Origin of the sequence: Streptomyces sp. NBC_00775, from assembly GCF_036347135.1 — a bacterium.
GTDB lineage: Bacteria > Actinomycetota > Actinomycetes > Streptomycetales > Streptomycetaceae > Streptomyces > Streptomyces lutosisoli.
The window spans coordinates 6,764,157-7,225,529 of record NZ_CP108938.1 but is presented as its reverse complement, the minus strand read 5'-3'; the positions used below and the strand labels follow the sequence as shown (position 1 = coordinate 7,225,529).

Below are 461,373 nucleotides of genomic sequence, written 5' to 3'. Positions count from 1 at the left end.
CCGCCGCCCCTACCCGTCCCATCCTTCTGGGGCGGAGCCCCAGACCCCGTGGGCCGGTTCTTCGGCTGCGGGTGGGTGGGGGCTGATCTAAAAGATTGCGCAGTTCCCCGCGCCCCTAAAAGGGGCGCGGGGAACTGCGCAATCTTTTCAGCGGGGGTAGGGGCGGCGGGGGCGAGAACCCCTCGTCAGCGACCGTTGAACGCATCCTTCAGACGCGAGAACAACCCCTGCTGCCCGGGCTGGAACTGCCCGGTGGGCCGCTCCTCCCCCCGCAGCTTCGCCAGCTCCCGCAGCAACCGCTCCTGCTCAGGATCCAGCTTCGTCGGCGTCATCACCTCGACGTGGACGATGAGGTCACCACGCCCACCGCCCCGCAGATGCGTGACACCCCGCCCGTGCAACGGAATCGACTGCCCGGACTGCGTGCCCGGACGGATGTCGACCTCCTCCAGCCCGTCGAGCGTCTCCAGCGGCACCTTCGTACCGAGCGACGCCGCGGTCATCGGAATGGTGACCGTGCAGTGCAGATCGTCACCACGCCGCTGGAAGGTCGAGTGCGGGAGTTCGTGGATCTCGACGTAGAGGTCACCGGCAGGCCCGCCACCGGGACCGACCTCGCCCTCGCCCGCGAGCTGGATCCGCGTGCCGTTGTCGACACCGGCGGGGATCTTGACGGTCAGCGTCCGACGGGACCGCACCCGCCCGTCACCCGCACACTCGGGACACGGCGTCGGAACCACGGTCCCGAAGCCCTGGCACTGCGGACACGGCCGGGACGTCATGACCTGGCCCAGGAACGACCGCGTGACCTGGGACACCTCACCCCGCCCGCGACACATGTCACAGGTCTGGGCCGAGGTACCCGGCGCCGCGCCCTCACCGTTACAGGTGGCGCAGACGACGGCCGTGTCGACCTGGATGTCCTTCGTCGTGCCGAAGGCAGCCTCGTCCAGCTCGATCTCGAGCCGGATCATGGCGTCCTGGCCACGCCGCGTACGCGACCGGGGGCCGCGCTGCGACGCCGTACCGAAGAAGGCGTCCATGATGTCCGAGAAGTTCCCGAAACCGCCCGCGCCGAAGCCGCCGGCGCCACCGCCACCAGAGGCGGACAGCGGGTCGCCGCCGAGGTCGTAGACCTGCTTCTTCTGCGGGTCCGACAACACCTCGTACGCGGCGTTGATCTCCTTGAACCGCTCCTGCGTCTTCGGATCGGGATTGACGTCCGGGTGCAGCTCGCGTGCGAGCCTCCGGAACGCCTTCTTGATCTGGTCCTGGGACGCGTCGCGGCTCACGCCGAGTACGGCGTAGTAGTCCGTGGCCACTTACGACTCCGCCAGGATCTGTCCGACGTACCGTGCCACCGCTCGTACCGCTCCCATCGTTCCCGGGTAATCCATGCGGGTCGGTCCGACCACGCCAAGTTTTGCTACTGCCTCGTCGCCCGAACCGTAGCCGACCGAGACCACGGACGTGGAGTTGAGTCCCTCATACGCGTTCTCATGCCCGATTCGCACGGTCATGCTCGAATCCCCGGCCTCACCAAGCAACTTGAGGAGCACGACCTGCTCCTCCAGTGCTTCGAGCACCGGCCGGATGGTGAGAGGGAAGTCATGTCCGAAGCGGGTCAGATTGGCGGTGCCGCCGATCATCAGCCGCTCCTCGGTCTCTTCGACCAGCGTCTCCAGGAGGGTGGAGAGCACTGTCGCGACCGTACCCCGGTCCTCCGCCTCGAACGCGTCCGGGAGGTCCTGCACGAGCTGCGGGACGTCCGCGAAACGGCGGCCCGCGACCCGGCTGTTGAGCCGCGCGCGCAGATCCGCCAGCGACGTCTCACCGAACGGCGCCGGACAGTCGATCATGCGCTGCTCGACCCGGCCGGTGTCCGTGATCAGCACCAGCATCACGCGCGCGGGGGCGAGGGACAGCAGCTCCACGTGCCGCACCGTCGAGCGCGTCAGCGAGGGGTACTGCACGACGGCGACCTGCCGTGTGAGCTGCGCGAGCAGCCGTACGGTCCGCCCCACGACGTCGTCGAGGTCGACAGCCCCGTCAAGGAAATTCTGAATGGCCCGCCGCTCGGGCGCGGTCATCGGCTTGACGCCCGCGAGCTTGTCGACGAAGAGCCGGTAGCCCTTGTCGGTGGGGATGCGTCCGGCGCTGGTGTGCGGCTGGGCGATGTAGCCCTCGTCCTCCAGCGCGGCCATGTCATTGCGCACGGTCGCCGGCGAGACACCGAGGCGGTGCCGCTCGGTGAGCGCCTTGGAACCGACCGGCTCCTCGGTGCCCACGTAGTCCTGGACGATGGCGCGCAGCACTTCGAGCCTGCGTTCACTGAGCATCGCGCGCACCTCCAGAGTCAGCGTCGTGGTCTTCATGACCTTCATGGGCCTTCATGGCCTTCGTCCTGGCACTCATCGCACGCGAGTGCCAGCGTTCCCCGGCCCAGTGTACGGCGGTGAGGTACGGCCCCGGCAAGGGCGGGCCTGCGATGTCGTGTGCTGCACGCTCTCACGGCTAGCGTCTCCTTATGAGCGTGACTTGGGAAGAGTTGGGGTGGGAAAGGGTGGCGCCCCGGGTGGGACGGCGGCGGCTGCCGGTCTGGGACTGCACGGTCGGGCTCGTGGTGGGCGAGGGCGCTGCGCTGATGATCGACGCCGGGTCGAGCCTCGGGGAGGGCGCACGGCTGCGCACGGAGGCCCAGCGGCTCCTCGGCCCGGACCGCCGAGTGACGCACCTCGCACTCACCCACCCCCACTTCGACCATGTCTTCGGCGCGGCGGCGTTCGCGGGCGTGGAGGTGTTCGGGCCGGTCGGCCTCGACTCGGTCTTCGCCCACGACCGTGAGGAGCTGCGCACGGACGCCGTACGCAACGGCCTCGACCCGCGCGAGGCGGCCGAGGCCGCGGACCTCCTGGTCCACCCCCGCCACTCGGTGTGCAGCGAGTGGACCCTCGACCTGGGCGGCGGCGTACAGGTCCTGCTGGCGAACGTGGGCCCCGGCCACACGGGCCACGACTTGGCGGTACTGATCCAAGGCACACGAGCCACACCAGCCACACCAGCCACACCAAGCACAGCAAGCACACTTGGTTCATCACCGGAGATCGTCTTCTGCGGCGATCTGGTGGAGGAGTCGGGCGAACCCCAGGCGGGACCGGATGCCGTCCCCTCCCACTGGCCGGCGGCCCTGGACCGGCTGCTCGACCTGGGCGGGGAGGACGCCGTGTACGTGCCGGGACACGGGGCGACGGTGAATGCGGCGTTTGTCCGGGCCCAGCGGAACGCGCTGGCGACCCGCTTCGGCGTGTCGTAGGAGCCCGTACGACGCGACGGCGGGGCTTCTCCTATCGTCATCCGAATGCGCCAGTACTCTCCGGACCTGACCCCGCCGTGGAAGAAGCCCAAGCCCGTGACCGAGGTCCCCGCGGACCCCGGTCTGGTGGTCGAGGAGCCCGGCACCGGCTTCTGCGGCGCGGTGATCCGCTGCGAGGCGGGCACGGTGACCCTGGAAGACCGCTTCGGCAAGCACCGCGTCTTCCCGCTGGAGCCGAGGGGCTTCCTCCTGGAGGGCAGGGTGGTGACGCTGGTCCGCCCGTCGGCCGCGCCCGCGTCGCGTCCCGCCCGCACGGCCTCGGGTTCGGTGGCGGTACCGGGCGCGCGTGCCAGGGTGGCCCGGGCGGGCCGCATCTACGTCGAGGGCCGCCACGACGCCGAACTGGTCGAGAAGGTCTGGGGCGACGACCTCCGCATCGAGGGCGTCGTCGTCGAGTACCTGGAGGGCATCGACGACCTCCCCTCGATCGTCGCGGACTTCGACCCCGGCCCGGACGCCCGCCTCGGCATCCTGGTCGACCACCTCGTCCCCGGCACCAAGGAGTCCCGCATCGCCGAGTCGGTCACCAGCGACCACGCCCTGGTCCTCGGCCACCCCTACATCGACATCTGGGAGGCCGTGAAACCGTCCTCCGTAGGCATCCCCTCCTGGCCCCGCATCCCCCACGGCCAGGACTGGAAAACAGGCATCTGCCGATCCCTGGGCTGGCCGGAAAACACCGGCGCGGCCTGGCAGCACATCCTGTCCCACGTCCGCTCCTACAAGGACCTGGAGCCGGAACTCCTGGGCCGAGTGGAAGAGTTGATCGACTTCGTCACGGCCCCGGAGTAAAGGGCCACACGACGGTTTTCCGCCCCCGCCGCCCCTACCCGTCCCATCCCGTTCCTGGGGGCTGCGCCCCCAGGCCCCCCTAAAAGATTGCGCCGTTCCCCGCGCCCCTTTTAGGGGTGGTTCGTCGGGTGCGGGGCGGTGGGGGTTGCTCGCGCAGTTCCCCGCGCCCCTAAAAGGGGCGCGGGGAACTGCGCAATCTTTTGCACCAGCCCCCACCCACCCGCAGCCAAAGAACCGGCCCACGGGGTCTGGGGCGGAGCCCCAGAAGGATGGGACGGGTAGGGGCGGCGGGGGCGAAAAAGGGCCCTCAGTCCACCAGGTCCCGGACGACCGCGTCCGCGAGCAACCGCCCGCGCAGCGTCAGAACGGCACGACCTTCGTCGTACGGCCCGGCTTCGAGCAACCCCTCACCCAGCGCCCGCGCCGCCGCCGCAAGCCCCTCCACCCGAAGCAAAGACAGCGGACACCCCTCACGAAGCCGCAGCTCCAGCAGGACGCGCTCAACCCGGCGATCCTCCTCGGACAGAAGCTCCCGCCCGGCCCCCGGCGACCGCCCGGAGGCCAGCGCCGAGGCATACGCCCCCGGATGCTTCACATTCCACCACCGCACCCCACCGACGTGGCTGTGCGCCCCGGGCCCCGCCCCCCACCAGTCGGCCCCCCGCCAGTACAGCTCGTTGTGAAGGCAACGCCCACCTTCGGAAGCGGCCCAGTTCGACACCTCGTACCACTCGAAGCCCGCCCCCGACATCACCTCGTCCGCGATGAGATACCGATCCGCGTGCACGTCGTCGTCCGTCATCGGAACCTCGCCGCGGCGGATACGACGAGCGAGCTGGGTACCCTCCTCCACGATCAGCGCATACGCGGAGATGTGGTCGGGCCCGGCACCGAGCGCCGCGTCGAGCGAGGCACGCCAGTCGTCGTCGGACTCCCCGGGCGTGCCGTAGATCAGGTCCAGGTTCACATGCTCGAAGCCCGCCGCACGGGCCTCGGCGACACAGGCCTCGGGACGGCCGGGCGTGTGCGTGCGGTCGAGCACCTTCAGTACGTGCTGCTTGGCGCTCTGCATCCCGAAGGAGATCCGGTTGAAGCCCCCGGCGCGCAAGGTCGCAAGGTATGCCGGATCGACCGACTCGGGGTTCGCCTCCGTGGTGATCTCCGCGTCGTCCGCGAGCCCGAACTCGTCACGGATCGCCCCCAGCATCCGTACGAGATCGTCGGCGGCCAGCAGGGTCGGCGTACCACCGCCGACGAAGACCGTGCGGACGGGGCGCGGGTCGTCGCCGAGGACCTTGCGGGCGAGCCGGACCTCGTCGGTCAGCGTGTCCGCGTAGTTGTCCCGGGAGGCGAGCACGCCACCGGTGCCCCGCAGCTCGGTCGCCGTGTAGGTGTTGAAGTCGCAGTAGCCGCAGCGGGTGGCGCAGTACGGCACGTGGAGATAGAACCCGAGGGGACGCTCGGCCGCCCCGGCCAGGGCGTGCGCGGGCAGCGCACCGTCGTCGGGGACGGGCTCACCGTCGGGGAGTGCGGAAGGCATACGTTCCATTGTCCCGTACGCGCGCCGATACCCCGTACGCCTTCCTCTCCGGCCCCTGTCCGACCCCTGTTCGACCCCTGTTCGACCCCTGTCGGCCGTCGGTCCCCCATAGGCGTCGGCCCCTATTCGGCCTGCAACACCAGCAACGCCATGTCGTCCTCCGGAGGCCGCGTACCGAACTCGTGCACCAGCCGGCGGATCCGCTCCGCGACCAGCTCGGCGCTCAGCCCCGCGCAGCCTTCCAGGGCCTTCGCGAGGCCGTCGTCGTCGTCGAACTGGCGGGGCCCGCAGCGCCGCTCCGTCACACCGTCCGTGACGCACAGCACAGTGTCGCCGGGGTGCAGCTCGAAGGTCTCGGAGGTGTAGCCGGCGTCCTCGAAGACGCCGAGGAGGGTCTGCGGCCGGGCCACTTCCCGTACGTCGCCGTCGGGGCCGAGGAGCAGCGGCAGCGGATGTCCGGCGGAGGCGAGGGTGCAGCGCACACCGCCGTCGAAGGGGACCAGCTCGCCGTACAGCATGGAAAGGAAGCGCGTCTGCGGGCCCGGGTCGGCGCCGAGGCCCGGCCCGCCCGCCGCCACGAGCGCGCGGGCCGCCGCGTCCGCCACCTCGGTCGCGTCGTCGAGCAGCAGCTGGTTGAGGCGGTCGAGGACGTCGGCGACCTGGTAGCCCTCGCGGGCCAGCAGCCGCAGCCAGGGCCGGGCCAGGCCGATCACGACGGCGGCCTCGGGCCCCTTGCCCTGGACGTCGCCCACCGCGAAGCACCAGCGCCCGTCGCCCGCCGGGAACACGTCGTAGAAGTCGCCGCTGGGTCCGCCCTTGTCGAGCGGCTCGTACACGAGGGCGCTGCGCACCCCGGGGATCTCGGCGACCGCGCCGGGCAGCAGACCGCGCTGGAGGACCCGGCTGATGGTGGCCTGGCGCGCGTACTGGCGGGCCGCGCCGATGGCGAGGGCGATACGGCGGCTGAGGTCCTCGACGAGCCCGGTGATCTCGTCGGGGAAGTCGATCAGTCCGGCCCGTCCGATGACGAGCGTGCCCAGCGGCCGCCCGCCCGCGATCAGCCGGTACGCGAGCGCGGCCCCGCTCACCCCGCGCGCGCCCAGCGCCTCGCCGGGCCAGGGCACGGGGACGGCACGGGAACGCACCGCGTCGGGCAGCCGCGGCGGGTCCTTCTCCAGGGCGCTCCGCAGTTCCTCGATGAGGTTCTCGCTGCCGTGCCAGACGCGGGCTAGGCGGGGTCCCAGGGCGAGGCCGAGACCGCCGGCCCGGTCGGTGGCCTCGTCCTCCAGCCACACCGCGCACCAGTCGGCGAGCCGCGGCACGAGCAGCTGCCCGGCGAGCGCGGCCACGAGGTCCTCGTCGAGCTGCCCGGCGAGCAGGTCGGAGGCCTCGGCGAGGAAGGAGAGGGCGCCGCGGTTGAGCCAGTCCTGGTCCTGCTGGACGCGGCGCCTCGGTTCGGGCGGGAGTATCTCGGGGGCGAGCGGCTCGCCGGCCCGCAGCCCACGCTCCAGGGCCTGGCCAGTGGCGTACGCCGCTATCTGCTCCTTCTTCGCCATGTGCTCCGCGGTGTCCGCGAACCCACCGGCTTCCGACACGCTGCCCGTGCCCGCTTCCGTCATGCCGTCGGCGCCCGCGCACCCGTCGACCGGCAGCCGCGCCCAGACCGTCTTGATGCCTGGCCGGTAAGTGATCCCCCATGCTTCGGAGAGCGAGGCGACGAGCCGCAGCCCGCGCCCGTACTCCGGGGTGCCGTACGGCCGTTCGACGGCGTCGTCGCGTAACGCGCGCGAGGGGTGGTGGTCGGAGACCTCGACGACCAGCGGGCCCGGCGCTTCGTCACTCGCGCCTTCGAGGCGGCACAGCAGGTCGACGTCGGTGCCCGCGTGCACGACGGCGTTGGTGACGAGTTCGCTGACCACCACGACGGCGTCGTCGATGAGCCGGTCGTCGATGATCTCGGCGCCGGGCAGGGCGAGTTCGGCCCAGTCGGCGAGCGCGCCGCGCACGAATCGGCGGGCGGCTCCGGGTGCGAGCGGGGTGCCGGGCAGCGAGGTGCGAGCCACGGCTCCCTGGCCGGCGCGGTGGTGCGCAGGCGCATCAGGGGCGCGCGCCATGGACTCCCGTTGCGTCGGAATGGCCCCCACTGTGCAGCTCCCTGAGCAGTTCGGACGAATACGCCTCAGGCGATGCGGACAGAGTGACAGACTGGCCACGCCCATAAGCGCCGAGTTACCGAAGTGGGCCGCCATGAGTGAGAACAGTGGTATGCATGTGCTCGAAGACGGACAGATTCGGGCATCGGATCTGCGTCCGCTGCTCGCGGCGATGGCCGCCGCCCGCGACGGTAACTTCACCAAGGTGCCGGAGAGCGGGCACGGCCTGGTGGCCGAGCTGAGCATGACGTTCAACCAGATCATCGACCGCAACGCGCATTTCAACACGGAAGTGCAGCGGGTACGGCGGGAATTGGTCCGACACGGGCGGCTCGACGAGCGTCTTTCGGCCAGCCCGGGCCAGGGCAACTGGACTTCACGCGTCAACGACGTGAACCAGCTGCTCGACGCCCTGGTGGCCCCGGCGGCGAACGCGACACGCGTCCTCGACGCGGTGGCCGGCGGCGATCTGACCCAGCGGGTCGATCTGCACGACGGGAACCGCCAACTACGGGGCGACTTACGCAGACTGGGCCGCGCGGTCAACAAGATGGTCGACCAGCTCTCCCTCTTCACCGGCGAGGTCACACGTGTGGCCCGCGAGGTCGGCACGGAGGGGCGGCTCGGTGGCCGGGCCAAGGTGACCGGCCTGTCCGGAAGCTGGCGGGATGTGACCGAGGCGGTCAACACGATGGCGTCCCGGCTGACGGCCCAGGTGCGGGACATCGCCCTGGTGACCACGGCGGTGGCGCGCGGCGACCTGACGCGTACGGTGACGGTCGAGGCGACCGGCGAGCTGCTCGAACTGAAACTCACCGTGAACACGATGGTCGACCAGCTCTCCGCCTTCGCGGACGAGGTGACCAGGGTGGCCCGCGAGGTCGGCACGGAGGGCCAGCTGGGCGGCCGGGCCCAGGTGCGCGGCGTGTCGGGGGTCTGGAAGGATCTCACCGACAACGTCAACTTCATGGCCTCGAACCTGACCTCCCAGGTCCGCAACATCGCCCAGGTGACCACGGCCGTCGCCAACGGCGACCTGAGTCAGAAGATCACGGTCGACGCGCAGGGCGAGATCCTCGAACTCAAGTCGACCATCAACACCATGGTCGACCAGCTCTCCGCCTTCGCCGACGAGGTCACCCGCGTGGCCCGCGAGGTGGGTACGGAAGGAAACCTCGGCGGCCGGGCACAGGTACGCGGAGTGAGTGGCGTCTGGAAGGACCTCACCGACAACGTCAACTTCATGGCGGACAACCTGACTTCGCAGGTCCGCAATATCGCCCTCGTCTCCACGGCGGTGGCCCAGGGCGACCTCGGCAAGAAGATCACCGTCGAGGCGAAGGGCGAGATCCTCGAACTGAAGTCGACCATCAACACCATGGTCGACCAGCTCTCCGCCTTCGCCGACGAGGTCACCCGCGTGGCCCGCGAGGTGGGTACGGAAGGAAACCTGGGCGGGCAGGCCCAGGTCCGCGGAGTGAGTGGCGTCTGGAAGGACCTCACCGACAACGTCAACTTCATGGCCCTGAATCTGACTTCCCAGGTCCGGAACATCGCCCAGGTGACGACCGCCGTCGCGAACGGCGACCTGTCGAAGAAGATCACCGTCGACGCCCGCGGCGAGATCCTGGAGCTGAAGGACACCGTCAACACGATGGTGGAGCAGCTGCGCGCCTTCGCCGACGAGGTCACCCGCGTGGCCCGCGAGGTCGGCACCGACGGCCGGCTCGGCGGCCGGGCCCAGGTACTCGGCGTCTCCGGCGTCTGGGCCGACCTGACCGACAACGTCAACTACATGGCCGACAACCTGACTTCACAGGTCCGGAACATCGCGCAGGTCGCCACCGCCGTGGCCCAGGGCGACCTCTCCAAGAAGATCGACGTGGACGCGCGCGGCGAGATCCTCGAACTGAAGACGACGATCAACACGATGGTCGACACCCTCTCCTCCTTCTCCTCCGAGGTCACCCGCGTGGCCCGCGAGGTGGGCTCCGAGGGCCAACTCGGCGGCCAGGCCCGGGTCGAGGGCGTCTACGGCACCTGGAAGCGCCTCACGACGAACGTGAACGAGCTGGCGCTCAACCTGACCACCCAGGTCCGCGCGATCGCCGAGGTGGCGTCCGCGGTGGCCCAGGGCGACATGTCCCGCTCCATCACGGTGGAGACCCAGGGCGAGGTCACCGAGCTCAAGGACAACATCAACCTGATGGTGGCCAACCTCCGCGAGACCACCCGCGCGAAGGACTGGCTGGAGTCCAACCTGGCCCGCCTCGCCGCGCTGATGCAGGGCCACCGCGACCTGATGGAGGTCGCCGACCTGATCCTGCGCGAGCTGACCCCGCTGGTGAACGCGCAGTACGGCGCCTTCTTCCTGGCCGACCCGGAGGAGGACACCCTGCGGACCGCCATCCCCGCCAAGGGGCTCGCCTTCATCGCCGGGTACGGCTCGGCGCAGGGCGCGACGGTCGACACGGGCGGCATGCCGGTCCACGGACTGGTCCGGCAGGCGGCCCGCGAGAAGAAACGGATCCTCGTCGAAGAGGCCCCGCCGGACTACATCAAGATCAACAGCGGTCTGGGCGAGGCTGCCCCGGCGAGCGTCGTGATCATCCCGATCCTCTTCGAGGACAAGCTGCTGGGCGTGATCGAACTCGCTTCCTTCTCGCGCTTCTCCGACGTCCACCTGGCGTTCTTCGACCAGTTCGTGAACACCATCGGCGTCGCCATCAACACGATCATCGCCAACTCCCGTACGGAGTCCCTGCTCGGCGAGTCCCAGCGCCTGGCCATCCAGCTCCAGGACCGCTCGGACGAACTCCAGTCACAGCAGGCCGAACTGCAGCGCTCGAACGCCGAACTGGAAGAAAAGGCAGCCCTGTTGGCGACCAGCTCCCAGTACAAGTCGGAGTTCCTGGCGAACATGTCGCACGAGCTGCGCACGCCGCTGAACTCGCTGCTGATCCTGGCCCGGCTACTGTCGGACAATCCGGACGGCCATCTCTCCGACCAGGAAGTGCAGTTCGCGACGACGATCCACCGCTCGGGCTCGGACCTCCTCCAGCTGATCAACGACATCCTCGACCTGTCGAAGATCGAGGCCGGCCGGATGGACGTACGCCCGAAGAGGCTGCCGCTGATCAAGCTGCTCGACTACGTCCACGCCACCTTCCGCCCGCTCACCCTGGACCGGGGGCTCGCCTTCGAGGTGGCCGTCGGCGAGGACGTACCGCGGGAGATGTACTCGGACGAGCAGCGGCTCCAGCAGATCCTGCGCAACCTGCTCTCCAACGCGATCAAGTTCACCGCGACCGGCCGGGTCGAGCTGCGCGTCAACCGCCTCAAGGACCCGGAGCACCTCTTCACCCGCGAGAACAGCGACGACGTGATCGCCTTCGCGGTGTCCGACACCGGTATCGGCATCGCCGCGGAGAAACTCCCGGTGATCTTCGAGGCGTTCCAGCAGGCCGACGGCACCACGAACCGCAAGTACGGCGGCACCGGCCTCGGCCTGTCCATCAGCCGGGAGATCGCCGGACTGCTCGGCGGCCGGATCATCGCGGAGAGCAAGCCCGGCAAGGGCTCCACCTTCACGCTGTACGTCCCTGTCGTGAGCCCCGGGCACGCGGCGACCGGACCCACCCCCGAGGACCGCCAGGCGCCCATTCCCGTGCAGCTGTCCAGCGAGCCGTACACCGCCCACGACACCGACGACACCTGGCCGACACCCACCAAGCTGGAGGCGTGGAAGTCCGGCCGGGCGGGCCAGGTCCTGCCCGGGCGCCGGGTGCTGATCGTCGACGACGACATCCGCAACGTCTTCGCGCTCACCCATGTCCTGGGCCGCGTCGGCATGCCCGTCCTGTACGCGGAGAACGGCCGCGAGGGCATCGAGACCCTGGAGCGCAATCCCGATGTCGAGCTCGTCCTGATGGACATCATGATGCCGGAGATGGACGGCTATGAGACGATTTCCGCCATCCGCCGCACCCCCCGCTGGACGGGTCTGCCCATCGTCGCGCTGACCGCGAAGGCGATGCCCGGCGACCGCGAGAAGTCCATCGCACGGGGTGCCAACGACTACGTACCGAAGCCCGTGGACGTCGACCAGCTCCTCACCGTCGTCTGCGCCCTCCTCGATCCGGAGAGCGGAGACGACGTGGAGCAGGACGCCGCCGACGGTGCGGTTGTACCGGGACAGAGCACATCAGGGGAGCCCGCTGTCCCGCCGACGGCTGAGTGAGGCACAGTCACCATGAGCGCTGAGGCAACGACCGACGAGCGCGCGAGCATCCTCCTTGTCGATGACATGGAGGACAATCTGATCGCGCTGGAGGCCGTCCTGGGGTCCCTCAACGAACCGCTGGTGCGCGCGCGTTCGGGCGAGGAGGCGATGAAGGCCCTGCTCCGGCAGCGGTTCGCCGTCGTCCTGCTCGACATCCGGATGCCGGGCATGGACGGCTTCGAGACCGCCGCGAACATCAAGCGGCTCGACCAGACGAAGGACGTCCCCATCATCTTCCTGACCGGCACGGACGCCGACGCGGGCTACGCCTTCCGCGGCTACGCGACCGGCGCCGCCGACTACTTGACCAAGCCCTTCGACCCGTGGGTGCTACGGGCGAAGGTCACGGTCTTCCTGGACCTGCACCGCAAGAACCAGCAACTGGAGCGGATGCTCGCGCGCGAGCAGGAACACTTCGACGAGCTCGCCAACCGCCTGCAGAAGATCGAGGTACACATGGCGGCCAGCAGCCTGCAGGACGTCTTCGAACTGCGCCATCAGGTACGGCAGATGGAGGAGCTGCTCAGAGAGATGCGTCGGGGACGGGGCATCTGACGCCCCGCCCCCAGGTGCGGCTTGAGGTCACGCCTCGCGCGACCCCGCGTACATCTCATCGATGAGGTGCTTGTACTCCCGCTCGACAACCGGCCGCTTCAGCTTCAGACTCGGCGTGATCTCCCCGTGCTCCACATCGAGGTCCCGCGGCAGCAGACGGAACTTCTTGATGGTCTGCCAGCGCTGGAGACCCTCGTTGAGTTCCTTGACGTAACCCTCGATGAGGGCGACGGTGGCCGGCGCCGCGACGACGTCGGCGTACGACTTGCCCTCCAGCCCGTTGTCCTTGGCCCAGTCGAGGATGGACGGCTCGTCGAGGGCGATGAGCGCGGTGCAGAAGTTCCGGTCGGCGCCGTGCACGAGGATGTTGGAGACGTACGGGCAGACGGCCTTGAACTGGCCCTCGACCTCGGCGGGCGCGATGTACTTGCCGCCGGACGTCTTGATGAGGTCCTTCTTGCGGTCGGTGATGCGCAGGTAGCCGTCGGGCGACAGCTCGCCGATGTCGCCGGTGTGGAACCAGCCGTCCGACTCCAGGACCTCGGCGGTCTTCTCGGGCAGCCCGTGGTAGCCCTCCATGATGCCGGGGCCGCGCAGCAGGATCTCGCCGTCGTCCGCGATGCGCACCTCGGTGCCGGGCAGCGGCTTGCCGACCGTGCCGGTGCGGTACGCCTCGCCGGGGTTCACGAAGGAGGCGGCGGAGGACTCCGTGAGGCCGTACCCCTCCAGGATGTGGATGCCGGCGCCGGCGAAGAAGTAGCCGATCTCGGGTGCGAGGGCCGCGGAACCGGAGACGCAGGCGCGCAGGTTGCCGCCGAAGGCCTCGCGGATCTTGGCGAAGACGAGCGCGTCGGCGACCTTGTGCTTGGCGCCGAGCGCGAAGGGCACGGAGGCGGTGCCGGTGCGGCGGAAGTTGTCCTGACTGGCCTTCGCGTACTCGCGGGAGACCTCGGCGGCCCACTGGAAGATCTTGTACTTGGCGCCGCCGCCGACCCGCGCCTTGGCCGCGACTCCGTTGTAGACCTTCTCGAAGATGCGCGGGACGGCCGCCATGTACGTCGGCTGTACGACCGGCAGATTCTCGATGATCTTGTCCACGCGGCCGTCGACGGCGGTGACGTGCCCGACCTCGATCTGGCCGGAGGTGAGCACCTTGCCGAAGACGTGCGCGAGCGGCAGCCACAGGTACTGCACGTCGTCGGGGCCGAGCAGCCCGGTCGAGGCGATGGCCTTGGCCATGTACGACCAGTTGTCGTGCGGGAGACGGACGCCCTTGGGGCGGCCCGTGGTGCCGGAGGTGTAGATCAGGGTCGCGAGCTGATCGGCGGTGATCGCGCCGACCTTCTCCTTGATCAGGTCGGCGTTCTTCTCCAGGTAGGCGGCGCCGCGGGCCTCCAGCTCGGTGAGCGTGAGGACCCAGTCGCCGTCTTCTTGGGAAGGCTCCAGGCCCTTCGGGTCGATGACGACCACGTGGGTGAGCTCGGGCAGCTCGGCGCGCTTCTCGATCACCTTCGCGAGCTGGGCCGCGTCCTCGGCGATGAGGACCTTGCTCTCGGAGTCGGAGAGGATGAACGCCGACTCCTCGGCGTTGGTCTGCGGATACACGGTCGTGGTGGCCGCGCCCGCGCACAGGATGCCGAGGTCGGCCAGGATCCACTCGACCCGCGTGGAGGAGGCGAGCGCGACGCGCTGCTCCGGCTGCACGCCCAGTTCGATCAGTCCGGCCGCGATGGCGAAGACCCGCTCGGCGGCCTGCGCCCAGCTCAGCGACTTCCACTCGTCCGGCCCGTCGCCCGACGCGGCCGGCACCGGGTAGCGGTAGGCCTCGCCGTCCGGCGTGGCCGCCACGCGCTCCAGGAAGAGGCCCGCCACGGATGGCGGACGGTTCTCGATCAGGGTCTGTGTGTCGCTCACGACATCCTCCGGGGCCCGCGACAGTGCGTGCGTCTGGCTCGACCGACTGCTGTGCGGCTGGCTGGTTGCGGCTGTTGTTTAACTCGCGAGTAACCATCGAGCAGAGATCAGAGTAAGGCGCGACCGCCCAGCGCGTAAGGGGCGGCGGCCTGTCACTTCCTACAGAGAGCGAAGCTACGCACGCGTACGGGCTCGCCGCGCCGAAGCGCGACGAGCCCGCATTGTGCCCGAGTTTCCGGGGGTAACAGCGGCTTGCCCGGTGGCTACTTCTTTCCCTTGCCCGCGCCACCGCTGTCGTCGCTGGACAGCACGGCGATGAAGGCCTCTTGCGGAACCTCCACAGAGCCCACCATCTTCATCCGCTTCTTGCCTTCCTTCTGCTTCTCCAGCAGCTTCCGCTTACGGGAGATGTCACCGCCGTAACACTTGGCGAGGACGTCCTTGCGGATGGCGCGGATGGTCTCGCGGGCGATGACCCGGGAGCCGATGGCCGCCTGGATCGGCACCTCGAAGGCCTGCCGCGGGATGAGCTCACGCAGCTTGGCGACGAGCCGCACACCGTACGCGTACGCGGCGTCCTTGTGCGTGATCGCCGAGAAGGCGTCGACCTTGTCGCCGTGCAGCAGGATGTCGACCTTGACCAGGCTGGAGTCCTGCTCGCCGGTGGGCTCGTAGTCGAGCGAGGCGTAGCCGCGGGTCTTGGACTTCAGCTGGTCGAAGAAGTCGAAGACGATCTCGGCGAGCGGCAGCGTGTAGCGGATCTCGACCCGGTCCTCGGAGAGGTAGTCCATGCCGAGCAGGGTGCCGCGCCGGGTCTGGCACAGCTCCATGATCGAGCCGATGAACTCGGAGGGCGCGAGGATCGTCGCCCGGACGACCGGCTCGTAGACCTTGTCGATCTTCCCCTCGGGGAACTCGCTCGGGTTGGTGACGACGTGCTCGCTGCGGTCTTCCATCTCGACGCGGTACACGACGTTCGGCGCGGTGGCGATGAGGTCGAGCCCGAACTCGCGCTCCAGCCGCTCCCGGATGACGTCGAGGTGCAGCAGCCCGAGGAAACCGACGCGGAAGCCGAACCCGAGCGCGGCGGACGTCTCCGGCTCATAGACGAGCGCGGCGTCGTTGAGCTGCAGCTTGTCGAGCGCGTCGCGCAGTTCGGGATAGTCGGACCCGTCCAGCGGATACAGCCCGGAGAAGACCATGGGCTTGGGGTCCTTGTACCCGCCGAGCGCCTCGGTCGCGCCCTTGTTCAAGGTGGTGATGGTGTCACCGACCTTGGACTGCCGGACGTCCTTCACCCCGGTGATGAGATAACCGACCTCGCCGACACCAAGCCCGTCGGCGGGCAGCATCTCCGGCGAGTTCGTCCCGATCTCCAGGAGCTCGTGCGTGGCCCCGGTGGACATCATCCGGATGCGCTCACGCTTGTTGAGCTGCCCGTCGATGACTCGTACGTACGTCACGACGCCTCGGTAGGAGTCGTAGACGGAGTCGAAGATCATCGCGCGGGCGGGAGCGTCCTGGACACCGACCGGGGCCGGGATCTCGGCGACGACCTTGTCGAGCAGCGCCTCGACGCCCAGGCCGGTCTTGGCGGAGACCTTGAGAACGTCCTCGGGGTCGCACCCGATGAGGTTGGCGAGCTCCTCGGAGAACTTCTCCGGCTGGGCGGCCGGCAGGTCGATCTTGTTCAGTACGGGGATGATCTTGAGGTCGTTCTCCATCGCCAGGTAGAGGTTGGCGAGGGTCTGGGCCTCGATGCCCTGGGCGGCGTCGACGAGGAGGACGGTCCCCTCGCAGGCGGCCAGCGAACGGGACACCTCATACGTGAAGTCCACGTGCCCGGGGGTGTCGATCATGTTGAGGATGTGGGTGGTGCCCGGGTCCTCGGTCGGGGCCCAGGGCAGCCGGACCGCCTGGGACTTGATCGTGATGCCGCGCTCGCGCTCGATGTCCATGCGGTCGAGGTACTGAGCGCGCATCTGCCGCTGATCAACCACCCCGGTCAGCTGGAGCATGCGGTCGGCGAGCGTGGACTTGCCGTGGTCGATGTGCGCGATGATGCAGAAATTGCGAATCAGAGCCGGGGCGGTACGGCTCGGCTCGGGCACATTGTTAGGGGTCGCGGGCACGCAGGGTCCTGTCTCTTGAGGCGCCTGTCGCCTCGGGTCGGATCGATACGTAGGCTCCATGGTCCCACGGGCGGGGACCTGCGACCGGTTTGGGCCGGTCGTGCGGCTACTGGTAGCCTGAGTGGCTGTGTCTCATGCCCTCTCTGCAGGAGGCACACCCCAAGGAAATCAAACGGCGAGTGAGACGTACTGTCTCGCGCGCCTGAACCTGTAAAGGCTCATTCGTGGCGAACATCAAGTCCCAGATCAAGCGGATCAAGACCAACGAGAAGGCCCGGCTGCGCAACAAGGCCGTCAAGTCTTCCCTGAAGACCGCGATCCGCAAGGCCCGCGAGGCCGCTGCCGCGGGTGACGCCGAGAAGGCCACCGAGTACACGCGCGCCGCGTCGCGCGCTCTCGACAAGGCTGTCTCGAAGGGCGTCATCCACAAGAACCAGGCCGCCAACAAGAAGTCGGCGCTTGCTTCGAAGGTCGCTTCCCTCAAGGGCTGAGTCGGCTGAGCCCTCCCGGGCTCAACCCCTGACTTGACCGCCGGACAGGACCCAGCGGGCCCTCTCTTCCGCTCCTGCCCGGCACCCCCGGATCCGTGCGCGGCCTGCGTTCGCCACGCGGGCACGGCTCCAAGATCTTGACCCGAGACCCCGTTCCCCTCCTTCCCCAGGAGGACGAGCGGGGTCTTCGGCGTGGAGCGCCCCTTCAGGGGCGCGGGGAACGGCGCGACCAGCCCCCACCGACCCGCAGCCGCATTCAGGGGCGCGGGGAACTGCGCGAGCAACCCCCACCGACCCGCAGCCGCATTCAGGGGCGCAGGGAACTGCGCGAGCAACCCCCACCGACCCGCAGCCGCATTCAGGGGCGCAGGGAACTGCGCGAGCAACCCCCACCGGCCCGCAGCCGACTCTCTTCAGGGGCGCGGGGAACTGCGCAATGTTTTAGGGGGGTCTGGGGGCGCAGCCCCCAGGAACGGATGGGACGGGTAGGGGCGGCGGGGGCGAAGAAGCCCAGTTCAGCCCACCCCGGAGCCGCTAGCCCCGACGCGACCGCGCAGCCCGGGCAATCGCAACGACCGCCTTCTCCAGGGCGTACTCAGGATCATCCCCCCCACCCTTGACCCCGGCATCGGCTTCGGCAACCGCCCGCAGAGCAACAGCAACCCCATCCGGCGTCCACCCCCGCATCTGCTGCCGCACCCGATCAATCTTCCACGGCGGCATCCCCAGCTCCCGCGCAAGATCAGCCGGCCGCCCCCCACGCGCGGAGGACAGCTTCCCAATCGCCCGCACCCCCTGAGCCAGCGCACTGGTGATCATGACCGGCGCAACCCCAGTCGCCAGAGACCACCGCAACGCCTCCAACGCCTCCGCCGCCCGCCCCTCCACGGCCCGGTCGGCCACGGTAAAACTCGACGCCTCGGCCCGCCCCGTGTAGTACCGCCCGACCACCGCCTCGTCGATCGTCCCCTCGACATCCGCGGTCAGCTGAGACACCGCGGACGCCAGCTCCCGCAGATCACTCCCGATCGAGTCGACAAGCGCCTGGCAGGCCTCCGGCGTGGCCGACCTCCCCAGCGCCCGGAACTCACTCCGCACGAACGCCAGCCGATCCGCGGGCTTGGTCATCTTGGGGCACGCCACCTCCCGCGCCCCCACCTTGCGCGCGGCATCGAGCAGCCCCTTGCCCTTGGCAGCACCCGCGTGCAGCAGCACGAGGGTGATCTCCTCGGCCGGCGCCTCCAGGTACGCCTTCACGTCCTTGATGGTGTCGGCCGAAAGATCCTGCGCATTGCGTACGACCACGACCTTGCGCTCGGAGAAGAGCGACGGACTCGTCAGCTCGGCAAGCGTGCCGGGCTGCAACTGGTCCGGGGTGAGGTCCCGTACATCCGTGTCGGCGTCGGCGGCTCTGGCGGCGGCCACCACCTCCTGAACGGCACGGTCGAGCAGGAGGTCCTCCTGGCCCACGGCAAGCGTGACGGGGGCGAGAGGGTCGTCATTAGCAGTCTTCCTGGCCATCACCGAAAGCATCCCACGCGCCACTGACAACGCGATCCCACCCCGCAAGGGACGCGGGGCTGTGACATACGCGGCTCAGCCGCGTGGGCACGACCAGCCACAGCCGACCCGCAGTCGACGACACCCCCGCGTCTCCCGGCTCCACTCCGCCCAGCGGAGTCCTACGGCTCTTCCCGCCAGCCGTCCCACTCCCCCGCGAACTCGTCCAGCTCCTTCGGGTCGAGCCGCTCCGCGGGGTCCGTCAGAACCACCAGCCACTGCGCGTCCTCGGCATCGTCCTCACCGGCCAGCGCGTCCCGTACGAGCTGCGGCTCCTCATCGAGTCTGAACCGGTCACCGAGCGCCTCCGCCGCCTCTTCCGCGGCATCGCGGTCGGGCAGCACCAGCACATGTCTCACATCGCTCACATGGACATTTTCCGATACGCCCGGTGGGCCCGACGACGGGGTCGGCCATCACGGCGACCGAGGACCGAACGCCGGGCCGGCCCTGGAGCGCGATCCCCACATTCCAGATCGGTCCCACCCGTGTGCCGCCACTACACACACCGCCGCTCCTCCCCCCTGCCTCGACTCCCCTCTGCCTCACTCCCCCTCTGCCTCACTCCCCCTCTGCCTCAATCCCCCTCTGCCTCGATCCCCTGCCTCACACCCGTGCCTCAATCCCCCTGCCTCACTCCCGCGCCTTCCTCACCTCCGGCACCTGGTCCAGCTCGATGCCGAAGCGCTCCCGATACGTGGCCAGCACCTCCTCGTCCGTGGCCAGTGCCGACACCTTCTTCGTCCTCTCAGCCGTCGTCACCGTGAAGTTCCGGCCGCTGAGCGTGATCCTCCCTCCGTCCTCCGTGACCCGCGAACAGACCAGCGACCGCGCGAAATGCGACTCCGGCGAGGTGCTGTGCCACCAGGCCCCGGTGACGAAGTCCCCGAGCACCCGCGGCCGCACCTCCAAGCGGTACTGCGCCTTACCGTCCCGGACGACGTCGAGATCCATGCCCTCCCGCGAACCGCCGGCACCCCGTACCCCTGCCGCGTCCGGCCCCGACTCGACGACCTGGAACGTGCCGCCGGGATCCTCCTGTTCCCCCCGCTCCCCGAAGGCCAGCGGATGGAGGCTGTGCGCCCCGAACCCGACATCGGTCAGCCAGTCACCCCCGTCCACCGTCCGCACCCGCAGCGCGAGATGGTCGTACGGAATCCCGAGCCGCCCCTCTTCGCCGTACACCCGCGCCGCGAGCAGCGTCACGTCGAAGCCCAGCGCCCCCAGCAACGCCCCGAACGCCCCGTTCAGTTCGTAGCAGAAGCCGCCCCTGTGAGCGCCCACCACCTTGTCCAGCAGCCTCTTCTCCTCCAGCACGATCTCCTCACCGAGGTGGATCGACAGGTTCTCGAACGGCACCGTCTTCAGATGGCGCAGCTGAAGCTCGCGGAGCACATCGGACGTGGGCCATGCGGGGTACTGGGTCCCGATCCTGCGGAGGTAGGCGTCGGCCTGTGCGGAATTCATGGGTTCAGTCTCTCGCCACGCTCAGCCCTCCGCCCACACCGACGACGGCCAGCGCTCCGTCCTCGTCCGTACGCAGCACCACCGCACCTGCGGCCCGCAACGCCGCGACCGTACTCGGCGCGGGATGCCCGTACGGGTTGTCCTTGCCGCACGAGATCAATGCGAGCCGCGGGGCCACCCTGCGTATGAGGTCCGGGTCCTGGTAGGCCGAGCCATGATGGGCGACCTTGAGAACGTCCACGGCTCCCAGCTCCTCCGCCGTCGGCGATCTCAACAGGGCCCGCTGGGCCGGGGGTTCGAGATCCCCGAGCAACAGCAGCCGCAGCCCCGCCGACCGTACGAGCAGGGCGACACTGGCGTCGTTCGGGCCGTCCGGCGTGGGGGCCGGGCTCGGTGGCGGCCACAGCACCCGCCAGTCGAGGCTTCCCGTGCGCCGCCGCTCCCCCGCCACGGCCCGGGTCACGGGGATGTGCCGTGCGGCCGCCTCTCTTCGTACGAACTCGGCCTGGTCCGGCGGCTCTTCGAAGCCGGTCGTCTCGATCGCGCCCACCGAACGCCCGCTCAGCACGCCCGGCAGCCCCGCCACATGGTCGGCGTGGAAGTGCGTCAGTACGACGAGCGGAATCCTGGTGACGCCGAGCGCGCTCAGGCAGCGGTCGACCAACACCGGGTCGGGCCCGGCGTCCACCACCACCGCGGTGCCGCCGCCCGCTGCGAGCACCGTCGCGTCCCCCTGCCCCACGTCGCACATCGCGAACCGCCAGCCGGGCGGCGGCCACCCCGTGATCACCCTGGTGAGAGGCGGCGGCTGCACCACGACCAACAGGAACAGCAGCACGCAGGCGCCACTCAGCCACGGGTGTCCCAGCAGCCGTCGGCCGACGAGCACGACCACCGCCGTGACCAGGGCGAGCAGCAGCGCACCCGTCCAAGTGCCCGGCCAGTCCACTCCCCCTCCGGGCAGAGCCGCGCCGGTACGCGCGATGTCGGCGATCCATCGGGCGGGCCAACTCGCACACCACGCCAGGGCCTTGGCGACGGGAAGCGCCACGGAGGCCGTCGCCAGCGTCGCGAAACCCAGCACCGTGGCTGGCGCGACCGCGAACTCCGCGAGCAGATTGCACGGCACCGCCACGAGGCTCACCCGAGCCGACAGGACGGCGACAACCGGTGCGCACAGGGCCTGCGCCGCGGCGGCCGCGGCGAGCGCCTCGGCCAGACGCGGCGGCACTCGGCGCCTCTGGAGCGCCGCACTCCACCGCGGGGCGAGCGTGAGCAGGGCGCCGGTCGCCAGGACGGAGAGCAGGAACCCGTAGCTGCGGGCCAGCCACGGGTCGTACAGCACCAGCAGCAGGACGGCCGTGGCCAGTGCGGGGATCAGCGATCTGCGGCGCCCTGTCGCGATGGCGAGCAGCGCGATCGATCCACAGGCCGCGGCTCGCAACACGCTCGGGTCCGGTCGGCAGACGATCACGAACGCGAGCGTGAGCACTCCGCCGAGCAGTGCGGTCGCCCGCAGCGGAACACCGAGCCGCGGTGCGAGACCGCGCCGCTCGGCGCGCTGGGCGAGGCCCGGCGGCCCGATGAACAGGGCGAGCAAGATCGTGAAGTTGCCCCCGCTGACAGCCAGAAGGTGAGTGAGGTCGGTCGCCTTGAACGCGTCGTCCAACTCCGGTGTGACGCGTGAGGTGTCCCCCACGACCAGCCCCGGCAGCAGCGCCCGCGCGTCGGCCTCCAGCCCGTCGGTCGCCTCCCGCAGGCCCTCACGCAGCCGACCGGCGAACCGCTGCGGCCCGGACGGCTCTCCCACCACCTCGGGAGGCGCGCCGCCCCGCACGCGTAGGACAGCCGCGATGTCGTCCCCGCCCGACAGGGCCGGCACCAGCCGCGCCGGCACGCGCAACCTCGTGGACGGCAGCAGCGACAGCCAGGGCGAACTCTCGCCGGCAAGCCCAGGCGACCCCCTGGGCGAGCGCGCGTCGACAATCACCAGCACCGGTGCACGCGTCGCGACGACCGTCCCGTCAGCCCGCGTCACCCGCCGGACCTCCGCGTCCAGCAGCACGGCCGTCGGAGCCATGTGATCCCCCTTGATCCGGGGCCTGGTGAGCCGTGGATCGGAGGTGATCTCCACCTCTGCGGTCACGTTGGCGAACTGCCGCGCCAGGGTGGGCACAGGCCCACGTCGCAGATCCGCCCCGTGCAAGCCCGCGGAGGCCGCAGCCGCGGCGACACAGAGCAGGACGGCGGCGATGGAGAGCCTCGGCCACGAGAGCGACCGCCCTCCCCCGCGTCCCTCCGCGCCACGCGCCTCTCTCCGCCCCGCCAGCAGCAGCGCACCACCCGCGACGAGGGAGAGCACCACCGCGCCCATGACCCACCCCGGCGGGGCGTCCACCGTCAGAGCCGCCGTCACCCAAGCCGCCAGAGCGGGCGGCACGAGCCGGAGATCCGCCGGTCCTTCCTCCTGTGGATGCGAGGCCCCCAGCCGCTTGCCCGAGGCGGCATGCACGGTCCGTCGGCTCGCGGCACCCGGGACAGGCACACGATCCGGCGCGGCAGCTTCCGGCCGCTCCGGCACCCCCGACGCGCCCGGCTGCTCCGGTACCTCCGACACCTCGGGCTGCTCCGGCTCATCCATCCGCTCGGGCCGCTCCAGCCGCTCCGACCCACTCATGGCCGCACCAGATTCCGCAGATCGGCGAACCGGCGATCCCCGATTCCCTTCACCTCGCGGAGCTCGTCGACCGAGCGGAAGCCGCCGTGTTGGGTGCGGTAGTCGATGATGTGCTGGGCCAGGACGGGGCCGACGCCCGGGAGGCCGTCGAGCTGATCCACTGTCGCCGTGTTGAGGGCGACCGGAGCCGAGGGTGCCGCACCGGCGGTGGATCCACCGGCGCCGACTGGGCCCGCACCGCCCGTGCCTGGTCCCACCGCGGACGCGGGAGCGCCGACGACGATCTGTTCGCCGTCCACGAGGAGCCGCGCGCGGTTGAGACTCTCGGTGTTCGTGCCGGGGCGCACCCCGCCCGCCGCGCGCAGCGCGTCCTCGACACGGGAACCGGTCGGCAATCGCTGGAGCCCGGGGCTGCGCACCTTGCCACTGACGTCCACGACCATCACTGTTCCGGCGGGACTCGGCGCTCCGGCCGAGGCATCCGGTCCCGCGTCCGACTGCTCCCCCTGTCCGGTCTTCGCCCCGTACGGAGCCGCCGCCCGCACCACCTCGGGGGCTCGGACCGACTGAGTCCTGCCGGCCCAGAAGTGCTGCATGGCGAAGACCCCGGCGACGACAAGCAGTACGGTCAGCGCGGCCACGTTCCTGCGCTCAAGACCGCACCTCGACTGCAGCCACAACGGCATCCGCTCCCGCACGGCGAGCCCGACCCGGTCCCGCCACGCCCCCGACTCCGCCGTACTCGAAGCGACGTCGACGTGTGCGGCGTGAGTTGCGTCGTGCGCGCCGACACGCACTCCGCCGCGCGATCCAGCGTCAGCAGCAGCACCCGCGTCCGGCGCACCAGCACCCGCGTCCGCGTCCGGCGCAGCCGCACCCGTGCCCGGCGCACCACAGTCCACAGCCCCGTTTGCCCGGGAGTCATGAGAGCTCAGCGACCTGTACGCCTGGGCCCCTTCGAGGTCCGACGTCCCGCGTACCCGGGAACCGTCACGGGTCACGCCCTCGCGAACACGGTTGTCCAGTCCCCGCACATCGGCAATACCGAATCCCACCGCGGTGGTCGCCTTGGGACCGTCCCCCACATCCCGATCCGGCCCCGGCGGCCCGTTCCCCAACTCCCGCCGCTCTCCGGCCCTTTCGGCGAAGAGCGCCTCCGCGCGCATGCGAAGGGCCTCGGCCGATGCCTCACGGCGTCGGGTCCGGCTCCGCGGGTGGTGGTGACGGCGATGACGGCTGCGGCCGTCGGAGACAGGGCCACGACCCGGGCCGCTGGTCGGTGTGGCGGTGCGTGAGCGTGATCGAAGTGCCATGCGCCGAGGATCCGGCATTCCGGCACTTTCGCGATGATCTTGCTCAATTCCAGTGGATTACCGCCCAGTTGTGGATAACCCTCTCACCCACACGTGTGGTGCGCGCTCTCACCGAGGTGAGACAACCGCCCCCAGCAGCCCAGGCCCCGTGTGCGCTCCGATCACCGCTCCGACCTCACTGACATGCAGATCGGCCAGCCCGGGCACCCGCGCCCGCAACCGGTCCGCGAGTGCCGAGGCCCGCTCGGGGGCGGCCAGATGATGGACGGCGATATCGACCTGGGCGTCGCCCGCGCGCACGGCAACGATCTCCTCCAGCCGGGCGATCGCCTTGGACGCCGTCCGTACCTTCTCCAGGAGTTCGATGCGGCCGTCGTCCAGCTGCAGCAGTGGCTTCACCGCGAGCGCGGAGCCCAGCAGAGCCTGCGCGGCCCCGATCCGGCCGCCCCGGCGCAGATAGTCGAGGGTGTCGACGTAGAAGTACGCGAAGGTGCCCGCGGCCCGCTTCTCCGCGGCTGTGACCGCGTCGTCGATCGTGCCCCCCGCCTCCGCCGACTCGGCCGCGGCCAGCGCGCAGAACCCGAGGGCCATCGCGACCATCCCGGTGTCCACCACCCGCACCGGCACCGGAGCCTCCCGCGCCGCGAGCACCGCGGCGTCGTACGTGCCCGAGAACTCGGACGACAGATGGAGGGAGACAATGCCGGTGGCACCGGACTCGGCGACCTTGCGGTAGGTCGCGGCGAAGAGCTCGGGGCTGGGCCGGGACGTCGTGACGGGGCGCCGCTTCTGCAGCGCCTGGGCCAGGGAGCGGGCCGAGATCTCAGTGCCCTCTTCGAGTGCCTGGTCACCGAGGACCACGGTCAGGGGCACCGCTGTGATGCCGTGGCGCTCCATCGTCAGCGGCGGCAGGTAGGCCGTTGAATCGGTGACGATCGCGACATGGCGGGACATGAGCTGGAGATTACCTGTCGGGGCGAGTGGGCGGCAGCCCGGCCCCTCCCACCTGCGGCTGGGGCGGCCGGATCAAGTCGTGCTCTCGGGGCGGGGCTTCTTCTGCCAGGGGTAGGCGGGGCGTCGGCCGGGCGGGGTGATGGCGGAGCGCGTCGGCGCCTCGGCCGTACGGGACTCCGGGGTTTCCGGCCAGGTCTGTCCGCCGGAGGTGGTCGCATCCGGTGCGGGTGCCTCGGGCCAAGGAGCTGTGGGCGAAGCGGGCTTCGGCTCCGTCGTCCAGTGCCGCAGCGCGCCGGCCTCCACGTCTATCTGGGCGCTCAACGAGTCCAGGTCGTCGTCCGCGAAGCGGCGGGCCCGGTCGCGCGCGGCCCAGCGCAGCGAGTCCGCCGACTGCGTGATCCGCTCGGTGCGCTCGCGCAGTCCGGGCAGCCGCGAGGCGAGCGCGCCGCGGTCGGGCTCGGTCTCCAGGCGCTTGAGCTCGTCGTCCAGTTCGTGCCCGTGCGCGCTGAGCCGCTCGAAGAGGCCCAGGGACTCCTTCAGCGACTCGTCCTCCGCCACGCCCGCGTGCAGCGCGTCCTGCGTGGCCCGCATCGACGTGCGCAGCGTGAGCCGGAGCTGGGCCAGCTCACCCATCGGACCCGGCTGGGCGAAGGTCTTGGCACGCAGTGTCGTGTCCTCGACCGTGCGGCGCGCCTGCGAGATCGTACGGTCCACGCCTCGCTTGGCGGCGCCGACCACCTTCACCGTGGCGTACGCGCCCAGCACCACGAACAGCAGAAAGAGCAGGGCGATCACTGCGATCACGGTTCCCACCACGCTCCTCCTCAGACCCGTCGCGACGACTGCCGTCGCGCTCTTCAACGGTAAACGCTACGGGCAGGTTCGGAGTTCCAGAAGAACCCCGAACCTGCCCGTAGGGGACTACCCCGAGTCACTGGAAGCCATCGGCTCCGACTCGGCGGAGACCGCTACGCCGTAACGATGTTCACCAGCTTCGGCGCCCGCACGATCACCTTGCGGATCCCCGCGCCTCCCAGCGCCGCGACGACTTTCTCGTCGGCCAGCGCGACCTTCTCCAGCTCCTCGTCGGAGATCGACGGGGAGACCTCCAGGCGCGCCTTGACCTTGCCCTTGATCTGCACGACGCAGGTCACGGCCTCGTCCACGACGTACGCCGGGTCGGCAACCGGGAAGTCCTGGTGGACGACCGAGTCGGTGTGGCCCAGCTTGCGCCACAGCTCCTCGGCGATGTGCGGGGCCAGCGGCGCGACCAGCAGCACCAGGGCCTCGGCGACGCTTCGCGACACCGGGCCGCCCACCTTGGTCAGGTGGTTGTTCAGCTCGGTGACCTTGGCGATGGCGGTGTTGAACCGCATGCCCTCCAGGTCCTGACGTACGCCGTCGATGGCCTTGTGCAGGGCACGCAGGGTGTCCTCGTCCGGCTCGGTGTCGACGACGGTGACCTCACCGGTCGCCTCGTCGACGACGTTGCGCCACAGCCGCTGCAGCAGCCGGTACTGGCCCACCACCGCGCGCGTGTCCCACGGCCGGGACACGTCCAGGGGACCCATCGCCATCTCGTACAGGCGCAGCGTGTCCGCCCCGTACTCGGCGCAGATCTCGTCCGGAGTGACGGCGTTCTTCAGGGACTTGCCCATCTTGCCCAGCAGCCGGGAGACCTTCTCACCCTGGTAGTAGTACGCGCCGTCGCGCTCCTCCACCTCGGCGGCGGGCACCGCGATGCCACGGCTGTCGCGGTACACGAAGGCCTGGATCATGCCCTGGTTGAACAGCTTGTGGAACGGCTCGACCGAGGAGACATGCCCCAGGTCGAACAGCACCTTGGACCAGAAGCGCGCGTACAGCAGGTGCAGCACGGCGTGCTCGGCGCCGCCGACGTACAGGTCGACGCCGCCGTGCGGCTGGCCCTCGCGCGGACCCATCCAGTACTGCTCGATGGCCGGGTCGACCAGCTTCTGGTCGTTGTGCGGGTCCAGGTAGCGCAGCTCGTACCAGCAGGAACCGGCCCAGTTGGGCATGGTGTTGGTCTCGCGGCGGTACTTCTGCGGGCCGCGGCCGTCGCCCAGGTCCAGGGTGACGTTGACCCAGTCCTCGTTGCGGGACAGCGGGGTCTCCGGGGACGTGTTCGCGTCGTCCGGGTCGAAGGTGCGCGGCGAGTAGTCCTCGACCTCCGGCAGCTCCAGGGGCAGCATCGACTCGGGCAGCGCGTGGGCGACGCCGTCCTCGTCGTAGACGATCGGGAAGGGCTCGCCCCAGTAGCGCTGGCGGCTGAACAGCCAGTCGCGCAGCCGGAAGTTGACGGTGCCCTCGCCGATGCCCTTGCGCGCCAGCCACTCGGTGATGCGGGCCTTGGCGTCGGCGACGCCCAGGCCGTCCAGCGAGATGTCGTCGTTGGCGGAGTTGATGATCTTCGCGTCGTACGACCCGAAGGCGTTCTCCCACGTCGACGTGTCGGTGCCGCGGCCGTCGGTCGGCTCGACGATGCAGTGGACCGGCAGCTCGAAGGCGCGCGCGAACTCGAAGTCGCGCTGGTCGCCAGCCGGGACGGCCATGATCGCGCCGGTGCCGTAGCCCATCAGTACGTAGTCGGCGATGAAGACCGGGACCTGCTCGCCGTTGACCGGGTTGGTCGCGTACGCGCCGGTGAAGACGCCGGTCTTGTCCTTGGCCTCGGCCTGCCGCTCGACATCGGACTTCGAGGCGGCCTGCGCACGGTAGGCGGCGACGGCCTCGGCCGGGGTCGCGTGTCCGCCCGTCCACACCTCGTGGGTGCCCTGGGGCCAGGCGGCCGGGGTGAACTTCCCGACCAGCGGGTGCTCGGGCGCCAGCACCATGTAGGTGGCGCCGAACAGGGTGTCCGGGCGCGTGGTGAAGACCGTGATCGCTTCGCCGTCGATCGGGAAGTCGACGCGGGCGCCCTCGGAGCGGCCGATCCAGTTGCGCTGCTGCAGCTTGATGGCCTCGGGCCAGTCCAGCGCGTCCAGGTCGTCCAGCAGCCGGTCGGCGTAGGCGGTGATGCGCATGTTCCACTGGCGCAGCTTGGCCTTGAAGACGGGGAAGTTGCCGCGCTCGGAACGGCCGTCGGCGGTGACCTCCTCATTGGCCAGTACGGTGCCCAGTCCGGGAGACCAGTTGACGGGCGCGTCGGAGGCGTACGCCAGGCGGTACTCGCTCAGGACGTCGGCGCGCTCGGCGGCGCTCAGCTCGTTCCACGCGCGCGTGGTGCCGCCGACGGCCGGAACGGCACGCTCACCGCTCTCGAACTGGGCGACCAGCTCGGCGATCGGGCGGGCCTTGTCGGCTTCGTCGTCGTACCAGGAGTTGAAGATCTGCAGGAAGATCCACTGGGTCCACTTGTAGTACTCCGGGTCGATCGTGGCGAACGACCGGCGCTTGTCGTGGCCCAGGCCCAGCGCGCGCAGCTGGGACTTCATGTTGTTGATGGCCGCCTCGGTGGTGATCCGAGGGTGCTCGCCCGTCGACACGGCGTGCTGCTCGGCGGGCAGGCCGAAGGCGTCGAAGCCCAGGGTGTGCAGGACGTTGTGGCCCGTCATGCGCTGATACCGGGCGGATACATCGGTGGCGATGTATCCCAGGGGGTGGCCGACGTGGAGGCCCGCACCGGAGGGGTACGGGAACATGTCCATGATGAACTTCTTGGGCTTGGCGACCAGCTCGGGGTCTCCGGCCAGGTCGCCGCTCGGGTTCGGCGCCTCGTACGTGCCCTCGGCGTCCCAGAAGTCCTGCCAGCGTGCCTCGATCTCAGCGGCCAGGACGGCCGTGTAGCGGTGCGGCGCGGCCACCTCGGAGGTGGCAGCGGTAGTCGTCTCGCTCATGATCCTCAAAGCTCCATCGATCGTCTCTGCCAGCGGCTTGGAAATGAAAAATCCCCTCGCACAGGAGGGGACGCCGCGCCGATTCCGACCACGAATCGTCAGTGGTCGGGAGTGATCAGCGCGGCTCACTAAGCAGAAGGCGTACGGCACGCATGGCGTCAGGGTACCGCAGCCCCCGCACGCGTCGCGACGAGCTTCCGGGACCGCTCGGCACCCCGTGCCGTCCCGCACGATCACCGCAAAACACTGAACAATATTCAAATATTACTTCGCGTAACGGACCCTAAGGGACAACACAAAGACCTTGTTGCCCTTTGATAACAACGCAATAACTCAAACCTCGTACCCATCGGTATGGCTCGACTTAGAGTGCGGCTTCGGGACCGCTTCCCCGAACCGTTGGGAGTACCCCCCCATGAACCCTCGTCGCAACAACAGCTCGATACCCCGACCGGGCCGCTCGGCCTACGGGGCGCTGACGGCTGCCGCCTTGTTGCTCATACCCATGGTCGTGCTGGTCGGAGGCGACGGCCTGCGCGACTTCCTCAACTTCGGCGCCGGCGTGTTGTCGCTGGTCGCCCTCACCTGCTCCGTGGTGTGGGGCCTCGTCGCCACCGACCGGCTGTTCCTCAACACGCGTCAGCGACTGGTCGCCCAGGCCGTGCACAGGACGACCGCGATCTCCTCGGTCGCCTTCCTCCTGCTGCACATCACGGTCAAGCTGGCCCTCGACCACACCACCCTGGTCGCCGCACTGATCCCCTTCGGGCTCGGCCTCACGGGCACCAACGGACTCATCGGCTTCGGCTCCCTGGCCGGCCTGCTGATGATCTTCACGGCCATCACCGGCGCGCTGCGCAGCGCCTTCGCGTCCCCCGCGCCGGTCGCGGCGCGCTGGCGGGCCGTGCACATGCTGGCGTATCCGGCCTGGTGCTCGGCCCTGGTGCACGGCCTGTACGCGGGGCGCCCCGCGAAGACATACGTCACCGTGCTGTACAGCTTGTGCCTGGTCGCCGTGATGGCCGCCCTGGCGCTGCGCTCGGCCTCCGGCCCCTTCAAGCGCAAGGTCGCCGACCGGATCCTGGCGATCATCGGGGACAACAACAGCCCCGGCGCCCGCGCAGCCCGCGAGGACCTGGAGGCATCCCGTGCCGCCGCCGCGGAATCCCCGCTGCCGGGCTTCACCACCCGGGGGGACTCGTTCGTGCCCCCGCAGCGCACAGGGTCCCCTTCGCCGCTGTACGACGCCGCGCCCGACCCCGCCTCCACGGGCAGCATGCCCGGCTTCGCGGCCGCCTACCGGGCCACCTCCGGCGGGGCGCCCGGCGGGAACAACTTCGGGGCCACCCCGACCGAGCGCTTCCAGACACCGCTGGACATGCAGCCCACGGAGTCCTTCCAGCGCGTCGACGGCAGCAGCCCCTCGGGCAGTTGGCCCATCCCCTCCCCGCCCCCCGTCGGCGAGGCGCCCCAATCGGCGTACGACCCCCTCAACGACACGGGATTCAACATCCCCATCTATGACAATTCGGCCACCAACGCCTACGGCACGAGTGACGTGTACGACACCGGTGAGACGAACCCCGCCTACGGCACGTACAACACCAACGACACGTACGACAGCGGTCCCACGACTGACGTACTGCCGGGCGCCTTCGACGCTCCTGGCTCCGGTGAACCATGGAACGCCCCTTCCGGAGGCTTTTAAGTGAACGAGGCCCTGCCCGACGTCCCGGAGGTCCGCGTCGTCGGACTTCCGCAGCTCACGTCGGGTTTCGACCTGGTTGAACGACTGGATCTCCCCATGCACCTCAAGGTGCACGGGCCGCTCGAACCGATGGGCGGCGAGCAGCTGGCAGGCCTCGCCGAGGCGATCTCCCTGAAGGGCCGCGGCGGCGCGGGCTTCCCGTTCGCCAAGAAGCTGCGTTCGGTCGCGGAGTCGGCCATCAAGAAGGGCATCCGCCCCGTGGTGGTCGTCAACGGAAGCGAGGACGAACCCGCCTGCCGCAAGGACACGGTGCTCATCAACCGTGCCCCGCACCTCATCCTGGACGGCGCCCTGCTGGCCGCGGAGGCCATGGGCGCGCGCACCCTGGTGATCGGTGTGACCCGCGAGTCCACCCAGCGGTCCATGGAAGCCGCGCTGGCAGAACGCGGGCTGAGCAACCGGCGCGGATCGGCCCTCCGCGCGCGCGTGCAGCGCAACCCGGTGCGCATGGTGACCGGAGCGGCGGCTTCGCTGATCCGCTCCATCGACGGCGGCCCGGCGATCCCGCCCGGCCGCAAGATCAGCGCGTCACAGATCGGCGTCGGCGGCGCGCCCACCCTGCTGTCCAACGCCGAGACGTTCGCCCAGCTGGCCATCGCAGCGCGCATCGGGCCCGACCGCTATCGCAACACCGGCCTGTACGACGAGCCGGGCACCGTCATGCTCACCGTCTCCGGCGCGGTCGCCCGCCCCATGGTGATCGAGGTCCCGACCGGTGTGCCGCTGCGGTACGTGCTCCAGCTGGCCGGCGCCCCGCCCATGCCGCAGGGTGTGCTGACCGGCGGCTACCACGGCAAGTGGCTGGACGCGGCGACGGTCAACGAGGCGATCGTCTCGCGCAACTCCCTGGACGCGGTGGGCGGTGCGCTCGGCGCGGGCGCGATCCTCCCGATCACCCAGCAGACGTGCCCGCTGGGTGAATCACTGCGGGTGGCGCAATGGCTGGCCGAGGAGAGCGCGGGACAGTGCGGTCCCTGCTACCTCGGTCTGCCCGCCGCGGCGCGCGGCCTGGAGGACATCCTCAACGGCGGCGGGCCGGCCGCTCTGGAGGCCGTGAAGCAGGTCGCCAAGGCCGTGAAGCGGCGCGGCGCCTGCTCGCACCCGGACGGCTCGGCGATGTTCATCGAGTCGACCATCAAGGCGTTCACGGACGACCTGGCCGCGCATGTCCTCGGCAACGGCTGCGGAAGGCCCGTGGAGGGCGTTCTGCCGCTCTTCGAGGGCGGCCAGGCCCCGACGGGTATCCCGGGCGGCCAGGGGCAGCAGGAGGCCGGTCCCAGCCGTCAGAAGATCTACGTCGACTGGACGCTGTGCCGTGGCCATGGGCTGTGTGCGGACATCCTCCCGGAGGTCTTCGAACTGGGCGCCGACGGCTTCCCGACCGTCGCGCAGGCGCAGGTGCCCCGGTACGCGGAGGCGAAGGCCCTGCGCGCCGTGCGCCGCTGCCCGGCGCTCGCGCTGCGCATCGAGGAGGACACCCGGTCCGCCGCGCCGGCGCGCAACAACCTGCCGGTCCTGTCCCAGGGGCGCGGCCGCCGCGCGCTCGGCAGCGGCCGCTGAACACGAAGAAGCGGGCCACCCTGATCGGGTGGCCCGCTTTCAACGTCTGTGGAGCTAAGGAGAATTGAACTCCTGACCTCCTGCATGCCATGCAGGCGCTCTACCAACTGAGCTATAGCCCCTTGTGGCCATGCGGCGAAGCCGCATATCGACCGTGTCGCCCGGTTTCCCCGGCGGCGACGCCAACATTACACGGTCCCCCGGGTGCACCACCAAATCGTTTCCCTTCTGTACGGATTCGGGGGCTAGTGTCGGCCTTCGTGACCGTGATCGCGCTCCCCCGTGTCCGCCGCCGTGCGCCCGTCGCCCTGGGGGTGTGCCTGCTGTCGTTCGCGGCCTTCTGGTGCGCGCAGCGGGCCGCACACGTGTCGATGATCGACCTGATGGTGTACCGCGCGGAGGGTGAGACGGTCCGCGCGGGCGGTGACCTCTACGCGCTGCGCACGACCGAGGCCCATCTGCCCACCACGTACCCGCCGTTCGCGGCGCTGCTGTTCACACCACTGACGCTGCTGGACACGGCGGGCATGCGCACACTGGCGACGGCCGGAAACCTGGCCCTTCTTGTGGTGTTCGTGACCCTCTCGCTGCGCCTCGTGGGCCACGCGCGCGTGGAGTGCGTCTGGTGGATCGCGGCGGCCGCCGTGTGGTGCGAACCGGTCTGGACGACACTGCGGTACGGCCAGGTCAATCTGCTGCTGGCCGTCCTGGTGCTGTGGGACCTGTCACGGCGGCCCGGACATCGCTGCGCCGGTGTGGGCATCGGAATCGCCGCGGCGATCAAGCTGACGCCCGCACTCTTCGCGGTGTTCCTCCTGGTCGCCGGTGTCGTGGAGCACACAAGGCGGGGCTCCGGAGGGCGGTGGCTGCGGCACGCGCGCGGGGCCGCCGTCGCGTTCGCCGGGGCGACGCTGCTGGCGGCCGCCGTCCTGCCGCACGACTCCTGGCGCTTCTGGACGCGCATGGTCTTCGAGGCCGGTCGGGTCGGGCTCGTCGAGGACACCGCGAACCAGTCGCTGCGCGGCGTCCTGGCCCGGCTGCTGCACACCACGGAGCCCGGCACCCGGTGGATCGCGGCGGCGGCCTTGGCGGGCGCCGCGGGCCTGGCGGTCGCCGTGGCCGCCGAGCTGCGCGGGCGGCGGGACTGGGCGACGGTCGCCTGCGCGGTGACAGCGCTGCTGGTGAGTCCCGTGTCGTGGTCGCACCACTGGGTGTGGTGCGTGCCCATGGTCCTGGTCCTCGCGACGACGAACCGGACGGCCGCCGTCTGCACCGCCCTGGCCTTCTGCACGTACGCGCTGTGGTGGGTGCCACATGGGCCGGGCAGGCTCGAACTGCACCAGACGGGCGGCGAGTTGACGTTGTCGGCCCTCTACGTGGCAGCCGGTCTGGCGTTCCTGACCCTGATCGGGGTCAGGCTGTGGCGAACGAGTAGAACCGTTTGAGCGTGCAGTGCTCGTCGAGGAGCCGCCCGTAGATCGGCTCGCCCTCCAGCTCGCGGTACGTCTCGATGGGGTCGCCTTTTATGATCAGCGCCCGCGCGCACTCCTCGCACCAGTACTGGTAGTCGTGGTTGACCGGTTCCATGTCGCGGACGATTGGCGTACCACTGCCGCACCAATCGCACTTCCGCCTGTGTGCACCCATCGATCAGCTCCAGCTGTGGCCGCAGGCCGTGCACACGTAGGAGATCCCACCGTTGTCACCGAGGACCTGGGCGACGTGGACCGATCCGCAGGAAGGGCAGTTGAGAAGAGTGGCTTTCTTCCGTTTCGGTGCCACTTCGAGGCGATCATGGACCTCCTCGAGGATGCTCGCAGGCATCGCTTCTCCCTCCCGTCGGGCCGCGCCCCCTTCCGGCCGTTTGATTCTGCCACGGCCGGAGCAATACGGTCAGCGACGCCTTCGTACCAGTCCGGACACGGCACCCAGCGTGGCCGTCGCGGCCAGCGCATACGTGCACGCGAGGAGCGCGTCCGCAGAGGTATACGCCCCCGGGGCCCCAAGTGACTCAAGCCGGTTCAAGAAGAGTGTGCCGAAGGCCGCGACACCGATCAGCTGACCGAGCTGGGTGACCGTGACGAGCAGCCCACTGGCATCCGCCGCGTCCTCGGGCCGCACCGTGGCCAGGGCCTTGGCGAGCGTGGGACTGAAACCGAGCGCGAGGCCCGCGCCGACACCCGCGAACGCGACGTAGAGCCACAGGCCGCCGTCCCCTCCGTCCTTCAGTACGCGTCCGACGCCGGCCACCGAGACGGCGGCGATCATGAACCCGGCCGGTATCAAGGCCCGTTGCCAGGTGGCGGGCCAGTTGCGCCAGGTCAGACCGACCAGGCCGAAGACCACCGCGGTCGGCGCGAAGGTGAGTCCCGCGCGCAGGGCGCTGTAGCCGAGGCCGCCTTGGACATGCAGCGTGAGCGCGAACAGGAATCCCGCGTTGACCGCCATCACGGCCAGCAGCCGGAAGACCGCGAGGCCGATGCCAGGGTGGCGCAGCACCCTCGGCGCGATCAGCGGCGCCCCGCCCCGCCGGGCCAGCCGGGACTCGTACAGACAGAACGCGACGAAGAACACCGCGGCCGCACCCAGCGACAGCCAGGACCACAGCGGCCAGTCCTCCTCCTGCCCGAGCACGAGCGGCACGGTGAAGAGGGAGACGGCGGCGGCGAGCAGAACGAGCCCGGGCAGGTCGAGACCGCGCGAGCGCTCAAGGGCGTGTACGTCGTCCCGCGGCAGTACCCGGCGGCCGACGGCCATGAGTACGACGCCCACCGGCACGTTCACCAGGAACACCGGCCGCCAGCCGGTGCCGAACAGGTCGGCGCTGACCAGGACGCCGCCCAGCACCTGTCCGGCCGCGGCGCCGGTGGCGAGGACGGCCGAGTAGGCGCCGAGGGCGCGGGCCCGTGCCTCGCCGGTGAAGTTGCGCTGGATCAGGCTGAGCACCTGCGGGATCATCACGGCCGATCCGGCGCCCTGGACCAGCCGGAAGGCGATCAACTCCCCTGTTCCCCGGGCGAGTCCACAGGCCAGCGAGGCCGCGGTGAACAGCGCGAGGCCGGCCAGATAGACCCGTCGGTGGCCGAGCCGGTCACCCAGCCGCGCTCCGGTGATCAGCAGCACGGCGTACGAGATGGAGTATCCGGCGACCACCAGCTGCAGTCCGGCGCCGGACGCGTGGAGTTCGGAACCGATCGTGGGCACCGCGACGTTCACGATGAAGACGTCGAGCAATGCCATGAACTGGCCCGCGAGCACGACCGCGAGCAGCCGTCCGGGCCGATTGTCAGTGCCGGGGTCTTTACTGGTCTCAGGACTTGGACCGCGTGCGGGACCTGTTCCCGCGGGGGTTGTCGTCGTCATGCGATCGAGCGTGATGCCGGCCGGATACGGGTAACGAGAGCCCGCCGATGCTGGTACTGACAGCACCTGGCAGCGGACGGGTTCGGCGCGCACGATGAGTGACGGGGGATGTGAAGCCGATGAACACGAAGCCGGTGAACAGGACACAGCGCCGCCGGCCGGAGCTGACCGCTTTCCTGCGCAGCAGGCGGGCGCGGGTGACACCCGCCGACGTGGGAATGCCACCGGGCTTACGACGCCGCACGCCGGGATTGCGCCGCGAGGAGGTCGCGCAGCTCTCCGGCGTAGGCGTCACCTGGTACACCTGGCTCGAGCAGGGGCGCCCGATCAACGCCTCGCCTCAGGTGCTGGACGCGGTGGCGCGCACGCTGCGGCTCGACCAGACCGAGCGCGAGCACCTGTATCACCTGGCCGAGGTGCCCTACGAGCCCGATTCCCAGCTCCCCGCGCAGACGGTGGACGACGAGATCCAGGGCATCATCGACACCCTCGACCCGCGTCCGGCCGCGGTCTACAACTCGCGGTACGACATCCTCGCCACCAACCCCCCTTTCCGCGACCTGTTCTTCGTGCCGCAGACCCTCGACATCGGCATTCCCAACGTGCTGTGGACGCTGTTCACCGTGCCCGAGCCCAGCTGCCCCGTGGTGTTCCGGGACTCCGAACTGCCCTTGATGGTGGCGACGCTGCGGTCCTCGTACGGCAGACATGTCGGCGAGCCGGCCTGGGAGGAGTTCATACGCAGGCTGTCGGCCGCCAGCCCGCGCTTCGCCGAGCTGTGGGCGGGCGGGAACGTCCTGCCGCCGGGACCGCGCGTGAAGACGTTCCGGCACGAGGCGGCGGGCGAGATGCGGATGACCTCGGTGTCGCTGTCCGTCGACGGGATGGCGGAGTGCCGGATCGTGGCGTACACACCGGCCGATGAGGAGGCGAGACGGGCGCTGGCTCTTCTTCGGGACCGGCGGGAGCGGTTGTGGCCACCGACACATGCTCAGGCGGTCGCAGGGACACGAAAAATCCCGCTCCCCTGAGGGGAACGGGATCTTCACCACTGATCTTTGACAACTCAAGAGAGTCAATCTGTGGAGCTAAGGAGAATTGAACTCCTGACCTCCTGCATGCCATGCAGGCGCTCTACCAACTGAGCTATAGCCCCTTGCGTTCTTCCCGCCCTGCGGGGCGAACAAGAAGAACTTTAGCCTGCGACCAGCCGGAAAGTGAAATCCGGTCCTGACGGGCCCGCGGGACCGGACAGGGGGCCGACCGGCGCCGCTCGGCACCGGCTCGGCACCGCTCAGTCGTCGTCGCCGAGCACCGGCTCCGGCAGAGTGCCGGCGTTGTGCTCCAGGAGTCGCCAGCCTCGAGCGCCCTCTCCGAGGACGGACCAGCAGCAGTTGGAGAGGCCGCCGAGGCTCTCCCAGTGCTGGGACTCCAGGCCGAGGAGACGGCCGATGGTGGTGCGGATCGTGCCGCCGTGGCTGACGACCACGAGGGTGCCGTCCTCGGGGAGCTTGTCCGCGTGCCGCAGCACCACGGGGGCGGCGCGGTCGGCGACCTCGCTCTCCAGTTCGCCCCCGCCCCGCCGCACCGGCTCACCGCGCTTCCAGGCGGAGTACTCGTCGCCGTGCCGGGCGATGATCTCCTCGTGCGTCAGCCCCTGCCAGACGCCGGCGTAGGTCTCGCGCAGGCCCTCGTCGTGGGTGACGTCGAGGTCGGTGAGGGCGGACAGCTCGGCGGCCGTGTTGGCGGCCCGCTTGAGGTCCGAGGCGACGATCGCGTTGGGCTTCAGCGAGGCGAGCAGCCGGGCGGCGCGGCGGGCCTGGCCCACGCCCGTCTCGGTGAGCTCGACGTCCGTGGAGCCCTGGAAGCGGCGCTCCACGTTCCAGGAGGTCTGGCCGTGCCGCCAGAGGATGACGCGGCGGCCCCGGCCCGGCTTCTTCCCGGCCTCGGCGGTCACCGCAGCTCCCCCAGTTCGGCGGAGTCCTCCTCGGCCTGGAACTTGGCGTGCTCGGCGGCCTTGCCGCGGGTCGCCTTGGCGTCGGCGGGCAGCTCCAGCTCCGGGCAGTCCTTCCAGAGCCGCTCCAGGGCGTAGAAGACACGCTCCTCGCTGTGCTGCACGTGCACCACGATGTCGACGTAGTCGAGCAGCACCCAGCGGGCCTCGCGGTCGCCCTCGCGGCGCACCGGCTTGACGCCGAGCTCCTTGTTCAGGCGCTCCTCGATCTCGTCGACGATCGACTTGACCTGGCGGTCGTTGGGCGCCGACGCCAGCAGGAAGGCGTCGGTGATGGAGAGCACATCGCTGACGTCGTAGGCGATGATGTCGTGCGCGAGCTTGTCGGCGGCCGCCTGTGCGGCGGCGGTGATGAGCTCGATGGAGCGGTCCGTGGCGGTCACTACGCGGCTTTCCGTCGGCGGTCAGTAATGACTCAAGGGTCTCACGGACCGCCGACGACACCCCACGCGTTTCCTTTGCCCTGCCCCGGGCGCCCCCGGGACGGGCCGTCGATCACCGTGGCGGGCCGCCAGCCACCCGGGGCGAGCCGTCGATCCGCCCCGGGACGTGGCGTCCGTCACCCCGTCGAGCTGCTGGTCACCTTGTAGTCCTGGCCGAGGACCACGGACACGTCCGCGTTGGAGGTGACCGTGCCCTTCTTCACCGAGCTGGTGGGCAGGCCCAGGGTCTTGGCGGCCTCGACGGCGTCGCTCTTCTTGGCGGCGTCGGCGTAGGTGATCTGGGACACGCTCTGGGCGGTGCCGGCCGTACCGGAGTCGAGGAAGGTGTAGCCGCCGTTGACCAGGACGACGCGGGCCTGCTCGGTGGCCGCCTTGTTGCCGGTGGCGTTCTTGATCCCGACGCGGACGGCGGCGCTGGCGTCGGGGCTCTTCGCGGTACCGCCAAGCACGTCCTTGATCACGCTGTTGCTGGCGCTGTCGCTCAGGGTGCCGTCCTGCTGCACGGGCAGCAGCGCCGTCTTGTAGTCGCCGCCCTTGGCGAGGTCGGCGAGCTTGGCGAGGAAGGCGCCGAGGTCCTGGTCGGTCAGCGACGGGTCGAGGATCTGCGCCAGGGTCTGCACGGTGGTGGTCGCGGCCTGCTTGTCGGAGGACAGCTTGCGCAGCACGCCCTGCATGACCTGACCGAACCGCTCCAGCTGCGCGTTCTGGGCCTCGCCGGAGGCCCGGTAGGTGGCGTAGGCGACCGCCATCTTGCCGCTGAGGGTCTGGTCCTCACCCTTCTTCACGAGGGGCGAATCGCCCTTCTTCTTGGAGTTGGGGTCCGGCACATTGGCGTTGGTGGTGACGTCGATGTTGCCGACGAGTTCGACGAGGTTGTTCAGGTAGGGGGTGTCGAGGCGCCAGGTGCCCTGAATGTTGGTACCGAGCACCGTGTCGATCGAGTCCTGGGTCCCCGAGGAGCCGTCGTCGTCGACGGACTTGGCGAGCGTGGTCGTCGAGCCGCTGTCGTCCGCCAGGGCAAGGGAGTTGGGCAGCAGCACGGTGGTGCCCTGCTTGGTGGTGGTGTTGTCGACGAGCAGCGCCGTGGAGGTGCCGCCGCCCTTCGTGTTGTGCAGGTGGACGACGATCACGTCGCGGTTCTGGGCACCCACGGCGGTCTTCGTACCGGACTTGCTCGCCGAGGACGTGCCGGGCAGCTTGCCCGCGTACCAGAGGTAGCCGACGCCGCCGACCGCGACCAGGGCGAGCACCACGACCAGGGCGACGATCCGGCTGCGGGCACGGCGCCTGGCCTCCTCGCGGCGCTCGGTGCGGTTCTCGGTGAACTTCAGCCAGTCGATGACGTCTTCGGAGTCGGCCTCCTGCTCCTCGACGAAGGCGAACTGCTCGGTGCGGTAGTCCCGGTCGGCCCGGGGCTGACCGGAGCGGGGTTCGCCGCCCTCGGCGGGTCCGGCCTGCTGCGGGATGTAGGCGGTCTGCTCGGCGACCCGGGGCTGCTGACCGGTACTCGCGGCACCGGCCGTGCCCGCGGTCTGCCCGTAGGGGTCGTACCCGGTCGAGGTGGTCCCGGCGGCTCCGGGCGCGCCCGCGCCGTACGGGTCGTAGGAGGGGACCCGGGGCTGCTGACCGGTGTCATAGGGCGACACGGTTCGCTGCTGACCGGTGTCATACGGCGACACAGGAGGCTGCTGGCCCGTGTCGTACGGCTGGACAGGCTGCTGCTGACCCGTGGCGTACGGGTCGTAGCCGTAGCCCTGCTGCTGGCCGCCGTAGGGGTCGTACCCCTGGGCAGGCTGCTGCGGCACCTGTCGGTACACAGGCTGCCCGAACTCGTCGTAGCCGACGAGCTCGTACTGGTCGCCGCCCGCGTATCCGTCGTATCGGTCGTTCACCGGTGCCCCTCTCGGCTCACTAGCCGCGGTACAGCTCGCGCTTATCGATGTAGCGCACCACACCGTCCGGCACCAGATACCAGACGGGATCGCCCTTGGCGACTCTCGCACGGCAGTCTGTGGACGAGATGGCGAGCGCGGGGACCTCGACGAGCGAGACACCGCCCTCGGGAAGCCCCGGGTCGGTCAGTGTGTGGCCGGGCCGGGTGACCCCGATGAAGTGCGCGAGGGAGAACAGTTCTTCCGTGTACCGCCAGGTGAGGATCTGGCCGAGCGCGTCGGCGCCCGTGATGAAGAAGAGGTCGGCGTCGGGGTTGAGCGCCTTCAGGTCGCGCAGGGTGTCCGTGGTGTAGGTCGGGCCGCCGCGGTCGATGTCGATGCGGCTCACCGAGAACTGGGGGTTCTCGGCGGTCGCGATGACCGTCATCAGATAGCGGTCCTCGGCCGGGGTGACCTTGCGGTCGGTCTTCTGCCACGGCTGCCCGGTCGGCACGAACACCACCTCGTCGAGGTGGAACTGCGCGGCGACCTCGCTGGCCGCCACGAGGTGCCCGTGGTGGATCGGGTCGAACGTTCCGCCCATGACGCCGAGGCGGCGCTTGCCCGGATTCGAGGGGCCGTTGCCGGGGCCGGTCGTCAGCCGCCGCACCGCGCCACCGTCGGCCGCGCCGCTCGCACCACCGTTGGCCACGCCGCTCGCACCACCGTTGGCCACGCCGCTCGCGACACGCGTGGCGGCGCCGGCGGCGCCGCTCTCCGTGTCACTCGCCGGACCGGTAGGCATGTCGTGCTCTCCCATGCGTGCAGACCCTACCGGCCCGGCCTACGGGCTCCGGCCGACAGGGGCCCTGAGCGGGCCCGGTGGGGCTCAGCGGTCGCGGTTGAAGCGCGTGGTGATCCACAGCAGCAGAAGCAGGATGAAGAGGGCGCCGCCGCCGGTCAGGTACGGGCTGAGGCTCTCGTGGTTGCCACCGTTCTCGCCCTCGGCGGCGACGGTGACCAACTGTGCAGCGGTGCTGTGGAAGCTCATCTCGGCAGGACCTATCCGGTGTGGGCGGGATAAAGACGTCGGCCCATCGTATGCGGGTGCCTCGGCCGCGATCACGCCGACTCCGCCGTTGGGGACGCCGGTTGCCGTGCCCCCCTTCGCCGGCGGACGCTCAGTCGTCGCGCTTGTACCCACGCAGCAGGAACCAGGCGGCCAGGGCCACCCCGACGATCATCACGATCAGCACGACGCGGAGCAGGTTGCCCGGGCCCTGCTTGTCTGCCGCGCTCGCGGCCTCGGTGAGCCAGGCGGCTGCGGGGATGTGCTCCATGGCGGACGACTCCTTCTCTGTACTGCCCGTCCACGGTATCTCCGCCTAGGCTGGGCTCTGCCTTGGGGGCACATAAGGCACTCAGACGCACATGGGGGAACACATGTCCGACGACGGCCACGACCAGAACGGCCACGAGAACGTGCCGAGCAGGCAGCGCAGGCGCTTCGAGGGGATCTCCTCGCGGGCGTACGAGCACCCGGCGGACCGCTCGGCCCTGGTGGCCCTGCGCAAGCTCAGCGGCTTCGACACGGTCTTCAAGGCGCTCAGCGCCCTGCTGCCCGAACGCAGCCTGCGGCTGCTGTTCCTGTCCGACTCGGTGCGCGTCTCGGACGCCCAGTTCACGCACCTGAACGACATGCTGCGGGACGCGTGTTACATCCTGGACCTGGAGAAGGTCCCGCCGATGTACGTCACCCAGGACCCGCAGCCGAACGCGATGTGCATCGGCCTGGACGAGCCGATCATCGTCGTGACGACGGGGCTCGTCGAGCTGCTGGACGAGGAGGAGATGCGGGCGGTCGTCGGGCACGAGGTCGGCCACGCGCTGTCCGGCCACGCGGTCTACCGCACGATCCTGCTGTTCCTCACCAACCTGGCGCTCCGGGTCGCCTGGATCCCGCTGGGCAACATCGCGATCATGGCGATCGTGACCGCGCTGCGCGAGTGGTTCCGCAAGTCGGAGCTGTCGGCCGACCGGGCGGGGCTCCTTGTCGGGCAGGATCTGAAGGCTTCGATGCGCGGCCTGATGAAACTCGCGGGAGGCAATCACCTGCACGAGATGAACGTGGACGCGTTCCTCGCGCAGGCCGAGGAGTACGAGGCCGGGGGCGACCTGCGGGACTCCGTGCTCAAGATCCTCAATACCCTCCCCCGCACGCACCCCTTCACCACCGTTCGCGCGGGCGAGCTGAAGAAGTGGGCCGAGTCCCGCGACTACCAGCGGCTCATGGACGGCCACTACCCGCGCCGCAGCGAGGACAAGGACACCTCGGTCTCGGACTCCTTCCGGCAGTCGGCGGCCAGCTACGCCAGCGACGTGAAGAACTCCAAGGACCCGCTGATGAAGCTGGTCAGCGACATCGCCGGCGGTGCGGGAGACCTCGGCGGCCGGGTACGACGCGGTTTCGGCGGCTTCGCGAGCGGCGGCTCGCCGAAGGACACGCCGCCACAGGGCACCACCGGGACCGACACGGCCACCGAAACCGACGTCACCGACGCTCCCGACGACGAGAGCCCCAACGGCAACGGCTGACCGGGGTACACCACCGGGGGGCACACCACCGGGAGCGCGACAGCCTGCTGACGTCAGAGCTTCGGCTGCGCGCTCGTCGCCAGCGATCCGCACAGCGCCGTCGCGCTCCCGGTGGCGTACGGGTCGGTGCCGGCCGGGCCGCCCGCCTTCGCCGTCTGTCCCGCGAGCAGCGGGCGCAGCCGGCCCACCGAGTCGTCGGAGCAGGTGAGCGGACCGGCCTGGACGTAGGAGACGAGCAGCTCGGCCTGGTGCATGCGCAGGTCGTCGCGGTCGAAGCGGAAGTGCAGCTCGCGCCGGACGGTGAACAGCGAGACCTGGGCGTTCGCGTCCGAGCCCGTCGGCTTCAGCGCGTACACGAAGGTGTGGTCGGCGATGACCTCAAGGGTGTTCGAGTCGAACTCGGCGGCCTGAAGGGAGCCCTGCACGCGGATCCTGCTGTCGGCGAGCTGGGTGCGGCTCGCGTCGAAGCGGACCAGCCAGCCGGTGGGCGCGTGCCGCCCGTCGGCGGTCGGCCGGTCGAAGCTCTGGTCGAACTGGTCGAGTTGCTGCGGGTCGAGCAGGATCCGTACGGGCCGGGTGGTGCCGCCGGTGAGCACGTCCGGGTCGAGGGAGGACTCGACGAGGTAGTCCTTCGCCGTGGTCAGGGCGGTGACGACCTGGCTGTCGGAGAAGTGCGCGGTGCGCCGGGAGGCGGGCAGCGTGATGCCCTCGGCGCCGATGCGGAACTGGGCGGCCGGACTGTGCGCGTACAGCTCGTCGGCGCTCGTGGAGCCGGGCACGGCGGTCTGCGGGGCCAGCGGTATGACCGTCATCCGCAGCGGCTCGGGGGGCTGGGCGGTGGGGGCCTGGTACGGGTGACGTACGCCCATGTAGATCGCGGTGCCGAAGGCTATGGCGATCAGCAGGACGAGGATCAGCGCCTGCCGGGAGAGCCCGCGCCGGAGGGCGGGGCGACGGCGTACGGCCGGGGCGTGGTCGGCCATGCGCTCCTGGGCGGAGAACTCCTGGAGGCGGGCAGCACGGACGAACGACTCGTCGAAGACGACGGATCGGTACTCGTCCTCACCACCAGCGGGAGCGCCCTCGGGTGTCCCCTCAGGTGGGTCTCCAGGCCCGCCCATACATTCAGAGTAGGTCTCCGGGAGCCCAGGTAAACGCGGTGGTACACGACAAGTTCTGACAGGTTCTCACCAGGGTCGTCACACCGTTCAAGTGATCATCGTTCCGCCGTTCGAGGGACTGCCGTTCACTCGTTCGAGGGATCGTCGTCAGGGCGTTCGAGGGACCGCCGACACCGCCGGCTGGGAGTAGTCGGCCGAAGCAGACGGGCCGGTGCTGCCGGTGACCTTGTCCTGGCCCTGTTCCAGGCCCGTGGAGGCCGGGGGCGGAACCTGGTCCTGGCGGCCCGAGGACGCCCCTCGGTACACCGCGGTGAAGGCCAGGGCGACCATGCCGACGCCCATCACGAGAGCGAGGATCCAGGCGACGGGGCGGCGCCAGCGGGTCTGCTTCCCATAGGCCCTGCCGTACGCACCCGGCACGCCATAGCGGCCACCCAGGACCTCGGTGTCGTCCAGATCGTCCAGATCGGGATCGTGGCCGAAATCGCCATGGTCATCGGGCCCGAAGCCGTCCTCGTAGCGCTCGTCGTCGCCGCGTGCGCCCCGGGCGTGCGCCCGGCGTGCTTCGGCCTCGGAGGCCTCCGCGCGGGCCTGGGCGGCTGCCAGGAGTCTCTCCACGGCGGTCGGCTCGTGAATCACCGCCGCCCGTACGAAGTCCTCGTCGAAGACCACGGAGGCGAACTCTTCGTCCGCACCCCCGCGGTCGCGGTCGTCGTCGGGCTCCCAGCCGTCAGGGAACGGCGTGCCCCCCACGTCCTCCGGCACGGATCCAGAGTAGACCTGGGGGGTCATTTTGGGCAGACGGTATGGAAATTCATCCACCTGACGAGACGCGCCTCACCCGGGCCGCGCGCCGCGCACGACCGGCCCCGCGCCACGGGGCGCACGCCGCGGACCACGCTCCACGCCCCTGCGCCGGACTCGCTCCACACCTCGGCGCCGGCCGCTTCCTGCCCCGGCGCCGCGGGCTTCCCGCGTCAGCGCCGGATGTGCCCGTCCCCCGTGACGATGTACTTGGTGCTCGTGAGCTCCGGCAGCCCCATCGGCCCCCGCGCGTGCAGCTTCTGCGTGGAGATGCCGATCTCGGCGCCGAAGCCGAACTCGCCGCCGTCGGTGAAGCGCGTCGAGGCGTTCACGGCGACCGTCGTGGAATCGACCAGCTGGGTGAAGCGGCGGGCCGCCTGCTGCGAGGTGGTGACGATGGCCTCGGTGTGGCCGGAGGTCCACAGCCGGATGTGATCGACGGCCTTGTCGAGCGAGTCGACGACGGCGGCGGCGATGTCGTACGAGAGGTACTCGGTCTCCCAGTCCTCCAGGGTCGCCTCGACGACGGTGGCCTTGGAGTCCTTGGCGTAGGCCAGGACGCGCTCGTCGGCGTGCACGGTGACCCCGGCGTCCGCGAGGGCGTCCAGGGCGCGCGGCAGGAACTGCGGGGCGATGTCCTGGTGCACCAGGAGCGTCTCGGCGGAGTTGCAGACGCTGGGCCGCTGGGCCTTCGAGTTGATCAGGATGTCGATCGCCATGTCGAGGTCGGCGTTCGCGTCGACGTACACATGGCAGTTGCCGGTACCGGTCTCGATGACCGGGACGGTGGACTCCTGGACGACCGTGCGGATCAGCGAGGCGCCGCCGCGCGGGATGAGGACATCGACGAGGCCGCGGGCGCGCATCAGCTCGCGCACGGACTCGCGGCCCTCGCCGGGCACGAGCTGGACGGCGTCGGCGGGCAGCCCGGCGCCGCCCACGGCATCGCGCAGGACCCGTACGAGGGCCGTGTTCGACTCGTAGGCGGACGACGAGCCGCGCAGCAGGACCGCGTTCCCGGACTTCAGGCACAGGGCGGCGGCGTCGACCGTCACGTTCGGGCGGGCCTCGTAGATGATGCCGACGACGCCGAGCGGGACGCGGACCTGGCGCAGGTCGATGCCGTTGGGGAGGGTCGAGCCGCGGACGACCTCGCCGACCGGGTCGGGCAGCGCCACGACGTCGCGCACGTCCGAGGCGATCGCGCGCACGCGCTCGGGCGTGAGCGTGAGCCGGTCGATGACGGTCTCGCTGGTGCCGGCCTCGCGTGCCTTGGCGATGTCCTTGGCGTTGGCGGCGACGATCTCGCTCGTACGGACCTCCAGCGCGTCCGCGATGGCGAGCAGCGCGTCGTCCTTCTCGGCCCGCGGGAGGGGCGCCAGGTCGGCGGCGGCGGCCTTCGCGCGGTAGGCGGCCTGGGTGACCGGGGACATCGAGTCGTACGGCGAGAGCGTGGTCATGAGGGAAGGGTAGTGCTCCGAACGGGTCCGTTCAGCCGCTGTCCCACACCCCGAGACACCATCAAAAGGGGTGAACTCCGACAGGGGTGGCCGGAAGTGGCCCATACCCCTCCGCGATCCGCTGGTGGTAGGTCTCGCGGTCGATGACCTCCAGGCCGACGATCTCCCAGGGCGGGAGCTTGGCGGTCTGGCGGTGCTCGCCCCACAGCCGCAGCGCGACGGCGGCCGCGTCGTGCAGGTCGCGGGCCTCTTCCCAGTAGCGGATCTCCGCGTGGTCGTTGGCGTACCGGCTGGTCAGCAGAAAGGGGTGGTCGTGGGCCAGCTGTTCAAGACCGCGCCTGACTTCCTTCAGCGGGGCCTCACCGCCCGAGACACTCAGCGTGACGTGCCACAGCCGGGGCTGGTCCGCCGGCTCCTCGCCCTCGTACCTGTCACCGGCCGCGACGCTCGTCAGGGCCCGCTCCTCACCCGCCGCACGGGAGGCGACACCACCCGTACGGGAGGCGGCACCACCGCGGGACGCCGCCGCCCCAGGGCGCACTCGTCTCACGACGGCCTCCTTTACGCAATGGTCGTAATAGTCGTACCGAATACCGGGGTCTCCCTGCCACAAAGTTGAGCAGGTGGGGAGCCGTCGCGTGGCGGTTTTACGGAACGTCCCCCAGTGGAGGCGGGGGAATCGGCCGTTTACGGGTGTAGTGGACAGCTGTTTTATGGATGCCGCGGGGTGCCGCAGAACGGTTGTCTGACGGATGAGCGACCGGACGTCCTACGGTCGCCGTGGCATGTCCTACGGCTCCAGGAGCACGAGGTCGTCCCTGTGCACGACCTCGCGCTCGTACGCGGGGCCCAGTTCGCGCGCCAGTTCCCTGGTCGAACGGCCGATGAGCTGCGGAATCTCCTTGGCGTCGAAGTTCACCAGCCCGCGTGCCACCGCCCGGCCCGTGCTGTCGCGCAGCTCGACCGGGTCGCCCGCGGTGAAGTCGCCCTCGACGGCCGCGATGCCGGCCGGCAGCAGCGAGGTGCGCCGTTCGACGACCGCGCGCACGGCCCCGTCGTCCAGGGTGAGCGCGCCCTGCGGGGTGGAGGCGTGCTGAAGCCACAGCAGCCGGTCGGCGGACCGCTTGCCCGTGGGGTGGAAGTACGTGCCGGTGTCCCCGCCCGCGAAGGCGTCGGCGGCGTGGATCGCGCTGGTCAGCACCACCGGGATGCCCGCGGCCGCGGCGATCCGGGCCGCCTCGACCTTGGTCACCATGCCGCCGGTGCCGACGCCCGCCTTGCCGGCGCTACCGATCTCGACGTGCGCGAGGTCCTCGGGGCCGCGTACTTCCGCTATCCGCGACGTACCGGGCTTGCTGGGGTCGCCGTCGTACACGCCGTCCACGTCGGAGAGCAGGACGAGCAGATCGGCCCGTACGAGATGGGCGACGAGCGCGGCGAGGCGGTCGTTGTCGCCGAAGCGGATCTCGTCCGTGGCGACGGTGTCGTTCTCGTTGACGACGGGCAGGGCGCCCATCGCGAGGAGCTTGTCGAGGGTGCGGGAGGCGTTGCGGTGGTGGGCGCGGCGGCTGGTGTCGTCGGAGGTGAGGAGCACCTGTCCGACGCGGATGCCGTAGCGGGCGCAGGAGGCGGTGTAGCGGGCGACCAGGAGGCCCTGGCCGACGCTGGCGGCGGCCTGCTGCCGGGCGAGGTCCTTGGGGCGGCGGCGCAGCCCCAGCGGTGCGAGGCCGGCGGCGATGGCGCCGGACGAGACGAGGACGATCTCCCTCTCGCCGCCGCTGCGGGCCTTGGCGAGGACGTCGACGAGGGCGTCGACCCGGTCCGCGTCGAGGCCGCCCGAAGCGGTGGTCAGCGAAGAGGAACCCACCTTGACGACGATCCGATGGGCCTGCGCCACGGCAATCCTGTGGGCGTGCGTCACGGTCTGCCTTGCCCCTGCCACCTGCTGTGTGTCCCCTCGCGTAGGTCCGGGTGCCCCGTCCGGCAATCTACGCGAAGGGGAAGGGTGATGGCCCGTCGGTCCAGCAGGCGGACGCCGCCGCGTAGTCACCCGCTCACGGGCCGCACACGCCGGGACTTCGGACGTCGGGGCTTCGGACGTCGGGGCACGTCGGGGCTTTGGGCGTCAGGCCGCGCGCAGCGGCTTCAGCACCCGCCGGGCCACCCGCCGCAGTCGCGGGATGAGTGTGGTGCGGGGCCTGAAGCCTTCGATGGTGGCCGTTTCGCGGCCGGTCGGGACGTAGCAGCTGTCCGGGACGCCCGCGGCCGGGTCGCGGAAGTGGGGGTAGGCGAGGTAGGCCTTGCGGCCGCGGGACTCCAGGAGGACCTCGGGGTCCTTCTTCGCCTTGATGAACTCCAGTACGTCGACGAGGAGATCGCCCCGGCCCTGGGCCACGAGGTGGAGGCGCAGGCGCTCGTGGACCTTGAGGCGCCCGGCGACGCCCTCGTGCCAGTAGGCGTCCAACAGCGGCTTGGCCAGGTCGAGTTTGTGGCGCCGGGTCTTCTCGCTCTGCTTGAGGAAGCCGGGGCCGAACTGCGGAAGCAGGGTGATGAGTAAGGGACGGATCATCAGGGCGTCGCGGCGCGGCCCCGCGGGCACGTGCTCGGCGATCAGGCCCATCAGGGCGCGGGCCGAGTCGAAGCGCAGGGCGTAACTGCCGCTCTTGGTCGCGTGCTTGCCGTCGTCGCGCCCGACCAGGAAGTAGCAGTCGTAGTCGGCGATCACGGAGACACCCTTGGCGCGGAGGTAGGCCTCCATCGTGAACAGGGCGTCCTCGCCGGTCTTCAGCGACTCGTCGAAGTGCATGCCGTGCCTGGTGAGCAGCTCGCGGCGGAAGAGCTTCTGCGCGCTGAGCGTGAACTTGATGTTCGAGGAGAAGACGTCGGTACGGGGCAGGTTCTTGCCCCACATCGACTTCGGGGCGCTCCTGTTGACCCCGACGACCTTGCCGAGCACCACGTCCGTGCCCTGCTCGTCGGCCATCGCGACCATGCGTTCCAGGGCCTCGGGTCCGAAGTAGTCGTCGGCGTCGAGGAAGAAGACGTAGCGTCCGCGCGCCTTGCCGAGGCCGACGTTGCGCGGGCCGCTGGGGCCACCGGAGTTGGGCTGGCTGAGCACCGTGACCGACATGGCCGCCCGCTCGGCGAACTTCTCCAGGTACTCCCCCGTGCCGTCCGTCGACCCGTCGTCCACGGCGATCACTTCGATCCGTGCGGGGTCGAGCGTCTGACTCTCCACCGACTCAAGGCACTTGACCAGGTACGGCATCGCTTCGTACGCCCCGATGACGACGGTCACATCAGGCTGCGTCACGTTTCCCCCTTGTTGCGGGAAGTGTTAACAGAACATTTCCCCTTAATCACCGCAATCACTACCTAGTAGACGGTTGGAAGTACGGACTGGTTGCCCGGAGCCACTCATTTCGTGAGCCAGGTCACAGGAATTCGGGGGGCTCCTCACAGCCAAGGCTCACAGAAGAACGTAAGAGAACGCGTAAGAGGACACGCGAGAAAGGGGCCCGGCTCCGAGGAACGTTCCTCGGAGCCGGGCCCCTTGCCCGGATCAGTCGGGTCAGCCGGTGACCGTCGCGCCGTCCGTCTCGCCGGTCCCCCGCTGGCCGGGCAGCGCGTCCGCCAGTTCCCCGGCGGCGGCCGAAGTGGCCGCTTCCTGGCCGAGGTTGCGCCGCTCGGCCTTCTGCGCCAGCTCCCGCACCGCGGAGTTGAACTGGTCGATGGACGCCGGCTCGTCGGGGCCGAGCAGATACCGCTTCAGCTCCTGACGGTCGGCGGCCTGCGCGTCGCCGGCCGGGTCGGCCACCGAGGCGAGCAACTCGCCCAGTTCGGCGGCCGAGTTGGACAGGATGACCGCGGCGCGCACCGCGGTGTTCTGCCGCTTGAACTCCTCGACGCCCAGCTCGGCGGAGTCCGTGACCGCGTACGGCTTACCGCTCGCGATGAAGTCGGAGACCACGCTGGAGATGTCGGAGACCATCGCGTCGGAGACGTTGAAGCAGTCGTACAGGCGCGGCTCGGCGCCCGTGATGACCCGGTGCTCCCAGGCGCCGAAGGAGAGCCAGTACGCGTCGTTCCACTCGCCGCGCAGCCGGGCGACCTCGGCGTGCTTGGCCGTGTCGACCATGCCGTCGCGGGTGGCCTCGGCCTCGTCGCCCGCCTCGGCGGAACCGGACAGCACCGCGATACGGGCCTCGATGCGGGCCAGTTCGGCCTTGGCCGTGCTCTGCGCCGCGGCGTCGGCGGCGAACCGCGGGTCGGCGACGCGCTCGGCGGCGGCCTTCTCGACCAGGGCGGTGATCCGCTGGTGCGCGGCCTTGGCCTCGGCGCTGCGGGTGCCCGTGAAGGGGTGCGGCTTGTAGAGGACGCGGACCGGCTGATCGGCGGCGAGCAGCCGCTGCACGATGTTCTCGCCCGCGAGCAGGATCGACGTGTTGCCGGGGTTGTCGTCCCAGCCCTCCCAGGTGGGGGCGTACAGAACGGTGGGGATACGGCCCTCGGGCACCCCGCGCCACGGCTGGATCGGGGCCAGCTGCGGGCGGCCCACCTCCACGATGTCGTCGTCGCGGACACCGACGTCGGCGATGGCGTAGCGGTCGCGGCCCGCGCGGCCCGCGGTCCACACCTCGTCGTACACCTTGCTGAACGGGTTGACGCTGGCGAGCTTGTCGCTGTCGCCGTGGCCTATGAAGACGTGCTTGATGGTCGGCACGCGCAGCATGTGGATGTTCTTGCCGACGTTCGCCGCGTAGAGCGCGACCCGGACCGTGGACAGGTCCATGTTCATCAGGTGCACCCCTCCGGGCACGCAGATGACCGGCACAGTGGTGGGCGCCATGCGCTCCAGGATGGCCCGCTCGCGGAGGATGATCAGCGGCTTGGTGTCCAGCTGCTCCATCGTCTCCAGCCACATGTTGACCTGGTACGCGGAGTCCTTGGAGCCGGAGAAGTAGAGCACCGTCTCCGGGCGGTAGTCCTGCAGCCACTCATCGACCGCGGCCAGCACCGTCTCCGCGTTCGGCGGGGTCTTCCGGCCGCGCACGAAGGGGACCAGCGCGGCGACGTAGCCGAAGGCCAGCACGATCGTGATGCCGATGCCCACGAAGCCGTAGAGGTCGTTGTCGGTCGCCCCGGAGACGAGGACGCCCAGGACCGCGACCAGGTCGAGGTGGAGCATCTTCTCGGCGGACCGGGCGAGCAGGCGGCGCGGCGGCGCGTCCGGGATGCGGATGCGCGAGCCCAGGTCCACGTTGCGCATGGCGACGGGCATCTTGCGGCGCATCCGTATCAGCGTGATCAGCGCGCCGTGCGGGGCCTGGAAGCCGTAGAAGGCCAGGAAGCACGCGATGGCCGCGTAGAAGACCATGCTGTCGGACAGGTCCAGCCGTGCCAGCAGCAGCACAAGGAGCAGCTGCCGGATCAGGAACCTGATGGACAGACCGGCCCGCACCTTGCTGAGGCGATTGATCAGATAGCTGCCGCGCCGGTGCAGATAGTGGTCCGCCAGGTACGTCACGGCGGCCGCGGCCGCGAAGGCAGCGACGCTCGGCAGGAGCGCGGCCAGCATCAGGCAGGGGAAGCCCAGGATCATGAGGGCCGCCGCTGCCAGCTCGGCCGCGCTGCCCACCCGGGCAACGCGAATAGCGGTGGAAATCACGGAGAAACCTGCTCTTGAGGGGTGAGTGCCGGTTTGGTACTAAAAGTACACTTTACGAAAAGTGCACTTTACGGATTCAGGCCTCTGCGAATGCGCGGTAAACGCGCACGCACAGAGGCCTGAATTCCAGACGATTATTCGTTTTTAATTATGCCACGCCGTCCTGGCGGTCCAGAACGCTGGCCAGGGCCGCCTCGAAACCGGAAGCCTGACCGGCGCCGGCCGTCGGGTCCTGCTGACGGACGTCGATGACGTGACCGGTCAGCTCGGAGACGAGAACGTCGAGCGAGGTGCGCGCCACGGCCTCGGAGGACAGCAGCGAACCCGTGGGCTCCTGGCCGAACGCCTTGGTCCGCATCGGGGTCGCGGTGCGCTCGGGGTTGATGCAGTTGACGCGGATGCCGTCGCCGGCCCACTCGTCGGACAGCGCCTGGGTGAGGTTCACCATGGCGGCCTTGGTCGAGGAGTAGAGGCTGTACTCGGCGCGGCCGCGGGTGTAGCTGCTGGAGGTGTAGAGCAGCAGCTGGCCCTTGGTCTCGGCCAGGTACTTGTACGAGGAGCGGGCGATCTGCACCGGCGCCAGGTAGTTGACCTTCAGCGCTTCCTCGATGGTCGCGTTGTCCGTCTCGGCGAGCTTGCCGATGCGCAGCACGCCCGCGGTGTTGATGACGTAGTCGATGCGCCCGGTCTCGGCGTACGCCGTGGACAGCGCGTCGTCGACCTCCTCCGGGTTCTCGACGTGCGTACCGGTGGTCGAGCGGCCCAGCGCGTAGGTCTTCGCGCCGTAGCCCTCGGCGAGCTCGGCTATGTCCTTACCGATGCCGTACGAACCGCCGAAGACCACCACGGTCTTGCCGGTGAGCAGCAGGCGGTAGGCCTCTTCGTCGGCCTGCTCGGGCGCGGCGGTGGAGGCGAGCTGGAAGAGCTTGTCGGCGATGAAGACGTCGACGGGCTGCGTGACCTTCATGTTGTACTCGTCGCCCGCGACGACGTGGATCGGCACGTCCGGCAGGTACTTGAGCACGACCGAGCAGTCGTCGGTGGCCTGGAAGTTCGGGTCGTTCGCGGCGACCTCGTACGCGCGGCGGATCGTGGACAGCTTGAACGCCTGGGGCGTCTGGCCGCGGCGCAGCCGGGAGCGGTCCGGGATCTCGGTGATGAACTCGCCGTCGTCGCCGTGCGTGCGGGTCACGATGATCGTGTCCGCGGACGGGATGGCGACGTCGACGGCCTGGAAGCGCTCCAGCGCGGTCACGCAGTCGTTTATGACGCGCTCAGACAGCAGCGGGCGCACGGCGTCGTGGAACAGGACGTTGCGGTCCTCGCCCTCGGCCAGGCCCTCGCCGAGGGCGGAGATCGCGCGCTCGGTGGTCTCGTTCCGCGTCGAGCCGCCCTCGATGATCCGGGTCACCTTGGTGAAGCCCGCCTTCGCGACGATCTTCTCGACGTCCGGGACATAGCCCGGGGCCATCAGCACGATGATGTCGTCGATCGAGTCGGCCTGCTCGAAGGTGGTCAGCGTGTGCTCGATGACCGCCTTGCCGGCGATCTTCAGCAGCTGCTTCGGAATCGACAGACCCACGCGCTGACCGGTGCCGCCGGCCAGGATCACTGCGGTGGTACGGGGCTTGGCAAAGTGCTCAGACACAGGTGACCTACCTTGGGGCGACAGGGAACCTGGGAATGGTCCCACTTACGGTTACTGCCATGCAAGGTGAGCGCCCACTGCTGCATATGTGCGCGCAACCGGTTATTCACCTTGCATGCAGGCGACTTCCGGGAACCCGGACCGGATTGTCCGGGTTTGCTGTGAGTAACTGCACACGTTTCTTGTGCGGTTTCTCCCCAGTTCTCCTCAGCTCCCCTTGAGGCGCTTCAGCACCCGGTGACCGAGAACCCTGACGAGTTCCTTCGACGAGGTCTGGTGAACCGTACGCACGGCAGGGCGCTCCGGGGGAGCCGGGGGTGCCTCGGCCGCCACGACGAGCGCTCCGTACAGCGCCTGGGCGGCCACCTCGGGGTCGATCCGCGCGGTCTCCGGCTCGGGATCTTCCTGCCCGGGCGACGGTACGGCGGACAGCAGCGCCGGGTCACCGAGGATCCGTACGCCCATGGTGCCGATCCGCTCGGCCATCTCCCCGCCGATTCCGGCCGCCGCTTCCAGGGCCCAGGTCGGGGTGGTGATCCGAGGGTCCTCCGCCGTGGGGCGGCAGCTGTTCTTCATATGCATGACCGCGCCATTGCGCACCAGCTTGGAATACAGCTCGTCGGGCAGTCCATTGCCGCGGAATTCCATGTTGAGTTTCCGGAGCATTTCGGTCTCGGCGAGCGTGAGGGAGCGGTTCGCCGTGTCCGGCACCTCGGTGAGAAGACCGTCCGGCAGTCCGAGGAGGGATTCGAAGGTGCGCATCAGGCCGCCGCGGTCCCGGTCGTCGACCACGACGACGGTGACGTTCTCGGCGCCGACGACCCGCGTCCAGCGCTCGACGAGCCGGTCGTGCCGGTGGCGGCGCCAGAAGCTCGGGTTCGGCTTCTCGTACGGGGCCTTGCGCAGCATGTGGTCGAGCCAGTCCTCGTACCCCATGCGCAGACCGTTCTGCACGTACTGCTGCCACTGCGAGGGCATGATCTTCGCCAGCGGGCGCAGCGTGACCAGGATGTGCACGCGGTCCCGGCCCAGGTCGTCGACGACCCGGGCGATGGTCTCGTCGTCGGGCGCGTCCGCGAAGAATTCGCTGCTGATCACCGAGGTCTGCTTCTTGCCGGCGTGCACCGCGTCCAGCAGGCGCTGCCAGTGGCCCTCGGTGGGCCGGGTGTCACCCATCATGCCCGGCCGGGCGCAGACCGCGAGGGCGGCCTCCATGGGATGCCTGCTGTGCGCGGGGAAGGCGACACCGTGCTCGGCCATCGCCTCTTTCGCGGCGAACAGCGCGCCCTGGATCGAGGTGGTCCCGGTCTTGTGCGGGCCTATGTGCAGCAGCCGGGTACCGGAGGGCAGCGGCGCGGGGGCAGCCGTCTCAGCGGCTGTCGCGTGTCGTGTCGAACAGTCGGTCTCCATGGTAAGAGGACGTTAAGGACCATTCCTGAGTGCAAGCTGAGAATGCCCTGGGACTCCTGTGAGTCCCAGGGCACGTGCTCAGTCAGGCACTCAGGCCGGGGTCGGGCTCAGGCCAGGTTCACGCCCGGCTCCCCCGCCTCGACCCGCAGCCGGGCCAGTGTGCTGGAGGCGGCGTCCGGCTGGAGCACCGTCTCCGGGACACGCACCTGGGCGTCGATGCCGCCGCGGTCGATGTCGAAGAGGTGGTAGCCGCGGTGGGCGTCGATGAACTTCCAGTGCGGGTTGTCCGCCATGCGCGGGTCCCACTCGGCGTGGAAGGCCGTCTGGTCCTGGTCGCCGCCGCTGGAGATGGAGGTGCCGACGAACTCGGCGCCGACGACGTCGGAGTCCGGGTCGGCGAAGTCCTCCTTGAGGTCGCTGATCATCGTGAGGTGCCGGTCGCCGGTCATGACGACCGGGTTGCGGATGCTCGCGAACTCCTCCATGAGGGCGTTGCGTTCGGCCTGGTAGCCGTCCCAGGCGTCGTAGTACCAGAGCTTGCCCTCGCCGACCTGGAGGTCGGTCTCGGCCATCATGATCTGCGAGGCGATCAGGTTCCAGCGCGTCGGCGAGTGGTGCAGGCCGTCAAGGAGCCACTCCTTCTGCTCGGCGCCGAGCATCGTGAGCGAGGGATCCTCGGCGCCTTCCTGGCTGGTCGCCTGGTTGCTGCGGAACTGCCGGGTGTCCAGCACGTTGAGGCGGGCCAGGCGCCCGAAGTCGAGCCGCCGGTACATCTGGATGTGCGGCCCGTCCGGGATCGCGGTGGCCCGCACCGGCATGTGCTCGTAGTACGCCTGGTAGGCGGCGGTCAGCCGGGCTACGAAGGCGTCGTGCGACTGCTTGTCGGGGTCCTGCGGGATCTCCCCGGCGAAGTCGTTGTCGACCTCGTGGTCGTCGAAGGTGACCACCCAGGGGGCGTTCGCGTGCATCGCGGCGAGGTGCGGATCGGTGCGGTACTGCGCGTAGCGGTTGCGGTACTGGACGAGGGTGTACGGCTCGTCGCTGCCCTCGTGACGGCGTACGGCGGTGGCCGAGGGCTTGGACTCGTAGATGTAGTCGCCGACGAAGAGGACGACGTCGGGATCCTGGTCGAGCATGTCGGCGTACGGCGTGAAGTAGCCGTTCTGCCAGTTCTGGCAGGAGGCGAGGGCGACCCGCAGCGAGCCGCCCGAGCTGTGCGGATGCGGTGCGGTACGGGTGCGGCCGGTCGGCGACAGCTGTCCCTCGGCGTGGAAGCGGTACCAGTAGGCACGGTCGGGGCGCAGCCCGCGGACATCCACGTGCACGCTGTGCCCGTACTCGGGCAGTGCCTGGGCGGTGCCGCGGCGTGCCGGCTTCTTGAAGCGGCTGTCCTCGGCGATCTCCCACTCCACCGACACGGCGCGGTCGGGCATGCCGCCGCCGTTCAGCGGATCGGGGGCGAGTCTGGTCCACAGCACGACGGCGTCGGGCAGCGGATCGCCGGAGGCGATACCGAGCGTGAACACCCCGTCGGGCAGCGGTGTTTCGGCCGCGCGCGCGACGCCGGGCAGCCACAGCTGGGCTGAGGCGGCGGCGCCGAGCACGGCGGCGGATGCGGTGAGAAAGTGGCGTCGATCGCGTGAGACTGCTCCGGGCATCAGCGAACTCCCTTGCGTCGGTGGCCCCTTGGACACCGGGAAGCTCACACGGCGCAGCAGCCCGCTTGTTGAACAGAACGCATCGTAGGCATGACAACTGCGCGAGCAGCGAACGACCCGCCGCGACACCGGGGCATTTCTCCGAACTCTCCGGCATCGAGACGGAATTGACGGATCGTCAGCAGCAACCACGGGGTGGGGGCGGCCGAGATCAGTCGCCGACGGACCGGCCGAAGCGGGCGCTCAGTTCGGGAACGTGTCACCGAGGTCGGCGCCGCTCGCGACCGTACCGAGGACGCGGGCGCCGAAGGCGAAGGAGCCCTTGGCCGTGGCTCCGGCGGAGGTGGAGCGGAACACCCAGACGGCGCCGGCGCCGGCGTCCTCCCCCGATGCCGCGACGACCGGCTCCGCCCTGCCGTCGCCGTTGCCGTCGACGAGGTGGGTGTTCGCGCCGAACCAGTCACCCTTCTCGGCGGTGCCGGGCACATCGGCGCTGTTCTGGCTGAACACCTTGGTGCCGGCGCCGGTCGGTCCGTTCGGTCCGCCGGGTACGACGGCGAAGGTGCCCGCCCACGTCAGCCCGCCGAAGGTCTCGTACGGGTCGCCCGCCAGGATGTCCGCGTACCCGTCGCCGTTGACGTCCCCGACCGAGACCGACGAGCCGAAGGCGTCGCCCGTCTCGTCGGCGCCCGGCACCCCGGGGGTGTCCTGGGAGATCACCTGGGGAGTGGCGGTGGCCGGGCCGTTCTCGGTGCCGTAGATGATGCCGAGCGCGTCGCCGCCGCGGACGATGTCCGCACGGTGGTCGCCGTTGACGTCGCCGAGCGCCAGGGACAACCCCGCGCGGATCGGCTGCCCCTGCGCGTCCGTCAGTTTGGCGGGCGGCCGCAGTCCGTCGCCGCTGCCGCGCATCTGGTACAGGGTTTCGCCGCGGTCGCCCTCGTCGTCCGGGTCGTACGCGCCGGCGTTCAGGACGAGGTCGGTGATGCCGTCGCCGTCCGTGTCGCCGGCCGCCAGGTCGTTCAGCTGCAAGTCGCCGGGGTCGACCATGTCCACGGTCTGGGTGGCGGCGGGGACGCCGTCGCGGCCGAAGGGCCCGAACCGCACGAGACCGGCGTCGGCCAGGTCCTGGTGTCCGTCGCCGTTGAAGTCGCCGGTGACGTTCAGACCGCTCTGGTACGGGCTGTTGCCCTCGGCGGGCAGTACCTTCCCCGAGGTGAAGCCGTCCCGGCCGCCCCACAGCACGGTCCTGCTGCCCTTCCGGTCGATACCGCCCTGCTGCCAGCGCTCGCCCCCGGACTCGACCATGAGGTCGGTGAACCCGTCGCCGTCCAGGTCGGCCGTGGCGAGCCGGTCGCCGAAGAGGTCGTCCTTCTCCGCCGTGCCGGGGATGCCGGGGGACGCTTGCGTGTACACCTTCTTGGCGCTGGTACCGAGCCCACTCGCGGACCCGTACAGCACGGCCACGTAGCCGGCCTTCGCCTTGCCGGCGACCGTCGCGTACGGGGCGGCGACGGCCAGGTCCTCGTACCCGTCCCCGTTGAAGTCCTGCCGCGCACTCGTCGCGACGGGCCTCGCATGGGCGATCGGCAGGGCCGTGGTGCTGGCGGCGAGCAGGGCGATCGCGACGACGACCACTCTTCGCGTTCTCGGCAGGGCGGACTCGGACACGTCGACTCCGGGCGTCTGGATGGCAGTTGGACGCGGAAAGGAAGATCCTCATCCGCGCCCACTACGACTCCCGGCCCAGCCCCTTGGTTGCCCTGCCCATGCCACGACTTTCTTCGCCCCCGCCGCCCCTACCCGTCCCATCCCGTTCCTGGGGCTCCGCCCCAGACCCCGTGGGTGGGTTCGTCGGCTGCGGGTGGGTGGGGGCTGGTCGCGCCCCGCGGCGGAGCCGCAAATGTCACAGCCCCGCGCCCCTAAGGCGCGGGGCTGCGCCCCGCGATCCCACGCCAGCCCCCACCGTTTTTTAGGGGCGCGGGGAACTGCGCAATCTTTTGGGGGTCTGGGGGCGCAGCCCCCAGGAACGGATGGGACGGGTAGGGGCGGCGGGGGCGAAAACCCCTCACCGCCCCAGAGCCGTCGCAGCCTAGAACGGCTTGAAGTCGTTGTACTCCTTCTCCGCCTCGTCCCGCTCGGCCTCCTTGTCGCGGCGCCGCTGCGCGGCAGGACGCGGAGCCTCCAGGCGGTGGTCCTCGCCACGCCGGCCGAGCATCTCCGCACCGGCCATGACGGTCGGCTCCCAGTCGAACACGACCGCGTTCTCCTCGGGACCGATGGCGACGCCGTCGCCCGAGCGGGCGCCCGCCTTCATCAGCTCCGCCTCGACGCCGAGACGGTTGAGGCGGTCGGCGAGATAGCCGACGGCCTCGTCGTTGTTGAAGTCGGTCTGGCGGACCCAGCGCTCGGGCTTCTCGCCGCGCACGCGGAAGAGGCCGTCCTCCTCCTGGACCACGGTGAAGCCGGCGTCGTCGACCGCCTTCGGGCGGATGACGATGCGGGTCGCCTCCTCCTTGGGCTTGGCGGCACGCGCCTGCCCGACCATCTCGGCGAGCGCGAAGGACAGCTCCTTGAGGCCCATGTGCGCGACCGCGGACACCTCGAAGACGCGGTAGCCACGCGCCTCCAGATCCGGGCGCACCATCTCGGCCAGGTCCTTGCCGTCCGGCACGTCGATCTTGTTGAGGACGACGATGCGCGGGCGGTTGCCGAGGCCGCCGTACTGCTTCAGCTCTTCCTCGATGATGTCGAGGTCGGTGACCGGGTCACGCTCGGACTCCAGGGTCGCCGTGTCCAGGACATGCACGAGCACGCTGCACCGCTCGACGTGGCGGAGGAATTCAAGGCCGAGGCCCTTGCCCTGGCTCGCGCCGGGGATCAGACCGGGCACGTCCGCGATCGTGTAGACCGTCTCGCCGGCGGTCACCACACCCAGGTTCGGCACCAGCGTCGTGAACGGGTAGTCCGCGATCTTGGGCTTGGCGGCCGACAGGACGGAGATGAGCGAGGACTTGCCGGCGCTCGGGTAGCCCACCAGGGCGACGTCCGCGACCGTCTTGAGCTCCAGGACGATGTCCTGGAGGCCGCCGGGCACGCCGAGCAGCGCGAAGCCGGGCGCCTTGCGGCGGGCCGAGGCCAGCGCCGCGTTGCCGAGGCCGCCACGGCCGCCGTCCGCGGCGACGTACGACGTGCCGTGGCCGACGAGGTCCGCGAGCACGTTGCCGGCCTTGTCGAGCACGACCGTGCCGTCCGGGACCGGCAGGATCAGGTCCTGGCCGTCCTTGCCGGAGCGGTTGCCGCCCTCGCCGGGCTTGCCGTTGGTGGCGCTGCGGTGCGGCTTGTGGTGGTAGTCGAGCAGCGTGGTGATGGACTGGTCGACGACCAGTAGTACGTCACCGCCACGGCCGCCGTTGCCGCCGTCCGGGCCGCCGAGCGGCTTGAACTTCTCCCGGTGAACGGAGGCACAGCCGTGGCCTCCGCTACCCGCGGCGACATGCAGCTCGACGCGGTCCACGAAGGTGGTCATTGGATGTGCCTCCAGTTACTTACGGAATGTCTTGTGCGCGCTGTATCTATTAACAACACGCGAAAGGCGGACCCGCCTTCCCTCTCGGGAAGTGAGGTCCGCCTCGCGAAGAACTCTGTTCTACGGAGCCTGAGTCCTGAAGGGACTGGATCAGGCGACCGGAACGATGTTCACGACCTTGCGGCCACGGTGAGTACCGAACTCCACCGCACCGGCGTCAAGGGCGAACAGCGTGTCGTCCTTGCCACGGCCGACGCCGTTGCCCGGGTGGAAGTGGGTGCCGCGCTGGCGGACCAGGATCTCACCGGCGTTGACGACCTGACCGCCGAAGCGCTTCACGCCGAGCCGCTGAGCATTGGAGTCGCGACCGTTCCGAGTGGACGATGCGCCCTTCTTGTGTGCCATGTCTCAGTCCCTACCCTTACTTCGCAGCCGCGGGGATCTCAGTGACCTTGATCGCCGTGTACTGCTGGCGGTGGCCCTGACGACGGCGGTAGCCGGTCTTGTTCTTGTAGCGAAGGATGTCGATCTTGACGCCCTTGTGGTGGTCCACGACCTCGGCCTGGACCTTGATGCCGGCAAGGACCCACGGGTCGCTGGTCACGGCGTCGCCGTCGACAACGAGCAGGGTCGAGAGCTCGACCGTGTCGCCAACCTTGGCAGTGGAAATCTTGTCAACCTCAACGATGTCGCCGACAGCAACCTTGTGCTGGCGACCACCGCTGCGCACGATGGCGTACACGCGGATCTCTCTCTCGCTCGGAACGGAATCCCGCAGTCCAGCCACGCGCTGCGCGAGCGGCCTCTCCCGAAGCGCATGACCTGTGAGGCATGCACATCACCGGGAGGAAAAAGGTTTACGGGACGCGGCGCATCGAAGGACACGCCGACGGTCAAGGTTACGGGGCCACGGCCGAAAGGGTCAAACCAGGTCGGGCCCCGCGGATGTGCCACCCGTCACGCCCACCCGTCACACCGATGCCCTGGGTGCCGCGCACGCGCGGCACCCAGGGCATCAGGACAACGGACCAGGCGCCTTTGAGGCTCAGCCCTCGTCGGTCGAAGCCGTCACGGAGGAGAGCGTCTGCTCCGCCGCCGCGGTCTTCTTCGCCGTCGTCTTGGCGGCCGTCTTCTTCGCGGTCGCCTTCTTGGCCGTGGTCTTCTTGGCGACCGTCTTCTTGGCCGTGGCCGCGGTCTTCTTGGTGGCGGCCTTCTTCGCCGTCGCCTTCTTGGCCGTCTTGCGAGCGGCCGCCTTCTTGGCCGCGGCCGGGGCCTCGGTACCGGCCTCGGCCGCCACCTCGGACGTCACAGCCGCCTCGGCCGCCTCGGCGACCGGCTCCGCCGAGACCGACGGGACGACCACGACGGCCGCCTCTTCGGACGCGGTGGGCGCGGTGGCCTTGCGGACGGCACGGCGACGCGGACGGGCCGGGGCGGCGCTCTCGGCGGGCGCCTCGACGACCTGCTCGGCGGCGGGCTCAGCCACGGGCTCGGGCGTCGGCTCGACGACCACGGGCGCCGCGACCGGCTCGGTGACCGTCACCACGGCCTCTTCCGCCGCCTTCGGGGAACCGGCCGGCGCCGACACCTTCCGGGTCGCACGACGGCGCGTACGGCCCTTGGGAGCGGCCTCGTCCTCCTGTACGGGGGCCGGGGCGGCCTCGGGCGCCTCGACGACCGGCGCCTCGGCCACCGGGGCCTCGATCACCGGCGTCTCGACGACCGGATCCGCGACCGCGACCGGCTCGGACTCGGCGGCCTCGCCGGACGTGAGAGCCCGCTCGGTCCGCTCGGCCCGCTCCTCGCGGCGGCCCCGGGGAGCCCGCTCCTCGGCCTTCGGCGCACCCGCCGGAGCCGACGCACGCCGGGTCGCCCGGCGCCGCGAACGACCACGGGTGGCTGCGGCCTCCGCCTCGGCGGCGCTGCTGTAAAACTCCTCGTCCGGCTGGAACTCGGCCTCGACGAGCGCGACGGGCGCGGCGACCTCGGCGGCCACCTCGGCCTCGGTCTCGACCGTCTCCGGCTCCTCCGCGACCTCGTGCGTGAGCTCGTGCTCGTGCTCGTGCTCGTGCTCGTGGACCTGCTCGGCACCGCCACGGCCGCGCTTCTTGCGCTTGCCGCCGCCACCGACGGAGGTCGGCTGCTCCATGTGCACGATCACGCCACGGCCGTTGCAGTGGACGCAGGTCTCGGAGAAGGACTCCAGGAGGCCCTGTCCGACGCGCTTGCGGGTCATCTGCACGAGGCCCAGCGAGGTCACCTCGGCCACCTGGTGCTTCGTACGGTCGCGTCCCAGGCACTCCAGGAGGCGCCGCAGCACCAGGTCCCGGTTGGACTCCAGGACCATGTCGATGAAGTCGATGACGACGATGCCGCCCAGGTCGCGCAGCCGCAGCTGGCGCACGATCTCCTCGGCCGCCTCCAGGTTGTTCCTGGTCACGGTCTCTTCGAGGTTGCCGCCCTGCCCGGTGAACTTGCCGGTGTTGACGTCGACCACGACCATGGCCTCGGTCTTGTCGATCACCAGCGAACCGCCGCTGGGCAGCCAGACCTTGCGGTCCAGCGCCTTCATCAGCTGCTCGTCGATCCGGTACGTCGCGAAGACGTCGACCTCGGAGGTCCACTTCGACAGGCGCTCGGCCAGGTCGGGCGCGACATGCTCGACGTACCCGTGGATGGTCTCCCACGCCTCGTCGCCGCTGACGATGACCTTGGTGAAGTCCTCGTTGAAGATGTCGCGGACGACGCGGACGGTCATGTCCGGCTCGCCGTACAGCAGCGTCGGCGCGTTCGAGCTGCCGCCGCTCTTCGCCTTCTTCTGGATGTCCTCCCACTGCGCCTGCAGTCGCTCGACGTCGCGGGCCAGCTCGTCCTCGCTCGCGCCCTCGGCGGCGGTGCGCACGATGACGCCCGCGTCCTCGGGGACGATCTTCTTGAGGATGGTCTTCAGACGCGCGCGCTCGGTGTCGGGCAGCTTGCGGCTGATGCCGGTCATCGAGCCCTCGGGCACGTAGACCAGGTAGCGGCCGGGGAGGGAGACCTGGCTGGTGAGGCGGGCGCCCTTGTGGCCGATCGGGTCCTTGGTGACCTGCACCAGGACCGACTGGCCGGACTTGAGGGCACTCTCGATGCGGCGCGGGCCGTTGGCCATGCCCAGCGCCTCGAAGTTCACCTCACCGGCGTAGAGCACCGCGTTGCGGCCCTTGCCGATGTCGATGAAGGCGGCCTCCATCGACGGCAGCACGTTCTGGACCTTGCCCAGGTAGACGTTGCCGACGTACGAGGTCGACTGCTCCTTGTTGACGTAGTGCTCGACGAGCACGTTGTCCTCAAGGACGCCGATCTGGGTGCGCTCGCCGCTCTGGCGGACGACCATCACGCGCTCGACGGCCTCACGGCGGGCCAGGAACTCGGCCTCGGTGATGATCGGAACACGACGGCGGCCCTGCTCGCGCCCTTCACGGCGGCGCTGCTTCTTGGCCTCCAGGCGGGTCGAGCCCTTGATGGACTGCACCTCGTCGGACGGGTGCTCGTCCTTCTTGCCGCGGGGCTCGCGGACCTTGACGACCGTGCGCTCGGGGTCGTTCTCGCCGGGCTCGGTGTCGGTGCCGGAGTCACCGGCGCGACGGCGGCGGCGACGGCGGCGACGGCTGCTGCTGGAGCCGCCCGACTCCTCGCGCTCGTCCGCCTCCTCGGCGTCTTCCTCGGCCTGCTCGGCGGTGTCCTCGGCGTCCTGCGCGGCCTGCTCGGCGGCGTACTCGTCCTCGCCCGCCTCGCTGTCCGACTCGGCGGACTCACCACGGCGACGGCGACGGCCACCGCGACGGCGGCGGCGACGGGAGCCCGCGGACTCCTCCTCCTCGTCACCCTCGGCGGCTTCGTCGGCGGACTCGTCGGCCTCCTCCACCTCGTCGGTGGTCTCGACGACGGTCACGGCCGCGGGCTCCTCCTCGACGGCCCGGCGACGACGGCGACGGCGTCCGCCCGTCTCCTCCTCGACGGCGACAGGAGCCGCGGGGGCCTCGACGATCTCCTCGGCCTCAGGAGCCTCGGCGGCTTCCTCGGCGGCCTCGGCGGCAGCCGCGGCGGCGGCCCGCTCGGGCGTCTGGAACATCGGCTCGGTGAACACGGGCGCCTGGAACACGGCGACGGCCGGGCGTGCGGGCCGCCGGGCGGACTCGGCTTCCTTCGGCGCGGGTGCGGAGAAGCCGACGGCGGCCTTGCGGGTGGCGCGACGACGGGTGGTACGGCGAGGAGCGGCGTCCTCGGCCGGCTCCTCGATCTCGGCGGGCTTGCTCTCGCCGGCCTTGCTCTCGCTGGTCACGGGCGCCTCCACACGCTCGTCGGCGGTGTCGCCCTCGGGCGCACCGGCGGGGGCGGAGACGCGCCGGGTGGCGCGACGACGGGTGGTACGGCGGGGAGCGGCGTCCTCGGATTCGGCGACGGCCGGCTCCGCCTCGGCGGGGGCGGCCACCTGCTCCTCGGCGACCTCAGCGGTCTCGGCAGCCTCGGCCGTCTTGGGCGCACCGGTGGGCGCGGAGGCGCGCCGGGTCGCGCGACGGCGCGTACGGCCGGCGGGCGCGGCTTCCTCGGCGGCGGTCTCGGCCACCGCCTCGACCTCGGCCGCGACAGCGGGCACCACGGTCTCGGCAGCCTCGGCCGCCTCGACGGTCTCCGGCGCACCGGCGGGCGCGGACACCCGACGGGTGGCACGGCGGCGCGTACGACGCGGAGCGGCGTCCTCGGGTTCGGCGGCGGGTGCCTCGGCGACGGCGGCCTCGGCCACCGTCTCTTCGGTCTCAGCGGCCTCTTCGGATTCGGTCTCGACGACCACTTCCGCCGGTTCCTCCGGGAGGTCGGCGGACGCCACGGCCGGTATGGCCGGCGCGGTGGTCTCGGCCGCGGCTTCGGCCGCGCCTGTGGGCGGGCCGGCGGGTCGCGACGCCGCACGGCGGCGGCGCCGCGGCGGCAGGGTGTCGCTCGGGGTGTTGTTGGTTTCGGAACCCTCAGTGGGTTCGGTCGGTTCGAGCATGCGGGTGGATCTCCCGTCAGGCTCCCGGGCGCCGCGCCTGGTCCGGCAGTGCCGGTGACGTCCGCGGCTCGCGCGATGCGCGGTGCCGCCGTCCGGGGCGCGGGCGCCGCACGGGAGCTCTCTGTGTCCTGTCTCGCCGGTTCCGTACGCCATGTGTGCGTACGGCCTGGCGAAAGTCTTCTGGTCGGTGCGCTGCCCGACCCAGGTGGCTCCCGGATACGAGGGCGGCGCTACGACATCTGTCCTTACGCGGGACCTTCCGGCACCGGCGCCTTCGCGGCGGCAGATGCGGCGACCGCCTCTTCGTGAGAGGGCGGGAGTGCCGTGACTGCCTCGCGGTCGGGCGCGAGCGGGTCGGTCACCGTGCCGGTCTCTTCATCGAACAGCCCCTGCGCCAGCCTGGTCACCGCTGCGGCGACCGGCGGCGCCAGGTCGGCCACGGCGCGAAGACCGGACAGGACGTCGTCGGGTCGTACGGCAGGCGTCACGTGCCGAACAACCAGCCGCAGTATCGCACAGGGCTGGTCGGTCGGCCTATCAGCCTGTGGACTGTCTGTCTCAAGGACTGTCCCCAGGGCTGTCTCAAGGCTTACTACGGCGCTGCGGGCGTCGAAGGTCCGCATGCCGTTCTTTGTCCTGCGCTGCACCTCGACGGTGTCGGCCGCCTTGAAGACCTCGACCGCACGCTCCGCCTCCGCCGGGTCCACGCCGTCGAGGCGCAGCTCCCACACGGAAGCGGTGAGCCGGTCGGCGAGCCCGGAGGTCCGGGCCTCGACCGCCTCGGTGATGTCGAGCCCGACAGGCATCGACTCGTCGAGGAGCTCGCGCAGTTTGTCCGGGTCACGCGTCTCGGTGAGCGCGATCTCCAGGTATTCCGCCTCACTGCCCGTACCGGTGGGTGCGGCATTGGCGTACGACACCTTCGGATGCGGCGTGAACCCCGCCGAGTACGCCATCGGCACCTCGGCACGGCGCAGCGCACGCTCGAAGGCGCGCTGGAAGTCACGGTGGCTGGTGAACCGGAGGCGGCCGCGCTTGGTGTAGCGCAGTCGGATGCGCTGCACCGCGGGTGCGGGCGGCGGGCCTTCGGGCTGTCGCTTGCCCAGTGTCGTTCAGTCCTTCGTGAGAGCGGTCGTACTGCTACCTAGAGTACGTGTCTCACCGGCTCCTGGTTCCCGCCGGGCCTTGCCCAAGGAGACCGGATCGGGCTCGCGCGGGGCGCCGAAGAGCATCCGCCGGAAGTCGGCGCGGGCCTGCCGGGCGGACTCGCGGGCGGCGGCCACGGCCTGTCGTGTCGCCCTTCCCACGCTGCGCGCGGCCTGGGCGGCGGGCCGCAGGACCGTGTCGCGGACGACGTGCCCGACGGGCGTCAGCACGGTCCGGTACACCCAGCGCACCGGCTCCACGAAGATCCACCGGAAGAGTCGCCCGAGGAACCGCCCGACGGCGAGCGAGAGGTGTCCGGCGACGCGCCAGGCATGGCCCAGGGCCTCGCCGATCTCCCTGCCGATGACGGCGAGCACCCGTCCGACCGGTACGAGCACCCATCGCCACACGGCGAGCGCGGGCAGCACCAGCAGGACGCGCGCCGTCCAGTAGAGCGCGGCGCCGATCCCGGTGAAGATCATCCGTATGAGCCACCCGAGACCTCGCGCCAGCCAGGCGATGCCCCTGCCGACGGGCGCGAGGATCCACTCGTACAACCACAGGGCGGGTACGACGAGGAGGTACCGCACCAGCCAGGCAGCGGCGGTGTACATCCCGATCCCGACGGCCGCGAGCACCAGCCCGATCCCCTTGAACAGCCAGGCGATCGCATGCCCGACGGGCGTGAGCAGCCGCGCGTACACCCAGGCGAGCCCGGCCGCGATACCGCCGAACACCCAGGAGAGTCCGGCCGCGATACCGCCGAACACCCAGGAGAGTCCGGCCGCGATACCGCCGAACACCCAGGAGAGTCCGGCCCCGATCCCGCGCACCACCCAGGTGAGGCCGGTCCAGATCCCCTGGGCGACCCACGCGATGGCGTGACCGAGGGGGGTCAGGACCGTGTCGTACAACCACACCGCGGGGATGACGAGCAGCACGTTCCCGAGCCACGCCAGCGCCCTGCCGACCGGCACGACGACATACCGCCACAAGGCCACCCACGGCCAGACGAACACCGCCCACGCCACCCACGCGAGCGCCCGCCCCAGCGGCCGCAGCAGGGTGTCCCTCAGGAACCGTCCGCCGACGACCAGCGCGTCCCACACCATCCGCACCGGCACGACCAGCACGAGCACCACGATCCGCACGGGGATGCGGATCGCGACGACCAGGCACCCCTCGGCCTGCGCCACGGGCCGCTCAGCAGGCGCCTTTTCCAGATCCATACCTACGTAGACGCGTCAGCCGCCGCCATGGATGCGGCCGGTGGGCACCCAGTACCGCAACTTCCCGCCCCGCTCGTCCTCGAACTCCCCACCGCCCGCCTCGATCACCTTGCCGCCCCGGGCCTACTCCTTCGCCGCCTTGGCCGCCTTCGCGATGTTGGAGATCTTGGCGGCCTTGCCGGCCCGGGACGCCTTCGGCCTGCGCCGGCCCGTGGACGGCGGCGGGACGGTGGCTACGCGCTGGACCGAGAACTCACGGTTGATCTCGGTCTGGGCGCGGATCGGTTCGGGCAGGTCGGGCATGGCCAGCAGCCGGTCGCAGGCCCGGATCGAGGTGGCGTGGTCGCCCACCCAGTACGCGGTGATCGAGAACTCGAAGAGCAGGCCCCAGCGGTACACCCAGCCCTTGGTGAAGAGCAGGTCGTCCGGCTCGGGCTTGTCCACGGCGGCGCCGAGAATGGCGTGCGCGGTGTGATAGCGGCCCTGGAGACGCAGCCGTGAGGCCAGTTCGTAGCTGGCTTCGAGCCGCTGCGGACGGGACTCCCAGGCGCGGGAGAAGGCGTCCATCGCCCCGGGCCAGTCGCCGGTCCTCTCGGCCTTGAGGAGACCGGCCTCCAACAGCGAGCAGTAGACCTCCTCGACCCAGCCGCCCATCTCGGCACGGCGCTCGTACAGGGCGATGGCCTCTTCCGCGTGCCCGAGGTCGCGTTCGGTGTTGGCCAGGTAGAAGACCGTGCGCGTATTGGCGGGGTCGCGGGCGAGCTCGCCCCGCAGCAGGCGCGCGTCACGCTCGAACTTGTCGCTGCGGCAGCCGCCGTCGGCGTGGTCCTCGATCACCAGCGCGTCCAGGTTCTCCTGGACGTCGGGCTCGTCGGTGCACGGGTACTCGTGGGTGACGCCCTCGTAGCGCCAGGCCCAGTCGCCCCGCATCAGGTGCTTGAAACGGTGCTGGGTGCCCGGAGTGTCGTAGCGGATCATGTACGACGTCGCCGTCAGCCGTGGCAACGGCGCGTCCTGGCGCATCACATGGTCGGCGTCGATGGTGAGCAGGAAGTCGGCCTTGCCGCGGGCGTGCCGGATGTTCTGGGTCCGGTTGTGCCCGAAGTCGACCCAGGGTTCCTCGTGGAGTTCGCCCGGGATGCCGTCGAGCGTCTTGCGGATCAGATCCCGCGTGCCGTCCGTCGAGCCGGTGTCGGAGATGACCCAGGTGTCGATCAGATGGCGAACGGAGCCGAGACACCGTTCGATCACACGCGACTCGTTCTTGACGATCATGCAGAGGCAGATGGTCTGCTGCTTCACGGCCTCACCGGTTCCGGGGTGGTGGCTGCCTGGCGGAGGGGCGGCCGCCAATGTGGCACAGGCCGGTTTCAAGGGCCTTCGTCCGCGCGGGGGCGGGCCGGAACGGCGCCCAATTGGCCTCACCCAAGTTCAAGCGTGAACCAAAGGGCTGATATGTCCCTATATGGAGGCCTTTATTAATCCGATTTGATGATGTACGTGCGCGTTCCGACCGGCTGTGCCCGTTGGCCCGGCGTGCCCGGGTCAAGCTCGCGATCGGCTTCGGGGACACCCCCCAACCCGTTCGAAGCAAGGAGTACGTACATGAATCCTGAGTTCAGGGCGGCATCGCGGCTGGGGCCGCTGGCGCGAGAGAGATTCAAGAAGGCGGGCATGTTCGCCTCGCTGACGCTGATCCTGGCGACCGGCGTGGTCAGCCCCGCCACGGCGGCAGCGCGGAGCGTGACCGGCCACGCGACCCTGACGAACCCCGCCGGCGGCGACAAGTGCAAGAAGCCCCACCACAAGCGCGAGCTGAGCGGACCCGCCGGCGGCCACGACAGGGCCGACTGCAGGCGGGGGCCGACAGGCCCGACGGGCCCGCGGGGCCACAAGGGCGCGACCGGGGCCACGGGGGCCACCGGCCACACGGGCGCGACGGGGGCTACTGGAGCCACGGGCGCGGCGGGTCGGCCCGGGGCGACCGGGGCCACCGGCCACACGGGCGCCACCGGCCACACAGGGGCTACTGGAGCCACGGGCACGCCGGGTCGGCCCGGGGCGACCGGTCACACGGGCGCGACAGGAGCCACCGGTCCGTGCGCCGACATCGACGCCCAGCAGGACGCGACCAACTTCGAACTGCGGGTCGCACTGAGCGGCGGAAAGACCTACGCGGGCATCCGTGACCTCAGGGACACCACTGCCCACCCCTTCCTGTGGACCGACCTCAGCACCCACGCCGACTACCCGGCGGACGACGTCGTCGGCTTCGCCTGTGGAGTCGCCGTCAACGGACATGGCGCCAACACCGGGACTCCCATCAAGTTCGACGTCATGACCACCACGGGCCAGGTCTGGGAGACCACCTGCCTAGCGGTCAACAGCCAACCCGACGCCACCCTGAACTGCAACGACTCCTTGGGCAATCCCAACCGCTGGACCAAGGTGACTCGGCAGCCGTCCCCGGGCGTCGTCAACGCCGGCACGTGACGGACGCACCGCAGCCGGCTCTCACCACGCGTGTCAGCCGGCTGCGGTAACAGGTGCAATAAGGGGTGTCCGAGGGGTTCGCGAAGCCCCCCGGACACCCCTTGCGGCCCCCCGCAACGGCCCGCCGCCGACCGTCGTCCAAAAAGGAAGCGCGGTAGCGGACATGAGGTGGCGTCAGCTGTGGCATCACACCAGTGCGGCCGACTCTGAACGCGTAGAACTCATGATATTCCGTACATATTTTCTATAGGCAGGGTTCAACCCTTCTGGCATATTTGAGGCCTCGACGTGACATGACCCCGGGGGGAGGCATGTTGCCCACGTGGACACGGAACGGTTGATCGGCGCGGACGCCCGATGGCTCATAGACGGGGACGAGCGGGACCTCGCGAGGATCACCTCGTTGGCGACGCTGCCGGCGACGGAACGGAACGCGCTGCTCGCGGAGTTCGCGGCAGCGGCGGAGAGCGGCGGTACACGGGAAGCGCACCTCTTGGCTCTGGCCCTCGGGGCGCTGGGCCACCACGAGTCGGCCATCTCCGTCCTCCGCTCCCTGCTGGACGGACATCCGGACCTCTTGTCGGCCCGGCTCAACCTGGCGGTGCTGTTCCAGCTGATCGATCTGCCCGCGGTGGCCCTGGAGGAGCTGGAACGGGTCGCGGCAGAAGCGGAGGACAGCCCCCTGAAGACGCTCGCCGGCGACCGGCTCAGGCACCTCCGGGACTGGCGGGCCGCCGAGTCGGCGCGGATCAGGTTCCAGCAGGTACGTCTGGCCGCGCTCCGCGAGCGGGATCAGTACGGGGAGAGCGGTGCGGCGGATCTCCATGAACTGGGCAGCCTGCTTCTGACCCTGGCCGGGGAACCGTCGAGCCCGGTCAGCCTGCCCGAGGCGGTCACCGTGCTGGAGCGGGCCCACGCGGCGGCCCCCGAGAACCCCCAGGTGCTCGAAAAACTGACGGTCGCCTACACGGTCACGGGCCGCGACGACGAGGCATCCGCACTCCTGCGCACCCTGGAGGAGATCGCCCCCCACTCGCCGGAACTGGAGCGGGCGCGACTGAGCGGGCCGTCCGACGCGGCCACGCGGGCGTACGGACTCCGCAAGCTGCTGCTTCTCGACGAGGTCGCGCGCAGTGGGGGCCCGTCTCCGGCAACCGTCGAGGCGATCCGGGAGCTCGTCAAGAAACTGCCCGACAGCCCTGACTACAAAGCCATGTTGATGTTCTCGGTCTGGGTGTCGGGAGATCTGGAAGCGGCGCTTCGCCTCGCCGACGAGCTGGCGCGCATCGAAGACATCCCCCACAACATCCACTTCAACGTGGCACAGGTGTACTGGGCCGCCGGCCGGCGCGAAGAGGCGGAACGGCATCTGTCGGCGGCCGAGGAAACAGCCCTGGACGACTCGGACCGGGCCGATGTCACCGCTCTTCGCGAACTCCTGGAAGGGGGCGACCGTGCTGGATGACGTGGAGCGACGCCTGTTCGTGAGGGCGTTGTCCGTCACCCCCGAGACGCTCGGCGAGTTCACGGAGCGCGATCCGGAAGAGCTGTTCCGCATGTTCCTGGCCACAGGAGAGCGTCTCTTCGAGATGCAGTCGGGCCTGACTTCGGAGGAATTGATCGGCAGAGTCCTCTCGGCGGAGTCACCGTCACAAGTGGTGACAGTGATCGAGAGCGCGGACCTTCCCTACGTCGTCTGGCTGCTCCACCGATTGCACCGGCGCTCCCTCGAACTGGAGAGTCAAGGCCGCCCGGCACAGGCCGAACTGGCAAGGCTCACGCTGGAGACGGCATGGAGCGCGCGGGGTACGGCAGAAGATCGATCCCTTGCGGACAGGACGCCCCCACCGGACGGTGAGCGGTCAACGGTGAACTTCCCGGATCTGCTGTCGGCACTGGACGAGTTGTCGGGTGTGCTGGCCAAATACCGCTACCTGCGTTCGGTGACAGTTCCCGGCGACCGGCCCCTCCTCGCGAACACGGCGGAGTTCTTCGAGATCATGAGAAGGCACTCCGGGGTGTTCGAACGCGAAAAAGTCGCAAGTTATGTCGCGTTGGTATTCGCGAGCGGTGACCCGATGAGCCGTGTTTTCGCCCGTCTGGAGTGGATGGCCTACTGGAACACACAGGGCAAACACACGTGGGTGGAGCGCCACTTGAAGCGCCTTCAGGTGGATATCGAGAACGCCGCGGGGACGCGCCCGCCGCACGAGCTCATGGAAATGATCGGGCAGCGTTCTCTGGAGATCGACTTATTGCCCGTCGCCGTTTCCGCGTTCCGGACGGCCGGCGAAGTGGCCGGACCGCCCGAGCCGACCGCCGACAGCGTGATCTGGCACGCCCGGACCCGGTTCAAAAGGGCAAAAGGTCTCCGCCGGCTCTCCCAGTCCGCAGCGGCCCTGAGCGTTCTGCAGCCGGCACTCGAGTACCCGTGGCACGAGACGCTGGTCTCTGAGCGCGTAGTCGAAGCCCGTGCGCTCAAGGCCGAGATCTGGACGCTGCTCGGCCTGCTTCACGAGGACTTGGGTCACTACATGGAAGGCCGGGAGTGCTACCTGGCGGCGGCCACGGAAGGGAGGGCCGCCGGGAAAACACAAGAGGTCTTCACGGCGTACACCTATGCCATGGCCTCGCTGACCAAGGCGGGGCTTCATCGAAGCGCCGCGCGGGAAGGCTACCGCCTACTGGACTGGACCCGGACGGAACTCCTGCCGGGCCTCCTGCCCTCGGCACTCAACAATGTGGGCCACATCCTCAGTGCCGCCGGCCGTGCCGACGAAGCGGTGCCCCTGTACCGCGAAGCACTCGCGCTGCAACGACAGTTGGGAACCCGCAGCCCTCAGGAGATGCACAGCCTTTTCGCTCTCGGCGACGACGCACGGCGCCGCGGTGAAGTCGCCGAGGCCAGTGACCTCTATGCCAGTGCGTTCGAGGCGGGCAAGAAAATAGGAGACGCCTACCAGGCAACCACGGTCTTCTACCGCAAGATGGCCGGCATTCCCCAGAGGATCACCGACGAGCTGCTGGTGGCTGCCTTCCGAGACGCACAACAGGCCCAGGACACGGGCGAGCTCGGTCTGCTGGAGGCCGCGCTCGGCGTCCTGCTGGCGAATGCCCTCGAGGAAGACGACCACGCTGTCGCGATGGACATCACTCGCTACTTCTACGAGGTCGCCACCGGGGCGGAGCCGGAGAACGAGACGGCACTGAGAGCGACGCTCCAGTACGCCGAGACACTCTGCGCCCATGGCGGCGAACAGGAAAAGGTCAGGGCCTTCGAGCTGCTCTGGACGACACGCACCCGCGTCGTGGACGAGATCCGCCGCGAGGGAAGGACATCGAGCAGAGTCGACACCGAATACCTCAGGATTCTGTGCGAGCAGCTCATCACCCTGCTCTTCGACCACGGCGACCTCGTTCCCCTCCCGGACCAGCGCGACGCGACGGAGCTCGCGTTCGATGTCCATGAGGAAGCCAAGTCGCTGTACATCCTGGCCAGATACGCACGCGCCAAGCTGACCGTGCCGGCCGGCGTCCCCTCGGAGCTCGCCGATCGCGAAGAGTTGCTGCTGGGCGAGATGCGTGACCTTCTGGACACACCGGATGACGTTCTGGTGCGGGGGACGAACCGGGCCGACCGGGTGCGGAACATTCAGGATGAGCTGACCGCACTGCACGAGCGCATACGTGCCGTGGCACCGGCCTATGTCCGGCTCAGGGAATCCACGCCGGCGACGCTGGCGGAATCCAGGGCGATGCTCGCGCGGCGCGGCGACGGCGCGTCACTGGTGTCCTACCTCTGCGGCAGGACGACGACCTGGATGTTCGAGGTCGCCCCTGACGGCACCCTCACCTCGACACAGACACCCGTCACGCGAGGACAACTCGCCGACTGCGCGGAACGACTCCAGCGCACCTTCGACGGTGACGAGAGCGTCTTCCCGCCGATCGCACCTCTGAACAGGAATCGGCCGTGGCGTCGCGACCTGTCCTTCCTCGACGCACTCTCCCCGCTGGTCGACTTCTCCGAACGAGCCGCCGGAAACGATGGCCTGGTCTGCCTCGCACCCGACGGCCCACTGCACGGAATTCCACTGCACGCGCTGAAGTGTCCGAAAGACCAGCGGTACATCATCGAACACACGGCAGTGAGTTACATCCCGAACATCAGCTCTCTGCTCTACATCACCGCCCGCGCGTCCGAGGCGCGGAGTGACGGAGACAAGGGCGCCTTCGTGGCCGCTGTTCCCACCCGCGCCGAAGACGGCACGGGCGATCAGCCGGCCGAACTCGATGACACGCACCTGCTCGCGGACGCGGGGTGGCAGGTGCACACCGTCCCCGCCGTCGAGCTCACGCCGTCGGAAGTCCTGAGCCGGCTCGGCCATGAACGCGTGATGCACTTGACGTGCCACGGTTATTTCGACCCCGCGAATCCACTCGACTCGGGGCTGATCCTGTCCGACGGGCAGGAGCTCCCGCCCGCGGACTTCCGACGCCAGTCGCTGCGCAAGAGGCTCGATCACCTTCTCTCCGTCCGGCAGATCCTGGCCAACTCCGCCAGGCTGGACCTCCTGACCCTCAGGGCGTGTTCCACGGCCAGGGTCACGGAAAGCGCGGACAAGGACGAGCGCGACGGATTTGCCGGGGCACTGATGATCTCCGGAGCCAACGCGGTGGTCGCCGCCCTGTGGGACGTGGACAGAACGAGCAGCCGGGCGTTGCTGGCCGAGTTCTACCGGCGCCTTGCCCGAGATCCGTCCGTACCGACCTGGAGAGCGTTCTGGGACGCTCAACGCCGGCTGATGCGACATCCCGAACAGGCGCCCTGGAGCCATCCCTACCACTGGGCCGGGCTGACGTTGTCCGGCGACTGGAGATGACATGCGAAGCACACCGGAAGGCCTCAGCGCACAGAGCCTCGTCCGAAGTCTCCAGGAATTCACCGAAGATCAGGGAGAAGTCGGGGCGGCGGGAATCGACGACCGGGAACTCGCCACGGCGGCCATCGACGCGGTCCTGTCGCACGCCACGGCCCTCGGAATCGACTCGCTGCTGGCGTCCGAGGAACAAGCGGTCACGGTGGGACGGAACCTTCTCGACGGTCTGGCCACGGATCCCGACACAGCCGACACCGTGGGGTCCATCCTGGACGACCCGCCCGTCGACAACCGTATGGTGACGGACTCCCTGGTCGTCTCCGCCGCCGTGCTGGCCGCGATCGTCGCCTGGCTGCAGACGAAGATCGATCTCAAGGTGCATCGCAAGAACGGCAAGACCGAAGTGAGCCTGGAGATAGAGAAGAAGCCCGCGAGCGACAGCCTGATCAAGCAACTCGCCACCACTCTGTGGTCCATGCTGACCGGCGGCGGAGGCCCCGGCGGCGGAGGCCCGGATCAGCCTTAGTGCCGTGTCACCTCACCGAACCGGTGCGCGGAACCAGCCGGTCAGGTCGGTCAGCCGGTCGGGTCGGTCAGTTCGGTCACCAAGCCGCGCCCCAACAGCGGGCCGAGCGCGGCGACTACGTGGGCTGCGTCGCAGGCGCCCTCTCCTTCGCGGAGTACCGCGAAGGCCTGGAGGCGGCAAGGTTCACCAGGTCGAGGTCACCCCCACCCACCCGGTGGCCGACGGGATGCACTCCGCCGTCGTCCGCGCCACCAAGCCCTGAACCCAAGGGACTCGACGAGCATGAAATAGACGGACATGGGTGGATGGTTTCGAAGGTTTATGCCAGGCCGACGCTTGGATTCCCAGAACTTCCAGGCACACTTTGCGTGTTGTATTCCGGCCACCAAGAGGATGACCCACGCATGATTACGCTCTCCAAGGAAGACGGCCCGGCAGATCTGGACGGAGTAACGCATCTGTCCATCGGGGTGTCCTGGGACCCGACCGCCGGCAGCAGCGGCGGAGTGGTAGGCATGCTCCGCCGCAAGACCGGCACCGACCTCGACCTGATCGCCGTCGCCATGCAGGGCGCGGACCCGGTGCGTCTGGCGGGCCTCGACTCCCTCGACCCCATGGGCAATGGCTCCTTGGTTCACAGCGGCGACAACCAGACCGGGCGCGGTGAGGGCGACGACGAGACGGTGACGGTCGAGTTCTCGCGGCTGCCGCCCAACGTCACGTCGATAGTGTTCATCGCCGCCGCGTACAAGAAGGGCGCCTCCTTCCAGAAGGCGCGCAACATCAGCTTCAAGGTGTACGACGCGAGCGGGGGCAGCACTCAGCAGGTCGCCGACATCTGGCCGAGCCTGCTCACCCAAGACAACGGCTGTGCCGTGGCCAAGGCCGTGCGCGACGGCGGCAGTTGGAAGCTTGAGGTGATCAATGTGACGGGGAAGATCAAGCAGGGTGACGAGCACGCCCTGATGCGCTTCGCCATCAGCAAGTAGTTCATCTCATCAGCGGGCAGGACGGGGTCCCCGCGGTCCGGTACCCAAGTGGCGCCCGGGCCGCGGGAGATCACGCTCGGCACCGTGATTCGGGTGCGACTCGCCCCGGACCTACAACCGGCGCAGGTTGCGGTCGAGGACGGCCCGCACCCGGTCCACGTCGGCGGGGTCCTGGGCTCCGCGCTTGGGCAGGACGAAGAAGATCCGGGTCCGCCGGGTCGTGAGGACGAAGAGCTCGCCGGTCTCGACGTACCAGGGGAACGCCTGCCAGTCGATGGTGCTGGCCTGGGACCCGCCCGTGGTCGTCATCCCCTCGTCACCGACCACCGTCCGGCAGGTCCCGTAGTCCTCCATGTCCGCGTGCTGCTCCCGCGCGACGCGAGCCAGGGTCTTATGGGTGGTCACGACTCCGGCGACCACTCCGGCGACGACCACGATCGCCGTCATCGCGGGTGCGAAACCCCTGAGCTCGCAGAAGAAGAACACCAGCACCAGGATCAGGGCCGGCCAGACGATCAGGCCCCCTCGCCCGGGCCAGGTCCCGTACGTGTAACGGCGCATCGCGGCCTCGTAGTCGGCCGGTGTCGGCTCGTAGACGAACGCGATGTCCGCGTCCTGCCCGGTCGACTGTATGTGATCCCCACCACTGTGCATGGCAGCAGATCCTAGCCCCCACAGATCACACACAGCCGGGCCGGGGTACCCATGCGCCGAGGCCCCCGCCGATGGGCAGGGGCCTCGGGAAATCGCCAGGTCAGTGACTGTGTCCGCTGGTCACCGGCTTGTTCACCGTCAACGGCAGCAGCTTCTTGCCCGTCGGGCCGATCTGGATGTGAGTGTCCATCTGCGGGCAGACACCGCAGTCGAAGCACGGAGTCCAGCGGCAGTCCTCGACCTCGGTCTCGTCGAGGGCGTCCTGCCAGTCCTCCCAGAGCCAGTCCTTGTCCAGCCCCGAATCCAGGTGGTCCCAGGGCAGGACCTCCTCGTACGTCTTCTCACGCGTCGTGTACCAGTCGACGTCCACGCCGAACGCGGGGAGCGTCTTGTCCGCGCACCGCATCCAGCGCTCGTACGAGAAGTGCTCGCGCCAGCCGTCGAAGCGGCCGCCGTCCTCGTAGACGGCGCGGATGACGGAGCCGATGCGGCGGTCACCGCGGGAGAGCAGGCCCTCGACGATGCCCGGCTTGCCGTCGTGGTAGCGGAAGCCGATCGAGCGGCCGTACTTCTTGTCGCCGCGGATCTTGTCGCGGAGCTTCTCCAGGCGGGCGTCCGTCTCCTCGGCGGAGAGCTGCGGCGCCCACTGGAAGGGGGTGTGGGGCTTGGGGACGAAGCCGCCGATCGAGACCGTGCAGCGGATGTCGTTCTGGCCGGAGACCTTGCGGCCCTCGGCGATCACGTTCATCGCCATGTCGGCGATCTGCAGGACGTCGTCGTCCGTCTCCGTGGGAAGGCCGCACATGAAGTACAGCTTCACCTGGCGCCAGCCGTTGCCGTACGCGGTCGAGACGGTCCGGATGAGGTCCTCTTCCGAGACCATCTTGTTGATGACCTTGCGCATGCGCTCGCTGCCGCCCTCGGGGGCGAAGGTCAGGCCCGAGCGGCGGCCGTTGCGCGTCAGCTCGTTCGCCAGGTCGACGTTGAAGGCGTCCACGCGGGTGGAGGGCAGCGAGAGGCCGATCTTGTCTTCCTCGTACCGGTCGGCCAGGCCCTTGGCGATCTCGCCGATCTCCGAGTGGTCCGCGGAGGACAGGGACAGCAGGCCGACCTCCTCGAAGCCGGTCGCCTTCAGCCCCTTCTCGACCATGTCGCCGATGCCCGTGATGGAACGCTCACGCACCGGGCGGGTGATCATGCCCGCCTGGCAGAAGCGGCAGCCGCGGGTGCAGCCGCGGAAGATCTCGACCGACATGCGCTCGTGGACCGTCTCCGCGAGCGGGACCAGCGGCTGCTTCGGGTACGGCCACTCGTCGAGGTCCATGACCGTGTGCTTGGACACGCGCCACGGAACGCCCGACTTGTTGGGCACGACTCGGGCGATACGGCCGTCGGGGAGGTACTCGACGTCGTAGAACGCCGGAATGTAGACGTTGCCCGTCTTCGCCAGCCGGAAGAGGACCTCTTCGCGGCCTCCCGGCCGGCCCTCCGCCTTCCAGGCGCGGATGATCTCGGTCATGTCGAGGACGGCCTGCTCGCCGTCGCCGATGATCGCCGCGTCGATGAAGTCGGCGATCGGCTCCGGGTTGAAGGCCGCGTGGCCGCCGGCCAGGACGATCGGGTCGTCGAGCGTGCGGTCCTTGGACTCCAGCGGGATCCCGGCCAGGTCCAGGGCGGTCAGCATGTTCGTGTAGCCCAGCTCCGTGGAGAAGGACAGGCCGAACACGTCGAAGGCCTTCACCGGGCGGTGGCTGTCCACCGTGAACTGAGGGACCTGGTGCTCGCGCATCAGCGCCTCCAGGTCCGGCCAGACGCTGTACGTGCGCTCGGCGAGAACGCCCTCGCGCTCGTTCAGTACCTCGTAGAGGATCATGACGCCCTGGTTGGGCAGCCCGACCTCGTACGCGTCGGGGTACATCAGCGCCCAGCGGACGTCACAGGCGTCCCAGGGCTTGACCGTGGAGTTGAGCTCTCCGCCGACGTACTGGATCGGCTTCTGCACATGCGGGAGCAGAGCTTCGAGCTGCGGGAAGACCGATACAGCGGATTCGGCAGACATCTCGCGAACCTTCGTGAGCTGACAGGGGTGACCATCTAGCGTAACGCGGCCGGAGGGACACCCCGCACCGTCAGACCGCTCCCTGCCCCTCGATCGCCTCCCAGACCCCCGGCAGCGCCGCCTCGGCCGCCGCCGCCCGCTGCTCCTCGCGCCCGTACAGCACCCCGTAGGTGAACGCGCTCTCCCCCGCCGCATGCGCCTGACCTGCGAGGTCGCGCAGGGCCTCGCGGCTCATCACGCTGTCCTGGTGGTCGCCGAGCAGGGTCTGCAGGGACTTCATCGACTTGACCAGATCGGCGGCGGGCCTGCCGAGGGCGGGGGTGGCCGTCTCGGCCGAGTACCGGGTGCGCTTGGCCTTCTTGCGGGCCTCGTGTATCGCCAGGTCGCGGTCCGCGCCCGGCGGCCGGTCAAGGGCCTGTCCGACCAGGTCGGAGACCTTCTTGAAGTCCTTGCGGACCGCCTTCGCGATCACCTTCGCCGGGTCTCCGGAGGCCGCCTTGAGCAGCGGCGGGTCGGAGACGGTCGCGTCGAGCGCGGCCAGCAGGGCGAGGTACCGCTTCCCGTCCAGTACGGCGATCAGATGGCGTCGCGATCCGGAGCCGCGGGCGTGGGACCAGGTACGCAGGCGGGTGCGGACGGGGCCGGAGAGCAGGGTGCGGGGCAGGTTGTCGAGCGCCGCCGTCAGCCGTTCGGTGAGCACTTCCTGGTCGCGGTCGACGCCGAGCTCGCCGGCCAGCCACTTCAGTTCGTCGCCGATCGGGTCGGTGACGGTGCGGTCGAGGACGCCCGCGTACGAGCGGAAGGCGCTGCGCATGCGGCGGGTGGCGACGCGCATGCTGTGCACGGAGTCGTAGACGTCGCGGCGGACGGCGGGGTCCAGCTCGACGATCGCGTCGCGCTGGGCGCGGAGGTAGGCGAGGACGTGGTCGCCCGCGGTGACCGGGGCGTCCGCGGCGGGGGCCGTGGTGGCTGCGGCGGCTGCGGACTTCTTGCGCTTCCCCGACTCCCCCGTCTGTCCCGTCTCCCCCAGCGCCCTCGCCAGCTTGGAGGGCGAGGAGGAGCGGCTCAGGCCCGCCTTGCGGAGCTTCTTCTCCACCTTGTCGAGGAAGGCGGGGTCGCCGTCGTCCGCGAGCTCGACCTCGATCTCGGTCCACTCCGCGGTGCCTTCGCCGCCGCTGAGCCGTTCGGCGCGGACGCGGTCGAGGCTGACCTCGGCGAGGAGGGCGCCGGAGGCGTCGACGAGGTGGCGGATGTCCCGGGCCGACAGGAGGCGTACGAGGGGGACGAGTTCGGCGTCGCGTACGCGGGAGCGGACGAGGCCGGTCAGGGAGCGGGGCACGGTGTCGGAGAGCGGGGCGTGGATCTCGTCGCGGACGCCCTCGGAGACGGGGATTTTGAGGTGCCAGCCCGCGTCCGCGCCGCCGGTGCGGCGACGGAGGGTGAGCGAGGCGGCGGCGAGCCGCTGGTCGGGCGTGTCGTAGTAGGTGGCGTCCAGCTCGGCCACGCCCTTGTCGAGGACGCCCGAGACTCCGGAAACGCCGCTCAGGTCCGGCAGTCTCACGTCTTCGCCGGCCGGGGGACCCTCGTACTTCCGCTCGATTTCGCGCTTGGTGTCCGCCATGACATGAATCTAGTGGCACCAGCCCCCAGATGGCAGTGCCCAACCCTCACGGACCTCCCACAACGCCCGGTTTTCGCCCCCGCCGCCCCTACCCGTCCCATCCGTTCCTGGGGGCTCCGCCCCCAGACCCCCAAAAGACTGCGCAGTTCCCCGCGCCCCTTAAGAGACAGTCGTCTGCGGGCCGGTGGGGGCTGGTCGCGCAGTTCCCCGCGCCCCTTAAAAGCACCTGGGGCGGGCCGGCAGTTTTTAGGGGCGCGGGGAACTGCGCGCCCAGCCCCCACCCACCCGCACCCGACACACAACCGAACGGGGCCGAAGGGGCGAAGCCCCGAGCCTTCAGGGGCGCGGGGAACTGCGCGCCCAACCCCCACCGCCCGCCAGCCGAAACACAACCGAACGGGGCCGAAGGGGCGGAGCCCCGAGCCTTCAGGGGCGCGGGGAACTGCGCGACCAGCCCCCACCGGCCCGCAGCCGACGAACAACCCCCACCCCAACCGCCGAACCGCCGGAGGCCTACGCCGACATGGGCCGCTGTACCCGAATCGACTGCAACAACCCCACCGCCACCCACACCGCGAACATCGACGAGCCGCCGTACGAGACAAAGGGCAGAGGAAGGCCCGCGACCGGCATGATGCCCAGGGTCATGCCGATGTTCTCGAAGGCCTGGAAGGCGAACCAGGCGATGATGCCGGCGGCGACGATCGTGCCGTAGAGCTCGGTCGTCTCGCGGGCGATGCGGCAGGCTCGCCACAGGACCACGCCGAGCAGGACCAGGATCAGCCCCGCACCCACGAAGCCCAGCTCCTCGCCCGCGACCGTGAAGACGAAGTCCGTCTGTTGTTCGGGGACGAACTGGCCGGTGGTCTGCGAGCCGTGGCCCAGGCCCGTGCCGAAGAGGCCGCCCGAGCCGATGGCGATACGCGCCTGGTTGGTGTTGTAACCGACGCCCGCCGGGTCGAGATCGGGGTTGGCGAACGCCGCGAAGCGGTTGATCTGGTACTCGTCGAGGATCTTGAGCTGCCAGATCGCGATCGCGCCCAGCGCGCCGGTGCCGAGCAGGCCGAACACCCAGCGGTTGGAGGCCCCGGAGGCCAGCAGCACGCCGAGGATGATGATCACCATGACCATGACCGAGCCGAGGTCGGGCATCAGCATGACGATCATGATCGGGACGGCGGCGAGACCGAGGGACTGCAGCACCGTGCGGTGGTCGGGGTAGGCCTTGTCGCCCGCGTCGACCCGGGCCGCCAGCAGCATCGCCATGCCCAGGATGATCGTGATCTTCACGAACTCGGAGGGCTGGAGGGAGAAGCCGCCGCCGATCACGATCCAGGCGTGTGCGCCGTTGACCGTCGCGCCGAGCGGGGTCAGCACCGCGAGGATCAGGAAGACCGAGAGGCCGTACAGGATCGGCACGGCCGTGCGCAGGGTGCGGTGGCCGAGCCAGACCGTGCCGATCATCAGGCCGATGCCGATGCCGGTGTTCATGAGGTGGCGGATGAGGAAGTAGTACTGGTCGCCCTGGTTGATCTCGGTGCGGTTGCGGGTCGCCGAGTAGACGAGCGCCGAACCGATCAGCGAGAGCGTGATGGCCGACAGCAGTATCGGCCAGTCGAGGCGGCGGGCCAGCGAGTCGCGGGCGAACAGGCGTGTCCAGCCCGCGCGCTCGGGCCCGTACCCGGAGACGGAGAAGTTGTTCGCTCCGGTCATGTCAGGATCCTCGTCCCCCGCCGTTTCCTCGGGCGGGCCGTACGCCTACGGGTATTGCGGTTGCTCTCGGTCGGCGACGCCGTCGTGCCGGCGGGCAGCTGCTGGTCGGTGGCCCCGGGCGAGGGGGACTCACTGGCCTGCACGTCCTTGGCCGGGTCCTTGGAGATCGCCGGGGCGTCGATCGAACCGTCGCTCTGGATCTTCGGCAGGCTCTTCTCCGGGGTGGGCAGCAGCGCCTTCGACTTGTCGATCGTGCCGTCCTCGCCGACGCCGTACATCGCGCTGTAGATGTTGCGCACGGCCTCACCGGAGGCGCCCGAACCCGTACCGGCCTGGGCGATCGTCATGATGATCGTGTAGTCCTTGGTGTACGTGGCCAGCCACGAGGTGGTCTGCTTGCCGTAGACCTCGGCGGTACCGGTCTTGGCGTGCAGCGCGATCTCGTCCTGCGGCCAGCCGCCGAACTTCCAGGCGGCGGTACCGCGGGTGACGACGCCCGCGAAGGCCTCGTCCATGCCCTTGAGCGTGGACTTACTGACCGGCAGCTTGCCGTTGACCTTGGGCTTGATCTCCTTGACGGTCTTGCCGTCGGCGCTGACGATCGCCTTGCCGATGGTCGGCGCGTGCAGGGTGCCGCCGTTGGCGATCGCCCCGTAGATCATGGCCTCCTGGACCGGGGTGACGAGGGTGTCGCCCTGGCCGATGGAGTAGTTGATCTCGTCGCCCTCGCGCATCTTGTTGCCCTCGAGGCAGTTCTCGTACGCGATCTTCTCGACGTAAGTGCCGTTCTTCTTACCGGTCTTGCACCAGGTGTCCTTGTAGGCCTTCCAGTAGCTCTCCTTCCACTGGCGGTCCGGGACACGGCCGGTGACCTCGTTGGGCAGGTCGACGCCGGTCTGCTTGCCGAGGCCGAACTGGTGGGCGGTCTTGAAGAAGTAGTCCTTCGGCTTCCCCTTCTTGGGGTTGATGCCGCCGTCCTTCTTCCACTCGTTGTCGGCGAGGCCGTAGAAGACGGTGTCGCAGGAGACTTCCAGGGCGCGGCCGAGCGAGATGGGGCCGAAGCTCTCCCCCTCGAAGTTCTTGAAGACCTGGCCGCCGACGGAGTACGAGCTGGTGCAGGGGTAGCCGCCGTCCCACTCGTAGCCGGCCTGGACGGCGGCGGCCGTGGAGACCACCTTGAACGTCGAACCGGGTGCGGACTGACCCTGTATGGCCCTGTTGAGCAGCGGGTAGTCGGAGTTCTTCCCGGTGAGGGCCTTGTAGTCCTTGGCGGAGATGCCGCCGACCCAGACGTTCGGGTCGTACGTCGGCTCGGACGCCATGGCGACGATCCGGCCGGTCTTGGCCTCCATCACGACGACGGCGCCCGAGTCGGCCTTGTAGTTCTCGCCGGTGATCTTGTCGTACTGCTGGCGTGCCTTCTTCATCGCCTGGTTCAGCTCGTACTCGGCGACGCGCTGCACCCGGGAGTCGATGCTGGTGACGAGGTTGGCGCCGGACTCGGCCGCGTCGCTCTTGGCCTTGCCGATGACGCGGCCGAGGTTGTCGACCTCGTAGCGGGTGACGCCCGCCTTGCCGCGCAGTTCCTTGTCGTACTGGCGCTCAAGGCCGGAGCGGCCGACCTGGTCGGAACGGAGGTAGGGCGAGTCGGAGTCCTTGGCCTGGGTGATCTCGTCGTCGGTGACGGGCGAGAGGTAGCCGAGGACCTGCGCGGAGTTGGACTTGCCGGGGGCGGCGTAGCGGCGCACGGCCTCGGGCTCGGCGGTGATGCCGGGGAAGTCCTCGGAGCGCTCGCGGATCTGCAGGGCCTGCTTGGCGGTGGCCTCGTCGGTGATCGGGATCGGCTGGTACGGCGAGCCGTTCCAGCAGGGCTGCGGCGTCTTGGAGTCGCAGAGCCGGACCTTCTGGATGACCTCTTCGGGCTTCATGCCCAGCACCCCGGCCAGCTTGGTCAGGACCGCCTTGCCGTCGTCCTTCATCTTCAGCAGGTCGGTGCGCGAGGCGGAGACCACGAGCCGGGTCTCGTTGTCGGCGATCGGCACACCGCGCGCGTCGAGGATCGAGCCGCGTACGGCGGGCTGCACGACCTGCTGGACGTGGTTGCCGGAGGCTTCCTTGGCGTACTCGTCGCCGTTGCGGATCTGGAGGTACCAGAGGCGTCCGCCAAGGGTGCCGAGGAGGGAGAGTACGAGAATCTGGATGACGATGAGTCGGATCTGGACCCGTGGGGTCCGACCGGTCTCGGGGATGTTGGTCACTGCTGCTGCCTCCCCCTCTCAGTGTGTGTACGAGACATACGAGTACACGGTGAACCTGTGCGCGGCGACCCCGCTGTCGGCCAACTTCCGTGACACGAGCGACGCTTGAGGTGCTCTCACCCCGATGCTCCCCAGGGCCCTCACAGCCGCTTGACCCCCTTGATGCGTCCCGCCCGGGCGACCCGCGCCTTGGCGGCCTTCACTCTGAGCCCGCCGCGCTGGCTGCCGATGCGCAGCCCGGTGCCGGACGACAGCCAGCGCGAGGAGACGTCGGCCGTCTTGGCGGACGGACTGGACTCGCCGAGCGGGTTGTTCTCGGAGCGCCGGGCCAGGGCCATCAGCCCCGGGACCACGAAGGGCGCGAGCAGCAGGTCGTACAGGGCGGCCGTGAACAGCAGGCTGCCGAGGCCGACATGGCGGGCGGCGGTGTCGCCGACGAGGGCGCCGACACCGGCGTACAGCAGGGTGGAGCCGACCGCGGCGGCGACGACCACAGCCATCGGGCCGGTCGCCGACTTGAGCTGGCCGTTCTCCGGCTTCACCAGGCCCGCGAGGTAGCCGATGACGCACAGCACGAGGGCGTAGCGCCCGGCGGCGTGGTCGGCGGGCGGGGCGAGGTCGGCGAGCAGGCCCGCGCCGAAGCCGATGAGGGCGCCGCTGACATGGCCGTAGACCATGGCGAGGGCGAGCACGGTCAGGAGCACCAGGTCCGGGACGGCGCCCGGGAGGTGGAGCCGGGCCAGGACGCTCACTTGGAGCACCAGGGCGACGACCACGAGGGTGGCGGAGAGCAGCATCCGGTTGAAACGCATGGGATTCGGCTCCTCCTACTGCTGCTGGTCGTCGATGAGCGCGGACTCCGAGGGGGTGACCGTGACGGTCACCGTCGGTGTGGGAGTCGGCTTGGGTTTCGGTGGCAGCACGGTGTCGCGCGGGTCGCCGCTGGGGGCCTCGACGACGACGCCGACGATGTCGAGCCTGGTGAACGAGACGAACGGCTTGACGTAGATCGTGCGGGTCAGGCCGCCGCCGGACGGGTCGACACGGGACACGACACCGACCGGGACGCCGGGCACGAACGGCTTGTCGGCCTGCGAGCCGAAGGTGACCAGACGGTCACCCTTCTTGATCTTCGCCTTGCCGTTGAGCAGCTCCACCCGCAGCGGGCGGTCGCCCTGCCCGGAGGCGAAGCCGAGTTCGTCGGTCGATTCCATCCGCGTGCCGACGGTGAAGTCCGGGTCGTTGGCGAGCAGTACGGTCGCGGTGTTCGGTCCGACGGTGGTGACCCGCCCGACCAGCCCGTCCCCGTTCAGCACCGTCATGTCGCGCTTGACGCCGTCGTTGGCGCCGACGTCGATGGTGACGGTCCAGGAGAAGCCCTGGGCCGCTCCTATCGCGATGACCTCGGCACCCTTGATGCCGTACTGGCCCTCGCCCGCCACCTTGATCATCTTGTCGAGCTGCTTGAGACGGCTGCGGTTGCGGTCGTCGCTGCCGAGCTTCGCCTTCAACGCGACGTTGTCGTGCTCGAGTTGGGCGATGCGGTCGTGCCGGTCGCCCGAGTCACGGACCGCCGCGACCGCGTTGCCGACGGGATCGACCGCGGACGACACCCCGTTCTCGATCGGGCCGAAGACCGTCGCGGCGGCCTGCCGGGCACCGTCGACCGGTGAGTCCTGCCCACCGCGGATGTCCACCGTGATCAGTGCGAACGCGATGGCGATCAGCAGCACCAGGAGCAGCCGGCTCTCTCGTGTGTCCCTCACGTGCGGCGGCCGTGCCTTCCTTATCGGAATTCATGTATGGCTCACCCAGGTACGCCCCGGAGTGCGCGAAAACCCACGGGTGTTATGGGGGAGCTTATGCCTCGATATCAACGATCCGCCGCACGAGAAGGGATCATCTCGTACGGCGGAATCGAAGTGTTACGTCATCTGCGCGGCTGGGCGTCCAGAACCTGCTGGAGCGCCTCGAACTCCTCGACGCACTTGCCGGAGCCGAGCGCCACGCTGTCCAGCGGGTCCTCGGCGATGTGGATCGGCATTCCGGTCTCGCGGCGCAGCCGCTCGTCGAGACCGCGCAGCAGGGCTCCGCCGCCGGTCAGAACGATTCCGCGGTCCATCACGTCACCGGAGAGCTCCGGCGGACACTTGTCGAGGGTCGTCTTCACGGCGTCGATGATCGCGTTGACCGGCTCTTCGATGGCCTTGCGCACTTCGGCCGCGGAGATGACGACGGTCTTGGGCAGGCCGGAGACCAGGTCCCGGCCGCGGATTTCGGTGTGTTCGTCATTGTCGAGGTCGTACGCGGAACCGATCGTGATCTTGATCTGCTCGGCCGTCCGCTCACCCAGAAGAAGCGAGTACTCCTTCTTGATGTGCTGGATGATCGCGTTGTCCAGCTCGTCGCCCGCGACGCGGATGGACTGGGCGGTGACGATGCCACCGAGCGAGATGACCGCGACCTCCGTGGTGCCGCCACCGATGTCCACCACCATGTTGCCCGTGGCCTCGTGGACCGGCAGGCCGGATCCGATGGCCGCGGCCATGGGCTCCTCAATGATGTGCACCTGGCGGGCGCCGGCCTGGGACGACGCCTCGATGACGGCACGGCGCTCGACACCCGTGATGCCCGAGGGCACACAGACGACGACACGGGGGCGGGCGAGGTAGCGCCGCTTGTGGATCTTCAGAATGAAGTAGCGGAGCATACGCTCGGTGATCTCGAAGTCGGCGATCACGCCGTCCCGCAGCGGACGTACGGCAACGATGTTGCCGGGCGTGCGCCCGATCATCTTCTTCGCTTCCGCGCCGACCGCGAGGATCCCACCGGTGTTGGTGTTGATCGCGACGACGGACGGCTCGTTGAGTACGATCCCGCGACCCCTGACGTACACCAGCGTGTTGGCGGTCCCGAGGTCGACAGCCATGTCACGGCCGATGAACGACATTGAGTTCCCCATCAGGATTCGTCTGGCCTTCCCAAGTGGAGCTTTGACGGCTTTTTAGGACGGCGAGGTGGGTGCAGTGACGTGAAGGCTTCCATCGTAGACGCGCCTGCACGAACACTGCGCGAGGGTCTTCGCCATTGTCAGCAGATGATGAGCCGCGCCGCTTCTGGAGACGGTCCATCAGAGGCACGCGTTCCCCCGATCGGCACGCATATGCCACGGGACGGCCGAAAACTTACGGCCGTCCCAGGTCAGGCATCCGAGTGACGTGACGGTCCCTCAGAAAATTCTTGGAAAATTGATCTCCGGAGCTCAGCCGCGGCCGGGGAAGAAGATCTTCACCTCGCGCTCGGCGGACTCCTCGGAGTCCGAGGCGTGGATCAGGTTCTCGCGGACGATCACACCGAAGTCGCCGCGGATCGAGCCGGGGGCGGCGGCGATCGGGTCGGTGGGCCCGGCCAGCGCCCGTACGCCCTCGATGACGCGCTCGCCCTCGACGATGAGCGCCACGACCGGGCCGGAGGCCATGAACTCGACCAGCGGCTCGTAGAACGGCTTGCCCTTGTGCTCGCCGTAGTGCTGCTCCAGCGTGTCCTGGTCCAGCGTCCGCAGCTCCAGCGCGGTGATCTGCCAACCGGCCTTGCGCTCGATACGGCTGATGATCTCGCCGGTCAGGCCGCGACGGACGGCGTCGGGCTTGAGAAGGACGAGGGTGCGCTGGCTCACGGGGTGGCTCCTTCAGGTCACAAGTGTGCGGATCACCGAGGCTACAGGGCGTGTCTGGGTGGTTGTTACACAGAGTCAGGTGGTACGGGCACGCGCCTCGGGCCTACGGGGCCAATGGGGCCAACGGAGACGGCGGGGACGGCGGGAAGGACCGGGCCCATAGGGCCTAGGCCGGGTTGCCGCCCGCTTCGGCCGGTGCCTGCGCCTGCGCCTGCGCCTGCGCGGCGAATCTCGCCTTCGCCTCGTCGATCTTCCGCCCGTAGTGGACCGACGCCCACCACAGGGCGGCGAAGATCGCGCCCAGGAAGAACATGGACGGTACGACGAAGCCGCTGGCGATCAGCGCGATCTGCAGCGCCCAGCCGAGCTGGACACCGCCGGGCCGGGTGATCATGCCGCAGAGCAGGACGCTCACGGCCATGAAGATCCCGCAGACGGTCCACACCGTGGACGTCGAGAGATCGGGATCCTTCATGGCGACGAGCCCGGCGAAGCCGATGACGAAGAACTCGCCGATCAGAGTCGAAGCACAGAGCGTACGCACAGTGGTCAGCCCCTCCCCAGCAGCAGTCGGGCCTCGCCGACGGTGATGACGGAACCGGTGACGAGGACGCCACCGCCCGCATACTCGCCCTCTTCCTCGGCGAGGGTGATCGCCGCCTCCAGCGCGTCGTCGAGCCGGGGCTCGACCTGCACCCGGTCCTCGCCGAAGATCTCGACGGCGATCCCGGCCAGCTCGTCCGTGTCCATCGCGCGATGACTGGAGTTCTGCGTGACGACGACCTCGGCGAAGATCGGCTCGAAGGCTTCGAGCAGCCCTCGTACGTTCTTGTCGCCGCTCGCGCCGACGACCCCGATCAGCCGGCTGAAGTCGAAGACCTCGCTCACGGCCTCGGCAGTGGCGCGGGCGCCCGCCGGGTTGTGCGCGGCGTCCAGGACGACGGTCGGCGAGCGGCGTACGACCTCCAGGCGGCCCGGCGTGGTGACGGAGGCGAAGGCCTTCCGCACGTTGTCGATGTCGAGGCCCTGGGTGTGCGCGGAGCCGATGCCGAAGAACGCCTCGACCGCGGCCAGCGCCACGGCGGCGTTGTGCGCCTGGTAGGCGCCGTGCAGCGGAAGGAAGACTTCCTCGTACTCGCCGCCGAGCCCGCGCAGGGTGAGCAACTGCCCGCCGACGGCGACCTGCCGGGCGACGACGCCGAACTCCAGGCCCTCCCGGGCCACGGTCGCGTCCACCTCGACGGCCTTCTTCAGCAGCACCTGGGCCGCGTCGACCGGCTGCTGCGCCAGGATAACGGTGGCGTCCTGCTTGACGATGCCGGCCTTCTCCTGCGCGATCTCGCCCGGGGTCTCGCCGAGCCGGTCGGTGTGGTCGAGATCGATGGGCGTGACGACGGCGACGTCCGCGTCGATGACGTTGGTGGCGTCCCAGCTGCCGCCCATGCCGACCTCGACGACGGCGACGTCGACGGGCGCGTCGGCGAAGGCGGCGTACGCCATGCCCGTGAGCACCTCGAAGAAGGACAGCCGGTACTCCTGCTGGCCGTCGACCATCTCCACGTACGGCTTGATGTCGTTGTACGTCTCGATGAACCGCTCGGCGGAGATCGGCGCCCCGTCGAGGCTGATCCGCTCGGTGATCGACTGCACGTGGGGGCTGGTGTACCGGCCCGTGCGCAGGTCGAAGGCGCCGAGCAGGGCCTCGATCATGCGGGCGGTGGAGGTCTTGCCGTTCGTGCCCGTGATGTGGATCGAGGGGTACGCGCGCTGCGGCTCCCCGAGGACGTCCACCAGCGCGGCGATCCGGCTGACGGACGGCTCCAGCTTGGTCTCGCCCCAGCGGCTCGCGAGCTCCGCCTCGACCTCGCGCAGTGCCTTGTCGACCTCAGGGTCGGTGGGGCGGGCGGGGACGTCCGCCTGTTGCCGGTCCGGGTCGCCCTGGGTGCGCAGGGTGCGGCTGCCGGCTGCGATCACCGCGAGGTCGGGGTCGCGGTCGGTCTCTTCCGCGACGATCTCGTCAAAGAGACCGAGTGGGTCGCTGGGGGCCGGCTCGTCTGACTCACTGCCGTGGTTCGAGGGGAGGTCGCTCACTCCCCCAGTCTACGGAGCCGCCACCCTCTCCGACCGCGTGGGGTTTTCGCCCCCGCCGCCCCTACCCGTCCCATCCCGTTCCTGGGGCTCCGCCCCAGACCCCGGGGTGGGTTCGTCGGCTGCGGGTCGGTGGGGGCTTGTCGCGCAGTTCCCCGCGCCCCTGAAGGGGCGCGGGGAACTGCGCAATCTTTTAGCCCAGCCCCCGCCCACCCGCACCCGACACTCAACCGAACGGGGTCGAAGGGGCGGAGCCCCTGGAGGATGGGACGGGTAGGGGCGGCGGGGGCGAAGAGAGGCCCCCGGAACCGTCGATGGCGGCTACGCCTCCGGCAGGCGCTTCAGCTGTTCCTGGATGCGGGCGATGTCCTCGTCCGCCTTGGCGAGCCGCGTGCGGATCTTCTCCACCACGTTGTCCGGGGCCTTCGCGAGAAACGCCTCGTTGCCGAGCTTGGCGTTCGCCTGGGCCTTCTCCTTCTCGGCGGCGGCGAGATCCTTGGCGAGGCGCTTGCGCTCCGCGGCGACGTCGATCGTGCCGGAGAGGTCGAGCGCCACCGAGGCGCCCCCGACCGGCAGGGTCGCCGTGGCCGAGAAGCTGTCGCCCTCAGGCTGGAGGCGCAACAGCTGGCGGATGGCCGCCTCGTGCGGGGCCAGTGCGGTCCCGTCGAGGGTCAGCCGGGCCGGGACGCGCTGGCCGGGCTGAAGGCCCTGGTCGGCACGGAAGCGGCGAACCTCCGTGATGACCTGCTGGAGCGTCTCGATCTCGCGCTCGGCGGCGGCGTCGCGGAAGCCACTGTCCTTCGGCCAGTCCGCGACGACGACCGACTCGCCACCGGTGAGGGTGGTCCAGAGGGTCTCCGTGACGAACGGGACGATCGGGTGGAGGAGGCGCAGGGTGACGTCGAGGACCTCGCCCAGGACCCGGCCGGAGACCTTCGCCGGCTCGCCGCCCGCCATGAACGTCGTCTTGGACAGTTCGAGGTACCAGTCGAAGACCTCGTCCCACGCGAAGTGGTAGAGCGCGTCGGAGAGCTTCGCGAACTGGAAGTCCTCGTAGAACGCGTCGACTTCGGCGATGGTCTTGTTGAGCCGGGACAGGATCCAGCGGTCGGTCGCCGACAGCTTCTCCGGCTCGGGCAGCGGACCCTCGACCGTCGCGTCGCTCATCAGGGCGAAGCGGGTGGCGTTCCAGATCTTGTTGGCGAAGTTCCGGGACGCCTGGACCCAGTCCTCGCCGATCGGCACGTCGGTGCCGGGGTTGGCGCCGCGGGCGAGGGTGAAGCGGACGGCGTCGGAGCCGTACTTGTCCATCCAGTCGAGCGGGTCGACGACGTTGCCGAAGGACTTCGACATCTTCTTGCCGCGCTCGTCGCGGACCAGGCCGGTGAGGGCGATGGTCTTGAAGGGGACCTCGCCGTCCATCGCGTACAGGCCGAACATCATCATCCGGGCGACCCAGAAGAAGATGATGTCGTGGCCGGTGAGCAGGACGTCGGTCGAATAGAACTTCTGCAGATCGGGGGTGTTCTCCGGCCAGCCCAGCGTGGAGAACGGCCACAGGCCCGAGGAGAACCAGGTGTCGAGGACGTCGGTGTCCTGCGTCCAGCCCTCGCCGCTCGGCGGCTCCTCGTCGGGACCGACGCACACGATCTGCCCCTCCGGCCCGTACCAGACCGGGATGCGGTGGCCCCACCACAGCTGGCGCGAGATGCACCAGTCGTGCATGTTGTCGACCCAGTCGAAGTAGCGCTTCGACATGTCGGCGGGGTGGATGGCGACCCGGCCGTCGCGGACCGCGTCACCGGCGGCCTGTGCCAGCGGGGCGACCTTGACCCACCACTGCATCGACAGGCGCGGCTCGACGGTCGTCTTGCAGCGCGAGCAGTGGCCCACGGAGTGGACGTACGGGCGCTTCTCGGCGACGATCCGGCCCTGCGAGCGCAGTGCGCCGACGATGGCGGAACGGGCCTCGAAGCGGTCGAGTCCCTCGAAGGGGCCGTGCACCGTGATGACGGCACGCTCGTCCATGACCGTGATCGACTCCAGGCCGTGGCGCTGGCCGATCGCGAAGTCGTTCGGGTCGTGGGCGGGGGTGACCTTGACGGCACCGGTGCCGAACTCGGGGTCGACGTGGGTGTCGGCGACGACGGGGATGGAGCGGTCGGTCAGCGGCAGCTTGATCCGCTTGCCGATGAGGTGCTTGTAGCGCTCGTCGTCCGGGTGAACGGCGACGGCGGTGTCACCGAGCATGGTCTCGGCACGGGTGGTGGCCACGACGAGGGTCTCGTCGCCCTCCCCGTACTTGATGGAGACGAGCTCGCCGTCGTCCTCCTGGTACTCGACCTCGATGTCCGAGATGGCGGTGAGGCATCGCGGACACCAGTTGATGATCCGCTCGGCGCGGTAGATCAGCTCGTCGTCGTACAGCTTCTTGAAGATGGTCTGGACGGCCTTGGACAGCCCCTCGTCCATGGTGAACCGCTCACGGTCCCAGTCCACACCGTCCCCGAGCCGGCGCATCTGCCCGAGGATCTTCCCGCCGTACTCCTCCTTCCACTGCCACACCCGCTCGACGAACTCCTCGCGCCCGAGGTCGTGCCGCGACTTGCCCTCCTCGGCAAGCTGCTGCTCGACCTTGTTCTGCGTGGCGATACCGGCGTGGTCCATGCCGGGGAGCCAGAGCGCCTCGTACCCCTGCATGCGCTTACGGCGCGTCAGCGCGTCCATCAGCGTGTGCTGGAAGGCGTGCCCGAGGTGCAGGCTTCCGGTGACGTTCGGCGGCGGAATGACGATGGTGTACGGCGGCTTCTCGCTCTTCGCGTCGGCGGCGAAGTACCCCTTGTCCACCCAGCGCTCGTACAGCTTCCCCTCTACCTCGGCCGGCGCGTACTGGGTCGGCAGTTCGGGAGTGGATGCTGGCGGCTGCTGCTGAGCGTTGTCGGTCACGGGGTCAGTTTAGAGGCGTCACACGCGTGTCCCGAAACGCGATTAATTCGTAACGGTGCGGCCCCCGGGGGCTTGGCCGCGTGACCTGTGCGCCAGGATGTCAGGAACACATAAGTTTCTGGAGGGGAACCCAGTAATGAGCTACAACCAGCCGGGCCCGTACGGCGGGCAGCCCCAGCAGCCCGGACCGTACGGTCAGCCGGGCCCGTACGGCCAGCAGCCGCCGCAGGCCCCCCAGCCCGGCTACGGCTACCCGCAGCAGGCTCCCCCCGCGCAGCCCGGCTACGGCTACCCCCAGCAGGCTCCCCAGGGCGTCCCGCCCCAGACCCCCCCGTACGGCCAGCCCCCCTACGGCCAGCAGCCGCCGTACGGCCAGCAGCCCTACGGCGTCCCGCAGCCGCCGGCTCCGGGCGGCGGCAAGAAGAAGACGGGGCTGATCATCGGCGCGGTGGCGGTTGTGGCCGCGATCGCCGTCGGGGCGTACTTCGTGATCGGTGGGGGCGGCGGTGGCGGCTCGGTCGGCGACGACGGAGCGCACAAGCTGACGACGCCGGCGGCAGTCCTGGGTGGCGAGTACAAGAAGGCGGACGACTCCTCGTCCTCCGGCACCATGACGAAGAAGGACATCGAGGACGCGAAGTCGTGGGGCGTCCAGAACCCCAAGGACGTCAGCGCGGGTTACACCTCCGGGTCGGGTGCCACCGCCAAGAGCCTCGGGTTCGCGGGCGTGTACGGCACCATCGACGACCCGGAGAAGGTCGTCGACGCCATGTTCGCGCAGATGAAGAAGGACTCCACGAAGGACTCTTCGTCCTCCGACGGCAAGCTCGTCGGCAGCCCGCAGAAGGTCAGCCCTGCCGGCTTCTCCAACGGCGTCATGAAGTGCCAGAACATCGAGACCAAGGAGAGCGGCAAGACCTTCACGATGCCCGTCTGCATCTGGGGCGACCACAGCACCCTGGCCTACGTGTTGTCGTACGACTTCGTCAGCCTGGCCGCCGGCAAGACCACCTCGATCGACGAGGCGGCCGAGCTGACCGCCAAGCTCCGCAACGACGTCCGCGTCAAGATCTGACCAGCGCACGGCACTTCGCGCAAAAGGGCGCCCGACGAGTCCCGTCGGGCGCCCTCGCCATGACCGGTCCGACGTCAGGCGCGGACGCAGGCCCTGTAGGCGTGTATCCCGCGCACGCCTATGTCCGTGAGGCCGTTGTAGCAGGCAGGGTCGGGCACCTTGCCATCCCCGAGGGGTCCGTCGTGCGCCGGGTGACCACAGGCCTCCTTCACCTTGGGACCGATCTGGTAAAGCCCCAGGTTTCCGAGGTAGTTCACGCATGTGCTGCGTGCCGCGTGTGCTGCCGTGGCCGTAACCACCGGCGTCACAGCTGCCGTGGCAACCACGGACATGGCCGCCAGCGCGCGCCTCATCTTCATGTCTGTCCCTCCCGTTTCACTTGCCGCGAGGTGGTCGGCCCCGCGGCGTTCGAGAAGATCACCATGAGCAGGCATCGCACAAGTGGGAGACCTCAAGGTGGCTTGATCCGGGCGTGGATCGACGAAGGGGGCGCCCAGCGAAGTCCGCTGGGCGCCCCCTTCGTCGTACAAGTACCGGCTACGCCGTCTTCTGCTCCCCCGGCCCCCCGCGGCGAGCGTCCCGCGGAATCAGCGTCGGGTTCACGTTCGAGTGAACGACGTCCGCCGTGATGACGACGCGGGCGACGTCCTTGCGGGACGGGACCTCGTACATCACGGACATGAGGACTTCCTCCATGATGGCGCGCAGGCCTCGCGCTCCGGTCTGGCGGAGGATGGCCTGGTCGGCGATGGCCTCCAACGCCTCGCGCTCGAAGTCGAGTTCCACGCCGTCGAGTTCGAAGAGGCGCTGGTACTGCTTCACCAGGGCGTTGCGCGGCTCGATCAGGATCTGGAGCAGGGCCTCGCGGTCCAGGTTGTGGACCGAGGTGATGACGGGGAGGCGGCCGATGAACTCGGGGATCATGCCGAACTTGACCAGGTCCTCGGGCATGACGTCCTCGAACTGGTCCTTGGACTGCAGCTCCCGCTTCGAGCGGATCGTCGCACCGAAGCCGATACCCTTCGCGCCGGCGCGGGACTCGATGAGCTTCTCCAGGCCCGAGAAGGCGCCGCCCACGATGAACAGGACGTTCGTCGTGTCGATCTGGATGAACTCCTGGTGCGGGTGCTTGCGGCCGCCCTGGGGCGGGACCGAGGCCGTCGTGCCTTCGAGGATCTTCAGCAGGGCCTGTTGGACGCCCTCGCCGGACACATCGCGCGTGATCGACGGGTTCTCGCTCTTGCGGGCGACCTTGTCGATCTCGTCGATGTAGATGATCCCGGTCTCGGCCTTCTTGACGTCGTAGTCCGCCGCCTGGATGAGCTTGAGCAGGATGTTCTCGACGTCCTCGCCGACATAACCCGCCTCCGTCAGCGCCGTCGCGTCGGCGATGGCGAACGGGACGTTGAGCATGCGGGCCAGCGTCTGGGCCAGGAGCGTCTTGCCCGAGCCCGTGGGGCCGAGCAGCAGGATGTTGGACTTCGCCAACTCGATGGCGTCGTCGCGGTTTTGACCCGTGCTGTTCTCACCGGCCTGGACCCGCTTGTAGTGGTTGTACACCGCGACCGAGAGCGCCTTCTTGGCCGGCTCCTGGCCGACCACGTACCCCTCGAGGAACTCGTAGATCTCGCGGGGCTTGGGAAGTTCCTCCCAGCGCACCTCGCTCGTCTCCGCGAGTTCTTCCTCGATGATCTCGTTGCAGAGATCGATGCACTCGTCGCAGATGTACACACCGGGGCCTGCGATGAGCTTCTTGACCTGCTTCTGGCTCTTGCCACAGAACGAGCACTTGAGCAGATCGCCGCCGTCACCGATGCGTGCCACGGTGTGCTTCCCCTTCGCCTGGGAGACGCCTAGGTCCAGCGACTCCTGGTGCTGCCTTATGTCCGACGGTACCTTGCCGAGCCCCCCGTTCGGGCCCCCCTTGGCGCGGTTCACTTTGTCGTGAACCACGCCAAGGAGCGGCAGATGCTACAGCGGTACGTCAGACGACGGACGAGTTGTTCATCTTGCGGGTAGAGATGATCTGGTCGATCAGGCCGTACGCCAGCGCGTCCTCGGCCGTGAGGATCTTGTCGCGCTCGATGTCCTCGCGGATCTTCTCGATCGGCGTGGTCGAGTGCTTGGCCAGCATGTCTTCCAGCTGCGCACGCATCCGGAGGATCTCGTTCGCGGCGATTTCGAGGTCCGAGACCTGGCCGCGGCCGGTCTCGCTGTAGGGCTGGTGGATCAGCACGCGGGCGTTCGGAAGCGCCATGCGCTTGCCCGGCGTACCGGCGGCCAGCAGGATCGCGGCGGCCGAGGCGGCCTGGCCCATGCAGACCGTCTGAATGTCCGGCTTCACGAACTGCATCGTGTCGTAAATCGCAGTGAGTGCCGTGAAGGAGCCACCGGGGCTGTTGATGTAGACCGAGATGTCACGGTCGGGGTCCATCGACTCCAGGCACAGCAGCTGCGCCATGACGTCGTTGGCGGACGCGTCGTCGATCTGCACGCCGAGGAAGATCACGCGCTCCTCGAAGAGCTTCGCGTACGGGTCGTACTCACGCACGCCCTGCGAGGTGCGCTCGACGAAGCGCGGGATGACGTAGCGGGACTCCGCGCGAGGACCGGTGTACTCGGCCTGCGTGCGGGCGTAGAGGCCGCTGCCGGGGAAGTCGTTCACTGTGTCTCCTGAAGAGCCTGAAAAAGGGCTGAGCGGTCGGCTGGGGGCGCTGGAGGGACCCGGTGGCCCGATGGGGCCCGGCGCCGCCCTGGGGGCGCTGAGGGGCTTACGCCGCCCCGGTGCCGCCGCCGCCCGGCATACCGGCAGCGGTGGGCATGATGTCGTCGATGAGGCCGTACTCCTTGGCCTCGATCGGGTCGAACCAGCGGTCGCGGTCGGAGTCCTTGGTGATCTGCTCCACGCTCTGGCCCGTGTGGAAGGAGGTCAGCTCCGCCATGCGCTTCTTGGTGTGCAGCAGCCGCTCGGCGTGGATCTTGATGTCCGACGCGGAGCCCGCGAGGCCGGCGGAGGGCTGGTGGATCAGGATCTCGGCGTTCGGCAGCGCGAAGCGCTTGCCGGGGGTGCCGGCGCTGAGCAGGAACTGGCCCATCGAGGCCGCCATGCCCATGGCGATGGTCACCACGTCGTTCTTGATGTACTGCATGGTGTCGTAGATCGCCATGCCGGCCGTGATCGAGCCGCCGGGGCTGTTGATGTAGAGGTAGATGTCCTTGTCCGGGTCGGAGGCAAGGAGCAGCAGCTGCGCAGTGATCTTGTTGGCGATGTCGTCGTCGACCGCCTGGCCGAGGAAGATGATTCGCTCGCCGAGCAGCCGGTTGTAGACCTGGTCACCGAGACCACCACCGATAGGCTCGCCGGCAGCTGTGGGCATCAGATTCGTCACGTATCCACCTGCTCGTCTTACGACGGCGCCGGGCCGTCTCACGTCTTCTGCAGGGGCCTGGGACCCCGGGTTCCGTGCCGCCTCCCGGCGGCGTTCGGGGACTCCCCTGCCCTCGTATTCATGGACCCTAACGCGCGGGCCCCTCCGGGGAATCCCGGAGAAGGAACTGTTCGCTGTGAGCGCATGCGCTCCGCTGGGCTGTGCAGGGGGTTTGGCGGGGCCCCAGGCTGTTTGGGGGCGCGGGGAACTGCGCGAGCCGCCCCCTGCAAAGCCACAGACGCGTCTGCCACGGACGGCTCGTCGGCGGGTGCGGCTTGTCGTGGGTTGCTCGCGCAGTTCCCCGCGCCCCTAAAAGCCAAAAGCAAAAGACGACGGGCCCCCGGGGACACAAAGTCCCCGGGGGCCCGTCGCGGCGTACAAGCGAGGCGATCAGGCCTCAGTGGACTCCTCGGCGGAGGCCTCGGCGGCCTCACCGTCGGTGACGTCGGCGGCGACCTCGGTGGCCGCCTCCGTCTCGTCCTCGTCGTCCAGGTCGACGATCTCGCCGTTGGTGTCCTTGACCGTGGCAGCCTCGACGACGACCGCGAGGGCCTTGCCGCGGGCGACCTCGCCGACGAGCATCGGGACCTGGCCGCCCTCGACGACGGCCTGGGCGAACTGGTCGGGGGACATGCCGGAGGAGGCCGCGCGCCGCATGAGGTGCTCCGTGAGCTCCTCCTGGTTGACGTTCAGCTTCTCCTTGTTGACGAGCTCGTCAAGGACGAACTGCGTCTTGATGCCCTTGACCGCGGCTTCCTTGGTCTCGGCGTCGAACTCTTCCTCGGTCTTGCCCTGGATCTCCAGGTACTTCGCGAGGTCGAGGCCCATCTGGCCGAGCTGGTGGTGCTCAAGGTTGTGCTTGCGGGTGTTGATCTCGTCCTCGAGCAGCTTCTCGGGGACGGGCACCTCGACGAGCTCCAGCAGCTTCTCCAGGACGCGCTCCTGGGCCTGCGTGGCCTGGTCGTACTGCTTCATGTTCTCGAGGCGCTTGCGGCTGTCCGCCTTGAGCTCGTCGAGGGTGTCGAACTCGGACGCGAGCTGAGCGAAGTCGTCGTCCAGCTCGGGGAGTTCGCGCGCGGCGACCTGGGTGACCTTGACGGCGACCTCGGCCTCCTTGCCGGCCGCGGAGCCGCCCTTGAGCTCGGAGGCGAAGGTGGCCTCGCCACCGGCCTCCAGGCCCTTGACGGCCTCGTCGATGCCGTCGAGCAGCTCGCCGGAGCCGATGGTGTAGGAGACGCCGGACGCGATGCCGTCCTCCAGCACCTCACCGTCGACCTTGGCCTCCAGGTCGAGGGTGACGACGTCGCCGTCCTGGGCGGCGCGCTCGACCGGGGAGGTCGACGCGAAGCGCTCGCGCAGCTCGGTGACGGCCTTCTCGACGTCCTCTTCGCTGACCTCGATGGCGTCGACCTCGACCTCGATGCCGGAGTAGTCCGGGATCTCGATGGTCGGGCGGACGTCGACCTCAGCGGTGAAGTTCAGCGTCTCGCCGTCCTTCAGCTCGGTGATGTCGACCTCGGGCTGGCCGAGGACGTTCAGCTCGGCCTCGTTGACCGCTTCGGTGTAGAACTTCGGGAGCGCGTCGTTGACGGCCTCTTCGAGCACGGCACCGCGACCGAACCGCTGGTCGATGACGCGCGCCGGGATCTTGCCCTTCCGGAAGCCCTTCACCGTGACCTGCTGGTTGATCTTCTTGTACGCCGCGTCGAGGCTGTCCTTGAGCTCCTCGAAGGGCACCTCAATGCTGAGCCGAACCCGGGTCGGGTTCAGGGTCTCCACGGCGCTCTTCACGGTTCGGTCTCCTTGGGGGCTGACTTCTTGGGGTTCTGCCAAGGTGCTCTGTCCGGGCGGACAGTCCTTCGGCAAGATTCGCGGCCCTTGAGAGACGTCGTAACAGTGCAGACACACGGGCGCGCAGCTTGCATAGTAACCGCAGCCGGTACGCGCCCCAAAAGGCGATCTTCACTGATGGTCGGACTGATGGTCGGGGTGGCGGGATTTGAACCCACGGCCTTCCGCTCCCAAAGCGGACGCGCTACCAAGCTGCGCCACACCCCGTCGGTGCGACACGTAGGGTACATGCCCGCAGGCAGTGCGGCTGCCGCATTTCCCGAGCGTCCCTGCGGCGGGGAAACGGGGTGTGCGATGAGGGGGCACAACCCGCTACGATGCCTCCTGTGCCGCGGTCACTGACCTGCGGCGCGACCTGTTGCGGGCGTAGCTCAATGGTAGAGCCCTAGTCTTCCAAACTAGCTACGCGGGTTCGATTCCCGTCGCCCGCTCTGTACGGCCGAGGGCCGGGCCGGAGGATGTTTCCTTCGCCTGGCCCTCCGTCATGTCCGGCAGTCATGTCTGGACGGTCACGTCTGACAGTCATGTCCGAGCCCGTGACCACTCCGGCGTGCCCCCCGCGCGGGACCTCAGTGCTGAACCGCGACCTTGAGGACCACGATGATCAGCCCGAGGAGAAGGTTGATCACACCGGCGAGCACCATCAGGCCGCGCGAGGCGCCGGCGCGGCTGGCGGCGAGGGTCCCATAGCCGACTTGTCCGACCAGAGCGACCACGAGTGCCAGCCATGCCGTCCCTTCAGGTCCCAGTCCGAAGAGTGGGCTGATGGCCACGGCACAGGCCGGTGGGACGGCCGCTCCGACGATCGGGCGCTCCTCCGCGCACGCGCGGCCGATCTCGCCCCAGCTCAAGTGGTGCACCATTCGGGCCCCGAAAAGGCGGGAGAAGACGTGCGCGGCCCAGAACACCACAGCCGTGCACAGCAGCAGCAGAATGAGTTCCAGCTTCGGAAACGAGCCGAGCGTTCCGGCGCCGACCACCACGGAGGCGGCGAGCAGCGACCCGTAGACAGCGCCGGTGTAATCGACACGGCCCGTCGAGGTCTCCGAGGCAGGCTCGGAGCTTGCGCTGTTCATGCCTCCAGGGTCGCCGAGCGGACCACGCTCCGCACGGGCGGCAGGCCTCGTGTCGTGCACCGGCTGTTCGAGGTGTACCTACGCCGACAGGCGCCGACGGACATCGACAGACATCGACAGCCTTTACAGGTGGCGTACGTCCACGGTGTAGACGGAGCGGATTCCGTACGGGACGTACAGGGCGTCGCCGGTCAGGAGCAGGGGGGCGCCGGAGTCCGCCATGTTGGTGGGGCCGGCGTCGTTGCGGCCGGGGCGGGTGGCGTCGACTCTGCCCGTGCGGACGTCCAGGGCGGCCAGGCGCCCGCTGGGGGACGCGATGTAGATGTGGGTCGCGGAGGCGAGGGGCGGGCCCGGGAACTCCACCGTCGAGTTGCTCTCCCAGGACTGGTGGCCGGTGCGGGGCGAGACGGCGCGGACGCTGCCGTTGCCGAGGGTGAAGTAGAGGGTGCCGTGTGCGAGGTGGATGTTCGCGTCGGCGGGCTGGGTGCGCGAGAGCGGTACGCGCAGGAGCCGGTGGGTGGTGGTGTCCACGGTCGTGATCGCGCGGTAGGACGCCTCGGGGGTCGCCTCGGCGAGGATCAGACGGCCGTGGTCCTGGCCCAGGAGGTCGAGCGCGCCCTGGGCGGTGACGGTCCAGCGGGGCTTTCCGGTGGCCGGGTCGAGGGCGGACAGGCTGGTGGTGTTCATCTCGTCGGGCTGGCAGACGAGGTAGGCGCGGTGCGCGGCGGACGCCACGGCGCAGGTCTGCCCCTTGGGCATCGGCCGCTTCCAGCGGACCTTGCCGTCGTCGGCGTCCAGCAGGGCGTACGACCGTGCGTCGTCGCCCACGCGGGCGACGACTCCCTCGGGGACGACCCGGGCTCCGCCGTCCTCCAGGTCGGGGGCGAGGGCGTTCTCGCCGTCGGCGACGCGGGTCTTCCAGATCACCTGTCCGGTGGTGGCGTTCACCGACTGGACCGAGTAGTGGGCCACGGTCGTGAAGGTGTTGTCGCTGGTCTTCTCCGTCTCGTCGTTGGCGTAGACGAACACGCGGCCGGCTCGGGCGCCGAGGACCGAGCCCTCGTCGCTGCCGCTGTCGTCCGGCGTGGAGTCGACGGGCCGGAACCAGGTGTGCTTGCCGGTGGCGAGGGAGAAGCGGGCCGCCTTGACGTCGTCCCCGGCGCACACCAGTGACGTACCGGTGGCGCCGCAGCTGGTGAAGGCGCCTCCTGCGCCGTCGGACGCCTTCGCCGCCGCGTGCCACTCGCGCCAGCCCGGCGGCAGGTCACTGCGGACCGAGCCGCCGCCTGTCATCCGTACGACCGCGGCCGAGGCGGTGACGGCGAGCAGCAGGGCTCCGACGGAGGAGGCGATGACGAGCCGGCGGCGGCGCTTGGAGCGGGGGCGGTCGAGCCTGGTCGGCGGGCCCGGGGTCTCGTCCGGGGCGGGGCGCGGGCCCGGGCGGGTGCCGTCGCGCAGGAGGGTGAGGAGTTCGTCCGGGGTGGGGCGGGACTTGGGGTGCTTCTCCAGGCAGAGTTCGGCGAAGGGGCGCAACTCGCCGGGCATGCCGTCGAGTTCGGGGATTCCCTCGACGACGCGGGTGGCCGTCTCCCAGGGGCTGGGGCTGTCGAAGGGGCCGCGTCCGGTGGCGGCGTACGCGACGATCGCGCCGAGGGAGAAGATGTCGGCGGCCGGGCCCACCTCGTGCGGGGAGGAGAACTGCTCGGGGGACATGAAGGGCGGGGTGCCCATCACGCGCCCGGTCTGGGTGAGCGCGTCGGCGACGCCGAACTCGGCGGCGCGTGAGATGCCGAAGTCGATGACGCGGGGGCCGTCGTCGGCGAGCATCACGTTGGCCGGTTTCAGATCCCGGTGGACCACTCCGGCACGGTGGATGTCACGGAGGGCCTCCGCAAGGCCCGCGGCGAGCCCGCGCAGCCGGTCGGGGGGCAGCGGGCCGTGGTCGCGTACGTGGGTGCCGAGGTTCTTGCCCGGTATGTAGAGCGTGGCCATCCAGGGGCGCGGCGCGTCGGCGTCCGCGTCCACGACGGGGGCGGTGAAGGCGCCGCTCACCTGCCGGGCTGCGGCCACCTCACGGCTGAAGCGGGTACGGAACTCGTCGTCGTCGGCGTACTGCCCGTGCACGACCTTGATCGCGAGGCGGCGTCCGGAGGCGGAGCGGGCGAGATAGACGACGCCCATGCCGCCGGAGCCGAGGCGGTCCTCGATGCGGTAACCGCCCACCTCCGACGGATCCGATTCGCGCAGCGCCATCCCCGTACGCTCCCCCGTTCCGAATCCCCGACGCCCGTCAAAGTGACGCCCGTCAAAGTACCGGGGACGGGCGCGTTCTCCCCGACCCCGAGTTCTCGACTTCGCCCGCGCAGAGCCCCCTCGCTCAGAAGCTGATCGAGTTGATCGTCTCCGCTATCGAGTCGAGGAACCGTTGGATGGACGGAGCCATGCCTGTCGACGCGAGGAAGAAACCGAAGAGCACCGCGACAACGGCGGGCCCCGCCTTGATCGATCCCCCTCGGATCAACACCACAAGGATGATCGCCAACAGCAGCACCACTGACAGCGAAATGGCCACAACTGATCACACCCTACGGTCGGTCCGCTCTCCCGGCCCGGAGGTGCAGCCCCTCACACCCCCGCCAGAACCATCGTGCCACCAACCAGGCTTTCGTATGCGGCAGGTGACGCATCGTCGGCCACGGACACACCCCGCCGACCCACCCGCACCCCCTCGGAGCGGGCCAACCGCGGGGCTCCGCACGGCAATTCGAGAGTGCACCCGCACGGACCCCGCAACGGAAATTCAGAGGGACCGTTGCCATGTCCACACATCCTGTTCGCAGGGAATTCGAATTGTTGCCACAGGCACATCGCAGACTCTGTAGACGGGTAACTAAAGGACAATGAACCGGACATATCACCAGAGTCGCCCGCGAGCCTTATGCACCATTTAGTCAGGATGAATGGGGACAGAACCACCCCATACGGTAAGCAAATCGATATACGGAACCACTTGCGAACCGGCGCGCACACATCTTCAAATCCTGGGTAGTCGCAGGCGATAAGCAGGAATGGCGTCGAGAGTTTTACGAAGACGCACAGACAACGCTAGGGTGCCTCAGATGTTCCACGCCGCCACGTCCCCCGCATGCGCAGCGAGGTCCTGGATCGTCTCCCCGAGTTCTTGGCGGGAGGGCCTGTGACGAACTCGCTACGACCACACGGCCACCACAGAGCGCCGCTCCCCCCGGCACAGCAGCCGGCGGCGGGAGTGCCGAGTCCGCGCTCGCCCCAAACCCCCAGAGCGGCCACCGGTGCCGCCGCACCGGGCGCCAAGCCCGCCGGCAAGCAACGCGACGCCTTCTTCGACAACGCCAAGTACCTGGCGATCGTGCTCGTGGCCATGGGCCACGCATGGGAGCCGCTGAAGGGCGAAAGCCGCGTCCTCGAAGCGGTGTACACCGTCGTGTACACCTTCCACATGCCGGCCTTCATCATCATCTCCGGCTACTTCTCGCGCAGTTTCGACATGCGCCCCGACCGGCTGAAGCGGCTGGTGACGGGCGTGGTCGTGCCGTACGTCGTCTTCGAGACGGCGTACTCCCTGTTCAAGCGGTGGGCCGCCCCCGACCCCACCCACCCGATCAGCCTGCTCGACCCCTGGTACCTCACCTGGTTCCTGGTCGCGCTCTTCATCTGGCGGCTGACCACCCCGCTGTGGAAACTGGTCCGCCACCCGCTCCCGCTCGCGCTCACCATCGCCGTGCTCGCCTCCGTCTCGCCCGACATCGGCGCCGAACTGGACCTGCAGCGCGTCCTGCAATTCCTGCCGTTCTTCGTCCTGGGCCTGGTCATGAAGCCCGAGCACTTCCAGCTGGTGCGTCGCCGCGAGGTGCGGATCCTGTCGGTTCCGGTCTTCGCCGTCGCGCTCGTCGTGGGCTACTGGGCGGTGCCCCGGATGAACACGGCGTGGTTCTACCACCGCGAGGCCGCGCAGAGCCTCGGCGCCCCGTGGTGGGCCGGTGCCGTGATGACGCTCGCGCTCTTCGGCTGCTCGCTGCTGCTCACGGCGTGCTTCTTCGCCTGGGTGCCGCGGCGCACGTTCTGGTTCACGGCGCTCGGCGCGGGCACGCTGTACGGCTATCTGCTGCACGGCTTCGTGGTCAAGGCCTCCGAGTTCGGGGGCTGGTTCGACCACGGGTGGCTGCACAAGCCGCTCGGCGTGGTCTTCGTGACGCTCGTCGCGGCCGCCCTCGTCACCGTGCTGTGCACCCGGCCCGTCCAGCGGATCTTCCGTTTCGCGATGGAGCCCAAGATGGAGTGGGCCTTCAAGCGGGACGCGACGGAGCTGGCCCGGGAACGGGAGAGAGCCAGGGCGTAACCGCCTGCTTCCACACCGAAGTGCGGGTCCGGGAGATTCCGGGCCCGCACTTCGCTGCTCAGGCGGCTCAGTAGGGCGGCAGATCCAGCAGCGCGCGCATCGTCGCGTACTTCTTCGTCAGCCGCGCCCGCGTGTGCTCGTCAAGAACGGCCAGCCGGGCCGGATCGCCGTTGTGCGCCAGGTCGGACACCTTCACCAGGAGGGCGCCCGAGGTCGTACGGATGCGTCGCGCGTACGACTCTGCAGGCTCCCCCTCCCGCTTGGTGAGCGCCAGCACGATCTCCTTCGTACGCGGGGTCAGCGCGGCCTCGCGCAGCCAGTCCTCGGAGAGCGCGTCGTCCTCGACCGCGTCGTGCAGCCAGGCGGCCGCTATCTGTTCGTCGTCTCCCCCGCGCTCGCGGACGCCCTCCGCCACGGCCTGAAGGTGTTCGGCGTACGGCCGCCCCGCCTTGTCGGTCTGGGCGGCGTGCGCCTCGCGGGCGAGGGCTTCGACTTCGGCCAGGGTCAGAAGAGTCTGCGTCACTCCTCCAGTGTCTCCCCGCGCAGCGCCGCGCAGGCCGGAGAACCCCAGGTTTGTCGCCCCCGCCGCCCCTACCCGTCCCATCCTTCTGGGGCTCCGCCCCAGACCCCGTTCGGTTGAGTGTCGGGTGCGGGTGGGTGGGGGCTGGTCGCGCCCACGCGGCGGAGCCGCATATCGACACAGCCTCGCGCCCCTGACGGCTCGGGGCTGCGCCCCGTCGCCCCCGGCCCGCCCCCGGTCTTTTGTCTTTAGGGGCGCGGGGAACTGCGCGACCAGCCCCCACCCACCCGCAGACGACGTTCAGGGGCGCGGGGAACGGCGCAGTCTTTTAGGGGGGTCTGGGGGCGCAGCCCCCAGGAACGGGATGGGACGGGTAGGGGCGGCGGGGGCGAAGGACGTCGTGTTCGTCAGCGTGTGGGGGCAGGGCTTTCGCGGCAGATCAGGAGGAGGGCTCGGTCGTCGTTGACGTCCTTGGCCACGGCCTCGATGAGGTGCCAGGCCGCACCGTGGAAGCCGCCGGCCACATAGCGGTCGGCCTCGCCGGTGAGACGGTCGATGCCCTCGACGATGTCGCGGTCGGAGGTCTCCACCAGACCGTCTGTGAACAGCATCAACACGTCTCCGGGACGGAGCGATCCCTTCACGGAGTCGAACTGGGCACCGTCGTACACACCCAGCAACGGGCCTTCCGCCACCTTCTCCTCCCAGCGGCCGCTGCCCGCGCTGAGCTGCAACCCCGGAGGGTGACCGGCCGAGAAGAGCTCGTAATCGCCCGAGTCCAGGTCCAGGACCAGGTGGATCGAGGTCGCGAACCCCTCGTCCCAGTCCTGGCGGAGGAGGTACCCGTTCGCGGCGGGGAGGAAGGCGTGCGGCGCGAGGGAGCCGAGGAGACCTCCGAAGGCTCCGGAGAGAAGGAGCGCGCGCGAGCCCGCGTCCATGCCCTTGCCGGAGACGTCCGTGAGGACGACTTCGAGAGTTCGACCGCCGTTCGTACGGGCGGCCACGACAAAGTCCCCCGAGAACGACTGGCCGCCCGCCGGCCGCAGCGCCATCTCCCGGTGCCAGCCCAGCGGCAGCTTCGGCAGCTTGCTCTGCACCCGGATCCGTTCGCGCAGGTCGAAGAGCATGGTGCCGCCGCGCCGCCAGGGCACACCCACCCGGCTGCGGAACTGCGCGATGAGGAGTCCGAAGAAGCCGCAGGCCGCGACCACGAGGACCACGCCCGGCGTCACCCGGGACGGACCCTCCGTGTACGGGCCCAGCTTCACGGACTCCACTATCAGCGCGGTGGCGGCGGCCGCGTACAGACCGAGCAGGCTGGCGGGGCGCAGCAGCAGCCCGCCGGCCACGATCGGGAGGACCAGGGCGGCCGGTGAGCACCACACCGAATTCACCAGCGTCGTGGCCGCGATCAGCGGAATCGTCAGCAGCAGACCGGCCAGCGCGATCCAGTCCGAACCGTCCCCGCGGAAGTAGTCGACGGCGGATCTGCGCAGCCCTATACGGGCCCGGTGCCACTGCTTCTTACACCGGGCCGTGAACGTCTCGGCTTCCGCGCGCCGCTCTCGTCCTGCTGCCATTAGTTCGGGACCCTATCCATCGGACCAGGTGCTTGGCACGGGAGGTCCCACTTGTCCCCCGTCCGAGCGCTCAACTTCACAGAGAACTTCACAGTCTGCGGCCTCGACGGCGGGGGAAATTCCCTCGCTCGTACCGCATTGCCCTGGTAGGCATGGGCTATGACGACTGACGTGCGGGTACTGCAGCAGATCGACTGGGATGTCTGGTACGACAATCTGGTGCGCGCGTTCGGCGGGGTACCGGAGTCGTCCGAGGAGCGCGGGCTGTACAACGCGCTCACAGAGTACGACCGTTCGCTGGGCGTGTGGGACGGCGAGCAGATCGTGGGGACCGCGGGCGCGTTCTCCTTCCGTGTCACCGTGCCCGGCGGCGCCTCCGTACCGGCCGCGGGCATCACCATGGTGAGCGTCGCGGCCACGCACCGGCGGCGCGGGGTGCTGACCACGATGATGCGGCGGCAGCTGGACGACATCCGCGCCGGGGGCGAGTCACTGGCCGTTCTGACCGCGTCGGAGCCGGCGATCTACGGCCGGTTCGGCTACGGCATCGGGACGCTGCAGCTCAACGCCGAGATCGACACCAGTCGCGTACGACTGTCCGTGCCGCCCGGCACCGACGACGTACGACTGCGGTACGCCGTGCCGCGCGATGTGCTCGACGTGTGCGAGGCGGTCTACGCGCGGCTCGTTCCGGGCCGGCCAGGGATGCTGGCGCGGCTGCCCGGCTGGGAGCGGCTGGGGCTGCTCGACCCGGAGAGCGACCGGGACGGCGCCTCGCCCTTGCAGTGCGTGGTCGCGGAGCGGGACGGCGAGACCGTCGGCTACACGCGGTTCCGGGTCAAGCCGGAGTGGGGCCCGGCCGGGCACAGCGGCGTGGTGATCCTGAACGACCTGGAGGGGCTCGACCCGGCGGCGCGGGCCGCGTTGTGGCGGTTCCTCTTCGACCTCGACCTGACGTCCACGATCCGCACCCGCGCCCGGCCCGTCGACGAGGACGTGCAGCATCTGGTGTCCGACATCCGGCGCTGCAATCTGCGGTTGAAGGACTCGCTGCACGTACGGCTCGTCGACGTCGGTGCCGCGCTGGAGGCCCGGACGTATCAGGCGCCGGTGGACGTGGTGTTCGAGGTCGAGGACGCGTTCTGCCCCTGGAACGGGGGGCGTTGGCGGCTCACCGGGGACGCGAAGGGCGCGTCGTGCGTGCGTACCGAGGACACCGCCGATCTCACGCTGTCCGTACGGGAGTTGGGGGCGGCGTATCTCGGTGGGGTGTCCCTGGCCTCGCTGGCGACGGCGGGGCGGGTGCGGGAGCTGCGGCAGGGCGCGCTGGCGGAGGCGTCCGTGGCCTTCTCGTCAGCGATCGCGCCCTGGCTGCCGCACGGGTTCTAGAGGGTTCCCAAGGGTTCCACCAGCGGGTTCCAGAGCGGGCTGTTCGCCTGTTCAGGCCTGCTGGCAGACCGGGCACCAGAACAGGTTGCGGGCGGCGAGATCGGCGGTGCGGATCTCGCCGCCACAGATGTGGCAGGGCAGGTTGGCCCTGCGGTACACGTAGACCTCGCCGCCGTGGTCGTCGACGCGCGGCGGGCGGCCCATCGCCTCGGGGGTGTGCTCCGGGCGAACGGTGTCGATGCGGTTGTGGCGGACGCCCTCGCGCATCAGGTCCACGAGGTCGGTCCAGAGCGCGTCCCATTGCCTGGGCGTGAGGTCCTTGCCCGTGCGGTACGGGTCGATGCCGTGCCGGAAGAGGACCTCCGCGCGGTAGACGTTGCCGACGCCCGCGATGATCTTCTGGTCCATGAGGAGGGCGGCGATCGTCGTACGGCTGCGGGAGACGCGGCGGTATGCCGCTGAGGGGTCCGCGTCGGGGCGGAGAGGGTCCGGGCCGAGGCGGTCGTGTATCGCCTGCTTCTCGGTGTCCGTGATCAGGGCGCAGGTGGTGGGGCCGCGGAGGTCGACGTACGTCGTCTCGTTCGCGAGGCGCAGGCGGACGGTGTCCGTGGGGGGCGGGGCGGGGGCGTCGCCGAAGTTGACCTTGCCGAAGAGGCCCAGGTGGATGTGGATCCACTCCGCTGCGCGGAAGCCGAGGAAGAGGTGTTTGCCGTGGGCTTCGGCGGTGGTGAGTTCGGAGCCGTCGAGGAGGGCGGCGGCGTCGGTGAACTTGCCCTGGGGGCTTGTCACGCGTGCGGCGCGACCGCCGAACGCAGCGCCGTAGTCCTGCGCCAGCCGGTGAATCGTGTGCCCTTCGGGCACGGGGTCCTCCTGTTCCTGGGGGCTGCGCCCCCAGACCCCCCTGGGTTGTAAGTCGTCTGCGGGACGGTGGGGGCTGGGCGCGCAGTTCCCCGCGCCCCTAAAAGACAAAAGACAAAAGACCGGAGGCGGGCCGGGGGCGGGCCGGGGGCGGGTCGGGGGCGACGGGGCGCAGCCCCGAGCCGTTAGGGGCGCGGGGAACTGCGCGGCCAGCCCCCACCCACCCGCGGTCAAGGAACAACCGAACGGGGGTCTGGGGCGGAGCCCCAGAGCGTTACGGCTGCTGCGGGTGGTGGGCCGGGATGGGCGGCAGGTCGCCCGTGGTCTCGTACGTCGCGAGCATGTCGATGCGGCGGATGTGGCGCTCGTCGCCGGAGAAGGGGGTCGACAGGAAGACCTCGACGAACTTGGTCGCCTCTTCCTCGGAGTGCATGCGGGCGCCGACGGCGACGACGTTGGCGTTGTTGTGCTGGCGGCCCAGCGACGCCGTCTCCTCGCTCCAGGCGAGCGCGGCACGGACCCCGGCCACCTTGTTCGCGGCGATCTGCTCACCGTTGCCCGACCCGCCGATCACGATGCCGAGGGCCTCGGGATCGGCCGCCGTACGCTCCGCGGCGCGGAGGCAGAACGGCGGGTAGTCGTCCTGGGCGTCATAGATGAGGGGCCCGCAGTCGACGGGCTCGTGGCCGGCGGCCTTGAGCCACTCCACGAGGTGGTTCTTGAGTTCGAAACCGGCATGATCGGAGCCGAGATACACGCGCATGGTTCCGAGTGTGACACGGCTGTTTCGGATCGGCCTCGCCGGGTGCCATCAGCGAAAAGTGTGAGCAATACTACAGAACCTCAAGGAAACCTCAAGTAACGATCTGGATTCAAAGGTTCACGAATTCCTTTGCCTCAGATTCACTGGACCGGCTCGTACACCGCTCGTACGGGACGCACAGGAATCTGCTCACCCGGCGCAAAGGAATTCCCCTCAATGACCTCGCAGCCGACCCCCACAAAGGCCACAAGCGGCCCCGGAGGCCCCGGAGAACCCGGTGGCGGCCTCCAGGCCGGACTCAAGAACCGTCATCTGTCCATGATCGCCATCGGTGGCGTCATCGGAGCCGGGCTGTTCGTCGGCTCCAGCTCCGGTATCGCCACCGCCGGACCCGGCATCCTCCTCTCGTACGCCCTCGTCGGCACGCTCGTGGTGCTGGTGATGCGGATGCTCGGTGAGATGTCCGCCGCCAACCCGACCTCGGGCTCCTTCTCCGCGCACGCCGACCGCGCGCTCGGCCGCTGGGCCGGGTTCTCCATCGGCTGGCTGTACTGGTTCTTCTGGGTGGTGGTGCTGGCCGTGGAGGCCACCGCCGGCGCCAAGATCCTCGAAGGGTGGATCCCGGCCGTGCCCCAGTGGGGCTGGGCGCTCATCGTGATGGTCGTCCTCACCGCCACGAACCTGGTGTCCGTGGGGTCGTACGGCGAGTTCGAGTTCTGGTTCGCCGGGATCAAGGTCGTGGCGATCGGCGCGTTCATCGTCGTCGGCGCGCTGGCCATCTTCGGTGTGCTGCCGGGCGTCGACGCCGAGAAGGCGGGCATCGGGAATCTGACCGACCACGGCGGCTTCCTGCCGAACGGCCCCGGGGCCATCCTCACCGGCGTACTGCTGGTCGTCTTCTCCTTCATGGGCAGCGAGATCGCCACGCTGGCCGCCGGCGAGTCCGAGGACCCGCAGCGCGCGGTCACCAAGTCGACCAACAGCATCATCTGGCGCATCGGCGTCTTCTACCTGGGCTCGATCCTCGTGGTCGTCTGCCTGCTGCCGTGGAACGACCCGTCGATCAAGGAGAAGGGCTCGTACGTCGCCGCCCTCGACTCCCTCGGCATCGCGAACGCCGGCCAGATCATGAACTTCATCGTGCTGACCTCGGTGCTGTCCTGCCTCAACTCCGGCCTCTACACGGCCTCCCGCATGGCCTTCTCGCTCGGCCGGCGGGGCGACGCGCCGAAGGCGTTCGCGCGGACCACGTCCCGTGGAGTGCCGATGGCGGCGATCATCGCCTCCGTCGTCTTCGGGTTCGTCGCCGTGTTCTTCAACTACGCCTACCCGGACACCGTCTTCCTCTTCCTCGTCAACTCCTCCGGTGCGGTCGCCCTGTTCGTGTGGCTGGCGATCTGCTTCTCCCAGCTGCGCCTGCGGCGGATCATCGAGCGCGAGACACCGGAGAAGCTCGTCGTGAAGATGTGGCTGTACCCGTATCTGACCTGGGCGACGATCGCGCTGATCGTGTTCGTGCTCGGCTACATGCTCACCGACACCGAGGGCGAGAGCAGCGGCCGTACGACCGTGCTGCTGTCGCTGATGGTCGCGGCGGTGGTCCTGGCCATCGCCGTCGTCCGGCAGAAGCTCGGGGCGGGCGCGTCCTCCGCGAACTACGCCGTGGCCGACGAGCCTCGGGACGAGGATCCGGTGAAGGTCGGCTGAGCCGATGGTGACGACGTCGGGTCCGACGTCGTGATGTGACGTGACGTGACGTGCGGGAGGGGCTCGTCGGCGATTGACTTCGCCGACGAGCCCCTCCTTCCGTTCAGAGCACAGTGAAGCTGTTCTTGACCCGCTGGTAGACCTTGAGTGCCTCGCTCTCGATGTCCGGCTGGTACCAGGTGTTGATCTGGTACGACTTGCCGTCGGCGTCGAAGCCGAGCAGCAGGGCGTGCCAGTGCACGCCCTTGAGCGTGAACGTGTACTCCCACACGACCGCGGGCCGGCCCTTGAACGTCGCGTTGTCCAGGCGGATCTTCTGGTAGTCCTGCCCCCGGCGGGCGTCCTTTTCCGAGGTCTGCCAGGTCTGCATCAAGTCCCCCTTGGCGAGGGAGGACTTGGCCACGAGCTCCTGCCTGCCGTCGGGCGAGGTGTAGTGCACCTCGGAGCCGGTCTTCAGGTCGCGGCGCCAGCCCTTGGGCGTCACCCACGCGTACCCGCCGGCCTCCCGGCGCGCTCCCGGGGGCAGGCTGGGCGGGCGTGAGGTGCCCTCGACGGTGGGCGAGGGGGAAGCGGAGGACGAGGAGCCACCGGTGCTGCCGGACGTGTTGCCGGACGCGGTGCCGGACGGGCTGCCGGACGAGGAGGAGGAAGCCCCGTTCTTGTCGTCGGGGGATCCTCCCGTCGCCGCGAGGATGAGCCCGACGACCGCTCCCGCGACGACCACACCTCCGGCGGCGGCCAGGCCCATACGGCGCCGGCCCCGTCGCGGGCCGGACGGCACGGCGGGGCCGGGGAATTCGCCCCGGGGCATGACGACGGGGCCGGGCACGGTCGGCCGCTGTGCCGCTGCCGCCGTCTCCGTCTCCGGCCGGGCGGACCTCTGGGCGGACGCCTGGGCCTGTGGAAACGCCTCGGGGGCGTCGCCCAGAACAGCGCCGACAGCGCCGTATCCGGGGCCTGTTGTGCGGGGCGGGCCGGCGGAGGGGATCTGCGAGCCGACCTCCGCGCGCAGTTCTGAGGGGTTTTCCGTGGAGGCGTTGGGTGCGGTGAGGGGGCGCTGCTCCGGTGGGTGCTTCTCGAAGTCGGGCGGGCCTTTGCGTGTCCGGGTGGGCGGTCGCACGGGGATGGCGTCGTGTACGGGCTCGGGCTCCCGGCCGGGCTGAGGTTCCGGCTCCGCTTCGGGCTCGGGCTGCGGCCTCCGGAGGTCGCTTGTGCGGGTGCGCTGTTCGTCCGGGAACGGCGGTGGAGTGGCCTCGGGAAGATCCGACGGGGGCTGTCGTACGGCGCGTATCAGCTCGGCGTCGAGGAGTGCGGGCGTGGGCGACTCCTTGTGAGCCTCGTGAGCCTTATGGATCTCATGGATCTCATGGGCCTGGTGAGACGGCTCGGGCGGCGGTACGGGTTCCCCCACGTCCGGGCCCGCTCCCGGTTCCGGCCCGAACTCGGGCTCGGGCTCAGGTGCTCCCTCTGCTTCTGGCTCGGGCTCGGGCTCGGGCTCGGACTCCGGTCCCACGCCCGGCAGTTGAGCCGGCCTCGCCACCGGAAACGCGATCTCCCCCAGCTCCGCCTCCAGTTCCTCCAGACCGGGCCGAGTGGACGGCTCCTTCTCCAGGAGGGCGGCGAGGATGTCACGCAACTCCCCTGCCCCAGCGGGAAGATCGGGCTCCTCGTACAGGACCGCGTGCAGGGTCGCCAGGGTGGTGGAGCGGGAGAAGGGGGAGCGGCCGCCGAGGGCCGCGCAGAGGGTCGCGCCCAGGGACCAGACGTCGGAGGGCGGGCCCTGCGGGCGGCCGGAGATGCGTTCGGGCGCCATGTAGTCGGGGGAGCCGACCAGCATCCCGACCATGGTGAGCGCCTCCGCGTCCTGCAACGCGGCGATGCCGAAGTCGGTGAGGACAACACGGTGGCCGCGCCGCTCGACCAGGACGTTGCCCGGCTTGATGTCGCGGTGCAGCACTCCCCCGGCGTGCACCTGGCGCAGCGCCGCGACCAGTTCGAGCCCGATCCGGGCAGCCTCGCGGGGGCCGAGGGGTCCGTCCTCCACCACGATCTGTTCGAGGGAACGCCCGGCGACGAGTTCCATGACGATCCACAGCCGCTCGTCCTCGTCCACGACGTCATAGATGCGTACGACGTTGGGGTGGTCGATCCGGGCCGTGGCCCTGGCTTCGCGCAGCGTGCGTTCGCGGCGTGTTCGCCTGTCCTCGGGGTCGAGTCCGTCGATGCGCATTTCCTTGACCGCGACCTGCCGGTCGAGCATTTCGTCGGCGGCTCGCCACACCCGCCCCATTCCCCCCTGTCCAATGCTCTCGACCAGCCGATAACGCCCTGTCACCAATAATCCCGGAACACCGCCCTGTACATTCCCCGACAATCCCTGCACCCCCTCAACACCCGCCACAATCGCCCGTCACAACAGAAACACAATGGTCACACTTCAGGCCGTACCAGCATAGTGCGGAGAAATCTTGTGGTACCTCTTCAAGTACTGCGAATTCAGGCGCAGCCAAGGGGGACGAACATGAGTTCTCGTCACACGACGACCATCGCGGGATCGCTGCTCACGGCATCTTTCTCGGCCGTGATGATCCTTTCTTTCACCGCCGTCGCGGACGACCAGGAACCGGGGAGCAGCAAGGGGGGAAAGGTAATTGACGAGGCACCGGCGGGTGTAAAGCTGACCACGCTGCTGCCCGAGAAGATCTCCGTGGACAACAGTTCGCAGAAGACGGCGATTACCGCCACGGTGAAGAACGAAGGGACCAAGGACAGCGGCGATATCAGGCTTTTGGTGGTCGGTTTCGACGGCCTGACGGTCAAGGGCGTCAAGGGCTGCTCCGCCATGGCCGACAAGGATCTGCCCAAGGGTTCGAACAGTGGTTTTGTTTGTTCCGTCGGCAATCTCGCGGCCGGCAAGTCGAAGTCGTACGCCGTCGACGCGACGTTCGATCTGAGCAAGACCGGCAACATCTGCCTGCCGGTGCAGACGAGCGACGGCAAGAAGACGTACTGGCAGCAGGGCCCGGTGCCGTTCGGTACGACGAACCCGTCGCCGAACGCCCCGGCCACCCCGCTGCTGCTCGGCACCGACAACAAGCCGGTGGCACCCGGCGGTGACCAGCTGCCCAAGACCGGCGTGGGGAGCGACGTCATGCCGCTCGGCGCGGCGGGCGCGGCGCTGATCTCCGCGGGAGCGGCGGGCCTGTGGTGGGTCCACCGGCGCCCGCGGCGGTCGGAACAGCACTGAGGTAGGAACAACAGCACGGAAAGCAGGAGGGAGCGGGCCGGGGTGCCGAGCGCGGCACCCCGGCCCGCTCCGTTCAGAAAACTTGACGGTGCCTGTCAGGTAATGCGGCGACCATGAGCCGTATGGACCCCATGAACACCGTCGACGACACCGCGGACAAGACCACGGACGAGAGCACGGACGAGACCACCGACCGGCTCGTCCTCCGCCCCGGAGATACCGGGTACGACGAGGAACTCGCTGGATTCCAGACCGGTTTCACGCAGCGGCCCGCCGTGATCTTCGCCGCGTCCTCGGCCGACGACGTGGCCGCCGCGGTGCGGTACGCGGCCTCCGCCGGCCTGCCGGTGGGCGTGCAGGCCACCGGGCACGGGCTGCCGGGCGCGGCGGAGGGCGGCGTCCTGATCACGACGCGGCGCATGGACGGGGTGAGCGTCGATCCGCGGGCGCGCACCGTCCGCGTGCAGGCGGGCGTCCGCTGGGGTCAGGTCGTCGCGGCGGCCGTGCCGTACGGGCTGGCCCCGTTGAACGGTTCGGCGCCGGGGGTGGGTGCCGTGTCCTACACCCTGAGCGGCGGACTCGGCATCCTGGCAAGGGAGTTCGGATACGCGGCCGACCATGTGCGCGCGCTCGACGTGGTCACCGCGGACGGGCGGCAACGCCAGGTGACGCGGGAGTCGGACCCCGACCTGTACTGGGCGCTCCTCGGCGGCGGCCACAACTTCGGCGTCGTCACCGAGCTGGAGATCGACCTCGTACCGGTCGCGCGGCTGTACGGCGGCTCCCTCGACTTCGACGGGCGCGAGGTCGATCCGGTGGCGGCGCTGCGGGCCTACGAGCGCTGGACGCGGACCGTGCCGGACGGGCTGACCTCGTCGTTCGCGGCGGTGCCGTACCCGGACGTGCCGGGGATGCCGCCACACCTGCGCGGGCGGTATGTGATCTCCGTACGCGTGGCGTATACGGGTACGGCCGCCGAGGGTGTGCAACTCGTCGCCCCGCTGCGGGAGATCGGCCCGGTCCTCGCCGACTCGCTGCGCGAGATGCCGTACGCCGAGAGCCACAGCATCCACAGTGACCCGGACTTCCCGCACACGTACTACGGCGACAGCGCGGTACTGAGTGAGCTGGACGTGGCCGCCGCGGCCGGACTCCTCGCCCGCACCGGCCCGGACGCGCCGGCGATGTGCGTCGTGCAGATCAACCATCTCGGCGGGGCACTGGCGCAGGACGCGCCGAACTCCGTACCGCATCGCGAAGGGCGTTTCCTCGTACGGCTGTTGGCGATGGCGGACCGGGAGACGGCGCGGGAGCTGCTGGATCCGGCGTTCGAGGGACTCGCGCCGTGGACGATCGGGCGGGCGCTCAACTTCGCGTTCGGGGCGGGCGATCGCACGGAGGGGCTGTACGACGCCGGAACGCGGAAGAGGCTCGCCGGACTGAAGTCGGAGTACGACCCGGCGAACCTCTTCCGCAGGAACTACAACATCACCGGCTGAGGCTGACTGAGGCCGGCTGAGACCGGCTCAGGTCGGCTTCGATCGGCTTGGATCAGATTGGATCGGCTCAGACCAGCCGTGGGTCAGCGCTTGATGAGCTTCCAGGCGGTGGGCAGGGCGCCCATCGCCAGGGCGGCCTTGAGGGCGTCGCCGAGCAGGAACGGGGTGAGGCCCGCCGCGATGGCCGCGCTCGCCGACATGCCGGTGGCCAGGGCCAGGTACGGGACGCCGATCGCGTAGATGATCGCCTCGCCGAGCAGCATCGTGCCCGCCATGCGCAGCACGGAGCGGTCGGCGCCGCGGCGGGCGAGGGCGCCCACGACGGTGGAGGCCAGCAGCATGCCGAGGATGTAGCCGAAGGACGGGGCGGCGGTGCCGGAGCCGCCGCCGGCGAACCACGGGACGCCGGCCATGCCGACGAGCGCGTACACCGCGAGCGACAGGAAGCCGCGGCCCGCGCCGAGGGCCGTGCCGACGAGGAGTGCCGCGAAGGTCTGGCCGGTCACCGGGACCGGGGAGCCCGGTACCGGCAGCGAGATCTGGGCGGCGAGACCGGTGAGTGCGGCGCCGCCGAGCACCAGGGCCGCGTCCCTGACTCGGGAGGCGGGGAGGAGGTCGGCGAGGACCTCGCCGGGGCGGGTGGGCGTGGCGGCTGCGGTGCTCATGGGGACTCCGGCGGGTGGTGCGGGCAGGTTGGGACACGGTGACGCTATCCCAGGGGTACACGGCCGATCACCGTCTGCCATCGACAAAGCGGGGATCATGGGCTTGGTGGGCTCCTTACAAACGATGCCGTGTACACGTGTGACGGGGTGACCCTGGTCACTGAGGTGGGCCGGTTTGCCGTGCGAATCCGGCTCGGACGCCGACTGTAGGGTCCCGCCAAAGGTTCTCGCCCCCGCCGCCCCTACCCGTCCCATCCCCGGGGGCTCCGCCCCCAGACCCCGAAAAGATTGCGCAGTTCCCCGCGCCCCTTAAGGGGCGCGGGGAACTGCGCGAGCAACCCCCACCCACCCGCAGCCGACACACAACCGAACAGGGTCTGGGGCGGAGCCCCAGAAGGATGGGACGGGTAGGGGCGGCGGGGGCGAAAAAAGCCGGGGTGGCCGGATCGGGTGGTGAGGCCTACTCTTCGGGGCATGGTTGCTCAGGCCAGGGACTTCGCGTCGCGTCGGTATGTCGACCTGCGGCGCCAGGGGACGGCCACCTGTCGCCGTAGGTGAGGCGAGCGGAGTGGATCCGGCTCGCCGAGATGTGACGGCGCAGTGTCGGACCAGTCCCGAGGAAGTTCCCCATGTCCCGTTCCGTGGCACCCTTTCCGCAAGCTCCACCCTCTTCACCCGCGGCAACCCTCCGCCGCCGAACCAGCACCAGCACCACCGCCAGCGCCATCCTCCGCTCCGTACTGGACCACGGCCCGGTCGCCCGCAGCACCATCGCCCGGCTGACCGGACTCTCCCCGGCGTCGGTGACCGACTACTGCGCCCGGTTCGCCGAACGCGGCCTGATCCGGGAAGCCCCCGTGCCCCGGCAGTCGAACGGGGTCGGACGCCCGCACGTACCGCTCGACCTCGACGGCTCCCGTTTCGTGGTCGGCGGGGTACACATCGCCGTGCCGTACACGACCGTCGCCCTGCTCGACCTGCGTGGCCGAGTCGTGGCGGAGACCCGTCTCAAGCACCTGAACCATGAACACACCGAGCCCGGCCGCGTGCTGGCCGACGCCGCCGACGAGCTCGGCGCGCTACTGGCCGGCGCCCCGGGCCGTACGCCCCTGGGCGTGGGTGTCGCCACCGGCGGCTGGGTGGACCGCGACTCCGGCACGATCGTGGAACACGCCCTGCTGGGCTGGCGTGACGTGGCCGTACGGGAGGCGATCGGCGCCCGTACCGGACTGCCGGTTCATGTGGACGGGCACGCGCGGGCGTTGGTGAACGGCGAGCGGCTGTTCGGGCGGGCGCGGGGCAGCCGCAGCGTGCTGCACCTCTTCGTCGGCAATGTGGTGGACGCCGCCTTCGCCACCCACGACGAGGTGCACCACGGTCCCCGCTCGCAGGCCGGCGCGATCGCCCATCTGCCGCTGGCCGGTGGCACGGAGCGGTGCGACTGCGGCCGGACCGGGTGCCTCCAGGCCGAGCTGAGCGAGCGGACGCTGTGCCGCCGGGCGCGTGAGGCGGGTGTCATCCGCGGTGTGAACCCGATGCATGTGCTCGCCGCCGCGGCCGACGGCGACCCCGTGGCCGTACGACTGCTGGTGGAGCGGGCCCGGATGACCGGTCGGGCGGCACGGCTGCTGCTCGACGTGCTCAATCCGGACACCGTCGTTGTCACCGAGGTCGGTGCCGTGCACCGGGAGGACTGCCTCGCCGCGCTGCGCGAGGAGGTGGGGCCCGATCGGGCGGCGGCGGTCGTGCCGACCAGTTTTCCGGATTCCGTGCTGGCCGTGGCGGGCGGATCGGTGGCTCTCGACGTGCTGTACCGGGATCCGCTGGGCGCCCGACCGGGGCCGAATTAATTCAGAAACTCCGAATGTTGACAGGGGTTGTACGAGGCCAGGAGCATCCTCTTATGAGCAGCTCGCGGGTGCAGGTTCCGCTCACCAAGTGCCGTGTCGTCGACCTGATGCGGGTCGCGCGCACGCTGTGTTGCTGACGCCGGTCATCGCCGCGTCGCCCCTTCCTTGCTGACGATCGCTCGGCCGTCGACGCACTGACGATCACCCGGATTTCTTCGCCGCGCCTCAGGCGTGTGCCTTCCTCTGCGCGCCTTTCCTTCCTGGCTCCGCCCTGCCCGGAATTCCGCGCGCATTCCCGTCACTTGGAACCCCGGAGTCCTCCCATGCCACCACTGTCCCCCTCCGCGTCCCGCGTCGACCGGCGGCTGTTCCTGTCCTCCCTGCTCGGTGCCGCCGCCGCTGCGGGACTGAGCGGCTGCGCCGGTGCCAGCAGCGCCGCGGACACCCGGTCCAAGGGAGCCGCGTCCGCCCCGCTGTCCGCCAAGGTCCCGTCGGGCACCAAGCTCAAGATCGCCTCGTACCTGGGCCAGCAGCAGCTCCAGCTCAAACTGGCGGGTCTGAGCGAGCTGCCGTTCACGGTCTCCAGCTGGGTGAACATCGGCGCCGGTCCCGATGTCATCAACGCCTTCCGCGCCAAGTCCCTGGACGTCGCCAACAACGCGGGCATCCCGCCGATCCAGGCGCACTATCAGGGGTACGACGCGAAGATCGTCGCGATCAACATCACTCGTAAGCCCAACTACCTCTTCGCCACCAAGCCCGGCAGCGACATCCAGGACGTCCAGGGCTTCAAGGGCAAGAAACTGGCCTTCTCGCAGGGGCAGGCGCAGGGGGTCGTACTGCTGCGTGCCCTGAAGAAGGCCGGGATCACGTACGACGACGTCGACCTGGTGCCGCTGACCAGCAACCAGTTCCTCACCGCGCTCCAGGCCGGGCAGGTGGACATCGCCCCGCTCGCCAACAACCAGTCGCCGGCCTACCTCAAGCAGTACGGGTCCAAGGGCGCGCACACCATCACCACTGACGTCGTGGACCTCCTCAACCTGCTGTGGGCGCCCACCTCCGTGCTGGCCGACTCCGCGAAGGCGGCGGCCGTCGCCGCGTACATCCCGCGCTGGGCGAAGGGCCAGGTGTGGGCGTACGAGCACCCCGACGCCTGGAACGAGGAGTTCTACGTCAAGACGCAGAACCTCACTCTCGCGCAGGCCCAGTCGATCACCGAGCTCGCCAACAAGCCGCTCTTCCCGCCGAGTTGGGCGGAGGCCGTGAAGTGGGAGCAGGAGACCGCCGACCTGTTGGCGGAGGGCGGCTTCGTGAAGGAGTTCAAGGTCGGCTCGCTCTTCGACCACCGCTTCGAGGGCATCGCGGCGAAGGCCGTGCCGGCGGAGTACCGCAGGTGACCGCCGTGAGCACGACCGCCGCCGTCGCTTCCGTCGCCGCTTCGGAGGAACTCCCCCAGGTCCGCAGGCGCCGCCGGCTCTCCCCCGGCAAACGGCTGCCCGCCTCCCGGCTCGTCGGCCCGGTCCTCTTCCTCGCCCTGTGGGCCGCCGCCTCCGCCGCCGGCCGGCTCGACCCGGCGGCGATCCCGGCGCCCTGGACGGTGGTGAAGACCGCCGGTCACCTGTGGACCGACGGCACGCTGCCGACCGATGTCCTGACCTCGCTCCAGCGGGCCGCGACCGGGTTCGCGATCGGGCTGACCGCGGGAGTCGTCCTCGCGCTCGCCTCCGGGCTCAGCCGGTTCGGCGAGGCGCTGATCGACGGGACGGTGCAGCTCAACCGGTCCATCCCGCCGCTCGGTCTGATCCCGCTGTTCATCCTCTGGCTGGGCATCGGCGAGACCTTCAAGATCGCGATCATCGCCATCGTCGTCTACATCCCGATCTACCTCAACACACACGCCGCACTGTCCGGCATCGACCACCGCTACGTCGAACTCGCCGAGGTCCAGGGCCTGTCGAGGTTCGCCTTCGTCCGGCAGATCGTCATCCCCGGCGCCCTGCCCGGCTTCTTCGTCGGCCTGCGCCTCGGGGTGACCGGCTCCTGGCTGGGCCTGATCGTCCTGGAGCAGATCAACGCCACCAGCGGACTCGGCTACATGATGTTCCAGGCCCAGAACTACGGCCAGAGCGACGTCATCCTCGTCGGCCTGGTCGTCTACGGCATCTTCGGTCTGACCTCCGACAGCGCGGTCCGTCTCATCGAACGGAGGGTGCTGTCGTGGCGACGCACACTGAGCAACTGACCCCCCTGCGCACCGAGCCCACCGTCCAACTCCGGGGCCTGACCCGCTCATTCGACGGCCGTACGGTCCTCGACGGCATCGACCTCGACCTCCCCGCGGGCCAGTTCACGGCCCTGCTCGGGCACAGCGGCTCCGGCAAGAGCACCCTGCTGCGCGCCATCGCCGGGCTCGACCACAGCGTCACCGGAAGCGGACAGCTCTCCGCGCCGGAACGGGTGTCCGTCGTCTTCCAGGACTCCCGACTGCTGCCCTGGCGACGCGTCCTCGACAACGTCCTGCTCGGCACGGACGGCAGGGAAGCGGAACGGAAGGGCCGCTCCGCCCTCGCCGAGGTGGGTCTCGCGGGCCGCGAGCGGGCCTGGCCCAACGAGCTGTCCGGCGGCGAGGCGCAGCGTGCCGCGCTGGCCCGTTCGCTCGTACGGGAGCCCGAACTGCTCCTGGCCGACGAGCCGTTCGGCGCACTGGACGCGCTCACCCGGATCCGGATGCATGTCCTGCTGCGCGAGCTGTGGGAGCGGCACCGGCCCTCCGTCCTGCTCGTCACGCACGACGTGGACGAGGCGATCGTGCTCGCCGACCGGGTGCTCGTGCTCGACCAGGGGCGTATCGGCCTCGACCTGACCATCGAACCCCCGCATCCGCGCTCGTATCGCGACCCCCTGCTCGGCGAGTACCGCGAACGGCTGCTCGCCGCCCTGGGCGTCACGGAGGACCACAAGTGACCATCACACGCCAACTCCACCTCAACGCCTTTCTGATGAACACCGGCCACCACGAGGCTTCTTGGCGCCTGCCCGAGAGCGACCCGCACGCGCATGTCGAGCTGGCGCACTACGTCCACCTCGCCCGTATCGCCGAACGCGGCACCTTCGACTCGCTCTTCCTCGCCGACGGCCCGCAGCTGTGGGGCAACCTCGCCCAGCGCCCCGCCGGCGCCCTGGAACCGCTCACCCTGCTCACCGCCCTGGCGACGGCCACCGAGCACATCGGCCTGATCGCCACGGCCTCCACCTCCTACAACTCCCCCTACAACCTGGCCCGCAAGTTCGCCTCGCTCGACATCATCAGTGGCGGCCGGGCGGGCTGGAACATCGTCACCACCGCGGGTGCCGAGGCCGCGCGCAACTTCGGCCTCGCCGAAGAGCCCGCACACGCCGACCGCTACGCCCGCGCCGCCGAGTTCCTGGACGTCTCGCTCAAGCTCTGGGACAGCTGGGAGGACGACGCGATCGTCGCCGACAAGGCGGCCGGCGTGTGGGGCGACGACACCAAGATCCACCCACCGCGACACCAGGGGACGTACTTCAGTGTCGAGGGAGCGCTCAACGTGCCGCGCTCGCCCCAGGGTTACCCGCTGCTCGTGCAGGCGGGGTCGAGCGAGGACGGCAAGGCGTTCGCGGCCCGGTACGCGGAAGCGGTGTTCACCGCGCAGCAGACCCTTGCAGACGCGCAGGCCTTCTACGCGGACCTCAAGTCCCGTACGGCGGCGGCCGGTCGGGACCCCGAGCACATCAAGGTGCTGCCCGGCATCGTCCCGGTGATCGGCTCGACGGAGGCCGAGGCGCGGGCGAACGAGCAGGTGCTGGAGGACCACATCGTCCACGAGCACGGACTCAGAAATCTCCAACGCCTGCTGCAACTTGAGCCCGGAACCCTGGAGTTGGACGCCCAGCTCCCCGCCGACCTGCCGCCCGAGGACGCCATCGAGGGCGCCAAGAGCCGCTACACGCTCATCGTCGAACTCGCCCGGCGCGAGCGCCTCACCGCAAGACAGCTGATCGGGCGGCTCGGCGGCGGACGCGGCCACCTGACCTTCGCCGGCACGCCCGAGCAGGTCGCCGACGCGATCGAGGAGTGGTTCCTGCTGGGTGCCGCCGACGGCTTCAACATCATGCCCGCCGTGCTGCCCTCCGGCCTCGACCTCTTCGTCGACCACGTCGTGCCGATCCTGCGCGCCCGCGGCCTGCTGCGTCAGGAGTACGGGCCCCGGCAGACCCTGCGGGAGCGGTACGGCCTCCCGCGCCCCGCCAACCAGCACGCGTCCGCCCTCGTCTGATCCTCCGCCCCGAAAGGACCCGTCCCACATGGCTGACATCGAGATCCACAAGGTCACCGGCACCATCGGCGCCCGGATATCCGGGGTCGACATCGCCAAGCCCCTCGACGACGACACCGTCGCCGCCCTGCGCGCCGCCCTCAACGAGCACAAGGCCCTGGTCTTCGACGACGTCGACCTGGACGACGAGGGCCAGCAGGCCTTCGCCCGCCACTTCGGCGACCTCACCACCGCCCATCCCACCGTGCCCGCCGTGGCCGACGCCCCGAACGTGCTGCCCGTCGACAGCGAGCGCGGCCGCGCCAACCACTGGCACACCGACGTCACCTTCGTCCTCAATCCGCCGCAGGCCAGCACCCTGCGCAGCATCACCGTCCCGCCGTACGGCGGCGAGACCCTGATCGCCAACTCGGCGGCCGCCTACCGCGACCTGCCCGAACCCCTCCGACAGCTCGCGGACACGCTCTGGGCCGAGCACACCAACGACTACGACTACGCGGTGCCGGACGAGGGGGTCGACGAAGAACAGGCCGCGCAGCGCGCCCAGTTCACCTCCATCAAGTACCGCACCGCCCACCCGGTCGTCCGGGTCCACCCGCTGACCGGTGAACGGGGGCTGTTCATCGGCGGGTTCGCGCAGCGGATCGTCGGCCTGTCGGTGGGCGAGTCCCGCAAGATCCTCGACCTGCTCCAGGCGTACGTCACCCGGCCGGAGAACATCCTGCGCTGGCGCTGGTCCCCCAACCAGCTGGTCCTGTTCGACAACCGGATCACCCAGCACTACGCCATCGACAACTACGACGGGCAGCCGCGCCGCCTGCACCGCGTGACCGTCGCCGGTGACGTGCCGGTCGGGGTCGACGGCAAGGAGAGCCACTCGATCGCGGGAGACGCCTCGCACTACACGTCGGTCGCGTAGCACCCGCCTGCCGGTAAGCGGCCCCTTACGCTCCGTAGGACATGCGTCCGCATACTGGGCAGCCTCTCCCTCTCATCGGACAGGCTGCCCAGACTGTGGGCGTTTTTGCCCGCTCGCACGTAAGGGACCACCCGCTCTCATGTCCCGCACCACCCTCGACGCCCCGCCCGGTACCCCCGACGCGGACGCCTCCCTCTCCCCCGGCCTGAAGCACGGCCTGAAGCAGCGCCACCTCTCGATGATCGCCCTCGGCGGTGTGATCGGCGCGGGCCTGTTCGTCGGATCCGGGGCCGGTATCGCCGCCGCCGGGCCCTCCATCGTCATCGCGTACGCCGTCTCCGGTCTGCTCGTCATGCTGGTGATGCGGATGCTCGGCGAGATGTCGGCCGCGTATCCGTCGTCCGGTTCCTTCTCCGCGCACGCGGAGCGGGCGATCGGACCCTGGGCCGGCTTCACCTCGGGCTGGTCCTTCTGGGTGCTGCTGTGCACGGCCGTCGGGCTTGAGGGCATCGGCGCCGCGAAGATCGTCACCGGCTGGCTGCCGGGCACGCCCGAGTGGGCGTGGGTGGCGCTGTTCATGGTCGTCTTCTGCGTCGCCAATCTGGCCGCCGTGAAGAACTTCGGCGAGTTCGAGTTCTGGTTCGCGGCCCTGAAGGTCGGCGCGATCAGCCTGTTCCTGGTCCTTGGCGTGCTGGCCATCACGGGCGTGCTGCCGGGCACGGACTCCCCGGGCGCCGCCAACCTCACCGGCGAGGGGGGCTTCCTGCCGAACGGCAGCGAGGGCCTGGTCATCGGCCTGCTCGCGTCGGTGTTCGCGTACGGCGGCCTGGAGACGGTGACGATCGCGGCGGCCGAGTCGGAGAATCCGGTCAAGGGCGTGGCCAGTGCGGTCCGTACGGCGATGTGGCGCATCGCGCTCTTCTACATCGGCTCGATGGCGGTCATCGTCACCCTCGTCCCGTGGGACTCCAAGGCGGTCGTCGAGAAGGGCCCGTACGTCGCCGCCCTCGGCCACCTGGGCATCCCCGGCGCCGGCCAGCTGATGAACGTGGTCGTCCTGGTCGCACTGCTGTCGGCGATGAACGCCAACATCTACGGCTCCTCGCGCATCGCCTACTCGCTGGTGGAGCGCGGCCAGGGCCCGAAGGCACTGGGCAAGGTCTCCGCCGGCGTCCCGCGCGTGGCCGTCCTCGCCTCCTGCGTCTTCGGCTTCGTGTGCGTCGTGCTCAGCTACTGGCGTCCCGACGACGTCTTCCCCTGGCTGCTCAACATGATCGGCGCGGTGATCCTGGTCGTCTGGATGTTCATCGCGGTCTCGCAGCTGCGGATGCGCCGCCGGGTGGAGCGGGAGGCGCCGGACAAGCTGGTCGTACGGATGTGGCTGTTCCCGGTGCTGACGTGGGTCGCCCTCGCGGGCATGGTGGCAATCTTCGTCCTGATGGCGCGGGAGCCGGACACCCGGGTGCAGCTGTACTCGACGGGCGGCATGACGCTGTTCCTGGCCGCGGTCGGCTACGCCTGGCAGAAGGCGCGCGCCCGCGCCTGACCCGTATCGCTGAAGGGCCCTCGCGCGGAGGACGGTTTCGCGCGAGGGCCCTTTCGCGTGCCCAGGGGCTCGCGCCCGTGATCAGCCCCGAGATCATCGAGCTGCACCACGACAAGCACCACGCGGCCTATGTGAAGGGTGCCAACGACACGTTGGAACAGCTCGCGGAAGCGCGGGACAAGGAGTCGTGGGGCTCGGTCAACGGCCTGGAGGAGAACCTGGCCTTCCACCTCTCGGGCCACATCCTGCACTCCGTCTACTGGCACAACATGCCCGGCGACGGCGGCGGCGAGCCGCTGGCCGCGGACGGCGTGGGCGACCTCGCGGACGCCCTCACCGAGTCCTTCGGCTCCTTCGCCGGGTTCAAGGCCCAGCTGACCAAGGCCTCCGCGACCACGCAGGGTCCGGGTGGGGCGTCCTCGCGTACGAGCCGCTGAACGGCGGCCAAGTCCCGCGCGGACGTGTTGCTGCCGGCCCCCTGAGGCATGTATGAAGCGTCCTGCTCGTGATCGTCTTCTCACCCTTCACGTGGCAGGCGGATGAAGAGGAAGGCCTCTGCGAGGATGTGACTCGTGGGGGCCTTCCTTGTGGAGACCTGCTACCTGACCAGCCTTGCGAGGAGTGTGGTGAGGTCGGCCACGAACTGGAGCCAGGGGCGGGCCCGCTCGGCCCCCCGTCCGATCCTGCGTGCCAGCCCCGCCCGCCTGTTCTCCCGCTGCCGGAGCACTTTGTCCCGCACCCGCTCTAAGGCCTTGATCCGCCGTGGTCCCGTACGCCTACGTCGCCTCATGGCGAGACGCTAGCCGGGTGGGGCGCGGGGGCGCAGGCACCGGGATCGACAAAGCGGTTCGGCGGTTATTGGGGGTAACGCTGAACTCATCAACCGGAGTTGTCGTCCACCGATCGGTGGACGACAAGTTCAACCGAGCACCCGTGTCCGTCAACTGCCCTGTTCAACCAGGCTTTTGGGCATGAACTCATTCACTGTGCGTGCGGCGCGCTGGAGCGCTCGGCACCCTTGGCGGGCCATCCTCGGCTGGCTGGTGTTCGTGGTGCTGTGCCTGGGGATCGGCAGTGCCGTCGGCGTCAACAGCGCCAAGACGGCGGACTACCGGGTCGGCGAGGCCGGCCGCGCGGAGGCCATGGCTGCCGAGGGGCATCTGGAACGCCTGTCCACCGAGCAGGTGCTGATCTCCGCCCGGTCCGGCGGCCTCGACCGGTCTGCAGCCGAGGCCGCCGCGAAGGATCTCACCGCCCGGATGAGGCGGCTGCCCGAGGTCGCGGGCGTGGCCGCACCACTGCTGTCCGAGAACCACGACATCCTCATGGTCGAGGTGTCCATCAAGGGCGAGGAGCGGGACGCCGACGCCAAGGTCGACGCGCTCGTCGCGCAGACCAGGGCCGCCCAGAAGGCGCACCCGCGGCTGCTGCTCCAGGAGACCGGAAGTCCATCCACCAGCAAGGGAGTCGACGATCAACGCGACAGCGATCTCGCGCTCTCCGAGAAGATCACCCTGCCGGTCACGCTGCTGACCCTGCTGTTCGTCTTCGGCTCGCTCACCATGGCCGCCGTGCCGCTGCTGCTCGCGCTGTCGTCGATCGCGGCGGCCGTCGGGCTCTCGATGGTGGCCTCGCATCTCTCCCCCGACACCGGGGTCGGCACGAACGTCATCCTGATGATCGGCCTCGCGGTCGGCGTCGACTACACGCTCTTCTACCTCAAGCGGGAACGCGAGGAGCGGGCCCGCTCCGGTGGCCGGCTGAGCTCCGAGGCGCTGGTGGAGCTGGCCGCGGCGACCTCGGGCCGCGCGGTCGTGGTCTCCGGGTTCGCGGTCGTGGCCTCCACGGCGACGCTGTATCTGGCCTCGGACGTCATCTTCTCCTCGCTCGCCACCGGCACCATCGTGGTCGTCCTGGTCGCCGTGGCCAGCTCCCTGACGGCGCTGCCCGCGCTGCTCGTCCTCCTCGGAAAGCGGGCCGAACGCAGGGCCGCACGGCGGGCCGCGCGCGGAAAGCCCGTACGCCGTCGGGGCGGCGACGGCAGCGGCCGCCTGTGGGGCGCGCTGCTGCGGCCCGCGAGCCGTCATCCGCTCGCCACCCTCTGCGTCTCGGTCCTCGCGCTGCTCGCCCTCGTCACCCCGCTGGTGGGGCTGAAGATCACCGAGATGAGCCGGGACACGCACTCCCGGGAGATCCCCGCCATGCGGGTGTACGACCGGCTCAACGAGGCCTTCCCCGAGCAGCGGGTGACGCACGAGGTCGTCGTCCGCGCGGATGCCGCACGCTCCGCAGAGGTCACCGCCGCGCTGCACAAGTTGACCGAACTCACCGACGCCGACCGGCTGTTCGCCGGGGCGTCGCGGATCCGGACCTCCGCCGACCACCGCACCAGCGTGCTGGAGCTGAAGGTCCCCCATCTCGGCAACTCGGACGAGGCGTACGACTCCCTCGACCACCTCCGCGACGACTACCTGCCCGCCACGCTCGGCCGGATCGACGGTGCCGAGTACGGCGTCAGCGGTGACGTCGCCCGGTACGCCGACTATCCCGCCCACCAGAACAGCAAACTCCCGCTGGTTCTCGGCGCGTTGCTCCTGGTGACGTTCGCGATGACCGTGTTCGCGTTCCGTTCGGTGGTGCTCGGTCTGCTCGGTGTCGTCCTGAACCTGCTGTCCGCTGCGGCCGCGCTCGGGCTGCTCGTGCTCGTCTTCCAAGGGACTTGGGCCGAGGGCCTGTTGGACTTCCACTCCACCGGCTCGATCGGATCGCGCGTACCGCTCTTCCTCTTCGTGATCCTCTTCGGTCTCTCGATGGACTACCAGGTGTTCGTGGTGAGCCGGATCAGGGAGGCCGTGCTGGCGGGGGTGCCGACGCGGCAGGCGGTGCTCGACGGGATCCGCAGCTCGGCGAGCGTGGTGACCAGTGCCGCGGTGGTGATGACGACCGTCTTCACCAGCTTCGTCTTCCTGCACATCATCGAGATGAAGCAGATCGGCTTCGTGCTCGCGGCGGCGGTGCTGCTCGACGCGTTCATCATCCGGATCATGATCCTGCCGTCGGCGATGCTGCTGCTCGGGGAGGCGAGCTGGTGGCCTTCACGGGGAATGGGGCGGGCGACGATTCCCCGTCATGCGGCTCCCGAGATGCCGGTGGTCGACGTACGTTGATCACCATGACCGCTCTCGCCGGGCCCACCGCCGACACCTTCTGGGCCACGTCACTGCGCCGGTGGAACACCGTGTGCTGGGTGCTGTTCGCCGCGATGGCCGTCGGCCTGGTCGCGATGGACCCGCCCGGCGGGAGCCAGTACGGGGCACTCGCGCTGCTCGGCAGCGTGGTGCTCTCGTACGCGGTACTCGACCGCTTCCCGGAGAATCCGGTCATACGGCCGCACGTCTACCTGACCGTCCTCGTGCTCGCGCTCGGCGGCCTCGCGTATCTGCGCAGCAGCTATGCGGCGCTGTTCATGGTGACGCTGCCGCACTACTGGATGTTCGGGCGCACCCCGAGGGCCTCCATGGGGTTTCTCGGGCTCGCCACCGGCACCACACTGGTGGGGAGTTGGCTGCAGCAGGGCTGGTCGGCGGAGTTCTTCGGCGAGACGGCCGTGTCCACACTGATCGTCGTCGCCGTGGGCGTGCTGATCGGGCTGTGGGCGCACTCGGTGGTGGCGCAGAGCGCCGAACGGGCCCGGTTGATCGACGAGTTGGAGCAGGCCCAGGCCCAACTCTCCGAGGCGCACCAGCGGCAGGGCGCGGCGGACGAGCGGGAGCGGATGGCACGGGACATCCATGACACGCTCGCGCAGGGCTTCGCGTCCATCGTCGTCCTCGCCGAGGCCGCCCGGGCCGGGATCGCGGCCGATCCGGCGCGCAGTGCCCAGCAGCTGCGGTCGATCGAGTCCACGGCACGGGAAAACCTCGCCGAGGCCCGGGAGTTGGTGAGCGGCGCCCAGCAGCCGGGCCCCGGCGCCCGGGGCACGGCCGGTTCGGTGGTCGGGACCCTGCGCCGTACGCTCGACCGCTTCGCGGAGGACACCGGGCTCGCCGTCGACGCCGACCTCGCGGACCTCGACTGCGATCAGCAGACCAGGATCGCCCTGCTGCGCTGCACCCAGGAGTCCCTGGCCAACATACGCAAGCACGCCCGCGCCTCGACGGTCGGCGTGGTGCTGGCCCGGCAGCAGTACGGCGTGGAGCTGGAGATCACCGACGACGGGACCGGATTCGTGGTGCATGAGTCGACGGGCTTCGGGCTCGACGGGATGCGCAAACGGCTGGCGGAGCTGGGCGGGAGGCTCACGGTGACGAGTTCGGTGGGCGACGGGACACGCGTCCTCGCGGTGATCCCCGTCGAGGACACGGAGGGCACGGAGGCCGCGGAGAGCTCTGCGGGCGCGGAGAGCGGGGCGACGGCATGAGCGGAACGGCACTGCGCATCGTCGTCGTGGACGACCACACCGTGATGCGGGCCGGGGTCGTCGCCCTGCTCGCTGCCGAGGACAGCATCGAGATCGTCGGCGAGGCGGGCGACGGACGCGCCGCGCTCGATCTCGTCGAGCGGTACGACCCCGATCTCGCGCTCGTCGATCTGCGGATGCCCGTGCTCGACGGGGTCGCGACGACCGCCGAGATCGTCGCCCGGTATCCGCGCACCCGGGTGCTGATCCTGACCACGTACGACACCGACGCGGAGATCGAGCACGGGGTGGAGGCCGGCGCCATCGGGTATCTCCTCAAGGACACCACGCGCGAACAGCTGGTCGACGCCATCCACGCGGCGGCGCGCGGCGAGACGGTGCTGGCGCCCCGGGTCGCCGCGAAGCTGGTCGCCCGGATGCGGCAGCCCGCCCCGGTGCCGCTCACCGCCCGCGAGGTGGACGTCCTGAACGCCGTCGCCGACGGTCTGACGAACGCCGAGATCGGGCGCCGCCTCGTCATCGCGGAGGCCACGGTGAAGACGCATCTGCTGCGCCTGTTCGCCAAGCTCGATGTGAACGACCGGACGCGGGCGGTGGTGGTGGCGATGGAGCAGGGGTTGCTGCGGAGGCCCTGAACTCCCCTACTCGCACGGCACGTTCAGCGACAGCAGAGCGACCTCCCGGTCCGTGACGCACAGTTCGCTGACCGCCGCGTTGCGCAGTCGCGGGAAGACGCGGCGGTACTCGCCGAGCGGGATGGAGAGGAAGGAGCACAGCACCAGACGGAGGAGGGTGTTGTGAGCGACGACCAGGACGCGTTCGCCGGAGTGGGCGGCGGCGATGCGGTGCAGGGCGTGCGCGCCGCGGGCGGCGGCGGTGCGGGGGTCCTCCGCCTCCGGGAAGGGGTACGACACCGGGTCGGCCCGGAACGCCTTCGCGCGCGCCGGGTTCTCCGCCTCGAACTCGGCGAGGGTACGGCCCTCGACGACCCCGAAGTCGCATTCGCGCAGGGCGGGTTCGCGGTGCGGGGTGAGGCCGAGGGCGCGGCAGGCGGGGTCTGCGGTGGCGATGGCGCGGGAGACGGTCGACGTCCAGATCGCGTCCACCGGGTGCGCGGCGGCCCAGCGGCCGAGGGCCTCCGCCTGGGCGCGGCCCTCGTCGGTGAGCGGGACGTCACTGATGCCGGCGTAGCGGTTCTCGGCGTGCCAGACGGTCTGCCCGTGCCGGGCCAGGAGCAGGGTCGTACTGCGGCTCGTAGTACTCATGAGCCCGCAGTATCCAGGTCCAGCCGGGCCCGCGCGTGCCCCGCGACGGAAGCGGGCAGCCAGCCGCGCGCCTCCAGCTCGTCGAGCAGCCGGGCGTAGGGGTCGGCGAAGGCCGCCGTGCGGGCGGGGCGCGGTTGAAGGACCGTACGGACGTGGACCATGCGGTCGGCGGCGTCCGCGAGGGTGGGGGCGGCCCCCATGCCGTACGCCGCCAACGCGGCCATGCCCAGGGCGGGTTCGGTCTGTTCGGGGACGCGGGCGGGGCGGCCGAGGATGTCGGCGCGGAGCTGGTTCCAGTACGGGCTGCGGGCGGCGCCGCCGGTGAAGGTGAGCGGGCCGTCGAGGGGGGCGCCGAGATGGTGCAGGTAGTCGAGACAGAGACGTTCGGTGAGGGCGACGCCCTGGAGGAGCGCGGCCCACAGGCCGGCGTCGGAGGCGGGTTCGCCGAGGACGAAGGCGGTGGCGTCCGGGGCGAGGAAGGGAAAGCGTTCGCCGGGTGAGGTGAGGGGGTAGGCGAGGACGGACGCGGGCTCGAAGGCCTGGGCGGCCTGGTCCATCGCGGCGGGCGAGGCGTCCGGGAAGTACGCGGCCAGCGCGCCCGCGCCGACGCTCGACGCGCCGCCCGGCAGCCAACTCCCGTCCGGTGCACGATGGTTGTAGACCACGCCGGACGGGTCCCGCACCGGCTGCGACGCGGCGCCTTTGAGCACGAGCGTCGTCCCCAGCACCGAGTTCCAGGAGCCCTCGCGCAGGGCGCCCGAGGCGATCTGGGCCGCGCAGCCGTCGGTCATCCCGGCGACGACCGGGGTTCCGACGGGGATGCCGGTCTCCTCGGCGGCGGCCGCGCAGACCTCGCCGAGCCGGGTTCCGGGCCGTACGACCTCGGGCAACAGGCCGTCAGGGAGGCCGAGTTCGGCGAACGCCGGGAACGGCCAGGTGTCGTGCTCCAGGTCGTAGGCGGTCTTGAGGGCGTGGCTGGAATCGGTGGGCACCGGATGCCCGGTGAGGCGGGTGACGATGACGTCGGGCTGGTGGGCCAGGCGGACCTCCTGAAGACGGCCGTTCTCGCGGGCCCGCCCGGCGCCGTCGTGTGCGCGGAGCAGCCAGAGCGCCTTCGGCAGCCCCCAGCCGTTCTGTACCAGGAGCCCCGCCGCGCGGGCGCGCGCCGCCTCGGCCGCCGCGCGCCCGTCGTCGTACATGAGGGCGGGGCCGACCGGCCGGCCCGAACCGTCGGTGAGCAGCACGGTTCCGGAGGTGGCGCACACCGCGAGCCCGCCGATCCGGACGCGGTCGAGTGAGCGCAGGGCCGCCCGGGACGCCGTGCCCACCGCGTCCCACCAGTCCCCCGCGTCCTGCTCGTGGCGCGGGCCCGCCCGCCGCCCGGTGAGGGGCGCCGATCCGCTGCCGAGCACGCGTCCGTCGCCGGTGACGGCCAGGGCACGGACGCTCTGCGTGCCCAGGTCGATCCCCAGCCACGCCGTCCCGTCGTCCGCCATCCCGGCCCCCTGCCTCTTTGGCTCTTCGACTCTTCGGCTCTTCGGCCCTTGACTCTTCGGCTCATCGCGACTCGGACTGTGAACTTCTCACTCTGCCCTGAGATTTTCCCCTGCGCGAGGGATTGACGGTCAACCCTCGCCGTTACACCCTCTGTTAACGAGTCGACTCACCGTGTTAACCCGGACCGGACCCAACCGTTGTGGAGGTCACGGATGGACATGCACGTGCACGACCGCCGGCGCTTCCTCGCGCTGGCCGCCGCGGCCGCCTCGGCCCCGCTGCTGACCGCCTGCGGCGCCGGGTTCGGCGGGGACGACAAGAAGAACGACGGGTCGGCCGCCGCCGACGTCACCGGATCCTTCGACTGGAAGCGCGAGAAGGGCAGGACCGTCAAGGCGCTGCTGAACAAGCACCCCTACACGGACGCCCTGATAGCCGACCTCAAGACGTTCACCGAGAAGACCGGCATCAAGGTCGAGTACGACGTCTTCCCCGAGGACAACTACTTCGACAAGCTCACCGTCGACCTGTCCAGCGGACGCGCCTCCTACGACGTCTTCATGCTCGGCGCCTACATGGTGTGGCAGTACGGGCCGCCGGGCTGGCTGGAGGACCTCGGGCCGTGGATGCGCAACTCCTCGGCCACCGGCGACGAATGGGACCAGGCCGACTTCTTCCCCAACCTCCTCCAGGCCGACCAGTGGTCGCTGAAGGCGGGCGCGCCGCTCGGCCAGGGCGGGCAGTACGCGCTGCCGTGGGGCTGGGAGACGAACGTCGTCGCGTACAACACGGAGGTCTTCAACAAGCTCGGGCTGAAACCGGCGGAGAGCTTCGACGAGTTACGCGAGCTCGCCGGTGTCATCAAGCGCAAGGCGCCGGGCGCCGGATTCGACGGGATGTACGGCATCGCGGTGCGCGGCTCGCGCAGCTGGGCGACCATCCACCCCGGCTTCATGACGATGTACGCGCGCAACGGACTGCACGACTTCACCGTCACCGGCGGCAAGCTCAAGCCCGCCATGAACACCCCGGAGGCCATCGCCTTCACCCAGGACTGGGCGGGCATGGTCAAGCAGGGCGGCCCGCCGTCGTGGACGTCGTACACCTGGTACCAGTGCTCCAGCGACCTCGGCGCGAAGAAGGCCGGGATGCTCTTCGACGCGGACACGGCGGCCTACTTCCAGGCCGTGCAGGGGGCGAGTCCCGCCTCCGGGAAGATCGCCTTCCATCCGGGGCCGAAGGGGCCCGACGGGTCGCTCGCCACCAACATGTGGATCTGGTCGCTGGGCATGAACGCCCGGAGCAAGAAGAAGTCCGCAGCCTGGCTGTTCCTCCAGTGGGCCACCGGCAAGGAGCATCTGCGCAAGGGTGCGATCACGTACAACCACATCGACCCGGTCAGGAAGTCGATCAGCCAGGACGGCGCGTACAAGGACAAGATGAAGCACCTCGAAGGCTTCATCGACACCTTCGAGACGGTCGTCGACCAGACGAAGATCCAGTTCACTCCGCAGGAGCAGTTCTTCGACGCGACGACGAGCTGGGCGGCCGCGCTCCAGGAGATCTACGGCGGCAAGAACGCGAAGTCCGTGCTCAACGGCCTCGCGAGTGACCTTGCCTCCAAGGTGAGTTGAGCCCTGATGGCGGAGACGACCTCGTTCACGGAGACCGACCACGGGGCGGCCTCACGCGAGGAAGGTGCACGGCAGGTGCGGGCCGTTCCGCGCTGGCGGCGCGGACTGCGCCCGTACCTGCTGATCGTGCCCGCCCTGCTGCTCACCGGCGGGATCCTGTACCCCTTCGGGCTCGGCCTCTACTACACGCTGTTCGACTTCTCGGCGAGCAAGCCGCGGCCGGACATGGTGGGCTTCGACAACTACCGGACCGTGTTCACGCAGGACGCCTTCTGGAACTCGGCCTGGGTGACCGTGCTGTACGCGGTGGGAGCCGCCGCCTTCGAGACCGTCCTCGGGGTGGCCGTGGCCCTGCTGCTGCACCGGTCGTCGATCGTCGGGCGGGTACTGGAGAAGATCCTCATCCTGCCGCTGATGATCGCGCCCGTGATCGCCGCGATCATCTGGAAACTGATGCTCCAGCCGTCCGTGGGCGTGATCAACCATCTGCTGAAACCCTTCGGCCTGGGGGGAGTTCAGTGGACGGACACCCCGACGGGCGCCCTGCTGTCGTCGATCGCCGTGGACGTCTGGGTCTACACCCCGTTCGTGGCGATCCTCGCCCTGGCCGGTCTGCGGTCGCTGCCGACCTCCCCCTTCGAGGCAGCGGCCGTGGACGGCGCGGGCTGGTGGTACACCTTCCGGCGGCTCACGCTGCCGATGCTGTGGCCGTATGTGCTGGTCGCGGTGATCTTCCGGTTCATGGACTCGCTGAAGGTGTTCGACATCATCTACGCCCTCACCGAGGGCGGGCCCGGCGATTCCACGGTGGTGCTGCAGATCCGCGCCTATCTGGAGGCGATCCGCTTCCAGCGCTACTCGTTCGGGATCAGCTACACGATCGTGCTGTGGGCTGTGGTCTATCTGGCCGCGATGGTGCTGGTGCGCCATCTGGGCCGGATCCAGAACCGGGCGGCGGAGGTGCCCAAGTGAGGCGTAAACAACGGCTGTTGGGGTGGCTGGCGGACGGCGCCCTCATCCTCTACTTCGTCTTCGCGCTCTTCCCCGTCGCCTGGATGGTGATCCTCTCCCTGAAGCCCGCGAACCAGCTGTTCAGCACCTATTTCTCCTTCACCCCGACCCTCGACGGGTACCGGACGGTGCTCGGCGACAGCGAGGGCATCCCGTTCGTCCGCTTCTTCGTCAACAGCCTGGTCGTGTCGCTGGGCGCGGTGGCGCTCTCGCTCGTGGTCGGCCTTCCGGCGGCGTACGCGTCGGCGCGCTGGCGGTTCAAGGGCTCCGAGAACCTGATGTTCACGCTGCTGTCGTTCCGCTTCGCGCCCGAACTGACCGTGATCATCCCGCTGTTCGTGCTCTACCAGAAGCTGGGCCTCTTCGACACCTACGTCGGCATGGTGTGGGTGCTGCAACTCGTCACCCTGCCGCTGATCGTGTGGATCATGCGGTCGTACTTCGCCGATCTGACCCCGGAGCTGGAGCAGGCGGCGCTGCTGGACGGCTACACCCGCAAGCAGGCGTTCTTCAAGGTCGCGCTGCCGCTGGTCAAGCCCGGGATCGCGGCCGTGTCGCTGCTCGCCTTCATCTTCGCCTGGAACAACTTCGTCTTCCCTCTCATCCTCACCTCCTCGCGGGCCCAGACCGTGACCGTGGGCGCACTGTCCTTCCTCGGCGGCGACCGGCCCAAGTACAACCTGACGGCCGCCGCCGCGCTCGTCTCCGTCGTACCGCCGCTGCTGCTCGCGCTGACGATCCAGCGGTATCTGGTGCGGGGGCTGTCCTTCGGCGCGGTCAAGTCATGAGCACCGGCGTCAGCACCCGCCTGGGGCCGGCGGCGATCGCTCTGCGCGGGATCCACAAGACGTACGGGAAGAACGCCGCGCTCGACGGGCTCGAACTGGAGGTGGCGGAGGGCGAGTTCTTCTGTCTGCTCGGCCCGTCGGGAGCCGGGAAGACCACCACCCTCAAGACCGTGGCGGGGCTCGAAGCGCCCGACTCCGGCACGGTCGAACTCGACGGCGCCGACATGGACGGCGTGGAGCCGTACGACCGGGGTGTGGCCATGTGCTTCGAGAGCTACGCCCTCTACCCGCACCGCTCGGCGTACGACAACCTCGCCTCCCCGCTGCGCTCGCCCCGGCACCGGCTGCCCGCCGCCGAGGCCCGCGACCGTATCGGCGCGATCGCCGAACTCCTCGGCATCAGCGGCCTGTTGGACCGCCCGGTCGGCCAGTTGTCGAACGGGCAGCGGCAGCGGATCGCGCTCGGCCGGGTCCTCGTCCGGCCCGCCCGCGCCTTCCTCCTCGACGAACCGCTCTCCCACCTGGACGCCAAACTCCGCCAGTCGATGCGCGCCGAACTCAAGGCCATCGGCGCCGTGCAGCACACCACCACGCTGTACGTCACCCATGACTCCGTCGAGGCGCTGGCACTCGGCGACCGGATCGGCGTCATCCGGGACGGCCGGATCGTCCAGACCGGGACCCGGGAGGAGATCTGGTACCGGCCGTACGACACGGAGGTGGCGCGGGCGTTCGGGCGGCCCCGGATCAACCTGCTGCCGGGGACGGTCACGGACGGCGGGGGTTTCCGCTCGGCGGACGGGGCGGTCGAGCTGCCGCTCGGCGCGGAGGCCGCCCCCGGCACCGAGGTGCTGGTCGGGATGCGTCCCCGGGACCTCGCGCTCCGGGGCGACGGCCATGAACTCATCGGCAGCGTCTACGTCACCGAGGTGCTCGGCCGGGCCGTCGAGGTCACCGTGCGCCTGGGCGGGCAGTACGTCTCGCTGGTCGCGCCGCGCGCCGACGCGACACACCTGCGTCCCGACGATCCGGTACGGCTGACCGTACGGCCTGAGAACCTGCTGCTGTTCGAGGCCGACCGGCCGGGGCGTCCAGGACGAGGGATCGGGAAGAGCGCGCGATGAGCAGCAGCACGAGCGGAAACACGAGCGGTAGCACAAGTGGTGGTGCGCAGCAGGGGCCCGCGGTCCGTCAGGCGGCCATGGCCGAGCAGGTGCTGGCCGACGGTTCGGCGACGGCGGCCGAGCTCGCCGAGCGCTTCGGGGTGAGCCTGATGACCATACACAGGGACCTCGACGAGCTCGAACGGCAGGGAATCGTACGGAAGTTCAGGGGCGGCGTGACCGCGCAGCCGTCCGGGGTCTTCGAGTCGAACGTGCAGTACCGGCTGAAGTCGATGCGCCCGCAGAAGGCGGCCGTCGCCGAGCGCGCGCTGAAGATGATCGAGCCCGGCATGGCGGTGCTGCTCGACGACTCGACGTCGGCGCTGGAGATAGCCCGCGGGCTCCGGCTCGGTGAGATCACCCCGCTCACGGTCGTCACCAACTTCCTGGAGGCGATCAATCTCCTCGCCGACCGGCGCGGCATCCATCTGATGGCCCTGGGCGGCGACTACGACCCACTGCACTCCTCGTTCCTCGGGGTGTCCTGCGTGGAGGCGGTGCAGTCGCTGCGCGTCGACGTCTGCTTCGCGTCGACGTCGGCGGTCTTCGGCGGCCACGCCTACCACCAGGAGCAGCACATCGTGTCCGTGAAGCGCGCCATGCTCGACTCGGCCGCCCGCAACATCCTGCTGCTCGACCACACCAAGCTCGGCCGGGTCGCCCTGCACCGGGTCGTCCCGCTGTCCCGCTTCGACCTGGTCCTCGTCGACGACGGGGCGTCGGCGGAGGCGCTGCGCGATCTCGACGAGCACAAGGTCCCGTACGAAGTGTGCGCCACCGGCAGCGGTGGCTGACCGATCCTCAGAGTGGGGTGCTGATGGCCGAGTTGGAGTTGCGCGAGCTGCGCAAGACGTACCGGTCCCGGGGCCGCCCGGCCGTGGACGCCGTACGCGGTATCGACCTGGAGCTGCGCTCCGGCGAACTGCTGGGGCTGCTCGGTCCGTCCGGGTGCGGCAAGTCGACCACGCTGCGGATGATCGCCGGCCTGGAGACGGTGACCGGCGGGGACATCCTGGTCGGCGGTGCCTCGGTCGTGGGGCGGCCCGCGCAGGCCCGCAACATCGGGGTCGCCTTCGAGAACTACGCGCTGTATCCGCCGCTGAACGTCGCCGAGAACCTGGCGTTCGGGCTGAAGGCGCGCAGGCGTGCGGCACGTGGTTCTCATGCGGACGTCGCCCGCAAGGTCGCCGAGATCGCCGAGCGCGTCGACCTCACCGGCCTCCTCCAGGCCCGGCCCGCCGGACTCTCCAGCGGCCAGAAGCAGCGCGTCGCCCTCGCCCGCGCGCTGATCCGCGAACCCGACGTCCTCCTGCTCGACGAGCCGCTGTCCCACCTCGACGCGGCCCAGCGCGACACCACCCGCCGTGAACTCAAGCGCATCCAGCGGGATTTAGGACATACGACGATCCTGGTCACGCACGACCAGGAGGAGGCCCTCTCCCTCGCCGACCGGATCGCCGTGATGAAGGACGGCGTCATCCAGCAGCTCGGCACGCCGTACGAGATCTACGACAGCCCGGCCAATGTCTTCGTCGCCGACTTCGTCGGGGAGCCCGCGATCAATCTGCTGCCGGGGATCTCGACGGGGGACGGCCGCGCACGGCTGTCGGAGGCGGTGAGCTTCGCGCTGCCGGTGAAGGTGGCGGAGGGGCGCGAGGTGGTGATCGGCATCCGGCCGGAGGATCTGCGGCTGGCCGGCGGGGACGGCGGGAGTGGCGCACGCGACGGGGGCAACGGACGGCAAGCCGCAGGTGGCGCCCCCACCGGCGTCCGAGCGCGGGTGAGTGCGCACGAGCCGCTGCTGGAGTCGGGCATCGCCACCCTCGCGCTCGAAGGGGTCGTACGGCCGCTCGTCGTCCTCACCGATCCCGAGGTGCGGCTCGCGCGGGACGAGCGGGTCCGGGTGACCGCCGATCCCGGCCTTACCCATGTGTTCGACGCCGAGACGGGAGACTCCCTTCGATGACCTCCGCCAAGACAGCGCCTGTGCGTGTGGTGGCCGCCGGTGACCATTTCGTCCTGCCGTCCCTGATCACGGGAGCGCTCCGCGACCAGCTGGGCGAACACCCCTTCTCTGTAAAGGAATTGACCCTCGGCTGGCCCCTGGAACCCTTCGGCCGGGTCGCCGAGGTCGAGGAGGCGAGCGACGCCGAGGACGAGCTGATCGAGGCGCTGGCCGACGCGGACGTCCTGGTCACCCAGATGGGCCCGGTGACCGAGCGGGTGCTGGCCGCCGCGGCCCGGCTGCGTCTGGTGGTCGTCTGCCGGGGCGGCCCCGTGAACGTCAACCAGGAGGCGGCCCGCTCCCACGGCGTACAGGTCTGCTTCGCACCGGGCCGCAACGCCGCCGCCACCGCCGAGTTCACCGTCGGCCTGCTCCTCGCCGCGCTGCGCCGCATCCCCCAGGCCCACGATCTCCTCGGCAGGCAAGGAAGTTGGGGCGGCGGCGCGACCTACTACACCTACGAGCAGAGCGGTCTGGAACTTGAGGACCTGCCGGTCGGGCTCGTCGGCTACGGGGCCGTCGGCAGCCGGGTCGCGCGGGTGCTCGGCGCGTTCGGGGCGCGGGTGCTGGTGTACGACCCGTATGTGCGCGGCGAGGTGCACGGGCTGCGGGTCTACTCGCTGGACGAACTCCTCGGCCGCTCCCGGGTGATCAGCCTGCACGCACGGCTCACCCCCGAGACGCGCGGGCTGATCGGCGCCCGCGAGCTGGCGCTGCTGCCGCCCGGCGCCGTCCTGGTGAACGTGGCGCGCGGTCCACTGGTCGACGAGTCCGCACTGTGCGACGCGCTGAAGAGCGGGCAGCTGTCCGCGGCGGCCCTCGACACCTATGAGCGGGAACCGGTGCCGCCGGACTCGCCGCTCTTCGACCTCGCCGCGACCGAACGGCTCGTGATGACACCGCACTTGGGCGGGGCCAGCCGCGCGGTGGCCGAAAAGGCCGCACGGATCGCGGCGGCGGAGGTGGGCCGCTGGACACGCGGGGAACCACTGGCACACTGCCTCGACTGAGCCCCGTAGCAGGCGAGTTGGAGAGTCGGCGAGTCGGCGAGTCGGCGACTGGAGCGCGTGAGCCGAACTGAGCCGAACCGAACCGAACCGCACCGAGCCGAGGGAGGCCGAGGGCATGTACGTCGGTATCGATGTGGGCACGTCCATGGTGAAGGCAGCCGCCTTCGACGACACGGGCCGCGAACTGGCCGTCGAGGCACGGCCGGTGGATCTCACCCTCCGCGGCGGCTTCGTCGAGCAGGACATGGAGGAGGTGTACGCGGCGGTCGTCGCCGTGCTCACCGCGCTGACCGCCGCCGTGCCGGGCCCCGTCGAACTGGTCGGACTGACCGGGCAGGGCGACGGGGTGTGGCTCGTGGACGCCGAGGGCCTGCCGGTGCGGGCCGCCGCGTCCTGGATGGACGGCCGGGCGCACGAACTGGTCGACCAGTGGCTGGCGGACGGCACCTTCGAGACGGTCTTCCGGCGCACCGGCAGCGCCATGTTCCCCGGCTGCCCGGGACCGCTGCTGGCCTGGCTGGACCGCTACGAGCCTGCTTCGCTGGACTCGGCGACCACCGCCCTGTACTGCAAGGACATGGTCTTCCAGCGGCTGACGGGGGTGCGGGCGACGGACGTGTCGGACGCGTCGATGCCGTTCCTGGACCCACTCACCCGTGCGTACGACAACCGGGTCGTCGAGCTGCTCGGCCTGGCCCACCGGCGCGGCCTGCTGGCGCCGGTGAGCGACCCCGTGGCGACCGGGCGGACGCGCGGCGAAGGCCTGCCGCCCGGCACCCCGATCGCCAACGGCCCCTACGATCTCCCCTCCTGCGCGCTCGGCGCGGGCGTCACGGCCCCCGGCGACGGACTGCTGATCGTCGGCACCTGCCTGGCCAGCCTGGTCGGTACCGCCGACCTCGACCTGACCGGCGAACCGGCCGGCCTGTACATCTCGACCGACCGGGCCGGGTACTGGCTGCGCGCCATGCCCGCGATGGTCGGCACGGCGGCGCTCGACTGGGTCCTGTCGACGACCGGCGTCCACCACGACGAGGTGGACGAGCTGCTCGCCGCGACCCCGCCCGGCGCGAACGGCGTCCGCGTGCTCCCCTACTTCGCACCCTCCGGCGAACGCGCCCCCTTCGTCGAGCCCCGCCTGCGCGCCGAACTCACCGGCGTCTCCCTGGAGTCGACCCGCGCCGACCTGATCCGCGCCACCTGCGAGGGCATCGGCTACGCCGCCCGCCACTGCCTGGAGGCCGCGGGCCTGACGGGGTCCCTGGCCGTCTGCGGCGGCGGCACCCGCAGCCCCGCCTGGATGCGACTCCTCGCCGACGTGCTCGGGCGGCCGTTACGGGTCGTGGAGGGCGAGGTGGGGGCGCGGGGTGCGGTGCTCGCGGCGGCCGCGCGGTACGGGGTCGCCCTCGACACGGCCGCGTGGACGGAGCCAACGGCGGTCGTCGCCCCCGACGCGGCTCGGGCCGCCTACTATGCCAAGGCGTACGAGGACCACTTGTCCCGCCTGACGGAGGCCCGGGGCCGGGCGCGACGGTGATTCTTTCGCCCCCGCCGCCCCTACCCGTCCCATCCCTGGGGGCTGCGCCCCCAGACCCCCGCTGAAAAGATTGCGCAGTTCCCCGCGCCCCTTTTAGGGGCGCGGGGAACTGCGCAATCTTTTAGACCAGCCCCCACCCACCCGCAGGCGAAAAACGGGGGCGGGCGGGGGATCGCGGGGCGAAGCCCCGCGCCTTCAGGGGCGCGGGGAACTGCGCGAACGGCCCCCACCGGCCCGCAGACGAGACACAACCGAACGGGGTCGAAGGGGCGGAGCCCCGGAGACGACAGGAGGTACTGATGCGGACGCGCAGTCTGGACTGCCCGACCTGCGGCACCATGCAGGATTTCCGGCTTCTCACCGACAAGGAGAAGGCGGCGATCCGTTCGAAGAAGGGGGACCGCCATCAGGTGGACAACCTCTGGCGCTGCACCGCCACGGGCTGCCTCTCGTACTACCGCCACCTCAACAAGGGCGACCGCGGCCTCCTCCCCGAGGAATTCCGCGAGGAGAAGGCCGCCGAGGAGTGAGACCTACAGGTTGCTGAAGTCCGGCCCCGCCGTACGCGTGCGCTTGATCTCGTAGAAGCCCGGTACGGAGGCGACGAGCAGGGTGCCGTCCCAGAGCTTGGCGGCGTCCTCGCCCTTGGGGGCGGGGGTGACGACCGGGCCGAAGAAGGCGATCTGCTCGCCGTCGGCGCCGGGGACGGCTATGACGGGGGTGCCGACGTCCTGGCCGACCTTCTCGATGCCCTCCTTGTGGGAGGCGCGCAGCTCGGCGTCGAACTCGAAGTCCTCCTGGTCGGCGTAGTCGAGCAGGGAGGCGGGGAGACCGACCTCGTCGAGCGCGGCGGCTATCGCTTCCTTGGTCGGGCCCTCGCCGCCGTTGTGGAAGCGGGTGCCGAGCGCGGTGTAGAGGGGGCCGAGGACGTCGTCGCCGTGCTTCTGCCAGGCGGCGGTGACCACGCGTATCGGCTGCCACGCCGTGGTGGCCAGCATCTCGCGGTACTGCTCGGGCAGCTCGTCCAGCTTCGGCTCGTTCAGCACGGCGAGGCTCATGATGTGCCAGCGGACCTCAATGTCCCGGAGCTTCTCCACTTCCAGGACCCAGCGCGAGGTCATCCAGGCCCAGGGGCACAGCGGGTCGAACCAGAAGTCGACAGGGGTCTTGCCTGAACCGGTCTGAGCGGTCTGCTCGGGCATGGCTCTCCTCGGAAAGTGGTCTTTCCCGAGCCAACACCGACGCTCGCCCGCACCATTCCCGTACGCCCGCCGGCAATCTCACATGCCCGTCGGCAATCCGTCGGCAATCTCACACGCCCCTCGCCATTCCCGGTGCCCGGTGTCAGGGGCGCATGGCAGGATCGGTCCTGTTCACACGCATGTGTTCATGCCTGTCCACGACGCCACGAGGGAGTGCAGCCCGTGCCCGGTGAGAATCTGTCCCGCGACGAAGCCCAGGAGCGGGCGGCGCTGCTGTCCGTCGACAGTTACGAGGTCTCACTCGACCTGCGCTCGGCCGTCGGGGAAACGGATCCCGATGCGGCTGCCGCCGCGCCGCGCACGTTCCGCTCGGTCACCACCCTGCGCTTCCGCTGTACCGAGCCCGGCGCCGCGAGCTTCGCCGATCTGATCGCGCCGAGTGTGACCGCCGTCTCACTGAACGGCAAGGACCTCGACCCCAGCGAGGTCTTCGACGGCTCCCGGATCCGGCTGGAGGACCTCGCCGCCGACAACGAGCTCGTGGTCGACGCCCAGTGCGCCTACTCCCGCACCGGCGAGGGCATGCACCGCTTCGTCGACCCGGAGGACGGCGAGGTGTATCTGTACACGCAGTACGAGCCCGCCGACTCGCGCCGCGTCTTCACCAACTTCGAGCAGCCGGACCTCAAGGCCCCCTTCCGCTTCGAGGTGCGGGCCCCGGAGGGCTGGACCGTCTGGAGCAACGGCGTCGGTGAACTCACGGACGGCGTCTGGCAGTTCGCCGAGACCAAGCCGATCTCGACGTACATCACGGCGGTCGCGGCGGGCCCGTACCACTACGTGACCGACTCCTACTCCCGCACCTTCGACGACGGTACGACGCTGGAGATCCCCCTCGGCGCGATGTGCCGCAAGGGCCTGGCGCCCCACTTCGACTCCGACGACGTGTTCCTGGTGACCAAGCAGGGGCTGGACTTCTTCCACGACCACTTCGACTACCCGTACCCGTTCGGGAAGTACGACCAGGCGTTCGTGCCCGAGTACAACCTCGGCGCGATGGAGAACCCGGGACTCGTCACGTTCCGCGAGGAGTTCATCTTCCGCGGCAAGGTGACGCAGGCGTCGTACGAGAGCCGGGCGAACGTCATCCTGCACGAGATGGCGCACATGTGGTTCGGCGACCTCGTCACCATGGAGTGGTGGGACGACCTGTGGCTCAAGGAGTCCTTCGCCGACTTCATGGGCGCGTTCTCACTGGTCGGCGCGACCCGCTTCAAGGACGGCTGGATCACTTTCGCCAACCGCCGCAAGGCGTGGGCGTACCGCGCGGACCAGCTGCCGTCCACCCACCCGGTCACGGCCGACATCCGCGACCTCCAGGACGCCAAGCTCAACTTCGACGGCATCACGTACGCCAAGGGCGCTTCGGTACTGAAGCAGCTGGTGGCGTACGTCGGCCAGGACGCGTTCCTGGAAGGCGCCCGCCGCTACTTCAAGCGCAACGCGTACGGCAACACGCGCCTCGGCGACCTGCTGTCGGTGCTGGAGGAGACGAGCGGGCGGGACATGGCCGCCTGGTCGAGGTCCTGGCTGCAGACGGCCGGTGTCAACTCCCTTACTCCGCAGGTGATTCTGAGCGCGGAAGCCCGGATCACGGAGCTGGCCGTGTTGCAGGAGGCCGCCGAGTCGCACCCCGAACTGCGCCCGCACCGGGTGGCGGTGGGCCTGTACCGGCGTACGCCGGACGGTGCCCTTGAGCGGTACGCGCGCGCCGAGGTGGACGTCCACGGCCCGCGCACGGTCGTCGGGGAACTGGTCGGCGCCGAGGCCCCCGAGCTCGTCCTGGTCAACGACGACGACCTGACGTACTGCAAGATCCGTTTCGACGAGAACTCGCTGGCCACGCTGCGGGAGCGACTCGGGGAGATCACCGACCCGCTCGCCCGCGCCCTGTGCTGGTCGGCGCTGTGGAACCTCACCCGCGACGCGCTCATGCCCGCCCGCGACTTCATCGACCTGGTGCTGCGTTTCGCGGGACGCGAGTCCGACATCGGTGTGCTCCAGATGCTGCACGCCTGGGCCAACTCGGCCCTCACGCACTACGTGGTCCCCGACTGGCGCGCGGAGGGCGGACGCCTGCTCGCCGAGGGCGCGTTGAAGGAACTGCGGCTCGCCGAGCCGGGCAGCCAGCACCAGCTCACCTGGGCCCGCTTCTTCGCCACGGTGGCCTCCGGCGAGGCCGATCTCCAGCTGCTCCACGGCCTGTTGGAGGGCACCGCAAAGATCGACGGACTGGAGGTCGACCAGGAGCTGCGCTGGGCGTTCCAGGAACCGCTGGCGGCACACGGCGTGGCCGACGAGCAGGCCCTGGCCGCCGAACTGGCCCGCGACGACACGGCATCCGGCAAGCGCCACCAGGTCCGCTGCCTCGCCGCCCGCCCGTCGGCCGCCGTCAAGGCCCAGGCCTGGGCCGCCGTGGTCGAGTCCGACTCCCTCTCCAACGCCCTCGTCGAAGCGACCATCGCCGGCTTCACGCAGCCGTCCCAGCGGGAGCTGACGGCGCCGTACACCGCGAAGTACTTCGCCGCGATCGAGCGCATCTGGGCCGACCGCTCCATCCAGATCGGCATGGACGTGGTGAAGGGGCTGTTCCCGTCCCTCCAGGACTCCCAGGAGACCCTGGACGCGGCGGACACCTGGCTGACCGCCCACGAGAACGCGGCCCCGGCACTGCGGAGGCTGGTGCTGGAAGCGCGGGACGATCTGGCTCGGGCGCTGCGCGGGCAGGCGTGTGACGGGGTGGCGGCGGCCGGCTAACACGTGCCTGTGGGGCGCCGGTTCCGCCGGCGCCCCCACGCGTATCCGCCAGCGCCCCACGGGTCCGATGATCCCCCCACGGGTCCGATGATCCCCCCACGGGTCCGATGATTCCCCCGCGGATCCGATGATCCCCTCGGGATCCGGTGGTTACGAAATACAGGTATTCAGAGCCGTAACCCCTATTACTCCCCATCGGGACCAGCGCCTTTCGGCAGTCGAACGCCCGTACTTTAGTGCTGTCTTGTCCGGATTTGTCGACGGGCGTGTAACAGCGGTTAGAGGGCGGACCGGGCGAGGGAAACCCCCGGTCATGAACCACAACACCCCGCTCTCCCACACCCCCCACACCCCCCGCCCCCTCCGCCACCTGTCCGACGTACAGCGCCGGGTCCTGACCACCGCCCAGCTGCGCACCCACGGCGTGACCACCGCCGACACCAATGAGCAGTGCCGGCCGGGCGGCCCCTGGCAGCAGCTGCTCCCCGGCGTCTTCCTCCTCCACCCGGGCCCGCCCACCTCCGAGGAGCGCCTGCACGCGGTGCTGCTGTACGCCGCCCGCTCCCCCGTTCCCGTCCCGGCGGCGGCCATCCCCGCCCAGCCGGGCGCCGAGGAGCCGCACGCACCGCAGCCGTACGCGGACGCCCTGATCACCGGCCTCGCGGCCCTCACCCTGCACGGCTTCTCCTCGGCCCCGCCCCTCCTCTCCCTCGACAAGATCGACGTCCTGGTCCCCCGCCTGCGCCGCCTCCGCTCACACGGCTGCGCCCGCATCGTCCGTACGCCCTCCCTCCCCGCCCCCGCGTTCGTGACCGGCGTCCCGGTCGCCCCCGTCCCCCGCGCCCTGGCCGACGCGGTCGCGGAACTGGCCGACGCGGGCGTCGTACGCCGGCTGCTGACCGAGGCGGTACGGGGCGGCCACTGCGAACCCGCCGCGGTCGTACGGGAATTGACGGCGGCCCGGCTGCTCAGCCGCACCCACGTGGTGGACGCGGTCGACTCACTGCTGGCGGAGGGCAGGGCGATCGCGGAGGACCGCCTCCACCGGATGGTCCGCGAGCACGGCCTCCCGGACCCGGTCTGGAACGTGGACCTCCGGCTCCCCGGCGGCCCCCACCTGGGCGGCCTGGACGCCTACTGGCCGGAGCAGGCGGTCGCGGTCGAGCTCGACACCCGCGTCCCCCGCCAGGACGAGGACGCCCTCTGGTCGGAGTACGCCCGCAAGCGCGAGGTCCTGGAGCGCCTCGGCATCACGGTCGTCTACATCACCCCCAAGAAGCTCCGCGACACGATGGAGCAGCAGGCCACGGTCGTACGCACCGCCCTGATGGCGTCGAACGACCGCGAACCGGCGGCGTACGTGGTGGTGCTGCCCCGGTAGTGACGGACCGGGCCGGTATCAGGAGGGGAGGGAAGGGGCTCGCGAGGTGATCTCACGGGCCCCTTCCCACATGTCGCACGTCGGTGGCGTTGTCAGTGGCCCGCTCTACTGTGGGCGGAACAGGAGCCACGCCGATCAACCCGACGAGCCACCGACGAGCAAGACGTGAGACAGGAGAGCCCCATGACGACTCTGCCCAACCGGCCGAACACCGCGCTGCTCGTGGTCGACGTACAGAAGGGCGCGGTGGACGGCTCCCACAACCGCGACAGCATGATCGCGAACATCAACACCCTGGTCGACAAGGCCCGCGCGGAGGACGTGCCGGTGATCTGGGTCCAGCACTCCGACGACCATCTGAAGCGGGACAGTGAGGCTTGGCAGTACGTCCCGGAGTTGGTCCGCTCCCCTTCGGAGCCCCTCGTCCACAAGGCCTACGGCGACTCGTTCGAGGCCACCGAACTGGAGACCCTCCTCGCCGAACGCGCCGTCGGCCGGCTCGTCGTCACCGGCGCCCAGACCGACGCGTGCATCCGTTCGACCCTCCACGGCGCCTTCACCCGCGGCTACGACGTGACCCTGGTCGGCGACGCCCACACCACGGAGGACCTCACCGAGTACGGCGCCCCGTCCCCGGAGCTGGTGGTCGCCCACACCAACCTGTACTGGGAGTGGCAGAGCGCGCCCGGGCGGCGCGGGGAGACGGTCGACACGGCGAAGGTGACGTTCAGGACGGACGTCGCCGGCTAGCAGCCAGTACGTGGTGGCGGGAGTACGGCTCCCCGTGCTGCTCAACGTGACGGTCTTGGGGGTCGTCCAGGTGTCGCTGCCAGACGCCCAGGTCGTCAGCTCCGCCAGTAGGCGGAAGGCCAAACTCGCCTTCGGGTAGGGCTTCTTGGCCTCCCCCTACTGTCCTACTCCCCTACCTGCCGCAGAACTCCCCCTCAATCACCGCATCACTGTCCCCCGACCAGTCCCCGTTGAAGTTGAAGGAAAGAGAGTGGCGGCCGTCCGCGGTCGTCACCGACGACGACGTCGAGCCGTGGATGCCGCCGTCATGGCCCCAGACGTGGACCCCACAGCTCAGCTTCCGGTCGATGAGGCCCAGGCCGTAGCCGGCGTTCGGGATCTCGTCGACCTTGATCGTGGTCTTCATCTCCTTGAGCTGCTGGGGCGGGAGGAGCTTGCCTCGGAGCAGGGCCGCGTAGAAGCGGTTCAGGTCGGAGGAGTTGGAGATCATCTCTCCGGCCGAGGACGCCAGGGACGGGTTCAGTTCCGTGGCGTCGTACGTCGGGCCCGTTGTCGACTCCGCCAGTTTCGAGTACGCGCGGCTGCTCGGGTGCGGGACCGTCACCCTCGTGCCAGGGACCGATGTCGCGTGCAGGTCCAGGGGGTCGATGATGCGGTGGCGGATCTCCGTCGCGTACGAGTGACCGGTGACCCGGTTGATCACCATGCCGGCCAGGACGTAGTTCGTGTTCGAGTAGCTCCACGACGTGCCCGGTGCGAAGACCGGCTTGTGGGTCATGGCCAGTTGGACCAGTTGGCCCGGGGTCTTCGTGTCGTAGCGGTGCTGGAAGAAGCCGTCCTTCAGGAAGTACGTGCGGACGAAGCCGGAGTCGTTCGTGTAGTCGAAGATTCCGCTGGTGTGGTTGAGGAGTTGGCGGATGGTGATCTCGCTGCCGTCGTGGCCATGGCCCCGCACCACGCCCGGGAGCCACTTGTCCACCGTGTCGTCCAGCGACAGGCGTCCCTCCGCCTCCAGTTGGAGCAGCACCGTGGAGACGAAGGTCTTGGTGATGCTGCCGACGCGGTAGCGGTCCGCCGTGGAGCGCGGTGCCCCGGTGCGGAGGTTGCCCACGCCCGTCGTCGCGGACCACGTGCCGTGCGCGTCCTTGGCTGTTGCCGTCACGCCCGGCACGCCGTCCTTCACGGCCGCCTCCATGGCCGTGCGGGTGGCGGTGTGGTCGGCTCGGGCGGGCGCCGCCGTCGCCGTTCCCGCCAGCGTCGCCGCCACCGCCACCGCGGTCGCGCCCACCAGCCCCGCACGCCCCGTACGTCCCATCGTTCCCGCACGCCCGGCCCATCCCGTACGCACCCTCATGTCTTCCCCCTTCTCACCGTTCTCACCGTTGAGCTTGGTCACGGGGAGGGACCTGAGAGGCGTACGCGAAGGTTGCCTTGCCTTGTGTCGGTTGAGTGGTTTTCAGCCCTTCTTCAGCACCAGCTCCGTGTTGCGGTCCCGCGACGACCCCGACAGGTCCGTGCGGGCGCCGGGCGCGTTGAAGGACAGCTCGCGGTAGAGCGCCGCCAGACCCGTCTGGGTCAGGTCGGAGAAGTCCGTCGCGTGGGGGGCGGCGGACTCGATGAGGGTGGTGAAGAGGGAGAGGGTGCCGTCCTTGTTGTCCACCAGCTCGATGACGCGGGCGAGTTGGGGGAAGTCGACGTGGGAGGCGGTGCAGATCTCCCAGAAGGAGCGGTTGTCGGGGGCGGCGTGCGGGATGATCTCGTTCTTGTGGGTGTGGCCGTTCACCCAGGCCAGGACGTTGCTGAAGCTGGCGAGGAGGGCGATGACGTCGTCGCCGCCGTGGCGCTTCTCGGCGGGGTGGGCCGGGTCGGCGTGGCGGTTGTCCATCGTCTTGCTGGTGTGGTGGCTGAAGACGATGACGTACGAGTCCTTGTTCTCGCGCAGCGTCCTCTCCAGCCAGCGCAGCTGGGCGGTGCCGATGGAGCCCGCGTAGTGGCCGCCGGGGTCGGTGGTGTCGAGGCTGACGCCGATGACGTCCTCGGCGATGCGGAACGTGTAGTACTGGGTGCCCGCGGCGAGGTTCGCGGAGGAGTAGCCGTGGCCGATGGGGCCCGGGCCCGTGTTGGCCGGGTCGAGGTGGGCCTTCAGGTACTCGGCGGGGGTGAACGGGGCGCGGTTCTCGTCCGGCGTGACCGAGCGCATCTCCCGGGTGTGGGCCTTGAGCAGGTCCCGGAACTCCTTGCCCTTGGGGCTGGTGCCGTTCTTGATGGACTTCTGCAGGGCGGTGCACTCCGAGGCGGGCAGCGACATCAGCTTCTTGCCGCCGACGGCGAAGTCGGTGAGGTACGAGTCGCCGCGTGAGCCGTAGCAGCCGAGCGGGAGCGCGTCGTGGTTGCCGACCGTGGAGTACCAGGGCAGCTTGAGGCCGGGGCTTCGCAGCTCGCGGATCGCGGCCTCCAGGAAGCCGTCGATGCGCGGGAAGCCGAGCTGCTTGTCGGCGTCGCGCAGGGCCGCGTCGGGCTGCCAGTACGTCTTGAGGCCGCTGGCCTGGACGCCCTCGTAGTGGCGCGGGTCGCCGCTGTTGGGGGTGATGCGGCCGCCGCTCATGACCTTCAGGAACCACTCCAGTTCCGTTTTGGAGTTGTTGTCCGTGTTGTCGCCCGTGGTCATCACGAAGTGCAGCGGGGAGCCGGTGACGGGGGCTCCTCGCAGCGAGTTGACCCGCTCGATGAGCGAGACGGCGCCCGCGACGGTCAGCGTCTCCTGCGGACGCCAGGCGCTCTTGTTCTGCGAGCGCAGGTACTCCAGGCGCAGCGGGTGCTGGGCGTCCATCAGGTGCAGGTCGGTGAGCTGCACGAACGCGGCGAGCGTGGTGCGGCGGTCGGCCCGGCCCGACTTGGCGGAGGCCAGCTCGTCGCGTACCAGCCGCTTCCAGCCGGGGCCGTCGCCCAGCCGCCGGTAGCCGGAGGAGCCGGAGCGGGGGGCGGCGACGCCGCGCAGGGTGGTGCCGCGGGTGTAGGGGGCCAGCTCGGCGGGGGCCAGTGGGCTCACCCCGCTCGCCCCGGCGCCGTTGTGCGCGAGGGAGTCGGCGACGGGTGCCTGGCCCGGCGTGGCGGCATGCGCGGCGGAGTCCGGGCGCAGGGCGAGACCGATCCCTGCGGAGAGGGACACCGCTCCGGTGGCGGCGAGCAGGGTGCGGCGGTTGAGGGCGGGTACGGCGGCGACAGAGCGTATGCGCGACATGGCGCGGTCTCCCCGAGTGCGAACGCGTCGGCAGTGGTCGCGGGGCGTTCGGCTGGCGAACTTCCCGCTCACACTGGATCGTTGGCACCGGGGATGACCTGCGCGTTAACTCGGCCGCAACGGCCAACGCCGATCACCGTACGTGGATCTTGGACCACCCTGCGCGTCCACGGACACCTCTCCGAACGGCCGGGAAGCGGTCACTCCTTGTTCACTTTTCGGGGTACTGAACCTGAATCCGGCCCGCCGTGGCGCTCACGTCACGGGTTGGCGGGCGAGTATTCGGGCGCCGACCAGCGCAGGGGGCTGGCCGTCGGCGACTCGATGACTTCCGTGAGCGTGAAGCGGACGGTCCGCTCACCGTCCGGCGCGTACTCCGTGCGGGCCTCGCCCGTCAGCTGGAGCGTCGTCCCCGTCCGCCAGTCCAGGAACAGCAGCCCGGCCCGCGAGTCCGCCGCCAGGTTGCCGAGGGTCAGGAACATCGAGTTCCCTGGGTAGTCGCGCCAGCGCAGCTCGTACGGTGATGCGACGTGGACGAAGCCAGGGTTGCCGCCCCGATGGCTCGCGTCCGCCCCGTGCGCGTGCACCGTGGCGAGGAAGAAGGTGTCGGCGGCCTCGATGAACTCCCGCTGAGAGGAGGAGAGTTCCGTGCCGCGCCGGGGTGCGTCCGGCGTGCGCGCGACGACCGTCTCGTAACTCTCCCTCTTCTGGAGGTACTTCGGGCAGTTGGCGAAGACCTGGTCGGCCTCGACCGCGAAGCCGCGGGGTGTCGGGCGGGCGCGGCCGTTGAGGCGCATACGGCGCCGGGTGCGCGGGTCGAGCGCGAGGGTGCCGACGGGGGTGCCGGGCACGGAGAGCGCGGGGGCGAGGGGGTCGGTCGGCGGGAGTTCGCGCGTGACCGAGATCTGGCGGGGGCCGGTGGCCCGTACGAAGCCGGGTGCGCCGGTGAGCAGCGAGGCCCAGACCGCGCCACCGCCCGGGGCGCCGACGCCATCAGGGACGTCGACACCGCCCGGTTCCGCGCCGCCGACGATCAGCATCGGCTGGAGTTCGAGGAAGGCGGCCGCCACCGGCCGGATGCCCTGCCCGATGGCCTGCCCCACGTGATCGGCGAGGTCGCGCACGCCGACCCGGTCCTGCACGGCGCGCGAGCCGGAGTGATACGTCACGACGCCATCTCCTCTCTACCTCTAGAACAAACCGCAGGTCGGCATCTCTAGAAGAAGCCGCAGGTCGGCGCGGATGCCGACGGTGCCGGCGCCTCCTCCACACCGCTCGGCGTGTAGATCTCCAGCCGCGTGCCGTCGGGGTCGTGGAAGAAGATCCCGCCCGACGCCGAGCCCTCGCGGTGGGCGACCACTCCCTCGTACGCGAACTCGACGCCATAAGCACGCAGGGCCGTCTCGTACTCCCTGACCTGCTCGACGGAGTCGACTTCGAGGGCGAGGTGGTGCAGGCCGGCGCGGGCGTGGTCGTACGAGCCCTGCGCCTGCTGCCAGAGCGTGAGCACCGGGCGGCCGTCTCCGCCGAGGGAGCCGAGGAACGCGTACCGCCGCTCCTCCTCCTTGCCCTCGCCGATCACCCCGAAGCCCAGGACATCGCGGTAGAAGGCGAGCGAGCGGTCGAGGTCGGTGACGTTCAGACCGATGTGGCCGGTGCGCGGAGTCATGACAGTCCCCTTTGTCGATCCTGTGGATATCTGTCCATGGCTGCCCCCAGTCGAGGGCTAACCTCTGTAATCGACATTAGAGGTTAGAATCGTGAAGCGCAACCGGTCACATACCCTTGAGCGGTTAGCAGCGAAGGGAGCCCCGCCATGCCCACCACCCCCGACCCGCGTCCGCTCACCGGGGAGCCGGTCGCGCTCGACCTGCTCAACACCCGCTGGATGCATGAAGGGGCCGTGCGGGATCTCCTGACGGACACCGAGGGGCTCGCGGTGTGGCTGGCGGCGAACGGGCTCGATTTCCCGGCCGACGACACCGTTCTGCGGCACGTGCTCCAGGCCCGGGACGCCCTGCGCGCCGCCGTCGACGGGCCGCCGGGAGAGGCGGGAGAGCGCGCACCTCTGGCCGACGCGGTCGCCGCGCGTGTCGACGCCGTCCTCGCCCACGGCCGCGTCCGGCTCACGCTGACCGCCCACGGCCCGGGCGAGACCCCCGAGTTCAGCGACCCCTCCTGGGGCCCGGCATGGCTGGCGGTCCGCAGCTATCTGGAGCTGCTGGACACCGCCCCGGACCGCATCCGCCGCTGCGCCCACGACGCGTGCATCCTGCACTTCTTCGACACCTCACGGAACGGCACCCGCCGCTGGTGCTCGATGGCGGCCTGCGGTAACCGCGCGAAGGCGTCCCGCCACTACGCGCGCACGAAAGAGAGTTAAGTCGACACATAGGGTTATCCCTATCGACCGACATCTCCCCCGATAGCCCGCTATCACCGGCGTGACGCATGGCGGAATTACGCCATGACTCCATCCCGCCTCGGTCAACTCTCCCCAAACAACTGCCCCTTAGGTAAAGCTGAGCGGTCATCCGGGTCCACATACCGGACTGACGCGATCGGGTCCCGAAATGACCGTCGGGGGCCGTTCGCTCCTCGCTCGTTCCTTTACCTACAAGGGATGCAGATGATCTCCGACCCTCAGCGCACTCCGATATCGGGCGCGAGACGCGTGGCCCGGATAGCCGTGGCCGCGGGCCTGGTGGCCGCGCTCTCCGCGGCCGGGCCGATACCCATGGCCTTCTCCGCGGACTCCGGCACTCCGGCGGCCGACCCGGGCACCAAGTCCGCGGCCGCCAAGCTCGGTTCGTCCGACGCCGACCTTCTCGCCGAGGCCAAGGCCAACGGCGACAAGAACGTCACGATGATGATCGCCACCGCTCCCGGCCAGACCGAGCAGGTCGCCAAGGAGCTGGACGCGGTCAAGGGCGGCTCCGTGGGCCGTACTTACGACAAGCTCGGTTACGTCAGGGCGACCGTCCCCACCGGCAGGGCCGACTCGGCCATCGCCGCCGCCGCGAAGCTTTCCTCGGTGCACGGGATCGACCTGCGCCAGGAGATCGCGCTGGACGACCCGACGCCGAGCGCCGACACGGCGAAGAGTGCCGCCAACGCCTCGACGGCCGCCGCCACTTACTCGGGCCCGTCCAAGAGCACGCCCGCCGAGAACCCGTACAACCCGTCCTTCGAGACCGGCGCCGTCGACTTCGTGAAGGACCACCCGAAGGCGGACGGCCGGGGCATCACCATCGGCATCCTCGACTCCGGTGTCGACCTGGGCCACCCCGCGCTCCAGAAGACCACCACCGGCGAGCGCAAGATCGTCGACTGGGTCACCTCGACCGACCCGATCCTGGACAGCGACGCGACCTGGCGCCCGATGGTCACCGCGGTGTCCGGGCCCACCTTCACATACAGCGGCAAGACCTGGACGGCGCCCGCCGGCTCGTACGAGATCAGCACCTTCCGGGAGTCCGCGACGACGGGCGGCGACGCCAAGGGTGACGCGAACCGCGACGGTGACACCACCGACGCGTGGGGCGTGCTCTACGACGCGACGGCCGGCACGGTCACCGTCGACCTGAACAACAACAACGACTTCAGCGACGACACGCCGATGAAGCCGTACAAGGACGGCTACCAGATCGGCTACTTCGGTACCGACGACCCGACGACCGACGTCGTCGAGCGCCAGCCGTTCGTCGTGGAGATCCGCAAGGACGTCCCGATGGACCCGTACGGCGGGTCCTGGGTCGGCAAGAAGGCCGACTTCGTCAACATCGGCGTCATCGAGTCCGAGCACGGCACGCACGTCGCGGGCATCACCTCCGCGAACGGCCTGTTCGGCGGCAAGATGAACGGCGCGGCCCCGGGCGCGAAGATCGTCTCGTCCCGCGCCTGCACCTGGACCGGCGGCTGCACCAACGTCGCGCTCACCGAGGGCATGATCGACCTCGTCGCCAACCGTGGCGTCGACATCGTCAACATGTCCATCGGCGGTCTGCCCGCGCTGAACGACGGCAACAACGCGCGCGCCGAGCTCTACACGCGTCTCATCGACACCTACGGTGTCCAGCTGGTGATCTCCGCGGGCAACTCCGGCCCCGGCGCCAACACCATCGGCGACCCCGGCCTGGCCGACAAGGTCATCTCGGTCGGCGCGGCCATCTCCAAGGAGACCTGGGCGTCCAACTACGGCTCGCAGGTGGAGAAGAAGTACGCGCTGCTGCCCTTCTCCTCGCGCGGCCCGCGTGAGGACGGCGGCTTCACGCCGACGCTGACCGCGCCCGGCGCCTCCATCAACTCCACCCAGACCTGGCTGCCGGGCTCCCCGGTCGCCGAGGCGGGCTACTCGCTGCCGGCCGGCTACTCGATGCTCCAGGGGACGTCGATGGCGTCGCCGCAGGCCGCGGGCGCGTCCGCGCTGCTGCTGAGCGCCGCCAAGCAGAAGGGCATCGCCCTCAGCCCGGCCACCCTGCGCACGGCCCTCACCTCGACCGCCGACCACATCAAGGGTGTGCAGGCGTACGAGGAGGGTGCGGGCCTCATCAACATCGTGGACGCCTGGGACTCCATCAAGGACGGCGCCACCGCCCACGACTACACCGTCAAGGCGCCGGTCGACACCGCGATCGACTACGCCCTGAAGACGCCGGGCTTCGGCACGGGCCTGTACGACCGCGAGGGCGGGCTCAAGGCCGGTGACAAGAAGACGTACGACATCACCATCACGCGTACGTCCGGCGCCGACAAGGCGATCCGCCACGAGCTGTACTTCGAGAACAACGCCGCCGGCACCTTCCGGATCGTCGGCTCGGACGAGGTCAAGCTCCCGCTGAACCAGCCGGTGACGGTCAAGGTCCAGGCAGCCCCGAGGTCGGCCGGTCTCAAGAGCGCGATTCTTGAGGTCGACGACCCGAAGACCGAGGGCGTCGACAAGCAGATCCTGTCGACGGTCGTGGTCTCGGCTCCGGTCAAGTACACGTACTCCGCGTCGAGTTCGGTGCAGCGCAACAGCAGCCAGTCGTACTTCGTGACCGTCCCCGAGGGCGCCAAGTCCCTTGAGGTCGCGATCGGCGGGCTGGCGGACAAGAGCCAGACCCGGTTCATCGCGATCCACCCGTACGGCGTTCCGGTCGACAACACCGGCACCCCGTACTGCTACCCCAACTACCTCGACGGCAACGGCTGCAAGCCCGACGTGCGTTCGTACGCGGACCCGCAGGCCGGCGTCTGGGAGATCGAGGTCGAGTCGCGCCGTACGTCGCCGCTGCTCGACAACCCGTACAAGCTGGACGTCTCCGTGCTCGGCGCGGCCTTCGACCCGGCCGTCGTGACCGTCCCCGAGGCCAAGGTCGGCACCCCGGCCACCGCCTCCTGGAAGGTGACGAACAACTACGCGGCGATCGACGGCACCCTGAAGGGCGGCCCGCTCGGTTCCTCGCTGACCGCGCGTCCGACCATCGCCGACGGCGCCACGCAGACCACCACGGTCGAGGTGCCCGAGGGCGCCACGTCCCTGAACGTCGCCATCGGCAATGTCTCCGACACGGCCGCCGACCTCGACCTGACGGTGAAGAACGCCGCCGGGACCGTGGTCGGTACGTCCGCGGACGGTGACTCCGAGGAGGCCGTCTCCATCGCCTCGCCGGCCGCCGGCACGTACACCATCGAGGTCGCGGGCTACTCGGTCCCGTCGGGCTCGACCGCGTACGACTACCAGGACGTGTTCTTCTCGTCCGCGCTCGGCACGGTCACGGTCGACGAGTCCTCGCCGGTCAAGCTCGGCACTGGCGACTCGGCGACGGTCTCCGGCTCGGTCACCGCGGCGGCCGCGGCCCCCGCGGGACGCGAGTTCTTCGGCCAGGTCCAGCTGGTGAACGCGCGCGGCACGGTCGCGGGCCTCGGCAGCGTGAAGATCGAGAAGGTCACGCCGTAACCTCGTGACCTGTACGACAGCGGGGCGGGCGTCCGGACACCGGGCGCCCGCCCTTTCGCCTGTCCGGTCTCACTCTTCGCAGTGCAGACCACGTGACTGGGGCAGCGCGTCGACGATCCACCGCCGCTCGGCGGCGATGTCCTTCTTCCCCGTCACCCACTTGTCGGGGACCACCGCGTCGTGCCGGATGGCGACGAGGACCTGCTGTCCCTTGTGCGGGCGCGGGCCGACACCCTCGTCGAACAGGAAGGTGACCTGGGCCTTCCCCTGGGCCGGCTTGTAGGAGCGGGTCACGTCGAGGGTGATCCGGTCCTGATCGGCGCCGGGGAGCGGCTCGATCTCGGCGACCGTTCCCTCGACGACGAGCCGGGAGCAGGCGAGGTAGCCCGGGGCGCTGAGGGAGGCCCCCGCGCCGTCCTTCGCGTCCGCACCGGACGCCTTGGCGGAGTCGCTCGCCCCACCGGCCCCGCCCTGCACGATGAGCCAACCCATGCCGACGACCATCAGGGCGACGACGGCCGTGACGAGCGTCCCGACGGTGACCGCGAGGGCTCCGGGGTGCCGGGAGCGCTGCTTGGGGGCGGCTGCCGGACACCGGTTCCTGGGCTTCCTGGTCCCCCTGGACTTCCCGGTCCTCCTGCCCTTGCGGGACGGAGCCGCCTCGGTCGTCTCCGCACCGTCCGCCAACGCATCGCCGATGAGGGCAAGTTGCTCGCGCAGCAGGGTCAGGTCCGCCGCCGCCGACCGGTGCTCGGCCATGAACTCGGCGTCTTCGTGGGCCCCTTCGGGCAGTGGTTCGTCCGTGATCGCGGCCAGCAGCGCGTCCACACCTTCATACTCGGCCACGTCACACCACCTCGTCCTCGTGCAGGCGGGCGCGCAGGGCGCGGACCGCCGTGTGCAGCCTGCTCTTGACCGTGCCCTCCGGAATGCCGAGCTCCTCGGATATCCCGCGCACGGAAAGATCGGCGTAGAAACGCAGGACGAGGACCTGGCGCTGGGTGTCGGGCAGTTCGTCCAGCCCCTGGGCGACGGCCAGCGAGAGCACGCTGGAGTCCTCGTCGGAGGGGTGCTCCAACTGCCGTAGCGAGGCCAGGCGTTCGCCGAGCCGCTCCTGGCGGCGCTTGGCCCGGTGCCAGTCCATCGCCAGGTTCGAGGCGACGACCGCCGCCCACGCGGACACGTCGCGCGGCGCCTCGTCCCCCTTGGCCGTGCGCTCCAGCAACCGCAGGCGGACCTGCTGCACCCCGTCCGGCAGGTCCGCCTGCGGTACGCCGCCGAGCGCGAGCACCGCCCGCACCCGGCGTTCCTGGGCCGCGTCCAGGGGGTCGTCCACCCCCTGTGCGCGGCGGCCTGTTCTGCGCAGCACAAGCCACCCCTCCCCTCCCGCGTTTCCTCTACGACGCGGCGGCGCGCCAAAACGTTCGGCCCGGGTCGAGGGACTTTTCACGGACCCCCGACCTCCGCTTTCAACTCATCTTCCCTCCCCCTCTCATCCCCCTCCGCTCTCATCTCCCTCTCATCGACTTCACATCATCTTCACTGCCACCATGTGTCCCATGACGATCATCACGAAGGGGGCCAACACCCCTGTTCCCGCAGGGCTGTTGCGTGTCGCTGTCTGCCGACGGAACGTTCCGGGGACTCCGTCCGTGGACGCCTCGGCGCTGCTGCTCGACGCGGCCGGCAAGGTACGCGGCGACGCCGACCTCGTCTTCTACAACCAGCCGGCGCACCCCTCGGGCGCCGTACGGCACATCGGGACCGCCGAGGGCGACGGGCAGCTCGCGGAGTGGCTGGAGCTGGACCTGCCCCGGGTCGAGCCCGCCGTGCAGCGGGTGCTGATAGGGGGGTCCTGCGACGGCGGGACCTTCGGCGCCGTACCCGGGCTCGCCGTGCAGGCGCTCAACGGCGACGGGACGGTGGTGGCGCACTACGAGGTGACCGACGCGTCGAGCGAGACCGCCTTCGTGCTGGGCGAGTTCTACCGGCGCAACGGGGAGTGGAAGTTCCGGGCGGTGGGGCAGGGGTACGCGTCCGGGCTCGCGGGGCTGGCGACGGACTTCGGGATCGCGGTGGAGGAACCGGCGGAGCCCGCGCCACTGAACGCCGTGCCCGCGACGACGGCGGGGCCGGTACCGCTGGACGCCGTGCCCGCGAAGACGGCGGAACCGGTGCCGACGGGACCGGTGCCGGCGGACGCCGTGCGGCCGGTGCCGCAGGACGCCGCCCCGTTCCCGTTCGGGCCCGGGTTCGAGCCCGTCGTGCAGCGCGGCCGTGGTCAGGGCGTCATCACCGTCGGCGGATCCGTCCCTCCCGGCCCCGTGATCGTCGAGGCCTGGCACGAGGGCGAGGGCTACGTCTACGCGTACACGCTCACCAAGCGCAACAAGGACGACAAGCTCGTCTTCAACAACACCATGACCGACTTCCGCGGCCGCGCGCTCGCCTTCCAGGACGACGACCGGCGGCTCCGGCTGCGGGTCACCGGCGACAACGACTGGACCGTGTCCGTCCAGCCGCTGTCGGTGGCACGCCACCTCACCGGCACCGTGCAGGGACTCGGCCCCGAAGTGCTCGTCTACACGGGTACGGAGGCCGACGTCGACGCGGAGTTCTCCGGCGGCGACGACGGCGACAGCTCGTTCGTGGTCTGGAGCGTGGACGCGCACAACCTCCGTGGTCACCAGGACCTGGTCTTCAACGACACCGGGCGGCTGCGGCAGACCGCGCCCCTCCCCGGGGGCCCGCTCCTGCTGCTCGTCGAGGCCGACGGCCCCTGGCAGCTCACCGCCCGCCCCCTGCCCGCCATCGATCCCGGCCCGGCCCAGGCGTCCGAGCCGCCCGCCGTCGTCGTACCCGAGACACGGTCCGTCCAGCCGTACGCGAGTGGCAGCGACGGCGTGAGCAAGGACGAGCGCCCGGCGAAGGGCCTCCTCGGCCGCTTGGGCCGTACCAAGGACCAGGCCGAGCACTCGGGCCGCGGCGCGAAGACGGTCACGCTGGCCAACCCCGAGCCGGGGCGGCCCGCGATCCTCGAGTACTCGATCAAGGACGATGACGGGTACAGCAGCTACCGGATCGAGCTGCTGGACGAGTACGACGACACCGAGAAGTTCATGGAGTCGTCCACGCACGGAACGCACGGTCGCGTCCTCCTGTTCGGCAAGGGCGAGAGCGAGGTCCGGCTGCGGCTGGAGCGGGTGGGCTCGTGGAGCCTGCGTCTGCTGCCCGTCGAGGAGGCGACACCGCTGACCGGGAAGGCGGAGGGCAAGGGCAGCACGGTGTTCCGCTACACCGGTCCGCCCGCGGTGCAGTCCCTGCGCCGTCTCACCCGGGACGACGACTGGCTGGACACCTGGACCGTCCAGGCGGACGGCAAGAAGTCGATCAGCGCGAGCACCGCGGGGCGGCGCCGGCCCGTCGTCGGTCCCCTGCGGGTGTCGGCGGACGGATACTGCTACCTCGTGGTCACCGCCCGCCACTCGACCGGCTGGCAGATCGAGACGGCCGCCCTGGACACCGTGCCCGCGTTCGACGGCAAGGTGTCGGGACAGGGCTACGCGGTCGTACGCCACACCGGCCCGGCGGCCGAGATGATGGTCCGGTACGAAGCGCGCGGCATGATCGACCTCATCGCGCTCTGGGAACTCGACGACCGCCTCGAACCGATACGGCGGATCAGCATGGCCGTCGGTCTCCAGCCCATACCGCAGGGCCTCGTCCAGGTCAGATGCGGCGGCGGCAAGTGGAGCATCGAGGCGCGCGGCTGATTTCCGCCGCACGCGCCCCGTCCTCCGGCCCGGAGTCGTACGTCACACCGCTCCGGGCCGCGGAACGGCACCCGCCGTACGGCTTGCGGTCCGGGGCGGGCGGCGGGCGGGTTTCTTCGGACCGGCGGGAGTCGTCGCCGGACGATCGGAACGGGACCGGCCTCCCCCCGCGTCCCACTCCTCGGGCCGCGCCGCGAAAGAATTGGACACGCGGGCCGGGGTCGGACGCATCATGGAAACGCTGGACCACGTAAAACGCACGCAAAGGGAGTCGCCGTGAAGGTCGGAATCGTCGGAGCCACCGGTCAGGTCGGGACAGTCATGCGCAGGATCCTGGTCGAGCGGGACTTCCCGGTCACCGAGCTGCGCCTGTTCGCCTCGGCCCGCTCGGCCGGGACGGTGCTCGACGGCGTGACGGTGGAGGACGCGTCGACGGCCGACTACTCCGGCCTGGACATCGTCCTCTTCTCGGCGGGCGGCGCGACGTCGAAGGCGCTGGCCGAAAAGGTCGCCTCGCAGGGCGCGGTCGTGATCGACAACTCGTCGGCCTGGCGCAAGGACCCCGAGGTCCCCCTCGTCGTCTCCGAGGTGAACCCGCACGCGATCGCCGACCGGCCCAAGGGCATCATCGCGAACCCGAACTGCACCACGATGGCCGCGATGCCGGTCCTCAAGCCGCTGCACGAGGAGGCGGGACTGGATGCGCTGGTCGTCGCCACCTACCAGGCGGTCTCCGGCTCCGGTGTCGCCGGCGTGGCCGAGCTGCACGGTCAGGCGCTGAAGGTCGTCGCCGACGCTGACAAGCTGACCCACGACGGTGCGGCGGTCGACTTCCCCGAGCCGCAGGTCTACAAGCGCCCCATCGCCTTCAACGTGATCCCGCTCGCCGGTTCCATCGTCGACGACGGTCTGAACGAGACGGACGAGGAGCAGAAGCTCCGCAACGAGTCCCGCAAGATCCTGGAGATCCCCGGTCTGAAGGTCTCCGGCACCTGCGTCCGCGTGCCGGTCTTCTCCGGCCACTCCCTCCAGGTGAACGCCCGCTTCGCCCGTCCGCTCTCGGCCGAGCGTGCCACGGAGCTCCTCGCCGGCGCCCCCGGCGTGATCCTCTCCGACATCCCGACGCCTCTCCAGGCCGCCGGCAAGGACGCCTCGTACGTCGGCCGCATCCGCACCGACGAGACCGTCGAGCACGGCCTCGCCCTCTTCATCTCCAACGACAACCTCCGCAAGGGCGCCGCGCTGAACGCCGTCCAGATCGCGGAACTGGTAGCAGCCGAGCTCAAGGGCTGACCTACCCGTCCCATCCCGTACCTGGGGGCTGCGCCCCCAGACCCCCTGGGTTGTGTGTCGGGTGCGGGTGGGTGGGGGCTGGTCCAAAAGATTGCGCAGTTCCCCGCGCCCCTTAAGGGGCGCGGGGAACTGCGCGAGTAACCCCCACCCACCGCAGCCAAAGAACCGGCCCACGGGGTCTGGGGCGGAGCCCCAGAAGGATGGGACGGGTAGGGGCGGCGGGGGCGAGAAACCGGATAGCGTCGCGGCGTCCCCGAGTGACGTAATCCCGGAGGGTCCCCGTGGTCGTGGATGTCGCGTGCCGGAGTTGTGGGAAGCCGCTGCCCGGCCGGGAGGGCCGGAAGGGCCGGAGCTCGGTGTACTGCTCCGCCGCCTGCCGGCAGAAGGCGTACCGGGAGCGACAGACGGCCCCCACGGACACCGTGCAGGGCCTCATCGACGACGTCGGCCGACAGGTCGAGGCACTGGTGCCGCAGCCACCGTCCGTCTTCTACTCCGGGGTGAACGAGCTCGCCTCCTCCGTCGGGCGCCTGCGCCGCATCGCCCGCGTCGCACGCGACACCGCGAACGAAGACCGGGAGGGCCGGGAGGGCCGGCAGACTTCCGTCACGAAAGCTCCCGTTACGGAAGCGCCCGTCACGAAAGCCCCCGTTACGGAAGTCGCCCTCGGCGAAAGCGACTTCGCCGCGCTCGTCGAGTCGTACCGGAGCGAGCTGCGCGTCCACTGCTACCGCATGTCCGGCTCGTACGACGACGCCGAGGACCTCGTACAGGAGACGTTCCTGCGGGCCTGGCGGGCACGGGACGGCTTCGGCGGGCGGGCGAGTCCGCGGACGTGGCTGTACCGCATCGCCACCAACACCTGCCTGGACTTCCAGCGTCGCACCGCACGCCGCCCCCAGCGCTACGAGCCGCTGCCCGGCATGAACCACGGCACCGGCACCGAACCCCCGGCCCGCATCACGTGGCTCCAGCCGTACCCCGACGAGGACCTGCCCTCCGCGGAGGACCAGCCGGACGCCCGCGCCGTCTCGCGGGAGACCCTGGAGCTCGTCTTCCTCGCCGCCATCCAGCATCTGCCGCCCCGCCAGCGCGCCGTCCTGGTCCTGCGCGACGTCCTCGGGCTCCCGGCCACGGAGACCGCCGAGGCGCTGGAGATGACGGTGGCCTCGGTCAACAGCGCGTTGCAGCGGGCCCGGCCCACCCTGCGCGACCATCTGCCCCGCCGCCGCGCCGACTGGACGACCGAGGCGGACGCCCGCGAACGCGAGGTCCTGCGGCGCTACATGGCCGCCGCGGAGCGCCTCGACCTCACGGAGGTCACCACCCTGCTCAGCGAGGACATCAAGCTCACGATGCCGCCGAACCCGTTCTGGTTCGTGGGCCGTGAGGCGCTCGTCGAGTTCCTGACCGTCAGCCTCGACCCCGCGTCCCCGATGTTCCTCGGCCACTGGCGCCACCTGCCCGCGCGCGCCAACGGGCAGCTCGCGGCGGGGGGTTACGTACGGCGCCCGGGTACGACCGTCTATCGCGCCCAGGTCCTCGACGTACTCCGCATCGAGGGCGACCGCATCGTGGAGATCACCTCTTTCGAACCGCACCTCTTCCCGGCGTTCGGCCTGCCACTGCGGCTCCCGGCCGACCGCCGACCGATGAGCGCCGGCCGATGAGTGAGGGAGGACTCGTACGTCTTCATGAGTGACACGTACGACCGACCGAACTTTTCACGGAGACAAGGAGAGCTCGTCATGCTGCTCACCGACAAGACCGCGGTCATCTACGGCGCCGGCGGATCCATCGGCGGCGCCGTCGCCCGTACCTTCGCCCGCGAGGGCGCCCGCGTGCACCTCGTGGGGCGTACGGCGGAGACGCTCGACGTGGTGGCCAAGGACATCGCGGCGGCGGGCGGGCACGCCGAGACCGCGGTGCTCGACGCCCTGGACGAGCGGGCGGTGGAGGCGCACATCGCGTCGCTGGACACCGTCGACGTCTCGTTCAACCTCGTCACGCGCGGCGACGTACAGGGCATGCCGCTGCTCGACATGCCCGTGGACGACTTCGTACGGCCCGTCGTGACCGCCGTCCACGCCCAGTTCATCACCGCCCGCGCAGCCGCCCGCCGCATGGCCGAGCGCGGCTCCGGCGTGATCCTCACGCTCAACAGCGGCTCGGCGCACGGCAGTCCGATGATGGGCGGTACGGGGCCCGCGGACGCGGCGATCGACACGCTGGTGCGGAACCTGGCGATGGAGCTGGGCCCGCGCGGGGTCCGGGCCGTGGGCCTGTGGGCGGCCGGGGTGCCCGAGACGCTGACCCGGGAGAAGCTCGCCGCGGTCGACAGCGGCATGGACCTCGATGACGCGGCCCTGCAAGGCCTGCTCGCCAACCTGGCGGGCATGCGCATGACCCGCCGCAACCCCACCCTCGCCGAGGTCGCCGCCACCGCCGCCTTCCTCGCCTCCGACCACGCCGGCGGAATCACCGGCACGTTCGTCAACGTCACGGGCGGGATGGTCCCCCACTGACCCTCCGCTCACGCCGGCCGCGCCACCATGTGCGGGCCCAGAGCACATGCACTCCGCCGAGCGCGACGACGACGGCCGTCGCGTCCAGGCGCTGCGCGGTCGAGTGGCCGGGGCCCAGGCGGGTCACCGCGCGGGCGAGGAGCGTGATGTCCGCGGGCAGGGTGACGGTGGCGAGGAACGCGAGACACAGCGCGGTGCCCACGACCAGCACCATGCTGTACGCGCGCACGGCCCGCCGCTCGTGGGCGGGCAACCCGCGGCTGGGGTCCACGGCAGTTGTCCGTCGGAACACGCGCCGGGCCGCGTACTTCGTGTACGCCACCCCGTCCCCGTACAGATCGCGGCAGCGCGTCACGTCCTGGAGCACGAAGTACAGGTCCGTGCGCATGAAGACCATGAGCTGGAAGGGGAGGGGGAGCAGGGCGAGGAGGGTGACGGCGGCGAGGATCCGCCGGGCCGTGCCGTCCGTGGCACCCGCGGTCAGGGCGGCCACGGACGCGACCGTCAGGTTGGTGGCGATCCCGGCGAGGTAGGCGGTCAACCGGTGGCGGCGCGGGGCGAGTTCGATGCCGCTGATGTCCGTCTGCATGACCAGGAACTGCAGCCGGGTGCCCAGGCGCATCCGGCCGGCCACCCCCGTCGCGCGGGCGGCCACCAGATGCGCGCACTCGTGGAGCAGCAGCAGCGTCCAGCCCACGCCCGCGCCGAGCGCGATCACCGCGCTGCCGTGCGGGCTCCAGAGGAGGGTGCGGTAGCCGAGCGGTACGGGCGGGCGGGTGAGCAGGGCCGCCGCGATGAGCAGGCCGATGAGGACCGGGACGACGGGGCTCAGTACCCAGCGCACATGCCGGGGCCGGATCCGGGCGAACGTCGGTTTCGGCGGGGCGGGTTGCGAAACCTCCCGACCGTCCACCTCCGCGACGAACCCGAGCCCCAGCAGTGCCTCCACGAAGTCCGGTACGTCGATGTCGTCGCCGGTGGCCTCCCGCAGCCGCTCCCCGACCTCGGCGGCGCTCAGCCCCTGCCCGAGCAGGTCCAACGCCTGCTTGCCGATCTCGGGCAGGGCGACGAACTGGCCGGTCGCCATCCGTCCGACGATCCATTCGTCGCCGTCGGGGCGGGAGTCGAGCGCGTGGAGGCGTACACGGTTCACGTGCGCGCCCCGTCCGCCCGTTCACCGCACGCCGGGCAGTCCAGGTGCCGTGGGGTGCGCTGATGCACCGGATCGCCCGGCAGCATCAGGTTCACTCCGAAGCGGAAGCCTGGGTCGAGGGCCGGGGCGCCGGTCAGCAGGGCGAGGGCCGCGTGCGCGAGGAGGCCGCCGGAGAGCCCGGCGGTGACCGCGCTCGCCGGGTTCCACGGCATGCGCGGGGAGGCGACCTCCGGGTCCTGGCCGGGCGCGAGGCGCAGATCGCGGCGGGCGGCCTCCCCGGCCCGCAGGCACTCCCAGCAGGCGCCCCGGCCGGGCACGTACACGCCCGCGGTCACCAGGGGGCCGCGGTAACCGGCGTCCGCCCAGGGGAGGTTCGCGGCCAGGCAGACCCGGTTCGCCCAGCGGCGGATGGCGTCGGGACGGTCGGCGGCGAGGACGAGGAGGTCGTAGGCGGCGGCCCCGCCCCCGTCGTCCCGCCCTGTGCCCACCCGTCCCGCCAAGTCCCCTCCCCCGCCCTCGACTTCGCTCCCCGCACCCACCAGCTCCGCCAGGTCCCCCGGCCCCCGCACCTCCCGCCGCTCCCCCGTGACCGTCACGTCCGAGTTCAGCGCCCGTAGCGTGGCCACCGCCGCCTCCACCTTCGGGCGGCCGATGTCGGACTCGCGGAACAGGGGCTGGCGGTTGAGGTTCGAGAGCTCCACGACGTCGGGGTCCACGCAGTGCAGATGGCCGACGCCGGAGGCGACCAGGCTCTGTGCGGCGTAGCCTCCCGTGCCGCCGACGCCGATCAGCAGCACGCGGGCCCGGCGCAGCCGGAGTTGGGCGTCCCACGGGCTGGTGCGGGGGCCGAGGTCCATCCAGCGCAACAGGGGCACCCCGCGGCTGTAGCGGATCCGCTCCCGCTCGGGCACCGGCACGGTCGCTCCCGCGTCGTCCACGAACCCGGCGGCGAGCAGGTCGGCCATCGCCTGGCGGGCGTCCTCGCCGGGGAGTCCGGGGTGGGCCCGGAGCACCTCGTCGACCACCCCGGAGGGTCCCCGTGTGCCGTCCATCGCCTCGACCAGTGTCCAGACCCAGCCCTGCGGGTCCGCGATCTCGGCGCCGATGCCGTGGATGACGCTGCCGATGCGGACGTTGCCGTCGACCGTGCGGTAGGCGCGGTGCTCGGGCTTGATCCGGGGCCTGCCGAGCGCTTCGACCGTCACCGTTACTGTCTCCGTCACCGGGGCCCCTCCCTATTACAGGAACATGCCTTGACACTCTGGTCCCACGAGTCGAGCCTTGACAAGACGCGGTCGGCGATCGCGTCCTGACGCTCAACACCCTTACGTGGGAAAGGAGTTGGCGTGCCCACCAAGATCGTGATCCGTCCCTTGGACAAGAAAGAGACGACCGGCGACAGCAGCGGCGGCAACGGCGGCTGACCGAGAGGAGCCCAGCCATGGCCACCAAAATTGTGATCCGCCCGCTGGACAGGAAAGAGACCACCGGCGACAGCAGCGGCCCCAGCGGCGGCTGACCGAGAGGAGTCCACATGCCCGCCAAGATCGTGATTCGCCCGCTGGACAAGAAAGAGACCACTGGGGACAGTAATTCCTCGGGTGCCTGAGTAACGTCTGAGCGGAGGACCAGCGTGCGGACACCGCTCCATCCGGTCCTGCCGACCGTCGACGAACTGGAGCGGCGGGCCCGCGCGCTGGTCACCGCGGCACCCGGGGTGCTGCGACTGCGCTCCGTCGGCGAGAGCCGGGCCGGGCGTCCGCTGTGGCTGCTGTCCGCCGGGCGAGGGGACCGGCAGATCCTCACCGTCGCCGGCGCGCACGCCAACGAACCCGTGGGCGGGGCCTCCGCACTCCGCCTCGCCAGGCTGTTCGCGCACCGGCCGGAGGCGCTCGAACGGCTCGGCTGCACCTGGCACTTCCTGCTCTGCCTCGACCCGGACGGGGCCCGCCTCGCGCACGGCTGGACGCCGGAGGAGCCGGAACCGTCCCTGGAGGAGTGTCACCGGCACTTCTACCGGCCCTCGTTCGCCCGTCAGCCGGAGTCGCTGCCCGCGCCCGGCGAGGAACGGGCGCCGCTCCCCGAGTCGGCGGCGCTCGTGCGGCTGCTCGACGAGCTGCGGCCGGTGGCGCAGTTCACCTTGCACGGGATCGAGGTCGGCGGCGCCTTCGTGATGCTGACGAGGAAGGTGCCCGGCGTCGCCCGCGCCTTCAGGGAGACGGCGGCGCGGCTGCGTATCCCCCTCGACCGCCACCCCGGCGACGGCCCCGACTGGCACCTCGACCCGCCCGGTGTCCTGGTGCTCCCCGGTGACCATGGCACGGGGGAACGCGACCCGAGCGGCTTCGTCGCCGAGAGCACCTGGCTGTACCCCCGCCGGTACGGCACCCTGACCGCCCTGGTCGAGACGCCCGCCTGGTGCGCGCCCGCGGTGAGCGACGCGCGGCCCGCCGCCGCCCCGGAACGGGAGATCGCGCGGGTGGGCGAGGTGCTGCTGGGGCAGACCCGGGAGCTCATGGCCGTGCTCGACGGGTGCGAGGGTGCGGTCGCCGCCGTGCCCGAGGAGCTGGCCCCCCTGCGCGACGCCGCGCGCGAACTCATCGACGTGGCACCGTCGATCGTCGACAGCTGGGCCTCGGAGGAACAGAGCGCGTACCGGGGCCACTTCGCGACCCTCGGCATCTCCGCGCGCCGTATCCCGCTGCGCGCGGCGGCCATGCTGCGCCGGGCCCTCGCCCGCACCGACCCCGAGGCCGCCGACACCCTCGCGAACGTGGTGCGCGAGTGGTGCCGGGAGCTGGAGAAGGCGTACGACCTTCGGTGGGTGCCCGTCTCCGCGCAGACCGGGCTGCACGTACGGACGATGATCGACACCGCCCGCCTGGTGTGTGCGGCGGGCGGGTGACCGATCCGGTCGCCCGCCCGCCGCAGCCACCGCTTAGGCGTTCGCCGCCCGCGCGTCGGCCGCCTGCGCCTTCAGTGCCCGCTCGACGCCCGAGCGGGACTCCGAGATCAGGCGCCGCAGGGCCGCGTTGGGCTCGGCGGAGGCCAGCCACGTGTCCGTCTTGGCGAGGGTCTCCTCGGAGACCTGGATCGACGGGTAGAGGCCGACGGCGATCTGCTGGGCGATCTCGTGCGAGCGGGAGTCCCAGAGTTCCTTGACCACGGCGAAGAACTTGTCCGTGTACGGGGCGAGCAGCTCGCGCTGGCCGGTCTGCACGAAGCCGCCGATCACCGCTTCCTGCACGGCGTTCGGGAGCTTGTCGGACTCCACGACCGAGGCCCAGGCCTCCGTCTTCGCCTCCTCGGTGGGACGGGCCGCACGGGCCGTGGCCGCGTGCCGCTCACCCGCCGCCGTCTTGTCGCGCTCGTACTCGGCGGCGATCTCCGCGTCGTCGAAGCGTCCGACCGCCGCGAGCCGCTCCACGAACGCCCAGCGCAGCTCGGTGTCGACGGCCAGGCCCTCGATGGTCTCGCGGCCTTCCAGCAGCGCCTCCAGGAGGTCCAGCTGCTCCGGCGTACGGGCGGTCGCCGCGAAGGCGCGCGCCCAGGCCAGCTGGTGGTCGCCGGCGGGCTCGGCCGTGCGCAGGTGCGCGAGCGTCGCGTCCGTCCAGCGGGTCAGCAGGGCCTCGCGGGCGGTCGGGTCGGCGTACAGCTCGATCGCCAGCTTGACCTGGCGCTGGAGCGACTGCACGACACCGATGTCCGACTCCTTGCCGATGCCGGACAGGACGAGGGACAGGTAGTCGCGGGTGGCCAGCTCGGCGTCGCGGGTCATGTCCCAGGCCGAGGCCCAGCACAGGGCGCGCGGGAGGGAGGACTGGAAGTCGCCGAGGTGCTCCGTCACGAAGGCCAGCGAGGCCTCGTCCAGGCGGACCTTGGCGTACGACAGGTCGTCGTCGTTGAGCAGGATCACGTTCGGACGGCGCTTGCCGACCAGCTGCGGTACGGCGGTCAGCTCGCCGTCCACGTCCAGCTCCAGGCGCTCGTCGCGGACCAGCTTGCCGCTGTCGTCGTCGAGGTCGTACAGGCCGACCGCGATGCGGTGCGGGCGGAGTGTCGGCTCGCCCTTGGCGCCGGTGGGCAGGGCCGGGGCCTCCTGGCGGATCGCGAAGGCCGTGATCACGCCGTTCGCGTCCGTCTCGATCTCCGGGCGCAGGATGTTGATGCCGGCGGTCTGCAGCCACTTCTGGGACCAGGTGCCGAGGTCACGGCCCGAGGTCTCCTCCAGGGCGCCCAGCAGGTCGGACAGGCGCGTGTTGCCGTACGCGTGCGCCTTGAAGTACGCCTGCACGCCCTTGAAGAACTCGTCCATGCCGACGTACGCGACGAGCTGCTTGAGGACCGAGGCCCCCTTCGCGTACGTGATGCCGTCGAAGTTGACGAGCACGTCGTCCAGGTCGCGGATCTCGGCCATGATCGGGTGCGTCGACGGGAGCTGGTCCTGCCGGTACGCCCAGGTCTTCATGGAGTTGGCGAACGTGGTCCAGGAGTGCGGCCAGCGCGAGTCCGGGGCGTACGCCTGACAGGCGATGGACGTGTAGGTGGCGAACGACTCGTTCAGCCACAGGTCGTTCCACCACTCCATGGTCACGAGGTCGCCGAACCACATGTGGGCGAGCTCGTGCAGGATCGTCTCGGCGCGCACCTCGTACGCGGCGTCGGTCACCTTGGACCGGAACACGTACTGGTCCCGGATCGTCACCGCGCCCGCGTTCTCCATCGCGCCCGCGTTGAACTCCGGCACGAAGAGCTGGTCGTACTTCTTGAACGGGTACGCGTAGTCGAACTTCTCCTGGAACCAGTCGAAGCCCTGCCGGGTGACCTCGAAGATCGCGTCCGAGTCGAGGAACTCGGCGAGCGAGGGACGGCAGTAGATGCCGAGCGGGACGGACTGCCCGTCCTTCTCGTACACGCTGTGCACGGAGTGGTACGGGCCGACGATCAGCGCGGTGATGTAGGTCGAGATCCGCGGCGTCGGCTCGAAGGCCCATACGTTGGGAAGCGAGGCCTTGGGCTCCGGCGTCGGCGAGTTGGAGATCACGGTCCAGCCGCTCGGCGCCTTCACGGTGAACTGGAAGGTGGCCTTCAGGTCGGGCTGCTCGAAGGACGCGAAGACGCGGCGGGCGTCCGGGACCTCGAACTGGGTGTACAGGTAGGCCTGCTGGTCGACCGGGTCGACGAACCGGTGCAGACCCTCACCGGTGTTGGTGTACGCGCAGTCCGCGACCACGCGGAGCACGTTGCGCCCCGCCAGCAGACCCGGGAGCGCGATCCGCGAGTCCTTGAAGACCTCGGCGGGGTCGAGCGCGTCACCGTTCAGGGTGACCTCGTGGACGGTCGGGGCCACCAGGTCGATGAAGGACTCCGCGCCGCTGTTCTCGACATCGAAGCGCACCGTGGTCACGGACCTGTAGGTGCCGCCCTCCTGCGCGCCGGAGAGGTCGAGATCGATCTCGTACGAGTCAACGGTGAGCAGCGATGCCCGCTGCTGCGCCTCTTCGCGGGTCAGGTTTGTGCCAGGCACGCGGTCATCTCCTCGTTATGTGTGGGTTGCGCCATCCTTCCACGGGACCTGCACGGAACGCGATGTCCGTTATCCGCCGGTGAACGGGCGGGGCGGGCGCGAGTCTGGACGTATGACGACGTACACGGCACACCCCATCGGGCCGACGGCCCTGAAGGAACTCCGCGACACCGACGACGCGGGCCGTCCGGCGGTCCCCTTCACCGACGACGAGGGCGGCGCCCCGCTCCGCTGCTGTCTGCGCCGCAGCGAGCCCGGGGAGCGGATCGCCCTGGTCTCGTACGCCCCGCTGCGCCGCTGGGCGGGCGAGACGGGCGCCGAGCCGGGCGCGTACGACGAGCAGGGGCCGGTGTTCGTCCACGCGGACGACTGCGCGGGCCCGGCCACGGGCGCGTACCCGTTCGCCGAGGGCGCCCGTCGCACGGTCCGGCGCTACTCGGCCGAGGGGCACATCCTGGGCGGACGTCTGGTGGAGGCCCCGGAGGCTGACCCCAGCCGGACCTTCGAGGACGCCCTGGCCGAGGCTTTCGACGAGGCCTTCGCCGACCCGGCGGTGGCGTTGGTGCACGTCAGGGCGGTGGAGTACGGGTGCTTCCTGTACGAGGTGCGCAGGCCGTAAGAGGTGCACCGGCCGTACGAGGTGCGCAGGCCGTAAGAGGTGCGCAGGCCCTGAGCTCAGCGGCCGAGCCCGCCCGCCGCCTCCCGGAGCGCCCCCAGGACGAATCCCACGGCGGCCCCTTCCTCCGCTCCCCTGCGCACCGCCGCGACCACATGCCGGTGCGGCCGCTCGCCCGCCAGTTCCCGCATCACCACCCCTTCGCGCCGTACGGCGGCCATGCGCGGCACCAGCGCGACGCCCATCCCCGCCTCGACCATCGCGAGGATCGCGGTCCATCCGGCCGCGGAGTGCCCCTGATGCGGGCTGAACCCGGCGGCCTCGCACGCCCCCCGTGTGATGTCCGACCAGGGCCCGCTCCCCCCGAAGATCCACGACTCGGCGGCGAAGTCGGCCAGCCGTACGACCGGGGCGGCGGCGAGCGCGTGCCCGTGCGGGAGGGCGAGGTCGAGCGGGTCGGCGAGCAGCGGGACCCGGGTGAAGCGGGGGTCGGCGGCGGACGGGGCGTGCGCGGCCAGCGACAGGGCGAGGTCCACCGCTCCGGCGCCGAGCAGCTCGTACGCCTCCGCCGCCTCGGCCTCCCGGACCTGTACGAAGATCCCGGGCCGTGTCGCGCGGAGCGCCCGCACGGCCGGTACGACGAGCGCGGGCACGGCGGTGGAGAAGGCGCCGACCCGCACCTCGCCGGCCTCCCCGTGGGTGTACGCGGCCAACTCGGCGTCGGCCCGCTCCAGTTGCTCGAACACGGCCGAGGCGTGCCGCAGCACGAGCTCAGCCGCGTCCGTGAGCCGTACGCGCCGCCCCTGCGCCTCCAGCAGGGTCACCCCGAGCTGTTTGGCGAGGTTCGTCAGCTGCTGCGACACGGCCGAGGGGGTCATCAGCAGCGCCTGGGCGGTGGCGGTGACGGTTCCGCGCTCGCGCAGCGTCCGCAGGATCTCCAGCTTCCTGATGTCCCACTTGTCGTACTCGGCCATGGCGGCAACCTATCCCGCCGGCTCGTGGGCGCCGTCCGGCGGTTCAGCGGGTCCTGGGGGCGGCGCCCAGGACCACTCCGCCCAGGATCAGGGCCATGCAGAGGAGTTGCGGCCAGGTCGTCCGCTCGCCGAGGAGGGCGTAGGACAGGGCGGCCACGAAGACCGGCTGGAGGTAGTAGACCGTTCCGGCGCGGGCCGCGCCGATGAGGGAGATGGCCTTGTTCCAGGCGAAGAAGGCGACCGCGGAGGAAGCGACCCCGACGTAGAGGAGGGGGCCGACGGTGGCGGGGGTGGGGGCGAAGGTCCCCTGGGCCGTCACGCTCAGCGCGTACGCCGGGAGCAGCATCGCCGTGCCCAGGGCGAAGGTGGTGAACAGGAAGGCAAGGCCGGTGAGTTCGGCGGGCCGCCTGCGCAGGAGCGCGCTGTACGACGCGAAGCAGGTCGCCGCCGCGATCATCCAGAGGTCGCCCGCGCTGAAGTCCCCCGACGCCGCCGACCCCTTGCCCACCAGGAGCACGACTCCCGCGCAGGCGATCAGCATCCCGGCGGTACGGCGCGCTCCGAGGCGTACGCCGCCGACCCGTTCGTACACCGCCATGAGGACCGGCGACGCGGCCATGATCATGCCCATGTTTCCGGCGGAGGTGGAGACGCCCGCCTGGTTGACCAGCGTGTTGTAGACGGTGACGCCGAGGAGGGCGGCGAGCAGGACATGGCCGAGGTGACGGCGTACGAGCGCCCGCTGCCGCCAGGCCTCGCGGGCCGCGAACGGGGTGACCGCCACGAGCGCGACGACCCAGCGCCAGAACGCCTGCTGGACGGGCGGCACGCTGTCGTGCAGGGCGCGCGCGGCGACGAAGCTGCCGGACCAGACGACCGTGGCGACGGCCGCGAGGGCGATACCGAGACCGGTGGCCCCCTTTCGCGCCGTCGTGCGGGTCACGCTGTGCGTACGCGTCCGGTCCAGGACTGCCACGGATATCCCTTGCCTCTCGGTAGTGGTCGGGGGAGCTGCCCGACTACCGTCGCAAGGCGGGAACTGTCACGTCCATCGAATCTTTTCGAGCATTCCTTTCAGCAGAACTGAACGATTCTGTCTTGGCGACGTCGACGGCGATGGCGGCGGTGGCGGTGGCGGTGGCGACGCTCACGGCCGTACGCGGCTTGAGCTGACCGAAGACCGTCGCCCCGAACGCCAGCGCCATACCCGCCACCTGCACCATCGTCAGCGTCTGCCCCAGAGCCGCCCAGCCGATGACGGCCGCGGTCAGCGGCGAGAGCGGGCCGAGGAAGGTGACCTGCGTGGCGGCCAGGCGGCCGATGCCGCGGAACCAGAGCCAGTACGCGACCGCCGTGTTCGCCAGCGCGAGGTAGAGGTAGCCGCCGACCGCCCGGCCGTCCAGCGCGGGCGGCGCACCCTCGACGAGGAGGGCGACCGGCGCGATCAGCAGTCCGCCGGCCGTCAGCTGCCAGGCGGTGAGCGCCAGCGGGCCGACCCCGTCCGGCCGCCCCCACCGCTTGGTGAGCACGGTGCCGGTGGACATCGAGGCGGTCGAGGCGAGCGCCGCGAGGACACCCACGAGGTCGAGCGCGCCGGCCGCCTTCAGTACGACGAGGCTGACCCCGAGGGCCGCGACGACACCCGTGAGGATCGTGCGGAGGGTCGGCCGGTCGCCGAGCAGCAGCACCGAGAGGCCCGCCACGAACAGCGGCCCGATCGAGCCGACCACCGCCGCCATTCCGCCGGGCAGCCGGTACGCGGAGAGGAACAGCAGCGGGAAGAAGGCACCGATGTTCAGCGCACCCAGCACCACCGCCTTCCCCCACCAGACGCCACGCGGCAGCACCCGCGCCAGCGCGAGGAGCAGCAGCCCCGCGGGCAGGGCACGCGTCACCGCCGTGAACAGGGGGCGGTCGGGCGGCAGGAACTCGGTGGTGACGGCGTAGGTGCTGCCCCAGGAGATGGGGGCGAGCGCGGTGAGGGCTATGAGGGCGGGGCGGGTGGAGCGCGTGGAGCGGGCGGGACGGTTCGCGGCCATGAGGGCACCCGATTCGAAGTGGGCCTGCGGAAGCGGAACGGCAAGAAGTAGGTCAGCAGGAAGTAGCTTACTTCTAAGCTACTTTTCGTCAAGCTACTTTCTTGCGGCCGACCGATCCGCGGCGGATACTCGCCCCCATGAGCACTCCCAAAGACCCCGTCGACGCGATCATCGGGCAGTGGGCCACGGTCCGGCCGGACCTCGACACCGCCGCGATGGAGGTCTTCGGCCGGATCTTCCGGCTCGCTCGCGCGATGGGCGACCGGATGGAGAAGGCGTACGCGCGCTACGGCATCTCGCGCGGGGAGTTCGACGTGCTGGCGACGCTGCGCCGCTCGGACGCCCCGTACGCGCTCTCACCCCGGCAGCTCTCGGCGACGCTCATGCTCACCACCGGCGGGATGACTGGGCGCCTGGACAAGCTGGAGCGGGCCGGACTGCTCCGCCGCTCACCCGATCCGCACGACCGTCGCGGGCTCCAGGTCACGCTCACCGACGAGGGTCTGCGGCTGATCGACGAGGCCGTCGGAGCGGGGCTCGCCGTCCAGACGGAGGCCCTCTCAGCCCTCGACGAGGACCAGGCCGGCCAACTCGCCGGTCTCCTGCGCCAGTTGCTGACCGGCGCCACCGACTAGCCGGCGCGCGCCCGACTCGCCCACCGCGGCGGCCAGCGCCGCCTCGACCGCCGCCGCGTCCGGGGTCTCCGCGGCCCAGGCCACATATCCGTCGGGCCGCACGAGCACGGTCGTACGCCGGTCGCTCGCCCAGCGCTCGACGGCGAGGCGGTCGGCGCGGTCCCCGGCGTCGTACGGCCGAGGGGCGATCAGTACGAACCTGCCGCCGCGCAGGGCCTCGTAGAGGCGGCCGCTCTTCAGGGCGACGTCCGGGACGCGGGTGCCGACCAGGCGGTGCGCGCCGCGCGGCGCCCCGTACGCGTACCCGATGCCCGTGATCTGGCCCGCGGCCTTGCGACGGGCGGGGCCGACGTGGTTGAGGAACGCGGTGAGCCCGGCGCGCAGCGCCAGCGTCCAGGGGTGCTTGGCCATCGCGAGCCGTACGATGCCGCCGCTGCTGCGCAGCACGGACTTGCCGACGGGGTGGCGCTCGGCCTGGTAGGTGTCCAACAGGGCGGTGTCCGCGTGCCCGTTGAGGACGGCCGCCAGCTTCCAGCCGAGGTTCGCCGCGTCCTGGAGACCGGTGTTCATGCCCTGGCCGCCGGCCGGGGTGTGGACGTGGGCGGCGTCCCCGGCGAGGAAGACGCGGCCGACACGGTAGGCGGGCGCCTGACGCTCGTCACTGTGGAAGCGGGACATCCAGCGGGCGTCGCGCATGCCGTAGTCGTGGCCGAGGGCGAGCCGGGCGATCTCCTTGACCTCGTCGAGTTCGAGCGGCTCGCTGTCGGGGACGTCGCGGCCGCGGTGCCAGCCGATCACCCGGTAGTAGCCGTCGCCGAAGGGCGCGATGAAGGCGAAGGCGTCGCCGACGGCGTTGGCGGTCAGCACCGACTCCGGCTCCTCGTCGAGCCGGACGTCCGCGAGGACGACGGACCGGATGACCGACTTGCCGGGGAACGGCAGCCCGACCGCCGCGCGCACCGCGCTGCGCATCCCGTCCGTCCCGACGACGTACGCGGCCCCCAGCGTCTCCGACTCGCCGTCCGCGCGCCGGACTTCGAGCGTCACCCCGTCCGCGTCCTGGCTCAGCCCGGTGACCTCACTCTCGTACCGGAACCGCACTCCGGCCTCTTCCGCCCGCCGCAGCAGCGCTTTCTCCACCTCGTACTGCGGGATGACGAGGAGGTGGTTGAAGCGGGAGGGGAGGGTGTCGAGCGCGAGGGCGAGTCCGCCGAAGAGACGGATGCGGTCGAGGGGCCGGCCGCCCAGCTCCAGGCCGTCGGCGAGACCGCGGGCGTCGAGCTGCTCCAAGGTGCGGGCGTGCAGGACGAAGGCGCGGGAGAGGTTGCTGATCTTGTGCGGGCGCTTCTCGACGAGGGTGACGGGGACACCGGCGGTGGCGAGGTCGCCGGCCAGCAGCAGCCCGGTGGGGCCGGAGCCGACGACGATGACGTCGCGGGGAGCGGTGGGGCCTGTGTTGCGCACGGTGCGGGTGGTGTGCATGTTGCCCGTGTTGCCGTTCATGGCGGCCTCCTGATGCCAACGCCTGCTGGTCAACGCCCGCCGGTCAACACTTGTTGGCCAACGCTTGTTTGCCAACATACGGTGACCTCGCTGGACTGTCAACACGTGTTGGCCTACGCTTGTTGGCATGGCAGTCAAGGAACACCAGCCCTCCGCCTCCGCCGCCGCGCCCCGCCGCTCCGACGCGACCCGCACCGCGATCCTCGCCGCGGCCCGCGAGCGCTTCGCGGCAGACGGCTACGAACGGGCCACCATCCGCGCCATCGCCAAGGACGCACGGATCGATCCGTCGATGGTCATGCGCTACTACGGCTCGAAGGAGGGGTTGTTCGCCGCTGTGCTCGACGTCGATCTGCGGATGCCCGATCCGGCGGGGCTCGACCGGCACGACATGGGCCGCGTCCTGGTGAGCCACTTCCTCGACCTCTGGGAGGAGAACGAGGTGCTCACCGCGATACTCCGGGTCGGCGTCACCAATCAGGCCGGCGCCGAGCGCATGCAGGCCATCTTCCGCGACCAGCTGGCGCCGTTCGCCGTGCGCGCCTGCCCCGACCCCGAGCAGGCTCCCGCACGGGCCGCGCTGTGCTCCTCACAGCTGCTCGGGCTGGCGCTCGCCCGCTACATCCTGCGGTTCGGGCCGGCCGTCGCGCTGAGCCGCGGGGAGATCGTGGCGTGGCTGGGCCCGACGGTGCAGCGGTATCTGACGGCGCCGAACCCGTAGAACGCGGGCACCCGCGCATTCACGGACCCGCGAAAACAGGTCGAGGGAGCCGGCGCACCCAGCGGGTGCACCGACTCCCTCGACCGGAAGAGTTGAGTGAGAGCGGAGCGGGATCAGCTCTGCTTCTGCTGATCGCGGGACTTGTCCAGGGCCATCACGAGGCCCGCGATGATCAGGAACAGCACGATCGGCATCACGACGTAGAGACCCAGCGTGTCGATCACGCTCAGGCCCGTGCCGGGGTCGTCACCGTCGTCGCGGGTCAGCGCGAGCGCGGGGGACGACATGAGCAGCATCATCAGCGTCGTACCGGCGGCCAAAGCGCCGGCGCGCAGGGCGTTCTTCTTGTCCACGGTGCAAACGTAGCGAACACCTGAATGAGTCGCGCGCCCGGGGTGCCGTACGGAGGTACTCAGCGCTCCGCGCGACCACCCCCGCGGTCCCCGCCGCCACGGTGCCCACCGCCCCCATCGCCCCCGGAACGCGCCCGCACCACCTCGATCAGCGCGTGCAGCCTGGGCGACGCGGCCAGTTCCTCCAGCGTCACCGGGCGGCCCTCGGCGTCCGCGACGGGCAGGCGCCAGTTGGGGTACTGGTCCCAGGTGCCGGGCAGATTCTGCGGGCGGCGGTCGCCGATCGCGTCCGGCAGCCAGACACCGATCATGCGGGCCGGGGTGCGCAGCAGGAACCGGTGCACGGCCTGGATCTCGGCCTCCTCCGACACCGCGGGACAGCCGCCGCTCGCGCAGTGCAGCAGCCCGAGCCGGGTGAGCAGCGTCAGCCACTCCCCCGTGTCCGCGGCGGCCGCGGCCCGTTCCTCCTCCAGGGATCCGGTCAACAGGCCCAGCCGGTCGCGGAGTTCGACATGGTCGCCGGTGAGCCGGGCCGCGGTGGGCGGCAGATCGTGGGTGGTGGCGGTGGCCAGGCAGTCGGCGCGCCAGCGCTCGGGGGGAAGGGGATGTCCGTCGCCGTCCCAGTCGCGTTCGAACCACAGCACCGAGGTGCCGAGCACCCCGCGCGCCTGGAGCGTCTCGCGCACACCCGGCTCCACCGTGCCGAGGTCCTCGCCGATCACCAGTGCCCCGGCCCGGGAGGCCTCCAGCGCCAGGATCGCGAGCATCGCCTCGGCGTCGTAACGGACGTACGCGCCCTCCGTGGGCGGCCGGCCCTGCGGGATCCACCAGAGCCGGAACAGGCCCATCACGTGGTCGATGCGCAGGGCGCCCGCGTGCCGGAAGAGGGCGCGCAGGAGACGGCGGTACGGGGCGTAGCCGGACGCGGCGAGCCGGTCCGGGCGCCAGGGCGGCAGGCCCCAGTCCTGGCCGCGCGCGTTGAAGGCGTCCGGGGGTGCGCCGACCGACATGCCCGCCGCGAAGTACTCCTGCTGCGCCCAGGCGTCGGCTCCGTCCGGATGCACCCCGACGGCGAGATCGTGTACGAGGCCCACGGCCATACCCGCGTCGCGCGCGGAGCGCTGGGCGGTGGCGAGCTGGGCGTCCGTGAGCCAGGCGAGCCAGGTGTGGAAGTCGACGCGGTCCATCAACTCGCCGCGGGCCCGGGCGGTTTCGGAGGAGCGGGGGTCGCGCAGGCCTTGGGGCCAGGTGTGCCAGTCGGATCCGTACACCTCGGCGAGCGCGCACCAGGTGGCGTGGTCCTCCAGGGCCTCGCCCTCCTCGGCGAGGAAGTCGGCGTACGCGGCTCGCCTGCCGGGCCCGAGGGGCACCGCGCGCACCACCTCCAGCGCCTCGCGCTTGAGCTCCCAGACGGCGTCTCGGTCGATCAACGCGCCTTTGTGCAGCACGGATTCACGCAGCCGCTCGGCACGCTCCAGCAGCGTACGCAGCCGGTCGGGCTCGTCGGCGTACGCGAACTCGGGGATGTCCTCGACCCGCAGATGCACCGGGTCGGCGAAGCGGCGGGAGGAGGGCCGGTACGGGGAGGGGTCGGTGGGGGCGCCGGGTACGGCCGCGTGCAACGGGTTGACCTGCACGAATCCGGCGCCGAGCGCCCGGCCCGCCCAGGCGGTCAGCTCACTGAGGTCGCCCAGGTCGCCCATGCCCCAGGAGCGGCGGGAGAGGAGGGAGTAGAGCTGGACGAGGAGGCCGTACGTGCGTCCGGGCGGCGTGGGCAGCCGGGCGGGGGCCACGACGAGGTGGGTGTCGGCGGTGCGGCCGTCGGGCGCGGTGGCGTGCAACGCGTGGACGCCGGGCGGGAGTTGTTCGGCCGAGGCGCGCGTCTCGCCCTGTTCGGTGGCGATACGGAGGCGGGTGCCGTCCGGCAGTCCGGCCAGCTCGGCCGGGACCTGGCCGCCCCAGCACACCACGGTCGCCGGCAGCAGCCGCTCCCGGGTCTCGGCCTCCCGTGCCGCGAGGGCGGCGCTCACGGCGTCCGGGGAGCTCGCGTCGACGCCGAGCGCGGCCAGGGTCGCGACGAGCGCGGTGTCGTCGGCCGCGACCGTACGGTCCGGGGAGGGGTTGTAGGAGCTGGCGACGCCGTGCAGTTCGGCGAGCCGGGACAAAGGGGTCTGGGGCGCCTGTGGCGTCGTCTGCGGGGGGTCGGCGGGCCGACGAGGTGCCATCTAGACCCCCGGAGCGACGCCGGTGGAGGTGGGCTCGCTCGTCAGGTGCGCGGCCTCGGCCAGCGGCGGCTCGCTGGTCAGCGGTCCGGCGTCGGGCAACGGAGGTTCGCTGGTCAGCGGCGCCTCCGCACAGGCGCCCTCCGCACTGAGCAGACACAGCTGGGCGCCCTCGGGCTCGACCGGCGACTCCGCCGCGCGTTTGGAGCGGGCCGAGAGAAGAAGGTGTCCCGATGCGGCCACGGGGGCCTCCTTGTCGAGTGCGTCGAGTGTCGAATGCGCGTTACCGCAGCCTTACCCAGCGGGCGCGACGGCAGACGTTTCCTGACGAACAACGTGCTCCTGGTCACATTCGGTTCCCCTTCGACAACCCCAGGCTGGGGCAGACAAAGCACTTCGGCCACCCTTGTCGACACCAGCCGTCGCGTTCGGCCGCGGAGTGAACCGATCGGCCCGAGGGGGTCGATAGACGGGGTGTGAGACTGTTCCGCCCCATGGGGGGCCACCGGGAGGACGACACGGACGCGGCGCTGCTGCGGGCCGTGGCGGACGGCGACTCGGCGGCGATGGCCGCACTGTACGACCGGCACGCCGGCTGGCTGCACCTGCGGCTGTCCCGGCGGTGCGCCGATCCCGAGGTGGTGCGCGAGGTGTTGCAGGACACCTTCGTGACCGTCTGGCGGTCGGCCGGCGCGCACCGGGGCGCGGAGGCCGGCGGCTGGCTGTGGACGATCGCGGCGCGGCGTCTGGTGGACGCGCGGCGGGTGCAGGAGCGGGCGGCGCGCGTGGAGTACGCGGCGCCGGCGCCCGAGCCCTCCGCGGAGGAGAGCGTGCTGACCGGGCTCGAGTACGGAGACGTGGGTTCGGCCCTGGACCGTATCTCTCCCGAACTGCGCGAGGTGCTGCGGGCCACGGTCGTCGACGGTCTGACCACGCGCGAGACCGCCCGTCTCCTCGGCATCCCGGAGGGCACGGTCAAGACCCGCGCCATGCGCGCCCGCGCCGAACTCCGCGCGGCCCTCGCCCATCTGAACCCGTCCCTGAACCCATCCCTGAGCGCACCCCTGAACGCATCCCTGAATTCAGCGCTCGGCCCCTACCTGAATCCGTCCTTGGCACCGTCCCCGCTGGGAGGTCCGGCATGACCGGCTGGCACGCCCCCGACGACCTCGTCACCCGCTATGCGGACGGCTCCCTCCCGGAGACGGACGCCTGGTCACTGGAGAAACACCTGGAGAGCTGCGGACCGTGCGCCGCACGGGTCTCGCACGCGGCCCGCGCCGGGGCGGCCGGGATGGTGCTCGCGGAGGTGCGGGACGCGGTCCTGCACGCGGTACGCGAACCGGCACCGGCCACCGCACGGGCCTCGGCTCCCGCACCCACCCGGATTCCGGCTCCCGCGCGAGCCGCCGGGGGACGGCTCACGCGGATCGTCTGGGCCGCCGGGCCCGCCCTGCGCGGGGCCTGGGCCGGAGCCGTGGTGCTGGTGGCCGTGGGGGCGGCCGCGCTCGCCTACGGGGGCGGGGCGGCCGGCGCGCGGCCGCTGCTGCTGGCCGTCGCGCCGGTCGTACCCGTGGCAGGCGTCGCCCTCTCGTACGGACGGCACGCCGATCCCCTGCACGAGATCGTCGCGACCTCCCCGTCCGGCGGACTGCGCCTTCTGCTGATGCGGACGGCCGCCGTGCTGGCGGTGAGCCTGCCGCTGCTGACGGTGGCGGGGCTGCTGCTCCCGCCCTCCGGCCCGCACCTGCCCGCGGCACCGGCGGCGGCCACCTGGCTGCTGCCCGGCCTTGCCCTGACGCTGGCCTCGCTCGTGCTGTCCGGGTACGTGGGCTGCCGTACCGCGACGGCGGTGGTCGGCGGCGGCTGGCTGCTCGCGCTCGCGGCCCCCGTCCTCACGGCCACCGGCACCGGCCTGACGGCCCGTCTCGTACAGCAGCTCTCCCTCTACTTCACCGGCGCCTCACCCCAGGCGGGCTGGGCGGCGGCTGCCGCGCTCTGCGCCCTCCTCCTCGCCGCGCGCCGTTCCGCGTACGACCGTCTGGAGACGATGTGAACATCCCTGGTACGACCGGCATGCCGGCCACGCACGGCGAAGACGGTCTCCGGACCGCCGCCATACGGATCTCCGGGCTGACCGTCCGGCACCGCAGGACCACCGCCCTGGACGCCGTCGACCTGGACTTCGGTCCCGGCGTCCACGGTCTGCTCGGCCCCAACGGCGCCGGCAAGACCTCGCTCATCCGCGTCCTCGCGACGGTCGCGGAGCCCACCGCGGGCCGGGTGGAGATGCTCGGCAGCGACCTCCGCGGCCACCGGGAGCGCGGCGCGGTCCGCCGGGAACTCGGCTATCTGCCACAGGACTTCGGGTACTACCCGGGCTTCACGGTGCGGGAATTCGTCGCCTACGTGGCGTGGCTGAAGGAACTGCCGGCGGTGGCCGCCTCCGCCGCGGTCGAACGCGCCGTGGCCCGGGTCGGCCTCGCCGACCGTATCGACGCGAAGGTCAAGACCCTGTCCGGCGGCATGATCCGCCGTGTCGGCATCGCCCAGGCCATCGTGAACGACCCCCGCCTCCTGCTCCTCGACGAACCCACCGCGGGCCTCGACCCGGAACAGCGCGTCGAGTTCCGCGCGTTGCTGCGGGAGCTGGGCGAGACCGCCACCGTGATCGTCTCCACCCACCTGGTGGAGGACGTGGCCGCGGCCTGCACGGACGTGACCCTGATCGAGACCGGCCGGGTCGCCTACCGCGGCACGCCCCGCTCGCTCGCCGCCCTCGGCGCGAACGGTCACGAGTCCGACGGCAACGCCATCGAGCGTGGTTACACGGCGGCCCTGCGCGGCCACCGCACGGCGGCGGCGGCGGGAGCCGGCCGATGAACGTACGTGTCCAGCCGAACGGAGACAGTCCGACCGGCGGCCGACCGGCCGACACCGGGACCCGCAGGGCCGACGACGGCCGTCAGCGGATCCCGCGCCCGCAGGCGCCGTCCGCTCCGAAACCCCGTCCCCGTTCCGCTCCCCACCCCTTCCGCGTCGAGGCCCTGCGCGGCTTCGCCCCCTGGGCGGGCGGAGGCCTGATCCTCGCTCTCGGGTGGGCTCTCGCCGCCACATCGACCCAGTGGCAGGGCAGTTGGGGCGGGATGACCGAAGAGCTGAACACCGCGGCCGGCATGATCGGCGTCCCGTTCGCGCTCGCCTCAGGTGCCTGGCAGGGCGGCCGGGAGCGCAGACGGGGGACGACGGAGCTGCTCGCGTCGACCGCTCGTACGCCGCTCGCCCAGCTCCTGACGGCCGTCCTGCCCCTCGCCTGCTGGCTGGCCGGGGCCTACCTGGTAGTGACCGCCGGAGCTGTGCTGGCCTGCGCGCCGTACGCGTCGGCGGGCGACCCGATGCCGCTCGTCCACGCGGCCACCGCCCTCTCGCTCGCCGCCTGTACGGTCCTCGGCCATACGGCGGGGCGGGTGGCGCCCTTCCGGCTGACCGCTCCCGTACTCGCCATCTGCGGATACGTCGCCGCCGGCACCCTCGGCAAACAGCCGTCCGGCCTCCGTTTCCTCGCACTCGCCCTGCTCCACGTCTTCGGTGACAGCGTCCTCCCCGTCTGGTGGTATCCGCTCCTGTCGGCCCTGTGGGCGGCCGGGCTGGCCACCGCCGCGCTCCTGGCCCATGCCGCGTACCGCAGGGCCACCGCGCTGCTGCCGCTCGCGGCCGCGCTCGCCACCGCCGTCCTCCTGGTGCAGACGGGCGACGGCCTGCTGCGCGACAACCCGCTCACCCACCGGCAGGTGTGCGACGAGTCGACCACCCCGAACATCTGCGTCAACGCCACCTATCCGGGCCTGCTGCCGGAGGTGACGCACGCACTGTCCGGTCTCACCGGCCGTCTGAAGGGCGTGCAGAACCTGCCGGCCCGCTACGAGGACCTCGGGCGCGACCCGCACAAGGACGAAGCACAGCTGCCGATCCTCACCCCGTTCGGCTGGAGCGTCGTCCGCGGCAAGGTGACCGACCCGGAGCAGTATGCGTGGGAGGCCGCCGGGGCGCTGGTCCACATCGACTGCGAGGATCTGCCGTCCCAGCGGATCCAGGTCACCGACGACGCCGTACTGCGCTGGCTGGCCCCTGATTCCGTGTCCAAGGAGATACGCGAGCAATCCGTGGCGCGGGCCCGACAGCGGGGTGAGACGAAGGAACTCGCGAGGTTCCGCGCGGAGGACAAGGCGTACGCGCACCTCACCGCCATGACCGACGACGAACGCCGCTCCTGGCTCAGCCGCTACTTCGCGACGGCCCAGAAGTGCGACCTGAAGGCGAGCGAGGTCCCGTCCCTGTGAATGCCGCACGGAGACTCAAGGTGAACGCCGTATCCGGCCCCGGGCCGGGCCCCCTCGTCCTCTACGCCCGCTCGCGCGCCGTCCCTGCGACTGTGGTGACCCTGGTCTGCGCCGCGCTCATCACCCTGTGGCTGGCGAGCCGCCCGGCCACGTACCTCGACCCGTACAGCAGGGTTCCGTTGCTCTCACTCGCCCCGCTGCTGGCCTCGACGGCGATCGGCGTGAGCCTCCACACGTACACGCGCGACCTGGACGACACCGCCGTACGCCCCTGGTGGCCGCGGCGCCTGGCCCACCTGCTGGTGCTGACCGCGCTCTCGGCGGTGCTGCTGGCCCTCGCCGTCCCCGGGCATGCCCAGGAGTTCGGCGCGGCGGCGATGGTCCGCAACACGTTGGGGGCCATCGGCATCACGGCGGCCTCGGCGGTGCTGCTCGGGGCCCGGCTGAGCTGGATGCCGACGACGCTGTATTTCAGCGCCGTGTTCCTCTCGGCCGCCTCGCCCCGTGTTGAGAAGGCGACGGTCCTGGCCTGGTTCATGCAGCCGGGTCCACAGCGCGGCGCCTGGGCCGTGGGCCTCGCACTCTTCGTGCTGGGCACGGCACTCTACGCAGCGCGCGGCTCCCGCCCCGAAGGACCCCGCGCCTGACGCGGGGTCGTACGGGTCCAGGCTGCGGCCAGGTACACAAAGGCCCGGATCGTCAGGCGGAGATGCCGTCGATCCGGGCCATCGCGTCGTCCGCGCCGTACGGCTGCAGGTAGGGCAGCCAGCGCGGGTCCCTATGCCCTGTTCCGATGATGCGCCACGCGAGCCCCGTCGGCGGGGCGGGTTTATGGCGCAGGCGCCAGCCGATCTCGACCAGGTGACGGTCGGCCTTGGTGTGGTTGCAGCGGCGGCATGACGCCACCACGTTTTCCCAGGCGTGCTGACCTCCGCGGGAGCGCGGGATGACGTGGTCGACGCTGGTTGCGACGCCACCGCAGTACATGCACCGGCCGCCGTCGCGAGCGAACAGAGCTCGCCTGGTCAGCGGAACGGGCCCCCGGTAAGGGACCCGCACGAACCTCTTCAGCCGGACCACGCTGGGTGCGGGGACAGTAACGGTTGCGCTGTGCATAAAGGCGCCGGATTCCTCGAGGCAGATGGCCTTGTTCTCGAGGACGAGGACGAGCGCGCGGCGGAGCGGTACGACGCCGAGCGGCTCGTACGACGCGTTGAGGACCAGGACATGCGGCACGGATGCCTCCTTGGGCGTCGGCGGCGCGTGGCTCGCGCCGGGACGATCTGTGGCCAGTGTCCCCGAATGCCTGGTGGAAGCGCCACCATGTCCCGGTAACGGGCTGGGAGTGTTTTCGACCACACCTTCTTCGTCCCCTTCTTCATCCCCAGGTGAGCACTGTCTCTCCCTCGAACATGGCGACGAGCCTCCCGCGTTGCCCCGTTAGTGTGGTGGGTCTGCCCGACCGGTGCCCCTCAATGTCCCCTGCCGCGGGCGGACCGCTACGCCTGGAGGTACCTGCCGTGTCCCTGCCCGTCCTATTGGCCACCGGTTCGACCCCGTCGCCGTCACCCTCGACGTCGACGGACCCGACGGTCGCCACGCTTCAGGACGCCCAGGAAAGTGCGACCAACGCCGCCAGCTGGATCGAGCAGAACTGGTCCACCTGGCTCAGCATCGGCCTGCGGGTCCTGCTGATCCTGGTGATCGCGGGTGTGCTGAGAGTGGTGGTGCGGCGGGCGATCACCAAGCTCATAGAACACATGAACCACACCGCGCAGGCCGTCGACGGCACCGCGCTCGGCGGTCTGCTGGTCAACGTCGAACGCCGCCGCCAGCGCTCCCAGGCCATCGGCTCGGTGCTGCGCTCGGTCGCGTCCTTCCTGATCATGGGCACCGCCGCGCTGATGATCCTCGGCACGTTCGAGATCAATCTGGCCCCGCTGCTCGCCTCCGCGGGTGTGGCCGGTGTCGCGATCGGTTTCGGCGCGCGCAACCTGGTCACCGACTTCCTCTCCGGCGTCTTCATGATCCTGGAGGACCAGTACGGCGTCGGCGACATGATCGACGCGGGCGTCGCCTCCGGCGAGGTCATCGAGGTCGGCCTGCGCGTCACGAAGCTGCGCGGCGACAACGGCGAGATCTGGTACGTCCGCAACGGCGAGGTCAAGCGCATCGGCAACCTCTCCCAGGGCTGGGCCACGGCCGGCGTCGACGTCACCGTCCGCGCCTCGGAGGACCTGGACCGCGTCCAGTCCGTCCTGAACGAGGTCGCCGAGACCATGAGCAAGGAAGAGCCCTGGAACGAGCGCCTCTGGGGCCCGATCGAGGTCCTCGGCCTGGACAGCGTCCTCCTCGACTCCATGGTCGTCCGCGTCTCGGCCAAGACGATGCCCGGCAAGGCCCTCTCCGTCGAGCGCGAGCTCCGCTGGCGCATCAAGCGCGCCTTCGACGCCGCGGACATCCGCATCGTCGGCGGCCCCGCCCCGGCGGAGGAGGAGGACCCGGCCCCGGACCCCACGGAGACCGTCGCGGCCCCGTCGGCCCTCGCGAACCCGGCGTCACCGCAGGTCGCGGCCACCGCACCGATCCCCGCGCCGAGCGCTCCGGCGAGCACGCCGAAGTAGCACGGTGTACGACGGAGGCGGCGCCCGGAGTGTCCGGGGCGCCGCCTCTTTCGTATGCGCGCCCCGGTGACCCCCGCCGTAACGGTTCAGCACGCTCGTTCGAGTGAACGCGTGCGGAATGCCGAGGTAGCAGGCGTGCGGCTACTCCATCGTTCTGCCGGGGCACCCGGCACGGGCGCCAAACCCATCGTGGAGCCGGTCATGAAGCCGAAGCAGGACCCCATCGATCTGCTGATCGCGTTCGAAGCGGCGTCTGAGGCACCGATTCGACCCGAGTGCGTCGAGGAGGCGGTCATCGTGCCGCCTCAGCCGAACCACAAGCACAACCACGGAGCTTTCGAGCTCGCCTTCCAGTTCCGCTCAGCCGGGCACCTGGTCGGCATGGGAAACGGCTACCGTGCCGCCCACAAGGACGGCACGACCAGGTCCCTGCTCATTCCGGATCTCTACGTCCTACGCCGCGAGCCGACCGAGCTCGACGAGTCGTATCTCAGGGCCCACAGTGTCTGGTACCCCATCGACATGATCGCCCTGGTCGGCGAAGTCACCTCCACCAACCACGAGACGGACACCGGCCAAGCTGCGCACCTACGCCGCCGCGGGCGTCCCCGTCTACGTTCTGATCAACCGCAACGCGAAGACGGCCCACTGCTACACCGACCCGGTCCTGCCCGGCGACGACCCCACGAAGGCGTTCTACGGCTCCGAGGCCAAGGTCGGCCTGGGCGGGCAGCTTCGCCTTCCGGACCCGTACCCGACGCTCGACACAGCCACCTTCCTTCAGCCGGTCCGCTCGTCCCCCGTGGCGAAGAACTTCCCCACATAGGCATCCGAGGGAAGGTCGCTCTCCCGCATGAGGGAGAAGACCTCGGCCCCCTCACCCGGTCCGCCGTCCATCCGGTACGCCTCGGCGAAGCCCGTGTACTCGGTGTCCTCCAGCGCCTCGCCGTACTCACGCGCCTCGGCCTCCGCGCGGGCGATGGCCTCGTCCGGCGAAGCGGCCGTCCACAGCGTCAACCGCTCCTCGAAGACGCCCAGTTCGCGATGGCGGAACACACATCGGACGCCGTACCACGATAGTTCAGCCACGGGACGCCCCGGAGGACTCCAGTCCCACGGTCCGGGCTATCTGGCAGACCGCGGCGAAGGAAGCCCCCTTGCCCAGCCCGGCGACTCCCAGGACACCTTCTCCGTCGTGGACGTCGAGGAGGACGTCACCCGCCGTCGCGTCGAAGGCCATCGACCCCCAGACGGACCGGTCCCCGCGCCCGGGGCGCCACCGGAAGTGGATCTCCTCGTGGCCTCGCTCGGCGACGAGGAACACCCGCTCCGACGCCTTCAGTTCGTCGCGGACCCGCTCCTGCCACCCGTCCGAGACGGGCACCGCGCGCAGCACATGCGTCTGCCGCTCGTCCAAGGCCCCGGCGGACAGTTCCACGCGGGCCGCACGGGCTCGCTTCCTCAGCACCAGCACCCCGAGGGCCGCCCCCGCGAGGCTCACGACCGTCCACGCGACCAGGGCGCCCGACGCCTCCTCGCCGGCGGCTCCCCAGGTGAACTCCTCGTCCAGGAGGGCGATGAGCACCTGGGTCACCGCCAACGGGACACATCTGACAGCGGCCGTGCGCCAGCACGCCATCAACAGCCTCATGAGCGAGCTCCCGCACAGACCATGTCGTAGGCCTCCCTGAACCAACGTTTCTTCGCGGGCTTGATGCCACACGCCAACGAGGCCTCATCGCTCCCGTACCAGGCCGTGACGCTGCCGTAGAGCGGCGCCGCCGACGCGCCCGATCCCGTCGCGCAGTCGAGGGCGAAGCTCGCCTCTACGACGTGCACACCATGGACTTCCAGGAACTGACGGGACCTCCCCTCCAGGTCCAGGAAGGTGGCCTCTTGCTTCCCCGGAACCGGTGCGGCCTTTCCGTTGTGCCAGAGGAGCCACCCGCCCAGGTCCAGGCGCTTTTCGAGTGCCCTGTAGACCATCTTGTCGGACACCTCCCCGCTCGCCTCGACATGTGCCACGACACTGCGCACCGGAGCGAACCGGAAGGTGACCTTGGCGGAGTCCTTGCCGGCCTTCACCCGCACGAGCTGCGACACCGCGATCGTCTTCGGGCTGTCCGACACCTTTCCCCAATGGAATGTGCCCTTCGCGCACGAGGACGACGCCGAGGACGAGGGCGACGCGGCAGAGGACGGTGTCCCGGAGGAAGCCGACGAGGCACCGGACCCCGTGTCGCAGGACACGGCGGCAGCCGCCAGCAGACACACCAGTCCCGCCCACGCCATGCGGTTCGCCTTCATGCAGTCACTTCCGGAGGGTTCGGCCCAGGTTGGGGATGCCCGGGCTGAAGCCCTGGCCGCCCGGCACCGTACGCCATCAAAAAGCGGGTACCTGTGAGCGTGCACAGGACGGACGGCCCACCGTCATCACATGGTGACCTCGAACCGTTCCAACACCCTTGACGCGCACGGACACAGGAGACTCAAACGGTTCACGCCTGTGCCGAGACTGTGTGGACACGGCCGATGCATTCCTGCCACATCGGACAGATGATCCCCAATGCCCGCCACACGGCCCCGACCTGCACTTATAGAGGATCGTGACGAAGTCGTAATGCGCATGATCCCGCCATTGGACCCCCCACTTCCGCCCGCCCGGAATTAATCCTCTTCACAGGTTGCCCGCATTACGCCCACATCCGGCCACGCCATATCGTCACCCTCAACAGCGGGCCCTTGTTCTGGAGCTCAATGCCCGGGGGCCCGCTTCGAATGTGGGGAATCCATGCGCAAGTTCGCCATAGGCGCCGCCGTTTCCGGTGCCCTGGCTCTGTCCGCCCTGGCTGTGCCGACCGCGTCGGCCGCCACGCCGGACCTGACCTTCTCCGGCGTGGTGGTCAACGGCGGGAAGGCGATCGTCGTCGGCACCACCAGCACGGTGAAGATTCCGGTCTCGTACACACTGACCCGCCCCGCCGACCTCGTCATCGACTACAAGACGACCGCCGCGGGCATCTCGCTCTACCGGGGTTCGCTCTCGGAGCCCGACAACGAGATCGGGAACGACGACGCTCCCACCTGCACCACCACCGCCACGACCGACACCACGGTGACCGAGTCGTGCACCGAGACGATCGCCCTCGACCCGTACGACTACCTGTACGAGGCCGCGGACGCGACCACCTGGAAGGCCGCCGGCTACTACGGACACATCGATCAGGACAACGACGACTCCGACGGCCACATCAGCCTCGACTACGGCTACGACATGTGGGGCAGCCTCGGCTCCGCCCAGATCAAGCGCGCGGCCAAGCTCACCGCCAACGCCACCCCGGAGCCGGTGACGAAGGGCAAGACCCTCACCGTGACCGGCACCCTGACCCGCGCCAACTGGGAGACCAGCAAGTACTCCGGGTACACGAGTCAGTCGGTCGCCCTCCAGTTCCGGGCCAAGGGCTCGGACACCTACACCACGGTCAAGACGGTGACGTCCGGCACCGCCGGCGCCCTCAAGACGACGGTCAAGGCCTCGGCCGACGGCTACTACCGCTACAAGTTCGCTGGGACGACCACGACCGGTGCCAAGACGGCCGCCGGTGACTTCGTCGACGTGAAGTAGCCCGGAAAGCAGCCCGGACGCGCGGCAGCCGGCCGCGCCGCCCCGCACCAACGCACCGCCCTCGCAGGTAACGAGTCTGTTGCCGCGGGGGCGGTTTCTCTTGACGCCCCCGCGACCTCCGGCCTACTTTCCTTCCATCGAACAGGAAACTTTCCTAACAGTGATCTTGCGGCACGCCCTCACGGACTCGCATGGACTTCCCTACCCGATCACTGGGAAGCTGGGCAGCTGAGAAAGGTCAGGTGTCGACACATGGCAGGATCCGCCGGTACGCCGGGCACTCCGCGCGTCCTGCGCGCCATGAACGACCGCGCCGCCCTCGACCTGCTTCTCGCACACGGACCGCTCACCCGGACCCGGATCGGGAAGCTCACCGGGCTGTCCAAGCCCACCGCCTCGCAGCTCCTCGCCCGCCTGGAGGCGGCCAGCCTCGTGCTCGCCACCGGCACCAGCGAGGGCCGCCCGGGCCCCAACGCCCAGCTGTACGTGGTCAATCCGGGCGCCGCCTACGCGGCCGGCCTGGACGTCACCCCCGAGCGCATCCTCGCCGCCGTCGCCGACGTCACCGGCCGCACGGTCGGCGAGTACGAGCTGCCCACCCCCGGCCGCCGCCCCGCCCAGCCCGTCGTACGCCAGGTCACCGACGCCCTCGACGGCGCCGTGAAGGCGGCCGGGCTCGCCCGCGACGACGTCCGCCGCCTTGTCATCGGCACCCCCGGCGCCTTCGACCCGAACACCGGACGGCTGCGCTACGCCTCGCACCTGCCCGGCTGGCACTCCCCCACCCTCCTCGACGAGCTCGCGGCCGCGCTGCCGATGCCCGTCGAGTACGAGAACGACGTCAACCTCGTCGCGATAGCCGAGCAGCGCCTCGGTGCCGCCCAGGGGCACGAGGACTTCGTGCTGCTGTGGAACGAGGGTGGTCTCGGCGCCGCGCTCGTCCTCGGCGGACGGCTGCACCGCGGCTGGACCGGCGGCGCGGGCGAGGTCGGCTTCCTGCCGGTGCCGGGCGCGCCCCTGGTACGCCAGGTGACCAAGGCCAACAGCGGTGGCTACCAGGAACTGGCCGGTTCGCAGGCCATCCCCAAGCTGGCGCGCGAGCTCGGCATCAAGGACGTACCCACAGGTCCGTACGCCGAGGTCGCCGCCGCCCTCGTCGCGCAGGCCGCCGCCATCGACGAGGGGCCACACCGGCGGCTCCTGGAGACGTACGCGACCGGGCTCGCCACCGGTCTCGCCTCACTGGTCTCCGTGCTCGACCCCGAGCTGGTCGTGCTCAGCGGAGCCTCGCTCACCGCGGGCGGCGAACCGCTGCGCGCCCTGGTCCAGGACGAGTTGGAGGAGCTGGCCGCGTCCCGGCCGCGCCTCGTCGTCGGCGACGTACACGAACACCCCGTGCTGCGCGGCGCGTTGGAGAGCGCCCTGGCAGCCACCCGCGACGAGGTCTTCGACACCTCCCGCTAGCCGCTTCCCCGCTTCCCCGCACGCTCACCACCTTCCTTCACCGCCCCCGCCCTGCCCTGCGCTGCCCTAGGGAGACCCCGTCATGCCCGGAATGTCCCGGAAAGCGGTCGTCGCGCTCGCCGCTTCCGCCTCGATAGCCCTCCTCGCCACCGCCTGTACCGGCCAGTCCTCCTCGGGCGCGAACGACGACGCCTCCAAGGACCAGACGATCAACTTCTGGCACGCCTGGAGCGCGCCCAGCGAGGTCAAGGCCGTAAAGACCCTGGTCGCGGGGTTCGAGAAGGCGCACCCCAACATCCACGTCAACATCGTCGCCAACATGACCGACGACAAGATCAACCAGGCGTTGCGCACCGGCGGCGACAAGGCCCCCGATGTGATCTCCTCGTTCACCACCAACAATGTGGGCAAGTTCTGCTCCTCCGGCGCCCTCGTCGATCTCAACCCCTTCTTCAAGAAGGCGGACATCGACCCGGAGACGACGTTCCCGAAGGCGATGAACGAGTACACCCAGTTCGACGGCAACCGCTGTTCGGTTCCGCTGCTCGGTGACGCGTACGGGCTCTACTACAACAAGACCGCGTCCAAGAAGGCCGGCATCACCAGCCCCCCGAAGACCTGGTCCGAATTCGAGACCGACGCCAAGAAGTTGACCATCACCAAGGGCGACTCCTACTCGCAGCTCGGCTTCATGCCGGACTACCACGGCTGGGAGTCCACGACCGAGCACTACTTCGGTCAGTTCTCGCCGACGTACTTCGACAGCAGCGGCAAGTCGAACATCGCCAAGGACCCCGCTTTCACCGCCGGTTTCACCCTCCAGAAGAAGCTCGTCGACGAACTCGGCGGCTTCAAGAAGCTGGAGACCTACCGCTCCAAGCTCGGTGACGAATGGGGCGACAAACACCCCTTCCACACCGGTCAGGTCGCCATGCAGATGGACGGCGAGTGGCGGCTCGGCATGGCCGAGGACACCAAGCCGGACTTCGAGATAGGCGTCGCCCCGCTGCCCGTGCCCGACGACCAGGCCGACCAGTACGGCAAGGGCTACATCACCGGCACCATCGCGGGCATCGCGGCCACCAGCAAGAAGCAGAACGCGGCCTGGGAACTGGTCAAATACATGACCACGAACACGGACGCGGTGGTCGGATTCGCCAATGACATCCACAATGTCCCCTCCACGCTCGCGGCGCTCAAGTCGCCCAAGCTGAAGTACGACCCGCGCTTCAAGACGTTCCTGGACATCGCGGCGAACCCGAACTCGACGACGACTCCGGCTTCTATCAACGGCGGCACCTACCTCGTGACGCTCCAGCAGTTCGGATACGACTACGAGAGCGGCAAGACCAAGGATCTGAAGGCGGGTCTGGAAAGCACCGCCAAGCAGATCGACACGGACATCGCGCAGGCGAAGTAGTACGAGGATGAGCACAGTGACCCTCGCTTCGAAGCGCCGTCGTTCCGCGCTGCGAACGCTCGCCTTCATGTCGCCCTGGCTGATCGGTTTCGGGGTCTTCTTCGCCTACCCGATGATCTCGACCGTCTATTTCTCCTTCATGCACTACGACGGCTTCAAACCGCCGACGTGGAGCGGGACGAAGAACTGGACGTACGTCTTCGAGAACTACCCGCTGTTCTGGCCCGCGTTGAGAAACACGCTCTGGTTGGTCGTCGTCATGGTCAGCCTCAGGGTCGCCTTCGGGCTCGGCGTGGGACTGCTGATCACGAAGATCAAGACGGGTACGGGCGTCTTCCGCACCCTCTTCTATCTCCCCTACCTCGCCCCACCGGTCGCGGCCACGATGGCCTTCGCCTTCCTCCTCAACCCCGGTACAGGGCCGGTGAATTCGATCCTGGAGAAGGTCGGGATCCCGGCCCCCGGCTGGTTCAACGACCCCGCCTGGTCGAAGCCGGCCCTGACCCTGCTGGCCCTGTGGGGCATCGGCGACCTGATGGTCATCTTCATGGCCGCACTGCTCGACGTACCGAAGGAGCAGTACGAGGCGGCCGAGCTGGACGGCGCCTCGGCGTGGCAGCGGTTCCGGTTCGTGACGCTGCCGAACATCTCGCCGATCGTGATGTTCGCGGTGGTCACGGGCGTGATCGCGGCCATGCAGTCCTACACACAGCCGCTGATCGCCGGAAAGGTCGCCTCGGGTGTCATCCAGGGCGCCGGTACGCAGTTCGAGCCCGGCTACCCGGACAAGTCCACCCTGACCCTCCCCCAGCTCGTCTACAACCTGGGCTTCCAGCGCTTCGACTACGGCTCGGCCTGCGTGGTGGCACTCGTCCTCTTCGTCCTGTCCATGGTGTTCACCGCGTTCCTGATGCGGCGCCGGGGCGGTCTCATCCAGGCAGGTGACTGACGTATGACTCAAGTACTGGACAAGCCCGCGGAGTTGGCGGTCACCACCTCGCCCGCCGAGCGCACCGCCCGCCGCAAGGCCCTCCTGGAGTGGGTCGCGGTCCACGCGCTGGGCGTGGCGGCCGCCCTCTTCTTCGTCCTCCCCTTCGTGTTCGTGTTCCTGACCTCGCTGATGAGCGACAGCCAGGCACTCAGCCGCGATCTGATCCCGCACACCTGGGAGTGGGGCAACTACAAGAAGGTCTTCGACACCCCCGGCTTTCTGACCTGGTGGAAGAACACCCTGCTGTACGCCGGTGCCGGCACCGTCCTGTCGGTCGTGTCGTCGATCCCGGTCGCCTACGCGCTCGCCAAGTTCCGTTTCCGGGGCCGGAATCTGTCGCTGATGCTGGTCATCTCGATGATGATGCTGCCGCCCCAGGTCGTGATCATCCCCATGTACCTGTTCTGGGCGAAGCAGCTGGACCTGTCCGGCACGCTGTGGCCGCTGATCATCCCGATGGCGTTCGGCGACGCGTTCACCATCTTCCTGCTCCGCCAGTTCCTGATGACCATCCCGAACGAGTATCTCGACGCGGCGAAGGTCGACGGCTGCGGGGACCTGAGGACGCTGCTGAAGGTCGTCCTGCCGATGGCCAGGCCGGGCATCGCCGCCGTCGCGCTCTTCCAGTTCTTCTACGCCTGGAACGACTACTTCGGCCCGCAGATCTACGCCTCCGAGAACCCCGGCGCCTGGACCCTCTCCTACGGCCTGGAGTCGTTCAAGGGCGCGCACCACACCGACTGGAATCTCACCATGGCCGCGACCGTGCTGGTCATGGCCCCCGTGATCCTCGTGTTCTTCTTCGCGCAGAAGGCGTTCGTCGAGGGTGTCACGCTCACCGGAGTGAAGGGTTGACGTCTGTGAAACTCACCGTGGTCGGCGGAGGATCGACCTACACCCCCGAACTCATCGACGGCTTCGCCCGGTTGAGGGACACCCTGCCGATCGAGGAGCTGGTCCTCGTCGACCCGGCCGCCGAACGCCTGGAGCTGGTGGGCGGCCTGGCACGGCGGATCTTCGCGCGGCAGGGGCACCCCGGCCGGATCGTCACGACCTCCGACCTGGACGCGGGTGTGGAGGGCGCCGACGCCGTGCTGCTCCAGCTCCGCGTCGGCGGCCAGGCGGCCCGCGAACAGGACGAGACCTGGCCGCTGGAGTGCGGCTGCGTCGGACAGGAGACGACGGGCGCGGGCGGCCTGGCCAAGGCGCTGCGTACGGTGCCGGTGGTGTTGGACATCGCTGAGCGCGTCCGCCGCACGAATCCGAACGCCTGGATCATCGACTTCACCAACCCGGTCGGGATCGTGACGCGCGCCCTGCTCCAGGCGGGCCACAAGACGGTCGGCCTGTGCAACGTGGCGATCGGCTTCCAGCGGAAGTTCGCCGGACTGCTGGGCGTCTCACCCGCGGATGTCCACCTGGACCATGTGGGCCTCAACCACCTCACCTGGGAAACCGGTGTGCGCCTGGGCGGTCCCGAGGGCGAGAACGTCCTCCCCAAGTTGCTCGCCGAGCACGGCGAAGCCGTCGCCGACGACCTCCGCCTGCCCCGCACGATCGTCGACCGCCTCGGCGTGGTCCCGTCCTACTACCTGCGCTACTACTACGCCCACGACGAGGTCGTACGAGAGCTGCGTACGAAGCCGTCGAGGGCCGCGGAAGTGGCCGAGATGGAGAGGCAGTTGCTGGCCCTGTACGCCGACCCGGCGCTCGACGAGAAGCCGGAGCTGCTCGCCCAGCGCGGCGGCGCGTACTACTCGGAGGCCGCGGTGGACCTCGCGGCGTCACTGCTGGGCGGGGGCGGCAGCCCGTACCAGGTCGTGAACACGTACAACAAGGGCACGCTGCCCTTCCTCCCGGACGACGCCGTGATCGAGGTGCAGGCGGCGATCGGCTCCAACGGGCCGAGCCCACTGCCCGTCCCCGCCGTGGACCCGCTGTACGCGGGCCTGATGGCGAACGTGACGGCGTACGAGGACCTCGCCCTGGAGGCCGCTCTGCGCGGTGGCCGTGACCGGGTCTTCCGCGCCCTCCTCTCCCACCCCTTGGTCGGCCAGTACGAGTACGCCGACGCCCTCACCGACCAGCTGATCGCGCACAACCGGGAGCACCTCGCGTGGGCCTGACCGCAAGTGTCCTCGCCATCGACGCGGGCAACAGCAAGACCGACGTCGCCGTCGTGGCGGCGGACGGGCGGGTGGTCGGCACGGCGCGCGGCGGAGGCTTCCGGCCGCCCGCCGTGGGCGTCGAGACGGCCGTGGACGCGGTCGCCGACGCCGTACGGCGGGCCTTCGCCGAGGCGGGCGTCTCCTCCGTGGCCCATGTCTCGGCCTGCCTCGCCAACGCCGACCTCCCGGTCGAGGAGGAGCAGTTGGCGGCCGCGCTGCACGCGCGCGCGTGGGGGGCGAGTGTGGAGGTGCGCAACGACACGTTCGCGATCCTGCGCGCCGGGATCGCCGAGCCGCGCGGCGTCGCCGTGGTGTGCGGCGCCGGCATCAACTGCGTCGGCATGCGCCCCGACGGCCGCACCGCCCGCTTCCCGGCGATCGGCCGTATCTCCGGTGACTGGGGCGGCGGTTGGGGCCTGGCGGAGGAGGCCCTGTGGCACGCGGCACGGGCGGAGGACGGCCGGGGCGGTCCCACGGCGCTGGCGCGCACGCTACCCGCGCACTTCGGGCTGTCCTCCATGTACGCGCTGATCGAGGCGCTGCACCTCGAACACATCGGCAATGCCCGGCGCCACGAGCTGACACCCGTCCTCTTCGCCACGGCCGTGGACGGCGATCCGGTGGCCCGCGCGATCGTCGACCGGCTCGCGGACGAGGTGGTCGCCATGGCCGCGGTCGCCCTGACCCGCCTGGACCTCCTGGACGAGGAGACCCCGGTCCTCCTCGGCGGCAGCATCCTCGCCGCCCGCCACCCCCAACTCGACGACCGCATCCACGAACTCCTCGCCGACCGCGCCCCCAAGGCGGTCCCCCAAATCGTCACGACCAGCCCCGTCCTGGGCGCCGCCCTGCTGGGCCTGGACCACGTACGGGCCCTGGACGAGGTGCACGCGCGCGTGCGGGCGTTTTACGAGGGAGCCCGAGCGGCGAACGAGGTCTGAGCGGACAGGACGTCCGAGGAGCGGGCGGCCGGGATGTCCGCGACGGAAATTCCCGCACATCCGTGGGAACGAATGGCGCGGACGCCTCCTCTGGTGGGTGTCGATTCCTACCGCAGGAGGCCTCATGTCCGACCGCACGGCCACACGAGCCGCCGTACTCCTCGCCTCGGTGCTCACCGCGGACGCCCTGTTCCACCTCTACTGGGCGACCGGTTCCACCTGGCCCGCCGCCGACGAGAAGAGCCTGTCGTACGCGGTCCTGGGCACCGAGGCCCCGTTCACCCCACCCGTCCTCCTGCCGCTCGCCGCGCTCCTGCTGACGGCGAGCGGCATCGTCGTCGCCCAGTCCCGGCGCCCCCACCGTCTGCTCCGCCTCGGCACCCTCGCGGTGGCGGCCGGGCTGTCCCTGCGCACACTGGCCGGCGTCTACTGGCTCTTCGCACAGGACACCGGAACCGTCTTCTACTGGCTCAACCTCGGGCTCTACACCCCGCTGTGCGCGGTGCTGTGCACGGCCGCGCTCAGGGTCGCCCTCGACAAGGGCACCGCTGTCCAGGAGAGCACCGCCCGTTGGGAAGATGCCGTACGTGTCCGATGAGGAAACGGTCCGCCGGGTGCGCGCCGCGCAGCGCGGCGACACCCTCGCCATGGCCGAGCTGCTGGACGAACTGGCGCCCTACGTAGGCCGTATCTGCGGTCCCATCGCCCTGGAGCAGGGGCCGGACGCCGCGCAGGAGGCGCTGGTCGCGGTGTTCCGTTCGCTGCGCTCGCTCAAGGACCCGGCCGCGCTGCGCGGCTGGGTCCGTGCCATAGCGGTGCGCGAGGCGGTCCGCCTGGCCCGGCGCGCCGCCCGCGCGGTGCCCGCGGATCTGAGCACCCTGCCCTCGCGCGGCGACCCCCAGCTCGCCGCCGACATCAGGGACGTACTGGACCGCCTGTCCCCCGAGCACCGGGCCGTGCTCGTGCTGCGCGATGTGGAGGGCCTGGACGAGCGGGCCGCGGCCGAGCTGCTCGGCCTCCGCGTCGGCACCGTCAAGTCCCGGCTGCACCGGGCACGCGACACCTTCCGGAAGGCGTGGACCTCATGACCGGACCTGACACGACCAGCGAGTGGCCCGTCGCCGGCCTCGACCCGGTGCGGCGGCTGCGCGTGCTCGCCGCCGGCGTTCGGGGCGCGCACGTCACCGAGGGCTTCGTGACCGCACCGTACGACCGCGTATGGGCCTTGCTGGGCGACCTGGAAGGGGAGTTCGGGCGGATCACACCCGACATGCGGGGGCTGCGGGTCGTACGGCGGGACGGTGTGCGCGTGGAGGCGCTGGTCCGCAGCAAGTACGGGATGCGGGCACGGCTGCGCGGCGAACAGCGGCCCGGCTGGTGCTGGCTGCAGAGCCGGTTCCTGCTGATCGGGATCGCGGCGGCGCCGGACGGCGACGGAACCCGGGTGGCGTTCACCGGAGGGGTGCGGGTGCCGGGGCGTGCCGCGCTGGTGCCGGTCGGTGTGCGGCGCGAGGGGGAGCGCAGTCTGCGGCGGCTGACCGGCCTGCTGTGAACGCGGCGGCGACGGGCGGGAACCGAACAGATCCGAACGGCGTATTCATGGGAAGGGGGGGTGGTGCGGGAGCCTTGCGCTGCGCCGGAATTCGACAAGTGCGCTGCGATCCGAACAAGATCCAGTCAAGGCCTGTTCGGATGTCAGTCCCGGCGGCGATACTTGCGGCCGTACGCCTCTGTCCGCTGTCCGTGTGCCCGCGCACGGGGCGGAGTGGAGCTACGGATGACCATGGGGGAGGTCAAGTGACATACCCGCCGAAGGGCAGTGCGGCGCCACCGGGACCGGCCGGCGCGCCCACGATGCCGGCCGTGCCACCGCAGTCGGGGCCGACCGCGCCGCAGGGCGCCGCCCCGGCCCCCGACGCCACGCCCGAACGCCGCACGGCATGGGCGGAGGGCGTCGACCGCCTGCGCACCGCCGCCACGACGGAACCGGGCCGGCTGCGCATCATCGGCGCCGTCCTCGCCCTCCTGGTCGTCGCCTTCGGCACGGTCACCGCCTGGCAGATGACGGAGCGTTCGACCGCCGCGGACGACGTGCTGCACCGCAGCCAGCCGCTGAGCGCGAGCGCGGCGGACATATACCGCTCCCTCGCGGACGCGAACACCGCGGCGTCCAGCGGCTTCCTCGCGGGCGGCCAGGAGACGAAGGCCTCCCGCGACCGGTACGAGCTGGACATCAGGACGGCGGCCGCGAAGCTGATCACCGCCGCCAACAGCTCGGACCCGGGCTCCCCCTCGGCGAAGACCATCTCCGACCTGAACAAACTGCTGCCCGAGTACAAGGGCCTTGTCGAGCGGGCCCGCGCCAACAACCGGCAGGGCTTCCCGCTCGGAGGCGCGTATCTGCGGTACGCGGACGACAAGATGCAGCAGGAGATGCTCCCGAAGGCCCAGGATCTCTACCAGCGGGAGAACCAGCGGCTGAACGCCGACTACGCCGACGCGAAGCCCTACCCGTGGGCCGCCATCGGCCTCGGCGTGCTCGCACTCGGCGGCCTCGTCTGGGCCCAGCGGCGCAACTACCAGCGTACAAACCGGGTGTTGAACCATGGCATGCTGGCCGCCTCCGCCGCCTCCGCCGTCGTCCTGCTGTGGCTCGTCGTCGGGCACAGTGTCGCGCGGGCCGGGCTCAACGAGTCGTACGACCACGGCGTCCGCTCGCTGAACGTGCTGCACGACGCCCGGATCGCCTCCCTCAAGGCGCGGGGCAACGAAAACCTGACGCTGGTCAGCCGCGGCGCCGCGACCAAGACACTGGCCGACAAGACCACCGTGGACCAGTACGACTACGACTTCGGTGAGGACATGAAGAGCCTCACCAAGAACCTGGCCGCGGCGGCGGACCTCTCCGACGACCAGGCGGGCGCGCAGCCGGTCAAGGCCGCGACCGGCAACATGAAGGTCTGGAAGTCGCGGCACAAGGCCGCCAGCAAGGCCAACGAGGACGGCGAGTACCAGGACGCGCTGGAGCTTGTCATCGGCGGTGACCCCAAGAACCCGCCGACCGGCGAGTGCTTCGACGGCGTCGACAAGAACCTGGCGATCGCGCTGACGCACGAGGAGAACGAGTTCAAGCAGGCGGCGGGTGACGGTCTGGACGCGATGACCGGCCTCCCGGTGGGCGCGGCGATCCTCGCGGTGCTCGCGGCGGCGGGCGCGCTCCTCGGCATCGGACGCAGGCTTTCGGAGTACCGGTGAGAGGGGGAGCGGCAATGACGGCACGACGCCTGAGGGCGAGCCTGAAGGGCTGGGGAGGCGTGGGCGCGATGGCCGTCGCCTGCGCCCTCGCCGTGGTCTTCGCGCTGCTGCTGCCGCTGAGCAGCGCGCACGGGGACGGCAGCACGGGCATCGGCGGGCAGGGCGTGGCCCGGGGCACCCAGGCGAAGGCCGCCGAATGCACCGACCCACAGGACCAGAGCCTGTCCCCCTCCAGTGACGAGAGCGGCGACACGATCACGGCCATCAAGAAGCGCGGCTATCTGTCGGTGGGCGTCGACCAGAACAGCTACCGCTGGGGCTATCGCAACCCGAACCCGAAGGACCCCAAGAAGGGCAGCGATCTGGAGGGCTTCGACATCGATCTCGTGCACGAGATCGCGAACCAGATCCTCGGCGATCCGGACCGCGTCCGGTTCCACGCCATCCCCACCAACCAGCGCATCCCGGCGATCCAGAGCGGCCAGGTCGACATGGTGGTCCGCACCATGACGATCACCTGCGAACGGCTGGACCTGGTCGCGTTCTCCGCCCCCTACTTCGTGACCGGCCAGCAGGTCCTCGCCCCGACGACATCCGACATCACGGGGTACAACAAGTCGCTGGCGAAGAAGAAGATCTGCTCGGCGGCGGGCTCCACCGCGCACGACAAGCTGGACGCCGACCAGAAGGCGGGCGAGCTCGTCTCCTCCGCCGACATCTCCACCACGGTGCCCAACCAGCTCGACTGCCTGGTGCGGCTCCAGCTCGGCGAGGTCGACGCGGTGGTGACCGACGGCGCGCTCGCCGCGAGCCAGGCCGCGCAGGACCCCACGGTCGCGCTCAAGGGCCACACCTTCACCACCGAGTACTACGGCGTGGCGATGAAACGGGGCTCCAACGATCTGGTACGCCGGGTCAACCAGGTCCTCGCGGACTACCTCAAGAGCGGCTGGCGGACGTCGTACGACAAATGGCTCGCCCCGACTCTCGGGGCGGACTCCCCGTCGAAGAACCCGCCCGCCGCCCAGTACAAGTAACCAACCTGATACCACTGGAGAGTTGCCCGGGCGCACACAGAACGCGCACAGGGAACGAACGAGAACGAGAGGTGATCGATGGGCGTCACGGGACCCCCCGGGCCGGTGATGGACCGGGACGAGGTGGACCGTGCGCTGGCGCGGCTCGGCGCGGAGCACGAGGCCATCGAGACCTCGCTCCTCGCCCTGCAGGACCACGCGGGCCGCAGGCTCCTGGAAGGCGCCGAGCTCACCGGCACCACCAAGGAGCGCTGGACGGCCGCGGAGGCGTCGATCACCTTGCTGTGGGCGTACTTCGACGCGTACACGGACGCGCTGCGCTCCGCCCGTGAGATCCGCTCCCGCAGACGCTGGTCGAGCCGCGAGGACCTGTCCGAGCTGACCGAGCTGCTGCGCGGCGAGAGCGTCACGGTCGCGGGCAGCGCCACCGCCACGGCGAACGCGCCGACACTCGCCGGCAGCAGCAAGCTCAGCGAGCGGTTCTCGCTGGCCGCGCTGGTGGAACGGATGAACGCGCTGTACGCGTCGTCGCTCGACATGGTCGTCGCCTCCGACGCCGTGTGGTCCGCGCTGCCCGCCAGGATCGATTTACTGGCCGCGGAGCTCCAGCGCACCCGCCAGCTCGCGCACTCCGTGGGCGTGCGCCCCGGCGAGCACCCTTCGGGCGACGACCTGGAGCGGATCACCCGGACGCTGACCACCCTGCGTGAGCGTGTCGTCTCCGATCCGCTGGCCTTCTGGGTGTCCGCGCAAGGGAGTTCGGCCCCTGGCGGCGGACGCCCGGACACGACGACGTACGACCGCGAGGCGCGCGCCCTGGAGGAGGTGCGCCGGGAGATCGACGCGGTGCTCACCGTCCGGCAGGACGCGGAGGCACGGCTCGTGAAGCTGCGGGACACCCTCAGCCGCGCGGACCGCACACTCGCCGAGGCGCGCAGCGCCCGCGGTGAGGTGCTCGCGAAGATCGCCGCGTCGGAGGTGCCGGCCGTGAGCGGTCCGCCGACCGCGTTGCAGGAGCAGCTGGCGACGGCCGCCGAGTACCGCAGACACGCCCAGTGGCACCGTCTCTCGCCGCTCCTTGAGTCACTGGAGGAGAAGGCGGAGGACGAACTCCTGCGGGCCCGCGAGTCGTTGACCGCGGTCACCGCACCGCTGGCGGTCCGTGCGGAGCTGCGCGGCCGCCTCGACGCGTACAAGGCGAAGGTCGCCCGGCACGGCTTCGCCGAGGACCCGTTCCTCATCGAGCGCTACGACGCGGCGCGCCGCATGCTGTGGAGCGCGCCCTGCGATCTGCGGGTCGCGGAGGAGGCGGTGCTGCGCTACCAGCGGGCGGCCGCCGACGCGTTGAGCCCGCGGGTGCCCGAGCAGGGCAGCGGGCCCAGTGACCGGGTCGACGGGATCGACCGGATGGACCGGAGGGGGCCCAGCGCGTGAGCGTGAGAGGGGATGCAGCGTGAGTCAGCAGGGGCAGAAGTGCCAGCGGCCCGGTTGCTCGGGGTCGTACGAGGACGTGGGCGGCGGCGAGCTGTACTGCGACACGTGCGGTCTGGCCCCGGTCGTCTCGGCGAACGGCTCGGTGGGCTCGCCCATGACCGGGATCACGGCGGGCGGCAGGAGCTCGCGCGGCTCCAACAGCAGTAGTGCGCGGAGCGGTTCGCGCGCCAGCTCGCGTTCGTCGTCGCGGTCCTCGCAGTCGCGGCGCTCGGTCTCCGGGCGTCTGTCGCGCTCGCTGTCGCTGTCGGGGAAGACGACGGGCCGCTCGGTGTCCGTCCGCAGCTCCGGTTCGACGGCCGGATCCTCCAGCCGGGGCCGGCTGGGCGTCGGCCTCGTCGAGGTCCCGGACGTGCCGCGGCCCGACCCGCGCGCGATGGTCCTGGAGAACCCGGAGGTGCCCGAGCGCAAGCGGTTCTGCTCGCGCTCCGACTGCGGGGCGCCGGTGGGGCGTTCGCGCGGTGAGAAGGGCGGGCGCACCGAGGGGTTCTGCACCAAGTGCGGCCACCCGTACTCGTTCGTGCCGAAGCTGCACGCGGCCGACATCGTGCACGGCCAGTACGAGGTCGTGGGCTGTCTCGCGCACGGCGGGCTCGGCTGGGTCTATCTCGCCGTCGACCGCGCGGTCTCCGACCGCTGGGTGGTCCTCAAGGGCCTTCTCGACACGGGTGACCAGGACGCGATGGCGGCGGCGATCTCCGAGCGGCGCTTCCTCGCGGAGATCGAGCACGCGAACATCGTGCGGATCTACAACTTCGTCGAGCACCTCGACCAGCGGACGGGATCGCTGGACGGGTACATCGTCATGGAGTACGTCGGCGGCAAGTCGCTGAAGGAGATCGCCAACGGCCGCCGCACGGTGGACGGGAAGCGCGATCCGCTGCCGGTGGAGCAGGCCTGCGCGTACGGCATCGAGGCCCTGGAGGCGCTCGGGCATCTGCACAGCCGCAACCTCCTGTACTGCGACTTCAAGGTCGACAACGCGATCCAGACCGAGGACCAGCTCAAGCTGATCGACATGGGCGCGGTGCGCAGGATGGACGACGACGAGTCGGCCATCTACGGCACGGTGGGCTACCAGGCGCCCGAGGTGGCCGAGGTCGGCCCCTCCGTCGCCTCCGACCTCTACACGGTCGCCCGCACCCTCGCCGTGCTGACCTTCGACTTCCAGGGCTACACGAACGTCTTCGTGGACTCCCTGCCCGACCCGGACAACATCGAGGTCTTCCGGACGTACGAGTCCTTCTACCGGCTCCTCGTCCGCGCCACCGACCCGGACCCGGCCCGCCGGTTCTCCTCCGCGCAGGAGATGGCGGAGCAGCTGACCGGCGTCCTGCGCGAGGTCGTCTCGCTCCAGACCGGGCGGGCGCGTCCGGCCCTGTCGACCCTGTTCGGGCCCGAACTCAAGGTCACGGACACGGAGTTGTTCGGCAAGGCGGCCGGGGACGTGTCGCGGCTGGGGGCGCGGGTGGTGCCCGTACGCGGGAAGAAGGGCGCGCCCCGGCTGACGGCCGGGACGAACGGGACGCCCGCTCTCCCCCCGGCGACCGCTCCGGCCTCTCCGGTCACTCTGGTCAAGCCCGTTCAGGCCGCCGCCACGGCGCTCGCGCTGCCCATCCCCCGGGTGGACCCGGGGGACCCCAACGCCGGCTTCCTCGCGGGGCTCATGACCTCCGCGCCCGGGGAGCTGATCACGGCGCTGCACGCGGCGCCCACCGGCTCGCTGGAGCTGCGGCTGCGCGAGCTGCGGGCCCGTCTGGAGATGGGTGAGCTGAACAGCGCGGCCCGGTCCATCGAGTCGCTGGAGGGCGATCACCCGGACGACTGGCGGGTGGTCTGGTACCGGGGTGTCGTGGCCCTCGGCACCGGGGAGCACGAGATCGCGGCGCTGTCCTTCGACGCGGTCTACGACGCGTTCCCCGGCGAGCCCTCGCCCAAGCTGGCCCTCGGCCTGTGCGCGGAGGTGCTCGGGCAGCTGGACAACGCCGCCGAGTACTACCGCCTGGTGTGGACGACCGACCCCAGCTATGTGAGTTCGGCGTTCGGCCTGGCCCGCGTGCAGCTCGCGGCGGGCGACCGCCGTGGCGCCGTACGCACCCTGGAATCCGTACCGGAAGCCTCGATCCACTACACGGCGGCTCGGGTCGCGGCCGTCCGGGCGCGGCTGCGTCAGCGGATGGCCGAGGAGGCGGCGGCCGCCGCGTTCCTGGACGACCTGACCGCGGCGGCGGGCCAGGTCGAGGCGCTGGACGGGTACGGTCTCGACGCGGTCCGGCGCGAGCAGTTGTCGACGGAAGTCCTTGGCTGCGCGCTGGACTGGGTACTCTCCGGTAGCCAGGGTTCCGCTCCGGCTTCCGGAGGCGGACGTGTGCTGCTCGGCAGCGCGCTGGACGAACGCGGCCTCCGCTTCGGACTGGAGCGTTCGTACCGGACGCTGGCCCGGCTCGCGCAGGGCGGCGAGGAGAGGATCGACCTGGTGGAACGTGCCAATCGTTACCGCCCCCGGACGTGGGTGTGATTGATGTCCCAGATGCCCCAGCCGACGGCCCTTTCACGGTGCCCCAGTTGCGAAGAGCCACTGGAGGCGGGTGACCGTTTCTGCGGTGCGTGCGGCTACGACCTGTCGGCGGTGCCCGCACCGCCGGTGGACAACCCCACGATCACCATGAACGGCAGCTCACCGCGGCCCCCTTCGGCCGTCGCGTCCGTCGACTGGCCCCTCGCGCCGGAGGTGGACAGCTCCGACACGCCCGCGCCCCTGCACCGCGCCATGGACATCCGGGGCGCCGACTCGGGCGGTTCCGAACTCCCGCACCCGCACCCCGAGTCGGCGCACCCGCACAGGGAGCCCGCGGGCGTACGGTTCGACCGGCCCGCGCAGCCCGACGAGTACCCGCTGGCTCCCCCGGCGGCCGAGCCCGCCGCCGAGCCCGCCGCCGGGCCCGCCGTCGGACCCGCGCCCGGGTCCCCTGCCGGGCCCGCGGCGGAGACCCCCGCCGACCCTCGCACCGCCGATCTCGGCACGCCCCCCGCGGGCACCAAGCTGTGCGTCGCCTGCCGTTCGGGCCAGGTCGACAGCGACGGCTACTGCGAGAACTGCGGGCACGCACAGCCGCGCGAACGGGATCATATGGAGCAGGAGTTGGGTGCGGTCGCCGCGGTCAGCGACCGGGGGCTGCGGCACCACCGCAACGAGGACGCGTTCGCGATCTCCTCGACCGCGCTGCCCGACGGCTCGCCCGCGGTCGTCGCGATCGTCTGCGACGGCGTCTCCTCGGCGACCCGCCCGGACGAGGCCTCGCTCGCCGCGTCCCGCGCGGCGGGCGAGGCGCTGCTGGAGGCGCTGCCGCTGGGCACGCATCCGCAGCAGGCCATGCACGACGCGATCGTCGCGGCCGCGGAGGCCGTCAACGCGCTGGCCGACGCGTCCACCGCGCAGGGTGAGCACGCACCGCATGTGAACGCGCCCGCCTGCACCATCGTCGGCTCCGTCGTCACGCCCACCCTGCTGATCGTCGGCTGGGTCGGCGACAGCCGCGCCTACTGGGTTCCCGTCGACCGGAGTTCGCTGCCGGCCCGGCTCACGGAGGACGACTCGTGGGCCGCGCAGATGGTCGCCGCGGGCCTGATGAACGAGGCGGAGGCGTACGCCGACGAGCGCGCCCACGCCATCACGGGCTGGCTCGGCGCGGACGCGTACGAACTGGAGCCGCACACCGCTTCCTTCAAGCCGGACCGGCCGGGTGTAGTGGTGGTGTGCACCGACGGGCTGTGGAACTACGCGGAGGCTGCCGAGGAGATGGCCGAGGTCGTACCCCTCGACGCCGCCGAGCGGCCGCTGCACAGCGCCCAGGTCCTGGTCGGTCACGCCCTGGACGGCGGGGGCCACGACAACGTAACAGTGGCCGTCGTCCCGTTCCCCGCCCCGCCTCAGGGGGCAGGATCGGCCTGAGGCCGCGAAAACCGCAAGACCGGCGAAAAAGGCGTCGGCCTCGGACCGGAGGGGACCGGTCCGCATACAGTCATCACCTCCGCCAGTACCGGAGGCCTTGAGGGGGACGAAGAAGGCATGGCCAATTTCTCGAAGTCGAACGTGCCGCAGTTCTCGGTCGACGTGTACCAGAACGAGTACCTGCACGAGGGTGGCCGCGAGGTCAACGCGATCATCACGGTGAGCGCGACCGGCGGCGGCACCGTCGGAAGCGCGGTCGGAGCGCCGCATCTGTACACGGCGGGCCAGGGCCCCGACGCGGCCGTGGCGATCATGGTCGACTGCTCGGGTTCGATGGACTACCCGCCGACCAAGATGCGGGGCGCGCGTGACGCGACGGCCGCCGCGATCGACGCCCTGCGCGACGGTGTGCACTTCGCGGTCATCGGCGGCACGCACATCGCCAAGGAGGTCTACCCGGGCAACGGACGGCTCGCGGTCGCCGACGCGGCCACCCGCGACCAGGCCAAGCAGGCGCTGCGCAAGCTGAGCGCGGGCGGCGGTACGGCGATCGGCACCTGGCTGCGCCTCGCCGACCGGCTGCTGTCCTCGGCGGACGTATCGATCCGGCACGGCATCCTGCTCACCGACGGCCGCAACGAACACGAGTCGCCGGAGGACCTGAAGGCGGCGCTCGACTCCTGTGCCGGACGGTTCACCTGTGACGCGCGTGGAGTGGGCACCGACTGGGAGGTCAAGGAGGTCACCGGGATCGCCTCGGCGCTGCTCGGCACCGCCGACATCGTCGCCGATCCGGCCGCCCTGTCCGCCGACTTCACGCAGATGATGGAGACGGCCATGGGCAAGGAGGTCGCGGACGTCTCCCTCCGGCTGTGGACGCCGGTCGGCACGGCGATCAAGTTCGTCAAGCAAGTGGCCCCCACGGTCGAGGAGTTGACCGACCGTCGCACCGAGGCGGGCCCGCGCGCCGGCGACTACCCCACCGGTTCCTGGGGCGACGAGTCCCGTGACTACCACGTGTGCGTCGAGGTCCCCTCGGCCGAGGTCGGCCGCGAGATGCTGGCCGGCCGGGTCTCGCTGGTGATCCCGCAGGGGGACGGGAGCGTGCAGAACCTCGGCGCGCAGGGCCTCGTACGGGCGGTGTGGACCGATGACATGGCGGCCTCGACCTCGATCAACCCGCAGGTCGCGCACTACACAGGTCAGGCGGAACTGGCGCAAGTCATCCAACAGGGCCTGGATCTCCGCAAATCGGGTGATGTCGATGGAGCAACAGCCAAGCTGGGACGCGCCGTTCAGCTCGCCAGCGCCTCCGGCAACGCCGATACTGCGAAACTGCTTGCGAAGGTGGTGGACGTGGTCGACGCCGCGGCAGGTACTGTCAGATTGAAGGCGAGGGTCGCAGAGGCTGACGAGATGACCCTCGAAACGCGGTCCACAAAGACTGTTCGTGTAAAGAAGTAGCGAGCCCGGTTCCCGTGGGGAGTCGGAGAAACCCGGTCATAACGGCCGGAAAAGGAGAGGGGGAAGCGCCGACATGCCGACCTGCCCGAACGGACACCAGTCGGGTTCCGACGACTGGTGCGAGGTCTGCGGTCACCGCATGGCCGGTGCCGTGCCCCCGCCACCTCCCCCGCCGCCGCCCGCCGGTTACGGCTATCCGGCGCCCGGCTCGCCCCCGCCGCCGCCCGGCCCCGGTGGGCGCCCGCACCTGTCCGCCGTGCCGGACTTCGATCCGGAGCTCTGCCCGCAGTGCCGTACGCCCCGTGAGGGCGCCGCGCCGTTCTGCGAGGAGTGCCGGTGGAACTTCCTGACCAACACGGCGACCTCGTACACCCCGGCCGCGCCGCGACCGCAGGGGCCCGCACCCGGGGCTCCCGGCGGCCCTGGCGGTCCCGGCGGTGGCCCCGGTGGCCCGAATCCGGCGCTGCGGTTCCAGCAGCAGGGGCCGGGGCAGCCCACCGGTCCCGGAGCGGGTCCCGGTCATGACCCGTTCGAGTACCAGAGCTCACGGCCCTCGCAGATGAACCGGCCCGCCGAACCGATCCCGCAGGGTCCGCCCGCCCCGCCGTTCGGCGCCGGCGGCCCCTCGGGCTACGGCGGCGATCCCTCGGGCTACGGCGGCGATCCGTCGGGCTACGGCGGTGACCCCTCCGGCTTCGGCGGCGATCCGTCGCGTCCGGTTCCGCCGCCGCCCGGGCCGACGCCCGGTGCCCCCGGCGCCCCGCAGGCCTTCACGCAGCAGCCGGCCTCGCCGGCGTTCCCGCCGCAGGCCCCCGCGCCCGGCGGCCCGGCCTTCGGCGGCGGTGACGACGACTGGGTGATCTCCCCGCCGTCGGCCGGTCAGCCCGGCGGTCCGGGCGGCCCCGGCGGCCCGAACGGCCCCGGCGCGGCCCAGGGCGGTGGCTACGGCTACCCGCAGCCCGGCCCGACCCAGGCCCCGCCCGGCCCCGGTCCCGCCTACCAGCAACAGCAGCGGCCGCTGGCCTGGTCCGCGACGATCGGTCCCGACCGTGAGTACTTCATGGCGATGATGCAGCGCTCGGGCCCCGAGGCCGCGGGCCTGAACCTGCCCGCGTACTCGCCGGAGCAGCAGCGCCAGCTCACCGGCAACCAGATCACGATCGGCCGCCGCCGGCACTCCACCGGCGAGTCCCCGGACATCGATCTGGCGGTGCCCCCGGAGGACCCGGGCGTCTCGCACCAGCACGCGGTCCTGGTCCAGCAGCCGGACGGCAGCTGGGCGGTCGTCGACCAGAACTCCACGAACGGAACCACGGTCAACGGCGGCGAGGAGCCCATCCAGCCCTTCGTACCGATCCCGCTCCAGGACGGCGACCGGGTGCACGTGGGCGCCTGGACGACGATCACCATCCGGCGCGGCTGAGCGGCGGCCTTCGAAGACAGCCGGAAGACAGCCGTACGGAGTTCACGGCAGCGGCCAGGTGTACGGCCCCTCGGGGTCGTCCAGCCACGCCCAGGCGCCCTCGCCGCTGACCGTGATCCCGTACCGCTCGCGCACCGGCTTGTTCTCGCGCTCCCACAGCGTGTACGCCTCGTACGGATCGAGGCTGCCCGCCGTCAGGTTCAGCAGGAACCTGAACAGCTCGTGACTCCTGGCCCAGCGCGGCAGTCCGCCCAGGTGCTGCGGCTCCGGCTCCTGGTGCCGGGTCTCGCCGCGCAGGGGCACGAAATAGGCGGGCGTGTGCAGGAAGCGCCCCTCCGCGTGCCCGGCGTCCCGGACGTGCAGCGCGATCAGGCCGGTGGCCATCGGCGCGAGGATGCGGGCGCCCGGGGTGCACTGGGGCAGCCAGGGGGTCGGGATCGAGGTCAGGGTGCAGGTGGCGATGATCCGGTCGAAGGGGGCGCGCTCGGGGACTCCGCGGGCGCCGTCACCCGTGACGACGGTCGGGTGGTACCCGGCGGTGGCCAGATGCCGCCGCGCGGATTCGGTGATCTCCGGGTCCAGGTCGATGGTGGTGACCAGGTCGTCGCCGAGGCGGTGGGCGAGCAGCGCCGCGTTGAAGCCGGTGCCGGCGCCGATCTCCAGAACGGCGTCCCCGTCCCGTATCTCCAGTTCGGTGAGCATCTTCGCCATCAGTGACGGCTGGCTGCTGGAGGACACCAGCTCCGCGTCCCGCACCCGGGTGGCCAGCGGGGCGTCCGCGTACGCGCCGCGCACCCAGCGCTCCCGGCTGCCCGGGTCGGGGTCCTCGCACCACACACGCTCGAAGCCGCCCAGGACGCCGACGTAGTAGTACGGCACGAAGAGGTGGCGCGGGACCGCCTCGAACGCCTCCCGCCAGACGGGGTCGGCGGCCCAGGCGCCGCTTCTGTCGATCTCGCGCACGAGGGCCGCCCGCGCCAGGGTGGCGAGGTCGTCGAGGCCGGGGTCGAGAGCATGGGCGCTCATACCTCCACTGTGCTGCCCGACGGGCCGCGAGGCGAGCGCCGACTCGGCCGATCGCCGCCGCGACAGGGCCTAGCCGCCGCGCCTGCCGGAGCGGCCCCAAGTCAGTGGTCCTAAGCCTTGAGTCCTCCGTCACCCCGTCTGAGACCATGGACGGGTGAATGAGATCCGGCGCGGCACGCTTCAGGAGAAGACCTTCTATGAGCAGGTCGGCGGCGAGGAGACCTTCCGCCGTCTGGTGCACCGTTTCTACGAGGGTGTGGCCGGGGACCCGGAGCTGCGGGCCATGTATCCCGAGGAGGACCTGGGCCCGGCCGAGGAGCGCTTCACGCTGTTCCTGATCCAGTACTGGGGCGGCCCCACGACGTACAGCGACAACCGCGGCCACCCCCGGCTGCGGATGCGCCACGCCCCGTTCGCCGTCGACCGGGCCGCGCACGACGCCTGGCTGCGGCACATGCGCGTCGCCGTCGAGGAGCTCGGCCTCTCCGAGGAGCACGAGCACACGCTGTGGAACTACCTGACGTACGCGGCGGCTTCGATGGTGAACACGGAGGGCTGAGCACCGCTGTGGCCGGACGGGGCCACTGAGGCGCGCATTCCGGTCGCGGGACGCCGGATTCCGGTCACAATCCGGTCAAGGCCGTGCCTCAAGCGCTTACCCGCGGCCCGTCTCCTCTGCCAGCATCGCCCGAAGGTCCCGCGGCGCGTCGGCCCGGGACGACGGCGGGGGGCCGGGTGACGGGGTTCGTTCTACTGCGTGCGCGGGCACACCGCCTGCTGCTGGCCGCCGCGCTGCTCACCGTCCTGCTGACGACGGCGGTCCTCGCGACCCTCACGGCGTACTCCGGCGCGATCGGCGACGCCTCCCTGCGGCACGCGCTCCAGGACCCCCGCAACGCCGTCGACACCGCGCTGATCGTCCGGGCCGACGTCTCCGCGGAGCAGCGCGAGGCCGCCGACAGCGCCGTACGCAAAGGAGCCCGGCAGACCTTCGGCGGGTTTCCGGTCACCCTGCGCACCCTGGTCCGCTCGGGCCCGTACGCGCTGCCCCGCACCCTCCAGGCGCCCGCCGACCGGGCCGGCGACCCGGACCTCACCCACTTCGCCGCCCTCGACCACACGCAGGTACGGGTCACCGCCGGGCGGCTGCCGCACAAATCCGGCGCCGCTGTCATCGAGGTCGCGCTGCCCGAGAACGCCGCCGGCCGGCTCGGTCTGAAACCCGGCGCACGACTCACCCTCGTCGACCGGCTCGGCGGCCCGAAGGTGCGCGTCCGGATCACCGGTCTGTACCGGCCGGCCCGGCCCACCGCGCCCTACTGGCAGTTGGACGAGCTGGGTGGCCGCGGGATCAACAAGGTCGACTTCACGACGTACGGGCCGCTGCTCGCCGATCCCGCCGTCCTGACCGGTGGCCGGGTGAGCGCCGGGGAGTCCGCGTGGCTGGCGTCCGCCGACTTCTCGACGCTGACGCCCGGCCGGATCGGCGCCCTGCGGGACGCGGCCCGCGCGGGGCCGCGGACGCTGCGGAAGGCCGCCGCGCTGAGCGGGACGACGGGCTTGGCGACCTCGCTGCCCGACGTGCTGGACCGTGTCGAGCGTTCGCTGCTCGTGTCGCGTTCGACGCTGCTGATCGTCGCGTTGCAGCTCGCGCTGCTCGCCGGGTACGCGCTGCTCCTCGTCGCCCGGCTGCTGAGTGCCGAACGGACGGGCGAGACAAGGGTGCTGAGGGCACGCGGGGCCTCCCGCGGCCGGGTCGCGGGGCTCGCCGCGCTGGAGGCGCTGCTGCTCGCCCTGCCCGCGGCCCTCTGCGCGCCGCTCCTCGCCGGGCCGTTGACGCGGCTGCTCGCCGGACAGGGCGCGCTGGCGAGGATCGGGCTGCGCCTGGACACCTCGGGCGGGCGCAGCGGGGTGTGGCTGGTCGCGGCCGCCGTGGCGCTGGGCTGCGCGCTGGCGGTGACGGTTCCGGCGCTCACGTCCGGCGACACGGCGGAGGGCCGGGCGCGCTCACTGCCCGCTCCGGTGCGCGCGGGCGCGGACGTCGGCCTGCTGGTGATCGCGGGCGTCGCGTACTGGCAGCTGGACCGGCAGACCTCCGGCGCCGTCACCGGCGACCGGTCCGGCACCCTCGGCATCGATCCGCTCCTGGTGTCGGCGCCCGCGCTGGCCCTGCTCGCCGGGACCGTGCTCACCCTGCGGCTGCTGCCGCCGGTGGCCCGGCTCGCCGAACGCCGTGCCGCGAGCGGCCGGGGGCTGCCCGCCGCCCTCGCGGGCTGGCAGCTCAGCCGCCGCCCGATGCGCGGCGCCGGTCCGGTCCTGCTCCTCGTCCTCGCCGTCGCGATGGGCATGCTCGCGATCGGCCAGGGCGCCTCCTGGGACCGCTCGCAGGACGACCAGGCCGACTTCCAGGCCGGTGCGTCCGTACGCGTACTCGGGGGCGACGACGGCGAGTTGGGCCAAGCCGGGTTCTACGCGGCGCTCCCGCACGTCCGCGCGGCCGCACCCGCCGTCCGTACGTCCCTGCCGCTGTCCGGCAACCGCACGGCGACGGTGCTCGCGCTCGACACGGCACACGCGGCGGACGGAGTCCTGCTGCGCGACGACCTGGCGGGCCGGCCGGTGCGGCCGCTGCTGGCCGGGCTCGGACCGAAGGGGGCGACCACGGGCACGGCGCTCCCGAAGGGCGCCACGCGGCTCGGCATGACGGCGCGGATCCACGGCGGCGGGGACGGCACGACCACGGACGTGACGGTGACGCTGGAGGACCGCTACGGGACGCCGTACGCGATCCGGCTCGGCCAGCTCCCCGCCGACGGACGGGCGCACCCGCTCGCGCTGGACCTCGCGCCGCCCACCGGCCCCCTGATCCTCACCGGACTCCAGCTGGACATGACCCAGCCCGTCGACCAGGCGCAGCACCACCTGTTCTCCGTCGAGGAGTTGACCGCGACCGGCGCCGACGGCACGGAACAGCGGCTGCCGCTGCCCACCGCCTGGAAGGCGGCGTCCCAGACCAACAGCACCTCGGCGTCGCCCGACGCCTCCACCCGGCCGACACCCCCACAGGTGGAGAAGGCCACGGACAAGACCCTCGCCGTCCGCTACGGCACCGGCTACGTCCCGCACGATTTCGCCTGGCAGATCACGTCGCTGACGGTCCGTCTGCAAGTCGTCCAGCCGGTGACGGAGGCCACCGCGATCGCCACCGACCGCTTCCTGACGTCGGCGGGCGCCCGGATCGGGCAGCGGATGGACGTGCCGCTCGGGGGCGAGACGGTGCCGGTGCGGATCGTCGCGAGCGTACGGGCGCTGCCCACGACCGGGAGCGGGCCGGGCACGGGTGGCGCGTCGGCGAAGACCGGCGGCGCGGCGGCCGACGGTGGTGCGCTGCTGGTCGATCTCCGCTCCGTGAACCGGGTGCTGGAGTCGCGCTACGGGCAGAGCGTCGCGCCCACCGAGTGGTGGCTGCGGACCGCGCCGGGCGACGCGGCGCGGGTCGCGGCGGCCGTGCGGGAGCGGCCCGACATCGAGCCGTCGCAGGTCGTCGTGCGCGACGAGATCGCGGACGGGCTGCGCGACGACCCGTTCGGGGCGGGCCCCGAGGCCGCGTTCGCCGCGGCGGCCGTGGTCGCGGCGGCGCTGGCGGCGGTCGGTTTCGCGGTGAGCACGGCCGGATCGCTGCGGGAGCGCGGCGCCGAGTTCGCGGTGCTGCGGGCGCTGGGTGCGCCGCGCCGCCAGCTGGCCCGGCTGATCGCCGCCGAGCAGGGTGTCCTGGTGGCCCTGGCGCTGGTGGTGGGCGTCGCGCTGGGCGCGGTGCTGACCCGGGCGGTCGTCCCGCTGATCGTCCTGACCTCCGACGCCACCCGGCCCGTCCCGCGGGTCCTGGTCCAGCTCCCGCTGCCGCACGTAGCGGTGCTGCTGGCCGCCGTGGCCGTGACCCCGCTGGCCATCACGGCGTTCCTGGCGCTGCACCGCCCGGACCCGGCGAGTTCGCTGCGACGACAGGGGGGTGAGTGACATGGCCGGTACGGCTCCGGTGGCTCCATGGGTCCGCACGCGGCTGCGCGCCGCGCCCGGAGCGGCGCTCGCCCTGGCCCTGCTCGTCGCGCTGACCGCCGCGCTGGCCGCCGCCTTCCCGCGAGCCGTCGACCGGTACGAGGACGCCGGGCTGCGCAGGCTCCTCGACGACGCCTCGGCCCAGAAGACCACCGTGCAGGTGTACGCCCCGCAGCCCGGCGTCGAACTCCCGCAGGAGCAGCGGGAGAAGGCCCTGCGCGAGGCCGCGCTGCGCACGGCGTACGCGAAGGTGCTGGCGGCAGTCGAACGGCCGCTGGTCGTCGACCGTACGCAGTCCTCGTACGGCGTCCGCACCGCCAACCCCACGGCCGCGCTGGACCGTTGGCTGCCCATGCCGACCGGGCTGCCCGCCCGTATGTCGCTCATCGCGCAGAACGGCCTCGCCGACCACGCCCGGCTCGCCTCGGGGCGCCTGCCGCGCGTCACGGGCCCGGTGACCGCGGCGACGGCCGAGGTGGAGGCCGCCGTCACCGCCGAGACCGCCAAGACCCTCCGGATCAAGGTGGGTTCGGTGATCCACCTGCCCGGCATCGAGCGCGCTCCCTTGTCCGTACGGGTCACCGGCATCGTCGCCCCGCGCACACCCGGGGGCGCGTACTGGACGGCGATGCCCGTGCTGCGCAAGCCCTCCCTGATGGTGCTGCCCACAAATGGCGGCCCGCCGGAAAAGTACTGGCTGGGCGCGCTGCTGCTGCCGCCGGACGCGGCCCCCGCGATGCTCGGCACGCCCGGAAAGCCGGAACGCTACTGGCAGTTGGCGCCCGACACCGCCGCCCTGGCCGCGCACGACGTGTCCCGTCTGGCCTCCGCGATCGCCGCACTGGAGTCGGGCCCCGGCCTCGGCCGGGTACGGGAGCGCGTCGACCCGCTGGCCGACGCGACCACGGACCTGGACGACGTACTGGAGTCGTTCACCCAACTGCGTTCCGGCATCGGCCCGTTGGTGGCCGTGGCCGCCTTCGGCACCGGCACGGTCGCCGCCGTCGTCCTGCTGATGGCGGGCGGCCTCGCCGTCGACCGCCGCCGCGCCGAACTGGCCCTGCTGCGCGCCCGCGGCGGTTCCCTGCGGGGCGTCTCGGGGCGCCTGCTCGCCGAGACGGCGGTGGTCGCGCTGCCCGCGGGTGCGCTGGGCCTAGGCGGCGCGCTGCTCGCGGTCCCGGAGGGCCGCCGCTCGTACGCGGTCGCGGCCGCCGTCACCGTGACGGTCCTGGCCTGCACCACCCTGCCGGTGCGCGCGGTGCTCGCCCACCGCGCCGTACGCGTCCACGGGGCCCGCGAGGACCTGACGTCCGTACGCCCGTCACGGCGCCGTACGGTCGCGGAGCTCACGCTGCTGGTGCTGGCGTCGGCGGCGGTCGTGGCGCTGCGGCGCCGGGGGGCGTCCGATGCGTCGGGCTCCGCCTCCGGTGACCAACTGGTCGCGCTGGCACCGGTGTTGGTGGGTGTCATCGCGGCCCTGGTGCTGGTCCGGCTCTACCCGCTGCCGCTGCGCCGGCTGTCCCGGACCGCCGGGCGGCTGCGCGGCGCGGTCGCCCCTCTCTCGCTGGCCCGCGCCGGCCGTACCTCCACCTCCACGGTCCTGCCCCTCCTGGCCCTCCTCACCGCCCTCACCACCGCCGCCTTCGGCGGTTCGGTCCTCGCGGGCGTCCACGACGCCCGCGACCGCGCGGCCCTCCTGACCACCGGCGCGGACGCCCGCGTCGAGGCGACCCACGCCCTGCCCTCCACCCTGGCCGACCGGCTCCGCCGGACTCCGGGCGCGCGCGTGGTCACGCCGGTGAGCATCGCCTACCAGGCGCGGCTGGGCGAGGGCTCGGGCACGGAGGAGGAGACGGTCCCGGTGGCGGGCGTGGATCCGGACGCGTACGCGCGGCTGGCCCGGGGAGCGGGGCTCGGGGGATTCCCGGCCGGGGAGCTGAGGTCACGGGGGTCGGGGCAGGGTTCCGGGGCCGCGCCCCTCCCCGCCCTCGCCTCTCCCGCCGTCGCCGACCGCTACGGCACGCGGCCGTTCGCCGTGCGGATGGAGGACGGCAGCCGGGTCACCGTGCGGATCGCTCTCGTACGGGAGTTGACCCCGGCCGTCTCCGACATGGACTTCCTGGTCGTGGACCGGGCCGGACTCGGGACCCGCGCCGCGCGCCCGACCGCGCTGTTCGTGACCGGCGACCACCTCGACGGGGCCGCCCTGCGCAAGGCGTCCGGTGCGGGCGTGACCGTACGGCTGCGGGCGGAGGAGCGGGCGCGGTACGTCGACTCGCCCTTGCAGTCCGGCGCCGAGCGGATCTACACGGCGGCGGTCGCGGCGGGCGCCGGGTACGCCGTACTCGCCCTGCTGCTCTCCCTCATACGCGCCGCCCCCGAGCGCGCCGCGCTCCTCGCCCGCCTCCGCACCATGGGTCTCACCCGCGCCCAGGGCCGCCGCCTCCTCGTCCTGGAGGCCCTGCCCCAGGCCCTGCTCGCGGCGGCGGGCGGCGCGCTCACGGGCTGGGCGGCCATCCGTCTGCTCTCCCCCGGCATCGACCTGACGGCCATCGCCCTCGCCACCCACGACTCCACGCCGGGAAGCGCCCGGCTCCGCACGGACACCCTCTCCTTGCTCCTCCCGTCCCTGACCGTCCTCGCCCTCGCGACGGGCATCGCGGCGGCACAGGCGTGGTGGACGGGGAGAAGGGGGTCGGTACGGGAACTGCGGGCGGGGGACGCACGATGAGCGGCGCCCTCGCAGCCAAGCCAAGTGCTACACCGCGCACCCCTTCGACGAGCGCTACGAGCGCCACCAGGAGTCGCCCATGACCACCACCGACCCCACCTTCGCCGACCTCGCACACCGCGCCGCGGCCCGCCGGGACCGCCCCGCCTACGGCCACGACGCCCTGATCACCTGTGACCGTCTGGTGCGGATCTTCTCCACGGACGGTGTGGAGGTCCAGGCGCTCCAGGGCCTCGATCTGCTGGTCCGCGAGGGCGAGTTGATGGCGCTGGTGGGTGCGTCGGGCAGCGGTAAGTCGACGCTGATGAACATCCTGGCCGGACTGGACACCCCCACCGCGGGCGCGGCCAAGGTGGCCGGCCGCGACCTGCTCACGATGGGCGCGAAGGACCGGCTGAGCTACCGCCGCGAGGTCGTCGGCTTCGTCTGGCAGCAGACGTCCCGCAACCTCCTGCCCTACCTGACAGCGGCCCAGAACGTGGCCCTCCCGATGCAGCTGTCCGGCACCGCCCGCAAGGGCCGCCGTTCCCACCGCGCTCAGGCCGAACGCGCCCTGGAACTCCTGGAGTTGCTGGACATCGCCGACTGCCGGGGCCGCCGCCCGCACCAGATGTCGGGCGGCCAGCAACAACGCGTCGCCATCGCGGTGGCCCTGGCCAACGCCCCCGCCGTCCTGCTCGCCGACGAACCCACCGGCGAACTCGACTCCCACACCGCCGAGCAGATCTTCGCCGCCTTCCGCACCGCGAACGAACACCTCGGCACCACCATCGTGATCGTCACCCACGACCAGGCGGTCGCCGGCGAGGTCCGCCGCACGGTCGCCATCCGCGACGGCCGTACCTCCACGGAGGTCCTGCGCCGCACCGAGGTCGACGCGGCCACCGGTCAGGAGGCGGTGGTGGCCCGCGAGTACGCGATGCTCGACCGCGCGGGCCGCCTCCAGCTCCCCGCCGAGTACACCGAGGCCCTGGGCATGCGGGACCGCGTGGCGCTGGAACTGGAGCCGGACCACATCGGCGTATGGCCGGACGACAGCGATCACGGGTGATCGACCGCCGTAACCGAACAGCCGTCGATCCGGGGTATTGAGCCGGGTTCAGCGCACGCTGACGTCCAGCGCCCCAAGTCCGGCCCGGCGCAAGGCGATCGACCCGTACGGCGTCCGCAGCCGGAGCCACGCCCCCGACGAGAACAGCCCCAACGGGCTCTCGCCGGGGGCGTCCTGGCGTGCGGCCTCGCTCGTGGTGCGCAGGAATCCCAGCGACTGTGCCGCGTGCGCGGCCCGCACCGGAAGCCCGGTGTCGCCGATCGGCCGGGACCAGATCTCCCGTCCGATCCGGTCGAGTTCGGCACGGGTACGGGCCTCGGGTGCCAACTCCTGTGTACGGGACCGGAATTCGGCGACCGCGGCGGCGACCATCGCGCGTACCGCGTCCGGCGCGGGCAGCCCCGGCTCCGGCTGCCAGCCCCCGCGCGGCGGCAGCACTCCGGCCCACGGCGGCCCGGTGACGGCGGCCGGGACGGCGGCGGTGGCCGCCGACTCGTCGACGGACTCCAGGAGTTCACCGGCGGACACGGTCACGTCGAGGCTGACGTCGAGCCCATTCTCGTACGGCTTGGCGAGGCGCGCCGTACGGATGGCGAGCACCTCGAAGGACGGCGGGCGCCCGAAGACCGCGAGCGCCTTGCCGTGCGCCTGGAGGCGCACGGCTGCCGCGCGGTCGTAGTGGATCAGCCGGGAGAGGAAGGCGGCGAGATCCGCCGCCTCCCCTCCGTCGGCGAGGTGCAGAACGGTCATGCCGCGACGGCCTCTTCGGCCTTGTCGTCCCGGTACTCCTCCAGGAACTCCCGTTCCTCGGAGGTGATACGGCGCGGGCGCTGGGTCTCGAAGTCGAACGGCACTATCACCGTCGAGGCCCGGACGTAGACCACTTCCTTGGCGTCAGGCGCGGCCGGGTCCTTGACCTCGTACGTGATCGTGAACGCCGCCGCCCTGATCTCCGTGACCCACAGCTCGATGTCCACCGGCGTGTGCCGGTGGACCAGCTGCCTCTTGTAGTCGATCTCGTGGCGCGCCACCACAGACCCCTGCTTGAAGTCCTTCTCCGGGCGGAACAGGAAATCGATGCGCGCCTCCTCCAGATAGCGGAGGAACACCACGTTGTTGATGTGGCCGTACGCGTCCATGTCCGCCCAGCGCAGCGGGCAGCGGTAGATGTGCCGCAAGGTCGATCAGCCCCGGGTCAGCTTCTTGTAGGTGGCACGGTGCGGGCGAGCCGCGTCCGGGCCGAGCCGCTCGACCTTGTTCTTCTCGTACGAGTCGAAGTTGCCCTCGAACCAGAACCACTTGGAGTTGCCCTCGTACGCGAGGATGTGCGTCGCCACTCGGTCCAGGAACCAGCGGTCGTGGGAGACGACCACGGCCGCACCCGGGAACTCCAGGAGCGCGTTCTCCAGGGAGCCCAGCGTCTCGACGTCGAGGTCGTTGGTCGGCTCGTCGAGGAGCAGCAGGTTGCCGCCCTGCTTGAGGGTCAGCGCCAGGTTGAGGCGGTTGCGCTCACCACCGGAGAGGACGCCGGCCGGCTTCTGCTGGTCCGGGCCCTTGAACCCGAAGGCGGAGACATACGCACGCGACGGCATCTCGACCTGGCCCACATTGATGTAGTCCAGCTCATCGCTGACGACGGCCCACAGGGACTTCTTCGGGTCGATGTTCTCGCGGCTCTGGTCGACGTACGAGATCTTGACGGTCTCGCCGACCTTGATCGAGCCGGAGTCCGGGGTCTCCAGACCCTGGATCATCTTGAAGAGCGTGGTCTTGCCGGCGCCGTTGGGCCCGATGACCCCGACGATGCCGTTGCGCGGCAGCGTGAAGGAGAGATCGTCGATGAGGACCTTCTCGCCGAAGGCCTTGGAGAGGTTGTTGACCTCGACCACGATGGAGCCCAGGCGCGGGCCCGGCGGGATCTGGATCTCCTCGAAGTCCAGCTTCCGCATCTTGTCCGCCTCGGCGGCCATCTCCTCGTAGCGCGACAGACGCGCCTTGGACTTGGCCTGACGCCCCTTGGCGTTGGAGCGAACCCACTCCAGCTCTTCCTTGAGCCGCTTGGCGCGCTTGGCGTCCTTCTGCCCCTCGACCTTGAGGCGGGAGGCCTTCTTGTCGAGGTACGTGGAGTAGTTGCCCTCGTAAGGGTGCGCGCGGCCGCGGTCGAGCTCAAGAATCCACTCGGCGACGTTGTCGAGGAAGTACCGGTCGTGGGTGACGGCGACGACGGTGCCGGGGTACTTCGCGAGGTGCTGTTCCAGCCACTGCACGGACTCGGCGTCCAGGTGGTTGGTGGGCTCGTCGAGAAGCAGCAGGTCAGGAGCCTCAAGCAAGAGCTTGCACAGCGCGACGCGGCGACGCTCACCACCGGAGAGGTTGGTGACGGGCCAGTCGCCGGGCGGGCAGCCCAGGGCGTCCATGGCCTGCTCCAGCTGGGTGTCCAGGTCCCACGCGTTGGCGTGGTCCAGGTCCTCCTGGAGCTTGCCCATCTCGTCCATGAGCGCGTCCGAGTAGTCGGTCGCCATCAGCTCGGCGACCTCGTTGAACCGGTGCAGCTTGCCCATGATCTCGGCGGCGCCGTCCTGGACGTTCTGCAGAACGGTCTTGGACTCGTCGAGCGGCGGCTCCTGGAGCAGCATGCCGACGCTGTAGCCGGGCGACAGGAAGGCATCGCCGTTGGAGGGCTGCTCAAGGCCCGCCATGATCTTCAGAACGGTGGACTTACCGGCACCGTTCGGCCCGACCACACCGATCTTCGCACCCGGGAGGAAGCTCAAGGTGACGTCGTCGAGGATCACCTTGTCGCCGTGCGCCTTGCGCGTCTTGCGCATGGTGTAAATGAACTCAGCCAAGAGAAACCGTCCGGACGCTTGAAATCGGGAGTGGGCAGATACACCCCATCTTGCCTGACGGCTACCCCTCGAAGGAAACCCGTTCGGTCAGGGGCCCGTGACCTGGACGTTCACTGCCCCTGCTCGTAGCCGACCTGTCACTGGTTGTCGCCGTCGGTCGCTGCCGAGCGGCCTCGCACGGCCCAGGGACGGCCCAGGAGCTGCCCGCCCGTCGCCGACATGACGCAGGTCACGCCCAGCCTCGCCGTCACTCAAGCGGTTGGGGAGCGACCGGAAACTGCTCGCTGTAGAGCAACCCCAAACCAGGCATCCCGCACTTCCAATCCGGCCCTGGCTCACGATGACTCACCCACCCCATCAGGGCGATAATTAGATAAAAGGGTGTTTCCATGCAGCTCTGCGCTTACGCGAACGATCAACACATGGGAAGCAGGAGTGCCGAGATGATCACCCAAGAGCAGATTCCAGCCGTGCTGGACCATCCCGTCCACGACGCCGAGGGGAACAAGATCGGCGACGCCAAGCATGTCTTCCTCGACGAGGTCACCGGCCAGCCGGAATGGGTCAGCGTCAAGACCGGCCTGTTCGGCACCAGTGAGTCCTTCGTCCCCATCTGTGAAGCCACCATGGTCGAGGACCACCTCGAGGTCCCCTATGCCAAGGACACGGTCAAAGACGCCCCCAACGTCGACGTCGACGCTGGCGCCCACCTCTCTGAGGACGAGGAACACCGCTTGTACGAGCACTACGGCATCGCCTGGGACGAAGCCTGGCAACAGGCCAACCAGCCCGGTGGCGGTTGGGCCCACACCAGCCCCCGGCCCTCCACAGACACCACCAGTGACGGCACCGCGCTCGACTACGACGACACCACGGCTTCGGGCATCGCCCGCAGCGGCAAAGAGCACGTCAACACCACCGCCACACAGAGCGACTACGACGACACCACGGCTTCGGGCATCGCCCGCAGCGGCAAAGAGCACGTCAACACCACCGCCACACAGAGCGACTACGACGACACCACGACCTCGGGCATCGCCCGCAGCGGCAAAGAGCACGTCAACACCACCGCCACACAGAGCGACTACGACGACACCACGACCTCGGGCATCGCCCGCAGCGGCAAAGAGAACGTCGACACACCCTCTGCCGGCTCCAAGAGCTCCCCAGACGATGAGGCAATGACGCACTCGGCTGAGCAGATGCACCTCGGCACCGAGCGCCGTGAAACAGGGCGGCCCCGGCTACGCAAGTACGTGATCACCGAAGAGCAGCAGTAGACCGCCCCCGTGCGCCACGAGGAAGTCCGCGTGGAACGCGCGCCGATCACCGACGCCAACGCGGATCAGGCCAAGTCCGGGGCCGGAGATCCCCGAGACGCTCGCACTGCTACCTCTTGCAGTGCTGGCAGGCTGTGAGCCCCTCTTCCCGAAGCAACTTGAGCACGCGGCTGACCTTGGGACAGTGCTCGTCTGACCTGCTGCGATGGCCCGTAGGTGTCTGTAGGCGTCCGCCGCAGTCCGTCGACGTTGTCATGGGCGTGGACGGTTTCGAACCGCCGACATCTGCCTTGTAAGGGCGGACGTGGTCGGAAGGACCGCTTCCCAGGCCAGCCTTGCCGTGTCAGCCACTCAGGTGACCGGCCCATCTCGACTGCGGCGAGCCGTCGTTGACCGTGGTTGACCGCACGATGTGGCACGCCTGTGGCACGCGACCTCTTCGCCCCGAAGCAAGCTGGGCGGGCCTCGGACCTTGGACATGCGACGCCCCTGCCCCCTAGTGGTCCTCTGCCTGGTCCCTCAGGTAGACAGTCACCCGTGCTCATTGCGAGCGTGAGCGTCGCCCGATGCACTTGGAGCGAGCGGGCAGGTCCGGCCACAGCCGCACCTGCCGATCCTCAAGGTTTCCTGGAAGTACTCCACGTCAGTATCGCTACGAGAGTCTCGCCCAAGCCACTTGAGCGAGGATCGGTCTGATCTCGCTACTTACAACATCCCCCAGCGCACCAACGCGGATCGCGCATACGATCGGGGAACGTGAACTTCGGCACTACGCGTTGACGGTGGAGGGAACCTTGTCTGACAAGGGTGCGGACTATGAAGAAGTCGCTGAGCCGCTGCGGAATTTTGCTCCGGCTCTAGAATCCCTCCTACGAGAGTTGCTCCTTTCGGAGGGCATTCAGTTTCACTATGTCCGGTCGCGCGTTAAGACAAAAGTCAGTACTATTAAAAAGCTGACGAAGCCAAGTAAAACATACACCGGCATTTCTGATCTAACCGACATGCTAGGCGTTCGCATCGTCACATATTTCCCTGACGATGTAGATCAAGTAGCCAAAGTGATTCGCAGAGAATTCTCAATCGACAACGAGAACTCTACCGACAAGAGGGCGCTACTCGATCCGGACCGGTTCGGCTACCTTTCGCTACATTACGTTGCCCGCCTTGGTGAGAATAGGTCCAACTTGGCCGAGTATGCGAGATTTACTGACTGTACGTTTGAGATTCAAATCAGGTCCATCTTGCAGCATGCATGGGCAGAGATTGAGCACGATCTCGGATATAAATCTTCGAGCGGCATTCCCGCGGAAGTAAGGAGGCGATTCTCGCGTGTCGCGGGCCTCCTCGAGGTAGCGGATAATGAGTTTCAGGAGATTCGAAACTACCTAGTTCGACATCAGCAGAGGCTGGAAGCTGCCGACCGCAGGAACTGGAAAGGCGTGTCCATCGATCAAGATGCGGTCTATGCCTTCATGCGTCGGGAAACAGTGCTTCGCCAACTAGACCGAAGCATTTCTAAGGCTGTAGGCATGTCGCTGACCCGGCCAACTCGCACCTATGCCGCTGCCCGTCAGGGCGAACTCAAAAGTGCGGGTTTCGAAACACTCAAGGACGCCAAGGAAGAAATCGAGCGGGACGCACAAGAAATTGCAAAGTTCGCCCATGCTTGGATTTCAGATGACGCGACACCGCGCCTTTGGCCCAAAGGTACCGATGTGAGCGAAATGGGAGAATTTGACGATCCTGACGATGGCTTTGAAGTTCTCCCTTCTGGTATCGGGCTTTTTTATCTCTGGCTTTACAAGTGCGCTAAGGGTGATGTACAAGATCCCCCTTATCACGAGGTGACGCTAAAGCACTTGAAACTAACATATGAAGGAATTCGGTCATCATAATTTCAGAGGGCGACATCACCATTAATCCGCAGAATAGGAGTTGCCCACTTTGCCTAGTGAGAGTACTGGGCCGGACGAAGAGTCCCTAACGGCGAAGCTGCAGGCATGGTTGGCACTTCAGGGATACCCCCTTGAAATGCGAGTCGCCAGAGAACTAAAAAGGAAGGGGATTCGCGCAATCTCATCGGATTACTACGTAGATAGCGAGTCAGGAGACCATAGAGAGATTGACGTCACTGCACGCATTCCCCTCTGCGATCTGGCGAACCTCGATGGCCAAGTAGCATCCTTTCTCTGCCCTGTAATCGAGTGCAAGAGTGCGCCAGGGAAGCCATGGGTCCTGTTCGAGGGAGCAGACCTGCATCCGGTGGCGAGTGTGGCACAGCGGTTCGTGTTGAACGCGGCACAGCACCACTGGGTCCGCTACGCCCGAGAAATCAATGTCACAAAAACGCCCCTTGCGGAGATCCTGCCCCTATTTAACATTGGAGACAATCCCGCATACTCGGCAGTCCGGAGCAGCCTGGGTAAGAACAGAGAAGACGCTGCATACGGCGCCATGGTTAGCGTAACAAAGGCGGCTCATGCAGTCGCCAATATGTATCCACATAGGGGAAATTTGGCGATGCATGTAGCCGTTCCAATTATCGTAGTCGACTCTCCGATATTCACCTGCAAATTGAATGATTCTGGCGAGATGCTAATCGAACCGGCCGAGCGCGGCACGATTGTATGGAAGAAGGGGGTGTCGAAATCTTATTCACTCCATTCGATCATCACCGTCGTCTCCGAGTCAGCCCTCCCGGCCCTTTGCGATGACATTGCGAAAACCGCATCCTATCTTCGTCGCTCTCTCCCCCCTTGGGCAGCGCAGGCGTGACGCAATCGAGGTCGGCGGAGCGGCTTTGGGCTGGAGCTGCTTTGGGGCGAGTGATCATGGCCCCGTAAGCTCATGGCGAGTCGGGCAGTCTGTGGACCTGCCCGGTAAAGCACGACGTTGGGGCCATGATCTTAGAGGCTCGCCCCAAAGTGGCTGCCTAAAGCCGTGGAGCCGACCGCCCCAGCCACAGAGGGTGTCTCCCCCTTCGTGCCCGCAGCTCGCTAGCGCGCCGCCGGGCGGGGCCGCCGCTGGCGAAGACAGGGCGGCGGCCCCGCCGACAAGGCGGCGCGCGCCCGCGCCGTGCGCGGGCCTTGATGAAGTAGGGAAAGTTCTACCGCGCTGTGCACTGTTGGGGCGCTCGGCCATGGGCTGTCGGCTGGGTAGCCAACTCGGCTACGGTGCGATTCATGCCCTCTGCACTGGACACGCCCCAAGGCGCGGCCGAACTGGCCGAGTCACTGTTGCCCCCGCTTGGAAACAGATGGCTGCACACTCAGGCCGTAGCCGCTCGGGCCCGTGAGGCGTCCGCGGCTGTCCCTGCGCAAGAGCGCGATCTCCTCGTCGCAGCGGCCTGGCTCCATGACCTCGGGTACGCGCCAGAGCTGCGAGACACGGGATTTCATCCGCTCGACGGTGCACGGTATCTGGAGAGGCTCGGCGCCCCTGATCGACTCGTGCGGCTCGTCGCACATCACTCCGGGGCCGTCTATGAGGCCGAGCAGCGCGGGCTGTCGACGGAGTTGGAAGCATACGAGCGTGAGGACTCGCCACTCCTCGACGCCTTGATCTACGCGGACATGACGACGGGCCCCGCCGGGCAGGCCTTCGACTTCGATCGACGCATCGATGAGATCCTCGTGCGGTACGAGCCGGGAAGCGCTGTGCACAATGCGATCAGCAAGGCTCGCCCGTATCTTGGCGCGGCCGTCGAACGTACCCGTGCGCGTATCGATGATCAGCCGATGTAGGGCGTTTGCCGTTCGGCCATGCCGTGGTCGATCCGCATCCGCATGGACGGGTGGATGTTCAGTTCGTCCAGCCTGTTCGGCGCGACGAACGCCACTTCCTTGCTCTCGCTGCTGGTCCGCAGCTCTCCGCCGACGATGCGCGCCGCGAAGCAGATCGAGAACTGTTGGCGCACTTCGCCGTCGTCGTACCCGATGACGTGCGCCGGGTTGGTGTAGAGGCCGACCAAACCCGTCACCTCAACGTCGAAGCCGGTCTCTTCCTTCGTCTCCCGTACGGCGGCATAGGGGGCTGACTCCCCGACGTCGACACCGCCGCCAGGGAGCGCCCACAGGTCGTTGTCCGTCTTGTGGATCAACAGGACTTCCCCGGCCTCGTTCAATGCCACGGCGGTGACTGAGGGCACGATGCTGTTCGCCTTCGGGGCGTTCGGATCATTGAAGTAGTCGATGCGGGCCATACGTCCAGCCTCGCACGTCCCCCGCCAGTGGTCAGGATCGCTGCACGCTCGCCGGTCCGAGGTCGCGGCCATCCAGTACCTCGATGGTGACGATGACCGTCGCGCTTGGATCAAGACTGAGCCACATCACAGCCTCGTCGTTCTCTTCCAGCTGGCACACATACGGGGTGGGCGAACCCTGCGGTGCGGTCAGGAGGTTGCGGCAGGTGGGCGTGCACGTGCAGGCACCGTAGTACCGCAAGGTCGGGATCTGTTTGATCAGGACCGTATCGTCGGGGTCGAGCAGGCGCAGGATGTCGGCCGTCAGCTGGGGGAAGACGTCCGCGAGCAGTGGTAGTTCCTCAACAGTCATGGCGTCACCGGAGTCCCTCGCTCCCACGCGTAGTCGAAGCTGCGCATGTAGTGCCGGAAGGTGCGGGCACCGGGGATGTAGCGGAAGTGCAGGATCGGGTTCTGTCCTGCCGGGGCTCCGAGAACGTGCGGGTTAACCAACACGTCGTCATCGAAGCGGTAGATGGAGTTGTACAGGATCGTGTCGTGAAGCCTGATCTCCACACCGGGAGTCTTCGCCGCCGGTTCGAGATAGCGGCGGGTTATCCGAGCTCGGGCGGCCAGATCGTCGCCGATACCTTCCTCCTCGCCTCGCTGGCGGATCATCTGCGAGTCCGGGTCGCCCAGGAGGACACGGACCTGAGTGCCGGCCGTTGCCTTCTCTGCGAGCTGGTCGGGTAGATCGGGGTGGCTGTCGAAGAGGAACAGTCCTGCGTATACCAGGATTTCGACCTGATCTGTCGCCTTCTCGATCAGCGACGACCACAGGGAAGCCGGGACGGCGCCGCGGTGCGGGTAGTACGTGACCAGTTCGGACGTGCTCGCGGTCTCGGCCTGCTTCTCCACGGTCGGCCAGAGGTAGACCTCGTCAACGCCTAGGTAGCTCGCGGCCTTCCAGCGGTGGCCCCTGTGCGGCGTGCGGTTCGTGGTGATCCATCGTTCGACGCTCTTCGGGTCCACGCCGACGTGGTCAGCAACGGACTGGATGGTCTCGCCCTTCGCCGAAATGGCCGCGCGCAGACGCTCGTTCGCCATGAGGCGTCCTCCCCGTGGGACGTAGGGACGTTTTGACGGTAGCTCAGGCGTCCCTAAACGTCCAGACGGACCGTGATACGTCCACGGCCTCTCGCGGTCTCCTGATCTCACCGGCAAGCACCGGTCAACATCCGCTAGATGCAGGAGAACAGACGATGCGTCAGATTCCCGTCGACACCACCGCCGCGACCGTGATGGTCGCCAAGAGCCCGCAGCCGAAGGTCAAGGACCGGCGTACCGGTGAGATCGCCGTCGACAAGGACGGCGTGACCCTGATGACGGTGGAGGTCATGTTCTCCACGCCGGACGAGGTGGAGATCCTCAAGCTCACCGTTCCGCAGCCGGGCGTCTCCGAGGACTTGGCCATGGGGACCCCGGTCGCCCTGACGGGTCTGGTCGCCTCGGCGTGGGAGAACGAGTTCAACGGGCAGAAGCGGCACGGGATCGCGTTCCGCGCGGTCGCGGTCACCTCGCTCGCCGCTGGCGCGTCGAAGCCCAAGGCGGCCTGATCATGGCCGTCTTCACGGTCGCGCTGGTGCTGGTCGTCGCTGCCGCAGTGATCCTGCGGTGGCGGCGCCCCGCCTGGTACTGGTCGGCTTTCGGTGCCGTCTTCGCGATGCTGCGGGTCCTGGTCCGCTACGGCTCGGTCATGGACGCGTGCGGGCTGACCGTCCCGCCCTCCCGCTGGCGCCTGGCCTTCGCCCGGATCGCCAACCGGCCCGTCCCGGAGTCCCGCGCCCCGCGCATCCGGCGAGTCCGCCCCACGCGTACCGGCCTGGTGCTGCGGCTCAAACTCCGGCCCGGGCAGGACGCCTTCGACGTCTCCGCCGCCACGGACCGGCTGCGCCATTCCTTCAGCATGTACGGCGTCACCTCCCGCGAACTGCGCTCAGGTGTCGTCGAGTTGAGGATGACCGGCTACGACGTGCTCAAGCAGGTCCACATGCCCGCCAAGACCGACACGGCCCCCATGCGGGTCCCGGTCGCCCTGCGCGAGGACGGCGCAGTGCACTACCGCGACTATCGGGCCGTCCCGCACGGTCTCACCCTCGGCGCCACCGAGTCCGGCAAGTCCGTCTACCAGCGCAACCTGGTCGCCGGTCTCGCCCCGATGAACGTCGCGCTCGTCGGCATCGACTGCAAGCAGGGCGTTGAACTCTTCCCGCTGGCACGCCGGTTCTCCGCGCTCGCCGACAACCCGGACACCGCCCTCGGCCTCCTCGAAGCCCTCGTCACCCACATGGAAGGCGTCTACCAACTCATCCGCGCCGAGCAGCGGATCACCGTGAACGTGCCGGACGCGGAGATCGCCGCCGACATCTGGGACCTGCCCAACGATCTGCGCCCGGTGCCCATCGTGGTCCTGGTCGACGAGGTCGCCGAACTCGCCCTGTTCGCCACCAAGGACGAGGAGAAGCGCCGGGACCGGATCATCACCGCCCTGGTCCGCCTCGCCCAGCTCGGCCGTGCTTCCGGGATCTACCTGGAGATCTGCGGGCAGCGCTTCGGCTCCGAACTCGGCAAGGGCATCACGATGCTCCGCGCCCAGCTCACCGGCCGCACCGCGCACCGCGTCAACGACGAATCCTCCGCCAACATGGCCTTCGGGGACATCTCCCCGGACGCCGTCCTCGCCGCCATCCAGATCCCCACCGAGACTCCCGGCATCGCCATCACCGGCGACGCCTCCGGCGGCTGGGCCCGTATCCGCGCCCCGCACACCACGCTGCGCGAGGCCGTGAACCTCTGCAACAAGCACGCTGACCGGACCCCGGACCTGCCCGCGCTGGCGGCCTTCCGGCCCGCCACCGCCGCGCTGCCGTCGGACCGCGTGCCGCTGTCCAAGACGGCCCCCGTCACCGTCTGACCTCTCCCGCTTCCCGGTCGGCGCGACCGTCTCGCGCCAGGTCCCTACCCCCTCCATGCCCGGAGAAGGGAGAGCACGCCATGTGCCCCGACTGCGAGGACTTCACCCGCACCGTCCTGCTGCTCGGCCAACTCGCCCTCTACGCCGACACCCTCGGCGCTGACGACGACTTCATCGAAGCCATCGGCCCGTCGCTGGCCGCGTCCCTGCCGGAGCCGCCGCCCGGCACCTTCCCGCCCGGCTACGACCCCACCGACGGCCCCGACTACCCCGGTGATCCGTCGTGATGGCCCGGCCCGCGCTCCGCGTGGACGCCGTCCTCGTCCAAGCCGTCATCGCGGGAGCCCTCTCCTTCGCCCACCTGCACGACCTCGCCGACGCAGCCGGACAGGACGGCTGGAAGGCATGGGCCTACCCGATCTCGGTGGACCTGCTCCTGGTCGCCGCCTGGCGACGGCTCCGGAGCGACGGACCGTCCCGGCTGGCCTGGTGCTGGTTCCTGATCGCGCTGTTCGCCTCGCTCGGCGCCAACGTGGCCACCGCCGGATTCCTCGACCTTCAACACCCGCCCGTCTGGCTGCGGTTCGGCATCGCCGGATGGCCCGCCCTCGCCTTCCTCGGCGGCACACTCCTCGCCCACTCCACCGGAGACCGGACGCCGGTTCAGCCGGCACCCGCGGCCTCGGCCCCCGCACCGGAAGTCGAGCCGAACGTCGTCGCCCCCGATCCGCTGCCCGAACCCGCTCCCCTCCCGGCTGCCGAGGACACCCCGGCACTCGCCCCCGCCGCCGAATCCGCCCCGACGGCTCCGCCCGTCCCGGCCGCCCTGGTCGACCACGCCCGCAAGGTCGCCGACGACCACCACGCCCGCACCGGTGCCCGGATCGACACCGAGACCCTGCGTGCCCGCCTCGGCGTCCCGCCCCAGCTCGCCGACGCCATCGCCGCCCAGCTCGCCTGACCGCAACCGGAAGGAAGCCCCGGATGACCAACGACCCGGCCGATCTGACGAGCGCCGACTACCTCGACGGCGCACGGGAGATGCACGCCGCCGGACGCCCGTACCTCGCCTACCTGCTGGCCGAGGAAGCCGCGCAGCGCACCACCGACCCGGCCACCGCCCGCAGCATCCGTGCGCAGTTCCCCGACCCCACCACCGCCCGGAAGGACTGATCGACATGCCCGCTCGCGACCACTTCCACTCCGTGATGCGGATCGGCCCCGTGCAGATCGGCACCCACCGCGACCGCCACGGCCGCACCAAGCACGCCGCCGTGTGCACCAACGACCGCTGCGGCTGGTCCGCCGACTACTCCAGTCAGAGCGCCGCCCAGCTCGCCGCCCGCACCCACCGCTGCACCGCCCGATAGGAGCCCGCCGTGGACGTCCCGCTCTGGTTCGCCCTGATCGTCGTCGGCTGGCTCGGCGTCAAGCTCATCCGCCCGCCCTGGTGGCTCGTGGCCGTGCTCCTCCTCGGCGGCTACCTCCTCGCCGACAGCCTGCTCGCCCCCGCCATCAACACCGCCGTCAAGTAACCACCCGCGAAAGGAGATCCACCATGCTCCGCCCCAAGATCCCGACCATGCCCCAGCCGACCGGCCTGGTCACCCCGCCCGCCGTCATCGAACCGACCGCCGTGGTCCAGCACACCCCGGCGGCCCCCGCGCCCGCCCCGGCCACGGCTCGGCCGACCGTGCAACTCACCCCGGGCGCCGTCATCGCCCTCGTCGGCAGCGGCACCGCCGTGGTCCTGGTCGTCGGCGCCGTCCTCGTCTCGATGCTCCTCGCGGTCGCCATCACCGGCGCATCCGTCGCCATCTGCGCCCTGGTGATCCGCTCCCTGATCGCCTCCGAGGGCAAGCGCCGCTGACCGGTCCCCGGGCGGCCTCAACCGCCAAGTCTCCGCCGCCCGGGAGCCGTGCCCCTGCCCGAACCAAAGGATCCGGAAGGAACCCCAGCATGAAGCACCGCATCACGCCCACGCCCCCCATCTGCCCGGCCTGCGACGGCTTCGCCTCCGCCGCCATCACCCTCGGCGGCCGCGACCGGCACGGCCACCTGCGCACCATCACCGCACACTGCCCGACCTGCCACGGCACCGGCACCGCCCGCCGCTCGCCCATCCGGGAGGGCGCCCGTGCCTGACACCCTGCTCGACCCGACCACCCTCGGCGACCTGCTGAGGGTGGCTTCGGCCAACGACTTCGACCGCTGGCACGACCAAATCCGCCGCACCGGCGGATGCTCCGACCCCATCCACCTGACCGGCTGGACCCTCACCAAGGACAAGACCACCGGCGAGACCCTGCACCACTACTCGACGGAATCCGAGCCGGGCGGACGGCTGCGCGTCGCGTGCGGCAACCGGCGGGCCTCCCGCTGCCCCTCCTGCGCCTGGACCTACGCGGGCGACACCTACCACCTGATACGGGCGGGCCTGGCAGGCGATGACCGCCGCGACATCCCCGCCACCGTCCGCGATCACCCCCGGGTCTTCGCCACCCTCACCGCCCCGTCCTTCGGCCCCGTCCACAACCGCCCCGATCGAGGCACCTGCCGATGCGGCACCCGCCACCCGGCCGACGACCCCGCCCTCGGGACCGCGCTCGACCTGGCCACGTACGACTACACGGGCGCCGTCCTCTTCAACAACCACGCGGGCGACCTCTGGCAGCGCTTCACCAACCGACTCCGCCGCGAGATCGCCGCCCGCGCGGGCCTCACACAGCGAGAGCTGAAGGAGACGGCCCGACTGTCGTACGGCAAGGTCGCCGAGTTCCAAAAGCGCGGCGCCCTCCACTTCCACGCCATCATCCGCATCGACGGCTCCGAAGGACCCGAAACCCCGCCCCCGTCCTGGGCGACAGTCGACCTCCTCGCCGACGCGATCCGCGCCGCCGCCACGCACTCCTACACCTCGGTATCCGTCCCTGCTGCCAAGGACCAACCCGCCCGCACATTCCGCTGGGGAACTCAGCTCGACGTCCGCCCCGTGAAGGCCTTCGGCGACGGCTCCGACATCACAGAACAGGCCGTCGCCTCCTACGTCGCCAAGTACGCCACCAAAGCCGCCGAGAACACCGGCACCCTCGACCGCCGCATCGGCGAACTCTCCGAACTCGACCGCCATCACGTCCCCGACCACACCCGCCGCCTCATCGAAGCGTGCAAGACCCTCGACCCGCTCTACCCGGACCGCCGCCTGTGGGCCTGGGCGCACATGCTCGGCTTCCGCGGCCACTTCTCCACCAAGTCCCGCCGCTACTCCACCACCCTCGGCGAACTCCGCCAGACCCGCGCCGACTACCGCGCCGCACAGGAACGCGACGCCCTCGGCCTGGAGGACCGCGAGCCGGACACCGTCCTCGTCCTCGCCGACTGGCAGTACGCCGGACACGGCCACACCCCCGGCGAATCCGCACTCGCCGCCACCATCGCCCGCGACCTACAGACCAACCGCGAAACAGCCCGCGAAGAACTCCGAGCAGCCCACGAGAGGGAGTGGTGACCATGGCAACACGGCTCCCCGACCGCTACCTGACACCTGACGACCTGGTGGAGATGTTCGACCTCCCCAGCGTCGAAACGGTCTACCAGTGGCGTCGCAAGCGCACCGGTCCCCGCGGCTTCCGGGTCGGCCGGCACCTGCGCTACGACCCGGACGACGTCCGTACCTGGGTCGAGTCCCTCCAGGAAGGGGCTGCCGCCTGATGGCCGGACACATCCAAGACCGCTGGTACAAGGTCGAGATCGGCTCGGACGGCAAGAGCCGCAAGGTGAAGAGCGACCGGTTCGGCATGGGCCTCCGCTACCGCGCGCGCTACATCGGCCCAGACGGCACCGAGAAGTCCAAGAGCTTCCCGGACAAGCAAAAGCGCTTGGCCGACGCGTGGCTGACCAACATCGAAGCCGACATGGCACGCGGTCAGTACATCGATCCTCGTGCCGCACGGACGACTTTCCGTGAGTACACGGATCGCTGGATCGCCGCACTGACCACCGACCTCACGAGCCGGGCCGCGGTCGAGGGACGGCTACGCCTTCATGCCCTGCCCTACCTCGGAACGCGCCCGATCGGTTCGTTCCAGCCGGAGCACATCCGGGACTGGAACCGTCAGCTCGAAGACGCCGTGGCGTCGGCTTCCTACCGGCGCCTGATCTTCGACGCGGTCTCCTCCGTGCTCACTGCGGCCGTAGATGACCGTCTGCTGGCCTCAAATCCCTGCCGGGCTCGATCGGTCAAGGCGCCTCGTCCGGCGCCGACACGCGTCCGTCCATGGTCGGCTTCGCAGGTGTTCGCAGTGCGGGCCGGATTGCCCGAGCGCTACCAGGCGATGACGGACGTCGGCGCGGGGTGCGGACTCCGCCAAGGCGAGATCTTCGGTCTCGCTGTCGACAACATCGGCGATCTCGGCTGGCTTTACGTCCGGCAGCAGGTGAAGAAGGTCCGCGGCTCGCTCGTCTTCGCACCGCCGAAGCGCGGCAAGCTCCGTGACGTGCCTCTGGACCCTGAGGTGTCCGCAGCCCTGACCGAGCACATGAAGCGCTTCCCGCCGGTCGACGTGACACTGCCCTGGCTGACGCCGACCGGGCCCAAGGTCACGCATCGGCTCGTCTTCACGAGCAGCGTCGGCACGGCCCTGTGGAGCAACGGCTTCAACGACGAGCGGTGGAAGCCCGCGCTCGCGTCTGCCGGGATCATCCCGACCCCCGAGAAGGGCCAGCGCTACGCGGCAGCCCGCGAGCACGGGATGCACGCCCTGCGGCACTTCTACGCCTCGGTCCTCCTGGACGCCGGGGAGAACATCAAGGCGCTGAGTCTGTACCTCGGTCACAGCGATCCGGGATTCACGCTCCGCGTGTACACGCACCTGATGCCGAGCAGCGAGACCCGGACCCGGAAAGCGATCAGCGCGATGTACCGGGCCGCCGGTTACGCCCATGACGGCCCAGAGACGGCCCAAGCCGCCTGACACGGCCCCTCATCGACGGGAAACCCGCTGGTGAGGGGCTGTTTCCTGCCCAAGATCGGTCAGTAACACCCCATCTTGCCTGACGGCTAGCCCTCGAAGGAAACCCGTTAGGACAGGGGCCCGTGACCTGGCCGTTCACCGACTGAGCGCCCGTAGCTGACCGGTTACTGGCTGTCGCCACCGGTCACAGCGACTGAGGTGAGCGAGCCGCTGGTGTGTATTGCTCCTGCCCTCGGCTCGCGTTCACCATCAGCTCTGCTCGATGTGCAGATGGATCGGACCCCGCAGGACCGGGCTGGGGCGGTACGGCGGTGGGTCGGCGACGAGCCGCGGATTGTCGAGGCGACGTACCAGCTCGTTCAGCGCGATCTGGGTTTCCAGCCGGGCCATCGGGCCGCCGAAGCACAGGTGGATGCCGCTGCCGAACCCCAGGTGCTGGTTGTCCTGCCGGTCGGGGTCGAAGCGGTCGGGGTCGTCGAAGCGGTCCGGATCGCGGCTGCCCGAGGCGAGCATGAGCATGATCTGTGAGCCCTTGGGGATGACGGTGTCGCCGACCGTGATGTCGCTGTACGCCGCCCGCCACGGAATCATGTGCACGGGGGGCTCGTAGCGCAGCAGTTCCTCGACCAGCGGCACGACCAGGTCCGGTTCGTCGCGCAGTCGCTGCAGCACCTGCGGGTGGCGCAGCAGCGTCAGCATGCCGTTGGTGATGAGGTTGACGGTGGTCTCGTGGCCGGCGATGAGCAGCAGATTGGCGGTGCTGATGATTTCCTCGTCGGTCATCCGTCCATCGGGTCCGTCATCGGTGGCCAGGCGTGACAGCAGGTCGTCGCCGGGCCGGTCGTGGCGTGGTTCCAGCAGCCCGCCGAGGTACTGGTGCAGGTCCTTGCCGGCCTGCAGGCCGTTGTCCAGCTTCTCCTTCGGGTCGGTCTTGGGGTTGTAGTCGAGCGAGTCGATGATGGCGTTCACCCACACGTGGAACTGTGCTTCGTCCCCGCGTGGCACGCCGAGCAGGTGGCAGATCACGGTGACGGGGAACGGGTAGGCGAAGTCGTCGACGATGTCGATCTGCTGCTTGCCCGCGAAGTCGTCGATCAGGCTACTGACGGTGGCGGTCAGGTCGGGTCGCATGCTGTTCACGAGCCCCGGGGTGTGCGGGGGGCCGAAGTGGCGCATGGCCAGGCGCCGCATGCGGTCGTGCTCGGGCGGGTCGATGTTGATGAAGGACGGCGTGGCGCGCCCCCCGGCCGCGGGCATCGGCCGTGACAGGTTGCGGACGTCGGAGCTCAGGTGCGGGTCGTGCAGTATGCCCATGAGCTCGCGATAGGTACTGATGACGTAGCTGCCGTCCTCCTGCAGGGCCACCGGCGTCTCGCGCAGCTCGGCGTACAGCGGGTACGGGTCGGCCCGGGCGGAGTAGTCGAGGATCCGGTGCAGGGTGTCGGGAGTCTCGGTCGTGGTCATCTCGCTCTACCTCCGACGGTTCTGCCGCACGGATGTGACGCGCCGCTCGCTCGGGTCATGGCCGGTGACGACCACCGTGGCGCCCTGGGCGAGCAGGGTGGGGCCGGGGAAGTCGACGGGCACGGGTTTCGCGTCGGCGGGCTCGTCGGGCGTGGGGCAGGGCGGCGGGAAGGGTGCGGCCGTCTCGATCAACTGCCGGTAGTGGTCCAGCCACTTCGCGTTGTTGAAGCTGACCGCGGCGGTGACGCGGCCTTGGTAGCCGTATGCGGCGACGAAGCGGTGGTCGGGCACAGACCCCTGGGTGACGACGACCTCGTCGGCGAAGGTCGGCACACCGACGGACTTGATGTTGACGCCGAACTGGATCGACCAGAACGTCGGGATGGACAGGTGGGGCCAGCGGTCCGCCTGGGCGCTGACCATGTTGTGGGCCGCGACCTCGGCCTGCTCCACGGCGTTTGCCCAGTGCTCCAGCGAGATGAGCCGGTACTCGTAGATCGGGTTCGGACAGCGTGCCACGTCTCCGGCGACGAAGATGTCGTCGGTGATCAGGCCGTTGAGGTCGAGGGCGCGGCAGCCCGTGTCGCAGGCGATTCCCCATACGCCTGCGGCCAGTCCCGAGTCCCGCAGCCACTCGGTGTTGCGGATGCCGCCGAGCGCCACCACCGCCACGTCGGCGTCGAGGGTGCTGCCGTCGGAGAAGTGAGCGCGCCGAAAGCGCCCCTGCGCGTCGCCCTCCAGCCGGGTGACCTTGACATCGCAGCGCAGGTCGACACCGTGGGCGCGCTGCATGTCCGCCGCGACCTCACCGATCATGGCGCCGAGCGCCCCGACCAGCGGGGCCGGCCCGAGCTCGGCGACGGTCACCGGGATGTCACGTTCGCGGCAGATGGAGGCGATCTCGGAGCCGGTGAAGCCCGCACCGATGACCAGTACGCGGGACGGCCCGGCGGCGACGGCTCTCTGGAGGCCGTCGGCGTCCTCGCGCGTGCGTACGACGAACACTCCGTCCAGGGCCGCCTCGGTCTCGACGAACCAAGGCCGGGCCCGTACCCCGGTGGAGATGAGCACTCGGTCGAAGGGAACCTCGCGGTCGTCGGCGAGATGCACGCGGTTGGTCGCCAGGTCCAGCCCGTCGGCGGGCACGCCCAGCAGCCACTCCGCGTCGATGTCACGACGTCGCGGCAGTGCGGTGTCCCCGGCCGATACCCACCCGGTCAGCACCTGCTTGGACAGCGGGGGCCGGTCGTAGGGCTCGCCCAACTCGTCACCGATCATGGTCAACGACCCGGTGAACCCCTCGCCGCGCAGAGCCTCCGCGGCCCGCAGTCCCGCCAGTGACGCCCCGACGACCACGATGCGGCCATCGCGCTTGAACGCTTGCAGGGTGTCAGCGCTGCTCATGACGGCGACGCCTCCACCGGTACGTCCCGCCCCTCCAACTGGTCGACCAGAATTGCCTGGAGCGGGCAGGCTGCCGCGGCGCGCAACACCTGCTCGCGCTGGACGTCGTCGGGCTTCGGGTTGTACATCAGCGCTTCCTCGCCGTGCATCCGGAAAGCGTCCGGGGCCAGGAACGCGCACTGCGCATACCCTTGGCATCGGGAAAGATCAACGACAACTCTCATCCCGGCCTCCATTCCAGTGAGGCAAGGCCGCGGGCCCTGATCCAGCCCCAACTCCGGCGCGCGCGGCGCGAGACAAGCCTCCGCGAGAAGGGATTCGGCCGTTGCCCACCCCTGCCTATGCGAAGGGGCGCACCGCGCTCGTCAAAGGTCTCCGCAGAAAAATTGGTCATCGCGAATAAGGCGACCGGCGTCCGCAAAACCGCCTGGAGAACCTGACCTTGCTGTCAAAAGCGTATCCCGCGCGCACATCGCCCGCACCCCGGGAAGGGATGTCCTGCCGATGGGTGCGCATCGGTCGGGATCGGGCTGTCTCAAGCGAGCTCGCGCATGACTTGCGGCAGCACTTCGGGGCGAACGGTGCTCAACCTCGTATCAAAAAAAGGGCGTTCTCCGCCTCGGATCACCAGCAAGGCGGTCGGCGCAGCTTCGCCCGGACCGATTACCGCGACCTGCTCGTCTCCGCCCACCAGCAGCTCCGCTCCTCGGTCGTGCTCGTCCGGGACAACTCAAACGTGCCTACTCCGCCGTCACCTTGGCCACCTTGTGGGCCTCAGGAGTGCCGCCCAGCTCCTTGAGCATCTGTGCCACGGCCCCGGTCTCGAAGTCCCAGGTGAGCACGCCGACCGCTGCGTGAGTCGCGGCAGCGGCCTGACGGCTACCCCTGGACGGAAACCCGTCCGGACGGGCCCCCTGCGACCTGCACCTTCACGAGCGGCCCGCGCCCTGTGCGTCCTCAGGCTCTCCGGAGCACCTCCGGAACAGGTATACGCCGATGATCTTCCCCTTGACCGCCACCCGCTGCCCCGAAGTGAGCCACTTGTTCCGGGACTCCTCGCCGAGCTGGACGTAGACGTACTGGGCGGTGTGCAGGGCCCAGCCCACGTCCTCGATCCGCGACAACAGGTCGCTCCTCGGGGCCCGCGGCGCACCGGCAGGCTCGGCCTTGGTCCGCGCCACAGAGGGCACCCCCAGGTCGAGCCCTGTGCCGCTGTAAGGATCCAGGCTTCCGACGCTCCGCTGGTCGACCTCGGCCTCGAACCACCCGTCGCCGCGCGCAAAGGCGTCGCGTGCCGCTTCGACGATCGCTGTCTGCGCGGCCCGCACACGCGCGTCCCAGTCCGGACCGGCTTCGGGTCCCTCCCCCGCCGTCACAAGGCCGTCCTGCCGGCTCTGCCAGCGCTCCTGCATCCCCATGCGTGCCCCCACCCCAGGTGCCCCACCCGCTGATCCACTCACGCCGAGCCTAGGCGCAAGGACCGGGGAGCACCGCCCTTCGCACCGAAGAAACAGGCGCCCTGTCGCGCCGGACAGCCGGACAAAAGCCCCCTTCGGTAGCCGTCCGGTCACTCCTTGTCGGCGTCGGCCGCCACCTCGGCCGCGAGTTCGGCGCCACCTCGTGCGCGGGCGGCCGAGGGAGGACACTCGTACTAGGGGCCGGGGCTCCGGAGGTGATCATGATGACGCAGACACAGGCACGGACCGCGGTCGGATGGCACGTGGAGATGGAGTTCGAGGAGGACGACCACCGCACCCGCGCCGCCGCCCTCCTACGACTCCCCGACGGGAGCGAAGTACGCGCCCACGGGTACGCCAGCCGCCACCCCTCCGACTCGAACCAGCCAAGGGTCGGCGAGGAGGTCGCGGGCGCGAGAGCGCTGAACGAGTTGGCGATGCAGCTGCTGACCAAGGCGCACGACGAGATCGACGAGGCGTCGGGCCGGACGTCACGCCCACTGACCTGACTCGACGGAACAGCGGCCTGAGAACACATACCGAGAACACGGGCCGGCCCGGGGCGTCGGCCACCACTGGGGCGCCGTCCCAGCGGTGGCCGGTGCCCTCCTCACGTACTTGACCTGCCGCCGGCCGGGCGCGCCGGGCGGCACGCTCTCCGACGAATCCCGACGAGTGCAGGAGGGCTCAACCGGCAGGCCCGTCCCGGCACATGACACGCCGGGGAACCAGCGGCGCGACACGCCGGGGAACCAACAAAAAGCCCTCCCATAGGGAGGGTGGGGAATTGCGCCCCCGGCAGGACTCGAACCTGCGGCCAAGCGCTTAGAAGGCGCCTGCTCTATCCACTGAGCTACGGGGGCCGGGTGTGGTGGCCTGTGTCCTGGTGCCCGTGTGTGGGCTGATCCGTGACCTTGCCGGGGACAAGGATAGGGCTCCCGCGTCCCTGTCCCCCGTGCTTCGCCTCCGTGGCTCGATGTGGAGGTTCGGTGAAGCGGTCCTGATAATCGCAGGCGGGTACGAATCGTGCACCGCTTTTGGCGTCTCACGCATCGGGTGTTGTGCACTCGTTATGCCTGCGCCCCAGTCATCCCTTCCGCCCCGTGTGTCCTGTCGGCGCGCAGGCGTACCCATATGCTTCAGAAAGCCACCAAAATTGGGCATTCTTCGCATGTGGTGACCTTGGACGTACGGCCTCAGCTGCTCGACGCACTCTCCGCCCTGCGCGACCGTGTCGCCGCCGCACGCTTCCCGCTGCCCCTGGCGGGGGCTCCACGCGCGCGTGCCAACCGCGACGAACTGCTCGCACAACTCGACGACTATTTGGTGCCCCGGTTGAGGGAACCCGAAGCACCGCTCCTCGCCGTCATCGGGGGGTCCACCGGTGCCGGCAAGTCGACCCTCGTCAACTCCCTTGTGGGACGCCGGGTCAGCGAGGCGGGCGTGCTGCGGCCGACGACCCGTACGCCGGTGCTGGTGTGCCACCCGGAGGACCATCACTGGTTCAGCGGGATGCGGGTGCTGCCCGGCCTCACGCGCGTGTGGGTGCCTCATCAGGAGCCCGGCGACGACCTGCCCGCCCTCGCCGAACGCGGGGAGCGGGTACTGCGCGTCGAGACGGCCGACACGCTCCCCCGCGGCCTCGCCCTCCTCGACGCGCCCGACATCGACTCCCTGGTCGCCGACAACCGCGTACTCGCCGCCGAGCTGATCTGCGCGGCCGACATCTGGGTGATGGTGACCACGGCAGCCCGGTACGCCGACGCCGTGCCGTGGCATCTGCTGCGTACGGCCAAGGAGCACAAGGCGGCCCTGGTCACCGTCCTGGACCGGGTGCCCCACCAGGTGGTGTCCGAGGTCTCGCGGCAGTACGGCGCCCTGCTCGCCAAGGCCGGCCTCGGCGAGGTGCCCCGCTTCACCGTGCCCGAGCTGCCCGAGTCCGCCTGGGGCGGCGGCCTGCTGCCCGCCACAGCCGTCGCGCCCCTGCGTACCTGGCTCACGCACCAGGCGCAGGACCCGGGCGCCCGGCACCAGGCGATGGCCCGCACGGCCTACGGAGTCCTCGACTCGCTGAAGGCGCGGATGCCCGAGCTGGCCAGCGCCGCCGCCGCGCAGCACGCCGCCGCGCTGCGGCTCACCGCCGCCGTCGAAGGGGCGTACGACAGCGAGCACACGCGCGTGAAGGGGCGTCTGCAGGCCGGGGCCGTGCTCTCCGGGGACGCGCTCAAGCGGTGGCGCGCCTATCCCCTCGACTGCGGCGCCGACGAACTGCTCGACGCACTCGTCGAGAGCCTGAGCGCCCTGCTGCTGTGCGCGGTCACCGCGGCCGACGAGCGCGTGGACGAGGCATGGCGGCGGGAACCGGCCGCGGGCGCCACGGCACTGACGGACCGTGACCCGACGCTGGAGAGCGCCGAACACCGCATCGGGATGGCCGTACGGCGCTGGCGACGCGTCCTGGAGGAGCATGCGGAGGACGAAGTGCGCGCCCTCGACAAGAGCGTCGCTCCCGACCCCGAAGTGGTCGCCGCGCTGGTGGCCACCGCCCTCCTGGGCGGCCGCCGGGCGCGGACGGCGGGCGAGGGGCTCGCCGAGCGGATCGGGGCGCACGGTGCGCTGCGGTTGCGCGACCGGGGCGGGCGGCTGCTCACGGACTTCCTCGACAAGGCCCTGAACACGGAGCGCGAACGCCGTCTCGCGCCCCTCGACGCGCTCGACGTCCATCCAGAACCCCAGGCCGAACTCATCGCCGCGCTGTCCGTACTGCAGAAGGAGAGGTGACCGCGGTGACTGCCGTCACTGACCACACGGATCACGCCGACCGTCCCGGAGACGACCACCCCCAAGACGACTCCTCCGACGACGCCTGCTCCGAAGAGGGCACCTTCGAAGAGGAGACCTTCGAAAAGAGCACGTCCGAAGAGGACACTCTCGAAAACCGCCTCCCCGAAGAGGGCACTTTCGAAAGCGGCCCTCCCGAAGAGGCGGCTTCCGAGGACCGGCCCCCGGAGAGCACCGGCGACAGCGAGCCCTCCGAAAAGGGGCTCCCCGAGAACGCCCGCTCCGACGACGGGCACGCGCGCGTGAAGGACGGCGACGACACGTCCGCGGGTACGGACGGCGGACCCGTCTGGGACGACGGGCTCATCGCACGGCGCGTCTCCGAGACGGCCGCCGGGCACGAGACGCCGGTGGTGGAGACCAGGGCAGCCGTCCAGGAACCGCCGGCCCCTCTGGCGTACGACGGACCGCTGCGCTCACGCCTGGACGCGCTCCGCGAGCTGGTGGGCCTCTCCCGCACCCGGCTCGACAGCAGGACGCTCGCCGAGGCGGGCCGGGTCCTCGACGAGGCGGCGGCGCGCCGCAAGCACTCCGGGCAGCACACCGTCGTCGCGATCGCCGGGGCCACGGGAAGCGGTAAGTCGCAGCTCTTCAACGCGCTCGCCGGTGTGGCCATTTCGGAGACCGGTGTCCGCAGGCCGACCACCGCGGCGCCCATCGCGTGCAGTTGGAGCGACGGCGCGGCGACGCTCATCGACCGGCTCGGCATCCCCGGGCGGCTGCGCAGACGCCCCCTGCAGAGCGCGGAGGCGGAGGCGCAGCTGCGCGGCCTCGTCCTGGTCGACCTGCCCGACCACGACTCCGCGGCCGTCCAGCACCGCGAACAGGTGGACCGCGTCCTGGCCCTCGTCGACGCGATCATCTGGGTCGTGGATCCGGAGAAGTACGCCGACGCCATCCTCCATGAGCGCTATCTGCGGCCCATGGCCGGGCACGCGGAGGTCACCTTCGTCGTCCTCAATCAGGTGGACCGGCTGCCCGGGGAGGCTGCCGACCAGGTCCTCGACGATCTGCGGCGGCTGCTCGACGAGGACGGGATCGCGCTCGGCGAGTACGGCGAACCGGGCGCGACCGTGCTCGCGCTGTCCGCGCTCACCGGGGACGGCGTCGGCGAACTGCGCGAGTCGCTCGGCCAGTTCGTGGCCGAGCGCGGTGCCGCGGCGCGCCGGATCTCCGCCGACGTGGACGCGGCCGCCGCACGGCTGCGGCCCCTCTACGCGACCGGACGGCGCGTCGGACTCAGCGAGGAGGCGCGCGACGAGTTCGCGGCCCGGCTCGCGGACGCGGTGGGCGCCGTCGCGGCCGGCGAGGCGTCCGAGCGCGCGTGGCGCCGCAACGCCAACCGCGCGTGCGGGACGCCCTGGCTGCGGCTGTGGCGCTGGTACCAGGACCGCGGCGAACTCCCGACCGGACGCCTGCCCGTCCGGGCCCCCGCGGACGAGGAGGCCACCGCACGCCAGCGCGTCGAGCAGGCCGTACGACTGGTCGCGGACCGGGCGGTGTACGGGCTCCCCGCGCCCTGGGCGCAGGCGGTGCGCGAGGCGGCCGTACGCGGGGCGCAGGGGCTGCCCGAGGCGCTGGACGAGATGGCGGCCCGCGCCGTGACCCCGGTGGGGCGTCCGCCGCGGCCCGGCTGGTGGCCGGTCGCCGTGCTGGCGCAGGCCTCGATGACGATCGTCCAACTCATCGGCGGGCTCTGGCTGCTGGGCCAGATCATCGGGGTCACGGCACCGAATCTCGGGGTGCCGGTGCTGCTGATGGTCGCGGGCATCATCGGCGGTCCGGCCGTCGAGTGGAGCAGCAGGATGGCGGCGCGGGGGCCCGCCCGGCGCTACGGCCTCGAAGCGGAACGGCGGCTGCGCGAGGCCGCCGCCGGGTGCGGGAGGGCACGCGTACTGGATCCCGTGGCCGCGGAGCTGCTCCGGTACCGGGAGGTGCGGGAGCAGTACGGGCGGGTCACGGGGGCGGCGTCGGCACCTGTGGGTTAACCCCGGCGAAGCTGTGCGGCCTCACCCCGTCGGGTGACGGGGTTTTCCACAACCGGCCGGTAGTCCACAGCGCTCAGCGGGCTCGGCCCGACGGAGGCAGTCTGATCTCGCGGCGATCGCAGCGCACGACACAGCGCATGCGGTCGCCGCGACAGACGCATTCGTACGGGAGAGGGGTTCGGGATGAACGAGACGATGGTGTGCGTGGTGGGGAACGTCGCGACGCAGCCTGTGTACCGGGAGCTGTCGACAGGAGCGTCGACGAGGTTCCGGCTGGCCGTGACGTCGCGCTACTGGGATCGCGAGAAGAGCGAGTGGACCGACGGACACACCAACTTCTTCACGGTGTGGGCCAGGAGGGCGCTCGCGACGAACGTGGGGGCGTCCCTGTCGGTGGGGGATCCGGTGGTCGTGCAGGGGCGGCTGAAGGTACGCACGGAGACGCGCGACGGCCAGAGCTGGACCTCGGCGGACGTCGACGCGGCGGCGATCGGACACGACCTCTCGCGCGGCACGTCCGCCTTCCGTCGAGCCGCCAAGGGGGACACGGGATCGGCTCCGGCACCGCAGCCGGAGCCCAGCTGGGAGACGGAGCCAGAGGCTCATACCGAGGCGCCGGGCCAACAGCAGCCCGAGCCGGTGGGAGTGACGTGATGTCAGGGACACGCACGGCCTGACCGAACTGCGGCTTATCGATGAATGCGTTGTGAACGATCCCTGTGTGTTTGTCGATAAGCCCAGCTCACAGCTGTGTGAGCGATAACGATTCCGAGTCGGATCGGTTATCCGATGGAATGACCGGGGAACCTGGTGCGCTGCTTCCTTAGGATGCCGGGCATAGCTCACGTGGCTTCTGATTCTGCTGGCGGGACCGTCCCCCCATGTCAACGGGTCCTGCGCGAAGGGGAATTCTGTGCTTTCTGCGTTCTCTGCGTTGTCCGCGCGCAGCCGAGGGGCCGCCCGCCTCGCTGCCGCGACGTTGGTGTCGGGGCTCGTCGCCGCGGGGGCGATCGCCACCGCCGGTACGGCCGTCGCCGACGAGACCCCGCAGAGCCTGGGCGGTGCGACCGCCACCATAGGTGACCTCAAGACGTACGGGTCCGCGGTCATCCACGAAAACGGCGAGGACAGTTGGGTGTCCGCGGGGCTGTTCGAGATGTCCGTCGACAACGGCGGCATGCTGCAGACCTACTGCATCGACATCCACAACCCGACGCAGCGGGACGCCAAATACCAGGAGACCCCCTGGAGCGGTACGTCGCTGAACGGCAACAAGAACGCGGGCAGGATCCGCTGGATCCTGCGGAACTCCTACCCGCAGGTGAACGACTTGGCGGCGCTCGCCAAGAGGGCCGGCGTCGGCAGCCTCACCGAGAAGGACGCGGCGGCCGGCACTCAGGTGGCCATCTGGCGGTACTCGGACGGCGCCGACGTGGACGCGGTGGACCCGCAGGCGGAGAAGCTCGCGGACTATCTGCAGAAGAGCGCGCGGAGTCTGGCGGAGCCCAAGGCCTCGCTGACCCTCGACCCGGCCGCGGTCTCCGGTCACGCCGGCGAGCGGCTCGGCCCCGTCACGGTGCACACCAACGCGGACAGCGTGACGGTGACGCCGCCCGCGGACTCCGCCGCCAGCGGGGTGAAGATCGTCGACAAGAACGGCAAGGCGATCACCTCCGCCACGGACGGCAGCCGGCTCTACTTCGACGTGCCGAAGGACAGCGCGGACGGTTCGGCCGCGCTGACCGTGCAGGCGTCCACGACCGTGCCGGTCGGCCGCGCCTTCACCTCGGAGACCCACAGCCAGACGCAGATCCTCGCGGGGTCCAGCGAGTCGACGGTCTCCGCCACGGCGATCGCCAACTGGGCGGAGAAGGGCGCGATACCGGCCCTGTCCGCCGAGAAGAACTGCGCCAAGGGCGGAGTCGACATCACGGCGGCCAATGAGGGCGACGAGGCGTTCACCTTCGAGCTGATGGGCGTCGAGCGCACCATCGCGGCGGGCAAGTCCCAGACGGTGACCATCCCGCTGCAGGAGGACCAGGCGTACGACTTCACGATCGACGGTCCGAACGGCTTCGCCGAGCGGTTCAAGGGCGTGCTCGACTGCAAGACCCAGGGCAGCGCGAACGACGTCACGACCCAGACGGTCAGTGAGCCGAGCCCGGCGACGGTGGGCGGCACCTCCGGCGGGGGCACCGACCTCGCCGAGACCGGCGGCTCCAGCGCGACCCCGGTCATCGCGGGCGTAGCCATCGCCCTGGTCGTGATCGGCGGCGCGGCGGTGTTCTTCGTCCGCAGGAAGAGCGCGCCGACGCAGGACTGAGCAACACGGCACCTTGGCAACTCAACAGTGAGTGACCGCACCACGGTGACTCCGTGAGCCCGCGGCCCCGGCCCGCCTCCCAGGCGTTCGGGGCCGCACCCTTGTCCGGATGCCCTTGTCCGGATGCCCTTGTCCGGATGCCCTTGTCGGATGCCCTTGTCGGATGCTCTTGTCCGGACGCCTTGCCCAGATCCCCTTTTCGATCCCGGTGCGCCCGGGAGTGGCTCAGCCGGCGTCGGACGCGCAGTGTTCGAGGAGTTCGGCGATCGGACCGTCGGTCACCCGGTAGCGCACGACCCGCCCGTCCTTGTCACCCTCGACCACCCCGGCGGTGCGGAGCAGACGCAGGGCCTGGGACACGGCGGGGTCGTTCATGCCGGTCGCGACGGCGAGGTCGGAGACCGCGAGGGGGCCCGCCCGGTGGAGGGCCAGAAGCAGGGCGAGACGACGCGGGTCGGCGAGGAGGGAGAAGCGGTCGGCCCAGGTGCGTACATGCCCGGGCTCACCGATGGCGGCGACGGCGTCGCAGACCCGGTGGCCGTCGATGGTCCGGCGGTCGGCCCGCTCGGCGGGGACGAGATGCATGGGGGCCATCTTCGCAGGCGGCCAGGGGACGCACGCCGCCGTCTCCTTCTCCGCTGCCGTCTCCTTCTCCTTGCCCGTCTTCGTGCCCGTCTTCGTGCCCGTCTCCGATTCTGTCTCCCTCTCCGTCTCCGGAACGGCCAGGTCGAGCAGCCGTATGTGATCTTCAATACCTGCGTAGCTGTGCAGCTTTGCAGGAGACCCCGGCCACGCCTACGGTTGGCGGGCCGTGGTGTTCGGGAAGACCGGTGACGGCCCCTCAGGGGCCCAGACCGGAGCGGCCCTCGCCACTGTGATCGGGGAGTTCCCGTCCCGTGCCGCCTTCGGGTGGCGCCACTGGCCGCGAGGCCGGGAAGGCAGGGCCGGGCGCGTGCACCCGTCAGCCAGGAGACCGGCCACGGCATCTCACGAAGTGATCCACGAGGTGCTGGAGCGTGACCGCATGACCCTGCCCACGCAGTCGTCCCCATCCGCCGCCGGCTTCCGCTGGCGGCGCGAGGACACCGTGCGGACCGGTGTACTCCTGGCCGTGATCGCGGCGCTGCACGTCGTCGCGTTCGGCATCCTGTTCCTGCTCGTGGTGCCGGAGCACTACGAGGTCGGCTCCAAGGCGTTCGGCATCGGTCTGGGCGTCACCGCCTACACGCTGGGCATGCGGCATGCCTTCGACGCGGACCACATCGCCGCGATCGACAACACCACGCGCAAACTGATGGCCGACGGCAAGCGGCCGGTGTCGGTGGGTTTCTGGTTCGCGCTCGGGCACTCCAGTGTGGTGGTCATCCTCGCCGCGCTCATCGCCGGAGGCACCCAGCTGGCCGGGCGGATCATGAACGAGGGCTCCAGCACACACCAGGTGCTCGGCATCATGGGTACGACGATCTCCGGGTCGTTCCTCTACCTCATCGCCGCCCTCAACCTGGTCGCGCTCATCGGCATCCTGAGAGTCTTCCGGGCGATGCGGGCCGGTACGTACGACGAGGCCGAGCTCGAACAGCACCTGGATTCCCGGGGGTTCATGAACCGGATCCTCGGCCGCTTCACGAAGTCCATCACGCGGCCCGGGCAGATGTTCCCGCTGGGCTTCCTCTTCGGCCTCGGCTTCGACACCGCCACCGAGGTCACGCTGATGGTGATGGCGGGCAGCGGCGCGGCGGCCGGGCTGCCCTGGTACGCGATCCTGTGCCTGCCGCTGCTGTTCGCGGCGGGAATGAGCCTGTTCGACACGCTGGACGGCACGTTCATGAACTTCGCCTACCAGTGGGCCTTCTCCAACCCGGTGCGCAAGGTCTTCTACAACCTCACCATCACCGGCCTGTCCATCGCGGTGGCCTTCTTCATCGGCACGATCGAGCTGGTGGGCGTGCTGCACGACAAGCTCGACCTCAGCGACGGGGTCACCGGCTGGATCGCGGGGCTCGACCTGGACAACGTCGGCTACATCATCGTCGGCCTGTTCGTGGTCGTCTGGGCCGCGGCCGTGACGTACTGGCGGCTGGCCAAGGTGGAGCAGCGGTGGGCGGTCCGCCCCGCCGACGGGAGTTGAGACCGGCGGGGCGGCAGCCGCGTATCGGTTAGGAGCGGGCGGCGCGGCCGCGAGCGAGGGCGAATCCGGCCGCGGCCAGACCGAGGACGCCGACGATCAGTCCGGCGATGCCCAGGCCGCGCGCCGTCGAGTCACTGCTCGACGCCGAGCTCTTGGCCGAGGCAGCCGGAGACGAGCCCGAACGGGACGCCGTACCCGAGCCCGACGACGAGTCCGAGGTGGAAGCCTCGTCGGAACCGTCCTCCCCCGCGGCCTTGGCCGTGAGCGCGAGGACGGGCGCCGGGTTCTCCGGCTCCTCGCCGCCCTTCGGCGTCGCCTCGATCCAGCGGGCGACATTGCCGTCCGAGTAGGTCTGCAGCGTCTTGAAGCTCAACTCGTCGGTGTTGTCCGGGAGCTGACCGAAGGCGACGTCGAAGTCCTGGTACTCGCCGTGGCGGATCCGGCCGCCGGTCCAGGTGATCTCGGAGACGGCGTCGGTGATCGTGCCGTCGTCCGTCTTGACGGGCGTCTTGAGCTTGGTGGTCGTCACCTTCGCGGTCCAGCCCGCCTGGGGCGTGACCAGGACACCCAGGACCGGATGGTCGGTGGGCAGGAAGACCTGCACCTTGGTGGTGCTGGCGGTGTCCTCCTCGTTGGGGACGCGGAAGGTCAGGACGCCGTCCGTGGCGCCCTTGGCGTAGCTCTCGGGGTGGACCGTCACATGTGCGAAGGCCACACCCGAGGCGGCCAGGACTCCGGCCGTGGTGAGGGCGGCGACGAGGCCGGCTCGGCGCAGGGTGGTGCGTATGGGGGACATCAGGGGAACTCCGTACGAGTGTGGATACGGTCAGGGCGTGAAGGCGAGCCCTGCCGGCGGTCCCCGACGGGAGACGGCGTGCCGCAGCAACAGCTGCCGAAGTGGCCACGGCTCCACGTGATTTTGGCGTACGGCGTCCCGGCGGGACCGTGCGTGAGACGGTCCCGTCCGCCCCCGCCACCATGCCGCGAGCCCCGGCACAAGTGCCACGGCCCACCGCAGCAGGGACCACAGCGCGGCCTCGCCGCGCCGCAGCCACCAGGTCGCGAGCAGGGCCGCGGCCACATGCGCGGCGGTGGCGTGGGGCGTCAGGGCGTGGATGTGCGCGTGCGTCATGTGCGCCCCGTGCATGTTCATCGCCATGCGCGGCCGGGCGGCCTCGAACCCGAGGTGGAGTCCGGCCTGCGCGGCCAGCATTCCGCCGCCGATCCCGAGCAGCGACCGCTCCCGGCCGCCCAGCAGACAGCCGGCCGCGAAGACGGCGAGGAATCCGGCACCGTCCGCCCAGAACGGCGGTGCCTCCCCCGTCGCCAGCCCGTGCCCCCCGGCGGCCAGCAGCACGCACAGCACGGCGAACACCGCCGCGCGCAAGCTCCGTACTGCCAGGGACGCACTCATGGAGCCCAGATACTGCCACGGTGAGCGAGCGGGCGTCGCGACTTCCGGAGCAGCGGCCTCCTCCACTGAGGTGCGGGCGGCCCAGGGGGTGTTGTCGTCGCTCGGGTAGGGTCGGGCCGATCCTGGGAGGGACCTGACATGCAACTTCGCTGTGCCGTGCTGGACGACTTTCAGGGCGTCGCGACCGAGATGGCGGACTGGTCGCCGGTCTCGGGCGAGGTGGAGGTCGTCAGCTTCACCGAGCACTTCCCCGGCGAGGACACGTTGGCCGCCGCCCTCGCGGACTTCGACATCGTCGTCACCTTGCGCGAGCGGGTGCCCTTCCCGGCGTCGCTGCTGGCCCGGCTGCCGCGGCTGAAGCTGCTGATCGCCTCCGGGATGCGCAACTCGGTGATCGACTACGCGGCCGCCGAGGCGCACGGCGTGACCGTGTGCGGCACTCCGAGCTCCTCGACCCCGCCGGTCGAGCTGACGTGGGCGCTGCTGCTCGGCCTCGCGCGGGGCATCGTCGCGGAGCACAACGCGCTGCGGGCGGGCGGTCCTTGGCAGAGCACGGTCGGCGCCGATCTGCACGGCCGCCGGCTCGGTCTGCTCGGACTCGGGAAGATCGGCGGCCGGGTGGCTCAGGTGGGCCTCGCCTTCGGCATGCAGGTCGGCGCGTGGAGCCAGAACCTCACCAAGGAGCGCGCCGACGAGGTAGGGGTGGAGCGTGCCGCCTCCAAGGAGGAGTTGCTCGCGAGCAGCGACTTCGTCTCCGTCCACCTGGCGCTCGGCGACCGCACCCGGGGTCTGATCGGCGCCGCCGAGCTGGACCTCTTCAAGCCGACCGCCTACCTCGTCAACACCTCCCGGGCGGCGATCGTCGACCAGGACGCGCTGCTCGACGCGCTGCACGACGGCCGGATCGCGGGAGCGGGCGTCGACGTGTTCGACATCGAGCCGCTCCCCGCCGACCACCCGATGCGCTCGGCCCCACGGCTGCTGGCCACGCCGCACCTCGGCTATGTGTCGCGGGCCAACTACGAGACGTACTACGGCGCGGCGGTCGAGGACATCCAGGCGTTCCTGGCGGGCACGCCCGTACGCCGGCTGGGCTGAGCAACCACCAGGCGCCCCAGGCCACCACGGGACACCACGGGCCACCAAGCACCTCGGGCGGCCTCAGGCCACCGGGTGCCTCAGGCCGTCGCGGGCCGCCAGTAGAGGCCGTTCTGCCGGTGCAGATGATGCAGGTCCACCAGATACCGCCGTAGCGTCACATGGTCGACCGGCGCGTCCTCGCACCAGGCGCGCAGCTTCTCGTTCACGGTCCGCTCCGGGTACTCGACGCCCGGCTCGAAGGTCCGCTCGGCGATGTGCCGGAGCACGACCAGCTTGCGCTCCCACTGGGCGGGCAGCCGCACCAGGCGCCCGTCCCGCACGAAGGTCCGCAGGACCGTCTCGCTCTGCTCGTCCCCGGAGCCGTAGCTCTCGGCGAGTGGCACCGCCCGCGCGGAGCGCGCGAGTTCCCGGAAGCGGCCGTAGGCGACGCCCAGTCCCCCGTCGTCGCGCGTGATCACCCCCTGCTCCTGAAGGCGCCGCAGCGCCACGGCCGCGTCCTTCGGGGACAGTCCCGCCTTCTCCATGACCTTCGCGGGGGTGTCCGCGCCAAGGGCCACAGCGGCGAAGGCACGTGCCCTGGTCTCCTCGGCGAACAGGCCGATCACGCCGGCAACGCCGGCGAGGCCGGTCACGCCGGTTGTCGGGTCGGTCGCTTCGTCGGTCGCTTGGTCGGTCGGCATGTCCGGCAGGCTAGTTGAGGGGATACCGCGAGCCGAAGTGAATTTCCGCCCCTGCGACACGGCAGGCGGACGTACTGGCCTGTGCGGAAAGAGTGATCCCCGGATGAACGCCGTGACCAGGTGTGGATGGGCGCGTTGAAGGGGGCGTGCGGTCGCGCCCATGCAGCCGCGCAGCCACCGAGTCAAAGGAGAACGTGATGTCTCGCATCGCTAAGGCCGCTGTTGTCGCTGTCGGCACGGGCGCCGTGGTGCTCAGCGGAGCCGGCCTGGCCCTGGCGGACGCGGGCGCCCAGGGCGAGGCCGTCGGCTCCCCCGGCGTCGTTTCGGGCAACGTCATCCAGGTCCCGGTCAACGTGCCGGTCAACCTGTGTGGGAACACCGTCAACATCATCGCCCTACTGAACCCGACGTTCGGCAACACCTGCGTGAACGACGGCGGGCACGACAAGGGCCACGGCGGCTACGGCTACGGCAACTGACACCTGACGCACGCACGAAGAAGGCCCCCGGCAGCACTCTCTGCCGGGGGCCTCGCCGTATGACGTGTCCTACGCGTACCGGAACGGTCCTACGCGTACCGGTACACCTTGCTGTGGTCCTCCATCGCGTCCGGTGTCACGCTCCACGGCGGCATCGCCTCGTGCCGTGCGATGACCCGGCCGTACTGTGAGTCGCCCAGCCCTGGCGGTCGCGCGGGCAGATAGCGCGCGCCGGGGTGCCGCTTCTGCCAGCGGGACCACTGGAGGTCCACGAAGGCGTGGTGCAGCCAGAAGACGGGGTCGTTGACCGAGGCGCCGCCGAGCATATGGCCGCCGACCCAGCGGTGGACCCGGTTGTGGTTGCGCCAGGCCACGCTGCCGGAGCCCCGTCCCCATCCTTCGAGCCTGTTGCGGAACCCTTCGGTGGACGTGGAGTTCCAGGGGGCCGTGTCGTAGACAGGATCTCCCAGGGCGGAGTCCAGCTCGCTCTTCGTGGGCAGCTGGATCGGGTTCTGCGGGCGGCCGAACTCGCGCGTGAGGAACTCGCCGTCGGTCACCCCCTCCTTGATGGTCCACTTCCCGTGCGCGTAGGCGAAGGGCCCGGTCATGACCTGCCGGTCCGAGCGCCGTCCGTCGCCGCCGAGCAGGTCCTTGGTCCACGGCGCGGAGGACGGCGTGCGGTCCCGCGTCCAGTCCCAGTACGGCACGCTCACCCCGGAGTCGACGCGGCGCAGCGCCCGTTCCAGGTCCAGCAGGAACCGCCGGTGCCAGGGCAGGAAGGAGGGCGCCATATGGGCCGTACGCAGTCCGCCGTCGCCGTCCGGGACGTAGTACTCGATGTGCATCCGGACGAACTCGTCGTACTCGCCCCTGCGTTTGACCTCCAGCATCGCGGCGACGAAGCGGCGCCGCTCGGCGCGGGTCAGCGTGCTGACGTCCTTACGCGTGTACACCATGCTGGTGGCCGCCCCCCTTCGCGCCGCTGCCCGTCACGCCGTTGCCGGCCGCGTTCATGTCCCGCAGATGTTCCGAGGGGCCGAGTTCGTCGACGGCCGCGCGGGCCGCGGCGAGTGGGGTGGGGTACGACTGGTAGTGGTCCACCATGCTCAGATAGCTGCCGTCCGCGCGGCGCATCAGATGCAAGGGCCGGCCGTCGACGGTGACATGCCACTCGCCGCCGTCGAACGCGGCCCGGCCGTCCAGGCCGGTCCGCGTACCGAGGATGTGCCGGCCGCGGTACACCTCGTCGAAGGAGAAGTCCTGGGTACGAGGCGGGCGCGGGGGCCGCGAGGCCGCGACGACCGGGGTGAGCGCCACGGCGACGGCCGACACGAGCAGGCCGCGCATCGCGCCCCGCCGGGTCACCGGCACTCCGCTCGACACACGGCTCGACATGCCACTCGGTACTCTGCTCGGCACCCTGCTGACGAACATGGTTCTCTCCTCGGCGGATCGGGCCGGCTTCACTCGGCCTCAGTCGGGTTCAACGACGGCGGCCCCCGGTGGTTCGGGCCGCGGGCCCGGGGCAGACACCCGGGCCTCACCCCCGGGTGTGGCTAGGCCCCGGACCCCGTCTCCAGATTCGCGCCGGGCACGGTCTTCAACAGCGGTGCGAGCACGGCGGCCTGCGGGAGCTTCAGATCCGGGAGGCCGAACCTGTCGGAGTTCGGCGCGGTGAGCGGGGCGTCCGGGGACAGCCCGGGGGTCAGCGTCCGCAGGTCGGCCGCGGGCGCACCGACACCGAGGTGGTCGAAGCCGTGCCCGAGGATGTGCGGGAGGGGCGTGCGGATGTCCGCCCCGGGCAGCCCGGCGGCGAGCGGCAGTTGCGGTACGGCCCGATCGGGAAGCAGCCGACCCTCGACATACCGGGGCCCCTCGGGCGCGCCCGGCATGGGCAGCGGCAGCTGCCCGGCGATCTTGGGCGCCCGCAGGTTGAGGGACTGCTCGACACCGTTCAGCGGTACGGGGATGGGGACCGTGTCAGCCGCGACGGCGGGGGCCGCGGCGGCGGCGCCCACCGCTGCCGCGACGCCGGTCATGACGGCGGCGAGAGTTCCTCGTGTGGTCGGCTTCATCTCAGGTACGGTCCCTTTCAGGCTTCGGGGGCTCAGCGTCCGTACCGCGTAACGATCCTGAGAACGCCATCAGTTCAAGATTCCCCCGACGGGCCCAATAGTCGGCTCGTCCGCATAGTGAGCCGTCCCGATAATCGGCTCGTCCCAATATTCAGCTGGTCCAGAAATCCCACCAGCGGGTCAGGATCAGCATCCCGATGATGCCGATGTGCAGCACCGGCGGGACCCAGGTGAACTCCCCGAGGAATCCTCTCAACCAGCCCGGCGCGGGCAGGAATTCATTTCGTACGTTGAACGACGTCACGTACCAGAACATGATGATCGTGGCGACCCACGCCAGACAGCACCACAGGCACAGCGAGTTGATGCGGTAGAGCGACTGGAACTGCAGCCAGGTGCAGAATCCGACGCCGAAGAGCGTGCCCGCGTTGAAGGTCAGCCAGTACCAGCGCGGGAAGACGGCCCGGGCGAGCAGGCTCATGCCGACGCAGATGACAATGCCGTACGCCACCAGGCCCAGCATCGGGTTGGGGAACCCGAAGGCCGAGGCCTGCTCGCTCTTCATGATGTTGCCGCAGGAGACGACCGGGTTCAGGCTGCACCCGGGCACGAAGTTCGGGTTCTCCAGCAGCTTGAACTTGTCGATCGTGATGACCCACGCGGCAAGAAGACCCGCCGCACCGGTGATCACCAGCAGCAGGGCGAACGCGCGGCTGCCGCCCGCGGTCCGCACCACCGCCCCGCCGCCGCCCGTCACCCGTCCCGCGGTGGACGTCATCAGCCGCGCAGGCTGCGCACGGGCAGGAGCACATGCGCCGCGCTGAGCAGGGTCCCCTCGTCACCCGCGAAGGCCGCCAGGCTCTCCGGCTCGACGGGCTTGCCGGGCACGGCGTCGGGCCAGGCACGGGTGGCGAACAGGAAGTAGGCGTAGCCGCGTTCGCCGACCGCCGCGAGCCACTCCGGCGGCACGAGGCACTGGGCGTTGAGGTGCGGCATCGTGACGACGGCCTGGCCCGCCTGGACGAGCAGGGTGAGCGGCAGGCTCGGCCGCCGGGAACCGTCGAGGAGCGTGTCGCCGACGGGCAGACCGTTGTCGCTCAGCAGCCGCTCGACGGCGGCCTTGGTGCCCTCCGGGCCGCCTTCGCCGTCGCCCAGGGAGTAGGCGAGGAGATAGGGCATGTCGCCGTCGGGAGCATCACCGCTGAACGCGATGACGGCGAGCGTGCCGAGATCGGCGGCCCGGAAAGGGCGCGTTTCGCTTGAGGTTGAGGTCACCGCGGAACCCTATCGACGCGCCCTAACGGGCCCCGCCGATTTCTCACCCACTCGGGCGATACCCCGGCGGCCGACCACACGAACGAGGGACGCTTTTCGAACAGCGCGAAAGGGCCGACTCCGTGGGATGCGGAGTCGGCCCTTTCAGAACGCGTACAACACCGCGCACGACATCAATGGACGTCGACGGTCGGTGTACGACGTCAGTCGTTGATGCAGGCGTTGCCGATCGCCGGGTTCAGCACGCCGACGACGTTGACCGTGTTGCCGCAGATGTTCACCGGCACGTGCACGGGGACCTGAATGACGTTGCCGGAGAGGACACCCGGGGACTTGAGCGCCGCGCCCTCGGCACCGGCGTCGGCGAAGGCGCTGCCCGAGGCGGCGCCCGCGGCCATACTCGCGGTGGCGAAGATAAGAGCGGCCTTCTTGGCAGTGTTCATCGTCAGCCCTTTCCTGGGAGATTTGCCCCAAAGCCTAGGGAGATGCCCGCAGGCCTTGCGGAAAGACACGCGATGAAAGAGAACCGGTTAGTGCGGGAGGGGAAGTCCGCCGAGGAGCTGCGAGGGGCCGCCGGCCGCGTTGAGCGCCTTCGTCGCGCCGTTCACGGTGCTGAGCACGGAGCTCTTGTTCTCGGTGTCGAGCGCGTTCGACTGGTGCTGCAGGGGCTGCACGTCCTCCAGGCTGAGCGAGTGCTGGCTGGTGATGGTCTCCAGGGCGCCGTTGAGGCTGGTGGGCATGGTGTCGGAAGCCTCGACGGCAAAGGCGGGCGCGGCGGCACCAGCGATGACCATGGACCCGGCGACGACAGCGGCGGCCTTCAGGGACTTCATCATGTTCCTTTCTTCGGCAACTCATTCACCAGAGGGAATTCCTCTTCGCCCCGACTAACGAGCCCCGGACCCGACGGAAACCCCGCGTGCAGAAATTTCCTGCACCCCACCCGAATGAACGGCGTGTCGCATTCTCATATAAGACCCCCACACTCACACAGCCGCCGCGCCGACCAGGGACGGTCGGCACGACGGCTGGGTGGCGACTGCTTCGCCTCGGACCGCTCTCCGCGCTCAGGAGGCGGGCAGCAGGCCGGTCGTCGGCAGCGAACTCGTGGGCAGCGCGGTCGTCGGCAACGTGCTCGTCAGGCTCGGGAGCGGCGGCAGGCCGGGCAGGTTCGGCACCGGCAGTCCGCCGCCGAGCACCGTGGCGACGACGAAGTTGACGAGGCCCGTCACGACGGCGGTGGCCGCGGGCACGACCTGGGTGACGTCGCCGGACGTGACCGCCTTGAGCAGCGTGTCGACCGCGGTCTGCAGGGCGGTCAGCGCGTCACCCTTGAGGTCCGTCGGAGCCTCGGCGCGGGCCGCCTTGGCGCTCTTCGTCAGCGAGGGCAGGGTGGGCACCGCCGTCGGAAGCGTGGGCGTCGCGGGCAGGGTCGTCGCGGCTGTGTCCGTCGCCGTGGCCGGGTCGGTGGTCGGGGAGGGCAGCGCGACCGGGGGTGTCACCGGAGCCACCACGGTGACCTTGGCGATCGCGTCCTTGACGGCCTGACCGAGCGTCGCCGCCTGGTCGGCGGAGAGCTGGCCGTTGTCCGCCTTGAGCACGGCGTTGAGCAGATCGGTGACCGGGGCCAGTACGCCGCCGATGTCGCCCAGGGCCTGGACCTGCGCCAGAAGCGCGTCCGCGCCGGGTACGGGTGCCGCCGCATGGGTGCGGCCACGCGCCGAGTCGCCGTCCGCGGCTATCGCGACCGGTGCGGCGATCCCCAGCAGGAGCGTGGCGCAGAGTACGGAGGAGGCTATGCGCCGTGCGGGCAGAGCTCGCATGGATGTTCCCTTCGATGGTTGCATCGGATCTTGTGCTCACCGTGTAAGCGATCATCGCCGCCTGCAACCGATCGTCTGCTCCGCGTAGCGGCCCGACACCCTGGCCACCGGCGTCATCCCTGGTGAGGGGCCATGCCGGGAGCTCACCACCCCCTTCCCTCCATTCGGGGCAACGCGGACCGGCCGTCCTCCCCATGGGGAGGACGGCCGGCAGAAGGGGCCGCGCTGACGTCAGTCGTTGGCGCAGGTGTTGCCGAACGTGGGGTTCAGCAGAGCGATGATGTTGACGGTGTTCCCGCAGACGTTGACCGGGACGTGGACGGGAACCTGGATGACATTGCCCGACACAACGCCCGGGGAGTGGGCGGCAACGCCGTGTGCGTCGCTGTCGGCGGCGGCGATGCCGGCGGTGCCCGCCATTGCGGCGGCAGCAACGGAGGTCAGGGCCAGGCCCTTCGCGATACGCGACATGGGGAAGTGCTCCTTGGGAGTCGACACAGCATCCGGGCGGGGATGCCCGGCTCTGGAATCAACGCGCGGCACACGCGCGGGTTGTGCCTCCAAAGGGGTGATCTCGCGACCGCCGGCTTCACGATTCCGACACACTTGTCGGGTTTCATAGAATAAATACGGATAGCAGCTAGAGTCGGGCACCTCCCGAGGCCGCTTGGAAACAGACGTCGGCAGACGTCGGAATCAGACGGGGAGTCAACGCGCACACATGTGATCTGCAGATTTCCGTCCGTCCGCTGGTCCAGAACCTTTTCCGCCGAAAGGGCACCGCCGGTCATGCGTAATTCCCCAGGTCTTCTGCTGCGCCGTGCGATGGTGGGCTGCTCCGCCCTCGCCACTCTCTGGGCACCCGGCCCCGCGACGGCCGCACCGCCCGCCGCGGAGGCGAAGAGCCTCAACTTCACGCAGCGGTACCACGCGCTCCAGCACGGCGGAATCGTGCGGGCGGCCAACGCGTCCATCAGCTGTCGTACGACTCCCGCCGCCCTCCGCGCCCTCCGCGCGGCGGCCCCCTCGTGCCCCGACGCGCGCGAGGGCGGGTCCGGCGCGAACGGCGACTTCGACATGTACTACATCGACGTCGACAAGGACCCGAACACCTACAACTCCAGCCGCGCGGAGGTCCGTCTGCCCGAGGGCGCCCACGTCACGTACGCGCGGCTGTACTGGGGCGGCAACCTCCGTGTCGGCGAGCAGAAGCCGCCGAAGGCCAACGGGCGGGTGCTGATCGCCGAACCCGGCGGCGAGTACAAGGCGGTGCTCGCGGACCAGGTGATCGGGCACCGGGTGGCGCGCGGGGCCGACGCGTTCCAGGCCTCCGCGGACGTCACCAAGCTGGTGCGGGCGAGTGGTTCGGGGCTGTACACGGTGGCCCAGGTCAATGTGGCGATGGGCAAGTCCGCCGCCGGGGCCTGGGGCGGCTGGACCCTGATGGTCGCGTACGAGAAGAAGTCGGAGCCGCTGCGGCATCTGTCGGTGTGGGACGGCTTCGACACGCTCGGCCCGCGCGAGGACCGGGAGATCCGGCTGTCCCGTATGCCGTTCCCCGAGAACGCCGGCGGCCGGGTAGGGCTTGTCGCGTACAACGGCGACCGCGGGAGCAAGGGCGACTCGCTGACCGTGTCGACCGGGCACGGCGAGCCGACGGCACTGGGCGACTCGGCCAATCCCGGTGACGACGTACTGAACTCGACGATCAGCGACCCGGAGACCGTCGCCATGGACCGGGCGCCCGCGTACCCGAACACGCTCGGCTACGACTCCGACGTCCTCGAACTCGGTAAGGGGATCCGGCCCGGGGGTGACCAGTTGGCCTTCCGGCTCGTTTCGCAGCGGGACGCGGCCTGGGTCGGGGCACTGTTCGCCGCCGTCGACGCGAAGCAGTGACGCGCGCCTCCGCGCGCCCGTGAGCGAGGAACCGCGCATGCAACTGTCAACCGCCCCTCCGTCGCGGGTCCTTCACCTCACCCAGCCCGTCGACGGCGGTGTCGCCCGGGTGGTTATGGACCTGGTGAGGGCACAGCTCGCCACCGGGACGCATGTCACCGTCGCGTGTCCGGACGACGGGGGGTTCTCCCAGGCGCTCCGGGCGCTCGGCGCCGACGTACGGCCTTGGCAGGCGACGCGTGCGCCGGGGCCGCTGCTGCCGCGGGAGGTACGACGGCTCGGTCGTGTCGTCGCGCGGGCGCGGCCCGATGTGGTGCACGCGCACAGCGCCAAGGCCGGGCTCGCGGCCCGGCTCGCCGTGCGCGGGCGGGTGCCGACCGTGTTCCAGCCGCACGCCTGGTCGTTCGAGGCCGTCGACGGGGTCGCCGCGCGGTTCGCGCTGACGTGGGAGCGGTGGGGGGCGCGCTGGGCGTCCCGGGTGGTGTGTGTGAGCGAGGCGGAGCGCGCGACCGGCGTACGCGCCGGGGTGCGCGCGCGGTGGTGTGTGATCCCCAACGGGGTCGACGCGGCGCGTTTCCACCCGGCTGCCGTGGACCCCGTACGGGCCGGGATTCCGCTGCTCGCCGCGGCCGGGGTCGATGCGACGACTCCGCTGGTGGTCTGCGTGGGGCGGCTGTGCCGGCAGAAGGGGCAGGACGTTCTGCTGGAGGCGTGGAGTTCGGTGCGGCGGCGGGTGCCCGGGGCCCGGCTCGTGCTGGTGGGCGACGGGCCGGACGCGGAGCGGCTGCGCGCCCGGGCGCCCGGCGACGTGCTGTTCGCGGGGGCCGCTCCCGATGCCGTGCCCTGGTACCAGGCCGCCGATCTGGTGGTGCTGCCGTCCCGTTGGGAAGGCATGGCGCTGGCTCCGCTGGAGGCCATGGCCTGCGGGCGCCCGGTCGTGCTGACCGATGTGGACGGCGCCCGGGAGAGCCTGCCGCCGGGACTCGGCACGCGCTGTCTGGTGCCCGCTGAGGCGCCCGGCCCGCTGGCCGAGGCGATCTGCGGCCTGCTGTCCGATCCGCTGCTGTGTGAGTCGCTCGGCAACCAGGGTCGCCGCCACGTACTGACCACGCACGACGTGCGACGCGCGACCGACGCGGTCGCGGAGGTGTACCGCGAACTGCTGAGCGGCCGTCAGGCACAGCACGCCGGGCGCGTCAGGTGCGGGGACCACACCGAGTGCAGGGAGTCCAGCCACACGTGACTGCGGAAAGCGCCGTTCCCTCCCCCGGCGGACAGCCCCGGGAGTACGGATTCTCGCCCGTCTCGGTCATCCCTCCACGCGGGGCCGTCGGCGGCTTCAGGTTCCCGGCCGGGCAGCGCACCACCGCGCGGCCCGCCTCGTGGCTGCCGCTGGTCGCCGTGGACGGCATCGCGGCGCTGGCCACCGGGCAGGCGCTCAGCGAGACCCAGCGGCACCCGCTGCTCGTCGTCGCGCTGCTGCTCGGCGTGGTCGGCCTGAACACGCGGGCGTCGCTGTACCTCCCCGAGCCCGTGCCCGCCGTGCTGGACGAACTGCCCGCGGTCTGCGCGCGGATCGTGGTGACCTGGTGCACGCTCGCGGCCCTGCTGGCGGCGCTGTCCCCGGCCGGCGAGCTGTCCGCCCGGACCCTGGCCGCGGGCTGCGCCCTGCAGTCGGCGGTGAGCTGCGCCGGGCGCGGCACGGTGCACTGGCGGCGCCGCCGGGCCCTTGTGCTGCGCCCCAGCACCGCCCTGGTGATCGGCCCCGCCGCGACGGCCCAGCGGGTGTCCGCGGCCTTCCTGCGCCATCCGGGATGCGGGGTACGGCCGGTGGGCATCGTCGCCGACCAGCCGGCCGGAGGCGAGGGACTGCCGGTCCTGACCACCGTCGAGGAAGTGCAGCGCGCCCTCATCCAGAACAGTGTGCGGGCCGTGCTCGTCGTCGAGCCGCCGAGCGCGCGCGGCCCGCTGCTGCGGGCGCTGGCCGAGGCGGGCTGCGCGCTGTGGGAGGTCGACGCGGACTCGTCCTCGTACGACAAGGCCGGCCATCACACGCTCGCCGGGTTCTCCTGCCGGCGGCTGTCCGTCGTGCGGCGCCGTGGCAGCGTCGGCAAGCGGCTTCTCGACGTCGCCGTTTCCGGGACACTGTTGCTGCTGGTCAGCCCGCTGCTACTGGTGTGCGCGGTGGCGCTGCGGCTGAGCGACGGGCCCGGTGTGGTCTTCAAGCAGGAGCGCATCGGCAAGGACGGGCGGCCCTTCACGCTGCTGAAGTTCCGCACCCACCGCCCGGTCGACGCGCACGAGGCCGCGACCCGCTGGAGCGTCGCGAACGAGCGGGAGATGAGCCCCTTCTGCCACTTCCTGCGGCGCACCTCGCTCGACGAGCTGCTCCAGCTCTGGAACGTCTTCTGGGGCGATATGAGCCTGGTCGGCCCACGCCCCGAACGGCCTTATTTCGTGGGCAAGTTCAGTCAGGCCTATCCGGGTTACGCGGCCCGGCACCGGATGCAGACCGGCATCACGGGTCTCGCCCAGATCCACGGGCTGCGCGGCGACACCTCGATCGAGGACCGCTGCCGGTTCGACAACGCGTACATCGACAACTGGTCGCTGTGGCAGGACATCTGCATCCTGCTGCGCACCGCCGCCGCACTCGTACGCTCGACGGGGAGCTGAGCCGATGAGCCAAGCCCTGCCCCTTACGCCTCTGGACACGATGGCGTCCGCTCTGCGGCGCGCGCTGCCCGTGCTGCCGGTCGTGGCGGTGATCGCCCTGCTCGGGCTACCCGTCGCACCCGGCGGCGAAAGCGGCGCGACCATCGCGGACGCCGTCTCGGGTCTGGTCGTGCTGTGCTGCGCGCTGCGTCTCCTGCGCGGCCGGCGGCGCCCCCTGTCCGGCACCGCCGCGCTGGTCATCGGGCTTCCCGTGGTCGGCCTCGCGATCGCGGCGGCCGGGGCGGCGAACCCGGGGGCCGGGATCACCGGCCTCGCCCGCTATCTGCAGATCTTCGTGCTCGTCCCGGCCGCGGTGCTGCTGCTGGTCCGGGACCGGCGCGACTTCCGGCTGCTGGCCTGGTCGTTCGTCGGTCTGGCCCTGTGGCAGGGGGCGATCGGGGTGCGCCAGTACGTCACCGGGACCGGTGCCATGTACATGGGCGAGGACATCCGGGCCGTGGGCACCTTCGGGGCCTCGGACATCATGGGGATGGCGACCGTGGTCGCCTTCGGACTGGTGTGCGCGGTCGGCCTCGCGCTCGGACCGGGTACGGCGCGGCAGCGCGCCGCCGCCATCGCGTGCTCGCTGGTGCTGCTGCTGCCGCTCGCCCTGTCGTTCAGCCGGGGCGCGTGGATCGCCACGGCCGCGACGTGCGGCGCGCAGCTGGCGCTGGCCGGGATGCGGCGCGCGGTGAAGGTGGGCGCGGCGGTGGCCGCCGCCGCGGTGATCCTGGTGGGCGGGCTCGGTGTCGGCACCGTGATGCTCCAGGAGCGGATCAGCAGCATCACGCAGGTCGCCGACGCGCCGGACCAGTCGGTCGTCGACCGGTACACGATGTGGGCGGCGGCCGTCGACATGTGGAGCGAACACCCGCTGACCGGCGTCGGTCTGAAGGCGTTCCCCGACCACCGCGACGGACACGCCTCGCTCGCCCTCTCCTCGGGCAGCGACACCGGAGGCGCCGGCGCCGCCTACCGCAAGCAGCCGCTGCTCTCCCCGCACAACATGTATCTGCTGGTGCTCAGCGAGCAGGGTCTGATCGGACTGCTCGCCCTCGCGGGCAGCTGGCTGGCCCTGCTGGTGTGCGGGCTGCGCGGGCTCGTCCGGGTGCGGCGGACGCCGTCGGGCATCGACTGCGCGCTCGTCGGCTGCGGGCTGCTCATCTGGCAGTTGATCGACTTCGTGTACGCCGACATCGGCGGCCCCTCGACGGTGCTGACGGCCGTCGTCTTCGGGCTCGTGGGCTGGTGGGCGCTGGTGGACCAGGCCTCCCCGGCCTCCGTGAACTCCACGGCGCGCGGAGCGTCGCGCACGCCGGTTTCGCCGGCCGCGTCGGGCCCGTCGCCAGAGGCCGCGACACGATGACGGTGACGCCGCCGCGGGCTGACAGCGACCCCGAGGCCGGGACCGACACCGGGACCGACGCCGAGACCGGCGCCGACGGCTCGGTGCTCCTCCCGGCCGCCCGCAGCGCTTCCCCGGCCCCCGCCACGTCCCTGGAGCCCGCCTCCCACCGCTTCCTCGCCAAGGCCGCCCTCGTCACCATCGGGCTCTCGATCGCCGGAGCCCTGCTGGGCCTCGGCCGTGACCAGGCGCTGGCGCATCTCTTCGGGGCCGGGTCCGAGACGGACGCCTTCCTGGTCGCCTGGACAGTCCCGGAGTTCGCCTCGACGCTGCTGATCGAGGACGGGCTGGCCTTCGTGCTGATCCCCGCGTTCAGCCTGGCCGTCGCCCGTCGCGCCCAGGGTGCGGCCGGCGACCCGGTCCGTTCCCTGGTGGCCGCCACGCTGCCCCGGCTGTCGCTGGCCTTCATGGCCGTGTCCGGGGCGCTGATCCTGGGGGCGCCGTACCTGGTCGCGGCCCTCGCACCCGGCCTGCCCGATCCCGGGCTCGCCGTGGACTGCACCCGGCTGACCGCGACCTGCGTCCTGAGCTTCGGGCTCGCCGGGTACTGCAGCGCGGCGCTGCGGGCGCACCGGCGGTTCGTCGCGCCCGCGGTGATCTACGTGGCGTACAACATCGGCATCATCACCGCGATGTTCGTCCTCGGCGGCCACTGGGGCGTGCGCTCGGCGGCCCTGGGTGTCGCGGTCGGCGGCGCACTGATGGTGGCGGTGCAGGTGCCCTCGCTCTGGCGGCAGCTCAGGCACCGGGAGGCGACCGAGGCCGACCTGGGCGGCGAGGCGGCCCGCCCGATGGACCTGACCCTGATCACCACGGTGCTGCTCTTCGGGCTGTGCCGTCAGTCGCAGGTCCTCATCGAACGCTTCCTGGCCTCCTCGCTGCCCGCGGGCGCCATCTCGCATCTGAACTACGCCCAGAAAGTGGCCCAGATGCCGATGGTGCTCTCGCTGATGCTGTGCACCGTCACCTTCCCGGTGGTCGCGCAGGCGCTCGCCGAGGGTGACACCGAGCGGGCCCGCACCCGTGTGGAGCGCGACCTGGCGCTCGTCTCCTGCACGGTGCTCCTGGGTACGGCGGCGGTCGTCGCGTGCGCTCCGCAGATCATCGAACTGCTCTTCCAGCGCGGCGCGTTCACCGCTCAGGACACCGCCGCCACCGCCGCCGTGATGCGCGTGTACGCCGTCGGGCTGCTCGGTCAGGTACTGGTGGGCGCGCTCGTCCGCTCGTACTTCTCCCGAGGACGACCCACCTGGTACCCGCTGTTCGCGATGACCGCGGGGATCATCGCGACCTCCTGGATCGGCGCGCTGACCGTCGGCTCCTGGGGGGTGTGCGGGATCGCCGCCGCCAACGCCGCCGGCATCACCGTCAGCGCCCTGCTCCTGCTGTACGGCATGGGCCCGCGCAGTGTGCCGATCCACACCCGCCGTGTGGTGGTCGAGCTCGGCAAACCGGTGCGCGCGGCGCTGGTCGCCTCCGTGGCCGGGGCGCTGTGCGCGAGCCGCGCGCACTCCCCCGTGCTCGGCCTCGTCGCCGGCGGCACGGCCGTGACCGTCGTCTTCGCCCTGCTGGCCTGGGCCCTGCGGGTCCAGGGCTTCGCGCCCGCACTCCGTTCCGTCACACGAAGGCTCCCGCATGTCCGTTTCCGCTGACAACACCAACAGGTCCAACGGATCCCTCGGGTCCGACAGCCCTCGCGACACCACCGGCACCACAGGCACCAGACGCACCCCGAGACACGCGGTCCATCCGCCCCCCTGGGTGGCCATGTACCACTCCGTCGGCGACTGCTCCGACGACCCGTACCGCATCACGGTCTCCCCGGACCGCCTCGACCAGCAGCTCGGGTGGCTCCGGCGGCGCGGTCTGCGCGGGGTGAGCATGGCCGATCTGCTCGCCGCCCGCGCCCGCGGCCGGGGACAGGGCCTGGTGGGTCTCACCTTCGACGACGGGTACGCCGACTTCATCGAGTCCGCCCTTCCCCTGCTGCACCGCCACGACTGCGGCGCCACCCTCTTCGTCCTGCCCGGACGGATGGGCGGCGACAACGCCTGGGATCCGCTCGGCCCCCGCAAGCCGCTGCTGAGCAAGCAGGGCATCCGGCTCGCCGCCGCCTCCGAGGGCATCGAGGTCGGCTCGCACGGACTCACCCATGTCGATCTGACACAGGCCGACGACGCGCTCCTGCACGCCGAGGTCGCCGAAAGCAGAGCGGTGCTCTCGGAGTTGATCGGTGCTCACGTCGACGGCTTCTGCTACCCGTACGGGACCATCGACCCCCGGGTCGTCGACGCCGTACGCGGCGCCGGATACACGTACGCCTGCGCGATCGACCCCGGCCCGCTGACCGGCCCGCACGCCCTGCCCCGCGTCCACATCGGCGAGAACGACACCGCCGTACGCCTGCTGCTGAAGCACCGGCTGCACCGCGTGCGCCGGCGCCCGGTCGAGGGGGTCTGATGAAGGCCCTGCACATCATCACCGGCCTCGGCGTCGGCGGCGCGGAGCAGCAGTTGCGGCTGCTGCTAAGGCACCTGCCGGTCGACTGCGACGTGGTGACGCTCACCAACCCGGGCGCGGTCGCCGACGGGCTCACCGACGACGGCGTACGCGTCATCCACCTCGGCATGGCCGGGAACCGCGACGTCGCCGCCCTCCCCCGTCTGGTGAAGGTGATCCGCGCCGGCCGGTACGACCTCGTGCACACCCACCTCTACCGGGCCTGCGTGTACGGGCGGCTCGCCGCGCGTCTCGCCGGGGTGAAGGCCGTCGTGGCGACCGAACACTCGCTCGGCGACTCGCAGATGGAGGGGCGCAGGCTGAGCGCGGGCGTCCGTGCACTGTACCTGGCCAGTGAGCGCCTGGGCCGGTCCACCGTCGCCGTCTCGCCGACCGTCGCCGACCGGCTGCGCCGCTGGGGCGTGCCCGGACCCCGCATCGAGATCGTGCCCAACGGCATCGACGTGGCCCGCTTCCGCTTCGACCCGCTGCTGCGCGAACGCACCCGCCGCCGGCTCGGACTGCCGGAAGGCGCCTACGTCGTCGGAGGCATCGGCAGGCTCACGGCGGGCAAACGGTTCGACGTCCTGATCCGCGCGCTGGCCGGGCTGCCCGGCGACTACTGGCTGTTGCTGGTCGGCGGCGGCGACGAGGAGAGCGTGCTGCGGCGGGCCGCGCAGCACTCCGGGGTCGCGGACCGGGTGCTGTTCACCGGTGAGCGCCCCACCGGCGGCTTCCCCGGGGCCGATCTGCCATCGCTGATAGCCGCCATGGACGTCCTCGCCTCGCCCAGCGCCGAGGAGGCGTTCGGGCTGGCCGTCGTGGAGGCGATGGCGGCCGGACTGCCGGTGCTGTACGTCTCCTGCCCGGCCGTCGAGGACCTGCCCCCGGGCGCCGCCCGCGGGGCCCGCCGTGTCCAGGGCGGCGCGGACTCGTTCGCCCACGCCCTGGCCGGAACCCGCGCGCAGGGCCCCGCGCCCCGCTCGGTACCGCACGCCGCCCACCACTACTGCATCACGCGCAGCGCCGCACAGCTCATGGACGTGTACGCGGCCGCTGTCTCCTGCACCTGACTGGGAGTGAGTTGCTCATGACCGAAAACCCCAACAGAGGCCAACGCCCGACGGGAACGGGCTTCGCCCGCGCGAAGAAGACCCTGGTGCCGTGGTCCGTGCTCGCCGCCGGCACCGTGCTCGGCGGACTGCTCGGCGGCGCGTACGGCGTGGTGAAGACCCCGACGTACACCGCCACCAGTTACGTCATCGCCGTACCGACCGAGAAGGGGGACCCGGCGGCCGCGCTCGGCTTCGCCCAGGCGTACGGCCGTGTCGCCACGGAGCTCGCCGTGCTCGGGGACGCGCAGGTGTGGGCCGGAGTGCCGGTGAAGACGCTCCAGCGGAGCGTGCAGACCGCGACCTCGCCCGACGCCCCGATGGTCGCCGTCTCGGCCACTTCCGCACACCCGGGCATCGCCGCCGACATGGCCAACGCCGTCTCACGCTCGCTGACCCGGCACGCGAACGACAGCCAGGGCACCACCCACGTCGAACTCGTCCCGTTCTCCCGCGCGGTGAAGCCGACCGCACCGTCCTCGCCCCCGAAGAAGGTGACGGGCCTGGTGGGCGCCAGCGCGGGCGGACTGCTCGGCGGGCTGGTGCTGCTCGTGCGCCCCCGGCGGACCACGGACCCTGCGCGCCCGGCCTCCGTGCCGAGCCCGGCCCCCGCCGCCGATGTGCACGGGCAACTGTGAGCGGCACTCTGCGGGCCGACATCGGCACCGAGTCCGGCAGGACGCTGCGGGCCGAGCTCTGCACCGACGAACGCGAGTTCGCCGAGCTGGGCCCGGCCTGGGGCCGCCTGTACCGGCGGTGCGGTGCGGCCACCCCGTTCCAGAGCCACGCCTGGCTGCACTCCTGGTGGCTCTCGTACGGCACCCCCGGGCGGCTGCGCCTGGTGGTCGTGCGCGACGGCGGTGAACTCCGGGCGGTCGCGCCGCTGATGCGCGTCCGCCGGCCGCTGCCCGCGCTGGTCCCGCTCGGCGGGGCGATCTCCGACTACGGGGACGTACTCATCGACGACGAGCACACCGACCGGGCGGCGGCGACGCTCACCGAGGGGCTGTCGCGGGCCGCCCGCACCGCGCTGATCGACTTCCGTGAGGTGCGGCCCGGCGGTGCGGTGGAGCGGATCTACGAGCGCTGGCGCGGGCCCCGCCGCCGGGTGCGGGACTCGCTCTGCCTGGAGCTGCCCGCCACCTCGATGGACGAACTGGTGGGCCGGCTCCCGTCGGCGAAGGCCCAGCGCGTACGGGCCAAGCTGCGCAAGCTCACCGCGCTGGGGGTCGAGCAGCGCGCCGTGCGCCCCGACGAGGTGGACGCGGCGCTGCGGCGGCTGCTGGAGCTGCACCAATTGCAGTGGGAGGGCCGCAAGGTGACGTCGGAGCACCTCCAGGACCGGTTCTCCGAGCATCTGGTCCGGTCGGTGGGCCCGATGGTGCGCTCCGGGGACGCGGTCGTCACCGAGTTCCGGCTCGACGACACTGTGATGGCCGTGGACCTCACCCTGCTGTCGCGGAGCGTGGCGGGCGGCTATCTGTACGGCGCCCATCCGCGGCTGCGCGAACGCAAGGCGGATGTGGCGGTGATGCTGCTCAACGCCTGCGCCCAGCACACCGAGGCGGGCGGACGCGGGGCGCTGAGCCTGCTGCGCGGCGACGAGCCGTACAAGCACCACTGGCGCCCGGAGTCCGTCGTCAACCAGCGGCTGCTCCTCGCCCGGCGCCGCACCGCGCCGCTGATGTCGGCGGTCGTCTGCGACGTCGCCGCGCGGCGCCGGGGCAAGGAGCTGGTGCACCGTTGGAGGGAGCGCGGTGGCGGCAGGCCCTGAACGACCTGCCGCTCGCCCGGTCTCACCGGGTGCGCGACCACCAGTCGAGGCGCAGGCACAGCTTCCCGCCGAGCCAGTACTCGACCCAGTCGCCCAGGTCCAGCGGCGAGCAGTTGGGCGGGTGCACCGGCGTGAGCGGAACGGTCGGCTCGGGTGTGGGGTCGGATGTCTGGTCGGTGTGGCCGAAGAGCGCCTCGCGATACACCTCGGACGCCTTCGGGTTCTGCCCGCACTGCCACACACCGTGCGGGCAGTAATCGGTGAGCGAGTTGTACAGCGGCTTGTGCTCGTCCATCCACGCGAGCATGCGCTTCATGTACACCGCGTTGTCGCCGTTGCGGAAGAGCCCCCATTCAGGATAGGAAATGGGCTTGCCGTGGGATTTCGCGAAGTCCACCTGCTGCTGAAGCCCGAACGGCTCTTTCACCTGCTCGTCGAATGACAGTCCCGTCGGCTGATCGTACGAGTCCATGCCGACGATGTCGACCGTGTCGTCCCCGGGATAGCACTGCGTCCAGGGAATGGCGTCCTTGCCGCGGTTCGGGGCGAAGTCGAACCGGAATTTCTGTCCCGGCACCGCCCGCATGGTGGTGACGATTCTGTTCCAGTACTTCTTCCAGGCCTCCGGGTCGGGACCGCAGCGATGGGTGTACGTAATGCCGTTCATTTCCCAGCCGAGCACGATGACGGTGTCCTGCGCCTTCAGCTCGACCAGCCGCTCGGCGAGCGCGCGGAAATGGTGGTCGAACAGTCCGGCCGCGCCCTCGCGCAGCAGAAGGCTCACCTCGGCGTCGGAGACGTGCTCCTCGTTGCGCTCCAGCATCGGCACGTTGAGGACGAGCATCCGGTCGTCCTGCTCCTCCCGCCAGTCCGCCCAGGCGTCGAGGAATCCGGGCGCGCCCTCGATGTTGCTCCAGCGGTCGCCCGGCAGATACGTGTGCCCGACCCGCAGCTCGGCGCCGCCCAGCCAGTTGCTGAGCTCCTCCATCCGGGCGATACCGCTGGGGCCGAAGTCGAGGTAGGCGCCGATGGCAGGGGCTTCCGCGGTGGGCTTCTGCTCGGCCGCGGGCGCCGTGGTCTGCGTGGGCGTGGCGGGCGGTGTGAGGGCCGGGGTCACGGCGGTCGGCGTCACGGCGGTTGGCGTCACGGCGGTCGGTGTGACGGCCGGCGGTGTGACGGCCGGCGCGGGCGGTGCCACGACGTCGGTGGTCGAGGAGGCGGCCGGCGGCGTCACCGACGTCGGTGTCGGCGCCGGAGGATCGGCGACCCGCACCACCCCGGCACCCACGGCGTATCCCGGACCCGACGCAAGGGCGACCGACGCGACGATGCCGGCCGCGACGCTCGCCAGCCGTCTGCTCCGGGGCCGTTGCTGCTGTGGGGCCATGCCTGCTCCTCTCCGCTTTATTGCTCTGTTGTGCTCGATACACCCGGCGCACTCGACGTGCTTGATGCTCCGATATCCATTCCGACTACTGACACTCAGTCATATGAATACCCATTCCGCCAACCGAGGCTTCGGCCTTCGAGTGTGATGTTCACCCGCACGGGTGACCGATCCGGAGGAAACTGTCCGTGCCGTTTCTCGACACCCGCGTCCCCGCCGTTCTCCTGCGGATCGACCGGAATCCCTTTCATCATGGAACGCTGGGGGCCGTACGCTCACTCGGGAGAGCGGGCGTAGAGGTGCATGTCGTCGCCGATTCCGAGGGAAGTCCCGTACGCAGGTCGCGTTTTGTCTGTGAGATGCATCCCCCGCCACGGCCCGGTTCATCCGCCGCGGAAATCATCGCCGTATTGCGCCGAGTGGCCGCCCGCGTTTCCCGCCCCGCCGTACTGGTCCCCATGGATGACGCGAGTGCCGTGGCGGTGAGCCGGCTGCGCGAGGAACTCACCCACGGCTATCTGCTGCCGCAGCAGCCCGGCCCGCTCGCCGAGCGCGTGGCCGACAAGGCCGAACTGGCCGCCGTCTGCGAGAGCGTGGGCATTCCGCACCCGGTGACGCTGGTCCCGGAGAGCCCGGCGCAGGCGGCCGCGGCGGCCTGGCAGTTGGGGCTGCCGGTGGTGGCGAAGTGGAGCCGCCCCTGGCTGGTGCCCGCCGGGACGGGGCTGCGCAGCACGGTGGTGGTGCGCTCGGCGCAGGAGGCGCAGTCGCTGTATCTGCGCGCCGAGGAGGCGGGCAGCCGGCTGCTGCTCCAGGCCTTCCTGCCGCCCGGGCTCGACCGCGACTGGTTCTTCCACGGGTACGCCGACCGGTCCGGGGCGCTGCACGGCGGCGGGCCGGGCCGCAAGCAGCGCGCCTGGCCGCGCGGCGCCGGACTGACCGCCGTCGGCCGCTGGACGCCGAACCCGCAGCTCCAGGCGCTCGTCGAACAGCTCATCGGGAAACTCGGCTACCGCGGCATCTTCGACCTCGACTTCCGCAGGGACGACACGACGGGCCGCTACCACCTGCTCGACTTCAACCCCCGCCCCGGCGCCCAGTTCCGGCTCTTCGCGGACGGCGCCGGCCTGGACGTCGTACGCGCCCTGCACCTGGATCTGACACACCGTCCGCTGCCGGACCCGGCACCCCTGCCGGGCCGCGCGTTCGTGGTGGAGAACTACGCCCCGCTCAGCGCGCTGCGGCCGCGCGCCGGGGAGCGCGAACTGGCCTGGCACGCCCCGGACGACCGCGCCCCCGGCCTCGTGATGTGGGGCCTGTGGTGCCGCCATGTGGCGCTGCGCCTGCTGCAACGCGTACGGCGGTTGCTGCCCAAGCCGGACAAGGAGCCGCGGACGACGGCGGACACGAAGGCACTGGTGCCCGCGCCGGTCACGGAGCCGCAGCCGACAGCGGGCACGAAGGCACTGGTGCCCGCGCCGGTCGCGGAGCCACAGCCGACAGCGGGCACGAAGGCACTGGTGCCCGCGCCGGTCGCGGAGCCACAGCCGACGGCGCTCGCGACGGCGGACACCCCGCTCGTGCGACCGCCCGGCGGGCCGATCTCCCTGACCGATTCCCTGGCCGACGACGAGAAAGCGAGCAGCTGCTGATGTACGACCTCCTGGTGGTGGGAGCCGGCCCCTACGGCCTGTCCATCGCGTCCCACGCCGCGGCGGCCGGGATGAGCCTGCGTGTCCTCGGCAGGCCCATGGCGTCCTGGCGCGACCACATGCCCCGCGGCATGTTCCTGAAGTCGGAGCCGTGGGCGTCCAACCTCTCCGACCCCGAGAACCGCTGGCGCCTCGACACGTACTGCGCGGGCCGGGGTGTGGAAGCGCGGCACGGCGAGCCGATCCCGGTCGAGATGTTCGCCTCGTACGGCCTGTGGTTCGCCCGCAACGCCGTGCCGGACGTCGACGAGCGCGTCGTCGTCCGCGTCCAGCGCTGCCCCGGCGGCTTCGAGGCGACCACCGAGGACGGCGCGGTCCTGCGCGCCCGCACGGTCGCCCTGGCCGTCGGTGTCATGCCCTTCGTCGAGGTGCCCGCCGCGCTGCGCGGCCTCGGCCCCGCGTATGTCTCGCACAGCAGCCACCACGGCGAACTCTCCCGCTTCCGGGGCCGCGACGTCACGGTGATCGGCGGCGGCCAGGCCGCGCTGGAGACGGCGGCCCTGCTCGCCGAACAGGGCACGCGGGTACGGGTCCTGGCCCGCGCCGACCAGCTGAACTGGAACGACGTGCCCCCTGCCTGGGAGCGCCCCTGGTGGCAGTCGGCCCGCTCCCCGCACAGCGGCCTGGGCTGCGGCTGGCGCAACTGGTTCTACGCCGAGCGCCCCGGCCTCTTCCATCGCCTCCCGGAGACCAGCCGCGCCCGGATCGCGGCCACGGCACTGGGTCCGGCGGGCGCGTGGTGGGTGCGCGACCGCGTCGAGCCCGTCGTCGAGCTGATGCTGGGTCATGAGGTCGCGGCGGCCTACGCGTCGGGGGGCGCCGTACGGCTGGAGACGGTGACCCGCGGCGGCCGGCCGACGTCCCTGGAGACCGAACACGTCATCGCGGCCACCGGGTTCACGGCGACGCGCGAGCGGCTCGGGCTGCTCTCCGACGAACTGCGCGGGAGCCTCGCGGCGGTGGCCGACGGTTCACCGGAAGTCGGCCGGTACTTCGAGTCCTCGGTGCCGGGCCTCTTCATGGCGGGCCTGGTGACGGCCTCCGGCTTCGGCCCCGCCATGCGCTTCGTGCACGGCGCGTCCTTCACGGCGGGCACGCTCGTACGGGGCGTGCGGCGACGGTTGCGTACAGGGCCGACGGGCGGGCGGATCCCGGCGCCCGGGGCGCGGCAGCGGCGTGCGGCGGACATGGAGCTCGGCGCGGGACGCTGAGCGAGGGGTGCTGACACCGCCTCAGGAGCCGGGCTCCGGAACCGACTTGGGTGCCGGGCGCGACGAGGCGTCCGGCACCCAGAGCGAAATGCTGCTACCGGCGGGACGCGGCTCGGCCTCGTCGGTAGAGCAGGGCTCCCCCCGCCAGCAGGGCGACGCTGACGGCCGAGGCCGCGAGCACGTCCTCACTGCCGGTCTGCGGCAGCGTGGCGGGCGGACCAGGGGGCTGGTCCTGACCCGTGGGCGGCGGACCAGGGGGCTGGTCCTGACCCGTGGGGGGCGGACCAGGGGGCTGGTCGTGGCCCGTGGGGGGCGGGGTGCTGGGCGGGGTGTCGTCCGTCGGAGGCTGGTCGTGGCCCGTCGGCGGAGGGGTGTGCGGAGGAGTCGTGGGCGGGGTGTCCGTCGGAGGCTGGTCATAGCCCGTCGGCGGAGGGGTGTGCGGCGGCGTGGACGGGGGCGTGTCCTCGTCGGCGCAATCGTTGCCGAAGACGGGGTTGCCGATGCCGATCACGTCCACCGTGTCGCCACATGCCTCGACCGGAACGTCCACCGGCACCTCGGCGTGGTCACCCGACCCGACGCCGGGCGAGTCGTGCGTCTCGCCGTACGTCGAAGATCCGGATGAATCGCCGTACGGACCCGTCGAGTCACCGTAGTCGGAGCTGCCGCCGTAGCCACCGCCGTGGTCCTCGCCGTAGCCACCACCGTAGCCACCGCCGAAGTCCTCGCCGTACCCGCCGCCGTAACCGCCGCCCGAGTCGCCGGAGCCATAGCCGGAGCCGTAGCCGGACGAGTCGTCATGGGAGGAGGGGGCGGCGTGCCGCGGCGCACCGTGCGACCGGTGCGCCTCGTGCGGCTTCTGCGTGCCGCGCGACTCGTGCGACTTGTGCAAACCGTGCGATCCCGAGCCGTTGGCACAGGAGTTCCCGAACGCCGGGTTGAGCGCGGCGACGATGTTGACGGAGTTGCCGCAGGCGTTCACCGGCACGTTCACCGGAACCTGGACGGTGTTGCCCGACGCGACGCCGGGCGAGTCCGTGGCCGCTCCGTTCGCGTTCGAGTCCGCGAAGGCGGGGGTGGCGTACAGGGACAGGATGCTCGTCGCAGCCGCGGCCACGACCATTCCCTTACTCAGCGTCTGTCGCAATCTCGTGGTCTTCCTGCTTGAAGAAGTGAAGAAGTGAGGAAAGCCGGCCTTGGAACCCAAGAGTCGGTCCAAGGCCGGCCGTGACGCAGTCGAGGCAGCTGGTCTGCCGTCGCGTCAGTCGTTGATGCAGCTGTTGCCGATCGTCGGGTTCAGCAGGCCGACGACGTTGACCGAGTTGCCGCACACGTTGACGGGAATGTGGATGGGCACCTGGACCACGTTGCCCGAGAGGACACCCGGGGAACCGACGGCAGCACCATGGGCATCGGCGTCGGCGAAGGCCGGGGCGGCCATTCCCAGAGCCATGATCGTGCCCGCGACGACGGCAGCGCTCTTCTTGAGCTTCACGTACTTTCCCTTCTCTGCGGTCATGCCCCTTTGACGGCCGAAACCGAGCGAGCACAGCTTGAACGGCTCGCACCATGACCTGCAGGCTGCAAACGAGAGATAGACGGCGGAAGAAACTAACGAACGTGCGCCGCCCAGGAATTCACTCGAACGCTGTCATATAATTGACACGTCGGGCCCATTGGAAAGGGAAACATCTCGCCTGAGCGGCGAGGGAAGTTGACCGAACGTCAGCAAAATGCCTCCGGACGGCCCGCTGGAAAAAGCGACGGACCGTCCGGAGGGCAGCGCCGGTGAACGTCAGCCGTTGCCCACGCCGTTGCCGGCGAGTACGGAGATGTCGTCCAGGATGTGCGACAGCGGCTCGTCGCCCTTGGCCTGGGTGGAGTTCTCGGCACACTGCTGGTTCTGCGGGGAGGACAGGACGTTGATGTCCTGGACGTCGATCGGGACCGCTGCGAGGATGCCCTGCACGTTCCCCTTGACGGGCAGGCCGACGCACAGCTTGTTCAGGGAGCCCTGGACCAACGTGGCCTGCGGGCTCAAGTCGCCCTTGGTCACCGAGTTGCCGAACGCCTCGTGCGCACCGTTGCCGCTGGCGGAGGTGGTGCCGTGGTCGTCCCCGATGGCAAGCGCCTGAGGGGCGACCGCCGCGGACATACCGACGACGGAAGCGGCGACCGCCGCCGCGGCCATTGCCTTTTTCAGCATTTCGCTATTCCTTTCCCTGCCCTGGCTCCGGGCCAGGGCCATGTGCCTGCCACCGAACCAACAGGGCGTGCCGGGATTGGTTTCGATCCTTCACTCGATCGGTTTTTTCCGAGCCGCCGAAGGGAGTTCGTCCCCATAGGCCATCGGGGTGAAGCGGAGCAACCAAACAGGGCGAGGGAAGTTAATCAGAAAGCTCCGGTGGACGGGGTTTCACACGAAGGGACTTACACGTGATCAAGAAGGTACTGGCCACTGCCGCGGTCGCTGCTTCCGCCGTCGGCGCCACCGCCGCCGCAGCAGCTCCGGCGCTCGCCATCGGCAACGACCACGGCACCACCTCCGCGAGCGGCAACGGCGCGCACCAGGCGTTCGGCAACTCGGCCACCTTCGGCAACATGAGCCCCCAGATGGCCCTCATCCAGGGCTCCCTCAACAAGCCGTGCATCGGCCTGCCCGTCAAGGGGAACCTGCAGGGCCTCGTCGGCGCTGTCCCGATCAACGTCCAGGACATCAACGTCCTGTCCTCCCCGCAGAACCAGCAGTGCGTCGAGAACTCCACCCAGGCCAAGGGCGACGAGCCGCTGTCGCACATCCTGGACGACATCTCCGCCCTCTCGGGCAACGGTGCGGCCAACCACTGATCCGACGCGCTGAACGGGTTCTTTTCCTGAGCCCCCGGGGTGGTTTCTCCGCCCCACCAGCGGGCCGCCGATACATCGGCGGCCCGCTGCTTTAGCGTCCGGCGCGTGACGATGAAGAGAAACCCTTTGCCGCGGCGCCTGGCGATTCCCGGAATCGTCCTGGCCGCCACCGGCGCGCTGCTCGGCAGTTCCGCGCTCCCCGGCCGGGAGCACGCTCCGCGCGCGATGAACATCCTGCTGATGGGCACCGACGAACGCAACACCATCAGCGACGCCGAGAAACACGAGTTCCACGCGGGCGGACATCCCTGCGGCTGCTCGGACGTCCTGATGCTGGTCCATCTCTCGGCCCACCGGGACCGCGTCAGCGTGATCAGCATGCCGCGCGACTCCCACGCCGAGATCCCGCCGTACCGCTACGAGCCGAACGGCAAGGAACGCCCGCCGCATCCGGCGAAGATCAACGCGGCGTACCAGGAAGGCGGTCCGGACCTCGCGATGCAGACCGTGGAGTCGATGACCGGCGTGCGCATCGACCGATTCCTGGAGGTGGACTTCCGGCGCTTCATGGACACCGTGGACACCGTCGGCGGCGTCGAGGTGTGCACGCCTCGGCCGCTGAAGGACTCGGCGACCAAGCTCGACCTCGAGCCCGGCAAGCACCGGCTGGGCGGCGGGCAGGCGCTGCAGTACGTCCGCTCACGGCATGTCGACTCCAGCGCCGACCTCGGCCGGATCCAGCGTCAGCAGCGGTTCCTCGTCCAGGCGTTGCGAAGGGTGCAGGGCGGGCTGCTGGCCGACCCGGCGCGGACGGCGGACATGGTGCACACGCTTCTCGGGTCCGGGCCGCAGAGCTTCTCGGTGACCGAGCTGGTGGACCTCGCGGCCTCGCTGCGCAAGCTGCCGGCCTCGGCGACGGAGTTCGTGACGGTGCCGATCGCCGGGTTCACCCCGGCCAACCTGGGGATCGGCGCGGCACTGGACTGGGACCGGGAGAAGTCGGACGCGCTCTTCGCGAAGGTGCGCAAGGACCGGCCGCTGGTCGCGAAGGGCCCACAGACCAAACCGAAGGACCCGCCGACCGTCCTCGGCAGCACCGTGCCCGTGCGGGGGAGCGCGTACGCGTGCGGCTGAGGGGCGCGCGTCCGTCGTGGGCGGTGCGCTACGCCAAACAGGGCAAAGTACGCAACCCCTGGCTGGGGCGGGGCGTTGATGATCACGCAGCTCCTCCCCCGGAGTCCGCCTTTCGAAGGGAACCAACATGAAGAAGCTGTGGGCAACCGCGGCTGTCGCCGTCACGGTCGCCGGATTCGCGGCCACGGCCGCACCGCAGGCCCTCGCCATCGGTGACGACAGCGGCACCACCTCCGCGAGCGGCAACGGCGCCTCGTCGAAGTTCGGCAATTCGGTCACCAAGGGCGACCTGAGCCCGCAGCTCTCGCTGGTCCAGGGTTCGCTGAACAAGCCGTGCCTCGGCCTGCCTGCCAAGCTGAACCTGCAGGGCCTCGTCGGCGCTGTCCCGATCAACGTCCAGGACATCAACGTCCTGTCCTCCCCGCAGAACCAGCAGTGCGTCGAGAACAGCACCCAGGCCAAGGGCGACGAGCCGCTGTCGCACATCCTGGACGACATCTCCGTACTCGCGGGCAACGGCACGGGCAACGGCTGAGTCCGACAGACCGTCGGCGGCGGGCACCGGATCTTCCGGTGCCCGCCGCTTTGCGTTGCGTCAGCGCTTGTACAGCGCCTCGATGTCGGCCGCGTACGCCGCCGTCACCGCGTGCCGCTTGACCTTCAGGGACGGGGTGAGCAGGCCGTTGTCCTCGGAGAACTCGCCCGCCACCAGGGCGAACCGACGGATGGACTCGGCCCGGGAGACCGCCTCGTTGGCGTAGTCCACGGCCTTCTGAACGTCGGCGCGCATGCCGGGATCGAGGGCGACCTCGGACAGCGGGGTGTCCGCGGGCCGTTTGCGGACGGCGAGCCAGTGGGCGACGGACTCGGGGTCCAGGGTGATCAGGGCGGCGACGTAGGGGCGGTTGTCGCCGACGACGAGGCACTGGCCGACCGGCGGGCGGCTGCGCAGCCGGTCCTCCAGGACGGCCGGCGAGACGTTCTTGCCGCCGGAGGTGACGAGGATGTCCTTCTTGCGCCCGGTGATGGTGAGGTAGCCGTCGTCGTCGAGCGAGCCGAGGTCGCCGGTGGCGAACCAGCCGTCCGTCAGTACGGCGTCGGTCGCCGCCGGGTTGTTCCAGTAGGCGCCGAAGACGATGCCGCCCTTGATGAGGACCTCGCCGTCGTCGGCGATGCGGACGGCCGTGCCCGGGACCGGGAGGCCGACCGTGCCGGGGCGGGGTTTCAGGGGCGGGACGACGGTGGCGGCGGCGGTGGTCTCGGTCAGGCCGTAGCCCTCGTAGACGATGATTCCGGCCGCGTAGAAGAAGAGGTTGAGGTTGCGGTCCAGCGGGGAGCCGCCGCTGATGGCGTAGTGGGCGCGGCCCCCGAGTTCCTTGCGGATACGGCGGTAGACCAGCAGGTCGTACAGCGCCCAGGCGGCGTACAGGCCGGGCCCCGGCCCCTTGCCCACGCCGAGGAACTTGTTCAGGTACGCCTCCCCGAAGCGGACCCCGATGCGGTCGGCGCGGTCGAAGGAGGCGCCCCGGCCGAGCTTCTCGGCGGTGGCGCGTCCCGTGTCGTGGATCTTCTCGAAGAGGTACGGGACGCCGACCAGGAAGGTGGGGCGGAACTCCCGTAGTGCGGGCCGGAGTTCGTCGGGCTTGATGCTCGGGCAGTGGCCCAGCTCGATGCCGGCCATCAGGCAGGCGATCTGGAGGGTGCGGCCCATGATGTGGGCGAGCGGGAGGAAGAGGAGGGTCGAGGCGGTCTGGCCGGTGACCTCCTTGAAGATGGGGTGCAGCAGCTCGACCGTGTTGGCGGCCTGCGCGTGCAGGTTGGCGTGCGTGAGGACACAGCCCTTGGGTTTGCCCGTGGTTCCGGAGGTGTAGCAGACCGTCGCGACCGTGTCGGGGGTGAGGGCGGCACGGCGCTTGGCGACCTCCTCGTCGGGGATGTCCCGCCCCTGGGCGGCGAGTTCACCGATCGCGTCCCCGTCGAGCTGCCAGACGCGCGGGGGTTCGGGGTGCCGCGCCGTGCCGGTGGCCACGGTGGCCGCGTTCTCGGCGGTCTCGACGACCACGAAGCGGGCCCCCGAGTCCCTTACGATCCACTCCACTTGCTCGGCGGACGAGGTCGCGTAGACCGGGACGGTCTGGCCGCCGGCCGCCCAGATCGCGAAGTCGAGGACCGTCCACTCGTAGCGCGTGCGCGACATCACCGCGACCCGGCCGCCCGGTTCGAGCCCTGCGGCGATCAACCCCTTTGCCGTGTCGGTGACTTCACGGGCGAAGGCGGCCGCGGTGACCGGCTGCCAGGTGTGGTTCTCCTTGCGCCGCAGGACGACCGAGTCCGGTGTCCTGGCCGCGTTGGTGAAGGGCAGGTCGGCGGTGCTGCCGTCGGCGGGGGTCGCCGCCAGCGTGGCGGTACGCGCCTCACGCACCGTGCCGTCCGCGTCCCTGACCAGCTCCACCGTGCTGCGACTGGCCAGGTCGGTGCGCTGCCTGGCCCGTTTCAGATCCTTGCGTACGCCCATGACGGCTCCCGGTCGCAGGATGCTTACTCTGCGGTCAACTTACTCAGGCGTAACGGAAATTCAATGGACCGCGCAGGGATCGCGCAGGGTTCGGCAGCGTGGCCGCGCGGTGCGTCGGCATCGTGGCTACGTGGTGCAGCCGAGGTCGCAGATGTCCAGGTCGTTCGCCTGGTCGATCGCGGTCGCGAGGTCCTGGACAGCCTTGTCCTTGGAGGCGCTCGCCAGTTTGTGGGCGCGGGTGGCGAGTTCGTCCAGGGGCAGGGTGCCGGGGAGGGCGCTCCAGCCGTCGCCGTCCGCGCGCAGGGCGTTGGCGAAGTAGGCGGCCACGGCGGCGACTTGGAAGGCGTGGGGCGAGGTCCACAGGTCGTCGTGGAGGGAGCCCGTCTCCAGCTGGCCGGATTCCTCGTGCGGGGCGCGGCTGTCGGGGTCGAGCCAGCGGACGCTCGCGGTCGCGAGGTGGCCGGAGGCGCCGGGCTTGGTGCGGACGGCGTAGAGGGCCGTGACCGTGTGGCCGGGGCCCACCTCTCCGCCGTCCACCCGGTCGTCGCGGAAGTCCTCGTCGGCGACCTTGCGGTCGTCGTAGCCGATCAGCCGGAACTTCTCGACCGTCTGCGGGTCGAAGGCGACCTGCGCCTTGGCGTCGCGGGCCGTGAGGTCGATGTTCTGCGGGAGCTGCTCGCAGAAGACGGTGCGGGCCTCGTCGCGGTCGGAGACGTATGTCGTGTGGCCGTCGCCCTTGTCGGCGAGGCGCTCCATGAGGGCGTCGCCGTAGTCGCTGCCGACGCCGACGCCGAAGAGGGTGATGCCGTGCTCGCGGCGGGCACCGGAGATGCGCTCCAGGATCGAGTCCGCGTCGGTGTCGCCCGTGTTGGCCAGCGCGTCGGAGATCAGGACCACGCGATTGGTGGCGCCCTCGCGCAGGCCCTCGACAGCCGTGTCGTACCCCTGGTCCACGCCCGCGCCGAGGTTGGTCGAGTCCTGCGGCTCCAGGCCGTCGATCGCGTCGTGGACTCGGCCGCGGTGATCGCCGAGCCGGGTCATCGGCAGTACGGTCTCGGCCTCGCTGCTGAAGGTGACCAGGGCGACCGAGTCGTCGTCGCGCAGCCGGTCCGTCATCACGTCGAGGGAGTCCTTCGCCAGGTCGAGGCGGCCCGGTTCCTGCATGGAACCGGAGACGTCGATGACGAAGGTGAGGGCGGCGGGCGGACGTTCGCTCTCGCCGTCGGCGGCGCGGGTGGCGAGGCCGACCCGGACGAGCGACCAGCGCGAGTCGTCCGTGCGGGCGCCGTCGACAGTGACCGAGAAGCCGTTGCCGTCAGGGCGTTCGTAGTCCTGGCGGAAGCTGTTGACGAACTCCTCGGGGCGGATGGTGGAGGGGTTGGGGATGTGCCCGCCCGCGAGGGTACGGCGGGCGTAGCCGTACGAGGCGGTGTCGACGTCGAGGGCGAAGGTGGAGAGGTAGTCGGGGGACGGCGCGACCTCGCGGTCGGGGGCGCCGGTCTGCTCGCCCTGCTGTGACCCGTTCTGCTCGCCCTGGGCGGTGCCGCCCGACGGCTGGGCGGGGGCGGGCAGGGGGAGGTTCCGGCCGCCGGATTTGTTCGCGCCGTCCGAGGAGTTGCCGCCGCTGCCCGCGCCGCATCCCGTCAGCAGCAGGGCGCCCGCCGCCGTCAGGGCGAGCAGGGTTCCGCACAGTCGACGGCTGCCTGTGGTCCGCGTAGGTATATGGTCCATCCCCATCTGTGCCCCCTCAGTGAGCGGCCTGTATGTGGGCCGACGTCTGTGACTGTGACGTCCGAGGGGGCCGGAGTGTGCGCTCCGAAGCGTTGCGGATGGATCTCGAAGCGGCCACGGCGGGCGGTCGTCGAGACCGGTAGGTGATCCTCCGGAGACCTACGACACGATGTCCTTGCGCCGGAAACCCCGGAAGGCCAGGGCGAACAGCACGAGCGCGTACGTTATCGAAATCGCCGTGCCCTGGATCATGCCGGCCCACTCCGGGGTCGGCTGAACGGCGTCGGCCCAGGCGAACTGCCAGTGCGCGGGCAGGAAGTCGCGCCAGTCGCCGAGGGCGGTGACCGCGTCCAGGACGTTCCCCACGATCGTCAGGCCGACCGCTCCGCCGACCGCGCCCAGGGGCGCGTCCGTCTTGGTCGACAGCCAGAACGCGAGGCCCGCGGTGACCAGTTGGGACACGAAGATGTATGCGATCACCACGAGGAGCCGCTGGGTCGCGGTGCCCGCGGAGAGCGCACCGCCGGTGGGGATCTCCAGGGGGCCCCAGCCGTAGGCCGCGGTGCCCACCGCCAGCGCGACGACCGGCAGCAGCACCATCGCGGCGAGGCTGAGGCCCAGCGCGACGGTGAGCTTGGACCACAGCAGCCGGGACCGCGGCACGGGGGCCGCCAGCAGATAGCGCAGCGACGACCAGCTCGCCTCGGAGGCGATGGTGTCCCCGCAGAACAGCGCGACCGGGATCACCAGCAGGAAGCCCGCGGACACGAACAGGTTCACCGCGGCGAAGTTCGCGCCCGACGCGGTGGCCGTGTCCATCAGGGTGACCTGGCCGTTCCGGGAGCCCGGGTCGCCGCCGATCGCGAACGCCGCGACCAGGACGAAGGGCAGCACCGCGAGGATCGCGCCCATCACCAGCGTGCGGCGCCGCTTCAACTGCCGGATCAGCTCCACGCGCAGCGGAAGCGTGCGGCGCGCCCGGTACCCGTCGGCCGTCTCGGTCCGCTCGACGAGCGTGCTCATGCTGAGCCTCCGATCAGGGTGAGGAACGCGTCTTCCAGTCGGCGGTGGGGGCCCACCGACGCCACGGGCACTTCGAGCCGCACGAGCTCCACGACCAGGCGTTGTGCGCTTCCGCCGGGGTCGAGGCGGACCAGCAGCCCGCCCTCGGTGGCGGCGGCCGAGGCCACGCCCGGGAGTGCGCCCACCTTCTCGACGACCGGCTCGTCCACGGGCGAACCGGTGCCGACGAGCAGGGTGTCGCCGGAGCCGACGATCTCGCTGACCGGGCCCGCCTGGATCAGCCGGCCGCGGTCCATGACGACCAGGTGGGTGCAGGACTGCTCGACCTCCGCGAGGAGATGGCTGGAGACGATGACCGTGCGGCCCGCGGCGGCGTAACGGATCATGACCTCGCGCATCTCGCGGATCTGTGGCGGGTCGAGGCCGTTGGTCGGTTCGTCGAGGATCAGCAGGTCCGGGAGGCCGAGCATCGCCTGGGCGATGGCGAGGCGTTGCCGCATGCCCTGCGAGTAGGTGCGGACCGCGCGGGCCAGCGCGTCGCCGAGGCCCGCGATCGCCAGCGCCTCTTCCAGGTGGGCGTCCTCCGGCGGGCGGCCCGTCGCCTGCCAGTACAGCTCCAGGTTCTCGCGGCCCGACAGGTGCGGGAGGAAGCCCGCGCCCTCGACGAACGCCCCGACCCGGGAGAGCACGGGCGCGCCCGGCCGGATCTGGTGCCCGAAGACGCGGATCTCGCCGCCGTCGGGCTTGATGAGGCCCATGAGCATGCGCAGGGTGGTCGTCTTGCCCGCGCCGTTCGGCCCGAGCAGACCGAGGACCTGGCCCTTCTCCACGCGGAACGACAGGTCGCGTACCGCGTACCGGTCCGCCGACTTCGCGTACCGCTTGCTCAGGTCCGTGATCTGGAGTGGGACTTCGGCCAGCTCGGGATCGGGCGCCCCCGGAGTCGTACGGCGGCGGCCTGTCAGCAGCAGCGTCAGCGCGACCAGCGCTCCGGCGAGCGGCAGCCACCACACCCAGGCGGGCAGCGGCGCGGCGGCAGTCGTCACACCGGGTGCGGTGGGGACCTGGAGGTCGCTCTTCAGGGACACGGTGTACGTGGCCGGAGCCACCGGTGACGCGTAGCCGAGGTCCGTCGAGGCGAGGACCAGGCGCAGCCGGTGGCCCTTCTGCACCTCGTGGTCGATGGCGGGCAGCGTGATCGTGACGTCCTTGCCGGTCTTCGCGCCCTCGACGCGGATCGGCGTGACCAGCTGCGAGGGCAGGACCTGCTGGGTGCCGCCCGGCCCGACGTCGTACACCTTCGCGAACAGGACCGCGTCGTCGGTGCTGGACCTGATGTGCGCCGTCACCGTCGGCGATCCGGTGATCCGCAGGTCGCTGCCGAACGCCGAGGACTCGAACTGGGCGTACTGGCCCGGGAAGTCGATCGAGATCCCGACTCCGAGGGACGAGAGCTGGGCGAGGCCGCCCGAGCCGCCGAGGCCGGGGAGGGCCGAGATGGCGGGCGGGCTCGCGCCGGCCGGATTCTCGAAGCTCTGCTCGCTGCCGCTCAGCGCGATGGCGTGCCGTGCGCTCTCCAGTCCGGGGTAGGTGTCACCGCTCGCGCCCCTCAGCTGGGCGGCGCCGTCGGTGGAGTCGATGCCTCCGGTGCGGGTGACGCGGAAGGCGGGGCCCGTGTCCGCGTTCTTGTCGTCCTTCAGGTAGCGGTCGAACCAGGAGTCGACGCGGGACTCGACGCGGCTGGTCTCCATCTCGCCACCGTCGTGCCCGCCGGAGATCCAGTCGACGTCCACGGGCGCGCCGTTGGCGCGGATCGCCTTGGCCATCGCGTCGGCCTGGCCGAGCGGGAAGAGGGAGTCGGACTGGCCCTGCACGATGAGGGTGGGCACCTTGATGCGGTCGCCGACCGCGGAGGGGCTGCGCTCCTCCAGCATCTTCGTGGCCGCCGCGTCGGGCTTCCCGGTCTCCGCGACCCGGTTGTACATCGCGCACAGCTGGGCCTCGAACTGGTCGCAGCCGCCGCTGGAGTTGAAGAAGATGCCGGTCCAGAGCTTCTTGAAGACCCCGTTCGGGAAGAGGGAGTCCGCCAGGTTCCAGTACGTGATCGCCGGGGCGATCGCGTCGACCCGCTGGTCGTAGGCGGCGGCCAGCAGGGACACCGCCCCTCCGTACGAGCCGCCGGTGACGCCCACGCGCGGGTCGCCGCTCTTGTCGAGCTGGACCTCCGGCCGCTCGGCCAGCCAGTCGATCAGCTTCGACACATCGGCGACCTCGCCCTTGGGGTCGTTCAGCCCGATCTTGCCGGTGGACTTCCCGAAGCCGCGTGCCGACCAGGTCAGCACCGCGTACCCGTCGCGGGCGAGCTTCTCCGCCTCGGACCGTACGTCCTCCTTGCTGCCGCCGAAGCCGTGCGCCAGCAGGACGGCGGGGCGGCGGTCCGAGGACGGGCCCGCGGTGAAGTACGAGGTGTCGATCCGCACCCCGCCGCCCATGGCCATGACACGGTCGGCGCGGTGCACGGGCGGGGTGTCGTCCGAGGCGACAGCCGTCCACGTGCCCGCGCCGGCGAGCACGACGACGGCCGCGGCCACGGCCGCGATCCACCGCCTGGGCCCGCGCGGTCGGGGCAGTCGAAGATCCATGCCCTCAACGGTACGGGTGCCGACTGACATCCAACGCACCCGCCGGGTTGAACCGGCGCCCCTCCCGCGGGAGTACGGGCCCGGGCCGGCATACCGCGTCCGTGGTACGAGCGGGGCGTTGAGCCGCGCCGCGCCATCACCGTCGACGAACTGACGTCGTCCTTGCCACCTACCGCTGCGCGGGTGGCAAGGACGACGGGACGTGCACGGTGGTGACGTGGGACTTCGGGTGGACCGTCAGGCCTGCGCGTCCTCGGGGATCGACACCAGCCAGCGGGTCTCGCGGCGCGGCCGCAGGTAGAAGGCCCAGTACAGGGTGGCGACGGCCGTGATGCCGCCGGTCCACAGCAGGTAGGTGGTCTCCTGCTGGCTCAGGATGTAGGCGAGGACCGCGATCAGAAGGACCGGCATCGCGGGCCACAGCGGCATGCGCCAGGCGGACGTGTGGGCGTGCTTGCCGCGGCGGGAGAGCAGCGCGGCGACCGCGACCAGCAGGTACATGCCCGTCACCGACACACCGGTCACGCCGTACAGGGTGTCCAGGTTGACGAAGCAGAGCAGCGCGCCGGGGACGCCCACGAGGAGGGTGGCGACCCAGGGGGAGCCGAAGCGGCCGAGCCGCGCGAGGCCCTTGTTGACGGGCTCGGGCCACGCCTTGTCGCGGGCCGAGGCGAACAGCACCCGGGAGTTCTGGATGACCATGACGATGCCCGCGTTGATGATCGCGAGGGCGACGCAGAGGCTGACGAAGGTGCCGACGGCCGAGTTGGACCAGGCGGTGACCATGGAGCTGATGTCGCCGCCGGTCAGGGTCGACAGGTCGGAGGCGCCCATGGTGATGGCGACGACCGGGACCAGGATGATGACCGTGGAGATGGCGAGGGTGGCCAGGACCGTACGGGCGACGTTGCGGCGCGGGTTCTCCAGTTCCTCGGAGAGGTAGACCGCGGTCGAGAAGCCCTGGGTGACGAAGAGGGCGATCGCGAGCCCTGAGACGACCAGCATGGCCGTCACGGTGTCCGTGTGGCCGCCGGAGCCCGCGACCTGCATCGAGACCAGGCTGCCGGCGCCGCGCTGGCTGTGCGTGAAGCCCAGGACGGCCACGACGCCCGCCGCGATGACTTCGAGGACCAGGAAGACGCCGGTGATCCAGGCGTTGGCCCGCAGGTCGAGCAGACCGGCGAGGGTGGCGAGCAGCATGACCCCGGCGCCCGCGTAGGACGGGTTGAGGTGCACGATCGGCGCCAGGTAGTCCGCCGTGCCCATCGCGATCACCGGCGGCACGATCATGACCACCAGCAGGGAGAGCACGAAGACCAGCCAGCCCGCGAGCCGTCCGGCCAGCGTCGACACCATGGCGTACTCGCCGCCCGCGCTGGGGATGAGGGTGCCCAGCTCCGAGTAGCAGAACGCCACGGCGATACAGAGCAGCGAGCCGATCGCGATGGTGAGCGCGGTCGCGGTGCCGAGGGACGAGAACAGGTCGGGCACGACCACGAACAGCGTCGAGGCCGGCGTCACGCACGAGAGCGTCAGCAGGGTGCCGCCGACGATGCCGATGGAGCGCTTGAGCTTTTGGGGGCTGCCGGACGCCGTGGGGGCGGCGTCCAGGACGGCGGTCTCGACAGGGCGGAGCGTGTCGGTCATGAAGCGGTTCCGATCGACTCGTGCGTCAGGTGATTCGGGGGGAGCGTTATCGCCTCCGGCGGCTCGCGTCGTATGTCTCTTCGATCGCTCCCGGCGTTGATGGAACCTTGACGGAAACCGTTGCGTCAATGGCCGTTTACCTACGGAATCCGCAATAGCGGAGCGACGCAGGTCACATCACTTTCGCAGGCCCGTACGCCCCTATGTGGCAATCATCAAGACCTAGCGGAATGTGACCTTGCTTTTGAAGGCCGCATCAGCAAATCACCTGCACTACCCGTTTCATCACCCAATGACGAGAACAGCAGTCGAGGCGTCAAAATTCGCCGAGATTGGTCCGCACTCCGGACGCCTACCGAACAGTAGAGTCCTGCCTCACAGACGACGCACAACTAGGGGTGGGGCACGTGAAGCACATACGTATCGCGGTCTGGGCGGGGGTGGCCGCGGCAGCGCTGGCCGGGACGACCGCGTGCAGCGCCGAGACCACGAAGAAGACGGCCGAGGCGGTCAGCCACGCCGACACGATCATGGCGGCGCTCACGCGGGCGACGGACCGGACCGAGCAGCTCGGCTCGGCCGAGGTCAAGATGACCACCGAGCTGAACGGCGGCGCCCCCATCGCCATGGAGGGCACCTACTCCTGGGGCGACGGCTTCGCGTACGACGTCGAGATGGACACCAAGGCCGCGAAGATGCAGACGCTGACGACCGACCCGTCGATCCGCATGCTGCTCGTGGACGGCGCCTACTACTACGACACCGACCCCCAGCCCTCCGGCCCGCTCAAGGGCAAGGAGTGGATGAAGGTCGACGCGTCGGCCATGTTCGGCGAGAAGGGCGCCCAGGCGCTCAGCGGGAACTCCGGCGCCGGCAGCCCGGCGGCCACCATGAAGGGCCTCAAGTACGCGAACGACGTCGAGGACCTCGGCAAGGAGACCGTCGACGGGAAGAGCACGACCCACTACCGGGCCGTGATCGACAAGGACCACATGGGCAAGTTCAAGGACGCCTACGGGTCCGGGAACCAGGGCACCCTCTTCAACTCGGTGACCGGCGGCTCCGACTCGATCACCATGGACGTCTGGGTCGGCGCCAAGGACCTGCCGGTCCGGCTGAAGGAGGTGTTCGGCACCATGACGGTCACCATGGACTTCAAGAAGTTCGGTGCCACCGCCGACGTCAAGGCCCCGCCCGCGGCGCAGACCGGCGACGTGACCGAGCTGATGAAGAAGGCCGCCGAGCAGCAGGGCTGAAGCAGCGGCAGGGCTGAACACGGCGGTGCCCCGCCCCTCGTGGGAGGGGCGGGGCACCGGTGGTCGTACGGCCACAGCGGCCCTACGGCCTCAGTGGTTGCGCGGGAAGCCCAGGTCGACGCCGGTCGGCGCCTCGGACGGGTCCGGCCAGCGGGTGGTGACGACCTTGCCGCGGGTGTAGAAGTGCGTGCCGTCGTTGCCGTAGATGTGGTGGTCTCCGAAGAGGGAGTCCTTCCAGCCACCGAAGGAGTGGTAGCCGACGGGCACCGGGATCGGCACGTTCACGCCGACCATGCCCGCCTCGATCTCCAGCTGGAAGCGGCGGGCGGCGCCGCCGTCCCGGGTGAAGATCGCGGTGCCGTTGCCGAACGGCGAGTTGTTGATGAGGGCGACACCCTCCTCGTAGGTGTCGACGCGCAGCACGCACAGCACCGGGCCGAAGATCTCGTCCTTGTACGCGTCCGCCGTCACCGGAACGCGGTCGAGGAGCGAGAGGCCGATCCAGTGGCCGTCCTCGAAGCCCTCGACCGTGTAGCCGGTGCCGTCCAGGACGACCTCGGAGCCCTGCGCCGCCGCACCGTGCACGTACGACGCGACCTTGTCGCGGTGGACGGCCGTGATGAGCGGGCCCATCTCGGACGTCGGGTCGTTGCCGGGGCCGATCTTGATCTTCTCGGCGCGCTCGCGGATCTTCTCGACCAGCTCGTCGCCGATGGAACCGACGGCCACGACGGCGGAGATCGCCATGCAGCGCTCGCCCGCCGAGCCGTACGCGGCCGAGACGGCGGCGTCGGCGGCCGCGTCCAGGTCGGCGTCCGGGAGGACCAGCATGTGGTTCTTGGCGCCGCCGAGCGCCTGGACGCGCTTGTGGTTCGCGGCGGCGGTGGTGTGGATGTAGCGGGCGATCGGCGTGGAGCCGACGAAGGACACCGCCTTGACGTCCGGGTGCTCCAGGAGACGGTCGACGGCCACCTTGTCACCGTGGACGACGTTGAAGACGCCGTCCGGCAGACCGGCCTCGGCGAGCAGCTCGGCGATCTTCATGGCGGCCGACGGGTCCTTCTCGGACGGCTTCAGCACGAAGGTGTTGCCGCACGCGATGGCGATCGGGAACATCCACATCGGCACCATGGCCGGGAAGTTGAACGGCGTGATGCCGGCGACGACACCCAGCGGCTGGCGGATGGACGAGACGTCGACCCGGCTCGCCACCTCGGTCGACAGCTCACCCTTCAGCTGCACGGTGATCCCGCACGCCAGGTCGACGATCTCCAGGCCGCGCGCGACCTCGCCGAGCGCGTCCGAGTGGACCTTGCCGTGCTCGGCGGTGATCAGCTCGGCGATCGCGTCACGGTTCGCGTCGAGCAGCGCGCGGAACTTGAAGAGGATCGTGGTCCGCTTGGCCAGCGAGGACTGGCCCCAGGTCGCGTAGGCGTCCTTGGCGGCGGCGACCGCCGCGTCGACCTCGTCGACGGTCGCGAAGGCGACCTGCGTGGTCACGGCGCCGGTCGCCGGGTCGGTGACCGGCCCGTACGTACCCGACACACCCTCGACAGTCTTGCCACCGATCCAGTGGTTGACGGTCTTCGTCATGGCCAAAAACTCCTTCACAGATGGCGGCGTCGGGCAGCGACGTGCCGGTCGTACTCCTCGCGCGCCTTGACCGCCGACGATCGGGTCGCGGTCTCGGCCACAGGTACATCCCACCAGGCTTGAGCCGGAGGCGCGCCCGACACTGTGTCTGCCGTTTCGGTCTCCACGTAGACACATGTGGGAGTGTCCGCGGCCCGCGCCTCGGCGAGGGCCGCCCGCAGGTCACGTACGGTCTTCGCGCGTAGGACCCGCATGCCCAGGCTGGCCGCGTTGGCCGCGAGGTCGACGGGCAGCGGCGCCCCCGTGTACGTACGGTCCTCGGAGCGGTAGCGGTACGCCGTGCCGTACCGCTCGCCGCCCACGGACTCGGAGAGGCCGCCGATGGAGGCGTACCCGTGGTTCTGCACGATGAGGACCTTGATCGCGACGCCCTCCTGCACGGCGGTGACGATCTCCGTCGGCATCATCAGATACGTGCCGTCGCCGACCAGCGCCCAGACCGGACGGTCGGGGGCGGCCATCCGTACGCCGATCGCGGCCGGGATCTCGTAGCCCATGCACGAGTAGCCGTACTCGACGTGGTACTGGTCGCGCGAGCGCGCCCGCCACAGTTTGTGCAGGTCGCCGGGGAGCGAGCCGGCCGCGTTGATCAGGATGTCGTCCTCGTCGACCAGCTCGTCGAGTATGCCGAGGACCTGCGGCTGGGTGGGCCGGATGTCCGGGTCCTCGGCCTCGTACGCGGCGTCGACGCGGTACTCCCAGCGCTCCTTGTCGTCGGTGTACTCGGTGACGTACGCGGGCTCGGCGCGGTGCTTGTGCAGCAGCAGCGCCTCGGTGAGCTCTTCGAGTCCCACGCGCGCGTCCGCGATCAGCGTCTGCCCGGAGAGCTTGTGGCCGTCGTAGGGCGCGATGCTGAGGTTCAGGAAGCGGACGTTCGAGGCGGTGAAGAGGGTGCCGGAGGCGGTGGTGAAGTCGGTGTAGCGGGTGCCGACGCCGATCACCAGGTCGGCGGTGCGGGCGAGTTCGTCGGCGGTCGCCGTGCCGGTGTGGCCGATGCCGCCGACGTCCTGGGGGTGGTCCCAGCGCAGGGACCCCTTGCCCGCCTGGGTGGAGGCGACGGGGATGCGGGTGGTGGCGGCGAGTTCGGCGAGCGCCTCCTCGGCGCGGCTGTGGTGGACACCGCCGCCCGCGACGATCAGGGGGCGTCGGGCCTCGCGGATCGTCGTGACGGCGGCGGCCAGTTCGGACGCGTCGGGCGCCGGGCGGCGTACGGTCCAGGTCCGCTCGGCGAAGAACTCCTCCGGCCAGTCGTACGCCTCCGCCTGCACGTCCTGCGGCAGCGCGAGCGTGACCGCGCCGGTCTCGACCGGGTCGGTGAGCACGCGCATCGCCTGCAGGGCGGCCGGGATCAAGGCCTCGGGGCGGGTGATCCGGTCGAAGTACTTCGACACCGGGCGCAGACAGTCGTTGACCGACACATCGCCCGCGTACGGGACTTCGAGCTGCTGGAGCACCGGATCGGCGGGGCGGGTCGCGAAGACGTCACCGGGCAGGAGCAGCACCGGGAGGTGGTTGATGGTCGCGAGGGCGGCGCCGGTGACGAGGTTCGTGGCGCCGGGGCCGATGGAGGTGGTCACGGCGTGCGCCGACAGCCGGTTGCTCTGCCGTGCGTAGCCGACCGCCGCATGCACCATGGACTGCTCGTTACGGCCCTGGTGGTACGGCATGTCGTCGGCGTACTCGACGAGCGCCTGGCCGAGCCCGGCGACATTGCCGTGGCCGAAGATGCCCCAGGTGGCGCCGATCAGCCGCTGCCGGTTCTCGCCGTCCCGTTCCGTGTACTGGACGGCCAGGAACCGCACCAGCGCCTGTGCGACCGTCAGCCTCGTCGTTGAGGTCATCGGTATCCCTTTGTGCTCGCTGTGTCGTCTGTGCTGTTTACGTGGTCCGGGTGGAAGCAGATCCGCCACTCCCTGTCCTTGCCCGGTCCGGCCATCACATTCAGGTAGTACATCGTGTGGCCGGGCTGGGCGATGGACGGGCCGTGCCATCCGTCAGGTACCAGGACGGCATCGCCGGTGCGGACCTCGGCGAGGACGTCGGATCCGCCCTCGCGCGAAGGGAATACGCGCTGATAGCCGAATCCGTTCGGACCGTCGATCTCGAAGTAGTAGATCTCTTCCAGTTCGCTCTCCTCGCCCGGCCGGTGCTCGTCGTGCTTGTGCGGCGGGTACGAGGACCAGTTGCCGCCGGGGGTGACGACCTCGACGGCGATGAGCCTGTCGCAGTCGAAGGCGTCGGCGGAGGCGAAATTGCGCACCTGGCGGGCGCAGTCGCCGCTGCCGCGGTCTTCGACGGGAACCTCCGGCGCGGGGCCGTAGCGGGCGGGGAGTCGGCGCTCGCACTTCGCTCCTGCCAGGGCGAAGCGGCCTCCCACGCCGGAGGCGATCTGGACCCGGGCGTCACGGGGCATGTACGCGAAGTCGGAGACTCCGGCGAACACGCTCTCCCTGCCCAGGAGGGTGAACTCTTCTTCCTCCATGCCGTCCTTTATGCGCACCGTGCAGCCGCCGCCGAGCGGGAGCACGATCCACTCGCTGTCCCCGGTGGTGAAGGTGTGCGTACCGCCGGGCCCCAGCTCCACGATCCGCAGGCTGCTGTGGGTCCAGCCGGCACGCTCGGGGTCGATGTCGAGTACGTAGTACGCGTCGGCGGTGCTGCCCCTGGGGACGTACAGCTCCTTGGTCATGCGGCCCTCACAGCAGTCCTACTGCGGTGTCCACGGCCCCGGCCACATCGCCGTCCGCCGGATACAGCAGCGAACGGCCGACCACCAGCCCCTGCACGGTGGGGAGTTGGAGCGCGCCCCGCCACTTCTCGTACGCGCCCTCCTGATCCTCGCCGACCTCGCCGCCGAGGACGACGGCGGGCAGCGTGGAGGTCTCCATGACACGGGCCATGTCGTCGGGGTTCTCGGTGACGGGGACCTTCAGCCAGGTGTACGCCGAACTGCCGCCCAGGCCGCTGGCGATGGCGATGGACTTGGTGACGGCCTCGGCGCTCAGGTCGTTGCGCAGGGTGCCGTCGTCGCGGCGGCGGCACAGGAACGGCTCGACGAAGACCGGGAGCCGGCGCTCCGCCATCTCGTCGATGACCCGGGCGGTGGACTCCAGGGTGCGCAGCGAGCCCGGGTCGTCGTAGTCGATGCGCAGCAGCAGCTTGCCCGCGTCGAAGCCGAGCCGCTCGATGTCGCGCGGGCGGTGCCCGGTGAACCGGTCGTCCAACTCGAAGGCGGCGCCCGCGAGTCCACCACGGTTCATGGAGCCGATGACCACCTTGCCGTCGAGCGCGCCGAGCAGCAGCAGGTCGTCGAGGATGTCGGCGGTGGCGAGAACGCCGTCGACGCCGGGACGGGACAGGGCCAGGCAGAGCCGCTCCAGGAGGTCGGCGCGGCCCGCCATGGCGAACGTACGGTCGCCGACGGCCAGGGCGCCCCGGGCCGGGTGGTCCGCGGCGACGATCATCAGCCGGCCCGAGTCGTCGACAAGGGGGCGACGGGTACGGCGGGCGGCGGCCTCGGCGATCGCCTCGGGGTGGTGGGTGCGGGTGCGGACGAGGTCGGCGATGTCCACCCTCGGATGCGGGGAGCGCAGTCGCTCGTACGTGGTGGGGGTGCCCTTCTCGGTGGAGGCGTCGCCCCCTTCGTGGCGCGCGCCCCCGACGTGGCCCGCCCTCACCGCACCGCTCCCGCCATGAGGGCGTGTCCGACCTCTTCGGGTGTCGGCATCGCGGAGGAGCACTCCAGGCGGGACGCGACGATGGCGCCGGCGGCGTTCGCGTGCCGCATGATCCGCTCCAGGTCCCAGCCCGCGAGCAGGCCGTGGCACAGGGAGCCGCCGAAGGCGTCACCGGCGCCGAGGCCGTTGAGGACGGTCACCGGGAGGGGCGGGACCTCGGCCGTCGTGCCGTCGCGGTGGACGGCGAGGACACCTTTGGGGCCCTGCTTCACGACGGCGAGTTCGACACCGGCGTCGAGGAGGGCGCGGGCGGCGGCGTGCGGTTCGCGCTCACCGGTGGCGATCTCGACCTCGTCGACGTTGCCCACGGCGACGGTGGCGTGGCGCAGGGCCTCGGCGTAGAAGGCGCGGGCGGAGGCGGCCGGGTCCTGCCGGGCGGTGTCTTTCCAGGCTGTGTCTTTCCAAAACATGGGCCGCCAGTCGAGGTCGAAGACCGTCGTACCGGACTTGGCGCGGTGGGCCAGCGCCGCGAGGGTGGCCGTGCGGCTGGGCTCCTCACTCAGGCCCGTGCCCGTCATCCAGAAGACGCGGGCCTCCCGGATGGCGTCCAGGTCGAGGTCGTGCGCGTCGATCTCCAGGTCGGGGGCCTTGGGCTGCCGGTAGAAGTAGAGCGGGAAGTCGTCCGGCGGGAAGACCTCGCAGAAGGTGACCGGGGTCGGCAGACCGGGGACCGGGGTGACCCAGCGGTCGTCGACGCCGAAGTCGCGCAGCGCCTCGTGGAGGTAGGTGCCGAAGGGGTCCGCACCCGTTCGGGTGATCACCGCCGTACGACGGCCGAGCCGGGCGGCGGCCACCGCGACATTGGTCGCCGAGCCCCCGAGGAACTTCCCGAAGGACGTCACCTGCGCCAGCGGGACTCCCGTCTGCAACGGGTACAGATCCACACCGATCCGCCCCATGGTGATCAGGTCGTACGCCATCGACTTCCCTTCGCTACGGCTGTCCCCAGGTGTAGTCCCGCGCGGGGAGCCCTGTCAACGTTTTGTCCAGACATTCGGACGAGGCCTTGACACCTCTCCGGGGGTCGCCGGAAGCTGACGCCCATGACGTCGTTGTCACCACAGTCATCGCCGCAGTCGTCGCCTCCGTCCTCACTGTCCCGCATCCGGATCGGTTCGGCTCCCGACTCCTGGGGCGTCTGGTTCCCCGACGACCCCCAGCAGGTTCCCTGGCAGCGCTTCCTCGACGAGGTCTCCACGTCGGGGTACGAGTGGATCGAGCTGGGCCCGTACGGCTATCTGCCCACCGATCCGGCCGTCCTCAAGGAGGAGACCGCGCGGCGCGGGCTCACCGTCTCGGCCGGCACGGTCTTCACCGGGCTGCACCGGGGCCCGGAGGTGTGGGAGTCCACCTGGGCGCATGTCTCGGACATCGCGGCGCTCACCCAGGCGATGGGTGCCGAGCACCTCGTCGTCATCCCGGCCTTCTGGCGGGACGACAAGACGGGCGAGGTGCTGGAGGACAGCACGCTGACGCCGGCGCAGTGGCGCCATCTGACCGCCCAGACCGAGCGGCTCGCCCATGAGGTGCGCGAGCGCTACGGACTGCGGCTCGTCGTCCACCCGCACGCCGACACGCACATCGACAGCGAGGAGAACGTCACGCGTTTCCTCGACGCGACCGACTCCTCGCTCGTGTCGCTGTGCCTGGACACGGGCCACTACGCGTACTGCGGCGGCGACAGCGTCAAGCTCATCGAGACCTACGGCGAGCGCATCGGCTACCTCCACCTCAAGCAGGTGGACCCGCTGATCCTGGCCGAGGTGCGGGCGAACGAGGTGCCGTTCGGGCCCGCCGTGGCCCGTGGCGTGATGTGCGAACCGCCGTCCGGGGTACCGGCCCTTGAGCCCGTCCTCGCCGCCGCGCAGCGGCTCGACGTCGACCTGTTCGCGATCGTGGAGCAGGACATGTACCCCTGCCCACCGGACAAGCCGCTGCCGATCGCCCAGCGGACCCGGGCGTTCCTGAGGTCCTGCGGGGCCTGATCGCCGTGGCCGTGGAGGCCCGTCGGGAGCCCGGGGCTCGGCGGGCCTTCCGGCTCTCGGGCTCTCCGGCTCTCCGGCCTTCAGGCATTTAGGCATTCCCGCCTGCCTTCCGGCCTTCCGACCTCCCCCTGCCGCGTTGCACCATGGGGTTTCCCAGTGCGGACTGCGCGGGGCGGGAGGGCGGATGGCGACGGGAATCGTCTCGCGTGCGGGATACGGGCCGGGCGGCGCCTGGGAGACCGTGGTCGCGCTGCCCCATCCGCGGCTGCGGCCCGGGGTGATCAGCTACCGCGGGATCCGGCTCGCCCTCGACGGGCCGCGGCGCAGGCTGGAGGCGCCGATCGGTGCGGCGACGCTGCTGCTGGGCTTCGGCCAGCCGCTGCGCATCTCGCGCGCGGGCCGGCCTCCCGCCACCCTGGTGTCGGTGTTCTCCGGACCCACCACCACCGCGGCCGTCGGCGAGCACGACGGACGGCTCGCGGGCATCGAGGTGCTGCTCGCGCCGTGGGCGGCGTTCACGCTCTTCGGCATTCCGCAGTACGAACTCACCGACCGGCCGGTCGATCCCGACGAACTGCCGCATCTGCTGGGCGCCCGTTCCAGCCGCGACCGCTGGAGCAGCATCGGTGAACTCTCCGCCTCGCTGGCCGCGTTGCCCGGCTGGGCGGAGCGGTTCGGGCTGCTCGACGACGTGTTCGCGCGCTGGGCGGGGGCGGGGACGCCGAGTTCGGCGCGGGTGGTGCGGGCCTGGGGGCACCTCCAGCGGACCTGGGGCGCGATACCGGTGCCCCGGCTCGCCGACGAGGTCGGCTGGAGCGTACGGCAGTTGGAGAACCGCTTCCGGGAGCAGATCGGGCTCGGGCCGAAGGCGGCCGCCCGGGTGCTGCGGTTGCAGCGGGCACGGCGGCTGCTCGCGGCGGGGCGGTCGCAGGCCGAGACGGCGGCGGCCTGCGGGTACTACGACCAGGCGCACCTCAGCGGGGAGTTCCGGGCGATGACCGGGTGCACACCGCGCGAGTTCACGGCGGCGCGGGGAAATCCACCGGTATCGCCGCCCGGCCCTCCGGGCACCGACCGTATGGCGGGCGAGGCGACCAGCCTGGTGCTCTCTCCCGACCGGAATGCGATCGCCTCCGACCGGAGCGCGATCGACCGGAGTGCGATTTTTTCCAAGACCGGAAAGCGACGCTGAGGGCACGCTGTGCATTCCGGCCACGAACCCGAGGGAATGCGGGGGCTCGGGGGATACGGGGAGCCGGTGGGCCGGGCCCGGCGCAGCGGGTCCGGCCCACCTCGGGCTGCCCACGCTCCCCGCCTACACTCTCTGCCCCCGCGGCGCGCGGCCAGGGCGGTGCCACATGCCCGCCAATGCGTCACTCGTGTCACAAAAACCACCTTCCTGTCACACATGTCGCGTGTACGCGGGTCTTCGGTCACACCAGATCAACAGGGGCTGCCCTGCGGTCACGCTATGTCGTTCACGGGGCACAGGGTTTGTGATCGCCAGCGCAGCGCTCGGCTCCCCCGACGGCCGCCCCCGGCCGCCGCCGCGGTGCGCGCAGGGAGGTGCCACTCATGACCGACCATCGGCTTTGGTCGTACAAGGAGATCGCGGCGCACATCAAGGTGCAGCCGGACACCGTGCGGTCGTACCGCAAGCACGGACTGCTCCCCCCGCCCGACCATGTGGAGCGCGGAAAGCCCTACTGGTACGCGGAGACCGTCCGGGCCTGGGTCGCCTCCCGCCCGGGAAACCGCGGCCGCAGATACGACTGACCCGCACCCCTCCCCGCCGGCCCGCCCCGCTGTGCCCCGCCGCCCGACGCGAGCGGGGCACAGCCTTTATTCGTTTGCCCCCGGCCCGGACGCCTGCCGAAGATCCGGGGATGAGCTTCTCCGTGAAACCCGTCCTCACCGGTGACAGGGCCGTGCTGCGGCCGTTCACCGAGGACGATGTCCCCGTGATGGCCGAGATCCTGGACGACCCCGAGGTCATCCGGCTCACCGGCAGCCCCACCGAGGAATTCGGCCTGGACCGGCTGCGCTCCTGGTACGGCACGCGCAACGACCAGGACGACCGGCTCGACCTGGGGGTGGTGGACCGGGCCACCGGTGAACTCGTCGGCGAGGTCGTCCTGAACGAGTGGGACCGGCACAACCACAACTGCTCGTTCCGCGTTCTGATCGGCCCCCGCGGCCGGGACCGCGGCCTCGGTACCGAGGCGACCCGGCTGATCGTCGGGCACGCCTTCGAGCAACTGGGCCTGCATCGCGTCTCGTTGTACGTCTTCGCCTTCAACCCCCGGGCCCGCCGCGCCTACGAGAAGGCCGGATTCGTGGCCGAGGGTGTCGAGCGGCAGACCCTGTTGCACGAGGGCGAGTGGATCGACGCCGTACGGATGTCGGTCCTCGCCCATGAGTGGGCCGCCCACCGCGGGCACCCCGAGGCCGTCAGCTCCACGGCTCGATGACCGTCACCCCCGACCCCGGTGCCGTCCCCATCGCCGCCAGCGCGGACGGCACCGCGTCCAGCGGGATCATGGACGTGACCAGGAGGTCGGGCCGGAGTGCGCCCGCGCGGACCAGTTCCAGCATCCCCGGGTAGGCGTGCGCCGCCATTCCGTGGCTGCCGATCAGTTCGAGTTCGAGGCCGATCACACGGGACATCGGGACCGGGGTGGAACCCGTCGGCGAGGGCAGCAGGCCGACCTGGACATGGCGGCCCCGGCGGCGCAGGCCGTTCACCGAGGCCGCGCAGGTGACGGGGGAACCGAGGGCGTCCAGCGACAAGTGCGCCCCTCCGCCCGTCAGTTCGCGTACCACCTCCCCGGTGTCCTCGGCCCGGGACGCGTCCACGCACTCCGCCGCCCCGAACTTCCGTGCCAGCTCCAGCGCCTGCGGTGATACGTCGACGGCCACGACCCGCGCTCCCGAGGCCGCCGCGATCATCACCGCCGACAGGCCCACGCCGCCGCAGCCGTGCACCGCGACCCACTCCCCCGCGGCCACCCGCCCCTGCGCGACCACCGCGCGGAACGCCGTGGCGAAGCGGCAGCCCAGCGAGGCCGCCGTCGCGAAGGACAGCTCGTCCGGCACCGCGATCAGGTTCACATCGGCGTGGTCGAGTGCCACGTACTGCGCGAAGGATCCCCAGTGGGTGAACCCCGGCTGGGTCTGCCGTTCGCACACCTGCTGGTCGCCGGCCGCGCACGAGGGACAGCTTCCGCAGGCGCAGACGAACGGGACGGTGACCCGGTCGCCGGGGTGCCATCCGGTCACCCGGGCGCCCACCGCCTCGACGGTCCCGGCGAGTTCGTGCCCGGGTACGTGCGGCAGCGTGATGTCCGGGTCGTGCCCCATCCAGCCGTGCCAGTCGCTCCGGCACAGCCCGGTGGCCTCGACCCGCACCACGACTCCGTGCTCCGCGGGCGTCGGGTCCGCCACCTCACGTACCTCGGCCGGCTCCTCGTACCGCTCGAAGACCACTGCCCGCATCCGTCTCGCCCTCCACCCGGAGATCATCGCCTTCCGGAGTGAACGCTAGCCCCGCGCCTCTGCCTTGTCCCGGCCCCGATCACCCTTCTCCTTGCCCCGATCGCCTTCCTCCTTGTCCCGAGCACCCCGCTCGCCTGCTTCTTCCGGGTCCGAGGCGGTACCTTCCGGGACGGCAGCCGCCGGCCCCTCCCCCTCGCTGAGCCCGAACCGGTCGTGGAATCGGCGCAGCGGTCCCGGTGCCCACCAAGTGGCGCGGCCCGTGAGGCGCATGACCGCCGGGACCAGCAGGCTGCGGACGACCATCGCGTCCATCAGCACGGCGAGCGCGATGCCCAGGCCGAGCATCTTCGTGTTGGTCACGCGCGAGGTGCCGATGGCGACCATGACCACCGCGAGGATGACCGCGGCCGCGGTGATCAGCCCGCCGGTGCGCTGGAGGCCGAAGCGGACCGCCTCCCGGTGGTCGCCGGTGTGGTCGTACTCCTCCTTTATCCGGGAGAGGAGGAAGACGCCGTAGTCCATGGAGAGGCCGAACGCGACGCAGAACATCAGGACCGGGAGGGTCGTCTCGATCGAGCCCGGGCTGGTGAAGCTGAGCAGGCCGGAGAGATGGCCGTCCTGGAAGACCCAGACCACCGCGCCGAACATCGCCGTCAGGCTGAGCGCGTTGAGCAGGACCGCCTGGATCGGGATCAGCACGCTGCCGGTCAGCAGGAACACCAGCAGCAGAGTGACGATCGCGATGAAGGCCGCAGCCCAGGGGAGCCGGTCGGCTATCGCGTGCTTGGAGTCGACGAGGACGGCTGCCGTGCCGGTCACCGACGTGTCGAACGGGGCGTCCGTCGCGCGGAGTTCGCCCACCAGGTGCTGGGCCCGTTCGTCGACGGCCTCGCCCTTCGGCAGGACCGTGAAGTACGCCGAGTCGCCCTTCACCAGCGGCCCGTCCACCCGCAGCACCTCGGGCAGTGCGGCGATCCGGTCCTTGTACCGCGCGTACTGGGTCGCGGTCGCCCGCCCCTCGGCGAGCACCTCCAGGCCGCCGCCGGGGCTGCCCGGGAAGCCGTCCCGTATGTGCTGCTGCACCACATGGGACTCGGCGCCGGAGGGCAGCTGACGGTCGTCCGCGGTGCCGAACTTGACGCCGAGGAAGGGCAGTCCGAGGACGATCAGGCCGACCGTGGTGGCCACCGCGAAGATCGGTGCCCTGCGCATGACGAGGTCGGCCATGCGTCCCCAGAGGCCGCCTTCACCGACCGCCCCCGCCTCTCCGTCACCGGTTGTGCGCGGCTTGCCGCGCCTGAACAGGCGCCGCAGGTCGAGGGAGTTCACCCGGTTCCCGAGCAGCACCAGTGCCGCCGGGAGCAGGATCAGCGCGGCGGCCGCGGCCAGCAGCACCACGGCGATGCCCGCGTACGCGAAGGAGCGCAGGAAGTACTGCGGGAAGAGCAGCATCGCGGCCAGTGACACGGCGACCGTGAGGGAGGAGAAGAGGACCGTGCGCCCGGCGGTGCGCAGGGTGGTGCCGACGGCGGTCAACGGCTCGGCGCCCGTGGCGAGTTCCTCGCGGAACCTGCGGACGATGAACAGGGCGTAGTCGATGGCGAGGCCGAGCCCCAGGGCCGTGGTGAGGTTCATCGCGAAGACCGAGACGTCGGTGAACTCGGTGAGGCCGCGCAGCACCGCGTTCGTGCCCAGGATCGCGATGATGCCCACCCCGAGCGGCAGCAGGGCCGCGACCGCGCTGCCGAAGACCATCACCAGCAGGACGAGGGTCACCGGCAGGGCGATCAGCTCGGCGCGGGTCAGGTCCTCGCGGATGGTGTTCTGCATTTCGTGCCGCACGGCGACGGGGCCGCCGACCTTGACCTGGACCGATCCGTGCTTGCCCCGGTAGGAGGGCGCGAGGCGGTCCAGGGTGTCACTGGCGGTCTTCTCGTCGCCCGTGATCCGCGCGGCGATCAGCGCCTCGTGCCCGTCCTTCGCCTTCAGTGCCGGTGAGCCGGACTGCCAGTACGAACCGACGCCGGTGACGCCCCGCTCGGTGGCGAGCCGCGCCGTGAGCCGATTCGCCTCGGCGGCGACCGACGGATCGTCGGCCGAGGCGCTCCCGGAGTCGAGGAGGAGCAGCAGATTGGGCTGCGAGGCGGGGAACTCCCGCTCCAGGGCCTTGGTCGCGTAGGTGGACTCGGCGTCCGGGGCCTCCCAGCCGCCGCTGCCCAGCCGGTCGGCGACCCCGCTGCCGGCGACCACGGCGAGCGCGGTGAGCAGCAGCGCGACGAGCAGGGAAAGCCGTGGCCTCGCGGTGACGAAACGGGTCCAGCCGCCCACGCTCGAACGGCTCACCGGCGGTTCATCCACCTGCGGCCCGGCGCCCGAACCGCTCGCGCGACCCTCGCCCCCACCCCGGCGCCCGCCCCGGCCAGGGCTGTCGCCCGCGCTGCTGTCTTCGGTCATCGTGCGGTGTCCCCTTCACCGTGACCCTGCGTCCCGTCCGTCCGTTCAGGCAGCATGGGTCGACTATTGCCATAGAATTGGCAAACACGAGAGATCGCTCGCGTTTCACCAGAATGCGAGCGAGCACTCGCGTTTGTCAATCTCGTTCGGAAAGCTGGGGACAACTCGTGCCGGAGACGCCCGAGAAGCAGCAGACCGCCGACGAACGGCCCGTCCGCCGGCAGGCCCGCGGCGAGCGCCGTATCGCCCAGCTGCTGGAGGCCGCCGCCGCCGTCTTCTGCGCGACCGGCTACACCTCCGCGAGCACCAACGCCATCGCCCGCGAGGCAGGCGTCTCGCCGGGCACGCTGTACCAGTTCTTCCCGAACAAGGAGGCCATCGCGATCGAGCTGGGCGACCGGCTCATGCACGAGATGCGCGCGACGTACGGCGAGGCACTCGCGCCGGTCGACCCCGCGACTCCGCTGGAGGAGGCGGTCGGCGCCGCCGTCGACCGCTTCGTCGCCTTCAACTGCGACCACCCCGTGTTCTTCGCGCTGATGCACGGTCCGGACATCCCGGGCCGGATCACCGAGGAGCACGACGCCCTGCACGCGACCCTGGTCGCCCGGATCGAGGTGCTGCTCTCCTCGTTCCTGCCCGACGCGCCGGCCGCCGACATCAGCCGCACCGCGCATGTCTGCCTGGGCATGTACAAGGCGGGCCTGGAGCTGGTCCTCGCCCATGAAGGAGCCGAGCGCGAGGCGTACGTCCGGGAGTTGAAGAACGTGCTGTTCCGCTACCTGGAGCCGCTGGTCAACGGCCGGACGGTCACCCCGGCGGACGTGACCACACCTCCGGCCCCCACGGACGTCACCAGGACTCCGAGTTCCTGACCGGCGTGATCAGAATGGGTGCCCCGGACTGCGACATAGGGGGTATCCCCCATAAGGTTCGGACAAATTGACCTGTCCGAACCCGAGGGACGAGCCGTGACCCAGAATCAGCCGCCCGGTGCACCCCGGGCCCGCATTCCCGGACCCCAGCAGCCCCCGCAGCCGTACCCCCAGATCCGCGCCGGACTGTGGAAGCGTTGCCTGGGCATCGGGCTCGCGCTCTGGGCACTGACCGCGCTCGTCACGTACGCGACGAAGAACACCACGCTGCTGCCGACCCTGATCCTGCTCGGCAGCTTCCTGGTCCCGATCGTCTTCGCGCTCTGGGCGTACGAGCGGCACGGCCGCGATCTGGGAGTGAACCTGATCCTCGGCTGCTTCCTGACCGGCGGCACGCTCGGTGTGCTCGGCGCGTCGGTGATGGAGTACTACCTGCTCCACCCCTCGCTGGGGATGTACGTCGGCGTCGGGCTGATCGAGGAGGCGGTGAAGCTCGCCGCGCTGATGTTCGTGCTGCGCCGGCAGCCCCGTATCCGCGGGCTGCGGGCCGGTCTGATGCTCGGCGCGACCGTCGGGTTCGGCTTCGCGGCCCTGGAGAGCGCGGGGTACGCGCTCAACGCCGCCGTCTCCCTCAAGGGGGTCGACCTGCGCGCGCTCCTGGAGACCGAGATCCTGCGCGGGGTGCTCGCCCCGTTCGGGCACGGCCTGTGGACCGCGATCGCGGGTGCGGTGCTGCTGGCGTACCGCCGCCCGAACGGGCGCTTCGAGTTCCCCTCTCCGGTGCTCGGCACCTACCTCGGCGCCTCCCTGCTGCACGCCTTCTGGGACTCGACGCACGGCATCGCGCTCTGGCTGGTGGCGCGGCTGACCAGTACGGGGCTCGACAGGAAGCTCTTCGGGCAGGGCTACATGCCGCGGCCCACCGACGAGCAGGAACATCTCTTCACGCTGTTCTCGGTCGGCGGCCTGGTCCTCGTCTCGCTCGCCGGGATCGCTTGGGTGCGCTCGCTGGCGCGCCGTGACCCTACTTGGAGAAATACCCCCTAGGGGTATAGCCTGGGTCTCCCAAGCCCCACACGCCTCGATGAGGAGTACGCCATGAGCGCGCAGACCGACACCCCGGGTTCCGTCACGACCGTCTACCAGGTCAGCGGGATGAGCTGCGGGCACTGTGAAGGCTCCGTCTCCGGCGAGATCTCCGGCATCGCCGGCGTCACCTCGGTGAAGGCCGTAGCCTCCACCGGCGAGGTCACCGTCGTCTCCGCCGCGCCGCTCGACGAGGACGCCGTGCGCGCCGCGGTCGACGAGGCGGGCTTCGAACTCGTCGACAAGGCCTGAGCGGTCAGCTCCTCAGCAGCACCTCCTCCGCACCGGGCCGTGCCGACCAGCTGATACTGGCTCCGCATGGCCCGGTCCTCTCCCTGGAGTACGGACGTGACCAGCACCCTCGCTGACACCCCCATAGGCACGACCTCGGAAGTCGAACTCACGATCGGCGGAATGACCTGCGCCTCCTGCGCGGCCCGCGTCGAGAAGAAGCTCAACCGCATGGACGGCGTCACCGCCACGGTCAACTACGCGACGGAGAAGGCGAAGGTCTCCTACCCCGTGGGGGTACAGGTCGCCGATCTGATCGCCACCGTGGTGAAGACGGGATACACGGCCGAGGAGCCCCCGCCGCCCGAGCCGGTCGAGGACGCGGCCGAGGAGTGCGACCCCGAACTCGCCGCCCTGCGCGTACGCCTCACCGTCTCCGCCCTCCTCGCCCTCCCCGTCGTCCTGCTGTCGATGGTCCCGGCCCTCCAGTTCGACAACTGGCAGTGGCTCTCACTGACGCTCGCCGCGCCCGTCGTCGTCTGGGGCGGACTGCCCTTCCACCGGGCGGCGTTCACCAACGCGCGGCACGGCGCGGCCACCATGGACACGCTGGTCTCGGTCGGCACGCTCGCCGCGTTCGGCTGGTCCCTGTGGGCGCTGTTCTTCGGGGACGCCGGGATGCCGGGCATGCGGCACGGCTTCGACCTCACCGTCTCGCGTACGGACGGTTCCTCGGCGCTCTATCTCGAAGTCGCCGCCGGTGTCGTCGCGTTCATCCTGCTCGGCCGCTACCTGGAGGCCCGCTCCAAGCGGCGCGCGGGGGCGGCGCTGCGGGCGCTGATGGAGCTGGGCGCGAAGGACGTGGCCGTGCTGCGCGACGGCCGTGAGGTCCGTGTCCCCGTCTCGCAGCTCGCGGCCGGCGACCGTTTCGTCGTACGGCCCGGCGAGAAGATCGCCACCGACGGGACGGTGGTGGAGGGGTACTCCGCCGTCGACGCCTCCATGCTGACGGGCGAGTCGGTGCCGGTGGACGTGACCGTCGGCGACGCGGTGACCGGCGCGACCGTGAACGCCGGGGGCCGGCTCGTCGTCGAGGCCGGCCGGGTCGGCGCCGACACCCAGCTCGCGCGGATGGCGCGGCTCGTCGAGGACGCGCAGAACGGCAAGGCGGAGGTGCAGCGGCTCGCCGACCGGATCTCCGGGATCTTCGTGCCGGTGGTGCTGCTGATCGCGCTCGGCACGTTCGGGGTCTGGCTCGCGGTCACGGGCGACACGGTCGCCGCGTTCACCGCGGCCGTCGCGGTACTGATCATCGCCTGCCCGTGCGCGCTGGGCCTGGCCACACCGACCGCCCTGATGGTCGGCACGGGACGCGGCGCCCAGCTCGGCATCCTCATCAAGGGACCCGAGGTCCTGGAGTCCACGCGCCGCGTCGACACCGTCGTCCTGGACAAGACCGGGACGGTGACGACGGGACGAATGAAACTTCAAGAGGTGTACGTCGTCGACGGCGCCGCCGAGAAGGACGTCCTGCGGCTCGCCGGCGCCCTGGAACACGCCTCCGAGCATCCCATTGCCCAGGCCGTCGCGGCGGGCGCTCAGGAGCGCGCTGGGGCGTTTCCGGTGGTGGAGGACTTCGCGAACGTGCCGGGGCGCGGCGTGCGCGGGCGCGTGGACGGCTCTGACGTCACGGTGGGCCGGTTCCTGGAGGTGCTCCCGGAGGAGCTGGCCCGCGCCAAGGCCGCGGCCGAGGCGGAGGGACGTACGGCCGTCGTGGTCGCCCGGGACGGCGTGGCACTCGGCGTCCTGACCGTCGCCGACGCGATCAAGGAGACGAGCGCGGAGGCCGTGCGCGCGCTGCGCGCCCTGGGGCTCACGCCGGTTCTGCTCACCGGCGACAACCGGGCGGTCGCGCAGGCCGTGGCGCGCGCCGTCGGCATCGACGCCGGGGAGGTGATCGCGGAGGTGCTGCCCGAGGACAAGGTCGACGTGATCAAGCGGCTGCGGAGCGAGGGCCGCACCGTCGCCATGGTCGGCGACGGGGTCAACGACGCGGCGGCGCTGGCCACCGCCGACCTGGGCCTGGCCATGGGTACGGGCACGGACGCGGCGATCGAGGCGAGCGATCTGACGCTGGTGCGCGGGGATCTGCGGGTGGCGGCGGACGCGATCCGGCTGTCGCGGCGGACCCTCTCCACGATCAAGGGAAACCTGGTCTGGGCCTTCGGCTACAACGTGGCGGCACTGCCGCTGGCCGCGGCCGGTCTGCTGAACCCGATGATCGCGGGGGCCGCGATGGCCTTCTCGTCGGTGTTCGTGGTGACGAACAGCCTTCGGCTCAGGACATTCTCATGACGTCGGGGTAAGAGTCCCCCTAGAGTCCAACGACAGCCTCACATAAGCTCTTCACAAGGCTCGCGCATCTTCCTTACGCTTGGGCCCCGATTGTCGTATCGGGGCTCTTGCGTATCTTCAGGACATTTGCAAGAGACGCAGATCACAGTGATGTGAACGTAACCACCGAAGGGGTTCGTGAGTCTAAGTTGGCGGTGTCAGAAGCGTCTTGGGGGGCGTGACTGACATCTGGGGATGTCTTGGGGGACGTTCCCGGAAATTGCGTTGCCGGGGCACGTACACCGGGGAGCTTTGAGCGGCCCTCCCGTCGTGCGCGTCCCGGCAGACCGCACCGCAGGACAGCGAGTTTTGCTCGTTTGGCTCGCAGCACGTCGCAGCGATTCAGGCGCTGCCCACCGACGCCCGGCCGGATCCCGTGGGGGGAATCCGCACCGGGACAAGGAAAGCGCCCTGACTGCCAGCCCGTGGGGGGACTGGTAGCAGGGCGCTTTCCGTTTTTCTGCTTCTGTACGGGGCTCAGCGAGCCCCGCGTACGAGGCTCAGCGACCCTCGACCGGGACGAAGTCGCGCAGGACCTCGCCGGTGTAGATCTGGCGCGGGCGGCCGATGCGGGAACCCGGCTCCTTGATCATCTCGTGCCACTGGGCGATCCAGCCCGGAAGGCGGCCGAGGGCGAAGAGGACCGTGAACATCTCGGTCGGGAAGCCCATGGCGCGGTAGATCAGGCCGGTGTAGAAGTCCACGTTCGGGTAGAGGTTGCGCGAGACGAAGTAGTCGTCGGAGAGCGCGTGCTCCTCCAGCTTGAGCGCGATGTCCAGCAGCTCGTCGGACTTGCCGAGGGCCGAGAGGACGTCGTGCGCGGCGGCCTTGATGATCTTGGCGCGCGGGTCGAAGGACTTGTACACCCGGTGGCCGAAGCCCATCAGGCGGACGCCGTCCTCCTTGTTCTTCACCTTGCGGATGAAGGAGTCGACGTCGCCGCCGTTGGCCTGGATGCCCTCGAGCATCTCCAGGACGGACTGGTTGGCGCCACCGTGCAGCGGGCCCCACAGGGCGGAGATGCCGGCGGAGATCGAGGCGAACATGTTCGCCTGCGAGGAGCCGACCAGACGCACGGTGGAGGTCGAACAGTTCTGCTCGTGGTCCGCGTGCAGGATCAGCAGCTTCTCGAGCGCGGCGACGACGACCGGGTCGAGGTCGTACTCCTGAGCGGGGACCGAGAAGGTCATGCGCAGGAAGTTCTCGACGTACCCGAGGTCGTTGCGCGGGTAGACGAAGGGGTGACCGATCGACTTCTTGTAGGCGTACGCCGCGATCGTCGGAAGCTTGGCGAGAAGGCGGATCGTCGAGAGGTGACGCTGCTTCTCGTCGAACGGGTTGTGGCTGTCCTGGTAGAACGTCGACAGGGCACTGACCACCGACGACAGCATCGCCATCGGGTGGGCGTCGCGCGGGAAGCCCTGGAAGAAGCGCTTGACGTCCTCGTGCAGCAGGGTGTGCTGCGTGATCTCGTTCCTGAAGGTGGACAGCTCGTCCACGTTCGGCAGCTCGCCGTTGATCAGCAGAGAGGCCACCTCAAGGAAGGTGGAGCGCTCGGCCAGCTGCTCGATCGGGTAGCCGCGGTACCGGAGGATGCCCTGCTCACCGTCGAGGTAGGTGATCGCGGATTTATAGGCGGCGGTGTTGCCGTACCCGCTGTCCAGAGTCACCAGCCCGGTCTGGGCGCGGAGCTTCCCGATGTCGAAGCCCTTGTCGCCGACGGTGCTGTCGATCACCGGGTAGGTGTACTCGCCGTCGCCGAACCGCAGTACTACAGAGTTGTCGCTCACGTCATCCCTCACCGACGTTGTGCCTCTTCTTCGAGGTGCCCTGACTGTCTCTACCATCCCCCATTTGGCCCTGGAGAGTGCACTCGGGGTCGACCATTGGGCCTATTGGCGGCACTCAGTGCCGCCAACCTGCTCATCCTGCCCCGTTCGTCCCGCATCTGGAAGTGCTCTGTGACCTTCGTGACTCATTTGATCGATCATTTTTTGTGATGCATCGCCGATGCGTCAGTTCACGAGCCCGCGAGGCGGAAGTCGAGTGCCGTGCAGCGCCGTCCGGCCGACACCGTGCGCACCGCCTGACCTATCGCCTTGCGTGAACCCACGAGCACGACCAGCTTCTTGGCGCGGGTCACCGCCGTGTACAGCAGGTTCCGCTGAAGCATCATCCAGGCTCCGGTGGTGACCGGGATCACCACGGCCGGGTATTCGCTGCCCTGGGAGCGGTGGATGGTCACGGCGTACGCGTGGGCCAGTTCGTCCAGTTCGTCGAATTCGTACGGAACCTCCTCGTCCTCGTCCGTCAGCACCGTCAGGCGCTGTTCGACCGGATCGAGCGAGGTGACAACGCCCACGGTGCCGTTGAAAACGCCGTTCTTGCCCTTCTCGTAATTGTTGCGAATCTGGGTGACCTTGTCGCCGACACGGAAGACGCGGCCGCCGAAGCGCTTCTCGGCGAGGTCCGGGCGGCCGGGCGTGATCGCCTGCTGGAGCAGGCCGTTGAGGTTGCCCGCGCCGGCGGGGCCCCGGTGCATGGGCGCGAGTACCTGTACGTCCCGGCGCGGGTCGAGCCCGAACTTGGCCGGAATCCGACGGGCAGCCACATCCACCGTGAGCCGTCCCGCCTCCTCGGTGTCGTCCTCGACGAAAAGGAAGAAGTCCTTCATGCCGTCGGTGACGGGGTGCTGCCCGGAGTTGATCCGGTGCGCGTTCGTCACCACCCCGGACTGCTGGGCCTGGCGGAAGACCTGGGTCAGACGGACGGAGGGGATGGGGCCGCCGTCCGCGAGCAGGTCCCGGAGCACCTCGCCGGCGCCCACGCTGGGGAGTTGGTCGACGTCTCCCACGAACAGCAGATGGGCGCCCGGAGCCACCGCCTTGACCAGCTTGTTGGCGAGCAGGAGGTCGAGCATGGAGGCCTCGTCCACGACCACCAGGTCGGCGTCCAGCGGCCGGTCCCTGTCGTACGCCGCGTCGCCGCCCGGCTTGAGCTCCAGGAGCCGGTGCACGGTGGAGGCCTCGGCGCCGGTCAGCTCGGCGAGGCGCTTGGCGGCGCGGCCCGTGGGGGCGGCCAGGACGACCTTCGCCCGCTTCGCGCGCGCCAGCTCGACGATCGAACGGACCGTGAACGACTTGCCGCAGCCGGGACCTCCGGTGAGGACGGCGACCTTCTTGGTGAGCGCGAGCCGGACGGCCTCCTCCTGCCCGGGCGCCAACTCCGCGCCCGTACGCCCCTTCAGCCAGGTCAGCGCCTTGTCCCAGGCCACGTCGTGGAAGCCGGGCATCCGGTCCTGGTCGGTGCGCAGGAGGCGCAGGAGCTGGGCGGAGAGGGAGAGTTCGGCGCGGTGGAAGGGGACCAGGTAGACGGCGGTCACCGGGTCGCCGCCGTCGGCGCTCGGCACCTTCTCGCGTACGACACCGGGGTCCTCGCCGTCCTCCCCCGGCGCCGCCAGCTCGGCGAGGCACTCGATGACCAGGCCCGTGTCCACCTGGAGCAGCTTGACCGCGTCGGCGATCAGCCGCTCCTCGGGGAGGTAGCAGTGACCCTGGTCGGTGGACTGCGAAAGGGCGTACTGAAGTCCTGCCTTCACGCGCTCCGGGCTGTCGTGCGGGATGCCGACGGACTGGGCGATCTTGTCGGCGGTGAGGAAGCCGATGCCCCAGACGTCGGCCGCGAGGCGGTAGGGCTGGTTCTTGACGACGGAGATCGACGCGTCGCCGTACTTCTTGTAGATGCGGACCGCGATGGAGGTGGACACCTCGACGGTCTGGAGGAAGAGCATGACCTCCTTGATCGCCTTCTGCTCCTCCCAGGCGTCGGCGATCTTCTTGGTGCGCTTGGGACCGAGGCCCGGCACCTCGATGAGCCGCTTCGGCTCCTCCTCGATGATCTGGAGGGTGTCGATGCCGAAGTGCTGGGTGATGCGGTCGGCGAAGACCGGGCCGATGCCCTTGACCAGGCCGGAGCCGAGATAGCGGCGGATGCCCTGGACGGTGGCGGGGAGCACCGTCGTGTAGTTCTCCACCGTGAACTGCTTGCCGTACTGCGGGTGGGAGCCCCAGCGGCCCTCCATGCGGAGCGACTCGCCGACCTGGGCGCCGAGGAGTGAGCCCACGACGGTGAGCAGGTCGGCGGCGCCTCTGCCGGTGTCTACCCGGGCGACCGTGTACCCGTTCTCCTCGTTGGCGTACGTGATGCGCTCCAGTACGCCCTCGACCACCGCCAGCTGTACCGGTCGGCTCCCCGCCTGATTGGACATGATCCGACGCTACCGCCCGCCTCCGACAACGCGCGGACGCTGTGGACAACTTCATCACGATCCGGTGTCGAGGGCTTGTTAACGGCCGTGTAATCGATTCCAATCCTCCATGTAATCGATTCCACGAGGAGGTGGAGCGGCGATGGCGAGCATCAAGGACGTTGCCGCGGAGGCCGGCGTATCCGTCGCCACGGTCTCGCGCGTCCTGAACGATCATCCGTCGGTCAGCGAAGACGCACGCACCCGCGTGCTGGCCGCCGTACAGACCCTGGGCTACCGCCCGAACGCCGTCGCCCGCTCCCTGCGCACCGACCAGACCCGCACCCTCGGCCTGGTCATCAGCGACGTACTCAACCCGTACTTCACCGAACTGGCCCGCTCCGTCGAGGAGGAGGCCCGCGCCCACGGCTACAGCGTCATCATCGGCAACGCCGACGAGCGGCCCGACCTCCAGGACCACCATGTCCGTACGCTCCTGGACCGGCGCATCGACGGCCTCCTTGTCTCCCCCACCGACGGCGGCTCCCCCGGAATGCTGGACGCCGCGCGCGCGGGGACGCCGATGGTCTTCGTGGACCGCTGGATCCCGGGCGTGGACGTGCCCGTCGTGCGGGCCGACGGGCGGGCGGCCGTACGGGATCTGGTCGCGCATCTGCACGGGCTCGGGCACCGCAGGCTCGCGATCATCGCGGGGCCCGCGGCGACCACCACCGGCAGCGAGCGCGTCGAGGCCTTCCGGGAAGCCCTGGCCGAGTACGGGATTCCCCTCCCGGACGCCTACATAGGGCAGGGCGACTTCCAGGCCGAGAGCGGACGGCGGGTCACCGAGGGGTTCCTCGACCTGCCCGAGCCGCCCGAGGTCGTCTTCGCCGCCGACAACCTGATGGCACTCGGCGCGCTGGACGCCATCCGCGCGCGCGGGTTGCGGGTTCCCGAGGACCTCGCGCTCGCCGCCTTCGACGACATCCCGTGGTTCGTGCACACCGATCCGCCGATCACGGCGATCGCCCAGCCGACGGGCGAGCTGGGCAGGGCCGCCGTACGCGCCCTGATCGACCGTATCGAGGGGCGGCCCCCGCGGTCCGTCACCCTCCCCGCCCATCTCGTCGTACGCCGCTCGTGCGGCGAGCCGGCCCCCCTCCCGCACTCCCCCGTAACGAACAGGAGTAAGTCGTGAGCAACCAGGACGAGTTGCTGCGCATCGAAGGCATACGCAAGGCCTTCCCCGGCGTGGTCGCGCTCGACGGCGTCGACTTCGGTCTGCGCCGGGGCGAGGTGCATGTGCTGCTCGGTGAGAACGGCGCGGGCAAGAGCACCCTCATCAAGATGCTCTCCGGCGCCTACCGCCCCGACGCGGGGCGGATCCTGGTAGGCGGTGAGGAGGTGCGCATCCATGGCGCACAGGACTCCGAGCGCCTCGGGATCGCCACCATCTACCAGGAGTTCAATCTCGTTCCCGATCTGACGGTCGCCGAGAACATCTTCCTGGGCCGGCAGCCGCGCCGCTTCGGGCTGATCGACCGCAAGACGATGGAGGCCCAGGCCGCCGGACTGCTCGAACGCGTCGGGGTGAACGTGTCCCCCCGCGCGCGGGTGCGCGAACTCGGCATCGCACGCCTCCAGATGGTCGAGATCGCGAAGGCCCTGAGCCTGAACGCACGCGTCCTGATCATGGACGAGCCGACCGCGGTGCTCACCTCCGAAGAGGTCGAGAAACTCTTCACCATCGTGCGCCGGCTGCGCGAGGACGGCGTCGGCATCGTCTTCATCACCCACCACCTGGAGGAGATCGCCGCCCTGGGGGACCGCGTCACGGTCATCCGCGACGGCAGGAGCGTCGGGCAGGTCCCGGCCTCCACCTCCGAGGACGAACTCGTACGCCTCATGGTGGGCCGGTCCATCGAGCAGCAGTATCCGCGCGAGCGTGCCCACGGTGACGACGGCTCCGGGTCCGCGCTGCTGACCGTCGAGGGGCTGACCCGTGACGGGGTCTTCCACAACGTCAGCTTCGAGGTGCGGGCCGGTGAGGTCGTCGGCATCGCCGGGCTCGTGGGGGCCGGACGTACGGAGGTGGTCCGGGCCGTCTTCGGCGCCGACCCCTACGACAAGGGCGCCGTGAAGGTGGCCGGTGCCGAGCTGCGCCGCCATGACGTGAACGCCGCGATGGAGGCCGGCATCGGGCTCGTCCCCGAGGACCGCAAGGGCCAGGGGCTCGTGCTCGACGCGTCCGTCGAGGAGAACCTCGGCCTGGTCACCCTGCGGGCGGCGACCCGTGGCGGGCTCGTCGACCTCAAGGGCCAGCGGGAGTCCGCCGCGCGGATCGCCGAGCAGCTCGGCGTCCGGATGGCGGGCCTCGGCCAGCACGTGCGCACCCTGTCGGGCGGCAACCAGCAGAAGGTCGTCATCGGCAAGTGGCTGCTCGCCGACACCAAGGTGCTGATCCTCGACGAGCCGACCCGGGGCATCGACGTCGGCGCCAAGGTCGAGATCTACCAGCTCGTCAACGAGCTGACGGCAGCCGGTGCCGCCGTCCTGATGATCTCCAGCGATCTGCCCGAGGTGCTCGGCATGAGCGACCGGGTGCTGGTGATGGCGCAGGGCCGGATCGCCGGCGAACTGTCCGCGGCCGAGGCCACCCAGGACTCCGTGATGGCACTCGCCGTCAGCACACCAACCCATGCAACTACCGCTGTGGAGGGCTCCCGTGGCCACTGACACGCTCAAGAGCACGACGGGCGCGAGTGGCGCCTCGGCGGTCCGCCGCCTCCTGCTCGACAACGGGGCGCTCACCGCGCTCATCGCCCTCGTCATCGCGATGTCGGCGCTGTCCGGCGACTTCCTGACGACGGACAACCTGCTCAACATCGGCGTCCAGGCGGCCGTCACCGCCATCCTCGCCTTCGGCGTCACCTTCGTGATCGTCTCGGCGGGCATCGACCTGTCGGTCGGCTCGGTCGCCGCGCTGTCGGCCACCGTCCTCGCCTGGATGGCGACTTCGGAGGGCGTCCCCGTCTGGATCGCGGTGATCCTCGCGGTGGCCACCGGCATAGCGTGCGGCCTGGTCAACGGTGTGCTGATCTCGTACGGGAAGCTGCCGCCGTTCATCGCGACCCTCGCCATGCTCTCGGTGGGCCGCGGTCTCTCGCTGGTCATCTCGCAGGGCAGCCCGATCGCCTTCCCCAGCTCGGTCTCGCACCTGGGTGACACGCTGGGCGGCTGGCTTCCGGTGCCGGTCCTCGTGATGGTCGTCATGGGCCTGATCACCGCCGTGATCCTGGGCCGTACGTACATCGGCCGCTCCATGTACGCGATCGGCGGCAACGAGGAGGCCGCGCGCCTGTCCGGCCTGCGGGTGAAGAAGCAGAAGCTCGCGATCTACGCCCTCTCCGGTCTCTTCGCGGCCGCCGCGGGCATCGTCCTCGCCTCCCGCCTCTCCTCCGCGCAGCCGCAGGCCGCGCAGGGCTACGAGCTCGACGCGATCGCCGCGGTCGTCATCGGCGGCGCCTCGCTGGCGGGCGGCACCGGCAAGGCGTCCGGGACGCTGATCGGCGCGCTGATCCTGGCGGTGCTGCGCAACGGGCTGAACCTCCTGTCCGTGTCCGCGTTCTGGCAGCAGGTCGTCATCGGTGTCGTGATCGCGCTGGCGGTGCTGCTCGACACGGTGCGGCGCAAGGCCGGGGCGGCTCCGGTGGCTGTCGGCACTTCGGGCGGCGGCAAGGGCAGGCAGGCGGCCACTTACGTGATCGCCGCCGTGGTCGCGACCGCGCTCGTGGGCGCGATGTCCTTCCTGCACACCGGCTCGTCCGCGGCGACGACGCGGAAGCTGGGCCTGTCCCTCTCCACCCTGAACAACCCCTTCTTCGTACAGATCAAGGCGGGTGCGCAGGAGGAGGCCAAGAAGCTCGGCGCGGACCTGACCGTCACGGACGCGCAGAACGACGCCTCGCAGCAGGCCAACCAGCTCCAGAACTTCACCAGTTCGGGCGTCGACTCGATCATCGTCAACCCGGTGGACTCGGACGCGGCGGGCCCGTCGGTGCGCTCCGCGAACAAGGCCGACATCCCCGTCGTCGGCGTCGACCGGGGCGTGAACAAGGCGGACACGGCCGCGCTCGTCGCCTCCGACAACATCGCGGGCGGCAAGCTGGGCGCCAAGGCGATGGCCGAGAAGCTGGGCGGCAAGGGCAAGATCGTGATCCTCCAGGGTCTGGCCGGTACGTCCGCGAGCCGTGAGCGCGGCGCGGGCTTCGCCGAGGGTCTGAAGGCCTACCCCGGTATCGAGGTCGTCGCCCAGCAGCCGGCCGACTTCGACCGCACCAAGGGCCTCGACGTCATGACGAACCTGCTCCAAGCCCACCCCGACATCCAGGGCGTCTTCGCCGAGAACGACGAGATGGCGCTCGGCGCGATCAAGGCGCTCGGCTCCAAGGCGGGCACGTCGGTCTCCGTCATCGGCTTCGACGGCACCCCCGACGGTCTGAAGGCGGTCAAGGCGGGCACGCTGTACGCGTCCGTCGCCCAGCAGCCCAAGGAGCTCGGCCGGATCGCGGTGGAGAACGCGCTGAAGGCCGCCGAGGGCAAGAAGGTCGAGAAGACGGTGATGGTGCCGGTGAAGGTGGTCACCAAGGAGAACGTGGCCGGCTTCGGCGGCTGACCCGGCCGGCGGCCGGACACACACGCGGGCGGCCGGGCGGCCGGGCGGTCACACTGACCGCCCGGCCGCCTCGACTCACGTACGGGCCGCCTCAACTCACCTACACAGGGAGACAGTTCATGTACGACTACGACCTTCTGGTCGTGGGATCGGCCAACGCCGACCTGGTGATCGGGGTCGAGCGCAGGCCCGCGGCCGGCGAGACGGTGCTCGGCTCCGACCTCGCCGTCCACCCCGGCGGCAAGGGCGCCAACCAGGCGGTCGCCGCCGCCCGCCTCGGGGCCCGCACGGCCCTGCTGGCCCGGGTCGGCGACGACGCGCACGGCCGGCTGCTGCTCGACTCGCAGCGGGCGGCCGGCGTCGACACCGTGGGCGTGCTCGTCGGCGGGGCGCCCACCGGGGTCGCGCTGATCACGGTGGACCCGTCCGGGGACAACAGCATCGTGGTCTCACCGGGGGCGAACGGCCGGCTCACGCCCGAGGACGTGAGCGCCGCCGGAAGCCTCTTCCAGGCCTCCCGGGTGGTCTCGGCACAGCTGGAGATCCCGCTGGAGACGGTCGTGGAGACCGTACGGAATCTCGCCGCCGACGGCCGCTTCGTACTGAACCCCTCGCCGCCGCGCCCGCTGCCGCGCGAGGTGCTGGCCGCCTGCGATCCGCTCATCGTCAACGAGCACGAGGCGCGAGTGATCGTCGGTACGGCTCTCGGGGACTCCCCCGAGGACTGGGCGACCGCCCTGCTCGCCCTCGGTCCGCGTTCGGTGGTCATCACGCTGGGCGCGGGCGGCGCGCTGGTGGCCGAGCGGGCGGGTGCGCGGGTCCGGGTGCCGTCGGTGAAGGTCGAGGCCGTGGACACGACGGGCGCGGGCGACGCCTTCACCGCCGCGCTGGCCTGGCGGCTGGGGCTCGGGGAGCCGCTCGCCAAGGCCGCCGGATACGCGGCCCGGGTCGGTGCCGCCGCCGTGACGCGGCCCGGTGCGCAGGAGTCCTTCCCGACGGCCGAGGAGGTGGCCTCCCTGTGCGGAAGTCCGGAATTCTGAACCGTCATCTCGCGGGCGCGCTCGCCGAGTTGGGCCACGGGCACGAGGTCCTGGTGTGCGACGCGGGGATGCCGATACCGGCGGGCCCACGGGTGGTGGACCTGGCGTTCCGGGCCGGGGTGCCGTCGTTCGCGGAGGTGCTGGACGGGCTGCTGGACGAGCTGGTGATCGAGGGCGCCACCGCCGCGCACGAGGTCCGCGCGGCGAACCCGGCGGCGACGGCGCTGCTGGAGGCTCACTTCCCCGCGCTCGAACTGGTCCCGCACGAGAAACTGAAGTCCCTGTCGGCGGGCGCCCGGCTCGTCGTACGCACCGGTGAGGCACGGCCGTACGCGAATGTGCTGCTGCGCTGCGGGGTGTTCTTCTAGCCGGAAAAAACTTCGAGGGGCCCGATCCGTCGACCGGGCCCCTCGGCTTTCCCCTCCGTATCAGAACCCCCGCGATCCCCCCAGATCCCCCTCCAGAAGTCCTGATGCCAAGTACGACCCGCGAGGTACGGGAAGGGTTGCACGGTCTCTTCAAGTTTTTTTCGGCATGACGACGAACCGGGGCAGACGTAGCTTTTCAGGCATGAGCTAAGGCAGGAGGCCCCGCCCCAGGGCGTGGCCACCCTGGGCGGCCTGGCGAGCGGCGGCCTCATGGCCGGGGTGCTCGCCAAGGCCGCGGGACCGGTCGCGAAAGCCGTCGCCAAGAAGACGGGCCTGCCGCCCGCGACCGTCTCCCGGGTCGTCGAGATCCTGATTCCGGTACTGCTGACGGTCCTGACGAAGCGGGCGGCACGCGGCACCCGGAAGTGAGCGGTGCCGCCCGCGACGTGCCCGTGCCCCCACGGACTTACTGGATCACGTGCTCCACGAACCGTGCCGCCGTCTCCGCCAGCACCTCGCGCCCGTCCCGTGCCCACAGCCCGTCGTTGAACAGCTCGACCTCGATGGGACCGGTGTAGCCGGCCGCCTCGACGTACGCCTTCCACTCGCGCATGTCGATCGAGCCGTCGCCGATCTGGCCGCGGCCGTTGAGGACACCCTCGGGCAACGGGGTGGTCCAGTCGGCGAGTTGGAAGGTGTGGATACGGCCGGTGGCGCCCGCGCGGGCGATCTGGGCGGGGGCCGTGTCGTCCCACCAGATGTGGTACGTGTCCACCGTGACGCCGACCTGGTGCGCGGGGAAGCGTTCCGCGAGGTCCAGGGCCTGGGCGAGGGTCGACACCACGCAGCGGTCGGCGGCGTACATGGGGTGGAGCGGTTCGATGGCCAGCTTGACCCCCCGCTCCTCCGCGTACGGGCCGAGCTCCCCCAGCGCGTCGGCGATCCGCTCCCGGGCGCCGTGCAGGTCCTTCGAACCGGTGGGCAGGCCGCCGGAGACCAGGACCAGCGTGTCCGTGCCGAGCGTGGCCGCCTCGTCGATCGCCAGGCGGTTGTCGGCGAGGGCCGCCGCCCGCTCGGCCGGGTCGATCGCCGTGAGGAAGCCGCCCCGGCACAACGTTGTCACCGTCAGACCCGCGTCACGGACCAGCTTGGCCGTCGCCTCGACGCCGTACGACTGGACGGGCTCGCGCCACAGGCCCACGCCGGGGACACCCAACTCCAGGCAGGTGTCGACCAGTTCGGGCATCGACAGCTGCTTCACCGTCATCTGGTTGATGCTGAATCGCGCGAGAGAGGTCACTGGTTCACTCCGTACAGCGACAGCAGGTTCTTCATACGGGACTCCGCGAGCTCCGGGTTCGGGAACAGGCCCAGGGTGTCGGCCAGTTCGTAGGCGCGCGCGAAGTGCGGGAGCGAGCGCGCCGACTGGAGGCCGCCGACCATGGTGAAGTGCTCCTGGTGGCCGGCCAGCCAGGCCAGGAAGACCACGCCCGTCTTGTAGAAGCGGGTGGGCGGCTGGAAGAGGTGGCGGGACAACTCGACGGTGGGGTCGAGGAGTTCGCGGAAGCCCTTCACATCGCCGGTGTCCAGGACGCGTACCGCCTGCGCCGCCAGCGGGCCCAGCGGGTCGAAGATGCCGAGCAGCGCGTGGCTGAAGCCCTGTTCGTCGCCCGCGATCAGCTCGGGGTAGTTGAAGTCGTCGCCCGTGTAGCAGCGGACGCCGACGGGGAGGCGGCGGCGGAGGTCGACCTCCCGCTGGGCGTCCAGCAGCGAGACCTTGATGCCGTCGACCTTGTCGGGGTGCGCGGCGATGACCTCCAGGAACACCTCCGTCGCCGCGTCCAGGTCGGACGAGCCCCAGTAGCCCTCAAGGGCCGGGTCGAACATCGGGCCCAGCCAGTGCAGGATCACGGGGTCGGACGACTGGCGCAGGAGGTGGCCGTAGACGTCGAGGTAGTCCTCGGGGCCGGAGGCGGCCGCCGTCAGCGCCCGCGAGGCCATCAGGATCGCCTGGGCGCCCGACTCCTCGACGAGGGCGAGCTGCTCCTCGTACGCGGCCCGGACCTCGGCCAGGGACGCCGGCCCGGTGAGCTGGTCCGTGCCGACGCCGCACGCGATGCGGCCGCCGACCGCCCTGGCCTCGGCGGCCGAGCGGCGGATCAGCTCCGCCGCGCCCGCCCAGTCCAGGCCCATCCCGCGCTGTGCGGTGTCCATCGCCTCGGCGACGCCGAGGCCGTGGGACCACAGGTGGCGGCGGAAGGCGAGGGTCGCGTCCCAGTCGACGGCGGCGGGCGAGTCCGGCGAGACGTCCGCGTACGGGTCGGCGACGACGTGCGCGGCCGAGAAGACCGTACGGGAGGCGAAGGGGGCTCCGGTGGTGAGGGCGAGGGGGGTGGCGCGTGGCTCGTACGCCCTCGACCGGCCATCGCCGGACGGCAGTTGGATGGTCACAGGGAGATCTCCGGTACGTCGAGACGGCGGCCCTCCGCCGAGGACTTCAGGCCCAGTTCGGCGAGCTGGACGCCGCGGGCGCCGGCCAGGAGGTCCCAGTGGTAGGGCGCGTCGGCGTAGACGTGCCGCAGGAACAGCTCCCACTGGGCCTTGAAGCCGTTGTCGAACTCGGCGTTGTCGGGGATCTCCTGCCACTGGTCGCGGAAGGAGTAGGTGGCCGGGATGTCGGGGTTCCAGACCGGCTTGGGGGTCGAACTGCGATGCTGGACGCGGCAGTTGCGCAGCCCGGCCACCGCCGAGCCCTCCGTGCCGTCCACCTGGAACTCGACCAGCTCGTCGCGGTTGACGCGCACCGCCCAGGAGGAGTTGATCTGGGCGATGGCGCCGCCCTCCAGCTCGAAGATGCCGTACGCGGCGTCGTCGGCCGTGGCGTCGTAGGGCTTGTCCTGCTCGTCCCAGCGCTGCGGGATGTGGGTGGCGGTGAGTGCCTGGACGGTGGTGACCCGGCCGAACAGCTCGTGCAGGACGTACTCCCAGTGCGGGAACATGTCGACGACGATGCCGCCGCCGTCCTCGGCGCGGTAGTTCCAGGAGGGGCGCTGGGCCTGCTGCCAGTCGCCCTCGAAGACCCAGTAGCCGAACTCCCCGCGGATGGAGAGGATCCGCCCGAAGAAGCCGCCGTCGATGAGCCGCTTGAGCTTCAGCAGCCCCGGCAGGAACAGCTTGTCCTGGACGACGCCGTGCTTGATCCCGGCGGCGTGCGCGAGGCGGGCCAGCTCCAGGGCGCCGTCGAGGCCGGTCGCGGTCGGCTTCTCGGTGTAGATGTGCTTGCCCGCGGCGATGGCCTTCTTGAGCGCCTCCTCGCGGGCGGAAGTCACCTGCGCGTCGAAGTAGATGTCGACGCTCGGGTCGGCGAGGACCTCGTCCACGTCCGTGGACCAGTGCTCCAAGCCGTGCTGCTCGGCGAGCGCCTTCAAGGCGTGCTCACGGCGGCCGACGAGCACGGGTTCGGGCCACAGCACGGTGCCGTCGCCCAGGTCGAGGCCGCCCTGCTCACGCAGGGCGAGGATCGAGCGGACGAGGTGCTGGCGGTAGCCCATGCGCCCCGTCACGCCGTTCATGGCGATACGCACCGTCTTGCGTGTCACGTCATTCCCCTTCGTACACGGGTTCCGCGCCGCGTACGCCCCACTGACGAACTGGTGAGCGTGACAGCAAGCGCTTTCTATCCAGAGAGAAGCTAGCCTCTCTGCAGCGGTCTGGACAAGACCGTGACGAGGACGAGTTGTTCGAGGGGGCGAACAACGGGGGCTGGTGGCCTTAAGGTCTGCACAGGCCGTGGCCAGGGGAAGCGGTATGCGCGACTTACACCCCCGTGTTCGACGAGGCACGACTCGGCTCGACGACGTACGAAGAGGTACGACGAAATGCGCGACCGGAGGACTACGAGATGACGGTGACCCTGGCGGACGTGGCGGCCCGCGCCCAGGTCTCCCCCGCGACGGTGTCGCGCGTGCTGAACGGGAACTATCCCGTGGCCACTTCCACCCGTGAGCGGGTCCTGCGCGCGGTGGACGAGCTGGACTACGTACTGAACGGACCGGCGAGTTCACTCGCCGCGGCCACCTCCGACCTCGTCGGAATCCTCGTCAACGACATCGCCGACCCCTTCTTCGGGATCATGGCGGCCGCGATCCAGTCGGAGATCGGCGGCCCCGGGGGGCGCGCGGGCGGCGAGCGGCTCGGGGTCGTGTGCAACACCGGCGGCTCCCCGGAGCGCGAACTCACCTACCTCACGCTCCTTCAGCGCCAACGCGCCGCCGCGGTCGTGCTCACCGGCGGCGCCGTCGAGGACACCGCGCACGCCAGCGCCGTCTCCGCGAAGCTGCGCAAGCTGGCCGAGGCCGGGACCAAGGTCGTCCTGTGCGGCCGGCCGCCCGCGCCCGAGGCCGCCGAGGCGATCGCGCTCACCTTCGACAACCGCGGGGGCGGCCAGCAGCTCACCGAGCATCTGATCGGGCTCGGACACCGGCGGCTCGGCTACATCGCGGGCCCGCAGGAGCGCACGACGACGCGGCACCGTCTCGAAGGCCACCGGGTCGCGTTGGCCGCGCACGGTATCGAGGACGATCCGCGATGGACGGTGTACGGCCGCTACGACCGCCGTTCCGGGTACGAGGCGACCCTCGAACTCCTGCGCCGTGACCCATCGTTGACGGCTGTCGTCGCCGCGAACGACACGGTGGCGCTCGGTGCGTGTGCCGCGCTGCGGGACTCCGGGCTGCGTATCCCGGACGACGTGTCCGTCGCGGGGTTCGACGATCTGCCGTTCAGCATCGATGCCGTGCCCGCGCTCACCACCGTGCGGCTTCCGCTCTCCGAGGCGGGGGCCCGGGCCGGGCGGATCGCCATGGGGCGGGAGGAGCCGCCGCCTGGGGGGATCGCTACGGTGCGGGGGGAGTTGATGGTGCGGGGGTCCTCCGGAGGGCCGCGGTTGTAAGCGGGCCGGTGGTTGATCGGGCATCCGGCGTTGATGCGGGGCTCGCTAGGGGCTGCGCCCCCAGACCCCGTTCGGTTGTGTGTCGGCTGCGGGCCGGTGGGGGCTGGTCGCGCCCACGCGGCGGAGCCGCATATCGACACAGCCCCGCGCCCCTGAACAACCGCCGGCCCGCCCCAGGCGCCTTTAAGGGGCGCGGGGAACTGCGCGACCAGCCCCCACCACGCCGCACCCAACAAACAAACCCACGCCACCCACCCACCCAAGGGGCGCGGGGAACTGCGCAATCTTTTAGGGGCGCGGGGAACTGCGCGACCAGCCCCCACCACGCCGCACCCAACAAACAACCCCACCCCCACCCACCCAAGGGGCGCGGGGAACTGCGCAATCTTTTAGGGGCGCGGGGAACTGCGCGGCCAGCCCCCACCCACCCGCACCCGACACACAACCGAACGGGGTCTGGGGCGGAGCCCCAGGAACGGGATGGGACGGGTAGGGGCGGCGGGGGCGAATCTCGTGGGTGTGGACGGCGTCGTGCAGGCGCCCGGCGGCCCCGACGAGGACACCGAGGACGGTGTGAAGCGCCCGCTGGAACTGGTCTCCACGGTCACCAGCAAGACGGGGGTGGACGTGTGCGTCTACCGGGCGGGCGACGAGGGCTAGGCGGTGCGTGGGTGTCGGTTCTATCCTCGGAGCGTCGGTATCTCTGACTGAGTCAGCCATAAATCCGGGAATCCGGGGGCGATCATGACGGTTCAGGACATCCGCTCCTTCAACCGCTTCTACACGAACGTCATCGGCGCGCTCGACTACGGGCGCCACCTCTACGCGCCGTACACCCTCACCGAGTCACGCGTCCTGTACGAACTCGCCCACTCCCCGCGCACCGACGCGGTGGACCTGCGTACCGAACTCTCCCTGGACTCGGGGTACTTGAGCCGGATCCTCAACAAGTTCGAGCAGGACGGGCTGGTCGAACGGGCCCCGTCCGAGCAGGACCCGCGCCGCCGGCGGATCACGCTCACCGCGCGGGGCCGGGACGCCGCCGACCTGCTCGACGAGCGGGCCCGGGAAACCGTCGGGGCGCTGCTCGCCTCCGTGGCCCCGGACGACCGGCAGCGGCTCGCGGAGGCGATGCGTACGGTGCGGACGATCCTGGGCGACGACCGGGTCCCCCGCCGCGAGGACGTCGTGCTGCGCGAGCCGGGGCCCGGTGACCTCGGCTGGATCGTGCAGCGCAACGCCGCGCGGTACGCGGCCGAGTTCGGGTGGAACACCGACTACGAGGGCCTGGTGGCGAGGATCGTCGCCGACTTCGCCGAGGACCACGATCCGCACCTGGAGCGGGTGTGGATCGCCGAGCTCGACGGGCGGCCGGTGGGCTGCGTGATGTGCGTACGGGACGACGCGCCCGGAACCGCCCGGCTCCGGCTGCTCCTCGTCGAGCCGGACGCGCGCGGGCTGCGGATCGGGGACCGGCTCGTCGAGGCCGTCATCGGCTTCGCGCGCAGCGTCGGCTATCGCGAACTCGTCCTGTGGACCAACGACGTCCTCGCCGCCGCCCGCCGCATCTACCAGCGCCACGGCTTCGTCCTCGTCTCCGAGAAACCGCACCGCTCCTTCGGCGTGGACCTCCTCGGCCAGGACTGGCGGCTGGACCTGCACGGCGCTTCCGACTGACCTGGGACCGAGACCCAAGGGGGCTCTGCGGAAGGCTGGAGCCCCCGGCCCACTACACCTCGTGGAGCAGCCAGAGCGACAGCGTCAGTACCCCCACACCGCGTACGGCGATCAACGCCAGGTTCAGCCGCCGCAGCCGCCCGCCCTCGCCGCCGCCAAGCCACAGGGTCCAGCTCACCGCCAGCGACACGGCCACCGTGACGATCAGGGCGGTCGCGGGCGCCACCATGTACAGCTCGCTCCGCCCCCGCCACAGCAGACGGCACCACCACACCACGGACACGGCGCTGACCAGCGACTCGGCCACGGCGGCGGTCCGCCGTTCACGCGAACCGAGACCCCATCCCCGTTCCCGCTCCCGTTCCCGCTCCCACACCCGTTTCCGGGCTCCCCCCAGGACATCTGCCATGCCGCGGAAGATAATGGGCTCAAGCATCCGCCCACGAGCCGAACACAGCGTTTCTCAGGCAATCTTCACCCCGTAAGGTCCGCCCCATGAAGTTCGCCTTCTCCACGCTCGGTGTACCCGGCCTCCCGATCCCCGACGTCGTACGCCTCGCCGCCGCACACGGCTACCACGGCGTCGAACTGCGCGCCCACCCCGAGGAACCCGTGCACCCGGGCCTCGGTCCGGCCAAACGGGCCGACGTGGTGGCGGAGTTCAAGGCGGGCGGCATCGAGGTCCTGGGACTGGCCGGGTACGCGCGCGTCGCGGCGCCGGGCGACGACACACCCGTACTGGACGAGATCCGCGAGCTCCTCGGCCTGGCCCGGGATCTGGGCGCCCCCTTCATCCGCGTCTTCCCTGGCGCCGACCCCGGCCAGGACCCCGGCGAGGCCGACGCGACGGCGGCCCGCCGTCTCGGCACGGCGGCGGAGTACGCCGCCGACCTGGGCGTACGGATCCTGCTGGAGACCCACGACTCGCACCGCACCGGCGCCGACGCGATCCGCGTCCTGGGCGCGGTCGGCCACCGCCAGGTGGGCTCGCTGTGGGACGTGATGCACACCTGGCTGGGCGGCGAGCAGCCGGCGGAGACGTATGCGGCGCTGTCCCCGTTCCTCGGATACGTCCAGGTCAAGGACATCGCCTCCGCCGAGGACACCACCCCGCTCGCCCTCGGCGCCGGGGTCCTCCCGCTCGCCGAGTGCGTCGAACTCCTCTCCCGTCAGGGCTGGGACGGCTGGCTGTGCTGGGAGTACGAGAAGCGGTGGTACGAGGCGGCGGCACCGCTGGCCGGGCTGCTGGGCCCGGGCCGCGAGCACCTCTCCCGCCTCCTGAACGACGCTGCCTGATTTCCCTCCCCCGCCCATTACCGTCCCGCTGGATTTCACCGACTGGATTTCACCGGATTTCACCCACGTATGCCCGAAATCCCTTCACCACCATCACAGAGTTAACTCGAATACCGTCCGTAAAGGCTTGCTTACGCCGCCTCGACAGGAGACCTTTCTCCCTCAAGTAGCCATGACTCGGGGGGAGTTGGCATATGCAGGGCACAGTGGACGGATTCAGATACGGGGCCGTCACACCGGTGGCGGCCTACCTCATCGCCTGTCTGGGAAGCGCTCTGGGGCTGCGCTGCGTCGTCCGGTCCATGCGCAACGAGCTGTCATGGAAGCCTGGCTGGCTGGCGCTGGGGGCGGCGTCGATCGGATGCGGGATCTGGACGATGCACTTCATCGCCATGGTCGGTTTCCGTGTCGAGGAGACCCGTATCCGCTACGACGTCGGCCTGACGGTGCTGAGCCTCGCCGTCGCGATCGCCGTGGTCGGCGTCGGCGTCTTCGCCGTGGGATACCGGGGCGCCACCGGCGGCACACTGCTCACCGCGGGCATGGTCACCGGTCTCGGCGTCGCAGCCATGCACTACATGGGCATGTCGGCGCTCACACTGAACGGTTCCATCCAGTACGACCCGGTCACCGTCGCGCTCTCCGTGGTGATCGCGGTCGTCGCCGCGACCGCCGCACTGTGGGCGGCCGTCTCGATCCGGGGCTTCCTGCCGGCGCTGGGAGCCAGTCTGATCATGGGTGTCGCCGTGACCGGCATGCACTACACCGGCATGGCCGCCGTCGACGTGCACCTCCACGGCAGCCCCGACGGGTCGTTCACCGGCGACTCGCCCACCTCGCTGCTGCTCCCCATGCTCATCGGCCCGTTCATTTTCCTGGTCCTGGCCGGAGTGGTCGTGATGTTCGACCCCCTCCTGGTCCTGGGCGACGGGGACTGGAGCGGCCGGCCCACCCCGCGACAGCGCGCCACCGCCGACCGGGGGGAGCGCCCCGGACCGCAGCCCACCGCGCAGTGGGCGGCGCACTCCGCCTCGCTCTTCGGCCCGTCCGCCAACCGTGTCCGGCACCCCCGCGACCGGCGCGAGGCCGAGGCGCACATCGAGGAATGGTGAGCCTCAGCCCGCCGGCCGAGCCGTGAGCTTCGCCGCCCCGTCCAGGCACCACTCCAGTACGGCGGGCCAGGATCCGTACCCCGCGTCCAGGTCGAGGTGAGCGGCCCCGGGGATGATCTCGGTCGGTACGCCGAGGGGGTCGCCGTAGACGGCGAGGGCACCCTCAGGGCAGTACGGGTCGTCGTCGCCCGCGACCAGGAGGGTGGGGCCGGGCAGCGTGAAGTCCAGTGGGGGCGGGGCGAACGCGGCGATCTCCGGGAGTCCTACGAGTACGGAGGCGGACGGCGGCGCCACGAGCAGCACCCGGTCGACGTCGAGGCCCGGCACGCCCCGCGCGACGGCGTGCAGCCAGAGCACGGCGGACGCGCTGTGGGCGAGCACCACGCGCTCCGAGCCGGCGCCCCGCAGCCCGTCGAGGTACCGGACCAGCTCCGTCAGCCACACCTCCAGGTCCGGGTCGTCCGGGTCCGGCAGCTGCGGATACGTGACGTGATGGCCGAGCTCCGTCAGCCGGTCGGCGAGCCAGTGCTGCCAGTGGGCATCCGGGCGGCGGTTCTGCCAGCCGTGGAGGATCAGAAAGCTCCTGGTCTTCGTGGTCATCGCCGTCGTCTTGACCATCTCGGTCGTCTCGGTCGTCTCAGTCGTCTCGGTCATGGGGCGATGGTTTCCGATCACCGGTATTGCGGTCCAGTTAATCTTTCAGGGTGGAACCGATAAGCGAGACCTTCACTGTCGATCTGCGTCGCCTGACCGTCCTGCGCGAACTCCAGCGCCGGGGCACTCTGGCGAGGACGGCGGAGGCCCTGCACCTGACCCCGTCGGCGGTCTCCCAGCAGATCGCGGCGCTGGCCCGGGAGGTGGGCGTACCGCTGACGGAGCGGGACGGCAGGGGCGTACGGCTTTCCGGGCAGGCACGGGTTCTGCTGGCGCACGCCGATCTGATCGCGGCCCAACTGGAGCGGGCGCGCGCCGACTTGGCGGCGTACGGGGCGGGCGGGCGCGGTTCGGTCACCATCGGCTGCTTCTCCAGCGGGATCCTGGGGCTGCTCCCGGGCGCGATGCGCGCGCTGTCCGCCCGGCTCCCCCACGTGCGCGTGGACGTCGTCGAGGCCGAGCCGCCGGACCTGTTCACCGCGCTCGACGCGGGCCAGGTCGATGTCGCCGTGGCCGTCGACTTCGCCGCCGCGCCGCCGCACACCGACCTGCGCTACACCCGTACCGACCTGTTCACCGATGTCCTGGACCTCGCCGTCCCGGCCGGCCACCGCCTCGCGGACCGCGAACGGGTCGCCCTGCGGGACCTCGCCACCGACGCCTGGATCGTCGGCGACGCCCGCAGCTGCTGCGGTGCGGTCGCCCGTTCCGTCTGCGCGGCGGCCGGTTTCACACCGGACATCCGGCACGCCGTCAACGACTGGGGAGCACTGGCCGCGCTCGTCGAGGCGGGCCAGGGAGTGGCCCTGATCCCACGGCTGGTGCGGCCGTTGTACGCCCACCGCCGCGTGACCCTGCTGACCACGGAGGGGACGCCGCCGTCGCGAAACGTGTTCGTGGCCGTACGGGCGGGGTCGGAAGGGGATCCGGTACTGACCGCCGTGCGTGACCAACTGCGCTTCACGGCCGGCGACTTGATCAGCTGAGAACCGTCGGGGTCGCCCGCGCCCCCACGCGCCTCGCCACCCGCTCCTCCAGCTTCTTCCGCCGTTCCGGCCACTCATCCGACGTAATCGAATAGATCGCGGAGTCACGGAGGCGGCCGTCCTCGCCCGGTGCCCAGGAGCGGGACCAGTTGCGCAGGACGCCCTCGAAACGCGCACCCACACCCGCGATCGCCGCACGCGAACGGGCGTTGCGGGCGTCGGTCTTCAGGTCCACCCGGGCGACACCCCACTCCTCGAAGGCGTGGCGGAAGAGCAGGAGTTTGGCCTCGGCGTTGATGCCCGTGCCCTGGGCGGAGGACGCGAGCCAGGTGAAGCCGACCTCGATGGCGTCGAGTTGATCGTCCGTCCGCCAGGAGCGCGGCTCCCAGAAGGACGTGGCGCCGATCGCTCGGCCCGAGGCGACGGACACCTGGGCGTACGGTGCGAGTTGGCCGGTCGCGGCGCGGGCGAGCTGTGCGTCGATGTACTGCCCGACCTCGTCCGCCCGGGGCACCCAGGTGAACGCGTACGAGTCCCGCTCTTCCTCCGCCGCGGCGGCCAGGTCTTCGGTGTGGCGTGGGTCCAGCGGCTCAAGTCGTACGAGCGCGCCTTCCAGGACGGGTCCCTCCAGCTTGAAAGTCACGGCTCGAAGTGTTCCGTACGCGCCCGGAACCGTCGAACGAAATTCCGGCGCCGGGCGCGGTCGGGAAGCGGCGGTCGTCGGTGGGGCTCATGGACTCCGCGACTCCACCCCCAGCCCGGTGAGGACGAGTTCGGCGACGCGGGAGGGCGGAATGGTGGTGGTGTCGATGGTGGTCGCCTCCCGGCGGAGCCAGGGCAGGGCGCGGTCGTAGTCGGCGAGGTGGTCGAGGCGCCACTGTCGGGCGCCGGCGCTCTCGGGACCGGTGTCGGTCTCGATGCGGTGGACGAGGGTGTCGTGGTCGGTGTGGAGGAGGTAGTGGCGTACGGGGATGCCCGCCTCCGTCAGCCCCGTGCGGATCTCGCGCCAGTACTCCTCGTTGAGGACGGTCTGTGTGACGACCAGCGTGCCGCCCACGTAGTCCAGTACCTGGCGCGCGGTCTCCAACCCTACGGCCGGATCACCCGCCTGTCCCGCACCAGAGCCCAACCGCCTTTACCCGCGCGGCAGTTCCGCCCCCGTCGTCGCGAACGCCTCGTGGAAACCGGGGAACGTCTTGCGTACACACCCGGGGTCGTCGAACGAGATCCCCGGCACCCGCAGTCCGGTCACCGCGAAGGACATGACGATGCGATGGTCGCCGTACGTCCTGATCTCCGCGCCCACGGGAGCCGCGCCCGGGTGGATCTCGATCCAGTCGGGGCCGGTCTCCACTCGGACACCGAGCCGCCGGAGGTTCTCCGCGCAGGCGTCGAGGCGGTCGCACTCCTTCACCCGCGTGTTGGCGACGTCCTCGATGCGGACGGGGCCGGAGGCGAAGGGCGCGATGGCGGCGAGCGTGGGCATGGTGTCGGAGATGTCCCGCATGTTGACCGTGAGGCCGCGCAGTTCGCCGGTGCCCGCGACCGTCGTACGGTCGCTGCCCACGTCGACGCGCGCGCCCATCCGCCGCAGTACGTCCACGAAGCCCAAGTCCCCTTGCAGGGCGCCCGATCCGAGCCCCTGGACCGTCACCTCGCCGCCCGTCAGGGCCGCCGCGGCGAAGAAGTAGCTGGCGGTGGAGGCGTCGGGCTCGACGGCGTACGTGGTGGCGCGGTAGCCGCCGGGCGGGACCACGAACGCATCCCCCTCGCGCCGCACCTCCGCCCCGAACGCCCGCATCATCGCCATGGTGATCTCGACGTAGGGCACGGACACCAGGTCCGTCACCGTGATCCGCAGGCCCTTGCGGGTCAGCGGGCCCAGGAGCAGCAGAGCCGTCAGGTACTGGGACGACTGGCCGGCGTCCAGCACCACCTCCCCGCCGTCGACGCCCGCCGCCTCGACCGTCAGCGGATGGTGGCCCTCCGGCCCCTCGTGCCGCACGTCCACGCCCAGGTCGCGCAGCGCCCGGGTGAGCGGGAGCAGCGGGCGGCGGCGCATCTGCGCTGAGGCGTCGAAGCGGTAGGTGCCGTGTCCGGCGGCGGCCAGGGTGGGGAGGAAGCGGGCCGTGGTCGCGCCGTCCCGGCAGTACACGTCGGCCTCCCGGGCGGCGGGACCCTGCGGACGGCCATCGACGTGCCAGGCGTCCGGGGTCCGTCCGACCCGGTAGCCGAGCCGGGTCAGACCCTCCGCGAAGCCCTCGGTGTCGTCCGAGCGGAGCGGGCGTACGAGGGTGGTGACCCCGTCGGCCGCCGCCGCCAGGAAGAGGGCGCGGGCGGTGATGGACTTGGAACCTGGGATGTCGACTGCGGCCATGCCCTCATGCTGGCTCGCCGACCTGCTCCCGTGCTGGAGCGTCCGCCACGTGGACCTTCCTCGATCCCGGCCCCGACCCCGGCCCCGATCCCGGTACCAGGGACGTCAGCGCCACCCCTCCCACCAGCAGCGCCGTGGCCGCCCACCGCAGCGGGCTCACCGACTCCCCCAGGAACAGCGCCGCGGACGACATGCCGAACACCGGGACCAGGAGGGAGAAGGGAGCCACTGTGGACGCGGGGTGCCGGTGCAGCAGCCAGCCCCACGCCCCGAAGCCGAAGACCGTGGTGATCCAGGCGACGTAGACCACGACGCCCGCGCCCTGCCAGTCCAGGGCGCGCAGGGCCGCCAGATCCCGGGACGGGCCCTCCGTCAGGAGCGACAGACCGAGGAGCGGCAGTACGGGGACGGTGCTGACCCACACCATGAAGTTCAGCGAGTCCGGCGGGGACGCCTTGCGGGTGAGGACGTTGGACAGACCCCAGCAGGCCGCGGCGGCGATCACCAGGGCGAAGGCGCCGAGGGGACCGGCCGCGCCCTCGTCGACGGCGGCCAGCCCCACCCCGCACAGGGCCACGCCCATGCCCGACAGCCGTACGCGGGTGGGGCGTTCGCCGAGGACCACGAACGCGATCAGGGCCGTGAAGACCGCCTGGATCTGGAGGACGAGGGAGGACAGCCCGGCCGGCATGCCCGCGTCCATGCCGATGAACAGCAGCCCGAACTTGGCGACCCCGAGCACCAGCCCCACCGCCACGATCCACTTCCACGCCACCTTCGGGCGGCCCACGAAGAAGACCGCGGGCAGGGCGGCGACCAGGAAGCGCAGGGCCGAGAAGAGGAGGGGCGGGAAGTGGCCGAGGCCGACCTCGATGACGGTGAAGTTCACGCCCCAGACGGCGGCGACGAGGACGGCGAGGCAGATGTGGGCGGGTCGCATGGGTCGAGGATCACTCCCTGGGACCGTGAAGCACCAGCGATGATTACTGCAAGGATGGATGAAGCATCACTAATGAAAGCCAGTGAGCCGACCAGCCAGTGCGCCGGTCAGCGCGCCGGCCGGCTCACTGGTCAACTGGCCGGTGGGCCAATGAATGGGGTGGGCCATGCTCGATCTGCAACGTCTGCGCGCCCTGCACGCCGTCTCCGTGCACGGCACGGTCGGCGCCGCCGCGGCAGCGCTCGGGTACACGCCGTCGGCCGTTTCCCAGCAGATCGCGAAGCTGGAGCGGGAGACCAGGACCGTACTCCTCGAACGGCAGGGGCGCGGCGTGCGGCTCACCGAGCAGGCCGAGCAACTCGCCGCCACAGCACAGGAGTTGCTGGCCATCGTGGAGCGCGCCGAGACCGAGCTGGAGGAGCGGCGCGGGCTGCCCGCCGGGCGGCTGACCGTGGCCGCGTTCGCCTCGGCGGCGCGGGGACTGCTGCCCGGGGTGCTCGCGGATCTCGCGCGGCGGCATCCGGGGCTGGACACCCGCCTCACGGAGGTCGATCCGCACCTCTCCGTCGACCTGGTCGCCAAGGGGGCGGTGGACGTGGCCGTCGCGCACGACTGGGACATCGCGCCGCTGCCGGCCCCTCCGGGGGTGGAGCAGGCGGTGATCGGGGACGACCTGTGCGATCTGCTGGTCCCGGCGGGGCATCCCTTCGCCGGGCGGGAGTCCGTGCGGCGGGAGGATCTGGGGGGTGAGCGGTGGATCTGTCAGCCGCCGGGGCGGGTGTGTCACGACTGGCTCGTCCGGACGCTGCGGGCCGCCGGGTGCGAGCCGGACATCGTGCACCAGGCGGACGAGAACCCGACCCTGGTCGCGCTCGTCGCGGCGGGGCTGGGGGTCGCGCTGATCCCTCGCCTCGGCCGCGGGCCCCTTCCCGACGGTGTGGTGGAGGTGCCGCTCGACCCGATGCCCGTACGACGGCTGTACGCGCTGTGGCGCACGGGGGCGGCTCGGCGGCCGGCCATCGCCGAGACGGTCCGCACGCTTCAGTCCCACTGGCCGTCGGTGTCGGCCCACCACACCTCCTGACGCCCCGCCGGCAAGCCCCAGCGCCCCCAGCCGACACCCTCACCCCAACTTCCGTAGTTCCCCGGAATCCCGGGAACCCGGACCCCCTTCCCTTCGTCCAATCCGCATGCTGTCGGAAGAGTCTCCGCAGTGCGGTGTCGGCCTCGCTGCTGGCTGCGAACGCTGACCACCCTCTCCGCCGCCTGCGGCCGGCAGCACGCCGTCACCGGCGCGCCCCCCTCCAACTGCGCCGGTGACGGCCCCCTCCCGGTTACTGTGCACACCCTTGACTGGAAGAAACTTCCCGGATATTCGTGACTCCTCGGAAGTTTCCTTCATGAGGGAAGGAGCGCACGTGCGCGACTCCAGCACGGGAAGCACCGCACATCGAACGTCCAGGCCTGCCGGATCTTCCACACCTTCCAGACCTTCCAGACGTACGGTTCTCGCCGCCACCGCCGGCGTCACCGCCGCTCTCGCCACCCGCACCAGTGCGTACGCCGCCGATCAGGGGTCCCGCGACCAGGAACTCCGCGCCCTCGTCTCCGGTATGACGCTGGAGGAGAAGGTCGGCCAGCTCTTCGTGATGCGGGTGTACGGCCATTCGGCGACCGCGCCCGACCAGGCCGACATCGACGCCAACCTCAAGGAGATCGGCGTCAGGACCGCCGCCGAGCTGGTCGCCAAGTACCGGGTCGGCGGGATCATCTACTTCGCCTGGGCGCACAACACCCGTGATCCCCACCAGATCGCGGCCCTGTCCAACGGCATCCAGCAGGCGTCCCTCGCCCAGCCCCGCGGGCTGCCCGTCCTCGTCTCCACCGACCAGGAGCACGGGATAGTGGCACGCGTGGGCAAGCCCGCGACGCTGTTCCCGGGCGCGATGGCGCTGGGTGCGGGCGGGTCGCGGGACGACGCCCGCACGGTGGGCCGGATCGCCGGCGCCGAGCTGCACGCGATCGGCATCCGCCAGGACTACTCCCCGGTCGCCGACGTGAACGTCAATCCGGCCAACCCGGTCATCGGCGTACGTTCCTTCGGCGCCGACCCGGACGCGGTGGCCGGCCTGGTGGCTGCCGAGGTGAAGGGCTATCAGCGCTCGGGCGTCGCGGCCACGGCCAAGCACTTCCCCGGCCACGGCGACACGGCCGTCGACAGCCACTTCGGCTTCCCGGTCATCACGCACACCCGCGAGGTGTGGTCGGCCCTCGACGCCGTGCCGTTCCGCGCGGCGATCCGCGCCGGCATCGACTCGATCATGACCGCGCACATCATGGTCCCGGCACTCGACCCGTCCGGCGACCCGGCCACGCTCTCGCACCCGATCCTCACCGGCATCCTGCGCGAGGAACTCGGCTACGACGGGGTCGTGGTGACGGACTCCCTGATGATGGAGGGCGTACGGACGAAGTACGGCGACGACCGCGTCCCCGTCCTCGCGCTGAAGGCCGGCGTCGACCAGCTGCTCAACCCGCCCAACCTGGACGTCGCGTGGAACGCGGTCCTGAAGGCCGTACGCGGCGGTGAGCTGACCGAGGCCCGGCTCGACGAGTCGATCCTGCGCGTCCTGCGCCTCAAGTCGAAGCTGGGCCTGCTCGACGATCCGTTCGTCACCGGCTCCGGCGTCGACCGCGCGGTCGGAACTCCGGCACATCTCAGGACCGCCGACCAGATCGCGGACCGCACCACCACCTTGCTGGTCAACAAGGAGGGCCTGCTGCCGCTGTCCCGGCGGCACACCCCGAAGGTGCTGGTCGTGGGCGCCGACCCGGCCTCGCCCTCCCTCTCCGACGGACCGCCCACCACCGTCCTCGCCGGCGCCCTCACCGAGCTGGGCTTCACGGCCACGGCCCTGTCCACCGGCACCGCACCCTCGACGGCGACGATCGCCAAGGCGGTCGCGGCGGCGCGGGACGCCGACGCCGTGGTCGTCGGGACGTACAACGTGACGGCGACCGGTTCCCAGAAGACCCTCGTCGACCAGCTCGTCGCCACCGGCGTCCCGGTGATCGCGATCGCCATCCGCAACCCGTACGACGTGGCCCAGCTCCCGGGCGTGGGCGCCTGCCTGGCCGCGTACTCCTGGACGGACGTCGAACTGCGCGCGGCCGCCCGGGTGATCGCGGGCCGCAGGCACCCGCGGGGCACCCTGCCGGTGCCGGTACAGCGGGCGGACGACCCGGCACAGGTGCTGTATCCGATCGGGTACGGCCTGACGTACTAGCCGTACGCCGCACACCCGGCGGACCACCCCCAAGTGGCCCAAAGCACCCCACACGTCTGGCGTGTGCCCGCTGTCGCGGGTCACGCTGGGCGGGGGTATCGGGGGGAAGCCATGCGAGCAGGCGCGTTGGGCCGGCGTTCCGTTGGAGCGGTGTGCGCGCTGCTGCTCGCCGTGGTGGTGCTCGCCGGGTGCCAGCGCTGGTCCGGCTCCGACTCCGATTCCGGGAACGGTGAGCCGAGCGCGAGCGCGACGTCGACGCGTCCCTCCGGCTACGGGGTGGAGTTCCTCGCCGTCGACGAGTGCAGCTCCTTCGGGACGACCAGCTTCACGGAGGTGCCCTGCACCAGTGAACGGGCGGCCGCCCGGGTGACCGCCCGCTACGACGGCAAGGTGGCCGACGGCCCGTCCTGCCCCGCGACCACGGACTTCGTCCTGCACATCAGCGAGACGCGGCCCGCCTCCGACGAGGACGGCGACGGCGCGGTCCCGCAGGGCTACGCCTGCATGCGCAAGCTCGAACCCCCGCACCCCGGCGACCCGGGCGGCGGCGGGGGCCCCCGCACCATCGTGGGCGACTGCGTCTACGGCTCGGGCGGAGGCCAGGTCCGCGAGACGGCGTGCGACGGCAAGGGCAAGAAGCCCCCGGAGTACAAGGTGACCTCCGCGGTCACCGCCCGGTCGAAGTGCCCGGCCTCCACGGCCCTGTACGTCCAGCTGGGCGGCACAAAACCGGTGGGCTGCGCCCGGCCCGTGTGACGCGGATGGCCTACCTCTAGGTGCGGCATATGCCAGGGGCGCGGATTCTGGCGGAGATCCCTGGGCGTGAGTGTGAGAGAGACGGAGGAAGCGTTGTGGCACCTCTGACTCGGATTCCGCTGGACGGTGGGGGCTGCGTACTGGTCGAGGCACCCGCTGGGCTCGAAGGGCCGGTGAAGGCCGGCCGCATCAGCGATGCCGTTCACGAACTGCCGGGGACTCTGCAAGCGGCCCTGGAGCCGATCACGGAAACGGCCCGCGCCACGCTCGACCAGCTGCGCAAGGCTCGCCCCGACGAGATCGTGGTCGAGTTCGGCGTCGACCTCGCGGTCGAGGCCGGAGCCGTGATCACCAAGAGCGCGGCCACGGGTCATCTGCGGGTGACGGTGTCGTGGAAGAAGGACGGCTCCGGTCACCCGGCTCAGTCGGCCGAGGGTTCGGGCTGATCCCGTGGACAGCGCGGACAGCGTGGACAGCGCAGAGACGGAACTGCCCCCGGCGGTGGCCCAGCTCCTCGGACCGGACGGGAGAGTGGCCGGCGCCGGCTTCCTGGTGGCCGAGGACGTCCTGGTCACCTGCGCGCACGTCGTCCTGGCGGCGGGGGGTGGGCCCGGCGAGCGGGTAGGGCTGGCCTTCCCCCATGCGGACCGTGCGGACGGGGTGGAAGGGGTGGAAGGGGTGGAAGGGCAGGTCCTGAACGGCGATCAGTGGCGGGCCCCTGAGGACGAGGACGTGGCCTTCATCCGGTTGAGCGGTACGCCGGCGGGCATGAGGGCGCTGCCGCTGGGCTCCGCGGAGGGCTGCCGGGGTCACGAGGTGCGGTCGTTCGGGTTCCCCGCGCAGGCTCCGCCGGGCGGCCACTTCGGCTTCGGGGTGGCCGGGGATCTGCTGCCGGGCTCACAGGGCAGAGGCGCGCATCTGCAGCTGACCGCCGCGAACGACCTCACCACCGGGTTCAGTGGCGGGCCTGTCCTCGATGAGGTGACCGGCCTGGTCATCGGCATGCTGACCGAGATCACCGCCCCTGATCAGTACGGGAAAGGGCAGGACATCGCGTACGTCACTCCGACGCAGGTCCTGCGGCAGATCATGCCGGAGCTGGCCGCGCGGGAGGTGTGTCCCTACCGGGGGCTGGAGCCGTTCACGGCTGAGCATGCCCGGTGGTTCGAAGGGCGGAAGGACGCGGTACGGCAGGTCATGGCGAACCTGGCCCAGCAGCGGCAGCTGACGGTGCTGCTCGGGCCGTCCGGGTCGGGGAAGTCGTCCCTGATCCAGGCGGGTGTGCTGTGCGCGCTGGCGGCGGGGGAACTGCCGGGCAGTGACCGGTGGCTGCCCGTGGTGGCCCGGCCGAGGCAGGATCTGCTCGCCGAGATCGAGCGTGCCGGACTGCCCGGGGCGACGAGTGACGGAATCACGACAGCGGTCAACCGCAGGCTGGGCGGAGAGGGCGACTACCAGCGCGTCCTGCTGGTCATCGACCAGTTCGAAGAGCTCCTGGTGCAGGGCACCGACGGCCGGCTGCGGGACCTCCTGGCCGTGATCGACGAGATCACCACGGTCACCGACGTCTACACCAAGCTCAGCGTGATCATGGTCATGCGCGACGACTTCTATCCCCAACTGGCCGCCCTGGCACCCAGGTTGCTGGAAGCCGCGATGCCAGGACTCCTCAACGTACCGGGCACCCTGAGCCAGCAGGACCTGCACGACATCATCACCCTGCCCGCCCAGGACGTGGGCCTCCGCTTCCAGCCCGGGCTGCCCGAGCAGATCATCAACGACGTCCTGGCCATCACCCCCGAAGCGGCCCTCACCGGCCAGGCGCCCGTCACCGTGCTGCCCCTGCTGGAGATGACGCTCAGCCAGCTGTGGCTCCGGCGGAAGGACGGGTACCTCACGCATGAGGCGTACCGGCGCATCGGAGCGGTCAGCGGGAGCGTGACCACGTGGTGCGACAGTGCCCTCGGCGAGCTGTCCGAGGAGCAACGGCTCATCGCCCGGCGGACGCTGACCTCCCTGGTGCACCCCGCCGACCCCAGCCACCACATCACCGCCGTCCGGGCGCAGGTTCCCTTGGACGAACTGCGCGACCTGGCAGCCAGTCCGGGCGGCCCCAGCGGTCCCGGCGGTGAGAAGACGGCCGTCGACGACGTCATCGCCGCCCTCGCGCGCCATCGCATCATCACCACCCAGACGCTTGGCACGCCCCAAAACCCCGACGCCCCTCCCGGGGAACCGGTGGCCGAGCTGATTCATGAGGCACTCATCCGTGACTGGGGCGCACTGCGCAAGTGGGTCGACCAGGACCACCGTTTCCATGAATGGCTCAACCACACCCACGGACGACGTGCCCGCTGGGCCGAGGAGAAGCAGCCGGGAGACCTGCTCGGCGGATCGGCACTCGCGGAAGGCATCGAGTGGTCACGGAAACGGCGGCTGCCGGCCGACATCGCGGCGTTTCTCGCTGCGAGCAAGGAGCGCCAGCAGGCTGCCGCTCGGCGCAGCAGGCGCGTGATCGCGGTCCTCGCTTCGCTGTTGGTGCTCGCGCTCCTGGCCGGAGCGGGTGCCGTCTGGCAGTGGCGGACGGCTCGCGGTGAGAGGCAGGCGGCGCTGTCGCGGCAGCTGGCCGCCCAGTCCTACACGCTCATCACGACGAACCCCGAACTCGCCTCATTGCTGGCCGTCCAGGCATACCGCACCAGCCCCACTCCCGAATCCAAGGCGATCCTGCAAACCGTCGCAGGCCTCCCACTTCATCGGCGCCTGACGGGTCACGCCTACTCGGTGAGTTCGGTGGCGTTCAGCCCCGACGGCCACACCCTCGCTACCGGCAGCGGCGACCGCACCGTGCGACTGTGGGACGTGACCACCGGAAAAACCCGCACAACCCTGACCGGCCACACCAACGCCGTGGAGGCAGTGGCGTTCAGCCCCGACGGCCACACCCTCGCCACCGGCAGCGACGACCACACCGTGCGACTGTGGGACGTGACCACCGGAAAAACCCGCACAACCCTGACCGGCCACACCGACTGGGTGAGTTCGGTGGCATTCAGCCCGGACGGCCGCACCCTCGCCACCGGCAGCTCCGACCGCACCGCACGACTGTGGGACCCGACGACTGGAAAGACCCGTACCACCCTGACCGGCCACACCGACTCGGTGAGTTCGGTGGCATTCAGCCCCGACGGCCACACCCTCGCCACCGGCAGCTCCGACCACACCGCACGACTGTGGGACCCGACGACTGGAAAGACCCGTACCACCCTGACCGGCCACACCGACTCGGTGAGTTCGGTGGCTTTCAGCCCCGACGGCCACACCCTCGCCACCGGCAGTTGGGACTACCAGGCGCGGTTGTGGGACGTGGCCACCGGAAAGACCCGCACAGTCCTGAGTGGACATGCCAATTCGGTGGAGTCGGTGGCGTTCAGCCCGGACGGTCACACACTCGCCACCGCCAGCACTGATCACACCGTGCGACTGTGGGACGTGACCACCGGTGCGATCCGCACCACCCTGATGGGGCACACCGACGAGGTGTGGTCGGCGGCGTTCAGCCCCGACGGCCACACCCTCGCCACCGGCAGCGCCGACCGTACCGCGAGGCTGTGGAATGTGACCACCGACGCGATTCGCGCCACCCTGGCGGGGCACGACCAGGTGTTTTCCGTGGCATACAGCCCCGACGGCCGCACACTCGCCGCCGGCAGCGCCGACAACACCGTGCGACTGTGGGACGTGACCACCGGGAAGCCCCGAACAACCCTGACCGGCCACACCAACTGGGTGTGGTCGGCGGCGTTCAGCCCCGACGGCCACACCCTCGCCACCGCCAGCGCCGACTACACCGTGCGACTGTGGGACATATCCACCGGTAAGACCCGCACCACCCTGACCGGCCACACCGACCAGGTGTATTCGGCAGTGTTCAGCCCGGACGGCCACACCCTCGCCACCGCCAGCGCCGACAAGACCGTGCGACTGTGGGACGTGACCACCGGGAAGGTCCGCGCAACCTTGACCGGCCACGCCGACGAGGTGTGGTCGGCGGCGTTCAGCCCCGACGGCCACACCCTCGCCACCGGCAGCGCCGACAACACTGTGCGACTGTGGGACATATCCACCGGCAAGACCCGCACCACCCTGACCGGCCACACCAACGCCGTGCAGGCGGTGGCTTACAGCCCCGACGGCCACACCCTCGCCACCGGCAGCGACGACTACACCGTGCGACTGTGGGACATATCCACCGGCAAGACCCGCACAACCCTGACCGGCCACACCGACCAGGTATCTGACGTGGCGTTCAGCCCCGACGGCCACACCCTCGCCACCGGCAGCCAGGACTCCACCGTGAGGCTGTGGAATGCGGACACCGGTGAACCACAGAGGACCATGCTCGGGCACACCGACTGGGTGTATGCGGTGGCGTTCAGCCCGGACGGCCGCACCCTCGCCACCGGCAGCGCCGACCACACCGTGAGGCTGTGGAACGCCGTACTCCCCAAACCGGCCTCAGCGATCCAGAAGTTGTGCCATACCGTCAACCGCGATCTGACCCCGCCGGAACGAACGGCGTACCTGCGGGGCCAGTCGGTGGGCCACGTGTGCCCGTCACGCTGATGTTCAGCGCTACGGACGCAACCCCGGCTCCCGCTCCACGTCCCGCACATCCAACTTGGCGTCGAACTTCGCCAACGGCTTCGCCGCCGACGGGTCCGACTTGACCGCGGACGATGCAACCCCCGCCCACTCCAGAATCCGCGCCGTAGCCAGCGCCTTCTCATCGGCGACGAGTCCCGCGACATTGGCGCCGTGGTTCAGGCCCGGCGCCGTGAAGACGTACGAGTCGCGCGCCCCCGAGCCGAGGCGGAAGCGCTCCGCGCCCCACGGGTCGTTCTGGCCGTAGACGTACAGCATGTGGTGGGCGTGGTGGCGGACCCAGGAGTCCACGTCACGCATCACACCCGGCTGCCACCGCGTCGGAATCGAGCTCGGTACGAAGTTCCGCGGCGGCTGGTAGCCGTAGCGGACGTACTGCTTCTCGATGTACGGGAAGTGGATCGTCGGCGCGCCCAGTTGGGTGGCCGCCTGGTAGTAGTACGGCGTGTACGGCTCCAGGCCCTGGTCGGTGTAGGCGGAGAAGCCGGAGATGGTGTCCACCGAGTCCCAGATGTCCTGGTCGCTCGCGGTCGCCGCGTCCGCCGGGATCGCATCGCAGTCCGAGAGCAGGCTGTACTGCCAGAAGCCCCACACGTAGTCGAGCACGACCGCCTCGTACGCCTTGTCGAGGCTGCCGACCGTGGTGAACGTGAAGCCGTTGTCGGCCGCGTACGCCTCGTACTTCTTCTCCAGCGGTTCGCGGCGCACCAGCGCCTCGCGCTGCACGGCGTTCAGCTTGTCGCGGCACTCCTTGGTGCCGACGGTCGTGAAGAAGCGGTCGTACGCCGAGTCCTCGTCGTTCACCACGTCGTTGGGGGCGACGTACGCGACGACGCCGTCCATGTCACGCGGGTAGAAGCGCTCGTAGTAGGTGGCGGTCATGCCGCCCTTGGAGCCGCCCGTGGACAGCCACTTCTGGCCGTAGATCGGCTTGAGGGCCTCGAAGATACGGTGCTGGTCGCTCGCCGCCTGCCAGATGTCGAGCTTGGACCAGTCGGCCGGGTCGGGCCGGGACGGAGTGAAGAAGCGGTACTCCATCGCGACCTGGTTGCCGTCCACGATCTGGGTCGGCTCGCGGCGGCCGGGGTTCGTGGAGACGCTGTAGCCGCTGGTGTAGAAGACCGTCGGGCGCGAGGTGTCCTTGTGCAGCACGGTGATCCGCTGCTGGAACGTGCCCTTGGACGGGTGCCGGTGGTCGATCGGCTGGGTGTAGTTGAGGACGAAGAACCGGTAGCCGGTGTACGGCTTCTCCTGGACCAGGCTCATGCCCGGTATCGCGAGGAGCCGGTCCTTGATGTCGACGTCGGTGGAAGCCGTGGTACCCGTGGCCTCCGGCTGGGCGGCGGTGGCCGCCCCGGCCGTGCTCAGTGTGCCTATGAGCACCGTGAGCGCCAGCAGCCATCTGAGCGGCTTGCGCATGCACCCTCCCCTGGGAATACGCAGATGTCCGCCGGAACCTAGCGGAGCAACTCCCGTGACACCAGGGGTGTTTGAGCAAACCTGTGGGTTTGCGGTGAGGTACCTGAGAAACCGGCCGGGCGGCGACCCGGTCCCGCCGGCTCAGCCTCGGTCCCGCCGGCTCAGCAGAGGATCCAGCCCGAGTCCACCGAACCCGAGCCGACCGAGCCCTTGATCCGGACGCAGCGGTGGCCCACGTGCACGGTCACCGGGCCCGCGTGGTGCGCGAACTGCCCCCTGTCGACCACCGGCCGGCCGCCGCGCGCCTGCACGCTGACGGACATCGACTTACGGACCCCGTGCGTCTTGGGGAAGGTCACCGCGCAGACGTAACCGCTGCGCTTGAAGACCTGCACGGATCCGGTCGAGAAGGGCAGCGTACGGACCTTGCGGCCCGAGCAGTACGAGGTGGCCGCCTGCGCGCTGCCGGGACTCGCGAGCGCGAGCAGCCCGGAGGCGGTCAGCACGGTCACACCGAGCGCCAACCATCGGCGTATCGCACCACTGTCCACTGTCGTCCCTCCCGCAGCAATCAGCGTACTGGTGTACGGACGCACGACGTACACCGGATGGTTGCGCGCCCCGGGACTCACCCAGGAGAGGTTTTCCTCGGGTTTGGGGCAACCTCACCCGTTTATCCGGTGTCCAACTGGTCAGAAAGGGAAAGGCGGTAGTCCATGTCACGCATGATTCCTTCACGCACGACCGGTCGTGCCCTCGTCGCCGCGGCGCTCCTGCTGACCGCGGGCGCCTCCGTACCGGCCGTCGCCGGCTCCACCACCCCGCCACCGGCCCGCAGCGGGAGCAACGGTCCCGCCTACGACCGGGTGGCCGACTTCTACGGCGCCTACATCGACGCGGTGACCGACTCGGGATCCGGCCACCTCGACACCCAGCTGCGCGCGTTCTACCTGACCTCCGGCCTCCGCTCGCGCCTGACCACCTGGGAGAACCGCGAGCACGCCGACGGCGTCCTGCGCGCCCAGGACGTGCCGCGCGCCTGGAAGGTGACGGCAGGCGACAGCGGCATGGGCCACACCTGGTCGACGGTCCGCCTGACCTGGGGCTCCGCGAAGCATCCGACGTACACCTATCTGACGGTGCAGTCGGATCTCGCGACGAAGAAGATCTCCGACATCAAGCAGAAAAGCTGACCGAGCGGAAGATCACGTCGAAGAGCCGATCAGACAGCGGAGCTGACCGGCTCCCCGATGAACGTGCGCCACAACTCGGCGTACATTCCCCCGAGTTGAATCAGCTCAGCGTGCGTACCGTCCTCCGCCACCCGGCCGTGGTCCATGACCACGACCCGGTCCGCACGGGCGGCCGTCGTCAGGCGGTGGGCGACCACCAGGGTCGTACGGCGGCCGGCCAGGCGATCGGTGGCCTGGTTGACCAGGGCCTCCGTGGCCAGGTCCAGGGCCGCCGTCGCCTCGTCGAGGAGCAGCACGTCCGGGTCGACGAGTTCGGCGCGGGCCAGGGCGATCAGCTGGCGCTGGCCCGCGGAGAGGTTGCGGCCGCGTTCGGCGACCTCGTGGAGGTAGCCGCCGTCGAGCGTGGCGATCATGTCGTGCGCGCCGACCGCGCGGGCCGCGGCCTCCACCTCGGCGTCGGTGGCGTCGGGGCGGCCGTAGGCGATGGCGTCGCGGACCGTGCCCTGGAAGAGGTACGCCTCCTGGGGGACGACGCCGAGCCGGTGGCGGTAGGAGGTGATGTCGAGGTCGCGCAGGTCCATGCCGTCGACCGTGACCTGCCCGCCCGTCGGGTCGTAGAACCGGGCGACCAGTTTCACCAGGGTCGACTTGCCCGCGCCGGTCTCGCCGACGAAGGCGACGGTCTGCCCGGCGGGGATGCTCAGCGAGACCCCGCTCAACGCCTCCTCGTCGTCCCCGTACGCGAAGTCGACGTCCTCGAAGGCGATGTCGCCCCGCAGGGAGAGGACTTCGAGGGGCTCGTCGGCGGCCTTCGTCGAGGTCGGCTCCTGGAGCAGCTCCTGGATCCTGCCCAGCGAGACCGTCGCCTGCTGGTAGCCGTCGAAGACCTGTGAGAGCTGCTGCACGGGCGCGAAGAACAGGTCGATGTAGAGGAGGTAGGCGACCAGCGCGCCGGTCGTCAGGGTGCCCGCGTCGACCCGGTGCGCGCCGACGATCAGGACGGCCGCCGCGGCCACCGACGACAGCAGCTGCACGAACGGGAAGTAGATGGATATCAGCCACTGCCCGCGGATGCGTGCCTGGCGGTAGCTGTCGCTGCCCTCCGCGAACCGCCGCACGCCCGAGCGCTCGCGCCGGAACGCCTGGAGGATCAGCAGCCCGGACACCGACTCCTGGAGGTCGGCGTTGACCACCGAGACCCGCTCGCGGGCGAGTTCGTACGCCTTCACGCTCGCCCGGCGGAAGAAGAACGTGCCGATGATCAGCGGCGGCAGCGTCACGAAGACGACCAGCGCCAGCTGTACGTCGATCACCAGCAGGGCGACCATGATGCCGAAGAAGGTGACGACGGAGACGAAGGCCGTGACCAGACCGGTCTGGAGGAACGTCGACAGGGCGTCGACGTCGGTCGTCATCCGGGTCATGATCCGGCCCGTCAACTCCCGCTCGTAGTAGTCGAGTCCGAGGCGCTGGAGCTGGGCGAAGATCTTCAGGCGGAGCGAGTAGAGGACCCGCTCGCCGGTCCGTCCCGTCATCCGCGTCTCGCCGATCTGCGCCGCCCACTGGACGAGCACGGTGACCAGCGCGAGCCCGGCAGCGGCCCACACCGCGCCGAGCGCCATGCGGGAGACGCCCTGGTCGATGCCGTGCCGGATCAGCACGGGCAGCAGCAGGCTCATGCCCGCGTCGACGGCGACGAGCCCGAGGCTGATGAGCAGCACGGCCCCGAAGCCGCGCAGCAGCCGCCGCAGTCCGTACGACTCCTCGGGCGTGACCGCGCGTGCCTCGTCGATGCCCGGGGTGTCGGTCGCCGGGGGCAACGCCTCGACCTGGGCGAGGAGTTCGGGGGTGGCGGGCATCCCGGCGAGCGCGTCGTCCTTGGGCTCGCGATCGCCGGTCCACAGGTGCGGAGTGACACCGCGTTCGGCGTCGAACTCGGCGTCCAGCTCGTCCCGTACGGAGGTGTCCTCCTGCGGTGCCGTGGGCAGGGCGTGTCCCGGGGAGACGCCGCCCAGCTCGTCGGGGTCGGTGAGCAGCCGCCGGTACAGGGCGGAGCGCTCCTGGAGCTCCTCGTGCGTACCGATGTCGGCGAGCCGGCCGCCGTCGAGCACGGCGATGCGGTCGGCGAGGTTGAGCGTGGAGCGCCGGTGGGCGATCAGCAGGGTGGTCCGGCCCTCCATGACCTGCCCCAGCGCCTCGTGGATCTCGTGCTCGACGCGGGCGTCCACGGCGGAGGTGGCGTCGTCGAGGACGAGCAGGCGCGGGTCGGTGAGGATGGCGCGGGCGAGCGCGACGCGCTGCCGCTGGCCGCCGGAGAGGGTGAGGCCGTGCTCGCCGACCTTGGTGTCGTACCCCTTCGGCAGCTCGGCGATGAAACGGTCCGCCTGGGCGGCGCGGGCCGCGGTCTCGATCTCCTCCTGGGTGGCGTCCGGGCGGCCGTACGCGATGTTGGAGCGCACGGTGTCGGAGAAGAGGAAGGAGTCCTCGGGGACGAGCCCGATCGCGGCGCGCAGCGACTCCTGCGTCAGCTCGCGGACGTCGTGGCCGCCGATGAGGACGGCGCCGTGCGTGACGTCGTAGAAGCGGGGCAGCAGGAGCGAGACGGTCGACTTGCCGGAGCCGGAGGAGCCGACGACGGCGAGGGTCTCGCCGGGCCGGATCTCGAACGACAGCCCGTCCAGCACGGGCCGCCCCTCCTCGTATCCGAACGACACGTCGTCGAACTCGACGGTCGCGGGCGCGTCGGCGGGCAGGGTCTTCGTCCCGTCCTCGATCGACGGCTCGGTGTCGATCAGCTCCAGCACCCGCTCGGCACCGGCGCGGGCCTGCTGCCCGACGGTGAGGACGACGGCCAGCATGCGTACGGGTCCGACGAGCTGGGAGAGATAGGTGGAGAACGCCACGAACGTACCGAGCGTGACCTGCCCGCGCACGGCGAGCCAGCCGCCCAGGGCGAGCATCGCGACCTGGCCGAGGGCGGGGACGGCCTGGAGGGCCGGGGTGTACTTGGCGTTGAGGCGGATCGTCCGCAGCCGTCCGGCGAAGAGCCTGCGCCCGACCTCCCGGAGCTTCCCGGTCTCCTGGTCCTCCTGTCCGAAGCCCTTGACCACGCGTACGCCGCTGACGGCGCCGTCGACCACACCGGCGACCGCGGCGGCCTGGGCCTGCGCGTACCAGGTGGCGGGGTGCAGCTTGGAGCGGCTGCGCTTGGCGACGAACCAGAGGGCGGGGGCGACGGCGAGCGCGACCAGGGTGAGCGGCAGGGACAGCCAGGCCATGATCCCGAGGGAGATCAGGAAGAGAAGGACGTTCCCGATGGTCATCGGGAGCATGAAGAGCAGGCCCTGGATCAGCTGGAGGTCGCTGGTGGCGCGGCCGACGACCTGGCCGGTGGACAGCTCGTCCTGGCGGCGGCCGTCGAGGCGGGTGATCGTCTCGTACATCTCGGTACGGAGATCGTGCTGGACGTCGAGGGCGAGCCGGCCGCCGTGGTAGCGGCGGATGTAGGTGAGGCCGTAGACGAGGACGGCGGCGCCTATCAGGGCGCCCGCCCAGGGGGCCATGCCCCTGGTGTGGTTCCCCACGACGTCGTCGATGATCACCTTGGTGATCAGCGGGACCAGCGCCAGGACGGCCATACCGGCCAGCGAGGACCCGAGCGCGAGGACGACGTCCTTCGGGTACCGCCACGCGTACCCGGCAAGGCGCCGTGCCCAGCCGGCACCTTCGTCCGGCCCGGCCAGGCCCCGCTTTTCCCCCTGTTGCGCTGCCACGCCGGTCCTCCCGTAGATCCTTGTCCGCCGGAAGACACCAACGCCGAGGGAAGCGGATTTCATCCCTCCGCAACAAAGAAGGGGGATGTGCGGGGGAGCCCCGTACGCGCCGGACCCGCGCTTCCACGGGGGAAGGGCGGGCCCGGCGCCGTTCTCAGGTCACGGCAGGCGCGCGGTGAGGCGGTAGAACCGGGTCGTCTGTACGGCGTTCTGGTTGTCGTCGCTGACCAGGAGCAGGCTCAGGCGGCCGTGCGCGGTGCCCGTGACCGCGAGCCCCTCGATGTTGTCGAGGAGCGGATTGGGCTGGGGCTGCTTGGCGGTGGCTCCGAGGGACGGGCAGTCGGCGATGTCGGCGAGGAGGGTCTTGCGGGCGAGCCGTACACCGTCCTGGCCGGTCAGGTTCTCGATGCCGCTGGTGTCGGTGGCGTGGCGGAGGTCGGCCACGTACAGCCGGACCGTGTTGCCGACGCCGGAGGTGAAGCCGCGCTCCAGGACGAGGAGGCGGCCGTCGGGGGTCGCGGCGACCTCGGGGACACCGAGCCCGGCGTCGGTGCGGTAGGCGTACTGGGCGGCGAGTTCGAAGTGCCCGCCCTTCCGCTCCCAGGTCTGGAGGCGGACGATGCCGGTGCTGTCGCCGGAGATCGCGTACTCCATCGAGGCGAGCAGGGTGTGCCCGCCGGGCAGCAGGGTCAGGCCCTCGAAGGTCTGGTTCGAGGTGGCGCGGCCCGCCGGGGCGACCTTGAGCGCGTCCGGCACGGGGAGGCGGTCGAGGATGAGGCCGTCGCGGGAGTAGCGGCGTATGGACGGCTCGGTCTCGGAAGTGACCAGGCGGGTGCCGTCGCGGTCGACGACCAGCCCTTCGGAGTCGAGGGCGGCGCCGTTCTCGTCGGCGAGCGGGACGACGCTCGTGGGCTGAAGCGTGGTGCGGTCCAGAGTGAAGAGCGAGGACCGGTCGGAGAGCGCGGCCAGCTGCCCGTCGCGGTCCACGGCGAGCGCGGAGAGGTTGCCGACGAACGTGCCCTCGTACGTCGTCTTGTCGAGCGCGTCGGAGAAGCTCTGGAGGGAGACTGCGGGCGAACAGGCGTTGCTGGTACCGGTGTTGGCGCTGGCGGGCCCGGCGGCGGTCAGGGTGGTGGCCGCCGCCAGGCCGGCGGTGACGGTGGCGAGTACGGTTCTCAGGCGCATGCGGTCACGCTAGGACGCGTCGATGGCCCGGGGGCGGACTCGCCGTGAATCACAGGGAGTTCAGCGCTGAGCGGCCCCGGGTCAGTCGGTCGGCACGGCCGGGAACGCCTCGCGCGGGGTGCTCGTCGGCGTGTACCGCTGGACACTCGTGGTCACCGGCACGAGGTCCTTGTGGATGGCCTTGGCCACGCCCTGGATGGTGGCGACGCCGTAGTCCATGGTGCTGTTCCCGTGGGTGAGCACGGAGATCATGTAGTCGTGGCCGCCGCCGTTGAAGGTGCCGAGGCTGTGCACCCGCCAGCCGTGCGTGGACCGCGACAGCCAGCCGTTCTTGACGTGCACGGCCACCGAGGAGGGCGCCCCCGCCGGCGTACCCCAGCGCTGCGAGGAGATGACCTTGCCCATCAGCTTCAGGATGTACGCGCGGGAGTTGTCGCTCAGCACGGAATTCTTGGCCGTGACGAGGGCGAGCAGCTTCTGCTCGTCGCGGACGGTGATCTGGGTGAGACCCCAGTAGCCGCCCGTGCCCGGCACGGTCTGGGTCATCCCGGCCGCGGTCAGGAAGCCCTTGATCTTGGTCATGCCGAGCTGCTTCCACAGGGTGGTGGTCGCGCTGTTGTCGGACTTGGTGATCATGGCGGTGGCGAGGGTGGTCTCGCGGTCCGTGAGATACCGGTTGTGCTTCTTGGCGTCCCACAGCAGCGTGGCGAGAACGGTCACCTTGACGACGCTCGCCGAGTCGAAGGCGGTGCTGCTCCGCAGGGTGCACCGGGTGTTGGTGCTGCGGTCGTAGAGGCCGACCGCGATCGTGCCGGTGCGGTTCGCGAGCGCCGCGGTGATGTCCTTCTGCAGCTTGGCGGCCAGCCCCGCCTTGTCCGACGTACAGCTGACCTGCGGTGCCGTCGCGGCGGCGGGCGCCGCGGCCACCGCGAACGGCACGATCACGCCGGCACCGAGGCTCGCTGCGAGCACACGGGTACCCCGGGATATCCGGTGAGTCATGGAGGCTTCCCATCCCCTTGAACCGATACGAGCGCGCCACGGGCGCACTCGCCACAGTTGACTCACAGGGGTGGCCGAAAGTTGTACGTGTGTTCCCAGGACGGGGGTTCCGCTCGCGGAGCGGTGCACGGGCCGCCGTTCTCTTACCCGTATCTCATCCATCCACAGCCTGCGCCCAGGCAGGGCACAGCCCGCGCCCATCGGCCGTCTGCATGGTGCACTGGTGACATCTGCCACCGACCCACTGTCCCCGGCCCCCGTTCCCACCGTGGCCCCCGGCGCACCGGCCGCCGAGCCGCCCGAGGGGCCGTCCCCCACACCCGCCGCACCACGCTGGTCGCTCCCCGCGCTGATCGCGATTCTGGTGCTGGCCGCGGCGCTGTACTCCTGGAACCTCTCCTCGTCCAGCCTGAACAGCTTCTACAGCTCGGCCGTGTTCAGCGGTACGCAGAGCTGGAAGGCCTGGTTCTTCGGCTCGCTCGACGCGGGCAACTTCATCACGGTCGACAAGCCGCCGTTCGCGCTCATGATCATGGGTCTGTTCTGCCGGGTCTTCGGTTTCGGCACCTGGCAGATGATGGCGCCGATGATCGCGGCCGCGCTCGGCACGATCTGGATCCTGCACTCCTCGGTGAAGCGGGTCTTCGGCCACGCGGCGGCGACGGTCGCCGCGCTCGTCCTCGCGCTGACCCCGATCACCGTCGCCATCAACCGTGACAACAACCCGGACACCCTGCTCGTCCTGCTGATGGTCGCGGGCGCCGCCCTGGGTCTGCGGGCCACCCGTGACGGCAAGTTGCTGCCGCTGCTCGGCTCGGCGGTGTGCTTCGGGCTCGCCTTCAACACCAAGATGCTCCAGGGCTACATCGCGCTGCCCGCCGTCTTCGCCGTGTACCTGCTGGCGTCCGAGCTGGGCTGGGCGAAGAAGGCCCGCAACCTGCTGCTCGCGGCCGTCGCCCTGGCGGTCTCCAGCTTCTGGTGGGCCGCGGCCGTCTCGCTGGTGCCCGCCGACGACCGCCCCTACATCGGCGGTTCGACGGACGGCTCCGCCTGGGACCTGATCATGGGCTACAACGGCCTGGGCCGGGTCCTCGGCGGCGAGGGCAACGGCGGAGGCGGCGGGGGTGGCGGCGGCACCTTCGCCGGTACCGCGGGCCTCGGCCGGATGTTCAACGAGATCCTCGGCGGCCAGATCTCCTGGCTGCTCCCCTTCGCGGGCATCGCCCTCGTCGGCGGCCTGGTGCTGTGCGGCCGTGCCCCGCGCACCGACCTGACGCGCGCCGCGCTGGTGCTGTGGGGCGGCTGGACCGTGCTGCACTTCCTGACGTTCAGCATGGCCGAGGGCACCATGCACCCGTACTACACGACCGCGCTCGCCCCCGGCATCGCGGTCCTCACCGGCGCGGGTGGCGTGATGCTCCTTCGCGCCTTCCGCGGCGGTGACGTGCGCTGGTCCTGGGTGCTGCCCGCCGGACTCGCGGTCACCGGCGTCTGGGCGGTCGTGCTGCTGCGCCGGGCCTCCGGCTGGAACAGCTGGCTGTGGCCGGCCATCGCGGTGGTCATGGTGCTGGCGATCGTGGGCCTGTTCGTCTTCCGCTCCGGCAACCGGGGCCGGCTGCTCACCGCGTCCATCGCGGCGGCGGTCGTGGCCGCGCTCGCCGGCCCGACGGCGTACGCCGTGACACCGGCCGCGTCCAGCGGCTCGGGCGGCGGCATGGGCGGCTCCAACCCGACGGCGGGACCGTCCACCGGCGGCGGCATGGGCGGCGGCCCCGGCGGCAACCGGGGCGGCTTCGGCGGAGGCAACGGCGCTCCCGGCGGCACCCAGCAGGGCGGCGGCCAGGCGAGCGGTGAGATGCCCGGCGGTGGCGAGGCCCCCGGCGGGATGACGCCCGGTGGCGGCGGCACCGGTGAGCTGCCGCAGGGCGGGGCGCCGAGCGGCGCACCCAGCGGCGCGCCCAGCGGCCAGCAGGGCGGCACCAACGGGGAGTTCCCCGGCGGTGGCACGGCTCCCGGCGGCGAGAGCGGTACGGCCCCGGGCGGTACCGGCGGCACGGGCGGTCCCGGCGCAGGCGGTGGCAACATGGGCGGCGGTGGCATGGGCGGCAGCACCAGCGCCGCGCTGGTCTCGTACCTGGAGAAGCACCAGGACGGCGCCACCTGGCTGCTCGCGGTGTCCAACTCGCAGAGCGCGGGCCAGCTGATCCTCAGCACCCACAAGCCCGTCATCTCCATGTGGGGCTTCACCGGCTCCGACAAGGCGATGACGCTCGCCAAGCTCAAGGAGCTGGTGAAGAAGGGCGAGTTGCACTACATCCAGCTCGGCGGCGGGGGCATGGGCGGCAACAGCACCCTCAACTCGCAGATCACCGCCTGGGTGGAGAAGAACGCCACGGCGGTGAAGGCGAGCGCGTACGACAAGTCCGCTTCCTCGTCGACCAGTTCGAGCTCCAGTTCCAGCTCCACCTCGACGCTCTACCGGCTGGACCCGTCGGACGTCAGCTGACGCGGCGCAGGTAAACGGCCAACGGCCCCCGACCACCCGGTCGGGGGCCGTTTTGGTATATCAACTCGCGTAGACACAGGGCGATTTGCCGGTTCAGGACATCTGATGGACACGTTCAATTTATTTACAGGTACACATGTCCATGTCACGCTCCCGGTTATCCGCTTCATTCAACCCGCGTAGAACGGACACCCCCGATGCCCGCCACGCACATACGCCGCTGGAAAACGCTGGCGCTGACCACCTCCGCGGTGCTCGTCGGCCTCACCATGCCGGCGGTGACCGCGACCCCCGCGAGCGCCACGACGACCTCGTACGACAGCACGTACTACAAGAACGCGGTCGGCAAGACCGGGACGAGCCTGAAGTCCTCGCTGCACACCATCATCAGCAGCCAGACCAAGATCTCGTACTCCGCTGTCTGGAACGCGCTGAAGGTCACCGACCAGGACCCGAACAACAGCAGCAACGTGATTCTGCTGTACAGCGGTGTCTCCCGGGCCAAGACCCTCAACGGCGGCGACGTGGGCGACTGGAACCGCGAGCACACGTGGGCCAAGTCGCACGGCGACTTCGGCGAGGTGACCGGTCCCGGCACGGACCTGCACCACCTGCGCCCCGCGGACGTGACGGTCAACAGCATCCGTGGCAACAAGGACTTCGACAACGGCGGCAGCACGGTCAGCGGCGGGGGCGGCAGCCTCACCGACTCCGACTCCTTCGAGCCGCGCGACGCCGACAAGGGCGACGTGGCCCGCATGATCCTCTACATGGCCGTGCGGTACGAGGGTGACGACGGCTTCGCCGACCTCGAGCCCAACGAGCTGGTGAACAACGGAAGCAACCCGTACATGGGCAAGCTCTCCGTGCTCAAGGAGTGGAACGAGGAGGACCCGCCGAGCGCGTTCGAGGAGAACCGCAACCAGGTCATCTATGACACCTACCAGCACAACCGCAACCCGTTCATCGACCACCCGGAGTGGGTCGAGGCGATCTGGTAGGCGTGCCCGACGGGCGGTGAACTCCCTCTGGATCGGGGGGAGTTCACCGTCGTCCGCTGTGGTCAGCCCAGGTGTGTCGGCGCGAACATCCGCAGCACCGCCGGGAGTACGACGACCGAGGGGCCGGGGGCGGACAGGGCCTTGGCCAGGTCCTCCTCCAGGGTCTCGGGGCTCGTACGGACTCCTGGCACCCCGAAGGACTCCGCCAGGGCGACGTAGTCGGGGCGGGAGAGTTCGGTCGCCGTCGCCTGCCCGAAGGCGTCCTCCATGTACTCACGGAGGATTCCGTAGCCGCCGTCGTCGACGATCAGCCAGGTGACATTCAGGTCGTACTGCCTGGCCGTCGCCAGCTCCGCGATGGAATACAACGCGCCGCCGTCACCGGAGACCGCGAGGACCGGACGGGAGGGGTCGGCGGCCGCCGCGCCCAGCGCCGCCGGGAAGCCGTAGCCGAGGCCGCCCGCGCCCTGGGCGGAGTGCATGGTGTTCGTCCCGCGCGGGTCGAAGGCCGACCACGCCCAGTACGCCAGGATCGTCATGTCCCAGAAGGACGGCGAGTCGGACGGGAGGGCCCGGCGGACGGATGCCAGCACGTCCTGTTCCAGGGTGAGCTCCTGGGAGGCGATGCGCTCGCCGACCTTTGTCAGGACGGTGCGTACGCGGTCCTCGGCCGTCGGGTCCGGGCGCTCCTCGACCGTCTCCAGGAGTGCCTGGAGGGCGAGTCGGGCGTCCGCGTGGATGCCCAGCGCCGGGTGGTTCGACTCCAGTTTTCCGAGGTCGGCCTCGATCTGGACGACCCGGCCGCGGGGCTTGAACGTGTGGTAGTTCGAGGAGAGTTCACCGAGGCCCGAGCCGACGACCAGGAGTACGTCGGCGTCCTCCAGGAAGTCCGTGGTGTGGCGGTCCTCCAGCCAGGACTGGAGGGAGAGCGGGTGCTCCCAGGGGAAGGCACCCTTGCCGCCGAAGGTGGTGACGACGGGAGCCTGAAGCTTCTCCGCCAGCGACTTCAGCTTGCCGGACGCGTCCGCTCGTACGACACCGCCGCCGGCGATGATCGCGGGGCGGGCGGCGGACGACAGCAAGTGGGCTGCCAGCGCCGTGAGTTCGGGGCGCGGGACGACGTCCTCGGGGGTCGCGTCCATCGCCGTCACCATCGGCAGGTGGGTCTCTGCGAGGAGGACGTCCTGCGGGATCTCCACCCACACCGGGCCGTGCGGGGCCGTCAGCGCCGACTCCCAGGCCGCCGCGATCGCCGACGGGATCTGCGACTGCGTACGGACCGTGTGAACCGACTTCACCACGCCCCTGAACGAGGCTGCCTGGTCGGGGAGTTCGTGCAGATAGCCGTGCCTGCCGCCGCCCAGTCCCGCCGTCGGGATCTGGCTGCTGATCGCGAGGACGGGGGCGGAGGCGGCCGCCGCCTCCTGGAGCGCGGCGAGCGAGGTCAGCGCGCCCGGGCCCGTCGACAGCAGCAGCGGGGCCGCCTCACCCGTGATCCGGCCGTACGCGTCCGCCGCGAACCCGGCGTTGTTCTCGACGCGCAGGCCGACGTACTGGAGCGAGGACCGACGCAGGGCGTCGAACATGCCCAGCGCGTGCTGGCCGGGCAGGCCGAAGACGGTCGTCGCGCCGAGACCGGAGAGGGTCTCCACGACCAGGTCTCCGCCGTTGCGGCCGGGGGGCGGGTTGAGCGCGGCCTCCGTCTGTGCGGCCGACGGGCGGAGAACCAGGTCGTGGTCGTGAGTCACTTCGCGCGAGCCTCTGCAATCTGGCGGGACATGATCGTGGTCAGTTCGTACGCCGTGTGGGACGCGGCGACGGCGGTGATCTCGGCGTGGTCGTACGCGGGGGCGACCTCGACGACGTCCGCGGAGACCAGGTTGCAGGATGACAGGCCCCGCAGGATCTCCAGGAGTTCGCGCGAGGTCATGCCGCCCGCCTCCGGCGTACCGGTGCCGGGGGCGTGCGCCGGGTCGAGGCAGTCGATGTCGATGGAGATGTAGAGCGGGCGGTCGCCGATGCGCTGGCGCAGCTGGTCGGCGACCTCGTCGGCTCCGCGGCGGTAGATGTCCGCCGAGGTGACGATGCCGAAGCCCATCTTCTCGTCGTCGGTGAGGTCCTGCTTGCCGTACAGCGGGCCGCGGGTGCCGACGTGGGAGAGCGCGGAGGTGTCGAGGATGCCCTCCTCGACGGCGCGGCGGAACGGGGTGCCGTGCGTGTACTCGGCGCCGAAGTACGTGTCCCAGGTGTCGAGGTGCGCGTCGAAGTGGAGCAGCGCGACCGGGCCGTGCTTCTTGGCGACGGAGCGGAGCAGCGGGAGCGCGATGGTGTGGTCGCCGCCCAGCGTCATCAGGCGGGCACCCGTGCCGAGCAGCTCGTCGGCCGCCGCCTCCACCGTCTCCACGGCCTCGTTGATGTTGAACGGGTTCGCCGCGATGTCACCGGCATCCGCGACCTGCGCGAGGGCGAAGGGGGAGGCGTCCTGCGCCGGGTTGTAGGGGCGCAGCAGCCGGGACGCCTCGCGGATCGCGTTGCCGCCGAAGCGGGCGCCCGGCCGGTACGAGACGCCGGAGTCGAACGGCACACCGACCACGGCGACGTCGGCGGTGCCGACCTCGTCGAGGCGCGGCAGCCGGGCGAAGGTCGCGGGGCCCGCGTACCGCGGGATGCGGGACGAGTCGACAGGGCCGCGGGGCGTCTCGTTGCTGCTCATGGAATAGCCTTCTTTCTTACGCTTCGTCGCGTATGTACATCTGATACGACTCTACTGGTGCGCCGGGGCCGGCTCGGACAGGGGTTCGGCGGCGACCCGGCCCGCGAGCCGCTCGCGCCAGGCGGCCAGCACGGCCGCGTCGGTCGCGGGCGTGGCCAGCGAGACGACGACGTACGCGGCCAGCGAGGACAGCAGGCCGTAGTAGACGGGCTCGTTCGCGAGGATGCCCTGCGTGACCATGAGGCCGATGACCGCGAGGCCGCCGACGACGACGGAGGCGAGCGCGCCCTGCGCGGTGCCGCGCTTCCACAGCAGTCCGCCGAGGATCGGCACGAGCAGTCCGCCGACGAGCAGGTTGTACGCGACGGTCAGCGCCTCGACGACGTTGTTGAGCGCGACCGCCGTACAGATCACCGCGACACCCATGATCAGGATGAAGACACGGTTGCCCTTGACCTCGTCGTGCTCCTCACCGTCGCGCTTCATCACTCCGCGCAGCTTCGACCAGATGTCGTTGTTGGCGACGGTGGCGCAGGCGATGAGGGCGCCGGAGGAGGTGGACATGACGGCCGCGAGCGCCGCGGCGAGCACCAGTCCCCGTACGCCGACCGGGAGTTCGTCCTTGACGATGGTCGCGAAGGCGGTGTCGGCGCTGGGCAGCTTCGGGTAGAGGACCTTGGCCGCCGTACCGATGACGGCGCCGGCGAGGGCGTACACCAGGCAGTAGGTGCCCGCGACGGTGCCGCCCCACTTGGCGGTCTTGTCGCTGCGCGCGGTGAACACGCGCTGCCAGATGTCCTGCCCGATGAGCATGCCGAACGTGTAGATCAGCACATAGGTGAAGATCGTCTCGCCGCCGATGCCCAGCGGGTCGAAGTACTCGGTGGGCAGCTTGGCCTTCATCTCACTGAACCCGCCGGCCTTGATGACGGCTATGGGGAGCAGGAGCAGCAGCACACCGACGGTCTTGACGACGAACTGCACCATGTCGGTGAGGGTGATCGACCACATGCCGCCGAGCGTCGAGTACGCGACGACGATCGAGCCGCCGAGGACGATCGCGAGCGTCCGGTTCATGTCGAAGAGGACGTCGAAGATCGTGGCGTACGCGATGGTCGAGGTGACCGCCAGCATCAGGGTGTACGCCCACATGACGACACCGGAGATGACACCGGCCCGGCCGCCGTAGCGGAGGTCCAGCATCTCGGAGACGGTGTAGACCTTCAGGCGGGCGATGCGGGCGGAGAAGAAGACGGAGAGGGCGAGGAGCCCGAGGCCGATGGTGAACACCATCCAGGCGCCGGAGAGCCCGTACTGGTAGCCGAGCCCGACGCCGCCGATGGTGGACGCGCCGCCGAGGACGATGGCGGCCATGGTGCCGGAGTACATCGCGGGCCCGAGGCGCCGCCCCGCGACGAGGAACTCGCTCTTGGACTTGGCGCGGCGCATGCCCCACCAGCCCATGGCCAGCATGCCGGCCAGATAGACGACGATCACTGTGTAGTCGACGGCCATGGGGGCTCCTCCGCGCGCTCGGTGGCGTGTCGTGCAGGTGGTGTGGGGACGAGCCGGCAACTGATCGCGGGGACATCCGCCCGTACCCGCGGCTGCCGGTCGGGACTGACACTAAGTGGCCGGAAAGCGACTGCGAAGTGTACGTTTCATCCATTCGAGCCGAGCGGGATGGAGGGAACGTCCACCATGCCGGACACATCCGCACCAGCAGTACCACCGACCCCGCCCGTCCCACTCTCGGCACTGCTGGCCCGCGAGGACCTGGCCCTGCAGCAGATCGCGGGCCCCTCCGACCCGGACACGGTGATCCACTGGGCGCACACGTCGGAGATGGCGGACCCGTACCCGTATCTGCTGGGCGGCGAGCTGCTGCTGACCGCCGGGGTCCACATCCCCGAGGCGGCGGGCTCGGGCACGTACTTCGACGACTACGTATCCCGGATCGTGACGGCCGGCGGCGCGGCCCTCGGCTTCGGTCTGGCCCCGGTCCACGACACGGTTCCGCGGGCGCTGGTCGCGGCCTGCGACGCGTACGGGCTCCCGCTCCTGGAGGTCCCGCCCCAGACGACGTTCTCGGGCGTGGCCCGCGCGGTCTGGCAGCTGATGGCCCAGGCCCGCCTGGCGGAGCTGCGCCGCGTGACGGAGGCCCAGCAGAGCCTGGCGGCGGCCGCGGCGCGCCCGGATCCCGTACCGGCGGTGCTGCGGCAGCTGGCCCAGCGGGTGGCGGGCTGGGCGGTGCTGTACGGGCCGGACGGGGTGGAGCTGGCGGGGGCGGGGAGGGTGGCGGACGCGTCCACCGTGGAGGCGCTCGCCGAGCTGGCCGCTGTCGTGCGGCCCGGGGAGGGGAAGGGAGCCGTTCCCTCGTCGGCGACGGACACCGTCGGCGGCGTCCACCTCGCCGCCTACGCGCTCGGCGCCGGGCAGGGCTTCGTGCTCGGCGTCGGGGCGCCGCGCCGTGACCCGGGTGACCACACCATCGCCTCCGTCGCCGCCGTACTCCTGTCCCTCCTCACCGGGGAGCACCAGAGCGGCAGCGGGGCGGCGCGGTCGGCGGCGCTGGTGCGGCTGCTGCTCGGGGCCGCGCCGGAGGATGTGGCGCCCCTCCTCGGCGGGGAGCGATGGGTCGTCGTACACGCCCGCCCCGCCGGGGACGGCCCCGCGCCGGACGCCGTCACCGCGTCCGCGCTGGGGGCGGCACTGGGCTCCGCGCTGGTCGACGCGGGCGGCGACGTCGTACGCGTCCTCGTCCCCTGCGACCGCGAGCCCACCGCACAGGCGGGCTGGACCTGCGGGGTCAGCGCGCCCGTCGCCCCGCACGAGTGGGCGGCCGCCGACACCCAGGCGGCCCGCGCCCTGGCCCGCGCCCGCGCGACCCGGGCACCCCTCGTCCGCCACGGCGAGCGCCCCGCCCTCGCGGACCTCGTCCCCCCGGCCGACGCCGAGGCCCACGCCCGCACCCTCCTCGCCCCGATCTCCACGACCCCGGCCCTCACCGAGACCCTCCGCACCTGGCTCTCCCTGCACGGCAGTTGGGACCGCACGGCGGTGGCACTGTCGGTCCACCGCAATACGGTGCGGCAACGGATCGCGCGGTGCGGGGTGTTGCTGGGGTCGGACCTCGACGATCCGGATGTGCGGATGGAGTTGTGGTTCGCGCTGCGGGAGGGGTGAGGGGCCCGTTGTACGGATCGGCCGCGACAGTCCCGTACCCCCGAGTGACCCGCATCCCACGGTTCAGGACTGCCGCCCGACCGGCGGAGCGCACCGGCACAATGGGAGGCATGCCGATACCCGGGACTCCCAGCCGCGCCGAGCTTGTCGACCACCTTGTACTGACGCGTATCGCGGGCGATGTCGCCACGCCCCGCGAGAACAACCTCTCCCACTACCGCAAGCTCGCGAACGGCGACCGCAACTACTGGCTCGGCCTGGAGCTCGGTGACCGTTGGACGGACGAGCAGGACGTGCTCGCGGTGATGGCGGAGCGGTGCGGGGTGAGCGACGACCCGGAGTACCGGTACGGGCAGGACACCATCGACCCTGATCTGACGGTGGACGCGCTGGAGCGGGCGGCGGGGCGGCTGCGCAAGGCCGCCGACGGGGAGCAGCGGGTGCTGTTCGCCACCGGGCACCCCGGTGGGCTGCTCGATGTGCATCGGGCCACCGCCGCCGCCTTGCGTGCCGCCGGTTGCGAGATCGTCGTCATCCCGGACGGGCTGCAGACGGACGAAGGGTACGTTTTCCAGTTCGCCGATGTCGCGGTGCTTGAGCACGGTGCGACGTTGTGGCACACCCACTCGGGTGAGCCGATGCGCGCGATTCTCACCGGCCTTGAGCGTGAGGGGCGTCCGCTGCCCGACCTGGTCGTCGCCGACCACGGCTGGGCCGGCTTCGCCGGTCAGCTCGGCCTCGACTCCATCGGGTACGCCGACTGCAACGACCCCGCCCTGTTCCTCGCGGAGGCCGAGGGCACGCTCCAGGTGACGATTCCTCTGGACGACCACGTGAAGAGTCCGCGGTTCTATGACCCGATGACGGCTTACCTGCTGTCCACGGCGGGGCTGGCGTAGCCGTTTCTCGCCCCCGCCGCCCCTACCCGTCCCATCCGTTCCTGGGGGCTGCGCCCCCAGACCCCCCTAAAAGATTGCGCAGTTCCCCGCGCCCCTGAAGAGACAGTCGTCTGCGGGCCGGTGGGGGTTGCTCGCGCAGTTCCCCGCGCCCCTGAAGGCGCGGGGCTTCGCCCCGCGATCCCCCGCCCGCCCCGGGTGCTTTTGTCTTTTAGGGGCGCGGGGAACTGCGCAATCTTTTGCACCAGCCCCCACCCACCCGCACCCGACACACAACCCAACGGGGTCGAAGGGGCGGAGCCCCTGGGGGATGGGACGGGTAGGGGCGGCGGGGGCGAGAAACCGTGACAGATCCCGTCCCCCCACAGCCGGACCACTCACGGCCAGGGATTGAGCCCCTCCTCCCGGCGCTGGGAGTAACCCGGCGTCGGATCCAGATACACCCGGCTCACCCCGGGAAACACCTCCCGCAGGCGCTGCTCGGCCTGCTCGCAGGCCCACTCGATCTGCGCGGCGGTCGATGCGTCACGGAAGTCGATCTTGGCCGCGACCAGGGCCTCGCGCGGCCCCTGGACCAGGGTCGTCAGCTCCAGTACGGCCTCCACGTGCTCCAGGGCCAGCAGTTCCTCCCGGATCCGCGCCCGCATCGGCTGGGGCAGCGGCCGCCCGATCAACAGCTCCGCGTTGGAGCGGCCCAGCACCCAGGCGACGTACAGCAGGAGTGCGCCGATACACAGCGACGCGATGCCGTCCCAGACGCCGGAGCCGGTGAGCTGGCCGCCCAGCAGGCCGCCCGCGGCGAACAGCAGGCCGACCAGCGCGGCCGAGTCCTCCATGACGACGGCCTTCACGGCGGTGTCCGGCGTATGGCGGAGGTAGCGCTTGAAGGGTGCCCCGAGGCGCGCCGCCTCGCCGCGTGCCTGGCGGACGCCGGTCCGCAGGGAGTAGCCCTCCAGGACGAACGCGACCGCGAGCACGATGTAGGAGATCAGCGGGTCGCCCAGTTCCTCGCCCGCGACGAGGGTGTGGATGCCGTCGTAGATCGAGAACACCGCGCCGCCGACGAAGGTCGCCACCGCCGCGAGCAGCGCCCAGATGTAGCGCTCCGGGCCGTAGCCCAGCGGATGGTCCTCGTCCGCCGGTTTCTCGCTGCGCTTCAGCGCGGTGAGCAGCAGGACCTCGGTGACCGTGTCGGCCACCGAGTGCGCGGCCTCGGAGAGCATCGCGCTCGATCCGCTGATGACGCCCGCGACCGCCTTCGCCACCGCGATCCCCAGATTGGCGAAGGCGGCGACGATCACCGTGAAGGTGCTCTCGCCGCCGCCGGGTTCCCGTGCTGCTTCGACCATGCCTCAGTTTTACCGAGGAACGCGGACCACGCCCTCCTGTATGACCGAGATGGCCAGCCGGCCGTCCTGCGTGTAGATGCGGGCCTGGCCGAGACCCCGGCCGCCCGAGGCCGAGGGCGACTCCTGGTCGTACAGCAGCCATTCGTCGGCGCGGAACGGGCGGTGGAACCACATCGCGTGGTCGAGGGAGGCCCCGACGACGTCGCCGGTCACCCAGCCGCCGCGTCCGTGCGCGAGCAGGATGGAGTCGAGGAGCGTCATGTCGGAGACGTACGTCGCGAGAACGACGTGCAGGAGCGGGTCGTCCGCCAGCTTGCCGTTCGTGCGGAACCACACCTGGGAGCGCGGCTCGCGGACCTCGCCGACCGTGCCGTACGGCGGCGCGTCGACGTAGCGCAGGTCAACGGACTCGCGGGCCTCCAGAAGGCGTTCCACGACGAGCGGGTCGGAGATGACGTCGGCGTACAGCGGCAGCAGTTCGGCGGCCGTGGGCAGCGTCTCCGGGTCGGGCGCGGGCGGCATCTCAGCCTGGTGCTCCATGCCCTCCTCGTACGCCTGGAAGGACGCGGAGAGGTGGAAGATCGGCTGTCCGTGCTGGACCGCGACCACCCGGCGCGTGGTGAAGGAGCGGCCGTCGCGGATGCGGTCCACGGAGTACACGATGGGCGCGCCGGGATCCCCCGCACGCAGGAAGTACGCGTGCAGGGAGTGGGCGAGACGGTCCTCGGGGACGGTGCGCCCCGCGGCGACTAGTGCCTGCGCCGCCACCTGTCCGCCGAAGACGCGGGGGACGACGGCGGAGCGGGACTGGCCGCGGAAGATGTCCTGCTCGATCCGCTCCAGGTCGAGCAGATCGAGCAGTGACTGAAGTGCCTGACTCATAGGTCAGTTGTACCGTGAACTTTTTTCGCGGACCTTACAGGCCCATGTCCTTGGCGATGATCGACTTCATGATCTCGCTGGTACCGCCGTAGATGCGGTTGACGCGGTTGTCCGCGTACAGGCGGGCGATCGGGTACTCGTTCATGAAGCCGTAGCCGCCGTGCAGCTGGAGGCAGCGGTCGATGACGCGGTGCGCGACCTCGGTGCAGAACAGCTTGGCGCTGGCGGCCTCGGCGGGGGTCAGCTCGCCCGCGTCGAGGGCCTCCAGGGCGCGGTCGACGACGGCCTCGGCCGCGTCCACCTCGGCCTGGCAGGCGGCCAGCTCGAACTTGGTGTTCTGGAAGGAGGCGACGGCCTTGCCGAAGACGGTGCGCTCCTGCACGTACTCCTTGGCGAACCGGACCGCGGCCTTGGCCTGGGCGTAGGCGCCGAAGGCTATGCCCCAGCGCTCGGAGGCGAGGTTGTGGCCGAGGTAGTAGAAGCCCTTGTTCTCCTCGCCGAGGAGGTCCTCGACGGGCACCTTGACGTCGACGAACGCGAGCTCGGCGGTGTCGGAGGTCTTCAGGCCGAGCTTGTCCAGCTTGCGGCCGATGGAGTAGCCCTCGGACTTGGTGTCCACGGCGAAGAGGGAGATGCCGAAGCGGCGGTCCTCGGCCGTCGGGGCGGAGGTGCGGGCGCAGACGATGACCTTGTCGGCGTGCACGCCGCCCGTGATGAAGGTCTTGGAGCCGTTGAGGACGTAGTGCGTGCCGTCCTCGGAGAGCTTCGCGGTGGTCTTCATGCCCGCGAGGTCGGAGCCGGTGCCCGGCTCGGTCATCGCGAGGGCCCACATCTCCTCGCCGGAGACGAACTTCGGCAGGAAGCGCTTCTTCTGCTCGTCGGTGGCGAGCATCTTGATGTACGGCAGGCCGAGCAGCACGTGCACACCGGAGCCGCCGAACTGGACGCCCGCGCGGGCCGTCTCCTCGTACATCACGGCTTCGAACTTGTACGAGTCGATGCCGGCGCCGCCGAACTCCTCGTCGACACGGATGCCGAAGATGCCGAGCTCGGCGAGCTTGTAGTAGAAGTCGCGCGGCGCCTGGCCCGCGGCGAACCACTCGTCGTAGACGGGAACGACCTCGGCCTCGATGAAGGCCCGGAGGGTCTCCCGGAACGCCTCGTGGTCCTCGTTGAACACAGTACGGCGCACCGCCGCCACCTCCACCTGGGATATCTGTCTAAGCGCTTGCTCAGACATCAGGTTACCGGGCAGTCACGACGGTAGTCCAGAGCAACCACCCCGAGACGCTCGTCACGCCCGCGCCGCCTCGAAGGCCCCACGAGCCATCCGGTGCAGCAGCGCGGCGGTGCCCGCCCGGCCCGGCAGCGCGCCGGGGCGGCCCAGGTGCGGCGTGGAGTTCAGCAGACCGAAGACGGAGTGCACGGCGGAGCGCGCGGTGGGCTCCGTCAGCCCCGGATAGACCTCGCGCACGACCTCCACCCACAGCTCGACGTACTGCCGCTGGAGCTGCCGTACGAGCTTGCGGTCGCTGTCCCGGAGGCGGTCCAGCTCGCGGTCGTGCAGGGTGATCAGGGGGCGGTCGTCGAGCGCGAAGTCGATGTGGCCCTCGATGAGCGAGTCCAGGAGCGCCTCGGGGTTCCCGTCGGTCTCCGCCACACGGCGCTTGCCCCCCGTGAGCAGCTGCCCGCTGATCCCCACCAGCAGCTCCGCGAGCATCGCGTCCTTGCCGGCGAAGTGCCGGTAGAGGCCGGGGCCGCTGATGCCGACGGCCGCTCCTATCTCATCCACACCGACGCCATGGAAGCCGCGCTCGGCGAAGAGCCGCGCGGCCTCCTTGAGGATCTGCTCGCGGCGGGTGGGGGCGTCGGTTCTCGTGGCCATGGAAGCAATTCTAGACAGGGAGGTTAGCGGTCGTTAACCTGAAGGAAACGCGTTAACGCTCATTAACAAGATGAGGGGACCGCAGGATGCACGAGGCACCGGAGCTGACGAGCGCGGCAGACCCCGCGTCGGAGGCCTGGCGGGCCAACGAGGCGGCACATCGCGCGCTGGGCGAGGAGCTGCGCCAGAAGCTGGCGGCGGCCCGGCTCGGCGGCGGTGAGAAGGCCCGCGCCCGGCACACCGCGCGCGGGAAGCTGCTGCCCCGCGACCGCGTGGACACCCTCCTCGACCCCGGCTCGCCCTTCCTGGAGCTGGCTCCCCTCGCCGCCGACGGGATGTACGAAGGGCAGGCCCCGGCGGCGGGCGTCATCGCCGGGATCGGCAGGGTCAGCGGGCGCGAGTGCGTGATCGTCGCCAATGACGCCACCGTCAAGGGCGGCACGTACTACCCGATGACGGTGAAGAAGCATCTGCGGGCACAAGAGGTGGCGCTCGAAAACCGCCTCCCCTGTGTCTATCTCGTCGACTCCGGGGGCGCCTTCCTGCCCATGCAGGACGAGGTCTTCCCCGACCGCGAGCACTTCGGGCGGATCTTCTACAACCAGGCGCGGATGTCGGGGGCGGGTATCCCGCAGATCGCCGCCGTCCTCGGCTCCTGCACGGCCGGCGGCGCGTACGTCCCGGCGATGAGCGACGAGGCCGTGATCGTGCGCAATCAGGGCACGATCTTCCTCGGCGGCCCTCCCCTGGTGAAGGCCGCCACCGGCGAGGTCGTCACGGCGGAGGAGCTGGGCGGAGGCGAGGTCCACGCGCGCGTGTCGGGCGTCACCGACCACCTGGCGGAGGACGACGCGCACGCGCTGCGGATCGTACGGAACATCGCCGCCACGCTCCCCGCGCGCGGGCCGCTGCCCTGGGCCGTGGAGCCTTCCGTCGAGCCCAAGGTGGACCCGTACGGGCTGTACGGGGCGGTGCCGGTCGACTCCCGCACCCCCTATGACGTACGCGAGGTCATCGCGCGCGTGGCCGACGGTTCGCGTTTCGCCGAGTTCAAGGCGGAGTTCGGGCAGACCCTGGTCACCGGCTTCGCCCGGATCCACGGGCACCCGGTCGGGATCGTCGCCAACAACGGCATCCTGTTCTCCGAATCCGCCCAGAAGGGCGCCCACTTCATCGAGCTGTGCGACCAGCGCGGCATCCCGCTGGTGTTCCTGCAGAACATCTCCGGGTTCATGGTGGGCAGGCAGTACGAGGCCGGGGGCATCGCCAAACACGGCGCCAAGATGGTCACGGCCGTCGCCTGCACACGCGTGCCCAAGCTGACGGTGGTGATCGGCGGCTCGTACGGCGCGGGCAACTACTCGATGTGCGGCCGGGCGTACTCGCCGCGCTTCCTGTGGATGTGGCCCAACGCCAAGATCTCCGTGATGGGCGGCGAGCAGGCCGCGTCGGTCCTCGCGACCGTCAAGCGCGACCAGCTGGAGGGGCGCGGCGAGTCCTGGCCGGCCGAGGCGGAAGAGGACTTCAAGGCCCCGATCCGCCAGCAGTACGAGCGCCAGGGGAACGCCTACTACGCGACGGCCCGGCTCTGGGACGACGGTGTGATCGACCCGATGGAGACCCGGCAGGTCCTGGGCCTCGCCTTGACCGCCTGCGCCAACGCGCCCCTGGGTGACCCCCAGTTCGGCGTCTTCCGGATGTGAGGGACCTCTGACCATGTTCGACACCGTTCTTGTGGCCAACCGGGGCGAGATCGCGGTCCGGGTCATCCGTACGCTGCGGACCCTCGGCGTGCGCTCCGTGGCCGTCTTCTCCGACGCCGACGCCGACGCCCGGCATGTGCGCGAGGCGGACACGGCGGTACGGATCGGTCCGGCACCGGCGGCCGAGAGCTATCTGTCGGTGGAGCGGCTCCTGGAGGCGGCGGCGCGGACGGGCGCGCAGGCCGTGCACCCGGGCTACGGCTTCCTCGCGGAGAACGCCGCCTTCGCGCGCGCGTGCGCCGAGGCCGGGCTCACTTTCATCGGTCCGCCCGCCTCCGCCATCGACCTCATGGGCGACAAGATCCGCGCCAAGGAGACCGTGAAGGCGGCCGGGGTCCCGGTCGTGCCCGGCTCGTCCGGCAGCGGGCTCACGGACACCCAACTGGCCGACGCCGCCCGGGAGATCGGCATGCCGGTGCTGCTGAAGCCCAGTGCGGGCGGCGGCGGCAAGGGCATGCGTCTGGTGCGGGACACGGAGAAGCTGGCCGAGGAGATCGCCGCCGCCCGCCGCGAGGCCCGCGCCTCCTTCGGCGACGACACCCTCCTCGTAGAGCGCTGGGTCGACCGCCCCCGGCACATCGAGATCCAGGTCCTCGCGGACGGCCACGGCAATGTCGTGCACCTCGGCGAGCGCGAGTGCTCCCTCCAGCGCCGCCACCAGAAGATCATCGAGGAAGCGCCGAGCGTGCTCCTGGACCCCGGGACGCGCGCCGCGATGGGCGAGGCGGCGGTCCAGGCGGCCCGCTCCTGCGGCTACGCGGGCGCGGGCACGGTGGAGTTCATCGTGCCGGGCCGCGACCCGTCGTCGTACTACTTCATGGAGATGAACACCCGCCTCCAGGTGGAGCACCCGGTCACCGAGCTGATCACGGGACTGGACCTGGTGGAGTGGCAGCTCCGGGTCGCGGCGGGCGAGCGACTGCCGTACGAGCAGAAGGACATCACGCTCACGGGACACGCGGTGGAGGCGCGCGTCTGCGCCGAGGACCCCGCGCGCGGGTTCCTCCCCTCCGGCGGCACGGTGCTCGCGCTGGACGAGCCGCAGGGCGACGGAGTACGCACCGACTCCGGGCTGAGCGAGGGCACGGAGGTCGGTTCGCTCTACGACCCGATGCTCTCCAAGGTCATCGCGTACGGCCCCGACCGCGCGACCGCGCTGCGCAAACTCCGGGCTGCCCTCGCCGAGACGGTCACCCTGGGGGTGCAGACGAACGCGGGGTTCCTGCGGCGGCTGCTGGCCCATCCGGCGGTGGTGGCGGGCGAGTTGGACACGGGGCTGGTGGAGCGGGAGGCCGAGGGGCTGGTCTCGGGTGAGGTGCCCGAGGAGGTGTACGCGGCGGCGGCGCTGCTGCGGCACGAGGCTCTCTCCCCCGCCACGTCCCAGGGGCTTCGCCCCGGGACCCCCGAGTGGGTGGACCCCTTCTCCGTGCCCAGCGGCTGGCGCCTGGGCGGCGCACCGGCGTGGACGGCGCACCACCTTCAGGTGCCGGGCCACGACCCCGTGACCGTGCGCGTGCGCGGCACGGCGGACGGCGGCGTCGAGCTGCTGCTCGACGACGAGAAGCCGCCCCTCCGGGGGGCCGTGCCCCTCACCCCGCTCCGGGGAGGGGCGACCGCATCACGGTTCGCCTTCCGGCTCGACGGTGTCACCCACACCTTCGCCGCCCTGCCGTCGGGCACCTGGCTGGGCCGCGACGGCGACGCCTGGCATGTGCGCGACCACGACCCCGTGGCCGCCTCCCTCACCGGCGCCGCCCATTCCGGCGCCGACTCGCTCACCGCCCCCATGCCCGGCACGGTGACCGTCGTGAAGGTCGCTGTGGGTGACGAAGTGACCGCCGGTCAGAGCCTGTTGGTCGTCGAGGCGATGAAGATGGAGCACGTCATCTCCGCGCCGCACGCCGGGACCGTCAGCGAGCTGGACGTCGCCCCGGGCACGACGGTCGCCATGGACCAGGTGCTGGCCGTCATCGCACCGCACGAGGAGGCGGAATGACCGTTCAAGGGCTGCCCATGGTCGTACCGGCCCAGGATCTCCCCGCGCGGGTGCGGATCTACGAGGTCGGCGCGCGCGACGGTTTGCAGAACGAGAAGGCGACCGTGCCCACCGAGGTCAAGGCGGAGTTCATCCGGCGCCTCGCCGACGCGGGCCTGACCACCATCGAGGCCACCAGCTTCGTCCACCCGAAGTGGGTGCCCCAACTCGCGGACGCCGAGCAGCTGTTCCCGCTCGTGAGCGACCTGCCGGGAGTCCATCTCCCGGTCCTCGTGCCGAACGAGCGCGGGCTGGACCGGGCCCTCACGCTCGGCGCGCGGCACATCGCCGTCTTCGCCAGCGCCACCGAATCCTTCGCGAAGGCCAACCTGAACAGGACGGTCGACGAGTCGCTCGCCATGTTCGAGCCGGTGGTCGAGAAGGCGCGCGCGGACAGGCTCCACGTGCGCGCGTACATCTCGATGTGCTTCGGCGACCCCTGGGAGGGCGCGGTCCCGATCCACCAGGTCGTCCGCGTCTGCAAGTCCCTGATGGACATGGGCTGCGACGAGCTGAGCCTCGGCGACACCATCGGCGTCGCGACGCCCGGCCACGTCCAGAGCCTGCTCGCCGAGCTCAATGAGGAGGGCGTGCCGACCAGCGCGCTGGGCGTGCACTTCCACGACACGTACGGCCAGGCGCTCGCCAACACCCTGGCCGCGCTCCAGCACGGCGTGACCACGGTCGACGCCTCGGCGGGCGGCCTCGGCGGCTGCCCGTACGCGAAGTCCGCGACCGGCAATCTCGCCACCGAAGACCTCGTATGGATGCTCCAGGGCCTCGGTATCGACACCGGGGTAGACCTCGGCCGCCTCACCGCCACCAGCGTGTGGATGGCCGGACAACTGGGCCGACCCAGCCCGTCCCGCACCGTCAAAGCGCTCGGTAAACCAACACAGCCCCACCAGGAGTGATCCGCATGTCCCTGGACCACCGCCTCTCCCCCGAACTCGAAGAACTCCGGCGTACGGTCGAGGAGTTCGCGCACGATGTCGTGGCGCCGAAGATCGGCGACTTCTACGAGCGGCACGAGTTCCCGTACGAGATCGTGCGGGAGATGGGCCGCATGGGCCTGTTCGGGCTGCCGTTCCCGGAGGAGTACGGCGGCATGGGCGGCGACTATCTCGCCCTCGGCATCGCCCTGGAGGAGCTGGCCCGGGTCGACTCGTCGGTCGCCATCACCCTGGAGGCCGGGGTCTCGCTCGGCGCCATGCCGATCCACCTCTTCGGCACCGACGCCCAGAAGGCCGAGTGGCTCCCCCGGCTCTGCTCCGGCGAGATCCTCGGCGCGTTCGGGCTGACCGAACCGGACGGCGGCTCGGACGCGGGCGCGACGCGTACGACGGCGCGGCTCGACCCCGAGACGAACGAGTGGGTGATCAACGGCAGCAAGTGCTTCATCACCAACTCCGGTACGGACATCACCGGGTTGGTGACGGTCACCGCGGTCACGGGCCGCAAGCCCGACGGCAAGCCGCTGATCTCCGCCATCATCGTGCCGTCCGGAACGCCCGGCTTCACGGTCGCCGCCCCCTACTCGAAGGTCGGCTGGAACGCGTCGGACACCCGTGAGCTGTCCTTCTCCGACGTACGCGTACCGGCCGCGAATCTGCTCGGTGCGGAGGGCCGCGGATACGCGCAGTTCCTGCGGATCCTGGACGAGGGCCGGATCGCCATCTCCGCCCTCGCCACCGGGCTCGCTCAGGGCTGCGTCGACGAGTCGGTGAAGTACGCCAAGGAACGGCACGCGTTCGGGCGGAACATCGGCGCGTATCAGGCCATCCAGTTCAAGATCGCCGACATGGAGATGAAGGCGCACATGGCCCGCGTCGGCTGGCGTGACGCCGCGTCCCGCCTGGTCGCCGGAGAGCCCTTCAAGAAGGAGGCGGCGATCGCCAAGCTCTACTCCTCCACCATCGCCGTCGACAACGCCCGCGACGCCACGCAGATCCATGGCGGCTACGGCTTCATGAACGAGTACCCGGTGGCCCGTATGTGGCGCGACTCCAAGATCCTGGAGATCGGCGAGGGTACGAGCGAGGTGCAGCGGATGCTGATCGCACGGGAGTTGGGGCTGACCGGCTGAGCGATCGGAAGGGGCGCGGTGGGGGTAGTGCGTCGGCTGCGGGCCGGTGGGGGTTGCTCGCGCAGTTCCCCGCGCCCCTAAAGGCGCGGGGCTGCGCCCCGCGATACCCCGGGCTCGCTTGACGCCTGGGCGGTGCCGCCTGCTTTTGCTTTCAGGGGCGCGCAGAACTGCGCGATCAGCCCCCACCGGCCCGCACCCGACAAACACCCCCCACCCGCTCACCCCTCCGCATGGCCGAAAACCTCCGACAACATCGTCAACAATCTCGTTGACAGGTCTTGTGCACGGGTAAAACGGCGGGTTAGGTTCCTCGCCGTACCGCCACTGCAGAGCCGGAGTCGCGGAAGGAGGCCGAGCCCCTGAGCCGCAGTCGCGCACACGCCCCCGCACGGGCGCCGGTGCGACGACGGGGTCCGCACAGCGGCCCCCTCTGCCCAGATCTCCGGCATCTCGTCCCCTCCCCCCAGTCACCCGCCTGACCGCTGTCGCGACCCGATCCGCGCGGCCCCACCGTGGCATCGCCCCTGGCCTGCCGACGGTTGCGTCCGCGTGCTCACAGGCACACCGGCGAACGCGTTTCGCCCGGTATCGCCCCGCGCACAGCACCCCGCACGACAGGTCGGCCCTGACCGGCCCACGAGGGCACCTGTACTGGCCCGCATCCCCGAGCCGACGATCGAATGGAGACCGAGCATGCCCAAGCTGTTGAGATGGTGTCGGTGGCAATCAGCCACGTTCATGGCCACCCTCGCCGCCTCCCTCGCGGTGGTGACCGGCGCGAGCGTGGCCCTCGCGAGCGCCACGACCGGCAGCGCGGCGGCCTCCACCTCGAACTCGGTCAACGCCACCACGGCCAGCACCACGACCTCCGGCATCGCCCCGGCCATCTCCTGCGCCGACATCGCGTCCAAGGACCTGGCCGCCGCCGTCCCCGGGGTGCCCTTCGAGATCAGCTCCGCCACCGAGCTGGCCGCGAGCGCCAACACGCTCGGCAACTGGGCCGCCTGTGACGTGAAGGGCGTGATCGCCCCGCAGATCCACTTCGAGATCAAGCTGCCCCAGAGCGGCTGGCAGGCGGGCTACCTCCAGGTCGGCTGCGGCGGTCTCTGCGGCAACACGAACGTGACCAGCGCCCCGGCCTCCGCCGGCTGTGTCCCGCTGACCAGCGGCGCCTTCGCGGTCGCCTCCAGCGACGAGGGCCACTACCAGGGCGGCGGGCTCTTCTCCACCGACCCGACGCTGCGCGCCGACTTCGGCTACAAGTCCGACCACCTGCTCGTCCAGGCGGCCAAGGCGATCATCAAGACGTACTACGGGCAGGCCCCGGACCACTCGTACTTCGACGGCTGCTCGCAGGGCGGCCACCAGGCCCTGACCGAGGCCCAGCGCTACCCGACCGACTTCGACGGCATCATCGCCGGCGCCCCGGCCAACAACTTCACCGCGCTGAACACCTTCTCGCACGCCTGGACCGCCCAGTCCGTCTACCTCAACGGCGGTACGGCCACCATCACCAACGCCGACCTGGCTGACATCCACAAGGCCGTGCTCAAGGGCTGTGACGCACCCGCGGACGGCATCATCGCCGACCCACTGGCCTGCGACTGGGACCCGGCCACCATCGAGTGCAAGGCCGGCCAGACCTCGACGTCCGACGCCTACTGCCTGACGGCCGACCAGGTCACCACCCTGCGCCGGATCTACGCCGGCCCGACCGACGAGAACGGCCAGCTGCTGTACCCGGGTTACCAGCTGCGCGGCTCCGAGCTGAACTGGGCCGGGATCATCACGCCGGCCACCGCCACCGCCAACTCCGGTGACATCAGCTTCGTCCGCGAGACCCTGCGCTACCAGATCTTCGACAGCCCGCAGCCGGCCCTGACGTACAAGGACGTCAAGTTCACCGCGGCCTACTACAAGAAGGTCATGGAGCCCAACGAGGGCATGTACGACGCCACGGACCCCGACCTGTCGGCGTTCAAGAAGGCCGGCGGCAAGCTGATCCTCTGGCACGGCCTGGGTGACCAGCACATCCCGGCGGTCGGCACCATGGCGTACTACAAGGCCGTGAAGAAGGTCATGGGCGGCGAGACGGCGACCAAGAGCTTCGCGCGGCTGTTCCTGCTCCCGGGTGTCGCGCACTGCGGCGGCGGCCAGGGCCCGAACACCTTCGACGCGCTGACCGCGATGACCGACTGGGTCACCAAGGGCGAGGCCCCGAGCAGCCTGACGACCACCTCGGTCGACAGCACCGGCAAGGTCACCTCCACCCGCCCGGTCTACCCGTTCCCGTACTACGCCAAGAACACCACGGGCGGCTCGGCGGACGACGCGAGCAGCTACACCGCCGTCAAGTCCACCGCCGAGGCGAACCTGAAGCTGGACTGGCTGGGTTCCTTCCGCTCGGGCTACGAGACGGTCGGCAACTGGGTCGGCGGCAAGTGGGTGGTGAGCAAGGGCAAGGCCTGATCAGCCAGGGACACATCGACCGGTCCGCACCACTGCGGGTGCGGACCGGCACTCCGGCGGTCCGGCGTGCCGCCGCAGACCGCCCGCCGGGCCGTCAGGTCTGGTCGGAGCGCAGCCAGTCCCTGCAGTAGTTCAGCTCGGTGCTGCCCTCGAAGGTGGCGACCTCGATGCCGACGTCGTACATGCCGGCGGAGTAGGTGGCCGTGGTGCTCAAGGTCAGACTCTTGTCGTACCCGTCGTAGTTGTGGTGCCACGGCCAGGGGGTGACCACCCCGCCGCCGTCGTTCTTAGCGATCAGGCGGATGGCCACGTGGTGGCTGTCCGCCTTGGCGTCGTACACGGACAGGATGACGTCGAGGCTCGTCGCACCGCTGCCCCAGCCGTTGATCGTGCCGGCGCCCGACGCCGACGACGTGTCGCAGTACAGCGTGTACGAAGTCGCCGACGCCGGCCCGGCCGACATCCCCACCGTCAGCGCCGCCCCCGCGACCGCGACCGCGAGCCCCTTCTTGTATCTGCCCATGATTCCCTCCCGATGTTCAATGATCCGTCAACTCAGCCTGGGACCGAGCGTGTTGATCGGAACACTAAGGAGAGAAGCGGGTGATCCACAACGGATATGGATCATCACTCGCAGGTGACACATGCCCTGCCCGCAACATATTGATCACCCCGGCGCATCCCGCCCCCTGGACAGGAGGTGAGGTTAGGCTAACCTATCTTCGAACTTGTCCGGCGGGCGTTCCTGCCCCGTGCCGAAAGCAGCCACACACATGTCCAACGCCCGTGCCACCCACCTCACCCGTCGCGGCATCCTCGCCGCGGGCGGCGCCCTCGGCCTCGGCGCCGTCCTCGCCGCCTGTGGCGACGACGACGGCACGAAAAGCGGTGGCTCGGACTCGACGAAGGCCGCCGACGCCAAGTCCGGTCCCTGGACGTTCAAGGACGACCGCGGCACCACGGTGAAGCTGGACAAGATCCCGGCCGACATCGTCGCGTTCACCGGTGTCGCCGCCGCGCTCTTCGACTACGGCATCGAGGTCAAGGGCGTCTTCGGCCCGACCAAGACCAAGGACGGCAAGGCCGATGTCCAGGCCGGCGACATGGACATCAGCAAGCTGACGATCCTCGGCAACGAGTGGGGCCAGTTCAACATCGAGAAGTACGCGGCCCTCGCGCCCGACGTGCTGATCTCCACGATGTTCGACGACGCGGGCACCCTCTGGTACGTCCCCGAGGAGTCCAAGGCCAAGATCGTCAAGCTCGCCCCGACCGTCGGCATCTCCGTCTACGACCGCCAGATGCCCCAGTCGCTGGAGCGCATGTACGCGCTCGCCGAGTCGCTGGGCGCCGACGTGAAGTCCGCCCAGATCGTCGAGGCGAAGAAGAAGTTCGAGACGGCCGCCGAGCGGCTGCGCAAGGCCGCCAAGGCCCGCCCGGAGATCAAGGTGCTCGCCGGTTCCGCGAGCCAGGACATCTTCTACGTCTCCGGCTCCAACCTCTCCATCGACCTGGAGTACTTCAAGGCGCTCGGCGTGAACATCATCGAGCCCTCCGCCAAGGCCCTGAAGGCCAGCGGTGGTTGGTTCGAGAACCTGAGCTGGGAGAACGTCGACAAGTACCCGGCCGACATCATCATCATGGACGACCGCAGCGCGACCATCCAGCCGGCCGACATCACCGAGGCCACCTGGAAGAAGCTGCCCGCCGTCAAGGCCGGCCAGGTCATCGCCCGCTCCCCCGAGCCGATCGTGTCGTACGACAAGTGCACCCCGCTCCTCGACAACCTCGCCGAGGCGATCGAGAACGCCAAGAAGGTCGCCTGACGCCCCCCTGCCGTGAATCCCTGACGACAACTCAGGAGCACTCATGACGACGGCCGTAGCCGCCCCGTTCCGTTTCTTCTCCCTCCAGGTCGTACGGACGAGGCGGCTCGGCCCGTCTCTGGTCCGGGTGACCTTCACGGGCTCCGATCTCCAGGCGTTCCACTCGAACGGCCGCGATCAGAGCCTCTCCCTCTTCCTGCCGCACCCCGGCCAGACCGAGCCGGCCATCCCCTACGAGCTGGGCGACGGCTGGTGGCAGGGCTGGCGTGAACTCCCCGACGACGTACGGGCGGTGATGCGCTCGTACACCCTGCGCGCACTGCGCCGCGACCCCGACGAGATCGACATCGACTTCGCGCTGCACGGCGTGCAGCCGGGGGCGGCGACGCCCGCGGGGCCCGCGTCCGCGTGGGCGTCCCGGGCGGCCGCGGGCGACCGTGTCGTGCTGCTCGGCCCGGCGATCGAGGACAACCGGGCGATCCGCTTCCGCCCGCCCGAGGACACCGACCTGATCGTCATCTGGGGCGACGAGACAGCCGTCCCCGCCGCCTCGGCCATCCTCGAGTCCCTGCCGGCGAGCGCCCGCGTCCGCGCCTGGCTGGAGGTCCATCACGCCGGTGACATCCAGGACTTGGCGACCGAGGCCGACGCCGAGATCACGTGGCTCGTACGGAGCGACGTCCCCCACAGCCTTAAGGGCGTGGGAGGTGCCCCCACCCCCATGGCCGTCGATGTCGTGCGGGCCGCCCACCTTCCGCCCGCCGAAGCGCCGTACGCCTGGATCGCGGGCGAGTCCGGCCAGGTGAAGGAGTTGCGCCGCCATCTCGTGCGCGAGCGCGCCATCGACCGCCGGAGGGTCACCTTCGTGGGCTACTGGCGGCGCGGGCTGAGCGAGGAGCAACTGCGGGAGCAGGGCGAGTAGTTCGAGGGTCTGCGGCGCTTCTCGCGTAGTTCAAACAGAGGCGTACGTCACTGAAGACACAGGTGGGGCGGGGTCGCACGATCGAGTTAGGTTAGGCTAACCTAAGTTGAACGTCGCGACCCCGCCCCTCGCCTGTCCCGCTCGGACTCTCCCCCCGCACGGAGGACCCCCACATGCGCTCGCACCTGCTCAATGACACCACCGCGGACCGGTACCGCCGTTCCGTGACGGAAGGAGTCGAGCGGGTGGCGGCCAAACTCGCCACCACCGACCGTCCGTTCACCGGCGTCACGGTCGACGCCCTCGCTCCCCGTATCGAGCAGATCGACCTGGACCGGCCGCTGCACGACACCACGGCGGTCCTCGACGAGCTGGAAGAGGTCTACCTCCGGGACGCGATCTACTTCCACCACCCGCGCTACCTCGCCCACCTCAACTGCCCGGTCGTCATCCCGGCCGTGCTCGGCGAGGCCGTCCTCTCCGCCGTCAACTCCTCGCTGGACACCTGGGACCAGTCGGCCGGCGGCACCCTCATCGAGCGCAAGCTCATCGACTGGACCAACGAGCGCATCGGCCTCGGCCCGGCCGCCGACGGCGTGTTCACCTCCGGCGGCTCGCAGTCCAACCTCCAGGCGCTGCTGCTGGCCCGCGAGGAGGCCAAGTCCAATGACCTCGCCAAACTGCGTATCTTCGCCTCCGAGGTCAGCCACTTCAGCGTCAAGAAGTCGGCCAAACTCCTCGGCCTGAGCGCGGACTCCGTCGTCTCGATCCCCGTCGACCACGACAAGCGCATGCAGACGGTCGCGCTCGCCCACGAGCTGGACCGCTGCAAGCGCGACGGCCTCGTCCCCATGGCCGTCGTCGCGACCGCCGGCACCACCGACTTCGGCTCCATCGACCCGCTGCCCGAAATCGCCGAGCTGTGCGCCCAGTTCGGCACCTGGATGCACGTGGACGCGGCCTACGGCTGCGGGCTGCTCGCCTCGCTGAAGAACCGGGACCGCATCGACGGCATCGAGCGCGCCGACTCCGTCACCGTCGATTACCACAAGTCCTTCTTCCAGCCGGTGAGTTCGTCCGCCGTGCTGGTCCGGGACGCCTCGACGCTGCGCCACGCGACCTATCACGCGGAGTACCTGAACCCCCGCCGTATGGTCCAGGAGCGCATCCCCAACCAGGTCGACAAGTCCCTGCAGACCACCCGCCGCTTCGACGCGCTCAAGCTGTGGATGACGCTGCGCGTGATGGGCGCCGACGGCATCGGCGAACTCTTCGACGAGGTCTGCGACCTGGCGGAGGAGGGCTGGAAGGTCCTCGCGGCCGACCCCCGCTACGACGTCGTCGTACAGCCGTCGCTGTCCACCCTCGTCTTCCGCTACATCCCGGCGGCCGTCACCGACCCGTCCGAGATGGACCGCGCCAACCTGTATGCCCGCAAGGCCATCTTCGCCTCCGGCGACGCGGTCGTGGCGGGCACCAAGGTCGGCGGTCGCCACTACCTGAAGTTCACGTTGCTCAACCCCGAGACCACGGTGGACGACATCACCGCCGTACTCGATCTGATCGCCGGCCACGCCGAGCAGTACCTGGGAGAATCCCTTGACCGCGCTTCCTGAATCCAGCAGCCACGTCCACGACTTCGTGGGGATCGGCCTCGGCCCGTTCAACCTGGGCCTCGCCTGCCTCACCGAGCCGATCGTCGAACTGGACTATGTCTTCCTGGAGTCCAAGCCGGACTTCGAGTGGCACTCCGGGATGTTCCTGGAGGGCGCCCACCTCCAGACCCCGTTCATGTCGGACCTGGTCACGCTCGCCGACCCGACGTCCCCGTACTCCTTCCTCAACTACCTGAAGGAATCGGGCCGTCTGTACTCGTTCTACATCCGCGAGAACTTCTACCCGCTGCGGGTCGAGTACGACGACTACTGCCGCTGGGCCGCGTCGAAACTCAGCAGCGTCCGGTTCAGCACGACGGTCGCGGAAGTGACGTACGAGAACGAGGTGTACGTCGTACGGACGGAAGCCGGTGACGTGTACCGCGCCCGGAACCTGGTCCTCGGCACCGGCACCCCGCCGTACATCCCGGAGTCCTGTGCGGAGCTCGGCGGCGACTTCATCCACAACTCCCGCTATATGAAGCACAAGCAGGAACTGCAGGGTAAAGAGTCGATCACCCTTGTCGGCAGCGGGCAGTCCGCCGCCGAGATCTACTACGACCTGCTCAGCGAGATCGACGTCCACGGCTACCGGCTGAACTGGGTCACCCGCTCCCCGCGCTTCTTCCCGCTGGAGTACACCAAACTCACGCTGGAGATGACCTCCCCGGAGTACATCGACTACTTCCACGCGCTGCCCGAACCGACCCGCTACCGCCTCCAGTCGGAGCAGAAGGGCCTGTTCAAGGGAATCGACGGCGAGCTGATCGACGCGATCTTCGACCTGCTCTACCAGAAGAACCTCGGCGGCCCGGTCCCCACCCGGCTGCTCACCAACTCCTCGCTGAACAGCGCGCGTCACGAGAACGGCACGTACACCCTGGGCCTGCGCCAGGAGGAGCAGGGCAAGGACTACGAGCTGCGCTCCGAGGGCCTGATCCTCGCCACCGGCTACAAGTACGCCGAGCCCGGGTTCCTGGCGCCCGTCCGCGACCGGCTGCGTTACGACACGCACGGCAACTTCGACGTGGCCCGCAACTACGCCATCGACACGACGGGGCGCGGGATCTTCCTGCAGAACGCCGGCGTCCACACCCACTCGATCACCTCGCCGGACCTCGGCATGGGCGCGTACCGCAACGCGTCCATCATCCGTGAGCTGCTCGGCACCGAGTACTACCCCGTCGAGAAGTCGATCGCGTTCCAGGAGTTCGCCATATGAGCACGACCACCGACCTGGGCACCTTCACCGTCCGCCCGCTCGACCCGACCGAGGACGCCGAGCTGCTGCACGGCTGGGTGACACACCCCAAGGCCGCCTTCTGGATGATGCAGGAGGCGAAACTGCACGACGTGGAGCGCGAGTACATGGCCATCGCGGCCAGCGAGTACCACGACGCGTTCCTCGGGCTGCGCGACGGCGAACCCGCGTTCCTGATGGAGCGCTACGACCCGGCGCACGTCGAGCTCGCCGGCCTGTACGAGCCGGAGCCCGGCGACGTCGGCATGCACTTCCTGGTCGCGCCGAGCGACACACCCGTGCACGGCTTCACCCGGGCCGTGATCACCGCCGTGATGGAGCACCTGTTCGCCGACCCGGCGACCGCGCGGGTCGTCGTCGAACCCGACGTCCGCAACACGGCGGTGCACGCCCTCAACGAAGCCGTCGGCTTTGTACCCGAGCGCGAGATCCAGAAGCCGGAGAAGCAGGCGCTGCTGAGCTTCTGCACCCGCGAGCAGTTCCGGAAGGCGGTGGCCGCATGAGCCTCTCCGACAGCGTGGCCCACCTCTCCCCCGAGCGCTGGGCCCGCGCCAACCGCCTTCTCGTCCGCAAGGCGCTCGCCGAGTTCGCCCACGAGCGGCTGATCACGCCGACGCGTCTCCCGGACGGCCGTTACGAGGTCCGCGGCGACGACGGTCTGACCCGCTACCGCTTCACCGCCGTGGTGCGCTCCCTCGACCACTGGGAGGTCGACGCCGAGTCGATCACCCGGCACCGCGACGGGACCGAACTCCCGCTCGCCGCCCTGGACTTCTTCATCGAGCTGAAGAATTCGCTCGGCCTGAGCGACGAGGTCCTGCCGGTCTACCTGGAGGAGATCTCCTCCACCCTCTCCGGCACCTGCTTCAAGCTCACCAAGCCGCAGATCCCGGTCGCCGAACTCGTCAGAAGCGGCTTCCAGGCCATCGAGACCGGGATGACCGAGGGCCACCCCTGTTTCGTCGCCAACAACGGGCGGCTCGGCTTCGGAGTGCACGAGTACCTCTCGTACGCCCCCGAGACCGCGAGCCCGGTCCGCCTGGTCTGGCTGGCCGCGCACCGCTCGCGGGCCGCCTTCACAGCGGGTGTGGGCATCGAGTACGAGTCGTTCGTGCGCGAGGAGCTGGGCCAGGAGACGATCGAGCGGTTCGCGGCGACGCTGGAGGACCAGGGCCTGGACCCCGAGGAGTACCTCCTCATCCCCGTCCACCCCTGGCAGTGGTGGAACAAGCTCTCCGTGACCTTCGCCGCCGAGGTCGCCCAGCGCCACCTCGTCTGCCTCGGCGAGGGCGACGACGAGTACCTGGCCCAGCAGTCGATCCGGACGTTCTTCAACAAGAGCGCACCCAAGAAGCACTACGTGAAGACCGCCCTGTCGGTCCTCAACATGGGCTTCATGCGCGGCCTTTCCGCCGCCTACATGGAGGCGACCCCGGCGATCAACGACTGGCTTGCCCAACTCGTCGAGAACGACCCGGTCCTGAAGTCCACCGGCCTGTCGGTCATCCGCGAGCGCGCCGCCGTCGGCTACCGCCACCTGGAGTACGAGGCCGCCACGGACCGCTACTCGCCGTACCGGAAAATGCTCGCCGCCCTGTGGCGCGAGAGCCCGGTGTCCTCGCTCCAGGAGGGCGAGACCCTGGCGACCATGGCGTCCCTCGTGCACGTCGACCACGAGGGCGCGTCGTTCGCGGGCGCACTGATCGAGCAGTCGGGGCTGACCCCGGTGGAGTGGCTGCGCGGCTATCTGCGCGCCTACTTCACCCCGCTGCTGCACAGCTTCTACGCGTACGACCTCGTCTACATGCCGCACGGCGAGAACGTCATCCTGGTCCTCAAGGACGGCGCCGTACAGCGCGCGATCTACAAGGACATCGCCGAGGAGATCGCGGTCATGGACCCGCAGGCGGTGCTGCCGCCCACGGTCGAGCGGATCAGGGTCGAAGTCCCCGAGGACAAGAAGCTGCTGTCCATCTTCACGGACGTCTTCGACTGCTTCTTCCGCTTCCTGGCCGCCAATCTGGCGAGCGAGGGCATCCTCGACGAGGACGACTTCTGGCGGACGGTCGCCGAGGCGGTGCGCGCGTACCAGGACACGACGCCCGAACTCGCCGACAAATTCCAGCAGTACGACATGTTCGCGCCGGAGTTCGCGCTGTCCTGCCTCAACCGCCTCCAGCTGCGCGACAACAAGCAGATGGTGGACCTCGCCGACCCGTCGGGAGCCCTCCAGCTCGTGGGCACGCTGAAGAACCCGATCGCGGCCTGACCGGCACAGACTGCCGGGCCCGGGGGACGGTCCCCCCGGGCCCGGACCCATCTGCCGGCCAGTTCGCCGAGCACCCCAACCACCCAGTCTCCGCACGTCACTTGAGGTCCACAGCCACCTCACAGGCAACCCCACTAGCGTCCAACCCTCCTGTGCACGCGTACGGGCCGAGGTGTCCACCACATGAGCGCGGGCGTCCGGGAGTTGGGGATTCCGGGCGCCCGCTCCTGCATGCCTACGCGGCGGGCCAGGGCACCTGGGGCGACTTGTAGTAGCCGATCCCCAGCGCGTCCCAGCGCGGCCCCTGTGCCGCGAGCCGCACCTTGTACGTGTCCCAGTCGTGCGTCGACGCGGGCGACCAGCCGAGCTCGGCCACGCCGGGCAGCCTCGGGAAGGCCATGTAGTCGATGTCCGCGCCGGTGACGATGGTCTCCGTCCACAGCGGCGCCTCGACCCCGCGGATCGCCGAACTCGGGGCTCCGGGAAGGTAGGTGCCCGGGTCCCAGTCGTACGCCCGCTTCACCTCGACCAGACCGGCCCAGTCCTGCCCGAGCGGGGTGTCGGCGGTGTACTTCATGTCGAGGTAGACCCGGTCGGCGGGCGACAGCACGAGCCCCGTCCCGTTCCGCGCGGCCTTCGCGACCTGCGCCTTCTCCTCGGCACTGGTGTCGTCGAGCCCCCAGTACTGCGCGATGGCGCCCTTCGCCGGAGTGGCCCCGGTCAGCTGGTGCCAGCCGACGACGGTCTTCCCGTACTTGGCGACGATCGGCTGCACCTTGTCCATGAAGGTCACGTAGTCGGCGTGGCTGGTGGAGTGGGCCTCGTCCCCGCCGATGTGGAGGTACTTGCCGGGCGTGATCGCGGCGAGCTCGCGGATCACGTCGTCCACGAAGTCGTACGTCACCGGCTTCGCCACGCACAGCGAGCTGAAGCCGACGTCCGTGCCGGTGTAGAGCGGCGGCGCGACCCCGTCGCAGTTCAGCTGCGCGTACGAGGCGAGGGCGGCGTTGGTGTGCCCGGGCATGTCGATCTCCGGGACGACCTCCAGGTAGCGCGAGGCGGCGTACCGGACGATCTCCTGGTAGTCCGCCTTGGTGTAGGAGCCGCCGGTGCCGCCGCCCACCTGCGTCGAGCCGCCGTATGCGGCCAGCCTCGGCCAGGAGTCGATCGCGATGCGCCAGCCCTGGTCGTCGCTCAGGTGCAGATGCAGCTTGTTGACCTTGTAGAGGGCCAACTCGTCGATGTAGCGCTTGACTTGGCCGACGCTGAAGAAGTGCCGGGAGACGTCGAGCATCGCGCCGCGGTAGCCGTAGCGCGGGCTGTCCTCGATGGTGCCGCCCGCGACGAGCCAGGGTCCGGGCTGTACGGAGTTCTTCTCGACGGCGGCGGGCAGCAGCTGGCGCAGGGTCTGGACGCCGTGGAAGAGCCCGGCGGGCTTGGCGGCGCTGATGGTGACACCACCCCGGCCGCTGTCCAGGCGGTAGGCCTCCCCGCCCAATCCCTTCGCGCCGAGCCGGAGTTGGATACCGCCCCCGCCGTGCGAGGTGACCGGCAGCCGGTAGCCGGTGGAGGGCCGCAGGATGTCCGCGAGGTACTCGCCGACGCGGCGGGCGCCTGGCGAGTCGTCGACACGGATGCGGGTGTCGCCGGTGATGCGGTACGCGGAGCCGCCGGGATGGACAGAGGCGGGGGCCGGGACGACCTGCCCCAGCGGGGCAGCGGTCTTCGCGGCGGCGGTGGGAGCCGCGCCGACGACGGAGATACCGGCAGCCGCCACAAGCAACAGCGTACCGAGAAGGCGGGGCGTTCTGTGCTGTCTCACATGCGCTCCCTTCGAGGGCCCTGCACCTGGGGGGTGGACCCGAATTGGTAAAGACCACTCTCCCGCAGAGCCGGTGAAACAATCCCCCTCATGGCGGAAATCATCCAGAGAGACGGCACGTGGGCCTTCGACGGCGACGCCCTGCGGATGACCCCTGGCCGGAACAAGAACGTCAGCCCGCTCCGCACGATGCTGGGCGAACTGACCGTCCCGCTCGGCGCGTTGGCGGGCATCTCCTTCGAGCAGGGCAGGAAGACCGGGCGCCTCAGGCTCCGGCTGCGCGACGGCGCCGACCCGCTGCTCCAGGCGACCGCCGGCAAGCTCGCGGAGCCGAACGACCCGTACCAGCTCACCGTCGAGTCCGACCGCTACGGCGTCGCCGAGTACATGGTGGACGAGATCCGCAACGCGCTGCTCCTCGACCAGGTGCCCTCCGGCCCGGTCGACAGCTACCTGCTCCCCGGCCCCTCGGTACCGCTGTCCGCCTCCGCCGGGGACGGCACGGCGAGCTTCGACGGCGAACACGTACGCCTGGAATGGAACTGGAAGACGGAGGACGCCAAGTCCGCCGCGGGCGCCCGCACCCTGGCCCTCACCGACATCACCGCCGTCGAGTGGCACCCCGCGATCGGCCTGGAGAACGGCTCCCTGCGCTTCACGGTACGCGGCGCGGAAACCAAGGCCCCACCGAAGTACGACCCCAACTCCGTCGAGCTGTGGGGCTTCAGGAAGGACCCGCTGATGGCGCTCGTCGCGGCGGCGGTGCAGGCGAGGCTCCCGCATCCGACGGCAGCTCCAGAAAAGACGCCGGTGAAGGAGCAGCCCCCAACCATCACCCCGGAGGCCGACCACGACGCCCTGCTCCGCCGCCTCCGCGAACTCGGCGACCTCCATAAGTCCGGCATCCTGACGGACGACGAGTTCGCCTTGGCCAAGCAGGCGGTCCTCAAACGAATGTAGAGGACCGCCTCCAGATCAACATGCCCCGCCTTCTAGACACGCGATCAGCCAAGCGCCGGGCTCATTTAGGGGCGCGGGGCTGTGACATTTGCGGCTCCGCCGCGTGGGCGCGGGCAACCCCCACCGGCCGACAGCTAACGCACCCGCCGAGCCACGGTAAACCGGTCAACCTCAACCCCGGTCTCAGCGATCCCCCGCACAGTCAACGTGGCCATCCGCCCCTTCACCGCGGGCGCGACATCCACCCGCAGGAACGAGTAGTTGAGATACCGCACCCGAGACCACGCCACCGTCTCGTTCTGCTTCCCGTCCTTCTGGTTGATGAAGGAGGCCACGGACTCGACCTCGTTCTCGTTCCCCTCGTACGACTGCGGCGCGGTGAACGCGTACAGGCTCCGCCCGGCGGCCCCCGCCGTCACGTACACAACGCCCTCGGTCTCCGGGTACGCCGTACCCCCGATCGGCAGCTTCTTGATGACCGCGTCGCCCTTGATGACGTCGGTCCGCTCGTACTGGTGGTTGTGACCGTTGATGACCAGGTCCACCGTGTACTTCTCGAACAGCGGCACCCACTCCTGTCGCACGCCCCCCTCCGAGGCGTGCGCCGTGGAGGTGCAGTACGCGCAGTGGTGGAAGAAGATCACGATGAAGTCGACGTCCTTGGACGCCCGGAACTTCTTGAGCTGCCCCTCCAGCCAGGTGGTCTGGGTGCCGCCGGAGATGCCCAGGTTCGCCGGGATCTCGAAGGAGATGTCGTTGGCGTCCAGCGAGATGACCGCCGTGTTGCCGTAGACGAAGGAGTACACGCCGGGCAGGTTCGCCTTGTCGGGCCCGTTGTCCGGCAGCGTCCAGCGGGCTTCCTCGCCGCCGTAGCCGTTGGGCGAGTACCAGGCCTCCATGTCGTGGTTGCCGTACGCCGGCATCCACGGGACGGACTTGGCGACCGTCTCGGTCTGGGCGAGGAACTGGTCCCAGATGCGCGAGTCGAAGCCGGTGTCCGCGACCTTGCCCGCGCCGGACGGGTCCGCGTACGCGATGTCGCCGGCGTGCAGGTGGAAGGCCGGGTTCTGGCCGAGCAGCAGGGCGTCGTTGGCGAGGCCGTGGTAGCCGACGCCCTCGTCGCCGAAGGCCGTGAAGGTGAACGGCTCGGCGCTCGCGGGCGCGGTGGTGAAGGTGCCCAGGGTGCCGAGGAGGTGGGGCGCGGCCGGGTCGAAGCCCGCGTGGCCGACGCCGTAGTAGTACGTCTTGCCGGGGCGCAGGTGGGTGAGCTTGGCGTGCAGGTAGTACTGCGTGTGGTCGGCGCTGACGCCGACACCGGCCGGGGTGTACAGCGCCCGGACCTCGGCCTCGATCTTGCGGGAGAGGTCCCAGGGGTGGGCGCCGATGCGTATGTACGGCTTCTTCACGGCGGTCGGCACCTGCCAGGAGACCGTGACCTCGGTGCGCGGGTCGTTGCCGAAGGCCAGGTGGCGGCCGAAGGGGGCGACGAGCGCGCCGTCGACCGTCTCGGTCGAGGAGGCGGTGGCCTGCGTCGGGACCGCGGCCTGTGCGACGGCGCCCGGCACGAAGGCGCCGCCCGCGACGGCGCCGATGGTCACGGCCCCGCCTCTGATCATGTTGCGCCGGGAGAACTTGGCGCGGAGGAATTCGTGCTGCTCGGCCATGCTCATGCGCTCGGCGAGCTTCTCCGGTACGCCCATGCGTGGAGTGTCCATGGTCACAGAAGTTGCTCCCGGCAATCGACGCGGCACAAGACACAGGATGGACAGCTTGCAAACAGCCCCCCATAAGAGGTTCAACAGCCGCTTGCCCGATATCGGGCAGGATTCTTGCGAATCACTCGCCGGTACCCCAGGATCAACGGGTGCACGACGAACTTGTTGATCATCTGACGCGGTCCACGCCCCTGAACCGGGGCGAGGCGCTGCGGGTGATCCAGGACGTGCTCGCCTACTTCGACGAGACGACCGAGGAGTACGTCCGTCGCCGCCATCGCGAGCTCCAGGCCCAGGGCATGGTGAACGCGACGATCTTCGAACGGATCGAGGCGGACCTGAAATACCGCGCGGTCGCGCCGCCGGAGCTCACGCTCAGGCAGCTGCGCCGCATCGTTTACGGCTGAGGGACTGGGACTTTACCTATATGTGCGGAATCGTCGGATACATCGGCAAGCGTGATGTGGCTCCCCTGCTGCTCGAAGGCCTGCAGCGCCTGGAGTACCGCGGCTACGACTCGGCGGGCATCGTCGTCACGACCCCCAAGTCGGCCGGCCTGAAGATGGTCAAGGCCAAGGGCCGGGTCCGTGACCTGGAGGCCAAGGTCCCCGCGCGCTTCAAGGGCACCACCGGCATCGCCCACACCCGCTGGGCCACCCACGGCGCCCCCTCCGACGTGAACGCCCACCCGCACATGTCGGCCGACAACAAGGTCGCGATCGTCCACAACGGGATCATCGACAACGCCTCCGACCTGCGCAAGAAGCTGGAGGCCGACGGCGTCGAGTTCCTCTCCGAGACCGACACCGAGGTCCTCACCCACCTCATCGCCCGCTCCCAGGCCGAGACCCTGGAGGAGAAGGTCCGCCAGGCGCTGCGCGTGATCGAGGGCACCTACGGCATCGCCGTGATGCACGCCGACTTCCCCGACCGCATCGTGGTGGCCCGAAACGGCTCCCCGGTCGTCCTCGGCATCGGCGAGAAGGAGATGTTCGTCGCCTCGGACATCGCTGCCCTGGTCACCCACACCCGCCAGATAGTGACCCTGGACGACGGCGAGATGGCCACCCTCAAGGCCGACGACTTCCGCACGTACACCACCGAGGGCACCCGTACGACGGCCGAGCCGACCACCGTGGAGTGGGAGGCGGCGTCGTACGACATGGGCGGCCACGACACGTACATGCACAAGGAGATCCACGAGCAGGCCGACGCCGTGGACCGCGTGCTGCGCGGCCGCATCGACGACAGGTTCTCGACGGTCCACCTCGGCGGCCTGAACCTGGACGCCCGCGAGGCGCGCCAGATCCGCCGCGTGAAGATCCTCGGCTGCGGCACCTCGTACCACGCGGGCATGATCGGCGCCCAGATGATCGAGGAGCTGGCCCGCATCCCCGCGGACGCCGAGCCGGCCTCCGAGTTCCGCTACCGCAACGCGGTCGTCGACCCCGACACCCTGTACGTGGCCGTGTCCCAGTCCGGTGAGACGTACGACGTACTGGCCGCCGTCCAGGAGCTGAAGCGCAAGGGCGCGCGGGTGCTGGGCGTGGTCAATGTCGTCGGCTCGGCGATCGCCCGCGAGGCGGACGGCGGCATGTACGTCCACGCGGGCCCCGAGGTCTGCGTCGTCTCGACGAAGTGCTTCACCAACACCACCGTCGCGTTCGCGCTGCTCGCGCTGCACCTCGGCCGTACCCGTGACCTGTCGGTCCGCGACGGCAAGCGGATCATCGAGGGCCTGCGCAAGCTGCCCGCGCAGATCTCCGAGATCCTGGAGCAGGAGGACGAGATCAAGAAGCTGGCCGCGGAGTACGCCGAGGCCCGCTCGATGCTCTTCATCGGCCGCGTACGGGGCTACCCGGTGGCCCGTGAGGCCTCCCTGAAGCTCAAGGAGGTCTCGTACATCCACGCCGAGGCCTACCCCGCCTCCGAGCTCAAGCACGGCCCGCTGGCCCTCATCGAGCCCGCCCTGCCCACGGTCGCGATCGTCCCCGACGACGACCTCCTGGAGAAGAACCGCGCCGCCCTGGAGGAGATCAAGGCCCGCAGCGGCAAGATCCTCGCGGTCGCCCACCAGCACCAGGAGAAGGCCGACCAGACGATCGTCGTCCCGAAGAACGAGGACGAACTGGACCCCATCCTCATGGGCATCCCCCTCCAACTCCTCGCCTACCACACGGCATTGGCCCTGGGCCGGGACATCGACAAGCCGCGCAACCTCGCCAAGTCGGTAACGGTGGAGTAGTGAAGCGTCCCTGAAGGGGCAGCGCCCCTTCAGGGACGCGGGGAACTGCGCGAGCAACCCCCACCGGCCCGCACAGGCCGGACAACGGGACGGACCCCCACGTGTTGCCACCAAACACGGGGGGTCCGTTCTCATCGCCGGGGGCCGCCCAAACCCCCAGCCGGCGCCGCTAACCGGTGGCCGTCACCCCCCGGCCGGCGGCACGCCCGGGAAGCGTGGTGGGCCAGTGAGCCATGGCCGCCGTAGCCCCGTACCAAGCGAGCAGACCGCCTACCGCCGCAAGCCAGCCCGCGACCTTCGCCAGCCCGCTGGAGTCACCGAACTGCCCTATGGCGAGCAGCAGCAGCGACAGGAAGAGCAGCCCGTACGTGCCCCGTACGAACAGGGAACCGCCGGCGGACCCTGCTGCCAGGCTCAGCGCGACCAGCGCGAACAGGAGCAGGAAGAGACCGGCCGCGTTGGCGGAGGCCTGCGCGTCGGACGTGACGCCCCAGGTGAACCAGAGCGCGCCGAGTGCGGTGAAGGCCGTACCGGTGAAGGCGTCACGGTCACGGAAGGCGAACAGACCGGCGACGAAGAGCGCGATGCCACCGACATAGGTGGCGAGGGAGACGGAGTCGGCTGCCGTGACGCCGTCGATCACTTCGGTGTGACCGAGGCCGAAGGCCAGCAGGGTGAGTCCGAGCGCGAGTTGGCCGAGGGTCGATGTGGTGCTTCCCGCAGAGACGTCGTTGTCCACGGCGGGCTCCCTTCATGCATGTGCAGTTGTGCTGCGTGGTACCGGCCGTGCGGTTGGTCCGGCGACCGGTATGTACCCTTCACAAGGGCACAAACCACCTCTACGCGCCAGTAGATTTAGGCCGCATCACGTGTGCGTCAGGGGGAGTTGACGATCCGCCAGGAAACTCGTCCGGCTCATCTCACCTGGGACAACGGCGAGTTACGGAATGACGACGACGGGACGCTTCGCGCGCTTGGCGAGTCTTCCGGCCACCGAGCCGAAGATGCGCCCGACGATGCCGTGCGTGGAGCCGACGACGATCGCGTCCGCCTCGTACTCCCGCCCCACCTCTTCGAGTTCATGGCAGATGTCACCGCCGCGCTCGACGAGGATCCAGGGCACCTCGGCCAGATATTCGGCGCAGGCGAGTTCGAGTCCGAGCACCTCGGTGCGGTGGTCCGGCACGTCGACGAAGACCGGCGGCTCGCAGCCCGCCCACACCGTGGTGGGCAGCCGGTTGGCGACATGCACGATGATCAGGCCCGAGCCGGAGCGATGGGCCATGCCGATCGCGTAGGCGAGGGCGCGCTCGCTGGACGTCGAGCCGTCGAAACCGACGACGACGCCGTGCTTGAAGGCGGGATCGCAGGACTGGCGGTGTTCTTCCGCCGCCAGGGGCTCGGCCGCCGTGGGATCGGCGAGCGGGCGCTTGCGGTCCGCGGGATCGAAGAATTCGTGACCGGCCATGGGTGTCTCGGCGTTTGGATCCTCGTGGTGGGGACGACAACGATCGGCAGAGCTGTGTCTGGGAAACATCTTCCCAACCCCATACCCCCAAGGGTACGGCGGCACGCCTCCTCTGCCCAGATCCCGCGCGCGCTGTGCGGCGTTCCCCGGAGCATGCATGAGAGGCGCCCGTAACGCAATGGTTGCTGCCCCGTACAGGCGGTTTGCACAGGGTTCACCTAGGGAGGGGCCCTTTCATCGTCGCACGACTCGGCACGCCGACGTCCCGCGCCGTCGCACACCGAAGCCCTTCGGCGCCGCACCACCGTCGGCCGGGCAGTGACCGGCCGGTCGAACACGCGTTGAACCGGTAAGCCACCGCCATGGGGAGCACGCGCGTACTCGCCATGGGGAGCACTGGAGTACTAGGGAGCAGACCGTGCCCGGACCCGAGACCGCGTCCCACCCCTCCCCCGCCACACAGTCCGCGTCGCCGCCCGTGCCGGACACCGCGAGCGACGTGGTGCGCTGGGCGGCCTTCAGCTGTGTCCTGGTCCCGGTGGTCCTCGTCTGGTACGGCACCTCTCTGGCCGGCGCGGCCGGTACGGCCCTGGGCCTGGCGGCGGTGACCGGGGCCTGCCGAGTGCTGCTGAGGCAGTCGGAACGCGGCGCGGCGCGACTGCGCGCCGAGGAGCGGGCCCCGCACCGCGGCCGGCACGGCAGGAGCGGCCCGCACGGTGTGGCCGGAGTGGGCGGCCCGCGCGGTGTGGCCGGAGTGGGCGGTCCGCGCGGTCCGCGTGATGGGTCCGGAGTGGGCGGTGCGCGCGGTGTGGTCGCCGCACAGGGCAGAAATGGTGCGGGGGCGCACAGAGGTGGTCGGCACGGCGCGGGAAACAAGCCGGTCGACTGACCGGTTTCCGCGCACGCGCCCGCTACTTTTCAGCCAACTTCTGCGCACCGCGCATCCCTTGGTCGAACGACCCCCCAACCCCCGTTCGACCTGCACTGAAAGTGCCACAGGGGGCTCGCGCACCCTACGTGGATTGGCCACTGCCACGAGGCGCACTTCCCTGTACGGCCCACGAGTGCAACGCTTCGTGATCGAATGCTTCACGCCAAGTTGCCATGTCGACATTCTGCGGAGTAGCGAACTGGTCACCTTGGCGCCACGGGACACAGTAGATTCGATCTTGTCTTACGGCGGGGGACTCGTGCAGGACCGAGGGGAAACGTGCAGGAGCGACACAACCGAGGAGCCGCGACCACCGAGGGGGGCTTAGCAGTATGAGCCACGACTCCACTGCCGCGCCGGAAGCCGCGGCCCGGAAACTTTCCGGGCGACGCCGCAAGGAGATCGTCGCGGTGCTGCTGTTCAGCGGCGGCCCCATCTTCGAGAGTTCCATACCGCTGTCGGTGTTCGGGATTGACCGCCAGGACGCCGGCGTGCCGCGCTACCGCCTACTGGTGTGCGCCGGCGAGGAAGGCCCACTGCGGACCACAGGGGGCCTGGAACTCACCGCGCCACATGGCCTGGAAGCGATCTCGCGGGCAGGCACGGTGGTCGTGCCCGCCTGGCGGTCGATCACTTCGCCACCACCGGAGGACGCGCTCGACGCACTGCGCCGCGCGCACGAGGAGGGTGCCCGCATAGTCGGGCTGTGCACCGGCGCCTTCGTCCTCGCGGCGGCGGGTTTACTGGACGGCCGTCCGGCGACGACCCACTGGATGTACGCACCGACGCTGGCCAAGCGCTATCCGTCGGTGCATGTGGATCCACGAGAACTCTTCGTGGACGACGGAGACGTCCTGACATCGGCGGGAACGGCGGCCGGAATCGACCTCTGCCTGCACATCGTGCGGACAGACCACGGCAACGAAGCGGCCGGGGCCCTGGCCCGCCGTCTGGTGGTCCCGCCGCGCCGCAGCGGCGGCCAGGAGCGCTATCTCGACCGGTCCCTGCCGGAGGAGATCGGCGCCGACCCCCTCGCGGAGGTCGTCGCCTGGGCGCTGGAGCACCTCCATGAGCAGTTCGACGTCGAGACGCTGGCGGCACGCGCGTACATGAGCCGGCGCACCTTCGACCGCCGGTTCCGCTCGCTCACGGGGAGCGCTCCCCTGCAGTGGCTGATCACTCAGCGCGTACTGCAGGCACAGCGTCTCCTGGAGACCTCCGACTACTCGGTCGACGAGGTCGCGGGCCGCTGCGGCTTCCGCTCGCCGGTCGCGCTGCGGGGTCACTTCCGGCGCCAGCTGGGATCGTCCCCGGCCGCGTACCGGGCGGCGTACCGCGCCCGCAGGCCGCAGTCCGACCGCTCGTCGGACACGGACAGCTCGGCGGCTCCGGCCGGACCGCCACCGTCCGTGCACCAGGAGAGCCCGGTCCCGATGCAGACCCGTCGCACAGCGGCGGCGAGCGCCCTGGGCCCGGCCGCGTCGTCCGCGTCTCTGTCCACGGACTCGGGCAAGCCCGAGCTGTACGCGGCGGGCCGCCCGAGCCTGCCGGGGCAGCGGAGTGCGCCGTAGCAGTACCCGCCGGAAGGGGGCCCGCGCCTTGGGGTGCGGGCCCCCTTCCCGTGCGCCCGCGCGCACGGGCGGGTCCAGTCGGCCGGAGCGAGCCGTAGGGTGAGACATATGAACGATCGCATGGTGTGGATCGACTGCGAGATGACCGGGCTCTCGCTGTCGGATGACGCGCTCATCGAGGTGGCCGCACTGGTCACCGACTCGGAGCTGAACGTGCTCGGCGAAGGCGTGGACATCGTGATCCGCCCGCCGGACGCGGCGCTGGAGACGATGCCGGACGTGGTGCGCCAGATGCACACGGCCTCCGGCCTCCTCGAAGAGCTGGCCGCGGGCACGACTCTCGCGGACGCTGAGGAGCAGGTCCTCTCCTATGTGCGTGAGCACGTCAAGGAGCCGGGCAAGGCCCCGCTGTGCGGGAACTCGGTGGGCACGGACCGCGGCTTCCTCCTCCGTGACATGCCCACCGTTGAGGAGTACCTCCACTACCGCATCGTGGACGTCTCCTCCGTCAAGGAGCTGGCCCGCCGCTGGTATCCCCGGGCGTACTTCAACAGCCCGGACAAGAACGGCAACCACCGCGCCCTCGCCGACATCCGCGAATCCATCGCCGAGCTCCGCTACTACCGCGAGGCGATCTTCGTCCCCCAGCCCGGCCCCGACTCGGAGACCGCCCGCACCATCGCGGCGAAGCACGTCCTGCCCGCCGAGTAGGCCTTTGACGGGGCCCTCCTGGGGCCCCCGAAAAAGCCGTGCGCGAGCACCCCTTCGGACCCTGTACACTTTTTCTCGGCCGGTCAGGGAAACCAAGACCGGACATGGTGGGTGTAGCTCAGCTGGTAGAGCACCTGGTTGTGGTCCAGGATGCCGCGGGTTCAAGTCCCGTCACTCACCCTGATCAGTCAGCCGGTGACCTGTTCGAACAGGTCACCGGCTGACTGCGTTCCCGGACGTTCCACGCACCACCGAAGCCCGTACCCTTCCCGCGTGCGCCATCTCGCCGAACCTTTCGCCCTCGGAGCCCTGCGCCGGGGCCGCCCGACAAGAGTCGCCTAAGGAGGCCGCCCGGGGCTTGGTGGAGTGGCCGGCGGAGCGGTCCGTGCGTACCGTCCTCGCCCGCATCCACCCCGGCCACCACGCCTCCGCGGCCGTCGCCGAGGCGGCGGGACTGTCCCCGACCGGCACCGTCCATGGCGGCGAGGCCCGGTGGGAACTGACCGTAAGGCCGTCACCTCACGTCTCCTGAGGCTCGTTGGCCGCGCGCCACGCCGCCGCGAAACGGTGGACGTCGGCGAAGCGGTCGTCGGGGTCGGGAAACGTGGCGCGTTCGACGACCGCCAGCTGCTGCGGTGTGCCGCGCCAGGCGCGCTCCTCGTCGCCCGCGTCCAGGAGCAGCCGGGCGGTGCGGCCGAGGGTGAAGACGGTCGTACGGGTGTCGATGACCGCCCCGCGCACGAACTCCTCGGGGGCCATGAACCGCCGGGAGCCCGGCAGCCGTTCGTCCTCCACCTCGAAGGGACCCGGCCGGTACTCGTCGAGGTCGATGAGATGGGCCGTGTCGGCGGCGAAGTCGTAGAGCAGCGCGCCGTCGTAGAAGTCAACGGCGACATGGCCGGCGGCCTCCACCGCGAGGTGCGCGTCCAGGACCCGGTCGAAGGCACGCAGTACGCGGGCGGCGGGCAGGGCGCGGAAGCGGGCCATTGGGCTGCCCGGGCTCGTACGGTCGCGGGGACCGTCCACAGTGGCGTGGTACAGCACCTCGCCCTCCCGCCAGGGCATCACGACCGCCCAGCCGCCGCCTCCGCGCACGGCGATCCGGTGGACCTGGGGGACGATCGCCGAGTGCCGTACGGCCCGGTGAAATGCCCATCCTCGATCGAGTGAACGCCGTGCACGGTCGTTGACCGACGCCTTGACGAACCACCGCGCACCGTCGAGCAGCCGCACCCCGTACGACACACACCCCGAGTCCTGCTCCCTGAACACCTTGAACACCTCGCCCACACGACCCAAGTACGGTTCCACGGCGGGCACTTCATCAACTCCGAGCAAGGGATGCAGGACCATGCTCGCCACCATGCCGTAATACCCTGCCCCCATGTGGAGAGAAGCCGCAGGTCAGGCATCGCCCGAGGCCGGGTTCCGGACCCCCGTCGAGGAGAGCGCGCTCGCTGCCGCCGAGACACGGCTCGGCTGTCGGCTGCCGGAGGAGCTGGCCGAACTGCTGCGGGAGACGGACGGCATCGAGGCTCCCGACGGGGTCGACACCGTCTGGGACCTGGAGCAGATCGTCGAGCAGAACCTTCTCTTCCGGTCGGACCCGTCGTTCGCCGAGCTCTACATGCCCTTCGAGCCCCTGCTCTTCTTCGGCGGCAACGGCGGCGGTGACCAGTTCGCGTTCGTGCGGACACCCCCGCGCGCCGACATCTTCGTATGGGACCACGAGGACGACAGCCGGCGCTGGGCCGCACGGGACCTGCGGGACTACCTCGGGCGGGCGCTCGGGGGCGACGGGGACGACTGGTACCGGTAGCCGGGCACGAGACGTCGTACCACCGACGCGCACGACGGCGTACCACCGGCGCGTACGGCGTCATACGACCGGCGCGTACGACGTCGCACGACCGGACACCGCACGCCCTACGACGACTCCCGCACCACCAGCTCCGCCGGCAGCACCAGCTGCCGCTTCTCCAGCCCGCGCGACACCGCTGGCCGGCGGTCCGCGATCTCGCCGAGGAGGAGGTCGATCATCGCGCGGCCCATTTCCTCGATCGGCTGGCGGACGCTGGTCAGGGGCGGGTCCATGTGGCGGGCGATGGCGGAGTCGTCGTAGCCGATCAGCGCCACGTCGTCGGGTATACGGCGCCCCTCCTCGCGCAGGACCTGGCGGGCGCCGGCCGCCATGACGTCGGAGCCGGCGAAGACCGCGTCGAGGTCGGGGCAGTGCTCCAGGAGCTGGGTCATCGCACGGCGGCCGCCCTCCTCCGTAAAGTCGCCGGTGACGATCAGCCGCTCGTCCACCTCGCGGCCCGCGTCGAGCAGCGCCTCGCGGTAGCCGTCGACGCGGCGCTGGGCACCGTAGACGTCGAGACGCCCCGCGATGTGGGCGATCGTGCGGCGCCCCCGGGCCATCAGGTGCTCGATCGCCGCGCGGCCCCCGCCGTAGTTGTCGGAGTCCACGGACGGCAGCGTCTCGTCGGCCGAGCGGCGGCCGCTGATGACGGCCGGGATCTCCAGCTGGGCGAGCAGGTCGGGGAGGGGGTCGTCCGCGTGGACCGAGACCAGGAGGACGCCGTCCACCCGGTGGGCCGCCAGATACTGGGCCAGCCGCTGCCGCTCCCGGTCGCTGCCCGCGAAGATCAGCAGGAGCTGCATCTCGGTTTCGGAGAGTTCGGACCCCACGCCCTTGAGCATGTCGGAGAAGTACGGCTCCGCGAAGAAGCGGGTCTCCGGCTCGGGGACGACCAGGGCGATCGCGTCCGTGCGGTTCGCGGCGAGGGCGCGGGCCGCCGTGTTGGGGACGTAGCCGAGTTCCGCGACCGCCGCCTCGACGGCGGCGCGGGTCGCGTCGCTGACCCTTGGGGAGCCGTTGATCACCCGGGAGACCGTGCCGCGGCCCACTCCGGCGCGTGCCGCGACCTCTTCCAAGGTCGGCCGGCCGCCACCCCGGCCCCGCGCTCCGTGGCTTGCCATGGTCCGCCTCCCGTCGACACCGCGCGCTGCGCGACTGGCCTGGAATCTAACAGTCCCGTTCATGGACAGAAGCCCGGCGATCGCGCCGACCTCGCCCTGCCCCCGCCTGGCCGCCATCCGAACCACCGCCCGGCAACCGCCCGAACCATCGCCTGGCCACCGCCCGGCAACCGCCCGCGCCACCACCCGAGGCCACCACCCGGAGCCGGCAAGTCACACTGAGACGAGCCACCACTGCCTCCGCCCCGCAGCCCCCTCCGACCCGTCCCCCGCGGTTAGTTAACAGGCCGATAACTGAACGCATCTCTCCGCGCTCCCACCCTTGACACCCCCGCCCGGACCGACGACTCTTCAACACATCACCTGTGGGAGCGCTCCCACAGTACCTGACACATACACATCCCGCACGTTCCCCGCCCGAGCCGCAGCGAGAACCAACGGGCCCAACAGAGCAGTTGGCCGGGGGGTCGGCACGTCAGGCAACAGGAGGACGCAATGCGCACGAGTACCCGTCGGTCCCGCAGGCTGGGGGCCCTCGCGGCCGTCGCCGCGCTGACCACAGGGCTGCTGGCCGGCTGCGCCAGCGACTCGAAAGACAAGGGGTCGTCGGACGGCGGCGGAGGCGGCGGCAAGGGCACGACCACGCTGACCATCGGTACTTTCGGCGTCTTCGGCTACAAGCAGGCCGGCCTCTACGACGAGTACATGAAGCTGCACCCGAACATCTCTATCAAGGAGAACGTCACCACCAAGACCGACGTGTACTGGCCCAAGACGCTCACACGTCTGCAGGCCGGTTCCGGTACCGACGACATCCAGGCGATCGAGGTCGGCAACGTCACCGAGGCCGTCCAGACGCAGGCCGACAAGTTCGTCGACCTGGGCAAGGAGGTCGACAAGTCCCAGTGGCTGGACTGGAAGCTGGCGCAGGCCACCACCAAGGACGGCAAGACGATCGCGCTCGGCACCGACATCGGCCCGATGGCGATCTGCTACCGCAAGGACCTCTTCGAGAAGGCCGGTCTGGAGACGGACCGCACCAAGCTCGCCGCGCAGTGGAAGGGCGACTGGTCCAAGTACGTCGCGCTCGGCAAGGAGTACATGAAGAAGGCGCCCAGCGGCACCAAGTTCGTGGACTCCGCCTCCTCGGTCTACAACGCCGCGCTCGGTGGCGAGAGCCAGCGGTACTACGACAAGGACGGCAACGTCATCTGGGACAAGTCCACGGGCGTGAAGTCGGCCTGGAACAACGCGATGACGGTCGCGACCAGCAATATGTCGGCGAAGCTGAAGCAGTTCGAGGACCCGTGGAACAAGGCCTTCTCGAACGCCACGTTCGCGACGGTGGCCTGCCCCGCGTGGATGATCGGCTACATCGAGGAAAAGTCGGGTGACTCCGGCAAGGGCAAGTGGGACGTGGCGGCGGCGCCCACCGCGGCCAACTGGGGCGGCTCGTTCATCGGTGTGCCGACGGCGGGCAAGCACCAGAAGGAGGCCATCGCGCTGGCGAAGTGGCTGACCGCGCCCGAGCAGCAGGCGAAGGTCTTCGCCAAGCAGGCGAGCTTCCCGTCGACCCCGTCGGCGTACGCGAGCCTGAAGCCGCTGGCGGACACCACGGCGTACTTCTCGAACGCGCCGATCGCGCAGATCTTCTCCGACTCGGCGAAGACCATCCCGACGCAGTACTTCGGCACGAAGGACCAGCCGATCGGCACCGCGATCACCGACGTGGGCATCCTCCAGGTCGAGCAGAAGGGCAAGACCCCTGCCCAGGGCTGGTCGGCGGCCACGAACGAAATCAAGGACGTGCTCGGCCAGTGACCAGCTCCAAGCAGGCTCTCGCGCAACCCGCGCCGAGTGCTGACGCCGCGCCCGGCTCCAAGCCGGGCGCGGCGGGGGGCGCTCACGGTCGCGGTACGCCGCCCCCGGGCTCGAGTTCGTGGCGCAGCCGGCTGTACCGCTGGGACATGAAGGCGTCGCCGTACGCGTTCATCGCCCCCTTCTTCATCATCTTCGGGGCCTTCGGGCTCATCCCGCTGCTGTACACGGCCTGGTACTCGCTGCATGACGTGCAGCTGGCCTCGCTGGACCACCAGACCTGGGCGGGCCTGGACAACTACAAGAACCTGTGGTCCTCGGACTTCTTCTGGAACGCCCTGAAGAACACCTTCACCATCGGCCTGATCTCCACGGTGCCGCAGCTGCTGATGGCGATCGCGATCGCGCATCTGCTCAACTACCGGCTGCGCGGCTCGACCGTGTGGCGGGTCGTGATGCTCACCCCGTACGCCACCTCGGTGGCGGCGGCGACGCTCGTCTTCACGCTGCTGTACTCGTGGGACGGCGGCATGATCAACTGGCTGCTGCACTTCGTCGGGGTCGACCCGATCAACTGGCGTGAGTCCGACTGGGGTTCGCAGTTCGCGGTCTCCTCGATCGTGATCTGGCGGTGGACCGGCTACAACGCGCTGATCTACCTCGCCGCGATGCAGGCGATCCCGACCGACCTGTACGAGTCGGCGGCGCTGGACGGCGCCAACCGCTGGCAGCAGTTCCGGCACGTCACCATCCCGATGCTGCGGCCGACGATCCTGTTCACGGTGGTCGTCTCCACCATCGGCGCGACCCAGCTCTTCGGCGAGCCGCTGCTGTTCGGCGGGCTCAGCGGTTCGAAGGGCGGCTCCGGGCACCAGTTCCAGACGCTCGGCCTGTACATGTACGACCAGGGCTGGATCATCGGCAACCTCGGCAAGGCGTCCGCGATCGCCTGGTCGATGTTCCTGATCCTGCTGATCGTCGCCGTGATCAATCTCCTGCTCACCCGACGTCTGAGGAAGTCCCAATGACCACAAGTGATCTGACGTTGCCTCAGGCAGAGGAGAAGGTGAAGGGCGACGGCGGCGCGGGCACGGACGGCCGGGGCTCCCGGCGCCGGGTGCTCGGCGCGGGCAAGCAGCTGCACGCGGGCCCGGTCACCTACGTCGTCCTGGTCGTCTTCGCGATGGTCTCGCTGGCGCCGCTGCTGTGGACGGCCATCGCGGCCTCGCGCAACGACCAGCGGCTGGCCCAGACGCCGCCGCCGCTGTGGTTCGGCGGCAACCTGTTCAAGAACATGCAGGCCGCCTGGGACCAGGCCGGGCTCGGCACCGCGATGCTCAACAGCACGATCGTGGCGGGCACCATCACCATCGGTACGGTGGTCTTCTCCACGCTCGCCGGATTCGCCTTCGCCAAGCTGCGGTTCAGGTTCTCCAGCACGCTGCTGCTGCTGACCATCGGCACGATGATGATCCCGCCGCAGCTGGCCGTCGTACCGCTGTACCTGTGGATGAGCGACCTGCACTGGGCCAACCATCTGCCGACGGTCATCCTGCCCACCCTGGTCACCGCGTTCGGCACGTTCTTCATGCGGCAGTACCTGGTGCAGGCGCTGCCCACCGAGCTGATCGAGGCGGCGCGCGTCGACGGCGCGAACAGCCTGCGCGTGGTGTGGCACGTGGTCTTCCCGGCGGCGCGCCCCGCGATGGCGGTGCTCGGACTGCTGACGTTCGTGATGGCCTGGAACGACTTCCTGTGGCCGATCATCGCGCTCAACCAGCAGAACCCGACCGTGCAGGTCGCCCTCAACTCGCTGGGCACCGGCTACGTACCCGACCAGGCCGTGATCATGGCGGGCGCGCTGCTCGGCACGCTGCCGCTGCTCATCGCCTTCCTGCTGTTCGGCAAGCAGATCGTCGGCGGCATCATGAACGGCGCGATCAAGGGCTGACCCGCCGCGCCACCGCCGACGGGGCCCGATGGGGCCCGACGGAGCCCGACGGGGCCGGGTCACCGCCGCCCCGGCCCCCGCCTTCCCCCCACCCGTTTCCCTCCACCTCTTTCCCCCCTCCTCCTGACCGTCGGTCTCCACGACCTCTAATGGGAGCGCTTCCATGCCTGAGCCCGTTACCCCTGTGACCTTTCCTCCCGCCTTCCTCTGGGGCGCGGCCACCTCCGCGTACCAGATCGAGGGGGCGGTGCGGGAGGACGGCCGCACCCCCTCGATCTGGGACACCTTCAGCCATACGCCCGGCAAGACGGCCGGTGGTGAGACCGGTGACATCGCTGTCGAGCACTACCACCGATACCGCGACGACGTGGCCCTGATGGCGGAGCTGGGCCTGACGGCGTACCGCTTCTCGATCTCCTGGTCGCGCGTGCAGCCGACCGGCCGCGGCCCCGCCGTACAGCGCGGTCTGGACTTCTACCGCAACCTGGTCGACGAGCTGCTCGCCCACGGCATCAAGCCGGCGGTCACCCTCTACCACTGGGACCTTCCGCAGGAGCTGGAGGACGCGGGCGGCTGGCCCGAGCGCGACACCGCACTGCGGTTCGCCGAGTACGCGCAGATCGTCGGCGACGCGCTGGGCGACCGCGTCGAGCAGTGGATCACCCTCAACGAGCCCTGGTGCAGCGCCTTTCTGGGGTACGGCTCCGGGGTGCACGCTCCGGGCCGTACGGACCCGGCGGCGTCCCTGCGCGCGGCCCACCACCTGAACCTGGCCCACGGGCTCGGCACTTCGGCACTCCGCGCCACGATGCCCGCCCGCAACTCGGTCGCGGTGAGCCTCAACTCCTCGGTGGTCAGGCCGCTTTCCCAGGACCCGGCCGACCTGGCGGCCGCCCGGCGCATCGACGACCTCGCCAACGGCGTCTTCCACGGCCCGATGCTGCACGGCGCGTACCCGGAGACGCTGCTGACGGCGACGTCGTCGGTCACGGACTGGTCGTACGTCCTGGACGGCGACCTGGCGGCGATCAACCAGCCGCTCGACGCGCTGGGCCTCAACTACTACACCCCGACGCTGGTGTCGGCCGCGGCGGCAACGGCCGACGTCCCGCGCGCGGACGGCCACGGCGCGAGTTCCTTCTCCCCCTGGCCGGGCGCGGACGACGTCGCCTTCCATCAAACCCCGGGTGAGCGTACGGAGATGGGCTGGACGATCGACCCGACGGGCCTGCACGACCTGATCATGCGCTACAGCGAGGAGGCGCCGGGCCTGCCGCTGTATGTGACGGAGAACGGCGCCGCGTACGACGACAAGCCGGACCCGGACGGCCGCGTCCACGACCCGGAGCGGATCGCCTATCTGCACGGCCACCTGTCGGCCGTACGGCGGGCGATCACCGACGGCGCGGACGTCCGCGGCTACTACCTCTGGTCCCTGATGGACAACTTCGAGTGGGCGTACGGCTACGGCAAGCGCTTCGGCGCGGTGTACGTGGACTACGCGACGCAGGCCCGTACGCCGAAGTCGAGCGCCCTCTGGTACCGGCAGGCGGCCCGGACGGGGACGCTGCCGCCGGTGACGGCCGCCGAATAGACCAGGTGACCAGGTGACCGGGGGGTCGCGGGGGATGGCGGGGGACGGGGCGCGGCACCTGAGGGGGGTGCCGCGCCCCGGCGATCCACGGCTGCTTACGAGGAGTAGACCTCGGTCATCGCGGTGATCTTGTTGTCGGCGCCGACCGCGACGTCGTAGAAGTTCATCCCCCAGCAGTCGCTGGTGTCCGCCGAGGCCTGACCGCCGTCGTACGACTCCCCGTTCGGGTCCGCGCACGTCTTCACGTGGGCGATGCCGCCGTCCTGGGCGGTGAGGGTCTTCTGTTTCATGTCGTTCTTGCTGATGACGGTCACCTTGGTGTCGCCCGAGGCCATGGAGTACGTCTTCGGCTCACCGACCGGCTCGTAGGCGGCACCGGCGTCCGACTTCGGGTCGCAGTGCATCTTGGCGTCCTTGGCGATGACGTTGTTCATGGCGCCTTCGACGTTGTTGACCCAGATGACCTTGTGGCCCTTGGCGATGGTCGGGCAGGAGCCGTTGTCCGCGCTCGCCGAGGCGGCAGGACTGGCGGTGGCTGTAGCGCCTGCGGAGGCTGTGGCGCTCGGACTGGCACTGCTGCCGGCGGCACCGGTGTCGTCGGTCTCGCCGGGCTGACAGGCGGTGAGGGTCAGCGCCACGGAAACGAGCATGGCGGTGCCAAGGGCATGACGGATGGAAAGCACGACTCCCCCGAGTGGTGATACGGGCCGAGGCCCGGGTGGTGATGGGACGAAGCCCAAGCAGCGAATCGAGCCGAAGCCCGTGTGGTGAAAACGGCCGAAGATCGACCCGGCCGCACACTATATAGGTATGGGCATGCCGAGTTGATGTTGCTTTTGCTTCAGATCGCGGTCCCCTTCGGTGCTCTGGCCGTGATCATCAGGGCGGCGATGAGGCCCGCGAGCAGCATGCCGCCGGCCGCCCACCAGAGGGTGTCGGCGTAGCCGCTCAGCACCACTCCGGGGATCTGCTGGGAAGTCGACCGGCCCGACGCGAGCGCGGAGTTCACACGGGCGGTGACGATGCTGCTGATCAGGGCCACGCCGATCGCCACACCCACCTCGTGGGCCGTGACGATGCCGGCCGAGGCCCCGCCGGGCTGTGGCAAGGCGATATCACCGGTTGGCGAGGCGGTGTCGCCGGTCGCGACGGCGAAGACCGGCGTGAAGGCCAGGCCGATGCCGAAGCCGGTGAGGAGCAGGCCGGGCAGTACCTGGGTCGCGTACGCACTGTCGGTCGTCAGGCCGGTCAGGAGCAGCAGCCCGAGCGCCGCGGTCACCAGGCCCGCCACGATCAGGACGCGGGGCGCGACACGGTGCAGCAGGCGGGCGGAGACCTGGGTGGAGCCGATGACGAGCGCGACGACCATGGGCAGGAAGGCCACGCCGGTCCGCGCCGGGGTATATCCGAGGACGTTCCCCTGGAAATAGGCCAGGACCGGGAACAGGGCGAAGAAGCCGGCGCCGGCCAGCACCATGGCGAGCAGGCAGCCGACGCGGTTGCGGTCCTTGAGGAGGGACGCCGGGAGAATCGGGCTGGACGTCCTGGTCTGCCACCACACGAACGCGATGAGCAGGAGGACGCCGGCCCCGAGCAGGGCCACGGTCACGGGGTCGGTCCAGCCGAGCGGCTCGGCCTTGTTGAAGCCGTAGACGAGGGCGCCGAACCCCACGGAGCTGAGCAGCACGCCGAGCACGTCGAAGCGGGCGCCGGTGCGGCCCGGGAGGTCGTGCGGCAGGGTGGCCACGCCGATGAAGGCGATCACGGCGACGGGGATGTTGGCGTACAGGGCCACACGCCAGGACAGGCCCTCGACGATCAGTCCGCCCGTGAGCAGCCCGAGCGCCGTACCGCCGCCGGCGACCGCGGCGTAGACCCCGAAGGCCCTGCCGCGTTCCTTCGGGTCGGTGAAGCCGGTGGCCACCAGGGACAGCGCGCACGACGACAGCAGCGCGGCGGCGACGCCTTGCAGAGCACGGGCAAAGATCAGCGTTCCGGCAACAGAGGCCGAACCGCCCATCGCGGCGGCCACCGCGAAGCAGACCAGGCCGACGATCAACATCCCTTTGCGGCCCACGAGATCCGCGAGGTGCCCGCCGAGCGGCAGCAGTCCGGTGAAGGCCACCGCATAGGCGAGGGACAGCAGAGCCAAGTTGCTGGAGCTGATGTGCAGGTCGGCTTGGAGGGACGGCATCGCCATGTTGAGGGCCGGCACTTCGATCAGCACCATCAGCTGCACCAAGGCGGCCACCACCAGGGCCCACCAGCGCCTGGGGTGCGGGGGCGCCACGTCCTGGAGGTGGGCCGCGACTGGGGCCGGGGGTGCGGCGGGCCAGGCGCCGGGTGATGTGACCGACGGTGGCCCGAATGCCTGCGCGGGGCCGAAGTGCGCCGGGGCGTACGCGGGTGGCGGGGGTGGTGGCGGGGAGGCGAGGTGGGACACGGACTGGGGCTGGGGCTGCGGGGGCGAGATGCGGGGGTCTAGGGGCGTAACGGGAGTTGCCGGATCAGGGGTCGCGGGGGTTGCGGGGGCGGGGATCGCGGGGGCGTAGTCCAGCAACTTGGCCGCATGTCGGCCGAGTTGGGCCAGTACCGCGCCCGGCAGCCATTCCTCGGCCCGGTCCGTCGTCGTGCGTACGGCCACCTGCAGCGGGGTCGGCCGCCTGGCCGGGTCCTTGTGCAGACATTCTCGTACGAGATCGACAAGCGTCGCCGGTACGCCGGTCAGGTCCGCCTCTTCCTCGGCGACGCGGAAGAGGTGGGCGTTCAGGCCGGTGTCCGTGGCGCCGAAGAGAAGGCGCCCGGTGGTGGCGTAGACGAGGACGGCGCCCAGGCAGAAGACATCGCTGGCGGGGGTGAGTTCAAGGCCGCGGACCTGCTCCGGCGACATGAAGCCGGGGGAACCGATCAGCATGCCGGTCCGAGTGTGCAGGCTGTCTCCGGCGAGGCTGTCCATGGCCCGCGCGATGCCGAAGTCGATGACGCGGGGGCCGTCGACGGTGACGAGGACATTGGACGGCTTGAGGTCACGGTGGATCAGGCCCGCCTCGTGCACGGCCTGGAGGGCGAGGGCGAGCCGGTTGGCGAGGGTATGCGCCGAATGCTCGGGCAACGGCCCGAAGTCCTTGGCGACCACGCTGTGCAGGTCGGGCCCCGGGATGTACTGGGTCGCCACCCAGGGAACGTCGGCCTCGCTGTCGGCGTCGAGCACGGCCGCCGTCCAGCTGCCGCCCACCCGCCGCGCGGCGTCGACCTCACGGGCGAAGCGCTTGCGGAACTCCGGGTTCCCGGCGTACTCGGCCTGCACGACCTTCACGGCCACGGTGCGTCCGACCTCGGAACGGCCCAGATAGACCAGGCCCATGCCGCCCGCGCCGAGCCGGGCGATCAGGCGGTACGGGCCTATACGGGTGGGGTCTTCTTCGGCGATCAACTGGTCCACGGGAGAAAGATAGGGCAACTATCCAATAAGGGCGGCGACTTCACACATCAGACACGCCCCCATCAGACACGACCCAACTCGAACCAGGTCGCCTTGCCCCGACCGGGGCCGTGCGTGCACACGCCCCAGGCGTCGGCGCCGTACGAGATGAGTTGCGCCGGAAACACACAGGTCTCGCGACTCACTGAGCCTGATCCAGCACGTCATGTGCGCCCTCTGAAAGGAACCGCGATGCCCCAACTCACCTGGCAGAAATCCTCATTCAGCGGGGGCGGCGAAGGCGAGTGCGTAGAGCTGGCGGCAGCAGCCTCTCGCCGCATCCACCTCCGCGAAAGCGACCGGCCGCACGCCATCGCCACCACCACACCCCACACCCTGGCGGGACTGCTCGGCGCCCTCAAGACCGGTCGGATCGCTCGGCCTTGACGCGCCGCCTGGCCACCGGCGCAAGCACGGCGATCAGGACCACCGAGACAACGACGAACGTCCCGACCTCGACAGCCGACGGAAACGCATGTTCAGTCACGAGTGAGGTCACGGTCATCCCCACCGCGGCCATGCCGAAGGACATCGCCGCGCGCTGGGCGAAGGGTCGAGTGCGGGCCATCAGACGTACCGCCGTCCTGGAAAGAACACGAACCTGCCTCAGATGTGATCGTCCCGCAGAGTACTGCCATGGAGATGGCGGCGACGGGAGGAGCCATCCACCTCCGCTGGGGCGACCACCCCGACCAGATCGCCACGGCAGTGCCCCGCGCCATGGCGGGCCTGCTGCACGCCGTCAAGGCCGGAATCCTCACGCGCTGACCCGGCCGCCGGGACGGAGAACGGGGCGCGGACCCCGTGAGGGATTCCGCGCCCCGCTATCGCCGAGAAACGCTCAGCACTCCATGTACCAGTCCGCCGAGTACGGCTGGAGCAGGAGGAACACGAACGCCGCCAGGAGGAGCCGGACGACGATCAGCAGCCAGGTGACAGGACGGGCGCCCCGGCTGCTGCGGCCCGCGAGGAACCAGGTCAGCGGCAGGGACAGCAGTACCCCGCCGGCCATCCAGACCCGGCTGTCCTGGGTCGCCTGATCACAGTAGACGTGCCCGCTGAGCACGTAGAGACCGTACGCGGTGGCAGCGGCGAGAACGGCTTCGATTCCGAGCGGTACCGACCACCGCGGCGGCAGGCGAAGCAACCCGACCTCTTTCATGCGATGCCCTCCATCACTCGTACCAGGGGAACACGGACACGATCCAGACATCCATGTTCTTGTAGCTTCCTGTGCGCTGCTTGGACAGCCGGTAGTTCTTGCGGTTCGTGCTGTGCTGCGTGATGTAGATGTTCCCCTGGGAGTCGATCTTCGTCACGACGGAGGCGTGGCTGATCCCCTTGAATCCGTTGGGGTGGTCGTCGCCCTTCAGGTTCCAGTTGTAGTAGATGATGTCGCCGACGTTGACCTGGCTCTTCTTCGTGTGCCAGGCGTAAGTGGCCTGTCGGCTCATGAAGTTGGCCGAGTGGTAGGCGTTGGCCCAGGAGTACGAACGCTTGGGCCAGCTGTTGTCGTCGTCGCGCCACCAGTAGTCGTCATCGTCGTAGGTCCAGCGGGTCCCGCCGGACTTCATCTTCATTCCGCCGCCGCGGTTCAGCGATTTGGAGACGAAGTTCGTGCAGTCGTTGTCGTAGTCGTGCTTGGAGTTCCAGTGGTCGCGGGCCCAAGCAGCCGTACCGCCCCAGGAGATGTCGGCGGCGTAGGTGGCGTCCGCGGACACGGTCGTGGCCGTGGTGGAGGTGCTGTCGGTGCCGCTGACGAGGTTGCCGTCGGCGTCCGTCTCCATCGCGTCGGGCACGGTGGAGTCGTCCGTGGTCGAGGTGTCGGCCACCGCCAGCGCGTCCGCGGACTCGCTGACCGTGATCTCGGCCGCGGCCGCGTCCTGGTAGCCGGTCAGCACCGGGGTGCTCGCGGTCGTGAGCGTATAGAGCCGGGTGCTCTCCTCGGCCTCGTCCGTGGAGTCCGGGTCATCCGTGTCCTCACCGGCGACGACGGTGTCGGTGAGGTTGGACGTGGCGCGCAAGGTGACGGTGCCGGTGGTGCCGGACGGCATGGCGAGCACGTCGCTGAGGGTCACTCCCGGCTCGTAGGTGTCGGAGTCCTCGTCGCCTAGGACGGCCCGGTCACCGAGTGGGTCGGACTGCTCGGCGTCGAGGACGTCCGCGAAGCCCGTGCCCTGGTCACTGTCGGACGCGGCGGAGTCGGCGGACGCGTAGTCACCGGTGAGCAGGCCGAGTTGGGCCTCCAGGTAGGCCTGCACCACGCCCTCGTAGACGGCGGCGCCGCCCGTGACGGCGACGGGGGTCACGGCGCCGGAGGTGGCGGCCGCGCCGGTGCCGACGCTGTTGGTCGCGGTCACCTTGAAGGTGTAGGCGGTGCCGTTGGTCAGCCCCTTGATGACCGCGGACGTGCCGTCCGTGGTCGTCGTCGACACCGTGGCGCCGCTCTTGAGGGCGGTGACCGTGTAGCTCAGGTCCTCGTCCGTGACACCCCAGCTCTCGGGCGCCTCCCAGGTCACGAGAGCGCCCGTCTCACCGGCCCTGGTGGCGAGGTGCTGGACCGCCGTGGGGACGGTGTCCCCCGTGTCGCCCTCGTCCGCCGCGGCCACATCGACGGTGAACGTGCTCTTCGCCGTGTACGAGGAGCAGGTGTCCCCCACACAAGCGCGCATCTTCCAGCTGTACGTACTGCCGTCGGTGAGGGTCTCCGGCACCACCAGAGCGGCGCGCTCGCCGTTCCCGACGGTGGCCGTCCCCAGGGGCGAGTCGCCCACGACGGCGCCCGTGCTGTCGTAGAGGACGTACTCGGCGGTCACGGCCTCCTGCCCGACCGCGCCGACCAGACCGGTCAGCAGCGGTGTGGTGGTCTCGGTCGCCCCGGTCTGCAAGTCGCTCGGGACGTCGGGGATGTCCAGGGCGCCGGTGTCGACGGTGAACGTCTGCCATGACGTCCAGGCCGTCGAGTAGTCGGTGCCGTCGTAGGCGCGGGCCCGGACACGCAGGTGGGTGCCGTCGGTCAGGGACGACGACGAGGGCACAGCCAGGGCGGCCGCCTTGCCGGAGCTGACGTACGCGGTGGACTTGGTCAGCGTGTACGTGGTGTCGGCGTAGTCGGGGTCCGGCTCGATGGCGTACTGGACCCGCGCCTTGGCCCCGGAGTCCGCGTCGGACACCTTGGCGGAGAACACCGGATTGACCGAGGTGACGATCTTCTCGCTGCCGCTCGTCGTGCTCGGCGAGAGGGTCAGCGAACTCGGTGTCTTGGGATACGAGTTGTACGTGACGGTCAGGTGCGGCTCGGTCGCGGCGTCGCTTCCCGAGACGTAGTTCGCCGAGCGCCAGCGACGCCAGGTCAGGCTGTCGGTCTCGCTGGTGCCCTTCATCTTGAGACCGTAGTTGGTCGAGCCGTCCGCCCAGGCCTGGACGATGTCGTCGATGTCGAAGTTGACCGTGCCGGCCGGGCAGTCGTCGGAATAGCCCTTGGCGGCCGTGCTGGTGACCGCGCCGGTGCTGGTGGAGGACGGTTCGCTGCCCCAGGTGATCGTGGAGGAGGACCAGGACGAGGTGATCCGGCGGACCTGGGTGCCCGAACCCGAGGTGGAGCAGGACGAGGACCAGTACGAGTACAGGGCCAGGTTGGTGTCGAGGATGTCCGTGCCCGCGAAGTCCGAGACATCGAACTTCAGATAGGAGCGGGCGATCGTGTCACCGCCGTTGTACGTGCCCGACTTCAGCTCCGCCGAGGAGATCTGCGAGTCGGTGTAGTTGGTGGCGACCCAGGTGTCGGTGGTGACGGCGAGCGTCGAGGTGGGGTCGACGGTGACCGGGTAGGTCAGGTCCTGGTCGAAGTAGGACGCGTCCGGGGTGAGGACGAGGGTCTGCCGGCCGTCGGCCGCCGTCTCGATGTCCGTGTCCACGGAGGCGATGTGCTGCGACTCGCCGGAGGCCGGGTCCTTGGACGAGTCCCACATCATCGGCGCCGGGGCCTCGGCCACCAGATCGCCGTCGGCGTTCTTCAGCAGCAGGTGCCCCGAGTCGGCCTGGGAGAGGGTGAGCCCGTCCAGGGTGATGGGGATGCGGTAGGAGAGCGTGCCGTCGGGCGCCGAGTCCAGGACGACGTTCTGGGAGATGCCCTGCTTAAGGGCGGTGACCGTCAGCGTCTGGTCGTCGCCGAGGTCGTACGAGGCGGTGTCGCCGTCCACCGTCGGGGTGGGCAGGGTCGTCTCCCACCCCAGGGTCAGGGAATCATCACCGTCGGAGACGGAGGCCAGGGTCTTGTCCCCGCCGTCCGAGACCGCGATGTCGGCGGCCGCCGCCTCCGGCTCCAGCGCGGGGCCCGCGTCGGACAGGTCCGTGTCGATGGCCTGCCACGTCCCGCCGTCGTCCTTGACCCTGATGGGACCGGCGTAGCTCTCGGCCGTCAGCGTGCCGTCCGGGTTCGCGTACACGGTGGAGGACTCGGTGCGCTGCGAGGTCAGCTCGACCCGCTCGCCGCTCAACTTCGCTTTGCGCCGCGCCAGTTCGTCCTCGGACAGGAAGGAGAGCGCCTTCGCCGCGCCCTCGCTGCCGCTGTCCTCGAGAGTGGTGGCGGTGATGCTGTTTCCGGGAGCCGTGGATGAGGCTCCTGTGGCCTGCGTCAGAACTGCCGTGCCCCCGAACGGGTCGGTGGCCGCGACCAGCCCCGTGAGCAGCAGCGCCATCCCCGCGGCCTGCGCTCTCCGTCTGTACCGGGATGTCCGCCCTGCGGGCGTCCCCCCAATGTCTCTGTTCACATGCCCCTCGCTCAAGTCCCTTACGGCGACCGGAAATCGACTGCCGCTGGCCGGAAGGTAGCGGCACCTCTTGTGGGGTCGGCCGATCGCACAACGGGCCCTGGAACGGTGGCTGTTCGTCCGCTGTGGATCTACCGAGTGCTGTCGATGGGACAGTTGGGAGCGCCCTGTACGCGTATCGGGAAATCTCCTTCATTCCCTCCCCTCACACATACATCTGCGTCCCTTTCGCGAAGGGATCCGCTCCTTAAGGATCTTGACGAACCTGTGACCCTCGCCGGCATCTTGACGCATCCTTGTCAGCCCGATCACGGTCGGCGGCGCGACCGTCGGCGCAGAATGGGCCGGTGATGCCCGTACCTCCACCCCCTCGCAGAAACCGCCCGTCGGTCTGGGGGCCCGCGACCATCGGCTGCGTCCTCCTGTTGAGCGCGGCGTGGCTGCTGCTGGTGTCCACGCGCGGCGCGCTGCACGAGGAACGGGACTTCAGGGCAGCCCTCGCCTGCACTACGACGCAGACCGACTCCGACTCCAACTCCAACTCCGACGACTGCCTGCGCACCGTGACGGCACGCATAGACCGCGCCGAGCGGGATACGAAGCACAAGGGGGCGTCGTACTGGCTGTACGTCACTGAGCCTGGCGGCAAGAAGGACAGCGCTTGGATCAGCGGTCACACCCCTGACTCCCCGACCGCCTGGGCCGGAACCCACGTCAAGGTCACCCTCTGGCGGGGCGAGATCCGGTACGTCGACTTCCCGGCCGGACGCCTGTCCACGCACGCCGACCCGCGCGGCAGCTACCGGCCCCGCCTGGCCGCGGCTCTCGGCATCGGCTTCTTCGGCCTGGCTCCGCTCTGGGCCGCGTACTGGTGGGCCCGGCGCTCCATGGTGTCTCCCCTGCGCGCCCCCTGGCAGCTGGGCCTCCCCATGACGGGCGCACTGACGCTCGCCGCAACCAGTGCCGTCGTGGCCCTCGTGACCCACGGGATCTGGACCGCGCTGGAGTACGTCGCGGTGGCCGCGGGCGTCGTCCTGCTGGGCTGCGCCGTGGCCGCGCTCGTGCTCCGGCGGCGACAGAAAGCCGACGACACGATCGAGGTGACGCCGTCCGTCCCGACCTCGGAGCAGTGCTTCCCGGGCTCCGTCTTCGGCGAGGGCCGCTACAGCGCCGGAGGCGGCGGCTACCTGATAGCAGCCCCCGGCCTCCTCCTGACCACCCCCGACCCGACCGGCGCCTTCGCCCGCCGCCCCGTCCCCGCCACCCTCATCCCCGTACGCGTCCGCCCGCCGTACTGGACGGACCCAAACTGCGGCGACTACGCCGCCGAGAGCGTGGTGATCGAGTGCCGTGACGGCGAAATGCAGGTCGTCATCGTGACGAAGAAGGAAAACGTGGGGTGGGTGCTGGGGGCGCTGGGGTCGGTCACGACGGCGCCCTAGGCGGTGAGGGGCTCGAAAACCAGTGGAACAGCGCCGCTGTGCGCCATTACCGTGCTGCCGGACCAAGTCGTCTAGGCAAGGACGTCCCGTTGTACACCGTGTGAGACCTCCCAAGCGATGAATCGTCGCGCGACGCGCATGTGCGCCGCGCTCCTTTTTGCTGCGGTCTTCTCACTGAAACCGGTGTACTTCTGTGCTCAATAACTGGGTGGTCGCGCCCACCTGCCTGCCGCTCGTTCTCCGCCGTTGCCACGCGTGCGCGTCCGAGCGCTTCCGGACGAGCGGTAAATTTCGCGTCAACGCCAACCACAAGCTCATCGACGCCTGGCTCCTCGCGCTCTGCACTGGTTGCGGGGAAACTACAAAGCTCACGGTCCTGGAGCGGATGCATGTGCGCTCCGTACGACCTGAGCTGCTCGACCGGCTGCATGACAACGACCCGGGTCTGGCAGCTGAGTTGCTCCAGGATCCCGTCGTGCGGCGCCGTAATCGCATAGCCCTCGACTGGGACAACGCCTGGCGTCTCGACACCGGCGGATCAGATCACCTGGACCGCGAGGTGATCGACGTCTCGGTCCGCTTTGCGGCGCGGATCCCCGTCCGGCCGGTGCGACTGATCGCTGAAGGTTGCGGTCTTTCACGGGCCGAGGTCGAGAGACTGATCACGGACGGGAAACTCGTCTCGGCAGTCCGGCTGAGCGGCAAGCTCTCCGGCGACTTCACCTTCATGCTCAAGCGCTGAGCCCTCCTCGGGACCAGGGGCCTGTCCGGCAAGACCCGCCGGACAGGCCCTAGCCCTGCGGGGACGCGGGACGGATGGTGCCGTCCTTCGGCCCCTCCGTCGGCCCCTCCTTCGGCCGCGATGCGTAAGCCACCAGGAACAGGGACAGTCCGCAGACGGCGACCAGGAACCAGCCCGGACGGGACGCGTGGGCGAGCCCCGTCGGGGTCGTACCCGCGACCAGGCCGCCGGCGATGGCGATGCCGAGCGCGGCGCCGAACTGACGCGCGGTGGACGTGATCGCTCCGGCGACGCCGGCACGGGTGGGCGGCAGTCCGCTCACCGCGGTGTTGGTGAGCGGAGCGTTGGCGAAGCCGAACCCAATGCCGATGAGCAGGTAGGCCAGCAACAGCAGCAGCACGCTCGTGTGCTGGTCGAGCCCGACCAGGCAGAGTCCGCCGACCGTGATGAAGCCGCCGGCCAGGAGGAGCGGCAGCCTCGGTCCGGTACGGCCGACCAGACGGCCGGACAGGGGCGCGCAGACGGTCGCTCCGGCCGCCATGGGCAAGGTCGCCACCCCGGCGGCCAGTGGCGTCCATCCCCGAGTGTGTTGCAGGTAGAGGGTGTTGAGCAGCAGCGTCACGTTCAGGGCGACGAAGACCGCCACGGCGCCGAGGACCGCACCGCTGAAGACCGGCCGCCTGAAGAGCCGAGGATCCATCAGCGGCTCGCTCCGGCGGGTCTCGACCCACACGAATCCGATCGCCGCCACGGCAGCGACGACGTACGCGCCCAGTGCCGGAAGCGACGCCCAGCCGACGCGCGGCCCCTCGATGAGGACGCCGACCGAGACCCCGATGACCACGGTCAGCAGGGCCTGGCCCGGGAGGTCGAGCCGCCGCGCCCGCTGTGCCCGGGACTCCGGCACGAACACCGCGCTGAGCACCAGGGCGGCCACGATGACCGGCAGGTTGATCCAGAACACCGACCGCCAGCCGAAGCCGGCGAGGAGTGCGCCGCCCGTGACAGGGCCTGCGGCCATGCTGAGCCCGAAGACCGACGCCCAGACACCGATCGCCTGCGCCCGCTCCCTCGGGTCGGGCATCGCGTTCACCACGATCGCGAGCGCCACCGGACTGAGCATCGAGGCGCCGATCCCCTGGACAGCACGGGCCGCGATGAGCACACCCACCGAAGGGGCCACCGCGCAGACGAGCGAGGCCGCACCGAACACGGCCAGCCCGGTCTGGAACACCCGTCGACGCCCGAACCGGTCCGCCAGCGCACCCGAGGAGATCAGAAGACTCGCCAGTACGAGGGTGTAGGCGTCCACGGTCCATTCGAGCCCCCGGGTCCCGACCCCCAGACCGCGCCCGATGGCCGGCAGCCCCACGTTGACGATGGTGGTGTCCAGGCCCACCAGGAACATGCTCAGGCAGCAGACGGCCAGCACGGTCCAGCGCCTGCGCGTGCTCAGAAGGGGCTGAATCGGTTGAGCGGGTTGGATCGGATGGGTGGGCTGATGGGGCTGATGGGGCTGAGTCGTCGCGGTCACGGTCTACCTCTCACGTCCGGAAGCGCCTGAGCGCCTGAGCGCCTGCCCCGCCAGGCTCGGCCCGGACGACGACCGCCGCCCACCAAATTTGCGAAGGCTGCAAACTGGACCCTGTGGACTCCGTGAACGCAGAACTGGAACAGATCATCGACGCCATCGGCCCCCGGCTGCGCATGCTGCGCCGCGACCGTGGACTCACCCTGGAAGCGCTCGCGGCCACGACCGGGCTGTCGGTGAGCACCCTGTCGCGCCTTGAGTCGGGCAAACGGCGCCCGACCCTGGACCTGCTCATCCCCCTCGCACGCGTCCACCACATCGCACTCGACCAACTGGTCGCCGCCCCGGCCAGCGGTGACCCCCGCGTCCATCTCAAGCCCCTGCGCAAAAGCCACGGCAGCGTCCTCGTACCCCTGACCCAGTACCCGGGTCGGGTGCAGGTCTTCAAACAGGTACTGGCCCCCCGCGAGCCGAAGCTGGTAACCCACGACGGCTACGAGTGGCTCTACGTCCTCGCCGGCGAACTACGCCTCATCCTCGGCGAACGCGACTGCACGCTCCACCCCGGCGAAGTGGCCGAGTTCGACACGAGGGAACCGCACTGGTTCGGCCCGGCGAACACCAGCGCCGTAGAGATCCTCCACCTCTTCGGACCGCGAGGCGACCAGGCCGTCGTCCGCGCGAGCCCGTCTCACGACCCGCAGCACCCGGCCTGAACTGGCGGCTCGGTCAAGGAATTCGGCGTGGCGGGCGCCGTTCGCCGGGCGGCAGAAAGTGGGCACGCGGGGGCACACGGCAGAGGGCCCGTGCGGTCCAGAACACGGCCGCCTCCGCCACCTCGGCATCTGAACTCGCCAGCTCTGTGGCCGCGTTGACGGCGAGGCAGCCCTTGCGGCCGGGGTCGGAGCGGTCCGGTTCGACGAGGAGTTCCAGTGCGGTGCGGATACGTTCCTCGACGGGGCCGACACCCATCGCGCTCTCCACGGCGGCTTCTCGTCGAACTGCTGCCTCGTTGGTCCGAGTGCGCCATCAAACGCTGTCCGGCGACAACGGTTTGGGTGATTCTCCTAGCCCCTCGCCCGACGGTCTGATCGACGCTCTGGTCGAGACCGTCGAAGAACGCTTCCAGGACGAGAACGCATGAGTTCCAAGGAAATCGGCAATCGTAAATGGGAAATTCGGCAATCGTAAATCGGCGCCCCGGCCGGGTGGGGGGATTTCCGGCCGGGGCGCCTTCCCCCGTGGTGGAACCGCCTACGCGTAGGCGCCGACTGGCAAGGTCCTACGTGTAGGCGCTGGCTGGCGAAGTCCTACAAGGACTACTTGTAGGCGCCGAAGGCCTTCGAGAAGGCGGAGTCGTCCTGGACGATCGAGCTGCACGTCGCGTCGGCGTAGTTCTTCGCGCCGCCCGAGCACTGCTTGTCGCGGGTCGCGGACCACATGGAGAGCCAGCCGAGGCCCTTCGACTGGGCGAAGGTGACGAGCTGCGAGGCGTCGTCGACCTTGAAGATCTCGGACGAGACGTCGTTGACGCCGATCATCGGGGTGATGGCGACGGCCTTCCACGCCGCGCTGTCCGACAGCCCGAGCACGCTCTTGACCTGCGCCTGCGTGGCCGTGGCGGCCTGCTCGGCGTAGGTGCCCATGTCACCGCTGTACGAGGCGCCGTAGTCCATCGCCATGATGTTGACCGTGGAGATGTTCACGCCGTTCGACTTGGCATTGGACAGCAGGTTCACGCCGTCCTGGGTCAGGCCCTCCGGCATGACCGGGAGGGTGAAGGACACGTCCAGGTCCGGGTGCTGCTGCTGAAGCTTGGCGATGGCCTTCGCGCGGTTCGTGTTCGCGGTGGTGTTCGGCAGCGCGCCGCCCTCCACGTCGAAGTCGACCTTCGTGAGGTTGTACGCGTCCACGACCTTCCCGTACGCCGTCGCCAGCGCGTCCGCCGAGGAGCAGGTCGTCGCCAGCTCCGAACCGGAGGCCCCGCCGAACGAGACCCGGACGTCGCCGCCCTTGGCCCGCAGCGCACCGATCTGCGACGCCACCCCGTCAGTGGCGAGGTCGGTCACACCGCCCCACTTGGGCGTGCAGCTGCCGCCGTCCGTGACGAAGGCCAGGTTGTAGTCCTTCACGCCGGTGGCCGTGGCGCTGGCGACCAGGTCGAAGGCCGGGTAGAGGGAGGTGTCGACGTAGGGCGCGAAACCGGCGGTCGTCGTGCTGCCGCTGCCGGAGCTCTGGGAGGGGGAGGCGGTCGCGGTGGCCGTGGCGGTCGCGGTAGCCGTGGCGGTCGGGGTCGCGCTCTGCGACGCGGTGGCGGTCGCGGTGGGCGTGGCCGTCGGGGTCGCGGACTCCGTGGGGCGGCCGCTCGGCTCGGGCGTCGCGCCGTCGTCCACCGAGCACTTGACGCTGTCGATGAGACAACCTGTCGGATCCGCGGTGCCGTTCACGACGAACCCGACGGTGACGGACTCGCCGGCCGTCAGACCGTCCTTGTCCCAGGACGGCGGCTTCACCGTGACGTGCTGCCCGCTGACCGTGGACTCGCCGTTCCAGAGGGAGCTGAGCTTGCTGCCCGTCGGCAGGTCGAACTCCAGCGTCCAGTCCGCCTTCACCTGGCCGCTGTCGTTCGTGATGACGTATTGCGCGGTGTAACCCGTCGACCAGTCACTGGTCTTGGTGTACGCCGCGCCGACGCCGGCCGCCTGCGCGGTGCCGGTGAACAGGAAGGCGCCACCGCCGACCACGGCCGCGGCGACGACGCCGCCTATCGCCTTGTTCCTGCCACTGACCTTGCTGCGCCGGTGCGTGCTGCTCATCGCGTGCCTGCCTTCGCGGATTCACGGGGGATCACATGAGATTCCACAGGGGATTCCCAGGGGTGGGTGCGGCAGCACGCTAGCGATCCGGAATCGGGCAAACCGCTTCATCCGGACGGGGGTTGAGGATCTTAGGGTGCGCTTAAGGAAGGCATCGGGGTCGGTTAAAGGTAGAGACCAATTCGGCCGCTTGGAGACGCCGCGGAGCGGACAACCGGGCCTCAGCCCACAGTCGCCCCGCGCCGGCGCCCCCGCACCGTCCTCCCCCGGTGCCCCCGCCGAAGAGGCTCCCGCCCGTCCAGCTGGATCCAGATACGGACCTCCGTGCCGCCCAGCACGGACGAGCCGATCCGCACATCCCCACCCGTCGACTCCGCGAGCCGCCGCACGATGTCCAGCCCGAGGCCCGTGGACCCGTCGCTGCCGGAACCCCGCCCGCGCGCCATCGCCGCTTCCGGGTCCACGATCCCCCGCCCCGCGTCCGACACCAGCACGATCACCGCGTCCCCGCCGTTGTGCACATCGACCGCGAAGGCCGTGCCCTCGGGCGTATGGCGGAACACATTGCCGAGCAGCGCGTCGAGCGCGGCCACCAGGTCGGCGCGGGCGACCGGTATGCGTACCGGACGGTCGATGCCGGCCACCCGCACCTTGCGGCCCTCGTCCTCCGCGAGCGCCGACCAGAAGTCCATCCGCTCGCGCACGACTTCGGACGCGTCGCACCCGGCGCCGACACCTATCGCCGCGGTCTGCGGCTTGGCCTCGCGGGCCGTCCGGATGATCGTGTCGACCTCGCGCTCCAGTTGCGCGACGGCGGCCCGGGTCTGCTCGGCGGCCGGTCCGTCGCCGAGCGAGGCCGTGTTGAGGCGCAGGACGGTCAGGGGCGTACGGAGGCGATGGGACAGGTCCGCGGCCAGCTCACGCTCGTTCGCGAGGAGTTGTACGACCTGGTCGGCCATGGAGTTGAACGCGACCGCCGCCAGGCGCAGTTCGATCGGACCCTCCTCGGGCACCCGGGCCCCCAGCTTCCCCTCCCCCAGGTCATGCGCGCTCTCGACCAGGCGCTGCGCGGGCTGCACCATCCGTACGCCCAGCCGGTCGGCGACCGCGACCGAGCCGATGATGAGCGCGACGCCGACCGCGGCGAGTACCGCCCAGGCCGTGCCGACGCCGTTGCTGACCTCGGACTCGGGGACGTACACCTCGACGACCGCGATCTCGCCGGAGCTCAGCGCGACGGGCTGGAGCAGGGCGGAGCCGCCGGGGACCTCGGCGGTGGAGGCCCGGCCCAGTTTCCGGGTGGTCGCGATGTCCTTGCCCGCGGCGCGCTGCCGCCCGATGTCGACGGCCTTGGCGCCGTCACCCGCCGGTATGTGCACGGCCATACCCTCGTCCGAGCCGGCGGAGGCGACGACCCGCTCCAGCTGGTCCCGGTCGGTGGTGATGGAGAGCGCGGGCGCGACGGCGGCGGCCTCCCGCTCGGCGTTCGAGAACGCCCGGTCCCTGGCCATCTCCTTGATGACGAGCCCGAGCGGGACCGCGAAGGCGACCACGACCATGGTCGTCACCGCCACGCACACCTTGACCAGTGCCCACCTCATGACGTCCACCTCATGACGTCCGCCCCTCGACCGCTGCCCACCTCATAGCGGCGGCTCCACTCTCGGCGGCTCCAGCTTCACGCCGACGCCCCGCAGGGTGTGCAGATAGCGCGGCCGGGCCGCCGTTTCACCCAACTTCCGCCGCAGCCACGACAGATGGACGTCAATGGTCTGATCGTCCCCATATGCCTGCTGCCACACCTCGGCGAGCAGCTCCTTGCGCGCCACGACGACACCGGGCCGCCCGGCCAGGAAGGCGAGCAGGTCGAACTCACGCCGCGTGAGATCCAGTCGTACGCCGTCCAGTTCGGCCTGGCGCCGCAGCGGGTCGATGGCGAGCCCGCCGACCCGGATCACCGTCGACGGGGGCGCCTCGCCCGCGGTTGCCCGGGAGCGACGCAGCACGGCCGCCATCCGCGCCGACAGGTGCTCGACCGAGAACGGCTTGGTCAAGTAGTCGTCCGCGCCGTCGTTCAACAGGCGCACGATCTCCGTCTCGTCGTCCCGCGCGGTGGCGATGATCACCGGGACGTCGGTGATTCCGCGCAGCATCTTCAGCGCCTCGGACCCGTCCAGATCGGGCAGTCCGAGGTCCAGGATGACGACGTCGAAGGAGAAATGGGCGACCTCGCGCAGCGCCTCAAGGGCAGTGCCGACACTGCGCACGGTGTGCGCGGCATCGGTCAGATGCCGGATGAGGGCTGAGCGTACGAACTGGTCGTCCTCGACCACGAGCACACTTGCCATGGGCGGCACCGTACGCCATCCGGGCGATGCCGTCCGGTGCCTGTGGACAACCTGGTTCCGGCACCTGTGGACAACTCCGACTGTGACGCAGCAGTGCGACACCCGTGGGGCTGGTGGTGCAGTATGGCCCGCGATGCGCAGAGGACTCGTACACGTACTGGCTTGGTCGCTCGCCACGGGCGCGGCGGTCACGCTGTCGTGGTGGGGTGTCCACACGGTGATGGCGGGGACGGCGTACGACCCGCCGCGGGCCCTGCCCATCACGGCGGGCGACGCGACGACGCAGGAGTCGAAGCCGCTCGCCTCCTCGACGCAGCGGGCCGAGCCGTCCAAGAGCGCGTCGAAGCCGCCCGCCACGACCAAAAAGCCGACCTCCACTCCCTCGAAGTCGGCGACCCAGAGCGCCTCCCCCTCCCGCTCCACCTCCCCCACCTCGTCCGGCCAGATCAAGAGTTACGACACCGACGGCGGCCGGGCGGTCTTCGATCTCGGCAAGACGTCCGCGACGCTGGTGTCCGCGACACCGGGCTCGGGCTGGTCGATGCAGGTGTGGAAGACGGAGACGTGGATCCGCGTGGAGTTCGCCTCCGGCGCGGACCGGGTGTCGGTGTTCTGCACCTGGCACGACGGCCCGCCGCACGTGGAAATCGGCAACTACTGACGGCTCTGCTGATGACTACTGATGACAACTGCCGGCGTACGGGAACGACAGGCACGCAGGCACGCAGGCACGCAGGCATGCAGGCATGCAGGTCCGCCTGTCGGCAGGCCGGCCGACAGGACCTAGCGGAACACCGACGGCGGGGGCGCCGGTGACGCCACCGCCGCCGCGTCCGTGACCGGTGTCGCGCCTCCGGTGAAGTCGGTGAGTTCCTTGCCGTGTTCGACGCGTCCGGGGTGCGGGTCGGAGGCCGCGCGGCGGGTCAGTTCGGCGATCGGCAGCGGGTGGCCGGAGGCCACGAGGACCGCGTTCCCGAAGCGTTTGCCGCGCAGCACCGTCGGGTCGGCGACCAGGGCGAGTTCAGGGAAGGAGGTCGCCACGGTGGCGATCTGGCCACGGAGATGGGCGAGCGGAGGCCCGTCGGCGAGGTTCGCGGCGTAGACGCCCGAGGCCTTCACCACCCTGCGTACGTCCGTGACGAACTCGACGGACGTCAGATGCGCCGGCGTCCGCGCACCGCTGAACACATCCGCGATCACCAGGTCCGCCCAGCCGTCGGGCACCTTGGCGAGACCTTCGCGGGCGTCCATGGAGCGCACCCTGATGCGTGCGTTCGGGTCCAAGGGCAGCTCGCGGCGGACCAGTTGGACGAGGGCAGCGTCACGTTCGACGACCTGCTGGGTGGAGCGGGGGCGGGTCGCGGCGGTGTAGCGGGCGAGGGTGAGGGCGCCGCCGCCGAGGTGCACGGCGTGCACGGGTTTGCCGGGCGGGGCGACGAGGTCGATGACATGGCCGAGGCGGCGCTGGTACTCGAAGCTCAGGTACGCGGGGTCGTCGAGGTCGACGTGCGACTGCGGGGCGCCGTCGATCAGCAGGGTCCAGGCGCGCGCCCGGTCCCGGTCGGGCAGCAGCTGGGCGAGCCCGCCGTCGACCGGCTCGACGACGGCCTCGGCGGACGCCTGCCCGCGCCGGGCGCTCCGCCCCGCCTCACGCCCGTCGTCCGACCGCTTGTCGTCCGACCGTTTGTTCCTCGCCCTTGCCATCCCGCCATTATCGGGGCGTACGGGCAGGTCGGCGCAGCAGCGGCTGCCTCGTGCTGTCCAGACAGCCCAGCAGCGCTGTCCAGACGGCTCAGTGGCGCTGTCCGGACAGCCCAGCGGCAGTCCGCCGACGTCACTGGCGGTTGGACGTCACTGGCAGTTGTCGGCGGCCTCGATCAGCCGGGCCGCCTCGCCCAGCGCGGCCCGCAGTACGGCCGGGTCGGTGGCGAGGTCCGCCTCGCCGGGCGGCAGCAGCCAGTCCGAGCCCTCGACCGGGGGTTCCGGGGCCAGGCTGAGGCCGCGGCCGTTGGTCTGTGTGCAGATGCTGCCGGGCACGTCCCAGGCGTCGGCGGTGCCGGGCGGCACCAGGAAGCCGAGGGTGTCGCAGCCGTCGTCGTGCAGTACGGGTCCGACGGCGTCGCAGGAGCCACGGCGCAGGATGTCGACCGCCTCCAGCCCCTGCCGTGCGGGAACGGTCACCAGGTCGCACTCGGCGACCGGCTGTGGTGGAGCGCTGTACTCCGGGGACGGCCGGTGCTGCGCGGTCGACAGCGAAGTACGGAACTCGATGCTCTGCCTGGTCTCCATCCCGGCCTCCAACGGAACCCCTCCTCATGACGAGTGGGTCGGGAGTTCGGGCGGCTCCCGGTCCGCAGGGTTCAACGCGCCAGGACGTCAACGGCTACGGCGGAACACCGCCGCAAAGGATGGCAGTTCATGGCGGATCGTGGATGAGATATCCGGTTTGTAGCCAAACCCAGCGTGGCGGCGCTGTGACAGCAGGTACGTTCTTGCCGCGCTGGAAGCAAGGCACCTACTGGGCACAACCCGGGGTAACTCGCCTTGCATCCGGCATGGTTCGACGGTTCGCAAGAGAGGGCCCGGCCATGGCGTCGTCAATGGTGACCTCGTCCCAGTCCCCCCGGCCACCGCGGCCGAACCTCGCCTTCCGGCGGCTGCGCGCACAGCGCTCGCCCGGCGAGTTCGCCGCGGCGGTGCGGCGGGCCGCGCGCGAGATCGGCGAGCGGGTCAGCTGCGACGCGCGCTACATCGGGCGCGTCGAGGCGGGCGAGATCCGCTGTCCCAACTACGCGTACGAGCGGGTGTTCCTGCACATGTTCCCCGGCCGCACGCTCACCGACCTGGGCTTCGCGCCCCGCTCATCGGTACGCGGGCGTGGGGCGCGCGACACGGACGAGGCGCCCCCTGTGCACTCCACGAGCCTTTCGCACGCCTCGCATGAGACGCGGGGGGCGCACGAGACGTATGAAACGCCGGATCCGCACCACCCGCAGATCCCGGATCACACACGGATCCCGCACGACCCGCACGACCCGCACCACAGCCAGATCCCGTACGACCCACACGGCACGCATGACACGTACGACCCGTACGAGGACCACGATCAGAACCACGAGGAGAGCGACGTGCAACGTCGCGCATTCATGACCGGAGGCACCGCCACCGTGGCGGCGGCCTCACTGGGCCCCTTCGCGGTCGCCTTCGGCGGCCGTTCCGCGACCGCGGAACGGCGCGTCCACCGGGCGGGTACGTCCGAGGCGGGCGCCCTCGAAGAGGCCGTACGCAATATCCGGCTGCTCGACGACCGGCACGGGGCCGACGGCCTCTACCGGCGCGCGGCGGCCCCGCTGCGCACGGCGTACGCGCTGCTCGACGCGGGCACCACCCGGCAGTCGACCACCGACCGGCTGTACTCGGGCGCGGGCGAACTGGCCATCTCCGTGGGCTGGCTGGCACACGACTCCGGGCGCTTCGACGACGCGCGTTCGCACTACGCGGAGGCGCTCGCCACCGCCCGTATGTCGGGCGACCCGGGCCTGGAGGCGCACGCCTTCTGCAACACCGCGTTTCTCGCGCGCGACGCGGGGCGCCCGCGTGAGGCCGTGCGCGCGGCGCAGGCGGCACAGCGCGCCGCGCGCCCCCTCGGCTCTCCGCGCCTGCTGTCCCTGCTCGCGCTGCGCGAGGCGGGCGGCTGGGCGGGGCTCGCCGACCGCGCGGGGTGCGAACAGGCACTGGCGCGCGCGCAGGCACTCTACGAAAGAGGTCCTTCGGAGACGGATCCCGAGTGGATGACCTTCTACGGAGAGGCCGAACTGGAGGGTCTGGAGGCGCAGTGCTGGTCGACGCTCGGCGACTGGCCCCGCGCGGCCCGCCACGCGCGCCGCGCCGCCGAGCTCCAGGACCCGCACTTCACCCGCAACATCGCCCTCTACATGGCCGAACTCGCCGACGACCTCGCGCGCGGCGGCCGCCCCGACGAGGCCGCCCTCGCCGGTCTGCGCGTCCTGGACCTGCTGGGCGAGGTCCAGTCGTCCCGCATCCAGACCATGCTGGCGGGAACGGCCCGTGTGCTGCTCCCGCACCGCAGGGCCTCGGGTGTGTCGACGTTCCTGGAACGCCACGCGAGCCTGCCGCGCATGGCGTGAGCGCGGCCGTCGGCAGGGGTTTACGCGGTCAGGTGTCCGCAGTCGTTCCACGTCTCGATCGCGGGCTCTCCGTAGGCCCACCCGAGCACCGACAGCGAGGTCGGGTTGAGCCGGATGCGGGCCGCGAAGTCGAGGGGGAGGCCGAGCCAGCGGGCGCCTATGGAGCGCAGGATGTGGCCGTGGGCGAATACGAGGACATCGCGGTCCTCGGCGCGGGCCCAGGCGACGACCTCGTCCGCGCGCGCGGAGACCTCCTCCAGGGTCTCGCCCTCGGGGACGCCGTCGCGCCAGATGAACCAGCCCGGGCGGATCCCCTGGATCTCGGCCGGGGTCATGCCCTCGTACGCGCCGTAGTCCCACTCCATGAGCGTGTCCCAGGTGGTGGCGCGCTCGCCGAAGCCGGCGAGTTCGCACGTCTCACGCGCGCGTGCCAGCGGACTGGTGCGCACCTCGAGCCCGGAGAGGCCGTCGAAGGGTGCCCGGTGCAGCCGCTCCCCCAGCAGCTTGGCGCCGCGCCGGCCCTCCTCCAGGAGCGGGACGTCGGTCCTGCCGGTGTGCTTGCCGGACAGCGACCATTCCGTCTGTCCGTGCCGGGCCAGCAGGATGCGCGGTGCCATGAAGAGGAGCCTTTCCGGGACGAGTGGTACGAGTGAGGGGTGAATCACCCGACGAGGGGTGAGGGGTGGGTCACTCCATCATCGCTCACCGGCGCGACGGGCAACCCGCCGGGCGATCTCCGCGTCTTTGAGGACCGGGGGCGCCTCTTTAAGGCGTTCACATACACCGTAAAATCGGATGTGGCCACAGATCGTCGTCAGCAGACTGTGAAGACTGACGGGGCGGACAGGCGGGTCACCGCAAGCAGATGGGGGAGGGCGATCGGATGCCGCAGACCGATGCACTGCGTACCGAGGCGGCACCACGCGCCCGGTTTCGCCGGTGGACCGACCTGCGCAACGCCGGGGCACCGCACGCCCGGCTCCGCTGGTGGACCGAGCTGCCGCTGATCGTGATGGTGTACGCGTCGTACTCGGCGGGCCGGCTGCTCGCCCGGGGCGACACCTCGAGCGCCGTCCACCACGGCCTGGAGATCCTGCGCGTCGAGAAGGCGCTCCACCTCAACGCCGAACACCCGCTGAACCGGCTGTTCACCCGTGAGGCCTGGCTGGGTGTGCCCGCCGACTTCTGGTACGCGTCGCTGCACTACTTGGTGACGCCCGCGATCCTGATCTGGCTCTTCCGCTCCCGGACCGTGCGCTACCGCGCGGCCCGCACCTGGCTGATGACCTCCACGTTCATCGGCCTGATCGGCTTCACCCTGCTGCCGACCTGCCCGCCCCGGCTGCTCTCCCCCGGCCACGGCTTCGTCGACACGATGGCCCAGTACAGCTCGTACGGCTGGTGGGGCGGCGAGGCGAGCGCGCCGCGGGGTATGGGCGGAATGACCAACCAGTACGCGGCGATGCCGAGCCTGCATGTGGGCTGGGCGCTGTGGTGCGGAGTGATGCTGTGGCGGTACGGCCGCACGCCTGCCGCCAAGGTCGCGGGTGTCGCGTATCCGCTGCTCACCACGATCGTCGTGATGGGCACGGCGAACCACTACTTCCTCGACGCCGTCGCGGGTGCGTCGGTGATGGGGATCGGGCTGCTGCTGACGCCGTTGGTGATGCGGCTGGCGGACCGGCTGAAGACACGGCTGGGCGCCCGTTTCCCGCGGGTCGTGGGTGCCTCGCGGGGCGCGGGTTCCTCAATTGTCAGTGCGGGGTGCCAGACTTCCACGGGTGAGCGAATTCCCCGACAGCGCGAGTCCCGAACCGGGCCGGGAGCCGAGCCGGGTGCCTCTCCCTCGGACGCGGGGGACGGCGCTCCGGCAGCGGCTCGCTGACCTGCGCGGTCCGGCTGTACCGCCCAAGGCCCTCGACGCGCGCGCCCTCGCGGCGCTCGCCGCCAACCCCGGCTGCGACCGCCGCGCCCTCCTCGACGGCGCGGGGGTCGACAAGGCGAAGCTGGCCGGTGCGCTCGGTTCGCCGTCCGGCTTCGGTATGTCGCAGTTCGCCTTCATGCGGGGCAACGCGTTCGAGGCGCGGGTCAAGGCGGACGGCGGCGCGGAGCTGCTGCGGCTCGTGCACGAAAAGCTGGACCCCGGCGCCGAACCGCCCGCCGCGGGTGTCGTCCCCGACCTGAGCGCCGTCGGCCCCGAGGGACGCGCGGCGCGTACGGCCCTCGCCCTGCGCGAGGCCACCGCGGCCGCCACCTGGACCCTGCTCGACCACCCGATGCTGGCTCTCGACGTCGCGGGTTCCCCCGCCTTCCTGGAGCCGGACGCCGTGGTCGTGCACCCCGACGGCGGCTGGACGGTCGTCGAGATCAAGTCCTTCCCGATGCTCGACGGTTCGGCGGACCCGGCGAAGGTGGGCGCGGCCGCGCGCCAGTCCGCGGTGTACGTCCTGGCGCTGGAGCAGGTCGCCGCCCATCTGGACCCCGTCCCCGAGGTCCGCCACCGGGTCCTCCTGGTCTGCCCCAAGGACTTCTCCAACCTTCCGACCGCGTCCGCCGTCGACGTCCGCAAGCAGCGCGCGGTCACCCGCCGCCAGCTCGCCCGTCTCACCCGCGTCGAGGACATCGCGGCCACCCTCCCCGAGGGCACCTGCTTCTCCACCGACCTCCCCGCCGCCGATCTGACCACGGCCGTCGAATCCGTCCCCGCGACCTACGCCCCCGAGTGCCTGTCCGCCTGCGAACTGGCCTTCCACTGCCGCGACCACTCGCGCGCGCAGGGCGCGGTGACGTCCCTGGGCCGCTCACTGCGCGCGGAACTGGGCGGGCTGACGACGGTGGGCGACGTCCTGGCGGCGGCCCACGGTGAGACGGGAGATCCGGACGACCCCGCGGTCGCGGCGCTGCGGAGAGCGGCGCACCTGCGGGCCGAGGCGTTGGGAACCCAGGCCGCGAAGGCCGAGGCGTTGGCGCTCCCCCTCGACCGGGAGGGGGCGGCCGTATGTCGCTGATCGCCACCCTCGCCCGTCTGGAAGCCGTCGAGAGCGGACGGGCTCAGGCCGCCGCCACCGTGCGGCACCGGCATCTCACCGAGCGGCCACTGGTGTTCGTGCCGCTGATCACCGCCGGTGAGGCGGGAGCCCCCCTCGGGGCACTCGTCGGCACGGACCGGGACGCGCCCCGGCTGCTCGTCGTGCCGCAGCCCCGGGACCGGGATCTGCGGTTCGCGTTCCTCACCGAGCTGGCGGATGTCGTCCTGCCGTACATCGACTCGTTCGCGGACGTGGTCGAGGCGGCCGAGCGCAACGAGACCGATCCGGAGACCGGCAAGCGGGTCAAGGTCGAGGTCGAACTGTGCGCGGACGCGCCCCAGTTGATCGTGCCGAGCCGGTCGGGCATCGAGTTCGTACGGCTGCTCGGGCGCTCCATGCGTTTCAGGCGCACCGCCGAGCAAGATCCCGAGGCGCCCCATCCGGCGCCGCCCCGCGTGCCGCTGCTCGGGCGCTGGCTGACGCACTACGGAGAGCGGTCCCGGGTGCCCGGCTCCGCCCTCCTCCTCGCCCTCACCGACGTACTGTCCCGGCACTGGGCCACCGGACAGAGCAGCCTGGAGGACCAGCACCTCGGCGCGCTGCTCGCCTGGATCGACCCACCGGACGGCGAGTCGGGTGCGGCGGCCGCGCTCCACGCCGAGCTGCGTCGGGACTCCCGCGGCCAGCTCGTCTGCCCGCCGGCCGGACCCGCCACCGACCCCGCCTTCGACAACACGCTGCTGGCCCCCGCCATCGAGCGCTACGACCGCGCGCGTACGGCGCTCGCCGCCGCCGAGGACGGCATCGAGGCGGACGACCGGCTCGGCGCGCTCACCGCCGCCGAGCGGGAGATCCACGCCCTCGTCGCGAGCGTCACCCGGCCCACCTGGGACGCGGTGTGGCGCGGACTCGACCTGCTGCGCACGCTCCCCGAGGGCGCGCACGCCACCGACCGCTGGACCCGCGACCGCTGGTCGTTCACCGGCCACCGCGACCGGATCACCGCGGGCGAGCCCCCGCAGCCGCGCCGCGACGACGCGGTCACCGCGGCCAACAAGCTCGCCACGCGCGAGCGCGAACAGGCCCGCCTGGAAGCCCAGGAGGCCCTGGACGACCCGCTCGTCATGGCCGGGCGACGGCTCGCCGGGGAGGCGTTCGCGGGCGAGGTCACGGATGTCGTGATGGCGTACAGCGAAGGCAAGCGCCCCAGCCCGCGCCCCCTGGTGACCGTCCGCACGGAGGACCGCCCGCATCTGGGGGAACGGGCCAAGGTGTACCGGTCGTTGGGAGGAAAGCCGCAGGCCGCGGAGTTCGTGGGGTACGAGGGGGCCTACGAGGACGGGGGCGGGGGCGCCGCTGACGGGAGCGCCGCTGTCGTGCTGCGGATCGTCGACAAGATGGGGCGCGGCAAGGAGCCCGAGAGCGGTTCCGTGCCGGAGAAGGGCGACCTCGTCTGCTTCACGCTCTTCGAGCACGAGCAGCGGGGCGGGGCGAAACTGCCCGACCCGGAGGAGACACCGTGGACGCACGGAGGGCCGCCGGGCGAACCCGACGCCGTACCCCTGCCGGACCCGGTGACGGAGGAGGACGTCCTATGACCACCGTCTTCGACCCGGGTGCCGCCGCGACCCGCGCCACCGACGCGATCCTGCACGACACCCTCCACGGCACGCATCGCGGAGTCGTCGTCGACTCCCCGCCCGGTGCCGGAAAGTCGACTCTGGTCGTACGCGCGGCCCTCGAACTGGCCGCCGCCGGGCGCCCGTTGATGGTCATCGCGCAGACCAACGCTCAGGTCGACGACCTGGTGGTGCGGCTCGCCGAAAAGGACCCCGAGCTGCCCGTCGGACGGCTGCACAGCAGCGACAGCGACCCCTACGACAAGGCGCTGGACGGCCTTCCAAACGTCCGCAAGTCGACGAAGGCGGCCGACCTGGCAGGCCTCGACGTCGTCATCTCGACCGCCGCCAAGTGGGCTCACGTCAAGGGCGTCGAGCCGTGGCGGCACGCGATCGTCGACGAGGCGTACCAGATGCGGTCGGACGCGCTGCTCGCCGTGGCCGGGCTCTTCGAGCGCGCGCTGTTCGTGGGCGACCCGGGGCAGTTGGACCCCTTCGCGACCGTGGGCTCCGAGCAGTGGGCGGGGCTGTCCTACGACCCGTCAGCGTCCGCGGTGACGACACTGCTCGCCCACAATCCTGAGCTGCCGCAGCACCGCCTTCCGGTGTCCTGGCGGCTGCCCGCGTCGGCGGCACCGCTGGTCTCGGACGCGTTCTACCCGTATACGCCGTTCCGCAGTGGCACGGCGCACGCTGACCGGCGCCTCAACTTCGCGGTCGTCTCGGACGGTTCGGGTCCCGACCGGGTCATCGACGAGGCGGCGGAGGCGGGTTGGGGGCTGCTGGAGCTGCCGGCCCGGCACACGCCTCGTACGGATCCCGAGGCGGTACGGGCCGTGGCGCAGGTCGTACGCCGACTGCTGGACCGGGGTGGCGCGGCCACGTCGGAGCGGGCGGACGATCCGGTGCCGCTGACGGCCGACCGGATCGCCGTCGGCACGGCGCACCGGGACCAGGCCGCCGCCGTACGGGCCGCGCTGGCGGAGCTCGGCGTTCTGGACGTCACCGTCGACACGGCGAACCGGCTTCAGGGGCGGGAGTTCGATGTGACGGTGGTGCTGCATCCGCTGTCGGGGCGGCCCGACGCGACGGCGTTCCACTTGGAGACGGGCCGCTTGTGCGTGCTCGCGTCCCGGCATCGGCACGCGTGCATCGTGGTGTGCCGGGCGGGGGTGACGGAGCTGCTGGACGACCACCCGTCGACGGAGCCGGTGCAGCTGGGGGTCACCGTGAAGTTCCCCGACGGTTGGGAGGCCAATCACGCGGTGTTGTCGCATCTGGGGGAGCATCGGGTGGCTTGGCGGCCGTAGATCGTGGGGAGCGGTCTTTGGAGGGGCCTACGGCTCTGCGCGCAGCTCTGCGGATCTGCCTGGGATCTCTGGCCCACTTGCGTGGGCGGGGGACAATAGACGGTGGCCCCCTTCCGAGGCGGGCCCCTGAACCGTACGAGGAGGAGAAGACATGGCGGAGCCCACGCCGCGTCGGAACGAACCGCGGCGACGCCCCGCGCCCCTGCTCTTCGAGCCCGCGGAGGCCGCCGGGGATCCGGAGCATTTCTTCGATCTGGAGTCGATCGATGATCCGCGTGCGTTGCTGGATCGGGCGACGGAGCTGACGCTTGCGTTTCGGGCCGCGGCGGATCGGGCTGTCGAGTTTCAGGCGATCGCTGCGGCGCAGCTGGCTGATCCTCGGCGGTTTGACCGGCTCACTGCGGCGGCCATCGCCGAGCGGGCCGAATGGACCGAGGATTACGCGAAGAAGATGGTCGAGTTCGGGCGGGATCTGCTTCGGGGGGTGGAGGGGAACGGGCATGGACATGGCCATGGGGTGAGCGACCACGCCTGAGCCACGGAGGCGAGCGCAGGGGTTTTCGCCCCCGCCGCCCCTACCCGTCCCATCCCTGGGGGCTCCGCCCCCAGACCCCTAAAAGATTGCGCAGTTCCCCGCGCCCCTAAAAAGGGGCGCGGGGAACTGCGCAATCTTTTAGGCGCGCCCCCACCAGAACGGGCGCACGGCTCAATCCGTCGCCGCGTCGATCACCTCGTCCAGCACCTCCCGCGACCGCACCAGATCCGCGATCGTGCGGTCAATACGGTCACGTTCGGCGGTGAGGTCGGCGACCAGCCGCGGCGTGGCGATCGCGGAGGGGCGGCCGTCGGTGTCGCGCATGCAGGGGAGGAGTCGGGCGATCTTCTTGCTGGAGAGGCCGGCGGCATAGAGCGCCTGGATGCGGATGACGCGGTCCACCGCCCAGTCGCCGTAGTCGCGATGACCACCCGGCGTGCGTTCGGCCCGCAACAGCCCCTGCGTCTCGTAGTAGCGCAACGACCGCTCGCTCACCGCGGTGCGCCGGGCCAGTTCACCGATCCGCATTCCCCACCTCGCCTGCCGGCCACGAGACTTGAAGTACTTGAAGGGCTTGAACGACTGTACGTGGGCGGGCGGCATACGCCCCCCTTGGCCCGAGCGTCACACACCCCCTGGCATATGCCAGCCGGGCAAGATACTCCACCCCACCCCGCCCTGTCTCGATTTCCGGCAACCCTCCGAGACGGAATGGTCACCACCGGTAGATATATCGGCATGAGCAGCACACGGAACCCGGCACGCACCATCCCCCACGGCCCCGGCGCACCGTTGCCCCACCGGTCCGACATCGCGGGAGTCACCTCCGAGGGCGCCACCTGGCTCGCCTCGGCCGGAACCCATCCGCGCAGCACGCTCGCCCTCTGGCAGGAGCGGCCGCACGCCCCGGTCGTACTGCCCTGCGGCAGCACCTTCGACGTCGTCAACGCTCCGGCGATCTTCGGGCGGCGGATGCTCGACCGGCTGTGGGACGAGGGGCCGGGCTCGGGCCCGGTAGCGACCTACCGCGGGCGGATGCTGCTGTTCGCCGCGCCCGGTACGGCTCAGCGGCTGCCGTCGCTCCTGGAGTGGGAGGAATGGGGCTCCCGGGGCGCCGGGGACCAGGAGGCCGCCGGGCACGTGGGGCGGTGCGAGGCGGTTCCGCCGCTGCTCTGTCACGGTACGGGCGACGCGGTCACCGTCCCCGCGCCGATCGCCGACGGCACCGGGCCCAGCGCCGCCGCCCGCCTGGAATCCCGCTGGCTCGTCGCCCCCGACACCCGGCACCCCTGGCTTCCCGGGCCCGAGATCATGCTCTGGGCGGCCGTCCGGGCGGCCCGCGCGGCCGCCTCCGTGGCGGTGCGGATATCGATTTTTCCTCCCGCCGATCAGGATGCTAAGGTCTACGACGTCAGCAGGCGCCGCTAGCTCAGTTGGTTAGAGCAGCTGACTCTTAATCAGCGGGTCCGGGGTTCGAGTCCCTGGCGGCGCACGCTAGCGATGGCGAGGCAAGTTCGCGGAAACGCGAACCGGCCTCGCCATCGTCATTTCCGTGCGGCATCGCTACTTCCGCACGCCATCGTCATTTCCGCACGCCATCGTCATTTCCGCACGGCTTCGCCGCGTGACCGCAGTCGCCAGATACCCCAGGGCTCAGCCTGTCGTGATCTTCACCGTCCACGCCCCGGAAGCCGTGCGGTCGTCCACCTCGATCCGGACGTTCTCGCCGGGCACCGTGTACGTCTCCCCGAGTGCCACGGGCGCGTCCGCGAGTGCCGGGTAGACCGAGCCCTCCCAGCAGGACTCGGAGTGGGGGTGCGCGTCGAGGACCTCGATCGGGCCGCCGCCCGACTCGGCCTCGCTGCGGACGCGGTAGACGAGGATGCCCTGCGTGCACGTCGAGTCGTCGTTGCCCGCCGGGCCGCGCGCCTCGAAGGCGACCACGCTGTCGGGACCGGTACGGACCACCGCCAGCTTGGTGCCCCGCCCAGAACCGAACATCTGTTCACTCGACCCGTACGACGGCACACCACCCGCCACATCCGACACGCCCGAGTCGTATGACCGAACACCCGTGCCACCCGACACGCCCGAGCCGGACGACACGCCCGAGCCAGAAGAGCCGGACGAGCCGGAGGCACCCGCACCGGAGGCTCCCGCACCGGCCGTACCCGTCCCGGAACCGGAACCGCCCTCCCCCGACCCCAGCGGCTCAAGCGTCAGCCGCGTGGCGCCGGCGCCCCGTACGCACGCCACCTGGCGCGGTTCCAGCCAGCCGAGCTTCCACTTGTGCCAGCCGAACAGGTCGGGGGCCAGCCCGAACTGGCTGCCCATGAGGTCCCAGTCGCCGACGTAGGTGTCCCAGTCACCCTTGCCGTCGGAGGGGCGGTGGTAGAGATCGGGCAGGTCGAAGACGTGGCCGGTCTCGTGGGCGAGGACGAGGCGGTCCGGCGGATGCTTCTCGAAGACCGTGACCACGCGGCTGATGTCCTTGCCGTCGGCGCGCAGCGGCGTGTCGAGGTTGACCACCTTCGTGGCGTCCGAGTCGACGCCCGGGGCGTCCGGATCGGCCACGAAGTAGACGATGTCGTAGCGCGAGAAGTCGACCCGCTTGTCGGCGGCGGTGAGCGCGTCGCGCAGATAGGCGGCGCGGCGTTCGGGGTTCCAGTCACGCTGTATGGCGTACGACGTGGAGGTGTGCGGCATCCGGATCCAGTCGTGCTGGGCATGCGGGCGCACCGTGAACTTGCCGTACGAGGCACGCGCGAAGAACTGGCTGGTGGCCGGGAAGTAGTCGGAGGTCAGTTCCGCCGGAGTGGTCCGCGGCGCCGAATCCGGGAAGGACAAGAAGACCAGCACCGCGTCGAGGGGGTGATTGGGGCGCACATAGGCGGAGTTCCAGGTGTCGACGCCCTCCGAGTGGTGTGCGTCGGTCCGTGTGAGGGCACATGAGGCCAAGCGGGGTTCGGCGAGTGCGGGGCCCGGCATCAGGCAGGTCGCGGCGAGCGCGGTCACCGAGGTGAACACGGCCGCGGTGCGGCGCCGGCGCGGCGCCCCGTCACGCGCCAGACCCCGAAAGGCCTCACGCGCCACACCCAACAAAGCCGCACGCGCCACACCCGGCAAAGCCTCACGAGTGCAACCCCGCAGGGCCTCACGGGCGAGACCCCTCAGGGGCAGCGGACGCGGCACGTCGACCTCCGGATGCGGTTTTCAGGACACCGCACTCAGCCTGTGTGAGTTCGTCACGCTTCGCCCTGTTTGTCTGCACCAGAAGAGTGAGGGGCCACGCGGGGCCGACACCCCGAACACTCACGGAACGTCACAGCCGATCGGCGGGGGAGGGAACCCGTCCAGATGCAGGCAGAAACGATCTGTCAGAAGAGGCCGTTGTTCCGGGACACTGGACAGTGGCTGCAACTCCCCGAGGCCACCCTCTATGATCGGCACACTTTCCTGCACGGACACGGCTTGTGCGGCCGTCCATCACCGGCCGACCACCCCGAGAACCCATACGAAGAACGAGTGCACTGCGGGAGCGAGCGGTGAGCGGAACGTCCGAAGGGCCGGTGCCCACGGCAGATCTCGTCCGGTCGGCCGTCACAGAGCGTCACATCGGCACATCTCCTCGTATGTACGCCGGGGCGCCTCCCGGTGTGTCGATCGCCCCAGGGTCATCTCCAGACCCGTACGCCTCTGCCGACACGCCTCCAGAGCCGTACGCCGCAACCGATGTCCCGGCCGGGACGCCACCCGACACGCCCGCATCCGACGGAGCGTCACCCCGTACCTTCCAGGCGGCCTTCGCCACGGCGCCGCTCGCCATGGCGGTCGTCGACCGCGAGGGACTCGTCGTCACCGCCAACGAGTCACTGGGCGCGCTGCTCGGTCCCGGCGCGGACGCGCTGGCCGGGCGGATCGCCGCCGATCTGGTGGACCTGGCCTCCGACGCCCGCACCTGGCACTCGTACCGCGAGGTACTGCGCGGCCGGCAGGCCCGGCTGCGCTGCACCCGCCGCCTCAAGCATCCCGACGGCCACTCGCTCTGGGTCCAGATCACCGTGGCGCCGCTGCCCCCGCAGGAGCAGGCGGTCCTGCTGTCCGTCGCCGACATCAGCGCCCGCCGTGAACTCCAGGCGCGGCTGCGCCACTTGCAGATGCACGACCCGGTGACCCGGCTGCCCAACCGCACCCTGTTCTTCGAGCGCCTCTCGGCCGCCCTGGAGGCGGAGGCGTACGAGGAGGGCGGCACCGGCCGGATCGGGCTCTGCTATCTGGACCTGGACGGCTTCAAGGCGGTCAACGACACGCTCGGCCACCGCGTCGGGGACCGGCTGCTCTCGGCCGTCGCCGAACGCCTGACACGCTGCGCCGACGAGGCGGGTTACGCGAGAGCCGCCACTCCCCTGGTGGCGAGACTCGGCGGCGACGAGTTCGCGCTCCTCGTCGAGGACTCCACGGGGACGGACCAGTTGGCGGACCTCGCCGACTCCGTCCTGAAGGCCCTCCAGGCCCCCTTCGACCTCTCCGGTCAGCGGCTGTCCCTCTCCGCGTCCATCGGGGTCGTCGAGCGGCGCGCCGCCGGAACCAGCGCGACCGGTCTGATGCAGGCCGCAGACACGACGCTGTACTGGGCGAAGGCCGACGGCAAGGGCCGCTGGACCCTCTTCGACCCGGAGCGCAACGCCCACCGCATGACCCGCCAGGCCCTCTCCTCCACCCTCCGCGCGGCCGTCGAGCGCGGCGAGTTCGCGCTGGAGTACCAGCCGTTGGTGGGCATGGAGGACGGCGGGGTGCGCGGGGTCGAAGCCCTCGTCCGCTGGAATCATCCGCAGTTCGGAACGCTGACGCCGAATCGGTTCATCGGATTGGCCGAGGAAGACGGTTCGATCGTGCAGCTCGGCCGCTGGGTGCTGGCCACCGCCTGCCGGCAGGCCCGCAGCTGGCAGCTGGACCACCCGGACGCACCGCCGATCTTCGTCAGTGTGAACGTGGCGGTGCGCCAGGTCTGGGACTCCGACCTGGTGGCCGACGTGGCGGAGATCCTCGCGGAGACCGGCCTCGACCCGCACCTCCTCCAGCTGGAGCTGACGGAGTCGGCGGTGATGGGCTCGGCAGGGCGGCCGCTGCAAGCCCTGCAAGCGCTCAGCGACATGGGCGTACGCATCGCGATCGACGACTTCGGCACCGGTTACTCGAACCTGGCCTACCTCAGCCGTCTCCCGGTCTCCGTCCTGAAGCTGGACGGCTCCTTCGTACGGGGCTTCCAGTACGAGAACGCCGACGGCACGTCCGCCCACCCCAACCCCGCCGACGAGGTCATCGTCGAGGCCCTCATCCAACTCGCCCACCGGCTGGGCCTGACGGTCACCGCCGAGTGTGTGGAGACCGCCTCCCAGGCCTCCCGGCTGCGCGGCATCGGCTGCGACACCGGGCAGGGCTGGCTGTACTCGCGGCCGGTGGCGCCGGATCGTATCTCCGCACTATTGACGGGGCCCGACTGCCATCAGACCTGAGGCTTCCGGGGCTACCGGGCCTCGGTCGTCGGGGCCTTCGGCAACCCGTAGGCGTCCGCGATGAGTTCGTAGGAACGCAGGCGTACGTCGCCGCTGTGGGCGTTGCCCGTGATCATCAACTCGTCGGCGCCGGTGCGCTTCTGCAGGTCGTCGAGGCCGGAGCGGACCTCGTCCGCGGTGCCGTGGATGACGTTGGAGTTCCAGGTGTTGATGAACTCCCGCTCCATGGGGCTGAATTCGTACGCCTCCGCCTCCTCGGGCGTCGGGACGAGACCCGGGCGGCCGGTGCGCAGGCGGACCATGTTCAGGGCGGCGGCCAGGACCTGGCGGCGGGCCTCCTTCTCGTCGTCGGTGGCGAGGGCGGAGACGCCGATGAGGGCGTACGGGGCGGCCAGCACGGCGCTCGGCCGGAAGGACTCGCGGTAGAGGTCCAGCGCCGGGACCGTGTTCTGGGCCGAGAAGTGGTGGGCGAAGGCGAACGGGAGGCCCAGGATTCCGGCGAGGCGGGCACTGAAACCGGAGGAGCCGAGCAGCCAGACCGGGGGCCGGTGCGGGGACTGTACGCCGCCGGGGGAGGTCGACTGGACGGGGCCGGGGACCGCGTGGATGCGGGCGTAGGGGTGACCGTCGGGGAAGTCGTCGTCCAGGAAGCGGGTGAGCTCCGCGAGCTGCTCGGGGAAGTCGTCGGCACCTTCGCCCAGGCGCTCGGTGCGGCGCAGGGCGGCTGCGGTCGCACCGTCCGTGCCCGGGGCTCGGCCCAGGCCCAGGTCGATGCGGCCCGGCGCCATCGCCTCCAGGGTGCCGAACTGCTCCGCGATGACCAGGGGGGCGTGGTTGGGGAGCATGACTCCGCCCGAGCCCAGGCGGATGCGGGTGGTGTGGGCGGCGAGGTGGGCGAGGATCACGGCGGGCGAGGACGATGCCACGCCCGGCATCGAGTGGTGCTCGGCCACCCAGTAGCGGTGGAAGCCGCGGGACTCTGCGAGGCGGGAGAGTTTGACGCTGGTGTGCAGGGCGTCGGTGGCGGTGCGGCCTGCGCCGACTGTGACCAGGTCCAGTACGGAGAGGGGTACCGGCGCGGTGCCCTCCGCCTTGCCTCGGATCTCGTCCGTCTCGCTCACCAGTGCCTCCTGCGGTTTGTGCGTGGCGCGTCCGCGGGGAGAACAGGAGGCAGTCCCCGGTTATTCCCGGGCACCCGGCACAGGGGCTGACCTCGGGGGTTCTTCGCCCCCAGCCCCCCTGGGTCGTTCATCGGCTGCGGGTGGGTGGGGGCTGGGCGCGCAGTTCCCCGCGCCCCTGAACAACCGCCGGCCCGCCCCAGGCGCCTTAAGGGGCGCGGGGAACTGCGCGAGCAACCCCCACCGGCCCGCAGCCGAAACACCACCCCGACCCACCCCCACCGGCTACACCTGCACGAGGGGTTCCTTGGTGAAGAGGGTGCCGAGGCGCGGAGCGTTGACGCGGCGGGCGGAGAGGCGGAGGGCCTCCCAGGCGGTTACCTGGTTGGCGGTGAGGACCGGTTTGGAGAGGGCCTTTTCGAGGGCGGGGAGGTGGGAGACCGTGTGGAGGGCGGTGTCGGGGAGGAGAAGCGCCGCCGCGTCCGGATGGTCGGCCGCCCGGGCCAGGGCGAGGATCTGGTCGTAGCCCCAGCTCGCGACCTCCGCCGCCCCCCTCCCGCCGCCGCCGGCACCACGCACCGACGCCACCTCCACCCCCGCATCCCCCAGAAACGCCGCGAAGAGCCCAGCCACCTCATCCCCATACGTCGCCGCGACCGCGACCCGCCGCGCCCCGATCTCCCGTACCGCGTGCGCGAAACCGAGCGACGTGGAGGAGGCAGGCAGCCCCGCGGCCCGGGCAAGGCCGCGGATCTGCTCGTGGGCGCCCTGCCAGCCGTACACGAAGCTGCCGCTGGTACAGGCCCACACCACCGCTTCGGCACCCGAGAGGCGCAGCTCCTCGACGCCCGCGGCGAGCCGGTCCGCCGAGCCCATCTCGCGGAGCGCGTCCACGCGACGGGCGGCCTTCCCGGGGTCCCCGGCCTCCCCGGTCTCCGTGATCTCGCTGGTCTCCGTGATCTCCGTGATCTCCGTGTGGACGAGGGTCATGCGGATGTCGCTGCCGAGCAGCTGCTCCATGCGCGGGTAGTCGTCCTCGGCCGCGTGACCGGGGTAGAGGAATCCGAGTGCGGTCATGCCCCACCTTCCTGATCTTCCGACAGTACGGGGCCCCGACGAGCCGATTCGTCCAAGAGTGCCGGCGGCGCCGCGTCGGCCGAGTACGTCACCTGGTTGGCCGAGACGGAAAAGGGTGGCAACGGACCGTACGCGGGCCCGTGTTGACGAAGGTAGGTTCGGGTGCGAGCGTGGTCAATCCGCGCATCTCAGACGGCTGGAACTCCCCCCGGCAGAGCGGACCCGCATGGCCAAACGGCTGCCCTCGATGACCACGCTCCTCGTTCTGGACGCCGAGCCTCTCCCCCGCCTCGGCAGCCTCACCGGCCGGGTGCGGATCGAGCACGCCGACGACTCCACGCTGGCCGAGCGGCTGCCGAACGCGGACGTTCTGCTCGTATGGGACTTCACCTCGGGCGCCGTACGCCGTGCCTGGCCCGGCGAGGGTCCGCGGCCGCGCTGGGTGCACACGGCGAGCGCGGGGGTGGACCATCTGATGTGTCCCGAGCTCACCGCGTCCGACACGGTGGTGACCAACGCGCGTGGCGTCTTCGACCAGCCGATCGCGGAGTACGTCGCCGCGCTGGTGCTGTCCATGGCGAAGGATCTGCCGCGGACATGGGATCTCCAGCGCCGCCGCGAGTGGCGGCACCGCGACGCGCAGCGCGTGGCGGGGACCCGGGCGTGCGTGGTCGGTACCGGGCCGGTCGGGCGGGCGATCGTCAGGATGCTCAAGGCGCTCGACGTCACGACGGCCCTGGTGGGGCGCACTGCGCGGACCGGTATCCACGGACCCGAGGAACTGGGCCGGCTGATGGCGCGCGCCGACTGGGTGGTGTCCGCGGCGCCGCTCACCGAGGCCACGCGCGGCATGTTCGACGCGCGGCACTTCGGGATGATGCAGCCGTCGGCGCGCTTCATCAACGTCGGGCGCGGGCAGCTCGTCGTCGAGGACGCGCTCGCCGAGGCGCTGTCGAAGCGGTGGATCGCGGGCGCGGCCCTCGATGTCTTCCAGCACGAACCACTCGGCCCCGACAGCCCGTTGTGGGATGTCCCGGGGCTGATCGTGTCGCCGCACATGAGCGGGGACACGGTCGGCTGGCGGGACGAACTGGGTAAGCAGTTCGTGGAGTTGTACGAGCGCTGGTCGGCGGGGAAGCAGCTCCTGAACGTCGTCGACAAGAAGCGTGGGTACGTACCGGGACGCTGAACTCCCTTTGGAGGGGCCGATGTCGGAACTCACCGAGCTGACCGCGGCGCGACTCGTCGATGGCTATCGCAAGGGCGAGTTCAGCCCCGTGGAGGCGACTCGCGCGGCCCTGGAGCGGGCCGACGCCGTCCAGCCCGCCGTGAACGCGTTCGTACGGCTGGACGCGGAGGAAGCGCTCGCCCAGGCCCAGGAGTCGGCGGAGCGGTGGCGGCGGGGCGAGCCCGCGGGCCTCCTGGACGGCGTCCCGGTCACCGTCAAGGACGTCCTCCTGCTGCGCGGCCGCCCGACGCTGCGCGGCTCCAGGACCGTTGATCCGCAGGGCCGTTGGAACGAGGACGCGCCGTCCGTGGCCCGGCTGCGGGAGCACGGTGCCGTCTTCCTCGGCAAGACGACGACGCCCCAGTTCGGCTGGAAGGGCGTCACGGACTCGGCCCTGACGGGGGTGACCCGCAATCCGTACGACGTCTCGCGCACGTCGGGCGGCTCCAGCGGTGGCAGCGCGGCGGCCGTGGCGCTCGGCGCGGGCCCGCTGTCCCTCGGCACGGACGGCGGCGGGAGTGTCCGCATACCGGCCGCCTTCTGCGGGATCTTCGGGCTGAAGCCGACGTACGGGAGAGTGCCGCTGTATCCCGCGAGCGCCTTCGGGACGCTCACGCACGTGGGCCCGATGGCGCGGGACGCCGCCGACGCCGCGCTGTTGATGGATGTGATCAGCGGCCCCGACGCGCGGGACTGGTCGGCGCTCGGGCCGGTCGGCGGCTCCTTCGTGGGCGCGCTGGAGGGCGGGGTGCGGGGCCTGCGGGTCGCGTACTCGCCCTCGCTGGGCGGGCAGGTCGCGGTCCGCCCCGCCGTCGCGGCGGCCGTACGGCGTGCGGTGGAGCGGCTCGCGGGGCTCGGCGCGTACGTCACCGAGGCCGACCCCGACCTGACCGACCCGTTGGACGCCTTCCACACGCTCTGGTTCGGCGCGGCGGCCCGTCTGACCCAGCCCCTCGGGCCCCACCAGCGGGAGTTGCTCGACCCGGGCCTGCGCGAGATATCCGGCCTCGGCGCGCGCATCAGCGTGCTGGACTATCTCGCCGCGGTGGACGTCCGGATGGGGCTCGGACGGCGGATGGGCCGCTTCCACGAGTCGTACGACATCCTGGTGACGCCGACCCTGCCGCTGACCGCGTTCGAGGCGGGCGCCGAGGTCCCGGCCGGCGCCGGTCACCGGCGCTGGACGGGCTGGACCCCGTTCACGTACCCGTTCAACATGACGCAGCAGCCCGCGGCGACCGTCCCCGTCGGCCTCGCCCCCGACGGCCTCCCCGTGGGCCTCCAGATCGTGGCCGCCCGCCACCGCGACGACCTGGTCCTGCGGACGGCGCACGCCCTGTACGAGGCGGGGGTCGCCGGAATCGATGCCCCCACCAGGGTCAGGGTCTAGGCCCTGCGTTCCAAGGTCCCGCGGGGGTCGATGTGGCCTCGGTGACGGACGGGGCTCAAAATCGATCCGCATACATCACATGGCCCCGGGTAGTCGCGCGGCCATGGCTCCACCACTTGGGAATGGCACAGAGAAACGAGGACCCAGCCGACGGTCGCTGCTCGCGGGTGCATCCGCGTTCGGCATCGTCGGGGCGCTGGGCTCAGCCGGCTGCAGTCGTGTCGCCACGGCGGCCGGCACGGACGGCGGTGATCTCCTCGACCGGCTGAAAGCGCAGGGTGTCGTACGACTGGGTATCGCGGGTGAGGTCCCCTTCGGATACATCGACAGGAACGGCGAACTGACGGGCGAGGCGCCGGAACTCGCGAAGGCCGTCTTCAAGCGGCTGGGGGTCGATCGCGTCCAGCCGGTGCCGACCGAGTTCGGCTCGCTCATACCCGGGCTCAACTCGCAGCAGTTCGACGTCGTGTCCGCCGGGATGTACATCAACCCCGAGCGCTGTGCGCAGGTCATCTTCGCGGATCCGGACTACCGGATGCTCGACGCGTTCATCGTGCGCAAGGGCAACCCGAAGGGGCTGCACAACTACGAGGATGTCGTCCGGAAGAAGGCCAGGTTCGCCACCGGCACCGGATACGCCGAGATCCAGCACGCGGTCGAGGCCGGGTACAAGGAGAGCGACATCCTGATCGTGCCGGATCAGGTGGCCGGGCTGAACGCCGTCGAGGCGGGACGTGTCGACGCCTTCGCGGGGACGGCGCTGACCACGCGTGAGGTGGTCAAGAAGTCCGGCAAGGCCGAGAGTACGAAGCCCTTCACACCGCTGGTGAAGGGCAAGCCGCATGTCGACGGCGGCGGCTTCGCGTTCCGGTCGCCGGAGACGAGGCTGCGGGACGCCTTCAACGTGGAGCTCAGGAAGCTGAAGGACAGCGGCGAGCTGTTCCGCATCCTCCGGCCGTTCGGCTTCACCAAGGCGGAGATGACCGACATGACCGCGAAGGAGCTGTGCCGCGGATGACCTCGGGACTCTGGGAACTCGTACTCAAAGGGATCTGGATCACCGTCCAACTGCTGTTCCTCAGCGCCTTGTTGGCCGGTGCGGCCTCCTTCGCGGCCGGGATCGCGCGCACCTCGCGGTGGTGGATCGTCCGCTTCCTCGCGGGCTTCTACACCGAGGTGTTCCGCGGCACCTCCGCGCTGATCATGATCTTCTGGGTGTACTTCGTGCTGCCGCTCGCCTTCGGCTGGCAGCTCGTCCCGATGTGGGCGGGCACGCTGGCGCTGGGACTGACGTACGGGGCGTACGGCTCCGAGATCGTGCGCGGCGCCCTGAACGCGGTCGACCCGGCGCAGCGTGAGGGCGGGATCGCGCTCGGCTTCACGCCCTGGCAGCGGATGCGGCTGGTCCTGCTGCCGCAGGCGGTGCCCGAGATGATCCCCTCCTTCTGCAACCTGCTGGTCGAGCTGCTCAAGGCCACGGCCCTGGTCTCCGTCATGGGCATGGGCGATCTGTCGTTCAGCGCCAACCTGGTGCGGCTCGCATTGCAGCAGAGCGCGGAGGTCTACACGTACGTCCTGCTGATCTACTTCGTGATCGCCTTCCTGCTCACGCGGCTGATGCGCGGTCTGGAGAAGCGGCTGAAGGCCGAGGCCGGCAAGGACCCCGGGACGGAGACGGCGGCGCGTGAGCTCAAGCGCGCGCAGACGACCGGCGTGGGAGCCGCGAGCGGAGGTGCCTCATGAAGTGGGACTGGAGCACGGTCGGTGATTTCATGCCGTACTTCTGGGACGGGCTGCTGGTCACCTTGCAGGCACTGGCCCTCGGCTCGGTGATCTCCTTCACCCTCGGTCTGGTGTGGGCGCTGCTGATGCGGACGCCGACGCGCTGGGTGCGCTGGCCGGTCGGGGTGGTCACGGAGTTCATCCGCAACACCCCGCTGCTGGTGCAGCTGTTCTTCCTCTTCTATGTGCTGCCCGAGTGGGACATCACGTTCTCCGCGCTGACCACCGGTGTCGTCGCGATCGGGCTGCACTACTCGACGTACACGATGCAGGTCTACCGGGCCGGTATCGAGGCGGTGCCCGCCGGCCAGTGGGAAGCGGCCACGGCGCTCAGCCTGCCCGTGCGGCGCACCTGGACCGCGGTGATCCTGCCGCAGGCGATCCGCCGGGTGGTGCCCCCGCTCGGCAACTACGTCATCTCGATGCTCAAGGACACCCCGATCCTGATGGTGATCACCGTGATGGAGATGCTCGGCGAGGCGCGGCTGTACTCGCAGCAGCACTTCCAGTTCACCGAGCCGCTCACCGTCATCGGCGTGGCCTTCATCCTCATTTCCTATCCGGCTTCCCTGCTTCTGCGAGCCCTGGAGCGACGTCTTGTCCGCTGATACGAAGACCGAAGAGCTGATCCGCTTCGACAAGGTCACCAAGCGCTTCGGGGACAACACCGTCCTCGACGGCCTCGACTTCCGCGTCGACCCCGGAAAGCACGTCACGCTGATCGGCCCGTCCGGCTCCGGCAAGACGACGATCCTGCGGCTGCTGATGACGCTGGCCGAGCCGGACGAGGGCACGATCACGGTCGCCGGGGAGCAGCTCTTCCCGGCGGGCGAGAAGCAGATCCGCGAGGTCCGCAAGAAGATCGGGATGGTCTTCCAGCAGTTCAACCTGTTCCCGAACATGAGCGTGCTCAGGAACATCACCGAGGCGCCGGTCACCGTCCTCGGCCTGTCCAGGGACGAGGCCGAGGCGCGGGCCCGCGAGCTGCTGGACCTGGTCGGTCTCGCGGACAAGTGCGACGAGCGTCCCAGCCGGCTGTCCGGCGGCCAGCAGCAGCGCGTCGCGATCGCCCGCGCGCTGGCGATGCGGCCTCAGGTGCTGCTCCTGGACGAGGTGACGTCCGCGCTCGACCCCGAGCTGGTCGCGGGCGTCCTCGACCTTCTCCGTGACATCGCCCGCACCACGGACATCACGATGCTCTGCGTGACCCACGAGATGAGTTTCGCCCGGGACATCTCGGACCAGGTGCTGATGTTCGATTCCGGCCGCGTCATCGAGTCCGGTCCGCCGGAGAAGATCTTCAGCGATCCGGAGCACGACCGGACCCGGGAATTTCTCGGTGCGGTGCTGTGATGACGGGGAGTGAATGACGGCGGACACGGCAAGGTGCGAGGTCCGGCAATTGGGGCATGCCCAATGTGCCATGACTTTGGCATATGCCAGGGTGGCGCGTTCCTGCTGAGAGGGTTGGAACGCGCCATCAATCTCGTCAACAGACGCTCACAGCAGGCCCTTTGGTGGGTATCGTGGAGGGAGCCCAGCTGTCCGGGCTGTGTCTTGTTTTGAGCCGGGCCCATGAAGCGCAGGGGGAAACCGTGGCGCTGAAGCACGAGCCGACCGCGCCGTACCACTCGGCCCAGGACGCCCTCCGCGTCCTGGAGACAGTGTCGCGGCACTCCACCGGTGTCACCGACGCCGAACTCGCCCGCCAGACCCGCCTCGACACCGAGCGCCTGACCGCAGTGCTGCGGATGCTGCGCCGGGAGGGGTACGTCGAGCAGATCGCCGACGGCGCGTACGTGACCGGCGCCGCCCTCAGCAGGCTCGGCTCCGCGCACGGCCGCGACCAGGCACTGCGCGAAAAGCTCCAGCAGACCATCGACCAGCTGCGCGACTCGGTCGGTGCCGCGATCTACATCAGCCGGTACGTCGACGGTGAGATCCACGTCACCCAGTGCGCCACCGGCCCGGCGACCCCGGCGGTCAACGAGTGGGTCGACTTCCGCTCGTCCGCCCACGCCAGCGCGATCGGCAAGAGCCTTCTCGGCCAGCTCGACCACAACGGCCGCCGCGACCACCTCTCCCGCCACAGGATGGCCCGCCTCACCTCGCGCACCATCACCAACGAGCGGCTCCTCCTGTCCCGCCTCGACTCCCACCCGCCCACCGTGCCCGTGCTGGACCTCCAGGAGTACGCGATCGGCACGGTCTGCGCGGCCGTCCCCATCACGGCGGGCTCCTCCGTCGGCTGCCTGGCCCTCTCCCTCCCGGTCGAGCACGCCCACCGGCTCCGCCAGGCCGCGGACTCGCTGAACCGGGGAGCCGCCCCGGTCCTGCTCTCCCTGGCGATCTAGGAACAGGCCTTTCGGGCCTCTCCCCAGCGCCCCGGGCGGTCACCGGGGCGCCACCGCCGGGTGGTCAGAAGCACCCCTGCGGACCAGGTAGTATTTCTTTTGTCGCCGACCGCGAGAGCGGGAGGCGGGAGTCATGCGCCGCTAGCTCAGTTGGTTAGAGCAGCTGACTCTTAATCAGCGGGTCCGGGGTTCGAGTCCCTGGCGGCGCACAGAAGAAGGCCCTCCACTGAAGTGGGGGGCCTTCACGCATGTCCGAGCGGGCACTCCCCGACCCATTCCCTGACCCACTCCCTAACCCCGCAGATAAGCCAGTACGGCCAGCACCCGCCGATGCGTGTCCTCCGCCGGAGGCAGCTCCAGCTTCCCCAGGATGTTCCCGATGTGCTTGCCCACGGCAGCCTCGGTGACCACCAGCTCACGCGCGATCGCCCCGTTGGACTTCCCCTCGGCCACCAGACCGAGAACCTCGCGTTCGCGGGGCGTCAGCGCCTCCAGCGGATCGCGGCGGCGGCGCAGCAGCTGCCGTACGACCTCGGGGTCGACGACCGTCCCGCCCGCGGCCACCCGTTCCACCGCCTCGGCGAACTGTTCGACCTGTCCGACGCGGTCCTTGAGGAGGTAGCCGACGCCGGTGCCGTCCCCGGTGTCGAGGAGCTCGGCGGCGTACGCCCGCTGGACGTACTGGCTGAGGACGAGCACCGGCAGGCGCGGATCCGCCGTCCGCAGGGCGAGGGCCGCGCGGAGCCCCTCGTCCTGGAAGCCGGGCGGCATCCGTACGTCGGTGACGACGAGGTCGGGGGCGTGCTCCGGTACGGCTTCGGTGAGCGCCCTCGCGTCGCCGACCGCCGCGACGACCTCGTGTCCGAAGCGGGCCAGCAGCCCGACGAGCCCCTCCCGCAGCAGCACACTGTCCTCGGCGAGCACGACTCTCAGCAAGGGATCTCCATACACAGCACGGTGGGACCGCCGGGCGGACTGTCGACGGTCAGTGTTCCATCGAGGACGGCCAGCCGGTCGGCGAGACCGGTGAGTCCGGAGCCGGCGAGCGGATCAGCACCTCCGCGGCCGTCGTCCCGCACCTCGATCCGCAGCAGCCCCTCCCCGCCATGGCCTTCCCCGCGACGCCCCTCCCCGTACCGCCCGCTGATCCACGCCCGGCCCGCCCCACTGTGCCGGCCCACGTTCGCGAGCGCCTCGCGCACCGCGAAGTACGCCGCGGCCTCCACGGATTCGGCGAACCGCGGCAGCCGCACGTCCACCTCCACGGGTACGGCGGACCGGTCGGCGGCGTCGGCGATGGCGTCCCCGAGCCCGTAGTCGGCTAGCACCTGCGGATGGATGCCGTGGATCAACTCCCGTAGTTCTCCGAGGACTTGGTCGGCTTCCTCATGGGCGGCCGTGAGCCTCGCCGCCAGCTCGGGCGGGGCGTCGAGTCGTGCGAGGCCCAGTTTCATGCTGAGCGCCACCAGCCGCTGCTGCGCCCCGTCGTGCAGATCCCGTTCGATCCGGCGCCGCTCGGCCTCGAAGGCGGCCACCAGCCGGGCCCGGGACTTCGTCACCTCGGCGAGCCGCTGTTCGGGCTCGCGCGCGGCGAGGAACAGCCGGGCGAGGGCGGCGCGGGCACGGGCGTACAGCGCGAGCGGCCACAGGATGACGAGGAGCAGGACGAGCCCGCCCGCCGCGCACAGGAACGCCTGCCCGTACGAGTCGATCAGCCACAGCTTGGCGATGCGGGTGTCACCGCCGGAGACGGCCAGTTGCACCGGCGCCCCCAGCATGGCGCCCGGCACTCCCAGCGCCGCCGCCAGCACCAGCAGGTCCAGCGGCCACAGCACGCAGGCGAGCAGCACGGCGTACGCCAGTTCCCGCCAGGTCACCGGCTCGCCGAACCGGAGCCTGGCCCAGGCGGTGAGGCCCGGCTCGTCCGGGGTGCGGTGGGGGTCGGGCACCCGCGCCGGGTCCATGAGCCGCAGCCGCCGGCGCTCCACCGCCCCGACGGGTACGCCGGTCAGCGCGAGCAGCGCCAGCAGCGGCAGCCCGACGAGCACGGGGGTGAGGGCCGCGCCCACGACGCCGAGCACCAGCAGCCCGACGAGCAGCGGAACGCCCACCAGTACGCCGGTGACGAGATACCCGGCCGCACGCCACGGCCCGTCTCTGCTGATCATGCGGCCACGTTAGGCGGCGCCCGGCACGCCGGACCATACGAGCAGGGGGTGTGATCGAGGTAGGGCCGGCCCTACCTCGCGAGCAGTTCCTCCCGCCCGCGTGCCCGGTACTCGGCCACCAGCCCCACGACGTCCGTCGCCTCCAGCCTGCGGTACGCGCACTGCCCCGCCGGCCGCCACCACACCGGATCCGGGCACCGGAAACCCTCCCTCCGCAGCCCCACCCGGTGGATCTTGTTGGTGGCGGTGACGGGCATCCGCTCCACGACCCGTACGAAGCGGGGCGCCATCTTGGTGCCCAAGTCGGGCTGGGTGAGCAGGAATTCGCCGAAGGAGAGCGGGTCGAAGGAGAGCCCCGGCCGCAGCGCCACCGCCGCCATCACCTGGTCCCCGGCGACGGGATCCGGCACCGCGTACACCGCCACGGCGGCGGCGTCCCCGTACCGGGCGATGATGTTCTCGATCATCGCGGCGGCGAGGTTCTCGCTGTCGACGCGCAGCCGGTCGTCGGTGCGGCCGGCGAAGTAGAGGAATCCGTCGGCGTCGCGGTAGAAGAGGTCACCCGTCCAGTACCAGCCGTCGCGCTTCCGGGCGGCGTCCGCGTCCGGGTTGCGCCAGTAGCCCTCGAAGGGGTTGGCGCCGCGGTTCACCAACTCCCCTATCGCGTCGGCCCCGTTGAGGAGACGTCCGTCGGCGGAGAAGACGGCCGGCGGGCATTCGGCGCGGGTCTGCGGGTCGACCACCGCGAGGTCGTCGCCGGGTGCCGCCCGTCCGATCGCCCCGGCCGGGGTGCCGGGCGCCCGCTGGATGGCCGCGCCGCCCTCCGAGGAGCCGTACCCCTCGACCAGGCGCACTCCGAAGCGTTCCTCGAAGGCGGCCGCGTCGACCGCGCCGGCCTCCGTGCCGAAGCCCATCCGCAGCGGGTTGTCGCGGTCGTCGGGGCGGACGGGCGTGGCCAGCAGGTACTGCACGGCACGGCCGACATAGGTGAAGTACGTGGCCCCGCAGGCCCGTACGTCGGCGAGGAACCCCGACGCGGAGAACCGCCGCCGCAGCGCGACCGTCGCGCCCGCCGCCAGGGCGGGCGCCCAGTCGGCGATCACCGCGTTGCCGTGGAACATCGGCATGCAGATGTAGTGCGTGTCGTCCGGGAGCACCCCGAAGTGGTCGACGAGCGACCGCCCGGCGGCGGCGAGCCTGCCCTGGGTGCAGATCGCGGCCTTGGGGGCGCCGGTCGAGCCGGAGGTGAAGTAGAGGAGGAGGCGGGCGTCGGGGGTCGCCTTGGAGGCGTCCGGCTTCGCGCCCTCGTACGCCCCCACGAGGTCGGCGTACGCGTCCGTGTCGGTCACCAGGACGCGTACGCCCGGGAGTTCGAGGCCGTCGAGCAGCGGCAGATGAGCCCGCTCGGTGATCAGGACGCGGCACTCGGTGTGCAGGATGTCGCGGGCCAGTTCGGGGCCGCGCCGGGTCGGATTGATCCCTGCGACGGCGGCACCCGCGAGGGCGGCCGCGCCCAACCACATCGGATATTCGGGGGTGTTGTCGAGCAGCACCCCGATGTGCGGTGCGGCGCCGGGCGGCAGCAGGTCGGCGAGCAGCGCCGCCCGTGCCGCCGCGCCCGCCGCCACCCGGTGGTGACTGAGCACCCGGCCCTCGAACCACAGTCCCGGCCGGTGGTCGTCCCACCGTTCCTGTACGAGTTCCGCGACGGTACGCCTGATGGACCCCATGAAGGCGCACCATAATTGACGTACCGTCAGATGAGGAGGGGCACGGCACCGGCCGTACGACCCAAGTGGCCCCCGGGGCCGCTCACCAGCCGTCGGGGAACGCGTCGTTCGCCTGGAAGACCTCGTGGAACGTGATCATGAAGCCGATGCAGAAGGCGATGATCACGCCGAAGAACACCAGGCAGCCGATGGTGCCCGCGGCGGCCTTGACCGGGCTCGGCGCGTGCGCGGTGGCCTTCTCGGGGTGCTGGGCCGTGTAGTGCACAGTGACGATGTCGCCCTCGACGATCGTCGAGGGACCGTTCTCCTCCTCGAAGCGGACACTGCGGCCCTCGCGCGTCGCGAACTCGTAGACGTGGTGCAGTGTCGTGCTGACCGAGGTGTCGCCACCGCCGCCGCTGGTCGTCGTGTACGACCGCAGACAGCGCGCCTCGGCGGTCAGCCCGCTGTTCCAGGCGCTCCGCAGCTCCAGCGAGCGGCGGACCACCTTGGCGGCCATCAGGATCGTCACGGCCATGATCAGGCCCGGCACGGCATAGAAGATGAAATCCATCGTGATCCCCCGAGGTTCGTACGACTCCCCTTGCGCCGTCATGGTCATGTCGACGTGCGGGGAACATACCCCCACCTGCCGTGCGGGCGCCTCAAGGGATGCTCAGAACCTTCTGCCGCGGGCCGGAGTCCTCAGCCGTACTGGACGATCACCTTGATGAGGATGATGACGCCCGCCCCGAGGAAGACGAGACCGAACACCGCTCCCGCCATGTCCTTGCCCGGCCGGGGCTCGGACGCGGTGGCCTTCTCGGGCCGGTCCTCGGTGTAGTACACGAGCGCCTGGTCGCCCACGCCCCGGCCCGCCGGGCCGCCCGCCTCCTCGAAGCGGACCGCGCGCCCGTCGGCCGCCGTGAAGTCGTACTCGTGGTACTGGATCCGCCGGGCCACGTTGTTGACCATCTGGGTCCTGGCCCAGGCGCGCGTCACGCGCGCTTCGGCGGTGAGCCCGCTCTCCCAGGCGGCCCGCCGCTCCCGCGTCCTGCGCACGATCGCGTAGCCGGCCCAGATGATCCCCACGATCATCAGCGGGAAAAGTATGTGGAAGACGAAGTCCATGAAGCGCACCCCCGTGCTCTCGGAAGACGGAACCCGCGTGCGCCGCGACCGGAATCGGTCACGGCGCACGCGGACCCTACCCGAGCGGGTGTGGGGCCCTGCGCCGGGCGGGGCTCAGAACGTGACGTCCGCGCACGAATAGAACGCGTTCGCCGTGTCGTTGATCGTCCACACGCCGAGGATGATGTGGTGCCCGCTCTTGCCGGTCGGCAGTGTGCCGGTGTGCGAGAACGTGGACGGGGGGCGCGCTCCGTTGTAGGGGACCGTCAGGAACGGGGTGGTCTCCAGGTCCGCGCGGGTCAGCGCGTGGTTCTGGTTCCAGCCGGTCTTGGTGATGAAGTACTTGAAGTCGGTCGTGGCGTGCACGGCGGTGAACTGCCAGCGGAAGCTGTAGCTCTGACCCGCCGTCACCTTGGTCGTCGGCCAGTCCGTGCCCGCGGGGGTCTTGGGCTGGTCGAGCTGGCTGAAGTTGGTGTGGTTCGCGGAACAGATCTGGCCGTCCGCCGGTCCGGCCGCCGGGAAGCCCTTGGGACCCTCGACGCTCTGGGGCTCCCACTGGATGTCACCGCAGTTGGCGACGGTACCGCCGCTGGCGGCGCACATCTTCTGCCGGCTGAGGGGCTGGTCGGTGTAGCCGTGAGCGCTGGCGCCGCCGGTCGAGAGCACGAAGGTGCCCACGGTGGCGAGGCCGAGCGCGGCCGCGTAGAACTTGGCTTTGCGCATCCTGCCGCTCCTGGAGGACGTGGGGGAGGTTCTCGTGAGCTGTGCGCGCGATGTTCAGGTCTAGACCAAGTCCCAGATTATTGCGAGTAGTTGAACATGTCCATACCAATCGCGAACATGTCCGCCCCTCTCAGGACGACGCCTCTCAGGACGACGCCTCCCTGCGCCCCGTGTAGAACGCCACCGTCAAGTCCTTTACCAGCGCCTTGCGTTCGTAGTCGTCGAGTTCGACGAGCCCCCGCATGGTCAGCCGCGTCACCGTGTCCTCGACCGAGTCGACGACCGAGGTGAGCACGGAGTCGCGGTGCTGGGCGTCGAGCGTCGCGATCCGGCGGCGCTGCATCACGGCGGCGATCTCGGGCGCGTACTCGATCCGGGTCGGCTGCGCCGAGAACACCTCCAGGCCGACCGGTGCGGTGTCCGCGGCCACCAGACGGGTCAGCGCCTCGCCGACCGCGTCCGTGTTGCGCAGGGTCACGTCCTTGACGACGGCGGGCGGCACCTCCGCCGGGAGCTGCGAGAGCACCCGCGAGAGCGCCGCCTCCACACACTCGCGCAGATACGCCTCGTGGTCCTCGACCCCGAGCGTGGCGCGCGCGGTGTCCTTGACGCGCCAGACGACGAGCACGACCACCCGCAGCGCGACCCCGTTCGCGTCGACCACGGACAGCGGCTCGCCGCGCCAGTGCCGCAGCCGTACGTCGACCCGGCGGCGCAGCGCCAGCGGGTTGACCCACATCAGCCCGGTGCGCCGGACCGTGCCGCGGTAGCGCCCGAAGAGACCGAGCACCCAGGCCCGTCCGGTCCGGCCGCGGGCGAGACCGCCGAAGCCGAACAGCCCGAGCGCGCCCGCCCCGGCGTACGCGGCCCACTGCGCGGGCCCGAACCCGGCGCCCGCGTGCCCCGGAAGCTCCAACGCCTCCCTCACGGGAGGCGGCAGCGCGCCCGCCCACCAGGTGGTGAACACACATCCGGCCACACCACAGGCCCCGGCCAGCACGCCCGCCACTCCGGGCAGCACCCGTGCGGGGTGCTCCACCAGTTCGGGGTCGACCTCCGGTACCGGGCGCGGGGCCCGGCCGGGTGCGGGCCGCCGGATCCGCGGCTGCTCGCCGGTGCCGCGCCGCCGGCCCACGACGGCGGGCGCGAGCGGGACGGCGACCGGCTCGGGGTCGTCGCGGAAGAGCAGGTGGACGGGGATCTCGGTGGTCACCTCGTTGTGGATGAGCCGTGCGGACCGCGGACCGCCGCCGCCCTCCGGTGCCCCCTCGGACTCCGGGGTGTGTGAAGTCGTCGTACTCATACGTGCCTCCATGCCTCCGCGCCTGGAAGTGTGCTGACCGGCTGGTTCAGGAGAAGAGCCGCCGCCAGGTCTCGGGGCCCGGGAAACCGTCCGCCGCGCCGCCGCGCCAGCCCTGGGACCGCTGGAACGCCTCGACGTTGCGCCGGTCCGCCTCGCCCCAGCGCGGGCCGGGCTCCGCTGTGTAGTACTTGCCGAACCCCTTCTTGACCAGCTGCTTTCCGAGCCGGGTGACATAGGGGTTGTGCGCGCCCGGCCGGAACATCGCGCGCCCCGGATAGCCGGGCACCCCGTGCGAGGAGGGATACGAGGCGGGATGCGAGGAGGGGGCGGACGGCTGCGGCCCGGGGTATCCGGCCTCGTACGGCGCCGGGATGTCGTTGCCCTTGTTCCCCACCAGGTACGACCACGTCTCGGGCCCCGGCAGCCCGTCCGCGTCCGCCCCGGTCCAGCCCTGCGCCCGCTGGAACGCTTCGGTGGCCCGCTGGTCCGCGTCCGACCAGCGCGGCCCCGGGCCCGAGGTGTAGAAGCGGCCCCCTCCCCGCTGCACGAGCAGGCGGCCCAGCTGGGTGACGTATGCGTTGCTGGCGCCGTAGCCGAAGTACGCGTACCCCGGGTAGCGGGTGACCTTGGTGTCCTGCGAGGACGCGACCGCGCCGCTCGCGCCGTCGTCCAGCCCCTTGTAGCGGTACGGCAGATAGCGGTCCGAGTTGCTCCAGTAGCCGTATGGGGTGGCCTGTTTCCGGGTGTGCGGGAGGGTCTGCTCGTACGCGAGGTAATAGGTGTGCGTGTAGTCCGTCCAGCCGCCGAAAATGACGACGTGCGAGCCTTTCTCCGGGTCCGCCGGATTGTGGAAGAGAAGAATGTCGCCGGGCTGGAGCTGATCGCGAGAAATCCGCACGCCGTAGGCGCCGAGAGTGCCCGTCCATTCGTTTCCCGGCAGGCTCCAGGCCATCGAGACGAAGCCCGAGCAGTCCTGCCGGTAGCCGTCCGACCAGTAGGCGTCCATGCTGTACGGCACCTGCGCGGCGACCCACCCCTTGGCCCGGTTGATGATCTCGGCCCGGGTGGTGGCGGGCGTCCTGGTGAGGGTCGACGGTTTCCCGGGTTTCGCCGGCGGCCTGCCCTGGGGGCCGTGCAGCGGGGCCTTGCCGCCTTGCGGGGTGTCGGGCTCGTCACCTGCGGGGATGCCCGGCTGGGCGGGTCCGTGCGCGGCTGCGACCGCCGGCGTCGGCTGGCCGATTCCGAGGACGGTGCCCGCCGCCGCGGCGAGGACGAGGGCCTTGCAGGCGGCCGGATGGCTCACCAGCCCGGCATTCGAGGAATGGGGCATGACACGGCGCCAGTGAACACATCCGGCGCAGTCGCAGTCGCTCGCGGGATCGAATTCCTCGAATACCGGAGCCTCCATGCGATTCCCCTCACACTCCAGGGCAAAATCTCCGCGGTTCTGCACAGTCGTCAGTTTCTCAACTGTCCTCCGGTGTCGCATGTTGACGGTCCGAATGATGTACGGGGCCTCTCCGACCTGGCCCGGAGCCCCTCCCCGTGGTCCGGAGCACCCCTCCCGGTCGGGTAGAGTTCTCGGGTCAGCAGGCGCCGCTAGCTCAGTTGGTTAGAGCAGCTGACTCTTAATCAGCGGGTCCGGGGTTCGAGTCCCTGGCGGCGCACCGACCGAAGGGCCTCTCGCAGCAGCGAGGGGCCCTTCGTCATGGGGGCGCACCGTCCCGCTCCCCCCACCCGAGCGTCGACCCCACGCTCGTACACGCGTCCCAATTAGCGCGTATGACCGGTTAACACCGCGTTTCGCATCTTGCGATCATGATGAACGGCGTAGAACCCTGGGCTTCAAGGGACTGTCGATATCTGGCAGTTGGGGGCGTGGCCGGTTGCGACCATGGGGGCTGGGGGCCCCGATCATGAATCGATGCCGAGGGGGGCATCATGCAACCGGAAGGTCGTCGTTCCATGTCTATACGGTGTGGAAGATGTGGTGACGCCGGCCTGCCAGTGATGCGTCCGGGACGGTCGAGGGGGACCTGAGCGGGCGACAAGAACCGACGAACACGCACCTGAACGTGCGTGCGGGGGGATGACTCATGACGTCGACGCCGACGGGCGCCCGGCAGAACTTCGACCCGTCCGAGACGACCCAGCTCCGTGTGCCATCGCACCGGACTGGCGGATTCCGCAGGATCAAGAAGAGCCTGCCGAAATACGACTACGAGCACTACAGCCGACTCGCGGGACCCCTCACGCAGCCCGACCCGAACAAGCCGTACCGGGTGCAGTACCGCTCACTGCTGTCGCAGGAGCCGCACCGCATAAGGGCCGCGCTCATGCTGGGCGCCGCGCCACTGCTCTCACTGATCCTGCTCGGCTGGCTGCTCCAGCCGGAGCACTGGACCGAACGCGACTATCCCGCCTACGACTTCCTGCCGGCACTCGACATCGTGATGCTGGTGTCGATCGGTCTGATCGAGTTCTTCCGCTGCATGAATGTGCTGTCGAACGCGCACGCCACCCTGGTCGCCCGCGACCCGGTCCCGGTGGTGCCCGAAACCGGCACCAGAGTCGCCTTCCTCACCTCTTTCGTGCCCGGCAAGGAACCCCTCGCCATGGTGACGAAGACCCTGGAGGCGGCCGTCAAGCTGCGCCACCGGGGCCTTCTGCACGTCTGGCTCCTCGACGAGGGCGACGACCCGGAGGTGAAGGAGGTCTGCGCACGCCTGGGTGTGCACCACTTCTCCCGCAAGGGCGTCGCGAAGTGGAACCAGGCCAAGGGCCCGCACCGCGCGAAGACCAAGCACGGCAACTACAACGCCTGGCTGGAAGCGCACGGCGACGACTACGACTACTTCGCCTCGGTCGACACCGACCACGTACCGCTGCCCAACTACCTGGAGCGGATGCTCGGCTTCTTCCGCGACCCGAATGTCGGCTTCGTCATCGGCCCCCAGGTGTACGGCAATTACGACTCGTTCATCACCAAGGCCGCCGAATCGCAGCAGTTCCTCTTCCACGCACTGATCCAGCGGGCCGGCAACTTCTACGGCTCCCCGATGTTCGTGGGCACCTCCAACGCCGTACGCATCAAGGCGCTGAAGCAGATCGGCGGTCTGTACGACTCGATCACCGAGGACATGGCGACCGGCTTCGAGATCCACCGCGCGAAGAACCCGGCGACGGGCAAGAAGTGGAGGTCCGTCTACACGCCGGACGTCCTCGCGGTCGGTGAGGGGCCGAACGCCTGGACTGACTTCTTCACCCAGCAACTGCGCTGGTCCAGAGGTACGTACGAGACGATCCTCAAGCAGTACTGGAAGGGCTTCTTCTCGATGCCTCCGGGCAAGCTCTTCAACTACACGATGATGATCATCTTCTACCCGATGTCGGCCCTCAACTGGATCCTCGCGGCGCTGAGTTGCGCGCTGTTCCTGGGCCTGGGCGCATCGGGCGTGAACATCGACCCGACGGTCTGGCTGATGCTCTACGGCAACGCGTCCGCGCTGCAGATCGGCCTGTACATCTGGAACCGCCGGCACAACGTCTCGCCGCACGAGCCGGAGGGTTCGGGCGGTGTGGCCGGCATGGTGATGTCGGCGCTGTCCGCGCCCATCTACGCCCGGTCCCTGATGGACGCCGTGCTGCGCCGCAAGAGCAAGTTCGTGGTGACCCCCAAGGGCGATTCGGCCAGCCCCGACACACTGTTCGGGACCTTCCGGATCCATCTGTTCTTCATTCTGGTCTTCGCCGGCTCGATCGCGGCCGGCGTCCTCCTCGGGCACTCCCACCCCGCGATGATCACCTGGGCGTGCTTCGCCCTGCTGATCACCGCGTCGCCGATCTTCGCCTGGCGCTGGACCATGCGCCAGGAGAGGAAGAAGCCGCCGGTGCCACCCGAGGAGCCGGTGCACCTGCCCGCACAGTCCTCTGTGCCGCAGCAGGAGCAGCACGCCCCACATGCCCCGCAGCACAAGCCCAGTTGGGCCGCGGCGCAGGGCGGCAACGACCAGACCATGCAGATTTCCCTTGGGGGACATAAGAAATGAAAGACGGTGCCCGTCGCCGCCGTGCCCGCCGCCTCGGGATAACCGGGGTGGTGGTGCTCGCCCTGGCCGGGATGAACGGGCCGTGGCTGTATCGCTTCGGAACGGACAAATACCACCAGTACACGATCAACAAACCGGAGTACAAAGCCGACAACGGCCACTGGGACATCGTTCAGTTCCCCGAGGAATACCGCCTGAACACCATTCACGCGGCCCTGCTGCACACCGGCAAGATCCTGCTGATCGCGGGCTCGGGCAACAACCAGGACAACTTCGACGCGAAGAAGTTCGACACCCGGATCTGGGACCCGGTCAAGGGCACCATCAAGAAGATCCCGACGCCGGCCGACCTGTTCTGCACGGGCCACACGCAGCTCGCCAACGGCAATCTGCTGATCGCCGGCGGCACCAAGCGGTACGAGACGCTGAAGGGTGACGTCACCAAGGCCGGCGGCCTGATGGTCGTCCACAACGAGAACCCCGACAAGCCGATCACTCTGCCCGCCGGCACCAAGTTCACCGGCAAGAAGAACGGCAAGACGTTCGTCTCCAAGGACCCGGTGCTCGTCCCGCGCGCCAAGAAGGTCTTCGACAAGGCGACCGGCAAGTTCCTGCGCAACGACCCGGGCCTCGGCCGTATCTACGTCGAGGCGCAGAAGAGCGGCCAGAAGCACGAGACGGGCACCCAGGACAACTACCGGATCCAGGGCCTGACCGGCGCCGACGCCCGCAACACGTACGGCATCGCGCAGAAGCTCGCCCTGGACAAGAAGGACTTCCAGGGGATCCGGGACGCCTACGAGTTCGATCCGGTCGCCGAGAAGTACATCAAGGTCGACCCGATGAACGAGGCCCGCTGGTACCCGACGCTCACCACCCTGTCGGACGGCAAGGTCCTCAGCCTCTCCGGCCTGGACGAGATCGGCCAGCTGGTCCCGGGCAAGAACGAGGTCTTCGACCCGAAGACCAAGAAGTGGACGTACACCAAGGGCATCCGCCAGTTCCCGACCTACCCGGCGATCAGCCTGATGCAGAACGGCGAGATGTTCTACTCGGGCTCGAACGCGGGCTACGGACCGGACGACATCGGCCGTGACCCCGGCATCTGGGACGTGGCGACCAACAAGTTCACCAAGCTCAAGGGCCTGAGCGACCCGAACATGATGGAGACGTCCGGCACGGTGCTGCTGCCGCCCGCGCAGGACGAGAAGTACATGGTGATCGGCGGCGGCGGGGTCGGCGAGTCCGCGCTGTCCAGCAAGAAGACCCGGCTCATCGACCTCAAGGACAAGAACCCGAAGTTCGTGGACGGGCCCGAACTGGACAAGGGCACCCGCTACCCGCAGTCCTCGATCCTGCCCGACGACACCGTCCTGGTGTCCGGCGGCTCCGAGGACTACCGCGGGCGCGGCGACTCCAACATCCTCCAGGCGCGGATCTACAACCCCACGTCGAACACCTTCGACCGGGTCGCGGACCCGCTGGTCGGCCGTAACTACCACTCGGGCTCGATCCTGCTGCCCGACGGCCGCGTGATGTTCTTCGGCTCCAACTCGCTCTACGCGGACAAGGCCAACACCAAGCCCGCGACGTTCGAGCAGCGCATCGAGATCTATACGCCGCCGTATCTGTACCGGGATTCGCGGCCGTCGCTGTCGGGCGGGCCGAAGACGATCGCCCGCGGGGGGTCTGCGACGTTCAGCTCGCAGCACGCGTCGTCCATCAAGACGGCTCGGCTGATTCGGCCGAGTGCGTCTACGCATGTCACGGATGTGGATCAGCGGTCCATCGCGCTGGACTTCAAGAAGACGAAGGACGGGATTACGGTGACCGTGCCGAAGAACCGGAATCTTGTGGAGTCCGGTTGGTACATGTTGTTCGTGACTGATGACCAGGGGACGCCTAGTAAGGCGCAGTGGGTCAAGGTGCCGTAGCGCTTCCGCGGGTTCGGTTTTCGGCCGCGGGTTCGTCGTGGCTGGTCGCGCAGTTCCCCGCGCCCCTAAAAGGGGCGTGGGGATTGCTGTCGTTCGTTTACTTGGAAGCCTTCGCCAGCTTCAGCGCATAGTCCGCCCACCACTGGCCCGCCTTCGGGCCGCCCTTGCAGGTGCCGTCCGACTCGCCTGGGCGCTTGACCCACAGATAGGCGTCGACGAGCGGATCGGCGGTCTTGGTCGTCGGGGTCTCGCCCAGGGATCGGCCGGGCGGGTTGCACCAGTTCTCGTCGGCCTTGCCGGCCGTGTAGGGGCCGTTGCCGTTGCGGCTGGTGTCGATGACGAAGTGTTTGTTGCCCACCTTGGCGGACAGCTGCTTGCCGTACGCGATGGAGTCCTGGGTCGAGTAGAAGTTGGAGACGTTGACGGCGAAGCCGTCGGCCTGGTCGATGCCCGCCAGCTGGAGCGGCTGGAAGATCTGGTCGGGATGGCCCCAGCCCGCGTTGCCGGCGTCCAGGTAGACCTTCGTGTTCTTCAGGGACTTGAGCTTGGTGATGGCGCTCTTGAGGAGGAAGTAGCGCTCCTCCTGGTACTCGGCCGGAGTGCACTGGTTGACCAGGTGCAGGATCGCGTCCGGTTCGAGGATCACCGTGGCGGGGCGGTCCTCGATGCCCCGGGCGACCCCGTCGATCCAGGCCCGGTAGGCGTTGCCGTCGGCGGCGCCGCCTTGCGAGAACTGGCCGCAGTCGCGGTGCGGGATGTTGTAGAGGACCAGGATCGCGGCGCGGTCGGCCTTCTCGGCGGCCTCGGTGAAGCCGCGCGCCTCCTGTTCCGGGTTCTCCGGGCCGATCCACTCGCCGGTCGGCTGCTCGGCGATCTTGCGGATCTGCTCGGCGTCGTCCGTCTTGCCCGCCTTCACATAGGTGGCGACCTGCTCGGCCGCGTTCCCGTCCGGGTTGACCCAGAACGGGTCCGAATTCTTGGGCTGTTGTGTGACCTTGGAACCGGATCCGTCGCCCTTGCCGCTGTCGCCCCCGGAGGAGAAACACCCCGCGAGCAGCAGTGCCGCCCCCGCCACCGCTACGGACGCCCGTGCCCCGGCCCTCCTGCTGCCGTACATCCAACTCCCCCTTGGGTGCACCGTCCTAAGTCTCAATCCTGACATACGTGTCGCGTCGCCCACGAGATCGCCCGACGCTTGTCGGAGAGCTGTTACAGCCCTGGCCCTCCGGGTAGGCGCGGCGGAACGCGGGAAGGACCGGACAACGGAATCGGGGTACGGGACATGCACCACGGCAGCCGGGAAATACTGCTGGCGTCGGCCCTGCTGGAGGCCTCGGACACCCTGTCCGACGGGTTCGACACCGCGCAGTATCTGCAGCGCCTGTCCGACCACTGCGTGGAGATCCTGGGCGCGCGGGCCGCCGGGATCATGCTGATCGACGGCGGCGAGGCGGTGTCGCTCGCGGTGAGCAGCCGCCAACAGGACGTCGCCCTGGACCTGTTGGCCGTCCAGCACCATCACGGTCCCTGCCTCGACAGTTACAGCACGGGGCGGCCCGTGCCACCCGTCTCGATCAGCGTCGCCCATGCCGCGTCCCGCTGGCCCGACTTCACCGAGCGGGCGCTGCGCCACGACATCGCCGCGACCTTCGCGGTCCCGCTGCGCCGCCGCGAGACCCTGCTCGGCGCGCTCAACGTGTTCGTGCCCGCCCTCCCCGAGCATGGCGCACCGCCCGAGGAGGACGGCGGCGTGCTGCTGGCCCAGGTCCTCGCCGACGCGGCGGCCGTCGGCCTGCAGAACCACCGGGTGTACGCGCAATACCGCACCCTGGCAGGCCAGTTCCAGGGCGCCCTCTCCAGCCGCGTACGCATCGAACAGGCGAAGGGCGTGCTCGCCGAGCGCTGGAACACGGGGGTCGACCAGGCGTTCCTGGCGCTGCGCCAGTACGCCCGCCGGCACGGGCTGCCGCTGGACGCGGTCGCGACGGCGGTGATCGACGGCTCGGCGGACCGGGACGATCTGGGCGACGGGCCGCCGCGACTCTGGTGAAGACCCCCACCACCTGCGTGAATGACACAGAGCCACCGGCTGTCGACTTGGCGTCAAACACCCTCTAGGCCAAAACGCTCATTCGTTCTACAGTTGCCTCAAATGGCCCCAGCCTCTGGCCAGTTGCGCCGTCCGCCCATCCCTCGCGGACGGCTCCCACCTACCTCCCGCGCCGGTCGCCGGGTTACTCCCGCAGCCCGTGCGCGCGCGGTCGAGGACCAGCCCGGTCGGCGGTTTCCGGGGGAGCGGGCCGTCGACCGGGCCAGGTACGGCTCACAGTCCGCTTCCCGTGAGGTACGCCGACACGATCACGTTCGCCGTGTAGCTGCGGCTGGCCCGGTCGAACGTGCCGCCGCAGGTGATGAGCCGCAGCTCGGCCCGCCCCGACTGCCGTACGCCGTAGGCCTGTTGGGCGTCGAAGTGGTCGCGTGGGAGCACCTGGACGTCGTCCACGGTGAACTCGGCGACCGTCCCGTCGTCGCGGATCACCCGGACCGTCTCGCCGGGCCGTACCGCGCTGAGCTTGTAGAAGACCGCGGGCCGGGTCTCGGTGTCGACGTGCCCCACGAACAGCGCGGTCCCGGCCGCCCCCGGTTTCGCCCCGCTCGCGTACCAGCCGACGACTCCCGGCTGGTCGAACGGCGGCGGATCGATCGCCCCCTGCGCGTCGAGCCCGCGGGCCACGACGGGCGCCTGCACCCCCATCGACGGGATGTCGATGCGCTGCGGGCGCGCGTTCCCGAGCGGTTTCAGCGCGGGCGGCAGCCGGACCTCCGGCGGCCGTCCGACGGCCGCGATGTCCCCTGTCGTCGGCGCCGATATCCCCTGCCGTACGTCCGTCAGCTCGCGGCCCCACAGCCACAGCCCGAGCAGCAGCACCGCCCAGGCGACACCTGTGAGCAGCCGCCCGGTGCCGGAGGAACGTTCCCGTTCTTCCCGTTCAGACATGGCGGACTCGTCAGTCGCGGCTGTCGCGGCCCCGGCGCGCACTGCGCACCGCCACGGCGACGGCGGCGACGCTCGCGAGGACGAGGCCGATCACCGCCTGCCTGGTGCCGGGCCCGGCCGCCCGGGCGTCGACGGAGGCGAGGTGCGCGGTGCCGCCGCCGCCCGCGTGCACGGGCGCGACCGGCGACGCGGGCACGGACGCACCCGGACCGCTCTGCTGCCCGACGGTGACCGTGCCCGTGATCCCGCCTGCGCCGCCGTCGCAGCTGACCTTGATGTCGTACGTGCCGGGCGTGAGCGAGGTGGGCACCCGCGTGTCGCCGACGAGCTCACCACCGCCCTGGCCCGTGAGCTGCGCGTCCGCGACGAACGCGGCCGACGACGCGGTGCCCGTCCGGCCCGTGCAGCCCGACGCCCGCACTTGGATGTCGCCGCCGGGGTCGGGGGACGCGGGCGTCACGGAGACGCCGCCCGCCGGGTCGCCCGTGAGTTCGGCCGCGTACGCGACGGGCGTGAACGCGGCCGCGACCACCGCCCCGGCACAGAGAGTGAGTCGCATTGAGCGCATCGTGAACCTCCAGATATCTGGAGACTCCTCCTCGGGGCGCCGGACCGCATCTCCAGAGGGGCTCGACTGCTCCGTACGGGTTCTGAATGGTTTGGACCGGATGCGGTCGCCGTGCCGGACTAAATGCGCTCGACCAGGTCCGCGATCGAGTCCACGATCTTCGACGGCCGGTACGGGTACTGCTCGATCTCGGCGGGCGTGGTCAGACCGGTGAGCACCAGGAACGTCGTCATCCCGGCCTCCAGGCCGGCCAGCACGTCGGTGTCCATGCGGTCGCCGATCATCGCGCTGGTCTCGGAGTGCGCCCCGATGGCGTTCAGACCGGTCCGCATCATCAGCGGGTTCGGCTTGCCCGCGAAGTACGGCTGCTTGCCGGTCGCCTTGGTGATCAGCGCGGCGACCGCGCCGGTGGCGGGCAGCGGGCCCTCCGTGGACGGGCCGGTCTCGTCGGGGTTGGTGGCGATGAAACGGGCGCCGCCCTTGATCAGCCGGACCGCCTTGGTCATCGCCTCGAAGGAGTACGTGCGGGTCTCGCCGAGGACGACGTAGTCGGGGTCGTGGTCGGTGAGGACGTACCCGATGTCGTGCAGCGCCGTCGTCAGACCCGCCTCGCCGATGACGTACGCCGTGCCGCCGGGGCGCTGGTCCTCCAGGAACTTGGCGGTGGCCAGGGCGGAGGTCCAGATGTTCTCGACCGGCACGTCCAGACCCATGCGCTGGAGCCTCGCGTGCAGGTCGCGGGCGGTGTAGATCGAGTTGTTGGTGAGCACCAGGAACGGCTTCCCGGACTCCCGCAGCTTCTTGATGAAGGCATCGGCGCCGGGGATCGGCACACCCTCGTGGATGAGCACACCGTCCATGTCGGTGAGCCACGATTCGATGGGCTTGCGCTCTGACATGTGCCGATCTCCTGACGTACGCCGTGCTGTGTGACTCACGCTGGGCTGGGTGACTCACGCCGGGCTGCGGAATCCCAGCCTAGCGATCGTCCGCGAACAGCCGATCGAACGTTCTCGATCAGCTGCCGGTCGCGGTTTTCCAGTCTCGGACGTCACTCTGCAGGTTCTTGTCGATCTCGGTCCAGTCCGGTGCGAAGATCTCCACGCCGTCCATCAGCCGGGTGAGGTGGTGGGCTTCCCGCCCTGGTGCGCGGGGAGCCGAAGTCGTGGATCGCCTTGACGAGTACGGCGGTTCCCCAGGTGTCGATGTCAGCGCCGACGCAGGCGTGCCCGGCGGGTTACAGCGAGCAGGGTCGCTCCCATGACGAACAGCACGAGGCCTGCTACCGCGCCAAGCCGGTGCGGTGCACCCGGCCCGGTCCGCGCGAGCTCGTCGGCGGACGGTGTCGCCTCGTCGCCTACGCCGCCACCGGTGGCGGTGCCGTCAAGGCCTTCACCGCCACCGTCGCTGTTCTCGTAGCTCCCGTCGTTCTCACCACTCCCGTCGTTCCCGTCGCCCTCGTCCTCGCCCTCCTCCTCGGCTTCGATACGGAACCGGTAGTCGTTCGACTCCCCCACCCAGTCGCCGTCGTCGTTGTGGCGCTGCACGACCGCCGCGTTGGCGACGACGTCGTTGGGTGCGGTCGCGTCGGAGGTCACGGCGAGGCGCACCTTCACGGTGAGCGTCCGCCCGGGTCCCACGGTGAACCCCGGGAACCCGTCGTCGAACACCCCCACGTTCTCGGCCTCGTCACTCTTCTCGAACTTCACCGGATGCGACCGCTCCCCCTCATAGAACTCCAGCCGCGCCTGCCCCGGCCGCAACGCCCGCTTCCCGTCCACGAGCACGACGATCGGGTGAATGCCGCCGCAGGTGTGCGCCGTGGTGTTGCTGAGGTCGATGTACCACGTCCGGTAGTCACCACCGACGTCGTAGGCGGCCGGCCCCCCATGGATCCGGGTCTTGATGGGGAAGTCCCGGGTGTCGGGGGCGGCGCAGGTGGGGCGGGGGGTCGTGGGGATGAGCGCGTGAGCGTGGGTGGGGGCGGCGGCGGTCAGGACGAGGGGAAGGGTGAGCGGGAGGGATGTGCGCAGTCGCATGAGGGGGCCTTCGGCCGATCGAGAGCGGCAGGAATCGGGATCGGAAACATCAGGCGGAAACAGCAGGGGAAACAGCAGCCGGAAACATCACTCGCTACCGGGCAACGGCCCCCGTGACCCTGCCACGCCCCCACACCCCGCCCCGTCCGCCACGCCCGGCACCGGCCCCGTTCCCCTCCGAAAGTCCCCCACCTGGCGGCCCGTCCCATCCTTCTGGGGCTCCGCCCCAGACCCCGTGGGCCGATTCGTCGACTGCGGGCCGGTGGGGGTTGCCCGCGCAGTTCCCCGCGCCCCTGACGGCGCGGGGCTGCGCCCCGTCGCCCCCGGCCCGCCCCGGGTGCTGTTGTCTTTTGTCTTTTAGGGGCGCGGGGAACGGCGCAATCTTTTAGGGGGGGTCTGGGGGCGCAGCCCCCAGGGATGGGACGGGTAGGGGCGGCGGGGGCGAAGGAACCCCCTCACCCCTCCCCCCGCCCAAACACCGGCGCCAACAACAACTGAGCCGCCCCCTCCGCAACCCCCCGCGCCCCGCCGGAGGCAACCCGCACCGGAACCCCCGCCCCAACCCCCTCCCGCCGAGCCCGCTCCCCCAGCACCGCCCGGACACCCCCCACAAACGCCTCCGGATGACCCGCGACCGTACGCCCACCCAGCAACACAAGATCAATGTCCAACAGCCCCACCAGATTCGCCGCACCAACCCCCATCACCCGCGCAGCCTCATCCACATCCCCCCGCCCCACCGCTTCCAGACACAACACCTCAATGCACCCCCGGTCCCCACACCCACACACCGGCCCCCCCAACTGAATGACCTGATGCCCGAACTCCCCCGCCCCCGTACGGGCCCCCCGATGCACGCCCCCACCAATCACCAGCCCCGCCCCCAGCCCCGTACCCAAATGCAGATACGCGAAGGACCCGCCACCACTCCCGGCACCACTCCCGCCCCCCAAGGCAATCCCCAACGCCGCCGCATTGGTGTCCTTGTCCACCACCACCGGCACCCCCAACCGCCCCACCAGCACATCCCGCAACGGAAACCCGTCCCACTCCGGAAACCCGGTGACCCGGTGCAAAACCCCCCGCACATGATCGAGAGGCCCAGGCAGCGCCACCCCCACCCCCAACACGGACACCCCCGCGATCAGGGCCTCCACCTCCCCGGCCGCCCCCTCGACCACCGCATCGGTCCCAGCCCCCAGCCCCAACGAAGCCCGCCGCTCAGCCACCACGGCCCCGGTGAGATCGCAGAGCACCACCGTCAGCTCGTCCCGGTCGAGATGCAGCCCCACCGCATGACCGGCCTCGGGCACCAGCCGCAGCACC

385 protein-coding genes, 9 tRNA genes, 4 pseudogenes and 1 riboswitch (1 of these 399 cut by a window edge) are annotated in these 461,373 nt (G+C 70.4%); of the genes and pseudogenes, 204 read left to right on the top strand and 194 right to left on the bottom strand.

Annotation, left to right across the window (positions count from 1 at the left end; translation table 11 throughout):
* Positions 1-185: 185 nt before the first annotated feature.
* Positions 186-1,322 (bottom strand): molecular chaperone DnaJ, encoded by a 1,137-nt coding sequence (gene dnaJ, locus OIC96_RS32145; protein WP_327428637.1) that lies wholly within the window; start codon positions 1,320-1,322, stop codon positions 186-188.
* Positions 1,323-2,339: a heat-inducible transcriptional repressor HrcA gene (gene hrcA / locus OIC96_RS32140; RefSeq protein WP_327428638.1), complete on the bottom strand. Its 1,017-nt coding sequence runs from the start codon at positions 2,337-2,339 to the stop codon at positions 1,323-1,325. It lies immediately after the preceding gene.
* A gap of 188 nt (positions 2,340-2,527) precedes the next feature.
* Between hrcA and OIC96_RS32135 the strand changes: the two genes are divergently transcribed.
* Both OIC96_RS32135 and OIC96_RS32130 read left to right on the top strand, forming a co-directional pair.
* The gene (locus OIC96_RS32135; RefSeq protein WP_330304507.1) at positions 2,528-3,313 is read left to right on the top strand and encodes an MBL fold metallo-hydrolase; all 786 of its coding nucleotides are present in this window, start codon (positions 2,528-2,530) and stop codon (positions 3,311-3,313) included.
* 45 nt (positions 3,314-3,358) lie between these two features.
* On the top strand, positions 3,359-4,165 hold the full coding sequence (locus OIC96_RS32130; protein ID WP_330304508.1) for a DUF3097 domain-containing protein: 807 nt from the start codon (positions 3,359-3,361) through the stop codon (positions 4,163-4,165).
* Between the two features lie 307 nt (positions 4,166-4,472).
* Here the strand turns inward: OIC96_RS32130 and hemW are convergent, their stop codons facing one another.
* Positions 4,473-5,705: a radical SAM family heme chaperone HemW gene (gene hemW / locus OIC96_RS32125; protein WP_330304509.1), complete on the bottom strand. Its 1,233-nt coding sequence runs from the start codon at positions 5,703-5,705 to the stop codon at positions 4,473-4,475.
* A 122-nt stretch (positions 5,706-5,827) separates the two neighbouring features.
* Complete coding sequence (locus tag OIC96_RS32120) at positions 5,828-7,849, bottom strand: SpoIIE family protein phosphatase (protein ID WP_330304510.1); 2,022 nt, start codon at positions 7,847-7,849, stop codon at positions 5,828-5,830.
* 103 nt (positions 7,850-7,952) lie between these two features.
* Between OIC96_RS32120 and OIC96_RS32115 the strand changes: the two genes are divergently transcribed.
* Both OIC96_RS32115 and OIC96_RS32110 read left to right on the top strand, forming a co-directional pair.
* Positions 7,953-12,098, top strand: coding sequence for a HAMP domain-containing protein (locus tag OIC96_RS32115; RefSeq protein ID WP_330304511.1), 4,146 nt, complete (start codon positions 7,953-7,955; stop codon positions 12,096-12,098).
* Between the two features lie 12 nt (positions 12,099-12,110).
* Positions 12,111-12,695: a response regulator gene (locus OIC96_RS32110; protein ID WP_330304512.1), complete on the top strand. Its 585-nt coding sequence runs from the start codon at positions 12,111-12,113 to the stop codon at positions 12,693-12,695.
* A gap of 27 nt (positions 12,696-12,722) precedes the next feature.
* Here OIC96_RS32110 and OIC96_RS32105 read toward each other — a convergent pair whose 3' ends face one another.
* Positions 12,723-14,609, bottom strand: coding sequence for an AMP-dependent synthetase/ligase (locus OIC96_RS32105; RefSeq protein WP_330304513.1), 1,887 nt, complete (start codon positions 14,607-14,609; stop codon positions 12,723-12,725).
* Positions 14,610-14,872: 263 nt separating this feature from the next.
* Complete coding sequence (gene lepA / locus OIC96_RS32100; protein ID WP_330304514.1) at positions 14,873-16,741, bottom strand: translation elongation factor 4; 1,869 nt, start codon at positions 16,739-16,741, stop codon at positions 14,873-14,875.
* 224 nt (positions 16,742-16,965) lie between these two features.
* Between lepA and rpsT the strand changes: the two genes are divergently transcribed.
* A complete protein-coding gene (gene rpsT, locus OIC96_RS32095; RefSeq protein WP_327428647.1) occupies positions 16,966-17,232 on the top strand; it encodes a 30S ribosomal protein S20 in 267 nt (88 codons plus the stop codon).
* Between the two features lie 534 nt (positions 17,233-17,766).
* Here the strand turns inward: rpsT and holA are convergent.
* The 8 genes from holA to leuS form a co-directional block, all read right to left on the bottom strand.
* Positions 17,767-18,753 (bottom strand): DNA polymerase III subunit delta, encoded by a 987-nt coding sequence (gene holA / locus OIC96_RS32090; RefSeq protein WP_330304515.1) that lies wholly within the window; start codon positions 18,751-18,753, stop codon positions 17,767-17,769.
* A gap of 161 nt (positions 18,754-18,914) precedes the next feature.
* Positions 18,915-19,160, bottom strand: a complete 246-nt coding sequence (locus tag OIC96_RS32085) for a hypothetical protein (RefSeq protein ID WP_330304516.1) — start codon at positions 19,158-19,160, stop codon at positions 18,915-18,917.
* 265 nt (positions 19,161-19,425) lie between these two features.
* Positions 19,426-20,259 carry an arylamine N-acetyltransferase family protein gene (locus OIC96_RS32080; RefSeq protein WP_330304517.1) on the bottom strand — a complete coding sequence of 278 codons (834 nt, stop codon included), beginning with the start codon at positions 20,257-20,259 and terminating at the stop codon, positions 19,426-19,428.
* 4 nt (positions 20,260-20,263) lie between these two features.
* On the bottom strand, positions 20,264-22,771 hold the full coding sequence (locus OIC96_RS32075) for a ComEC/Rec2 family competence protein (RefSeq protein WP_330310093.1): 2,508 nt from the start codon (positions 22,769-22,771) through the stop codon (positions 20,264-20,266).
* Between the two features lie 161 nt (positions 22,772-22,932).
* Entirely contained in the window at positions 22,933-23,733 is an 801-nt protein-coding gene (locus OIC96_RS32070) for a ComEA family DNA-binding protein (RefSeq protein WP_330304518.1), read from the bottom strand.
* A 624-nt stretch (positions 23,734-24,357) separates the two neighbouring features.
* Positions 24,358-25,203 (bottom strand): DegV family protein, encoded by an 846-nt coding sequence (locus OIC96_RS32065; protein ID WP_327428651.1) that lies wholly within the window; start codon positions 25,201-25,203, stop codon positions 24,358-24,360.
* 72 nt (positions 25,204-25,275) lie between these two features.
* On the bottom strand, positions 25,276-26,007 hold the full coding sequence (locus tag OIC96_RS32060; protein ID WP_406502259.1) for a hypothetical protein: 732 nt from the start codon (positions 26,005-26,007) through the stop codon (positions 25,276-25,278).
* Between the two features lie 164 nt (positions 26,008-26,171).
* A complete protein-coding gene (gene leuS, locus OIC96_RS32055; RefSeq protein ID WP_330304520.1) occupies positions 26,172-29,060 on the bottom strand; it encodes a leucine--tRNA ligase in 2,889 nt (962 codons plus the stop codon).
* A gap of 415 nt (positions 29,061-29,475) precedes the next feature.
* Between leuS and OIC96_RS32050 the strand changes: the two genes are divergently transcribed.
* Both OIC96_RS32050 and OIC96_RS32045 read left to right on the top strand, forming a co-directional pair.
* Positions 29,476-30,768: a cytochrome b/b6 domain-containing protein gene (locus OIC96_RS32050; protein ID WP_330304521.1), complete on the top strand. Its 1,293-nt coding sequence runs from the start codon at positions 29,476-29,478 to the stop codon at positions 30,766-30,768.
* Positions 30,769-32,388: an NADH-ubiquinone oxidoreductase-F iron-sulfur binding region domain-containing protein gene (locus OIC96_RS32045; protein ID WP_330304522.1), complete on the top strand. Its 1,620-nt coding sequence runs from the start codon at positions 30,769-30,771 to the stop codon at positions 32,386-32,388.
* Between the two features lie 49 nt (positions 32,389-32,437).
* Here OIC96_RS32045 and OIC96_RS32040 read toward each other — a convergent pair.
* A tRNA-Ala gene (locus tag OIC96_RS32040) sits at positions 32,438-32,510 on the bottom strand.
* Positions 32,511-32,648: 138 nt separating this feature from the next.
* Between OIC96_RS32040 and OIC96_RS32035 the strand changes: the two genes are divergently transcribed.
* A complete protein-coding gene (locus tag OIC96_RS32035; RefSeq protein WP_330304523.1) occupies positions 32,649-33,833 on the top strand; it encodes a glycosyltransferase 87 family protein in 1,185 nt (394 codons plus the stop codon).
* Here the strand turns inward: OIC96_RS32035 and OIC96_RS32030 are convergent.
* Positions 33,802-34,035, bottom strand: coding sequence for a hypothetical protein (locus OIC96_RS32030; RefSeq protein WP_010986886.1), 234 nt, complete (start codon positions 34,033-34,035; stop codon positions 33,802-33,804). The two genes, OIC96_RS32035 and OIC96_RS32030, sit on opposite strands and share 32 nt — an antisense overlap.
* Before the next feature lie 246 nt (positions 34,036-34,281).
* Entirely contained in the window at positions 34,282-35,751 is a 1,470-nt protein-coding gene (locus OIC96_RS32025; protein WP_406501635.1) for an MFS transporter, read from the bottom strand.
* 119 nt (positions 35,752-35,870) lie between these two features.
* On the opposite strand from OIC96_RS32025, the gene OIC96_RS32020 reads away from it, so the two are divergent.
* Positions 35,871-36,782, top strand: a complete 912-nt coding sequence (locus OIC96_RS32020; protein WP_330304524.1) for a helix-turn-helix transcriptional regulator — start codon at positions 35,871-35,873, stop codon at positions 36,780-36,782.
* Between the two features lie 52 nt (positions 36,783-36,834).
* Here the strand turns inward: OIC96_RS32020 and OIC96_RS32015 are convergent.
* The 7 genes from OIC96_RS32015 to OIC96_RS31985 form a co-directional block, all read right to left on the bottom strand.
* Positions 36,835-36,907, bottom strand: a tRNA-Ala gene (locus OIC96_RS32015).
* A 138-nt stretch (positions 36,908-37,045) separates the two neighbouring features.
* On the bottom strand, positions 37,046-37,708 hold the full coding sequence (locus tag OIC96_RS32010) for a histidine phosphatase family protein (protein ID WP_330304525.1): 663 nt from the start codon (positions 37,706-37,708) through the stop codon (positions 37,046-37,048).
* Complete coding sequence (rsfS, locus tag OIC96_RS32005; protein ID WP_330304526.1) at positions 37,705-38,148, bottom strand: ribosome silencing factor; 444 nt, start codon at positions 38,146-38,148, stop codon at positions 37,705-37,707. Before rsfS ends, OIC96_RS32010 begins: the two co-directional genes overlap by 4 nt.
* A 176-nt stretch (positions 38,149-38,324) precedes the next feature.
* Positions 38,325-40,100 (bottom strand): LCP family protein, encoded by a 1,776-nt coding sequence (locus OIC96_RS32000; RefSeq protein ID WP_330304527.1) that lies wholly within the window; start codon positions 40,098-40,100, stop codon positions 38,325-38,327.
* Positions 40,101-40,119: 19 nt separating this feature from the next.
* The gene (nadD, locus tag OIC96_RS31995) at positions 40,120-40,683 is read right to left on the bottom strand and encodes a nicotinate-nucleotide adenylyltransferase (RefSeq protein ID WP_406502260.1); all 564 of its coding nucleotides are present in this window, start codon (positions 40,681-40,683) and stop codon (positions 40,120-40,122) included.
* Positions 40,684-40,968: 285 nt separating this feature from the next.
* Entirely contained in the window at positions 40,969-41,130 is a 162-nt protein-coding gene (locus OIC96_RS31990) for a hypothetical protein (RefSeq protein ID WP_095934250.1), read from the bottom strand.
* Between the two features lie 130 nt (positions 41,131-41,260).
* On the bottom strand, positions 41,261-41,419 hold the full coding sequence (locus tag OIC96_RS31985) for a hypothetical protein (protein WP_330304529.1): 159 nt from the start codon (positions 41,417-41,419) through the stop codon (positions 41,261-41,263).
* Between the two features lie 103 nt (positions 41,420-41,522).
* On the opposite strand from OIC96_RS31985, the gene OIC96_RS31980 reads away from it, so the two are divergent.
* On the top strand, positions 41,523-42,674 hold the full coding sequence (locus OIC96_RS31980) for a M48 family metallopeptidase (RefSeq protein WP_330304530.1): 1,152 nt from the start codon (positions 41,523-41,525) through the stop codon (positions 42,672-42,674).
* A gap of 53 nt (positions 42,675-42,727) precedes the next feature.
* Here OIC96_RS31980 and OIC96_RS31975 read toward each other — a convergent pair whose 3' ends face one another.
* From OIC96_RS31975 to OIC96_RS31890, 18 genes are all read right to left on the bottom strand, one after another.
* Positions 42,728-43,795: an SCO2583 family membrane protein gene (locus tag OIC96_RS31975; RefSeq protein WP_330304531.1), complete on the bottom strand. Its 1,068-nt coding sequence runs from the start codon at positions 43,793-43,795 to the stop codon at positions 42,728-42,730.
* 147 nt (positions 43,796-43,942) lie between these two features.
* A complete protein-coding gene (locus tag OIC96_RS31970) occupies positions 43,943-44,560 on the bottom strand; it encodes an SCO2584 family spore wall biosynthesis protein (protein ID WP_443058396.1) in 618 nt (205 codons plus the stop codon).
* A 212-nt stretch (positions 44,561-44,772) separates the two neighbouring features.
* Positions 44,773-46,059 carry a glutamate-5-semialdehyde dehydrogenase gene (locus OIC96_RS31965; RefSeq protein WP_330304533.1) on the bottom strand — a complete coding sequence of 429 codons (1,287 nt, stop codon included), beginning with the start codon at positions 46,057-46,059 and terminating at the stop codon, positions 44,773-44,775.
* 61 nt (positions 46,060-46,120) lie between these two features.
* A complete protein-coding gene (locus OIC96_RS31960; RefSeq protein WP_327435018.1) occupies positions 46,121-46,600 on the bottom strand; it encodes a hypothetical protein in 480 nt (159 codons plus the stop codon).
* 249 nt (positions 46,601-46,849) lie between these two features.
* Positions 46,850-47,956, bottom strand: a complete 1,107-nt coding sequence (gene proB / locus OIC96_RS31955) for a glutamate 5-kinase (protein ID WP_330304534.1) — start codon at positions 47,954-47,956, stop codon at positions 46,850-46,852.
* A gap of 228 nt (positions 47,957-48,184) precedes the next feature.
* A complete protein-coding gene (locus OIC96_RS31950) occupies positions 48,185-49,327 on the bottom strand; it encodes a glycosyltransferase family 2 protein (protein WP_406502261.1) in 1,143 nt (380 codons plus the stop codon).
* 303 nt (positions 49,328-49,630) lie between these two features.
* A complete protein-coding gene (locus tag OIC96_RS31945; RefSeq protein WP_330304536.1) occupies positions 49,631-51,727 on the bottom strand; it encodes a hypothetical protein in 2,097 nt (698 codons plus the stop codon).
* A gap of 148 nt (positions 51,728-51,875) precedes the next feature.
* Positions 51,876-53,375, bottom strand: coding sequence for a bifunctional cytidylyltransferase/SDR family oxidoreductase (locus OIC96_RS31940; RefSeq protein WP_327428670.1), 1,500 nt, complete (start codon positions 53,373-53,375; stop codon positions 51,876-51,878).
* 207 nt (positions 53,376-53,582) lie between these two features.
* Complete coding sequence (locus OIC96_RS31935) at positions 53,583-54,785, bottom strand: hypothetical protein (RefSeq protein ID WP_330304537.1); 1,203 nt, start codon at positions 54,783-54,785, stop codon at positions 53,583-53,585.
* A 107-nt stretch (positions 54,786-54,892) separates the two neighbouring features.
* Positions 54,893-56,443 carry an alkaline phosphatase D family protein gene (locus OIC96_RS31930; protein WP_330304538.1) on the bottom strand — a complete coding sequence of 517 codons (1,551 nt, stop codon included), beginning with the start codon at positions 56,441-56,443 and terminating at the stop codon, positions 54,893-54,895.
* A 243-nt stretch (positions 56,444-56,686) separates the two neighbouring features.
* A complete protein-coding gene (locus OIC96_RS31925) occupies positions 56,687-58,114 on the bottom strand; it encodes an FG-GAP-like repeat-containing protein (protein ID WP_330304539.1) in 1,428 nt (475 codons plus the stop codon).
* A gap of 421 nt (positions 58,115-58,535) precedes the next feature.
* Entirely contained in the window at positions 58,536-59,972 is a 1,437-nt protein-coding gene (gene obgE, locus OIC96_RS31920; protein WP_330304540.1) for a GTPase ObgE, read from the bottom strand.
* A gap of 150 nt (positions 59,973-60,122) precedes the next feature.
* Positions 60,123-60,377, bottom strand: a complete 255-nt coding sequence (gene rpmA, locus OIC96_RS31915; RefSeq protein ID WP_028802588.1) for a 50S ribosomal protein L27 — start codon at positions 60,375-60,377, stop codon at positions 60,123-60,125.
* A gap of 16 nt (positions 60,378-60,393) precedes the next feature.
* On the bottom strand, positions 60,394-60,714 hold the full coding sequence (gene rplU, locus OIC96_RS31910; RefSeq protein WP_007381993.1) for a 50S ribosomal protein L21: 321 nt from the start codon (positions 60,712-60,714) through the stop codon (positions 60,394-60,396).
* A 303-nt stretch (positions 60,715-61,017) separates the two neighbouring features.
* Positions 61,018-65,004 carry an Rne/Rng family ribonuclease gene (locus OIC96_RS31905; RefSeq protein ID WP_330304541.1) on the bottom strand — a complete coding sequence of 1,329 codons (3,987 nt, stop codon included), beginning with the start codon at positions 65,002-65,004 and terminating at the stop codon, positions 61,018-61,020.
* 245 nt (positions 65,005-65,249) lie between these two features.
* Positions 65,250-66,068, bottom strand: a complete 819-nt coding sequence (locus OIC96_RS31900; RefSeq protein ID WP_330304542.1) for a TIGR03936 family radical SAM-associated protein — start codon at positions 66,066-66,068, stop codon at positions 65,250-65,252.
* A gap of 48 nt (positions 66,069-66,116) precedes the next feature.
* Positions 66,117-67,379, bottom strand: a complete 1,263-nt coding sequence (locus OIC96_RS31895; protein ID WP_330304543.1) for a hypothetical protein — start codon at positions 67,377-67,379, stop codon at positions 66,117-66,119.
* Between the two features lie 123 nt (positions 67,380-67,502).
* The gene (locus OIC96_RS31890) at positions 67,503-68,681 is read right to left on the bottom strand and encodes a glycosyltransferase (protein ID WP_330304544.1); all 1,179 of its coding nucleotides are present in this window, start codon (positions 68,679-68,681) and stop codon (positions 67,503-67,505) included.
* 303 nt (positions 68,682-68,984) lie between these two features.
* On the opposite strand from OIC96_RS31890, the gene OIC96_RS31885 reads away from it, so the two are divergent.
* The 6 genes and pseudogenes from OIC96_RS31885 (at position 68,985) to OIC96_RS31860 (ending at position 76,267) form a co-directional block, all read left to right on the top strand.
* Positions 68,985-69,872, top strand: coding sequence for a hypothetical protein (locus OIC96_RS31885; protein WP_330304545.1), 888 nt, complete (start codon positions 68,985-68,987; stop codon positions 69,870-69,872).
* 322 nt (positions 69,873-70,194) lie between these two features.
* Entirely contained in the window at positions 70,195-71,337 is a 1,143-nt protein-coding gene (locus OIC96_RS31880) for a tetratricopeptide repeat protein (RefSeq protein WP_330304546.1), read from the top strand.
* Complete coding sequence (locus OIC96_RS31875; RefSeq protein ID WP_330304547.1) at positions 71,327-74,755, top strand: CHAT domain-containing protein; 3,429 nt, start codon at positions 71,327-71,329, stop codon at positions 74,753-74,755. The genes OIC96_RS31880 and OIC96_RS31875 overlap by 11 nt, the downstream gene beginning before the upstream one ends.
* Before the next feature lies 1 nt (position 74,756).
* The gene (locus OIC96_RS31870; RefSeq protein ID WP_330304548.1) at positions 74,757-75,278 is read left to right on the top strand and encodes a hypothetical protein; all 522 of its coding nucleotides are present in this window, start codon (positions 74,757-74,759) and stop codon (positions 75,276-75,278) included.
* Between the two features lie 89 nt (positions 75,279-75,367).
* Positions 75,368-75,540 (top strand): annotated as a pseudogene (locus tag OIC96_RS31865) (arsenite S-adenosylmethyltransferase); the annotation flags it as partial.
* Between the two features lie 142 nt (positions 75,541-75,682).
* On the top strand, positions 75,683-76,267 hold the full coding sequence (locus OIC96_RS31860; protein ID WP_330304549.1) for a TerD family protein: 585 nt from the start codon (positions 75,683-75,685) through the stop codon (positions 76,265-76,267).
* A gap of 111 nt (positions 76,268-76,378) precedes the next feature.
* Here the strand turns inward: OIC96_RS31860 and OIC96_RS31855 are convergent, their stop codons facing one another.
* The 12 genes from OIC96_RS31855 to OIC96_RS31800 form a co-directional block, all read right to left on the bottom strand.
* On the bottom strand, positions 76,379-76,921 hold the full coding sequence (locus OIC96_RS31855) for a YcxB family protein (protein ID WP_330304550.1): 543 nt from the start codon (positions 76,919-76,921) through the stop codon (positions 76,379-76,381).
* 100 nt (positions 76,922-77,021) lie between these two features.
* Positions 77,022-78,980 carry a TIGR03960 family B12-binding radical SAM protein gene (locus OIC96_RS31850; protein ID WP_330304551.1) on the bottom strand — a complete coding sequence of 653 codons (1,959 nt, stop codon included), beginning with the start codon at positions 78,978-78,980 and terminating at the stop codon, positions 77,022-77,024.
* Between the two features lie 70 nt (positions 78,981-79,050).
* Positions 79,051-80,601, bottom strand: coding sequence for a CYTH and CHAD domain-containing protein (locus OIC96_RS31845; RefSeq protein ID WP_330304552.1), 1,551 nt, complete (start codon positions 80,599-80,601; stop codon positions 79,051-79,053).
* A gap of 513 nt (positions 80,602-81,114) precedes the next feature.
* Positions 81,115-82,314 carry a rod shape-determining protein RodA gene (gene rodA / locus OIC96_RS31840; protein WP_330304553.1) on the bottom strand — a complete coding sequence of 400 codons (1,200 nt, stop codon included), beginning with the start codon at positions 82,312-82,314 and terminating at the stop codon, positions 81,115-81,117.
* Positions 82,311-84,572: a penicillin-binding protein 2 gene (mrdA, locus tag OIC96_RS31835; protein ID WP_330304554.1), complete on the bottom strand. Its 2,262-nt coding sequence runs from the start codon at positions 84,570-84,572 to the stop codon at positions 82,311-82,313. Before mrdA ends, rodA begins: the two co-directional genes overlap by 4 nt.
* Before the next feature lie 140 nt (positions 84,573-84,712).
* Entirely contained in the window at positions 84,713-85,384 is a 672-nt protein-coding gene (gene mreD / locus OIC96_RS31830) for a rod shape-determining protein MreD (protein WP_330304555.1), read from the bottom strand.
* 15 nt (positions 85,385-85,399) lie between these two features.
* A complete protein-coding gene (gene mreC / locus OIC96_RS31825) occupies positions 85,400-86,338 on the bottom strand; it encodes a rod shape-determining protein MreC (RefSeq protein ID WP_330304556.1) in 939 nt (312 codons plus the stop codon).
* 164 nt (positions 86,339-86,502) lie between these two features.
* Entirely contained in the window at positions 86,503-87,522 is a 1,020-nt protein-coding gene (locus tag OIC96_RS31820) for a rod shape-determining protein (RefSeq protein WP_327428695.1), read from the bottom strand.
* 312 nt (positions 87,523-87,834) lie between these two features.
* A complete protein-coding gene (gene ndk, locus OIC96_RS31815) occupies positions 87,835-88,248 on the bottom strand; it encodes a nucleoside-diphosphate kinase (protein WP_327428696.1) in 414 nt (137 codons plus the stop codon).
* 166 nt (positions 88,249-88,414) lie between these two features.
* Entirely contained in the window at positions 88,415-88,792 is a 378-nt protein-coding gene (locus OIC96_RS31810; RefSeq protein WP_330304557.1) for a DUF4233 domain-containing protein, read from the bottom strand.
* A 5-nt stretch (positions 88,793-88,797) separates the two neighbouring features.
* Positions 88,798-90,339 (bottom strand): bifunctional tetrahydrofolate synthase/dihydrofolate synthase, encoded by a 1,542-nt coding sequence (folC, locus tag OIC96_RS31805; RefSeq protein ID WP_330304558.1) that lies wholly within the window; start codon positions 90,337-90,339, stop codon positions 88,798-88,800.
* A gap of 318 nt (positions 90,340-90,657) precedes the next feature.
* Positions 90,658-93,282 carry a valine--tRNA ligase gene (locus OIC96_RS31800; protein ID WP_330304559.1) on the bottom strand — a complete coding sequence of 875 codons (2,625 nt, stop codon included), beginning with the start codon at positions 93,280-93,282 and terminating at the stop codon, positions 90,658-90,660.
* 136 nt (positions 93,283-93,418) lie between these two features.
* Here OIC96_RS31800 and OIC96_RS31795 point away from each other — a divergent pair, with 136 nt between their 5' ends.
* The gene (locus tag OIC96_RS31795) at positions 93,419-94,357 is read left to right on the top strand and encodes a hypothetical protein (protein WP_330304560.1); all 939 of its coding nucleotides are present in this window, start codon (positions 93,419-93,421) and stop codon (positions 94,355-94,357) included.
* 74 nt (positions 94,358-94,431) lie between these two features.
* Here the strand turns inward: OIC96_RS31795 and OIC96_RS31790 are convergent, their stop codons facing one another.
* The 6 genes from OIC96_RS31790 to OIC96_RS31765 form a co-directional block, all read right to left on the bottom strand.
* The gene (locus OIC96_RS31790; RefSeq protein ID WP_330304561.1) at positions 94,432-94,716 is read right to left on the bottom strand and encodes a hypothetical protein; all 285 of its coding nucleotides are present in this window, start codon (positions 94,714-94,716) and stop codon (positions 94,432-94,434) included.
* 178 nt (positions 94,717-94,894) lie between these two features.
* Positions 94,895-96,181, bottom strand: coding sequence for an ATP-dependent Clp protease ATP-binding subunit ClpX (clpX, locus tag OIC96_RS31785; RefSeq protein ID WP_330304562.1), 1,287 nt, complete (start codon positions 96,179-96,181; stop codon positions 94,895-94,897).
* A 160-nt stretch (positions 96,182-96,341) separates the two neighbouring features.
* Positions 96,342-97,022, bottom strand: a complete 681-nt coding sequence (locus OIC96_RS31780; protein WP_330304563.1) for an ATP-dependent Clp protease proteolytic subunit — start codon at positions 97,020-97,022, stop codon at positions 96,342-96,344.
* A 106-nt stretch (positions 97,023-97,128) separates the two neighbouring features.
* Positions 97,129-97,734: an ATP-dependent Clp protease proteolytic subunit gene (locus OIC96_RS31775; RefSeq protein ID WP_330310095.1), complete on the bottom strand. Its 606-nt coding sequence runs from the start codon at positions 97,732-97,734 to the stop codon at positions 97,129-97,131.
* Between the two features lie 441 nt (positions 97,735-98,175).
* Complete coding sequence (gene tig, locus OIC96_RS31770; protein ID WP_330304564.1) at positions 98,176-99,576, bottom strand: trigger factor; 1,401 nt, start codon at positions 99,574-99,576, stop codon at positions 98,176-98,178.
* A 190-nt stretch (positions 99,577-99,766) separates the two neighbouring features.
* A tRNA-Pro gene (locus tag OIC96_RS31765) sits at positions 99,767-99,843 on the bottom strand.
* A gap of 153 nt (positions 99,844-99,996) precedes the next feature.
* On the opposite strand from OIC96_RS31765, the gene OIC96_RS31760 reads away from it, so the two are divergent.
* A tRNA-Gly gene (locus tag OIC96_RS31760) sits at positions 99,997-100,067 on the top strand.
* 138 nt (positions 100,068-100,205) lie between these two features.
* Here OIC96_RS31760 and OIC96_RS31755 read toward each other — a convergent pair.
* The 3 genes from OIC96_RS31755 to OIC96_RS31745 form a co-directional block, all read right to left on the bottom strand.
* Positions 100,206-100,712, bottom strand: coding sequence for a hypothetical protein (locus OIC96_RS31755; protein WP_330304565.1), 507 nt, complete (start codon positions 100,710-100,712; stop codon positions 100,206-100,208).
* A gap of 123 nt (positions 100,713-100,835) precedes the next feature.
* Positions 100,836-102,965, bottom strand: a complete 2,130-nt coding sequence (locus tag OIC96_RS31750; RefSeq protein ID WP_330304566.1) for a protein kinase domain-containing protein — start codon at positions 102,963-102,965, stop codon at positions 100,836-100,838.
* Between the two features lie 124 nt (positions 102,966-103,089).
* Positions 103,090-103,284: a hypothetical protein gene (locus tag OIC96_RS31745; RefSeq protein ID WP_327428706.1), complete on the bottom strand. Its 195-nt coding sequence runs from the start codon at positions 103,282-103,284 to the stop codon at positions 103,090-103,092.
* Positions 103,285-103,908: 624 nt separating this feature from the next.
* Between OIC96_RS31745 and OIC96_RS31740 the strand changes: the two genes are divergently transcribed.
* Entirely contained in the window at positions 103,909-105,090 is a 1,182-nt protein-coding gene (locus OIC96_RS31740; protein WP_330304567.1) for an acyltransferase family protein, read from the top strand.
* A gap of 67 nt (positions 105,091-105,157) precedes the next feature.
* Here the strand turns inward: OIC96_RS31740 and OIC96_RS31735 are convergent, their stop codons facing one another.
* Positions 105,158-105,613, bottom strand: a complete 456-nt coding sequence (locus OIC96_RS31735; protein WP_330304568.1) for an HD domain-containing protein — start codon at positions 105,611-105,613, stop codon at positions 105,158-105,160.
* Between the two features lie 404 nt (positions 105,614-106,017).
* Complete coding sequence (locus tag OIC96_RS31730) at positions 106,018-107,190, bottom strand: PP2C family protein-serine/threonine phosphatase (protein WP_330304569.1); 1,173 nt, start codon at positions 107,188-107,190, stop codon at positions 106,018-106,020.
* A gap of 159 nt (positions 107,191-107,349) precedes the next feature.
* On the opposite strand from OIC96_RS31730, the gene OIC96_RS31725 reads away from it, so the two are divergent.
* The gene (locus OIC96_RS31725) at positions 107,350-108,579 is read left to right on the top strand and encodes a GNAT family N-acetyltransferase (protein WP_330304570.1); all 1,230 of its coding nucleotides are present in this window, start codon (positions 107,350-107,352) and stop codon (positions 108,577-108,579) included.
* A 51-nt stretch (positions 108,580-108,630) separates the two neighbouring features.
* Here the strand turns inward: OIC96_RS31725 and OIC96_RS31720 are convergent, their stop codons facing one another.
* Both OIC96_RS31720 and OIC96_RS31715 read right to left on the bottom strand, forming a co-directional pair.
* Positions 108,631-109,440: an Fpg/Nei family DNA glycosylase gene (locus tag OIC96_RS31720; RefSeq protein ID WP_330304571.1), complete on the bottom strand. Its 810-nt coding sequence runs from the start codon at positions 109,438-109,440 to the stop codon at positions 108,631-108,633.
* A 271-nt stretch (positions 109,441-109,711) separates the two neighbouring features.
* Complete coding sequence (locus tag OIC96_RS31715) at positions 109,712-110,200, bottom strand: ribose-5-phosphate isomerase (protein ID WP_327428712.1); 489 nt, start codon at positions 110,198-110,200, stop codon at positions 109,712-109,714.
* Between the two features lie 216 nt (positions 110,201-110,416).
* Between OIC96_RS31715 and OIC96_RS31710 the strand changes: the two genes are divergently transcribed.
* Entirely contained in the window at positions 110,417-111,907 is a 1,491-nt protein-coding gene (locus tag OIC96_RS31710) for an amino acid permease (protein WP_330304572.1), read from the top strand.
* A 103-nt stretch (positions 111,908-112,010) separates the two neighbouring features.
* Here the strand turns inward: OIC96_RS31710 and OIC96_RS31705 are convergent, their stop codons facing one another.
* Positions 112,011-114,197 carry a protein kinase domain-containing protein gene (locus OIC96_RS31705; protein WP_330310096.1) on the bottom strand — a complete coding sequence of 729 codons (2,187 nt, stop codon included), beginning with the start codon at positions 114,195-114,197 and terminating at the stop codon, positions 112,011-112,013.
* 231 nt (positions 114,198-114,428) lie between these two features.
* Here OIC96_RS31705 and OIC96_RS31700 point away from each other — a divergent pair, with 231 nt between their 5' ends.
* Together OIC96_RS31700 and OIC96_RS31695 are read left to right on the top strand one after the other, a co-directional pair.
* Positions 114,429-115,154, top strand: a complete 726-nt coding sequence (locus OIC96_RS31700; protein WP_330304573.1) for an LPXTG cell wall anchor domain-containing protein — start codon at positions 114,429-114,431, stop codon at positions 115,152-115,154.
* Between the two features lie 131 nt (positions 115,155-115,285).
* Positions 115,286-116,653, top strand: coding sequence for an FAD-binding oxidoreductase (locus OIC96_RS31695; protein WP_406502262.1), 1,368 nt, complete (start codon positions 115,286-115,288; stop codon positions 116,651-116,653).
* A gap of 83 nt (positions 116,654-116,736) precedes the next feature.
* Here the strand turns inward: OIC96_RS31695 and OIC96_RS31690 are convergent, their stop codons facing one another.
* Entirely contained in the window at positions 116,737-117,318 is a 582-nt protein-coding gene (locus tag OIC96_RS31690; protein WP_330304575.1) for a biotin transporter BioY, read from the bottom strand.
* A 629-nt stretch (positions 117,319-117,947) separates the two neighbouring features.
* Here OIC96_RS31690 and OIC96_RS31685 point away from each other — a divergent pair.
* The 11 genes and pseudogenes from OIC96_RS31685 (at position 117,948) to OIC96_RS31635 (ending at position 130,989) form a co-directional block, all read left to right on the top strand.
* On the top strand, positions 117,948-119,168 hold the full coding sequence (locus tag OIC96_RS31685) for an ROK family transcriptional regulator (RefSeq protein WP_330304576.1): 1,221 nt from the start codon (positions 117,948-117,950) through the stop codon (positions 119,166-119,168).
* Positions 119,169-119,491: 323 nt separating this feature from the next.
* Positions 119,492-120,568 carry an ABC transporter substrate-binding protein gene (locus OIC96_RS31680; RefSeq protein WP_330304577.1) on the top strand — a complete coding sequence of 359 codons (1,077 nt, stop codon included), beginning with the start codon at positions 119,492-119,494 and terminating at the stop codon, positions 120,566-120,568.
* Positions 120,565-121,413 carry an ABC transporter permease gene (locus tag OIC96_RS31675; protein WP_330304578.1) on the top strand — a complete coding sequence of 283 codons (849 nt, stop codon included), beginning with the start codon at positions 120,565-120,567 and terminating at the stop codon, positions 121,411-121,413. Before OIC96_RS31680 ends, OIC96_RS31675 begins: the two co-directional genes overlap by 4 nt.
* Positions 121,389-122,135 (top strand): ABC transporter ATP-binding protein, encoded by a 747-nt coding sequence (locus OIC96_RS31670; protein ID WP_330304579.1) that lies wholly within the window; start codon positions 121,389-121,391, stop codon positions 122,133-122,135. The genes OIC96_RS31675 and OIC96_RS31670 overlap by 25 nt, the downstream gene beginning before the upstream one ends.
* A gap of 2 nt (positions 122,136-122,137) precedes the next feature.
* A complete protein-coding gene (locus OIC96_RS31665; RefSeq protein WP_330310097.1) occupies positions 122,138-123,469 on the top strand; it encodes an LLM class flavin-dependent oxidoreductase in 1,332 nt (443 codons plus the stop codon).
* 28 nt (positions 123,470-123,497) lie between these two features.
* A complete protein-coding gene (locus tag OIC96_RS31660) occupies positions 123,498-124,388 on the top strand; it encodes a TauD/TfdA dioxygenase family protein (RefSeq protein ID WP_330304580.1) in 891 nt (296 codons plus the stop codon).
* Between the two features lie 139 nt (positions 124,389-124,527).
* On the top strand, positions 124,528-125,934 hold the full coding sequence (locus OIC96_RS31655; RefSeq protein WP_330304581.1) for an amino acid permease: 1,407 nt from the start codon (positions 124,528-124,530) through the stop codon (positions 125,932-125,934).
* Between the two features lie 77 nt (positions 125,935-126,011).
* Positions 126,012-126,376, top strand: a pseudogene (locus OIC96_RS31650) (superoxide dismutase); the annotation flags it as partial.
* 529 nt (positions 126,377-126,905) lie between these two features.
* On the top strand, positions 126,906-129,101 hold the full coding sequence (locus OIC96_RS31645) for an MMPL family transporter (RefSeq protein ID WP_330304582.1): 2,196 nt from the start codon (positions 126,906-126,908) through the stop codon (positions 129,099-129,101).
* A 5-nt stretch (positions 129,102-129,106) separates the two neighbouring features.
* Complete coding sequence (locus OIC96_RS31640; protein WP_330304583.1) at positions 129,107-130,354, top strand: sensor histidine kinase; 1,248 nt, start codon at positions 129,107-129,109, stop codon at positions 130,352-130,354.
* On the top strand, positions 130,351-130,989 hold the full coding sequence (locus OIC96_RS31635; RefSeq protein WP_330304584.1) for a response regulator transcription factor: 639 nt from the start codon (positions 130,351-130,353) through the stop codon (positions 130,987-130,989). The genes OIC96_RS31640 and OIC96_RS31635 overlap by 4 nt, the downstream gene beginning before the upstream one ends.
* A gap of 6 nt (positions 130,990-130,995) precedes the next feature.
* On the opposite strand, the gene OIC96_RS31630 is transcribed toward OIC96_RS31635, so the two are convergent.
* Positions 130,996-131,619 (bottom strand): histidine phosphatase family protein, encoded by a 624-nt coding sequence (locus OIC96_RS31630; RefSeq protein WP_330304585.1) that lies wholly within the window; start codon positions 131,617-131,619, stop codon positions 130,996-130,998.
* A complete protein-coding gene (locus OIC96_RS31625) occupies positions 131,616-133,115 on the bottom strand; it encodes an FGGY-family carbohydrate kinase (protein ID WP_330304586.1) in 1,500 nt (499 codons plus the stop codon). The genes OIC96_RS31630 and OIC96_RS31625 overlap by 4 nt, the downstream gene beginning before the upstream one ends.
* 213 nt (positions 133,116-133,328) lie before the next feature.
* Here OIC96_RS31625 and OIC96_RS31620 point away from each other — a divergent pair, with 213 nt between their 5' ends.
* From OIC96_RS31620 to OIC96_RS31580, 9 genes are all read left to right on the top strand, one after another.
* On the top strand, positions 133,329-134,750 hold the full coding sequence (locus OIC96_RS31620) for an ABC transporter substrate-binding protein (protein ID WP_330304587.1): 1,422 nt from the start codon (positions 133,329-133,331) through the stop codon (positions 134,748-134,750).
* A 6-nt stretch (positions 134,751-134,756) separates the two neighbouring features.
* On the top strand, positions 134,757-135,722 hold the full coding sequence (locus tag OIC96_RS31615) for a carbohydrate ABC transporter permease (protein WP_330304588.1): 966 nt from the start codon (positions 134,757-134,759) through the stop codon (positions 135,720-135,722).
* Positions 135,719-136,549, top strand: a complete 831-nt coding sequence (locus OIC96_RS31610) for a carbohydrate ABC transporter permease (protein WP_330304589.1) — start codon at positions 135,719-135,721, stop codon at positions 136,547-136,549. The genes OIC96_RS31615 and OIC96_RS31610 overlap by 4 nt, the downstream gene beginning before the upstream one ends.
* Positions 136,546-137,673, top strand: coding sequence for an ABC transporter ATP-binding protein (locus tag OIC96_RS31605; protein WP_330304590.1), 1,128 nt, complete (start codon positions 136,546-136,548; stop codon positions 137,671-137,673). Before OIC96_RS31610 ends, OIC96_RS31605 begins: the two co-directional genes overlap by 4 nt.
* Before the next feature lie 77 nt (positions 137,674-137,750).
* Positions 137,751-138,506 (top strand): DeoR/GlpR family DNA-binding transcription regulator, encoded by a 756-nt coding sequence (locus OIC96_RS31600; protein WP_327435022.1) that lies wholly within the window; start codon positions 137,751-137,753, stop codon positions 138,504-138,506.
* 23 nt (positions 138,507-138,529) lie between these two features.
* Positions 138,530-139,678, top strand: a complete 1,149-nt coding sequence (locus tag OIC96_RS31595; RefSeq protein ID WP_330462143.1) for an ABC transporter ATP-binding protein — start codon at positions 138,530-138,532, stop codon at positions 139,676-139,678.
* On the top strand, positions 139,675-140,727 hold the full coding sequence (locus OIC96_RS31590) for a 2-hydroxyacid dehydrogenase (protein ID WP_330304593.1): 1,053 nt from the start codon (positions 139,675-139,677) through the stop codon (positions 140,725-140,727). Before OIC96_RS31595 ends, OIC96_RS31590 begins: the two co-directional genes overlap by 4 nt.
* A 115-nt stretch (positions 140,728-140,842) precedes the next feature.
* Positions 140,843-142,264: an FGGY-family carbohydrate kinase gene (locus OIC96_RS31585; RefSeq protein ID WP_330304594.1), complete on the top strand. Its 1,422-nt coding sequence runs from the start codon at positions 140,843-140,845 to the stop codon at positions 142,262-142,264.
* Between the two features lie 299 nt (positions 142,265-142,563).
* Complete coding sequence (locus OIC96_RS31580; protein WP_330304595.1) at positions 142,564-142,794, top strand: hypothetical protein; 231 nt, start codon at positions 142,564-142,566, stop codon at positions 142,792-142,794.
* Positions 142,795-142,797: 3 nt separating this feature from the next.
* On the opposite strand, the gene OIC96_RS31575 is transcribed toward OIC96_RS31580, so the two are convergent.
* The gene (locus OIC96_RS31575; protein ID WP_330304596.1) at positions 142,798-143,466 is read right to left on the bottom strand and encodes a mycothiol-dependent nitroreductase Rv2466c family protein; all 669 of its coding nucleotides are present in this window, start codon (positions 143,464-143,466) and stop codon (positions 142,798-142,800) included.
* Positions 143,467-143,688: 222 nt separating this feature from the next.
* On the opposite strand from OIC96_RS31575, the gene pepN (OIC96_RS31570) reads away from it, so the two are divergent.
* The 3 genes from pepN (OIC96_RS31570) to OIC96_RS31560 all read left to right on the top strand — a co-directional run bounded on the left by pepN (OIC96_RS31570) (position 143,689) and on the right by OIC96_RS31560 (position 148,414).
* Positions 143,689-146,283, top strand: coding sequence for an aminopeptidase N (gene pepN, locus OIC96_RS31570; RefSeq protein ID WP_330304597.1), 2,595 nt, complete (start codon positions 143,689-143,691; stop codon positions 146,281-146,283).
* A 313-nt stretch (positions 146,284-146,596) separates the two neighbouring features.
* Positions 146,597-147,664, top strand: a complete 1,068-nt coding sequence (locus OIC96_RS31565) for a hypothetical protein (RefSeq protein WP_330304598.1) — start codon at positions 146,597-146,599, stop codon at positions 147,662-147,664.
* Between the two features lie 183 nt (positions 147,665-147,847).
* A complete protein-coding gene (locus OIC96_RS31560; protein ID WP_330304599.1) occupies positions 147,848-148,414 on the top strand; it encodes an isochorismatase family protein in 567 nt (188 codons plus the stop codon).
* A 172-nt stretch (positions 148,415-148,586) separates the two neighbouring features.
* On the opposite strand, the gene OIC96_RS31555 is transcribed toward OIC96_RS31560, so the two are convergent.
* From OIC96_RS31555 to OIC96_RS31540, 4 genes are all read right to left on the bottom strand, one after another.
* Positions 148,587-149,729 (bottom strand): serine hydrolase domain-containing protein, encoded by a 1,143-nt coding sequence (locus OIC96_RS31555; protein WP_406502263.1) that lies wholly within the window; start codon positions 149,727-149,729, stop codon positions 148,587-148,589.
* A gap of 141 nt (positions 149,730-149,870) precedes the next feature.
* Positions 149,871-151,655, bottom strand: coding sequence for a TIGR03767 family metallophosphoesterase (locus OIC96_RS31550; protein ID WP_330304600.1), 1,785 nt, complete (start codon positions 151,653-151,655; stop codon positions 149,871-149,873).
* A gap of 260 nt (positions 151,656-151,915) precedes the next feature.
* Positions 151,916-152,824 carry a pyridoxamine 5'-phosphate oxidase family protein gene (locus OIC96_RS31545; RefSeq protein WP_330304601.1) on the bottom strand — a complete coding sequence of 303 codons (909 nt, stop codon included), beginning with the start codon at positions 152,822-152,824 and terminating at the stop codon, positions 151,916-151,918.
* Between the two features lie 47 nt (positions 152,825-152,871).
* Complete coding sequence (locus OIC96_RS31540; protein ID WP_330304602.1) at positions 152,872-153,324, bottom strand: VOC family protein; 453 nt, start codon at positions 153,322-153,324, stop codon at positions 152,872-152,874.
* A gap of 147 nt (positions 153,325-153,471) precedes the next feature.
* Here OIC96_RS31540 and OIC96_RS31535 point away from each other — a divergent pair, with 147 nt between their 5' ends.
* On the top strand, positions 153,472-154,038 hold the full coding sequence (locus tag OIC96_RS31535; protein WP_330304603.1) for a CGNR zinc finger domain-containing protein: 567 nt from the start codon (positions 153,472-153,474) through the stop codon (positions 154,036-154,038).
* Between the two features lie 246 nt (positions 154,039-154,284).
* Positions 154,285-157,596, top strand: a complete 3,312-nt coding sequence (locus OIC96_RS31530) for a S8 family serine peptidase (protein ID WP_330304604.1) — start codon at positions 154,285-154,287, stop codon at positions 157,594-157,596.
* Between the two features lie 69 nt (positions 157,597-157,665).
* On the opposite strand, the gene OIC96_RS31525 is transcribed toward OIC96_RS31530, so the two are convergent.
* Both OIC96_RS31525 and OIC96_RS31520 read right to left on the bottom strand, forming a co-directional pair.
* Positions 157,666-158,442, bottom strand: a complete 777-nt coding sequence (locus tag OIC96_RS31525; RefSeq protein WP_330304605.1) for a hypothetical protein — start codon at positions 158,440-158,442, stop codon at positions 157,666-157,668.
* A gap of 1 nt (position 158,443) precedes the next feature.
* Positions 158,444-158,965 carry a sigma-70 family RNA polymerase sigma factor gene (locus tag OIC96_RS31520; RefSeq protein ID WP_330304606.1) on the bottom strand — a complete coding sequence of 174 codons (522 nt, stop codon included), beginning with the start codon at positions 158,963-158,965 and terminating at the stop codon, positions 158,444-158,446.
* 190 nt (positions 158,966-159,155) lie between these two features.
* Between OIC96_RS31520 and OIC96_RS31515 the strand changes: the two genes are divergently transcribed.
* From OIC96_RS31515 to OIC96_RS31500, 4 genes are all read left to right on the top strand, one after another.
* Positions 159,156-161,369, top strand: coding sequence for a TerD family protein (locus OIC96_RS31515; RefSeq protein WP_330304607.1), 2,214 nt, complete (start codon positions 159,156-159,158; stop codon positions 161,367-161,369).
* A 276-nt stretch (positions 161,370-161,645) separates the two neighbouring features.
* Complete coding sequence (locus tag OIC96_RS31510) at positions 161,646-162,662, top strand: aspartate-semialdehyde dehydrogenase (RefSeq protein ID WP_330304608.1); 1,017 nt, start codon at positions 161,646-161,648, stop codon at positions 162,660-162,662.
* 281 nt (positions 162,663-162,943) lie between these two features.
* The gene (locus OIC96_RS31505; protein ID WP_330304609.1) at positions 162,944-164,332 is read left to right on the top strand and encodes a sigma-70 family RNA polymerase sigma factor; all 1,389 of its coding nucleotides are present in this window, start codon (positions 162,944-162,946) and stop codon (positions 164,330-164,332) included.
* A 78-nt stretch (positions 164,333-164,410) separates the two neighbouring features.
* Positions 164,411-165,187: an SDR family NAD(P)-dependent oxidoreductase gene (locus tag OIC96_RS31500; RefSeq protein ID WP_330304610.1), complete on the top strand. Its 777-nt coding sequence runs from the start codon at positions 164,411-164,413 to the stop codon at positions 165,185-165,187.
* Here OIC96_RS31500 and OIC96_RS31495 read toward each other — a convergent pair.
* Positions 165,162-166,340 carry a hypothetical protein gene (locus tag OIC96_RS31495; RefSeq protein WP_330304611.1) on the bottom strand — a complete coding sequence of 393 codons (1,179 nt, stop codon included), beginning with the start codon at positions 166,338-166,340 and terminating at the stop codon, positions 165,162-165,164. The two genes, OIC96_RS31500 and OIC96_RS31495, sit on opposite strands and share 26 nt — an antisense overlap.
* Entirely contained in the window at positions 166,337-167,563 is a 1,227-nt protein-coding gene (locus OIC96_RS31490; RefSeq protein ID WP_330304612.1) for a HesA/MoeB/ThiF family protein, read from the bottom strand. The genes OIC96_RS31495 and OIC96_RS31490 overlap by 4 nt, the downstream gene beginning before the upstream one ends.
* 410 nt (positions 167,564-167,973) lie before the next feature.
* Here OIC96_RS31490 and OIC96_RS31485 point away from each other — a divergent pair, with 410 nt between their 5' ends.
* A complete protein-coding gene (locus tag OIC96_RS31485) occupies positions 167,974-169,245 on the top strand; it encodes a M14 family zinc carboxypeptidase (protein ID WP_330304613.1) in 1,272 nt (423 codons plus the stop codon).
* A 33-nt stretch (positions 169,246-169,278) separates the two neighbouring features.
* Here OIC96_RS31485 and pepN (OIC96_RS31480) read toward each other — a convergent pair whose 3' ends face one another.
* Positions 169,279-171,867 (bottom strand): aminopeptidase N, encoded by a 2,589-nt coding sequence (gene pepN, locus OIC96_RS31480; protein ID WP_330304614.1) that lies wholly within the window; start codon positions 171,865-171,867, stop codon positions 169,279-169,281.
* A 112-nt stretch (positions 171,868-171,979) separates the two neighbouring features.
* Between pepN (OIC96_RS31480) and OIC96_RS31475 the strand changes: the two genes are divergently transcribed.
* Positions 171,980-172,486 (top strand): DUF1203 domain-containing protein, encoded by a 507-nt coding sequence (locus OIC96_RS31475; protein ID WP_330304615.1) that lies wholly within the window; start codon positions 171,980-171,982, stop codon positions 172,484-172,486.
* A gap of 56 nt (positions 172,487-172,542) precedes the next feature.
* Here OIC96_RS31475 and OIC96_RS31470 read toward each other — a convergent pair whose 3' ends face one another.
* Genes OIC96_RS31470 through OIC96_RS31460 form a run of 3 tightly spaced genes read right to left on the bottom strand, consistent with a single transcriptional unit; the run spans position 172,543 to position 175,496 of the window.
* On the bottom strand, positions 172,543-173,457 hold the full coding sequence (locus OIC96_RS31470; RefSeq protein WP_330304616.1) for a LysR substrate-binding domain-containing protein: 915 nt from the start codon (positions 173,455-173,457) through the stop codon (positions 172,543-172,545).
* Positions 173,458-173,500: 43 nt separating this feature from the next.
* Complete coding sequence (locus OIC96_RS31465) at positions 173,501-174,424, bottom strand: DMT family transporter (RefSeq protein ID WP_330310099.1); 924 nt, start codon at positions 174,422-174,424, stop codon at positions 173,501-173,503.
* Positions 174,425-174,476: 52 nt separating this feature from the next.
* The gene (locus OIC96_RS31460; protein WP_330304617.1) at positions 174,477-175,496 is read right to left on the bottom strand and encodes an EamA family transporter; all 1,020 of its coding nucleotides are present in this window, start codon (positions 175,494-175,496) and stop codon (positions 174,477-174,479) included.
* Positions 175,497-175,633: 137 nt separating this feature from the next.
* On the opposite strand from OIC96_RS31460, the gene OIC96_RS31455 reads away from it, so the two are divergent.
* The gene (locus tag OIC96_RS31455; RefSeq protein WP_330304618.1) at positions 175,634-176,131 is read left to right on the top strand and encodes a MarR family winged helix-turn-helix transcriptional regulator; all 498 of its coding nucleotides are present in this window, start codon (positions 175,634-175,636) and stop codon (positions 176,129-176,131) included.
* Here the strand turns inward: OIC96_RS31455 and OIC96_RS31450 are convergent.
* Positions 176,057-177,613, bottom strand: a complete 1,557-nt coding sequence (locus tag OIC96_RS31450) for an FAD-dependent monooxygenase (RefSeq protein WP_330310100.1) — start codon at positions 177,611-177,613, stop codon at positions 176,057-176,059. The two genes, OIC96_RS31455 and OIC96_RS31450, sit on opposite strands and share 75 nt — an antisense overlap.
* A 148-nt stretch (positions 177,614-177,761) precedes the next feature.
* Here OIC96_RS31450 and OIC96_RS31445 point away from each other — a divergent pair, with 148 nt between their 5' ends.
* Complete coding sequence (locus OIC96_RS31445; protein WP_330304619.1) at positions 177,762-178,355, top strand: TetR/AcrR family transcriptional regulator; 594 nt, start codon at positions 177,762-177,764, stop codon at positions 178,353-178,355.
* 113 nt (positions 178,356-178,468) lie between these two features.
* Here OIC96_RS31445 and OIC96_RS31440 read toward each other — a convergent pair whose 3' ends face one another.
* The 3 genes from OIC96_RS31440 to OIC96_RS31430 are packed head-to-tail and all read right to left on the bottom strand — an operon-like array spanning position 178,469 to position 181,173.
* Entirely contained in the window at positions 178,469-178,708 is a 240-nt protein-coding gene (locus tag OIC96_RS31440; protein ID WP_330304620.1) for a hypothetical protein, read from the bottom strand.
* Positions 178,709-178,767: 59 nt separating this feature from the next.
* Positions 178,768-180,933, bottom strand: coding sequence for a 4-alpha-glucanotransferase (gene malQ / locus OIC96_RS31435; RefSeq protein ID WP_330304621.1), 2,166 nt, complete (start codon positions 180,931-180,933; stop codon positions 178,768-178,770).
* Complete coding sequence (locus tag OIC96_RS31430; RefSeq protein ID WP_330304622.1) at positions 180,934-181,173, bottom strand: hypothetical protein; 240 nt, start codon at positions 181,171-181,173, stop codon at positions 180,934-180,936. It abuts the gene before it with no gap.
* 251 nt (positions 181,174-181,424) lie between these two features.
* Here OIC96_RS31430 and OIC96_RS31425 point away from each other — a divergent pair, with 251 nt between their 5' ends.
* From OIC96_RS31425 to OIC96_RS31405, 5 genes are read left to right on the top strand one after another with little or no spacing between them, the layout of a single operon-like run.
* On the top strand, positions 181,425-182,075 hold the full coding sequence (locus OIC96_RS31425; protein ID WP_330304623.1) for an RNA polymerase sigma factor: 651 nt from the start codon (positions 181,425-181,427) through the stop codon (positions 182,073-182,075).
* Positions 182,072-182,986, top strand: a complete 915-nt coding sequence (locus tag OIC96_RS31420; RefSeq protein ID WP_330304624.1) for a zf-HC2 domain-containing protein — start codon at positions 182,072-182,074, stop codon at positions 182,984-182,986. The genes OIC96_RS31425 and OIC96_RS31420 overlap by 4 nt, the downstream gene beginning before the upstream one ends.
* A gap of 20 nt (positions 182,987-183,006) precedes the next feature.
* The gene (locus tag OIC96_RS31415; protein ID WP_330310101.1) at positions 183,007-183,813 is read left to right on the top strand and encodes an ABC transporter ATP-binding protein; all 807 of its coding nucleotides are present in this window, start codon (positions 183,007-183,009) and stop codon (positions 183,811-183,813) included.
* Positions 183,810-185,270 (top strand): hypothetical protein, encoded by a 1,461-nt coding sequence (locus OIC96_RS31410; protein WP_330304625.1) that lies wholly within the window; start codon positions 183,810-183,812, stop codon positions 185,268-185,270. The genes OIC96_RS31415 and OIC96_RS31410 overlap by 4 nt, the downstream gene beginning before the upstream one ends.
* 20 nt (positions 185,271-185,290) lie before the next feature.
* Positions 185,291-185,917: a hypothetical protein gene (locus OIC96_RS31405; protein ID WP_330304626.1), complete on the top strand. Its 627-nt coding sequence runs from the start codon at positions 185,291-185,293 to the stop codon at positions 185,915-185,917.
* A 52-nt stretch (positions 185,918-185,969) separates the two neighbouring features.
* Here OIC96_RS31405 and OIC96_RS31400 read toward each other — a convergent pair whose 3' ends face one another.
* On the bottom strand, positions 185,970-186,506 hold the full coding sequence (locus OIC96_RS31400; protein WP_327428786.1) for an HNH endonuclease: 537 nt from the start codon (positions 186,504-186,506) through the stop codon (positions 185,970-185,972).
* Positions 186,507-186,745: 239 nt separating this feature from the next.
* On the opposite strand from OIC96_RS31400, the gene OIC96_RS31395 reads away from it, so the two are divergent.
* A complete protein-coding gene (locus tag OIC96_RS31395; protein WP_406501646.1) occupies positions 186,746-187,894 on the top strand; it encodes a mechanosensitive ion channel family protein in 1,149 nt (382 codons plus the stop codon).
* A 780-nt stretch (positions 187,895-188,674) separates the two neighbouring features.
* Here the strand turns inward: OIC96_RS31395 and OIC96_RS31390 are convergent.
* Genes OIC96_RS31390 through OIC96_RS31380 form a run of 3 tightly spaced genes read right to left on the bottom strand, consistent with a single transcriptional unit; the run spans position 188,675 to position 190,024 of the window.
* On the bottom strand, positions 188,675-188,983 hold the full coding sequence (locus tag OIC96_RS31390; RefSeq protein ID WP_330304628.1) for a hypothetical protein: 309 nt from the start codon (positions 188,981-188,983) through the stop codon (positions 188,675-188,677).
* Positions 188,976-189,545: a hypothetical protein gene (locus OIC96_RS31385; RefSeq protein WP_330304629.1), complete on the bottom strand. Its 570-nt coding sequence runs from the start codon at positions 189,543-189,545 to the stop codon at positions 188,976-188,978. The genes OIC96_RS31390 and OIC96_RS31385 overlap by 8 nt, the downstream gene beginning before the upstream one ends.
* A complete protein-coding gene (locus OIC96_RS31380) occupies positions 189,542-190,024 on the bottom strand; it encodes a hypothetical protein (protein WP_330304630.1) in 483 nt (160 codons plus the stop codon). The genes OIC96_RS31385 and OIC96_RS31380 overlap by 4 nt, the downstream gene beginning before the upstream one ends.
* Positions 190,025-190,040: 16 nt before the next feature.
* Between OIC96_RS31380 and OIC96_RS31375 the strand changes: the two genes are divergently transcribed.
* The 18 genes from OIC96_RS31375 to OIC96_RS31290 all read left to right on the top strand — a co-directional run bounded on the left by OIC96_RS31375 (position 190,041) and on the right by OIC96_RS31290 (position 211,125).
* The gene (locus tag OIC96_RS31375) at positions 190,041-190,298 is read left to right on the top strand and encodes a hypothetical protein (RefSeq protein WP_330304631.1); all 258 of its coding nucleotides are present in this window, start codon (positions 190,041-190,043) and stop codon (positions 190,296-190,298) included.
* 387 nt (positions 190,299-190,685) lie between these two features.
* Complete coding sequence (locus tag OIC96_RS31370) at positions 190,686-191,519, top strand: hypothetical protein (RefSeq protein ID WP_330304632.1); 834 nt, start codon at positions 190,686-190,688, stop codon at positions 191,517-191,519.
* Between the two features lie 252 nt (positions 191,520-191,771).
* Entirely contained in the window at positions 191,772-192,983 is a 1,212-nt protein-coding gene (locus OIC96_RS31365; protein WP_330304633.1) for an ROK family transcriptional regulator, read from the top strand.
* An 82-nt stretch (positions 192,984-193,065) separates the two neighbouring features.
* Positions 193,066-194,403, top strand: coding sequence for an ABC transporter substrate-binding protein (locus OIC96_RS31360; protein ID WP_330304634.1), 1,338 nt, complete (start codon positions 193,066-193,068; stop codon positions 194,401-194,403).
* Positions 194,404-194,410: 7 nt separating this feature from the next.
* Positions 194,411-195,352, top strand: a complete 942-nt coding sequence (locus OIC96_RS31355; RefSeq protein WP_330304635.1) for a carbohydrate ABC transporter permease — start codon at positions 194,411-194,413, stop codon at positions 195,350-195,352.
* 3 nt (positions 195,353-195,355) lie between these two features.
* Positions 195,356-196,249, top strand: a complete 894-nt coding sequence (locus OIC96_RS31350; RefSeq protein WP_330304636.1) for a carbohydrate ABC transporter permease — start codon at positions 195,356-195,358, stop codon at positions 196,247-196,249.
* Positions 196,250-196,254: 5 nt separating this feature from the next.
* On the top strand, positions 196,255-197,520 hold the full coding sequence (locus tag OIC96_RS31345) for a 6-phospho-beta-glucosidase (RefSeq protein ID WP_330310102.1): 1,266 nt from the start codon (positions 196,255-196,257) through the stop codon (positions 197,518-197,520).
* The gene (locus tag OIC96_RS31340; protein WP_330304637.1) at positions 197,511-198,503 is read left to right on the top strand and encodes an N-acetylglucosamine kinase; all 993 of its coding nucleotides are present in this window, start codon (positions 197,511-197,513) and stop codon (positions 198,501-198,503) included. Before OIC96_RS31345 ends, OIC96_RS31340 begins: the two co-directional genes overlap by 10 nt.
* A 124-nt stretch (positions 198,504-198,627) precedes the next feature.
* Entirely contained in the window at positions 198,628-199,101 is a 474-nt protein-coding gene (locus OIC96_RS31335; protein WP_330304638.1) for a DUF3995 domain-containing protein, read from the top strand.
* Positions 199,082-199,591: an RNA polymerase sigma factor gene (locus OIC96_RS31330; RefSeq protein ID WP_327428800.1), complete on the top strand. Its 510-nt coding sequence runs from the start codon at positions 199,082-199,084 to the stop codon at positions 199,589-199,591. Before OIC96_RS31335 ends, OIC96_RS31330 begins: the two co-directional genes overlap by 20 nt.
* Complete coding sequence (locus tag OIC96_RS31325) at positions 199,588-200,055, top strand: hypothetical protein (RefSeq protein ID WP_330304639.1); 468 nt, start codon at positions 199,588-199,590, stop codon at positions 200,053-200,055. The genes OIC96_RS31330 and OIC96_RS31325 overlap by 4 nt, the downstream gene beginning before the upstream one ends.
* Before the next feature lie 302 nt (positions 200,056-200,357).
* Positions 200,358-201,758, top strand: a complete 1,401-nt coding sequence (locus OIC96_RS31320) for a hypothetical protein (RefSeq protein WP_330310103.1) — start codon at positions 200,358-200,360, stop codon at positions 201,756-201,758.
* 14 nt (positions 201,759-201,772) lie between these two features.
* Entirely contained in the window at positions 201,773-202,795 is a 1,023-nt protein-coding gene (locus tag OIC96_RS31315; protein ID WP_330304640.1) for a glutamate ABC transporter substrate-binding protein, read from the top strand.
* Positions 202,796-202,873: 78 nt separating this feature from the next.
* A complete protein-coding gene (locus OIC96_RS31310) occupies positions 202,874-204,229 on the top strand; it encodes a hypothetical protein (RefSeq protein WP_330304641.1) in 1,356 nt (451 codons plus the stop codon).
* 19 nt (positions 204,230-204,248) lie between these two features.
* Positions 204,249-206,804: a serine/threonine-protein kinase gene (locus tag OIC96_RS31305; RefSeq protein WP_330304642.1), complete on the top strand. Its 2,556-nt coding sequence runs from the start codon at positions 204,249-204,251 to the stop codon at positions 206,802-206,804.
* Positions 206,805-208,238: a PP2C family serine/threonine-protein phosphatase gene (locus OIC96_RS31300; RefSeq protein WP_330304643.1), complete on the top strand. Its 1,434-nt coding sequence runs from the start codon at positions 206,805-206,807 to the stop codon at positions 208,236-208,238. It begins immediately after the preceding gene.
* A gap of 117 nt (positions 208,239-208,355) precedes the next feature.
* Positions 208,356-209,702, top strand: coding sequence for a vWA domain-containing protein (locus OIC96_RS31295; protein ID WP_330304644.1), 1,347 nt, complete (start codon positions 208,356-208,358; stop codon positions 209,700-209,702).
* 73 nt (positions 209,703-209,775) lie between these two features.
* Entirely contained in the window at positions 209,776-211,125 is a 1,350-nt protein-coding gene (locus OIC96_RS31290; RefSeq protein ID WP_330304645.1) for an FHA domain-containing protein, read from the top strand.
* Positions 211,126-211,167: 42 nt separating this feature from the next.
* On the opposite strand, the gene OIC96_RS31285 is transcribed toward OIC96_RS31290, so the two are convergent.
* A complete protein-coding gene (locus OIC96_RS31285; RefSeq protein ID WP_330304646.1) occupies positions 211,168-212,151 on the bottom strand; it encodes a methyltransferase domain-containing protein in 984 nt (327 codons plus the stop codon).
* Between the two features lie 154 nt (positions 212,152-212,305).
* Here OIC96_RS31285 and OIC96_RS31280 point away from each other — a divergent pair, with 154 nt between their 5' ends.
* The 4 genes from OIC96_RS31280 (at position 212,306) to OIC96_RS31265 (ending at position 219,989) form a co-directional block, all read left to right on the top strand.
* Positions 212,306-212,710, top strand: a complete 405-nt coding sequence (locus OIC96_RS31280; RefSeq protein WP_330304647.1) for a globin — start codon at positions 212,306-212,308, stop codon at positions 212,708-212,710.
* Positions 212,711-212,886: 176 nt separating this feature from the next.
* Positions 212,887-216,168 carry an ABC transporter permease gene (locus OIC96_RS31275; protein WP_330304648.1) on the top strand — a complete coding sequence of 1,094 codons (3,282 nt, stop codon included), beginning with the start codon at positions 212,887-212,889 and terminating at the stop codon, positions 216,166-216,168.
* A 1-nt stretch (position 216,169) separates the two neighbouring features.
* Positions 216,170-218,938, top strand: coding sequence for an FtsX-like permease family protein (locus tag OIC96_RS31270; protein ID WP_330304649.1), 2,769 nt, complete (start codon positions 216,170-216,172; stop codon positions 218,936-218,938).
* Between the two features lie 79 nt (positions 218,939-219,017).
* Complete coding sequence (locus OIC96_RS31265) at positions 219,018-219,989, top strand: ABC transporter ATP-binding protein (protein ID WP_330304650.1); 972 nt, start codon at positions 219,018-219,020, stop codon at positions 219,987-219,989.
* A 48-nt stretch (positions 219,990-220,037) separates the two neighbouring features.
* On the opposite strand, the gene OIC96_RS31260 is transcribed toward OIC96_RS31265, so the two are convergent.
* From OIC96_RS31260 to ettA, 3 genes are read right to left on the bottom strand one after another with little or no spacing between them, the layout of a single operon-like run.
* Positions 220,038-220,739, bottom strand: a complete 702-nt coding sequence (locus OIC96_RS31260) for a hypothetical protein (RefSeq protein WP_330304651.1) — start codon at positions 220,737-220,739, stop codon at positions 220,038-220,040.
* The gene (locus tag OIC96_RS31255; RefSeq protein ID WP_330304652.1) at positions 220,736-221,167 is read right to left on the bottom strand and encodes an acyl-CoA thioesterase; all 432 of its coding nucleotides are present in this window, start codon (positions 221,165-221,167) and stop codon (positions 220,736-220,738) included. The genes OIC96_RS31260 and OIC96_RS31255 overlap by 4 nt, the downstream gene beginning before the upstream one ends.
* A 6-nt stretch (positions 221,168-221,173) precedes the next feature.
* Positions 221,174-222,838 (bottom strand): energy-dependent translational throttle protein EttA, encoded by a 1,665-nt coding sequence (ettA, locus tag OIC96_RS31250; RefSeq protein WP_330304653.1) that lies wholly within the window; start codon positions 222,836-222,838, stop codon positions 221,174-221,176.
* 443 nt (positions 222,839-223,281) lie between these two features.
* On the opposite strand from ettA, the gene OIC96_RS31245 reads away from it, so the two are divergent.
* The 3 genes from OIC96_RS31245 to OIC96_RS31235 all read left to right on the top strand — a co-directional run bounded on the left by OIC96_RS31245 (position 223,282) and on the right by OIC96_RS31235 (position 227,861).
* Positions 223,282-224,118, top strand: coding sequence for a photosystem reaction center subunit H (locus OIC96_RS31245; protein ID WP_406502264.1), 837 nt, complete (start codon positions 223,282-223,284; stop codon positions 224,116-224,118).
* A 794-nt stretch (positions 224,119-224,912) separates the two neighbouring features.
* Positions 224,913-226,013 (top strand): GTP pyrophosphokinase, encoded by a 1,101-nt coding sequence (locus OIC96_RS31240; protein WP_330304655.1) that lies wholly within the window; start codon positions 224,913-224,915, stop codon positions 226,011-226,013.
* Between the two features lie 1,287 nt (positions 226,014-227,300).
* Positions 227,301-227,861, top strand: coding sequence for an HD domain-containing protein (locus tag OIC96_RS31235; protein WP_330304656.1), 561 nt, complete (start codon positions 227,301-227,303; stop codon positions 227,859-227,861).
* On the opposite strand, the gene OIC96_RS31230 is transcribed toward OIC96_RS31235, so the two are convergent.
* From OIC96_RS31230 to OIC96_RS31220, 3 genes are read right to left on the bottom strand one after another with little or no spacing between them, the layout of a single operon-like run.
* Positions 227,849-228,319 (bottom strand): NUDIX hydrolase, encoded by a 471-nt coding sequence (locus tag OIC96_RS31230; RefSeq protein WP_330304657.1) that lies wholly within the window; start codon positions 228,317-228,319, stop codon positions 227,849-227,851. The two genes, OIC96_RS31235 and OIC96_RS31230, sit on opposite strands and share 13 nt — an antisense overlap.
* Before the next feature lie 31 nt (positions 228,320-228,350).
* On the bottom strand, positions 228,351-228,671 hold the full coding sequence (locus tag OIC96_RS31225) for a hypothetical protein (RefSeq protein ID WP_330304658.1): 321 nt from the start codon (positions 228,669-228,671) through the stop codon (positions 228,351-228,353).
* Positions 228,668-229,405, bottom strand: coding sequence for an XRE family transcriptional regulator (locus OIC96_RS31220; RefSeq protein ID WP_330304659.1), 738 nt, complete (start codon positions 229,403-229,405; stop codon positions 228,668-228,670). The genes OIC96_RS31225 and OIC96_RS31220 overlap by 4 nt, the downstream gene beginning before the upstream one ends.
* A 155-nt stretch (positions 229,406-229,560) precedes the next feature.
* Here OIC96_RS31220 and OIC96_RS31215 point away from each other — a divergent pair, with 155 nt between their 5' ends.
* From OIC96_RS31215 to OIC96_RS31160, 12 genes are all read left to right on the top strand, one after another.
* Positions 229,561-229,914 (top strand): SCO3933 family regulatory protein, encoded by a 354-nt coding sequence (locus OIC96_RS31215; RefSeq protein WP_330304660.1) that lies wholly within the window; start codon positions 229,561-229,563, stop codon positions 229,912-229,914.
* Positions 229,915-229,916: 2 nt separating this feature from the next.
* Positions 229,917-231,272, top strand: a complete 1,356-nt coding sequence (locus OIC96_RS31210) for an FtsK/SpoIIIE domain-containing protein (RefSeq protein ID WP_330304661.1) — start codon at positions 229,917-229,919, stop codon at positions 231,270-231,272.
* 80 nt (positions 231,273-231,352) lie between these two features.
* Complete coding sequence (locus tag OIC96_RS31205; protein WP_330304662.1) at positions 231,353-231,559, top strand: hypothetical protein; 207 nt, start codon at positions 231,353-231,355, stop codon at positions 231,557-231,559.
* Positions 231,559-232,233: a DUF2637 domain-containing protein gene (locus tag OIC96_RS31200; RefSeq protein WP_330310104.1), complete on the top strand. Its 675-nt coding sequence runs from the start codon at positions 231,559-231,561 to the stop codon at positions 232,231-232,233. The genes OIC96_RS31205 and OIC96_RS31200 overlap by 1 nt, the downstream gene beginning before the upstream one ends.
* A gap of 23 nt (positions 232,234-232,256) precedes the next feature.
* Positions 232,257-232,445, top strand: a complete 189-nt coding sequence (locus OIC96_RS31195) for a hypothetical protein (RefSeq protein WP_330304663.1) — start codon at positions 232,257-232,259, stop codon at positions 232,443-232,445.
* Positions 232,446-232,450: 5 nt separating this feature from the next.
* Complete coding sequence (locus OIC96_RS31190) at positions 232,451-232,642, top strand: mobile element transfer protein (protein WP_143614700.1); 192 nt, start codon at positions 232,451-232,453, stop codon at positions 232,640-232,642.
* A gap of 9 nt (positions 232,643-232,651) precedes the next feature.
* Complete coding sequence (locus OIC96_RS31185; RefSeq protein ID WP_330304664.1) at positions 232,652-232,807, top strand: hypothetical protein; 156 nt, start codon at positions 232,652-232,654, stop codon at positions 232,805-232,807.
* 23 nt (positions 232,808-232,830) lie between these two features.
* Entirely contained in the window at positions 232,831-233,142 is a 312-nt protein-coding gene (locus OIC96_RS31180; protein WP_330304665.1) for a SpdD-like protein, read from the top strand.
* Positions 233,143-233,231: 89 nt separating this feature from the next.
* A complete protein-coding gene (locus OIC96_RS31175) occupies positions 233,232-233,417 on the top strand; it encodes a hypothetical protein (RefSeq protein ID WP_330304666.1) in 186 nt (61 codons plus the stop codon).
* Entirely contained in the window at positions 233,410-234,780 is a 1,371-nt protein-coding gene (repSA, locus tag OIC96_RS31170) for a replication initiator protein RepSA (RefSeq protein ID WP_330304667.1), read from the top strand. Before OIC96_RS31175 ends, repSA begins: the two co-directional genes overlap by 8 nt.
* 2 nt (positions 234,781-234,782) lie before the next feature.
* Positions 234,783-234,983, top strand: a complete 201-nt coding sequence (locus tag OIC96_RS31165) for a helix-turn-helix transcriptional regulator (RefSeq protein WP_330304668.1) — start codon at positions 234,783-234,785, stop codon at positions 234,981-234,983.
* Positions 234,983-236,245 (top strand): tyrosine-type recombinase/integrase, encoded by a 1,263-nt coding sequence (locus OIC96_RS31160; protein ID WP_330304669.1) that lies wholly within the window; start codon positions 234,983-234,985, stop codon positions 236,243-236,245. Before OIC96_RS31165 ends, OIC96_RS31160 begins: the two co-directional genes overlap by 1 nt.
* Before the next feature lie 249 nt (positions 236,246-236,494).
* On the opposite strand, the gene OIC96_RS31155 is transcribed toward OIC96_RS31160, so the two are convergent.
* The 4 genes from OIC96_RS31155 to OIC96_RS31135 all read right to left on the bottom strand — a co-directional run bounded on the left by OIC96_RS31155 (position 236,495) and on the right by OIC96_RS31135 (position 240,531).
* Positions 236,495-237,709 carry a cytochrome P450 gene (locus tag OIC96_RS31155; RefSeq protein ID WP_330304670.1) on the bottom strand — a complete coding sequence of 405 codons (1,215 nt, stop codon included), beginning with the start codon at positions 237,707-237,709 and terminating at the stop codon, positions 236,495-236,497.
* Between the two features lie 6 nt (positions 237,710-237,715).
* Positions 237,716-239,113: an NAD(P)/FAD-dependent oxidoreductase gene (locus OIC96_RS31150; protein ID WP_330304671.1), complete on the bottom strand. Its 1,398-nt coding sequence runs from the start codon at positions 239,111-239,113 to the stop codon at positions 237,716-237,718.
* On the bottom strand, positions 239,110-239,337 hold the full coding sequence (locus tag OIC96_RS31145; protein ID WP_330304672.1) for a ferredoxin: 228 nt from the start codon (positions 239,335-239,337) through the stop codon (positions 239,110-239,112). The genes OIC96_RS31150 and OIC96_RS31145 overlap by 4 nt, the downstream gene beginning before the upstream one ends.
* A 705-nt stretch (positions 239,338-240,042) precedes the next feature.
* A complete protein-coding gene (locus tag OIC96_RS31135; RefSeq protein ID WP_330304673.1) occupies positions 240,043-240,531 on the bottom strand; it encodes a hypothetical protein in 489 nt (162 codons plus the stop codon).
* 260 nt (positions 240,532-240,791) lie between these two features.
* On the opposite strand from OIC96_RS31135, the gene OIC96_RS31130 reads away from it, so the two are divergent.
* Positions 240,792-241,079 carry a DUF1876 domain-containing protein gene (locus OIC96_RS31130; RefSeq protein WP_330304674.1) on the top strand — a complete coding sequence of 96 codons (288 nt, stop codon included), beginning with the start codon at positions 240,792-240,794 and terminating at the stop codon, positions 241,077-241,079.
* Positions 241,080-241,360: 281 nt separating this feature from the next.
* Here OIC96_RS31130 and OIC96_RS31125 read toward each other — a convergent pair.
* Positions 241,361-241,433 (bottom strand) — tRNA-Arg (locus OIC96_RS31125).
* 310 nt (positions 241,434-241,743) lie between these two features.
* On the opposite strand from OIC96_RS31125, the gene OIC96_RS31120 reads away from it, so the two are divergent.
* The 4 genes from OIC96_RS31120 to OIC96_RS31105 all read left to right on the top strand — a co-directional run bounded on the left by OIC96_RS31120 (position 241,744) and on the right by OIC96_RS31105 (position 247,722).
* Entirely contained in the window at positions 241,744-243,351 is a 1,608-nt protein-coding gene (locus OIC96_RS31120; RefSeq protein WP_330304675.1) for a dynamin family protein, read from the top strand.
* The gene (locus OIC96_RS31115) at positions 243,348-245,399 is read left to right on the top strand and encodes a GTPase (protein WP_406501653.1); all 2,052 of its coding nucleotides are present in this window, start codon (positions 243,348-243,350) and stop codon (positions 245,397-245,399) included. Before OIC96_RS31120 ends, OIC96_RS31115 begins: the two co-directional genes overlap by 4 nt.
* Before the next feature lie 183 nt (positions 245,400-245,582).
* Positions 245,583-246,053, top strand: coding sequence for a single-stranded DNA-binding protein (locus OIC96_RS31110; RefSeq protein WP_330304676.1), 471 nt, complete (start codon positions 245,583-245,585; stop codon positions 246,051-246,053).
* Positions 246,054-246,312: 259 nt separating this feature from the next.
* A complete protein-coding gene (locus OIC96_RS31105) occupies positions 246,313-247,722 on the top strand; it encodes an LAETG motif-containing sortase-dependent surface protein (protein WP_330304677.1) in 1,410 nt (469 codons plus the stop codon).
* Between the two features lie 225 nt (positions 247,723-247,947).
* Here OIC96_RS31105 and OIC96_RS31100 read toward each other — a convergent pair whose 3' ends face one another.
* The gene (locus OIC96_RS31100; protein ID WP_330304678.1) at positions 247,948-248,307 is read right to left on the bottom strand and encodes a helix-turn-helix domain-containing protein; all 360 of its coding nucleotides are present in this window, start codon (positions 248,305-248,307) and stop codon (positions 247,948-247,950) included.
* Here OIC96_RS31100 and OIC96_RS31095 point away from each other — a divergent pair.
* A complete protein-coding gene (locus OIC96_RS31095) occupies positions 248,306-248,467 on the top strand; it encodes a hypothetical protein (protein WP_330304679.1) in 162 nt (53 codons plus the stop codon). The genes OIC96_RS31100 and OIC96_RS31095 overlap by 2 nt on opposite strands.
* Before the next feature lie 50 nt (positions 248,468-248,517).
* Positions 248,518-248,718: riboswitch (cobalamin riboswitch) on the top strand.
* A 28-nt stretch (positions 248,719-248,746) separates the two neighbouring features.
* On the top strand, positions 248,747-249,850 hold the full coding sequence (locus OIC96_RS31090) for a HoxN/HupN/NixA family nickel/cobalt transporter (protein ID WP_330304680.1): 1,104 nt from the start codon (positions 248,747-248,749) through the stop codon (positions 249,848-249,850).
* A gap of 28 nt (positions 249,851-249,878) precedes the next feature.
* Here the strand turns inward: OIC96_RS31090 and OIC96_RS31085 are convergent, their stop codons facing one another.
* A complete protein-coding gene (locus tag OIC96_RS31085) occupies positions 249,879-250,646 on the bottom strand; it encodes a YcnI family copper-binding membrane protein (protein WP_330304681.1) in 768 nt (255 codons plus the stop codon).
* 30 nt (positions 250,647-250,676) lie between these two features.
* Positions 250,677-251,264: a hypothetical protein gene (locus OIC96_RS31080; RefSeq protein ID WP_330304682.1), complete on the bottom strand. Its 588-nt coding sequence runs from the start codon at positions 251,262-251,264 to the stop codon at positions 250,677-250,679.
* Between the two features lie 138 nt (positions 251,265-251,402).
* Here OIC96_RS31080 and OIC96_RS31075 point away from each other — a divergent pair, with 138 nt between their 5' ends.
* Complete coding sequence (locus tag OIC96_RS31075; protein ID WP_330304683.1) at positions 251,403-252,362, top strand: D-2-hydroxyacid dehydrogenase family protein; 960 nt, start codon at positions 251,403-251,405, stop codon at positions 252,360-252,362.
* Between the two features lie 80 nt (positions 252,363-252,442).
* Here OIC96_RS31075 and OIC96_RS31070 read toward each other — a convergent pair whose 3' ends face one another.
* The gene (locus tag OIC96_RS31070; protein WP_330304684.1) at positions 252,443-253,045 is read right to left on the bottom strand and encodes a DUF2087 domain-containing protein; all 603 of its coding nucleotides are present in this window, start codon (positions 253,043-253,045) and stop codon (positions 252,443-252,445) included.
* Positions 253,046-253,242: 197 nt separating this feature from the next.
* Here OIC96_RS31070 and OIC96_RS31065 point away from each other — a divergent pair, with 197 nt between their 5' ends.
* On the top strand, positions 253,243-253,524 hold the full coding sequence (locus tag OIC96_RS31065; RefSeq protein WP_330304685.1) for a chaplin: 282 nt from the start codon (positions 253,243-253,245) through the stop codon (positions 253,522-253,524).
* Between the two features lie 89 nt (positions 253,525-253,613).
* Here OIC96_RS31065 and OIC96_RS31060 read toward each other — a convergent pair whose 3' ends face one another.
* The 9 genes from OIC96_RS31060 to OIC96_RS31020 all read right to left on the bottom strand — a co-directional run bounded on the left by OIC96_RS31060 (position 253,614) and on the right by OIC96_RS31020 (position 259,168).
* Positions 253,614-254,480 carry a tyrosinase family protein gene (locus OIC96_RS31060; RefSeq protein WP_330304686.1) on the bottom strand — a complete coding sequence of 289 codons (867 nt, stop codon included), beginning with the start codon at positions 254,478-254,480 and terminating at the stop codon, positions 253,614-253,616.
* Positions 254,464-254,958, bottom strand: coding sequence for a tyrosinase cofactor (locus tag OIC96_RS31055; protein ID WP_330304687.1), 495 nt, complete (start codon positions 254,956-254,958; stop codon positions 254,464-254,466). Before OIC96_RS31055 ends, OIC96_RS31060 begins: the two co-directional genes overlap by 17 nt.
* Positions 254,959-255,080: 122 nt before the next feature.
* The gene (locus tag OIC96_RS31050; protein WP_330304688.1) at positions 255,081-255,599 is read right to left on the bottom strand and encodes a hypothetical protein; all 519 of its coding nucleotides are present in this window, start codon (positions 255,597-255,599) and stop codon (positions 255,081-255,083) included.
* A 151-nt stretch (positions 255,600-255,750) separates the two neighbouring features.
* On the bottom strand, positions 255,751-256,377 hold the full coding sequence (locus OIC96_RS31045) for a vitamin K epoxide reductase family protein (protein ID WP_330304689.1): 627 nt from the start codon (positions 256,375-256,377) through the stop codon (positions 255,751-255,753).
* Positions 256,377-256,874, bottom strand: coding sequence for a DUF5949 family protein (locus OIC96_RS31040; RefSeq protein ID WP_330304690.1), 498 nt, complete (start codon positions 256,872-256,874; stop codon positions 256,377-256,379). The genes OIC96_RS31045 and OIC96_RS31040 overlap by 1 nt, the downstream gene beginning before the upstream one ends.
* Before the next feature lie 203 nt (positions 256,875-257,077).
* On the bottom strand, positions 257,078-257,317 hold the full coding sequence (locus OIC96_RS31035) for a chaplin (RefSeq protein WP_330304691.1): 240 nt from the start codon (positions 257,315-257,317) through the stop codon (positions 257,078-257,080).
* Between the two features lie 87 nt (positions 257,318-257,404).
* A complete protein-coding gene (locus tag OIC96_RS31030) occupies positions 257,405-257,707 on the bottom strand; it encodes a hypothetical protein (protein WP_330310106.1) in 303 nt (100 codons plus the stop codon).
* Positions 257,708-257,941: 234 nt separating this feature from the next.
* Positions 257,942-258,697: a hypothetical protein gene (locus tag OIC96_RS31025; RefSeq protein ID WP_330304692.1), complete on the bottom strand. Its 756-nt coding sequence runs from the start codon at positions 258,695-258,697 to the stop codon at positions 257,942-257,944.
* Between the two features lie 231 nt (positions 258,698-258,928).
* A complete protein-coding gene (locus OIC96_RS31020; protein WP_330304693.1) occupies positions 258,929-259,168 on the bottom strand; it encodes a chaplin in 240 nt (79 codons plus the stop codon).
* Positions 259,169-259,486: 318 nt separating this feature from the next.
* On the opposite strand from OIC96_RS31020, the gene OIC96_RS31015 reads away from it, so the two are divergent.
* The 9 genes from OIC96_RS31015 to OIC96_RS30975 all read left to right on the top strand — a co-directional run bounded on the left by OIC96_RS31015 (position 259,487) and on the right by OIC96_RS30975 (position 270,101).
* Positions 259,487-260,596 (top strand): DUF3344 domain-containing protein, encoded by a 1,110-nt coding sequence (locus tag OIC96_RS31015; protein WP_330304694.1) that lies wholly within the window; start codon positions 259,487-259,489, stop codon positions 260,594-260,596.
* Between the two features lie 37 nt (positions 260,597-260,633).
* A complete protein-coding gene (locus OIC96_RS31010) occupies positions 260,634-261,839 on the top strand; it encodes a glycosyltransferase family 4 protein (protein WP_330304695.1) in 1,206 nt (401 codons plus the stop codon).
* Positions 261,836-263,272: an exopolysaccharide biosynthesis polyprenyl glycosylphosphotransferase gene (locus tag OIC96_RS31005; RefSeq protein WP_330304696.1), complete on the top strand. Its 1,437-nt coding sequence runs from the start codon at positions 261,836-261,838 to the stop codon at positions 263,270-263,272. Before OIC96_RS31010 ends, OIC96_RS31005 begins: the two co-directional genes overlap by 4 nt.
* A 4-nt stretch (positions 263,273-263,276) precedes the next feature.
* Positions 263,277-264,677: an O-antigen ligase family protein gene (locus tag OIC96_RS31000; protein ID WP_406501655.1), complete on the top strand. Its 1,401-nt coding sequence runs from the start codon at positions 263,277-263,279 to the stop codon at positions 264,675-264,677.
* On the top strand, positions 264,674-266,368 hold the full coding sequence (gene murJ / locus OIC96_RS30995) for a murein biosynthesis integral membrane protein MurJ (RefSeq protein WP_330304697.1): 1,695 nt from the start codon (positions 264,674-264,676) through the stop codon (positions 266,366-266,368). Before OIC96_RS31000 ends, murJ begins: the two co-directional genes overlap by 4 nt.
* A 115-nt stretch (positions 266,369-266,483) precedes the next feature.
* Positions 266,484-267,176: a polysaccharide deacetylase family protein gene (locus OIC96_RS30990; RefSeq protein WP_330310108.1), complete on the top strand. Its 693-nt coding sequence runs from the start codon at positions 266,484-266,486 to the stop codon at positions 267,174-267,176.
* Positions 267,176-268,288 (top strand): glycosyltransferase, encoded by a 1,113-nt coding sequence (locus OIC96_RS30985; protein WP_330304698.1) that lies wholly within the window; start codon positions 267,176-267,178, stop codon positions 268,286-268,288. Before OIC96_RS30990 ends, OIC96_RS30985 begins: the two co-directional genes overlap by 1 nt.
* Positions 268,289-268,305: 17 nt before the next feature.
* Entirely contained in the window at positions 268,306-268,965 is a 660-nt protein-coding gene (locus tag OIC96_RS30980) for a lipopolysaccharide biosynthesis protein (RefSeq protein WP_330304699.1), read from the top strand.
* Positions 268,962-270,101: a GNAT family N-acetyltransferase gene (locus OIC96_RS30975; protein WP_330304700.1), complete on the top strand. Its 1,140-nt coding sequence runs from the start codon at positions 268,962-268,964 to the stop codon at positions 270,099-270,101. The genes OIC96_RS30980 and OIC96_RS30975 overlap by 4 nt, the downstream gene beginning before the upstream one ends.
* Before the next feature lie 22 nt (positions 270,102-270,123).
* Here OIC96_RS30975 and OIC96_RS30970 read toward each other — a convergent pair whose 3' ends face one another.
* Entirely contained in the window at positions 270,124-271,488 is a 1,365-nt protein-coding gene (locus OIC96_RS30970) for a glycoside hydrolase family 26 protein (protein ID WP_330304701.1), read from the bottom strand.
* Between the two features lie 188 nt (positions 271,489-271,676).
* On the opposite strand from OIC96_RS30970, the gene OIC96_RS30965 reads away from it, so the two are divergent.
* A complete protein-coding gene (locus tag OIC96_RS30965; protein WP_330304702.1) occupies positions 271,677-273,137 on the top strand; it encodes a carboxylate--amine ligase in 1,461 nt (486 codons plus the stop codon).
* Positions 273,137-274,408 (top strand): NAD(P)-binding domain-containing protein, encoded by a 1,272-nt coding sequence (locus OIC96_RS30960; RefSeq protein ID WP_330304703.1) that lies wholly within the window; start codon positions 273,137-273,139, stop codon positions 274,406-274,408. Before OIC96_RS30965 ends, OIC96_RS30960 begins: the two co-directional genes overlap by 1 nt.
* A 94-nt stretch (positions 274,409-274,502) precedes the next feature.
* Here OIC96_RS30960 and OIC96_RS30955 read toward each other — a convergent pair whose 3' ends face one another.
* The 3 genes from OIC96_RS30955 to OIC96_RS30945 form a co-directional block, all read right to left on the bottom strand.
* Positions 274,503-275,531, bottom strand: a complete 1,029-nt coding sequence (locus OIC96_RS30955; RefSeq protein WP_330310109.1) for a chaplin family protein — start codon at positions 275,529-275,531, stop codon at positions 274,503-274,505.
* A gap of 138 nt (positions 275,532-275,669) precedes the next feature.
* Positions 275,670-275,927, bottom strand: coding sequence for a chaplin (locus OIC96_RS30950; RefSeq protein WP_330304704.1), 258 nt, complete (start codon positions 275,925-275,927; stop codon positions 275,670-275,672).
* A gap of 276 nt (positions 275,928-276,203) precedes the next feature.
* Positions 276,204-276,614: a rodlin gene (locus tag OIC96_RS30945; protein ID WP_330304705.1), complete on the bottom strand. Its 411-nt coding sequence runs from the start codon at positions 276,612-276,614 to the stop codon at positions 276,204-276,206.
* A 230-nt stretch (positions 276,615-276,844) separates the two neighbouring features.
* Here OIC96_RS30945 and OIC96_RS30940 point away from each other — a divergent pair, with 230 nt between their 5' ends.
* From OIC96_RS30940 to OIC96_RS30930, 3 genes are all read left to right on the top strand, one after another.
* Positions 276,845-277,255 carry a rodlin gene (locus OIC96_RS30940; RefSeq protein WP_330304706.1) on the top strand — a complete coding sequence of 137 codons (411 nt, stop codon included), beginning with the start codon at positions 276,845-276,847 and terminating at the stop codon, positions 277,253-277,255.
* A gap of 111 nt (positions 277,256-277,366) precedes the next feature.
* Positions 277,367-278,389: an LCP family protein gene (locus OIC96_RS30935; protein ID WP_330310110.1), complete on the top strand. Its 1,023-nt coding sequence runs from the start codon at positions 277,367-277,369 to the stop codon at positions 278,387-278,389.
* A gap of 127 nt (positions 278,390-278,516) precedes the next feature.
* Positions 278,517-278,924 (top strand): rodlin, encoded by a 408-nt coding sequence (locus tag OIC96_RS30930; protein ID WP_330304707.1) that lies wholly within the window; start codon positions 278,517-278,519, stop codon positions 278,922-278,924.
* A gap of 60 nt (positions 278,925-278,984) precedes the next feature.
* Here OIC96_RS30930 and OIC96_RS30925 read toward each other — a convergent pair whose 3' ends face one another.
* The 5 genes from OIC96_RS30925 to OIC96_RS30905 all read right to left on the bottom strand — a co-directional run bounded on the left by OIC96_RS30925 (position 278,985) and on the right by OIC96_RS30905 (position 287,947).
* Entirely contained in the window at positions 278,985-280,904 is a 1,920-nt protein-coding gene (locus OIC96_RS30925; RefSeq protein ID WP_330304708.1) for an AMP-dependent synthetase/ligase, read from the bottom strand.
* A gap of 126 nt (positions 280,905-281,030) precedes the next feature.
* Positions 281,031-282,635: a vWA domain-containing protein gene (locus tag OIC96_RS30920; RefSeq protein ID WP_330304709.1), complete on the bottom strand. Its 1,605-nt coding sequence runs from the start codon at positions 282,633-282,635 to the stop codon at positions 281,031-281,033.
* 159 nt (positions 282,636-282,794) lie between these two features.
* The gene (locus OIC96_RS30915) at positions 282,795-283,658 is read right to left on the bottom strand and encodes an ABC transporter permease (protein ID WP_330304710.1); all 864 of its coding nucleotides are present in this window, start codon (positions 283,656-283,658) and stop codon (positions 282,795-282,797) included.
* Entirely contained in the window at positions 283,655-286,300 is a 2,646-nt protein-coding gene (locus OIC96_RS30910; protein WP_330304711.1) for an alpha/beta fold hydrolase, read from the bottom strand. Before OIC96_RS30910 ends, OIC96_RS30915 begins: the two co-directional genes overlap by 4 nt.
* A gap of 237 nt (positions 286,301-286,537) precedes the next feature.
* Positions 286,538-287,947, bottom strand: coding sequence for an APC family permease (locus OIC96_RS30905; RefSeq protein WP_330304712.1), 1,410 nt, complete (start codon positions 287,945-287,947; stop codon positions 286,538-286,540).
* A 407-nt stretch (positions 287,948-288,354) separates the two neighbouring features.
* On the opposite strand from OIC96_RS30905, the gene OIC96_RS30900 reads away from it, so the two are divergent.
* Positions 288,355-289,203 (top strand): hypothetical protein, encoded by an 849-nt coding sequence (locus tag OIC96_RS30900; RefSeq protein WP_330304713.1) that lies wholly within the window; start codon positions 288,355-288,357, stop codon positions 289,201-289,203.
* A 90-nt stretch (positions 289,204-289,293) separates the two neighbouring features.
* On the opposite strand, the gene mmsA is transcribed toward OIC96_RS30900, so the two are convergent.
* The 5 genes from mmsA to iolC form a co-directional block, all read right to left on the bottom strand.
* A complete protein-coding gene (gene mmsA / locus OIC96_RS30895; RefSeq protein ID WP_330304714.1) occupies positions 289,294-290,796 on the bottom strand; it encodes a CoA-acylating methylmalonate-semialdehyde dehydrogenase in 1,503 nt (500 codons plus the stop codon).
* A 14-nt stretch (positions 290,797-290,810) separates the two neighbouring features.
* Positions 290,811-292,697, bottom strand: a complete 1,887-nt coding sequence (gene iolD, locus OIC96_RS30890) for a 3D-(3,5/4)-trihydroxycyclohexane-1,2-dione acylhydrolase (decyclizing) (RefSeq protein ID WP_330304715.1) — start codon at positions 292,695-292,697, stop codon at positions 290,811-290,813.
* Complete coding sequence (iolB, locus tag OIC96_RS30885) at positions 292,694-293,545, bottom strand: 5-deoxy-glucuronate isomerase (RefSeq protein WP_330304716.1); 852 nt, start codon at positions 293,543-293,545, stop codon at positions 292,694-292,696. Before iolB ends, iolD begins: the two co-directional genes overlap by 4 nt.
* A 7-nt stretch (positions 293,546-293,552) precedes the next feature.
* Positions 293,553-294,428 (bottom strand): Cgl0159 family (beta/alpha)8-fold protein, encoded by an 876-nt coding sequence (locus OIC96_RS30880; protein WP_443058563.1) that lies wholly within the window; start codon positions 294,426-294,428, stop codon positions 293,553-293,555.
* 101 nt (positions 294,429-294,529) lie between these two features.
* Positions 294,530-295,513 (bottom strand): 5-dehydro-2-deoxygluconokinase, encoded by a 984-nt coding sequence (gene iolC / locus OIC96_RS30875; RefSeq protein WP_330304717.1) that lies wholly within the window; start codon positions 295,511-295,513, stop codon positions 294,530-294,532.
* A gap of 123 nt (positions 295,514-295,636) precedes the next feature.
* On the opposite strand from iolC, the gene OIC96_RS30870 reads away from it, so the two are divergent.
* From OIC96_RS30870 to OIC96_RS30855, 4 genes are all read left to right on the top strand, one after another.
* Positions 295,637-296,578, top strand: coding sequence for a sugar phosphate isomerase/epimerase family protein (locus OIC96_RS30870; protein ID WP_330304718.1), 942 nt, complete (start codon positions 295,637-295,639; stop codon positions 296,576-296,578).
* A 184-nt stretch (positions 296,579-296,762) separates the two neighbouring features.
* A complete protein-coding gene (locus OIC96_RS30865; RefSeq protein WP_330304719.1) occupies positions 296,763-297,770 on the top strand; it encodes an AraC family transcriptional regulator in 1,008 nt (335 codons plus the stop codon).
* Positions 297,771-298,153: 383 nt separating this feature from the next.
* Positions 298,154-298,354, top strand: a complete 201-nt coding sequence (locus OIC96_RS30860; RefSeq protein ID WP_330304720.1) for a helix-turn-helix transcriptional regulator — start codon at positions 298,154-298,156, stop codon at positions 298,352-298,354.
* A 110-nt stretch (positions 298,355-298,464) separates the two neighbouring features.
* On the top strand, positions 298,465-299,049 hold the full coding sequence (locus OIC96_RS30855) for a GNAT family N-acetyltransferase (protein WP_327428857.1): 585 nt from the start codon (positions 298,465-298,467) through the stop codon (positions 299,047-299,049).
* Here OIC96_RS30855 and OIC96_RS30850 read toward each other — a convergent pair.
* Both OIC96_RS30850 and OIC96_RS30845 read right to left on the bottom strand, forming a co-directional pair.
* Entirely contained in the window at positions 299,030-300,073 is a 1,044-nt protein-coding gene (locus tag OIC96_RS30850) for a zinc-dependent alcohol dehydrogenase family protein (RefSeq protein WP_330304721.1), read from the bottom strand. The two genes, OIC96_RS30855 and OIC96_RS30850, sit on opposite strands and share 20 nt — an antisense overlap.
* Before the next feature lie 45 nt (positions 300,074-300,118).
* Positions 300,119-302,527, bottom strand: coding sequence for an MMPL family transporter (locus OIC96_RS30845; protein WP_330304722.1), 2,409 nt, complete (start codon positions 302,525-302,527; stop codon positions 300,119-300,121).
* A gap of 167 nt (positions 302,528-302,694) precedes the next feature.
* Here OIC96_RS30845 and OIC96_RS30840 point away from each other — a divergent pair, with 167 nt between their 5' ends.
* The 4 genes from OIC96_RS30840 (at position 302,695) to OIC96_RS30825 (ending at position 307,074) form a co-directional block, all read left to right on the top strand.
* Positions 302,695-303,402: a TetR family transcriptional regulator gene (locus OIC96_RS30840; protein WP_330304723.1), complete on the top strand. Its 708-nt coding sequence runs from the start codon at positions 302,695-302,697 to the stop codon at positions 303,400-303,402.
* A 96-nt stretch (positions 303,403-303,498) separates the two neighbouring features.
* The gene (locus OIC96_RS30835) at positions 303,499-304,449 is read left to right on the top strand and encodes a PrsW family intramembrane metalloprotease (protein WP_330304724.1); all 951 of its coding nucleotides are present in this window, start codon (positions 303,499-303,501) and stop codon (positions 304,447-304,449) included.
* Positions 304,450-304,500: 51 nt separating this feature from the next.
* Positions 304,501-304,740, top strand: coding sequence for a heavy-metal-associated domain-containing protein (locus OIC96_RS30830; RefSeq protein ID WP_330304725.1), 240 nt, complete (start codon positions 304,501-304,503; stop codon positions 304,738-304,740).
* 66 nt (positions 304,741-304,806) lie between these two features.
* Positions 304,807-307,074, top strand: coding sequence for a heavy metal translocating P-type ATPase (locus tag OIC96_RS30825; RefSeq protein WP_406501660.1), 2,268 nt, complete (start codon positions 304,807-304,809; stop codon positions 307,072-307,074).
* Between the two features lie 539 nt (positions 307,075-307,613).
* Here OIC96_RS30825 and OIC96_RS30820 read toward each other — a convergent pair.
* Both OIC96_RS30820 and recD2 read right to left on the bottom strand, forming a co-directional pair.
* Positions 307,614-308,903 (bottom strand): citrate synthase, encoded by a 1,290-nt coding sequence (locus OIC96_RS30820; protein WP_330304727.1) that lies wholly within the window; start codon positions 308,901-308,903, stop codon positions 307,614-307,616.
* Between the two features lie 230 nt (positions 308,904-309,133).
* Positions 309,134-311,380: an SF1B family DNA helicase RecD2 gene (gene recD2 / locus OIC96_RS30815; protein ID WP_330304728.1), complete on the bottom strand. Its 2,247-nt coding sequence runs from the start codon at positions 311,378-311,380 to the stop codon at positions 309,134-309,136.
* 142 nt (positions 311,381-311,522) lie between these two features.
* On the opposite strand from recD2, the gene OIC96_RS30810 reads away from it, so the two are divergent.
* From OIC96_RS30810 to OIC96_RS30785, 6 genes are all read left to right on the top strand, one after another.
* Positions 311,523-312,557, top strand: coding sequence for a LacI family DNA-binding transcriptional regulator (locus tag OIC96_RS30810; RefSeq protein WP_330304729.1), 1,035 nt, complete (start codon positions 311,523-311,525; stop codon positions 312,555-312,557).
* Positions 312,554-314,095, top strand: coding sequence for a sugar ABC transporter ATP-binding protein (locus tag OIC96_RS30805; protein WP_330304730.1), 1,542 nt, complete (start codon positions 312,554-312,556; stop codon positions 314,093-314,095). The genes OIC96_RS30810 and OIC96_RS30805 overlap by 4 nt, the downstream gene beginning before the upstream one ends.
* Entirely contained in the window at positions 314,085-316,034 is a 1,950-nt protein-coding gene (locus OIC96_RS30800; protein WP_330304731.1) for an ABC transporter permease/substrate-binding protein, read from the top strand. The genes OIC96_RS30805 and OIC96_RS30800 overlap by 11 nt, the downstream gene beginning before the upstream one ends.
* A gap of 119 nt (positions 316,035-316,153) precedes the next feature.
* Positions 316,154-317,074, top strand: a complete 921-nt coding sequence (locus OIC96_RS30795; protein ID WP_330304732.1) for a ribokinase — start codon at positions 316,154-316,156, stop codon at positions 317,072-317,074.
* Entirely contained in the window at positions 317,053-317,442 is a 390-nt protein-coding gene (gene rbsD / locus OIC96_RS30790) for a D-ribose pyranase (protein ID WP_330304733.1), read from the top strand. The genes OIC96_RS30795 and rbsD overlap by 22 nt, the downstream gene beginning before the upstream one ends.
* A 234-nt stretch (positions 317,443-317,676) precedes the next feature.
* Positions 317,677-317,871, top strand: a complete 195-nt coding sequence (locus OIC96_RS30785) for a hypothetical protein (RefSeq protein ID WP_330304734.1) — start codon at positions 317,677-317,679, stop codon at positions 317,869-317,871.
* Positions 317,872-317,908: 37 nt separating this feature from the next.
* Here OIC96_RS30785 and OIC96_RS30780 read toward each other — a convergent pair whose 3' ends face one another.
* The 3 genes from OIC96_RS30780 to OIC96_RS30770 are packed head-to-tail and all read right to left on the bottom strand — an operon-like array spanning position 317,909 to position 321,041.
* The gene (locus OIC96_RS30780; protein WP_330304735.1) at positions 317,909-318,742 is read right to left on the bottom strand and encodes a sugar phosphate isomerase/epimerase family protein; all 834 of its coding nucleotides are present in this window, start codon (positions 318,740-318,742) and stop codon (positions 317,909-317,911) included.
* Entirely contained in the window at positions 318,739-319,893 is a 1,155-nt protein-coding gene (locus tag OIC96_RS30775) for a dihydrodipicolinate synthase family protein (protein ID WP_330304736.1), read from the bottom strand. Before OIC96_RS30775 ends, OIC96_RS30780 begins: the two co-directional genes overlap by 4 nt.
* Positions 319,890-321,041 carry a Gfo/Idh/MocA family protein gene (locus OIC96_RS30770; protein WP_330304737.1) on the bottom strand — a complete coding sequence of 384 codons (1,152 nt, stop codon included), beginning with the start codon at positions 321,039-321,041 and terminating at the stop codon, positions 319,890-319,892. The genes OIC96_RS30775 and OIC96_RS30770 overlap by 4 nt, the downstream gene beginning before the upstream one ends.
* 302 nt (positions 321,042-321,343) lie before the next feature.
* Between OIC96_RS30770 and OIC96_RS30765 the strand changes: the two genes are divergently transcribed.
* From OIC96_RS30765 to OIC96_RS30755, 3 genes are all read left to right on the top strand, one after another.
* On the top strand, positions 321,344-322,393 hold the full coding sequence (locus tag OIC96_RS30765) for a LacI family DNA-binding transcriptional regulator (RefSeq protein ID WP_330310112.1): 1,050 nt from the start codon (positions 321,344-321,346) through the stop codon (positions 322,391-322,393).
* A 480-nt stretch (positions 322,394-322,873) separates the two neighbouring features.
* A complete protein-coding gene (locus tag OIC96_RS30760) occupies positions 322,874-323,053 on the top strand; it encodes a hypothetical protein (RefSeq protein ID WP_330304738.1) in 180 nt (59 codons plus the stop codon).
* Positions 323,054-323,137: 84 nt separating this feature from the next.
* On the top strand, positions 323,138-324,070 hold the full coding sequence (locus OIC96_RS30755; protein WP_330304739.1) for a bifunctional helix-turn-helix transcriptional regulator/GNAT family N-acetyltransferase: 933 nt from the start codon (positions 323,138-323,140) through the stop codon (positions 324,068-324,070).
* A 52-nt stretch (positions 324,071-324,122) separates the two neighbouring features.
* Here the strand turns inward: OIC96_RS30755 and OIC96_RS30750 are convergent, their stop codons facing one another.
* Positions 324,123-324,479 (bottom strand): hypothetical protein, encoded by a 357-nt coding sequence (locus OIC96_RS30750; protein ID WP_330304740.1) that lies wholly within the window; start codon positions 324,477-324,479, stop codon positions 324,123-324,125.
* A gap of 86 nt (positions 324,480-324,565) precedes the next feature.
* Here OIC96_RS30750 and OIC96_RS30745 point away from each other — a divergent pair, with 86 nt between their 5' ends.
* Both OIC96_RS30745 and OIC96_RS30740 read left to right on the top strand, forming a co-directional pair.
* A complete protein-coding gene (locus OIC96_RS30745; protein ID WP_330304741.1) occupies positions 324,566-325,366 on the top strand; it encodes a sugar phosphate isomerase/epimerase family protein in 801 nt (266 codons plus the stop codon).
* Between the two features lie 194 nt (positions 325,367-325,560).
* Complete coding sequence (locus OIC96_RS30740; protein ID WP_330304742.1) at positions 325,561-326,478, top strand: MHYT domain-containing protein; 918 nt, start codon at positions 325,561-325,563, stop codon at positions 326,476-326,478.
* 3 nt (positions 326,479-326,481) lie between these two features.
* Here the strand turns inward: OIC96_RS30740 and OIC96_RS30735 are convergent, their stop codons facing one another.
* Entirely contained in the window at positions 326,482-327,078 is a 597-nt protein-coding gene (locus OIC96_RS30735) for an alpha/beta hydrolase (protein WP_330310113.1), read from the bottom strand.
* 104 nt (positions 327,079-327,182) lie between these two features.
* Between OIC96_RS30735 and OIC96_RS30730 the strand changes: the two genes are divergently transcribed.
* Positions 327,183-328,118, top strand: a complete 936-nt coding sequence (locus tag OIC96_RS30730; RefSeq protein ID WP_330304743.1) for a LysR family transcriptional regulator — start codon at positions 327,183-327,185, stop codon at positions 328,116-328,118.
* Here OIC96_RS30730 and OIC96_RS30725 read toward each other — a convergent pair.
* The 4 genes and pseudogenes from OIC96_RS30725 to OIC96_RS30710 all read right to left on the bottom strand — a co-directional run bounded on the left by OIC96_RS30725 (position 328,111) and on the right by OIC96_RS30710 (position 331,435).
* Positions 328,111-328,761: a GNAT family N-acetyltransferase gene (locus OIC96_RS30725; RefSeq protein WP_330304744.1), complete on the bottom strand. Its 651-nt coding sequence runs from the start codon at positions 328,759-328,761 to the stop codon at positions 328,111-328,113. The genes OIC96_RS30730 and OIC96_RS30725 overlap by 8 nt on opposite strands.
* A gap of 87 nt (positions 328,762-328,848) precedes the next feature.
* Positions 328,849-329,205, bottom strand: a pseudogene (locus tag OIC96_RS30720) (ATP-binding protein); the annotation flags it as partial.
* Between the two features lie 48 nt (positions 329,206-329,253).
* Positions 329,254-330,495: a 3-phosphoshikimate 1-carboxyvinyltransferase gene (gene aroA / locus OIC96_RS30715; protein WP_330304745.1), complete on the bottom strand. Its 1,242-nt coding sequence runs from the start codon at positions 330,493-330,495 to the stop codon at positions 329,254-329,256.
* Between the two features lie 4 nt (positions 330,496-330,499).
* Positions 330,500-331,435 (bottom strand): EamA family transporter, encoded by a 936-nt coding sequence (locus OIC96_RS30710; protein WP_330304746.1) that lies wholly within the window; start codon positions 331,433-331,435, stop codon positions 330,500-330,502.
* 166 nt (positions 331,436-331,601) lie between these two features.
* On the opposite strand from OIC96_RS30710, the gene OIC96_RS30705 reads away from it, so the two are divergent.
* From OIC96_RS30705 to OIC96_RS30685, 5 genes are all read left to right on the top strand, one after another.
* Positions 331,602-332,519: a LysR family transcriptional regulator gene (locus OIC96_RS30705; RefSeq protein WP_330304747.1), complete on the top strand. Its 918-nt coding sequence runs from the start codon at positions 331,602-331,604 to the stop codon at positions 332,517-332,519.
* 334 nt (positions 332,520-332,853) lie between these two features.
* Positions 332,854-334,722 (top strand): glycoside hydrolase family 3 protein, encoded by a 1,869-nt coding sequence (locus OIC96_RS30700; RefSeq protein ID WP_330304748.1) that lies wholly within the window; start codon positions 332,854-332,856, stop codon positions 334,720-334,722.
* Positions 334,723-334,833: 111 nt separating this feature from the next.
* On the top strand, positions 334,834-335,478 hold the full coding sequence (locus OIC96_RS30695; RefSeq protein ID WP_330304749.1) for a hypothetical protein: 645 nt from the start codon (positions 334,834-334,836) through the stop codon (positions 335,476-335,478).
* 95 nt (positions 335,479-335,573) lie between these two features.
* Positions 335,574-335,924: a CU044_2847 family protein gene (locus OIC96_RS30690; RefSeq protein ID WP_330304750.1), complete on the top strand. Its 351-nt coding sequence runs from the start codon at positions 335,574-335,576 to the stop codon at positions 335,922-335,924.
* A gap of 22 nt (positions 335,925-335,946) precedes the next feature.
* A complete protein-coding gene (locus tag OIC96_RS30685; RefSeq protein WP_330304751.1) occupies positions 335,947-340,104 on the top strand; it encodes an nSTAND1 domain-containing NTPase in 4,158 nt (1,385 codons plus the stop codon).
* Between the two features lie 9 nt (positions 340,105-340,113).
* Here the strand turns inward: OIC96_RS30685 and OIC96_RS30680 are convergent, their stop codons facing one another.
* Positions 340,114-341,562 (bottom strand): aminopeptidase, encoded by a 1,449-nt coding sequence (locus OIC96_RS30680; RefSeq protein ID WP_330304752.1) that lies wholly within the window; start codon positions 341,560-341,562, stop codon positions 340,114-340,116.
* 161 nt (positions 341,563-341,723) lie between these two features.
* Complete coding sequence (locus tag OIC96_RS30675; RefSeq protein ID WP_330304753.1) at positions 341,724-342,113, bottom strand: hypothetical protein; 390 nt, start codon at positions 342,111-342,113, stop codon at positions 341,724-341,726.
* A 174-nt stretch (positions 342,114-342,287) separates the two neighbouring features.
* Here OIC96_RS30675 and OIC96_RS30670 point away from each other — a divergent pair, with 174 nt between their 5' ends.
* Complete coding sequence (locus tag OIC96_RS30670) at positions 342,288-342,755, top strand: hypothetical protein (RefSeq protein ID WP_406501665.1); 468 nt, start codon at positions 342,288-342,290, stop codon at positions 342,753-342,755.
* Between the two features lie 29 nt (positions 342,756-342,784).
* Here OIC96_RS30670 and OIC96_RS30665 read toward each other — a convergent pair whose 3' ends face one another.
* From OIC96_RS30665 to OIC96_RS30655, 3 genes are all read right to left on the bottom strand, one after another.
* Positions 342,785-346,528, bottom strand: a complete 3,744-nt coding sequence (locus OIC96_RS30665) for an ABC transporter ATP-binding protein (RefSeq protein WP_330304755.1) — start codon at positions 346,526-346,528, stop codon at positions 342,785-342,787.
* 159 nt (positions 346,529-346,687) lie between these two features.
* A complete protein-coding gene (locus OIC96_RS30660) occupies positions 346,688-347,713 on the bottom strand; it encodes an esterase-like activity of phytase family protein (RefSeq protein WP_330304756.1) in 1,026 nt (341 codons plus the stop codon).
* Positions 347,714-347,794: 81 nt separating this feature from the next.
* The gene (locus tag OIC96_RS30655; protein ID WP_330304757.1) at positions 347,795-348,715 is read right to left on the bottom strand and encodes a serine hydrolase; all 921 of its coding nucleotides are present in this window, start codon (positions 348,713-348,715) and stop codon (positions 347,795-347,797) included.
* 223 nt (positions 348,716-348,938) lie between these two features.
* Here OIC96_RS30655 and OIC96_RS30650 point away from each other — a divergent pair, with 223 nt between their 5' ends.
* Positions 348,939-351,221: a glycosyltransferase family 39 protein gene (locus OIC96_RS30650; protein WP_406501667.1), complete on the top strand. Its 2,283-nt coding sequence runs from the start codon at positions 348,939-348,941 to the stop codon at positions 351,219-351,221.
* 197 nt (positions 351,222-351,418) lie between these two features.
* Entirely contained in the window at positions 351,419-352,222 is an 804-nt protein-coding gene (locus tag OIC96_RS30645; protein ID WP_330304758.1) for an endonuclease I family protein, read from the top strand.
* Positions 352,223-352,284: 62 nt separating this feature from the next.
* Here OIC96_RS30645 and OIC96_RS30640 read toward each other — a convergent pair whose 3' ends face one another.
* From OIC96_RS30640 to OIC96_RS30630, 3 genes are read right to left on the bottom strand one after another with little or no spacing between them, the layout of a single operon-like run.
* Complete coding sequence (locus tag OIC96_RS30640; RefSeq protein WP_330304759.1) at positions 352,285-353,970, bottom strand: thiamine pyrophosphate-binding protein; 1,686 nt, start codon at positions 353,968-353,970, stop codon at positions 352,285-352,287.
* The gene (speB, locus tag OIC96_RS30635; protein ID WP_330304760.1) at positions 353,967-354,935 is read right to left on the bottom strand and encodes an agmatinase; all 969 of its coding nucleotides are present in this window, start codon (positions 354,933-354,935) and stop codon (positions 353,967-353,969) included. The genes OIC96_RS30640 and speB overlap by 4 nt, the downstream gene beginning before the upstream one ends.
* A gap of 51 nt (positions 354,936-354,986) precedes the next feature.
* Complete coding sequence (locus OIC96_RS30630) at positions 354,987-356,450, bottom strand: sodium:solute symporter (RefSeq protein ID WP_330304761.1); 1,464 nt, start codon at positions 356,448-356,450, stop codon at positions 354,987-354,989.
* A 186-nt stretch (positions 356,451-356,636) separates the two neighbouring features.
* Between OIC96_RS30630 and OIC96_RS30625 the strand changes: the two genes are divergently transcribed.
* Entirely contained in the window at positions 356,637-358,121 is a 1,485-nt protein-coding gene (locus OIC96_RS30625; protein WP_330304762.1) for a PucR family transcriptional regulator, read from the top strand.
* A gap of 110 nt (positions 358,122-358,231) precedes the next feature.
* A complete protein-coding gene (locus OIC96_RS30620) occupies positions 358,232-359,020 on the top strand; it encodes a phosphatase (RefSeq protein WP_330304763.1) in 789 nt (262 codons plus the stop codon).
* A 374-nt stretch (positions 359,021-359,394) separates the two neighbouring features.
* On the opposite strand, the gene OIC96_RS30615 is transcribed toward OIC96_RS30620, so the two are convergent.
* From OIC96_RS30615 to OIC96_RS30600, 4 genes are all read right to left on the bottom strand, one after another.
* A complete protein-coding gene (locus tag OIC96_RS30615; RefSeq protein WP_330304764.1) occupies positions 359,395-360,366 on the bottom strand; it encodes a cation diffusion facilitator family transporter in 972 nt (323 codons plus the stop codon).
* Positions 360,367-360,375: 9 nt separating this feature from the next.
* Positions 360,376-361,248: an acyl-CoA thioesterase II gene (gene tesB, locus OIC96_RS30610; protein ID WP_327428905.1), complete on the bottom strand. Its 873-nt coding sequence runs from the start codon at positions 361,246-361,248 to the stop codon at positions 360,376-360,378.
* A gap of 34 nt (positions 361,249-361,282) precedes the next feature.
* Entirely contained in the window at positions 361,283-362,440 is a 1,158-nt protein-coding gene (locus OIC96_RS30605) for an acyl-CoA dehydrogenase family protein (protein ID WP_327428906.1), read from the bottom strand.
* Positions 362,441-362,542: 102 nt separating this feature from the next.
* Positions 362,543-363,133, bottom strand: a complete 591-nt coding sequence (locus OIC96_RS30600) for an SACE_7040 family transcriptional regulator (RefSeq protein WP_327428907.1) — start codon at positions 363,131-363,133, stop codon at positions 362,543-362,545.
* An 86-nt stretch (positions 363,134-363,219) separates the two neighbouring features.
* On the opposite strand from OIC96_RS30600, the gene OIC96_RS30595 reads away from it, so the two are divergent.
* The 5 genes from OIC96_RS30595 (at position 363,220) to OIC96_RS30575 (ending at position 371,486) form a co-directional block, all read left to right on the top strand.
* Positions 363,220-364,836 carry a carboxyl transferase domain-containing protein gene (locus OIC96_RS30595; RefSeq protein WP_330304765.1) on the top strand — a complete coding sequence of 539 codons (1,617 nt, stop codon included), beginning with the start codon at positions 363,220-363,222 and terminating at the stop codon, positions 364,834-364,836.
* Positions 364,837-364,849: 13 nt separating this feature from the next.
* Positions 364,850-366,892 (top strand): acetyl/propionyl/methylcrotonyl-CoA carboxylase subunit alpha, encoded by a 2,043-nt coding sequence (locus tag OIC96_RS30590; protein WP_330304766.1) that lies wholly within the window; start codon positions 364,850-364,852, stop codon positions 366,890-366,892.
* Positions 366,889-367,845, top strand: a complete 957-nt coding sequence (locus OIC96_RS30585; protein WP_330304767.1) for a hydroxymethylglutaryl-CoA lyase — start codon at positions 366,889-366,891, stop codon at positions 367,843-367,845. Before OIC96_RS30590 ends, OIC96_RS30585 begins: the two co-directional genes overlap by 4 nt.
* Before the next feature lie 11 nt (positions 367,846-367,856).
* Positions 367,857-369,017: an acyl-CoA dehydrogenase family protein gene (locus tag OIC96_RS30580; RefSeq protein WP_330310115.1), complete on the top strand. Its 1,161-nt coding sequence runs from the start codon at positions 367,857-367,859 to the stop codon at positions 369,015-369,017.
* A gap of 738 nt (positions 369,018-369,755) precedes the next feature.
* On the top strand, positions 369,756-371,486 hold the full coding sequence (locus OIC96_RS30575; protein WP_330304768.1) for a tannase/feruloyl esterase family alpha/beta hydrolase: 1,731 nt from the start codon (positions 369,756-369,758) through the stop codon (positions 371,484-371,486).
* Positions 371,487-371,580: 94 nt separating this feature from the next.
* Here OIC96_RS30575 and OIC96_RS30570 read toward each other — a convergent pair whose 3' ends face one another.
* Complete coding sequence (locus tag OIC96_RS30570) at positions 371,581-372,009, bottom strand: hypothetical protein (RefSeq protein ID WP_330304769.1); 429 nt, start codon at positions 372,007-372,009, stop codon at positions 371,581-371,583.
* 250 nt (positions 372,010-372,259) lie between these two features.
* Between OIC96_RS30570 and OIC96_RS30565 the strand changes: the two genes are divergently transcribed.
* From OIC96_RS30565 to OIC96_RS30540, 6 genes are all read left to right on the top strand, one after another.
* Positions 372,260-373,312, top strand: a complete 1,053-nt coding sequence (locus OIC96_RS30565; RefSeq protein WP_330304770.1) for an ABC transporter substrate-binding protein — start codon at positions 372,260-372,262, stop codon at positions 373,310-373,312.
* Positions 373,313-373,355: 43 nt separating this feature from the next.
* On the top strand, positions 373,356-374,234 hold the full coding sequence (locus tag OIC96_RS30560) for a siderophore-interacting protein (RefSeq protein ID WP_330304771.1): 879 nt from the start codon (positions 373,356-373,358) through the stop codon (positions 374,232-374,234).
* Between the two features lie 173 nt (positions 374,235-374,407).
* Positions 374,408-375,850, top strand: coding sequence for a lysine decarboxylase DesA (desA, locus tag OIC96_RS30555; protein WP_330304772.1), 1,443 nt, complete (start codon positions 374,408-374,410; stop codon positions 375,848-375,850).
* Positions 375,834-377,111 (top strand): lysine N(6)-hydroxylase/L-ornithine N(5)-oxygenase family protein, encoded by a 1,278-nt coding sequence (locus OIC96_RS30550; RefSeq protein WP_330304773.1) that lies wholly within the window; start codon positions 375,834-375,836, stop codon positions 377,109-377,111. The genes desA and OIC96_RS30550 overlap by 17 nt, the downstream gene beginning before the upstream one ends.
* Positions 377,108-377,653 (top strand): GNAT family N-acetyltransferase, encoded by a 546-nt coding sequence (locus OIC96_RS30545; protein ID WP_330304774.1) that lies wholly within the window; start codon positions 377,108-377,110, stop codon positions 377,651-377,653. Before OIC96_RS30550 ends, OIC96_RS30545 begins: the two co-directional genes overlap by 4 nt.
* Positions 377,650-379,419, top strand: coding sequence for an IucA/IucC family protein (locus OIC96_RS30540; protein WP_330304775.1), 1,770 nt, complete (start codon positions 377,650-377,652; stop codon positions 379,417-379,419). Before OIC96_RS30545 ends, OIC96_RS30540 begins: the two co-directional genes overlap by 4 nt.
* 235 nt (positions 379,420-379,654) lie before the next feature.
* Here the strand turns inward: OIC96_RS30540 and OIC96_RS30535 are convergent, their stop codons facing one another.
* A complete protein-coding gene (locus OIC96_RS30535) occupies positions 379,655-381,241 on the bottom strand; it encodes a beta-N-acetylhexosaminidase (RefSeq protein WP_330304776.1) in 1,587 nt (528 codons plus the stop codon).
* A 90-nt stretch (positions 381,242-381,331) separates the two neighbouring features.
* Here OIC96_RS30535 and OIC96_RS30530 point away from each other — a divergent pair, with 90 nt between their 5' ends.
* Positions 381,332-382,201, top strand: a complete 870-nt coding sequence (locus tag OIC96_RS30530; protein ID WP_330304777.1) for a DUF4429 domain-containing protein — start codon at positions 381,332-381,334, stop codon at positions 382,199-382,201.
* Between the two features lie 134 nt (positions 382,202-382,335).
* Here OIC96_RS30530 and OIC96_RS30525 read toward each other — a convergent pair whose 3' ends face one another.
* Positions 382,336-383,901 carry a purple acid phosphatase family protein gene (locus OIC96_RS30525; protein ID WP_330304778.1) on the bottom strand — a complete coding sequence of 522 codons (1,566 nt, stop codon included), beginning with the start codon at positions 383,899-383,901 and terminating at the stop codon, positions 382,336-382,338.
* A gap of 164 nt (positions 383,902-384,065) precedes the next feature.
* Here OIC96_RS30525 and OIC96_RS30520 point away from each other — a divergent pair, with 164 nt between their 5' ends.
* Positions 384,066-384,323, top strand: a complete 258-nt coding sequence (locus OIC96_RS30520) for a hypothetical protein (protein WP_330304779.1) — start codon at positions 384,066-384,068, stop codon at positions 384,321-384,323.
* A gap of 20 nt (positions 384,324-384,343) precedes the next feature.
* The gene (gene glmS, locus OIC96_RS30515) at positions 384,344-386,161 is read left to right on the top strand and encodes a glutamine--fructose-6-phosphate transaminase (isomerizing) (protein WP_327428923.1); all 1,818 of its coding nucleotides are present in this window, start codon (positions 384,344-384,346) and stop codon (positions 386,159-386,161) included.
* A 169-nt stretch (positions 386,162-386,330) separates the two neighbouring features.
* On the opposite strand, the gene OIC96_RS30510 is transcribed toward glmS, so the two are convergent.
* Positions 386,331-386,900, bottom strand: coding sequence for a GPR1/FUN34/YaaH family transporter (locus OIC96_RS30510; RefSeq protein WP_330304780.1), 570 nt, complete (start codon positions 386,898-386,900; stop codon positions 386,331-386,333).
* Between the two features lie 201 nt (positions 386,901-387,101).
* Complete coding sequence (locus OIC96_RS30505) at positions 387,102-387,629, bottom strand: universal stress protein (RefSeq protein ID WP_330304781.1); 528 nt, start codon at positions 387,627-387,629, stop codon at positions 387,102-387,104.
* Between the two features lie 478 nt (positions 387,630-388,107).
* On the opposite strand from OIC96_RS30505, the pseudogene OIC96_RS49945 reads away from it, so the two are divergent.
* The 5 genes and pseudogenes from OIC96_RS49945 to OIC96_RS30480 form a co-directional block, all read left to right on the top strand.
* A pseudogene (locus OIC96_RS49945) lies at positions 388,108-388,335 on the top strand (hypothetical protein); the annotation flags it as partial.
* Positions 388,336-388,892: 557 nt separating this feature from the next.
* The gene (locus tag OIC96_RS30495; protein WP_330304782.1) at positions 388,893-390,131 is read left to right on the top strand and encodes a helix-turn-helix domain-containing protein; all 1,239 of its coding nucleotides are present in this window, start codon (positions 388,893-388,895) and stop codon (positions 390,129-390,131) included.
* Positions 390,132-390,239: 108 nt separating this feature from the next.
* The gene (orn, locus tag OIC96_RS30490) at positions 390,240-390,842 is read left to right on the top strand and encodes an oligoribonuclease (protein ID WP_330304783.1); all 603 of its coding nucleotides are present in this window, start codon (positions 390,240-390,242) and stop codon (positions 390,840-390,842) included.
* 107 nt (positions 390,843-390,949) lie between these two features.
* Positions 390,950-391,022 (top strand) — tRNA-His (locus OIC96_RS30485).
* Between the two features lie 178 nt (positions 391,023-391,200).
* A complete protein-coding gene (locus OIC96_RS30480; protein WP_330462141.1) occupies positions 391,201-391,374 on the top strand; it encodes a hypothetical protein in 174 nt (57 codons plus the stop codon).
* On the opposite strand, the gene OIC96_RS30475 is transcribed toward OIC96_RS30480, so the two are convergent.
* A complete protein-coding gene (locus OIC96_RS30475; RefSeq protein WP_330310117.1) occupies positions 391,362-392,195 on the bottom strand; it encodes a serine/threonine protein kinase in 834 nt (277 codons plus the stop codon). The two genes, OIC96_RS30480 and OIC96_RS30475, sit on opposite strands and share 13 nt — an antisense overlap.
* Positions 392,196-392,226: 31 nt before the next feature.
* Here OIC96_RS30475 and OIC96_RS30470 point away from each other — a divergent pair, with 31 nt between their 5' ends.
* On the top strand, positions 392,227-392,661 hold the full coding sequence (locus OIC96_RS30470) for an SMI1/KNR4 family protein (RefSeq protein WP_330304785.1): 435 nt from the start codon (positions 392,227-392,229) through the stop codon (positions 392,659-392,661).
* Positions 392,662-392,768: 107 nt separating this feature from the next.
* On the opposite strand, the gene OIC96_RS30465 is transcribed toward OIC96_RS30470, so the two are convergent.
* Entirely contained in the window at positions 392,769-393,824 is a 1,056-nt protein-coding gene (locus OIC96_RS30465; protein ID WP_330304786.1) for a LacI family DNA-binding transcriptional regulator, read from the bottom strand.
* A 495-nt stretch (positions 393,825-394,319) separates the two neighbouring features.
* Between OIC96_RS30465 and OIC96_RS30460 the strand changes: the two genes are divergently transcribed.
* The 4 genes from OIC96_RS30460 (at position 394,320) to OIC96_RS30445 (ending at position 399,187) form a co-directional block, all read left to right on the top strand.
* A complete protein-coding gene (locus tag OIC96_RS30460) occupies positions 394,320-395,645 on the top strand; it encodes an ABC transporter substrate-binding protein (protein WP_330304787.1) in 1,326 nt (441 codons plus the stop codon).
* Positions 395,642-396,670: a carbohydrate ABC transporter permease gene (locus tag OIC96_RS30455; RefSeq protein WP_330304788.1), complete on the top strand. Its 1,029-nt coding sequence runs from the start codon at positions 395,642-395,644 to the stop codon at positions 396,668-396,670. Before OIC96_RS30460 ends, OIC96_RS30455 begins: the two co-directional genes overlap by 4 nt.
* On the top strand, positions 396,667-397,593 hold the full coding sequence (locus OIC96_RS30450; protein ID WP_330304789.1) for a carbohydrate ABC transporter permease: 927 nt from the start codon (positions 396,667-396,669) through the stop codon (positions 397,591-397,593). The genes OIC96_RS30455 and OIC96_RS30450 overlap by 4 nt, the downstream gene beginning before the upstream one ends.
* Before the next feature lie 163 nt (positions 397,594-397,756).
* Positions 397,757-399,187 (top strand): GH1 family beta-glucosidase, encoded by a 1,431-nt coding sequence (locus OIC96_RS30445; protein WP_330304790.1) that lies wholly within the window; start codon positions 397,757-397,759, stop codon positions 399,185-399,187.
* 95 nt (positions 399,188-399,282) lie between these two features.
* On the opposite strand, the gene OIC96_RS30440 is transcribed toward OIC96_RS30445, so the two are convergent.
* Together OIC96_RS30440 and OIC96_RS30435 are read right to left on the bottom strand one after the other, a co-directional pair.
* On the bottom strand, positions 399,283-399,825 hold the full coding sequence (locus OIC96_RS30440; protein ID WP_330304791.1) for a hypothetical protein: 543 nt from the start codon (positions 399,823-399,825) through the stop codon (positions 399,283-399,285).
* 203 nt (positions 399,826-400,028) lie between these two features.
* On the bottom strand, positions 400,029-402,629 hold the full coding sequence (locus OIC96_RS30435; protein WP_330304792.1) for an MDR family MFS transporter: 2,601 nt from the start codon (positions 402,627-402,629) through the stop codon (positions 400,029-400,031).
* A gap of 147 nt (positions 402,630-402,776) precedes the next feature.
* Between OIC96_RS30435 and OIC96_RS30430 the strand changes: the two genes are divergently transcribed.
* Positions 402,777-403,055 carry a DUF397 domain-containing protein gene (locus OIC96_RS30430; protein ID WP_443058562.1) on the top strand — a complete coding sequence of 93 codons (279 nt, stop codon included), beginning with the start codon at positions 402,777-402,779 and terminating at the stop codon, positions 403,053-403,055.
* On the opposite strand, the gene OIC96_RS30425 is transcribed toward OIC96_RS30430, so the two are convergent.
* Positions 403,027-403,236, bottom strand: coding sequence for a hypothetical protein (locus tag OIC96_RS30425; RefSeq protein WP_330304794.1), 210 nt, complete (start codon positions 403,234-403,236; stop codon positions 403,027-403,029). The genes OIC96_RS30430 and OIC96_RS30425 overlap by 29 nt on opposite strands.
* A gap of 68 nt (positions 403,237-403,304) precedes the next feature.
* Between OIC96_RS30425 and OIC96_RS30420 the strand changes: the two genes are divergently transcribed.
* Positions 403,305-403,436 (top strand): hypothetical protein, encoded by a 132-nt coding sequence (locus tag OIC96_RS30420; RefSeq protein WP_330304795.1) that lies wholly within the window; start codon positions 403,305-403,307, stop codon positions 403,434-403,436.
* Positions 403,437-403,509: 73 nt separating this feature from the next.
* Here OIC96_RS30420 and OIC96_RS30415 read toward each other — a convergent pair whose 3' ends face one another.
* Together OIC96_RS30415 and OIC96_RS30410 are read right to left on the bottom strand one after the other, a co-directional pair.
* The gene (locus tag OIC96_RS30415; protein ID WP_330304796.1) at positions 403,510-403,830 is read right to left on the bottom strand and encodes a hypothetical protein; all 321 of its coding nucleotides are present in this window, start codon (positions 403,828-403,830) and stop codon (positions 403,510-403,512) included.
* A gap of 13 nt (positions 403,831-403,843) precedes the next feature.
* Positions 403,844-407,368, bottom strand: a complete 3,525-nt coding sequence (locus tag OIC96_RS30410) for a DNRLRE domain-containing protein (RefSeq protein ID WP_330304797.1) — start codon at positions 407,366-407,368, stop codon at positions 403,844-403,846.
* A gap of 419 nt (positions 407,369-407,787) precedes the next feature.
* Here OIC96_RS30410 and OIC96_RS30405 point away from each other — a divergent pair, with 419 nt between their 5' ends.
* Positions 407,788-408,882, top strand: a complete 1,095-nt coding sequence (locus tag OIC96_RS30405) for a hypothetical protein (protein WP_330304798.1) — start codon at positions 407,788-407,790, stop codon at positions 408,880-408,882.
* Between the two features lie 193 nt (positions 408,883-409,075).
* Entirely contained in the window at positions 409,076-409,624 is a 549-nt protein-coding gene (locus OIC96_RS30400; protein WP_330304799.1) for a DUF1062 domain-containing protein, read from the top strand.
* A 49-nt stretch (positions 409,625-409,673) separates the two neighbouring features.
* On the opposite strand, the gene OIC96_RS30395 is transcribed toward OIC96_RS30400, so the two are convergent.
* Positions 409,674-411,056 (bottom strand): MFS transporter, encoded by a 1,383-nt coding sequence (locus OIC96_RS30395; protein ID WP_330304800.1) that lies wholly within the window; start codon positions 411,054-411,056, stop codon positions 409,674-409,676.
* Between the two features lie 275 nt (positions 411,057-411,331).
* Between OIC96_RS30395 and OIC96_RS30390 the strand changes: the two genes are divergently transcribed.
* Positions 411,332-411,871 (top strand): helix-turn-helix domain-containing protein, encoded by a 540-nt coding sequence (locus OIC96_RS30390; protein WP_406502265.1) that lies wholly within the window; start codon positions 411,332-411,334, stop codon positions 411,869-411,871.
* A 13-nt stretch (positions 411,872-411,884) separates the two neighbouring features.
* Here the strand turns inward: OIC96_RS30390 and OIC96_RS30385 are convergent, their stop codons facing one another.
* The 4 genes from OIC96_RS30385 to OIC96_RS30370 form a co-directional block, all read right to left on the bottom strand.
* The gene (locus OIC96_RS30385; protein WP_330304802.1) at positions 411,885-412,139 is read right to left on the bottom strand and encodes a hypothetical protein; all 255 of its coding nucleotides are present in this window, start codon (positions 412,137-412,139) and stop codon (positions 411,885-411,887) included.
* Between the two features lie 335 nt (positions 412,140-412,474).
* Entirely contained in the window at positions 412,475-413,971 is a 1,497-nt protein-coding gene (locus OIC96_RS30380) for a glycoside hydrolase family 18 protein (protein ID WP_330304803.1), read from the bottom strand.
* A 221-nt stretch (positions 413,972-414,192) separates the two neighbouring features.
* Positions 414,193-415,572, bottom strand: a complete 1,380-nt coding sequence (locus OIC96_RS30375; protein WP_330304804.1) for a sensor histidine kinase — start codon at positions 415,570-415,572, stop codon at positions 414,193-414,195.
* A gap of 42 nt (positions 415,573-415,614) precedes the next feature.
* The gene (locus OIC96_RS30370) at positions 415,615-416,319 is read right to left on the bottom strand and encodes a response regulator transcription factor (protein ID WP_330304805.1); all 705 of its coding nucleotides are present in this window, start codon (positions 416,317-416,319) and stop codon (positions 415,615-415,617) included.
* A 133-nt stretch (positions 416,320-416,452) separates the two neighbouring features.
* On the opposite strand from OIC96_RS30370, the gene OIC96_RS30365 reads away from it, so the two are divergent.
* Positions 416,453-416,980: a hypothetical protein gene (locus OIC96_RS30365; RefSeq protein ID WP_330304806.1), complete on the top strand. Its 528-nt coding sequence runs from the start codon at positions 416,453-416,455 to the stop codon at positions 416,978-416,980.
* Between the two features lie 122 nt (positions 416,981-417,102).
* Here OIC96_RS30365 and OIC96_RS30360 read toward each other — a convergent pair whose 3' ends face one another.
* Both OIC96_RS30360 and OIC96_RS30355 read right to left on the bottom strand, forming a co-directional pair.
* Positions 417,103-418,023 (bottom strand): spermidine synthase, encoded by a 921-nt coding sequence (locus OIC96_RS30360; RefSeq protein ID WP_330304807.1) that lies wholly within the window; start codon positions 418,021-418,023, stop codon positions 417,103-417,105.
* Positions 418,024-418,170: 147 nt separating this feature from the next.
* Positions 418,171-418,608: a hypothetical protein gene (locus OIC96_RS30355; RefSeq protein WP_330304808.1), complete on the bottom strand. Its 438-nt coding sequence runs from the start codon at positions 418,606-418,608 to the stop codon at positions 418,171-418,173.
* 299 nt (positions 418,609-418,907) lie between these two features.
* Between OIC96_RS30355 and OIC96_RS30350 the strand changes: the two genes are divergently transcribed.
* On the top strand, positions 418,908-420,467 hold the full coding sequence (locus OIC96_RS30350; protein WP_330304809.1) for a hypothetical protein: 1,560 nt from the start codon (positions 418,908-418,910) through the stop codon (positions 420,465-420,467).
* A 20-nt stretch (positions 420,468-420,487) separates the two neighbouring features.
* On the opposite strand, the gene OIC96_RS30345 is transcribed toward OIC96_RS30350, so the two are convergent.
* A complete protein-coding gene (locus tag OIC96_RS30345) occupies positions 420,488-421,084 on the bottom strand; it encodes a histidine phosphatase family protein (protein WP_330304810.1) in 597 nt (198 codons plus the stop codon).
* A gap of 266 nt (positions 421,085-421,350) precedes the next feature.
* Here OIC96_RS30345 and OIC96_RS30340 point away from each other — a divergent pair, with 266 nt between their 5' ends.
* From OIC96_RS30340 to OIC96_RS30320, 5 genes are all read left to right on the top strand, one after another.
* Positions 421,351-422,352, top strand: a complete 1,002-nt coding sequence (locus OIC96_RS30340; RefSeq protein WP_330304811.1) for a phosphatase PAP2 family protein — start codon at positions 421,351-421,353, stop codon at positions 422,350-422,352.
* Positions 422,303-423,475 (top strand): hypothetical protein, encoded by a 1,173-nt coding sequence (locus OIC96_RS30335; RefSeq protein ID WP_330304812.1) that lies wholly within the window; start codon positions 422,303-422,305, stop codon positions 423,473-423,475. Before OIC96_RS30340 ends, OIC96_RS30335 begins: the two co-directional genes overlap by 50 nt.
* Positions 423,466-425,094, top strand: coding sequence for a hypothetical protein (locus tag OIC96_RS30330; protein WP_330304813.1), 1,629 nt, complete (start codon positions 423,466-423,468; stop codon positions 425,092-425,094). Before OIC96_RS30335 ends, OIC96_RS30330 begins: the two co-directional genes overlap by 10 nt.
* On the top strand, positions 425,091-426,425 hold the full coding sequence (locus OIC96_RS30325; RefSeq protein ID WP_330304814.1) for an AAA domain-containing protein: 1,335 nt from the start codon (positions 425,091-425,093) through the stop codon (positions 426,423-426,425). The genes OIC96_RS30330 and OIC96_RS30325 overlap by 4 nt, the downstream gene beginning before the upstream one ends.
* Positions 426,426-426,576: 151 nt before the next feature.
* The gene (locus OIC96_RS30320) at positions 426,577-426,960 is read left to right on the top strand and encodes a hypothetical protein (protein WP_327428955.1); all 384 of its coding nucleotides are present in this window, start codon (positions 426,577-426,579) and stop codon (positions 426,958-426,960) included.
* Positions 426,961-427,131: 171 nt separating this feature from the next.
* On the opposite strand, the gene OIC96_RS30315 is transcribed toward OIC96_RS30320, so the two are convergent.
* Positions 427,132-427,488 carry a MerR family transcriptional regulator gene (locus OIC96_RS30315; protein ID WP_330310118.1) on the bottom strand — a complete coding sequence of 119 codons (357 nt, stop codon included), beginning with the start codon at positions 427,486-427,488 and terminating at the stop codon, positions 427,132-427,134.
* A gap of 210 nt (positions 427,489-427,698) precedes the next feature.
* On the opposite strand from OIC96_RS30315, the gene OIC96_RS30310 reads away from it, so the two are divergent.
* A complete protein-coding gene (locus OIC96_RS30310) occupies positions 427,699-428,388 on the top strand; it encodes a bifunctional DNA primase/polymerase (protein ID WP_330304815.1) in 690 nt (229 codons plus the stop codon).
* A tRNA-Lys gene (locus tag OIC96_RS30305) sits at positions 428,379-428,452 on the top strand. Before OIC96_RS30310 ends, OIC96_RS30305 begins: the two co-directional genes overlap by 10 nt.
* A 161-nt stretch (positions 428,453-428,613) precedes the next feature.
* On the opposite strand, the gene OIC96_RS30300 is transcribed toward OIC96_RS30305, so the two are convergent.
* On the bottom strand, positions 428,614-430,152 hold the full coding sequence (locus OIC96_RS30300; RefSeq protein ID WP_330304816.1) for a M6 family metalloprotease domain-containing protein: 1,539 nt from the start codon (positions 430,150-430,152) through the stop codon (positions 428,614-428,616).
* Between the two features lie 353 nt (positions 430,153-430,505).
* On the opposite strand from OIC96_RS30300, the gene OIC96_RS30295 reads away from it, so the two are divergent.
* Positions 430,506-432,476, top strand: a complete 1,971-nt coding sequence (locus OIC96_RS30295; protein WP_330304817.1) for a putative bifunctional diguanylate cyclase/phosphodiesterase — start codon at positions 430,506-430,508, stop codon at positions 432,474-432,476.
* Between the two features lie 11 nt (positions 432,477-432,487).
* Here the strand turns inward: OIC96_RS30295 and OIC96_RS30290 are convergent, their stop codons facing one another.
* Together OIC96_RS30290 and OIC96_RS30285 are read right to left on the bottom strand one after the other, a co-directional pair.
* Positions 432,488-433,597 (bottom strand): LLM class flavin-dependent oxidoreductase, encoded by a 1,110-nt coding sequence (locus OIC96_RS30290; protein WP_330304818.1) that lies wholly within the window; start codon positions 433,595-433,597, stop codon positions 432,488-432,490.
* Between the two features lie 282 nt (positions 433,598-433,879).
* Positions 433,880-434,671 carry a maleate cis-trans isomerase family protein gene (locus tag OIC96_RS30285; RefSeq protein WP_330304819.1) on the bottom strand — a complete coding sequence of 264 codons (792 nt, stop codon included), beginning with the start codon at positions 434,669-434,671 and terminating at the stop codon, positions 433,880-433,882.
* 226 nt (positions 434,672-434,897) lie between these two features.
* On the opposite strand from OIC96_RS30285, the gene OIC96_RS30280 reads away from it, so the two are divergent.
* The 8 genes from OIC96_RS30280 (at position 434,898) to OIC96_RS30245 (ending at position 441,634) form a co-directional block, all read left to right on the top strand.
* Positions 434,898-435,860, top strand: a complete 963-nt coding sequence (locus tag OIC96_RS30280; RefSeq protein WP_330304820.1) for a D-2-hydroxyacid dehydrogenase — start codon at positions 434,898-434,900, stop codon at positions 435,858-435,860.
* Positions 435,861-435,879: 19 nt separating this feature from the next.
* A complete protein-coding gene (locus OIC96_RS30275) occupies positions 435,880-437,289 on the top strand; it encodes an amidase (RefSeq protein ID WP_330304821.1) in 1,410 nt (469 codons plus the stop codon).
* A gap of 103 nt (positions 437,290-437,392) precedes the next feature.
* The gene (gene ehuB / locus OIC96_RS30270) at positions 437,393-438,307 is read left to right on the top strand and encodes an ectoine/hydroxyectoine ABC transporter substrate-binding protein EhuB (protein ID WP_330304822.1); all 915 of its coding nucleotides are present in this window, start codon (positions 437,393-437,395) and stop codon (positions 438,305-438,307) included.
* On the top strand, positions 438,304-439,032 hold the full coding sequence (gene ehuC, locus OIC96_RS30265) for an ectoine/hydroxyectoine ABC transporter permease subunit EhuC (protein WP_330304823.1): 729 nt from the start codon (positions 438,304-438,306) through the stop codon (positions 439,030-439,032). The genes ehuB and ehuC overlap by 4 nt, the downstream gene beginning before the upstream one ends.
* Positions 439,029-439,679, top strand: coding sequence for an ectoine/hydroxyectoine ABC transporter permease subunit EhuD (gene ehuD / locus OIC96_RS30260; protein WP_330304824.1), 651 nt, complete (start codon positions 439,029-439,031; stop codon positions 439,677-439,679). The genes ehuC and ehuD overlap by 4 nt, the downstream gene beginning before the upstream one ends.
* Entirely contained in the window at positions 439,669-440,424 is a 756-nt protein-coding gene (gene ehuA / locus OIC96_RS30255) for an ectoine/hydroxyectoine ABC transporter ATP-binding protein EhuA (protein WP_330304825.1), read from the top strand. Before ehuD ends, ehuA begins: the two co-directional genes overlap by 11 nt.
* Positions 440,425-440,666: 242 nt before the next feature.
* Positions 440,667-441,425, top strand: coding sequence for an IclR family transcriptional regulator (locus OIC96_RS30250; RefSeq protein WP_330304826.1), 759 nt, complete (start codon positions 440,667-440,669; stop codon positions 441,423-441,425).
* A 135-nt stretch (positions 441,426-441,560) separates the two neighbouring features.
* A tRNA-Lys gene (locus tag OIC96_RS30245) sits at positions 441,561-441,634 on the top strand.
* An 82-nt stretch (positions 441,635-441,716) separates the two neighbouring features.
* Here the strand turns inward: OIC96_RS30245 and OIC96_RS30240 are convergent.
* The 8 genes from OIC96_RS30240 to OIC96_RS30205 all read right to left on the bottom strand — a co-directional run bounded on the left by OIC96_RS30240 (position 441,717) and on the right by OIC96_RS30205 (position 449,867).
* Entirely contained in the window at positions 441,717-442,349 is a 633-nt protein-coding gene (locus OIC96_RS30240) for a response regulator transcription factor (RefSeq protein ID WP_330310119.1), read from the bottom strand.
* A gap of 5 nt (positions 442,350-442,354) precedes the next feature.
* Positions 442,355-443,593: a sensor histidine kinase gene (locus tag OIC96_RS30235; RefSeq protein WP_330304827.1), complete on the bottom strand. Its 1,239-nt coding sequence runs from the start codon at positions 443,591-443,593 to the stop codon at positions 442,355-442,357.
* A 71-nt stretch (positions 443,594-443,664) separates the two neighbouring features.
* Positions 443,665-445,323, bottom strand: a complete 1,659-nt coding sequence (locus OIC96_RS30230; RefSeq protein ID WP_330304828.1) for a long-chain-fatty-acid--CoA ligase — start codon at positions 445,321-445,323, stop codon at positions 443,665-443,667.
* An 82-nt stretch (positions 445,324-445,405) separates the two neighbouring features.
* A complete protein-coding gene (locus tag OIC96_RS30225; RefSeq protein WP_330304829.1) occupies positions 445,406-445,876 on the bottom strand; it encodes a DUF3592 domain-containing protein in 471 nt (156 codons plus the stop codon).
* Between the two features lie 131 nt (positions 445,877-446,007).
* Positions 446,008-446,433 (bottom strand): DUF3592 domain-containing protein, encoded by a 426-nt coding sequence (locus tag OIC96_RS30220; RefSeq protein WP_330304830.1) that lies wholly within the window; start codon positions 446,431-446,433, stop codon positions 446,008-446,010.
* Positions 446,434-446,547: 114 nt separating this feature from the next.
* Complete coding sequence (locus tag OIC96_RS30215; protein ID WP_330304831.1) at positions 446,548-447,156, bottom strand: lytic polysaccharide monooxygenase auxiliary activity family 9 protein; 609 nt, start codon at positions 447,154-447,156, stop codon at positions 446,548-446,550.
* Between the two features lie 145 nt (positions 447,157-447,301).
* Positions 447,302-448,459: an SPFH domain-containing protein gene (locus OIC96_RS30210; protein ID WP_330304832.1), complete on the bottom strand. Its 1,158-nt coding sequence runs from the start codon at positions 448,457-448,459 to the stop codon at positions 447,302-447,304.
* A gap of 46 nt (positions 448,460-448,505) precedes the next feature.
* On the bottom strand, positions 448,506-449,867 hold the full coding sequence (locus tag OIC96_RS30205; protein ID WP_330304833.1) for a peptidoglycan-binding protein: 1,362 nt from the start codon (positions 449,865-449,867) through the stop codon (positions 448,506-448,508).
* A gap of 185 nt (positions 449,868-450,052) precedes the next feature.
* Here OIC96_RS30205 and OIC96_RS30200 point away from each other — a divergent pair.
* The 3 genes from OIC96_RS30200 to OIC96_RS30190 all read left to right on the top strand — a co-directional run bounded on the left by OIC96_RS30200 (position 450,053) and on the right by OIC96_RS30190 (position 454,442).
* A tRNA-Lys gene (locus OIC96_RS30200) sits at positions 450,053-450,126 on the top strand.
* A 429-nt stretch (positions 450,127-450,555) separates the two neighbouring features.
* On the top strand, positions 450,556-452,508 hold the full coding sequence (locus OIC96_RS30195; RefSeq protein WP_330304834.1) for a glycosyltransferase family 2 protein: 1,953 nt from the start codon (positions 450,556-450,558) through the stop codon (positions 452,506-452,508).
* Positions 452,505-454,442 carry a kelch motif-containing protein gene (locus OIC96_RS30190; protein ID WP_330304835.1) on the top strand — a complete coding sequence of 646 codons (1,938 nt, stop codon included), beginning with the start codon at positions 452,505-452,507 and terminating at the stop codon, positions 454,440-454,442. The genes OIC96_RS30195 and OIC96_RS30190 overlap by 4 nt, the downstream gene beginning before the upstream one ends.
* A gap of 97 nt (positions 454,443-454,539) precedes the next feature.
* On the opposite strand, the gene OIC96_RS30185 is transcribed toward OIC96_RS30190, so the two are convergent.
* Positions 454,540-455,559, bottom strand: a complete 1,020-nt coding sequence (locus OIC96_RS30185) for a glycoside hydrolase family 6 protein (RefSeq protein WP_330304836.1) — start codon at positions 455,557-455,559, stop codon at positions 454,540-454,542.
* Between the two features lie 165 nt (positions 455,560-455,724).
* On the opposite strand from OIC96_RS30185, the gene OIC96_RS30180 reads away from it, so the two are divergent.
* Positions 455,725-456,492 carry a GAF and ANTAR domain-containing protein gene (locus OIC96_RS30180; protein ID WP_330304837.1) on the top strand — a complete coding sequence of 256 codons (768 nt, stop codon included), beginning with the start codon at positions 455,725-455,727 and terminating at the stop codon, positions 456,490-456,492.
* Positions 456,493-456,765: 273 nt separating this feature from the next.
* On the opposite strand, the gene OIC96_RS30175 is transcribed toward OIC96_RS30180, so the two are convergent.
* From OIC96_RS30175 to OIC96_RS30150, 5 genes are all read right to left on the bottom strand, one after another.
* A complete protein-coding gene (locus tag OIC96_RS30175) occupies positions 456,766-457,440 on the bottom strand; it encodes a class F sortase (protein ID WP_330304838.1) in 675 nt (224 codons plus the stop codon).
* 10 nt (positions 457,441-457,450) lie between these two features.
* Positions 457,451-458,008: a hypothetical protein gene (locus tag OIC96_RS30170; RefSeq protein WP_330304839.1), complete on the bottom strand. Its 558-nt coding sequence runs from the start codon at positions 458,006-458,008 to the stop codon at positions 457,451-457,453.
* A gap of 119 nt (positions 458,009-458,127) precedes the next feature.
* On the bottom strand, positions 458,128-458,907 hold the full coding sequence (locus OIC96_RS30165; RefSeq protein WP_327428981.1) for an HAD-IIA family hydrolase: 780 nt from the start codon (positions 458,905-458,907) through the stop codon (positions 458,128-458,130).
* 309 nt (positions 458,908-459,216) lie between these two features.
* Positions 459,217-460,047: a hypothetical protein gene (locus OIC96_RS30155; protein WP_330304840.1), complete on the bottom strand. Its 831-nt coding sequence runs from the start codon at positions 460,045-460,047 to the stop codon at positions 459,217-459,219.
* A gap of 455 nt (positions 460,048-460,502) precedes the next feature.
* Positions 460,503-461,373, bottom strand: partial view of an ROK family transcriptional regulator gene (locus OIC96_RS30150; RefSeq protein WP_406501679.1) — the 3' portion only. 209 nt of this gene lie beyond the right edge of the window; only the last 871 of its 1,080 coding nucleotides appear in the window; its start codon lies off the right edge, out of view — the gene reads right to left on this strand; its stop codon occupies positions 460,503-460,505.

Bases quoted from the DNA above. Each gene is read 5' to 3' on its own strand.
- OIC96_RS30575 (WP_330304768.1), top strand. From the start codon at position 369,756: ATGGCCACCCTCGCCGCCTCCCTCGCGGTGGTGACCGGCGCGAGCGTG.
- OIC96_RS31600 (WP_327435022.1), top strand. From the start codon at position 137,751: ATGGCCGAGCAGGTGCTGGCCGACGGTTCGGCGACGGCGGCCGAGCTC.
- OIC96_RS30165 (WP_327428981.1), bottom strand. From the start codon at position 458,907: ATGTCAGAGCGCAAGCCCATCGAATCGTGGCTCACCGACATGGACGGT.
- iolB (WP_330304716.1), bottom strand. From the start codon at position 293,545: ATGACCAAGGAGCTGTACGTCCCCAGGGGCAGCACCGCCGACGCGTAC.
- OIC96_RS31310 (WP_330304641.1), top strand. From the start codon at position 202,874: ATGGGCGTCACGGGACCCCCCGGGCCGGTGATGGACCGGGACGAGGTG.
- iolD (WP_330304715.1), bottom strand. From the start codon at position 292,697: ATGACCTCAACGACGAGGCTGACGGTCGCACAGGCGCTGGTGCGGTTC.
- OIC96_RS30205 (WP_330304833.1), bottom strand. From the start codon at position 449,867: ATGGAGGCTCCGGTATTCGAGGAATTCGATCCCGCGAGCGACTGCGAC.
- OIC96_RS31655 (WP_330304581.1), top strand. From the start codon at position 124,528: ATGTCCCGCACCACCCTCGACGCCCCGCCCGGTACCCCCGACGCGGAC.
- OIC96_RS30960 (WP_330304703.1), top strand. From the start codon at position 273,137: ATGTACGACCTCCTGGTGGTGGGAGCCGGCCCCTACGGCCTGTCCATC.
- OIC96_RS30620 (WP_330304763.1), top strand. From the start codon at position 358,232: ATGCCGATACCCGGGACTCCCAGCCGCGCCGAGCTTGTCGACCACCTT.
- OIC96_RS30670 (WP_406501665.1), top strand. From the start codon at position 342,288: ATGATTCCTTCACGCACGACCGGTCGTGCCCTCGTCGCCGCGGCGCTC.
- OIC96_RS30595 (WP_330304765.1), top strand. From the start codon at position 363,220: ATGCACGAGGCACCGGAGCTGACGAGCGCGGCAGACCCCGCGTCGGAG.
- OIC96_RS31000 (WP_406501655.1), top strand. From the start codon at position 263,277: ATGAGCCAAGCCCTGCCCCTTACGCCTCTGGACACGATGGCGTCCGCT.
- OIC96_RS30920 (WP_330304709.1), bottom strand. From the start codon at position 282,635: ATGGACCATATACCTACGCGGACCACAGGCAGCCGTCGACTGTGCGGA.
- OIC96_RS31135 (WP_330304673.1), bottom strand. From the start codon at position 240,531: ATGGGGATGCAGGAGCGCTGGCAGAGCCGGCAGGACGGCCTTGTGACG.
- OIC96_RS30765 (WP_330310112.1), top strand. From the start codon at position 321,344: ATGACGGTGACCCTGGCGGACGTGGCGGCCCGCGCCCAGGTCTCCCCC.
- OIC96_RS31990 (WP_095934250.1), bottom strand. From the start codon at position 41,130: ATGAGCTTCCACAGCACCGCTGCACAGTTGGTCACCGTCGCCGCCGAG.
- OIC96_RS31595 (WP_330462143.1), top strand. From the start codon at position 138,530: ATGGCCGAGTTGGAGTTGCGCGAGCTGCGCAAGACGTACCGGTCCCGG.
- OIC96_RS31640 (WP_330304583.1), top strand. From the start codon at position 129,107: ATGACCGCTCTCGCCGGGCCCACCGCCGACACCTTCTGGGCCACGTCA.
- OIC96_RS31385 (WP_330304629.1), bottom strand. From the start codon at position 189,545: ATGAGGCTGTTGATGGCGTGCTGGCGCACGGCCGCTGTCAGATGTGTC.
- OIC96_RS30465 (WP_330304786.1), bottom strand. From the start codon at position 393,824: ATGGCAAGCCACGGAGCGCGGGGCCGGGGTGGCGGCCGGCCGACCTTG.
- OIC96_RS31130 (WP_330304674.1), top strand. From the start codon at position 240,792: ATGATGACGCAGACACAGGCACGGACCGCGGTCGGATGGCACGTGGAG.
- OIC96_RS31145 (WP_330304672.1), bottom strand. From the start codon at position 239,337: ATGAGAGTTGTCGTTGATCTTTCCCGATGCCAAGGGTATGCGCAGTGC.
- OIC96_RS30695 (WP_330304749.1), top strand. From the start codon at position 334,834: ATGCGAGCAGGCGCGTTGGGCCGGCGTTCCGTTGGAGCGGTGTGCGCG.
- OIC96_RS31110 (WP_330304676.1), top strand. From the start codon at position 245,583: ATGAACGAGACGATGGTGTGCGTGGTGGGGAACGTCGCGACGCAGCCT.
- OIC96_RS30970 (WP_330304701.1), bottom strand. From the start codon at position 271,488: ATGGCCCCACAGCAGCAACGGCCCCGGAGCAGACGGCTGGCGAGCGTC.
- OIC96_RS31265 (WP_330304650.1), top strand. From the start codon at position 219,018: ATGACCACCACCGACCCCACCTTCGCCGACCTCGCACACCGCGCCGCG.
- OIC96_RS31845 (WP_330304552.1), bottom strand. From the start codon at position 80,601: ATGGCGGACACCAAGCGCGAAATCGAGCGGAAGTACGAGGGTCCCCCG.
- OIC96_RS30525 (WP_330304778.1), bottom strand. From the start codon at position 383,901: ATGGGCGTACCGGAGAAGCTCGCCGAGCGCATGAGCATGGCCGAGCAG.
- OIC96_RS30570 (WP_330304769.1), bottom strand. From the start codon at position 372,009: ATGGGCAGATACAAGAAGGGGCTCGCGGTCGCGGTCGCGGGGGCGGCG.
- OIC96_RS30185 (WP_330304836.1), bottom strand. From the start codon at position 455,559: ATGTACGGCAGCAGGAGGGCCGGGGCACGGGCGTCCGTAGCGGTGGCG.
- OIC96_RS31045 (WP_330304689.1), bottom strand. From the start codon at position 256,377: ATGACGTCCACCGCGGGACGGGTGACGGGCGGCGGCGGGGCGGTGGTG.
- OIC96_RS30870 (WP_330304718.1), top strand. From the start codon at position 295,637: ATGACGTCGTTGTCACCACAGTCATCGCCGCAGTCGTCGCCTCCGTCC.
- holA (WP_330304515.1), bottom strand. From the start codon at position 18,753: ATGGCCAGGAAGACTGCTAATGACGACCCTCTCGCCCCCGTCACGCTT.
- OIC96_RS31715 (WP_327428712.1), bottom strand. From the start codon at position 110,200: ATGCGCGTGTATCTCGGCTCCGATCATGCCGGTTTCGAACTCAAGAAC.
- OIC96_RS30860 (WP_330304720.1), top strand. From the start codon at position 298,154: ATGACCGACCATCGGCTTTGGTCGTACAAGGAGATCGCGGCGCACATC.
- OIC96_RS32130 (WP_330304508.1), top strand. From the start codon at position 3,359: ATGCGCCAGTACTCTCCGGACCTGACCCCGCCGTGGAAGAAGCCCAAG.
- OIC96_RS31050 (WP_330304688.1), bottom strand. From the start codon at position 255,599: ATGAAGCCGACCACACGAGGAACTCTCGCCGCCGTCATGACCGGCGTC.
- OIC96_RS30190 (WP_330304835.1), top strand. From the start codon at position 452,505: ATGAAAGACGGTGCCCGTCGCCGCCGTGCCCGCCGCCTCGGGATAACC.
- OIC96_RS30985 (WP_330304698.1), top strand. From the start codon at position 267,176: ATGAAGGCCCTGCACATCATCACCGGCCTCGGCGTCGGCGGCGCGGAG.
- OIC96_RS31500 (WP_330304610.1), top strand. From the start codon at position 164,411: ATGCTGCTCACCGACAAGACCGCGGTCATCTACGGCGCCGGCGGATCC.
- ehuD (WP_330304824.1), top strand. From the start codon at position 439,029: ATGAAGTGGGACTGGAGCACGGTCGGTGATTTCATGCCGTACTTCTGG.
- OIC96_RS30615 (WP_330304764.1), bottom strand. From the start codon at position 360,366: ATGGTCGAAGCAGCACGGGAACCCGGCGGCGGCGAGAGCACCTTCACG.
- OIC96_RS31710 (WP_330304572.1), top strand. From the start codon at position 110,417: ATGACCTCGCAGCCGACCCCCACAAAGGCCACAAGCGGCCCCGGAGGC.
- OIC96_RS30980 (WP_330304699.1), top strand. From the start codon at position 268,306: ATGACCGAAAACCCCAACAGAGGCCAACGCCCGACGGGAACGGGCTTC.
- OIC96_RS31775 (WP_330310095.1), bottom strand. From the start codon at position 97,734: ATGCCCACAGCTGCCGGCGAGCCTATCGGTGGTGGTCTCGGTGACCAG.
- OIC96_RS30705 (WP_330304747.1), top strand. From the start codon at position 331,602: ATGCTCGATCTGCAACGTCTGCGCGCCCTGCACGCCGTCTCCGTGCAC.
- OIC96_RS30565 (WP_330304770.1), top strand. From the start codon at position 372,260: ATGTCCAACGCCCGTGCCACCCACCTCACCCGTCGCGGCATCCTCGCC.
- OIC96_RS30360 (WP_330304807.1), bottom strand. From the start codon at position 418,023: ATGGCAAGGGCGAGGAACAAACGGTCGGACGACAAGCGGTCGGACGAC.
- OIC96_RS31395 (WP_406501646.1), top strand. From the start codon at position 186,746: ATGTCCCCTGCCGCGGGCGGACCGCTACGCCTGGAGGTACCTGCCGTG.
- OIC96_RS31225 (WP_330304658.1), bottom strand. From the start codon at position 228,671: ATGACTGTTGAGGAACTACCACTGCTCGCGGACGTCTTCCCCCAGCTG.
- OIC96_RS30325 (WP_330304814.1), top strand. From the start codon at position 425,091: ATGACCACCGTCTTCGACCCGGGTGCCGCCGCGACCCGCGCCACCGAC.
- ehuB (WP_330304822.1), top strand. From the start codon at position 437,393: ATGGCTCCACCACTTGGGAATGGCACAGAGAAACGAGGACCCAGCCGA.
- OIC96_RS30340 (WP_330304811.1), top strand. From the start codon at position 421,351: ATGCCGCAGACCGATGCACTGCGTACCGAGGCGGCACCACGCGCCCGG.
- OIC96_RS31575 (WP_330304596.1), bottom strand. From the start codon at position 143,466: ATGCCCGAGCAGACCGCTCAGACCGGTTCAGGCAAGACCCCTGTCGAC.
- OIC96_RS30155 (WP_330304840.1), bottom strand. From the start codon at position 460,047: ATGCGACTGCGCACATCCCTCCCGCTCACCCTTCCCCTCGTCCTGACC.
- recD2 (WP_330304728.1), bottom strand. From the start codon at position 311,380: ATGTCCAATCAGGCGGGGAGCCGACCGGTACAGCTGGCGGTGGTCGAG.
- OIC96_RS31590 (WP_330304593.1), top strand. From the start codon at position 139,675: ATGACCTCCGCCAAGACAGCGCCTGTGCGTGTGGTGGCCGCCGGTGAC.
- OIC96_RS32030 (WP_010986886.1), bottom strand. From the start codon at position 34,035: ATGGGTGCACACAGGCGGAAGTGCGATTGGTGCGGCAGTGGTACGCCA.
- OIC96_RS31700 (WP_330304573.1), top strand. From the start codon at position 114,429: ATGAGTTCTCGTCACACGACGACCATCGCGGGATCGCTGCTCACGGCA.
- OIC96_RS31635 (WP_330304584.1), top strand. From the start codon at position 130,351: ATGAGCGGAACGGCACTGCGCATCGTCGTCGTGGACGACCACACCGTG.
- OIC96_RS30825 (WP_406501660.1), top strand. From the start codon at position 304,807: ATGGCCCGGTCCTCTCCCTGGAGTACGGACGTGACCAGCACCCTCGCT.
- OIC96_RS30195 (WP_330304834.1), top strand. From the start codon at position 450,556: ATGACGTCGACGCCGACGGGCGCCCGGCAGAACTTCGACCCGTCCGAG.
- leuS (WP_330304520.1), bottom strand. From the start codon at position 29,060: ATGAGCGAGACGACTACCGCTGCCACCTCCGAGGTGGCCGCGCCGCAC.
- OIC96_RS30355 (WP_330304808.1), bottom strand. From the start codon at position 418,608: ATGGAGACCAGGCAGAGCATCGAGTTCCGTACTTCGCTGTCGACCGCG.
- OIC96_RS31965 (WP_330304533.1), bottom strand. From the start codon at position 46,059: ATGACCACGCTCTCGCCGTACGACTCGATGTCCCCGGTCACCCAGGCC.
- OIC96_RS31695 (WP_406502262.1), top strand. From the start codon at position 115,286: ATGAACACCGTCGACGACACCGCGGACAAGACCACGGACGAGAGCACG.
- OIC96_RS31460 (WP_330304617.1), bottom strand. From the start codon at position 175,496: ATGGCCGCGAACCGTCCCGCCCGCTCCACGCGCTCCACCCGCCCCGCC.
- OIC96_RS31075 (WP_330304683.1), top strand. From the start codon at position 251,403: ATGCAACTTCGCTGTGCCGTGCTGGACGACTTTCAGGGCGTCGCGACC.
- OIC96_RS30475 (WP_330310117.1), bottom strand. From the start codon at position 392,195: ATGGTCCTGCATCCCTTGCTCGGAGTTGATGAAGTGCCCGCCGTGGAA.
- rpmA (WP_028802588.1), bottom strand. From the start codon at position 60,377: ATGGCACACAAGAAGGGCGCATCGTCCACTCGGAACGGTCGCGACTCC.
- OIC96_RS31030 (WP_330310106.1), bottom strand. From the start codon at position 257,707: ATGAAGTCCCTGAAGGCCGCCGCTGTCGTCGCCGGGTCCATGGTCATC.
- OIC96_RS31905 (WP_330304541.1), bottom strand. From the start codon at position 65,004: ATGCTCGAACCGACCGAACCCACTGAGGGTTCCGAAACCAACAACACC.
- OIC96_RS31445 (WP_330304619.1), top strand. From the start codon at position 177,762: ATGGCAGTCAAGGAACACCAGCCCTCCGCCTCCGCCGCCGCGCCCCGC.
- speB (WP_330304760.1), bottom strand. From the start codon at position 354,935: ATGAGCAGCAACGAGACGCCCCGCGGCCCTGTCGACTCGTCCCGCATC.
- OIC96_RS31690 (WP_330304575.1), bottom strand. From the start codon at position 117,318: ATGAGCACCGCAGCCGCCACGCCCACCCGCCCCGGCGAGGTCCTCGCC.
- OIC96_RS31790 (WP_330304561.1), bottom strand. From the start codon at position 94,716: ATGAAGATGAGGCGCGCGCTGGCGGCCATGTCCGTGGTTGCCACGGCA.
- OIC96_RS31165 (WP_330304668.1), top strand. From the start codon at position 234,783: ATGGCAACACGGCTCCCCGACCGCTACCTGACACCTGACGACCTGGTG.
- OIC96_RS30585 (WP_330304767.1), top strand. From the start codon at position 366,889: ATGACCGTTCAAGGGCTGCCCATGGTCGTACCGGCCCAGGATCTCCCC.
- OIC96_RS31850 (WP_330304551.1), bottom strand. From the start codon at position 78,980: ATGTCTGCCGAATCCGCTGTATCGGTCTTCCCGCAGCTCGAAGCTCTG.
- OIC96_RS31455 (WP_330304618.1), top strand. From the start codon at position 175,634: ATGAGCACTCCCAAAGACCCCGTCGACGCGATCATCGGGCAGTGGGCC.
- OIC96_RS31870 (WP_330304548.1), top strand. From the start codon at position 74,757: ATGCGAAGCACACCGGAAGGCCTCAGCGCACAGAGCCTCGTCCGAAGT.
- OIC96_RS31190 (WP_143614700.1), top strand. From the start codon at position 232,451: ATGCCCGCTCGCGACCACTTCCACTCCGTGATGCGGATCGGCCCCGTG.
- OIC96_RS30910 (WP_330304711.1), bottom strand. From the start codon at position 286,300: ATGGATCTTCGACTGCCCCGACCGCGCGGGCCCAGGCGGTGGATCGCG.
- OIC96_RS31070 (WP_330304684.1), bottom strand. From the start codon at position 253,045: ATGCCGACCGACCAAGCGACCGACGAAGCGACCGACCCGACAACCGGC.
- OIC96_RS30955 (WP_330310109.1), bottom strand. From the start codon at position 275,531: ATGGTCGTGGCCGCGGCTGCGACGAGCATCCTGTCCCTGTACGCCACC.
- OIC96_RS31290 (WP_330304645.1), top strand. From the start codon at position 209,776: ATGCCGACCTGCCCGAACGGACACCAGTCGGGTTCCGACGACTGGTGC.
- OIC96_RS30540 (WP_330304775.1), top strand. From the start codon at position 377,650: ATGAGCCTCTCCGACAGCGTGGCCCACCTCTCCCCCGAGCGCTGGGCC.
- OIC96_RS31560 (WP_330304599.1), top strand. From the start codon at position 147,848: ATGACGACTCTGCCCAACCGGCCGAACACCGCGCTGCTCGTGGTCGAC.
- OIC96_RS30750 (WP_330304740.1), bottom strand. From the start codon at position 324,479: ATGGCAGATGTCCTGGGGGGAGCCCGGAAACGGGTGTGGGAGCGGGAA.
- OIC96_RS30170 (WP_330304839.1), bottom strand. From the start codon at position 458,008: ATGCGCTCAATGCGACTCACTCTCTGTGCCGGGGCGGTGGTCGCGGCC.
- glmS (WP_327428923.1), top strand. From the start codon at position 384,344: ATGTGCGGAATCGTCGGATACATCGGCAAGCGTGATGTGGCTCCCCTG.
- OIC96_RS31160 (WP_330304669.1), top strand. From the start codon at position 234,983: ATGGCCGGACACATCCAAGACCGCTGGTACAAGGTCGAGATCGGCTCG.
- OIC96_RS30655 (WP_330304757.1), bottom strand. From the start codon at position 348,715: ATGACTCACCGGATATCCCGGGGTACCCGTGTGCTCGCAGCGAGCCTC.
- OIC96_RS32065 (WP_327428651.1), bottom strand. From the start codon at position 25,203: ATGTCCCGCCATGTCGCGATCGTCACCGATTCAACGGCCTACCTGCCG.
- OIC96_RS30330 (WP_330304813.1), top strand. From the start codon at position 423,466: ATGTCGCTGATCGCCACCCTCGCCCGTCTGGAAGCCGTCGAGAGCGGA.
- OIC96_RS31540 (WP_330304602.1), bottom strand. From the start codon at position 153,324: ATGACTCCGCGCACCGGCCACATCGGTCTGAACGTCACCGACCTCGAC.
- OIC96_RS31935 (WP_330304537.1), bottom strand. From the start codon at position 54,785: ATGGAGACCGACTGTTCGACACGACACGCGACAGCCGCTGAGACGGCT.
- OIC96_RS30760 (WP_330304738.1), top strand. From the start codon at position 322,874: ATGGGACGGGTAGGGGCGGCGGGGGCGAATCTCGTGGGTGTGGACGGC.
- OIC96_RS31555 (WP_406502263.1), bottom strand. From the start codon at position 149,729: ATGGGACGTACGGGGCGTGCGGGGCTGGTGGGCGCGACCGCGGTGGCG.
- OIC96_RS31605 (WP_330304590.1), top strand. From the start codon at position 136,546: ATGAGCACCGGCGTCAGCACCCGCCTGGGGCCGGCGGCGATCGCTCTG.
- OIC96_RS30345 (WP_330304810.1), bottom strand. From the start codon at position 421,084: ATGGCACCGCGCATCCTGCTGGCCCGGCACGGACAGACGGAATGGTCG.
- OIC96_RS30560 (WP_330304771.1), top strand. From the start codon at position 373,356: ATGACGACGGCCGTAGCCGCCCCGTTCCGTTTCTTCTCCCTCCAGGTC.
- OIC96_RS31095 (WP_330304679.1), top strand. From the start codon at position 248,306: ATGGGGGCCATCTTCGCAGGCGGCCAGGGGACGCACGCCGCCGTCTCC.
- obgE (WP_330304540.1), bottom strand. From the start codon at position 59,972: ATGACCACCTTCGTGGACCGCGTCGAGCTGCATGTCGCCGCGGGTAGC.
- OIC96_RS30830 (WP_330304725.1), top strand. From the start codon at position 304,501: ATGAGCGCGCAGACCGACACCCCGGGTTCCGTCACGACCGTCTACCAG.
- OIC96_RS31645 (WP_330304582.1), top strand. From the start codon at position 126,906: ATGAACTCATTCACTGTGCGTGCGGCGCGCTGGAGCGCTCGGCACCCT.
- OIC96_RS31750 (WP_330304566.1), bottom strand. From the start codon at position 102,965: ATGGCGCTGCGCGAATCGGATCCGTCGGAGGTGGGCGGTTACCGCATC.
- OIC96_RS31855 (WP_330304550.1), bottom strand. From the start codon at position 76,921: ATGCACAGTGGTGGGGATCACATACAGTCGACCGGGCAGGACGCGGAC.
- OIC96_RS30175 (WP_330304838.1), bottom strand. From the start codon at position 457,440: ATGTCTGAACGGGAAGAACGGGAACGTTCCTCCGGCACCGGGCGGCTG.
- mreD (WP_330304555.1), bottom strand. From the start codon at position 85,384: ATGCGTTTCAACCGGATGCTGCTCTCCGCCACCCTCGTGGTCGTCGCC.
- OIC96_RS30950 (WP_330304704.1), bottom strand. From the start codon at position 275,927: ATGACCGCAGAGAAGGGAAAGTACGTGAAGCTCAAGAAGAGCGCTGCC.
- OIC96_RS32080 (WP_330304517.1), bottom strand. From the start codon at position 20,259: ATGAATTCCGCACAGGCCGACGCCTACCTCCGCAGGATCGGGACCCAG.
- OIC96_RS30915 (WP_330304710.1), bottom strand. From the start codon at position 283,658: ATGAGCACGCTCGTCGAGCGGACCGAGACGGCCGACGGGTACCGGGCG.
- OIC96_RS32020 (WP_330304524.1), top strand. From the start codon at position 35,871: ATGAACACGAAGCCGGTGAACAGGACACAGCGCCGCCGGCCGGAGCTG.
- OIC96_RS30530 (WP_330304777.1), top strand. From the start codon at position 381,332: ATGGCGGAAATCATCCAGAGAGACGGCACGTGGGCCTTCGACGGCGAC.
- OIC96_RS31065 (WP_330304685.1), top strand. From the start codon at position 253,243: ATGTCTCGCATCGCTAAGGCCGCTGTTGTCGCTGTCGGCACGGGCGCC.
- OIC96_RS30845 (WP_330304722.1), bottom strand. From the start codon at position 302,527: ATGACCGAAGACAGCAGCGCGGGCGACAGCCCTGGCCGGGGCGGGCGC.
- OIC96_RS30735 (WP_330310113.1), bottom strand. From the start codon at position 327,078: ATGACCACGAAGACCAGGAGCTTTCTGATCCTCCACGGCTGGCAGAAC.
- orn (WP_330304783.1), top strand. From the start codon at position 390,240: ATGAACGATCGCATGGTGTGGATCGACTGCGAGATGACCGGGCTCTCG.
- OIC96_RS31200 (WP_330310104.1), top strand. From the start codon at position 231,559: ATGGCCCGGCCCGCGCTCCGCGTGGACGCCGTCCTCGTCCAAGCCGTC.
- OIC96_RS31585 (WP_330304594.1), top strand. From the start codon at position 140,843: ATGTACGTCGGTATCGATGTGGGCACGTCCATGGTGAAGGCAGCCGCC.
- OIC96_RS30755 (WP_330304739.1), top strand. From the start codon at position 323,138: ATGACGGTTCAGGACATCCGCTCCTTCAACCGCTTCTACACGAACGTC.
- OIC96_RS30450 (WP_330304789.1), top strand. From the start codon at position 396,667: ATGACCACAAGTGATCTGACGTTGCCTCAGGCAGAGGAGAAGGTGAAG.
- OIC96_RS30905 (WP_330304712.1), bottom strand. From the start codon at position 287,947: ATGACCGACACGCTCCGCCCTGTCGAGACCGCCGTCCTGGACGCCGCC.
- OIC96_RS30410 (WP_330304797.1), bottom strand. From the start codon at position 407,368: ATGGCGCTGCTGCTCACGGGGCTGGTCGCGGCCACCGACCCGTTCGGG.
- OIC96_RS31195 (WP_330304663.1), top strand. From the start codon at position 232,257: ATGACCAACGACCCGGCCGATCTGACGAGCGCCGACTACCTCGACGGC.
- OIC96_RS30795 (WP_330304732.1), top strand. From the start codon at position 316,154: ATGTACGACTACGACCTTCTGGTCGTGGGATCGGCCAACGCCGACCTG.
- OIC96_RS30600 (WP_327428907.1), bottom strand. From the start codon at position 363,133: ATGGCCACGAGAACCGACGCCCCCACCCGCCGCGAGCAGATCCTCAAG.
- OIC96_RS31630 (WP_330304585.1), bottom strand. From the start codon at position 131,619: ATGAGTACTACGAGCCGCAGTACGACCCTGCTCCTGGCCCGGCACGGG.
- OIC96_RS30495 (WP_330304782.1), top strand. From the start codon at position 388,893: ATGAGCCACGACTCCACTGCCGCGCCGGAAGCCGCGGCCCGGAAACTT.
- OIC96_RS31175 (WP_330304666.1), top strand. From the start codon at position 233,232: ATGAAGCACCGCATCACGCCCACGCCCCCCATCTGCCCGGCCTGCGAC.
- OIC96_RS30235 (WP_330304827.1), bottom strand. From the start codon at position 443,593: ATGATCAGCAGAGACGGGCCGTGGCGTGCGGCCGGGTATCTCGTCACC.
- nadD (WP_406502260.1), bottom strand. From the start codon at position 40,683: ATGGGCGGAACGTTCGACCCGATCCACCACGGGCACCTCGTGGCGGCC.
- OIC96_RS31010 (WP_330304695.1), top strand. From the start codon at position 260,634: ATGCAACTGTCAACCGCCCCTCCGTCGCGGGTCCTTCACCTCACCCAG.
- OIC96_RS30380 (WP_330304803.1), bottom strand. From the start codon at position 413,971: ATGAGCAGCACGCACCGGCGCAGCAAGGTCAGTGGCAGGAACAAGGCG.
- OIC96_RS31470 (WP_330304616.1), bottom strand. From the start codon at position 173,457: ATGGCCGAGTACGACAAGTGGGACATCAGGAAGCTGGAGATCCTGCGG.
- OIC96_RS30350 (WP_330304809.1), top strand. From the start codon at position 418,908: ATGGCGTCGTCAATGGTGACCTCGTCCCAGTCCCCCCGGCCACCGCGG.
- OIC96_RS30315 (WP_330310118.1), bottom strand. From the start codon at position 427,488: ATGCGGATCGGTGAACTGGCCCGGCGCACCGCGGTGAGCGAGCGGTCG.
- OIC96_RS32110 (WP_330304512.1), top strand. From the start codon at position 12,111: ATGAGCGCTGAGGCAACGACCGACGAGCGCGCGAGCATCCTCCTTGTC.
- OIC96_RS30375 (WP_330304804.1), bottom strand. From the start codon at position 415,572: ATGAGGTGGGCACTGGTCAAGGTGTGCGTGGCGGTGACGACCATGGTC.
- OIC96_RS31235 (WP_330304656.1), top strand. From the start codon at position 227,301: ATGCCCTCTGCACTGGACACGCCCCAAGGCGCGGCCGAACTGGCCGAG.
- OIC96_RS30470 (WP_330304785.1), top strand. From the start codon at position 392,227: ATGTGGAGAGAAGCCGCAGGTCAGGCATCGCCCGAGGCCGGGTTCCGG.
- OIC96_RS31360 (WP_330304634.1), top strand. From the start codon at position 193,066: ATGCCCGGAATGTCCCGGAAAGCGGTCGTCGCGCTCGCCGCTTCCGCC.
- OIC96_RS31565 (WP_330304598.1), top strand. From the start codon at position 146,597: ATGAACCACAACACCCCGCTCTCCCACACCCCCCACACCCCCCGCCCC.
- OIC96_RS31025 (WP_330304692.1), bottom strand. From the start codon at position 258,697: ATGCGAGCTCTGCCCGCACGGCGCATAGCCTCCTCCGTACTCTGCGCC.
- OIC96_RS31885 (WP_330304545.1), top strand. From the start codon at position 68,985: ATGAATCCTGAGTTCAGGGCGGCATCGCGGCTGGGGCCGCTGGCGCGA.
- OIC96_RS31450 (WP_330310100.1), bottom strand. From the start codon at position 177,613: ATGCACACCACCCGCACCGTGCGCAACACAGGCCCCACCGCTCCCCGC.
- OIC96_RS30945 (WP_330304705.1), bottom strand. From the start codon at position 276,614: ATGCTGAAAAAGGCAATGGCCGCGGCGGCGGTCGCCGCTTCCGTCGTC.
- OIC96_RS32025 (WP_406501635.1), bottom strand. From the start codon at position 35,751: ATGACGACGACAACCCCCGCGGGAACAGGTCCCGCACGCGGTCCAAGT.
- OIC96_RS31230 (WP_330304657.1), bottom strand. From the start codon at position 228,319: ATGGCCCGCATCGACTACTTCAATGATCCGAACGCCCCGAAGGCGAAC.
- OIC96_RS31755 (WP_330304565.1), bottom strand. From the start codon at position 100,712: ATGAACAGCGCAAGCTCCGAGCCTGCCTCGGAGACCTCGACGGGCCGT.
- OIC96_RS30810 (WP_330304729.1), top strand. From the start codon at position 311,523: ATGGCGAGCATCAAGGACGTTGCCGCGGAGGCCGGCGTATCCGTCGCC.
- OIC96_RS30320 (WP_327428955.1), top strand. From the start codon at position 426,577: ATGGCGGAGCCCACGCCGCGTCGGAACGAACCGCGGCGACGCCCCGCG.
- tesB (WP_327428905.1), bottom strand. From the start codon at position 361,248: ATGAGTCAGGCACTTCAGTCACTGCTCGATCTGCTCGACCTGGAGCGG.
- OIC96_RS31215 (WP_330304660.1), top strand. From the start codon at position 229,561: ATGCGTCAGATTCCCGTCGACACCACCGCCGCGACCGTGATGGTCGCC.
- OIC96_RS30710 (WP_330304746.1), bottom strand. From the start codon at position 331,435: ATGCGACCCGCCCACATCTGCCTCGCCGTCCTCGTCGCCGCCGTCTGG.
- OIC96_RS30925 (WP_330304708.1), bottom strand. From the start codon at position 280,904: ATGGGCGTACGCAAGGATCTGAAACGGGCCAGGCAGCGCACCGACCTG.
- desA (WP_330304772.1), top strand. From the start codon at position 374,408: ATGCGCTCGCACCTGCTCAATGACACCACCGCGGACCGGTACCGCCGT.
- OIC96_RS31155 (WP_330304670.1), bottom strand. From the start codon at position 237,709: ATGACCACGACCGAGACTCCCGACACCCTGCACCGGATCCTCGACTAC.
- OIC96_RS31320 (WP_330310103.1), top strand. From the start codon at position 200,358: ATGCCGGCCGTGCCACCGCAGTCGGGGCCGACCGCGCCGCAGGGCGCC.
- OIC96_RS31370 (WP_330304632.1), top strand. From the start codon at position 190,686: ATGCGCAAGTTCGCCATAGGCGCCGCCGTTTCCGGTGCCCTGGCTCTG.
- OIC96_RS31580 (WP_330304595.1), top strand. From the start codon at position 142,564: ATGCGGACGCGCAGTCTGGACTGCCCGACCTGCGGCACCATGCAGGAT.
- OIC96_RS31515 (WP_330304607.1), top strand. From the start codon at position 159,156: ATGACGATCATCACGAAGGGGGCCAACACCCCTGTTCCCGCAGGGCTG.
- OIC96_RS31015 (WP_330304694.1), top strand. From the start codon at position 259,487: ATGCGTAATTCCCCAGGTCTTCTGCTGCGCCGTGCGATGGTGGGCTGC.
- OIC96_RS31980 (WP_330304530.1), top strand. From the start codon at position 41,523: ATGTCCGACGACGGCCACGACCAGAACGGCCACGAGAACGTGCCGAGC.
- OIC96_RS30215 (WP_330304831.1), bottom strand. From the start codon at position 447,156: ATGCGCAAAGCCAAGTTCTACGCGGCCGCGCTCGGCCTCGCCACCGTG.
- OIC96_RS30370 (WP_330304805.1), bottom strand. From the start codon at position 416,319: ATGGCAAGTGTGCTCGTGGTCGAGGACGACCAGTTCGTACGCTCAGCC.
- rodA (WP_330304553.1), bottom strand. From the start codon at position 82,314: ATGACCGGAGCGAACAACTTCTCCGTCTCCGGGTACGGGCCCGAGCGC.
- OIC96_RS30850 (WP_330304721.1), bottom strand. From the start codon at position 300,073: ATGCGGGCAGTGGTCTTCGAGCGGTACGAGGAGCCGGCCGAGGTACGT.
- OIC96_RS32050 (WP_330304521.1), top strand. From the start codon at position 29,476: ATGAACCCTCGTCGCAACAACAGCTCGATACCCCGACCGGGCCGCTCG.
- OIC96_RS30415 (WP_330304796.1), bottom strand. From the start codon at position 403,830: ATGAAAGAGGTCGGGTTGCTTCGCCTGCCGCCGCGGTGGTCGGTACCG.
- OIC96_RS31795 (WP_330304560.1), top strand. From the start codon at position 93,419: ATGAGCTACAACCAGCCGGGCCCGTACGGCGGGCAGCCCCAGCAGCCC.
- OIC96_RS30390 (WP_406502265.1), top strand. From the start codon at position 411,332: ATGCTGCGCCGCGACCGTGGACTCACCCTGGAAGCGCTCGCGGCCACG.
- OIC96_RS31035 (WP_330304691.1), bottom strand. From the start codon at position 257,317: ATGAACACTGCCAAGAAGGCCGCTCTTATCTTCGCCACCGCGAGTATG.
- OIC96_RS31330 (WP_327428800.1), top strand. From the start codon at position 199,082: ATGCCGTACGTGTCCGATGAGGAAACGGTCCGCCGGGTGCGCGCCGCG.
- OIC96_RS31420 (WP_330304624.1), top strand. From the start codon at position 182,072: ATGACCGGCTGGCACGCCCCCGACGACCTCGTCACCCGCTATGCGGAC.
- OIC96_RS31260 (WP_330304651.1), bottom strand. From the start codon at position 220,739: ATGACCGTTCTGCACCTCGCCGACGGAGGGGAGGCGGCGGATCTCGCC.
- OIC96_RS31350 (WP_330304636.1), top strand. From the start codon at position 195,356: ATGACTCAAGTACTGGACAAGCCCGCGGAGTTGGCGGTCACCACCTCG.
- OIC96_RS31210 (WP_330304661.1), top strand. From the start codon at position 229,917: ATGGCCGTCTTCACGGTCGCGCTGGTGCTGGTCGTCGCTGCCGCAGTG.
- OIC96_RS31270 (WP_330304649.1), top strand. From the start codon at position 216,170: ATGGCCGGTACGGCTCCGGTGGCTCCATGGGTCCGCACGCGGCTGCGC.
- OIC96_RS30275 (WP_330304821.1), top strand. From the start codon at position 435,880: ATGTCGGAACTCACCGAGCTGACCGCGGCGCGACTCGTCGATGGCTAT.
- OIC96_RS30625 (WP_330304762.1), top strand. From the start codon at position 356,637: ATGCCGGACACATCCGCACCAGCAGTACCACCGACCCCGCCCGTCCCA.
- hrcA (WP_327428638.1), bottom strand. From the start codon at position 2,339: ATGCTCAGTGAACGCAGGCTCGAAGTGCTGCGCGCCATCGTCCAGGAC.
- malQ (WP_330304621.1), bottom strand. From the start codon at position 180,933: ATGGCACCTCGTCGGCCCGCCGACCCCCCGCAGACGACGCCACAGGCG.
- OIC96_RS31685 (WP_330304576.1), top strand. From the start codon at position 117,948: ATGTCCCGTTCCGTGGCACCCTTTCCGCAAGCTCCACCCTCTTCACCC.
- OIC96_RS32135 (WP_330304507.1), top strand. From the start codon at position 2,528: ATGAGCGTGACTTGGGAAGAGTTGGGGTGGGAAAGGGTGGCGCCCCGG.
- OIC96_RS30645 (WP_330304758.1), top strand. From the start codon at position 351,419: ATGCCCGCCACGCACATACGCCGCTGGAAAACGCTGGCGCTGACCACC.
- OIC96_RS30590 (WP_330304766.1), top strand. From the start codon at position 364,850: ATGTTCGACACCGTTCTTGTGGCCAACCGGGGCGAGATCGCGGTCCGG.
- OIC96_RS31930 (WP_330304538.1), bottom strand. From the start codon at position 56,443: ATGCCCGGAGCAGTCTCACGCGATCGACGCCACTTTCTCACCGCATCC.
- OIC96_RS31180 (WP_330304665.1), top strand. From the start codon at position 232,831: ATGCTCCGCCCCAAGATCCCGACCATGCCCCAGCCGACCGGCCTGGTC.
- OIC96_RS31895 (WP_330304543.1), bottom strand. From the start codon at position 67,379: ATGGATCTGGAAAAGGCGCCTGCTGAGCGGCCCGTGGCGCAGGCCGAG.
- aroA (WP_330304745.1), bottom strand. From the start codon at position 330,495: ATGGCCGCAGTCGACATCCCAGGTTCCAAGTCCATCACCGCCCGCGCC.
- OIC96_RS31975 (WP_330304531.1), bottom strand. From the start codon at position 43,795: ATGGGCGGGCCTGGAGACCCACCTGAGGGGACACCCGAGGGCGCTCCC.
- OIC96_RS31620 (WP_330304587.1), top strand. From the start codon at position 133,329: ATGGACATGCACGTGCACGACCGCCGGCGCTTCCTCGCGCTGGCCGCC.
- ehuC (WP_330304823.1), top strand. From the start codon at position 438,304: ATGACCTCGGGACTCTGGGAACTCGTACTCAAAGGGATCTGGATCACC.
- OIC96_RS30225 (WP_330304829.1), bottom strand. From the start codon at position 445,876: ATGGATTTCATCTTCTATGCCGTGCCGGGCCTGATCATGGCCGTGACG.
- OIC96_RS30930 (WP_330304707.1), top strand. From the start codon at position 278,517: ATGAAGAAGCTGTGGGCAACCGCGGCTGTCGCCGTCACGGTCGCCGGA.
- OIC96_RS30285 (WP_330304819.1), bottom strand. From the start codon at position 434,671: ATGACCGCACTCGGATTCCTCTACCCCGGTCACGCGGCCGAGGACGAC.
- OIC96_RS30445 (WP_330304790.1), top strand. From the start codon at position 397,757: ATGCCTGAGCCCGTTACCCCTGTGACCTTTCCTCCCGCCTTCCTCTGG.
- OIC96_RS31820 (WP_327428695.1), bottom strand. From the start codon at position 87,522: ATGTCGTTCATCGGCCGTGACATGGCTGTCGACCTCGGGACCGCCAAC.
- OIC96_RS31100 (WP_330304678.1), bottom strand. From the start codon at position 248,307: ATGCATCTCGTCCCCGCCGAGCGGGCCGACCGCCGGACCATCGACGGC.
- OIC96_RS31415 (WP_330310101.1), top strand. From the start codon at position 183,007: ATGCCGGCCACGCACGGCGAAGACGGTCTCCGGACCGCCGCCATACGG.
- OIC96_RS31365 (WP_330304633.1), top strand. From the start codon at position 191,772: ATGGCAGGATCCGCCGGTACGCCGGGCACTCCGCGCGTCCTGCGCGCC.
- OIC96_RS31410 (WP_330304625.1), top strand. From the start codon at position 183,810: ATGAACGTACGTGTCCAGCCGAACGGAGACAGTCCGACCGGCGGCCGA.
- OIC96_RS31550 (WP_330304600.1), bottom strand. From the start codon at position 151,655: ATGTCGCGCATACGCTCTGTCGCCGCCGTACCCGCCCTCAACCGCCGC.
- OIC96_RS30365 (WP_330304806.1), top strand. From the start codon at position 416,453: ATGCGCAGAGGACTCGTACACGTACTGGCTTGGTCGCTCGCCACGGGC.
- OIC96_RS30505 (WP_330304781.1), bottom strand. From the start codon at position 387,629: ATGGCCGGTCACGAATTCTTCGATCCCGCGGACCGCAAGCGCCCGCTC.
- OIC96_RS31680 (WP_330304577.1), top strand. From the start codon at position 119,492: ATGCCACCACTGTCCCCCTCCGCGTCCCGCGTCGACCGGCGGCTGTTC.
- OIC96_RS31205 (WP_330304662.1), top strand. From the start codon at position 231,353: ATGTGCCCCGACTGCGAGGACTTCACCCGCACCGTCCTGCTGCTCGGC.
- OIC96_RS31220 (WP_330304659.1), bottom strand. From the start codon at position 229,405: ATGGCGAACGAGCGTCTGCGCGCGGCCATTTCGGCGAAGGGCGAGACC.
- OIC96_RS30545 (WP_330304774.1), top strand. From the start codon at position 377,108: ATGAGCACGACCACCGACCTGGGCACCTTCACCGTCCGCCCGCTCGAC.
- OIC96_RS30630 (WP_330304761.1), bottom strand. From the start codon at position 356,450: ATGGCCGTCGACTACACAGTGATCGTCGTCTATCTGGCCGGCATGCTG.
- OIC96_RS31295 (WP_330304644.1), top strand. From the start codon at position 208,356: ATGGCCAATTTCTCGAAGTCGAACGTGCCGCAGTTCTCGGTCGACGTG.
- OIC96_RS30310 (WP_330304815.1), top strand. From the start codon at position 427,699: ATGAGCAGCACACGGAACCCGGCACGCACCATCCCCCACGGCCCCGGC.
- OIC96_RS30280 (WP_330304820.1), top strand. From the start codon at position 434,898: ATGGCCAAACGGCTGCCCTCGATGACCACGCTCCTCGTTCTGGACGCC.
- OIC96_RS31080 (WP_330304682.1), bottom strand. From the start codon at position 251,264: ATGAGTGCGTCCCTGGCAGTACGGAGCTTGCGCGCGGCGGTGTTCGCC.
- OIC96_RS31150 (WP_330304671.1), bottom strand. From the start codon at position 239,113: ATGAGCAGCGCTGACACCCTGCAAGCGTTCAAGCGCGATGGCCGCATC.
- OIC96_RS31020 (WP_330304693.1), bottom strand. From the start codon at position 259,168: ATGTCGCGTATCGCGAAGGGCCTGGCCCTGACCTCCGTTGCTGCCGCC.
- OIC96_RS30220 (WP_330304830.1), bottom strand. From the start codon at position 446,433: ATGGACTTCGTCTTCCACATACTTTTCCCGCTGATGATCGTGGGGATC.
- OIC96_RS31705 (WP_330310096.1), bottom strand. From the start codon at position 114,197: ATGGGGCGGGTGTGGCGAGCCGCCGACGAAATGCTCGACCGGCAGGTC.
- OIC96_RS31475 (WP_330304615.1), top strand. From the start codon at position 171,980: ATGACGACGTACACGGCACACCCCATCGGGCCGACGGCCCTGAAGGAA.
- OIC96_RS31060 (WP_330304686.1), bottom strand. From the start codon at position 254,480: ATGGTGTACACGCGTAAGGACGTCAGCACGCTGACCCGCGCCGAGCGG.
- OIC96_RS31950 (WP_406502261.1), bottom strand. From the start codon at position 49,327: ATGCCGTACCTGGTCAAGTGCCTTGAGTCGGTGGAGAGTCAGACGCTC.
- OIC96_RS30935 (WP_330310110.1), top strand. From the start codon at position 277,367: ATGAAGAGAAACCCTTTGCCGCGGCGCCTGGCGATTCCCGGAATCGTC.
- OIC96_RS31315 (WP_330304640.1), top strand. From the start codon at position 201,773: ATGACGGCACGACGCCTGAGGGCGAGCCTGAAGGGCTGGGGAGGCGTG.
- OIC96_RS30210 (WP_330304832.1), bottom strand. From the start codon at position 448,459: ATGAGTACGACGACTTCACACACCCCGGAGTCCGAGGGGGCACCGGAG.
- OIC96_RS31985 (WP_330304529.1), bottom strand. From the start codon at position 41,419: ATGGAGCACATCCCCGCAGCCGCCTGGCTCACCGAGGCCGCGAGCGCG.
- OIC96_RS31085 (WP_330304681.1), bottom strand. From the start codon at position 250,646: ATGTCCCCCATACGCACCACCCTGCGCCGAGCCGGCCTCGTCGCCGCC.
- OIC96_RS30660 (WP_330304756.1), bottom strand. From the start codon at position 347,713: ATGCGCCTGAGAACCGTACTCGCCACCGTCACCGCCGGCCTGGCGGCG.
- OIC96_RS30680 (WP_330304752.1), bottom strand. From the start codon at position 341,562: ATGCGCAAGCCGCTCAGATGGCTGCTGGCGCTCACGGTGCTCATAGGC.
- OIC96_RS30430 (WP_443058562.1), top strand. From the start codon at position 402,777: ATGAGTTGCGCCGGAAACACACAGGTCTCGCGACTCACTGAGCCTGAT.
- mmsA (WP_330304714.1), bottom strand. From the start codon at position 290,796: ATGACGAAGACCGTCAACCACTGGATCGGTGGCAAGACTGTCGAGGGT.
- OIC96_RS30425 (WP_330304794.1), bottom strand. From the start codon at position 403,236: ATGGCCCGCACTCGACCCTTCGCCCAGCGCGCGGCGATGTCCTTCGGC.
- OIC96_RS31860 (WP_330304549.1), top strand. From the start codon at position 75,683: ATGATTACGCTCTCCAAGGAAGACGGCCCGGCAGATCTGGACGGAGTA.
- OIC96_RS30865 (WP_330304719.1), top strand. From the start codon at position 296,763: ATGGCGACGGGAATCGTCTCGCGTGCGGGATACGGGCCGGGCGGCGCC.
- OIC96_RS30460 (WP_330304787.1), top strand. From the start codon at position 394,320: ATGCGCACGAGTACCCGTCGGTCCCGCAGGCTGGGGGCCCTCGCGGCC.
- OIC96_RS31285 (WP_330304646.1), bottom strand. From the start codon at position 212,151: ATGAGCGCCCATGCTCTCGACCCCGGCCTCGACGACCTCGCCACCCTG.
- OIC96_RS31625 (WP_330304586.1), bottom strand. From the start codon at position 133,115: ATGGCGGACGACGGGACGGCGTGGCTGGGGATCGACCTGGGCACGCAG.
- OIC96_RS31055 (WP_330304687.1), bottom strand. From the start codon at position 254,958: ATGTTCGTCAGCAGGGTGCCGAGCAGAGTACCGAGTGGCATGTCGAGC.
- OIC96_RS30855 (WP_327428857.1), top strand. From the start codon at position 298,465: ATGAGCTTCTCCGTGAAACCCGTCCTCACCGGTGACAGGGCCGTGCTG.
- OIC96_RS31245 (WP_406502264.1), top strand. From the start codon at position 223,282: ATGATCACCCAAGAGCAGATTCCAGCCGTGCTGGACCATCCCGTCCAC.
- OIC96_RS32115 (WP_330304511.1), top strand. From the start codon at position 7,953: ATGAGTGAGAACAGTGGTATGCATGTGCTCGAAGACGGACAGATTCGG.
- hemW (WP_330304509.1), bottom strand. From the start codon at position 5,705: ATGCCTTCCGCACTCCCCGACGGTGAGCCCGTCCCCGACGACGGTGCG.
- OIC96_RS30230 (WP_330304828.1), bottom strand. From the start codon at position 445,323: ATGGGGTCCATCAGGCGTACCGTCGCGGAACTCGTACAGGAACGGTGG.
- OIC96_RS31730 (WP_330304569.1), bottom strand. From the start codon at position 107,190: ATGGCAGCAGGACGAGAGCGGCGCGCGGAAGCCGAGACGTTCACGGCC.
- OIC96_RS31355 (WP_330304635.1), top strand. From the start codon at position 194,411: ATGAGCACAGTGACCCTCGCTTCGAAGCGCCGTCGTTCCGCGCTGCGA.
- OIC96_RS31535 (WP_330304603.1), top strand. From the start codon at position 153,472: ATGCCCACCACCCCCGACCCGCGTCCGCTCACCGGGGAGCCGGTCGCG.
- OIC96_RS31325 (WP_330304639.1), top strand. From the start codon at position 199,588: ATGACCGGACCTGACACGACCAGCGAGTGGCCCGTCGCCGGCCTCGAC.
- iolC (WP_330304717.1), bottom strand. From the start codon at position 295,513: ATGGCGTACGACCTGATCACCATGGGGCGGATCGGTGTGGATCTGTAC.
- murJ (WP_330304697.1), top strand. From the start codon at position 264,674: ATGACGGTGACGCCGCCGCGGGCTGACAGCGACCCCGAGGCCGGGACC.
- OIC96_RS30420 (WP_330304795.1), top strand. From the start codon at position 403,305: ATGGAGATGGCGGCGACGGGAGGAGCCATCCACCTCCGCTGGGGCGAC.
- OIC96_RS31090 (WP_330304680.1), top strand. From the start codon at position 248,747: ATGACCCTGCCCACGCAGTCGTCCCCATCCGCCGCCGGCTTCCGCTGG.
- OIC96_RS30990 (WP_330310108.1), top strand. From the start codon at position 266,484: ATGTACCACTCCGTCGGCGACTGCTCCGACGACCCGTACCGCATCACG.
- OIC96_RS31335 (WP_330304638.1), top strand. From the start codon at position 198,628: ATGTCCGACCGCACGGCCACACGAGCCGCCGTACTCCTCGCCTCGGTG.
- OIC96_RS30745 (WP_330304741.1), top strand. From the start codon at position 324,566: ATGAAGTTCGCCTTCTCCACGCTCGGTGTACCCGGCCTCCCGATCCCC.
- OIC96_RS30180 (WP_330304837.1), top strand. From the start codon at position 455,725: ATGCACCACGGCAGCCGGGAAATACTGCTGGCGTCGGCCCTGCTGGAG.
- OIC96_RS31425 (WP_330304623.1), top strand. From the start codon at position 181,425: ATGGGGGGCCACCGGGAGGACGACACGGACGCGGCGCTGCTGCGGGCC.
- OIC96_RS30740 (WP_330304742.1), top strand. From the start codon at position 325,561: ATGCAGGGCACAGTGGACGGATTCAGATACGGGGCCGTCACACCGGTG.
- OIC96_RS31725 (WP_330304570.1), top strand. From the start codon at position 107,350: ATGACGACTGACGTGCGGGTACTGCAGCAGATCGACTGGGATGTCTGG.
- OIC96_RS31615 (WP_330304588.1), top strand. From the start codon at position 134,757: ATGGCGGAGACGACCTCGTTCACGGAGACCGACCACGGGGCGGCCTCA.
- OIC96_RS31660 (WP_330304580.1), top strand. From the start codon at position 123,498: ATGGCTGACATCGAGATCCACAAGGTCACCGGCACCATCGGCGCCCGG.
- OIC96_RS31530 (WP_330304604.1), top strand. From the start codon at position 154,285: ATGATCTCCGACCCTCAGCGCACTCCGATATCGGGCGCGAGACGCGTG.